At 66.9% G+C, this 461,373-nt stretch carries 409 protein-coding genes, 8 tRNA genes, 1 other RNA gene and 7 pseudogenes (1 of these 425 cut by a window edge); 171 read left to right on the forward strand and 254 right to left on the reverse strand.

Features of this window, described 5'->3' with window-relative positions:
* The 14 genes from ATCM_RS19090 to ATCM_RS08535 form a co-directional block, all read right to left on the reverse strand.
* The coding region (locus ATCM_RS19090; RefSeq protein ID WP_207911796.1) for a hypothetical protein at positions 1-699 on the reverse strand (699 nt) is incomplete at its 3' end.
* A 412-nt stretch (positions 700-1,111) separates the two neighbouring features.
* Entirely contained in the window at positions 1,112-2,146 is a 1,035-nt protein-coding gene (locus ATCM_RS08475) for a DUF6708 domain-containing protein (RefSeq protein ID WP_132864102.1), read from the reverse strand.
* Between the two features lie 13 nt (positions 2,147-2,159).
* Positions 2,160-5,660 (reverse strand): T6SS effector BTH_I2691 family protein, encoded by a 3,501-nt coding sequence (locus ATCM_RS08480; protein ID WP_132864103.1) that lies wholly within the window; start codon positions 5,658-5,660, stop codon positions 2,160-2,162.
* Positions 5,657-6,622, reverse strand: a complete 966-nt coding sequence (locus tag ATCM_RS08485) for a DUF4123 domain-containing protein (protein ID WP_132864104.1) — start codon at positions 6,620-6,622, stop codon at positions 5,657-5,659. Before ATCM_RS08485 ends, ATCM_RS08480 begins: the two co-directional genes overlap by 4 nt.
* Complete coding sequence (locus tag ATCM_RS08490; RefSeq protein WP_132864105.1) at positions 6,619-9,348, reverse strand: type VI secretion system Vgr family protein; 2,730 nt, start codon at positions 9,346-9,348, stop codon at positions 6,619-6,621. The genes ATCM_RS08485 and ATCM_RS08490 overlap by 4 nt, the downstream gene beginning before the upstream one ends.
* Positions 9,349-9,475: 127 nt before the next feature.
* On the reverse strand, positions 9,476-9,826 hold the full coding sequence (locus ATCM_RS08495) for a hypothetical protein (protein WP_132864106.1): 351 nt from the start codon (positions 9,824-9,826) through the stop codon (positions 9,476-9,478).
* 22 nt (positions 9,827-9,848) lie between these two features.
* Positions 9,849-12,599 carry a type VI secretion system ATPase TssH gene (gene tssH / locus ATCM_RS08500; protein WP_132864107.1) on the reverse strand — a complete coding sequence of 917 codons (2,751 nt, stop codon included), beginning with the start codon at positions 12,597-12,599 and terminating at the stop codon, positions 9,849-9,851.
* Positions 12,600-12,665: 66 nt separating this feature from the next.
* Complete coding sequence (gene tssG / locus ATCM_RS08505; RefSeq protein ID WP_132864108.1) at positions 12,666-13,757, reverse strand: type VI secretion system baseplate subunit TssG; 1,092 nt, start codon at positions 13,755-13,757, stop codon at positions 12,666-12,668.
* Positions 13,721-15,556 (reverse strand): type VI secretion system baseplate subunit TssF, encoded by a 1,836-nt coding sequence (gene tssF / locus ATCM_RS08510; RefSeq protein ID WP_132864109.1) that lies wholly within the window; start codon positions 15,554-15,556, stop codon positions 13,721-13,723. Before tssF ends, tssG begins: the two co-directional genes overlap by 37 nt.
* Entirely contained in the window at positions 15,556-16,044 is a 489-nt protein-coding gene (tssE, locus tag ATCM_RS08515; protein ID WP_132864110.1) for a type VI secretion system baseplate subunit TssE, read from the reverse strand. The genes tssF and tssE overlap by 1 nt, the downstream gene beginning before the upstream one ends.
* Before the next feature lie 123 nt (positions 16,045-16,167).
* Entirely contained in the window at positions 16,168-16,665 is a 498-nt protein-coding gene (locus ATCM_RS08520; protein ID WP_132864111.1) for a type VI secretion system tube protein Hcp, read from the reverse strand.
* 143 nt (positions 16,666-16,808) lie between these two features.
* On the reverse strand, positions 16,809-18,296 hold the full coding sequence (gene tssC / locus ATCM_RS08525) for a type VI secretion system contractile sheath large subunit (protein WP_132864112.1): 1,488 nt from the start codon (positions 18,294-18,296) through the stop codon (positions 16,809-16,811).
* A 3-nt stretch (positions 18,297-18,299) separates the two neighbouring features.
* Positions 18,300-18,800 (reverse strand): type VI secretion system contractile sheath small subunit, encoded by a 501-nt coding sequence (gene tssB, locus ATCM_RS08530; RefSeq protein ID WP_132864113.1) that lies wholly within the window; start codon positions 18,798-18,800, stop codon positions 18,300-18,302.
* 29 nt (positions 18,801-18,829) lie between these two features.
* A complete protein-coding gene (locus ATCM_RS08535) occupies positions 18,830-19,459 on the reverse strand; it encodes a tetratricopeptide repeat protein (protein WP_192288487.1) in 630 nt (209 codons plus the stop codon).
* 252 nt (positions 19,460-19,711) lie between these two features.
* Between ATCM_RS08535 and tssJ the strand changes: the two genes are divergently transcribed.
* The 6 genes from tssJ to ATCM_RS08565 all read left to right on the forward strand — a co-directional run bounded on the left by tssJ (position 19,712) and on the right by ATCM_RS08565 (position 26,941).
* A complete protein-coding gene (gene tssJ, locus ATCM_RS08540) occupies positions 19,712-20,323 on the forward strand; it encodes a type VI secretion system lipoprotein TssJ (protein WP_132864114.1) in 612 nt (203 codons plus the stop codon).
* Between the two features lie 279 nt (positions 20,324-20,602).
* Positions 20,603-21,937 carry a type VI secretion system baseplate subunit TssK gene (tssK, locus tag ATCM_RS08545; protein WP_132864115.1) on the forward strand — a complete coding sequence of 445 codons (1,335 nt, stop codon included), beginning with the start codon at positions 20,603-20,605 and terminating at the stop codon, positions 21,935-21,937.
* Positions 21,934-22,728, forward strand: coding sequence for a type IVB secretion system protein IcmH/DotU (icmH, locus tag ATCM_RS08550; protein ID WP_207911797.1), 795 nt, complete (start codon positions 21,934-21,936; stop codon positions 22,726-22,728). The genes tssK and icmH overlap by 4 nt, the downstream gene beginning before the upstream one ends.
* Positions 22,729-22,738: 10 nt before the next feature.
* On the forward strand, positions 22,739-25,261 hold the full coding sequence (locus ATCM_RS08555) for a type VI secretion system Vgr family protein (RefSeq protein WP_132864117.1): 2,523 nt from the start codon (positions 22,739-22,741) through the stop codon (positions 25,259-25,261).
* A gap of 514 nt (positions 25,262-25,775) precedes the next feature.
* Positions 25,776-26,006: a DUF1653 domain-containing protein gene (locus ATCM_RS08560; RefSeq protein ID WP_132864118.1), complete on the forward strand. Its 231-nt coding sequence runs from the start codon at positions 25,776-25,778 to the stop codon at positions 26,004-26,006.
* A 155-nt stretch (positions 26,007-26,161) separates the two neighbouring features.
* On the forward strand, positions 26,162-26,941 hold the full coding sequence (locus ATCM_RS08565) for a DUF3011 domain-containing protein (RefSeq protein ID WP_132864119.1): 780 nt from the start codon (positions 26,162-26,164) through the stop codon (positions 26,939-26,941).
* Between the two features lie 96 nt (positions 26,942-27,037).
* Here the strand turns inward: ATCM_RS08565 and ATCM_RS08570 are convergent, their stop codons facing one another.
* The 3 genes from ATCM_RS08570 to ATCM_RS08580 all read right to left on the reverse strand — a co-directional run bounded on the left by ATCM_RS08570 (position 27,038) and on the right by ATCM_RS08580 (position 28,399).
* Complete coding sequence (locus ATCM_RS08570) at positions 27,038-27,232, reverse strand: hypothetical protein (protein ID WP_132864120.1); 195 nt, start codon at positions 27,230-27,232, stop codon at positions 27,038-27,040.
* Positions 27,233-27,786: 554 nt separating this feature from the next.
* Positions 27,787-27,972, reverse strand: coding sequence for a hypothetical protein (locus ATCM_RS08575; RefSeq protein WP_132864121.1), 186 nt, complete (start codon positions 27,970-27,972; stop codon positions 27,787-27,789).
* Between the two features lie 340 nt (positions 27,973-28,312).
* A tRNA-Leu gene (locus ATCM_RS08580) sits at positions 28,313-28,399 on the reverse strand.
* A 129-nt stretch (positions 28,400-28,528) separates the two neighbouring features.
* Here ATCM_RS08580 and ATCM_RS08585 point away from each other — a divergent pair.
* Positions 28,529-28,897: a response regulator gene (locus ATCM_RS08585; protein ID WP_132864122.1), complete on the forward strand. Its 369-nt coding sequence runs from the start codon at positions 28,529-28,531 to the stop codon at positions 28,895-28,897.
* Positions 28,898-28,983: 86 nt separating this feature from the next.
* On the opposite strand, the gene ATCM_RS08590 is transcribed toward ATCM_RS08585, so the two are convergent.
* From ATCM_RS08590 to ATCM_RS08620, 7 genes are all read right to left on the reverse strand, one after another.
* Positions 28,984-31,353 carry a Tex family protein gene (locus ATCM_RS08590; RefSeq protein ID WP_132864123.1) on the reverse strand — a complete coding sequence of 790 codons (2,370 nt, stop codon included), beginning with the start codon at positions 31,351-31,353 and terminating at the stop codon, positions 28,984-28,986.
* A 115-nt stretch (positions 31,354-31,468) separates the two neighbouring features.
* Positions 31,469-31,684, reverse strand: coding sequence for a hypothetical protein (locus tag ATCM_RS08595; RefSeq protein ID WP_132864124.1), 216 nt, complete (start codon positions 31,682-31,684; stop codon positions 31,469-31,471).
* A gap of 122 nt (positions 31,685-31,806) precedes the next feature.
* Entirely contained in the window at positions 31,807-32,274 is a 468-nt protein-coding gene (locus ATCM_RS08600; protein WP_132864125.1) for a hypothetical protein, read from the reverse strand.
* A gap of 8 nt (positions 32,275-32,282) precedes the next feature.
* Complete coding sequence (locus tag ATCM_RS08605) at positions 32,283-32,657, reverse strand: DUF5329 domain-containing protein (protein WP_132864126.1); 375 nt, start codon at positions 32,655-32,657, stop codon at positions 32,283-32,285.
* The gene (gene phaC / locus ATCM_RS08610) at positions 32,657-33,724 is read right to left on the reverse strand and encodes a class III poly(R)-hydroxyalkanoic acid synthase subunit PhaC (protein ID WP_132864127.1); all 1,068 of its coding nucleotides are present in this window, start codon (positions 33,722-33,724) and stop codon (positions 32,657-32,659) included. Before phaC ends, ATCM_RS08605 begins: the two co-directional genes overlap by 1 nt.
* Complete coding sequence (gene phaE / locus ATCM_RS08615) at positions 33,721-34,824, reverse strand: class III poly(R)-hydroxyalkanoic acid synthase subunit PhaE (RefSeq protein ID WP_132864128.1); 1,104 nt, start codon at positions 34,822-34,824, stop codon at positions 33,721-33,723. Before phaE ends, phaC begins: the two co-directional genes overlap by 4 nt.
* Positions 34,825-34,877: 53 nt before the next feature.
* Positions 34,878-35,492: a phosphatidylcholine/phosphatidylserine synthase gene (locus ATCM_RS08620; protein WP_132864129.1), complete on the reverse strand. Its 615-nt coding sequence runs from the start codon at positions 35,490-35,492 to the stop codon at positions 34,878-34,880.
* 164 nt (positions 35,493-35,656) lie between these two features.
* Here ATCM_RS08620 and ATCM_RS08625 point away from each other — a divergent pair, with 164 nt between their 5' ends.
* Entirely contained in the window at positions 35,657-36,304 is a 648-nt protein-coding gene (locus tag ATCM_RS08625) for a class I SAM-dependent methyltransferase (RefSeq protein WP_132864130.1), read from the forward strand.
* Positions 36,305-36,307: 3 nt separating this feature from the next.
* Here ATCM_RS08625 and ATCM_RS08630 read toward each other — a convergent pair whose 3' ends face one another.
* The 3 genes from ATCM_RS08630 to ATCM_RS08640 all read right to left on the reverse strand — a co-directional run bounded on the left by ATCM_RS08630 (position 36,308) and on the right by ATCM_RS08640 (position 38,389).
* Entirely contained in the window at positions 36,308-36,796 is a 489-nt protein-coding gene (locus tag ATCM_RS08630; protein WP_132864131.1) for an 8-oxo-dGTP diphosphatase, read from the reverse strand.
* A 53-nt stretch (positions 36,797-36,849) separates the two neighbouring features.
* The gene (locus ATCM_RS08635; RefSeq protein ID WP_132864132.1) at positions 36,850-37,356 is read right to left on the reverse strand and encodes a DUF1249 domain-containing protein; all 507 of its coding nucleotides are present in this window, start codon (positions 37,354-37,356) and stop codon (positions 36,850-36,852) included.
* Positions 37,357-37,567: 211 nt separating this feature from the next.
* A complete protein-coding gene (locus ATCM_RS08640) occupies positions 37,568-38,389 on the reverse strand; it encodes a pyruvate, water dikinase regulatory protein (protein ID WP_132864133.1) in 822 nt (273 codons plus the stop codon).
* Positions 38,390-38,584: 195 nt separating this feature from the next.
* On the opposite strand from ATCM_RS08640, the gene ppsA reads away from it, so the two are divergent.
* Positions 38,585-40,960, forward strand: coding sequence for a phosphoenolpyruvate synthase (gene ppsA, locus ATCM_RS08645; protein WP_132864134.1), 2,376 nt, complete (start codon positions 38,585-38,587; stop codon positions 40,958-40,960).
* A 148-nt stretch (positions 40,961-41,108) separates the two neighbouring features.
* Here the strand turns inward: ppsA and ATCM_RS08650 are convergent, their stop codons facing one another.
* From ATCM_RS08650 to serS, 7 genes are all read right to left on the reverse strand, one after another.
* On the reverse strand, positions 41,109-41,960 hold the full coding sequence (locus tag ATCM_RS08650) for an EcsC family protein (protein WP_132864135.1): 852 nt from the start codon (positions 41,958-41,960) through the stop codon (positions 41,109-41,111).
* Positions 41,961-41,964: 4 nt separating this feature from the next.
* On the reverse strand, positions 41,965-42,540 hold the full coding sequence (gene orn / locus ATCM_RS08655) for an oligoribonuclease (RefSeq protein WP_132864136.1): 576 nt from the start codon (positions 42,538-42,540) through the stop codon (positions 41,965-41,967).
* Between the two features lie 87 nt (positions 42,541-42,627).
* Positions 42,628-43,146: a tRNA adenosine(34) deaminase TadA gene (gene tadA / locus ATCM_RS08660; protein WP_207911798.1), complete on the reverse strand. Its 519-nt coding sequence runs from the start codon at positions 43,144-43,146 to the stop codon at positions 42,628-42,630.
* A 97-nt stretch (positions 43,147-43,243) separates the two neighbouring features.
* A complete protein-coding gene (locus tag ATCM_RS08665) occupies positions 43,244-44,818 on the reverse strand; it encodes a sensor domain-containing diguanylate cyclase (protein WP_132864138.1) in 1,575 nt (524 codons plus the stop codon).
* A 534-nt stretch (positions 44,819-45,352) separates the two neighbouring features.
* A tRNA-Ser gene (locus tag ATCM_RS08670) sits at positions 45,353-45,442 on the reverse strand.
* Positions 45,443-45,511: 69 nt separating this feature from the next.
* On the reverse strand, positions 45,512-46,504 hold the full coding sequence (locus ATCM_RS08675) for a LysR family transcriptional regulator (RefSeq protein ID WP_132864139.1): 993 nt from the start codon (positions 46,502-46,504) through the stop codon (positions 45,512-45,514).
* A gap of 210 nt (positions 46,505-46,714) precedes the next feature.
* The gene (gene serS, locus ATCM_RS08680; RefSeq protein WP_132864140.1) at positions 46,715-47,995 is read right to left on the reverse strand and encodes a serine--tRNA ligase; all 1,281 of its coding nucleotides are present in this window, start codon (positions 47,993-47,995) and stop codon (positions 46,715-46,717) included.
* Between the two features lie 109 nt (positions 47,996-48,104).
* Between serS and ATCM_RS08685 the strand changes: the two genes are divergently transcribed.
* Together ATCM_RS08685 and ATCM_RS08690 are read left to right on the forward strand one after the other, a co-directional pair.
* A complete protein-coding gene (locus tag ATCM_RS08685; RefSeq protein WP_132864141.1) occupies positions 48,105-48,758 on the forward strand; it encodes an energy transducer TonB in 654 nt (217 codons plus the stop codon).
* A 98-nt stretch (positions 48,759-48,856) separates the two neighbouring features.
* A complete protein-coding gene (locus tag ATCM_RS08690; RefSeq protein WP_165931157.1) occupies positions 48,857-49,366 on the forward strand; it encodes an energy transducer TonB in 510 nt (169 codons plus the stop codon).
* On the opposite strand, the gene aroA is transcribed toward ATCM_RS08690, so the two are convergent.
* The 4 genes from aroA to ATCM_RS08710 all read right to left on the reverse strand — a co-directional run bounded on the left by aroA (position 49,350) and on the right by ATCM_RS08710 (position 54,068).
* On the reverse strand, positions 49,350-50,663 hold the full coding sequence (gene aroA, locus ATCM_RS08695) for a 3-phosphoshikimate 1-carboxyvinyltransferase (protein ID WP_132864143.1): 1,314 nt from the start codon (positions 50,661-50,663) through the stop codon (positions 49,350-49,352). The genes ATCM_RS08690 and aroA overlap by 17 nt on opposite strands.
* A 152-nt stretch (positions 50,664-50,815) precedes the next feature.
* The gene (gene pheA, locus ATCM_RS08700; RefSeq protein WP_132864144.1) at positions 50,816-51,997 is read right to left on the reverse strand and encodes a prephenate dehydratase; all 1,182 of its coding nucleotides are present in this window, start codon (positions 51,995-51,997) and stop codon (positions 50,816-50,818) included.
* 52 nt (positions 51,998-52,049) lie between these two features.
* The gene (gene serC, locus ATCM_RS08705; RefSeq protein ID WP_132864145.1) at positions 52,050-53,135 is read right to left on the reverse strand and encodes a 3-phosphoserine/phosphohydroxythreonine transaminase; all 1,086 of its coding nucleotides are present in this window, start codon (positions 53,133-53,135) and stop codon (positions 52,050-52,052) included.
* A gap of 126 nt (positions 53,136-53,261) precedes the next feature.
* Positions 53,262-54,068, reverse strand: coding sequence for an FHA domain-containing protein (locus ATCM_RS08710; protein ID WP_132864146.1), 807 nt, complete (start codon positions 54,066-54,068; stop codon positions 53,262-53,264).
* 116 nt (positions 54,069-54,184) lie between these two features.
* Here ATCM_RS08710 and ATCM_RS08715 point away from each other — a divergent pair, with 116 nt between their 5' ends.
* The 4 genes from ATCM_RS08715 (at position 54,185) to ATCM_RS08730 (ending at position 57,134) form a co-directional block, all read left to right on the forward strand.
* A complete protein-coding gene (locus ATCM_RS08715) occupies positions 54,185-54,460 on the forward strand; it encodes a polyhydroxyalkanoic acid system family protein (RefSeq protein ID WP_132864147.1) in 276 nt (91 codons plus the stop codon).
* 74 nt (positions 54,461-54,534) lie between these two features.
* Positions 54,535-55,002 (forward strand): phasin family protein, encoded by a 468-nt coding sequence (locus tag ATCM_RS08720; protein WP_132864148.1) that lies wholly within the window; start codon positions 54,535-54,537, stop codon positions 55,000-55,002.
* Positions 55,003-55,186: 184 nt separating this feature from the next.
* Positions 55,187-55,978, forward strand: coding sequence for a YggS family pyridoxal phosphate-dependent enzyme (locus tag ATCM_RS08725; protein ID WP_132864149.1), 792 nt, complete (start codon positions 55,187-55,189; stop codon positions 55,976-55,978).
* A 127-nt stretch (positions 55,979-56,105) separates the two neighbouring features.
* Positions 56,106-57,134 carry a restriction endonuclease gene (locus tag ATCM_RS08730; protein ID WP_132864150.1) on the forward strand — a complete coding sequence of 343 codons (1,029 nt, stop codon included), beginning with the start codon at positions 56,106-56,108 and terminating at the stop codon, positions 57,132-57,134.
* Positions 57,135-57,249: 115 nt separating this feature from the next.
* On the opposite strand, the gene hutC is transcribed toward ATCM_RS08730, so the two are convergent.
* On the reverse strand, positions 57,250-57,978 hold the full coding sequence (hutC, locus tag ATCM_RS08735) for a histidine utilization repressor (protein ID WP_132864151.1): 729 nt from the start codon (positions 57,976-57,978) through the stop codon (positions 57,250-57,252).
* Positions 57,979-58,010: 32 nt separating this feature from the next.
* The gene (locus ATCM_RS08740) at positions 58,011-59,381 is read right to left on the reverse strand and encodes a formimidoylglutamate deiminase (RefSeq protein WP_243694083.1); all 1,371 of its coding nucleotides are present in this window, start codon (positions 59,379-59,381) and stop codon (positions 58,011-58,013) included.
* Between the two features lie 61 nt (positions 59,382-59,442).
* Here ATCM_RS08740 and hutI point away from each other — a divergent pair, with 61 nt between their 5' ends.
* From hutI to ATCM_RS08765, 5 genes are all read left to right on the forward strand, one after another.
* Entirely contained in the window at positions 59,443-60,648 is a 1,206-nt protein-coding gene (gene hutI, locus ATCM_RS08745) for an imidazolonepropionase (protein ID WP_132864153.1), read from the forward strand.
* A gap of 34 nt (positions 60,649-60,682) precedes the next feature.
* Positions 60,683-62,227, forward strand: a complete 1,545-nt coding sequence (gene hutH / locus ATCM_RS08750; protein ID WP_132864154.1) for a histidine ammonia-lyase — start codon at positions 60,683-60,685, stop codon at positions 62,225-62,227.
* A gap of 430 nt (positions 62,228-62,657) precedes the next feature.
* Positions 62,658-63,509 carry an N-formylglutamate deformylase gene (gene hutG / locus ATCM_RS08755; protein ID WP_132864155.1) on the forward strand — a complete coding sequence of 284 codons (852 nt, stop codon included), beginning with the start codon at positions 62,658-62,660 and terminating at the stop codon, positions 63,507-63,509.
* On the forward strand, positions 63,506-65,173 hold the full coding sequence (gene hutU, locus ATCM_RS08760) for a urocanate hydratase (RefSeq protein WP_132864156.1): 1,668 nt from the start codon (positions 63,506-63,508) through the stop codon (positions 65,171-65,173). The genes hutG and hutU overlap by 4 nt, the downstream gene beginning before the upstream one ends.
* Before the next feature lie 142 nt (positions 65,174-65,315).
* A complete protein-coding gene (locus tag ATCM_RS08765; protein ID WP_165931159.1) occupies positions 65,316-67,550 on the forward strand; it encodes a CocE/NonD family hydrolase in 2,235 nt (744 codons plus the stop codon).
* 28 nt (positions 67,551-67,578) lie between these two features.
* Here ATCM_RS08765 and ATCM_RS08770 read toward each other — a convergent pair whose 3' ends face one another.
* Entirely contained in the window at positions 67,579-68,148 is a 570-nt protein-coding gene (locus tag ATCM_RS08770) for a TetR/AcrR family transcriptional regulator (RefSeq protein ID WP_132864158.1), read from the reverse strand.
* 80 nt (positions 68,149-68,228) lie between these two features.
* Between ATCM_RS08770 and ATCM_RS08775 the strand changes: the two genes are divergently transcribed.
* Complete coding sequence (locus ATCM_RS08775) at positions 68,229-68,771, forward strand: thioesterase family protein (RefSeq protein WP_132864159.1); 543 nt, start codon at positions 68,229-68,231, stop codon at positions 68,769-68,771.
* Between the two features lie 29 nt (positions 68,772-68,800).
* Here the strand turns inward: ATCM_RS08775 and ATCM_RS08780 are convergent, their stop codons facing one another.
* Together ATCM_RS08780 and ATCM_RS08785 are read right to left on the reverse strand one after the other, a co-directional pair.
* The gene (locus ATCM_RS08780) at positions 68,801-69,217 is read right to left on the reverse strand and encodes a DoxX family protein (protein WP_132864160.1); all 417 of its coding nucleotides are present in this window, start codon (positions 69,215-69,217) and stop codon (positions 68,801-68,803) included.
* Positions 69,218-69,419: 202 nt separating this feature from the next.
* On the reverse strand, positions 69,420-69,932 hold the full coding sequence (locus ATCM_RS08785) for a L,D-transpeptidase family protein (protein ID WP_207911799.1): 513 nt from the start codon (positions 69,930-69,932) through the stop codon (positions 69,420-69,422).
* A 140-nt stretch (positions 69,933-70,072) separates the two neighbouring features.
* On the opposite strand from ATCM_RS08785, the gene ATCM_RS08790 reads away from it, so the two are divergent.
* Positions 70,073-71,056, forward strand: coding sequence for a hypothetical protein (locus tag ATCM_RS08790; protein ID WP_132864161.1), 984 nt, complete (start codon positions 70,073-70,075; stop codon positions 71,054-71,056).
* 195 nt (positions 71,057-71,251) lie between these two features.
* Complete coding sequence (locus tag ATCM_RS08795) at positions 71,252-72,289, forward strand: GGDEF domain-containing protein (RefSeq protein WP_243693984.1); 1,038 nt, start codon at positions 71,252-71,254, stop codon at positions 72,287-72,289.
* 106 nt (positions 72,290-72,395) lie between these two features.
* On the opposite strand, the gene ATCM_RS08800 is transcribed toward ATCM_RS08795, so the two are convergent.
* The 8 genes from ATCM_RS08800 to ATCM_RS08835 all read right to left on the reverse strand — a co-directional run bounded on the left by ATCM_RS08800 (position 72,396) and on the right by ATCM_RS08835 (position 81,577).
* Complete coding sequence (locus ATCM_RS08800; RefSeq protein WP_132864162.1) at positions 72,396-73,094, reverse strand: OmpA family protein; 699 nt, start codon at positions 73,092-73,094, stop codon at positions 72,396-72,398.
* Positions 73,095-73,233: 139 nt separating this feature from the next.
* The gene (locus ATCM_RS08805; RefSeq protein ID WP_132864163.1) at positions 73,234-74,643 is read right to left on the reverse strand and encodes a deoxyribodipyrimidine photo-lyase; all 1,410 of its coding nucleotides are present in this window, start codon (positions 74,641-74,643) and stop codon (positions 73,234-73,236) included.
* Positions 74,644-74,654: 11 nt separating this feature from the next.
* Positions 74,655-76,070, reverse strand: coding sequence for a replicative DNA helicase (locus tag ATCM_RS08810; protein WP_132864164.1), 1,416 nt, complete (start codon positions 76,068-76,070; stop codon positions 74,655-74,657).
* Between the two features lie 216 nt (positions 76,071-76,286).
* Complete coding sequence (locus ATCM_RS08815; protein WP_132864165.1) at positions 76,287-76,844, reverse strand: NADPH-dependent FMN reductase; 558 nt, start codon at positions 76,842-76,844, stop codon at positions 76,287-76,289.
* Positions 76,845-76,996: 152 nt separating this feature from the next.
* Positions 76,997-79,267 (reverse strand): thiamine pyrophosphate-dependent enzyme, encoded by a 2,271-nt coding sequence (locus ATCM_RS08820; protein WP_132864166.1) that lies wholly within the window; start codon positions 79,265-79,267, stop codon positions 76,997-76,999.
* A 50-nt stretch (positions 79,268-79,317) separates the two neighbouring features.
* On the reverse strand, positions 79,318-79,974 hold the full coding sequence (locus tag ATCM_RS08825; protein ID WP_279432512.1) for a glutathione S-transferase family protein: 657 nt from the start codon (positions 79,972-79,974) through the stop codon (positions 79,318-79,320).
* Positions 79,975-80,071: 97 nt separating this feature from the next.
* On the reverse strand, positions 80,072-80,608 hold the full coding sequence (locus ATCM_RS08830; RefSeq protein WP_132864168.1) for a GNAT family N-acetyltransferase: 537 nt from the start codon (positions 80,606-80,608) through the stop codon (positions 80,072-80,074).
* Positions 80,609-80,749: 141 nt separating this feature from the next.
* Positions 80,750-81,577 (reverse strand): glycine zipper 2TM domain-containing protein, encoded by an 828-nt coding sequence (locus ATCM_RS08835; RefSeq protein WP_132864169.1) that lies wholly within the window; start codon positions 81,575-81,577, stop codon positions 80,750-80,752.
* A 155-nt stretch (positions 81,578-81,732) separates the two neighbouring features.
* Here ATCM_RS08835 and ATCM_RS08840 point away from each other — a divergent pair, with 155 nt between their 5' ends.
* Positions 81,733-81,957 (forward strand): DUF6116 family protein, encoded by a 225-nt coding sequence (locus tag ATCM_RS08840; RefSeq protein ID WP_132864170.1) that lies wholly within the window; start codon positions 81,733-81,735, stop codon positions 81,955-81,957.
* Between the two features lie 3 nt (positions 81,958-81,960).
* Positions 81,961-82,725 carry a TatD family hydrolase gene (locus tag ATCM_RS08845; protein WP_132864171.1) on the forward strand — a complete coding sequence of 255 codons (765 nt, stop codon included), beginning with the start codon at positions 81,961-81,963 and terminating at the stop codon, positions 82,723-82,725.
* Positions 82,726-82,760: 35 nt separating this feature from the next.
* Here ATCM_RS08845 and ATCM_RS08850 read toward each other — a convergent pair whose 3' ends face one another.
* A complete protein-coding gene (locus tag ATCM_RS08850; protein WP_132864172.1) occupies positions 82,761-83,555 on the reverse strand; it encodes a tRNA threonylcarbamoyladenosine dehydratase in 795 nt (264 codons plus the stop codon).
* An 81-nt stretch (positions 83,556-83,636) separates the two neighbouring features.
* Here ATCM_RS08850 and ATCM_RS08855 point away from each other — a divergent pair, with 81 nt between their 5' ends.
* Both ATCM_RS08855 and ATCM_RS08860 read left to right on the forward strand, forming a co-directional pair.
* Positions 83,637-84,068, forward strand: coding sequence for a cytochrome c (locus ATCM_RS08855; protein WP_132864173.1), 432 nt, complete (start codon positions 83,637-83,639; stop codon positions 84,066-84,068).
* 117 nt (positions 84,069-84,185) lie between these two features.
* Positions 84,186-84,668 carry a glycine zipper 2TM domain-containing protein gene (locus ATCM_RS08860; RefSeq protein WP_132864174.1) on the forward strand — a complete coding sequence of 161 codons (483 nt, stop codon included), beginning with the start codon at positions 84,186-84,188 and terminating at the stop codon, positions 84,666-84,668.
* 76 nt (positions 84,669-84,744) lie between these two features.
* Here the strand turns inward: ATCM_RS08860 and ATCM_RS08865 are convergent, their stop codons facing one another.
* On the reverse strand, positions 84,745-84,954 hold the full coding sequence (locus ATCM_RS08865; protein WP_055944114.1) for a cold-shock protein: 210 nt from the start codon (positions 84,952-84,954) through the stop codon (positions 84,745-84,747).
* A 233-nt stretch (positions 84,955-85,187) separates the two neighbouring features.
* On the opposite strand from ATCM_RS08865, the gene ATCM_RS08870 reads away from it, so the two are divergent.
* From ATCM_RS08870 to arsC, 3 genes are all read left to right on the forward strand, one after another.
* On the forward strand, positions 85,188-85,676 hold the full coding sequence (locus tag ATCM_RS08870; RefSeq protein ID WP_132864175.1) for a DUF456 domain-containing protein: 489 nt from the start codon (positions 85,188-85,190) through the stop codon (positions 85,674-85,676).
* 113 nt (positions 85,677-85,789) lie between these two features.
* A complete protein-coding gene (locus ATCM_RS08875) occupies positions 85,790-86,929 on the forward strand; it encodes a phospholipase A (protein ID WP_132864176.1) in 1,140 nt (379 codons plus the stop codon).
* Between the two features lie 4 nt (positions 86,930-86,933).
* On the forward strand, positions 86,934-87,284 hold the full coding sequence (gene arsC / locus ATCM_RS08880) for an arsenate reductase (glutaredoxin) (protein ID WP_132864177.1): 351 nt from the start codon (positions 86,934-86,936) through the stop codon (positions 87,282-87,284).
* A gap of 47 nt (positions 87,285-87,331) precedes the next feature.
* Here arsC and ATCM_RS08885 read toward each other — a convergent pair whose 3' ends face one another.
* Positions 87,332-87,865 (reverse strand): DsbA family protein, encoded by a 534-nt coding sequence (locus ATCM_RS08885; protein ID WP_132864178.1) that lies wholly within the window; start codon positions 87,863-87,865, stop codon positions 87,332-87,334.
* A 175-nt stretch (positions 87,866-88,040) separates the two neighbouring features.
* Here ATCM_RS08885 and ATCM_RS08890 point away from each other — a divergent pair, with 175 nt between their 5' ends.
* Entirely contained in the window at positions 88,041-89,150 is a 1,110-nt protein-coding gene (locus ATCM_RS08890; protein WP_132864179.1) for a sterol desaturase family protein, read from the forward strand.
* A gap of 54 nt (positions 89,151-89,204) precedes the next feature.
* On the opposite strand, the gene ATCM_RS08895 is transcribed toward ATCM_RS08890, so the two are convergent.
* The 3 genes from ATCM_RS08895 to ATCM_RS08905 all read right to left on the reverse strand — a co-directional run bounded on the left by ATCM_RS08895 (position 89,205) and on the right by ATCM_RS08905 (position 91,861).
* On the reverse strand, positions 89,205-89,840 hold the full coding sequence (locus tag ATCM_RS08895) for a glutathione S-transferase family protein (RefSeq protein ID WP_132864180.1): 636 nt from the start codon (positions 89,838-89,840) through the stop codon (positions 89,205-89,207).
* A 115-nt stretch (positions 89,841-89,955) separates the two neighbouring features.
* The gene (locus tag ATCM_RS08900; protein ID WP_132864181.1) at positions 89,956-90,267 is read right to left on the reverse strand and encodes a hypothetical protein; all 312 of its coding nucleotides are present in this window, start codon (positions 90,265-90,267) and stop codon (positions 89,956-89,958) included.
* Positions 90,268-90,343: 76 nt separating this feature from the next.
* Positions 90,344-91,861, reverse strand: coding sequence for a fumarate hydratase (locus ATCM_RS08905; RefSeq protein WP_132864182.1), 1,518 nt, complete (start codon positions 91,859-91,861; stop codon positions 90,344-90,346).
* A gap of 137 nt (positions 91,862-91,998) precedes the next feature.
* On the opposite strand from ATCM_RS08905, the gene ATCM_RS08910 reads away from it, so the two are divergent.
* The 6 genes from ATCM_RS08910 (at position 91,999) to ATCM_RS08935 (ending at position 97,388) form a co-directional block, all read left to right on the forward strand.
* Positions 91,999-92,898, forward strand: coding sequence for an RNA polymerase sigma-70 factor (locus ATCM_RS08910; RefSeq protein WP_132864183.1), 900 nt, complete (start codon positions 91,999-92,001; stop codon positions 92,896-92,898).
* Between the two features lie 33 nt (positions 92,899-92,931).
* The gene (locus ATCM_RS08915; protein WP_132864184.1) at positions 92,932-93,381 is read left to right on the forward strand and encodes a carboxymuconolactone decarboxylase family protein; all 450 of its coding nucleotides are present in this window, start codon (positions 92,932-92,934) and stop codon (positions 93,379-93,381) included.
* A 78-nt stretch (positions 93,382-93,459) separates the two neighbouring features.
* Positions 93,460-94,104 (forward strand): trimeric intracellular cation channel family protein, encoded by a 645-nt coding sequence (locus tag ATCM_RS08920; protein WP_132864185.1) that lies wholly within the window; start codon positions 93,460-93,462, stop codon positions 94,102-94,104.
* 74 nt (positions 94,105-94,178) lie between these two features.
* Positions 94,179-94,496 carry a BON domain-containing protein gene (locus ATCM_RS08925; protein ID WP_165931160.1) on the forward strand — a complete coding sequence of 106 codons (318 nt, stop codon included), beginning with the start codon at positions 94,179-94,181 and terminating at the stop codon, positions 94,494-94,496.
* 50 nt (positions 94,497-94,546) lie between these two features.
* Entirely contained in the window at positions 94,547-96,418 is a 1,872-nt protein-coding gene (locus ATCM_RS08930) for an ABC transporter ATP-binding protein (protein ID WP_132864187.1), read from the forward strand.
* 187 nt (positions 96,419-96,605) lie between these two features.
* On the forward strand, positions 96,606-97,388 hold the full coding sequence (locus tag ATCM_RS08935; RefSeq protein WP_132864188.1) for a ferredoxin--NADP reductase: 783 nt from the start codon (positions 96,606-96,608) through the stop codon (positions 97,386-97,388).
* A gap of 76 nt (positions 97,389-97,464) precedes the next feature.
* On the opposite strand, the gene ATCM_RS08940 is transcribed toward ATCM_RS08935, so the two are convergent.
* On the reverse strand, positions 97,465-97,947 hold the full coding sequence (locus ATCM_RS08940; RefSeq protein WP_132864189.1) for a glutathione peroxidase: 483 nt from the start codon (positions 97,945-97,947) through the stop codon (positions 97,465-97,467).
* Positions 97,948-98,100: 153 nt separating this feature from the next.
* Here ATCM_RS08940 and ATCM_RS08945 point away from each other — a divergent pair, with 153 nt between their 5' ends.
* The gene (locus tag ATCM_RS08945) at positions 98,101-100,272 is read left to right on the forward strand and encodes a M3 family metallopeptidase (protein ID WP_132864190.1); all 2,172 of its coding nucleotides are present in this window, start codon (positions 98,101-98,103) and stop codon (positions 100,270-100,272) included.
* Positions 100,273-100,526: 254 nt separating this feature from the next.
* Here the strand turns inward: ATCM_RS08945 and ATCM_RS08950 are convergent, their stop codons facing one another.
* The 7 genes from ATCM_RS08950 to ATCM_RS08980 form a co-directional block, all read right to left on the reverse strand.
* Entirely contained in the window at positions 100,527-101,528 is a 1,002-nt protein-coding gene (locus ATCM_RS08950; protein ID WP_132864191.1) for an HlyD family secretion protein, read from the reverse strand.
* A 10-nt stretch (positions 101,529-101,538) separates the two neighbouring features.
* Positions 101,539-101,736: a DUF1656 domain-containing protein gene (locus ATCM_RS08955; RefSeq protein ID WP_132864192.1), complete on the reverse strand. Its 198-nt coding sequence runs from the start codon at positions 101,734-101,736 to the stop codon at positions 101,539-101,541.
* Positions 101,726-103,876 carry an FUSC family protein gene (locus ATCM_RS08960; RefSeq protein WP_132864193.1) on the reverse strand — a complete coding sequence of 717 codons (2,151 nt, stop codon included), beginning with the start codon at positions 103,874-103,876 and terminating at the stop codon, positions 101,726-101,728. The genes ATCM_RS08955 and ATCM_RS08960 overlap by 11 nt, the downstream gene beginning before the upstream one ends.
* Before the next feature lie 7 nt (positions 103,877-103,883).
* Entirely contained in the window at positions 103,884-104,378 is a 495-nt protein-coding gene (locus ATCM_RS08965; RefSeq protein WP_132864194.1) for a MarR family transcriptional regulator, read from the reverse strand.
* 215 nt (positions 104,379-104,593) lie between these two features.
* On the reverse strand, positions 104,594-105,709 hold the full coding sequence (gene cfa, locus ATCM_RS08970) for a cyclopropane fatty acyl phospholipid synthase (protein WP_132864195.1): 1,116 nt from the start codon (positions 105,707-105,709) through the stop codon (positions 104,594-104,596).
* 17 nt (positions 105,710-105,726) lie between these two features.
* Positions 105,727-106,557 (reverse strand): DUF3298 and DUF4163 domain-containing protein, encoded by an 831-nt coding sequence (locus ATCM_RS08975; protein WP_132864196.1) that lies wholly within the window; start codon positions 106,555-106,557, stop codon positions 105,727-105,729.
* A gap of 57 nt (positions 106,558-106,614) precedes the next feature.
* On the reverse strand, positions 106,615-106,908 hold the full coding sequence (locus tag ATCM_RS08980) for a GNAT family N-acetyltransferase (RefSeq protein ID WP_132864197.1): 294 nt from the start codon (positions 106,906-106,908) through the stop codon (positions 106,615-106,617).
* Between the two features lie 204 nt (positions 106,909-107,112).
* Here ATCM_RS08980 and ATCM_RS19095 point away from each other — a divergent pair, with 204 nt between their 5' ends.
* The gene (locus ATCM_RS19095) at positions 107,113-107,271 is read left to right on the forward strand and encodes a hypothetical protein (protein ID WP_165931161.1); all 159 of its coding nucleotides are present in this window, start codon (positions 107,113-107,115) and stop codon (positions 107,269-107,271) included.
* 125 nt (positions 107,272-107,396) lie between these two features.
* Here ATCM_RS19095 and ATCM_RS08985 read toward each other — a convergent pair whose 3' ends face one another.
* A complete protein-coding gene (locus ATCM_RS08985; RefSeq protein WP_132864198.1) occupies positions 107,397-108,017 on the reverse strand; it encodes a rhomboid family intramembrane serine protease in 621 nt (206 codons plus the stop codon).
* Positions 108,018-108,034: 17 nt separating this feature from the next.
* On the reverse strand, positions 108,035-109,660 hold the full coding sequence (locus ATCM_RS08990) for an oligopeptide:H+ symporter (RefSeq protein ID WP_343145202.1): 1,626 nt from the start codon (positions 109,658-109,660) through the stop codon (positions 108,035-108,037).
* A gap of 127 nt (positions 109,661-109,787) precedes the next feature.
* Here ATCM_RS08990 and ATCM_RS08995 point away from each other — a divergent pair, with 127 nt between their 5' ends.
* On the forward strand, positions 109,788-110,591 hold the full coding sequence (locus ATCM_RS08995; RefSeq protein ID WP_132866120.1) for an endonuclease/exonuclease/phosphatase family protein: 804 nt from the start codon (positions 109,788-109,790) through the stop codon (positions 110,589-110,591).
* 86 nt (positions 110,592-110,677) lie between these two features.
* On the opposite strand, the gene ATCM_RS09000 is transcribed toward ATCM_RS08995, so the two are convergent.
* Positions 110,678-111,289: a superoxide dismutase gene (locus tag ATCM_RS09000; protein WP_132864200.1), complete on the reverse strand. Its 612-nt coding sequence runs from the start codon at positions 111,287-111,289 to the stop codon at positions 110,678-110,680.
* A gap of 261 nt (positions 111,290-111,550) precedes the next feature.
* Between ATCM_RS09000 and ATCM_RS09005 the strand changes: the two genes are divergently transcribed.
* Positions 111,551-112,018: a ribonuclease domain-containing protein gene (locus ATCM_RS09005; RefSeq protein WP_132864201.1), complete on the forward strand. Its 468-nt coding sequence runs from the start codon at positions 111,551-111,553 to the stop codon at positions 112,016-112,018.
* The gene (locus ATCM_RS09010) at positions 112,015-112,449 is read left to right on the forward strand and encodes a barstar family protein (protein ID WP_132864202.1); all 435 of its coding nucleotides are present in this window, start codon (positions 112,015-112,017) and stop codon (positions 112,447-112,449) included. The genes ATCM_RS09005 and ATCM_RS09010 overlap by 4 nt, the downstream gene beginning before the upstream one ends.
* Positions 112,450-112,524: 75 nt before the next feature.
* On the opposite strand, the gene ATCM_RS09015 is transcribed toward ATCM_RS09010, so the two are convergent.
* A complete protein-coding gene (locus ATCM_RS09015) occupies positions 112,525-114,414 on the reverse strand; it encodes an ATP-binding cassette domain-containing protein (RefSeq protein WP_132864203.1) in 1,890 nt (629 codons plus the stop codon).
* A gap of 18 nt (positions 114,415-114,432) precedes the next feature.
* A complete protein-coding gene (locus ATCM_RS09020) occupies positions 114,433-115,338 on the reverse strand; it encodes a LysR family transcriptional regulator (protein ID WP_132864204.1) in 906 nt (301 codons plus the stop codon).
* 97 nt (positions 115,339-115,435) lie between these two features.
* Here ATCM_RS09020 and ATCM_RS09025 point away from each other — a divergent pair, with 97 nt between their 5' ends.
* Both ATCM_RS09025 and dbpA read left to right on the forward strand, forming a co-directional pair.
* A complete protein-coding gene (locus ATCM_RS09025) occupies positions 115,436-116,491 on the forward strand; it encodes a YeiH family protein (RefSeq protein WP_132864205.1) in 1,056 nt (351 codons plus the stop codon).
* Positions 116,492-116,717: 226 nt separating this feature from the next.
* A complete protein-coding gene (dbpA, locus tag ATCM_RS09030; protein WP_132864206.1) occupies positions 116,718-118,094 on the forward strand; it encodes an ATP-dependent RNA helicase DbpA in 1,377 nt (458 codons plus the stop codon).
* Positions 118,095-118,152: 58 nt separating this feature from the next.
* Here the strand turns inward: dbpA and ATCM_RS09035 are convergent, their stop codons facing one another.
* From ATCM_RS09035 to ATCM_RS09055, 5 genes are all read right to left on the reverse strand, one after another.
* Positions 118,153-118,476 carry a hypothetical protein gene (locus tag ATCM_RS09035; protein WP_132864207.1) on the reverse strand — a complete coding sequence of 108 codons (324 nt, stop codon included), beginning with the start codon at positions 118,474-118,476 and terminating at the stop codon, positions 118,153-118,155.
* A 76-nt stretch (positions 118,477-118,552) separates the two neighbouring features.
* Positions 118,553-119,335: a thioesterase family protein gene (locus ATCM_RS09040; RefSeq protein WP_132864208.1), complete on the reverse strand. Its 783-nt coding sequence runs from the start codon at positions 119,333-119,335 to the stop codon at positions 118,553-118,555.
* Between the two features lie 21 nt (positions 119,336-119,356).
* Positions 119,357-119,887, reverse strand: coding sequence for an adenine phosphoribosyltransferase (locus tag ATCM_RS09045; protein WP_132864209.1), 531 nt, complete (start codon positions 119,885-119,887; stop codon positions 119,357-119,359).
* Positions 119,888-119,915: 28 nt separating this feature from the next.
* Positions 119,916-121,478: a YdiU family protein gene (locus tag ATCM_RS09050; RefSeq protein WP_132866121.1), complete on the reverse strand. Its 1,563-nt coding sequence runs from the start codon at positions 121,476-121,478 to the stop codon at positions 119,916-119,918.
* A gap of 135 nt (positions 121,479-121,613) precedes the next feature.
* Positions 121,614-121,823: a cold-shock protein gene (locus ATCM_RS09055; RefSeq protein ID WP_039005002.1), complete on the reverse strand. Its 210-nt coding sequence runs from the start codon at positions 121,821-121,823 to the stop codon at positions 121,614-121,616.
* A 308-nt stretch (positions 121,824-122,131) separates the two neighbouring features.
* Between ATCM_RS09055 and ATCM_RS09060 the strand changes: the two genes are divergently transcribed.
* Entirely contained in the window at positions 122,132-122,617 is a 486-nt protein-coding gene (locus tag ATCM_RS09060) for a YaiI/YqxD family protein (RefSeq protein ID WP_132864210.1), read from the forward strand.
* A gap of 118 nt (positions 122,618-122,735) precedes the next feature.
* On the opposite strand, the pseudogene ATCM_RS09065 reads toward ATCM_RS09060, so the two are convergent.
* Positions 122,736-123,590 (reverse strand): annotated as a pseudogene (locus ATCM_RS09065) (pseudouridine synthase).
* A 76-nt stretch (positions 123,591-123,666) separates the two neighbouring features.
* Between ATCM_RS09065 and ATCM_RS09070 the strand changes: the two are divergent.
* The 3 genes from ATCM_RS09070 (at position 123,667) to ATCM_RS09080 (ending at position 127,591) form a co-directional block, all read left to right on the forward strand.
* Positions 123,667-124,215 (forward strand): YaeQ family protein, encoded by a 549-nt coding sequence (locus tag ATCM_RS09070; protein WP_132864211.1) that lies wholly within the window; start codon positions 123,667-123,669, stop codon positions 124,213-124,215.
* A gap of 13 nt (positions 124,216-124,228) precedes the next feature.
* Positions 124,229-125,413, forward strand: coding sequence for an NAD(P)/FAD-dependent oxidoreductase (locus ATCM_RS09075; RefSeq protein WP_132864212.1), 1,185 nt, complete (start codon positions 124,229-124,231; stop codon positions 125,411-125,413).
* Between the two features lie 105 nt (positions 125,414-125,518).
* Positions 125,519-127,591, forward strand: coding sequence for an EAL domain-containing protein (locus ATCM_RS09080; protein WP_132864213.1), 2,073 nt, complete (start codon positions 125,519-125,521; stop codon positions 127,589-127,591).
* Positions 127,592-127,792: 201 nt separating this feature from the next.
* On the opposite strand, the gene fabV is transcribed toward ATCM_RS09080, so the two are convergent.
* The 7 genes from fabV to ATCM_RS09115 form a co-directional block, all read right to left on the reverse strand.
* The gene (gene fabV / locus ATCM_RS09085) at positions 127,793-129,052 is read right to left on the reverse strand and encodes an enoyl-ACP reductase FabV (RefSeq protein ID WP_132864214.1); all 1,260 of its coding nucleotides are present in this window, start codon (positions 129,050-129,052) and stop codon (positions 127,793-127,795) included.
* Between the two features lie 204 nt (positions 129,053-129,256).
* Entirely contained in the window at positions 129,257-130,225 is a 969-nt protein-coding gene (secF, locus tag ATCM_RS09090) for a protein translocase subunit SecF (protein WP_132864215.1), read from the reverse strand.
* A gap of 19 nt (positions 130,226-130,244) precedes the next feature.
* Complete coding sequence (gene secD, locus ATCM_RS09095; RefSeq protein WP_132864216.1) at positions 130,245-132,086, reverse strand: protein translocase subunit SecD; 1,842 nt, start codon at positions 132,084-132,086, stop codon at positions 130,245-130,247.
* A gap of 59 nt (positions 132,087-132,145) precedes the next feature.
* The gene (gene yajC, locus ATCM_RS09100) at positions 132,146-132,475 is read right to left on the reverse strand and encodes a preprotein translocase subunit YajC (protein ID WP_132864217.1); all 330 of its coding nucleotides are present in this window, start codon (positions 132,473-132,475) and stop codon (positions 132,146-132,148) included.
* 125 nt (positions 132,476-132,600) lie between these two features.
* Positions 132,601-133,740 (reverse strand): tRNA guanosine(34) transglycosylase Tgt, encoded by a 1,140-nt coding sequence (gene tgt, locus ATCM_RS09105; protein ID WP_132864218.1) that lies wholly within the window; start codon positions 133,738-133,740, stop codon positions 132,601-132,603.
* 105 nt (positions 133,741-133,845) lie between these two features.
* Positions 133,846-134,919, reverse strand: coding sequence for a tRNA preQ1(34) S-adenosylmethionine ribosyltransferase-isomerase QueA (gene queA, locus ATCM_RS09110; RefSeq protein ID WP_132864219.1), 1,074 nt, complete (start codon positions 134,917-134,919; stop codon positions 133,846-133,848).
* 125 nt (positions 134,920-135,044) lie between these two features.
* The gene (locus tag ATCM_RS09115; RefSeq protein ID WP_132864220.1) at positions 135,045-135,476 is read right to left on the reverse strand and encodes an Lrp/AsnC family transcriptional regulator; all 432 of its coding nucleotides are present in this window, start codon (positions 135,474-135,476) and stop codon (positions 135,045-135,047) included.
* 118 nt (positions 135,477-135,594) lie between these two features.
* Between ATCM_RS09115 and ATCM_RS09120 the strand changes: the two genes are divergently transcribed.
* On the forward strand, positions 135,595-137,091 hold the full coding sequence (locus ATCM_RS09120) for an aminotransferase class III-fold pyridoxal phosphate-dependent enzyme (RefSeq protein WP_132864221.1): 1,497 nt from the start codon (positions 135,595-135,597) through the stop codon (positions 137,089-137,091).
* A gap of 122 nt (positions 137,092-137,213) precedes the next feature.
* On the opposite strand, the gene ATCM_RS09125 is transcribed toward ATCM_RS09120, so the two are convergent.
* The 5 genes from ATCM_RS09125 to ATCM_RS09145 all read right to left on the reverse strand — a co-directional run bounded on the left by ATCM_RS09125 (position 137,214) and on the right by ATCM_RS09145 (position 144,345).
* A complete protein-coding gene (locus tag ATCM_RS09125; protein ID WP_132864222.1) occupies positions 137,214-138,626 on the reverse strand; it encodes an efflux transporter outer membrane subunit in 1,413 nt (470 codons plus the stop codon).
* Entirely contained in the window at positions 138,620-139,357 is a 738-nt protein-coding gene (locus ATCM_RS09130; RefSeq protein ID WP_132864223.1) for an SDR family oxidoreductase, read from the reverse strand. The genes ATCM_RS09125 and ATCM_RS09130 overlap by 7 nt, the downstream gene beginning before the upstream one ends.
* Positions 139,358-139,469: 112 nt before the next feature.
* A complete protein-coding gene (locus tag ATCM_RS09135) occupies positions 139,470-142,640 on the reverse strand; it encodes a multidrug efflux RND transporter permease subunit (RefSeq protein WP_132864224.1) in 3,171 nt (1,056 codons plus the stop codon).
* Between the two features lie 110 nt (positions 142,641-142,750).
* The gene (locus tag ATCM_RS09140) at positions 142,751-143,947 is read right to left on the reverse strand and encodes an efflux RND transporter periplasmic adaptor subunit (protein WP_132864225.1); all 1,197 of its coding nucleotides are present in this window, start codon (positions 143,945-143,947) and stop codon (positions 142,751-142,753) included.
* Between the two features lie 158 nt (positions 143,948-144,105).
* Positions 144,106-144,345: a hypothetical protein gene (locus tag ATCM_RS09145; protein WP_132864226.1), complete on the reverse strand. Its 240-nt coding sequence runs from the start codon at positions 144,343-144,345 to the stop codon at positions 144,106-144,108.
* A 133-nt stretch (positions 144,346-144,478) separates the two neighbouring features.
* Between ATCM_RS09145 and ATCM_RS09150 the strand changes: the two are divergent.
* A pseudogene (locus tag ATCM_RS09150) lies at positions 144,479-145,423 on the forward strand (LysR family transcriptional regulator); the annotation flags it as partial.
* A gap of 525 nt (positions 145,424-145,948) precedes the next feature.
* On the opposite strand, the gene ATCM_RS09155 reads toward ATCM_RS09150, so the two are convergent.
* The 4 genes from ATCM_RS09155 to ATCM_RS09170 form a co-directional block, all read right to left on the reverse strand.
* Positions 145,949-146,485: a hypothetical protein gene (locus ATCM_RS09155; RefSeq protein WP_132864228.1), complete on the reverse strand. Its 537-nt coding sequence runs from the start codon at positions 146,483-146,485 to the stop codon at positions 145,949-145,951.
* Positions 146,486-146,761: 276 nt separating this feature from the next.
* A complete protein-coding gene (locus ATCM_RS09160; RefSeq protein WP_132864229.1) occupies positions 146,762-147,835 on the reverse strand; it encodes a GTPase in 1,074 nt (357 codons plus the stop codon).
* Between the two features lie 95 nt (positions 147,836-147,930).
* Positions 147,931-148,251, reverse strand: coding sequence for a hypothetical protein (locus tag ATCM_RS09165; protein WP_132864230.1), 321 nt, complete (start codon positions 148,249-148,251; stop codon positions 147,931-147,933).
* A 264-nt stretch (positions 148,252-148,515) separates the two neighbouring features.
* Entirely contained in the window at positions 148,516-149,403 is an 888-nt protein-coding gene (locus tag ATCM_RS09170) for a restriction endonuclease (RefSeq protein ID WP_132864231.1), read from the reverse strand.
* 232 nt (positions 149,404-149,635) lie between these two features.
* Between ATCM_RS09170 and ATCM_RS09175 the strand changes: the two genes are divergently transcribed.
* From ATCM_RS09175 to ATCM_RS19100, 3 genes are all read left to right on the forward strand, one after another.
* Positions 149,636-150,115 carry a VOC family protein gene (locus tag ATCM_RS09175; RefSeq protein WP_132864232.1) on the forward strand — a complete coding sequence of 160 codons (480 nt, stop codon included), beginning with the start codon at positions 149,636-149,638 and terminating at the stop codon, positions 150,113-150,115.
* 201 nt (positions 150,116-150,316) lie between these two features.
* On the forward strand, positions 150,317-150,781 hold the full coding sequence (locus ATCM_RS09180) for a hypothetical protein (RefSeq protein ID WP_132864233.1): 465 nt from the start codon (positions 150,317-150,319) through the stop codon (positions 150,779-150,781).
* Positions 150,782-151,051: 270 nt separating this feature from the next.
* On the forward strand, positions 151,052-151,207 hold the full coding sequence (locus ATCM_RS19100; protein WP_165931162.1) for a hypothetical protein: 156 nt from the start codon (positions 151,052-151,054) through the stop codon (positions 151,205-151,207).
* A gap of 71 nt (positions 151,208-151,278) precedes the next feature.
* Here ATCM_RS19100 and ATCM_RS09185 read toward each other — a convergent pair whose 3' ends face one another.
* A complete protein-coding gene (locus ATCM_RS09185; RefSeq protein ID WP_132864234.1) occupies positions 151,279-152,433 on the reverse strand; it encodes an acyl-CoA desaturase in 1,155 nt (384 codons plus the stop codon).
* 3 nt (positions 152,434-152,436) lie between these two features.
* Positions 152,437-153,498 carry a ferredoxin reductase gene (locus tag ATCM_RS09190; protein WP_132864235.1) on the reverse strand — a complete coding sequence of 354 codons (1,062 nt, stop codon included), beginning with the start codon at positions 153,496-153,498 and terminating at the stop codon, positions 152,437-152,439.
* Between the two features lie 94 nt (positions 153,499-153,592).
* On the opposite strand from ATCM_RS09190, the gene fabR reads away from it, so the two are divergent.
* A complete protein-coding gene (gene fabR / locus ATCM_RS09195) occupies positions 153,593-154,255 on the forward strand; it encodes an HTH-type transcriptional repressor FabR (protein WP_132864236.1) in 663 nt (220 codons plus the stop codon).
* Positions 154,256-154,329: 74 nt separating this feature from the next.
* On the opposite strand, the gene ATCM_RS09200 is transcribed toward fabR, so the two are convergent.
* Positions 154,330-155,433 carry a DUF1615 domain-containing protein gene (locus ATCM_RS09200; RefSeq protein WP_132864237.1) on the reverse strand — a complete coding sequence of 368 codons (1,104 nt, stop codon included), beginning with the start codon at positions 155,431-155,433 and terminating at the stop codon, positions 154,330-154,332.
* Between the two features lie 186 nt (positions 155,434-155,619).
* Between ATCM_RS09200 and ATCM_RS09205 the strand changes: the two genes are divergently transcribed.
* The 4 genes from ATCM_RS09205 to ATCM_RS09220 all read left to right on the forward strand — a co-directional run bounded on the left by ATCM_RS09205 (position 155,620) and on the right by ATCM_RS09220 (position 158,512).
* Positions 155,620-156,600, forward strand: coding sequence for a hypothetical protein (locus ATCM_RS09205; protein WP_132864238.1), 981 nt, complete (start codon positions 155,620-155,622; stop codon positions 156,598-156,600).
* A gap of 63 nt (positions 156,601-156,663) precedes the next feature.
* Complete coding sequence (locus ATCM_RS09210; RefSeq protein ID WP_132864239.1) at positions 156,664-157,176, forward strand: N-acetyltransferase; 513 nt, start codon at positions 156,664-156,666, stop codon at positions 157,174-157,176.
* Between the two features lie 189 nt (positions 157,177-157,365).
* Entirely contained in the window at positions 157,366-158,142 is a 777-nt protein-coding gene (locus ATCM_RS09215; protein ID WP_132864240.1) for a HipA family kinase, read from the forward strand.
* Positions 158,120-158,512: a DUF3037 domain-containing protein gene (locus ATCM_RS09220; RefSeq protein ID WP_132864241.1), complete on the forward strand. Its 393-nt coding sequence runs from the start codon at positions 158,120-158,122 to the stop codon at positions 158,510-158,512. Before ATCM_RS09215 ends, ATCM_RS09220 begins: the two co-directional genes overlap by 23 nt.
* A 51-nt stretch (positions 158,513-158,563) precedes the next feature.
* Here the strand turns inward: ATCM_RS09220 and ATCM_RS09225 are convergent, their stop codons facing one another.
* The 12 genes from ATCM_RS09225 to rpsF all read right to left on the reverse strand — a co-directional run bounded on the left by ATCM_RS09225 (position 158,564) and on the right by rpsF (position 175,274).
* Entirely contained in the window at positions 158,564-160,183 is a 1,620-nt protein-coding gene (locus ATCM_RS09225; RefSeq protein ID WP_132864242.1) for an acyl-CoA synthetase, read from the reverse strand.
* Between the two features lie 261 nt (positions 160,184-160,444).
* Positions 160,445-163,150 carry a DNA gyrase subunit A gene (gene gyrA / locus ATCM_RS09230; RefSeq protein WP_132864243.1) on the reverse strand — a complete coding sequence of 902 codons (2,706 nt, stop codon included), beginning with the start codon at positions 163,148-163,150 and terminating at the stop codon, positions 160,445-160,447.
* A gap of 280 nt (positions 163,151-163,430) precedes the next feature.
* Positions 163,431-164,492, reverse strand: coding sequence for an S-methyl-5-thioribose-1-phosphate isomerase (gene mtnA / locus ATCM_RS09235; RefSeq protein WP_132864244.1), 1,062 nt, complete (start codon positions 164,490-164,492; stop codon positions 163,431-163,433).
* A gap of 34 nt (positions 164,493-164,526) precedes the next feature.
* Positions 164,527-165,210, reverse strand: a complete 684-nt coding sequence (locus ATCM_RS09240; protein WP_132864245.1) for a DUF3011 domain-containing protein — start codon at positions 165,208-165,210, stop codon at positions 164,527-164,529.
* 238 nt (positions 165,211-165,448) lie between these two features.
* Complete coding sequence (gene epmA, locus ATCM_RS09245) at positions 165,449-166,393, reverse strand: EF-P lysine aminoacylase EpmA (RefSeq protein ID WP_132864246.1); 945 nt, start codon at positions 166,391-166,393, stop codon at positions 165,449-165,451.
* Positions 166,390-166,872 (reverse strand): GNAT family N-acetyltransferase, encoded by a 483-nt coding sequence (locus ATCM_RS09250; protein WP_132864247.1) that lies wholly within the window; start codon positions 166,870-166,872, stop codon positions 166,390-166,392. The genes epmA and ATCM_RS09250 overlap by 4 nt, the downstream gene beginning before the upstream one ends.
* A complete protein-coding gene (gene ligA / locus ATCM_RS09255; protein WP_132864248.1) occupies positions 166,869-169,343 on the reverse strand; it encodes an NAD-dependent DNA ligase LigA in 2,475 nt (824 codons plus the stop codon). Before ligA ends, ATCM_RS09250 begins: the two co-directional genes overlap by 4 nt.
* A 166-nt stretch (positions 169,344-169,509) precedes the next feature.
* On the reverse strand, positions 169,510-170,247 hold the full coding sequence (zipA, locus tag ATCM_RS09260; protein ID WP_132864249.1) for a cell division protein ZipA: 738 nt from the start codon (positions 170,245-170,247) through the stop codon (positions 169,510-169,512).
* A gap of 48 nt (positions 170,248-170,295) precedes the next feature.
* Complete coding sequence (gene smc, locus ATCM_RS09265) at positions 170,296-173,799, reverse strand: chromosome segregation protein SMC (RefSeq protein ID WP_132864250.1); 3,504 nt, start codon at positions 173,797-173,799, stop codon at positions 170,296-170,298.
* A 228-nt stretch (positions 173,800-174,027) separates the two neighbouring features.
* On the reverse strand, positions 174,028-174,477 hold the full coding sequence (rplI, locus tag ATCM_RS09270) for a 50S ribosomal protein L9 (protein WP_132864251.1): 450 nt from the start codon (positions 174,475-174,477) through the stop codon (positions 174,028-174,030).
* A 123-nt stretch (positions 174,478-174,600) separates the two neighbouring features.
* Entirely contained in the window at positions 174,601-174,831 is a 231-nt protein-coding gene (gene rpsR, locus ATCM_RS09275; protein WP_054666474.1) for a 30S ribosomal protein S18, read from the reverse strand.
* Positions 174,832-174,842: 11 nt separating this feature from the next.
* A complete protein-coding gene (gene rpsF / locus ATCM_RS09280; protein ID WP_132864252.1) occupies positions 174,843-175,274 on the reverse strand; it encodes a 30S ribosomal protein S6 in 432 nt (143 codons plus the stop codon).
* A 249-nt stretch (positions 175,275-175,523) separates the two neighbouring features.
* Between rpsF and ATCM_RS09285 the strand changes: the two genes are divergently transcribed.
* Positions 175,524-176,735: an MFS transporter gene (locus ATCM_RS09285; RefSeq protein WP_132864253.1), complete on the forward strand. Its 1,212-nt coding sequence runs from the start codon at positions 175,524-175,526 to the stop codon at positions 176,733-176,735.
* A gap of 107 nt (positions 176,736-176,842) precedes the next feature.
* On the opposite strand, the gene ATCM_RS09290 is transcribed toward ATCM_RS09285, so the two are convergent.
* A complete protein-coding gene (locus ATCM_RS09290; RefSeq protein WP_132864254.1) occupies positions 176,843-177,181 on the reverse strand; it encodes an iron-sulfur cluster assembly accessory protein in 339 nt (112 codons plus the stop codon).
* 150 nt (positions 177,182-177,331) lie between these two features.
* Between ATCM_RS09290 and asnS the strand changes: the two genes are divergently transcribed.
* The 12 genes from asnS (at position 177,332) to ATCM_RS09350 (ending at position 187,420) form a co-directional block, all read left to right on the forward strand.
* Entirely contained in the window at positions 177,332-178,726 is a 1,395-nt protein-coding gene (gene asnS, locus ATCM_RS09295; protein WP_132864255.1) for an asparagine--tRNA ligase, read from the forward strand.
* Positions 178,727-178,834: 108 nt separating this feature from the next.
* Positions 178,835-179,140, forward strand: coding sequence for a hypothetical protein (locus ATCM_RS09300; protein ID WP_132864256.1), 306 nt, complete (start codon positions 178,835-178,837; stop codon positions 179,138-179,140).
* Positions 179,137-179,451, forward strand: coding sequence for a hypothetical protein (locus ATCM_RS09305; RefSeq protein WP_132864257.1), 315 nt, complete (start codon positions 179,137-179,139; stop codon positions 179,449-179,451). The genes ATCM_RS09300 and ATCM_RS09305 overlap by 4 nt, the downstream gene beginning before the upstream one ends.
* 9 nt (positions 179,452-179,460) lie before the next feature.
* Positions 179,461-180,099, forward strand: a complete 639-nt coding sequence (locus tag ATCM_RS09310) for an FMN-binding negative transcriptional regulator (protein ID WP_132864258.1) — start codon at positions 179,461-179,463, stop codon at positions 180,097-180,099.
* Positions 180,100-180,176: 77 nt separating this feature from the next.
* Positions 180,177-180,839, forward strand: coding sequence for a carbonate dehydratase (gene can / locus ATCM_RS09315; protein WP_132864259.1), 663 nt, complete (start codon positions 180,177-180,179; stop codon positions 180,837-180,839).
* A gap of 101 nt (positions 180,840-180,940) precedes the next feature.
* The gene (locus ATCM_RS09320; protein ID WP_132864260.1) at positions 180,941-181,468 is read left to right on the forward strand and encodes a 3-hydroxyanthranilate 3,4-dioxygenase; all 528 of its coding nucleotides are present in this window, start codon (positions 180,941-180,943) and stop codon (positions 181,466-181,468) included.
* Positions 181,469-181,523: 55 nt separating this feature from the next.
* A complete protein-coding gene (gene kynU / locus ATCM_RS09325; RefSeq protein ID WP_132864261.1) occupies positions 181,524-182,798 on the forward strand; it encodes a kynureninase in 1,275 nt (424 codons plus the stop codon).
* Between the two features lie 19 nt (positions 182,799-182,817).
* Complete coding sequence (locus tag ATCM_RS09330) at positions 182,818-184,188, forward strand: NAD(P)/FAD-dependent oxidoreductase (RefSeq protein ID WP_207911800.1); 1,371 nt, start codon at positions 182,818-182,820, stop codon at positions 184,186-184,188.
* A complete protein-coding gene (gene sbcB, locus ATCM_RS09335) occupies positions 184,188-185,630 on the forward strand; it encodes an exodeoxyribonuclease I (RefSeq protein WP_132864263.1) in 1,443 nt (480 codons plus the stop codon). Before ATCM_RS09330 ends, sbcB begins: the two co-directional genes overlap by 1 nt.
* Positions 185,627-186,313, forward strand: a complete 687-nt coding sequence (locus ATCM_RS09340; RefSeq protein WP_132864264.1) for a DUF2461 domain-containing protein — start codon at positions 185,627-185,629, stop codon at positions 186,311-186,313. The genes sbcB and ATCM_RS09340 overlap by 4 nt, the downstream gene beginning before the upstream one ends.
* A gap of 38 nt (positions 186,314-186,351) precedes the next feature.
* The gene (locus ATCM_RS09345) at positions 186,352-186,855 is read left to right on the forward strand and encodes an SRPBCC domain-containing protein (protein ID WP_132864265.1); all 504 of its coding nucleotides are present in this window, start codon (positions 186,352-186,354) and stop codon (positions 186,853-186,855) included.
* A 16-nt stretch (positions 186,856-186,871) separates the two neighbouring features.
* A complete protein-coding gene (locus ATCM_RS09350) occupies positions 186,872-187,420 on the forward strand; it encodes a DUF2939 domain-containing protein (RefSeq protein WP_132864266.1) in 549 nt (182 codons plus the stop codon).
* A 120-nt stretch (positions 187,421-187,540) separates the two neighbouring features.
* On the opposite strand, the gene ATCM_RS09355 is transcribed toward ATCM_RS09350, so the two are convergent.
* From ATCM_RS09355 to ATCM_RS09370, 4 genes are all read right to left on the reverse strand, one after another.
* On the reverse strand, positions 187,541-188,914 hold the full coding sequence (locus ATCM_RS09355; protein ID WP_132864267.1) for an NAD(P)/FAD-dependent oxidoreductase: 1,374 nt from the start codon (positions 188,912-188,914) through the stop codon (positions 187,541-187,543).
* A 407-nt stretch (positions 188,915-189,321) separates the two neighbouring features.
* Positions 189,322-190,266, reverse strand: coding sequence for a 5'-nucleotidase (locus ATCM_RS09360; protein WP_132864268.1), 945 nt, complete (start codon positions 190,264-190,266; stop codon positions 189,322-189,324).
* A gap of 78 nt (positions 190,267-190,344) precedes the next feature.
* Complete coding sequence (locus ATCM_RS09365; RefSeq protein ID WP_132864269.1) at positions 190,345-191,109, reverse strand: NAD kinase; 765 nt, start codon at positions 191,107-191,109, stop codon at positions 190,345-190,347.
* 253 nt (positions 191,110-191,362) lie between these two features.
* Positions 191,363-196,342, reverse strand: coding sequence for an NAD-glutamate dehydrogenase domain-containing protein (locus ATCM_RS09370; RefSeq protein ID WP_132864270.1), 4,980 nt, complete (start codon positions 196,340-196,342; stop codon positions 191,363-191,365).
* Between the two features lie 238 nt (positions 196,343-196,580).
* Between ATCM_RS09370 and ATCM_RS09375 the strand changes: the two genes are divergently transcribed.
* The 3 genes from ATCM_RS09375 to ATCM_RS09385 are packed head-to-tail and all read left to right on the forward strand — an operon-like array spanning position 196,581 to position 201,616.
* Positions 196,581-197,252, forward strand: coding sequence for a TetR/AcrR family transcriptional regulator (locus ATCM_RS09375; protein ID WP_132864271.1), 672 nt, complete (start codon positions 196,581-196,583; stop codon positions 197,250-197,252).
* Entirely contained in the window at positions 197,249-198,439 is a 1,191-nt protein-coding gene (locus ATCM_RS09380) for an efflux RND transporter periplasmic adaptor subunit (protein WP_132864272.1), read from the forward strand. The genes ATCM_RS09375 and ATCM_RS09380 overlap by 4 nt, the downstream gene beginning before the upstream one ends.
* A 12-nt stretch (positions 198,440-198,451) precedes the next feature.
* Complete coding sequence (locus tag ATCM_RS09385; protein ID WP_132864273.1) at positions 198,452-201,616, forward strand: efflux RND transporter permease subunit; 3,165 nt, start codon at positions 198,452-198,454, stop codon at positions 201,614-201,616.
* Positions 201,617-201,891: 275 nt separating this feature from the next.
* Here the strand turns inward: ATCM_RS09385 and ATCM_RS09390 are convergent, their stop codons facing one another.
* Positions 201,892-203,040 carry an acyl-CoA dehydrogenase family protein gene (locus ATCM_RS09390; protein ID WP_132864274.1) on the reverse strand — a complete coding sequence of 383 codons (1,149 nt, stop codon included), beginning with the start codon at positions 203,038-203,040 and terminating at the stop codon, positions 201,892-201,894.
* 127 nt (positions 203,041-203,167) lie between these two features.
* On the opposite strand from ATCM_RS09390, the gene ATCM_RS09395 reads away from it, so the two are divergent.
* The 7 genes from ATCM_RS09395 to ATCM_RS09425 all read left to right on the forward strand — a co-directional run bounded on the left by ATCM_RS09395 (position 203,168) and on the right by ATCM_RS09425 (position 211,125).
* Positions 203,168-204,097: an ArsR family transcriptional regulator gene (locus tag ATCM_RS09395; protein WP_132864275.1), complete on the forward strand. Its 930-nt coding sequence runs from the start codon at positions 203,168-203,170 to the stop codon at positions 204,095-204,097.
* Positions 204,098-204,119: 22 nt separating this feature from the next.
* Entirely contained in the window at positions 204,120-205,196 is a 1,077-nt protein-coding gene (locus ATCM_RS09400) for a homocysteine S-methyltransferase family protein (RefSeq protein WP_132864276.1), read from the forward strand.
* A 9-nt stretch (positions 205,197-205,205) separates the two neighbouring features.
* Positions 205,206-205,811, forward strand: coding sequence for a short chain dehydrogenase (locus tag ATCM_RS09405; protein ID WP_132864277.1), 606 nt, complete (start codon positions 205,206-205,208; stop codon positions 205,809-205,811).
* The gene (gene metH, locus ATCM_RS09410) at positions 205,811-208,606 is read left to right on the forward strand and encodes a methionine synthase (protein ID WP_132864278.1); all 2,796 of its coding nucleotides are present in this window, start codon (positions 205,811-205,813) and stop codon (positions 208,604-208,606) included. Before ATCM_RS09405 ends, metH begins: the two co-directional genes overlap by 1 nt.
* A gap of 6 nt (positions 208,607-208,612) precedes the next feature.
* Complete coding sequence (locus ATCM_RS09415; protein ID WP_132864279.1) at positions 208,613-209,296, forward strand: hypothetical protein; 684 nt, start codon at positions 208,613-208,615, stop codon at positions 209,294-209,296.
* Positions 209,297-209,300: 4 nt separating this feature from the next.
* Positions 209,301-210,488 (forward strand): MFS transporter, encoded by a 1,188-nt coding sequence (locus tag ATCM_RS09420; protein ID WP_132864280.1) that lies wholly within the window; start codon positions 209,301-209,303, stop codon positions 210,486-210,488.
* A gap of 64 nt (positions 210,489-210,552) precedes the next feature.
* Positions 210,553-211,125: a hypothetical protein gene (locus ATCM_RS09425; protein ID WP_132864281.1), complete on the forward strand. Its 573-nt coding sequence runs from the start codon at positions 210,553-210,555 to the stop codon at positions 211,123-211,125.
* A gap of 37 nt (positions 211,126-211,162) precedes the next feature.
* Here the strand turns inward: ATCM_RS09425 and ATCM_RS09430 are convergent, their stop codons facing one another.
* The 5 genes from ATCM_RS09430 to ATCM_RS09450 all read right to left on the reverse strand — a co-directional run bounded on the left by ATCM_RS09430 (position 211,163) and on the right by ATCM_RS09450 (position 215,047).
* Positions 211,163-211,816, reverse strand: coding sequence for a DUF2058 family protein (locus tag ATCM_RS09430; RefSeq protein ID WP_132864282.1), 654 nt, complete (start codon positions 211,814-211,816; stop codon positions 211,163-211,165).
* Between the two features lie 18 nt (positions 211,817-211,834).
* Positions 211,835-212,074, reverse strand: a complete 240-nt coding sequence (locus ATCM_RS09435) for a SlyX family protein (RefSeq protein WP_132864283.1) — start codon at positions 212,072-212,074, stop codon at positions 211,835-211,837.
* Positions 212,067-213,416: a UDP-glucose/GDP-mannose dehydrogenase family protein gene (locus tag ATCM_RS09440; protein ID WP_132864284.1), complete on the reverse strand. Its 1,350-nt coding sequence runs from the start codon at positions 213,414-213,416 to the stop codon at positions 212,067-212,069. Before ATCM_RS09440 ends, ATCM_RS09435 begins: the two co-directional genes overlap by 8 nt.
* Positions 213,417-213,444: 28 nt before the next feature.
* Positions 213,445-214,395, reverse strand: a complete 951-nt coding sequence (locus tag ATCM_RS09445; protein ID WP_132864285.1) for an FKBP-type peptidyl-prolyl cis-trans isomerase — start codon at positions 214,393-214,395, stop codon at positions 213,445-213,447.
* 85 nt (positions 214,396-214,480) lie between these two features.
* Positions 214,481-215,047 (reverse strand): glutathione peroxidase, encoded by a 567-nt coding sequence (locus tag ATCM_RS09450; protein ID WP_132864286.1) that lies wholly within the window; start codon positions 215,045-215,047, stop codon positions 214,481-214,483.
* A gap of 381 nt (positions 215,048-215,428) precedes the next feature.
* On the opposite strand from ATCM_RS09450, the gene ATCM_RS09460 reads away from it, so the two are divergent.
* The 6 genes from ATCM_RS09460 to ATCM_RS09485 all read left to right on the forward strand — a co-directional run bounded on the left by ATCM_RS09460 (position 215,429) and on the right by ATCM_RS09485 (position 219,693).
* On the forward strand, positions 215,429-215,791 hold the full coding sequence (locus tag ATCM_RS09460) for a GntR family transcriptional regulator (RefSeq protein ID WP_132864288.1): 363 nt from the start codon (positions 215,429-215,431) through the stop codon (positions 215,789-215,791).
* Positions 215,788-216,660, forward strand: a complete 873-nt coding sequence (locus ATCM_RS09465; RefSeq protein WP_132864289.1) for an ABC transporter ATP-binding protein — start codon at positions 215,788-215,790, stop codon at positions 216,658-216,660. Before ATCM_RS09460 ends, ATCM_RS09465 begins: the two co-directional genes overlap by 4 nt.
* The gene (locus tag ATCM_RS09470) at positions 216,657-217,673 is read left to right on the forward strand and encodes a hypothetical protein (RefSeq protein ID WP_132864290.1); all 1,017 of its coding nucleotides are present in this window, start codon (positions 216,657-216,659) and stop codon (positions 217,671-217,673) included. Before ATCM_RS09465 ends, ATCM_RS09470 begins: the two co-directional genes overlap by 4 nt.
* 29 nt (positions 217,674-217,702) lie before the next feature.
* Positions 217,703-218,533, forward strand: coding sequence for a DUF4097 family beta strand repeat-containing protein (locus tag ATCM_RS09475; protein ID WP_132864291.1), 831 nt, complete (start codon positions 217,703-217,705; stop codon positions 218,531-218,533).
* 31 nt (positions 218,534-218,564) lie between these two features.
* The gene (locus tag ATCM_RS09480; protein ID WP_132864292.1) at positions 218,565-219,149 is read left to right on the forward strand and encodes a DUF2884 family protein; all 585 of its coding nucleotides are present in this window, start codon (positions 218,565-218,567) and stop codon (positions 219,147-219,149) included.
* Positions 219,150-219,258: 109 nt separating this feature from the next.
* On the forward strand, positions 219,259-219,693 hold the full coding sequence (locus ATCM_RS09485) for a hypothetical protein (RefSeq protein WP_132864293.1): 435 nt from the start codon (positions 219,259-219,261) through the stop codon (positions 219,691-219,693).
* 150 nt (positions 219,694-219,843) lie between these two features.
* Here the strand turns inward: ATCM_RS09485 and ATCM_RS09490 are convergent, their stop codons facing one another.
* Positions 219,844-221,241, reverse strand: coding sequence for a class II fumarate hydratase (locus ATCM_RS09490; protein WP_132864294.1), 1,398 nt, complete (start codon positions 221,239-221,241; stop codon positions 219,844-219,846).
* 264 nt (positions 221,242-221,505) lie between these two features.
* Here ATCM_RS09490 and purB point away from each other — a divergent pair, with 264 nt between their 5' ends.
* The 8 genes from purB to ATCM_RS09530 all read left to right on the forward strand — a co-directional run bounded on the left by purB (position 221,506) and on the right by ATCM_RS09530 (position 232,785).
* Positions 221,506-222,888, forward strand: a complete 1,383-nt coding sequence (gene purB, locus ATCM_RS09495; protein WP_132864295.1) for an adenylosuccinate lyase — start codon at positions 221,506-221,508, stop codon at positions 222,886-222,888.
* A gap of 150 nt (positions 222,889-223,038) precedes the next feature.
* On the forward strand, positions 223,039-223,563 hold the full coding sequence (locus ATCM_RS09500; protein WP_132864296.1) for a DUF3060 domain-containing protein: 525 nt from the start codon (positions 223,039-223,041) through the stop codon (positions 223,561-223,563).
* A 207-nt stretch (positions 223,564-223,770) separates the two neighbouring features.
* The gene (locus tag ATCM_RS09505; protein WP_132864297.1) at positions 223,771-225,240 is read left to right on the forward strand and encodes a cupin domain-containing protein; all 1,470 of its coding nucleotides are present in this window, start codon (positions 223,771-223,773) and stop codon (positions 225,238-225,240) included.
* Positions 225,237-226,142, forward strand: coding sequence for a GNAT family N-acetyltransferase (locus ATCM_RS09510; RefSeq protein WP_132864298.1), 906 nt, complete (start codon positions 225,237-225,239; stop codon positions 226,140-226,142). Before ATCM_RS09505 ends, ATCM_RS09510 begins: the two co-directional genes overlap by 4 nt.
* Positions 226,143-226,321: 179 nt before the next feature.
* On the forward strand, positions 226,322-229,153 hold the full coding sequence (locus tag ATCM_RS09515; RefSeq protein ID WP_132864299.1) for a 2-oxoglutarate dehydrogenase E1 component: 2,832 nt from the start codon (positions 226,322-226,324) through the stop codon (positions 229,151-229,153).
* Positions 229,154-229,195: 42 nt separating this feature from the next.
* Complete coding sequence (gene sucB, locus ATCM_RS09520) at positions 229,196-230,398, forward strand: dihydrolipoyllysine-residue succinyltransferase (RefSeq protein ID WP_132864300.1); 1,203 nt, start codon at positions 229,196-229,198, stop codon at positions 230,396-230,398.
* A 244-nt stretch (positions 230,399-230,642) separates the two neighbouring features.
* Positions 230,643-232,067, forward strand: coding sequence for a dihydrolipoyl dehydrogenase (gene lpdA, locus ATCM_RS09525; RefSeq protein WP_132864301.1), 1,425 nt, complete (start codon positions 230,643-230,645; stop codon positions 232,065-232,067).
* A gap of 124 nt (positions 232,068-232,191) precedes the next feature.
* Positions 232,192-232,785, forward strand: coding sequence for a TIGR00730 family Rossman fold protein (locus ATCM_RS09530; RefSeq protein ID WP_132864302.1), 594 nt, complete (start codon positions 232,192-232,194; stop codon positions 232,783-232,785).
* Between the two features lie 85 nt (positions 232,786-232,870).
* Here the strand turns inward: ATCM_RS09530 and ATCM_RS09535 are convergent, their stop codons facing one another.
* Positions 232,871-235,783, reverse strand: a complete 2,913-nt coding sequence (locus ATCM_RS09535; RefSeq protein ID WP_132864303.1) for an EAL domain-containing protein — start codon at positions 235,781-235,783, stop codon at positions 232,871-232,873.
* A 169-nt stretch (positions 235,784-235,952) separates the two neighbouring features.
* On the opposite strand from ATCM_RS09535, the gene ATCM_RS09540 reads away from it, so the two are divergent.
* The 5 genes from ATCM_RS09540 to ATCM_RS09560 all read left to right on the forward strand — a co-directional run bounded on the left by ATCM_RS09540 (position 235,953) and on the right by ATCM_RS09560 (position 240,173).
* Entirely contained in the window at positions 235,953-236,510 is a 558-nt protein-coding gene (locus ATCM_RS09540) for an RNA polymerase sigma factor (RefSeq protein WP_132864304.1), read from the forward strand.
* Complete coding sequence (locus ATCM_RS09545; protein ID WP_132864305.1) at positions 236,507-237,478, forward strand: hypothetical protein; 972 nt, start codon at positions 236,507-236,509, stop codon at positions 237,476-237,478. The genes ATCM_RS09540 and ATCM_RS09545 overlap by 4 nt, the downstream gene beginning before the upstream one ends.
* 42 nt (positions 237,479-237,520) lie before the next feature.
* Positions 237,521-238,117 carry a YigZ family protein gene (locus tag ATCM_RS09550; protein WP_132864306.1) on the forward strand — a complete coding sequence of 199 codons (597 nt, stop codon included), beginning with the start codon at positions 237,521-237,523 and terminating at the stop codon, positions 238,115-238,117.
* Positions 238,110-239,882 carry an ABC transporter transmembrane domain-containing protein gene (locus tag ATCM_RS09555; protein ID WP_132864307.1) on the forward strand — a complete coding sequence of 591 codons (1,773 nt, stop codon included), beginning with the start codon at positions 238,110-238,112 and terminating at the stop codon, positions 239,880-239,882. Before ATCM_RS09550 ends, ATCM_RS09555 begins: the two co-directional genes overlap by 8 nt.
* A gap of 90 nt (positions 239,883-239,972) precedes the next feature.
* Positions 239,973-240,173: a hypothetical protein gene (locus ATCM_RS09560; protein WP_132864308.1), complete on the forward strand. Its 201-nt coding sequence runs from the start codon at positions 239,973-239,975 to the stop codon at positions 240,171-240,173.
* 343 nt (positions 240,174-240,516) lie between these two features.
* On the opposite strand, the gene ATCM_RS09565 is transcribed toward ATCM_RS09560, so the two are convergent.
* From ATCM_RS09565 to grpE, 5 genes are all read right to left on the reverse strand, one after another.
* On the reverse strand, positions 240,517-241,623 hold the full coding sequence (locus ATCM_RS09565) for a prephenate dehydrogenase (protein WP_132866122.1): 1,107 nt from the start codon (positions 241,621-241,623) through the stop codon (positions 240,517-240,519).
* A 17-nt stretch (positions 241,624-241,640) separates the two neighbouring features.
* Positions 241,641-242,549 carry a pyridoxal kinase gene (pdxY, locus tag ATCM_RS09570; RefSeq protein ID WP_132864309.1) on the reverse strand — a complete coding sequence of 303 codons (909 nt, stop codon included), beginning with the start codon at positions 242,547-242,549 and terminating at the stop codon, positions 241,641-241,643.
* 209 nt (positions 242,550-242,758) lie between these two features.
* Positions 242,759-243,883 carry a molecular chaperone DnaJ gene (gene dnaJ, locus ATCM_RS09575; RefSeq protein WP_132864310.1) on the reverse strand — a complete coding sequence of 375 codons (1,125 nt, stop codon included), beginning with the start codon at positions 243,881-243,883 and terminating at the stop codon, positions 242,759-242,761.
* Between the two features lie 129 nt (positions 243,884-244,012).
* On the reverse strand, positions 244,013-245,935 hold the full coding sequence (dnaK, locus tag ATCM_RS09580; RefSeq protein ID WP_132864311.1) for a molecular chaperone DnaK: 1,923 nt from the start codon (positions 245,933-245,935) through the stop codon (positions 244,013-244,015).
* Between the two features lie 139 nt (positions 245,936-246,074).
* On the reverse strand, positions 246,075-246,584 hold the full coding sequence (gene grpE, locus ATCM_RS09585) for a nucleotide exchange factor GrpE (protein ID WP_132864312.1): 510 nt from the start codon (positions 246,582-246,584) through the stop codon (positions 246,075-246,077).
* A gap of 182 nt (positions 246,585-246,766) precedes the next feature.
* On the opposite strand from grpE, the gene recN reads away from it, so the two are divergent.
* Complete coding sequence (gene recN, locus ATCM_RS09590) at positions 246,767-248,434, forward strand: DNA repair protein RecN (RefSeq protein ID WP_132864313.1); 1,668 nt, start codon at positions 246,767-246,769, stop codon at positions 248,432-248,434.
* Positions 248,435-248,580: 146 nt separating this feature from the next.
* On the opposite strand, the gene fur is transcribed toward recN, so the two are convergent.
* Positions 248,581-248,988, reverse strand: coding sequence for a ferric iron uptake transcriptional regulator (gene fur, locus ATCM_RS09595; RefSeq protein ID WP_165931239.1), 408 nt, complete (start codon positions 248,986-248,988; stop codon positions 248,581-248,583).
* A 104-nt stretch (positions 248,989-249,092) separates the two neighbouring features.
* On the opposite strand from fur, the gene bamE reads away from it, so the two are divergent.
* On the forward strand, positions 249,093-249,482 hold the full coding sequence (bamE, locus tag ATCM_RS09600) for an outer membrane protein assembly factor BamE (protein ID WP_132864315.1): 390 nt from the start codon (positions 249,093-249,095) through the stop codon (positions 249,480-249,482).
* A 19-nt stretch (positions 249,483-249,501) separates the two neighbouring features.
* Here bamE and ATCM_RS09605 read toward each other — a convergent pair whose 3' ends face one another.
* Positions 249,502-249,759 carry an RnfH family protein gene (locus ATCM_RS09605; RefSeq protein ID WP_132864316.1) on the reverse strand — a complete coding sequence of 86 codons (258 nt, stop codon included), beginning with the start codon at positions 249,757-249,759 and terminating at the stop codon, positions 249,502-249,504.
* A gap of 3 nt (positions 249,760-249,762) precedes the next feature.
* Positions 249,763-250,191, reverse strand: a complete 429-nt coding sequence (locus tag ATCM_RS09610; protein WP_132864317.1) for a type II toxin-antitoxin system RatA family toxin — start codon at positions 250,189-250,191, stop codon at positions 249,763-249,765.
* Positions 250,192-250,242: 51 nt separating this feature from the next.
* On the opposite strand from ATCM_RS09610, the gene smpB reads away from it, so the two are divergent.
* A complete protein-coding gene (gene smpB / locus ATCM_RS09615) occupies positions 250,243-250,746 on the forward strand; it encodes an SsrA-binding protein SmpB (RefSeq protein WP_132864318.1) in 504 nt (167 codons plus the stop codon).
* Entirely contained in the window at positions 250,746-251,168 is a 423-nt protein-coding gene (locus ATCM_RS09620) for a GNAT family N-acetyltransferase (protein ID WP_132864319.1), read from the forward strand. The genes smpB and ATCM_RS09620 overlap by 1 nt, the downstream gene beginning before the upstream one ends.
* Here ATCM_RS09620 and ATCM_RS09625 read toward each other — a convergent pair.
* Positions 251,141-251,746: a hypothetical protein gene (locus tag ATCM_RS09625; RefSeq protein ID WP_132864320.1), complete on the reverse strand. Its 606-nt coding sequence runs from the start codon at positions 251,744-251,746 to the stop codon at positions 251,141-251,143. The genes ATCM_RS09620 and ATCM_RS09625 overlap by 28 nt on opposite strands.
* 200 nt (positions 251,747-251,946) lie before the next feature.
* On the opposite strand from ATCM_RS09625, the gene ssrA reads away from it, so the two are divergent.
* Both ssrA and ATCM_RS09635 read left to right on the forward strand, forming a co-directional pair.
* Positions 251,947-252,300: a transfer-messenger RNA gene (gene ssrA / locus ATCM_RS09630) on the forward strand.
* A gap of 357 nt (positions 252,301-252,657) precedes the next feature.
* A pseudogene (locus tag ATCM_RS09635) lies at positions 252,658-252,861 on the forward strand (helix-turn-helix transcriptional regulator); the annotation flags it as partial.
* A gap of 441 nt (positions 252,862-253,302) precedes the next feature.
* Here the strand turns inward: ATCM_RS09635 and ATCM_RS09645 are convergent.
* The 45 genes and pseudogenes from ATCM_RS09645 to trpB all read right to left on the reverse strand — a co-directional run bounded on the left by ATCM_RS09645 (position 253,303) and on the right by trpB (position 298,228).
* Positions 253,303-253,620 carry a DUF2834 domain-containing protein gene (locus tag ATCM_RS09645; protein WP_132864321.1) on the reverse strand — a complete coding sequence of 106 codons (318 nt, stop codon included), beginning with the start codon at positions 253,618-253,620 and terminating at the stop codon, positions 253,303-253,305.
* Positions 253,621-253,887: 267 nt separating this feature from the next.
* A tRNA-Glu gene (locus ATCM_RS09650) sits at positions 253,888-253,963 on the reverse strand.
* 50 nt (positions 253,964-254,013) lie between these two features.
* A tRNA-Ala gene (locus ATCM_RS19105) sits at positions 254,014-254,130 on the reverse strand.
* A gap of 173 nt (positions 254,131-254,303) precedes the next feature.
* Positions 254,304-254,379, reverse strand: a tRNA-Gly gene (locus tag ATCM_RS09660).
* Positions 254,380-254,408: 29 nt separating this feature from the next.
* The gene (gene pgsA, locus ATCM_RS09665; protein ID WP_132864322.1) at positions 254,409-255,035 is read right to left on the reverse strand and encodes a CDP-diacylglycerol--glycerol-3-phosphate 3-phosphatidyltransferase; all 627 of its coding nucleotides are present in this window, start codon (positions 255,033-255,035) and stop codon (positions 254,409-254,411) included.
* A gap of 7 nt (positions 255,036-255,042) precedes the next feature.
* Complete coding sequence (uvrC, locus tag ATCM_RS09670) at positions 255,043-256,890, reverse strand: excinuclease ABC subunit UvrC (protein ID WP_132864323.1); 1,848 nt, start codon at positions 256,888-256,890, stop codon at positions 255,043-255,045.
* The gene (locus ATCM_RS09675; protein ID WP_132864324.1) at positions 256,887-258,308 is read right to left on the reverse strand and encodes a hypothetical protein; all 1,422 of its coding nucleotides are present in this window, start codon (positions 258,306-258,308) and stop codon (positions 256,887-256,889) included. The genes uvrC and ATCM_RS09675 overlap by 4 nt, the downstream gene beginning before the upstream one ends.
* Positions 258,305-258,790, reverse strand: coding sequence for a low molecular weight protein-tyrosine-phosphatase (locus tag ATCM_RS09680; protein ID WP_132864325.1), 486 nt, complete (start codon positions 258,788-258,790; stop codon positions 258,305-258,307). The genes ATCM_RS09675 and ATCM_RS09680 overlap by 4 nt, the downstream gene beginning before the upstream one ends.
* Positions 258,787-259,560: a 3-deoxy-manno-octulosonate cytidylyltransferase gene (gene kdsB / locus ATCM_RS09685; RefSeq protein WP_132864326.1), complete on the reverse strand. Its 774-nt coding sequence runs from the start codon at positions 259,558-259,560 to the stop codon at positions 258,787-258,789. The genes ATCM_RS09680 and kdsB overlap by 4 nt, the downstream gene beginning before the upstream one ends.
* Positions 259,561-259,629: 69 nt before the next feature.
* Complete coding sequence (gene lpxK, locus ATCM_RS09690; protein ID WP_132864327.1) at positions 259,630-260,652, reverse strand: tetraacyldisaccharide 4'-kinase; 1,023 nt, start codon at positions 260,650-260,652, stop codon at positions 259,630-259,632.
* A complete protein-coding gene (gene msbA / locus ATCM_RS09695; RefSeq protein ID WP_279432513.1) occupies positions 260,652-262,397 on the reverse strand; it encodes a lipid A export permease/ATP-binding protein MsbA in 1,746 nt (581 codons plus the stop codon). Before msbA ends, lpxK begins: the two co-directional genes overlap by 1 nt.
* The gene (locus ATCM_RS09700) at positions 262,394-262,816 is read right to left on the reverse strand and encodes a biopolymer transporter ExbD (protein WP_132864328.1); all 423 of its coding nucleotides are present in this window, start codon (positions 262,814-262,816) and stop codon (positions 262,394-262,396) included. The genes msbA and ATCM_RS09700 overlap by 4 nt, the downstream gene beginning before the upstream one ends.
* A gap of 6 nt (positions 262,817-262,822) precedes the next feature.
* Positions 262,823-263,488 (reverse strand): MotA/TolQ/ExbB proton channel family protein, encoded by a 666-nt coding sequence (locus ATCM_RS09705; RefSeq protein ID WP_132864329.1) that lies wholly within the window; start codon positions 263,486-263,488, stop codon positions 262,823-262,825.
* Positions 263,382-265,891 (reverse strand): annotated as a pseudogene (locus ATCM_RS09710) (DNA internalization-related competence protein ComEC/Rec2). The gene ATCM_RS09705 and the pseudogene ATCM_RS09710 overlap by 107 nt, the downstream one beginning before the upstream one ends.
* 185 nt (positions 265,892-266,076) lie before the next feature.
* Positions 266,077-268,185, reverse strand: a complete 2,109-nt coding sequence (gene pnp / locus ATCM_RS09715) for a polyribonucleotide nucleotidyltransferase (RefSeq protein WP_132864331.1) — start codon at positions 268,183-268,185, stop codon at positions 266,077-266,079.
* 146 nt (positions 268,186-268,331) lie between these two features.
* Positions 268,332-268,592 carry a 30S ribosomal protein S15 gene (gene rpsO, locus ATCM_RS09720; protein WP_132864332.1) on the reverse strand — a complete coding sequence of 87 codons (261 nt, stop codon included), beginning with the start codon at positions 268,590-268,592 and terminating at the stop codon, positions 268,332-268,334.
* 173 nt (positions 268,593-268,765) lie between these two features.
* Complete coding sequence (truB, locus tag ATCM_RS09725; protein WP_132864333.1) at positions 268,766-269,677, reverse strand: tRNA pseudouridine(55) synthase TruB; 912 nt, start codon at positions 269,675-269,677, stop codon at positions 268,766-268,768.
* A gap of 109 nt (positions 269,678-269,786) precedes the next feature.
* On the reverse strand, positions 269,787-270,161 hold the full coding sequence (gene rbfA / locus ATCM_RS09730; protein WP_132864334.1) for a 30S ribosome-binding factor RbfA: 375 nt from the start codon (positions 270,159-270,161) through the stop codon (positions 269,787-269,789).
* Positions 270,162-270,237: 76 nt separating this feature from the next.
* Positions 270,238-272,883, reverse strand: a complete 2,646-nt coding sequence (gene infB / locus ATCM_RS09735; RefSeq protein ID WP_132864335.1) for a translation initiation factor IF-2 — start codon at positions 272,881-272,883, stop codon at positions 270,238-270,240.
* Positions 272,884-272,978: 95 nt separating this feature from the next.
* The gene (gene nusA, locus ATCM_RS09740) at positions 272,979-274,490 is read right to left on the reverse strand and encodes a transcription termination factor NusA (protein WP_132864336.1); all 1,512 of its coding nucleotides are present in this window, start codon (positions 274,488-274,490) and stop codon (positions 272,979-272,981) included.
* A gap of 4 nt (positions 274,491-274,494) precedes the next feature.
* Positions 274,495-275,085 carry a ribosome maturation factor RimP gene (gene rimP / locus ATCM_RS09745; RefSeq protein ID WP_132864337.1) on the reverse strand — a complete coding sequence of 197 codons (591 nt, stop codon included), beginning with the start codon at positions 275,083-275,085 and terminating at the stop codon, positions 274,495-274,497.
* A 196-nt stretch (positions 275,086-275,281) separates the two neighbouring features.
* Positions 275,282-275,358 (reverse strand) — tRNA-Met (locus ATCM_RS09750).
* A 211-nt stretch (positions 275,359-275,569) separates the two neighbouring features.
* A complete protein-coding gene (nuoN, locus tag ATCM_RS09755) occupies positions 275,570-277,030 on the reverse strand; it encodes an NADH-quinone oxidoreductase subunit NuoN (RefSeq protein ID WP_132864338.1) in 1,461 nt (486 codons plus the stop codon).
* Between the two features lie 36 nt (positions 277,031-277,066).
* Complete coding sequence (locus tag ATCM_RS09760; RefSeq protein ID WP_132864339.1) at positions 277,067-278,578, reverse strand: NADH-quinone oxidoreductase subunit M; 1,512 nt, start codon at positions 278,576-278,578, stop codon at positions 277,067-277,069.
* 19 nt (positions 278,579-278,597) lie between these two features.
* Positions 278,598-280,706: an NADH-quinone oxidoreductase subunit L gene (nuoL, locus tag ATCM_RS09765; protein ID WP_132864340.1), complete on the reverse strand. Its 2,109-nt coding sequence runs from the start codon at positions 280,704-280,706 to the stop codon at positions 278,598-278,600.
* Positions 280,707-280,712: 6 nt separating this feature from the next.
* Entirely contained in the window at positions 280,713-281,018 is a 306-nt protein-coding gene (gene nuoK, locus ATCM_RS09770; RefSeq protein ID WP_132864341.1) for an NADH-quinone oxidoreductase subunit NuoK, read from the reverse strand.
* Positions 281,015-281,668 carry an NADH-quinone oxidoreductase subunit J gene (locus ATCM_RS09775; RefSeq protein WP_132864342.1) on the reverse strand — a complete coding sequence of 218 codons (654 nt, stop codon included), beginning with the start codon at positions 281,666-281,668 and terminating at the stop codon, positions 281,015-281,017. The genes nuoK and ATCM_RS09775 overlap by 4 nt, the downstream gene beginning before the upstream one ends.
* Positions 281,669-281,677: 9 nt before the next feature.
* Complete coding sequence (nuoI, locus tag ATCM_RS09780; RefSeq protein WP_132864343.1) at positions 281,678-282,166, reverse strand: NADH-quinone oxidoreductase subunit NuoI; 489 nt, start codon at positions 282,164-282,166, stop codon at positions 281,678-281,680.
* A 3-nt stretch (positions 282,167-282,169) separates the two neighbouring features.
* Entirely contained in the window at positions 282,170-283,264 is a 1,095-nt protein-coding gene (gene nuoH / locus ATCM_RS09785; protein ID WP_132864344.1) for an NADH-quinone oxidoreductase subunit NuoH, read from the reverse strand.
* Entirely contained in the window at positions 283,261-285,495 is a 2,235-nt protein-coding gene (nuoG, locus tag ATCM_RS09790; RefSeq protein ID WP_132864345.1) for an NADH-quinone oxidoreductase subunit NuoG, read from the reverse strand. The genes nuoH and nuoG overlap by 4 nt, the downstream gene beginning before the upstream one ends.
* Positions 285,492-286,829 (reverse strand): NADH-quinone oxidoreductase subunit NuoF, encoded by a 1,338-nt coding sequence (gene nuoF / locus ATCM_RS09795; RefSeq protein WP_132864346.1) that lies wholly within the window; start codon positions 286,827-286,829, stop codon positions 285,492-285,494. Before nuoF ends, nuoG begins: the two co-directional genes overlap by 4 nt.
* Before the next feature lie 3 nt (positions 286,830-286,832).
* A complete protein-coding gene (gene nuoE / locus ATCM_RS09800; RefSeq protein WP_132864347.1) occupies positions 286,833-287,360 on the reverse strand; it encodes an NADH-quinone oxidoreductase subunit NuoE in 528 nt (175 codons plus the stop codon).
* Between the two features lie 91 nt (positions 287,361-287,451).
* Entirely contained in the window at positions 287,452-288,759 is a 1,308-nt protein-coding gene (locus tag ATCM_RS09805; protein ID WP_132864348.1) for an NADH-quinone oxidoreductase subunit D, read from the reverse strand.
* On the reverse strand, positions 288,756-289,508 hold the full coding sequence (locus ATCM_RS09810; RefSeq protein ID WP_132864349.1) for an NADH-quinone oxidoreductase subunit C: 753 nt from the start codon (positions 289,506-289,508) through the stop codon (positions 288,756-288,758). The genes ATCM_RS09805 and ATCM_RS09810 overlap by 4 nt, the downstream gene beginning before the upstream one ends.
* Positions 289,509-289,544: 36 nt before the next feature.
* Complete coding sequence (locus ATCM_RS09815; RefSeq protein ID WP_132864350.1) at positions 289,545-290,099, reverse strand: NADH-quinone oxidoreductase subunit B; 555 nt, start codon at positions 290,097-290,099, stop codon at positions 289,545-289,547.
* A complete protein-coding gene (locus ATCM_RS09820; RefSeq protein WP_057633772.1) occupies positions 290,090-290,446 on the reverse strand; it encodes an NADH-quinone oxidoreductase subunit A in 357 nt (118 codons plus the stop codon). The genes ATCM_RS09815 and ATCM_RS09820 overlap by 10 nt, the downstream gene beginning before the upstream one ends.
* Positions 290,447-290,560: 114 nt before the next feature.
* Positions 290,561-290,645 (reverse strand) — tRNA-Leu (locus ATCM_RS09825).
* A 49-nt stretch (positions 290,646-290,694) separates the two neighbouring features.
* A complete protein-coding gene (gene secG, locus ATCM_RS09830) occupies positions 290,695-291,129 on the reverse strand; it encodes a preprotein translocase subunit SecG (protein WP_132864351.1) in 435 nt (144 codons plus the stop codon).
* Between the two features lie 28 nt (positions 291,130-291,157).
* Positions 291,158-291,913, reverse strand: coding sequence for a triose-phosphate isomerase (gene tpiA / locus ATCM_RS09835; RefSeq protein ID WP_132864352.1), 756 nt, complete (start codon positions 291,911-291,913; stop codon positions 291,158-291,160).
* Positions 291,914-292,080: 167 nt separating this feature from the next.
* Entirely contained in the window at positions 292,081-293,019 is a 939-nt protein-coding gene (locus ATCM_RS09840; protein WP_132864353.1) for a 2-oxoglutarate and iron-dependent oxygenase domain-containing protein, read from the reverse strand.
* Between the two features lie 73 nt (positions 293,020-293,092).
* Positions 293,093-294,448 carry a phosphoglucosamine mutase gene (glmM, locus tag ATCM_RS09845; RefSeq protein ID WP_132864354.1) on the reverse strand — a complete coding sequence of 452 codons (1,356 nt, stop codon included), beginning with the start codon at positions 294,446-294,448 and terminating at the stop codon, positions 293,093-293,095.
* Positions 294,448-295,329, reverse strand: coding sequence for an acetyl-CoA carboxylase, carboxyltransferase subunit beta (gene accD / locus ATCM_RS09850; RefSeq protein WP_132864355.1), 882 nt, complete (start codon positions 295,327-295,329; stop codon positions 294,448-294,450). Before accD ends, glmM begins: the two co-directional genes overlap by 1 nt.
* 241 nt (positions 295,330-295,570) lie before the next feature.
* Positions 295,571-296,374, reverse strand: a complete 804-nt coding sequence (gene trpA, locus ATCM_RS09855) for a tryptophan synthase subunit alpha (RefSeq protein WP_132864356.1) — start codon at positions 296,372-296,374, stop codon at positions 295,571-295,573.
* 7 nt (positions 296,375-296,381) lie between these two features.
* Positions 296,382-297,008: a hypothetical protein gene (locus ATCM_RS09860; protein WP_243693985.1), complete on the reverse strand. Its 627-nt coding sequence runs from the start codon at positions 297,006-297,008 to the stop codon at positions 296,382-296,384.
* A gap of 2 nt (positions 297,009-297,010) precedes the next feature.
* Positions 297,011-298,228, reverse strand: coding sequence for a tryptophan synthase subunit beta (gene trpB / locus ATCM_RS09865; protein WP_132864357.1), 1,218 nt, complete (start codon positions 298,226-298,228; stop codon positions 297,011-297,013).
* A 94-nt stretch (positions 298,229-298,322) separates the two neighbouring features.
* Between trpB and ATCM_RS09870 the strand changes: the two genes are divergently transcribed.
* Complete coding sequence (locus ATCM_RS09870; protein WP_132864358.1) at positions 298,323-299,213, forward strand: LysR family transcriptional regulator; 891 nt, start codon at positions 298,323-298,325, stop codon at positions 299,211-299,213.
* Between the two features lie 147 nt (positions 299,214-299,360).
* Here the strand turns inward: ATCM_RS09870 and ATCM_RS09875 are convergent, their stop codons facing one another.
* The 13 genes from ATCM_RS09875 to prmB all read right to left on the reverse strand — a co-directional run bounded on the left by ATCM_RS09875 (position 299,361) and on the right by prmB (position 317,767).
* Positions 299,361-300,455 carry a toxic anion resistance protein gene (locus tag ATCM_RS09875; protein ID WP_132864359.1) on the reverse strand — a complete coding sequence of 365 codons (1,095 nt, stop codon included), beginning with the start codon at positions 300,453-300,455 and terminating at the stop codon, positions 299,361-299,363.
* A 69-nt stretch (positions 300,456-300,524) separates the two neighbouring features.
* A complete protein-coding gene (locus ATCM_RS09880; RefSeq protein WP_132864360.1) occupies positions 300,525-301,247 on the reverse strand; it encodes a hypothetical protein in 723 nt (240 codons plus the stop codon).
* Positions 301,240-306,585 carry a DNA repair ATPase gene (locus ATCM_RS09885; RefSeq protein ID WP_132864361.1) on the reverse strand — a complete coding sequence of 1,782 codons (5,346 nt, stop codon included), beginning with the start codon at positions 306,583-306,585 and terminating at the stop codon, positions 301,240-301,242. Before ATCM_RS09885 ends, ATCM_RS09880 begins: the two co-directional genes overlap by 8 nt.
* Positions 306,586-306,724: 139 nt before the next feature.
* On the reverse strand, positions 306,725-308,725 hold the full coding sequence (locus ATCM_RS09890) for a hypothetical protein (RefSeq protein ID WP_132864362.1): 2,001 nt from the start codon (positions 308,723-308,725) through the stop codon (positions 306,725-306,727).
* Positions 308,725-309,408, reverse strand: coding sequence for a hypothetical protein (locus tag ATCM_RS09895; protein ID WP_132864363.1), 684 nt, complete (start codon positions 309,406-309,408; stop codon positions 308,725-308,727). The genes ATCM_RS09890 and ATCM_RS09895 overlap by 1 nt, the downstream gene beginning before the upstream one ends.
* A gap of 216 nt (positions 309,409-309,624) precedes the next feature.
* Positions 309,625-310,284, reverse strand: coding sequence for a phosphoribosylanthranilate isomerase (locus ATCM_RS09900; protein ID WP_132864364.1), 660 nt, complete (start codon positions 310,282-310,284; stop codon positions 309,625-309,627).
* Positions 310,281-311,054, reverse strand: a complete 774-nt coding sequence (gene truA / locus ATCM_RS09905; RefSeq protein WP_132864365.1) for a tRNA pseudouridine(38-40) synthase TruA — start codon at positions 311,052-311,054, stop codon at positions 310,281-310,283. Before truA ends, ATCM_RS09900 begins: the two co-directional genes overlap by 4 nt.
* Positions 311,055-311,098: 44 nt before the next feature.
* Positions 311,099-311,458 carry a VOC family protein gene (locus ATCM_RS09910; protein WP_132864366.1) on the reverse strand — a complete coding sequence of 120 codons (360 nt, stop codon included), beginning with the start codon at positions 311,456-311,458 and terminating at the stop codon, positions 311,099-311,101.
* A gap of 9 nt (positions 311,459-311,467) precedes the next feature.
* Positions 311,468-313,381: a FimV/HubP family polar landmark protein gene (locus tag ATCM_RS09915; RefSeq protein WP_132864367.1), complete on the reverse strand. Its 1,914-nt coding sequence runs from the start codon at positions 313,379-313,381 to the stop codon at positions 311,468-311,470.
* A gap of 118 nt (positions 313,382-313,499) precedes the next feature.
* The gene (locus ATCM_RS09920) at positions 313,500-314,525 is read right to left on the reverse strand and encodes an aspartate-semialdehyde dehydrogenase (protein ID WP_132864368.1); all 1,026 of its coding nucleotides are present in this window, start codon (positions 314,523-314,525) and stop codon (positions 313,500-313,502) included.
* A gap of 81 nt (positions 314,526-314,606) precedes the next feature.
* Complete coding sequence (locus ATCM_RS09925; protein WP_132864369.1) at positions 314,607-315,662, reverse strand: D-glycerate dehydrogenase; 1,056 nt, start codon at positions 315,660-315,662, stop codon at positions 314,607-314,609.
* Positions 315,655-316,761, reverse strand: a complete 1,107-nt coding sequence (gene aroC, locus ATCM_RS09930; RefSeq protein WP_132866125.1) for a chorismate synthase — start codon at positions 316,759-316,761, stop codon at positions 315,655-315,657. Before aroC ends, ATCM_RS09925 begins: the two co-directional genes overlap by 8 nt.
* 76 nt (positions 316,762-316,837) lie before the next feature.
* Positions 316,838-317,767 carry a 50S ribosomal protein L3 N(5)-glutamine methyltransferase gene (prmB, locus tag ATCM_RS09935; RefSeq protein ID WP_132864370.1) on the reverse strand — a complete coding sequence of 310 codons (930 nt, stop codon included), beginning with the start codon at positions 317,765-317,767 and terminating at the stop codon, positions 316,838-316,840.
* 213 nt (positions 317,768-317,980) lie between these two features.
* On the opposite strand from prmB, the gene ATCM_RS09940 reads away from it, so the two are divergent.
* Positions 317,981-318,628, forward strand: a complete 648-nt coding sequence (locus ATCM_RS09940) for an SCO family protein (protein ID WP_132864371.1) — start codon at positions 317,981-317,983, stop codon at positions 318,626-318,628.
* Positions 318,625-319,467, forward strand: a complete 843-nt coding sequence (gene asd / locus ATCM_RS09945) for an archaetidylserine decarboxylase (protein WP_132864372.1) — start codon at positions 318,625-318,627, stop codon at positions 319,465-319,467. Before ATCM_RS09940 ends, asd begins: the two co-directional genes overlap by 4 nt.
* A 74-nt stretch (positions 319,468-319,541) precedes the next feature.
* On the opposite strand, the gene ATCM_RS09950 is transcribed toward asd, so the two are convergent.
* Positions 319,542-321,128 (reverse strand): transglycosylase SLT domain-containing protein, encoded by a 1,587-nt coding sequence (locus tag ATCM_RS09950; RefSeq protein WP_132864373.1) that lies wholly within the window; start codon positions 321,126-321,128, stop codon positions 319,542-319,544.
* A gap of 122 nt (positions 321,129-321,250) precedes the next feature.
* On the opposite strand from ATCM_RS09950, the gene ATCM_RS09955 reads away from it, so the two are divergent.
* Both ATCM_RS09955 and ATCM_RS09960 read left to right on the forward strand, forming a co-directional pair.
* Positions 321,251-322,756 (forward strand): helicase HerA-like domain-containing protein, encoded by a 1,506-nt coding sequence (locus ATCM_RS09955; RefSeq protein WP_132864374.1) that lies wholly within the window; start codon positions 321,251-321,253, stop codon positions 322,754-322,756.
* A 72-nt stretch (positions 322,757-322,828) separates the two neighbouring features.
* The gene (locus ATCM_RS09960; protein ID WP_132864375.1) at positions 322,829-324,097 is read left to right on the forward strand and encodes a DUF4013 domain-containing protein; all 1,269 of its coding nucleotides are present in this window, start codon (positions 322,829-322,831) and stop codon (positions 324,095-324,097) included.
* Positions 324,098-324,169: 72 nt separating this feature from the next.
* Here ATCM_RS09960 and ATCM_RS09965 read toward each other — a convergent pair whose 3' ends face one another.
* Positions 324,170-325,624 (reverse strand): rhomboid family intramembrane serine protease, encoded by a 1,455-nt coding sequence (locus ATCM_RS09965; protein ID WP_132864376.1) that lies wholly within the window; start codon positions 325,622-325,624, stop codon positions 324,170-324,172.
* Between the two features lie 106 nt (positions 325,625-325,730).
* Between ATCM_RS09965 and greB the strand changes: the two genes are divergently transcribed.
* A complete protein-coding gene (gene greB / locus ATCM_RS09970; protein ID WP_132864377.1) occupies positions 325,731-326,234 on the forward strand; it encodes a transcription elongation factor GreB in 504 nt (167 codons plus the stop codon).
* A 76-nt stretch (positions 326,235-326,310) separates the two neighbouring features.
* Here the strand turns inward: greB and ATCM_RS09975 are convergent, their stop codons facing one another.
* Together ATCM_RS09975 and rimO are read right to left on the reverse strand one after the other, a co-directional pair.
* Positions 326,311-327,135, reverse strand: coding sequence for a DUF3025 domain-containing protein (locus ATCM_RS09975; protein WP_243693986.1), 825 nt, complete (start codon positions 327,133-327,135; stop codon positions 326,311-326,313).
* An 8-nt stretch (positions 327,136-327,143) separates the two neighbouring features.
* Complete coding sequence (gene rimO / locus ATCM_RS09980) at positions 327,144-328,505, reverse strand: 30S ribosomal protein S12 methylthiotransferase RimO (RefSeq protein ID WP_132864379.1); 1,362 nt, start codon at positions 328,503-328,505, stop codon at positions 327,144-327,146.
* A gap of 426 nt (positions 328,506-328,931) precedes the next feature.
* Between rimO and ATCM_RS09985 the strand changes: the two genes are divergently transcribed.
* Genes ATCM_RS09985 through ATCM_RS19110 form a run of 3 tightly spaced genes read left to right on the forward strand, consistent with a single transcriptional unit; the run spans position 328,932 to position 330,209 of the window.
* Positions 328,932-329,591 carry a dienelactone hydrolase family protein gene (locus ATCM_RS09985; protein WP_132864380.1) on the forward strand — a complete coding sequence of 220 codons (660 nt, stop codon included), beginning with the start codon at positions 328,932-328,934 and terminating at the stop codon, positions 329,589-329,591.
* A complete protein-coding gene (locus ATCM_RS09990; RefSeq protein WP_132864381.1) occupies positions 329,588-330,010 on the forward strand; it encodes an HIT family protein in 423 nt (140 codons plus the stop codon). Before ATCM_RS09985 ends, ATCM_RS09990 begins: the two co-directional genes overlap by 4 nt.
* 31 nt (positions 330,011-330,041) lie before the next feature.
* Positions 330,042-330,209, forward strand: coding sequence for a DUF5668 domain-containing protein (locus ATCM_RS19110; RefSeq protein WP_089153126.1), 168 nt, complete (start codon positions 330,042-330,044; stop codon positions 330,207-330,209).
* Positions 330,210-330,290: 81 nt separating this feature from the next.
* Here the strand turns inward: ATCM_RS19110 and dcd are convergent, their stop codons facing one another.
* Positions 330,291-330,863 (reverse strand): dCTP deaminase, encoded by a 573-nt coding sequence (gene dcd / locus ATCM_RS09995; protein ID WP_132864382.1) that lies wholly within the window; start codon positions 330,861-330,863, stop codon positions 330,291-330,293.
* Positions 330,864-331,004: 141 nt separating this feature from the next.
* Positions 331,005-331,847 carry an iron-sulfur cluster carrier protein ApbC gene (gene apbC / locus ATCM_RS10000; protein ID WP_132866126.1) on the reverse strand — a complete coding sequence of 281 codons (843 nt, stop codon included), beginning with the start codon at positions 331,845-331,847 and terminating at the stop codon, positions 331,005-331,007.
* A gap of 291 nt (positions 331,848-332,138) precedes the next feature.
* Here apbC and ATCM_RS10005 point away from each other — a divergent pair, with 291 nt between their 5' ends.
* The 3 genes from ATCM_RS10005 (at position 332,139) to ATCM_RS10015 (ending at position 338,018) form a co-directional block, all read left to right on the forward strand.
* A complete protein-coding gene (locus tag ATCM_RS10005) occupies positions 332,139-334,949 on the forward strand; it encodes a TonB-dependent receptor (protein ID WP_132864383.1) in 2,811 nt (936 codons plus the stop codon).
* A gap of 88 nt (positions 334,950-335,037) precedes the next feature.
* Positions 335,038-337,044 carry a prolyl oligopeptidase family serine peptidase gene (locus tag ATCM_RS10010; RefSeq protein WP_243693987.1) on the forward strand — a complete coding sequence of 669 codons (2,007 nt, stop codon included), beginning with the start codon at positions 335,038-335,040 and terminating at the stop codon, positions 337,042-337,044.
* Positions 337,045-337,199: 155 nt separating this feature from the next.
* The gene (locus tag ATCM_RS10015; RefSeq protein WP_132864384.1) at positions 337,200-338,018 is read left to right on the forward strand and encodes a sel1 repeat family protein; all 819 of its coding nucleotides are present in this window, start codon (positions 337,200-337,202) and stop codon (positions 338,016-338,018) included.
* 319 nt (positions 338,019-338,337) lie between these two features.
* Here the strand turns inward: ATCM_RS10015 and ATCM_RS10020 are convergent, their stop codons facing one another.
* Positions 338,338-339,942, reverse strand: coding sequence for an NAD(P)/FAD-dependent oxidoreductase (locus ATCM_RS10020; RefSeq protein ID WP_132864385.1), 1,605 nt, complete (start codon positions 339,940-339,942; stop codon positions 338,338-338,340).
* A gap of 167 nt (positions 339,943-340,109) precedes the next feature.
* On the opposite strand from ATCM_RS10020, the gene ATCM_RS10025 reads away from it, so the two are divergent.
* Positions 340,110-342,206: a M13-type metalloendopeptidase gene (locus ATCM_RS10025; RefSeq protein ID WP_243694088.1), complete on the forward strand. Its 2,097-nt coding sequence runs from the start codon at positions 340,110-340,112 to the stop codon at positions 342,204-342,206.
* A gap of 222 nt (positions 342,207-342,428) precedes the next feature.
* Positions 342,429-344,444, forward strand: a complete 2,016-nt coding sequence (locus ATCM_RS10030; RefSeq protein WP_132864387.1) for a M13 family metallopeptidase — start codon at positions 342,429-342,431, stop codon at positions 344,442-344,444.
* Between the two features lie 141 nt (positions 344,445-344,585).
* Here ATCM_RS10030 and ATCM_RS10035 read toward each other — a convergent pair whose 3' ends face one another.
* The 7 genes and pseudogenes from ATCM_RS10035 to ATCM_RS10060 form a co-directional block, all read right to left on the reverse strand.
* The gene (locus ATCM_RS10035) at positions 344,586-345,239 is read right to left on the reverse strand and encodes a rhomboid family intramembrane serine protease (RefSeq protein WP_132864388.1); all 654 of its coding nucleotides are present in this window, start codon (positions 345,237-345,239) and stop codon (positions 344,586-344,588) included.
* Between the two features lie 40 nt (positions 345,240-345,279).
* Entirely contained in the window at positions 345,280-345,624 is a 345-nt protein-coding gene (locus tag ATCM_RS10040; RefSeq protein ID WP_243694089.1) for an MGMT family protein, read from the reverse strand.
* Positions 345,621-346,556, reverse strand: a complete 936-nt coding sequence (locus ATCM_RS10045) for a DMT family transporter (RefSeq protein WP_132864390.1) — start codon at positions 346,554-346,556, stop codon at positions 345,621-345,623. The genes ATCM_RS10040 and ATCM_RS10045 overlap by 4 nt, the downstream gene beginning before the upstream one ends.
* A 155-nt stretch (positions 346,557-346,711) precedes the next feature.
* On the reverse strand, positions 346,712-348,064 hold the full coding sequence (gorA, locus tag ATCM_RS10050) for a glutathione-disulfide reductase (RefSeq protein WP_132864391.1): 1,353 nt from the start codon (positions 348,062-348,064) through the stop codon (positions 346,712-346,714).
* Positions 348,061-348,186: pseudogene (locus ATCM_RS19335) on the reverse strand (FAD-dependent oxidoreductase); the annotation flags it as partial. The pseudogene ATCM_RS19335 and the gene gorA, both read right to left, overlap by 4 nt.
* Positions 348,187-348,239: 53 nt before the next feature.
* Positions 348,240-349,448, reverse strand: coding sequence for a DUF418 domain-containing protein (locus tag ATCM_RS10055; RefSeq protein ID WP_243693988.1), 1,209 nt, complete (start codon positions 349,446-349,448; stop codon positions 348,240-348,242).
* 135 nt (positions 349,449-349,583) lie between these two features.
* Complete coding sequence (locus ATCM_RS10060) at positions 349,584-350,063, reverse strand: peptidylprolyl isomerase (RefSeq protein ID WP_132864393.1); 480 nt, start codon at positions 350,061-350,063, stop codon at positions 349,584-349,586.
* Between the two features lie 46 nt (positions 350,064-350,109).
* On the opposite strand from ATCM_RS10060, the pseudogene ATCM_RS10065 reads away from it, so the two are divergent.
* The 3 genes and pseudogenes from ATCM_RS10065 (at position 350,110) to ATCM_RS10075 (ending at position 353,065) form a co-directional block, all read left to right on the forward strand.
* Positions 350,110-350,707, forward strand: a pseudogene (locus ATCM_RS10065) (C40 family peptidase).
* 105 nt (positions 350,708-350,812) lie between these two features.
* Positions 350,813-351,553 (forward strand): C40 family peptidase, encoded by a 741-nt coding sequence (locus ATCM_RS10070; RefSeq protein ID WP_132864395.1) that lies wholly within the window; start codon positions 350,813-350,815, stop codon positions 351,551-351,553.
* 183 nt (positions 351,554-351,736) lie between these two features.
* On the forward strand, positions 351,737-353,065 hold the full coding sequence (locus tag ATCM_RS10075; RefSeq protein ID WP_132864397.1) for a sigma-54 dependent transcriptional regulator: 1,329 nt from the start codon (positions 351,737-351,739) through the stop codon (positions 353,063-353,065).
* A 92-nt stretch (positions 353,066-353,157) separates the two neighbouring features.
* Here ATCM_RS10075 and ATCM_RS10080 read toward each other — a convergent pair whose 3' ends face one another.
* From ATCM_RS10080 to ATCM_RS10110, 7 genes are all read right to left on the reverse strand, one after another.
* Positions 353,158-354,474 carry a hypothetical protein gene (locus ATCM_RS10080; protein WP_132864398.1) on the reverse strand — a complete coding sequence of 439 codons (1,317 nt, stop codon included), beginning with the start codon at positions 354,472-354,474 and terminating at the stop codon, positions 353,158-353,160.
* Between the two features lie 50 nt (positions 354,475-354,524).
* Positions 354,525-355,292: a hypothetical protein gene (locus ATCM_RS10085; RefSeq protein ID WP_132864399.1), complete on the reverse strand. Its 768-nt coding sequence runs from the start codon at positions 355,290-355,292 to the stop codon at positions 354,525-354,527.
* A gap of 12 nt (positions 355,293-355,304) precedes the next feature.
* Positions 355,305-356,006, reverse strand: a complete 702-nt coding sequence (locus tag ATCM_RS10090; protein ID WP_132864400.1) for a C39 family peptidase — start codon at positions 356,004-356,006, stop codon at positions 355,305-355,307.
* A 150-nt stretch (positions 356,007-356,156) separates the two neighbouring features.
* Positions 356,157-357,545, reverse strand: coding sequence for an adhesin (locus ATCM_RS10095; RefSeq protein WP_132864401.1), 1,389 nt, complete (start codon positions 357,543-357,545; stop codon positions 356,157-356,159).
* Positions 357,546-357,594: 49 nt separating this feature from the next.
* A complete protein-coding gene (locus tag ATCM_RS10100; protein WP_132864402.1) occupies positions 357,595-358,236 on the reverse strand; it encodes a hypothetical protein in 642 nt (213 codons plus the stop codon).
* Positions 358,233-358,760, reverse strand: coding sequence for a hypothetical protein (locus ATCM_RS10105; RefSeq protein ID WP_132864404.1), 528 nt, complete (start codon positions 358,758-358,760; stop codon positions 358,233-358,235). Before ATCM_RS10105 ends, ATCM_RS10100 begins: the two co-directional genes overlap by 4 nt.
* A gap of 301 nt (positions 358,761-359,061) precedes the next feature.
* Positions 359,062-360,384, reverse strand: coding sequence for a dicarboxylate/amino acid:cation symporter (locus ATCM_RS10110; RefSeq protein WP_132864405.1), 1,323 nt, complete (start codon positions 360,382-360,384; stop codon positions 359,062-359,064).
* A gap of 151 nt (positions 360,385-360,535) precedes the next feature.
* On the opposite strand from ATCM_RS10110, the gene ATCM_RS10115 reads away from it, so the two are divergent.
* The 5 genes from ATCM_RS10115 to ATCM_RS10135 all read left to right on the forward strand — a co-directional run bounded on the left by ATCM_RS10115 (position 360,536) and on the right by ATCM_RS10135 (position 365,288).
* Positions 360,536-362,236, forward strand: a complete 1,701-nt coding sequence (locus tag ATCM_RS10115; protein ID WP_132864406.1) for an alkaline phosphatase — start codon at positions 360,536-360,538, stop codon at positions 362,234-362,236.
* Positions 362,233-362,769, forward strand: a complete 537-nt coding sequence (locus ATCM_RS10120; protein WP_243693990.1) for a WG repeat-containing protein — start codon at positions 362,233-362,235, stop codon at positions 362,767-362,769. Before ATCM_RS10115 ends, ATCM_RS10120 begins: the two co-directional genes overlap by 4 nt.
* A 61-nt stretch (positions 362,770-362,830) precedes the next feature.
* Positions 362,831-364,129, forward strand: a complete 1,299-nt coding sequence (gene tilS / locus ATCM_RS10125; RefSeq protein ID WP_132864407.1) for a tRNA lysidine(34) synthetase TilS — start codon at positions 362,831-362,833, stop codon at positions 364,127-364,129.
* Between the two features lie 30 nt (positions 364,130-364,159).
* Complete coding sequence (locus ATCM_RS10130) at positions 364,160-364,420, forward strand: exodeoxyribonuclease VII small subunit (RefSeq protein ID WP_132864408.1); 261 nt, start codon at positions 364,160-364,162, stop codon at positions 364,418-364,420.
* A complete protein-coding gene (locus tag ATCM_RS10135) occupies positions 364,410-365,288 on the forward strand; it encodes a farnesyl diphosphate synthase (protein ID WP_132864409.1) in 879 nt (292 codons plus the stop codon). Before ATCM_RS10130 ends, ATCM_RS10135 begins: the two co-directional genes overlap by 11 nt.
* Before the next feature lie 175 nt (positions 365,289-365,463).
* Here the strand turns inward: ATCM_RS10135 and ATCM_RS10140 are convergent, their stop codons facing one another.
* Both ATCM_RS10140 and pmbA read right to left on the reverse strand, forming a co-directional pair.
* Complete coding sequence (locus tag ATCM_RS10140; protein ID WP_132864410.1) at positions 365,464-365,838, reverse strand: DUF4870 domain-containing protein; 375 nt, start codon at positions 365,836-365,838, stop codon at positions 365,464-365,466.
* Between the two features lie 107 nt (positions 365,839-365,945).
* Positions 365,946-367,313, reverse strand: coding sequence for a metalloprotease PmbA (gene pmbA / locus ATCM_RS10145; RefSeq protein WP_132864411.1), 1,368 nt, complete (start codon positions 367,311-367,313; stop codon positions 365,946-365,948).
* A gap of 188 nt (positions 367,314-367,501) precedes the next feature.
* On the opposite strand from pmbA, the gene yjgA reads away from it, so the two are divergent.
* A complete protein-coding gene (gene yjgA / locus ATCM_RS10150; protein WP_132864412.1) occupies positions 367,502-368,089 on the forward strand; it encodes a ribosome biogenesis factor YjgA in 588 nt (195 codons plus the stop codon).
* A 151-nt stretch (positions 368,090-368,240) separates the two neighbouring features.
* Here the strand turns inward: yjgA and tldD are convergent, their stop codons facing one another.
* From tldD to ATCM_RS10170, 4 genes are read right to left on the reverse strand one after another with little or no spacing between them, the layout of a single operon-like run.
* A complete protein-coding gene (tldD, locus tag ATCM_RS10155) occupies positions 368,241-369,686 on the reverse strand; it encodes a metalloprotease TldD (RefSeq protein WP_132864413.1) in 1,446 nt (481 codons plus the stop codon).
* A gap of 47 nt (positions 369,687-369,733) precedes the next feature.
* Positions 369,734-373,561: a YhdP family protein gene (locus tag ATCM_RS10160; protein WP_132864414.1), complete on the reverse strand. Its 3,828-nt coding sequence runs from the start codon at positions 373,559-373,561 to the stop codon at positions 369,734-369,736.
* A 39-nt stretch (positions 373,562-373,600) separates the two neighbouring features.
* Positions 373,601-375,091, reverse strand: coding sequence for a ribonuclease G (rng, locus tag ATCM_RS10165; RefSeq protein ID WP_132864416.1), 1,491 nt, complete (start codon positions 375,089-375,091; stop codon positions 373,601-373,603).
* A gap of 5 nt (positions 375,092-375,096) precedes the next feature.
* Entirely contained in the window at positions 375,097-375,693 is a 597-nt protein-coding gene (locus ATCM_RS10170; protein WP_132864417.1) for a Maf family nucleotide pyrophosphatase, read from the reverse strand.
* A 131-nt stretch (positions 375,694-375,824) separates the two neighbouring features.
* Between ATCM_RS10170 and ATCM_RS10175 the strand changes: the two genes are divergently transcribed.
* From ATCM_RS10175 to ATCM_RS10185, 3 genes are all read left to right on the forward strand, one after another.
* A complete protein-coding gene (locus ATCM_RS10175; RefSeq protein ID WP_132864419.1) occupies positions 375,825-376,556 on the forward strand; it encodes an SIMPL domain-containing protein in 732 nt (243 codons plus the stop codon).
* 302 nt (positions 376,557-376,858) lie between these two features.
* Positions 376,859-377,521 (forward strand): energy transducer TonB, encoded by a 663-nt coding sequence (locus tag ATCM_RS10180; protein ID WP_132864420.1) that lies wholly within the window; start codon positions 376,859-376,861, stop codon positions 377,519-377,521.
* Positions 377,522-377,705: 184 nt separating this feature from the next.
* Positions 377,706-380,516: a TonB-dependent receptor gene (locus ATCM_RS10185; protein ID WP_132864421.1), complete on the forward strand. Its 2,811-nt coding sequence runs from the start codon at positions 377,706-377,708 to the stop codon at positions 380,514-380,516.
* Between the two features lie 91 nt (positions 380,517-380,607).
* Here ATCM_RS10185 and ATCM_RS10190 read toward each other — a convergent pair.
* The 11 genes from ATCM_RS10190 to ATCM_RS10240 all read right to left on the reverse strand — a co-directional run bounded on the left by ATCM_RS10190 (position 380,608) and on the right by ATCM_RS10240 (position 395,060).
* Positions 380,608-380,684: transfer RNA gene (locus ATCM_RS10190), tRNA-Asn, on the reverse strand.
* Positions 380,685-380,708: 24 nt separating this feature from the next.
* Positions 380,709-381,179 carry a 23S rRNA (pseudouridine(1915)-N(3))-methyltransferase RlmH gene (gene rlmH / locus ATCM_RS10195; protein WP_132864423.1) on the reverse strand — a complete coding sequence of 157 codons (471 nt, stop codon included), beginning with the start codon at positions 381,177-381,179 and terminating at the stop codon, positions 380,709-380,711.
* Positions 381,180-381,254: 75 nt separating this feature from the next.
* The gene (gene rsfS / locus ATCM_RS10200) at positions 381,255-381,665 is read right to left on the reverse strand and encodes a ribosome silencing factor (RefSeq protein ID WP_132864424.1); all 411 of its coding nucleotides are present in this window, start codon (positions 381,663-381,665) and stop codon (positions 381,255-381,257) included.
* A 58-nt stretch (positions 381,666-381,723) separates the two neighbouring features.
* Positions 381,724-382,413, reverse strand: a complete 690-nt coding sequence (gene nadD, locus ATCM_RS10205; protein WP_132864425.1) for a nicotinate-nucleotide adenylyltransferase — start codon at positions 382,411-382,413, stop codon at positions 381,724-381,726.
* 1 nt (position 382,414) lies between these two features.
* The gene (gene holA, locus ATCM_RS10210; protein WP_132864426.1) at positions 382,415-383,455 is read right to left on the reverse strand and encodes a DNA polymerase III subunit delta; all 1,041 of its coding nucleotides are present in this window, start codon (positions 383,453-383,455) and stop codon (positions 382,415-382,417) included.
* Positions 383,456-383,498: 43 nt separating this feature from the next.
* The gene (gene lptE / locus ATCM_RS10215) at positions 383,499-384,071 is read right to left on the reverse strand and encodes an LPS assembly lipoprotein LptE (protein WP_132864427.1); all 573 of its coding nucleotides are present in this window, start codon (positions 384,069-384,071) and stop codon (positions 383,499-383,501) included.
* A 192-nt stretch (positions 384,072-384,263) separates the two neighbouring features.
* Entirely contained in the window at positions 384,264-386,906 is a 2,643-nt protein-coding gene (leuS, locus tag ATCM_RS10220; RefSeq protein WP_132864428.1) for a leucine--tRNA ligase, read from the reverse strand.
* Between the two features lie 174 nt (positions 386,907-387,080).
* Positions 387,081-387,668, reverse strand: coding sequence for a DUF998 domain-containing protein (locus ATCM_RS10225; RefSeq protein ID WP_132864429.1), 588 nt, complete (start codon positions 387,666-387,668; stop codon positions 387,081-387,083).
* Positions 387,669-387,813: 145 nt separating this feature from the next.
* Complete coding sequence (locus ATCM_RS10230) at positions 387,814-388,596, reverse strand: OmpA family protein (RefSeq protein WP_132864430.1); 783 nt, start codon at positions 388,594-388,596, stop codon at positions 387,814-387,816.
* A gap of 66 nt (positions 388,597-388,662) precedes the next feature.
* Positions 388,663-393,927: an ESPR-type extended signal peptide-containing protein gene (locus tag ATCM_RS19440; protein WP_132864431.1), complete on the reverse strand. Its 5,265-nt coding sequence runs from the start codon at positions 393,925-393,927 to the stop codon at positions 388,663-388,665.
* Between the two features lie 209 nt (positions 393,928-394,136).
* Entirely contained in the window at positions 394,137-395,060 is a 924-nt protein-coding gene (locus ATCM_RS10240) for a helix-turn-helix domain-containing protein (protein WP_225591575.1), read from the reverse strand.
* A 517-nt stretch (positions 395,061-395,577) separates the two neighbouring features.
* Between ATCM_RS10240 and ATCM_RS10245 the strand changes: the two genes are divergently transcribed.
* From ATCM_RS10245 to ATCM_RS10345, 21 genes are all read left to right on the forward strand, one after another.
* A complete protein-coding gene (locus ATCM_RS10245; protein WP_132864433.1) occupies positions 395,578-395,748 on the forward strand; it encodes a Flp family type IVb pilin in 171 nt (56 codons plus the stop codon).
* Between the two features lie 19 nt (positions 395,749-395,767).
* On the forward strand, positions 395,768-396,298 hold the full coding sequence (locus ATCM_RS10250) for a prepilin peptidase (protein ID WP_132864434.1): 531 nt from the start codon (positions 395,768-395,770) through the stop codon (positions 396,296-396,298).
* Positions 396,291-396,773, forward strand: a complete 483-nt coding sequence (locus ATCM_RS10255) for a pilus assembly protein (RefSeq protein WP_132864435.1) — start codon at positions 396,291-396,293, stop codon at positions 396,771-396,773. The genes ATCM_RS10250 and ATCM_RS10255 overlap by 8 nt, the downstream gene beginning before the upstream one ends.
* A gap of 25 nt (positions 396,774-396,798) precedes the next feature.
* Entirely contained in the window at positions 396,799-397,851 is a 1,053-nt protein-coding gene (gene cpaB / locus ATCM_RS10260) for a Flp pilus assembly protein CpaB (protein ID WP_132864436.1), read from the forward strand.
* 80 nt (positions 397,852-397,931) lie between these two features.
* Positions 397,932-399,188: a type II and III secretion system protein family protein gene (locus tag ATCM_RS10265; RefSeq protein ID WP_207911844.1), complete on the forward strand. Its 1,257-nt coding sequence runs from the start codon at positions 397,932-397,934 to the stop codon at positions 399,186-399,188.
* Between the two features lie 10 nt (positions 399,189-399,198).
* Positions 399,199-400,470, forward strand: coding sequence for a fimbrial protein (locus ATCM_RS10270; RefSeq protein ID WP_132864437.1), 1,272 nt, complete (start codon positions 399,199-399,201; stop codon positions 400,468-400,470).
* A 2-nt stretch (positions 400,471-400,472) separates the two neighbouring features.
* Positions 400,473-401,825, forward strand: a complete 1,353-nt coding sequence (locus ATCM_RS10275; protein ID WP_132864438.1) for a CpaF family protein — start codon at positions 400,473-400,475, stop codon at positions 401,823-401,825.
* On the forward strand, positions 401,822-402,736 hold the full coding sequence (locus ATCM_RS10280; protein ID WP_132864439.1) for a type II secretion system F family protein: 915 nt from the start codon (positions 401,822-401,824) through the stop codon (positions 402,734-402,736). The genes ATCM_RS10275 and ATCM_RS10280 overlap by 4 nt, the downstream gene beginning before the upstream one ends.
* A 37-nt stretch (positions 402,737-402,773) precedes the next feature.
* On the forward strand, positions 402,774-403,706 hold the full coding sequence (locus ATCM_RS10285) for a type II secretion system F family protein (RefSeq protein WP_132864440.1): 933 nt from the start codon (positions 402,774-402,776) through the stop codon (positions 403,704-403,706).
* Positions 403,706-404,566, forward strand: a complete 861-nt coding sequence (locus tag ATCM_RS10290) for a Flp pilus assembly protein TadD (RefSeq protein WP_132864441.1) — start codon at positions 403,706-403,708, stop codon at positions 404,564-404,566. The genes ATCM_RS10285 and ATCM_RS10290 overlap by 1 nt, the downstream gene beginning before the upstream one ends.
* A complete protein-coding gene (locus tag ATCM_RS10295) occupies positions 404,563-404,952 on the forward strand; it encodes a DUF3613 domain-containing protein (RefSeq protein WP_132864442.1) in 390 nt (129 codons plus the stop codon). The genes ATCM_RS10290 and ATCM_RS10295 overlap by 4 nt, the downstream gene beginning before the upstream one ends.
* Before the next feature lie 8 nt (positions 404,953-404,960).
* Positions 404,961-407,093, forward strand: coding sequence for a TadG family pilus assembly protein (locus tag ATCM_RS10300; protein WP_132864443.1), 2,133 nt, complete (start codon positions 404,961-404,963; stop codon positions 407,091-407,093).
* A 133-nt stretch (positions 407,094-407,226) separates the two neighbouring features.
* The gene (locus tag ATCM_RS10305; RefSeq protein ID WP_132864444.1) at positions 407,227-407,958 is read left to right on the forward strand and encodes a DUF2968 domain-containing protein; all 732 of its coding nucleotides are present in this window, start codon (positions 407,227-407,229) and stop codon (positions 407,956-407,958) included.
* A gap of 120 nt (positions 407,959-408,078) precedes the next feature.
* Positions 408,079-408,936, forward strand: coding sequence for a thioredoxin (gene trxA, locus ATCM_RS10310; protein ID WP_132864445.1), 858 nt, complete (start codon positions 408,079-408,081; stop codon positions 408,934-408,936).
* 224 nt (positions 408,937-409,160) lie between these two features.
* Positions 409,161-410,759, forward strand: a complete 1,599-nt coding sequence (locus ATCM_RS10315; protein WP_243693991.1) for a FecR domain-containing protein — start codon at positions 409,161-409,163, stop codon at positions 410,757-410,759.
* Positions 410,756-412,384, forward strand: coding sequence for a CHASE2 domain-containing protein (locus tag ATCM_RS10320; protein ID WP_132864446.1), 1,629 nt, complete (start codon positions 410,756-410,758; stop codon positions 412,382-412,384). Before ATCM_RS10315 ends, ATCM_RS10320 begins: the two co-directional genes overlap by 4 nt.
* A gap of 66 nt (positions 412,385-412,450) precedes the next feature.
* Positions 412,451-412,912, forward strand: coding sequence for a DUF4442 domain-containing protein (locus ATCM_RS10325; protein ID WP_132864447.1), 462 nt, complete (start codon positions 412,451-412,453; stop codon positions 412,910-412,912).
* A gap of 102 nt (positions 412,913-413,014) precedes the next feature.
* Entirely contained in the window at positions 413,015-413,692 is a 678-nt protein-coding gene (locus ATCM_RS10330; RefSeq protein ID WP_132864448.1) for a DUF502 domain-containing protein, read from the forward strand.
* A 230-nt stretch (positions 413,693-413,922) separates the two neighbouring features.
* Positions 413,923-415,830: a DUF885 family protein gene (locus ATCM_RS10335; protein ID WP_132864449.1), complete on the forward strand. Its 1,908-nt coding sequence runs from the start codon at positions 413,923-413,925 to the stop codon at positions 415,828-415,830.
* A 31-nt stretch (positions 415,831-415,861) separates the two neighbouring features.
* On the forward strand, positions 415,862-416,923 hold the full coding sequence (locus ATCM_RS10340) for a serine hydrolase domain-containing protein (RefSeq protein ID WP_132866131.1): 1,062 nt from the start codon (positions 415,862-415,864) through the stop codon (positions 416,921-416,923).
* Complete coding sequence (locus ATCM_RS10345) at positions 416,920-417,312, forward strand: VOC family protein (RefSeq protein ID WP_132864450.1); 393 nt, start codon at positions 416,920-416,922, stop codon at positions 417,310-417,312. Before ATCM_RS10340 ends, ATCM_RS10345 begins: the two co-directional genes overlap by 4 nt.
* A 76-nt stretch (positions 417,313-417,388) precedes the next feature.
* Here ATCM_RS10345 and ATCM_RS10350 read toward each other — a convergent pair whose 3' ends face one another.
* From ATCM_RS10350 to thpR, 4 genes are all read right to left on the reverse strand, one after another.
* Positions 417,389-418,735 carry an AcvB/VirJ family lysyl-phosphatidylglycerol hydrolase gene (locus ATCM_RS10350; RefSeq protein ID WP_132864451.1) on the reverse strand — a complete coding sequence of 449 codons (1,347 nt, stop codon included), beginning with the start codon at positions 418,733-418,735 and terminating at the stop codon, positions 417,389-417,391.
* A 60-nt stretch (positions 418,736-418,795) separates the two neighbouring features.
* Positions 418,796-418,978, reverse strand: coding sequence for an oxidoreductase-like domain-containing protein (locus ATCM_RS10355; protein ID WP_132864452.1), 183 nt, complete (start codon positions 418,976-418,978; stop codon positions 418,796-418,798).
* Positions 418,979-419,036: 58 nt separating this feature from the next.
* The gene (locus tag ATCM_RS10360; RefSeq protein WP_132864453.1) at positions 419,037-419,636 is read right to left on the reverse strand and encodes a hypothetical protein; all 600 of its coding nucleotides are present in this window, start codon (positions 419,634-419,636) and stop codon (positions 419,037-419,039) included.
* 148 nt (positions 419,637-419,784) lie between these two features.
* Positions 419,785-420,372, reverse strand: coding sequence for an RNA 2',3'-cyclic phosphodiesterase (gene thpR, locus ATCM_RS10365; protein ID WP_132864454.1), 588 nt, complete (start codon positions 420,370-420,372; stop codon positions 419,785-419,787).
* Between the two features lie 298 nt (positions 420,373-420,670).
* On the opposite strand from thpR, the gene ATCM_RS10370 reads away from it, so the two are divergent.
* Positions 420,671-421,867 carry a transglutaminase domain-containing protein gene (locus ATCM_RS10370; protein WP_132864455.1) on the forward strand — a complete coding sequence of 399 codons (1,197 nt, stop codon included), beginning with the start codon at positions 420,671-420,673 and terminating at the stop codon, positions 421,865-421,867.
* A 1-nt stretch (position 421,868) separates the two neighbouring features.
* On the opposite strand, the gene ATCM_RS10375 is transcribed toward ATCM_RS10370, so the two are convergent.
* On the reverse strand, positions 421,869-422,201 hold the full coding sequence (locus tag ATCM_RS10375; protein WP_132864456.1) for a zinc ribbon domain-containing protein YjdM: 333 nt from the start codon (positions 422,199-422,201) through the stop codon (positions 421,869-421,871).
* A gap of 195 nt (positions 422,202-422,396) precedes the next feature.
* On the opposite strand from ATCM_RS10375, the gene ATCM_RS10380 reads away from it, so the two are divergent.
* The gene (locus ATCM_RS10380; RefSeq protein WP_132864457.1) at positions 422,397-423,758 is read left to right on the forward strand and encodes an Hsp70 family protein; all 1,362 of its coding nucleotides are present in this window, start codon (positions 422,397-422,399) and stop codon (positions 423,756-423,758) included.
* Between the two features lie 109 nt (positions 423,759-423,867).
* Here ATCM_RS10380 and ATCM_RS10385 read toward each other — a convergent pair whose 3' ends face one another.
* From ATCM_RS10385 to ATCM_RS10395, 3 genes are read right to left on the reverse strand one after another with little or no spacing between them, the layout of a single operon-like run.
* Positions 423,868-424,761: a DUF4097 family beta strand repeat-containing protein gene (locus ATCM_RS10385; RefSeq protein ID WP_132864458.1), complete on the reverse strand. Its 894-nt coding sequence runs from the start codon at positions 424,759-424,761 to the stop codon at positions 423,868-423,870.
* Between the two features lie 11 nt (positions 424,762-424,772).
* The gene (locus ATCM_RS10390; protein WP_132864459.1) at positions 424,773-425,312 is read right to left on the reverse strand and encodes a hypothetical protein; all 540 of its coding nucleotides are present in this window, start codon (positions 425,310-425,312) and stop codon (positions 424,773-424,775) included.
* The gene (locus tag ATCM_RS10395) at positions 425,312-425,887 is read right to left on the reverse strand and encodes a sigma-70 family RNA polymerase sigma factor (protein WP_132864460.1); all 576 of its coding nucleotides are present in this window, start codon (positions 425,885-425,887) and stop codon (positions 425,312-425,314) included. Before ATCM_RS10395 ends, ATCM_RS10390 begins: the two co-directional genes overlap by 1 nt.
* Before the next feature lie 125 nt (positions 425,888-426,012).
* On the opposite strand from ATCM_RS10395, the gene ATCM_RS10400 reads away from it, so the two are divergent.
* The 4 genes from ATCM_RS10400 to ATCM_RS10415 all read left to right on the forward strand — a co-directional run bounded on the left by ATCM_RS10400 (position 426,013) and on the right by ATCM_RS10415 (position 429,954).
* The gene (locus ATCM_RS10400) at positions 426,013-427,278 is read left to right on the forward strand and encodes an ectonucleotide pyrophosphatase/phosphodiesterase (protein WP_132864461.1); all 1,266 of its coding nucleotides are present in this window, start codon (positions 426,013-426,015) and stop codon (positions 427,276-427,278) included.
* Between the two features lie 34 nt (positions 427,279-427,312).
* Positions 427,313-427,897 (forward strand): mechanosensitive ion channel family protein, encoded by a 585-nt coding sequence (locus ATCM_RS10405; protein WP_207911801.1) that lies wholly within the window; start codon positions 427,313-427,315, stop codon positions 427,895-427,897.
* A gap of 187 nt (positions 427,898-428,084) precedes the next feature.
* Positions 428,085-429,341, forward strand: a complete 1,257-nt coding sequence (locus ATCM_RS10410; protein ID WP_132864463.1) for a sugar transporter — start codon at positions 428,085-428,087, stop codon at positions 429,339-429,341.
* A 109-nt stretch (positions 429,342-429,450) separates the two neighbouring features.
* The gene (locus tag ATCM_RS10415) at positions 429,451-429,954 is read left to right on the forward strand and encodes a GNAT family N-acetyltransferase (RefSeq protein ID WP_165931165.1); all 504 of its coding nucleotides are present in this window, start codon (positions 429,451-429,453) and stop codon (positions 429,952-429,954) included.
* A 21-nt stretch (positions 429,955-429,975) separates the two neighbouring features.
* Here ATCM_RS10415 and ATCM_RS10420 read toward each other — a convergent pair whose 3' ends face one another.
* Together ATCM_RS10420 and ATCM_RS10425 are read right to left on the reverse strand one after the other, a co-directional pair.
* Complete coding sequence (locus tag ATCM_RS10420) at positions 429,976-430,242, reverse strand: DksA/TraR family C4-type zinc finger protein (RefSeq protein ID WP_132864465.1); 267 nt, start codon at positions 430,240-430,242, stop codon at positions 429,976-429,978.
* Positions 430,243-430,317: 75 nt separating this feature from the next.
* Positions 430,318-430,872, reverse strand: coding sequence for a DUF2058 domain-containing protein (locus tag ATCM_RS10425; RefSeq protein ID WP_132864466.1), 555 nt, complete (start codon positions 430,870-430,872; stop codon positions 430,318-430,320).
* Positions 430,873-430,947: 75 nt separating this feature from the next.
* On the opposite strand from ATCM_RS10425, the gene ATCM_RS10430 reads away from it, so the two are divergent.
* On the forward strand, positions 430,948-431,445 hold the full coding sequence (locus ATCM_RS10430) for a M48 family metallopeptidase (protein WP_132864467.1): 498 nt from the start codon (positions 430,948-430,950) through the stop codon (positions 431,443-431,445).
* A 64-nt stretch (positions 431,446-431,509) separates the two neighbouring features.
* Positions 431,510-432,220: an RNA pseudouridine synthase gene (locus ATCM_RS10435; protein WP_132864468.1), complete on the forward strand. Its 711-nt coding sequence runs from the start codon at positions 431,510-431,512 to the stop codon at positions 432,218-432,220.
* Between the two features lie 81 nt (positions 432,221-432,301).
* Here the strand turns inward: ATCM_RS10435 and ATCM_RS10440 are convergent, their stop codons facing one another.
* From ATCM_RS10440 to ATCM_RS10465, 6 genes are all read right to left on the reverse strand, one after another.
* Entirely contained in the window at positions 432,302-432,739 is a 438-nt protein-coding gene (locus ATCM_RS10440) for a ClpXP protease specificity-enhancing factor (protein ID WP_132864469.1), read from the reverse strand.
* A gap of 81 nt (positions 432,740-432,820) precedes the next feature.
* The gene (locus tag ATCM_RS10445; protein ID WP_132864470.1) at positions 432,821-433,456 is read right to left on the reverse strand and encodes a glutathione S-transferase N-terminal domain-containing protein; all 636 of its coding nucleotides are present in this window, start codon (positions 433,454-433,456) and stop codon (positions 432,821-432,823) included.
* Positions 433,457-433,591: 135 nt separating this feature from the next.
* On the reverse strand, positions 433,592-434,335 hold the full coding sequence (locus tag ATCM_RS10450) for a cytochrome c1 (RefSeq protein ID WP_132864471.1): 744 nt from the start codon (positions 434,333-434,335) through the stop codon (positions 433,592-433,594).
* Positions 434,328-435,587: a cytochrome bc complex cytochrome b subunit gene (locus tag ATCM_RS10455; RefSeq protein ID WP_132864472.1), complete on the reverse strand. Its 1,260-nt coding sequence runs from the start codon at positions 435,585-435,587 to the stop codon at positions 434,328-434,330. The genes ATCM_RS10450 and ATCM_RS10455 overlap by 8 nt, the downstream gene beginning before the upstream one ends.
* 2 nt (positions 435,588-435,589) lie before the next feature.
* Positions 435,590-436,210 (reverse strand): ubiquinol-cytochrome c reductase iron-sulfur subunit, encoded by a 621-nt coding sequence (gene petA, locus ATCM_RS10460; protein ID WP_132864473.1) that lies wholly within the window; start codon positions 436,208-436,210, stop codon positions 435,590-435,592.
* A 174-nt stretch (positions 436,211-436,384) separates the two neighbouring features.
* Positions 436,385-437,293: a lytic transglycosylase domain-containing protein gene (locus ATCM_RS10465; protein WP_132864474.1), complete on the reverse strand. Its 909-nt coding sequence runs from the start codon at positions 437,291-437,293 to the stop codon at positions 436,385-436,387.
* 145 nt (positions 437,294-437,438) lie between these two features.
* Here ATCM_RS10465 and miaB point away from each other — a divergent pair, with 145 nt between their 5' ends.
* Complete coding sequence (gene miaB / locus ATCM_RS10470; RefSeq protein WP_132864475.1) at positions 437,439-438,890, forward strand: tRNA (N6-isopentenyl adenosine(37)-C2)-methylthiotransferase MiaB; 1,452 nt, start codon at positions 437,439-437,441, stop codon at positions 438,888-438,890.
* 324 nt (positions 438,891-439,214) lie between these two features.
* Here miaB and ATCM_RS10475 read toward each other — a convergent pair whose 3' ends face one another.
* Genes ATCM_RS10475 through ATCM_RS10490 form a run of 4 tightly spaced genes read right to left on the reverse strand, consistent with a single transcriptional unit; the run spans position 439,215 to position 442,936 of the window.
* On the reverse strand, positions 439,215-440,303 hold the full coding sequence (locus ATCM_RS10475) for an ABC transporter permease (RefSeq protein ID WP_132864476.1): 1,089 nt from the start codon (positions 440,301-440,303) through the stop codon (positions 439,215-439,217).
* Positions 440,300-441,226 carry an ABC transporter ATP-binding protein gene (locus tag ATCM_RS10480; protein WP_132866132.1) on the reverse strand — a complete coding sequence of 309 codons (927 nt, stop codon included), beginning with the start codon at positions 441,224-441,226 and terminating at the stop codon, positions 440,300-440,302. The genes ATCM_RS10475 and ATCM_RS10480 overlap by 4 nt, the downstream gene beginning before the upstream one ends.
* 46 nt (positions 441,227-441,272) lie before the next feature.
* Positions 441,273-442,235 carry an HlyD family efflux transporter periplasmic adaptor subunit gene (locus ATCM_RS10485; protein ID WP_132864477.1) on the reverse strand — a complete coding sequence of 321 codons (963 nt, stop codon included), beginning with the start codon at positions 442,233-442,235 and terminating at the stop codon, positions 441,273-441,275.
* On the reverse strand, positions 442,232-442,936 hold the full coding sequence (locus tag ATCM_RS10490) for a TetR/AcrR family transcriptional regulator (RefSeq protein WP_243693992.1): 705 nt from the start codon (positions 442,934-442,936) through the stop codon (positions 442,232-442,234). Before ATCM_RS10490 ends, ATCM_RS10485 begins: the two co-directional genes overlap by 4 nt.
* Positions 442,937-443,117: 181 nt before the next feature.
* Here ATCM_RS10490 and ATCM_RS10495 point away from each other — a divergent pair, with 181 nt between their 5' ends.
* From ATCM_RS10495 to ATCM_RS10535, 9 genes are all read left to right on the forward strand, one after another.
* Entirely contained in the window at positions 443,118-444,101 is a 984-nt protein-coding gene (locus ATCM_RS10495) for a PhoH family protein (protein WP_132864478.1), read from the forward strand.
* Positions 444,102-444,140: 39 nt separating this feature from the next.
* Entirely contained in the window at positions 444,141-445,025 is an 885-nt protein-coding gene (locus ATCM_RS10500; protein ID WP_243693993.1) for a hypothetical protein, read from the forward strand.
* A 57-nt stretch (positions 445,026-445,082) separates the two neighbouring features.
* On the forward strand, positions 445,083-445,568 hold the full coding sequence (gene ybeY / locus ATCM_RS10505; RefSeq protein WP_132864479.1) for an rRNA maturation RNase YbeY: 486 nt from the start codon (positions 445,083-445,085) through the stop codon (positions 445,566-445,568).
* Positions 445,569-445,740: 172 nt separating this feature from the next.
* Positions 445,741-446,433: a hypothetical protein gene (locus ATCM_RS10510; RefSeq protein WP_132864480.1), complete on the forward strand. Its 693-nt coding sequence runs from the start codon at positions 445,741-445,743 to the stop codon at positions 446,431-446,433.
* 20 nt (positions 446,434-446,453) lie between these two features.
* On the forward strand, positions 446,454-447,092 hold the full coding sequence (locus tag ATCM_RS10515; protein WP_243693994.1) for a hypothetical protein: 639 nt from the start codon (positions 446,454-446,456) through the stop codon (positions 447,090-447,092).
* Between the two features lie 73 nt (positions 447,093-447,165).
* Entirely contained in the window at positions 447,166-448,044 is an 879-nt protein-coding gene (locus ATCM_RS10520; protein ID WP_132864482.1) for a transporter associated domain-containing protein, read from the forward strand.
* 53 nt (positions 448,045-448,097) lie between these two features.
* Positions 448,098-449,270, forward strand: a complete 1,173-nt coding sequence (locus ATCM_RS10525; protein ID WP_243694091.1) for a DUF4105 domain-containing protein — start codon at positions 448,098-448,100, stop codon at positions 449,268-449,270.
* A gap of 6 nt (positions 449,271-449,276) precedes the next feature.
* Positions 449,277-450,296: a magnesium and cobalt transport protein CorA gene (locus ATCM_RS10530; RefSeq protein ID WP_132864483.1), complete on the forward strand. Its 1,020-nt coding sequence runs from the start codon at positions 449,277-449,279 to the stop codon at positions 450,294-450,296.
* A gap of 47 nt (positions 450,297-450,343) precedes the next feature.
* Positions 450,344-451,636, forward strand: coding sequence for a Xaa-Pro peptidase family protein (locus ATCM_RS10535; RefSeq protein ID WP_132864484.1), 1,293 nt, complete (start codon positions 450,344-450,346; stop codon positions 451,634-451,636).
* Between the two features lie 79 nt (positions 451,637-451,715).
* Here the strand turns inward: ATCM_RS10535 and ATCM_RS10540 are convergent, their stop codons facing one another.
* From ATCM_RS10540 to ATCM_RS10580, 9 genes and pseudogenes are all read right to left on the reverse strand, one after another.
* Complete coding sequence (locus ATCM_RS10540; RefSeq protein ID WP_132864485.1) at positions 451,716-452,561, reverse strand: ABC transporter permease subunit; 846 nt, start codon at positions 452,559-452,561, stop codon at positions 451,716-451,718.
* Positions 452,558-453,484: an ABC transporter permease subunit gene (locus ATCM_RS10545; protein WP_132864486.1), complete on the reverse strand. Its 927-nt coding sequence runs from the start codon at positions 453,482-453,484 to the stop codon at positions 452,558-452,560. The genes ATCM_RS10540 and ATCM_RS10545 overlap by 4 nt, the downstream gene beginning before the upstream one ends.
* Positions 453,481-454,623 carry a polyamine ABC transporter ATP-binding protein gene (gene potA, locus ATCM_RS10550; protein ID WP_132864487.1) on the reverse strand — a complete coding sequence of 381 codons (1,143 nt, stop codon included), beginning with the start codon at positions 454,621-454,623 and terminating at the stop codon, positions 453,481-453,483. Before potA ends, ATCM_RS10545 begins: the two co-directional genes overlap by 4 nt.
* A gap of 194 nt (positions 454,624-454,817) precedes the next feature.
* Positions 454,818-456,350, reverse strand: a complete 1,533-nt coding sequence (locus ATCM_RS10555) for an efflux transporter outer membrane subunit (protein ID WP_132864488.1) — start codon at positions 456,348-456,350, stop codon at positions 454,818-454,820.
* Positions 456,350-457,897 carry an MDR family MFS transporter gene (locus tag ATCM_RS10560; RefSeq protein WP_132864489.1) on the reverse strand — a complete coding sequence of 516 codons (1,548 nt, stop codon included), beginning with the start codon at positions 457,895-457,897 and terminating at the stop codon, positions 456,350-456,352. Before ATCM_RS10560 ends, ATCM_RS10555 begins: the two co-directional genes overlap by 1 nt.
* Positions 457,894-458,991, reverse strand: a pseudogene (locus ATCM_RS10565) (HlyD family secretion protein); the annotation flags it as partial. The pseudogene ATCM_RS10565 and the gene ATCM_RS10560, both read right to left, overlap by 4 nt.
* A gap of 278 nt (positions 458,992-459,269) precedes the next feature.
* The gene (locus ATCM_RS10570; protein WP_132864491.1) at positions 459,270-460,394 is read right to left on the reverse strand and encodes a polyamine ABC transporter substrate-binding protein; all 1,125 of its coding nucleotides are present in this window, start codon (positions 460,392-460,394) and stop codon (positions 459,270-459,272) included.
* A gap of 116 nt (positions 460,395-460,510) precedes the next feature.
* Positions 460,511-460,813 carry an AzlD domain-containing protein gene (locus tag ATCM_RS10575; RefSeq protein WP_132864492.1) on the reverse strand — a complete coding sequence of 101 codons (303 nt, stop codon included), beginning with the start codon at positions 460,811-460,813 and terminating at the stop codon, positions 460,511-460,513.
* Positions 460,810-461,373 carry the 3' portion of an AzlC family ABC transporter permease gene (locus tag ATCM_RS10580; protein ID WP_132864493.1) on the reverse strand. Its footprint extends 153 nt past the window's final position, so only the last 564 of its 717 coding nucleotides appear in the window; the start codon falls outside the window, past its right edge — the gene reads right to left on this strand; its stop codon occupies positions 460,810-460,812. The genes ATCM_RS10575 and ATCM_RS10580 overlap by 4 nt, the downstream gene beginning before the upstream one ends.

Consider the following 461,373-nt stretch of genomic DNA (forward strand, 5'->3'; position numbering starts at 1 on the left):
TGGCGATGGCCGCATAGCTCCACTTTTGGCAGCCGCTAAAAGCGGGGGGATTACCCGGGCATCATCCGCAGGCGGTAGCGGGTCCGCAGGCGGCAACGTTTCCGGGTCGCCGTCCATGTAATGACGAATAAATTCCCAGATCATCCCGGGCGCGCGATCATCACGATACGGTTGCGCCAGGGGAACGTACGAACGGATACGATGATCGGACGCCTCAATATCGACCACGGCAAGCACATAGCCGGTGGCGGCGCCGGCCAAGCTGTAGCTCCTGGAAACCATGGAGATTGGCTGCGCCGCATCGTAGTCGATGCTGACCCAGCCGTTCTTCCGGTCAACCCAGAAGAAGAACTTTCTTAGCCGCCTGCTCAGCACCACGGGAGGCACAGAGAGACGTGTTGCAGAGGAAATCGACCAAGCAAAGAACGCACCCGCAAACAGCAGGATGACTCCATAGACACCCACGAGGTAAGGCCAAAAATCCGCCCTTGAGAGTATTCCTCCGATCACTACCCGTGACAGAACCATGCTCACGCCGGCACATCCGATCACCAAGCCCAGGATGAACGTAAATCCCCGGTCTGAAGCTTCCACGGCAGGTGAAAACGTGATGAAAGAATCATTGATCGACTGGATGGCATTCAGAGAGGCGGGTTCGGCGCCCCCGTCATCGCGCCCGATGCCAGCAGCTGCCCCCACCCACCACTCCTGTCCGGAAGATGGCGCATCCCAAACAACATCCTGCGGCTACTCCCACGCATCGGTGTCATTGTTTCCGTTCGGTGAACCATCCACGCGCACTTGCCTCCTTGCATTCGATATCGAACTATACCCGCGCCTTCTGCTGTACCAGCTGATCGATAACTTCCTTGTCCAATGCCGGGCCGCCGGCTGCGGCAACAATCTCAGGCGGGAACGCCGGAACACGCGATAGATCCGTTGCGCGCAGCTTGTCGCCTGGCTGCAGCGGCGGGCCATCCTCCTCCATGTACCGGCGAATGTGTTCCCACAACGCCAACTGTGTGCTGTCGAAGCCGTTGGATTGGACACCCAGTTAGATCAGATGCTCGACTTCGTTATCGGTTCCCCGCGGTCGTCTTCCCCTTGCTCATCAGCCCTTCCGCCTACCCAGACGCTTCTGCTTGGAATTCACGGCAGCCGCATCGACCATCTCTTTGAGGCGCGCATCGTCAAAAGGACCGGCACCAATCGATGCGCGGATGTCGTCCGGCCACTTCGGCGCGCGCTTCAGGCGAAAGCTGAGATAGCGATTCAGCCCGATATAGGCGCTGAGCGGAAACGCAATCAAACATACCGCGCCGCCGATCCACATCAGCGGACCTTTGGCCCAGTACTTCGAACTTCCGGGCCCGATCAACGGCTGCATCAGCGTAAGCGACTCCCAGAATGTCACGCCGAAGTCCTTGTATCGGACCTCTCCCGGTGCCCACGCCGGCCCCTCACCCTGCATGAAGCGGCGTACATACTCCCAGCGTTGGACCGGGCTGGTTACGTCGCCATAAGCGAACGAGGGGCCCACACCAACTCGTTGAATCTCCACACTACCGCCGGGAGACTCCTTGATCGAGAGCACCAGGGCTGACTCGCGTCGTGGCACTTGAGCGGTGAATATGGTGAAGGTCACCACTTCTGCATCCACGCAGGCCCAGTCGAAGGATTGCACCTCGCTACGCGGTCGACCAAAAAGATTCCATCCCAACTGCCACCAAGGCAATCCCGCTGACCTGAATATATGCACCTTACTAGACCCTCTATCAAAAAGGATCGGCTCGTAACGATACCCAACCCAATCCACTTGAATAAATAAAAAATTTGCAAATGTAACCAGAATAAGAATAATCGTAATCCAGCTGACGCCGCCACCTTCCAATCGATAATCAAGGCCCAATGAAACATACACACAGAAAGCAGCTCCAAGCCCTCCCAGAATACCGCAACTACTGAAATAACCCCGCATAGCAGCGAAATGATCCACAAAAGCCAAGCCTCTTTCGTAGACCTCTGCAATCCCCCCTCTACTTGCAGCACCTGCTACCGCCGTGCCGCCTCCAAGGCTTGAACTATTTTTCGGCAACTTAATTACAGTAGAAGAACCGTCATTCACAAAAAATCCTTTCTCTTCCACTCAGAAAGAGCAATCAATCCTTCTCCCAAACCTCACCACGAGCAATAGCTTCATCAGTCTGCAGGTCATGAAGAGAGTAAATCAGGCGGACAACCTCATGCGCACCTGGGACCTTCACGCTGATCTTTGCAGAATATCCAGCCGTCTCCTCCGATATCTTGCTGAACACTAAAGGAGTCCTATCACTACTAGCGAGCAGTGCCCCAGACTGCAATCTTCCGCCCGCGCTATCAGGCATCGCAGCATATCCCTCAAGTACGTATCCAGCCTTATACCTACTAGGATCCCAATCTGCGACAGAGATCACTGCCGTAACAACGTCATCACTGAAGACGTTATCTTCCCAATTTTCGATCACCGCAGATATACCCTTAGCTAGAGCACCCAGCGCTAGGACTTCCTCACTGAGGCCACCGGCGACCCAAGAATCCTCGTCAGCGACCTGTGCGCCGCCAAACCGCCCTTCTGTTCGTTCGTGTTTCCCGAAAAAACTTCTATCCAGAAACCTCTCATTCTCGTCATGCTCCAAACTTGCAGCATAAATCGCCCAGGCTATACCGATTATCAACAAGACGATTCCAACACCAGTCATACTCGCGCCAACCAGAGCACCCACAGAGGTCCGGAGCGCCACTCCTCCCAGAACCCGCATGGCGACCTGTTGACCAACACGGGAAGCAAGCGCCGCCTTCCATGTAATGAGCGATCCTCCTACCGTGGCAACACCCGATGACAGCAACATCGTCGCGGCGATTCTATAATTATGCGCAGCCTCATACTCTCCCGATCTCGATGTTCTTTGTGCACTTATGGCGGCCGAAATCCCACTCATCACCGCTCCAATACCAGCACTTGCACCGGCTAGAAAGCGCAGAAAAAGCGCCCGCTCTACATTGGCAGCGAGTAGAGAAGTTGCAACCTGAGCTCCTTCTTTGGCTGAACTCTGATAGGCAAACGCCATGATTTCCATAGCACCACCAACCGTGCCTGCAATCCCGCCCGTAAGATTCGCGGCGGCATCTGCGAAATTGAACCCAGAAGTGCTTCCCAGCTTAATTACCGCATCCCAGAGCTGGCGTGCCGAGAAAAATATAGCAAAAATGGAGAAACCCACCTCCGCTTTTACGAAGCCTTTCCAACCACGCTGGCGATAAATACTATTACTCTGCACAAGGTCTTCCACCACGTCCGCTGGCAACTCAGCGACAGAGGCCGCTTGACCAATATTATATAGACGGACAGCACCGTTCTTGCCACGAGCACGCTCAAGCGTCTCCTTTTCGACGATCAAAGGAACAATGATATCTCCTTGAAATTCGGGCCGCTTCTTTAAATTCGTCAACAACTTTTTCGAATCCGCATTTGCCCTTCGTGAAGCAGTCCGATCACCCACTCTTCGTTCATTCAGCTCAAACGCGCCGGCAGCCGCAGCATTTCCACTCGCAACCGCATCAAGATAGGCTCCCGCGCTCATCTTCACTTTGATCGAATAGTGCTCCTTGCGGGTGTCAATGAAGTCCCATAACGCAGCAGCACGCACCCACACAATCTCTTTTACAGCCACATCTTCCAGCGCTGCTGCAACGTGCGCCACGCCTTTACCCTTCGCAGCATCAAGGATCCGCTTCCTGTTCTCACTGGCCACCTGTTGTATTCCGCCGACAAGACTTTCCGCCGAACTTACCGCAGACTGCTGATACTTTCTGAATTCCTGCCACCAGGAATTCGGCAGCATTGAGCCGCCAACAATCGCAGAGTAGACAGTACCAGCGTTTCCCGGCGAAGCGGCTGAGTCCAGCAAACTGAATCCTGACAACAAGGCGCCAGCGAACCAGTTCTGCTTATCCCTGACATCCAGATTGAATTGCTTATTGAGCGCCTGAAACGATGCCTCCGACTCTGCACCGCCACCATAAAATGCCTCAACAGTGCGCAACCGGGCTATTGCATTGCATACCGCCCGCCTTATGTCGAACTCACCTGCGTTGGCTGCGGGTGCCGCCCCTGCACCGAAGTCATTTGCACAAATAATGGCGGGCCAAACGCCTTCCACATAATCGGCGTAGTCTTTATCTATCGCGGCCACCTCCTTTTCCCAGCCTTCACTTTCCGCGGCATAGGCGAGATTGAACTGGGACAGGGCCGCAGTGTCCAAGCGCTTACGATATCGCTCAAGCTTCTCGTCGGTCCATCGCTTTCCCTTGGACTCCGCGAGCGCTTTATAGTAATCCTCAGAGTATTCAACCGACCCAAGCGCCTCCGATCTCCAACTCGGATCGTAGTCGCGCGGATCCTGTGTCTCGGAGAACTTCGACTGCGTCATGCGTAGCCGCGCAGTTTCGGAATCGATGGACGGCACCCAACGCGCCTTATGATAGATATTTAGGCCCGCCCCCTTCTTCAACGGTTCGTTGACCGCCTGTCCATGCCTCCGCTGGAACTCCCTCTCCGTGATCAAAAAATTTCCGTTATCGCGCGCATCATGCGAAATCTTCTTCAATGACTGCGCGGTCTGTGCCCCCTCCCACATCTCCCGTTGCCGCACCCACTCTTCGATATACGCAACATGCGTTGCTGACTGCCGTTTCCATGCGCGAACGCCATCTATGCCCCCTCCGTCAACCCGGGGCCCTCCTCCTTTCCAGTCCTCGTAATGTGCTTTCGCCAACTTCCGCAACGTATTGTGATCACCGCCGATACCGACCGGGTCCGGTATGACCAACGCAACTCCTGTCTTCGACGGAATGTTCACCGAAGCAAGCGACATTTCGGCAGCCAATGCGATGCGCCTATCCTCAAGCTCCAATATTTGCCGCGGAACGAACTTACTAAATTTCCGCTGAAAGCTCTTTGGCGTGAAATCGGCAATACCCCGCAACGATTCCGCGCTAACACGCATGCCGAACGGGACCTTGGTACCCGTGCCAACGTCTCCGCTCGCAGCTGCCTGCACATTGAGCTTTGTCATCCGCCGGGTACGGCAGCCATCTTCATCGTCTTCATAGCGCTTGATCACCTCAGGCAGCCATTTGTGGTGACTGAACCCTATCCACACCGTCTCCAGACTGGAATCAATGGTTATGAAGTGAGGCTTGATGTTGCTATGCCCCTGGCGACAGCACGAACTCAGGGAAATCTCATCAGATGTCTCCGGAAGGCTATCGATAGCCATGCGATTCAGCATGCCGTCCGTCCCGACCACGTAAGCATCCCAAGTATTGTCGGACTTGTAGATGTAGAGATATCCGGTTTGGAGCGTGCGCAGGTAGTACCAGGTCGCGCCCCCGTCCTTTGCTTTAAAGGATGCCTCCAGTCGTGCCAATTCGGATACCGCCTCGGCATTACTTGACAGCCACTTCTTCATATAGCTCGGAGCTGGCGCAAAACTGATCGGCAGCACCGCCAAACCAGCCTTTCCCGTACAGTTCTTGCATTCACCGGGAGCCGCACTTTTACTGCTGGCTGCAGCTCTCACTGAAGAGCACAAACTCTGCGTTCCCTGCACTTGACTCATGAGTATCTCCTGGCAAACAGCTGTTCTGATCTGGAGGAACGTTGCATCTCTTGAAGCTGCTCGTCGGAAAGACCAGCCACCCGCGATGCAAAACGGCCAGGCCGCTCTGCGGCCTCTTCGATCGCTCCAGCAACATAGGCATGCAAGTAGAACTGCTCCCCCAACAGGATCGAACAGGTCGCATAGACCGAACAGTCTTCCTGCACCGTCAACCCTCTCATCTGTGCAGTCCTCAGCGCTCGCATCAGTTTTGCATCGTCTGGCGGCAACTCCATCGCCCAGGACTTCGACTGGCGCCGCAAGTCAGGCAACCAAGCAATGCATTCCAGCGCGGGAAACTGTTCGCGCCGAAGCCGGAAGGCTTCCATCGGTCCTTTGGAAGACTCAACGGGCCGATAGCTCAGCATTTCTCCAAGATCGTTGAGGTACAGCCAAACAGGCAAAGGATGAATCAAGGCACCCTGCTGCGAGGCATCGAGGATATCGTCTAGATGGACCATCACGCGGGGATCGTAAAAACGAAAGTAAAGCGGCCTTTCTGATGCCTGCGACACGACAGCCCTTGTCCCCAGAAGCACGGCCAGCTCCGAGGCGTCCCGGAAAAGCCCTCCAGGAATCGGCAACCATCCACACACTGACCTCGAGCCGCGCCCAGCAACAGAAACAGCAGAGCACTCTCTCACCGATATCCTGAAGACGTCACTGATGAGCCGCTCCTGACATTCCTCATCATCAATCCAGATCAAATAAGGACTACTGTCGGGTTCTACATCTTCGTGCCTGACCGGAATTCTCGCTCTCGACATCTGGACAGGCCGGTCTGCGCATAGCTCATCCCAAGGGTCATAGACTGTAGGGTCAATAAGAATGGCGAGCGTGCAGGTACCAAGATCCCGCAGGCAAGTACGCAACACGCGCGTAGCCTGCTCTGCAAGCAACACTGATTCGACCATCATGTTCATACCAACGCGGCACCGGTATCTGCAGCATCACGAACCCGCTCTGCACACCCCCTGCCCTTTCCGCTGGGAACATCGACATCGGCATTCACACTAGCCGGCCCCACCCACTCCCTCTGGCTTGCCCTGAACTCGATCTTCCCCGGCGCGCCCAGCTCGATGTTGTCGCCCTCGATCCGGATGTACGCACCGGCGGCATTGGCCAGCAGGTGCTTGGTGGGTGCGGACAACTGCACGTCTGCTTCGGTGCTGGCGATGCGCACGTCGGTCTTGGCGGCCACCTTGGCCAGGTTCTTGTGCGCCCTGGCGCTGACCTTGCCCTGCGCGGCGTGCAACGCGATGCCGCTCTCCTGGTTGGGGCTCTCGCCCCGTGCCTTCTGGCCAACGGTGTAGACGACCAGGCCGTTGGCGACGGCCAGGGTAAGCGCACCCTGCGTCATCCAGTTCAGGGCCACGCCTGCGCTCAGCAGGGTGTGCGTGCCGCTCACCCAGGCCTGGTCGGCAGGCGTCAGGCTGAGCACGCCGGCCACGCCGCTACCCAGCAGTGCCGGTGCGCTCCAACCCGGCGCCTCACCGCCGCCACCGGCGATGGCGCCACCACTGCTGCCACCCTGCGTCGCCTTGAGCTGCTCCTGCAACTCGCTCAACATTTTGTCCGCAGGTAGTTCGTCCTGGTCCTTGGGCAGCTGCGCCTTCTGCTCCTTCGCCGAGTCGGCCAATGACTTCAACAGGTTCTGGCCTTCCATCAGCTGCGACAGCGCCTGCGACGCGGAGAGCTGTTGTGCGCCCTGCTCGGTGGTCAGCAGCAGGCCCTTGCCGGCACGCAGGCTGCCCTGGGCGCGGGTGGAGAGCTCGGCGCCGAAGCCGCGCTCGGCGCCACGCACGTTGTCCTGCCCCGCTTTGATGTGGCCCAACGTGAGCGCACTTTCGTGCTGGGTGGTGGACAGCTGGGTGCGGCCTTGGCCGGGGGTGTCGTCAAAGCGCAGTTGCTGGTAGCCGCCGGTGCCGGACTGGCTTTCGGCCAGCGCCTGGCTCTTGAAACCGGTGAACACCGCCGCGTGGTCGTTGCCTTCGAACCAGGCCGCCGCATTGCCGGTGGCGTTGGCGCCGCCGCCGTTGATCTGGTTGTGCTGCGCATCCTGCTGGCCGCGGCCGTTGTAAAGGCTGCCGACCACCACGGGCCGGTCGATGTCGCCTTCCAGGAAGGCCACCAGCACTTCCTGTCCGCGCCGTGGCAACACCACTCCGCCCCAGTTGTCGCCGGCCCAGGGCGTCATCACGCGCACCCAGGTCCAGGCGTTGCCGTCGGCACTGGCATTGTTGTCACCCCCGGGATGATCGCGCCCGCTGCTGCCGTTGCCGCCACGCTGCCACGGAAACTGCACCTTGATGCGGTGGTCACGGTCGGACAGCAGTGGCTCGCCGTCACTGACCACGATGGCGCTGAGCGTACCGGTGATGGTGGGGCGCGGATGCAGGCGCCCGCCATGGCCATCGTCTGTCTGCGGCCGGTAATTCACCTCAGCCGGCACGGCGACGAAGTGGTTGTCGTAGAAGGCGGTCTCCACGCTGCGGCTCGCATCGGCTTGGGCGGTGCCGGCCAGTGCAGCAGGCAGCGACGGTACCGCGATGGCCGCAGGCCCGAGCAGCTGCTCCAGTGCATCGAACACGTCGGCGTCCAGGTTGTTGCGCGCCTGGTGCTGCACCGACAGGCAGAAGAAGCGGGCATCGCCCTGCACCTGCGGATGCTGCTGCAGGCCAAACCGGGTGCCGGGTGCGAGCGCCCGCCACTGGCCGGCACCTTCGATCTGGTGGGTCTGGACGCGCGGCGCATCCAGGTGCTGCTGGGCACGGCGTTGCCCGCGCGCATTGTCCTGCCAACCGTAAGGACCGCCGGTGTCGCGGTCGACGATGCCGAAGTCGCTGGCACTCTCCGCCGCGGCGCTGGCCTGTCGGCGCTCAAGGGTGCGGTGGTCCCAGGTCGCGCGCTCTACGCGGTGGGTGCGCCACCGCCGCGCCACGTCCCAGCGCTGCACGGTGTCGCTGCGCTCGCTTTCATCGCGCCGATGGAAACGCACGCTGCCCGCATCGGTGGCGTCGTGGCCGTGGTCGGCCAGTACCAGCGTGTGCTTGCCGAAGTCCGCGTCCGAAGGTTGCCCCTCGTGCTCGAACCAGTAATAGATGCCTTCTTCGGCGAGCAGGCGCTGCACGAAGGCCAGGTCGCTCTCCTGGTACTGCGTGGTCAGGCTGCGCCGCGCGTACTGGTTGGCATCACGCAACGACCAGCGCCACGCCGGTGCCAACACGCCGTAGTCGGCGAACACATCCTCCACGATCTGCACGACGGTCTTGTCGTGGAACACGTAGCTGTCCACGCGCTGGGACAGGAACGCCAGCCATGGCTGCAGGCGCAGGCGGTAGCGGGCAAGGCCGCCATTGCTGCCAATGCGCTCGGCGGCGGTGATCCGGCCATGCAGCGGGCGCAGGTTGCCGTCGGCCTGTTGCAGTTGAAGCAGGGCGGCCTGGCCGACCAGCGGCCCTAGGTCCAACCCGGCATCGGTGGACAACGCGGTGATGGTCCATTGGAAGCCCGGGCCATCGACCTGCTCGACGCCATCGAGGGTTTCAGCCACCAGCACCTCGCTTCCCAGCGCGGTATGCAGCCGCAGGAAGCGTTGTGTATGCGCCGGCCCCGCCAGCGCTGCCAGTATGTTGCTTGCCAGATCCATGGTCATTCCCTGCCTTGCAGTACGCGTGCCTGCCCCCTCAGGCATGCGTTCCGTTCACGCTACCGCTGCATTCGTGCAGCCCCCTGCCCCGCGCATTGCCGGTACCGGCCAGTGCGCACGGGAGTGGTCACACGCCCTGGACGATCTCTTCTAGCTGCAGGCGCACGCCTTCGCTGATCTTCAGCCGATAGTCGCGGCCACCGGCCGTGATCTGCACCTCGCGCGCGTTGCTGACCAGCTGCGGCTTGCCGACCACCGTCGCGTCCATGTGCACGCGCCAGGAGCCACGGCTGATCTGCGCGGCCACGTTGCGCGCTTCCCAGCGTGCGGCCGGTGCAGCGGTATCCAGCAGTTCGATCACGTGTTCCGGGCGCACCCGGTTCCAGGCGCGGACGCGGTCCAGGTCACGTGCAAGGCCAACCTCCAGGCTGTCGCAATGCTTGAGGGCGGCTTCGCGGTCAAATCCATAGAATTCCATCGTCATTCTCCTTTGCTGGTAATCAAGAAACCTTGTACTTGAAATCACCCTTCTTGCCGGCGGTGACCTTGATGGCGTTGATGCGGTTTCCTTCCGCCATCGCAGCCAGGACACTTTCGGCAATCTCCGGCAACAGGGTGCCGTTGAGGATGTGGTCCACATTGCGCGCGCCCGAATCCACCTCGGTGCAACGCGCCAACACGGCTTCAACCAGGCTGTCGTCCCAGCTGAAAGTGGCCTTGTGGTTGGCCACGACACGGTCGCGGATGCGACCCAGCTTCAACGTGATGATCTTCACCAGCACGTCGTCGTTGATCGGGTAGTACGGCACCACCTTCAGGCGGCCCAGGAAGGCGGGCTTGAAGCTGCGCATCAGGATCGGGCGCAGCGCCTCGGCCAGCGCATCGGCGGCCGGGATCTCCTCGGCCGGCTTGTTGAGGCAGGCCTGCATGATCTGCGAGGAGCCGATGTTGGAGGTGAGGATGATCAGGGTGTTGCGGAAGTCGATCTCGCGACCTTCGGCATCATCCATCACGCCCTTGTCGAACACCTGGAAGAACATCTCCAGCACGTCAGGGTGGGCCTTCTCCACCTCGTCCAGCAACACCACGCTGTAGGGGTTGCGGCGCACCGCCTCGGTGAGCACGCCACCTTCGCCATAGCCCACGTAGCCCGGCGGCGAACCCTTCAGGCCCGACACGCTATGCGCTTCCTGGTACTCGCTCATGTTGATGGTGACCAGCTTGCGCTCACCGCCATACAGGATGTCGGCCAGCGCCAGCGCGGTTTCGGTCTTGCCCACGCCGGACGGGCCCACGAACATGAACACGCCCCGCGGCTTGTTCGGGTCTTCCAGCTTGGCGGTGGCGGTACGCACGCGCTGCGCGATGGCATCCAGCGCGTGGTCCTGGCCAATGACGCGCTCTACCAGCAGATTGCCCAGCGAGCGGATGGTGCGGATCTCGTCCTTGACCATGCGCCCCAGCGGCACCCCGGTCCAGGCCGACACGATCTCCGCCACCACGGTGCCATCCACCTGCAGCGGTACCATCGGGGTTTCACCCTGCAACTGCTTCAGCTCGGCCTGCAGCGTCGCCAATTCGGCATGCTGCGGCGACTGCGCCGGCTTGGCGGCCTTGCGCTTGCTGGCCGGCTTGGCGACGGCGACATCGCCCTCGCCTTCCTCGATGGTTTCGCCCTGCGGCTGCGGCGGCGCCTGCTCCAGCTGCTGCCGCAACTGGGCAACGCGCCCGGCCAGCTCACGCTCGCGGCCCAGGCGCTCTTCGTTGTTGGCCAGCACGGCCTGCGCTTCGGCCTGCTGCGCATGCAGCTCGGCCAGTCGTTCACCGTGCTGGTCGTTGCCACCGGCAGTCTCGCGCTGCAGCGCATCGATCTCGGCCTGCAGGCGGTCCAGGTGCTTGCGGGTGTCCTCGATGATGGCCGGCGTCGCGCTTTGCCCCAAGGCGACCTTGGCGCAGGCGGTGTCGAGCACGCTGACCGCCTTGTCCGGCAGCTGCCGGCCGCTGATGTAGCGATGCGACAGGCGCACGGCCTCGGTCACGGCCTCGTCCAGCACCCGGATGCCGAAGTGCGACTCCATCAACCCGACCATGCCACGCAGCATCGCGGCGGCAAGCGTCTCGCTGGGCTCCTCCACCTTCACGACCTGGAAACGGCGGGCCAGCGCGGCGTCCTTCTCGAAGTACTTCTTGTACTCGCCCCAGGTGGTTGCGGCGATGGTGCGCAGCTCGCCGCGCGCCAATGCCGGCTTGAGCAGGTTGGCCGCGTCGTTCTGCCCGGCGGCGCCGCCGGCACCGATCATGGTGTGGGCTTCGTCAATGAACAGGATGATCGGGTGCGGGCTCTTCTTGACCTCGTCGATCACATTCTTCAGGCGGTTCTCGAACTCGCCCTTGACGCTGGCACCGGCCTGCAGCAAGCCCATGTCCAGCGTGTGCAGTTCAACACCCTGCAGCACCTCGGGCACGTCCTTTTCGGCGATGCGCCGGGCCAGCCCCTCGACCACCGCGGTCTTGCCGACGCCGGCCTCGCCGGTGAGGATCGGGTTGTTCTGGCGGCGACGCATCAGGATGTCGATCACCTGCCGGATCTCGGTATCACGGCCGATCACCGGGTCGATCTTGCCCTCGCGCGCACGCTGGGTGAGGTTGGTGGTGAACTGGTCCAGCGCCGGCGTCTTGGACAGCCCCCCCTTGGCCTCGCCGGGCATGGCATCGTCGCCGTCCGCGCCTTCTGCGCCGGGCGCAGCGGCATCGGTGAAGCGCACCGTCTGCACGGACTCCTGCGAGCCCTCGGTCAGCTTGGCGAAGTCGTGCTTGAGCTCGTCGCGCTTGAAGCGCACGAACAGCTTGGAGCCGCGATACGCCAGCTGCGCCAGGTCCGGCTCGGTCAGCAGCGCCAGCAGCAGGTGGCCGCTGCGGATGCGGGTGGTCTCCGAGTCCAGCGACGCGATCAGCCAGGCATGCTCGAACAGCTTGGGAATGTGCTGCGAAAACACCGGCGTGCGGCTGTTGCCGGTCTTGAACTGGCTGATCTCGTCGTTGAGGTCGCGCTCCAGCGACTCGGGCGAGATGCCGCTGCGCCTGGCGATCAGCACGAAGTCACACTGCGGCTGTTCCAGCAGGGCCAGGAACAGGTGCTCCAGGTCCACCTCGTAGTTGCCACGCGACATGCACAGGTTTGCCGCCCGCTCGGCGGCCTGCCGGCAGGTGTCGTCCAACTTGCTGATCAGGGTCTTGAGGTTGATGCTCATGCAGAAACGCGCACTCCATGCTGGATCAGTTCGGGTGCCCCCGGCGCCGGCGCCAGGGGCATGGGGTCATTGCAACGTGTGGATGCCATAGGTCGTGTCTTCGCGCGATGCCGTTTGCGGGCGCGTGGTCATGTAGCTGTCCCAGCCCAGGCGCGCACCGCCACCTTCGCCCAAGGCGCTGCCCTGCACGTCATCAGCGCGCAGCACCAGCCTTACCTCGTATTCCAGCGTGCCCCCGGTCAACAGCGACAACCATTTGGCCAGCGCTTCGGCGGCGCTGCCGCCGGGCAGGAAGTCGTCAAACTGGTCGCGTCGCAGCGGCCCGATGCGCAAACGCATGCGCAGGTCACGCTGCCAGACCCGGTCGCCGGCCAGCGCGCTGGCGCCGAGCACGGCATTGGCCTGTCCCAGCCGCGATGCCTGCCCGGACGGCACGCGATACCAGGCACCGACGAACTGCTCCAGTTCCACCGGCACCTTGAAGTAGTCCGACAGCACACGCTGCATCAACGCAGCGGACACCGGTCGCTGGCGCACCGCGCCGGCGTAGTACGCCACGGCCTGGTCGAAGATCTCGCCCTGGCCCTCGTGCAGGCGGTCGCGCAGCTCGCTCATGCCCATGCCGAGCAGCGACAGCACCAGCGGCAGGAAGCGCTCGCGCCGGTCCAGTTCGTACTGCAGGGCCAGGCGGTGCTTCTTCCACGCGGCGTAATGCAGCGACACCGCGCGCGTGGAGAAGATGTCCAGGAACGCGCGCGCCGTGCGGTCGCGCTGGTACAGCTCACGCAGCTGCAGGGTCTCGGTGTAATGCAGCGGCAGCGCACCGGCCGTGCCCAGCAGGCCCATGAACTGCGGGGTCAGGTGCACCTCGCCCAGCGTCTCGTCGTGCAGCGCCTGTTCGATGGCCTGCGCGTCCTGCAGGGTCTCGCCCTTCAGCGACACCACCGTGCCTTCGGAGGACAGCTCGGTCGCCGGGAACCCCAGCGAGAGCGTGTTGCGGAAACGCACCCGCATGGGCACCGCCTGCCCGGGCGGGACGCCCTGCCGCAGGAATACCTGCTCGAGCAACCGCACCGCCTGGAAGAACTGGAAGCGGTGGGGTTCGGCGAGCAGCTGCTGCGCTACGCCAGGATCGATTCGCCGCTGCGCGCTGGGCATCGGACGATCTCCTCCCCGCTGTCGCCGGAAACCAGCACCAGTCGGGTGAAACTGTTGGCGTGCACGTACAGTGCGAAGAAGTGGTCCATCACCTGGGCGAAGGCGGCCACACCGGTGCCCACGAAGTGGGCTTCATTGATGGTCAGGCGGATCTCCAGGCCACGCACCACCGAGGCGAACTGGCGACCGGACATCCACGTGGTGGCCGGGTGCTGTTCCAGGCCGAGGATGCCGTCGATCTGGCGCGCCGAGACATTGGAGCCGGACAGGTCGTACAGGCGCAGCATCTCCTTCAGCGCCGGCAGGCCACTGCCGGTCAGCGACAGCTGGTTCAAGGACAGGTGCGAGATCAGCCGCCACTGCGCGTTGCGCCCATGACGGAAACGCAGCGGCTTGGTCGGCTTGCGCAGCAGGCCGATCGAGCGGGCCGGGCTGCCACCTTCCATGCTCAGGTCACCGCCGGCCGCGCCGTAAGGCAGCTGGTTGGGCAGGTCGCGGTTGCTGCAGGTCAGTTCCACGCTGACCGTATCGGTCTGCGGCAACACCGGGTTGAAGGACAGGTCGACGAAGCTGATCTCCATCTCGAAGCCGGGGCTCTGCCGGGCAACGTCCTCGTCGCGGCGCGCGACCCAGTACTGCCCGGTCCGCTCCGGGTCCTCGCCGTGGTGCAGCGAATAGAACGGCCGGAACGCCTGGATCACCTCGCCCTGCGGCGTCTGCCGGATGCGGTGCACCGAATCGATCGAATGCACCTCGTAGGCGAACGCGCGCCGCGCGTCGGCCAACACCGGGTAGTTCACCGTACGGTGGGTGACACGGATCGGCTCGCCGCTGGTCTTGAACAGGTTGACGATGGGCGTGCAGCCCAGGCGCACGTTGTGCACGCCCAGCTCCTCCAGGACCATCGTGTTGCTGCGGTCGTTGCCGGCACTCTGCAGCACCAGGTGCAAGGTGAAGCGACGGCTGGCGCCGGCGGTCACCGTCGGCAGGTGAAGGTCGACGAAGCCGAACTTCTCCGGGTAGGCGAACAGCTCGGTCAGCAGCCGATAGGCCGGATGCGAGCGCGCGGGGAAATCGATCAACGCCTCGTTGTCGGCAAACCCCACCGCTTCCAGAGGCACCTGCTCCAGGCGTCGCCAGCGGCCGTCGCCGTCCGATTCGACATAGGCGGCCTTGACCCCGTACATCAGCGCATCACGCAACGCCGCGCGTACCGAGGGTTCGCCGTCCAGGAACAACCGCAGCTTCTCGGTGCCGAGCTGGGAGAACCCCAACTGGTCGGACAGCAGCTGGAAGCCCAGCGAGATCTGCCCGCCCACGCCGGCCGGCAGGGTCGTTGCCATCGGGGCCTCGGCGACCCCGCGGTACACCACCTGCTGCACGCCGATGGGCGCCAACACCACGTCATAGGCACTGCGGAAGTTGCAGGGCACGCCACGCACCGGCCGGCTCTGCAGGGCGGTGCCACGCGGGATGCGGACCGGCGCGCTGAGCTTGGATGCCACGCCGTCCATGTCGAAGTGCGCGATCGAGCACGACGGGAACGGGCGCAGGTAATGCGGGTAAAGCACGTCCAGCAGCGCGTCGGTGAACTCCGGGTAGTCGTCCTCGATACGCTTGGACACGCGCGCACTGAGCAGCGCGAAGGCCTCGATCAAGCGTTCGACATGCGGGTCCTGGCTGCCTTCCGGCGACAGCTGCAGGCGCCCGGCGATCTTGGGATAGCGCTCGGCGAACTCGCGGCCATAGCGGCGCAGGTAAGCCAGTTCGCGCTCGTAGTAGGGCAGCAGGTCCTGCATCAGCCGGCCTGCGTGCGACGCGCGCGCGTCACCTGGTACTGCAATGTCGAGGGCTGCAACATCGCATCGAAGCTGACGGGCTCACGCGCAGGCTCAAGGTCGAGCAGCGCATGGATGGTGAAGTGCAGGCCGCCGGCGAACTGGTTGCCGGCGTCCAGGTGCACGTTGATGTTCTTCAGGCGGCGCTCGTGGCGCGCCACGGCCTGTTCCAGCGAACGGCAGATCGCCGAGCGGTCGTAGGCATTGGCAAGGCTCATCGCCGAGAAATCGGCCAGCCCATAGGTCAGCAGCGACTGGCGGCAGTTCGGGAACTCCTGCATGTCGCTCTCCTGGAACGCGGCGCGGGAGTTCAGCAGCCCTTCCAGGTCGCGGGCGATGGATTCCTTGTACTGCTCGAGCGAGACGGACTTGAATACCGGCCCGGCACCCGGCTGCTTGGGGGTATCGTCGAACAGTTTTTCCAGCAGACTGGGTTCGAGTCCCTTCATTGGTCCATCCACTCAGGTTTCGGCATCCGTGCATGCGGCAGCGGTGCAGCGAGGCAAGGCCGCTCCTGGCCCCGCCGGATCAGACTGCGATGGCGCACGAGGCGCCATCGCAGCGACACAACATCACACGGTGTAGTTCGGGATGTTCTTGGTTGCGCTCCACTGCGCCACGGTCTTGCCACCAACACCGCCTTCCGGCTTCTGCTGCTGGTAAGTCCACTTGATGGCACCGAAGCTCAACTGAACAACCTCCTGGGGCATGCCCTCCTTGTCCACCGTAGTGGTGACGCGGTGGACCAGCACATTCATCAACTCGACCAGGTAGTAATTGATCGCGTTGCCGTCCTTGTCGGCGCGCATGAACTCCACGCGGGCCTTCGGGAAGGTGGTGCCGTTGGCGGCGGCCTGGTTGAGGGCCGTGGAGGCGAGGTCGATCGATTTGGTGATTTCGATCGGTGACAGGTTCACGCGGGCTGCCGTGGTACCGCCGGAGGTCGACGCGGTGGCCGAACGCGGCTGCAACAGGTCCTGCGAGAACGACTGGATCTCGATCCAGTCCTTGTGCTTGTCGTCGTGCGACTCGCCCTTGATGGTGTCAATCGAGAGAAAAGCGTGCTGCATATCTGGTCTCCTAAGTTCCGTTCTTCCGTGAGATTTGGGTTGCCGGGCGGGGGGGCCCGGCGGTTCAGGGGGCTATGCCCTCTAATCGCGTCGCTGCGTACAGGGACAGGGGTCCCCCCGACGCTACAGCAACAGCAAAACCGTTACGCCTTTTTCGCGGAAGCCGGCAGTTCGGCCACCAGACGCAACGAAACAGACAGCTCATCGAGCTGGAAATGCGGCCTGATGAAGGCCACCGCGCGGTAGACACCGGGCTTGCCCGGCACTTCCGAAACCTGCACGGAAGCCTCACGCAGCGGGAACTGCGCCTTGGCTTCCTGGTTGGCGTTGTCGTCCAGCAACACGTACTGGGCGATCCACCGGTTGAGGAACTCCTCGACGTTGCCGGCCGAGGCAAAGCTGCCGATCTTCTCGCGCATCATCGCCTTGAGGTAGTGGGCGATGCGCGAGACGGCGAAGATGTACTGCAACTGCGCTGACAGGATCGCGTTGGCATTGGCCGAGTCGGTGTTGTACTTCTTGGCCTTCTGCGCCGACTGCGCACCGAAGAACGCGGCGTAGTCGGTGTTCTTGCAATGCACCAGCGGCATGAAGCCCAGGTCGCTCAGCTCCTTCTCGCGGCGGTCGGTGATGGCCACTTCGGTCGGGCACTTCAACGCCACTTCGCCATCGTCGGTACGGAAGGTGTGGGTGGGCAGGTCCTCGACCAGGCCACCGCCTTCCACGCCACGGATCGCGGCACACCAGCCATAGTTCTCGAACGCCTGGGTCAGGCGCGCGCCCATGGCATAGGCGGTGTTGCACCACAGGAACTTGCTGTGGTCGGCGGCCTCGACTTCCTCGACGAAATTGAAGCCCTCCACGGTGGTGCCGTCCTTCGGGTTGTACGGCAGGCGGCCGAGGAAACGCGGCATGGTCAGGCCGACGTAACGGCTGTCCTCGCTCTCGCGGAACGACTTCCACTTGGCGTATTCGACGGTGTCGAACACCTTGGCCAGGTCACGCGGCTTGCCCAGGTCGGTGAACGACTCCAGGCCGAACATGCCCTCGCCCGCCGCGGAAATGAACGGCGCATGCGCCGCCGCGGCCACGTGCGACATCTGCTCGATGAAGTACATGTCCTCCGGCTGGCGGCCAAGAAAGTAGTCGCCGATCAGCGCGCCGAACGGCGCACCACCGAAAGTTCCGAACTCTTCCTCGTAGACCTTCTTGAACAGCGCGCTCTGGTCGAAGTCGATCGCGGACTTGAAGTCCTTGACCAGGTCCTTCTTCGGCGCGTTGAAGACCTTGATCTTCATGTTCGGGCCGGTGGAGGTCTGCGAGCACAGGTAGTGCAGGCCGCGCCAGCTGCTTTCCAGCTGCTGGAACTCCTTGGCATGCATCACCGCGCTGAGCTGCTCGGAGATGATCCGGTCGATCTCGGCGATGCGTGCATCGAGGGTGAGGTTCAGGTTGTCGGACACCACCACCGTGCCATCCAGCACCTCCTGCGCCAACGCGGAAATGATGTCCTTGGCGCGCTCGTGTTCGGTCTGCGACTTGGCGACCTTGCTCTTCTCGACGATCTGGTCGAGCAGGCCGACCTCTTCGGTGACCGCTGCTGCGCCCAACTGGCTGGCTTCAACCGACATAGATCACTCCCCCTTGCCCGCGCCGAGCTGCTTGAGCTGCTCGGTGTTGTTGAGTACGTCCGTCAACAGGTCCTCCAGCTTCTCGTTGCCCGCCAGCTTGTTGCGCAGGTCGGCCAGCTTGGTGCGCGACTCCAGCAGGCGCCGCAACGGCTCGATCTGCTCGACAACGGCTTCCGGGCGGAAGTCGTCGATCGAATTGAACTTCAGCTCGACGCCGAACTCACCGCCCGAATCACTGATCTTGTTGGGAACACGGAACACCGCGCGTGGCGCGGCGCCTTCCATCACTTCGTCGAAGTTGTCCAGGTCGACGCTGACGAACTTGCGGTCCTTCACCTTCGCCAGCGGCTGTTCCGGATTGCCGCTGAAGTCACCCAGCACGCCGACCACGAATGGCAGCTCCTTCTGCTCGATGGCGTCACCCTTCTCAACGTCATACGTGAGCTGGACGCGCGGCGGCCGGATCTTCTGCAGCCGCTTCTGAACACTGTCCTTCTTGGCCATACGTGTCTCCTGACTGTGAGCTCGTTGGCTCAGTTGCCGATATTCTGAAAGGGATCGGAGTTATCGCTGCGTGTTTGCGGCCGTTCCGGCGCCGCGGCCGGGGCCGAGGCCGGTGCTGCCGTCGCGGCGCGACGCCCTGTCGACCGGGCCGGCGTGCGCGGGCGCGGCTTGGGCTTTTCAGCCACCAGCACCGCATCGCCCATCGTCGCGCGCAGCGTATCGGCAAGCGTCTGTGCCTCCCGGCGCGCGGTCTCGGAGGCAAGCACGCCACGCCCCTGCAGTCGCTGCAGCGATTGGTTCGCCACGCGGAAGCCGGCTACGGTGAGCACGCCATCGGCCACCAGGTCATCCGGATCACGCTGCAGCACTTCCTCGGCCGCAACGATCGCACGCGCGTAATTCCCTTGGTCGAACTGCAACTGCGCGATACGCACCCAAGGCTCCTTGCGCGTTGGATCCGACTTCGCCGCATCTTCGAATGCCTTGATCGATGCATCCGCGCCGACCGTTGCGACCTGTGCCTCGGCATTCGCCATGGTCGTTTCGAATGGCACTGCGACCGGCTTCTTCGGTGCGGACGCACACGCAGCAAGACCGGACAACAGAACCAATGCCATCATCGGCCGATAGGCGACCGCGCTTATTGCCTTCACATCCATCGTGATCCCTCGTTGAGAAAGTTCCTCTAAAGGGAACCAGACAACCGCCGATACAACACACGGGAATCCAGTCCCTGCGGCGCGAGTGTACATTCGCCAACACGCGTCGGTATAGTGATTTTCAACAAGTCAGAAATCACTGATCTACACACACTCTTCACATGCTGCAGATTGCACACCTGCTGCAGCGCACACGTCACTCCGTGTCGTAGCTCACACAAATCCACTGTCACCACAATAATGAATACGCCTATGAGAGATTTCCTGCGCGTGGTTTCAGTTACAACTGCCATGGGGATAGTTCTACTGACAACGCCCGGCTGCGCGAGCAACGGAAAGATCGGTAAAGCGGTAGACAGCACCTTGCAGGCCGTGGGTCTGCGCGAGAAGAAACCTGCCGAACCCCCAGTGATTCCACTGCGGCTGTACGCCGGCAGCAATCTCAATGCAGCCAATGACAAACGCGCCACCGCGGCCGTCGTGAAGATCTACCACCTGCGCAGCAGCCAACGCTTCGAGCAGGCACCTTTCAACGCATTCCTCGATCAGGCCGGCGAGCAGGCAGCCCTGGGTGCGGACCTGCTGTCCGCCAACGAAGTGGTGCTGACACCGGGCGTGCGCCAGGAATTGTCCGAACAACTGAGTGATGGAACCATGGTGCTTGGCGTGGTGGCGCTGTTCCGCGCACCTGCCGAGAACCGCTGGCGGCTAACCTTTGATGCCAAATCCAAGGACCTCCCGGCCACCGGCGTGACCATCGGCGTGCACGCGTGCGCCCTGACCAGTGACAGTGCCGCCCTGCTGACCAGGATCTCGGGCGATCCCAACAGCCTGGCCTCCATCAGGTGCGCTTCGTCACGCTGATTGAGAGACGCAGTCTTCATAATGAACGCCGACCTTTCTATCGTTCAGTCTGTTCAGCAACGAAGCAAGGCGGCACGGATTTAACGCTTGCGCTAGTATCTTTGCGTCTTTCACCGACATGGCGGCAGGGGATTTGCACCGCTGTGATGGCATTGGAACAACAGTCAACACGATGTCGGTGAACAGGAAAGCATAAGGATTCGCATGCGACGCTCGACGGATAGGGGCCGTCGATTCAACGGAATTTCCAAGGATTGAAATGTGGCTTACGTAAGCAGGATGTCCAAAGTTCTCTGGGGTGAAGGCCTGTTCCTGCGCCCCCAGCATTTCCAGCGGCAGGACGCCTACTACGAGGCACGCCTGCAGGATCTTTCGCACACACTTCACCCCTACGGCTGGGGCGCACGCCGCGTCCGCTTCGATCCGCACGCGCTCAACGGCGGTGCGCTGCGTCCACTGGACCTGTCTGCGGTGTTCCCCGATGGCGAGACCTACGACGCGCCCGCGCACGACAGCCTCCCCGATGCCGTTTCGCTGCAGGGCCTGCCACAGGGCGTGCAATCCACGGTGATCCACCTGGCGTTGCCGCTGCTGCGTGACGACGGCAACAACTGCGGTGATGCCGAAGGTACCCAGCTCGCGCGCTACCGGCAGGCCAACCAGGTCACCGGCGATCTGTTCACCGATGCCGCCGAAGCCGAGCTGGCCTACCTGAGCAAGGCAGTGAAGCTGCTCACCGATGACCAGCCGCGCGACGCCTACGCCACCGTGCCGATCGCCCGTGTCCGCCGCACGTCCAGTGGCGGCTTCGAGCTGGACGACGAATTCATCCCGCCGTGCGCGCAGTTGCAGGCCTCGCCCTACCTCCATCGCGAACTGCGCTCGGTGCTCGACGCCCTGCAGGCCAAGGTCGACGCGCTGTACGGCCTGCACCGGCAGACCTCGCAGAACATCATCGAGTTCCGCTCCGGCGACATTGCCTCGTTCTGGCTGCTGCACACCATCAACACCTCCTTCAGTGCGTTGGCGCACCTGCTGCACCATCCGCAGCTGCATCCCGAGCGCCTGCACCAGGAGTTGCTGCGCATGGCCGGCGCATTGCTCACTTTCTCCAACGCCTATGCACTGAGCGACCTGCCGGTGTACCGCCACGACCAACCGGAAGAGTCGTTCCGCAGGTTGTTGGACATCGTGCGCGCACTGCTGGATACGGTGATCTCCACGCGTTACTTCAAGATCGCGCTGAGCGAGGTGAAGCCGTCCTATCACCTGGGCCGGCTGGACTCGCAGCGCATCGATGGAAACGCCTCGTTCTACCTGTCCGTGTCGGCGGCCCTGCCCGCCCAGGAACTCATCCAGACCGTCCCGGTCCGGTTCAAGGTCGGCGCACCGGACGACGTGGAGAAGTGCGTGCTCTCGGCGCTGCCCGGCGTCAAGCTCGCGCACGCCGCCCAGGTGCCTGCCGCCATCCCGGTACGCCCGGGCAGCCACTACTTCGAACTGGATGCGCGTGGCGCGCTGTATGAGCGCATGCTCAAGGCGCAGTCGCTGATGATCTACGTGCCGGCCGGCATTACCGACCTGAAGATGGAACTTGTCGCGGTGACCTCATGATGAACTCCCAGCTTCCCCCGACACCCGGGCCGATGCCGTCGCTGACCTCCAACGCGACGATGGCCAATACCACGCCCAATGCCGCCGCGCCGCAAAGCCTGCTGGACCTGATGTCCGATGGCTTCTACCTGTTGCTGCTGCTCAAGCGCGGCCAGTTGCCGAACGAAGCCGAGTCGTTCGTGCAGACCGTGCAGAAATTCCTGGATGGCGTGGAACGCAACGCCATGCGCCTGGGGATCTCGTCCGAGGACGTCTATGCGTCCAAGTACGCATTCTGCGCGGCCGTGGACGAGGCGATCCTGTCCCAGCCCTCGGCACTGCATGAGGTATGGGAACGCAACCCGCTGCAGCTGCGGCTGTTCGGCGAGCACCTGGCCGGCGAGCACTTCTTCGACCGCCTGGAGGAACTGCGGCGCCAGGGCGCTCCCCGGCTGCCGTCGCTCGAGGTCTACCACTACTGCCTGCTGATGGGCTTCGAAGGCAAGTACCGCCTGGAAGGCACTGAGAAGCTTGGCTACCTCACCGCGCGGCTCGGCGACGAAATCGTGTACCTCAAGGGCAAGCGCCACGGCTTCGCGCCGCACGCCCTGCCGCCGGATACCGTGCGCCACCAGCTGCGCCGCGTGATCCCGATGTGGCTGCCGGCGGTGCTGGTCGGCTGCTTCGGCGTGCTGGCCTTCTTCGGCCTGCGGTTCTACATGGGCCATGAAACCCAGAAGCAGCTGGCCGCCTACAACGATGTGGTGCAGATGCCGGAACGCACGGCCCACATCACGATCACCCTGCCATGAGCCTGCCGATATGGATATCCCAAGCTCCACCCTGCTCGCCTCGCTCTCCAAGCTTTCGCATCGTGATCGCCTGATCCGCCTGCAGGGCATTTCGGATGCACTGGTGGTGGAGCGCTTCGAGGGAGAGGAAAGCGTCTGCGGCGACACCCGCTTCCAGATCGACTGCCTGGCCACCGATGCCTCCCTCGATACCGAGGCCTGGCTGGAACAGCCGCTCACCCTGCAGCTCAGCCAGGCCGATGGCAGCACGCGCCAGTGGCACGGCCTGTGCACGGCCACCGCGCTGCTGGGCAGCGACGGCGGCCTGGCGCGCTACCGGCTGGTGATGGAGCCATGGACCGCGTTGCTCGGCCTGCGCCGCAACGCCGTGATCTTCCAGGACATCGATACGCGTGCCATCTGCGAGGCCATCTTCGCCGACTACCCGCAGGCGGACTATCGCTTTGACGTGAAGGCCAGCCTCCCCCGCCGCGCCATCACCACGCAGTACCGCGAGACCGACGGCGAGTTCATCAACCGCCTGCTCGCCGAAGCTGGCCTGGCCTGGCGGATCGAGCAGAACCAGGACGGCGATGGCAAGCACCAACTGGTGATCTACGAACCCGCCAGCGAGCTGGCCGACCTTGGCACGATCCGCTTCCATCGCGCCCATGCCACCGAGAGCAGCGATGGCATCACGCAGTTTTCGGAGCGACGGCAACTGGTTCCCAACATCAGCACGACCTCCAGCTGGCACAGCGAGAAACTTGTCGCCGTGGCTGCGCAACTGGAGGCCGATGCCGGCAACCTGCCCCCGCTGGAGGTCTACGTGCAGCCGCGTGCCGGCCGCTTCAACGAGGCGCAGTGGGCCGAAGACGAGGCGCAGGCACGACTGGATGCCCTGCGCGTGCCGCAGCAGTTGTTCAGCGGCGGCGGCAGCGAACGTCGCCTTGCCGCGGGCAGCCGCTTCGCCCTGGCCCAGCACCCCCAGCATGAAGGGCAGTCCTTTCACCTTCTGTCGGTCCAGCACGTCGCGGTCAACAATCTGGAACATGGCATCGCCGAACTGCTTGGCAGTGCGGAACTCGAGCGTGGCAGCTACCGCAACCAGTTCCTCGCCACCGACGCGCAGGTAGCCATCCGCGCCTTGCCGCAGGACCGCCCCACCCTGCACGGCCCACAATCCGCGCGCGTGGTTGGCGTCGCCGATGCCGCACTCAGCCCCAATCGCGAACACCAGGTCCGCGTGCAGTTCAATTGGCAGCGCGGCGCGCAGCCCAACAGCGGCGGCCTGAGCGATACCGGCAGTACCCACGACGGCCATGCCCCCGGTGACCAGACCACCGGCAACTGGGTTCCCGTTGCCGAATGGGTGGCCGGCCCCAACTGGGGCACGGCATTCCTGCCGCGCATTGGCAGCGAGGTGCTGATTGAATTCCTTCACGGCGACATCGACCAGCCACGCGTGACCGGCCAGCTGTACAACGGGGAGGTTGCGCCGCCCTTCGGTGGCGGCGTGGACGAAGACGCCAAGCACCCCGGCGTGCTGAGCGGCCTGCACACCACTTCGCATGATGGCGGCGGCAGCCAGCAATGGGTGATCGACGATACCCCCGGGCAGCTGCGCACCCGCTTGCACAGCTCCTTGGCCGACAGCCGCCTGGAACTGGGCTACCTGATCGAACACCAGAACACCTCGCGCGGAAACCTACGCGGTGAAGGGTTCGAACTGGCCACCACGGGCTGGGGCAATGTGCATGCCGCCGAAGGCATGCTGCTGTCGGCAAGCGCGCAGGAGCGTGCTGCCAATACCGTGATGGAGAATGCCAGCGTCGTTTCCCAGCTCAAGGGCGCCGAGCGCAGCCTGGACGCCATGCAGCAGACGCTCGGCCAGCAGCAGGTGCCCGGCCTCAGTGCCTGGCAGCAGACCGGCAAGCTGCGCGAACTGATCGACCCCGAGCAACAGGGCCGTTACCAGGGTGAGGTCAACGGGCAATCCGGGTTCAAGCCTGACGACGGCCGCACCCCCGGCGACACGCCGGTCGAACGCTTCGGCAAGCCGCTCCTGCTGGCCGAAGCACCACATCACGTTGCGTGGGCCACCCCGGCCAGCGCCGTGGCCTTCGCTGGCCAGAACCTGGAACTGACCGTACAACAGGACCTGCATGCCAACGCCGGCGAAACACTGGCCTCGGTGTCCGGCGGCAGTGTTTCCCTGTTCTCGCAGGCCGGCCCGTTGCGGGTCATCGCCGCGCAGGGACCGGTCAGCCTGCAGGCCAATGACGGTGAACTGGAACTGCTCGCCGAACAGGCACTCACGGTGACCGCCACCGACAAGCGCATCGACGTGCTCGCCCAGAGCAAGGTGGTGCTGCAGGCCGGCAGCAGTGCGATCACGCTGGAGGGCGGCGACATCACCTTCAGTTGCCCGGGCGAATTCACCGTCAAGGCAAGCGAGCATCCGTTCATGGAAGGGCAAAGCGATGCTGCGGGTCTGGACGCACTGCCACGAGGCCTGACCAACGCAGCGCGAAAGTTCTCTTTTTCCAGCTAGGCACGACTCTCCAGCCATCCCGAGCCGCCATCCTTGGCCGCTGCGATGCCGTAGCGAATGAGCGCAATGCTTCAATCAAGCGACAGCCGCTCGTTGAAGCCCAGAATTGGCTTGAAAGTTCTCGTATGAGGCAACGGCAGTACGCCGTTGCCTCATCACTGGAGTGAAGACACGCCCGCTGCGTCTCACTCGCTTCGTTCTCATTCCGCCCTGCATACGCGCGTCACCTGCCGATGTCCTGCTCACAGGTCTGCGTATCCCTCACGGATTCGTCGCGAAAGCAGAAGACCCGATACCCGGCCGCCCTGCCGGGACGCGATGCATTGTCACTCTCGACAGTGCCGCATTTGTGATCGACACACGCTGCTTTCCTCACCAATCACGTGAGCATCCGGGGACCTGAGAGAGGTACGGCATGGCCTCCCGCGAACAGCCTCCCCCCTTTCCTCGAGTTCGGATGCCATCGCTTCCACGGATGCTACGATCCGCTCCCTCCACGCACGGAAGACGCGCCATGACCGACCTGCCACCCCTCCCGCCACTTCCGCTCGGTCGCTACCGGCATTTCAAAGGGGGCGAATACGAGGTGATTGGCCTTGCCAGGAGCAGCGAGACGCTGGAGCCGCTGGTCCTCTACAAGCCGCTGTACGGAGATCTCGGCATCTGGGCACGGCCTTATGCCATGTTCGTCGAACAGGTGGAGGTGGGCGGCATGCTGCAACCCCGGTTTGCCCATCAGCAGTGAGTCCCGGCTGATCCACGGTGATGGCGGTTGTCGGGCGGCTGCCCCCTGTTGTGAGGCGCCTTCCAGGCAGGGGTTGCGCAGGTATCGCCCTGTAAAGACACTCGCCCTAACCTGCTATAGGATTTCCGCACAAACCACCTGCAGGAAGTCCGCCCATGCTGCGCTCACTCGCTCTCCCGACCTTGGCGCTTGCCGGACTCCTGGGCCACGCCGCAGCTGTCCAGGCGGCTATTCCGCTGACCAACGCCCTCTGCCCGGGTGACCTTGAAGTCCATGCGGACGAAGGTGGCCCGATCTACGTGAACGGTCGTGAGACCAAGCTCAAGCAATTCAACGAGAATTATTACGAGGCCTTCGACAGCCAGAGCGGCGTGACCCTGTCACTCAGCCGCAAGCCGGACGGCGGCGTGGACCTCTCCTACACGGGGCGCGGGGGTGCAAATGGCGTTTGCGTCGTCGCCAGGCAGATCGTCGCCGGAACCGGGCCCGCCCCCGCAACAAGCGGGCCCGCCACGTCCAGCGGACTGCCCACGGAAGTCACCTGCGAATCACGCGGCAGCGAGCAGCAGGAGTGCGACATGGATACCCGCGGCAACGTGGAGCTGGTACGCCAACTGAGCCACAGCGCCTGCGTCGAAGGCCAAAGCTGGGGCCTCAACCGCCACTCGATCTGGGTCAAGGACGGCTGCCGCGCCGTGTTCCGCAACAGTTCTTCCGAGGGCCACACGCCGCACCACGCCAGCTCGAATGGCGGCGTCCAGCTGGGCGCCTGCAACATGCGAGCGAACGCCGACGGGGCCCTGGTCACCCGTGTCCCGGTCAACGACACCCTGGACGAGCTCATCGTGGACTATCCCGATGGTCGCTTCCTGTGCATGGTCACCAAGGAAGGCATGGTCCAATCCCTCACCCGGATCAAGCAACGCTCACACTGACAGCGCCCCCCTTCGCTTCGAAGCAGAACCCCTCGCAAGAACGCCGCCGGCACGTAGTCAGCCGGCGGCGCCTTCAAGCAATACCCTGGGACCGCATCAACCGTTCGGGCACGTCAGTTCCAGGCAGCTTTCATAGATGGCCTCGCACTTGTCCTGCGCGGTGCCACGGGCAATGCAGGCGTTGTAGCTGTTGAGACAGCCCGTGCCACACCAGGACGCGGAGGCCACTCCCCCGAAAACGGCCATCGACAGGAAGCCACAGGCGACGACGCGCTTGATCCACTTCTTCATGCCACTCTCCTTGTAGGCCTGATCATTCAGGCAGACAGAGCATAGGACGCGATGTAACGACCATTCTGTTTCGCGGCGCACATTTGCGCCCGCCGACCTGCTTGAGCGTGGGCGCGACGTCAATCGAAGCCAGGTGATGCCCAGGTGCACCCGCAGCGGCCATGAGGCATGCAGTGAGCAAAGCAAGGAATCAGCATCTACCCTGCTGCTGACGTCGCTCTGTTCCGCCGCTGTGGTGTCCACGTTTGCCGTTGGCCAGCGCGGGCCCAGCAGGCTACCAACGAAGCAGAGCACTATCCGGCTTATGCGCCCTGACGCGAACCGGCGCATATCAAGGCCTTTTGATGAACCTACGGCCCGCAAAGGCCAAAGAAGGAAGAAAGAGCGCCCCAGGCGGAACTCCCGCTGACTCTCAACATCAACCACGTTCGACTACCTGCTCGCTCATGCCCCCACCCGATTGACCGGGGACATACCGAGCTGGCGGGGAACCGGTCCAGCGGAAAAGAAAAAAGCCCCGTCGAAACGGGGCTTCCCATGCAACAAGAGATCTCTCAGGGAGCCGCACAACTATCCATGCATGCGATGTACTTCATCAGGCATTCTTCGGTGTCACCGCCAGTGGCCACGCATCTATCGTATTTCAACTGACAGGCCTTCCCGCACGCCGTCTGTGCATAGGCACCTGCCGTTGCCATCAACAAGCAAACCACGATAAAGCCCTTAGAGAACTTCTTCATGTGATTCCCCCATGGAGCCTGACGATTCAGGCCCACGCAGCCTAAGACAAGAGTGGCCCGGCTACCCGCTGCATCGCATCAAGTCGTCATGGCCATGAGACGGCAAGCCCCGGCCCTGAAACTGCATGTCGAGCGTCCAAGCCGTTCTGCCTTGGGAAAGCTGCCTCTGAGAACGGCCCGATGGCAATCAGGCGGGTCCAGGCATCCATCGCTCGCTCTGGGACCTTGCCGAGGTGTATCTCGCCGACGAGGTAGCAATTGCAGAAAAGCCGGCCTGATTGCGGAACGTAATCGCCAAATCGCAGGCAAAGAAAAAGGCACCTAAGTGCCTGTTTTCAAATGGTGCCGAAGGTGGGACTCGAACCCACACGCTTTTAAGGGCGGCGGATTTTGAATCCGCTGCGTCTACCGATTCCGCCACTTCGGCTGGCCGGAGCGGGAGTATAGCGGACGCCTCGGCGATTGGGCAGCCTCTCCGGCACAATTTTTGTGTAATGGGTGTTTCGCCGACTGGCTATACTTGTTTCGACTGACTGATCAAGGGTACAGACAAGCGATGACCTCGCTTCAGGACGTGCAGGTGCTCGTCGTCGAGAACGACGAGCTGAATGCCATGCTGCTGCAGCTGCAGCTGGAAGGTGAAGGCATGCACGTGGCCGGCGTGGCCCCGTCCGTGGCCGATGCCCTGCGCCTGGTCGAGGAGCTGCAGCCGCAGGTCGTGTTCCTCGACTACTGGCTGGCCCGCAACGAGAACAGCACCCCGGTGGCCGAACGACTGGTGGCACTGGGCACGCCCTTCCTGGTCGCGACGGGCATGGATATCAGCCAGTTGCCGGCCGTGTTCAACGCGGGAATCAAGCTGCGCAAGCCCTATACCGGCGCGGACCTCGGCGCCGCATTGCGCAGGGCGCTGGCGCCGGCCTGAGCCGCCGCAGGCGCTGACGACGCCCGGACTCCTCCCGCTCGCCCGCCTCCTCCCGTTAACCGGGAGAAGGCATGCTCCGCCTCGCTTCAGCCCTTGCGGGCCTTGGCAAAGGCCTCGGCCAGGGCGTTGTTGATCGGCGGCGCCGATTGCGCCGAGCGCGGGTTGCCATTGCCACCCGGACGTGCGCCGCGGCCGCCATTGCCGCCGTCACGACGCGGCGCCATGCCCTGCCCTGCGCCGCGCTCCTCGCGCTCGGACTTCTTCGGCGCCGGTGCGTCGTCCAAGCGACGGGTCAGGGCGATGCGCTTGCGCGGCACGTCCACCTCCAGCACCTTGACCTTGACGATGTCACCGGCCTTGACCACGTCGCGCGGGTCCTTGACGAAGGTATCGGACAAGGCGGAGATGTGGATCAGGCCATCCTGGTGCACGCCGATGTCGACGAACGCGCCGAAGGCGGCCACGTTGCTGACCACGCCCTCCAGTACCATGCCTTCGCGCAGGTCCTTGATGTCCTCCACGCCTTCGGCAAAGCGCGCCGCCTTGAACTCGGGGCGCGGGTCGCGGCCGGGCTTTTCCATTTCCTTGAGGATGTCGCGCACGGTCGGCACGCCGAACTTTTCATCGGTGAACTGCTCGGCCTTGAGCCCACGCAGGTAGCTGCCGTCGCCCAGAAGTGCCTTGATCGGGCGATCGGCCGCGGCCACGATGCGCTCGACCACCGGATAGGCCTCCGGGTGCACGGCCGAGGCATCCAACGGCTCGTCACCGTCGGCGATGCGCAGGAAGCCCGCACACTGCTCGAACGTCTTGTCGCCCAGCCGCGGCACCTTCAGCAGCTCCTTGCGGCGCTTGAACGGGCCATTCTCGTCGCGGTGGCGCACGATGTTCTCCGCCACCGTCGAAGACAGGCCCGACACGCGCGACAGCAGTGCCGCCGAGGCGGTGTTGACGAACACGCCGACGGCATTCACGCAGTCCTCCACGCGCGCGTCGAGCGCCTTGGCCAGGCGGAACTGGTCCACGTCATGCTGGTACTGGCCCACGCCGATCGCCTTGGGCTCGATCTTGACCAGCTCGGCCAGAGGGTCCTGCAGGCGACGCGCGATGGACACCGCGCCGCGCAGCGAGACGTCCAGGTTCGGGAACTCCCTGGCCGCGAACTCCGAGGCCGAGTACACCGAGGCACCTGCCTCGCTGACCACGACCTTCTGCAGCTTCGGATTGTTGCAGGCCTTGATCACCTCACCGGCCAGCTTGTCGGTTTCGCGGCTGGCGGTGCCGTTGCCGATGGCGATCAGCTCGACGTTGTACTTGCTGCACAGCTGCTTGAGCGCCTGCAGCGACTGTTCCCACTGGCGACGTGGCTCGTGCGGGTAGATGGTGTCGGTGGCCACCAGCTTGCCGGTGGCGTCGACCACCGCGACCTTGCAGCCGGTGCGGATGCCCGGGTCCAGCCCCAGCACCGTCTTCGGCCCGGCCGGCGCGGCCAGCAGCAAGTCCTTGAGGTTGTCACCGAACACGGCGATCGCCTCGGCCTCGGCCTTCTCGCGGGCCTGGTTGAACAGGTCCAGCAACAGGTGCATGTGCAGTTTGGCGCGCCAGGCCAGGCGGCAGGCATCGAGCAACCAGCGGTCCGCCGGACGGCCCTTGTCGGCGATGCCGGCCTTGCGTGCCACGCGCCCTTCGGCGTACTGGTGGCCAGCCTCGGCCTCGCTGCCGGGATCCAGCTCCAGGTACAGGATTTCCTCGCGGCGGGCGCGGAACAACGCCAGCAGGCGATGCGACGGGATCTTCGCCAGCGATTCGGCATGATCGAAGTAGTCGCGGTACTTGGCGCCTTCGTTCTCCTTGCCTTCGGCCACCCGTGCGCGGATCACGCCGTTCTCGCCCAGCCACTGGCGTAGCTCGCCGACCAGCGCGGCGTCCTCGCCCCAGCGCTCCATCAGGATCGCGCGGGCACCTTCCAGCGCCGCCTTGGCATCGGCCACGCCCTTGTCGGCGTCGATGAACCCGGCGGCAAACGCCTGCGGGTCCCGCGACGGGTCGCCGAGCAGGCCGTCGGCCAACGGTTCCAGCCCGGCTTCACGGGCGATCTGCGCCTTGGTCCTGCGCTTGGGCTTGTACGGCAGGTACAGGTCTTCCAGCCGGCTCTTGGTATCGGCGGCGAGGATGTCGTTGCGCAATTCGTCGCTCAGCTTGCCCTGCTCGCCGATGCTGGCCAGCACCGCGGCGCGGCGGTCTTCCAGCTCACGCAGGTAGGTCAGCCGCACTTCGAGATTGCGCAACTGGGTGTCATCCAGCCCACCGGTGACTTCCTTGCGGTAGCGGGCAATGAACGGGACGCTGGCGCCTTCGTCCAGCAGGGCGATGGCGGCCTTGGCCTGCGCGGTCTGCGCACCGATCTCGGTGGCGATGGTCTGCGCGATCTGCTGCGCGAGCTTGGAATCCTGCATTGCCTGTGTGAGAGCCACGTTCAAGGGGAACCGGCATTCTGGCAACGCAACGCCGCCTGCGGAAGCGGTTGACAGCAAGCGCCGGGCATGCAGCCCGGCGCGTCGTTCGGAAAGCTCAGGCCAGGTGCTGGTTCAGCCGCTGGCTGGCGATGTCATCGCGCAGGTCCTCCAGCACCATGACCCGCATCCGGCCCCGGCCGGTCACATCCAACATCCGCTCCACGTAGACCTCCGGGCCGTTCTCCGTGTCCGCGCGGGTCTTGCTGAAACCATAGGGCAGCACGCCCTTGTCACCGTCCTTGCTGCCACCGATATAAAGAACAACTGCCATGGTGGTTGGTACTCCTCGTAATTCTGCAACGCCGCCACGGTACGCGGGTGGGCGTTAGAAGGATGTACACAAAAGGTTCGCGGTGCATGACTGTTGCGTTGCGACACGAAGACAGCGCGCAGTCAGGGCCACCATCCGCGGCCCTGCAACGCATAGCGGTCAGCCGCACGCTCGAAGGGATTGCGCACGCTCACCCCGCCACAGGCCAGGTACACCGGCAGGAATAACGGACCCAGCACCATGTACTGGTAGACATGGGCGCGTTCATGATCGCCCAGGCGCACGCGCGGGTGTTCACAACGCCCCGCTCGATGCTCGTAGGTCAGGCACAGGCCATCCAGGTCGGGGCCGGTATGCAGGATCACCATGCCCAGCGTGATCGCGCCACCCGGCCCCCATGGCCAGTGCCGGAACACCAGCGCACGTTCGCGACCGCTCCAACGCCCGCGCGCGCCGGCGGCCATGCCGGCCATTCCCGCCAGCAGCCCGATCAGCGTGTTGGGCGAGGTCCAGATCGCTCCCAGCACCTGCAGTGCGGTCACGCCCCATGACGGGGCCGGACGGAGCTGCCCGGGCACCTGCCTGGCCATCGGTGCGGCTATCTGCCCGCCGCGCGCAGGTCGCGCAACTGCTGCTGGAACCAGGCCGAGGCATCCTGTTCGGCCGCCCCCGGGCAGGCCACCCGATAGGCACGGCCGCTGATGCTGCTGCGGCTGGCCGCACGCTCGATGAACTGCTCGGGCGTATCGGCCAGGTTGCGCTTGAGCAGGTAGTCGTACTTGCGCTGCAGGTGGGACTTCGCCTCGGCCGCACCGTACCAGCTGCCATTGCGCTGGAAACGGCAACCCGAACGCTCCAGCGCCTGCATCAGGCCGCTGATCTCGCGCTGTGCGGCAGCACTGGGCGCGGCGGTGGCCACGGACGAAAGCGCGGCCAGGGCCAGGCCGGCCAGAAGAACGATGCGATGTTTCATCAGCGTTTGCTCAACCAATCGTGGATGGCGCCCGGCACCTCGCGCTGCGCGCGGCCGGACACGTAGATACCGATATGACCACCGCGGAACCCGACCTCGGTGTAGTCGTCGCTGCCCACCTTCCCGCGCATGGCCCGGGATGCCGCTGGCGGCACCAGATGGTCCTGTTCGGCATAGATGTTCAACACCGGCATGCGCAATGCGGCCAGTTGCACCGGTTCGTCACCGATGGTGATGGCGTCGTGCATCAGCCCATTGCCCTGGTAGAACTGCTTGACGAACTGGCGGAATGCCTCGCCGGCCAGGTCGGGCGAATCGAAGATCCACTTTTCCATGCGCAGGAAATCCTCCAGCGCCTGCTTGTCGTCCAGGATGTCCATCAATCCCACGTACTTCTGCACGTTGAGGCGGAACGGCTTGAGCATCAGGTAGCTGGCATTCATCAGGTCGGCCGGGATGTTGCCCAGCGTGTCGACGAACAGGTCCACGTCCACGTGGCGCGCCCAGTGCGAGAGCATGTTGTCCGGCGTCTGGAAGTCGACCGGCGTCACCATCGTAATCAGGTTGCGCACCTTGTGCGGGCGCAGCGCGCTGTAACACAGCGAGAACACGCCGCCTTGGCAGATGCCCAGCAGGTTGACCGGTGCGCCGCCCTGCTGCGTGCGCAGGTGGTCCACCGCGCCGTCGATGTAGCGCAGCAGATAGTCCTCCAGGGTCAAGTAGCGCTCGGAGCGGTCCGGGTAACCCCAATCCAGCACGTAGACGTCCTGGCCCAATGCCAGCAGCTTCTGCACCAGCGAGCGGCCGTCCTGCAAGTCCACCATGTAAGGGCGGTTGACCAGCGCGTAGACGATCAGCAGCGGGGGCTGCCCGGCGGGCGCCGGCGTATCGCCGACGAAGCGGTACAGCCTGACCTTGCCGTCGCTCCATACTTCCTCGCGCGCGGTCACGCCGTAATCGACATCGTCCACGCCCGGCAACAGCTTCAGGCCATCGACCAGCTTGCGCTGCCATTGCAGCGTTTCCTGCAGCAGGTCATCGCTGCCGAAGCCCAGCGGCCCCTTCATGACGCCCTCCCGCGGCGCGCGGCCGGCTTGCCCGCGGTCTTGCCGGTGGCGGCAGCCTTCTTGGCGGCGGCTTTCTTCGCGGCAGGCTTGACCGCCGTCTTCCTCGCGGGCGCCGCGGCATTCCTGCCCGCCGTCTTCGCTGCGGCCGGCGCTACGGTGGTCTTCGCCGGTTTCTTCGGTGCAGGTCGCGGCGCTGCCTTCGGCGCGGCGTCCGGAACAGGCCTGGCCGCCGCATTAAGCAGGCGTCGCACCTGGCGCTCGAGCTCGGCGATGCGCCGGTGTGCGGCATCCATCTCGGTGCGGGTCGGGACGCCCATCAGTTCGCAGGCGCGTTCCAGCTCACTCTGTGAGGCAGCACGCAGGCGCATCTGTGCATTGGCCAGGTCGGCGTAGATGTGCTGGAACTCCTCGGACAATGCCATCTTGCCGTAGGCTTCCTCCGCCGCATCGATCCACAGGTCGAACATGGCGCGCGCACTGGTCAGCTGCGCCCCGGGCGACTCGTGCTCAGCCAGCTTCTGCTCGAAGCGGTTGAAGGCGTCGTCCAGCACTGCGCGGATCGCATCGACATAGTTTTCGGCATGGGCCTGGTACTCGCGCTGCTTCTTCAGCAATGCCTGCCAGCGCGCCTGGTGCTCGCGTGCTGGACCGAACGCCGGTGCCTCCAGCCATTCATCCCCCAACCCACCCTGCGCGGCACGTGCGAAGTCACGCACCCAGGGCTGGTCGTTGAGCGCGTTGCCACCACGGGCCGCGCCCAGCATCCATTGCAACAGCGCATCTCCCTGCCCTTGCACGGCCTCGCGCCAGGCGCCGGCGACCTCGGCCGCACTGGTGTCGCGCCCGGCGAACCGCGCCGCGATCTGCTGCATGGTGCCGAACCAATCGCCGGCCTGGTGCTGGAAACGCCCGCCCAGTTCCTGCACTTCGGGCGGGGTATCGGTGGTGACCAGCCGGGTCCATTGCGCGATGCTCTCGCGCCACGGGAATTCAGCGACACCGCCTTCGGCGGCCCCCTTCATGCCCTGCGCCCATGCTTCCCAACAACGGCGCATGCCCGCCTCGAAATCACCCTTATCGTTGTTGCCTGACGCGCTCATGCTCGTGTTCCCGGATTGCGCTGCGATGATATCAATGCCCGCACCACGCCATGTCAGGGCTTGGGAATGCGCAGCGTCTTGCTGATCATCAACGAGCCGGACAGGCCGAACAGCAGCACCAGCGGGTGCAGCTGCCACGGGCCCAACTGCCAACTGCTACCCCACAGCGCCGGGCCGATGGCATTGAAGTGCGCCGCCAGCGCCAGCACGATCACCAGCGCCAGGCTGGTCGGAATCGGGGTGCCTTCGAAGTACGGCACCTTGTCGGCGTCACCGGCAATCTCTTCGGCCGTCACGTTGTAGCGGGCCAGGCGGCTGACGCCGCAACAGACGAAGTAACTCAGCACCAGCCAGTCCCAGCCCCCCTGCATGCCGCAGGCATAGGCCAGCGCCGCCGGGGCCACGCCAAAGGAGATCACGTCGGCCAACGAATCCAGCTCCCGCCCCAGCGTGGACGAGGACTGGCGCCAGCGCGCCACCCGGCCATCCAGCGCATCGAAGATGAACGCCAACGGGATCAACGCCATGCCGAACATCAGGAAGCCACGCTCGCCGTCCTGCAGGAAACGCATCGCGGCGAACACCGCGCCGGTACCGCAGAAGGCATTGCCAAGCGTGAACCAGTCCGCCAGCTGGAACTCGCGGAGCATCGAAAAGTGACGTTTCATGGGGACTCACGGGACATGGACCCGGACAGGTTACCGCGAGCGCCCACGGCCGCGACAGCGCCGTGGCTCGGGCCGCCCACCTTGCGTTTACGCAGCGGCGATCGCCATCATCGGCACTGGACCCGCCGCCGCCACGTCCGCCCATGCCTGAACGGACGACGACGATGCTGGACACTCCCACCCTGGCCGCCCAGTTGCGGCAACCCCATGGCGCGGCCGCACTGGCCGTGGCCGAGTCGATGAACCGCAGCAACGGCGCGCTCAACCGCACCGCGATCGCATTGCTGGCGGTCCAGGCCAACGAACACGTGCTGGAAATCGGCCCCGGCAACGCAGCCTTCGCCCCACTGCTGCTCACCACGCCCGGCAGTCGTTACCTGGGCGTCGAACTGTCCAGCGCGATGGTCCACGCCGGCAACATGCGCCTGCGCGACCAGGGGCTGGCCGACCGCGCGCGCCTGCAGACCGGTGACGCGCAGGCGCTTGCCGTGGGTAACGGCGGCTTCGACGCCGCACTGGCCGTGAACACCCTGTACTTCTGGCCGGACCTGCCCGGCGTGCTGGCACAACTGGCCGCTGCGCTGCGCCCCGGGGGCCGGCTATGCCTGGCCTTCGGCAATGCCACGTTCATGCGCACCCTGCCGTTCACTGCCCACGGCTTCCACCTCTACGAACGGGCCCAGGTCGAGCACGCCCTGCGCGCCGGTGGCTTCCCGACCTGGAGGCACCAGACCCATGCCGAAACCGGTACCAGCAATGCGGGGAGCCGTATCGACAAGCAGTTCCACCTGCTGCTGGCCCGGCGCGGCTGACGCTTACAGGCGGGTGAAGCTCCAGGACTGCATCCGGCCATCGCGGTATGGCATCACGCCATGGAACGGACGCGTGTCCTCGTCGAACACCAGCGGCAGGAAATGGCGGTCGCCCTCCCACAGCGGCAGCGATTCCAACTGGTCCACCGGCACCCACTCCAGCGTGCCTTCGGGGTTGGATTCCAGCGGCGTGCCGGTGTAGTCATCGATGACGAAGATGAAGGCGAACCAGTCCTCGCCATTCTTGCCGAAGCCCGGCCAGCTGATGGTCCCGCGCAGGCGCGTGGTGCCGCATTCGATGCCGGCCTCCTCGCGGATTTCGCGGTGCATGCAGGCCAGGATGTCCTCGTCGGCCTCCATCTTTCCGCCCAGGCCGTTGTACTTGCCCAGATGGATGTCGCCGGGGCGGGTATTGCGGTGGATCATCAACGCCTGCTTACCGTCGGCGGACAACACGTAGCCAAGCGTGGCCATGATCGGGGTGTACGGCATCAGCAACAACCGGAACGGGAAAGCGCCAAGTATGACCGATCCCGCCGCCGGGCTCAGTGCTCCAGCGTGCCGGCAACCCGCAGCGGTGCCCGCGAACCTTCGATGCGACGCAGCGTGGCCACGCCGTGGCCGCGCTCGGCCAGGTATTCCAGCCACTTGCCAAGGAAGGTGTTCATGCGCATGCGATGGCTGATCAGTGCATCGGCTGGCGGATACATGCCGACCACGTCCTGCCAGCGCCGGCCCACGTAGCAATGGGTGGCCTCGGCCTGCCGTGCATCCTGGTACAGGCGGACATAGGCCGACGGATCCGGCTCGCCAGTCAATGGGTCGCAGATGTCGTAGGTCATGCGCAGTTCCACCGTGTAGCGGTGGCATTCGATGACATCCAGGCGCAGGTCCAGCCCGTCGCCGATGCAGGACACGTAGCTGCCCGCGGCCAGGTCCTGCGGCGCGAACAGCCGCACCAGATGATCATGGTTTTCCGCGTACAGGCCCATCAACCAGCTCAGACGGCTCAGCCGGGGGATGCGATCAATACGGGAAAGTGCCTGTGCCATGGGCTGATCGTACACGCGGCGATGTGTCAGAGGCAGTCTTGTGGATCGCACGCACTGGCGCGCATGCTGGGGTAGTGCAAAGACATGCCCGGCACCGGGGCATTTCTGCCTTCGCCCCCTCCCTCTGGCCAAGCCCAGCGGAAGGTTGGAGAGGGGGCTTTTGCGGCGCCCTGCCCTTCGCCGGCGTCGCGGCCGGGGCTGCGCCTGCCGGTCAGTACATCTCGCGCTGCAGGCCCAGCGTGGCCAACACCTTGCTGGAGATTTCCTCGATCGAGGTATGCGTGGTGCTCAGGGTCGGGATGCGCTCCATGCGGAACATGGTCTCGGCCGCGGACACTTCCCGCTTGCAGACCTCGGCGCTGGCGTAACGCGAGTTCGGGCGGCGCTCCTGGCGGATCTGCTGCAGGCGCTCCGGGTCGATGGTCAGGCCGAACAGCTTGTTGCGGTACGGGCGCAGCCGTGCCGGCAGGCGGTCCTGCTCCAGGTCTTCCTCGGTCAGCGGGTAGTTGGCCGCGCGGATGCCGTAGTGCATCGCCAGGTAGATGCAGGTCGGGGTCTTGCCGGCACGCGAGACCGCCACCAGCACCACGTCGGCCTCGTCGTAGTTCACGGCGATGCCGTCGTCATGGCTGAGCGCGAAGTTCATCGCGTTGATGCGGCGGTGGTAGGTGTCGAAATCGACCATGCCGTGGGCCTGGCCGACCTTGGAATGGCGGGTCGCGTTCAGCTCCTGCTCCAGGGGGCCGATGAACGGCTTGAACACGTCCAGCACCAGCGCCCCGCTCTCCTCCAGGATCAGCCCCAGGCTGGAATCCACGCAGGAGCTGACCACGATCGGGCGCACCTGGTAGCGCTCCCCGGCGGCCCGGATCCGGGCCGCGGCGTCATGGGCTTTGTCCGCATCGTCGACAAAGGACATCCGGTCCGTGACAAAGCTGAACCCGGTGAACTGGGTGAGGAGGCTGTGGCCCACGGTTTCGGCAGTGATGCCGGTACCGTCGGAAACGTAGAAAACCGGCCGAATTGCCGACATGCGCGATCCTTTCGTCTGTAAGTTTCGACCCTGCCCCGGGTGGGGGTCAGGCCCCTGTCCCGGAAAAGACAAGCACAAGACAAAGTATTGTCACAAGCTTGTGCGGGTACGGTGTGCACTGCATCATATTGGCTTCTTCCTACGGACGTGGCCATCCAAGCCCGGCTAGGGCGATGGCCTAACGGAGCATCGCGCTTGAACGAGAATATCCTGTGGTTGCATGAGCTGCGCCTGGCTGATCTGGCCCGCGTAGGCGGTAAGAATTCCTCGCTTGGCGAGATGATCGGCAATCTGGCCGGTCTCGGGGTCTCCGTCCCCGGTGGTTATGCCACCACCGCCGAAGCCTTCAAGGACTTCATTGCCCACAACGACCTGTCCAAGCGCATCTTCGACAAGCTGGCCACGCTGGACGTGGAGGACGTCGCGGCGCTGACCGCCGCCGGCAAGGAAATCCGCACCTGGGTGATCGACGCCCCGCTGCAGCCGGCCCTGGACACCGACATCCGCGATGCCTACGCCAAGCTGAGCGCCGACAACGGCGGCGGCGACGTGGCCGTGGCGGTGCGCTCCTCGGCTACCGCCGAAGACCTGCCCGATGCCTCCTTCGCCGGCCAGCAGGAAACCTTCCTCAACGTGACCGGTGCCGACGATGTCGTGCACAAGGTCAAGGAAGTGTTCGCCTCGCTGTACAACGACCGCGCCATCGCCTACCGCGTCCACCACGGCTTCAAGCACGAGGACGTGTTCCTGTCGGCCGGCGTACAGCTGATGGTTCGCTCGGGCGTGGGTTCGTCCGGCGTGCTGTTCACCCTGGACACCGAGTCCGGCTTCCGCGACGTGGTGTTCGTCACCTCGTCCTTCGGCCTGGGCGAGATGGTCGTGCAGGGCGCGGTCAACCCGGACGAGTTCTACGTCTACAAGCCCACCCTGCAGGCCGGCAAGCCGGCGATCCTGCGCCGTTCGCTGGGCTCCAAGGCCATCCGCATGGTCTATTCGGACGTCCCGGGCGAGCGTGTCAAGATCGAGGACACCCCGGCCGCGCTGCGCAACACCTTCTCGATCAGCGACGAGGACGTGCAGGAACTGTCCAAGCAGGCGCTGGTCATCGAGAAGCACTACGGCCGCCCGATGGACATCGAGTGGGCCAAGGACGGCGTCAGCGGCAAGCTGTTCATCGTCCAGGCCCGCCCGGAGACCGTGAAGTCGCGCGCCAAGGCCACCCAGATGGAGCGCTACGCGCTGCAGGGCAAGGGTGAAGTGATCGCCGAGGGCCGTGCCGTCGGTGCCAAGATCGGCGTCGGCACCGCCCGCGTGGTGAAGTCGCTGGACGACATGGCCCGCGTGCAGCCCGGCGACGTGCTGATCGCCGACATGACCGACCCCGACTGGGAGCCGGTGATGAAGCGTGCCTCGGCCATCGTCACCAACCGTGGTGGCCGCACCTGCCACGCCGCGATCATCGCGCGCGAGCTGGGCGTGCCGGCCGTGGTCGGCTCGGGCAATGCCACCCAGTTGATCGAGGACGGCCAGGAAGTGACCGTCAGCTGCGCCGAAGGCGATACCGGCTTCATCTACAACGGTAAGCTGGCCTTCGAGCGCACCACCACTGACCTTGAGAACATGCCGCCGGCACCGCTCAAGATCATGATGAACGTGGCCAACCCGGAACGTGCCTTCGACTTCGGCCAGCTGCCGAACGCCGGCATCGGCCTGGCCCGCCTGGAAATGATCATCGCCAGCCACATCGGCGTTCACCCGAACGCGCTGCTGGAGTACGACCGCCAGGACGCCGACACCCGGAAGAAGATCGACGAGAAGATCGCCGGCTACAACGACCCGGTGAGCTTCTACGTCAACCGCCTGGCCGAAGGCATCGCCACCCTGACCGCGTCGGTTGCGCCGAACCCGGTGATCGTGCGCCTGTCGGACTTCAAGTCCAACGAGTACGCCAACCTGATCGGCGGCAGCAACTACGAGCCGCACGAAGAGAACCCGATGATCGGCTTCCGCGGCGCAAGCCGTTACGTCGACCCGTCGTTCTCCAAGGCGTTCGCGCTGGAATGCCAGGCCGTGCTGCGCGTGCGCAACGAGATGGGCCTGGAGAACCTGTGGGTGATGATCCCGTTCGTGCGCACCCTGGAGGAAGGCCGCAAGGTGGTGGAAGTGCTCGCCGCCAATGGCCTGAAGCAGGGCGAGAACGGCCTGAAGATCATCATGATGTGCGAAGTGCCGTCCAACGCGCTGCTGGCCGATGAGTTCCTGGAGATCTTCGACGGTTTCTCGATCGGCTCCAACGACCTGACCCAGCTGACCCTGGGCCTGGACCGCGATTCCTCGATCGTCGCGCACCTGTTCGACGAGCGGAACCCGGCGGTCAAGAAGCTGCTGTCGCTGGCCATCAAGTCGGCCCGTGCCAAGGGCAAGTACGTCGGCATCTGCGGCCAGGGCCCGTCCGACCACCCGGACCTGGCCGAATGGCTGATGCAGGAAGGCATCGAGTCGGTGTCGCTGAACCCGGACACCGTGGTCGACACCTGGCTGCGCCTGGCCAAGCTCAAGGCCAACAGCTGATCCAGCGGTTGGCTGCATGAACAAAACCCCGCCAAGGCGGGGTTTTGTTTTGGACGGGCGAAGAGAGGCGAAGCCCTTCCCCACCTCCCTTCGCCCTGCAGGAGAGGGCACGCAGGCCAGGACACATTCCCGGCCCTGCCGACACGGCTCACCCCTGCATGTGCCCCGCCAGCGACTGGTATGCCAGGCGCACCGGCTCGAAGCCGTAGGTCTTCTCCAGGCGCCTGACGATGAAATGGCCGCGCGCCATGTCCTGGTAGTAACTCACGAACATGGTGTTCAAGGTGGCGCCGGCCACCGCGCCGATCACCGGCACGGCCTGTGCGGCGAACTTCTCCGAAACCACCACGCCGAACCGTGCGACGACCTTCTCCACGATCTTGGCCAGCCACTTGCCGGCTTCCTTGGGCCCGATCCCCAACCCCAGGCCGTGACCCTTGACCGCGCTACCAGCCAGCTCCGCCGAGAAATGCCGCATCAGCTCCGTGGTGAAGCCGCGGGTCATGTAGTAGCCGGTCTCGCTGGCATCGTCCTTGCCACTGTTGCCGCCCAGCGCGAATACCTCCAGGCATGCCTGGCGCGTGGCGAAATCGTTCAGGTCGAAGCCTTCGCTGCGGGCGATGTCGGCGACCGCGCGCATGATGATGGTCGTCGACAACGGCAGCTCGATGGCCAGCGTCATCAGGCCACCCGCCCCACCGACGGCTCCGGACGCGGCCGCCGCCAGCTTGTGCAGCCGTGGCGAGGCGCGCTTGCCTGGCTGCGTGCGGTCCATGGTCAGCAGCGCGGCCTGCGCGGCCTTGTACAAGGCCGCCTCGGTGACGCTCTGGATGCGCGAGGACACTGCATTGGGCAATTTGCGCACCGCGAACTCCAGCGGCGCGCCGACCACGTTGGCCATCCGCGCGGTCAGGGTCGGCGCCTCCAGCAGGGCCACCGCGCGTTGCAGGTCGGCCATGTCCTGCGGATGGTCCTGCACGCGCAGCGACAGCTCGTTCATGGCCTCAGTCCGCGGTCGGCAGGCCGGCCAAGGCCCCCATGAACTGGCGGTAGTGGCGCAGTTCGGCGATGGAGTCGTGCACGTCGCTCAGTGCGGTATGGCTGGAGGTCTTGGTCACGCCGCCGGCCACGGTCGGCGCCCAACGCTTGGCCAGCTCCTTGAGGGTGGACACGTCCAGGTTGCGGTAGTGGAAGTAGCGCTCCAGGCGCGGCATCTGGCGATGCAGGAAGCGACGGTCCTGGCAGATCGAATTGCCGCACATCGGCGATGCGCCGGCCTTGATCCACTCCTGCAGGAACACGATGGTCTGTGCCTCGGCCTGGCCGAGCGAGGTGGTGCTGTCCAGCACCCGCTGCCACAGGCCCGAGCGCTGGTGCTGGTTGCGGTTCCACTCGTCCATGGCCTCCAGCGTGGCCAGCGGATGCGAGATGGCGAACTCCGGCCCTTCTGCCAGCACGTTGAGCTGTGCGTCGGTGACCACCGTGGCGATCTCGATGATCGAATCGTTGTCCGTGTCGAGCCCGGTCATCTCCAGGTCGATCCAGATCAACCGGTCATTGCCTGCACTGTTGTCCGCCATGTCATGCCTCTTGCTGGGGGCCGGCGACGGGTGCGCTGGCCGGAATACGAAGCGCACATGATACGCCGGCACCACCGGCCGGCCGCGTCAAAGGTCGCCAAGCCCTAGCAGTGGCCGGCCGCGCTTGGCACGGAAGTAATTGGTCAGGCGCAGGCTGGCATCGGCTGCCAGCACCCCGCCGTGCACCTGCACGCGATGGTTGTGGCGCGGGTCGCCCACCAGGTCGAACACGCTGCCGCAGGCGCCGGTCTTGGGGTCGGCGGCGGCGAACACCAACCGCGCGATCCGCGCGTGCACCAGCGCCATCGCACACATCGCGCACGGTTCCAGCGTCACGTACAGGGTGCTGCCGATCAACCGGTGGTTGCCCAGCCGCTTGCCCGCCGCGCGCATCGCCACGATCTCGGCATGCGCGCTCGGGTCATGGCTGGCGATGTTGAGGTTCCATCCCTCGCCCAGCAGTTCGCCGTCCGCACCGACCAGCACCGCCCCCACCGGGATCTCGTCGAACTCCCGTTGTGCACGATCGGCCAAGGCCAAGGCGTGGCGCATCCAGTGTTCGTCATCGCGGGAGGAATCGGTCGGGGACATCGTGGCAACGGTCAAGGCATGGCATCAGTGCGGGGATGGGGGCAGAGGATAAGGCGTCCCCGCCTGCCGCGCGACGGGCAGCCATCCCGGGCCTGAACCCGCCCCGTCCTGCTCAGGCACCGCGCACGGACGCGGCATCGCTGCCCGACGGGCGCATGGAAACCCGGTTCCTGCCGCCGCGCTTGGAGGCGTACAGCATCTCGTCGGCGGTCTTCAGCACCGCCTCGATGTCGAAGCTGCTCTGCGGCCAGTTCGCCACGCCCAGGGAAACGGTGATGCTACCGACCCTGGGAATCTTCATTTCCTCCACCGCCCGGCGCAGGCGTTCGGCCACCTGCGTCGCGGTTGCCAGCGTGGTGGACGGCAGCAGGATCAGGAACTCCTCGCCCCCCACGCGCAGCGGCACGTCGTAGGCACGGCAGGCTTCACGCATGCGTTGCGCCAGGCAGCGCAGGGCCTCGTCGCCGGCGTCATGGCCGTAGGTGTCGTTGACGGCCTTGAAGTGATCGATGTCCAGGGAAATCACCGAGAAGGTGTTCGCCTGGCTCTCGAAGGTCCTCAGCGCATCGTCCATGCGCCGGCGATTGCCCAGCTGGGTCAACGGATCGGTCGCGGTGTCCTCGCGCAGCTTGGAGAAGCTCTTCTGGATGGCATCGATGCCCATCAGCATCGCCTTCTTCAGCTCCCGCGATTCGAAGTACCAGGACTTCACCGAACGGATGTCCCCGGCCGAGGCCGGGTCGTCCATCTTGCGGGCACCATCGGCGAGCAGGCGCAACGGCCGCGAGATCAGGCGCGCGCTCCAGAGCAGGAATGCCAGGGTGAGCAGCATCGCCGGCAACGCCTTGTACAGCGTCGACTGCATCAGCTCGGTGAGCGGCGCCAGGGTCGCCGCCTGCGGACGCTGGGCGACGATGCCCCAACCGGTCGACGCCACCGGCGCATAGCCGGCCAGCATGCTCACGCCATGCGAGTTGACGGCAGCGCCCTTGCCGGACTCGCCGGCGGCGACGCGGTCGACCACCGCATTGTTCTGCACGAAATCACCGATCCGCTGCGGATCCGGGTGATAGATGATGCGTTTCTGCCGGTCGACCACGAACAGGTACGAACCATCGATGTAGAAATGCTGGCCCAGCAGCCGGTCCAGGATGTTTTCCTTCTGCAGGTAGATGGCGCCACCCACCGCGCCCAGGTACTGCCCGGCCGGGGACACGATCGGGTGGTTGATGAAGACGATGAAGTTGCCGGTCGCCGACTGGTACGGTGCGCTGATCAGCGGCCGCTTCTCGCGCAGCGCCGCCTTCACCGCTTCGCTGTTCAACACCCTGCCCTGCAGCCCGAGCGCCTCTGGCGACGTGGCCAGCACCTTGCCGGTGGCATCGAAGATCGTGATCGAGTTGAAGCTCTTGCTCATCATCCGCAGCCGCGTGGCCTCGCCACCCAGGCGACCCACGTCGTCCATCTGCGTTGCCAGCAGTTGAGCGGTGTACGCCAGCTGCAACTGCGAGGCCTGGAGGAAATCCTCCGTGCTCTTGGCCAGCTTGCTCGCATACGCGTAGTTGCTGTCCAGCGTCGCGTCCATCAGCTGCTGGCGCTGGACCGTATAGCTTGCATAGAACGTATTGGCGAACGGCACCAGTGCTCCGAGGAAGGTGAGCACCAGGATGAGCTTTCGTAAATCCATGAGATCCAACGCGAACGTGTGACGGGTATTGCCGCGGCTTTCGCTCGAATCCCCGGGTGCGCAGCCCCCTGCCCGGAACGGCGCATTCTACCGATCCACTTCCCTGTGGGCGATGTCAGCCCCGTCATCGGCCTGCCGCCTTCCCAGGCGGGCCTGGAGGGATACCCGCGGCACGCGGGAGGCGCCGGCACCCAAGAGCCGGTTCACGACGAGCCTTGCGGGCGTCTCGCGCCATGTTTTGGGCCACGGCGGCCGGCGCACTGGAGTTTGGGCTCGCAGCGCAGAGGCCCTCCCGGTGAAAAGAGGGCTGGCGGCACATGGCCGCCACCGACAATAGTACATCCGGCATCGCCACGCACGTCACATGAATAGACATTTGCTGACGCGCAGCTGCAAGACGCAGGACAGGCCAGGACAATCGCCAGACAAGAATCCCGCCCCGCACGGGTGCCACCCAGGCCAGCGATGGCGCTCGACGGCAGCGTGTACGACTGACAGCAAAAAGCCGCTGCAGGCAGCGGCTCTCGGGAAGCTTGGCGGACAGAGTGGGATTCGAACCCACGGAAGGTTTGACCCTTCGCCGGTTTTCAAGACCGGTGCCTTAAACCGCTCGGCCATCTGTCCATTGATCAGGTCCCGCGCTCCGGCATGCGGATCGGGGCGCGCATTCTCGCATGCCCGTCCGTTTTTTGCTCAACCGGCCTCGATCGCCAGCGCGCCTGCGGTGGAGGCACGGATCTTTTCCTTGGCACGTTCGCAGGCGCCACCGCAATCCAGCCGCGAGGCTTCCAGCTGTGGCGGCAGGTGCTCGGCTAGGAAGTCGATGAACACGCGCACCGCCGGCAGCAGGCCGCGGCGGGAGGCGAACACGGCGTGGCAGATGCCCTGCGGCAGCGACCAGTCCGGCAACACCACTTCCAGCTCGCCGTTGCGCACCGCGTCGGCGCAGACGGTCTCCGGCAGCATCGTGATCCCGTATCCGTCCTTGACCATCGACTGCAGCAGCGGGAAGTCGAAGCCGGCCACGCGCGGCTGCAGGTCCACGCGGCGCACCTCGCCACCGGGCCCATGCAGCTCCCAGCGCTGGCGCGCCTCGTCCTCGCTGATGCTCATGGTGACGTGGTTGGCCAGGTCTTCCGGCGCGGTCGGTCGGCCGGCCTTGTCCAGGTAGGCCGGGCTGGCCACCAGCAACTCCTGCACCTGGCCGAAGCTGCGCATCACCAGGCTGCCATCGTCGTCCAGGCGCGAGCGCACGCGCAGGGCGACGTCGTAGCCCTCATTGATGATGTCCACCCGGCGGTTGCTGATGTTCAGCTGCAGCCGCACCTTGGGGTACTGCTCCAGGAACTTCGGCAGCAGCCTGGGCAGCTGCATCTGCGCCAGCGACACCGGCACGCTCGCACGGACCAGGCCACGCGGTTCGGCACTGAGCCGGTCCACCACCTCGCGGGCGGCCTGCGCCTCGGTCAGCATCGTCTGGGCATGCCGATGCACGCTCATGCCGACGTCGGTGACCGCGAAACGTCGCGTCGAACGCTGCAGCAAGCGCACGCCCAGATCGGTTTCCAGCTGGCTGATGCGCCGGCTCAGGCGTGACTTGGGGATGCCCAGGGCGCGCTCGGCCGCCGCAAAACCGCCGTGGTCCACGACCATTGCGAAGTAATAGAGGTCGTTGAGGTCCTGCATGAATTGATCCCAGAATTGGAACGAATCATCGAATTCAAACAGCTTTGTCCTGATTTTACAAATCAGACCTCAAACAGTCCTATTTAAGCAACCCCATCCCGCCGCGCAGCGTTCCAGAAATGCTTACGGTTCAATATGTTCCGTTCAGGCCACGAAAAAGCCCGCCATGCGGCGGGCTGTTCCGGAATCGGCCAGATGCGCAACGCGCCGTCAGCCGATGCGCTCCGCGCCGCCCATGTAGGGCTGCAGCACGGCGGGGATGCTGATGGAACCATCGGCGTTCTGGTAGTTCTCCATCACCGCGATCATCGCCCGGCCCACCGCCACGCCCGAGCCATTGAGCGTGTGCAGCAGCTCCGGCTTGCCGGTGGCGGGGTTGCGCCAGCGCGCCTGCATGCGGCGGGCCTGGAAGTCGCCACAGTTCGAGCAGGAGGAGATCTCGCGATAGGTCTGCTGCGACGGCAGCCAGACTTCCAGGTCGTAGGTCTTCACCGCCGAGAAGCCCATGTCACCGGTGCACAGCAGCACCTTGCGGTACGGCAAGCCCAGCTGCTGCAGCACGGTCTCGGCGCACTGGGTCATGCGCTGGTGCTCGGCCTCGCTCTCCTCGGCCCGGCACGCGCTGACCAGCTCGACCTTCTCGAACTGGTGCTGGCGGATCATGCCGCGCACGTCGCGGCCACCGCTGCCAGCCTCGGAACGGAAGCACATCGAATGCGCAGTCATGCGCAGCGGCAGGCGCTCGGCCTCGATGATCTCGTCGCGCACGATGTTGGTCAACGGCACTTCCGAGGTGGGGATCAGGTAACGCGTGGACTCGCCCAGCGCGGTCTTGAACAGGTCTTCCTCGAACTTCGGCAGCTGGCCGGTGCCGCGCAACGAGTCGGCGTTGACCAGCACCGGCACGTTGGTTTCCTCGTAGCCGTGCTCGTTGCTGTGCAGGTTGAGCATGAACTGGCCCAGCGCACGGTGCAGCCGCGCGAGCTGGCCACGCAGCACGGTGAAGCGCGCGCCGGACAGCTTGGCGGCGGTTTCAGCGTCCAGCCAGCCATCACGGGCACCCAGCTCGACATGGTCCTTGACCGGGAAATCGAACGTGCGCGGCGTACCCCAGCGCAGCTGCTCGACGTTGTCGCTCTCGTCCTTGCCAGCGGGCACATCGTCCGCCGGGAGGTTGGGGATACCCATCGACAGCATCTCGATCTTCTCGCGCAGCACGTCGAGCTGGGCTTCGGAGGCCTTCAGCTCGTCGGCGAAGCCGGCCACCTCGGCCATGATCGCCGACACGTCCTCGCCCTTCGCCTTGGCCTGGCCGATCGCCTTGGAACGGCTGTTGCGCAGGCTCTGCAGCTCCTGGGTACGGACCTGGATGCGCTTGCGGTCCGCCTCGAGGGCCTCGAACGCACTCACGTCCAACGCGTAGCCGCGCGTATCGCGCAGGCGCTGTGCAAGTTCGGCGGGTTGCTGGCGAAGAAGGGCTGGATCAAGCATGGGAGGCACTGTGTACGGATGTGAAAGGGGATTATCGCGCGAACGGCGTCCGTCTGCCGCGCTTTGTCCATCCTGTGCCAGAATCGTCTCGTTCAATCCGGTCAAGCCCATGCCCGCCTCTTCTTCCCGCTCCGACCAGAACATCACCTTCCATCTGCCACGCAGCAGCCTGAAGATCGCCGGCATCGCCTTTGCCGTGGGCCTGCTGCTGTTTGTCGTGGCCTGGCTTAACGCGCGTCGCAACAACGACTTCTACCGCGCCGACCCGGCCCAGCCGCAGACCGCCGTGGCCGAACTGGCCCCGCTGCCGGCCCCGTTGCCCGCCGGTGCGGGTGCGGCCGACATGCCCGAGGCCCGCCCGGCGCCGGTCGAGGAGAAACCCGAGCTGGTCGAGGCACCGCCCGCCCCGCCGCCGCAACCCATCGCCGAAACCGCGCCCACGCAAAGCCCGGCCGGTGACGCGCCGGCGCCGGTCGCGGCAACCCCCACCGACCGTCCCAGCCCCCTGCCCGGCCAGCGTCCGCCCGAGTACCCGCCAGCCGCCCTGCGCCGTGGCGACAGCGGTACGGTGGTGGTGCAGGTCGTGGTCGGTGTGGATGGCACCGCACTGGATGCACGCGTCATCCAGCGCAGTGGCTCGCGTGACCTCGACCGTGCGGCGCTGGATGCCGTGCGTGGCTGGCGATTCCAGCCGGCGCTGAGCAATGGCCAACCGATGCAGGCCAGCTTGGATATCCCGTTCGATTTCAAACCGGCTCAGTAAGCTGAACCATCGCCCGCGCCAGGGCGATGGGTTTAAGCCCGGCTCACCGCCGGCGGACCAGACTGGCGGCGTCGATTCACTACCGAGACGCCCCGTCGATGTCCAGCATCCCGCATGACCAAACCAGTGCAGACACCACCGGCCGCGGCACCCATGCCGTGGCCGGTTGGCTGTGGGCGTTGCTGGCGGCTGGGATGCTGGCGTTGCTGCTGCTGATGGGATGGCAGGCAACGCATCCGGCCGTATTGATCGAAGCCGTGCCCCCGGCCATGCCGGCGGCCAGCCCGCCCCTGGCAGCCAAGCCGCAACCCGCACCGGCGGTGATCGACATGGACGCCGAACCGATCGTCGGCAACCCGATGCCGCGCTATCCGGCCGACTTGCTTGATGCGGGCATCGAAGGCGACGTGATCGCGCGCCTGCAGATCGACAGCAGCGGCCGGGTGACCGATGCCGTCATCGTTTCGCACCAGGGCCAGCAGGACGTACGGCTGGACCAGGCCGCCATCGAAGCCCTGCTGCAATGGCGCTTCCACCCTGCCCTGCGCGAAGGCAAGGCCATCGCCAGCGTCGTGCAGGTCCCGGTGGAGTTCAGGACCGGGCGCTGAGCCCGAAGCCAGCGCCGCTGGCCAACTGGTCGAAGCCCGGGAACGACGTCGCCACATTGGCCACGTCATTGATGCGCACCTCGCCGGTGCTCAGCTGGCCGGCAATGGCGAATGCCATCGAGATGCGATGGTCACCATGGCTTTCGATGGTGCCACTGCCCAGCACGCCACCGTGGATGGTCGCGCCGTCATCGGTTTCGTCCACGCGCAGGCCCAAGGTGCGCAGGCCGGTGGCCATCGCCGCCAGGCGGTCGGATTCCTTGACCCGCAGCTCGGCCGCGCCGGTCACCACGGTCTGTCCTTCTGCCGCCGCCGCGGCGACGAACAGCGCCGGGAACTCATCGATCATGTCCGGCACCACGGCTTCGGGAATCTGCGCGCCCTTCAGCGGTGCATGACGCACGACCAGATCCGCCACGGCTTCGCCACCGTGCTCGGCGTGGTTTTCCTCGGTGATGTCCGCGCCCATCAGGCGCAACGCGGTCAGCAGGCCGGTCCGGCGCGGGTTCAACCCCACCGAACGCAGGCGCACTTCCGAACCCGGGATGATGCTGGCCGCCACGATGAAGAACGCCGCCGAGGAGAAGTCCGCCGGCACCGCGATATCGGTCGCGCGCAGGCGCTGGCCACCACGCAGGCGCGCCTTGCCCGGTTCGAAGTCGATCTCCACGCCGAACGCACGCAATATGCGCTCGGTGTAGTCGCGGGTAGGGTGCGGCTCGACCACGGTGGTTTCGCCCTGCGCGTACAGGCCAGCCAGCAGCAGCGCCGACTTGACCTGGGCACTGGCCACCGGCAGTTCGTAGTGAATGCCCTGCAACGTCTGGCCACCGTGGATATGCAACGGCGGGGTGCCGTCGTCCTGAGTGTCGATGCGGGCGCCCATCTGCGCCAGCGGCACGGTCACCCGGCGCATAGGGCGCCTGGTCAGCGATTCGTCGCCCACCAGGGTGCTGTCGAACGGCTGCGCGGCCAACAGGCCGGCGAGCAGGCGCATGCCGGTGCCAGCATTGCCGCAGTCCAGCTCGCGTTGCGGGGCTTTCAGGCCATCCACGCCCACGCCGTGCACGATGCGCTGCGACGGTGACGGGGTTTCAAAGCGCACGCCCATTTCGGCGAAGATGGCCGCCGTGGCGCGGGTGTCCTCGCCTTCCAGGAAGCCGTCGATGTGCGAGACGCCATCGGCCAGCGCGGCGAACATCACCGAGCGGTGCGAGACCGACTTGTCGCCGGGAATGGTCAAGGTGCCCTGCAGGGCCGATCCTTTGCGTGCAATCCAGTAAGGCTGGGAACTCATGCGGGCTCTCTAAACGTTCTTTTCTTCCCGGCGCCATGCGGGAAGCGGGGGACTGAAGGCGGATCAACGGTCACGGGCTGGAACTGCCCCACCCGCCCCTCGGGCACCTTCCCCCGCCTGGGGGAAGGGACAGGTCTGCGTCCGGGACGCGATCAGGGCACGGCGACCGGATAGGAACCGAGTACCTTGATCTGCGCCGAATGGGCCTTGAGTTCGGCCAGCGCGGCCTGCATCGATTCATCCTCGATGTGGCCGGCCAGGTCGATGAAGAAACCGTACTCCCACTTGGCCTGGTGCGACGGCCGCGACTCGATGCGGTTCATGCTGATGCCATGGCGCGCGAACGGGCTAAGCACGTCGAACAGCGCACCGGGCTTGTCGTGGATGAACACCAGCACCGAGGTGCGGTCATGGCCAGAGGACGGGAACAGCTGGCGACCGATCACCAAAAAGCGCGTGGTGTTGTCCGCGTCATTCTGGATCGGCTTGGTCACCACCTTCTTCAGGCCGTAGACGTGACCAGCGCTCTCGCCGCCAATGGCGGCCGCGTCATCGGCATTGCGGGCGCGGCGTGCGCCTTCGGCATTGCTCGATACCGGGATCTTCTCGGCCTTGGGCAGGTTGGCACGCAGCCAGGACGAGGTCTGCATGAACGACTGCGGGTGCGCGTAGATGCGCTCGATGTCCTCGAGGCGACCGCTGCGCGACATCAGGAACTGCTGCACGCGCAGTTCCACCTCACCGCAGATCTTGAGGTTGGAGGTCAGGAACATGTCCAGCGTGATCTGGATGGTGCCCTGCCCTGAATTCTCCACCGGCACCACGCCGAAGTCGGCGTTGCCGGCTTCCACTTCCTGGAACACTTCCTCGATGCTGGCCATCGGCAGGCCCATCGCCGAGCGGCCGAAATGCTTGAGCACGGCCTGCTGGCTGAAGGTGCCTTCCGGGCCGAGGTAGCCGATCTTCAGCGGCTCCTGCTGGGCCAGGCAGGCGGACATGATCTCGCGGAACACGTGCACCAGCACTTCATCGCTGAGCGGGCCTTCGTTGCGGTCCACCACCATGCGCAGCACCTGCGCCTCGCGCTCGGGACGGTAGTAGTCCACGGCGGCGGCGAGCTTGCCCTTGGCCTTGCCGACCTGGTGGGCGAACTCGGCACGCTCGGCGATCAACGCCTGGATGCTGCGGTCGATGTGGTCGATCTTGGCGCGCACATCGGCCAGCACCGGCTTGGCGATGGCACCGACGGCGGGCTTCTTCTCGGCCGGCTTGGCGGCCTTCTTCGCGATGGCCGGCTTGGCCTTGGCGGGGGTCTTGGGCGGCTTGCTTGCCATCAATCATTTACCTGTTGCGGGCCGGCGCACGGCGCACGGCGTTGTTGGGGGCTCAGCCGTTGCGCTGCTGGAAATCACGCATGAACGCGGCCAGCGCCTGCGCGCCCTCCAGCGGCATGGCGTTGTAGATCGAGGCGCGGATGCCACCGACCGCCTTGTGCCCCTTCAGGGCCAGCAGGCCGGCGGCCTTGGATTCGCTGACGAAGCGCGCATCGAGTTCTTCGCTGGGCAGGAAGAACGGGATGTTCATGCGCGAGCGCACCGCCGGCACCACTTCGTTGCGGTAGAAGCCGCCGGAGCCGTCGATGGCGTCGTAGATCGCGGCCGACTTGGCCTGGCTGAGGCGGGCGAAGGCCTCCACGCCACCCTGGGCCAGCATCCACTTGAACATCAGCCCGGCCAGGTACCAGTTCCAGGTCGGCGGGGTGTTGAGCATGGAATCGCGCGCCACGTGCGAGCGGTAGTCGAAGATGTCCGCGCGCGGCTGGCCGGCGCGTTCGAGCAGGTCGCGGCGGATGATCACCACCGCGATGCCGACCGGGCCGAGGTTCTTCTGCGCACCGGCGTAGATCACGCCGTAACGCGAGACATCGATCGGCTCGGAGGCGATCGAGGAACTGAAATCGGCGATCAGCGGCACCTCGCCCACGTCCGGCACGTCGCGGAATTCGACGCCGTGGATGGTTTCGTTGGCGGTGATGTGCACGTAGGCCGCGTCGGGCGACAACTGCCACTGCGCCACCGGCGGGATGTCGTGGAAGCCGCCGGCTTCACCGCTGGCGGCCACGTGCGCATCGACATAGGGCTTGGCCTGCTTGACCGCGGTCTTGCCCCAATGGCCGGTGACCACGTAGTCGGCACGCTGGCCCGGGCTGGCGAAGTTCAGCGGCAGCAGCGCCTGCTGGGTGGTGGCGCCACCGCCCAGGAACAGCACGGCATAGTCATCGGGGATGCCGACCAGCATGCGCAGGTCGGCTTCGGCCTGCGCCGCCACGGCCATGAAGTCCGCGCTGCGGTGGCTGATCTCGACGATGGATGCGCCTACGCCATTCCATTCCAACATTTCCTCCTGCGCCTGGCGGAGGACTTGCTCCGGCAGCGTTGCAGGGCCGGCACTGAAATTGAATGCGCGCGTCATGACACACCTGTTGGGCAGAACCCATAGTATGCCGCAGCGCAACAGCCTTTGGGGGCGCAGAAAAAGTTGCATCTGCACCCAATTGGACCGCTGCCGAGCCGGCCAGGGCGCGGCCGGCGCGCGGGCTCAGCGGGCGCCGTACAGCAGCAGGGCGCTGATCGCCGCGCCCAGCAACAGGGCGCTGAGCAGCAACCAGGGCCAGCGCCGCGGACGCCGCGGCGCGGCCGTGGCGGCCGCTTCAGCCGGCTCGGCCGGCGCTTCCTCTTCGACCGCAAGCACCGCCGCCAGGCTTGCGGGGTTCAGCGGCATCTCCAGCACGAAGCGGTGCCCGCCGTCGAACACGACCTGATCACCGGCCTGCAGCCAGCAGTTGCGTACCGCCACGCCATTGACCAGCGCCCCGTCGGCCGAACCGAGGTCACGCAGCAGCACCTTGTCGTCGTGGCGCTCGAAGCGGGCATGGCGTGCGGTGAAGGTGGGGTCGTCGATGACGATGTCATTGGTGGCTTCGCTGCCGATGCCACGGGACCGATCCAGGGTGAAGCTGCGGCCATGGTGGCGGCCACCGACGCCGCGCAGCAGCACGCGCTGGTCATCACCCGGCTCGGCGACGGCCTCGGGCACCTGCCCGGCCGGCTCGCATTGGCCGCGCAGCAGCATCTCCGCCCCATCGGCGTAGACCGAATCACCGGCGCGCAGCTGCGCCATCCGGCGCACCGGGCGGCCGTTGACGTGGATGCCGCGGACGCCATTGGCGACCTGCAGCCAGACGCCGCGCTGGTCCACGCAGAACTGCGCCAGCAACATCGGACCGACGCTGTCATCGCCCAGCCGGACCTGCCCGGATGCATGGCGCACGATGCGCTGGACGCCCGGACTCAAGGGCTGGTCGGGCTGCTGGCGGTTGCTGAAATGGACTTGCAGGATAGGCACCGCGGCAGACTAGCAGGTCGGCCTGCCGCGCAGAAGGTGCCACGGCGCCCGGAGCAGGCCGCGCAGGTCCTACAATGCCCTCCCTTCAACCCGACGCCGTATCGCAGGAACGCTTCATGTCCACCATCGACATCCGTCACGCCCACAGCCTGTCCGAAGACAACGCCCGCTCCGCCATCGCCGAAGTGGCGCAGAAGCTGCAAGAGCGCTTCGACGTCACCACGCGCTGGGAAGGCCAGGTGCTGCACTTCGCCCGTTCCGGCGTGGAAGGCGGCATCGAACTGCTGCCCGGCGCGGTGCGGGTCAAGGCTGAACTGGGCTTCCTGTTGTCCGCGATGAAGGGCATGGTGGAATCGGAAATCCAGCGCGTGCTGGCCGAAAAGCTCGGCTGAGCTTCCATCACGCCAAGCACGCATCCCACTCGTTACGGTGTTGCCCAAGGTTTCGTCCCTATAGGAGCACCGTCATGAGCGCATATGAACGTCGTCCCGGTGACGACGGCGGCAGCAGCCCCGGCCTGCAGCACCAGGCCGAGCGTATCGGCCGCAGGATGACCGAATCGGCCCAGCAGGTCTGGCTGGCCGGGCTGGGCGCATTGGCCCGGGCGCAGAACGAAGGCAGCCGCCTGTTCGATTCACTGGTCAAGGAAGGCGAGGCCGCCGAAGAGCGCAGCCGCGAGGAGTCCACGCGCGGCGAAAGCCTGCGCGACACCGTTGAGAACACCCTGGGCCAGGCGCGCGAACGCGCCGCCGGCACCTGGGACCGGGTGGAGAAGAACTTCGAGGACCGCGTGCACCGGGTGCTGCGCCGGATGGACATCCCCAGCCGCTCGGACATCGAGGCGCTGAACGAGCGCTTGGACGCGCTCAACAGGCGCCTGACCAAGGCCGAATCGCGCGCCGCGCACGCCGCCTCGCCTCCGCATGAAGATTGATGTTGCATAGCAGCAAAAGTTGCGCAAGAATCCATTGACCCGCCAGCAGTACCGCGCCGTTTGTCTCCCTCCCCTCACGGCTCCGGATGGCGGGTTTTTTCATGCCTGCGCTCCGGGAAAGATGCCCCGCGGGACGGTAAAGGCGACAATGGTCGGCCCGGCCAATCGCGCCATGAGAGCCGCCATGCAGACCCCGCTGCCCGACACCCCCACCCACCACGACCAGCACGGCCGCTACCCGCGCGCCGAAACCGTGGAGGACTTCCGCCACAACCTGGAGGCCATTCAGGCCCGGATCGATGCCGCCTGCGCGCGCGCCGGCCGCGACCGCGGCAGCGTGCGGCTGTTGCCGGTCAGCAAGACCATCGACGAGGCCCACATCCGCCTGGCCTACCAGGCCGGCTGCCGCCTGCTGGGTGAGAACAAGGTGCAGGAGGCCCACCACAAGTGGGAGGCGATGCAGGACCTGCACGACCTGCAGTGGTCGGTGATCGGCCACCTGCAGACCAACAAGGCCAAGCTGGTGGCGCGCTTCGCCAGCGAGTTCCAGGCCTTGGACAGCCTGCGCCTGGCCGAGACCCTGGACCGCCGCCTGCAGCTGGAAGGCCGCTCGCTGGATGTCTACGTGCAGGTCAACACCTCCGGCGAGGACAGCAAGTTCGGCCTGGCACCGGCCGACGTGCCGGCCTTCCTCCAGGCCCTGCCGCAATTCGGCAGCCTGCGCGTGCGTGGCCTGATGACCCTGGCGCTGTTCTCGACCGAGGCCGAGCGGGTGCGCCGTTGCTTCATCGAACTGCGCCAGCTCCGCGACCGCCTGCGCCAGCAAGCGCCTGCCGATATCACGCTGGACGAACTGTCGATGGGCATGTCCGGTGACTTCGAGATCGCCATCGAGGAAGGCGCCACGGTGGTCCGCGTCGGGCAGGCCATCTTCGGTGCAAGAACGGTGCCGGACAGCCACTACTGGCCGGGTTGAGCACGCGCGCGGGGAGCGTCCCCGGCAGCGCCCTGACGGCTTTCGCAAAAGCTGCAATTGGCCCTTCTTACGGTCGTGAAGGAAGCTAGACTGAGGCCCCCTGTCTTCCGTTCCCTCGGGTAAATCGATGTTTTCCTGGATCCTGGCCCTGGTGCTCGCGCTGTTGATCTGGAGCCTTGCGGCCGCCTGGCTGTGGTTGGTCAAGCGCCGGGAAACCGAGATGAAGCACGGCCTGGCCGCGCTGGCCGGCATGCGCTGGCGCGAGTTCTCGCAGATCGTCCGTTCGGCGATGGCCGAGCGCCGTGGCCTGGTTGCCCTCAATGCCAGCGATGACAGCGAACGCGGCACCAGCAGCGACTTCCTGCTGCAGCGGGACGGCGAGCGCTGGCTGGTGTCGTGCAAGCACGGACGCGCGTATCGGTTTGATGCCTCGGCCGTGCACGAACTGGGCGCGGCGATGCGCCTGACCGGTGCGGTCGGCGGCCTGCTGCTGACCGAAGGCCAGGTAGACCGCGAGGGCGTGACCGAGGCCGGGCGGCAATCCATCGAGGTGATCGACGGGCGCGACCTGTGGCAGTTCCTCAAGCCCTACGTGCCGGACGAAGTTCGCGAAACGGTCACCGGCTTCGCGCGCCGCGAGGCCGTGCGCCACACCGGCATTGCCGGGCTCGCCGCCGTCACCCTGGGCCTGCTGGTCAGCATGGGCTACCTCACACTTCGCGACGAAGGCGCCAGCGGGGCGGCCACGCCGCGCGGCGCGCCGGCAGCGTCGGCGACGGCACGCGAAGGACGCCCGGAGCCGACCGGCAACGGTGCCGAAGCCGCGGCGCCGGCTGCCGCAACGCCCGCTGCCGCAGCCACTCCGGTGGCCAGTGCCAACCCCGGCGACCTGGTCGCCGATCCCGACCCGCAGACGCTGCTGCGCTACCAGCAGTCGGTGTCCAAGGCATTGGCGCGCACCCCGGGCGTGGTCAGCGGCATCTGGCAGACGCGCAGCACCCTTGCAGTGGAACGCAGCGGGGAGGATGCGGCAATCTGGCCATTGATCTGCGCCGAGCTGGAACGTTTCCCGGCGCTGCGTACCACCCGCGTGCAGCTCAACCCGCGTCCGGGCGTCGATGAGCCGGTGCGCTGGCGGCAGTGCCGCACGTTCTGAGCCGTAGGCGCGGCCCTGGCCGCGCGGCGGGGACACCCCTCCCGAGCGGGATCAACGGCGATGGCAGGCATTCGCCAGCGCGTTGAGCGTCGCGGTTCCGCGGCCGAAGCCGCTCCTACCTGTTGCCGGGCGCGAAGCGGGCGATCAGGTCGTAGGCATCGCCCAGGAACTTCTGTCGCACCCAGGTGATGGGCTGTTCGCCGCGCCAGGTCTGGCGATCGATGGTCAGGCAGGCGGTACCGGCCGGCACCTGCAGCAGGGCGGCTTCCTCGGCGGTGGCGGCCACCGCGCTGATGCGGTGCTCACCACGCGTCCAGGACACGTTCTGCAGCAGCCAGCTGCCCGGCGGCTGTACCGAGAAGTCCACTTCCAGCGTTTCGGGGACGGCCTCGGGATTGATCAGGCGCCGCTCCAGCGCCAGCGGCTTGCCGTCGGCCAGGTGCAGGCAGCGCATCGCCAGCAGCTTGCCGGCACCGACCAGCGCCAACTCCTCCGCCTGTCCTGCGCGGGCCTTGCGATGGGCGTGCTCCAGCAACTGGAAGCCATAGGCATGGCCGCGCTGGATGACCGACACCGCGATGTCCGGGATCTCCAGCGCCACGTGTTCCAGGTGCGGGGGCTGGCGCGCCACGAACGAACCGGCGCGGCGACGGCGCTCGATCATGCCGCTCTCGGCCAGCGTGGTCAGCACCTTGTTCACCGTCATCCGGGAACACCCGTACTGCTCCATCAACTCATGTTCGAAGGGAATGCGGTAGCCCGGCTCCCACTCGCCGCTGAGGATGCGGCTTTCGATGTCACTGCGGATGCGTTGGTTGAGGGTGGGAGCCTTCTTGCTCTTCACTCGCGATTCCTGAAATGGGCAACACCGTGTCGTCAGGCCAGTATCCGGCCAAGGGCGGCGCGGTAACGCAGGGTGATCGCTTCGCGATGCACGTGGCGGCCCCCCTGGACCAGCTCGCGACCGTTGCGCCAGACGCTGCGGAGGGCGCCATTACGTGCGGCGAACAGCCAACTGTCAAGCAAGGCATCGCCCTGTCGACCCTGCAGTGCCGGGTGTTCCGGATCCAGTTCGAGCAGGTCGGCCGGCGCGCCCGCCCGCAACCCGCTGGCCACGCCCAGCACCTGCGCCGCGCCCTCACCGGCCTGCTGGTACAACCAGCGCCCGGTGGAGAACACGCCCGGCGACAACACGTTGCGCCCCCGCAACGCCAGGCGCTGGCCGTACTCGAGCAGACGCAGTTCCTCGGCTGCATCGATCAACACGTTCGAATCCGAGCCCACCCCGAACCGGCCGCCGGCCTGCACGAAGTCGCGCATCGGGAACAGGCCGTCGCCCAGGTTGGCCTCGGTGATCGGGCACAGCCCCACCACCGCGCCGCTGTCGGCGATCTGCTGCACTTCCCGCGCGGTGACGTGGGTGGCATGCACCAGGCACCAGCGCGGATCGACCGCGACGTGGTCGTACAACCACTCCACCGGGCGCTGGCCGCTCCATGCCAGGCAGGCGTCGACCTCGCGGGTCTGCTCGGCGATATGGATGTGGATCGGGCCCTGCCCCATCGCCGCCAATGCCTGCAGTTCCTGTGGCGTACTGGCACGCAGGCTGTGCGGGGCCAGCCCCAGCACCGCATCGGGCGTCGTGGCCAGCACCCGCTGGCAGCCTTCGAGCAGGCGCGCGAAGCCATCCACGTCGTGCAGGAAGCGACGCTGGCCCGGCGTCGGCGCCACCCCGCCGAAATCGCTGTGCGCATAGAACACCGGCAGCAGGGTCAGGCCCAGCCCGGTCTCGGCAGCGGCGGCGGCCACGCGCGCGGACATTTCCGCCGGATCGGCATAGCCGCTGCCATCCTGGGCGTGGTGCAGGTAGTGGAACTCGCCGACGCGGGTGAAGCCGCTTTCCAGCATCTCCATGTACGCCTGCGCGGCGATGGCCTGGAAGTCGTCCGGGTCGAGCCGGTCGAGGAAGCGGTACATCAGCTCGCGCCAGCTCCAGAAGCTGTCGCCCGAGCGCCCGCCCACTTCGGTCAGGCCAGCCATCGCGCGCTGGAACGCATGGCTGTGCAGGTTGCCGAGCCCGGCCACGACCGTGCCCAGCCGCCGGTCCCCGTCCTGCGCCGGCACCCCGGCCGTCACCGAAGTGATGCGCCCGGCCTGGCTTTCGATGCGCACGTCATGCGCCCAGCCATCGGCCAACAAGGCCTGCTGGGCATGGAAATGAACCGGTTGCGATGGGGATGGGGTGATCACTGGACACTCTCCGTTTTCGGTCGTTATTGTATATACAAATTCACCGGGATGAGTGCCCATGCGCTGCGACACGCTCTGGCAGAACGCCAACCTGATGACCCTGGACGATGCCAGCGGCGGCCTGGGCGTGGTCCGTGACGGCATGATCGCCGCCACCGAAGGTCGCATCGTATACGCCGGCCCGGCCAACACCGCCCCGGCATTCATACCGGCCGAGCGCATCGATTGCGGCGGCCGCTGGATCAGCCCCGGGCTGATCGACTGCCACACCCACCTGGTCTACGCCGGCAACCGCGCCGGCGAGTTCGAGCAGCGCCTGCAGGGCGTGAGCTACGCCGACATCGCCCGGGCCGGCGGCGGCATCGTCTCCACCGTGCGCGCCACCCGCGCCGCCGACAATGCCGGGCTGATCGCCGCCTCCCTGCCCCGCCTGGACGCGATGCTGGCCGAAGGCGTGACCACGATCGAGATCAAGTCCGGCTACGGCTTGAGCCTGCCCGATGAGCGCAAGCAACTGCGCGTGGCCGCCGAACTGGGCAGGCTGCGCAAGGTGGAAGTGGTGCCGACCTTCCTCGGCGCGCATGCGGTGCCGCCCGGCCACGAGGCACAGGCCTACATCAACGACGTCAGTGCAGTGATGATCCCGGCCATCGCCGCCGAAGGCCTGGCCGAGGCGGTGGACATCTTCTGCGAGAACATCGCCTTCTCGCCGGCACAGGCGCAGCAGGTGTTCGAGGCCGCACGCGCGCACGGGCTGGCGATCAAGATCCACGCCGAGCAGCTGTCCAACCAACATGGCGCCGAACTGGCCGCCCGCCACGGTGCGCTGTCCGCCGACCATATCGAACACCTCGACGATGCCGGCATCGCCGCCATGCGCACGGCCGGTACCGTCGCCGTGCTGTTGCCGGGCGCGTTCTACTTCACCCGCGAAACCGTGCTGCCGCCGATCCAGAAACTGCGCGACGCCGGCGTGCCGCTGGCCCTGGCCACCGACAGCAACCCCGGCACCTCGCCGCTGACCAGCCCGCTGCTGACCATGAACATGGGCGCGACCCTGTTCCGCCTGACCGTGGACGAATGCATCGCCGGCTTCACCCGCGAAGCCGCCCGCGCGCTGGGCCGCAGCGATCGCCTCGGCAGGCTGGTCGCCGGCATGGACTGCGACCTGGCCATCTGGGACATCGAGGCGCCCGCCGACCTGGTCTACCGCATCGGCTTCAATCCCCTGCATGCCCGCATCTGGCGCGGGCACGCGGCCTGACACCACGCACTACAACGCACCGCTTGGAGCATTCATGAGCACCACCCTGACCCTTCTTCCTGGCCACGTCCCGCTCGCGCAGTGGCGGCAGATCTACCGCGGCGCCAACGTGCAGCTGGACGCCTCGGCGCAGGCCGCCGTGCAGCGCAGCGCGCAGGTCGTGGCCGACATCGTCGCCAAGGGCGCGCCGGTGTACGGCATCAACACCGGCTTCGGCAAGCTGGCCAGCGTGCGCATCGAGCGCGAGGACCTGGAAACCCTGCAGCGCAACATCGTGCTCTCGCACGCCGCCGGCGTGGGTGAGCCGATGCCGGTCGACGTGGTGCGGCTGATGATGGCGCTCAAGCTGACCAGCCTGGCGCAGGGTGCTTCGGGCATCCGCCCGGAAACGCTGGCGCTGCTGGAAGCCATGCTGCAGAAGGATGTGGTTCCGGTGGTGCCGAGCCAGGGTTCGGTCGGTGCCTCCGGCGACCTGGCGCCGCTGTCGCACCTGGCCAGCGTGATGATCGGCGTGGGCGAAGCCTTCGTCGGTGGCGTGCGCATGCCGGCCGAACAGGCGCTGCAGCAGGCCGGCCTGGCACCGTTGGTGCTGGGCGCGAAGGAAGGGCTGGCCCTGCTCAACGGCACCCAGTACTCCACCGCATATGCGCTGGCCGGCCTGTTCGAGATCGAGGTCGTGTTCCAGAGCGCGCTGGTCACCGGTGCGTTGTCGGTGGAAGCAGCCAAGGGTTCGGATACTCCGTTCGACCCGCGCATCCACCGCATCCGCGGCCAGCACGGGCAGATCGCCACCGCCGCGGTACTGGGCCAGCTGATGCAGGGTTCGGCCATCCGCGAATCGCACCGTGACAACGACGTGCGCGTGCAGGACCCGTACTGCCTGCGCTGCCAGCCGCAGGTGATGGGCGCGGCACTGGACGTGATCCGCCAGGCCGCGACCACGCTGGAAATCGAAGCCAATGGCGTGTCCGACAACCCGCTGGTGTTCACCGATACCGGTGAGGCGTTGAGCGGCGGCAACTTCCACGCCGAACCGGTGGCCTTCGCCGCCGACATGCTGGCCATGGCGATCTGCGAGATCGGCTCGATCAGCGAGCGCCGCACCGCGATGCTGGTGGACCCGGCGTTGAGTGGCCTGCCGGCGTTCCTGACCCCGAAGCCGGGCCTGAACTCGGGCTTCATGATCCCGCAGGTGACCGCCGCGGCATTGGTGTCGGAGAACAAGCAGCGTGCCTACCCGGCCAGCGTGGATTCGATTCCCACTTCGGCCAACCAGGAAGACCACGTCTCGATGGCCGCGCATGGCGCGCGCCGCCTGATCGCGATGGCCGAGAACGCCGCCAACGTGATCGGCATCGAGCTGCTGGCCGCCGGCCAGGGTTGCGACTTCCATGCGCCGCTGCGTTCGAGCGATGCACTGGAAGGCGTGCGTGCGGTGCTGCGTGCGCAGGTGCCGACGCTGCAGGACGACCGCTACTTCCACCCGGACATGGTCGCCGCCACCGAGTTGGTGCGCAGCGGCGCGCTGCTGGCGGGCCTGGGCGTGCAGTTGCCGGGCGTGGATGTGGCTGGCAACTGATTGCGTCGTATGTGGCATTGGGCGCACAGGGCTGGTTCTTCTGGCTTTCGCTTCACTGCGAAAAGCTGCCCTCATCTGCCCTGCGGGCATCTCGCTCCGCGCCCCGGCCCAGCGCAACGCGCTGGGCGTTCAGCCATGCACGAGCCCATGGCTCGTAGACCGCATGTCTTCACTCCGCAAGCGGGAGAAGAGACAGCATCGGCTTTCCGCGCGGTGTATGACACAGCCGTGCGGTCAGCGCTCGCGGCAAACCCTTCCCTTCTCCCGCAAGCGGGAGAAGGTGGCGCGCAGCGCCGGATGAGGGCGCTTTTCAGCTTCACTGCAAAAAGCTCCCCTCATCTGCCCTTCGGGCCTCTTCCCTCGCACGCGGGAGAAGGGATAACGCATTCCCACACGCTTCATCGTTCTGCCCTGCCCTTTGGAGTCCTCCATGACCCACTCGCCTGACTGGCTGCAGATTCACCGCGGCGATGCTCCGCTGATCGTCAGCTTCCCGCATACCGGCACCGAACTGCCCGACGCGCTGGTCGGCCACTTCGTCTCGCCATGGCTGGCCCGCCGCGACGCCGACTGGTGGGTGCACGAGCTGTACGCCTTCGCCAGGGAACTAGGCGCCACCACCGTGCGCACCGCGGTCTCGCGCTCGGTGATCGACGTCAACCGCGATCCCTCCGGCGCCTCCCTGTACCCGGGCCAGAACACCACCGGCCTGTGCCCGACCACCACCTTCGACAACCAGCCGCTGTACCGCGACGGCCATGCGCCGGACGAGGCGGAGATCCAGCGCCGCCGCCAGACCTGGTTCGACCCGTACCACGCCGCGCTGCGCGCCGAGATCACCCGACTGCGCGCCATCCACGGCACCGTGGTCGTCTACGACGCGCATTCGATCCGCTCGCTGATCCCGCACCTGTTCGACGGCGAACTGCCGCAGTTCAACATCGGCAGCGCCGGCCCCAGTGGTGCGCCGGACACGTCCTGCGACAACGCGCTCACCGACGTGGTCGAGAACCTGTGCGCGATCAGCGGCCTGGGCCACGTTCGCAACGGCCGTTTCAAGGGCGGCTGGATCACCCGCCACTACAGCGACACCGCCGGCGGCGTGCATACCCTGCAGATGGAGCTGGGCTGCCGTGGCTACATGCACGAGCCCGCGCCGGCCGATGTCGATGAGCACAGCTGGCCGACCCCGTACGACCCCGACCACGCCGCACCGGTACGCGACACCCTGAAACAGATCCTTCGCGCCTGCCTCGATTTTGCTTCCCGGAGAAACGCATGACCCGTCACGATCCTTCCCGCAGCCCGCGCGCGCCGCGCGGCAACACGCTCAACTGCAAGTCCTGGCAGACCGAGGCCCCGTTCCGCATGCTGCAGAACAACCTCGACGCCGAAGTGGCTGAAGACCCGACCTCGCTGGTGGTGTATGGCGGCATCGGCCGCGCCGCGCGCGACTGGGAGAGCTACGACAAGATCCTGGAAACACTCCAGCGCCTGGACGACAACCAGACCCTGCTGGTGCAGTCGGGCAAGCCGGTCGGCGTGTTCCCCACGCACCCGGATGCACCGCGCGTGCTGATCGCCAACTCCAACCTGGTGCCGCACTGGGCCAACTGGGAGCACTTCAACGAGCTCGATAGGAAGGGCTTGATGATGTACGGGCAGATGACCGCCGGCAGCTGGATCTACATCGGCAGCCAAGGCATCGTGCAGGGCACCTACGAGACCTTCGTGGAGATGGGCCGCCAGCATTACGGCGGCAGCCTGGCCGGCAAGTGGATCCTCACCGCCGGCCTCGGCGGCATGGGCGGCGCGCAGCCGCTGGCCGCATCGCTGGCCGGCGCCAGCAGCCTGACCATCGAATGCCGCCAGAGCAGCATCGACTTCCGCCTGCGCACCCGTTACGTCGACGAGCAGGCCACCGACATCGACGACGCGTTGGCGCGCATCGCCAAGTACACGGCCGCCGGCGAAGCCAAGTCGATCGCCCTGCTCGGCAATGCGGCCGAGATCCTGCCGGAGCTGGTGCGCCGTGGCGTGCGCCCGGACTGCGTCACCGACCAGACCAGCGCGCATGACCCGGTGCACGGCTACCTGCCGGTCGGTTGGACCGTGGAGCAATGGCTGGCCGAGCAGCAGGCCAACCCGGAGAAGGTGCGCGACGCCGCCAAGGCCGCGATGCGCGTGCACGTGGAGGCGATGCTGGCCTTCCACGCGGCCGGCATCCCGACCGTCGACTACGGCAACAATATCCGCCAGATGGCCTTCGACGAAGGCCTGAAGAACGCGTTCGACTTCCCCGGCTTCGTGCCGGCCTACGTACGCCCGCTGTTCTGCCGCGGCGTTGGCCCGTTCCGCTGGGTGGCACTGAGCGGCGACCCGGAGGACATCTACAAGACCGATGCCAAGGTGAAGGAGATCATCGCCGATGACCCGCACCTGCACCGCTGGCTGGACATGGCCCGCGAGCGCATCAGCTTCCAGGGCTTGCCGGCGCGCATCTGCTGGGTCGGCCTGGGCCTGCGCCACAAGCTGGGCCTGGCCTTCAACGAAATGGTCCGCAATGGCGAGCTCAAGGCACCGGTAGTGATCGGCCGCGATCACCTGGATTCGGGCAGCGTCGCCTCGCCCAACCGCGAAACCGAGTCAATGAAGGACGGTTCGGATGCGGTTTCCGACTGGCCGCTGCTCAACGCCATGCTCAACGTCGCCGGCGGTGCCACCTGGGTGAGCCTGCACCACGGCGGTGGCGTGGGCATGGGCTACTCGCAGCACTCCGGCGTGGTCATCGTCTGTGACGGCAGCGAGGCCGCCGACCAGCGCATCGCCCGCGTGCTGTGGAACGACCCCGGTACCGGCGTCATGCGCCATGCCGACGCCGGCTACGACATCGCGCTGGACTGCGCCCGCGAGAAGGGCCTGGACCTGCCGGGCATCCTCGGCTGATCGCCACACCTTCACTTCCGTAGCGATGGAAGCCATGCCCCCTCCCGTCCACGGGAGGGGGCATCTGTTTTCGGGCGCAACGCCGCACGGGCGCGCCGTCCGTCGATGTGCTATCAAGCAGCACCTTCGTCGGGTAAATACCATGCGCAGCCTGCTCACGTTGCTGTTGATGCTGTTCGCGGCTTCGGCCTACGCGGCCAACGACGACATTGTGCTGCCGGCCGGCTGGGAGCAGCGCCTCGATACGACCGTACCGGCCCTGGCCCGGCAGGCATTGGCGCGCTACGACACGCCCGATGCGCAGCAGCGGCTGGGCACGGTGTTCCGCCTGCAGTTGGCCGCCGGCAGGTATGCCGACGCCATCACCAGCATCCAGGCGCTGCGCCGCCTGCGCAACGACCCACCCAACCAGCCGCCGTTGTTCCTGCAGTACGAGATCCATGCGCGTGCGCGGCAGGCGCAGACCGAGTATCGGCAAGCGTTCGCGCAGGCATGGCCACAGGCCTTCGCCGCCCGCTTCGCCGAGCTCGACGACCGCAGCGCGCAGCAGGCCGGCGTTGCCTTCGGCGGTTACCTGCCGCGCATGCGCCAGGACCTGGACCAGCGCATCGAACAGGCACGCGGCAAACGCAGCCTTCCCCTGGACCAGGCCATCGAACTGGTGCGTGCCTGGCAGGTCCACGACAGCTACGTCGCCTTCCAGCCCCTGTTCGCCGCGGCACAGGCCGCCGACGACGCACGCCGTTACCAGGTCGAGCGCGACCTGTTGATCGCCACCCCGGACGGCGCCCGCGTGTCCGCGCTGCTGGTGCTGCCGCGCCACGCCGCCACTCCCCTGCCCGCACTGCTCACCTTCACCGTCTACGCCAACGACGATTGGGCCTGGGACGACGCCCGCAAGATGGCCGCCCACGGCTATGCGTCGGTCGTGGCGTACAGCCGCGGCAAGGGCCGCAGCCCGGATGCGATCGTGCCGTTCGAGCACGATGGCGGCGACGCGGCGGCGGTGATCGACTGGATCGCCGCGCAACGCTGGAGCGATGGCAGGGTCGGCATGTATGGCGGCAGCTACAGCGGCTTCACCCAATGGGCCGCGCTCAAGCAACGCCCGGCCGCGCTGAAGGCCATCGCCACCTCGGCCACGACCGCACCCGGCATCGATGTCCCGATGGAAGGCGGCGTCTTCCTCAACTTCATGTACGCCTGGCCGTTCTACACGGCCAGCAATCGCAGCCTGGACGATGCCAGCTACGGCGACAGCGCCCGTTGGCAGCGGCTCGACCAGCAGGCCTACCGCGGCGGTGGCCGCTACCGCGACCGGCCCGCCATCGATGGCACGGCCAACCCGGTGTTCAGCCGCTGGCTGCAGCACCCGCGCTACGACGCCTGGTGGCGCGCGATGATTCCGCAGGGCAGTGCGTTCGCCGACATCGACATCCCGGTCCTGGCCACCACCGGCTACTTCGATGGTGCGCAGATCGGCGTCCTGCACTACTTCCGCAACCACCTGCAGCACCGCCCGAACGCCGACCATACCCTGCTGATCGGCCCCTACGAACACTTCACCATGCAGACCGGGCTGCCGCCGGTGGTGCAGGGCTACACGCCCGACCCCGGCGCCCGCATCGACCTGCAGGCAATGCGGCTGGCCTGGTTCGACCACGTCTTCAAGGGCGCGCCCACGCCCGCCCCGCTCGCCGGGCGCGTCAACTGGCAGGTCATGGGCGCCGACACCTGGCGGCATGCCGACACGCTGGAAGCCATGGCCACGCGCAGCCAGCGCTACTACCTGCACGCCGGCGCCAATGCCGCGCACCGGCTCGATGCGGCACCGTCCAACGGCCCACCGGCGATCCAGCGCGTGGACTTCAGCGACCGCAGCGACGCCGACTGGCAGCCTTCACCGAACGTGTTGAACCCCACGCTGGACCCGCACGCCGGGTTGGTATTCCGCAGCGACGTGCTCACGCACGACCTGGAATTGGCCGGACCGTTCAGCGCCGACCTGTACTTCACCCTCAACAAGGCCGACGCCGACCTCAGCATCGGCATCTACGCGCAGGGGCCCTCAGGCCAGTACTTCGACCTGGCCTATGCGCTGCAGCGCCTGAGCCAGGCCGATGACCGCAGCCAACGCCACCTGCTGCAGCCCGGGCAACGCAGCCACGTGCGGATCCAGGACACCCGCCTGCTCGGCAGCCGCCTGCCCGCCGGCAGCCGCATCGTGGTTACCGTGGGCGTGCTCAAGCAGCCCAACCTGCAACTCAACCTCGGCAGCGGCAAGGAACCAGCCGACGAAACCCTGGCCGATGCAGGCCAGCCGCTGGTCATCCAGTGGCACGGCGACAGCCACGTGACCCTGCCGATCCGCGATTGAGCCACATTCCGCCAGGGCGCGGGCGGGCTCAGCGCAACAAGCCTTCCAATCGCTCGACCACCCGGTCGAACGCGGCGATGTCACGCGTGGCCCGGCTGATCGCCACCGCGCCTTCGACGCTGGCGATCAGCATCGTCGCCAACGCCTGCGCCTGGACCGGCGCATGGCCTTCGCCGATGAACGCCTCGGCCAGGCGTCGCTCCCACGCCGTGAACGCAACACCGGCCGCTTCCCGGGCATCGTCGGCGCCGCCGTCGATGGGCTCTTCCACCGCCGCGGCAAGTACCGGGCAGCCCACGTGGAAGTCGGACTTGAGCAGGCGTTCGCGCCATAGCGCCAGGAAGCGCGAAACGCCGCTGACCACGCCCTCGCGCAGGACCTCGTCGAGCATGGCGTCGATGCGGCTGCCGGCCAGGGCGGTCGCTTCGGCCAGCACCTGCTGCTTGCCACCGGGGAAATGGTGATAGGTCGAGCCAAACGGCGCCTCGGCACGCTTGGTGACCTCGCGGATGCTGGTGGCATTGAGGCCATAGGTCGCCAGCATGTCGGCGGCGGTGCTGATCACGCGCTGCGGGGCATCGGTGGGACGGCGGCGCATCGCGAGGTCCTTGCTATGACGGGTGTCATAGCTTAGCGTACGCGCGTTATGACAGTCGTTATAAAAGGTTTGCCCGCGCCATGAATCTCTGGTTCCGTCTGCTGCACCTGCTGATCTGTTCGTGGTTCCGCCCGCGCCTGCAGGCCCCCACCGGCGTGTCGCGCCTGCAGTTCCGGGTGCTGCCCAACGACATCGACCTGAACCTGCACATGACCAACGGCCGCTACTGGACGATCTTCGACCTGGGCCGGCTGGACCTGGTGCTGCGCACCGGCCTGGGCAAGGTGGCGATGCGCCGCAAGTGGGCGCCGATCGCCGGCGCCGGCACCATCCAGTTCCGGCGCGAACTCAAGCCATTCCAGCGCTTCACCCTGGAAACGCGCATGGTCGGCTGGGTCGGCGGCCGCATCCTGATGGAGCAACGCGTGCTGGTCGGCGACGACGACAAGGTGGCCACCCGCGCCCTGCTGATCACCGGCATGTACGACCGGCGCGGCCGACGCTTCGTCACCGGCGAGGAAGTGCTGCAGGTGCTGGGCGTGCAGGACGTGGCATCGCCCCCGTTGGGCGCGGCGGCGCAGGCCCTGCTGGCCGCCGACGCCGCACTCAAGCTGGAGGACTGAGCAGGCCCGCGCGGGCCTGCTCCTGCCACTCAGCGGCTGCGCGTCAGTGCGTAGCGCCCGCCCCCGGTCACGGCCAGCAGCAGCAGGCCACCGCAGATGGCGAGATTCTTGAAGAAGTGGATCAGGTTGAGATCGCGATCCGGGCTTTCCATCGTCCAGAAGGCATGCCCGATCAGCGCGGTGCCCAGCGTGAAAAGCACGAACAGCAGCGCCAGCGGACGCACCCACACGCCGAGCAGGATTGCCAACCCGACAAACACTTCCATGAAAATGGAAATCGACGTAGCCAACTCGGGCAGGGGTGCATGCAGCACTCCCATATAGGCCACTGTGCCGGAAAAGTTCGCCAGCTTGGATATGCCCGAGCTGATGAACAAGGCCATCAACAGGATGCGTGCCACCAGGATCACGCCATCGCGGTTGCGCTCTACAAAACGGTCAATCATTTCATTGCTCCAGACAACGCAGAAGGAAAGGGGCCGCAGTATGCGTCTGCGCCGGATTGCATCGCGAAGAACCGTCATCAGCCTCGGGTATACCCCTTTTCAACACCGGACAGCGTGATGAAAAGCCACCAATGATCGATCCAAACGCCACCCGTATCCTCATTCCGACGGACAGTGTGCGCGGCGGCACGCATCCTCCCGCTCACGGCACGATCCGGATCGGCACCGGCACATCCACCACCTCCCACAGCGCATCCATCTGCGCATCGGTCAGCGCGATGCAGCCATCGGTCCAGTCGTGCTGCTGCAAGGCCGCGGCCGGCAGGGGCGACTGATTCGGCTGGCCGTGGATCATGATGTCCCCTCCCGGGGACACGCCGCGCCGCTGCGCATCGGCACGGTCCGCGGCATTCGGGTAGGAGACATGGATCGAACGGTGGTAGCGGCTGTTCGGGTTCTTCCAGTCCAGCATGTACACCCCTTCCGGCGTGCGTTTGTCCCCCTCCTGTTGCTTGTGCCCGGCCGGCACCCGCCCCAGCGCGATCGGGTACTGCAGCAACAGCGTGCGGCCACTGAAGACGAACAACTGCCGCTCGGACTTGTCCACGTAAACAAACGTGGCCTTCGGTTGCACTGCCTCGACGTCGTCGGTGGCCGCAGCCGTACCCACCATGGCCAGCATCGACGCCAGGCAGGCGTTGCTTCCCTTCAGCACGTGACACCCCTGTTGAACGTTGCCTCTGAGCCTACCCGACGACGCGCCGGTACGCCGCCATGCGCCGGCGAGGCCGGTGACGGGCGTCATGGCCTGTGCCAGACTCCGGCCACTTCGTCAGGATGACCGCAGGACGGCAGATGATTGTTCCGGAGTATTGGGCCGAGGCCCGCAGGCAGGTCCGCCATCGCCGCCGCAGCGTCACCGTCCGCCGCTTCGGCTGGTCCGAGCTCAGCCTGGAGGCCGCCCAGGCGCATGCCGAGGCGCGCGTGCAGCAGGCCATGGACGCCATCCTTGCCGGTGAATCACTGCCGCGCCGCGAGCGCCGCACCCACTATGGCGTGGAAGGCGTGCCCATCCGCGAACAGGTCGTTGCACGCGAGGGCGAAGATGTCATCACCCGCAACAGCTACGGCGCGCTGTGCCTGAACACCCCGGACGTGCTGTTCGCCGACATCGACCTGGAAGAGCCTCCCTCCGGCTGTGTCCTGCCCTTGTTGCTGTCGGCGGCCTGCTGGCTCGGGGTGATGGCCATCGTCGGCGTCAACGCGAACAACTGGTGGATAGGCGCCGCAGCCGCCACCCTCGCGCTGGTCCTGCTCAACTGGCTGGTGGTAGTGGTCAGGCGCGTGCGCTTCAACGCCAATGGAGGCGCCCAAGGGCGCGCGCTGGCCAGGCTGGAGCAGTTCTCACGGCAACAACCGGACTGGACGCTGCGCACCTACCGCACGCCGGCCGGTTTGCGGGTGCTGGTGATGCACGCGGTGTTCGATCCGCAGGACAAGGTGGTTCACCAGTTCTTCAAGGCGGTCCACGCCGATCCGCTGTATGCCCGCATGTGCCGCCTGCAGCACTGCTTCCGCGCGCGTCTTACTCCCAAGCCGTGGCGGATGGGGATGAAAGCCCGCATCCAGCCACGCGTCGCGGCGTGGTCAGCCGAGCAGGCCAACCGTCCGGACCGGTTGGCCTGGATCGCCGATTACGAGCGGCAATCGCCAGGCTTCGCCGCTTGCCAGTACCTGCGGACGTTCGGTGATACCGTGCGCGTCCATCCGCGCGCCGCGCAGGTGCGGGCACTGCACGATCGCTACAGCCGGGCCGAAAGCCGCCTGCCGCTGGCCTGATCGGGTTTGCGCAAATGGGCCGGCGCGGCGTCCGGACGGTGAAATCCGGCTTCACGCGACGCTGCCGAACACGCCTTGAAAAGCGCCGCCGTGCGTCCATATCGGACATGAACGCGGCCGTGGTTGGTCAGTAAATGACGCCCTTCCGGGGCGTTCCTGCACAAAGCAATCCGACGCCTGACCATGTGTGTCCGGGTGAAGGAAATCCGCCACGGCCGCTGCTATGTTGCCGCCGCCATGCACACCCCCGGCCCTCCCGTCCAGCACGTTCCCGACCTGCCGCAGGCGCTGCGCAGCGTACCGCTGCGCACGATCGCGCCGACCTCGGCGCTGGTGCTGGTGTTCTTCAGTGCCTGGCTGGCTGCCGACCGGCGCCTGCCGGAACTGGCCATCAGCCTGCTGCTCACCGCTGTGGCCGTGGCAGCCACGGTCCTGGCCCAGCGTCGAAGGCTGGACATCGCCGGGGTGCTGGCCGCCCTCGCCAATGCAGGCGGCTGCCTGTTGGCGGCGTGGGTGCTGCAGCATTCGGCACTGGCATGGACGTTCCTGGTCCTGATCAGCAACTTCTTCATCGTCCGCTACGAGGTCGCCGCACCGGTCAACCTGGCATTGGTCGTCGGGCTGTTGCTGCAGCCCGGGCTGCTGCTCGCGCCGATCCAGCCGCAGGCGCTTGCCGTCATCGTGCTGACCTTCGGTTTCGGCCATCGCTTCTCGCGGCGCCTGCAGGGCGACCGCAGCCGCCTGGAGCAACTGGCCTCGCTCGATGCCCTCACCGGCGTGCCCAACCGGCGCGCGCTCGAACGCACCCTCAGCCAGCAGATCATCGGCCAGCGCGAGAGCCGCTTCCGGCACGCGCTGGTGGTGCTGGACATCGACCACTTCAAGGACGTCAATGACCGCCACGGTCACGCCGCCGGCGATGCCGCCCTGTCGGACCTGGCCGCCATCCTGCGCTTTGAACTGCGCGACCGGGACCAGGTGTTCCGCTTCGGTGGCGAGGAATTCGTGATCCTGGCCGAGACCGGTACGTGCGAAGCCCTGGAACGCTTCACCGAACGGATCCGCAAGGCGGTGTACGAGGCACTGCGGGGCCCCGGCGGCCGCATCACCATCTCCCTGGGCGGGGCGATGTATGCCGGCGAACAGCGCTGGCAGGACTGGTTCGCGCGCGCCGATGCAGCGCTGTACGAAGCCAAGCGCAAGGGACGCAACAGCGCGGTCATCGCCGGCTGACCTGCCGCGGCGCGGTTGCAGGCCAAGGCGCATCGCCTCCCCGCGCCGACATGACAAGGGCCGCTTGCGCGGCCCTTGCTTCACACCATCAACGCTGCAGCTGCGATCACGACTTCAGCGGGATCAGGCGGATCTCCACGCGGCGGTTCTGCGCACGGCCGGCGTCGGTGCTGTTGTCGGCGATCGGGTAGGCCTTGCCGGCACCCAGCGTCTCGATGCGCGCGCCCTGCACGCCCTGCGCGGTCAGGTAGGCGGCCACGGCGTCGGCGCGTTCCTTCGAGATGCGGTTGTTCACCGCGTCGGTGCCGATGCTGTCGGTGTGACCGACCACTTCGATCATGGTCTGGTTGTACTCGCGCAGGGTGCTGGCCACGCCATTGAGCGCACCGTAGAACTGCGGCTTGAGGGTGGTCTTGTTGAAGTCGAAGGTGATGCCGTCGGGCAGGTTCAGGGTGATGTTGTCACCTTCGCGCTGCACGTCGATGCCGGTGTTGGCGGTGCGCTCGCGCAGGGCCCGCTCCTGGCGGTCCTGGTAGTTGCCGATCGCCGCGCCGCTCAACGCACCGATACCGGCGCCGACCATCGCACGCTGGCGACGCTCGGTGGCATCGCCACCGCTGAGCAGGCCCGCGGCCACGCCGATGGCGGTGCCGATCAGCGCGCCCTTGCCGGTCTTGTTCTGCTGCTGGGTCTGGTTGCCGTACGGGTCCTGCTGCACGTAAGAGCCACCGGTGGCACAGGCCGAGAGGACGGCAGCTGCCACCAGACCAAGGGAAATATTGCGGACAGCGGTAACGGTGCTCATCAGAGTCTCCTTCATGGGCCGGCAGGAAGGCCGGCGTGGATTTGCCGGGCAAGGATAAACAGCAGGCTGCGACGTGGGGATGATGGAGCCGCGCCGGAAGCGGCTTCCATTCATCTAACTGTCTGAAGCGTTCAAACTCTCAGCGGCACCGGTGGTAGGCGGCCAATGCGGCCTCCCTGCCCTGCGCCAGATCGGCCAGTGGCTGCGCCGGATACGTGGGCGCCTGCTCGGCCAGCAGCGACGGTGACAACCACGGCGCGAACCGCGCCTGGACCGGCAGCCCCGCCAGTTCCGGCACCCAGCGGGTGATGTAGCGCGCATGGGGGTCGAACTTCTGCGCCTGCGTCACCGGGTTGAACACCCGGAAGTACGGCGCCGCGTCGGCGCCGGTGCCGGCGATCCACTGCCAGCCCATGCTGTTGTTGGCCAGGTCGGCATCCACCAGCGTGTCCCAGAACCAGCGCGCGCCTTCCTTCCAATGCATGCGCAGGTGCTTGCACAGGAAGCTGCCGACCAGCATGCGCACGCGGTTGTGCATGTAGCCGGTAGCCCACAGTTCGCGCATGCCGGCATCGATGATGGGGATGCCGGTGCGGCCCTGCTGCCAGGCGCCCAGCAGCTCGGCGCGCGGCGGCGCCCAGGCGAACGTATCGAAGCGCGGATTGAGGTTGCTGTCGGAAGTCTGCGGGAAGTGATGCAGCAGGTGCCAGGAGAACTCGCGCCAGCCCAGTTGCCGCAAGTAACCGTCGATGTCGGCGTCGCGACCGGCACTGCGCAGCCGCTCCAGCGCGTGCACGATGCGCCACGGCGCGATCTCGCCGAAATGCAGGTGCGGCGACATCAACGAGGTGCCGGTACGGTCCGGCAGGTCGCGCTGCTCGCGGTAGCCATTGAGCGCGCCATCGGTGAAGACGTCCAATGCCTCCTGCGCACCGGCCTCGCCCGGTTTCCAGTGCGCCCAGAACCCCGCATCCCAGTGCAACCGCGGTGCCAGCTGCAACGCCTGCAGCGGCAGGCCCTGCAGGCCATGGCCGGGCAGCCGCGACGGCGCCTCGGTCAAGGCCGCCAGCCGCCACCGGCCCAGCGCGTTGCGCCAGAACGGCGTGAACACCTTGTACGGGCCGCCCTGTTGGGTCGCCAGTTCCCACGGTTCAAACAGCAGATAGCCGTTGTGGCTCTCGGCGTGCACGCCCTGCTCGCGCAGGCCGCGCTTGATCGCCGCGTCGCGTGGCTGGGTGGCCGGTTCGTACTTGCGGTTCCAGTACACCGCCTGCGCGCCACTCTCGGCGATCAGCGCCTGCAGTTCGGCATGGCTGTCGCCACGCCGCAGCACCAGCGCACTGCCACGTGCACGCAGGTCGGCATCAAGCTGCTGCAGCGACTGGTGCAGCCATGCATCGGAGGCCGCGCCCGGTGCCCATGCGCCCTCTTCGTGCGGCGCATGGATGTAGACCGGCAGCGGCGTATGCCCGGCCTCGATCGCGGCCTGAAGGGCTGGGTTGTCACGCAGGCGCAGGTCGCGCCGGAACCAGACGAGGGCGACGGACATGGCGGAGGGGCTTACTCGAACGCGCCGACCGAGTCGTGGCTGAGGTTGTCGAAACGGGTGTACTCGCCGAAGAACTTCAGCTTGCACGAGCCGGTCGGGCCACCACGGTGCTTGCCGATGATGATCTCGGCCAGGCCCTTGTCCGGCGAACTTTCCTTGTTGTAGTAATCGTCGCGGTAGATGAACACGATCATGTCCGCGTCCTGCTCGATAGCGCCGGATTCGCGAAGGTCGGCCATCACCGGGCGCTTGTCGGTACGTGTTTCCAGCGAGCGGTTGAGCTGGGACAGCGCGATCACCGGCACGTTAAGCTCCTTGGCCAGGCCCTTGAGCGAACGCGAGATCTCGGAGATTTCGGTGGCGCGGTTCTCGCTGTTGCCCGGCACGCTCATCAGCTGCAGGTAGTCGATCACCACCAGGCCCAGGTCGTGCTCGCGCTTGAGGCGGCGGCACTTGGAGCGCAGCACTTCCGGCGACACGCCCGGCGTGTCGTCGATGAAGATCTTGGTTTCCTTCAGCATGCGGATGGCACCGGTGACGCGGCTCCAGTCCTCGTCCTCGAGCTGGCCGGTACGCAGGCGCTGCGCGTTGATGCGGCCATTGGAGGAGATCAGGCGCATCGCCAGCTGCGAGGCCGACATTTCCATCGAGAACACCGCCACGCCCTTCTTCGACTTGATCGCGGCGTATTCGGCGATGTTCAGCGCGAAGGTGGTCTTGCCCATCGCCGGACGCGCGGCAAGGATGATCAGGTCGGTCGGCTGCAGGCCGGCGGTCATCGCGTCGAAGTCGTTGTAGCCGGTCGGCAGGCCGGTGATGTTGCCGCCGTTCTCGAAGCGGTTGCGCAGCTCCTCGAAGGCGTCCTTCAGTGCGCCGGGCATGGCCACGAAGTCGGTCCGCCCGCGCGCGCCCTGCTCGGCGATGGCGAACACCGACTTCTCGGCGGTGGCCAGCAGTTCGGTGCTGTCGCGCCCTTCGGGCTGGAAGCCGTCATTGACGATGTCGGTGCCCACCTGGATCAGCTGCCGCAGCACCGCCTTGTCACGCACGATCTCGGCGTAGGCGCTGATGTTGGCCGCCGACGGCGTGGTGCTGGCCAGCTCGATCAGGTACGCACCATCGCCCACCTGGTCCAGCTTGCCCTGCGACTCGAACCATTCCCCCAGGGTCACCGCGTCGAACGGGCGGTCACGCTCGGACAGCTCGCGGATGGCGCGGTAGATCAGCTGGTGGTCGCGGCGGTAGAAGTCCTTCTCGGTCAGCGCCTCGTTGACCCGGTCGAATGCCTCCGGCGCCAGCATCAGGCCACCGAGCACCGCCTGCTCGGCTTCCACCGAATGCGGGGGTACGCGCAGGGCATCAATGCGCTGTTCGCCGCGCTCAGCGCGGTCGTTGCGGTCGGAACGGAAACCAGTACGAGCGGACATAAGAAAAACGTGATTCCTGCGCTAAGGCACTACGGCCATGGTAGGTGGGCATCTGCCACCGGGGTACGGACAACTCTGTGGATAACCTGTCCACAATTCCAGCCCCCGCGGCCTGGCGGGGCGTTCCTGAGTGGGCGGCCATACAGAAAGAAGCACCCGGCGCCGTTGCGGCGCCGGGTGCCATTATCGCAAAGCCGCCGCGCCCGTGCCGACCGCTCAGCCGGCGTGGTGGGTCCCGATCCAGGCCAGGAAGCGGTCCACGAAGCCCTGCAGGAACGTCCGCGTGGCCTCGTTGGTGATCGTGCCGTCGGCCTCGATCAGACCCTCCTTGAAGTGCAGGAAGGCCTCCGGCTGCGCCAGCACCGCCAGATTCACGAAGACCAGCACGTTGCGCAGGTGCTGCTGGGCCAATGCACTGCCGATGGCCCCGATGGAGGCACCGGTCACCGCCGCCGGCTTGCCGTCGAAGGCATTGTCACCATACGGCCGCGACGCGGTGTCGATGGCATTCTTCAGCACGCCGGGGATGGAGCGGTTGTACTCGGGGGTGACGAACAGGACCGCGTCGGCGGCACGCACCTGGTTCTTCATCCGCGTGCCCTGCGCCGGGAACTGGCCGTCGTGGTCCTGGTTGTACAGCGGGATATCGCCGATCTGGATGTACTCGAAGCTGGCCCGGTCCCCGGCCAGCTTCTCCAGCGCATGCGCCAAGCGGCGGTTGATCGAATCCTTGCGCAGGCTACCGACGAAAACGGCAATCTTGTAACGGCTCATGGCGGGCTCCAACCGGAAGATGGAGGCAGGCTAGCCGCCCCCCGCGTTGGACCGGGTGAAGGCCGCGCGCCCCGCCCCGTTCCCGCGAAAGCGGGAGGGGCGAGCTTGCCGCGACGCGCGGGCGTGCCAGCCGGACCGCGATGGCAGGTGCCTCACGCCAGTTGCGCGGCCGCGGCAACGATATCGCCCTCGCCCGGCAGCACCAGCAGGGCGGCACCGGCCAACGGCGTGTAGGTATCGGCACCGGTCACCCGCCGCAGCGGCACCTGGCCGTGGCCGGCCTCGACCAACGCAGTGATCACGCCCTCGCCCACCCCGGCGCTGTGCCGGCCCTCGTCGACCACCAGGATCCGCTTGGCGCCCTTGGCCTGTTCGGCGATCCAGCCTTCGTTCAACGGCACCAGCCAGCGCAGGTCGAGCACCCGCACCTTCCAGCCCTGCGCCTGTTCGATGGCCCTGGCCGCGCGCAGGCTCATCGGCACGCCGTTGCCATAGGTGAAGATCACCAGGTCGTCATTGCCTTCGCCATACGCGCGCCCCTCGCCCAGCGCGATGGCCTGCTCCGGCGCCGGATATGGGAACAGCCATTGCCCATCGCCGGTCTCGTACAGGTCCTTGGTCATGTACAGCGCGATCGGCTCCAGGAAGATGCAGACCCGCCCGTCCACCTTGGCCAGCGCCGCCAGCGTGCGCAGCATCCCCGCCGCATCATCGCCGCGCGACGGGCAGCCCACCACCAACCCGGGGATATCGCGGATGGCGGTGATCGAGTTGTCGTTGTGGAAGTGGCCGCCGAAGCCCTTCTGGTAGCCCAGCCCGGCGATGCGGATCAGCATCGGGTTGCGGTACTGGTCGTTGGAGAAGAACTGCAGCGAGCAGGCTTCGCCACGCACCTGGTCGATGGCGTTGTGCAGGTAGGCCAGGTACTGGATCTCCGGCAGCGGCAGCATGCCCATGTTGGCGAAGCCCTGCGCCATGCCCAGGATCATCGTCTCGTCCAGCAGCGTGTTGAACACCCGGCGCGGGCCGAATGCCTTCTGCAGGCCCTTGGTCACCGTGTAGACGCCGCCCTTCTGCGCCACGTCCTCGCCGAACAGCAGCGTTTCCGGGTACTTGCAGAACAGGTCGTGCAGGGCCTGGTTGATCTGGATGGCCAGGTGCTTGGGCGGCTGGTTCTCCGGCAACGCGGCCTCGCTCCCGAACACCTGCAACCGGCGCTCGGCGTAGTCGGCGCGGGTGGCTTCGTTAGCCACCGGCGCCGGCGAGTACGGCGCCAGCGGTGCAACCACCTCAGCCAGTGCCTTCAGCCGCGGCCGCTGGTCGGCGGCTTCGGCCGCTTCGAAGCAGCGGCGCCGGGTGTGCTCGTACAGCGCCAGCACTTCGTCCTTGTCCATCAGCCCGGATTCCACCGCGATCTGCGCCGAACGCAGCAGCGGGTCACCCGCCTCCACCGCGCACAGTTCCTCCAGGGCCCGCCATTCGATCTCGAAGTCGGTGCCGGCGTGGCCCATCAGGCGGTTGGTGCGCAGGTGCAGGAAGGTCGGTCGGCGGGTGCGGCGGCAATGCTCCACCGCACGCTGCACCTCGGCGTAGCCACCGGCCAGGTCCAGGCCGTCGGCCTGGAAGTAATCCAGCCCGGGCCGGTGGCGGAAACTCTCGCCGATCCAGCCTTCGGGCGTCTTCACCGAGATGCCGATGCCGTTGTCCTCGCAGACGAACAGCACCGGGGCCGGCAGCTTCTGGAAGCTGCTCCACGCCGCGGCGTTGAACGCGGTCTGCGCGGTGGCATGGTTGGCCGAGGCATCGCCGAACGAGCACACGGTGATGCTGTCATCGGGGATCGGCAGCGCATGGCCCAGCCGCTTGCCGGCCTCGATCGCCATCGCCGTGCCCAACGCCTTGGGCAGGTGCGAGGCGATGGTCGAGGTCTGCGGCAACACCCACAGCGGCTTGCTGCCCCACACCTTGTGGCGGCCGCCGCTGGCCGGGTCGTCCTTGCTGGCGGCGAACGACAACGCCGAATCCATCACCGGGTCCATGCCCGGCAGCTTGCGGAAGCGCTCGGCCATGAAGCCACCGGAACGGTAATGCAGGAAGGCCGGATCGGTATGCCGCGTCGCCCGCGCCACCATCGCGTTGCCCTCGTGGCCGGATGAACCAATCGTGTAGAAGACCTTGTTCTGCACGCGCAGCACGCGCGCCATCAGGTCCAGGTGGCGGCTGATCAGTTGTGACTCGAACAGCTCACGGAAGCCGGCCGCATCCAGCGCGCTGCCCGGCAGCACCGGCGCGGCGTCCTGCGGGCCGGCATCCGGCCCACGGCCCAGGCCGTTCACGAATTCGATGAAGTTGGTATCGCAGATCTCGGCGCGGTTCAGGCCCTTCATCCGGGCCGGGATGGGATTCGGTACACGAGCGAACATGCAGACAGGCTCCACGAAACAAGGCGGTGTTGCGGGGGGAAATGGGGGGATCAGCGCGACGCGGCGAAGCGCGCCTGGACCTCGGCGTCCGGCACCGGCATGGCGACGAAGCCAGGCTGGCGGCGGACGTCCTCCAGCCAGCGTTCGACCGCCGGGTACGAAGACAGCGAAATGCCGCCGTCCTCGGCCACGGCGGTGTAGGCGAACAGGGCAATGTCGGCGATGCCGTAATCGCCGCCGGTGAACCAACGGTGGTCGGCCAGGTGGTGGGCCATCACCGCCAACGCCTCGTGGCCGCGCGCACGCAGCCGCGGCAGGTCCGCACGGCGCGGCGAGTCATCCGGCGTCCAGCCACTGATGAAGCGCGCCACGGCGATGTAGGGCTCGTGGCTGTACTGCTCGAAGAACATCCAGGACAGCGCCTGGGCACGTTGCCAGCCATCGGTCGGCAGGAACGGCGTGCCTTCGGCCAACCAGAACAGGATGGCATTGGATTCGGCAAGCACGCGGCCATCGTTGCGCTGCACCACCGGCACCTTGCCGTTCGGGTTCAGCGCCAGGAACTCGGCCGTGCGGGTATCGCCGCCGGCGCTGTCGACCTCTTTCCACTGGTAGCGGGAGCCCAGTTGTTCCAGCAGCAAACGAACCTTGTGGCAGTTGCCCGAACTGGACATGCCGTAAACCGTCAGTGCAGCGGCAGTACTCACAGCGTCGATTCTCCCCGCACCGCGATGGCGTGCGGCAATTGAATATGACCGGAATCGACGCCGGTTGGTAGCTGCAACCGCAGCAATCGGCAGGCGGTCAGCGTGCCGCCAACCAGGCCTGCCGCGACTGCCCCCAAACCTCCACGTCCACCTCATGCGGCGGCGGCAGTCGGGCATTGCGCAGCACCCGCGCACCCAGCTTGCGCGCCACGTGCTGGGAGTTGCTGTTGTCCGGCGCGATGGTATGGATCACCTCCTCCCAGCCCAGCGCATCAAAGGCCCAATCGATGGCCGCGCGTGCGGCTTCCGGGGCGTAGCCGCGTCCCCAGTGCGACGACACGATGCTCCAGCCCACCTCGGTACCCGGCCAGCCGTACGGCTGCCAGGGCCCGACCCGGCCGATCCAGGCCCCGCTGTCCTTCTCGATGACGGAGAACATCGAGTAGCCCAGCAACTGCCAGCTGCCGACCAGCCCGGCCAGGCTGCGCCACGCCACCGGCTTGGGCTGCACGCCACCCAGGTGCTGCATGGCCACCGGGTCGGCGCAGAACGCGGCGAAGGCCTCGAAGTCCTGCCGGCCCGGTGGGCGCAGGATCAGGCGTTCGGTTTCCAGACGCAGATCGAAGATGCTCATGGATCAAGGCTCCTGCCGGGATTGGTCCGAACCCTAACACCTGCCCGGGACATCGGTCGCCTGCGCGATGCGGGCCGGCTCCAAACAAGGAAGGCCGGCAAGATGCCGGCCTTCCAGATGCTCTCGGTGCAGCACGCCTGCTTACTGGCGGCTGCTGCCCCCATCCACCGCGGCGGTCTGCGTCACCACCTGGCCATCCAGCACCGGCAGGCGGTCGCTGCTCGGGCGGTTGTCCATCCGCACGGTCTTTTCCTGGCCCTCGTAGCGGTAGGTCACGTCATAGCCGACCGTGCGGTCGCTGTTGCCCAGCGACACGCGCTCACCCGGACGGCTGTCCATGCGCATCGTGCCGGTGCTGCCATCGGGCTTGCGGTAGGTCACGTTGTAGCCGGTCACGCGGCTGCTTTCGGCAGTGCGCTGCTCGGTGTGGCACTGGCGCTCGGTGCGCTGGACCACACGGCCGCCCACGTGGCGCTTGTCGACCTGGTTGCCGATCACACCGCCGGCCACCGCGCCTGCAGCGGTCGCGGCCTTCTTGCCGTTGCCGCCGCCGATCTGGTTGCCCAGCAGGCCACCGATCACCGCGCCCGCCACGGTGCCGCCGACGTTGCCGTCGCGCTCGGGCAGCCGCTCCTGCACCACCACGTCGTTGCAGACCTCATGCGGGGTGGTGGTGGTCGAGGTCTCGTTGATCGGCTCGGTGCGGGTCACCGTGCCGTACACGCGCTCCTTCTCGGTGACCGGGGCCACCTTCAGCACGTCGGCGTATTCCAGCTTGCCGCCTGCCTCGACCTGCGAACTGGCAGCGGCGTCATCGGCCAGCGGCTGGTTGTCCAGCACCGGGTTCGGTGTCTGCGCGGCCGGCAGCGTGGTGGCCTTGTCGCGCCCCTGCATGAAAGCGGCAGTGGCGATGCCACCCACCAGCAGGGCGCCGGCGGCAACCAGAACAGTAGTGGTCGTGCTTTTCATGGTTCAGCTCCCTGCGGATGGCCCGCGTCTTGATATGGGTGGATTCCAGCACGCCAAAGCTGAACAGAGGCCCGCATGAATGGCATCGGCCTATCGAAAAAGCACGGCACGCCGCAATATCGCGGTTGTTGTACTCCCCAACCACAGGATTTGCCATGTCCCTGATGCTGACGCCGTTTATGGAGTGGGCGCGCAAGCTGCGCTACCCGACCCTGTTCAAGATCACGGCAGGCCTGTTCCTCGTCACGTTGCTGCTGCCGGACCCGATCCCGTTCCTGGACGAGATCCTGTTCGGGCTGGGTACGCTGCTGCTGGCCAACTGGAAGCGACGCAAGGACCCGTCCGACGCGCCGCAGGTGTTGCCGCCACGCAAGTCCTGACCCGTGCAACTGGTCGACAGCCACTGTCACCTCGATGCCGATGCGTTTGACGCCGACCGCGCGGCGGTGATCGCGCGCGCGCAGGCGGCCGGGGTGATCGCGCAGGTGGTGCCGGCGGTGACCGCGGCCAGCTGGCCCAAGCTGCGCCAGAGCTGCACGCTCGCCCCCGGCCTGTTCCCGGCCTACGGGCTGCACCCGATGTTCCTGGCCGAACACCGGCCGCAACACCTGCAGCAGCTGGACGAATGGATCACCCGCGAATCCCCGCGCGCCATCGGCGAATGCGGCCTGGACTTCTTCGTTGAAGACCTGGACCCCGAAGCACAGCGGTTCTATTTCCAGGGCCAGCTCGACCTGGCCCACCGCCACCGGCTGCCGCTGGTGGTGCATGCCCGCCGCGCGGTGGACGAGGTCATCCTGCGCATCCGCCGCACCGGCGGGCTGCAGGGAGTGGTCCACAGCTTTTCCGGCAGCCCGGAACAGGCCCGCCAGTTGTGGCAACTGGGGTTCCTGATCGGCCTTGGTGGCCCCCTCACCTATCCCCGCGCCAACCGCCTGCGCACGCTGGTGGCGCAGATGCCGCTGGAGTTCCTGCTGCTGGAGACCGATGCGCCGGACCAACCGGACGCCGGCATCCGTGGCCAGCGCAACGAACCGGCCCGGCTGGCCAGCATCCTGGAAACCGTCGCCGAGCTGCGCGGGCAGGCGCCGGAAGAAATCGCCGCGCAGACCACCGCCAACGCGCAACGCCTGTTCGGACTGCCGTAGGGGCGGCCCGGGTCGCGAAGTTCGCGAAGCGGCTCCTACGTGGCTTTCTTCTTCAGCAGGACTTCCAGCGCCTTGCCGACCGCGGCGAAGGCGAATGCCCCGGTTATGTGGGTGGCCGCGCCCAGTCCGGCGCCACAGTCCAGCTTCATCGCCTCGTCCGGGCCCAGGTTCGGGCGCAGGCCGCACACGCTGCCGTCGGCCTGCGGGTACTTCACGTTCTCCAGCGAGTACACCGCCGACACGCCGAAGTAGCGCTGCGGGTTCTTCGGGAAATTGAATTCGGCGCGCAGCTTCTTGCGGATCAGCGCCATCATCGCGTCGTGCTCGGTACGCGACACGTCGCGCACCCGCACCAGGGTCGGGTCGGTGCGTCCGCCGGCCGCGCCGACGGTGATCATCGGCAACTTGCGGCGGCGGCACCAGGCAATGGCCTCCACCTTGACCCGGAAGCTGTCGCAGGCATCGATCACCAGGTCGAAGTTGCGGTCCAGCAGTTCGGCCATGTTCGAACCGGTCAGGAACGACTCCACCGCCTCGACCTCGATGTCGGGGTTGATCGCCTTGCAGCGCTCGGCCATGGCCAGCGCCTTGTTGCGACCGTACTGGCCCGCCAGCGCGGGCAGCTGCCGGTTGGTGTTGGACACGCAGATGTCGTCGGCGTCGATCAGGCTCAGGTGCCCGACCGCCGAGCGCGCCAGCGCCTCGACCACCCAGGACCCCACCCCGCCCATGCCGACCACGGCCACCCGGCAGCCGGCCAGGTGCTCGATGGTCCCGGCACCGTACAGCCGGTCGATGCCGGCGAATCGCTCACGCAGTTGTTCTTTCATCCGCCCATTTTAGCCGGGACGGCATAATGGCCGGGCAGTACCCCTACAACGACCATGCCACGTAGCCCGGAGCCAACGCATATGTCCGAACCCGTCCGCCAGCCGTCCAAGGCTGCCCGTTATCTCTATGTCCTCATCGCCGGCCTGCTGATCGGCGTGGTGGCGACGGTGATGGGCATGCGTGCCATCCAGGCCCGCCAGGACCATTTCCCCGACAGCCTGATGACGGTGATGTCCAAGCAGGTGCAACTGCTGGGTGAAAGCCAGAAGCAGAACCGCTGCACCATCAACGACACCGCCCCGCGCGTGCAGACCCTGCGCGCCCTGGCCAACGACCTGGAAGTCGCCTTCCCCGGCCTGCGTGACGACGAGCGGTTCCAGCAGCATGCCAACCGCTTCCGGGCCACCCTCAACGACGCCCTGGCCAAGCCGGCGGCGGACTGTGCCAGCCTGGCGGCGCTGTCCCAGAAGATCGGCAGCGACTGCAAGAGCTGCCACCAGGACTTCAAGTAATCCATCGGTGAATATCGCGTTCACATGTGGTTGGCCCTCCATTCACATGTGAAACGACAGGATCTACGCCGTCGGGTAAGCACTTACCTTTTTGTTCACTGGCGAAGGAGAAGCACCATGAAGATTCAGTTGATCGCCGCAGGCGCCATTGCCAGTCTAGCTCTGGCCGGTTGCGCCACGTCGCCCGGTTACGGCGGCGGCTACAACGGTGGTGGCGGCTACGGGAGTGGCAACAACTACAACCAGAACCGCTGCGCCGATTGCGGCATCGTCACCCGCATCAACGCCGTGTCCTCCGGCCGCACCGCACCGACGGCGACCGGCGCGATCCTGGGCGGCATCGTCGGCGCCGTGGCCGGCCATGAGATCTCCGACCACACCGGCGGCAGCAAGGGCAACCAGAACATCGCCGCCGTGGCCGGCGCCGCCGCCGGCGCGCTGGCAGGCAACAAGATCCAGCAGAACGTCACCGGCGAGTCCTATGACATCCAGGTGCGCATGGACGACGGCCGCGTGATCATGGTCAACCAGAAGAACCTCAACGGCGTGGCAGAGAATGCCTACGTCCGCGTGGTCAATGGCCGCGTGGTACTGCGCTGATCCAGGCAACCGCCACGCCGGAAAAGGAAAGGCCCGCTTGCGCGGGCCTTTCTTTTGTCATGCCAGCCTGTCTGTATCAGACCGGCTGCACGGCGTCGGCCTGCAGGCCCTTCTGGCCCTGGACGACGGTGAAGGAGACCTTCTGGCCTTCCTTCAGGCTCTTGAAGCCCTGGGTCTGGATGGCGCGGAAGTGCACGAACACATCCTCACCATTCTCACGGCTGATGAAGCCAAAGCCCTTGGCATCGTTGAACCACTTGACGGTACCGGTTTCGCGATCGGACATCTCGACTAACTCCCTGTTGCTCTCTCTCGTTTGATGGAACGCCCCGGAAGGCGGCTGATTGCAAGGAGGAAGCGAGGTGCAACGATGCAGCAAATCGTGCGATCTACCCATCAGGCCACGATTCACGGTGACCTTGCCAAGCTCAGCGGCTGCAACTTAACCCGGGAAAAATCAAATTGCAATCCCGGTGAAGCCGTTAAAGTCAACCCCCAATGGACCCTTTCAGAACCAATATGGACTATTCATTCATCTTCTATACGGTTGCGGCCCTGCTCGTATTGACCGGCATCGCCGGCATCATCCTGCCCGCGCTGCCCGGTGTCCCGCTGGTGTTCGTGGGCCTGCTGGTGGCCGCTTGGACGGAAGGGTTCGAACGTGTCGGTTGGATCACGCTGGTCGTGCTTGGCGTTTTGACCGTCATTTCCATCATCATCGACATCATATCGACGGTGATCGGCGCAAAGAAGGTGGGCGCCAGCCGCCTGGCGCTGGTCGGCTCGGCGGTCGGCACGGTGGCCGGCCTGTTCTTCATGCCGATCGGCCTGTTCGTCGGCCCCTTCCTGGGCGCGCTGGGCGGCGAGTACCTGCACGGGCGCAAGCTGGGCCAGGCCACCAAGGTCGGCCTCGGCACCTGGCTGGGCATCGTGCTGGGCGTTGCCTTCAAGCTGGGCCTGGCCATGACCATGGTCGCGGTGTTCGCGGTGGCGTGGTTCGTCAACTGAGCGCGCGGCCAAGACTCCCCCTACACGGGGCAATCGCCGACAATGTCCGCCGGAGCACGGATGCCGCTTTGCTGCGGAAATCCCCGGCCCTTTGCCATGACCGGAACCCCACCATGCCGAACACGCCCCTTCGCTATGCCCTGCTGACCGTCCTGGCCAGCGCCAGCGCCTCCGCGCTGGCCCAGGAATCCCTTACCGCCCCCGCATCGCCACAGGCCTGCTTCGCGCTGGACTCCGACGCCGCGCGCCTGGCCTGCTACGACAGCGCGCTGGGGCGCAGCCCCGCCGACACCCGTGCCGCCGATGCCGCGGCCAACGCCGCGCAGGCCGCTCGCAAGGAAGCCAAGGTCAGCGCCAAGGCCCTGGATGAGGAAGACCCGCGCCGCAACGAGCTGTTCGCCCACGACGAGCTGGCGGCAATGGCCGCCAACGCCGGCCGCGGCTCGCTGCTGGACAGCCGCTGGGAGCTGGCCAAGGACTCCAAGCTCGGCCTGTTCCAGCTGCGCGCCTACAAGCCGGTGTACCTGCTGCCCGCGTTCTGGAGCAGCAAGCCCAACGAGATGCCGCACTCGCCCAACCCCAACAACACGGTCACCGAGCCGGAAGCACTGAACAGCACCGAGCTGAAGTTCCAGCTCAGCTTCAAGACCAAGGTGGCCGAGAACCTGTTCGGCGACAACGGCGACATCTGGGTCGGTTACACCCAGAGCTCGCGCTGGCAGGCCTACAACAGCGAACTGTCGCGCCCGTTCCGCGAGACCAACTACGAACCGGAAGTGATGCTGGCCTTCCGCAACGGCTATTCGCTGCTGGGCTGGAACGGCCGCATGACCGGCATCAGCCTCAACCACCAGTCCAACGGCCGCAGCGACCCGCTGTCACGCAGCTGGAACCGGGTGATCTTCAACTTCGGCCTGGACCGCGAGAACTGGGCCCTGATGCTGCGCCCGTGGTACCGCATCCCCGAAGGCGACCGCGACGACAACAACCCGGACATCGAGGACTACATCGGCCGTGGCGATGCCACCCTGGTGTACAACCGCAATGGCCACGAACTGGCCATCACCGGCCGCCACTCGCTGCGCAGCGGCGACCGCTCGCATGGCTCGCTGCAGGTGGACTACGGCTTCCCGATCAACAACCTGCTGCGCGGCCACGTGCAGGTGTTCGATGGTTATGGCGAGAGCATGATCGACTACAACCACCGGGCCACCTACATCGGCGTCGGCGTATCCCTGCTGGAGTGGTACTGAGGCAATGAAGGCAACCCTCTGGCACAACAACCGCTGCTCCAATTCACGTGGCGCGCTGGCCCTGCTGCAGGAAGCCGGCGTGGACGTGGAGGTCATCAACTACCTGGAGACACCGCCTTCGATCACCGAGCTGCGCACGCTGCTGGCCGAAATGGGCATGCCTGCCCGCGACCTGCTGCGCAGCAAGGAAGCGGCGTATGCCGAGCTGGGCCTTGCCGACAAGCTGGACGACGAGCCGGCGCTGGTCCGGGCCATGCATGCCCACCCCGTCCTGATCAACCGGCCGATCGTGCGCACCGCCAAGGGCACCGCCCTGTGCCGCCCGCCGGAGACGGTGCTGCAACTGATCGACTGAGCCGCCTGGCGTGGCCGTCCACTGGCGGCCACGGTCTCCGCGCCCATTCAGCGCTCTGCGGCCTTCGCCGCGACGATCGCGTCGTACAGCTCCTCGAAGCTCTTGCTGGGCTGGAACAACCGGCCATTGATGAAGAACGTCGGCGTGCCGCCGACGCCACTGCGCAGGGCGCCATCGATGTCATCCTGGATGCGCCGCATGTAGCGGGCATCCTCCATCGCGGCAACCAGCCCGTCCTCCGGCAGGCCCAGTTCGCGCATCAGCTCCCGGTAGATCACCTCACCCAGCTGCTGCTGGCTGCGGAACAGGGCGTCGTGGGCCGGCCAGAACTGCCCCTGCGCGGCGGCATACTCGGCCGTGATCGCCGCCGGCAGCGCCTGCGGGTGCGACTGGACCAGCGGGAAGTTGCGGAACACCACGCAAAGCTCGTCGCCGAACCGCTGCTGCAGCCGCTTCACCAGCGAGAACGCCTCGCCGCAGTAGGGGCACTGGTAATCGGCATACTCGACCAGCACCACGGGCGCATCCAGCCGCCCCTGGTAATGGTCCTGCGCACTTACCGGAACACTCAGCACACTCATCGGCTCACTCCGGACAGGAATCAACGGCGTCGCACCATCGCCCGGCACCCCGGGCGCGTGCTCTGCCGGCCACGCTACGCCTGGACCCGCGCAGCCCGCGTGAAACCGGGCGCCCCCCTTTCCCATGCCGGGAACGGCGGGCAGAATCCCTGCGAGCCCGACAGGAAGTCCGTGTATGACCCGACCGCATCGTTCGTTCTTCGCCTATGGTTCTGCCCTGCTGGGGGTGCTGAGCCTGATGGCGGTCGCCTGCTTCCACTTCCCCGAACTGCTGACCAGCCGCGAGTTCCGCGCCGTCTACAACGAGCAGTTCGCCCGCCACCTGCTGCTGGTCGGGCTGGCGGCGGCCTTCATCATGGGCACCTTCGCCATCCTGCGTGACCGCAACAAGCGCATCGCCACGCTGGGCGTGGGCACGGCCACCCTCGCGGTGCTGCTGGGCGGCACCAACGTGCAGTTCGACCCGGTCGGGCAGACGCCGTACTCGCTCGGCCTGGATTGGTTCGTGCTTTCCCTGTTCTTCTCGGCGCTGGTGTTCGTGCCGCTGGAGCGCTACCTGGGCAAGCGCGTGCTGTCGCCGCTGCGGCCCGGCTGGCGCACCGACGTGGGCTACTTCTTCATGAGCCACGTGCTGGTGCAGTTCATCCTGATCCTGGTGACCGCTTCCACCTCGACCATCGCCGGGCTTGCGGCGTTTCCTTCATTGAAAGCGTTGATCCAGTCGCTGCCGGTCTGGGCGCAGTTCCTGATCGCCGTATTCGTGGCCGACATGGCCCAGGCCCTGTTGCATCGCGCGTACCACAACATTCCCTGGCTCTGGCGTTTCCACGCGGTGCACCACTCCAGCCGCCACATGGACTGGCTGGCCGGCTCGCGCATCCACATCGTCGAGATCGTGATGACGCGCAGCGCGGTGCTGCTGCCGCTGCTGGTCATGGGCTTTTCCACGCCCGCGGTGAACGCCTACGTGATCCTGGTCGGCCTGCAGGCCGTGCTGGCGCACGCCAACCTGGGCATCCGCTTCGGCTGGCTGGAGTACCTGCTGGTGCTGCCGCGTTACCACCACTGGCACCACGCGCGGCAGAAGGAATACGTGGACGTGAACTACGCCATCCACCTGCCATTGGTGGACATGCTGATGGGCACCTTCAAGCTGCCGCGCGACCAGGCACAGTGGCCGGAAGAGTACGGCGTGATGAAGCTGGAGACGATGCCGAAGGGGATCATCCAGCAGCACCTCATGCCGTTCCAGGGCGGGCGCAAGTACGAGGACTTCGTGGATTGATGCCGGGCTTGGCGCCTTGCCGTCGCGCGAAGGCGGCGTTGGGGCGCCGCCAACTCACATCCAGTCGGTGATGCCCTCGCGGCGGTAGACCTCGGCGAATGCCGGGCGCGCCTTCATGCGTGCGGCATGCGCGGCCAGCACGGGCCACTGGTCGGTCGGGCGCGGCATGTTGCGGCTCCAGCGCATCAGCATGGTCAGCAGGAAATCGACCACGCTGGCCCGCTCACCCAGTACGTAGGGACCATGCGCCTGCAGGTGGTCGGCCATTTGCTGCCAGGCCGCTTCCAGCTGCAGGCGCGCGCGTTGCTTCACCTCGGCGACGTTGGCCTCACCGGCCGGCTCATCCGGGTAGAACCAGGCGCGATAGGCCGGCATCAGCGTGTACACGCAGAAGCAGATCCAGCGGTAGTAATCACCCCGCGCCGGACTGCCCGGCAGCGGCGCGAGTCCGGCCGCCGGGTGCAGATCGGCCAGGTGCATGGCGATGGCCGCCGATTCGGTCAGCACCTGCCCGTCCAGAACCAGCGTGGGCACGCGGCCGGCCGGATTCAGCGCCAGATAGTCGGCCGACTTCTGCTCGCGGCGGTCGAAGTCCAACTGGTGCAGTTCGTGCTCGATGCCCAGTTCGAGCAACAGCCAATGCACGACCAGCGAGGCGGTGCTTTGCGAGCCATACAACACGACGGACATGGGCAACTTCCAAGGGGGCGATGCGGCATTCTAGCCTCGGCAGGAGCGGCCTCGGCCGCGAAGCCAGCACACATTCAAACCTTCCCGGCTTCGCGCCCGAAGGCGCTCCTGCGGTCTATTGGCAGCCGGCCATGCAGCTGTTGAGGCGCTCGCCGCACACTGCCGCGGCCGAACGGTTCTGGCAGAACGCCTGCGAGGTCTGGCAGGCACCGCGCAGCTCCGGGTTGGTGATCTTGTCGCACTGGTTGTTCCGGCCCGCCTCGCCGCAATCCCCGTAACTGCGCGGGTTGGCATTGCAGGCCTGGTAGCGGCTCTGGCAATAGGTCACGCAGGCCGCCGGATCCTTGGGAGCATCGCGCCAACCGCCATTGCTGCAGGCGGCAAGCAGCAGCACCGTCGAAACCATCACCCATCCGAATCCGCGCATCGGCCCTTCCTCGAAAACGACGATGGCCCGAGCATAGCCCGGGCCATCGCGATATCTCCAGTGACAGTGGCGAGACTTACTCCACGATCACCGGAATCTTGCCGATGCGGGCCTGCCACTCACGCGGGCCGGTCTTGTGCACCGATTCGCCGGTGGAATCCACCGCCACGGTCACCGGCATGTCCTGCACGGTGAACTCGTAGATCGCTTCCATCCCCAGGTCAGCGAAGCCCACCACCCTGGAGGCCTTGATCGCCTTGGACACCAGGTAGGCCGAACCGCCGACCGCCATCAGGTAGGCCGACTTGTTGTCACGGATGGCCTCGATCGCGGCCGGGCCACGCTCGGCCTTGCCGACCATGCCCAGCAGGCCGGTCTGCTCCAGGATCTGGCGGGTGAACTTGTCCATGCGGGTGGCGGTGGTCGGGCCGGCCGGGCCCACCACTTCGTCGCGCACCGGATCGACCGGGCCCACGTAGTAGATGAAACGGCCCTTCAGGTCGACCGGCAGTTCTTCACCCTTGTTGAGCATGTCGACCATGCGCTTGTGCGCGGCGTCGCGGCCGGTCAGCAGCTTGCCGTTGAGCAGCAGGGTCTGGCCCGGCTTCCAGCTGGCCACTTCTTCCGGAGTGACGGTGTCCAAGTCGACACGGGTGCCCTTGGAGGCGTCGTAGGTGATCTGCGGCCAGTCTTCCAGCGACGGCGGCTCCAGCATCACCGGGCCGCTGCCGTCCAGGGTGAAGTGCGCATGGCGGGTGGCGGCGCAGTTCGGGATCATCGCCACCGGCAGGTTGGCGGCGTGGGTCGGGAAGTCCTTGACCTTGATGTCCAGCACCGTGGTCAGGCCGCCCAGGCCCTGCGCACCGATGCCCAGCGCGTTGACCTTCTCGTACAGCTCCAGGCGCAGCTCTTCGGCGCGGTTGGACGCGCCACGGGCCTGCAGGTCGGTGATGTCGATCGGCTCCATCAGCGATTCCTTGGCCAGCAGCATCGCCTTCTCGGCGGTGCCGCCGATGCCAATGCCGAGCATGCCCGGCGGGCACCAGCCGGCGCCCATGGTCGGCACGGTCTTGAGCACCCAGTCAACGATGGAGTCGGACGGGTTGAGCATGGCGAACTTGCTCTTGGCCTCCGAGCCACCGCCCTTGGCGGCCACGATCACATCGACCGTGTCACCCGGCACGACCTTGATGTTGACCACGCCCGGGGTGTTGTCCTTGGTGTTGGTACGCTTGCCGGCCGGGTCGGCCAGCACAGAGGCGCGCAGCTTGTTGTCCGGGTAGGCGTAGGCGCGGCGGATGCCCTCGTTGGCCATGTCCTCGACGCCCATGGTGGCGTCGTCCCAGCGCACGTTCATGCCGATTTCCAGGAACACGGTGACGATGCCGGTGTCCTGGCAGATCGGGCGGTGGCCCTCGGCGCACATGCGCGAGTTGATCAGGATCTGCGCGATCGCCTCCTTGGCGGCCGGCGATTCCTCGCGCTCGTAGGCGGCGGCGAGGTTCTTGATGTAGTCGACCGGGTGGTAGTACGAGATGTACTGCAGCGCGTCGGCGACGGACTGGATGAGGTCTTCCTGCTTGATCGATGTCACGGCTTGCTCGCTTGCTGAAGGCTGGCGGGGGTTCAGCCGGGCATTTTACGCCCTGCCGCCAACCCGTGCTCCCGTGCATCGCGCCCGGCGGCGCTCCTACACTGTCACGCCGGTCCGCGCTGCCGCGTCCTTGTCGCATGAACGCCGAAACCCCCTTCCAGACCCACCGCCCGCGCCTGATGGCGCTCGCTTACCGCCTGCTCGGCAGCCGTGCCGATGCCGAGGACATCGTCCAGGACGCCTGGCTACGCTGGGCCGAGGCGGCCCCGGGCAGCATCGCCGACCCGGAAGCCTGGCTGGTCACCGTCACCACCCGGCTGGGGCTGGACCGCCTGCGTGCCGCCTCCCGGCAGCGCGTGGACTACATCGGCCCCTGGCTGCCGGAGCCGCTGCAGGTCTCGCTGGACCTGCCCGCCCCACCCGCCCCGGACCAGGTCCACGCCCTGGCCCAGGACCTGTCGCTGGCCTTCCTGACCCTGCTCGAACAGCTCAGCCCCGACGAACGTGCCGCCTTCCTGCTCAAGGAGGTGTTCGACCACGACTATCCGCAGATCGCCCGCCTGCTCGGCCACGGCCAGGCCAACTGCCGCCAGCTGGTCCACCGCGCCCGCCAGCGCCTGCAGGCCGGCCGGCCGCGCTTCGAAGCCGATGGCACCCAGCACCGCCAGCTGTTGGCGCGCTTCATGGACGCCTGCCAGGACGGCGACAGCGATGCCATCCAGGCCTTGCTGCACACCAATGCGCGCCTGCTTTCCGACGGCGGCGGCGTGGTGACCGCGGCAATCCGTCCGTTGCTCGGCGCCGAGCGCATCGGCCGCCTGTTCTGGGCCATCGCGCGGCGTGGTGGCGCCCAACCGGCCCGGCTGGGCAGCGTCAACGGACAACCGGCCATCCTGCGTTTCCACGCCGGCCAGCTGCACTCGGTCACCACCATCGAGGTGGTCGATGGCCGCATCGCCACCATCTACAGCGTGCTCAATCCGAACAAGCTGCCCAACTCTGTCACAGCCGGCGACGCTGGCGCGTCCTTGCAGTGAAAGACGGCCACCGTGGCCGTCATGGAGCCCATGATGTCTTCGTCCAATTCCCCCCGCGTCCCCTATACCCGCCTGGCTGCCGAGGCGTTCAAGGGCCTGCTCGCCACCAGCAAGGCCGTGCACGACAGCTCCATCGACTCGGACCTGCTTGAACTGGTGTTCCTGCGGGTGTCGCAGATCAATGGCTGCGGCTACTGCATGGACATGCATGCGACCACGCTGCGCAAGGCCGGCATCGCGCCGCGCAAGCTCGACACCCTGCCGGCCTGGCATGAAAGCCGCTTCTTCGATGCCCGCGAGCGCGCCGCACTGGGCTGGGCCGAAGCCCTGACCCGCCTGCCCGACGGCGCCCCGTCGCAGGCTGCCTTCGACGCCCTGGCGCCGCACTTCGATGACAAGGGCATCAGCGACCTGAGCATGGGCGTGGCGGTGATCAACGCCTGGAACCGGCTGGGCGCGGGCCTGCTGCCACCGCTTCCCTGAGAAAGCGCCAGGCAAGCACCCGGCCAGCGTCGCCCGGTCCGATGGCCGGTTCCCGCGCCAGACCGCACAATACGCGGCATGGGAACCCTCGTCCTGATCCTCGACCTCATCGGCACCTTCGTCTTCGCCCTGTCCGGGGCGACGATGGGGGTGCGCCGGCGGCTGGATATCTTCGGCGTGCTGGTGCTGTCCTTCGCCGCCGCGCTGGCCGGCGGCATCACCCGCGACCTGCTGATCGGCGCCACCCCGGTCGCGGCGATCAGTGACTGGCGCTACCCGGCCATCACCCTGGCCGCAGGCGTGGTGACGTTCTTCTGGGCACCGCTGATCGAGCGCCTGCAGTACCCGGTGCGGATGTTCGATGCGATGGGCCTGGCCCTGTTCGCGGTGGCCGGCACGCAGAAGGCGCTGGCGTTCGGCATCGCCCCGCCGATGGCCGCCGCGTTGGGCATGTTGACCGGCATCGGCGGCGGCATCGCTCGCGACGTACTGCTGGCGCAGGTGCCGCTGGTGCTGCAGGCCGAGCTGTACGCGGTGGCCGCGTTGGCCGGCGCGGCGGTCGTGGCCGTGGGCTACTGGCTGGGCCTGCCGCCCCTGCCCTGCGCACTGGCCGGCGCCGCGCTGTGCTTCGGGCTGCGCATGATGGCCATGCATTTCGGCTGGCACCTGCCGGTGGCGCTGCAGTCCTCCGATCCGCCACCGCCGGAAGGCCCGCGCCGCTGAGCCTGCCGAACGGGAAGTAACGACATGCTCACGCCGCTTGCGCCATGTTGGGGCTTCTTTTGCAGGAGACGACCATGGCATCACAACGTTCCGACACCCTGATTGGCGATGACGTGGTCCGCAGCCTCGGCCAGCAGGGCCAGTCCTCGCAGGTCCTGGTTCAGGTCAAGGATGGGCAGGTCACGCTGTCCGGTGACGTCCCCAGCACCGCCGCCAAGCATCAGGTCGAACAGTTGGTGGCGGGCATTGATGGCGTGCGCGGCGTGCACAACCACCTCAATGTCGACACCGGCACCCGCTCGTTCGGTGAACGCGGCCAGGCCGTGCGCGATAACCCCGACGGCCGCGACGACGCACAGATGGGCGACATCGACCTCGGCAAGGACGGCTGAACGCAGCGGTACGCGGTAACCTGAAGCGGCCCCCGTCCGCCTGAGCCGCCATGCCGCATCCCGCTTCCGCACCGACCAACGCCTCGGGCAAGCAACCCAGTTTCCGTGAGCGCATGGATGCCATGCGCAACCTGCCGCCGTTCCTGCGGCAGGTCTGGCAGACCAGCCGCTGGTTGACCCTCACCAGCCTGGGCCTGCGCCTGATCCGCGCGCTGATGCCGGTGGCGATGCTGTACGTGGGCAAGCTGATCATCGACGAGGCCGTGCGCCTGGCCGCTGCCGGCGCGATGCCGCCGCTGGGCGAGGCGCTGGCCAGCGGCCACCTCAGCACCCTGCTGGAACTGCTGCTGCTCGAACTGGGCATCGCCATCGGCTCGGACCTGCTCGGCCGGCTGGTCAATTACGCCGATTCATTGCTGTCGGAGCTGTTCACCAACGCGACCAGCGTGCGCCTGATGGAGCATGCCGCCGAGCTGGACCTGGAGGACTTCGAGGACCCGGACCTGCAGGACAAGCTCGACCGCGCCCGGCGCCAGACCATGGGCCGCATGAGCCTGATGGCGCAGCTGTTCGGGCAGGCGCAGGACATGATCACCGTGATCAGTTTCGCCGCCGGCCTGGTGATGTACGCACCGTGGCTGATGCTGTTGCTGGCGGTGGCGCTGGTGCCGGCCTTCATCGGCGAATCGCACTTCAACACGCTGGGCTATTCGCTCAATTTCAGCTGGACGCCGGAGCGGCGCCAGCTTGACTACCTGCGCCAGGTCGGCGCCAGCGTCGAGACCGCCAAGGAGGTGAAGATCTTCAACCTCCACCGCTTCCTGATCGACCGCTACAAGCTGCTGGCCGAACGCTTCTACCGCGCCAACCGCGCCTTGGCACGCAAGCGTGCGGTATGGGGCACGCTGCTGGCCGCGCTCGGCACGCTGGGCTACTACGCCGCCTATGCCTACATCGCCTGGCGCACCATCCGTGGCGAGTTCAGCATCGGCGACCTGACCTTCCTGTCGGGCAGCTTCATGCGCCTGCGCCAACTGCTCGAAGGCCTGCTGAGCGGCTTCTCGCAGGTGGCCAGCCAGGCCTTGTACCTGGACGACCTGTTCTCGTTCTTCGCGATCAAGCCCGAGATCCATTCCACCCCGGACGCCATCGCCATCCCGCGCCCCATCCGCGAGGGCTTCGTGTTCGAGAACGTCGGCTTCCGCTACCCCGATGCCGCACGCTGGGCAGTGCGGCACCTCGACTTCCAGTTGCGTGCGGGCGAAGTGATCGCGCTGGTCGGCGAGAACGGTGCCGGCAAGACCACCCTGGTCAAGCTGCTCGCACGGCTGTACGACCCCGATGAGGGCCGCATCCTGCTCGATGGCCGCGACCTGCGCGACTATGACCTGGACGACCTGCGCGCCAACATGGGCGTGATCTTCCAGGACTTCGTGCGCTACCACCTGTCGGCCGGGGAAAACATCGGCGTCGGGCTGGTCGAAGCCATGGACGACCAGGCCCGCATCCGCGATGCCGCCCATCGCGCGCTGGCCGACGAGGTGATCGAAGGCCTGCCCAATGGCTACGCGCAGTTGATCGGCCGCCGCTTCAAGACCGGCGTGGACTTGTCCGGCGGCCAGTGGCAGAAGATCGCCATCGCCCGCGCCTACATGCGCGATGCGCAGGTGATGATCCTCGACGAGCCCACTGCCGCGTTGGACGCACGCGCCGAGTTCGAGGTGTTCCAGCGCTTCAAGGAGTTGTCGGACAACCGCACCGCCGTACTGATCTCGCACCGCTTCTCCTCGGTTCGCATGGCCGACCGCATCCTGGTGCTGGCCGACGGCCGCATCGAGGCCAGCGGCACCCACGCGCAGTTGATGACCGAAGGTGGCCGCTACGCCGAGCTGTTCGAGCTGCAGGCGGCGGGTTACCGCTGAGCCGGGAAGCCAGCGGAGGGTGCCGAGCCATGCCCCCTCCCCGACCCGTCCCTTGCCTGCGGCAAAGGGAGGGCGCCGAACCGCTTCTCCGGCGATGGGACCGAGTAAATCGCCTCAAATGCGATTCATTCCCATTTGAGTCAATTCGGCTAGAATAGCCGCGACACTCCAAATCCGAACCACAGCAATGTCTTCCGCTTTTGGCGCCGAAACGGTGCTCGAAGTCCGTCACTGGACGGACGCCTACTTCAGTTTCTCCACCACCCGCGACAGCGGCTTCCGCTTCGACAACGGCCAGTTCGTGATGATCGGCCTGGAAAACGAAGGCGCCCGCCCGCTGATGCGCGCCTATTCCATCGCCAGCGCCAACTGGGAAGAGCAGCTGCACTTCTTCAGCATCAAGGTGCAGGACGGCCCGCTGACCTCGCGCCTGCAGCACCTGAAGGTGGGCGACAAGGTCCTGGTCGGCAAGAAGCCCACCGGCACCCTGCTGATCAGCGACCTGCACCCGGGCAAGCACCTGTACCTGCTGGGCACCGGTACCGGCCTGGCGCCCTGGCTGAGCATCGTCAAGGACCCGGAAACCTACGAGCGCTTCGAGAAGGTCATCGTCTGCCACGGCGTGCGCTTCGAGAAAGACCTGGCCTACCGCGACTACTTTGAGAAGGAACTGCCGCAGGACGAGATCCTGGGCGACATCGTCCGCGACAAGCTGCTGTACTACCCGGCGGTCACCCGCGAGCCGTTCCCCAACCAGGGCCGGTTGACCACGCTGATGGAAACCGGGCAGATGCAGCAACGCCTGGGCCTGCCGACGCTGGACCCGGCCAACGACCGCTTCATGATCTGCGGTAGCCCGCAGATGCTGGCCGACCTGCGCAGCGTGCTCGACGCACGCGGCTTCGAAGTATCCACCCGCATCGGCACGCCGGGGCACTACGTGTTCGAGCGGGCCTTCGTCGAGAAGTAAGCCAGGCAAGCACCCGGCGTGACCACGTGCAACGGCTGGGTCCTGCGGGGATCCAGCCGTTGTCGTATCCGGCGGCTCAGCCCAGCGCCGCGCGGATATCCGCTTCCAGCGATTCCGGACGCGCGGTCGGCGCGTAGCGGGCAAGTACCTGCCCGTCGCGGCCAACCAGGAACTTGCTGAAGTTCCACTTGATCGCACCGATGCCCAGCGCCCCGCGCTTCTGCCGTTGCAGCCAGTGCCAGAGCGGATGGGCCTCCGGGCCGTTGACCTTGATCTTGCCCGACATCGGGAAGCTCACCCCGTAATTGAGCGCACAGAAGCTGGCGATCTCACCGGCTTCACCCGGCTCCTGGTGGCCGAACTGGTCGCAGGGGAAGCCGATCACCACCAGGCCCAGCGGCCCCAGCTCACGCCACAGGCGCTCCAGCCCTTCGTACTGCGGCGTGAATCCGCATTTGGAGGCGGTGTTGACCAGCAGCAGCACCTTGCCGCGGAATCCGTCGAGCGCCAGCGGCTGCCCATCCAGCGCCGTGGTCTGGAAATCGTATGCACTGGTCATGGCTGCACCTCCGGAATGAGCCTGCAAGCCTACGTCATCGCGGTCTCATCGGCGGCCAACATACGCCAACCGCCTCGCCCATGCCGTTCGGCACACCCCCTGCCCTGCGCCCCGGGTTACCCTTTCCGATCAGTCTTATCCGGAGTTTCCGACTTGAATACCCGCCTTGCCCTTGCCCTTGCCGCGACCCTGGGCCTTGCCCTGCCGGCCTACAGCGTGACTGCCCACGCCGCCACCGCCCAGACCGCCCAGCAGGCCAACCCGTTCTTCGCCGAAAGCACGCTGCCGCTGCATTACCCGCAGTTCGACAAGATCAAGGACAGCGACTTCGCCCCGGCATTCGACGCAGGCATGGCCCAGCAGCTGAAGGAAGTGGAGGCGATCGCCAACAACCCGGCCGCACCGACCTTCGACAACACCCTGATCGCGCTGGAAAACAGCGGCGCCATCCTGGACCGCGCCACCACCGTGTTCTTCGCGCTGATCGGCGCGGACACCAACGACGCGCGCAAGAAGCTGCAGGCGGACTACTCGGCCCGGTTCGCCGCCCACAGCGACGCCATCAACCTCAATGGCAAGCTGTTCAGCCGCATCGAGACCCTCTACAACGACCGCGCCAAGCTGGGCCTGGATGCCGAGGGCCTGCGCCTGGTCGAGAAGTACTACGACAACTTCGTCCGCGCCGGCGCCAAGCTGTCCGACGCCGACAAGGCCAAGCTCAAGGACATGAACGCCGAGCTGGCCAACCTGGGCACCCGCTTCAGCCAGAACGTGCTGGCCGAGGTCAACGCGTCCTACATCGTCGTCGATGACGTCACCCAGCTCGATGGCCTGTCCGCCGAGCAGGTCGCCGCCGCCGCCGAAGCCGCCAAGGCCCGCAAGCTGGACGGCAAGTACGTCATCGCCCTGCTCAACACCACCGGCCAGCCGGCGCTGACCAACCTGACCAACCGCGCGCTGCGCCAGCGCATCTACGAAGCCTCGGTGTCGCGCGGCAGCAAGGGGGGCGAGTACGACAACACCGCGCTGGTCTCGCGCATCATGACCATCCGCGCCGAGAAGGCCGCGCTGATGGGCTTCCCGAACTTCGCCGCCTACTCGCTGGGCAACCAGACCGCCAAGACCCCGGAAGCGGTCAATGCCATGCTCGGCCAGCTGGCCCCTGCCGCGGTGGCCAATGCCAAGCGCGAGGCCGGCGACCTGCAGGCCATGATCGACGCCGAGCAGAAGGCCGCCGGCAAGCCGACCTTCGAACTGCAGCCCTGGGACTGGGCCTTCTACAGCGAGAAGGTGCGCCAGGCCAAGTACGACTTCGACGAATCCCAGCTCAAACCGTTCTTCGAGCTCAAGAGCGTGCTGGAAGACGGCGTGTTCTTCGCCGCCGGCAAGGAGTTCGGCCTGACCTTCAAGCAGCGTACCGACCTGCCGGTCTACCATGACGACGTCACCGTCTACGACGTGTTCGACGCCGATGGCAGCCAGCTGGCGATCTTCATCTTCGATCCGTATGCGCGCGAGTCCAAGCGCGGTGGCGCCTGGATGAACTCCTACGTCTCGCAGTCCGCGCTGACCGGCGACAAGCCGGTGGTGGCCAACCACCTCAACATCCCCAAGCCGCCGGCAGGCAAGCCGACGCTGCTGACCTGGGACGAGGTGAACACCACCTTCCACGAGTTCGGCCACGCCCTGCACGGCATGTTCTCCAACGTGAAGTACCCGTACTTCTCGGGCACCGCCGTGCCGCGTGACTTCGTCGAGTTCCCGTCGCAGGTCAACGAGATGTGGGCCGACGAGCCGACCATCCTGGCCAACTACGCCAAGCACTACCAGAACGGTTCGGCGATGCCGCAGGCCCTGCTGGACAAGGTGATCGCCGCATCCAAGTTCAACCAGGGCTTTGCCACCACCGAGTACCTGGGCGCGGCGATGCTGGACCAGCGCTGGCACCAGATCGGCGTCAGCGACGTGCCGGCACCGCAGGACGTGATGAAGTTCGAGCATGAAGCGCTGGTCAAGGACGGCATCTACTACGCGCCGGTCCCGCCGCGTTACAAGACCCCGTACTTCAGCCACATCATGGGCGGCTACTCGGCTGGCTACTACGCCTACATCTGGTCCGAGGTGCTGGACGCCAACACCCAGAAGTGGTTCCGCGAGCACGGCGGCCTGTCGCGCGCCAATGGCGACCATTTCCGCCAAACCCTGCTGTCCAAGGGCGGCAGCGTGGATGCGATGGAGCTGTTCCGCAATTTCGCCGGCCACGAGCCGCAGATCGAGCCGCTGCTGGAGAAGCGTGGCCTGACCTCGGGGTCGACCGCGAAGTAAGCTTCACCGCGCATGCAAAGCGAAACGCCCGGCACTGCCGGGCGTTTCTTCATCGGGTGCTGGAGCAAAGCGCCCTCATCCGCCCTGCGGGCACCTTCTCCCGCGCACGGGAGAAGGCAGCTGCTCGACTCTCCGCAAGCCGTCACGGGTACGGGTGCCGCCAAGGATCGAAGCCGATGACTCTCCCTTCTCCCGCCTGCGGGAGAAGGTGCCCGTAGGGCGGACGAGGGCCGTCGGTGCGCAACGCGGCCGCCTCAGCCCCTCGCCTCCACCACCACCGTCGCGGTCATGCCGTTGGCCAGCACGATGCCATCGTGCACCGTGCCCGCGTCCAGCCGGATCCGCACCGGGATGCGCTGTGCCAGGCGTACCCAGTTGTAGGTCGGGTTGACGTTGGCCAGCAGGTCGGTGCCGGTCGGGCTGTCTGCATCGGTGATGCCATGCGCGATGCTCTCGATGTGGCCATGCAGGGTCTGCCCGCTCATCAGCTCGATCTTCGCGCCGTCGCCGACATGCAGCTGCGAGAGCTTGGTCTCCTCGAAGTACCCGTACACCCAGAACGAATCGGTATCGATCAGCGCCAAACGCGCGGCGCCGGCACTGGCGTAGTCGCCCTGGCGGACCTCCAGGTTGGTGACGTAGCCGTCCACCGGCGCACGCACCTGGGTGCGCTCCAGGTTCAGCTCGGCGGTCGCCAGCGCGGCCTGGGCCTGCTCCACCGCCGCCAGGGCCTGCTGCTGGGCCGCACTGGCCTGCTGCCGGCTGGCCTGCGCCTGCGCGACCCCGGCACGGGCGGCCTGCGCGGCACTGCGTGCATCGCTGCGCGATTCCTCGGAGATCAGGCTGCCGGCAATGCGCTCACGACGCTGGTACTGCAGCTCGTAGCGGGCCGCGTTGACGCTCTGCTGCGCGGCACCGGCCGAAGCGGCCTGGATGCTGGCACCGGCGGCACGCGCGGCGGCCTGCGCCGCGGCCAGGTTGCCGCGCGCCTGTGCAAGCGCATTGCGGTAGCGCTCCTCGTCAATGGTGAACAGCACATCGCCGCGCTTGACCTGCTGGTTGTCCTGCACGGACACGCCGGTCACCGGCCCGGAGACGTCCGCTGCCACACGCACCACTTCCGCACGCAGGCGACCCTCGCGGGTCCACGGCGAGTACATGTAATGGCGCCACATCGCGATGGCGATCAGGGCCGCGATCACGACGACCACGGCGGTAAGGGAGAAACGAAGCAGGGATTGGGTCTTGGGAGTCATTGGGGGAATCTCAGAACAGCAACAGGCCTAGGCCACCAAACAGACAGGTGAACACCGCGATGCGGAACAACGAGGGGTGCCACACGTAGCGATACCAGCCGCGCCGCCCGGCCACTGCATCCAGCGCCCACAGCAGGGCGCAGACCACGCAGAACAACACCAGCAGGCCGGGGAACAGGCTGCCGCCGAAGGCGATTTCAATGGGCACGGGGCAGTTCCTCCAGGGTGGGGTCGGTTGCAACGATGTAGGTGGCCATCACCGAGTGGTCATCGACCATCGCCAGGCGCACCAGCCGCAGGTGTCGCAGCACCTGCCGCGCCACGCCACGCTGGCCGGCTTCTTCACGCGCGGCATCACTGGCCTGCAGCAGTTGCTGGTCGGCGCGCCACCAGGCATGGCGGGACGGCTGCTGGAAGAAGTCCGCCAGCGCCGCCACCGCCGCATCCACCTGCTTGTGCAACGGGCCGGGCAGGGGCTCGCGCGCGACGTCATGGCGCAGGTGGATCAGCGCGCGACCGGTCTCGTTGACCGCCAGCGCCCAGGCCAACAGCCGCCGCGAGTCCTCGCTGCCGGGCGTGGTGTGCACCACGATCTGATGCACCAGGTCGCTGTTCATGCTCTCGAACCGATGCCGCAGCCCGGGCAGCGGCCCTTGCGCGGCCAGGCGCACCTGCGCCCGCAGTGCCGCCATCTGTCGCCGCCGCAGCCACGACGAACCGGCCACCGAGGGCAGCAGCATGAAGCTCACCAGCGCCGCCGCCAGCGCGGTCAGTTGCGACAGGCTGTCGTTGAAGAAGTGCTGCGGGTCGAACACCATCGGGTTGGTCAACGCCAGGATACTGACGAAGCCCATCGCGTAGCCCAGGCCGAGCGCGGCCAGCTTGGGGCGGGTGGTCAGGTACGGGCCGACGATGAAGAACGGCAGGATGCCCGCCACCAGCAACGCATAGCCATCGAGCCGGGTCAGCACCTCGAACTCGCAGGCATAGCCGGCCACCAGGCCCAGCAGGTAGCCGCCGGACATCCTGACGGTCAGCCGTACGGCGTTGGGCACCGTGGCGAACAGGCCGGAGAAGATCGTCGCCAACAGCATTGCGTTGGCGCCCATCGGCCAGCCGGTCGCGATCCAGAATGCGCCCAGCAGCAGCATCGTCACCGTGGTGCGGATGAAGGCCAGCCCGGCGCCGACATGGTCATTGCCGCGCACGAAGTGCACCTGCTCCACGCCGCCGGAGGCCACCACCCGGTCCAGCAGCTGCGCACGGGCCTGCACATACGCTTCGAGCTCATGGGTGAAGCGCAGCAGCAGGCCGGTGCCCACCTCGAAGTCCTCGGCCTGGGCACGGTCAGCCAGCCCCTCGCGCAGCCGTGCGGCGCGGTCGGGCAAGGCCTGGTGCACCGCGTGGATGCGTGTGGCCAAGGCCTCCGGTGCCAGCGAAGCCGCCGACTGCAGCGCGTTGCCCAATGGCTGGTACAGGGCCACCAACGACTGCGCCGCATCGGTGTTGTCCATCCGCATCAGCCGGTTGATCAGGTGGTGCAAAGACTGGAAGCTGGTCGAGGCCGCCATGAAGCGCTGGTTGAACTGCTGGATGTGCAGGCTGCGCGCGCGCGCCTCCGGGTCTTCGAAGATCACCGAACTGCGCAGGTCTTCCAACGTCACCGCATCGCGCACCACGCGCAGGTGTGCCTGTTCCATGCGTTCACGCGGCAGCTCGCCCTGCACCGCCTCGCGCACGAACTCCAGGAAGTTGGCGTACTGCCCGCGGACCGCCGCGCGCAGGGTGTCGCGCAGGCGCACCGGCAGCACGGTGTCGCTGATCACCGCGCTGACCACCAGGCCCAGCATCACCTCGCTGATCCGGGCTACCGCCGAATCGAACACCTGGCCCGGATGGGTGGAGATCACCGGCAGGGCGATGATCGCCGCGGTATAGCCGGCCAGCACGAAGGCGTATGACTTGAAGTTGCGGTGCAGCGTCGCACCGGCGGCACAGGCACCGATCCAAAGCGCCATCACCAGCAGGAACGGTTCGCGCTGCTGGGGGAACAGCGCCACGATCGCCAACGCGGCGGCGGCGCCGACCAGCGTGCCGAGCACGCGGTAGAAGCCCTTGGCCAGCACCATGCCGCTCTGCCGGTGCATGACGATGATGGTGGTCATCATCGCCGTCCCCGGCTGCGGCAGGCCCATGCGCATGGCCAGCCAACCGGTGATGAAGAACGACAACGCCACGCGCAGCACGAACAGCCAGGCGTCGGCTTCGCCTTTCAGGAAATCACCCAGGCCCGCGTACCACGGGGCGGCCCCGGTACTCGGCGTGGCAGAGGAAGGTACGGCAGACATTGCGACCTCAGATGGCGTCGATGCCGGCAAGCATCTTTTTCAGCAGTGCTTCCAACTGGTGCTGCTCGGCCTCGTTCAACCCTTCCACCTGCTGCAGCAGCAGGCCGGACATGGCCGGCAGCATGCGCTCCACGCAGGCCACGCCTTCGTGGGTCAGGCGCAGGTCCAGCTTGCGCCGGTCCTCCGGGTGCGCAATGCGCTCCAGCAGCCCCTTGCGGCACAGCAGGTCGGTCAGGCGGGTGATGTTGGCCGACTTCTCGGTGGCCGCACCGGCCAGCTCGGACGGGCTGACCGGGCGGTCCGGCGTGCCGTACAGCATCATCAGCACGTTGTATTCGGCGTGGCAGAGGTCGAAGTCCCGCAGCACCGCGTTGGCATGGTCATGGACCGACTTGTAGATGCCCTTGACCAGCCGGACCAGCACCGCCGGTTCGCGCGGGAAACCCGGCCACCGGTTGCAGGTGGCATCGATGCGGATTTCGGTGGGGTCGAAGCTGCTCATCGCCAGGAAAGGAGTCGGGACTGGCGAATATAATACACAAATGAAATATCAATGAGTGAACGAAATATCACACCGGACAGCCAGCCTCGACCAGGAATCACCTCGAACGGCAGCAGCAGTTCCTGTTTATGGACATGAATGCACCAGGATCCTGCGCCATCCCTTGCCCCTTCCGCCGGCGCCGCCATCGGTGGTCGACAGCCAACAGCACACGCCTAGCGGACACCCACGTAGCCACCGGGCACGCCGCGCGGCGACAGCACCAGTTGCCACAACTGCGAATGCCGGGTGCGGAAGGTGGACATCGAACCGGCCAGGTAGAACCGCCACATCCGCCGGAAGCGCTCGTCGTAGCGCGGGTCCAGCACGTCCCAGGCCGCTTCCACGTTGTCGCGCCAGGCCTGCAGGGTCAGGTCGTAGTCGGTGCCGAAGTTGTGCCAGTCCTCCAGCACGAACAGCCCCTCCATCGCCGCAGTGATCTGCGCGGCCGAGGGCAGCATCGAGTTGGGGAAGATGTAGCGCGCGATCCACGGATCAGTGCGGTCGCGGCTGATGTTGGTGCCGATGCTGTGCAGCAGGAACAGGCCCTGCTCGCCGAGGCAGCGCCGGGCGGTCTCGAAGTAGGTGCGGTAGTTCTTGACCCCCACATGCTCGAACATGCCCACCGACAGGATCGCGTCGAAGGGCTCGTCCAGCGCGCGGTAGTCCTGCAGGCGGATCTCGACCGGCAGCCCGGCGCAGATCTCCCGGGCCAGCACGGCCTGCTCGTGCGAGATGGTCACCCCGATGCCCTGCACGCCATAGCGCTCGGCCGCGAACTTCAACGCCTCGCCCCAGCCACAGCCGATGTCGAGGATGCGCATGCCCGGTTGCAGCCGCAACTTGCGGCAGATCAGGTCCAGCTTGGCCTCCTGGGCCGCATCCAGCGTATCGGCGTGGCGCCAGTAGCCGCAGCTGTAGACCAGGCGCTTGCCCAGCATCGCCCGGTACAGGTCATTGCCCAGGTCGTAGTGGCGCTTGCCAACCTCGAAACTGCCCTGCCCGCTCTGCAGGTTGAACAGCTTGGCCTTGAGCGCGTCCCAGACCTCGCCGCTGCCGTGCACGCGCTCGTCCAGGCGCGCCTCCAGCAGGTGGGTCAGGAAGCCATCGAGCGAATGCGCGCGCCACCAGCCTTCCATGTAGCTCTCGCCCAGCCCGAGCGAGCCATCGGCCAACACCCGCGCGTAGAAGCGCGGGTCGAGGATGTCGATATCCTGCACACGCGTCCCACCCGGGACCACGTCCGCCTCCTGCAGCAGTGCTTCGACGCGTCGTTGCAACCCTGCATCCATCGCTGGCCCTCCACGGTTTACGGCTGTGCGAACAACTCCCGGTAATCGGCGGCCACGTACGGCAGCAGGGCGGCAGCCGGCACGTCCACTGTCTGCGTGCCATCGGAATACGGCCCCACCTGGTACGGCGCGAACACGAAGCGCAGCGCGCTGATGCGGCCGGAGGCGTCCATCACCGGCTGGAACTGGGCGAAGTTGGCCGCGTCCGGGGCGGTGCCCTCGTCGATCATCTTGGCCAGGTTGCGCACCTGGGCTTGCTGTTCCTCCGGCGACAGGTCCTCGCCCTGGGCACGAACGGTCGCCTGTTCCAGCAGCTTGTCCTCGGCGTAGTCGCTGATCGCTTTCCAGCCCTTGTCGCCGTCGATCAGGTCCTCGGCGCGCAGCAGCTTCTGCCGCTCGGGCAACCAGACAAAGCGCGCCACCAGCGGCTGGCCATGGGCCCCACCGGTGTAGCTGCTGCCGTCGGCGGACACCGCGACGACCTTGCTGGTATCGGCCAACATGTCGAAGGCCAGCGACAGCTCATAGGGCGCGGTCGGCTTGTCGTTGCCCAGTTCGCCCACGGCCTTGAGCAGTTCGGCCTTGGCATGCTCGGCGTACTGCGTCAGTTCCTGCGCCAGGCCCGGGTACTTGGCCGCGGCGGGCGGGTAGCTGATGCCGATCACATAGCTCGGCGTATTCTCGATGACGTCGCGCAGGTCGGCCGGTGCCGCACCCTGCTCGACCGGCGCAGCTGGCGCCTCCGGCGTTGCCGCTACCGGCGCCTGCGGCGCATCCTCACGCTTGCATCCTGCCAATGCCAACAGCAGCACCGCTGCTGCATACGATCCCTGTGCAAACCTGTTCATGCCCTGTGCTTCCTCGAAGAGATGGCCGCCCGATCGGGCTTGGCCGCGCAGGGCCGATTATCCCAGCAGGTCCGTGTATTCGCCATGACGTTGCATGAAAGCGGCGGCATAGGCGCAGGCTGGCACCACCCTCCAGCCTTCGGCGCGTGCATGGTCCAGCGCATGCCGGGTCAGCGCGGCGGCGATGCCACGTCCACCGATGGCCTCCGGCACGCCGGTATGGGTGATGACCATGGTGTTGCCTTCCATCACGTAGTCCAGCTCGGCCAGATGGCCGTCCACCCGGGTTTCGAAGCGACGCGCGTGCGCGTCGTGCCGGATCGAAGCGCCGTCATTCCCCGTTGCTGCCATGTGCCTGCTCCTTTTTCCAGGTACCGGGTCGCAAAGTCAACACAACGTGATGACGCAAAGGCCTCCCGCGTCCGCCGCATTGCGTCACTTTCCGACATTCGCGCCCCCGGCGCGAGCCCGGGAGCGGCCCAATCCTGCCAGAAATGCTGGCACGACTCTTGCTCTGTATCTGGTCAACGGACAGAACAGCACCAGGACAGCCCCATGTACGACAACGAACGCGCCATCCCGAGCAACGACCACGATGCCACCCTGCTGGAAGGCCTGTTCCAGCTCACGGTGACCGGCGACACCCACACCTGGGAGTTCGAGAAAATCGACAACGAGGTCTACACCCGCCTGCTGGCGACCTACGAGGCCTGAAGCGCCCGGGGCTGACGCCTGTCAGCCCGCACGACCTACCGCCGCAGCCGTGCCTGGCGTGTTCCTTCCGCCAGGCCGCAAGCCCCCGGGGCAAGGCCCCGGCACCCGGAGCCCCCTACCCTGCCTCAGCGGCCGAAGCTGGGATTCATCAGCGCCTGCAGGAAGTGCTGCAGCAGGTCCGGCGACATCAACAGCATGAACATCACGCCATAGGCCGCACCGGCCAGGTGGGCGCTGTGGTTGACGTTGTCCCCGCCCTTCTTGTCCATCCAGATGCTGTAGCTCACGTAGAACACGGCATACAGCACGGCCGGGGCCGGGATGAAGAACACGAAGATCAACGACCACGGCGACACCAGCACGAAGGCGAACAGCACCGCCGACACCGCGCCGGAGGCGCCCAGGCTCAGGTAGTTCGGGTTCTTCTGGTTCTTCAGGTAGCTGGGCAGGATCGATACCAGCAACGCCGACAGGTAGAACAGCGGGAACACCCACCACTGCCCGCTCAACCGCAGCATCAGCCCCTCGATCGCGCGACCGAAGAAGAACAGCGTGACCATGTTGAACAGCAGGTGGGTGAAATCGGCATGGATGAAGCCGTAGGTCAGCAACCGGTCGTACTGCTTGTGCCGGTCGATGGCCGGCGGCCACAGGATCAGCCGGTCCGCAAGCTTGCGGTTGTTGAACGCCATCCAGGACACCAGCACGGTGACGGCGATCAGGAACAGGGTGACGGGATAGTTCATGGGCGATCAGGCTCGGCTCAGGCTGCGCGGTAGTTGTCGACGACCTTGTACCGGCGCGCGTACCAGCCAAAGGCCAACGCTGCCAGCAGGGCGAATCCGGCGAAGAAGAACATCTGGAAGGCGGTCACGCTCAGGCCGGTGGTGGCGATGTTGGTGGTCACCGCATCATTGCGCACCGCGAAGTTGGCCAGCAGCACCCACAGGTTACCGACCGTGGTGGTCAGGTTCCAGAAACTCATCACCACGCCCTTCATCGATTGCGGGGCCTGGCTGTAGGCGAACTCCAGGCCGGTCGCCGAGACCAGCACCTCGCCGAAGGTCAGCAGCGCGTACGGCAGGATCTGCCAGACGATGGACATCGGCTCGCCGCCGTCCATCACCACCTGGATGCCACCGATCACGATCCAGGCCAGGCCACTGAAGGCGATGCCGGCGGTCATGCGGCGCAGCGCGGTTGGCTCCCAGCCCAGCTTGGCCAGCAGCGGGTACAGCACCAGGTTGTTGAACGGGATCAGGATCATCACCAGCGCCGGGTTCAACGCCTGCATCTGCGAGGCGACGAACCAGGCCGGCTTGGTCATTTCCTCGCCCTGGATCACCCAGGTCGAGGCCTTCTGGTCGAACAGCGAATGGAACGGGGTGACCAGCGCGAAGATCACCAGCACCCGCAGCACGTTGCGCACGCCATTGACCGCCTCGTCCGGATGGATGCCACGGGCACGGTCCAGCTGCAGCCACGCGCCGCCGCCGACACCGGCGATCACCAGCACCAGCGCGATGCAGGCGGCGATCACGAAGCCCAACACCGGGGTCATCGCCAGCGAGACCACCGCTGCGACCAGGCCCAGCCCGGCCAGCACCAGGCCCGGCCGGCCGTGGCCGGCCTTGCGCGCGAACAACGCGGTGCGGATCACCTTGCCGAAGGAGTTCGGGTCATCGGCCATGTCCGGCTTGACCAGCACATAGCGCTTGCGGCCCAGCCAGAACACGAAGGTGGCGATGAACATCAGCAGGCCCGGGATACCGAAGGCCACCGACGGCCCGAAGTTCTTCAGGAACAGCGGCATGCTCAGCGAGGCGAACAGCGATCCGAAGTTGATGATCCAGTAGAAGGCGTCGAACACCTTCTTGGCCAGGTGCTTGTTGCTCTGGTCGAACTGGTCGCCGACGAACGAGGCCACCAGCGGCTTGATGCCGCCCGCGCCGAAGGCGATCAGGCCCAGGCCGGCGAAGAAGCCCATGCGGCTGTCCTCGAACACCGCCAGGAACGCATGGCCCAGGCAGTAGATCAGGCTGAAGGACAGGATGGTGTTGTACTTGCCGAAGAAGCGGTCGGCGACCCAGCCACCCAGCAGCGGGAAGAAATACACGCCGATCATGAAGGTGTGCATCAGGTCCTTGGCTTCCAGCGCGCGCGCATCCGAGTCCAGGATGTGCTGCAGCAGCGTGGAGGTGATCAGGAACTGGACCAGGATGTTGCGCATCCCATAGAAACTGAACCGCTCGCAGCCCTCATTGCCGATGATGTAGGGGATCTGGCGGGGCATGCGCCCCTTGGGCGTTGCGGCGGCGGGGTGGCTGGTCGTCATCTGGAGGCGATCCGTTGATACAAAGGTTGCAAGCGTAACGCATCGTGCAGGCATCGTGACCTGCCATGTGTACCGGCAGACCGCCTGGTACCGCATGCAGAATGGTCTGCAACTACGGATATGCACGAACCCTAGACGGCATTGGGAATACGATGAGGGTTCATCCATTCGAGCCGTGGCAATGCTGCGTTGGGGCTGTTTCGGGCTGTTGGTTCTCTCGTTCTCGGCGCTGGCCCAGCCAGTGGCGCCGGTCATCAAGGTTGCCAGCGTACGGCTGCCCCCGGTCAGCGAAGGCTGGATGGGCGAGCGCGAGCGCATCGCCAGCCTGCTGGCCGAGCTGCATCCGGACGTGATCGTGGTCCAGGACGTGCAGCAGAACAGCGAGACCAGCAACCCGGCCTGCTGGCTGGGCGGCAAGCTCCGCTACAGCTGTGACTTCATCTCCGCCGACCGCCCCAGCCAGGCCCAGCGCCGCGGCAATGCGGTATTGACCCGGCTGTCCACGCTGGAGGACGGGATCACCCTGCTGCATGGCGATGGCACCCCGGCCATCGCCGGCATGCAGCGCCTGCAGTTGCAGCGCGCACGGCTGAACATCTACACCGCGCGGATGCGCCCGGCCGAGGACACGCCCATCGCGCGCGGCCACCAGGCCGCCGACCTGCGCACCTGGATGGACGCCACCGGCGAGGGCCTGCCGTCGCTGGTGGTGGGCGACTTCAGCGCGCCCACCGATGAGCTGGTACGGCAGTTGCCGGGCTTCCAGCCGGCGCGCCGCAACCCCTCTGCGCGCCGCAGCGAAGCCCGCCCCAGCGAGAACAACGAACACGGCATGGACGTGCTCTACCAGGTGCGCAGCTTCGCCGACATCAAGCAGCAGACCATCGTGCTGCCCCCCGGCGAGGCCGGGGCCGCCATGCCGATGGGCATGATGGCCACCCTGCGCATCACCCGTCCGTTCGACGCCGCCGTCGATACCCCCTGAAACGACGAAAGCCGGACCTTCCGGCCCGGCTTCCGCTGGATACTGACCGTGCCGGTGCGCCCCGAGGGCGACACCGGCGCCCGGCGTCAGGCGATGGCTTCCTGGTAACGACGCTCGACTTCGTTCCAGTCGACCACGTTGAAGAACGCGCCGATGTATTCCGGGCGACGGTTCTGGTACTTCAGGTAGTAGGCGTGTTCCCACACGTCCAGCGCCAGGATCGGCGTGTTGCCGTCCATCAGCGGGCTGTCCTGGTTGGCCGAGGACTCCACGACCACCTTCTTGTCCGGGGTCACGCTCAGCCAGGCCCAGCCGCTGCCGAAGCGGGTCAGCGCTGCCTTGGTGAAGGCTTCCTTGAACTTCTCGAAACCGCCCAGCTGGGCATCGATGGCCTTGGCCACGTCACCGACCGGCTGGCCGCCGCCGTTGGGCGACATCACGGTCCAGAACAGCGAGTGGTTGGCATGACCACCACCGTTGTTGCGGACCGGGCCCTGCAGGTTTTCCGGCAGCGACTTGGTCTTCTTGACCAGTTCCTCGACCGGCAGGTCGGCGTACTCGGTGCCTTCCAGCGCGGCGTTGACGTTGTTGATGTAGGTCTGGTGGTGCTTGCTGTGGTGGATCTCCATCGTGGCCGCGTCGATATGCGGTTCGAGGGCGTCGTAGGCGTAGGGCAGCTTGGGCAGGGTGTAGGCCATGAGGGATCTCCTTTAGATACCGGTTTTTGCGTCCGGCCGAAAAACCGGACAGTGCGGTATGAATGGTAGGGACGAACGGTCAACTTACCAAGGCCGGTGTAAAGGAAACTTTGTCCCGCCCTTGGGTCATGGATCACCTGCAAGCAACATGCGTCGCCATTGTTACCCCGGCGTGAAGTGGACCGACTGAACCTCCCGTTCAACAAACACGGCACGCTGGCGTGATAATCGTCGCCTGTTCCGCCAACGTCCTCTTTGCCCATGCGCAAGCCGTTACTGCTGGTTGTAGCCATCGTCCTTCTGATCGCAGGGCTGTGGGGAATGCGCGTGGTGCAGCAACCCGCACCGCCGCAGTTCGCGCCCTCGCTGACCCAGGAGGCGGCCGATGCGCCCGCTACCGCATCGTCTGTCCAGCGGGCCAGCGCAGCGGCGGACCCATTGCCGGCCTTCCTGCCGGCCGAAGCACGCGCCACCATCGCGCTGATCCAGCGCGGCGGCCCGTATCCGCACCGGCAGGACGGCAGCGTGTTCGGCAACCGCGAACGCCAACTGCCGCAGCGGCCGCGCGGTTACTACCGCGAGTACACCGTCGATACGCCGGGACTGGACCACCGTGGCGCCCGGCGCATCGTCACCGGCGGCACGCCGCCGGACGTCTGGTACTACACCGAAGACCATTACGAAAGCTTCCGCAGCTTCAGCGTCCCCGCCACCGGAGTACGGCCATGAGCGACAGCGGTTTTGACATGGGACTGGAAGACGTCAGCCAGGCCGGCGTCTACGGCGTCGGCGACGGCGACCTCGGCGGCCTGGCCGCGGCGGCCCGCGATGCCGGGCTGAAAGTGCTGCGGGTGGACCTGGAAGGCTGCAGCGACAAGCGCACCCTGCTGATGCGGCTGGGTACCCAGCTGGACTTCCCGCCCGGTTGGAGCCGCAACTGGGATGCCCTGTCCGACGCGCTGCGCGACTTGTCCTGGCTGCCCGCCAACGGCTACGCGGTGCTGTTCAGCGAGGCCACCGACCTGCGCCGGGACAGCCCCGAGGACTTCAACACGTTGCTGGATGTGCTCTCGGAAACGGCGATCAGCTGGGCAGAGCAGAACGTGCCGTTCTGGGCATTCTTCGAACTGCCCGACGCCGGCGTCCCTGCGGACGAATGAACCCCGGCTTCGCCGCCAAGGCGGCTCCTGCACAGTGCAGGAGCGACCTCGGTCGCGAAACCCCTGGCGCTCAGGTCACGCGTCCAGCTCTTCCCAGCGTGCGTAGGCCGCATCCAGCTCGGCCTGCACCTTGCCCAGCTTCTGCGTGTGCGCGGTGACCTCGGCGCTGGAACGGGTATAGAACGCCGGGTCGTTCATCGCGCTGGTCAGGCCTTCCACGTCCAGTTCCAACTGCTCGATCTTCGCCGGCAGCTGTTCCAGCTCACGCGCGTCCTTGAAGCTGAGCTTGCGCTTGGCCGGTGCCGCCTCGGCCGCCGGGACAGCCGGCTTGGCCGCCGGCGTGGTCGCCGAGGCCTTGGCCACCGCCATGCCACTCATGGCAGGCGCCGGGCGCTGGCGCAGCGAGTCGGTGTAGCCACCGATGTAGTCGCCCACCTTGCCCTCGCCTTCCAGCACCAGCGTGGAGGTGACCACGTTGTCCAGGAAGTCACGGTCATGGCTGACCAGCAGCAGGGTGCCGGTGTAATCACCCAGCAGCTCTTCCAGCAGCTCCAGGGTTTCCACGTCCAGGTCGTTGGTCGGTTCGTCCATCACCAGCAGGTTGGACGGCTGCGCGAACAGCTTGGCCAGCAGCAGGCGGTTGCGCTCACCGCCGGACAGGCGGGTGATCGGCGCGCGCGCACGCTCGGGGGTGAACAGGAAGTCCTGCAGGTAGGCATGCACGTGCTTGCGCTTGCCATTGAGGTCGATGAAGTCCGCGCCTTCGGCCACGTTCTCGATCGCGCTCCAATCCTCGCGCAGGGTGGCGCGGTACTGGTCGAAGTAGGCGATCTGCAGGTTGGTGCCCTGGCGCACTTCGCCGCTGTCCGGCTGCAGCTCGCCCAGCAGCAGCTTCAGCAGGGTGGTCTTGCCGCTGCCGTTGGGGCCGATCAGGCCGATGCGGTCGCCGCGCAGGATGGTGGTCGAGAAGTCCTTGATCATCACCCGCTCGCCGAAGGCGAAGGACACGTCCTTGATGTCGATGACCTTCTTGCCGGAGTTCTCCGCGCCGGCTGCTTCCAGCTTGACGTTGCCGCCCAGCTCGCGGCGCTGGCTGCGCTCGTTGCGCATGGCCTTGAGCCGGCGCACGCGCCCTTCGTCGCGGGTACGGCGGGCCTTGATGCCCTGCCGGATCCAGACCTCTTCCTGCGCCAGCAGCTTGTCGAAGCGGGCGTTCTCCTGGGCCTGCGCGTTGAGGCGTTCCTCGCGGCGGCGCTCGTAGTTCTCCCAGTCGCCCGGCCAGCTGGTGACCTGCCCGCGGTCGATCTCGACAATGCGGGTGGCCAACGCACGCAGGAAGCGGCGGTCGTGGGTGACGAACACCACGCAGCCGTTCCAGCCCTTGAGGAAGCCTTCCAGCCAGTCGATCGCCTCGATGTCCAGGTGGTTGGTCGGCTCGTCCAGCAGCAGCACGTCCGGACCGGCCACCAGCGCGCGCGCCAGCAGCACGCGGCGCTTCATGCCGCCGGACAGTCGCCCGAACTCGGCCTCGCCGTCCAGCTCCAGCTTGGTCAGGGTCTCGGCCACGCGCTGGTCCAGGGCCCAGCCGTCGGCGCCGTCGATCTTGGCCTGCACCTTGCCCATCGCATCACCATCGAACACCTCGGCGTGGCTCAGGCGGTGGAACTCGGCCAGCCAATGGCCCAGCTCGCCGAGCCCATCGGCGACCACGTCGAACACGCTGCCGGCCGCGCCGTGCGGCACTTCCTGCTCCAGGCGAGTGACGCGCACGCCCTGCTGGACGCGCACTTCACCATCGTCCGGCTTCAGTTCGCCGGCCATCAGCTTCATCAGGGTGGATTTGCCGGCGCCGTTGCGACCGATCAGGGCGATGCGCTCACCCGGCTCGATCGACAGTTCGGCTTTTTCCAGCAACAACGGGCCGCCGACGCTGTAGTCGACGTTCTGCAGAGTAATCAAAGGCATCCGCACATTGTACGGGAGTCAGCCGTCGGCGAAGACGTCGGCCGGCAACCCCAGCAGCTGGCGCAGGCTGGCCGGCACGCGTTTGCCGGGGTGACGGACCAGCCACAGGCGTCGCCGCAGCGGCGGCAACGGGCTGTCCAGCACCTGCAGCTTGCCCAGCGCGACCAGGTCGGCCACCGCATGCCGCGACAGGCAGGCCAGGCCCAGGCCGGCCACCGCCCCCTGCTTGATGGCCTCGGTACCGCCCAGTTGCAGTACTTCGGCAAACCCATGCAGGTGCGGCAACAAGGCGTGTTCGGCCGCCTCGCGGGTACCGGAACCCGGCTCACGCAGCAGCCAGCAGGCCTGCCGCAGCGCCTCCAGGCCCGCGCCGGCACGCAGCGCCGCCGCCCGGGGATGGCGCTCGCCGAAGACGATGACCAACTCGTCGTCCATCCATTCGGCCACGTCCAGCCCGGGCTCGTGGTTCGGCCCTTCGATCAGGCCGATATCCACCTCCATGCGCTGCACCGCGCTGGTGATCTCGCGGGTATTGCCGATCACCAGGTCGACATGGGCCTGGCCGTTGCTCTCCAGCAGGTCCGCTATGCGTGAAGGCATCAGGTAGTTGCCGATTGTGGTGCTCGCCCCCACCCGCCAGCGCACCGGGGCGCCCCCCGCCTGCCCGCTGCGGAAGCGCCGCTCGAGGTCCGCCATGCCCGCCAGCAGCGCCCGGGCCTCCGGAAGCAACGCGCGACCGTGCCCGTTCAGCACCAGCCGCCGCCCGATGCGGTCGAACAGGGCCAACCCGAGCAGGCTTTCCAGTTCATTCAATGCGGCGCTCACCGCCGATTGCGACAGGCCGATGGTTTCACCGGCGGCAGTGGTGGTCCCGGCCTCGGCAATGGCGGAGAAGATCTGCAGCTGGCGCAGCGAGAGATGCATAACCTACCCGTAAAACAGGTTGAATGTACGAATAGTATCTGTTTTACAGCTGATGCAGCCGAGAGCAGCATGGGCCATCTCCTGATAACCCGTCGTTATGAACACCGCTACGCGAGGGCTGGCCCAGCCCACCCCGAACCGCCTCCCCGGCCTGCTGCTGACCGCCCTGATCGCCGGCCTGTCGATCTGGCTGGGTACCCTGCCCTGGCTGCAGGCCCATGGCATCAGCGCCCTGACGTTGGCCATCGTGATCGGCATCGTCATCGGCAACACCGCTTACCCGGCGCTGGCACCCCGGGCGGCCGCAGGCGTTGGCTTCTCCAAGGCCACCCTGTTGCGCGCCGGCATCATCCTCTATGGCATGCGCCTGACCCTGCAGGACATCGGCCAGGTCGGCACCGCAGGCGTGGTCATCGACGCCCTGGTGCTGTGCTCGACCTTCGCCCTGGCCTGGTGGCTGGGCACCCGGGTGCTGGGGCTGGACCGCAATTCGGCCTTGTTGATCGGTGCCGGCAGCTCGATCTGCGGCGCGGCGGCGGTGATGGCGGCCGAACCGGTGGTCAAGGGCCGCGCCGAGCAGGTCGCCGTGGCCGTGGCCACGGTGGTGATCTTCGGCACGCTGGCGATGTTTCTGTACCCGCTGCTGTACCAGTGGGGCATCAATGCCGGCTGGATGCCGCTGGATGAAACCGCCTTCGGCGTGTTCACCGGCTCCACCGTGCATGAGGTGGCCCAGGTGGTCGCCGCCGGTCGGGCGATCAGCGAGCCGGCCGCCGACGCCGCGGTCATCACCAAGATGGTGCGGGTGATGATGCTGGCGCCATTCCTGGTCGGCCTGTCGGCGCTGCTGGCCCGCGGGCAAGCGGCCGGCGACGGCCAGCGCGCGAAGATCACCGTGCCGTGGTTCGCGTTCGGCTTCATCGCCATGGTGGCGTTCAACTCGCTGCACCTGCTCCCGGCCGGCGTGGTCAGCGCCCTGGTGGATCTGGATACCGCCCTGCTGGCGATGGCGATGGCCGCACTCGGCCTGACCACCCACGTCTCGGCCCTGCGCCAGGCCGGCACCAAGCCCATGCTGTTGGCGGTACTGCTGTTTGGCTGGCTGCTGGCAGGCGGCATGCTGATCAATCTGGGCGTCAGGGCGATGCTCTGAAGCGGCGATGCTCCCTTCCCCCGCCTGCGGGGAAGGTGCCCGTAGGGCGGATGGGGGCGCTTTGCGCTTGCAGCTTCACAGGCCACAGCCTTGCCCTTACCCCAACCCTTCTCCCGCCGGCGGGAGACGGGCTTCGCTTCGAGAGGGGCTTTGCTTCGATCTACCCTGCCTTCAAGGGCTTTGCCTCGGTCAGGGTAACGCCCTCGCTTTTCTGCGAAAATGCCGCATGACTGACTTCTCTACCCTGCCCCTGTCGCCGGCGCTCGCGCCCGGCATCGACGCCCTGGGCTACACCACGATGACGCCGGTGCAGGCGTCGAGCCTGCCGCCGATCCTGGAAGGCCGCGACGTGATCGTCCAGGCCCCCACCGGCAGCGGCAAGACCGCCGCCTTCGGCCTGGGCCTGCTCAACCGCCTGGACCCGGCCACCGGCCGCACCCAGGCGCTGGTGCTGTGCCCCACGCGCGAACTTGCCGACCAGGTCGGCAAGCAGCTGCGCAAGCTGGCCACCGGCATCCCCAACCTCAAGCTGCTGATCCTCACCGGCGGCATGCCGCTGGGCCCGCAGCTGGCCTCGCTGGAAGCGCAGGACCCGCACGTCGTGGTCGGCACCCCCGGCCGCATCCAGGAACTGGCGCGCAAGCGCGCGCTCAACCTTGGCCAGGTACGCGGCTTCGTCCTCGATGAAGCCGACCGCATGCTCGACATGGGTTTCGAGGAACCCATCCGCGAGATCGCCGGGCGCACCCACAAGGAGCGCCAGAGCCTGTTGTTCTCGGCCACCTTCCCCGAGGCGATCCGCGAGCTCGCGCGCGCCCTGCTCAACGACCCGGCCGAAGTCACCATCGACGGGCAGGCCGAGGCCCCGGCGATCCAGCAGTTGTTCTTCGAAGTGGAACCGGCCCACCGCCAGAAGGCCTTGGGCGGCCTGTTGCTGAAGTACACGCCGGAATCGGCGGTGGTGTTCTGCAACACCCGCAAGGATGTGGACGAGGTTGCCAACTCGCTGCGCCAGTTCGGTTTCTCCGCGCTGGCCCTGCATGGCGACATGGAGCAGCGTGACCGCGACGAGGTACTGCTGCAGTTCGCCAACCGCAGCTGCAACGTTCTGGTCGCCAGCGACGTGGCCGCGCGTGGCTTGGACGTGGAAGACCTGGCCGCCGTCGTGAACTACGAGCTGCCCACCGACATCGACACCTTCCAGCACCGGGTCGGCCGTACCGGCCGTGCCGGCCGCAGCGGCCTGGCGATGAGCCTGGTGGCCGGCCGCGAACGCAACCGCGCCGATGCGCTGGAGGCCCAGCAGGGCAACCCGCTCAACTGGCAGAAGACGCCGCTGGCCACCGCGCGTCCGGCGCAGCTGCCGCAGGCGGCGATGAGCACCCTGCGCATCGACGGCGGCAAGACCGACAAGCTGCGCGCCGGCGACATCCTCGGCGCACTGACCGGCGATGCGGGGCTGTCGGCCAAGGCGATCGGCAAGATCGACATCTTCCCGACCCGCTCCTACGTGGCCATCAGCCACGAACAGGCCGGCAAGGCCGTCGCCCGCCTGGAAGCCGGCAAGATCAAGGGCAAGCGTTTCCGCGTCCGAAAGATGTAACCCCCGGGGACTCCAGCGCACCCGCAAGGCGCTGCCCAACGCAGGTGCAATGTCGCGATCAAGTCCCGGGCGTGCTTCGCCTGCCCGGGCGCTGCGCGGATGCCAGGACGGCCAGGCTGGCGATCACCAGCACCGCCAGCGCCACTCCACTACCGACACCGCGATGGATCAACAGCAGGTACAAGCCGATGCTCGCCGCAAGCAGGCCAAGACCCCAACCATCGCGCCTCATGCGGGCAGCGCCGAGCACGGCCAGCAGCCAGCCATAGGCAAACGCCCACGGATCCAGCCGTGGCGCGAACTCGTAGACATTGCAGACCACGAACCAGGCGCTCCAGCCCAGCATCGCCAACAGCAGTACCAGCCAACCCAGAATGCGCATGCCCTGCCCCGAATGAACCTGCGGCCATCATGGCATCGCCACGCCCGGCAGGTATGGCCTCGGCCCGCTCGGGCTGTCAGCTGAAGATCGCCACGCTTTGGCGGCCGCGCATCACCAGCTGCCGCTGCGCGTTCCAGACCTGCATGTCCTGCGAGGAGTAGCCGTCGCGTGCGTGCTGGCTGAAGGAGCGCAGCAGGAACCACTCCCCGGCCGGCGCCGGGTCCAGCAGTTCGAAGCTCCAGTTGATCGAGCTGACCGGCGCAGGCGCGCGGTATGCGGTGAAGGCCGCCGGTGGCATGGCATCCCCCATCGCCGCCAATGCAATGGCCGGATCCACCCCCTGCGCGTCGCGGTGACGTACCCAGGCCAACTGCTCCGGGAACGCCGCCGCGGACACCGGCATCGCACCACCGGCCGGCTTGAGCTGGAAGTTCTGCAGGAACGCCGGCACGAACGGGGCGGCCGCCGCGTTCAACTCGCGGCAATCGTCCACGCCGGGCACGTCCGGGAAGTCGCCGAAATCATGGACGATGCCGCTCTCGCGGGCGCGTCCGAACACCCCCATCAGGCGCGCCGCCAGCGCGCCCTCGGCGAAGACGTCCACCCCAAGACTCACCACCGACTTGCCTTCGCGCAGCACCTGCGGCGCGAAGGTCAACTGGCCCACGGCCGGGCCAATGAAGTTGACCTGCATCGCGCGCAGCGGCGGCAGCGGCGTCGCATGCGACTGGAGCGCGGCGCTGATGCCCAGCGCGGTGACGATGCCACCGTACGCGGTGCGCCCCTGGCGCCAGCTGTCGGGCAGCAGCACGCCCTTGCGCGCGTCGAAGGAGGACAGCAGTTCACTCAGGTTCGGCATGGGGCGTCCTGCAATGGAAAGTCAGTAGACCAGCGTGGCCTGCAAGGGCACACCTGCAGGCAGGCGCGCACGGCCGCCGAGCCCGTCGAGCTCGACCAGCACCGCCGCACCGAGCACCTGCGCCTCCAGTTGCCCGGCCAGCAGCAGGGCTGCGGCCAGCGTGCCGCCGGTGGCCAGCACGTCGTCGACCAGCACCACCCGGGTACCCGGCGCGATGGCATCGGCGCACACCTCGATGCGGTCGCTGCGGTACTCCAGCGTGTACTCCTGCTGCAGGGTGGCACCGGGCAACTTGCCGGGCTTGCGCACCGGCACGAAGCCGGCCCCCAGCTCCAGCGCCAACGCTGCGCCGAGGATGAAGCCACGTGCCTCCACACCCAGTACCGCCTGCACGCCGGCCGCGCGCCAGGGCGCGGCCATGGCCTTGACGGCCGCATCGAACGCCTTGGCGTCCGCCAGCAGCGGGGTGATGTCCTTGAACAGGATGCCGGGCTTGGGGAAGTCGGCCACGTCGCGGATCGTGCGCGACCACTCGGGATAAACAGGAGTCATTTCAATCATCGAATCAGGAAAACAGGAGTCAGGAGCTGCACGACAGCATCGAGCAGCCGGCCCGTTCGCGCGCCCATTCCGGGCGGCGCCGGGCGAACGCCTCGCGGCCCGGCTGGTCGTCATAAGGATGCCGCAGGACGTCCAGCAAGTCCGTGATACCGGCCGAATCGCCTTGTTCGGCACGGTCGATGGCCTCCTGCGCCAACCAGTTGCGCAACACGTACTTCGGGTTGGCGGCGTTCATCGTGGCGCGGCGCACCTCCGGCGCCTGCGCGTCGGCCAGCACCCGCTGGCCGTGCCGCCGCAGCCAGTCCTGCAGCTTCGGCAGCACCTGCCCGCGCTTGTCCGGCGCGTAGAACGCCGCCTCCAGCACCGCCACATCCGGCGCCGCGGGGTCCACCTCGGCCAAGGCACGGAACGCCAGCGTCATGTCCATTTCGCCCTCGTGCAGCAATTGCAGGAACTGCGCCATCAAGGTGTCGTCCCCCTCGACGAAACGGCCCAGGCCCAGCTTGGCCACCAGATGATGGCGCTGCTCCTGCTCGAACCGCGTCCGGAACGCATCCAGCCCGGCCTGCAGCGGCGCGGCATCCTCGAACAGCGGCGACACGGCCTGCGCCAGCCGCACCAGGTTCCAGTACGCCACCTGCATCTGCGTGCCGAAGCGATAGCGACGGCCCTGCGCGTCGGTGGTGTTGGGCGTCCATTCCGGGTCGTAGTCCTCCACCCAGCCATACGGGCCGTAATCGATGGTCAGCCCGAGGATGGACATGTTGTCGGTGTTCATCACGCCATGCACGAAGCCCACCCGCATCCAGTGCGCCACCATCACCGCGGTGCGCGTGCAGACCTGCTCGAACCAGCGTGCATGGCGCTGCGCGCCGGCGTCGGCCAGTTCGGGGTAGTCGCGGTCGATGCAGAACGCCACCAGTTGGGTCAGCAGCGCGATGTCCCCGCGCGAGGCGGGCAGTTCGAAGCTGCCGAAACGGAGGAACGACGGCGCCACCCGGCACACCACCGCGCCGGGTTCGCCCTGCGGGTTGCCGTCGTAGAACATGTCGCGCACCACCGTTTCACCGGTAGCCACCAGGCTCAGGGCGCGGGTGGTCGGCACCCCCAGGTGATGCATCGCCTCCGAGCACAGGAATTCGCGTACCGAGGAGCGCAGCACCGCCCGGCCGTCGGCGCCGCGCGAATACGGGGTCGGCCCCGCCCCTTTCAGCTGCAGCTCCCAGCGCTGGCCGCCGACCAGCAGTTCGCCCAACGAGATCGCGCGGCCATCGCCGAGCTGCCCGGCCCATTGGCCGAACTGGTGCCCGCCATAATTGGCCGCCCACGGTTGCATCCCGGCATACAGCGCGTTGCCGCCGAACACCTGCGCGAAGCCTTCGCCCTGCACGACGGATTCGTTGAAACCCAGCAGTGCCACCACCTCGGGCGAGTACGCCAGCAGGCGGGGAGCGGCCACCGGCGTGGGACTGACTGCCGACCAGAGCGCACCGCGCACTTCGCGGCGGCCGGGGCCACGCTCGGGATCGCCGGGCAGCGCCTGCACGAATCGGTTGTCGAAATGGGGCTCGTTGTTGCGCATCGCCTGCTCGTCACTGCCGTACACCCGGATCCTACCGGTTATGGCGCGCACGGTCGGCCACGGGGCGGCATAAAAGAAAACGCCGGAAGCTTTCGCTTCCGGCGTTCCAAGCTACCTTTCGGTGGCAGGGGTCGATTAGACCGCCTGCACCTGGTCAGCCTGCATGCCCTTCTGGCCCTGCACGGCGACGAAGGTCACCTTCTGGCCTTCCTGCAGCGACTTGAAGCCGGTGCCCTGGATGGCGCGGAAGTGCACGAACAGGTCCGGGCCGCTTTCCGGGGTGATGAAGCCAAAGCCCTTGGCATCGTTGAACCACTTCACAGTGCCGGTCTGACGATCAGACATTACAAACTCCTGAAACATTGATGAGAAAAATCGCAGCCACCGGATATTCGGGGCCGAGACTGAGTTGCAGGCGTTGGTAAAGCGGAACGATGAGCGGATCGGTGAGATCAACTGCATCAGGCCACGATTCACGGTGACCCTTGCAAGCACAGTGGGGCGAACGATACGCGGCTTTTGGTTAAAAAGCGATAAATACCGTATTCATCAAAGCTGAGCGGTTCAGCACCGCGCCAATGTCGTCCGGATTCATGGACTTGGCCGGGCAGCACCGGTCGGCGTCCCACAGGGGCACCGCTACACTGCGCCCCATGACTGCCCCCGATTCCCCGCCCGCCCCCCGCATCTGGGTTGACGCCGACGCCTGCCCGGTCGTCATCAAGGACATCCTGTTCCGCGCCGCCGAGCGCACCGGCATCGAAACGGTGCTGGTGGCCAACCAATGGATCCGGACCCCGGCCTCCCGGTTCATCCGCGCGCTGCAGGTGCCCGGTGGCCCGGACGTGGCCGATGACGCCATCGTCGAGCGGGTCGCCGCCGGCGACCTGGTCGTGACCCAGGACATCCCGCTGGCCGCCCGCGTGCTGGACAGGCAAGCCGCGGCGCTGAACCCGCGGGGAGATGTCTACACCGCCAACAGCATCGCCGAGCGACTGTCGGTACGGAACTTCATGGAGGAGTTGCGCGGCGCCGGCATCCAGACCGGTGGCCCGGCCGCCCTGCACCCACGCGACCGCCAGGCCTTCGCCGCGCAGCTGGACCGCTGGCTCGCCCAGCGCCCACGGCCAGTCGCCTAGGCACCCGGGGCTGCCGGTCTGGTGCGTCCACCACCTTGCAGCCGCGGGGCCGTCACCGGCAGCCGGGCCGCACTCCCTGCACCACGGCAATGCATCGGCCTAACGCTTGGCCGGGACATCACCCCAGCCGACGCGGGCTGGTGAACTGGCGCGGCTCGCCATTCAACGGATCGATGAAGGCCAAGCGTCGGGCCAGCAACTGCAGCGGGGTACTGAAATCCTCCGGCGCGCGCTGCAGCAAGCGCGGATAGCAATCGTCCCCCAGGATCGGCGCGCCCAGCGCGGCCATGTGCACGCGCAACTGGTGCTTGCGCCCGCTCACCGGCTCCAGGGCGTAACGCCAGACCTCCCCGCACCGCTCGATCACATCGATCCGGCTCAGCGCATTGGGCGCGCCAATGCCCTCGCGCATGACATGGAACGGCTCGCCACGCTCCAGCCGGCTATGCCGCTGCACGGGGAACACGCAGTCCGGCAAGGCCGGCGCCAGCGCCTCGTAGTGCTTTTCGATCTTCCGCTCGGCGAACAGGCGCTGGTACGACGCCCGGCTCTCCGGGTTGCAGGAAAACAGCACCAACCCGGCCGTGCCCCGGTCAATCCGATGCAGCGGCACCAGTGCCGGGTTGCCGGTGCAGGCCACCAGGCGCGCCAGCAGCGTCTGCCGGACATGACGCCCGGCCGGCATCACCGGCAGGAAATGCGGCTTGTCGGCAACCAGCAGATGCGCGTCCTGGTACAGGATGTCCGCCTCGAACGGCACCACCGGCTCCTATGCCACCTCGCGGAAGTAGCGGATCTCACGCCCGGCCTGCCAAGGCTGCCCCGGGTCCAGCGCACTGCCATCCAGGGCCTGGACCCGCCCCCGCGCGAACCGGTCCAGCCACTGCGCGCGCGTGATCGCCGGAAAGCGCGCGCACAACCCCTCCAGCAGGCTCGCCCACGGACCGGGGGCCAATTGCAGATGACTGGGCAGATCGTCGGTGCTCACGCGTTCGGGTCCCGGCAGGGGCAAAGCCGTATCATTGTCGGTCTTTGCCCCCGGTAATCCCATGGCCCTTACTGCCACCATCCGCAAGGCCGAGCTGCAGATCAGCGACATGGACCGCGGCTACTACGCGACCCACAACCTGACCCTGGCACAGCACCCGTCCGAAACCGACGAGCGGCTGATGGTCCGCCTGCTCGCCTTCGCCCTGAATGCCGACGACCGGCTGGAGTTCGGCCGCGGGCTGAGCACCGATGACGAGCCGGACCTGTGGGAACACGATTACACCGGCGACATCGTGCAGTGGATCGACCTGGGCCAGCCGGACGAATCGCGCATCCGCAAGGCCTGCAACCGCAGCGGCCGCGTGCAGATCATCAACTACGGCAGCAATGCCTCGGACATCTGGTGGCAGAAGCAGGGCAAGCCACTGGCCCGCTTCGACAACCTGTCCGTGCTCGACCTGCCCGGCGATTTCGTCGAACGCTGGGGCAGCCAGATCCAGCGCGCCATGCGCTGGAGCGTGCTGATCCAGGACGGCGAGGTGCAGCTGATCAACGACCAGATGCAACTGGACGTGATCCCGCAATGGCGCAAGCGCCCGGCAGGCTGAGCAGACGGTGGCAGTGAACACGATCCGTTGCGACGTGCTGGTGGTCGGCGCCGGTGCCGCCGGCCTGATGTGTGCGCTCACCGCCGGCCTGCGCGGTCGCATCGTGCAGGTGATCGACCATGCCAACAAGCCGGGCAAGAAGATCCTGATGTCCGGTGGCGGGCGCTGCAACTTCACCAACACCGGCACCACGCCGGCCAACTTCCTCTCGGCCAACCCGCACTTCTGCAAGTCGGCGCTGGCGCGCTACACGCCGGCCGACTTCATCGACATGGTCGAGCGGCACGGCATCGCCTACCACGAGAAGGAACTGGGCCAGCTGTTCTGCGACATCTCCTCCAAGCAGATCGTAAGAATGCTGCTGGACGAATGCAGTGCCGCCGGCGTGCAGGTGCGCACCGACTGCGGCGTGGAGGACATCGAACGCGGCGCCGACGGCTTCCGCGTGCGCACCGCGCAGGGGCTGTTCCACTGCGCCTCGCTGGTGATCGCCACCGGCGGGCTGTCCATCCCGAGCATGGGCGCCAGCGGCTTTGGCTATGAAGTGGCACGCCGCTTCGGCCACGAAGTGCTGCCGACCCGCGCCGGGCTGGTACCGCTCACGCTCAGTGGCAAGCACCAGGAACGCTTCGCCGACCTCAGCGGCGTCGCCCTGCCGGTGGAAGCGCGCTGCAACGGCCAGCACTTCCGCAACTTCATGCTGCTGACCCACCGCGGCATCAGCGGCCCGGCGATCCTGCAGATCTCCTCGTACTGGCAACCCGGCGACGACCTGCGCCTGGACCTGTTGCCCGACCGCGATGCCGCCGAGTGGCTGCGCGCGATGAAGCGCGAGCGCGGCGCCTCCGAGCTGCGCACCGTGCTGTCGGAGGTCATCCCGCGCCGGCTGGCGCTGCGCCTGTGCGAGCAGTGGCTCAAGGACAAGCCGGTACGGCAACTGGACGAGCGCGAGCTGCAGGCCGCCGCCAGCCTGCTTTCCGACTTCCCGCTGGTCGCCAGCGGCACCGAGGGCTACCGCACCGCCGAAGTCACCCTCGGCGGCGTGGACACGCGCAAGGTATCGTCCTCGACGATGGAATCGCAGCACGTGCCGGGCCTGCATTTCATCGGCGAGGTGCTGGACGTGACCGGCTGGCTGGGCGGCTACAACTTCCAGTGGGCCTGGGCTTCCGGCCACGCGGCGGGCCAGGTGGCATGAGCCACACAGGGGCCATTTGTGCCCCATCCCGGCACTGTCAAACGTTCCACGCATAGACGCCGTACCTGCCCATCGTGTATTAAACGGCGTCCGAAGGAGTCTTGAATGCAGAACGCCAAAGACATCACCTTGCGCCTGCTGATCGTCGATGACAGCGCCGAGAATGCCGAAGCCATCGTCAGTACGTTGCGCAACAGCGGCATCGCCGTGCGTCCCTTCCGGCCGCAGAGTCCGGACGAGCTGGTCCAGGCCGTGGGCGGGCAACCGCTCGACCTGGTGCTGGCCGCCAACGCGTACACGATCCCGCAGTCGCTGCTGACCCAGCAGGTCGCCGCCAGTGGCAAGGACATCCCGATGATCCTGCTGGCCGACCAGGTCGACGCGCAGTTGCTGCTCGACGCCTCGGCCAACGGCATCCGCGCCATCGCCCTGCGCACCGAGCCGGACCACCTGCTGTCGGTGGTGCGCACCGAATGGACCGACCTGCAGGCACGCCGCGGCCTGCGCCGCATCGAAGTACAGATGCGCGAGACCGAGCGCCGCTGCGATGCGCTGATCTCCTCCTCGCGCGACCCCATCGCCTACATCCACGAAGGGATGCACATCCGCGCCAACGAGGCGTACCTGGACATGTTCGGGTACGAGTCGTTCGATGACGTGGAAGGCATCTCGCTGCTGGACATGGTCGCCCCGCAGTACGTGGAGGACTTCAAGAACCTGCTCAAGTCGCTGAGCAAGGGCGAGGCGCCGCCGCCGCAGTACGAAGTGCACGCGCGCAACCAGGACGGCGACACCTTCCCGGCGACGATGGAGTTCACCGCCGCCACCTACGAAGGCGAGTCCTGCTTCCAGGTGGTGTTCCGCCGCCGCGAGGAGTTCGACCCCGAACTGGCGCGCGAGGTGGAGGAGCTGCGCCAGCGCGACCAGGTCACCGGCCTGCTCAACCGCCCCACTTTCATGGTCCACCTGGAGAACGCGGTGGCCCAGGTCAGCCGCAGCGACGGCCAGTACGGTTTCCTGCTGGTCGAACCGGACCACTACAACCGCCTGCTGGCGGACATCGGCCTGGATTCGGCCGATGCGCTGATCGCCGCGCTCGGCCAGCACCTGGCCGGCGCCATCAACGAGGAGGCGCAGCTGGCACGCTTCGGCGAGCACAGCTTCGCCCTGCTCTGCCAGGGCCAGTACGCGCACACCACGCAGGTGGCCGAACGCGTGCGCCAGGCCTTCGCCTCCCATGTGTTCAGCATCGGCCAGCGTTCGGCCACGGTCACCGTCAGCATCGGCGGCGTGCAGGTCGGCGAGAAGATCGCCAGCGTCGGCCAGGTGCTCAGCCATGCCAACGATTGCAACCGCGCGGCCATCGAGCTGGGCGGCAACACGGTCAAGGTGTTCGACCCGGGCGCGACCGATCGCGTCGAGGAAGAACGCATCCAGCGCTGGGTGCAGCGCATCGGCGAGGCCATCGCCGGCGACGGGTTCCATCTGCGTTTCCGCCCGGTGCTGAACCTGATGGGCGAGCCGATGCAGCTGTACGACACCTCGCTGCTGCTGGAGAACAACGGCGAGCTGGTCAGCCCTGGCACCTTCCTGCCCATCGCCGAGGACCACGGCCTGCTGGCGCCGCTCAACCGCTGGGTGGTGGCCAACGCCATCCGCGCGCTGGGGGAACGCCGCCGCGCCGGCCACACCACCCGCCTGATGGTGCGCATCACCCCCGAGTCGTTCACCGACCCGCAGTTGCTGGACGTCATCCGCGACGGGCTGGCCAACGAAGGCGTGGACGGCGACCAGCTGTGGCTGCAGATCCCCGAGGCCAAGGTGTTCACCCACCTGCGCAACGCGCAGCAGTTCCTCGCCGGCGTGGCCACGATGGGCTGCAAGGTCGGGCTGGAGCAGTTCGGCTCGGGCCTGGATTCGTTCCAGCTGCTGGCCCATTTCCAACCGGCGTTCCTCAAGCTGGACCGCAGCTTCACCGCCGATCCGGCGCAGGCCAAGGAACAGCTGGACAAGACCCGCGAGATCACCGGCAAGGCGCAGGAGGCCGGCATCCTCACCGTCGCCGAGTTCGTCACCGACGCGGCCACGATGAGCCTGCTGTTCAGTGCCGGCGTGGACTACGTACAGGGCGATTTCGTCGGGCCGCCGACGGCGCAGATGGACTTCGAGTTCAACTGAGGCCTGCCCTCACCCCAACCCCTCTCCCGTACACGGGAGAGGGGCTTTTGCATCGACAGCGTACGATTGATGCTCCCTTCTCCCGCCTGCGGGAGAAGGTGCCCGAAGGGCGGATGAGGGGCTCCACGGGCCCTGGCGATCGTGTAGGAACAAAAAAGGCCGCGCATCGCGCGGCCCTTCTGTTTCCAGAACCGCCGAGGCTCATACCTCGACGATGCCCGGGATCGCCACGTCCGGGTTCACATCAGCCTCGTAATCCACGCCGTCGATGCCGAAGCCGAACAGGCGCAGGAAGTCGGCCTTGTAGCCGGCCAGGTCGCTGATCTCGTACAGGTTCTCGTTGGTCACCTGCGGCCACAGCTGCAGCACCTTGCCCTGCACTTCCGGGGCCATTTCCTTGTAGTCCGCGCGCAGGCGGCCTTCGGCGTCGACCAGCGCGACGTCGCGACCCTTGCCGTCAACCAGGGCCGGGCGGATATGGTCAGCCGCGTTGGCGCCACCCTGCGGGCCGTTGTAAAGGATGTCGTACAGCGTATCGAGCTGCTCGATGCAGCCCTCGTGCGTACCTTCTTCCTTCATCACCTTGAACAGCAGCGACAGGTACAGCGGCATGGTCGGGATGGCCGAGCTGGCCTGGGTCACCACCGCCTTGAGCACCGACACGCGCGCGTCGCCGCCGATGCCCTGCAGCTTGCCGCGGATGTCCTTGACCTTGGCATCCAGGTCCTTCTTGGCCGCACCGATGGAACCGTTCCAGTAGATAGCCTGGGTGATCTCCTCGCCCACGTAGGTGAAGGCGGTGGTGGTCGCGCCCGGTGCCAGCACGCCGGCTTCCAGCAGCGCATCGATCCACATCTGCCAGTCCTCGCCCCCCATCACCTGCACGGTGCCTGCGATCTCCTCGGCGGTGGCCGGCTGCAGCGTGGTTTCGGTCAGCACTTCCTTGTCGGTATCCAAGCCGCGCAGCGTGATCGGCGCGCCGATCGGCTTGAGCGTGGAGCTGATCACCTCACCGGTCTTGGGATGCTTGCGACGCGGCGCCGCCAGGCTGTAGACGACCTGGTCAACCTGGCCCAGGTCGGCCTTGATGATCTCGATGACCTTCTGCTTCACCTCGTCGGAGAACGCGTCGCCGTTGACGCTGCGCGCGTACAGGCCGGCCTGGTGCGCGTACTTCTCGAACGCGGCGGAGTTGTACCAGCCCGCCGTGCCCGGCTTGGTCTCGCTGCCCGGGCGCTCGAAGAACACGCCCAGCGTGGCCGCATCGCTGCCGAAGGCCGCCTTGATGCGCGCCGCCAGTCCGTAACCGGTCGAGGCACCCAGCACCAGCACCTTCTTCGGGCCATTGGCCAGCTTGGGCAGCGACTGGATGTAGTCGATCTGTTCCTTGACCGCCGCGTCGCAACCGGTCGGGTGGGTGGTGACGCAGATGAAGCCGCGCACACGCGGTTTGATGACCATGAAAACCTCAGCTAGGTAAGCAGGAAAACAGCGCCGCCATGACAGGGAAACCACGGCCCGGCGCCGAACCGGAAGGATCGTAGTGTGCACCCGCAGCGAACACAACCGACGCCACCGCATGGAAATCCCCGTGCAACCTGCCGGCGCGGGCAAAAGAAAAGCCGCGCGGTGCGCGGCTTTTCCGGGTTGCCGGGAGGGGCACCGTCACGGGCGACGGGCCAGCTCCTCGACGTCCTTGGCCTTGGGCATCAGGTCCTGCTTGCTGACCTTGAACGGGCCGATGCTCAGCAGCGGCACCGCCACGATGATCGAGGACACCACCACGATCACCGCACCGGCCATGTGCGTCTCGGCCAGGCCTTCCATCGACTCGCCGCCGTACAGGTACAGCGCCAGCGCCGACAGGAAGAACATCACCGCGGTGATCACCGTACGGGACAGCGTCTGGTTGATCGACTTGTTCAGCACTTCCAGCGGCTCTGCGCGCAGGCTGCGGAAGTTTTCGCGGACACGGTCGAACACCACGATGATGTCGTTGATGGCGAAACCCATCACCGACAGCATGCCCGCCAGCACGGTCAGGTCGAACTCACGACCCAGCAGCGACATGTAGGCGATGGTCAGGATCAGGTCGAAGAACGCGGTGATGCTGGCCACGATCGCGAACTTCCATTCGAAGCGCGCGGCGATGTAGATCAGGAAGCCGATCACCATGAACAGGGTCGCGTAGACGCCGTTCAGGGCCAGGTCCTTGCCCACCTGCGGGCCGACGAACTCGCCCGGCTGCACCGAGGCGGGGTTGTCGGTGGTGGTCACCGCCACGCGCACCTTCTCCGCCACTTGGGCAGCCGCATCGGCAGCGTTGTTGTGCTCACCGTCCGGCTGCAGGCGGATCATGACGTCGTTGCCGCCGCCCACGCTCTGCACCTGGGCGTTCTCGAAGCCGGCCTTGGCCAGGCTTTCACGCACGTTGTCGGCGTTGATCGGCTTCTCGAAGTGCGTGCGCACCACGGTACCGCCGGTGAACTCCAGCGCGTAGTTGAAGCCCTTGAAGCCGATCACGGCCACCGACAGCAACAGCAGCACCACCATCAGCGCAAGCACGGGCTTGCGGTGGCGCATGAAGTCGATGTTGGTGTCGTTCGGGACGATATGGAGTGGAAACAGTTTCATGTATTGAGTCTCTTCCCGATCAGATCGCCACGGACTTCAGGTTCTTGCGGCGGCTGTAAATCAAGGTAGCCAGCGCACGCGACACGGTGATCGCGGTGAACATGGAGGCGAAAATACCGATGATCATGGTCAGCGCGAAGCCCTTCAGCGGGCCCGTGCCGAACGCGTACAGCGCCACGCCCACGATCAGGCCGGTCAGGTTGGCGTCCAGGATGGTGCCCGATGCACGCTCGTAGCCTTCGGCGATCGCCTTCTTGGCCGGCATGCCCAGCCGCAACTCCTCGCGGATACGCTCGTTGATCAGCACGTTGGCGTCCACCGACAGGCCCACCGACAACGCCAGGCCGGCGAAGCCCGGCAGGGTCATGGTCGCGCCGAACAGCGACATCACCGCCACCACGATCAGCAGGTTGAACAGCAGCGCCACCGAGGTAATCGCACCGAACATGCGGTAGTAGACGGTGAAGAACACCAGGGTGAACACGAACGAGAACACCACGGCCTTGACGCCGCGAGCCACGTTTTCCTTGCCCAGGCTCGGGCCGATCACGTATTCCTCGACGAAGTCCATCGGCGCGGCCAGCGAACCGGCACGCAGCAGCTTGGCCAGGCCGTCAGCCTCGGTCTTCTCCAGGCCGGTGGTCTGGAACTCCTTGCCGAACACGCCGTTGACGTTGGCCACCGAGATCACTTCTTCCTTGACGCGGAAGCTGCGCTCTTCCTTGCCATTGACCATGGTCACCTGCGGGATGCGCTCGGTGTAGACCACGGCCATCGGCTTGCCGACGTTGGCGCTGGTGAAGTCGAACATGCGCTGGCCGCCCACGGCGTTGAGCGTCACGCTCACCGACGGCAGGCCATTCTGGTCGGTGGAGACGTTGGCCTTGACCATCTGGTCGCCGGTGACGATGGTGCGCTTGTTCAGCAGCACCGGGCGGCCGGCGCGGTCACGGTACAGCTTGGCTTCCGGCGGGATGCGGCCGGTATCGGCGGCGTCCTGCGCGTTGCCATCGACCACGGCGCGGTACTCCAGCGTCGCGGTGGCACCGATCATGCGCTTGGCTTCGGCGGTGTCCTGCACGCCCGGCAGCTCGACCACGATGCGGTCGTCGCCCTGGCGCTGGATGATCGGCTCGGCCACGCCCAGTTCGTTGACGCGGTTGCGCAGCGTGGTCAGATTCTGCTCGATCGCACCGGTGGCGATCTGGCTCATTTCCGTCTGCGGCACCGTGGCGGTGATGCGATCGCCGCTCACCGAGTAGGTGAAGGTCGGCTGCGCCTTGGCCAGCGCGGCGCGGGCCTTGTCCGCATCGGCGGCGTTGGCCAGGGTGACCTGGATGTCGCTGTTGCCACGACGCTCCACCGAACGGTAGGTGACGCGGCTGTCACGCAGGGTGGTCCGCACGTCTTCGGTGAAGGCCTCGAAGCGCTTGTCCACGGCGGCCTTCTGGTCGACCTGCAGCGCGAAGTGCACGCCACCGACCAGGTCCAGGCCCAGCACCATCGGCTTGCCGCCGAGCTTGGCCAGCCATTCCGGCACGGTCGACGCCAGGTTCAGGGCGACGGTGTAGTTCTCGCCGGCCGCCTCGCGCAGCACGTCGTTGGCGCGCGTCTGCGCATCCAGCGACGGCAGGCGGACGATCAGGCTGTCGCCTTCCTTGGCCACGCCCTTGGGCGTGACACCGGCGGCACCCAACGCCGTGGTGACGCGCTCCTTGAAGGCGTCATCGATCTGGCCACCGCGGTTGGCGGTGATCTGGACGGACGGATCCTTCTGGTACATGTTCGGCAGCGCATACAGCGCGCTGACCGCCAGAACGATCACGATCAGGAAGTACTTCCAACGTGGAAATTCAAGCATTGCGGATTCCTGCGTGGCGCCTTCCCGGCGTCACGACGTGACGGAAAGGGAATTCAGCCTCAGGCAGCCGACTTCAGCGTGCCCTTGGGCAGCACGTTGCCGATGGAGCCCTTCTGCACGCGGATGCGCACGTTGTCGGCCACTTCGACGGTGACGAAGTTGTCGCCGATGTCGGTGACCACGCCGGCGATGCCGCCGGAGGTCAGCACTTCGTCGCCCTTGCTGATCTTGTCCAGCATCGCCTTGTGTTCCTTCTGGCGCTTCATCTGCGGGCGGATCATCAGGAAGTACATGACCGCGATCAGGGCGATCGGCAGCAGGAAGGTGCCCATGCCCGGGGCAGCCGGGGCGGCCTGGGCGACGGGAAGCAGGATGGCCATCAGATTCATTACGTAAGTCCTTGGTGTTGGGCGGCACCCTGCCCGGCCTGAGGCCGGCGGTCACCGCGAAACGGGGTCAGCCGTGAAGTATGCCACGGCCCCGGGACCTCGTCCCGGGCCGCGTGGCTGCTGGGTTACTCCCCCGACAAGGCCGGGGCAGACACGCCCCGGGCCACGTAGAAGGACTCACGGAAGGCCAGGAAGGTTCCCGCCTCGATCGCCGCGCGCATGTCGGCCATCAGTTTTTCGTAATAGAACAGGTTGTGCAGGGTGCCCAGCATCGGCGCCAGCATCTCGTTGCAGCGGTCCAGGTGGCGCAGGTAGGCGCGGGTGTAGCCGCTGGTGCAGGCGTGGCAGCCACAGCCCGGCTCGATCGGGTCCATGTCGCGCTCGTACCTGGCGTTGCGGATGCGCACGGTGCCGAACGAGGTGAAATAGTGGCCGTTGCGGGCGTTGCGGGTCGGCATGACGCAGTCGAACATGTCCACGCCGCGCGCCACACCCTCGACCAGGTCTTCCGGGCGGCCGACGCCCATCAGGTAGCGCGGATGGTCGGCCGGCAGGATCGGGTGCATGTGGTCGAGCATGGCGTTGCGCTCGTGCTCGGGCTCGCCCACCGCCAGGCCGCCGATGGCGTAGCCGTCGAAGCCGATCTTCTGCAGCCCCTCGGCCGAGCGGCTGCGCAGGTCGGTGTGCACGCCACCCTGGACGATGCCGAACAGTGCCGCGTCATTGCCCATCGCGTCATGCGCGTTGCGGCTGCGCTGGGCCCAGCGCAGGCTCAGTTCCATCGACTTCTGCGCCACGGCCTCGGTGGCCGGGTACGGGGTGCATTCGTCGAAGATCATGACGATGTCCGAATCCAGCACCTTCTGGATCTTCATGCTCTCTTCCGGCCCCAGGAAGACCCGGGCGCCGTCGGTCGGCGAGGCGAAGGTGACGCCTTCCTCGGTGATCTTGCGGCGATGCGCCAGCGAAAACACCTGGAAACCACCAGAATCGGTCAGGATCGGGCCGTCCCAGCGGCAGAACCCGTGCAGGCCGCCGTGGTCGGCGATGACGTCCAGGCCCGGGCGCAGGTACAGGTGGAAGGTGTTGCCCAGGATGATCTCGGCGCCGAGCGCGCGGACCTGCTCCGGCAGCACCCCCTTCACCGAGCCATACGTGCCCACCGGCATGAACGCCGGGGTCTGCACGGTGCCGCGCGGGAAGGACAGCTGGCCGCGGCGGGCGCGGCCATCGGTGGTCTGGAGCTTGAAGTGCAGTCGGGACATGGCGAGAGGCAGGAACTCGGGAATGGGGGCGGAAATCAGGCGCGCCGGAGACGGACAGTCTACCGGCGCGCGTTCGGCGGGGCTTGGATCGCCGGGGGCTGGCGGTCAGCCGGGACGGGAGGCGGCATCCCCGCCGTCGCCGGTGCCCTCCCCGCCCTGCGGGAACAGCAGCATCGCATCGCCGTAGCTGAAGAAGCGGTACTCCTGCGCAATGGCGTGGGCATAGGCCTCGAACACCCGCGCCTTGCCAGCGAAGGCGCTGATCATCATCAGCAGGGTGCTTTCGGGCAGGTGGAAGTTGGTCACCATCGCATCGACGCTGCGGATGCGGTAGCCGGGGGTGATGAAGATCTGGGTCTCGCCGGCGTACGGCTGCAGCTCGCCCTCGCGCATGGCGCTCTCCAGCGCCCGCACCACGGTGGTACCGACACCGATCACGCGCCCCCCGGCCGCGCGGGTGCGGCGCACCTGCTCGACCAGTTCGGCGCCGACGTTGAGCCATTCACGGTGCATCACGTGCTGGCTCAGGTCATCCACGCGCACCGGCTGGAAGGTGCCGGCGCCGACGTGCAGGGTGATGTGGCCGAACTGCACCCCGCGTTCGCGCAACTGCGCCAGCAGGCCTTCGTCGAAATGCAGGCCGGCGGTGGGAGCGGCCACCGCACCGACCTGGCGCGCGAACACGGTCTGGTAACGCTCGCGGTCATCCAGGCCAGGCTCGCGGTGGATGTACGGCGGCAGCGGCAGCCGGCCCTCGTGGACCAGCCACGACTCCAGCGGCTCGGGGATGTCGAACCGCAGGACATAGAACTCGCCATCGCGGCCCAGCACCTCGGCCTCGCCACCGGCGTCGAGCTGGATGCGGCTGCCCGGTTTGGGCGACTTGCTGGCACCGATCTGGGCACGGGCCTGCTGGCCGCCGAGCAGCCGTTCGATCAGGATCTCGACCCGGCCACCGGTGGCCTTCTGCCCGAACAGGCGCGCCGGGATCACCCGGGTATCGTTGAACACCAGCAGGTCACCGGGCTGCAACAGTGTCGGCAGGTCGCGCACATGGCGGTCATCGAAGGCGGCCGGCGCCGGCGGCACCAGCATCAGCCGGCTGGCCGAACGCTCGGCCAGGGGCGCCTGGGCGATCAACGCCTCGGGCAGGTCATAGTGAAAATCGGACTTCTTCAAGGCCGGAACGTCGTACGGGGAGCCGGCTATTGTAGCCCCCATGCGGTTTTCGGCTGGTAGGCGGCCCGGCCAGCGCCGGGAGGCCGGGAGCCCTGCCGCGCATGGCTCGGCGCTGCCCGCCCCCTTCAGCGCTCGAACTTGGTCGACAGGATGATCGCGCTGGTCGTGCGTTCCACGCCGTCGATGGCACCGATGGCATCGGTGACCACGTCCATTTCGCCGACGCCGCCCACCACCACCATCGCGATCAGGTCGTGGTTGCCGCTGACCGAGTGCAGCGAGCGCACTTCGGCGATGTCGCGCAGCGCCTTCACCACCGCCGGCATCTTCTTCGGCAGCACGGTGATCAGCACATGTGCGCGCACCTGGCCCTGCTCGTAGTCCTCGTGGGTGCGCACGGTATAACCGGCGATCACCCCCTGCTGCTCCAGGCGGTCGATGCGGCTCTGCACAGTGGTCCGCGAAAGCCCGAGCCGGCGGGCGATCTGGGCGGTGGAGGCGCGCGCGTCCTCGCGCAGCACGGACAACAGGCGTTCGTCAGCGGCGGAAATCTTCACATTGCAAACCAGATTCGTCGATTCGACGAAATTACCCGAAAATCTGTCCAGTTCATATCTGCCATATGTCCAGAATCTCCAGATAATGGATATATACAAGTTACTTCTGGAGATGAGCATGACCGTACTCGGCCCCCTCGCCCCGCTTCGCGCGCACGCCGGCACCCGCCTTACCCAGGGTCTGGACGATGCCAGCGTCGAACGCCTGGCCACCGCCCATCCCGATCTGGCCCAGGCCATCGCGGCTGCCGCCACCGAATACACCCGCATCAAGGACGAAGCCGCCGACCTGCTGGATCTGGACGAAAAGGACCAGATCGCCGCGATGCAGGCCGGTTTCGTCAATTTCTACGCCGATGACGCCGTGGTCCCGTACATCGCGCTGGCCGCGCGCGGCCCGTGGGTGATCTCGCTCAAGGGCGCGGTGCTGTACGACGCCGGCGGCTACGGCATGCTCGGCTTCGGCCACACCCCGGCCGACGTGATGGACGCCGCCGCCAAGCCGCAGGTCATGGCCAATATCATGACCCCGAGCCTGGCCCAGCGCCGCTTCACCAACGCCATGCGCAAGGAGATCGGCCACACCCGCGGCGGTTGCCCGTTCACCCACTTCATGTGCCTGAACTCCGGCTCCGAGGCCGTGGGCCTGGCCGCGCGCATCGCCGACATCAACGCCAAGCTGCAGACCGACCCGGGTGCCCGCCACGCCGGCGCCACCATCAAGCGCGTGGTCATCAAGGGCAGCTTCCACGGCCGCACCGACCGCCCGGCGCTGTATTCGGACTCCAGCCGCAAGTCGTATGACCAGCACCTGGCCAGCTACCGCGGCGAGAACAGCGTCATCACCATCCCGCCGTACGACGAAGCCGTGCTGCGCAAGGTGTTCGCCGATGCCGAAGCCAACAACTGGTTCATCGAGGCCGTGTTCCTGGAGCCAGTGATGGGCGAAGGCGACCCGGGCCGCGCGGTACCGGCCAGCTTCTACAAGGTCGCGCGCGAGCTCACCCGCGAGCACGGCAGCCTGCTGCTGATCGACTCCATCCAGGCCGCACTGCGCGTGCACGGCACGCTGTCCTTCGTCGACTACCCGGGCTACGAGACGCTGGACCCGCCGGACATGGAAACCTATTCCAAGGCCCTGAACGGCGCGCAGTTCCCGCTGTCGGTGCTGGCCGTCACCGAGCATGCCGCGGGCCTGTACCGCAAGGGCGTGTACGGCAACACCATGACCACCAACCCGCGTGCGCTGGACGTGGCCTGTGCCACCCTGGCCCACCTGTCGCCGGACGTGCGCCAGAACATCCGCCTGCGCGGCGAACAGGCCGTGCAGAAGCTGGAAGCCCTCAAGGCCAAGCTCGGCGGACTGATCACCAAGGTACAGGGCACCGGCCTGCTGTTCTCCTGCGAGCTGGCCCCGCAGTTCAAGTGCTACGGCGCCGGCTCCACCGAAGAGTGGCTGCGCATGCACGGCGTCAACGTGATCCACGGTGGCGAGAACTCGCTGCGCTTCACCCCGCACTTCAACATGGACGAGGCAGAGCTGGACCTGCTGGTCGACATGGTCGGCCGTGCGCTGGTCGAAGGCCCGCGCCGCGAGCAGGCCAACGCTGCCTGAGGCCTGCTTTCCCGGCCTGAAACACGAAGAGGCGGCCATTGGCCGCCTCTTTCGTTTGCTGCTCCCGGGTTCGGCGCCGATGTCCGCCTCCATCGCGTGCATCGGCGCCCGTGGTGCACGGCCTAGCGGCTCGCCAGCGGTACCTCGAACTGCCCGGCACCGCCCAGCGCCTTGTACACCGACACCACGTTGACGTTGACCGTGGCCTCGGCCGCGGCGAGCGCGTCGTCGGCCGCGAGCTGGTTGCGCTGTGCATCCAGCAGCGCCAGGAAGTCCTGTGAACCTTCCCGGTACTGGATCTGCGCCAATGCCTCGGCCCGCCGCGCCGCCTCGGCCTGCTCGGCGATGATCGCCAGGCGCGACTGTTCCTTGGCATAGCGGGTCAGCGCATTCTCGGTGTCCTCCAGCGCCAGCAGCACCGTCTTCTCGTACTCGGCTGCTACACCATCGGCCTGCGCCTTGCTCGCACGCAGCCGCGCACGCACGGTACCGAAGTCGAATGCGGCCCAGCTGATCGACGGCGTCAGTGACCATGCCTTGTTGTTGCCATTCACCAGGCCGTTGGCATCGCCGCCGAGGAAGCCGACGAAGCCGCTGACGCTGATGCGCGGGAACAGGTCGGCCGTTGCCACGCCCACGCGTGCCGTCGCCGCGGCAAGACGGCGCTCGGCCGCGCGCACGTCCGGGCGACGACGCAGCAAGTCGGTGGTATCGCCCAGCGGCAGGGCCTGGGCGAAGGCCGGCACCTCGCGGGGCTGCAGCAATGCGTCCAATGCCTCCGGACGCTGGCCCAGCAACACCGCCAGGCGATGCCGCGACTGCACTTCGGACACTTCGAGCAGCGGGATGTCCGCCTCGATCGCCTTCAATCGCGCGCGACTGCTCTGCACGTCCAGCTCGCTGCCGGCCCCCAGCTTCCAGCGGGTTTCGGTGAGCTGCTGGGTGTCGCGCAGGTTGACCAGCGTCTGCCGTGCCACGGCGATGCGCTTCTGCGTGCCACGCAGTTCGAAGTAGTTGCGCGCCACTTCCGCAGCCACGGTGACCTGCGCATCCAGCAGGTTGTCACGCTCGGCGCCCAGGTCGGCGCGCGCCGCCTCGGCGGCGCGACGCTGGCGACCGAACAGGTCCAGCTCCCAGCCCGCGTCGAAGCCCAACTGGTAGGTTTCACTGAACACCCGCTCGCCGCCCTGGCTCGCATCCGGCTGCTTGCGCCGGTCCTGGCTGCCACCGGCGGTGACGTGCGGCAACTGGTCCAACCGCTGCTCGGTGAACGCCGCGCGCGCCATCCGCACGCGTGCCATCGCGATGCGCAGGTCCAGGTTGCCGGCCAGCGCGCCGTGCATGAGCTGGGTCAGCACCGGGTCATTGAACTGCGACCACCAGTCGGCCACCGGCGACACGCTGCTGAAAGCCGGGTCGGCCGTGCCCTGCAACTGCACTGGCTGCACCGGCGGTGCCTTGTAGTCCGGGCCGACGGTCATGCAGCTGGCCAGCAATGCGCTGGCCACGGCGACGGTCAGGCCACGCATCACCATGGCAGCACCTCGCCCAGGTAAGTGAAGCTGCCGGTGGGGCCGTCGTTGCCGATCAACGCCATCTGCACGCTGGAGCGCGCGCCTTCGCCCACTTCGATCTCGCCTTCGCCACCGTTCATGTCGGTCTTCACGTAACCGGGGTGCACGGTGTTGACCTTGATCGGCGTGTCGCGCAGCTCGTAGGCCAGGCTCAGCGTCCAGCTGTTCACCGCCGCCTTGGAGGCGTTGTAGGCGGGAATCTTGAAGTCCCAGATCCCCGACGCCGGGTCGGCGTGCAGCGTCTGCGAGGCCAGGATGCTGGAGACGTTGACGATGCGACCGGCCTGCGAACGCTGCAGCAGCGGCAGGAATGCCTGGGTCACCGCGACCAGGGCGAACACATTGGTATCGAACGTGCGCTGCCAGGCATCCAGCGGCTGCGCCGACGGTGCCACGGCCGGGTCCTCAAGCAGCACGCCGGCATTGTTGACCAGGATGTCGAGGCGGCCGTGGCGCTCGGTGACGTGCTCGACCGCGATGGCGATGCTGTCGGCGTCGGTGACGTCCAGCTGCAGCGCTTCCACCGGCAGGCCCTCGGCCTGCAGCTTCAGGGCCAGGTCAACGGCCGCCTGGCGCTTGCGACCGGCCAGCAGGGTGTGCACGCCCGCCTGCGCCAGCTGGCGCACGGTCTCAACGCCGATGCCACGGGTGGCGCCGGTGACCAGCGCGATCTTTTGGTTGTGGTGGTTCATGGGAAGCCTCGGAGGAGAAAGTCGGGAAGGAAACAGGAAGGGAAACAGCCACCGGGGCGGTCACGGCCCCTGCCTTGGCAGGGGCCGTCATCCGTGCCCGGGCAGGTCGGGCTCAATGGTGGATCGTCGGTTCACCGTGCTGGACCAGCTTGCCGCCACCGTTGCGGGTCACCAGCTTGCGCAGGGCCACGTAGAACACCGGGGTCAGGAACAGGCCGAACAGCGTCACGCCCAGCATGCCGGCGAACACCGTGATGCCCGTGACCGAGCGCACCTCGGCACCTGCACCGTGCGAGAGCACCAGCGGAATCGTGCCGGCGATGAATGCGATCGAGGTCATCACGATCGGACGCAGACGCAGGCGGCACGCTTCCAGCGCCGCGTCGACGATGCCCTTGCCGCCCATCTCCAGCTCGCGGGCGAACTCGACGATCAGGATCGCGTTCTTGCACGCCAGGCCCATCAGCACCACCAGGCCCACCTGCACGAACACGTTGTTGTCACCGCCGGTCAGCCACACGCCGAACAGGGCCGACAGCAGCGTCATCGGCACGATCAGGATCACCGCCAGCGGCAACGACCAGCTTTCGTACAGCGCGGCCAGCACCAGGAACGCCAGCAGGATCGCCACCGGGAACACGATGAAGGCGGCATTGCCCTGCGTGGCCTGCTGGTAGCTCAGGTCGGTCCATTCGGTGGTCATGCCCACCGGCAGCACCTGCCCAGCGATCTCGGTCAGCTTGTTCATCGCCTGCGCCGAGGACAGCACGCGCGGGTCGGCCTCGCCGGCCAGGTCGGCGGCCGGGTAGCCGTTGAAGCGCAGCACCGGGTCCGGGCCGTAGGTTTCCTTGATGGTCACCATCGAGCCGATCGGCACCATCTCGCCGCGATCGTTGCGGGTGCGCAGCTTGCCGATGTCCTCCACGCTGTCACGGAACTGGCCATCGGCCTGGGCGATCACCTGCCAGGTACGACCGAACTGGTTGAAGTCGTTGACGTAGGCCGAGCCCAGGTAGGTCTGCAGCGTGTCGAACAGTTCGGTCAACTGCACGCCCTGCGCCTTGGCCTTGACGCGGTCCACCTCGGCATCGAGCTGCGGCACGTTGGCCTGGTAGCTAGTGATCGGGTAGCCCATGCCCGGCGTCTGCATCACCGCGCCCTGCATGGTCTGCACCGCGGTCTGCAGCGCACCGTAGCCCAGGTTGCCGCGGTCCTCGATGAACATCTGGTAGCCATTGCCGTTGCCCAGGCCAAGGATCGGCGGCGGCATCATCGAGAACGCGAAGCCCTCCTTCAGCCCGGCGATCTTCTGGTTGATCTCGGCGTTGATCTCGGCAGCGGTCCGCCCATTGCGCTCGTTGAACGGCTTGAGCGGGATGAACGCCACGCCGGTGTTGGGCGTGTTGGTGAACTGCAGCGCGTTCAAGCCGGGGAACGAGATGGTGTGCGCTACGCCGTCGGTCTCCTTGGCGATCTGCGCGACCTTGCGCAGCATTTCATCGGTACGCGCGATCGACGCGCCTTCCGGCAGCTTCACGCCGGCGATCAGGTACAGCTTGTCCTGGGTCGGGATGAAGCCTGGCGGCACCAGCTTGAAGATCACGCCGGTGCCCAGCAGCAGCACCGCATACACCAGGAACACCGCACCGCGACGACCGAGGATCTTCGACACGCCACGCTCGTACTTCTCCGAGCTGGACTTGAAGAAGCGGTTGAACGGGCGGAACACCCAGCCGAACAGGCGGTCGATCAGGCGGCTCGGGGCATCCTTGGCGGCACCGTGCGGCTTGAGCAGGCGCGCGGCCAGCGCCGGCGACAGGGTCAGCGAGTTGATCGCCGAGATCACCGTGGAGATGGCGATGGTGACGGCGAACTGCTTGTAGAACTGGCCGGTCACGCCGGACAGGAACGCCATCGGCACGAACACCGCGCACAGCACCAGCGCGATCGCCACGATCGGCCCGGACACCTCCTTCATCGCCTGGTGCGCGGCCGCCGTTGGCGACAGGCCTTCCTCGATGTTGCGCTCCACGTTCTCGACCACCACGATGGCGTCGTCGACCACGATGCCGATCGCCAGCACCAGCCCGAACAGGCTCAAGGTGTTGATCGAGAAGCCCAACAGGTACAGCGCGGCGAACGTGCCGACCACCGACACCGGCACCGCGATCAACGGGATGATCGAGGCGCGCCAGGTCTGCAGGAACAGGATCACCACCAGCACCACCAGCGCGATGGCTTCCAGCAGCGTGGACACCACGGCCTTGATCGAGTCACGCACGAAGATGGTGGTGTCGTACACGGCCTCGTACTTCACCCCGGCCGGGAAGGTCTTCTGCATCTGGTCCATCGTGCCGATCACCGCGTCGCGGATCTCCAGCGCGTTGGCACCCGGGGCCTGGAAGATGCCGATGCCCACCGCGTTCTTGCCATCGAGCTGCGAGCGCAGGGTGTAGTCACCGGCCCCCAGCTCGATGCGCGCCACGTCGGACAGCCGCACCACTTCGCCGTCGGCACCGCTCTTGAGCACGATGTCACCGAACTCCTGCTCGCTGCGCAGGCGGCCCTGCGCGTTGATCAGGGTCAGGAACTGGCTGTTGGGCATCGGCTCGGCGCCGAGCTGGCCGGCGGACACCTGCACGTTCTGCTCGCGCATGGCGCGCACCACGTCACCGGCGGTTAGCCCGCGCGAGGCCACCCGGTCCGGGTCCAGCCAGGCGCGCATGGCGTAGTCGCCGCCACCGAAGATCTGCGCGTCGCCCACGCCGGGAATGCGGGTGAGCGCATCCTTGACGTGCAGACGGGCGTAGTTGCGCAGGTACAGCGTGTCGTACTTTCCGTCCGGCGAGGTCAGGTGCACCACCATCAGGAAGGTGGGCGACTGCTTCTGCGTGGTCACGCCCTGCCGGCGCACGTCCTCGGGCAGGCGGGCTTCAGCCTGGGCCACGCGGTTCTGCACCTTCACCGCCGCCGCGTCCGGGTCGGTACCCGGGCGGAAGGTGATGGTCATCTGCAGCACGCCGTCCGAGCCGGCCACCGACTTGAGGTACATCATGCCCTCCACGCCGTTGATGGCCTCCTCCAACGGCGTGGCGACGGTCTCGGCGATCACCTTGGGGTTCGCGCCCGGGTACACCGTGCGCACCACCACCGACGGCGGCACCACTTCCGGGTATTCGCTGATCGGCAGGATCGGCAGCGTGATCAGGCCGGCCGCGAAGATGACGATCGACAACACCGCCGCGAAGATCGGTCTGTCAATGAAGAAACGTGAGAAATCCATGAGGGAAATTCCTTGAAGTAGCCAGCGATGGCGTGCAGCCACCCTGCCCTCGCCCGTGGTGGGCGAAGGCGCGTGGCCGGCACGGCGCCGGCATCAGACGAAACCGGAAATCAGTTCAGCGCGGCGGTCTTCGGCCCGGCCGGCAGGGGCTGCATCGCCACCGGCTTGGCCTGCACCGGCATGCCGGGCATGAAGACCTTCTGCACGCCGTCGACGATCACCTTGTCACCGGCGGCCAACCCGGCCTCGACGATGCGCAGGCCATCGGCGGTACGGCCCAGCTGCACGTCCTTGCGCTGCGCCTTGCCGTCCTTGTCGACCACATACACGTACTTGCGGTCCTGGTCGGTGAGCACGGCCTTGTCGTCCACCAGCATGGCCTGGAACTGGCCACTGCCGAGCAGGCGCACGCGCGCGAACAGGCCCGGGGTGAACTGCCGGTCGGCGTTGTCCAGCAACGCGCGCACGCCGATGGTGCCGGTGCTGCGCACGACCTGGTTGTCCAGGAAGTCCACCTTGCCCTCGTGCGGGAAGCCCTGCTCGCCGGCCAGGCCGATCTGCACCGGCAGGGCCTGGTCGCGCTCGCTCGGCCGCTCGCCCTTGCGCGCCATCTGCGCATAGCGCAGGAAGGTGGCCTCGTCGGCGTCGAAATAGACGTGCACCGTGTCCAGCGATACCAGCGTGGTCAGCACGCTGGCGGCATCGCCGGCCGTGACCAGGTTGCCGGCGGTGACCATCGCGCGGCCGGCGCGGCCATTGATGGGAGCACGCACCTTGGTGAACTCCAGGTTCAACGCGGCCGCGTCCAGCGCCGCCTTGGCGGCCTGCACGTCGGCCGCGGCCTGGTCGGCCGCCGCGCGCTTCTGCTCCCAGGTTTCGGTAGAGATGGCCTGCTGCTCGGACAGGCGGCGGGCACGCTCGGATTCGCTGCGGGCCAGTGACGCCTGTGTCCGCGCGCGTGCCAGTTCGGCATTGGCCTGCTCGTAGGCAGCCTGGTAGGTGCGTGCATCGATCAGGAACAGCACGTCACCCTTCTTCACTTCCTGGCCTTCGACATAGTTGACCTTGTCGATGTAGCCGGACACGCGCGGGCGCAGCTCGACGTTCTGCACCGCCTCCACGCGGCCACTGAACTCATCCCATTGGCTGACCTGCTTGACCAGCACCGGGGCGGCATTGACCTCCGGCGGGGGCGGCATGCCCGCTTCTTCGGCGTGGCCGCCACTGCAGGCGGCCAGTACGGCGATGGCCAATGCGGAGAAGCTGGCCAGCACGACACGTCGTGCGGTGGGGAATCGGGGCGTCATTGCGTTCATGTCATCCATCCAGAACAGGGGGAGAAAGGGAAGCGAAAGAGAAGCTGAAAGCGCGGGTGCTGTGATAAGGCTGTAAGAGAGGGGCCGGCATGCCGGTTGCTGCGCGTGGGGCCGTGCATTGCTTCGCTGGACGCGCGTGGCCGGCGCATTCAGTGTCCCGCCCACGGAAATTTTTCTCCCACCTGCGGGACAAACTGCATCAGTCGGTGCCACATCGCAGGGACAAGGCGCTGTACCCGGCCAACCGGATGCGCAGCCACATCAGCCCCGTCGGGGAAAGCAAACTCCAATGAATTCAGGCTTTTGAACGAAAAACGTGCGCCAGTGATCACGCCTGGCGCGGCTTGGCGGCGGATCCGGCGGAAACTGGGAAGGTGGCGCAGACGCATGGCTGCAAGTCCGATCTGTGCGGAGCTGTGCAAGGTACGCCTCCAATCCATACTTGATTAGTACGGATTCAGGGGAATAATCATCCCGTCGCCGGCACAATCCCGCTGCCGCTCCCCTGAAGAGTCCCCCTCGATGGCCAACGACCTCAACGACACCCTGATCTTCGTCAAGGTGGTTGAACAAGGCAGCTTCACCGCCGCCGCCCGGCTGCTCGGGCAACCCAAGACCACCGTCAGCCGCAAGGTGCAGGAGCTGGAAACCCGGCTGGGCGCACGCCTGCTGCACCGGACCACGCGCCGTCTGGGCCTGACCGAGGCCGGCACCGTCTACTACGAGCATTGCCAGCGCATCGCACGCGAACTGGAGCAGGCCGAGAGCGCGGTGAGCCAGTTGCAGTCCGGCCCGCGCGGCTGGCTGCGCTTCACCGTGCCGTACTCGGTGGGCACCACCTGGATTGCGCCGCTGCTGGGCCAGTTCCAGGCCCAGTACCCGGAACTGCGCGTGGAGATGCACCTGGGCAACGAAACCCTGGACCTGATCTCCGGGGAGATCGACATGGCCCTGCGCATCGGGCCCCTGCCCGACTCCAACCTGGTCGCACGCAAGCTGGGCACGCTGCGCACCCAGGTGTTCGCCAGCCCGTCCTACATCAAGCGCTACGGCGAACCCCGCCACCCGGACGAGCTGCAGTTCCATCGCACCCTGTCCGTGCGCAAGCCGCACAACGCCAACAACCGCTTCACCTGGCCGCTGGCCGAGGCCGGCGGCGAGATGCGCGAGTTCGTCGTCAATCCGCTGTTGCTGGCCAACGACCCGGCCGCGCTGAACAGCATGCTGGTCGCCGGCGAAGGCCTGATGCTCAGCAGCGACGTGATGGCCAAGCCCTACGTCGAGTCCGGCATGCTGCGCCGCGTGCTGGCCGGCTGGACCGGCCCGGAGTACGACTTCAACGCCGTGTTCGCCGGCGGCGGCATGGTCTCGCCCAAGGTGCGTGCATTCATCGACTTCCTGGTCGAGAAGCTCAACTTCGACGTCAACTACATGCTGCTGCAGTGCCCCAACGCCGGCCGGCTGGCCGAGCTCATCGAGCCCTCTAAGCCGCGCGGGCTGGAACTACCCGACGGCCGCGTGCTGGAAGTGCTGGAAGCCTGACCCGCACGGCAAGCAGTCATCGTCTGCCTAAGCACGCCTGCCCTGACGCAGGCGGCCTCGGCCGGCGAACGGATGCCAGCCGAGGTGGATACAGCGTCGGTGTCGCCCGGCTGACATGGTTGGCCCGTAGCCACCATGCCTCCCTGCCGCCGGAACCATGGTTTCCGGCAATGGGTCCGGCAACGCATCGGGCACAGCCCCGGGAGACGATGCGCCATGCTGGCCAGCACGAGTGCCGCTCAGGCATTAGGGTAGGTTGCGGCCTGGGTGTGTTAGCAGGCGCTCGTTTCAGCGGCAGATGATTTCTGGTAAGGCCGCAGAACTAATGGGTTGCAAATCGCACCGTTTAGAAATGACGCGGATGTCCGCTTTCGGCCAGAAGCGGAAGTTCAACGCCTGAATTAAGCCGACCCGCGGAGCGGGTTCGGCTTGAATGAATTGTTAGACGGCCTACCGGGTAGCACCAGACACATAAGCCGTCGCTTGAGCAAGCTTTTCCTCTACGATCCCGACCATGATAAGTCCCTGGTCATGGGCGGTCAGGTCGTCCTCCATAAGTGCGCGGTATCTGGCTTGATGGTGAACAAGAGCATGAATGCCGCGCCGTTCATCCCATTCCGAAACCTCATGCCATAAAGCGGCGCATTGTCGTATTGACCCTTCAATGCGCGGAAGATACTCCGTGAACAAGTTTGTGTAGCTGTGGAGCAGTGTCTGCGCAGGCGGGGGCGCCGCTTCAAAATTGGCTTTCAACGCGCCGATCTTGATTCGGGTCTTTTCTAGTATCGCCTGATTCTGCGTAATCAGCTGGAGCAGCTGCGCTCTTTCGCGCGCGAAAGAGATACTTAGTTGCTCATCATATGTTTTGCGTGCATGTGAAAGCGACTGGTGGCCAACGTATGACGCCCAGACTGCTGCTGCAAGACTCAACGCGCTAACCACTAGGGCTAGGACAGCGATCCAGGTTGAGGAGTTCCAATCTTCCATGGACGTCTAACTACCTAATAGACGGACCCTTGGGTCCGGTTATACGACTTATCCACAAAGCACCGTATGGCGGGCTTTCCCCTTGATACAGCTCGATCTTAGGGCCGCTGGGTCCGGCTAACAAGCCAACGTATAACCAGACCTAGCGCTAGACCAATGGCCGCTATGGGTCGCATGACGCCCTGCGGCCAGGAGCGGGCATCTGTCAAACGTCAGAAATCAGCCGCGCCGTGAAACGGCGTCGGCTTGAATGAACTGTTTGACGGTTCCCGCAGGTTAGTTCATGCGCATTTTCTCCTTCAATCTTTCGCCAATGTCTGACGCGCTTGGAGTAGCGTCAGGATTATCTGCGAAGATCTCCGCAAGAACGGCAATATAAGCCTCACCGAGGCCGACAGTGATTGCACTTGCTGTTGCAGCAGAAATAGCGCCGCCTGCGACCGTGCCAAGGCCAGGAAAGAACTTCATGACATTTACAACAATGGTTCTACCTACAAAGGTTGCGCCACCTACGCCAATCGCCGACGAAACTAATGTGCTTAACGTGCCTTTTGATAACTCCAATCCAAACACAGAAGTGATGCCAGCGATCATGCCGATCTGGATGGGGGCAAGAATAGCGGCATCAGAAAACGGAATTGGACTTGCCCCCGCGGCGGCAGCGGCAGTTGCTGCACCAGCAACAATCTTGTGTGCTTGCCCTTTTGTGTAGCTTAGATTGGCCCTCTGTGCTGCCGCCAAGGCCCGCCGCTTTCCCTCAGGGATAACCTCCGACGTCAGCTCTACAAGGCTCTCAAGCCCCATGGTGCCTAGGATATGTCCATCGTCCATCTCTTCGGAAATTGCACGGACGCGAACTACATTCCTTGACTCTGGAAGCAAGTCGAGCACCTCGTTCCTGAAGCCATTGTCGCTTCTAGCTTTTGTTATGACGGTAATCAGTGGGACATGCTTTGCGAGCATGTTGTGCAGGTCAACTTCCGCGCTTTCAACGCGCCTTCCATCTTCCTGAATACAAAGCCAAGCAGCATGAATGTGACGATTTGAGTCCTTGTCGTTACTCCTGTCCTTAATAACTTTATCTAGCTCGGAAAGCGTCTCCTTGAACTGAGACATCTCTAGCCCGCGCGTATCGAATATTGTTATGGGGACACCATCTCGGGATATCTCTCTCGTGTTCTGCGTCACTGGACGACCCTGCCCAGTTTCCGCCAGCTGCTGCTGGAAGACGGCGTTGATCAGCGTACTCTTTCCTACGCCAGATCGACCCGCAATGAGAATGTTTATGTGTCCGCGCTCGGTCGTAGCCTTTTGAATGGCTTCTTTAAGCAGGTCATCAAGATTAGTCATGGCTTGTTCTTGCCTCAACGAGCAGCAATGATTGAATGGTCGCAACGAAGTTAAGCGGTTCCGCGTAATGGGTTCGAATCAAGTGAATTGCTAGTTCACTCTGCGAGCGCCTTACGAATTTTATCCAGCTTCGCGTGATTTTCCTTGTGGTCGTTGTAGAGATGCCAAACAAGCTCATGGAGTTCAGACGCGATTTCTAGGCGATCCTTCTTCGACTTGCTTGCCGCAACGTCGTCGATTCGCTTTGTGATCATCCTCTTTACGCCGAGAGCAGAGCGCTTCCCGGCACCGTAGACCTCAACATAGACATCCCAATACGAGAGTTGAGGGAAGTACTCTTTACGAATTGCAGCGATTTTTTTCCCCTCTTGCGCCAAGCGCTGCATCTTTTTTGAGTCGGCCTTGCTGATCTGCACAAATACTCCTGCTGTTGAAGTGAGCTACGCAACTCTTTCCAGGCATACAAACCAACTATTAGCTGCCCCAATCGCCGACGATACGACTTAGCTACATCGCATGGCGGGCTATCCCCTCGGTCAGGCTAGATACTAGGGCGACAAAGTCCGTCTAACAAGCCGATGATGACCAGATCCATGGATGACATTGGCTGGGACTAAAACTGCGGTCCTTCTATACGATGTCCGCTATGGGTCAAAAGCCGACAAACCATCCCCACCGCCCTACTCATCCCCCGCCAGAAACCAAACCGGTTTCAGCGGCAGCCTGCGCCGCGCACCATCGTCCAGCTGGCCATAATGTCGCGTCCACAGATCCACCAGCTGATTGGCATCGATCAATGTGATTCGGCGGTGGCTTTGCCGCGCTTCCAGGTCGGCATCCTTGGTGAAACCTGACAGGGCCACGAACAGGCCCACGTCGCCCTCGCCCAATACCGCCATGAAACTGCGCAGCCCCATGACGTCGATCCGGGGAGAGTTGGCATTGCGCTTGACCTGCACCTTGATGCGCGGCGGGCGGGTGCCCAGTGGGTCGTTGTAGGCAATGACGTCGACGCCGCCGTCCTTTCCGGGCGGTGCGATCCATGCGACGTGGTAACCCATCGCGATGAGCAGGGCCCCGACCAGTTCCTGGAACTCATACGGCGGCATGGCGGCCAGGTGGGCCTCGATCTCGGCCCATGCCATTTCCTCGGCCTGCTCGAGCGTGATACTGGCCGATTTCTCCACGGCCTCATCGTCGCCCTCCTCCACCTCCGCGACCGGCTGGGCCTTCTTCCACTTGTGGTACAGCCGCACCGCCTCGCGGTAGAACTGCTCGCCATCGGGATACTGCTGCAGCGCCTGCACGCCTTCGCTGGTCACCGTCCAGATGCCCTTGTCCTTCACCAGCCAGCCGGCCTTGACCGTGTCCACGGTGGCGAAGCGCACGATCTTCTCGAAGCGCCGTCCACCGGTGGGGTAATCACCTGCTTCGTAAGGTGTCAGCTGCACCTGCGCGGCCAGAGCGGCCAAGGCATCACCGGCCTTCATGCCGTCCGGCTGGGCCTGCAGGATGCCAAACAGCTTGTGTATCAGTTGGCCGGTTCGGGCCTTGGTTACTTCCGCCATCCTTTCCCCCGTGGACTCCTGTCCGGTTGCGGCACCCGTCCGGAAATGCGTTTCCGGCTGAAATGCGTTTCCGGCGCCGGCGCGTGTGGTTGTTTTCCCGGATTCTAGCCGGGGATCTGGCTCGAGCGCGGGTCGGCCGCCTGGCCTGCCGGATTCACGGCCCAGGCCACGCCTACGACGCGGGTTGAAGGGTTGCTGTGGTATGCCGGGGGCCCGTTGATGGAGGTTTGCCATGAACAGCAAGAACACGATCTGCCTTTGGTATGACGGCACGGCGCTGGAGGCGGCCACGTTTTATGCCGCCACGTTCCCCGACAGCAAGGTGAATGCAGTGCATCGCGCGCCGGGGGACTACCCCGCCGGCAAACAGGGCGACGTCCTGACCGTGGAATTCACGGTGATGGGCATCCCCTGCCTGGGTTTGAACGGTGGCTCGGCCTTCAAGCACACCGAAGCGTTCTCGTTCCAGGTGGCCACCGATGACCAGGCCGAAACCGACCGGCTATGGAATGCCATTGTCGACAACGGCGGCCAGGAGAGCGCCTGCGGCTGGTGCAAGGACCGCTGGGGCCTGTCGTGGCAGATCACACCGCGCGTGCTCAGCGAGGCCATCAGTGACCCCGACCCGGCCGCGGCCAAGCGGGCGTTCACCGCGATGATGGAGATGACGAAGATCGACATCGCCAGGATCGAGGCGGCACGCCGGGGGTGAAGCACGGGATTGGATCGGTTGGCGCGTTTGTTCCCGCGACGCACACGCGCTTCGCGGCCATGGCTGCCCCTACGGGAAGTGGGGGTGGCTTCCCAGGATGACAGACGGGGTTTTCCCGGCGGCAACGACGTTCCGGGCGGGCAAGGTGGCGATGGCCGCGGCGAAAGCGGCCATCCCCTTGATCGAAAAGGACGACCGACGATGCAGAACCTGAGTTCCCTTCGTTTGACCGACAAGCAGTTGAGCGCATTGGATGCCGCACTGACCGAGCTGGAGGCACAGCTGGTGGGGCTGGTGGCGATGTCCGCCGCGCAGCGCAAGAAGCTCTCGCGCATGGGCAGCAAATCCGAAGCCTTCTGCCGGCAGACGTTGCATGTGCTGGCGCAGAACCCGCAGGTGGTACCGGCGACGTTGAGCATCGCCGAGGCCCTGTCCGACCTGGACACGCTGGACCGCCTGCGTCCCCGCCTGCAGCGCATCCTGCGCCTTGCCGAACGGGCCTCCGATACCGACATCGCCCTGCGCAGCGACGTGATGCGCTGCGCCCTGGACGGTTACGCCCTGCTCAAGGTGGCCGGTCGCAACCAGGGCCTGGAAGCCCTGCGGCGCAATCTGGGCAGCCGCTTCTCCAAATCCTCGCGCGGCGGCAGGTCTTCCCCTTCGTGAAACCGTACTGACGGGGCTGCCGTCATCGCCCTAGCACTCGACCACAAAGAGGCCGCCCACGGGCGGCCTCTTTCTTTGGCAGGAAGGTTGCGCGCCCGGGCGTCGTGTCACCGGCCCTGCCCTTCATTGGCCCGGCCAGTGCTTCAACGGTCAACGTGTCGGCCTCTCGCGTGGCGCTTGAAGCGGCATGGGCCATGCTCCCGGTGGCAGACTTGCCACATGTGCTTGCCGCGCGCACCTTCAAGGGGCATGGATGCCGTTACGAGCGCCATGGATGACGAAAAAAGCGGCATCGTCACCGGTTCATTCGCCACCGCTGACGAAAAGGGCGGCATCGCTGCCGGTGTGAGCGGCACCGATGACACAACTCACGGCACGAGCGGCGCTTCCGGGGCAATCAACGCCCCGCTTTGGTGCGTGGCTTAGGACGCATGCGAGATTACGGCCGCTGACGAACGCTGGCTTGGGGGATTACCAGGCGTTGGCGATTTCGCGGACTACGCCGCGCCCACCGATGGCGCATTGCCAGGCTGCTCGGCGGGCTCGGCGACTACCAGCGGGCGCTCCGGGGCCGGGCGGCTCGGGAAGGCGTGACGCAGGATGCGCCAGACCACCTGGCCGAACTGCTTCGGCAATGAGCCGGTGTTGTAGTGCTGGCCGTAGCGGGCGCAGATGGCCTTCACGTCCACCGCCATCGCGGCATACCGGTTGGCGGGGATGTCGGGATAGAAGTGGTGCTCGATCTGGTGGCTGAGGTTGCCGGTCATCACGTCTAGCAACCGGCCGCCGGCGAGATTGGACGAACCGCGCAACTGGCGCAGGTACCAATGGCCGCGCGTCTCGTTGCGGATGCAGTCCTTGGGGAAGGTTTCGGCGTCGGCGGTGAAGTGGCCACAGAAGATCACCACGTACGTCCACACGTTGCGGATGACGTTGGCCAGCAGGTTGCCCAGCAGCACCGGCAGGAAGAACGGGCCGGCCAGTGCCGGGAACAGCACGTAGTCCTTCAGCAGTTGCTTGAGCATCTTGCGGCGCACCGGCCTGGCCTGCGCCCACAGCTGCCGCAGCGTGACCTTGCGGTTGAGCAGGCGGCCCACGCGCAGGTCCTGTATGGCGATGCCCCACTCGAACAGCAACGCGAACACCACCGCCACGAACGGCTGCGCCAGGAAGAACGGGTGCCAGCGCTGCTCGGGGAAGATGCGCAGCAGCCCGTAGCCGATGTCATCGTCCAGCCCGCGCACGTTGGTGTAGGTGTGGTGGCGGAAATTGTGGGTCTTGCGCCAGTTCTCGGCGGTGCCGACGATGTCCCACTCGTAGGTCTTGCCCTGCAATGACGGGTCGCCCATCCAGTCGTACTGGCCATGGATGACGTTGTGCGCCAGCTCCATGTTCTCCAGGATCTTGGACAGCGCCAGCAGCACCACGCCGGCAATCCAGGCCGGCACCAGCACGCTGTGCACGAATGCCCCCAGGAACAACAGCGTGCGCCCGGCGACGCCGGTCCAGCGCACGGCCGCGACGATCCTGCGGATGTAGCGCGCGTCAGAGGCGCCCAGCGAAGCCAGGTGCCTGGCGCGCACCGCATCGAGTTCATCGCCGAAGGCCTGCAGTTCGGCCGCGGACAGGGTGCGGTTGTGCACGGAAGACATCGGTTACAGCTCCAGGGCGAGATCGGTACTGGCGCTGTTGACGCACAGCTTCAGCGGGGTGGACGGTTCGGCGGCGTAGTCGCCGGTCAGCGTATGCCGGGTGATGCCGGACACCTTGTCGCAGACGCAGGTGTTGCAGATGCCCATGCGGCAACCACTGGCCGGCTGGATGCCCTCGGCCTCCAGGGCCGCCAGCAGGGGCTTGCCGCGCGGCAGCGTCAACGTGCGACCGGTCCGCAGCAGCTGTACCTGCACACTGCCCTGCTCGATGTCCGGCAAGGCCGGTTGGCTGAAAGCCTCGCTTTCAAACTGGGCAACCTGGCCCTGCAGACGTTGCCGTGCCGCTTCAACAAACCCGGCCGGCCCGCAGGCCAGCACCCGCGTGGCCGCCGGTGCATCCAATGCCGCGAAGTCGTGCGCATCCACGCGCGTCGCCGGCGCGGTCGCATCGCGGGTCAGCAACAGTTGCAGGCGGAAGTGCGGATGGCGGGCGGCAAGCGCCTGCAGCTCCTCGACGAAGCACAGCTCCTCGCGGCGACGCGCCCAGTACAACAGGTCCACGGCCACCGGCATGCCCTGCGCATCCAGCGCCTGCAGCAGCGAGCGCATCGGGGTGATGCCGCTACCGGCGGCCAGCAACAACAGGCGCTGGCCCGGATCGGTGCGCAGGGTCATCTCACCAAAAGCCTGGCCCAGCGCGATCACGTCGCCTGGCCGGGCATTGCGGGTCAGCCAGGTGCTGGCCTTGCCATCGGGGATCGCCTTGACGGTGATGGCCAGGCGCCCATTGGGCAGGACGGTCGGGCTGTAGCTGCGGGTGACCAGGCGGCCATCCACCTCCACGCCGACGTTGATGTGCTGGCCCGCCTGCACCCCGGCGAAGTGCCGGTTGGGCTGCAGCTCCAGGGTTACCGCATCGGCGCTGGCGGCGTTGCGGGCCACGACACGCGCCAACGGGCGGCGCAGCGTCCACAGGCGATTGACGCGGGTAGACCAGAAATCGAAGAAGCCCTCGCTCAGCCAGGGGATCTGGGGGGGCGTGGCATTACGGTAGACAGCACTCATGGCGACGAACTATACGGCCGAGCATACAGCTGTGTATACACTCGTATATTCACCATACCGGCTATGATTCACGAATCCGTCCATCCTGCCCGCGATGACCCGTCCCGATCAGCCCTTGACCCACCACGACGACCAGCACCCGGCACGCAAGGCTTCGATCTCGCGCGACGACCTGCTGGCGGCGGCGTTGGCGCTGATTGGCCCGCATCGCAGCGTGTCCACGTTGAGCCTGCGCGAGGTGGCCCGCGAAGCGGGGATCGCCCCGAATTCGTTCTATCGCCAATTCAGGGACATGGACGAGTTAACCGTGGCCCTGATCGACCTGGCGGGCCGCTCGCTGCGCACCATCATCGGCCAGGCCCGCCTGCGTGCGGCCGACAGCAACCGCGGCGTGATCCGCCTGTCGGTGGAAACCTTCATGGAGCAGCTGCGCGCCGACGACCGGCTGATGCACGTGCTGCTGCGCGAAGGCACCGCCGGCTCGGACGCCTTCAAGCAGGCGGTGGACCGCGAGCTCAACTATTTCGAGGACGAGCTCAAGGTGGACCTGGTGCGCCTGGCCGCACTGGACGGCGCCACGCTGCATGAGCCCGCGCTGGCCGCCAAGGCCATCACCCGCCTGATCTTCGCCATGGGCGGCACCGCCATGGACCTGCCGGAAGAGAAGGACCCGGAGCTGATCGAGCAGATGTCGCAGATGATCCGCATGATCATCACCGGCGCACGCGTGCTGGGACGCAACCCCGTCCGCGCCTGAGCGGCGCAGCCTTGCCCACCTGCCGGCAGGCCACCACCCTCGCCTGCGGCAACACCCACCCGAACCTGCCACGGTCAGCGCTGCAGGCACTCCCGGTAACGTCCGTCCACGCGGTTGGCGAACCACTCGGTGGTCAGCTCGCGGGTGATCTTGGGGCTGTCCAGGCGGATGCCGGGGATCACCGCGCGCGGCAACGGCTTGCCGGCCCGGGATTCGGCCAAGGCGAACACGCGCTGGTGCAACGGGCTCTCGCTGAAAGCCAGTTGGTCCGCCTGCTCCAGCGCCCGCCGGATGCCCCGCTCGTCCATTCCCAGCGCCGCGCCCAGCTGCCGCACGGCACGCTCGGTCTGGCCCGGCGCATCCAGCGGCGCCCCCGGTGCCAGCAGGTCACCATCCAGCGCCAGCGCCTGCCCGGTGGCAACCGCCACCGCGTTCTGGAAGGCCGCATTGCGGCTGGCATACCAGCCAGCGTTGTAGTCGGCGAACCGGTGCACCTTGCGGGTATATGGCGTTTCATAGCCCAGCAGGTGCATCGTGCCGAAGTACACGCCACCGCGCCGGCTGAACACCTCGTCGCGGATACTGGCCTGCACCGGGTACGGATACCCCTGGGCATGCGCCTGCGCGAAGGGGATGCTGACCTGCATCGCGCCACCGGTCTGCACCGGGTTCTTGCCGGCGAACAAACGTTGCCCCAGCGGCACGCGGTCGATGATCTCCTCATACAGGCGGCTGAGGTCACGCTCGGTACGTACCCCGGCCAGCTTGTCACCGTAGCTGCGGCCATCGGTTGCCTTGATCCGCAGGCCGGCATCCACCAGCAGGCCCGGGACATGCAACGCCGAGGCACGCCGGTCGATCTCCTGGCGCGCGATGCGCGGCAGGTTGGCGACGGCCGGATCGGCGCGATACCCCGACTCCTGCTCGATCACCGCCAGCACCGCGCAGATGTTCTCGGCGTTGGGGGCAATGCGCTGCGCGGCGAAGGCCGCCTGTATGTCCGCCGCCCAACCGGCACGGTCCGCGGTCCGCGCAGGGATGCGACGCTCGATCTCGTTGCGCACCACGTCCGCCGGCGGCCCCGGGGCGGGCGCCGGCACCGTGCTGCAGGCAGCCAGGACGCCCATCGCAACCGCCCCCAGCAGGACACGGTGCAGGGGCAGCGGCAAGACGGGCATGAAAGCGGCATTCACAGCGGGCATCCCGGGTACATGATGGTCGAACTCAGCGTGCGTGCAATGCCCGGCACAGTACGTTGCCGGCCCCCACTGCGCCACAGCGCCGTCTTCATGATCGCCGCCGCACTGTACGGGTGGCGCTCGGCTGCGGTATCTATAGCGCTCGTGTTCCCACGGATGGACCGCATGACACTTCCGCACACCCGCCCCCGCCCCCGCCTGCGCTGGCTGGCCGCCGTCGCGGGCGTCCTGATCCTTGCCGGTTGCGGTGAGAAGACCGAGCAGGAGCAGCTGGAGGCATTGCGCGACAGCCTGACCTACACGCAGTACCGGCGCCTTTCGCACCACGGCTTGCCCGCCTCCTACAACGCCTGGCGCGAGGGCATGCGGATGGCCGGCAGCGAGCCCACGCCTGAGCTGACGCCCGATACCGAATGCATGATCCATGGCCTGCTCGGCTACAGCGCGCTCAGCGCCGACCGCAGCACCATCGCCATCGCCGAATCGGACATCGTCGATGCCCTGCCCGCCTGCAGGGATTACGCGCAGATCAGCGCCGCCCTCCGCTCGGTGGCCTTCCACCGGCGGGAATGGCCGCAACTGGCCGAACAGCAGAGCGAGTTCGCGATCAACGGCGGCAAGACGCTCGACGCCGAGCAGGCCACCGAGGCACGGATGCGGATGCTGATCGTGCATGCCGCGTTGGGTTACAAGGCCATCACGGACAAGCGCTGGGACCGCGCCCAGGTCCATATCGATGCGATCGCGCTGAGCCTGAAACAGCCGTGGCTGTCGGAGCTGGGGCGCGCCGGGCTGGCCATCAACAACGGCGACGTGCGTGAAGGGCTGTTGATGCTCAAGCGCCTGAGCGAGAACCCGCAGGTGCCGCCGGAAGCGCGCGCCTATCTGGGGGAACTGATCGGGCAGATCGAGGCCGAGACCGGCGACGTCGATTCCAGCCTGTGGATGGCCCGGGTGTTCACCAAGGTGGTCTGGGGCGAGATCAAGCGGCACGGGCCGGATGGGCTGGCCAGCCTGATGGAGTTCGTTGACCAGCAGAGTGCGAAGGTCGACCAGTTGATGGGCGACGGCAAGGGCATGCTCGACGGCTGGTGGCAGTCGGCCAAGGAACACCTGCGCAGCGACGGCAAGTCGTTCGACGACTGAGCCGCGCCTGTTTTCTTTCTTCCCGGGACGGTCATCCGCCCCGCAACGTTCTGGATGCATGGCATGACGTTTCATATCCGCGACGAGCAACCCGCCGACATCGACGCGATCCACCGCCTGACCGAGGCTGCATTCGCCGAGGCGGTCCATTCCAGCCATACCGAGCAGTTCATCGTTGCCGCATTGCGTGCGGCCGGGCAGCTGACGGTGTCGCTGGTGGCCGAGGAGCACGGCGCGCTGATCGGGCACGTCGCGGTATCGCCGGTGGTGCTGTCATCGGGCGACGCCGGCTGGCATGGCCTGGGGCCGATATCGGTCCGCCCGGATCGCCAGGGCCAGGGGATCGGTGCGGCGTTGATGCGGACGGCGATTGATCGCCTGACGAGACTGGGCAGTGCCGGCTGCGTGCTGCTGGGGGAACCGGGGTACTACGCACGGTTCGGCTTCAAGGTAGTTCCGGAACTGGAGCTGCCGGGGGTTCCACCGGCGTACTTCCAAGCACTGCCGCTGGCCGGCACCGTACCGGCGGCGCAGGTGCACTACCACGCGGCATTCGAAGCAACAGCATTCCCATAGGAGCGGCCTCGGCCGCGAAGCCACGACTCCTGCAGTCTCGCAAATCTACCCCTCCCCTTCGCTGCGCGAAAGGGAGGGAGCGCAGCAACGCCGCGCGTCCCGCACCCATCGACGCACCCCACCCGGTCACCGCCACTGCGCGCCCGATACGCTAGGCTTGTCGCCCCAACGCCAGCAACGGCACACGTCTTGAGAACCGTCCACGCAACCCGCTACATCACACCGCTGCGCGAAGGGGGATCCCTGCCAGCCGTGATCGAGGCCGACGACGATGGCATGTACGTCATCAAATTCCGTGGCGCCGGCCAGGGTCCGAAGGCGCTGATCGCCGAACTGGTCGCCGGTGAACTGGCCCGCGCGCTTGGCTTGCCCATCCCGGAGATCGTCCTGGTCGAACTGGACCGCGAATTCGCGCGCACCGAACCGGACCCCGAGATCCAGGACCTCATCCGCGCCAGCGAGGGCACCAACCTGGGCAGCGACTACCTGCCCGGTGCGATCAACTACGATCCGGCGGCGATGCAGCCCGATGCCGAGCTGGCCTCGCGCATCGTCTGGTTCGATGCCTACACCAGCAACGTGGACCGCACCGTACGCAACCCCAACCTGATGGTCTGGCACCGCAAGCTGTACCTGATCGACCACGGTGCCGCGCTGTACTTCCACCACGACTGGGAGAACGCCGGCGAGGCCTGCGCCAAGCCCTTCGTCCTCATCCGTGACCATGTGCTGCTGCCCTTCGCCAAGGACATCGCCGGCGCCGACCGCGCACTGGCCCCGCTGCTGACCGATGCGGTCATCGACGACATCGTCGCGTTGATCCCGGATGCCTGGCTGCAGGGCGAGCCGGCGTTTGCCGATGCCGCCAGCTACCGCAAGGCCTACGCCGATTACCTCAAGCGCCGCCTGCAGCTGCGGGATGCATTCGTACAGGAGGCCATCCGTGCCCACGCTGCACACGTATGACTACGCGGTGATCCGCGTCGTGCCGCGGGTCGAGCGTGAGGAGTTCATCAATGTCGGCGTGATCGTGTCCTGCCCGAGCGCCGGGCACCTGCAGGCGGCCATCGAGATCGATGAAGCACGCCTGCAGGCGTTCGCCCCGCAACTGGACCTGGTGGCATTGCGCCCCTGGCTGGACGCCATCGTCGCCATCTGCGAAGGCCGCGCCGAAGCCGGCCCGATCGCACAGCTGCCGCCGCGGGCACGCTTCCATTTCCTCACCGCCAAGCGCAGCTCGGTGGTGCAGACCTCGGTGACCCACGTCGGCCGCACCCGCGAACCGGCGGGCATCGTCGAGCACCTGCTCGAGCGGATGGTGCGCGTACCGCGCTGATCGCCGGCACGTGCACGCCAGGACAATGGCCCGCATCACGCGGGCCATTGTTCATTCGGCGTCCGTCAGGGCGCGCGCGGCATCGCGCAGTGCGAACTTCTGCACCTTGCCGGTGGCCGTCCGCGGCAGCGGCCCGAACACGAAACGCTTGGGCACCTTGAAGCCGGCCAGATTCTGGCGGCAATGCGCCAGGGCTGCGTCCGGGCTGAGGTCCAGTTCGTCCTTCAACTCGACGAAGGCGCATGGCGTCTCGCCCCACTTCGGGTCCGGCCTGGCCACCACGGCCGCGGCGAGCACCGAAGGGTGGCGGCACAGCACGTCTTCCACTTCCAGCGAGGAAATGTTCTCGCCGCCGGAAATGATCACGTCCTTGGAGCGGTCACGGATCTTCACGTTGCCGTCGGCATACACCACAGCAAGGTCACCGGTGCGGAACCAGCCACCGGAGAAAGCCGCATCGGTGGCGCGGGGGTTCTTCAGGTAGCCCTTCATGGTGATGTTGCCGCGGAACATGATTTCCCCGACGCTGGCGCCGTCCCACGGCACCGGCTGCAGGGTATCGGGGTCCAGCACCTGCATGTCTTCCTGCAACAGGCAGGCCACGCCCTGGCGACTGTTGAGCTCGGCGCGTTCGTCGATGGGCAACTGCGCCCACTCCGGCTTGGGCTGGCAGATCGATGCAGGGCCGTAGACTTCGGTGAGGCCGTAGACGTGGGTGATCTCCACGCCCATCCGTTCCATCTCTTCCAGCACCGCCGCCGGCGGCGCGGCACCGGCCACCTGCCCCTTCACGCCGGCAAGCCCCTGCTTCAGTTCCTCCGGTGCCGCCGCCAACGCGGCATGCACCACCGGTGCACCGCAGTAGTGGGTGACGCCATGTGTGCGCATCAGCTCCAGCACCTGCTTGCGGTCGAATCGCCGCAGGCAGACCTGGGTGCCGGCGACGGCAGCCATCGTCCACGGGAAACACCAACCGTTGCAGTGGAACATCGGCAGCGTCCACAGGTAGACCGGATGCGGCGGCATGCCCCAATCGATGATGTTGGCCACCGCGTTCAAGTAGGCGCCGCGATGGTGATAAACCACGCCCTTCGGGTCGCCGGTGGTGCCCGAGGTGTAGTTCAGCGCGATGGCATTCCATTCGTCGCCGGGCAGGCCGTAGGCGAACGTCGGGTCACCGGTTTCCAGCAACGCTTCGTACTCGATCTCGCCAAGGAACTCGCCTTCCTCGATGGCCGCATCGTCCACGTCGATGACCTGCGGTGCCTGCCGGCACAGCGCCAGCGCCCGCTTCATCACCGGCGAGAACTCGCGGTCCACGAACACCACCTTGGCCTCGCCGTGGTCCAGCATGAATGCAAGCGTTTCCGCGTCCAGGCGGGTGTTCAGCGTATTGAGCACGGCACCGAGCATGGCCGGGGCGAAATGCAGCTCGATCATCGCCGGCGTATTGGGCAGCAGCGCCGCCACGGTATCGCCTTCGGCCACGCCCATGCGCTGCAATGCCGACGCCAACCGACGGCAACGCGCCTGCACCTGGGCCCAGTTCAGGCGCCGCTCGCCATGCACCACCGCCAACCGCTGCGGGTGCACGGTAGCCGCCTTGCGCAGGAAGCTCAGCGGCGACAACGGCGTGTAGTTGGCCTGGTTGCGGCCAAGATCCTGGTACATCGAGGGGCCCTCTCTCCGGTGATGTGCCGGCAGAGAGTCGGGCAGGACGCGGGGGTTTGTCGCTGCGACCTTAGTCGCAGGGAATTGGCTCATTGCTGCCGGACGGCCCGTCCTGCCTTGGCGTCCGCGCCGGAGGTGGCCTCTGCGCAGGCCTGGCGCACGCGCCTTTCGTCCTTCGCGGCGCAGGCCCGCAAGCGGCGTTCCCGCAAAAAGAAAGACGCCGGCAAGCCGGCGCCCTTCTCACTCCAACCGCTGCGGCGATCAGGCTTCCGGCGTGGCCGGTGCCGTTTCATCCGCCGAGGTGTTGGCCTCATCGTCGAGCACGTCCTCACCGTCGTCCAGCGAGGCATCCAGGCGTTCGACGGCCTGCAGCTTCTCGCCCTTGGACAGGCGGATCAGGGTCACGCCCTGGGTGTTGCGGCCCACGCGCGAGATTTCCGAGCCACGGGTACGCACCAGCGTGCCGCCGTCGGAGATCAACAGCACTTCATCGCTGGTGCCCATCAGCACCGCACTGACCAGCTTGCCGTTGCGCTCGCTGGTCTGGATGCCGATCACACCCTGGGTGCCACGACCCTTGCGCGGGTAGTCGGCCAGCGGGGTGCGCTTGCCGTAGCCGTTCTCGGTCGCGGTCAGGATGTAGCGGATGCTGGCATCGTCGCTGCCGTTGTCGACGATCTCGCCGCCATCGGTTGCCACTTCCTCGACGTTGCTGCCCTCGTCCTCGTTCTCGTCCTCGGCGCCGCCGGCGCTTTCGGCCACGATCAGGCTGACCACTTCCTCGCCGTTGGCGAGCTTGATGCCGCGCACACCGGTGGCGGTACGGCCCATCGAGCGGACCCGGTCCTCGCCGAAGCGGACGGTCTTGCCGTTGGACGCGAACAGCAGCACGTCGCGCTCACCATCGGTCAGGCCGACGCCGACCAGCGCATCGCCCTCATCCAGGTTGATGGCGATCTTGCCGCGCGCCAGGCGGAACGCGAATTCGCTCAGCGGCGTCTTCTTGACCGTACCGTTGCGGGTGGCGAAGAACACGAAGTGGTTGTCGTCGTACTCGCGCACCGGCAACACCGCCTGCACGCGCTCGCCGTTCTCCAGCGCGATCCAGTTGATGATCGGGCGGCCGCGCGCGGTCGAGCCGGCCTCCGGCAACTGGTGCACCGGCAGCCAGAACACCTTGCCCGAGCTGGTGAAGGTCAGCAGCGTGTCGTGCGTATTGACCAGCCACAGCTGTTCGATCGAATCCTCGTCCTTGGTCGCCGCCGCACTGCGGCCACGGCCACCGCGACGCTGGGCGCGGTAGGCACTGACCGGCTGGCGCTTGACGTAACCGGCGCGCGACAGCGTCACCACCACGTCTTCCGGCGCGATCAGGTCGAGGATGTCGAGGTCTTCCTCGCTGTGGCGGATCTCGGTGCGGCGCTCGTCGCCGTACTCGGCCTTGATGGCGACCAGTTCCTCGCGGATGACCTGGCGCAGGCGCTCCGGGTCTTCCAGGATCTCGATCAGGCCGGCGATCACCACCAGCAGCTGGCGGTATTCCTCGGTCAGGCGGTCCTGCTCCAGCCCGGTCAGGCGGTGCAGGCGCATTTCCAGGATCTGGGTGGCCTGGACTTCCGACAACTGGTAGTTGCCGTTGACCAGGCCGATGCCCTTGGGCAGGTCTTCCGGGCGCGACGCCTCGGCGCCGGTGGCGGCCAGCAGCGAGCCCACCAGGCCCGGCTCCCACACCTTGGCCAGCATGCGCTCCTTGGCCTCGCCCGGGTTGGCCGACGTCTTGATCAGCTCGATCATCTCGTCGATGTTGGCCAATGCAACGGTCAGGCCTTCCAGCACGTGCGCGCGGGCACGGGCCTTGCGCAGTTCGAAGATGGTGCGGCGGGTAACCACTTCACGGCGATGGCGGAGGAAGGACTCCAGCATCTCCTTGAGGTTCATCAACTTCGGGCGGCCGTCGACCAGCGCCACCATGTTGATGCCGAACACCGACTCCATCTGGGTCTGCTGGTACAGGTTGTTGAGCACAACCTCGGCAGACTCACCGCGCTTGATCTCGATGTAGATGCGCATGCCGTCCTTGTCGGACTCATCGCGCAGCTCGCTGATGCCTTCGAGCTTCTTCTCCTTGACCAGCTCGGCGATCTTCTCGATCAACCGCGCCTTGTTCACCTGGTACGGGATCTCGGTGACGATGATCGACTCGCGGCCATTGTCGGCCACTTCGATATCGGCCTTGGCACGGATGCGCACGCGGCCACGGCCGGTGCGGTAGCCGGCGATGATGCCGGCGGTGCCATTGATGATGCCGGCGGTCGGGAAGTCCGGGCCCGGGATGTATTCCATCAGGCCATCAACATCGATCGACGGGTCGTCGATCAAGGCGATGCAGGCACTGATGGACTCCGCCAGGTTGTGCGGCGGGATGTTGGTGGCCATGCCCACCGCGATGCCGGCCGAACCGTTGACCAGCAGGTTCGGGAACCGGGTCGGCATGACCGTCGGCTCCAGTTCCTTCTCGTCGTAGTTGGGCTGGAAATCGACGGTTTCCTTGTCCAGGTCGGCGATCAGCTCATGCGCCAGGCGCGACATGCGCGCCTCGGTGTATCGCATGGCCGCGGCCGAGTCACCGTCGATCGAACCGAAGTTACCCTGGCCGTCCACCAGCATGTAACGCAGCGAGAACGGCTGCGCCAGACGCACCAGCGTGTCGTACACCGACTGGTCGCCATGCGGGTGGTACTTACCGATGACGTCACCGACGATACGCGCCGACTTGTAGTAGGGCTTGTTGCTGTGCGCGCCCAGTTCGTTCATCGCGAACAGGACACGGCGATGGACCGGCTTGAGGCCATCGCGTGCATCGGGGAGTGCGCGTCCGACGATCACGCTCATGGCGTAATCGAGGTAGCTCTTGCGCATCTCGTCTTCCAGTTTTACCTGGATGATTTCCTTGGCTGTTTCTGCCATTCGGGTTCCGTTGTCTGGTGACGATCCCGTCCGGTGGAGTGGCCTTGGAGGCAACCCCGCCGGAGCCTTGAATCAACCGATGGAGTCTATCACAGACGGGGGTTTTACCGGAACAAATCAGGAACTTAGGCGCCGCTTTCTGGACGATGCCGGCGTGCCGCGCCGGCACGGGAAACACCACGGAGCCGAGCCATGCTCCGCGGGGGCCTTGCCGGGAGCCCCCTTGCCGGGCGTGGCTCGGCACTACCGGGGTGGACGCCGGCCCGGGCCGGGTGCCGGTTCAGGCGAAGGCCGCTGCCATGGCTGCGGCGTCCGGCTTCAGGATCACGCCACGCTCGGTGACGATGGCATCGATCAGCTCGCCCGGGGTGACATCGAACACCGGGTTCCAGGCAGCAATGCCTTCGGCCACGGTGCGCACGCCACCGACGCCGAACAGCTCGCCCGGATCACGCTGCTCGATCTCGATCTGGTCGCCATGGGCGGCGTTCATGTCCACCGTCGAGGACGGCGCCACCACCATGAACTTGACGCCGTGGTGGCGCGCGGCGATGGCCAGCTGGTAGGTGCCGATCTTGTTGGCGGTATCGCCGTTGGCGCAGATGCGGTCGGCGCCGACGATCACCCACTGCACCGCACCGGTCTTCATCAGGTGCGAGGCGGCCGAGTCGGCGATCAGGGTGGCGTCGATGCCGTCCTGCTGCAGTTCCCACACGGTCAGCCGTGCACCCTGCAACCACGGCCGGGTTTCGCCGGCAAACACGCGCGCGATATTGCCCTGCGCCTTGCCCGCGCGGATCACGCCCAGCGCGGTGCCAAAGCCCGCGGTGGCCAGTGAACCGGTGTTGCAATGGGTCAGAACCCCGCTGCCCGGGGCGATCAGGCCGGCGCCCAGTGCGCCCATGTGCCGGTTGGCCGCCAGGTCCTCGTCGGCGATGGCCTGCGCTTCCAGCGCCAGCACCTGCTTCCAGTCCGTCCCGGCTGTCGCCAGCGCCCGGCGCATGCGCGCCAGCGCCCAGGCCAGGTTGACCGCGGTCGGGCGCGAGGCATTCAGGCGCTCCAGCGCCGGCTCCAGCATCACCAGCGCCGCAGCGCCATCGGCCGCCTGCACTTCACGCGCCGCCAGCACCACGCCCCAGGCCGCAGCGATGCCGATGGCCGGCGCGCCCCGCACGGTCAACGCATGGATGGCCTCGGCCACGGCGTCGCTGTCATGGCACAGCACGTGCTCCACGACGAACGGCAGCTTGCGCTGGTCCAGCAGTTCAAGGGCGTCACCCGTCCAGCGGATCGGGCGGATGTGGTCGTAACGGGCGTAATCGATGGTGGGGATGGTGTTCATCGGGCCATTGTAATCGGCCCGCCTAGCGGCCCGTTCAATCGGCGGAAAATTCCGCCCGGCAACCTTTGTCGACCCAGATGCCGAAGCGATCCCAGCCCCAGCTGTCGCCCTCGCGGCAGGCCGCGCTGGACAGCTGTTCGACCAGGGTGACCCGGCGGGTAACGCTGACGCCGCATTCGCGGCGCAGCCCGCCCTTGGATTCGCAGACGACGCGGCGCGGGACGTCGACGAAGCCCGAGCCGTCCTCGGCGCCCACCTCGAACTGGCCCTGGCACCCGCGGCTGACCCAGATCTCGTTGCGGTCGTAGCCCCAGCTACGCCCTTCCCGGCACGGCAACACCGACTGCTGGCGCAACAGCCGCACCGGGGCACCACGCAGGACCACCGGGCAGGATTCGTAGCGCCCCTTCGACTCGCAGCGCACCACCCGCCGCGACACCCGCGAGCTACTGCCACGGCGTGCGAACTCGGCACGACAGCCTTCGCTGACCCAGATCGCGTCGCCTTCCACGCCCCAGCTGGTTTCGCGGATGCAATCACGGGTGGAGAGCTGGCGCACCATCTGCACGCCACGGGAGACATCCATCGGACAGAACACGCGTTCCATCTCGCCGGACTCGCAGCGCACGACCAAGGGCGCCGGGGTGTCAGGCCCGCCCCCCTGCGCTGCAAGCAGCGAAGGCGACACCAGCAACAACAGGCCAAAAACTCCCTTCATCCGATGCTCACGCCCCCTTGCAGCCTTGATGGATTCCGGCACGGGCACAGTGCCCGAGTGGTTGTGATCAAAGCATCATCATCGCCATGCCGGCAAGGCAGGTCCATGACCTGAACGGGTGATTGGCCTGAAATCATCGTCATTGCAGGGAATATTCAGATGATTCCTGTTCATCCCGCGATAGCGTCCTCGCCGATGAACGCCGCATCCGTTCAGGCCACGCGCATCGCAAGACGGTTCAGGCGTTGGCGAAGTCGAACGCCAGCACGTCGGCAATGCGCGAGGTGCCGGCCAGCGCCATCAGCAGGCGATCCACGCCCACCGCCACGCCCGCGCAGGCAGGCATCGACGGCAGCGCCGCCAGGAACGCCTCATCCAGCGGCAACACCTCCGCACCACGCGAAGCGCGGATCGCGAGGTCACGCTGGAAGCGCTGGCGCTGCTCCTGCGCGTCGGTCAGCTCGTGGTAGCCGTTGGCCAGCTCGAACGCCCCCAGGTACAACTCGAAGCGCTCGGCCACCGGCGGATCCTCCCTGCGGATCCTGGCCAGTGCCGCCTGGGTGGCGGGCCAGTCATGGATGACGGTGATCTGGTCGGGCAGGAAGTGGGCCTGGATGCGATGGGTCATCAGCAGGTCCAGCCAATCATCGCGGGTAAGGCCCTCAGGCTGGATGCCGACCTCACCCAGCGCCGCGCGCAGGGTGGCTTCATCGGCCAGGAAGGGATCCAGCCCGATCGTCTCCAGGAACAACTGGCGGTAGGTCAGTACGCGCACCGACGCTTCGCGGCCCACTGCGGCCAGCGCTTCGCGCACCAGTGCAACGGTTTCCTCGATCAGCTGGTGATGGTCCCAGCCGACGCGGTACCACTCCAGCATGGTGAACTCGGGGTTGTGCCGGCCACCGGCTTCGCCGTTGCGGAACACCCGGCCCAGTTCGTAGCAGTCGCCCACGCCGGCGGCCAGCAGCCGCTTGAGCGGATATTCCGGCGAGGTCCGCAGCCAGCGCAGCGGCGAACCGGCATCCACGTGCCCGGTGAAGCGGGTCTGGAAGCCCTCGATGTTCGGCTCGGTGTTGCCTGCGGCGGACATGATCGGCGTTTCCACCTCCAGCACCTCCCGGCGCGCGAAGAACGCGCGGATCAGTGCATTCAGACGTGCCCGCTGGCGCAATGCCTCGATCACGAGTGCAGCTCCCCGACCGCGTCGACCAGCGGCAACGTCAGGATGTCGCGTGCGTCATCGCGATACCCGGCCGACAGGTACAGCGACTTGGCCCGCGCGTTGTGGTGATTGACCTCCAGCCGGATCACCGCCGCGCCCTGCCCTGCGGCCCAGTCCCGCGCCAGCGCCAATGCCTGCCGGCCCCAACCACGACCACGCGCGGCGGGCGCCAGGTACAACTCGTCGAGCAGAACGAAACGACCTCCCTGCTCGACGCTGAAACACCACCCCAGGGTCACGTAACCCGCTTCGGCAACCGCCTCGGAGGACAACAGCAGGACGGCGCCGCAACGCGCATCCTCCAGCACCGTGCGCAGGCCGGGCTCGACCAGCGCGGGCTGGTAGGTGATGCGGTCTTCCGCATAGAAATCACGGACCATGCCGATGATGCGCGGGAAGTCCTGCGCATCGGCGACACGGCATTTCAGTTCGTCGCTCATGCCTGCTTCCCGTTCTCGGCGAGGAAGGCCAGCAGCCGGGCTTCATCCCACACCGCCACGCCCAGTTCATTGGCCTTGTCCAGTTTGGAACCGGCCTCTGTGCCGGCGATGACGAAGCTGGTCTTCTTCGACACGCTGCCGGCGACCTTGGCGCCCAGCGCCTCCAGCTGCGCCTTGGCGTCGTCGCGGTTCATCTGCGCCAGCGTGCCGGTCAGCACCACGGTCTGGCCTTCCAGCGGACCGGCCGCCTGCTGCTGCGCCTCGGGCGTCAGCGCCAGCAACTGCTGCAATGCAGCCCCGGCGGCGGAGAACAAGGCGGCGTTGGCATCCACGTCCAGCCATGCCACCAGCGCATTGGCGGTCTCCGCCGGCAATCCGGCGGTGACGAAGTTGTGCGCGCTTTCATCGCGGATCGCCTCGGCCGAGGGGAACGCTTCGGCCAACTGCTTGGCCCGTACCGGCGTGACCTTGGGAATCTCCAGGTCCTGCAGCAGGTTGGCCAGGTTCAGCTCGGCGCGCAGCTTGGCGTGGGGGGCGTGTGCATCGGTGATCTGCACGCCCCGTGCCAGCAACGCATCGATGGCCTCCTGGTTGCCCGGCTGCGCCATGAAGTGGCCGATCGAACGCGCGACTTCGCCACCGATGTCGGGCACCCGCTTGAACAGCGGCCACGGCATGCGGCGGATCAGCGCCAGGTCACCAAACCAGACCGACAACGCCTTGGCGGTGCTCTCGCCGACGTGCTCGATGCCCAGCGCGAACAGCAGCCGGCTGAGCGTGGTACTGCGGCTGTTGGCGATGGCGGCGATGAGGTTGTCGGCCCACTTGGTCGCGATCTTCTTCGTGTTCCATTCGAAACGGGCGGGCACCGACAATGCCCGCGCACGCCAGCCGGCGTCGGCCGCGTCCAGCCGGAGGATCTGGTTCAGCGTCCCGCCGCTGCCTTCCGGTGTCAGATGCAGGCTGAGCTGCGATGCCAAGGCCTCCGGCGATTCGGCATCCAGCGCCAGCTTCAGCACCAGCAACTGGTCGCGCTGCAGCGCGTACAGGTCGGCCACGCCGCGCACAATGCCGGCATCCACCAGCGTCTCGATGTACTTGTCACCGAGCCCATCGATGTCCATGGCCTTGCGCGAGGCGAAATGGGCAATGGCCTCCTTGCGCTGCGCCGGGCAGCTCAGCTCACCGGAGCAACGCCATACGGCCTCGCCTTCCTCGCGGACGATTTCCGAACCGCACACCGGGCAGTTGGCCGGCATCTGCCACGGCGTGGTGCCCTCGGGGCGGCGGTCGGTGATGACGCTGACCACTTCCGGGATCACGTCACCGGCGCGGCGCACAATCACCGTGTCACCGACGCGCACGTCCAGGCGGGCGATCTGGTCGGCGTTGTGCAGGGTAGCGTTGGTCACCACCACGCCGGCCACGTGCACCGGCTTCAGCCGTGCCACCGGCGTGGCCGCGCCGGTGCGACCGATCTGGATCTCGATGGCCTCGACCGTGGTGGTCTGCTCCTGCGCCGGGAACTTGTGGGCGATGGCCCAACGCGGCGCACGGGCGACGAAGCCCATTTCCTGCTGGCCTTCGCGGTCATCAAGCTTGTAGACCACGCCATCGATGTCGAAGGCCAGGCCGTCGCGGCGCGCGCCGATGTCGCGGTAATACGCCAGCAGGCCATCGGCACCTTCCACCACCTGGCACAGGTCGCTGACCGGGAAGCCCCAGCGCGCCAGCTGGGCCAACGTGCCGGAGTGGGTGGGTGGCAGTTCACCGTCGACCTCGCCCAGGCCGTAGGCATAGAAGCTCAGCGGGCGTTGGGCACTGATCTTCGGGTCCAGCTGGCGCAACGAACCGGCCGCGCCGTTGCGCGGGTTGGCCAGCACCTTGCCGCCGTGCAGGCGCGCCTGCTCGTTGTAGCGCTCGAAGTCCGCGCGCGGCATGTAGACCTCACCGCGCACTTCCAGCACGTCCGGCCAGCCCTCGCCCTGCAACTGCTGCGGGATCACCTTGATCTGGCGCAGGTTGGCGCTGACGTCCTCGCCGGTGGCACCGTCGCCACGGGTCGCGCCCTGCACGAACACGCCGTTCTCGTAGCGCAGGTTGATCGCCAGGCCGTCGAGCTTGGGCTCGGCGGAGAACATCAGCGTCGGCCGGCGCAGGCGCTCGTCGATGCGGCGCACGAAATCGCGTACTTCCTCGTCGCTGAAGGCATTGCCCAGCGACAGCATCGGCACCGCATGCACGACCTCGGGAAACCGCGAGGACGCCTTGCCGCCCACCGCATGGGTCACCGAATCGGGCGAATCCAACTCCGGATGCGCCGCCTCCAGCGCCTCCAGCTCACGGATGAGGTGGTCGTACTCGGCGTCGGGAATGATCTGTTCGTCGCGCTCGTGATAGGCGCGTGAAGCGTCGGTCAGCAGCTTTCGCAGCTCGGCGACGCGCTGGGAGGCGGGGGTGTTGGAAGTCATGCGGTGATTTTAAACCGCGAGGGTGTGGATGCGATGAGGGCCGGAGCCGTTGTCCTCGCGTTGGCGGCACTACCTGCCAACGGAGGTTCTCATCTGCGGCCCGAGGAAGATGCGAAAGGCCCCCTCCCCGGCCCTCCCCTTGCCTGCGGCAAAGGGAGGAGGAAGATCACCAGCGCGGCGACTTGGTCAGCGGCGGCGCCTGGTGCTGGCGATCGTAGGCGCGCAGCTCGTCGCGGATATGCGCGATGCGTTGGCGGCCGAGGGCGTTGCGGCTGTCATCCAGCACCACGCCGTCGAGCAGCTCGCCCATGCGCTGCACGGTCGGCAGCATCTTTTCCCAGGCGTCCAGCGCGGTCATCGGCGCCGGCAGGGTGAGGAAGAAGGCGATGGCCGGGGTCTCCATCTCACGGATGTTGGCCATGTCGAAGCTGCCCGGCTTCATGATGCTGGCCATCGAGAAGATCGGCCCCCGCTCCGGGTGGCCCTCGACCAAGCGGTGGAACACGCCCATGTAACCGAAGACCAGCCCGGTCTTCTCGGCGGCCACCACGATGTCCTCGCCACGCAGCACCTGGCCGGCGCGGGCGGCGACGTACAGGGAAACGATCTTGTCGAAATCCTGGCTCGGGCGCTTGCCCAGGTCGCTGCCACCGGCCGGCTCGGTGTCGGGCAGGCCCAGCTCGGCCTGGGTGACCGGTTCGCCATCGGCACCTTCGCCCGGCGCACCGCCCTCCTCCACCGCGCCCAGTACCGGCTCACGCCGCGACGGGCGCTCGGCGGTGTCCACCGGCTCCTTGCGCTTGCCCTGCGCCGCCTTGCGGGGGCGGCCAAACAGGAAGATGGCTGCAATCAGCAGCAGTCCGGCAACCAGAATGCCGATACGCAACAGTGCCATGTCGGACATGCGTGGGAATCTCCGGGTAAATCGTTCAGGTGGCTAAAGAATGGCACGTCAGGCCGCGCCCGCCAATCGCGCGGCTTCTTCCAGGTCCACGCTGACCAGACGGCTGACGCCCGGCTCGCGCATGGTCACCCCGGAGAGCTGGTGGGCAGCCTCCATGGTGGCCTTGTTGTGGCTGACGAACAGGAACTGCACCTTCTCGCTCATTTCCTTGACCATGTTGGCCAGACGGCCGACGTTGGCCTCGTCCAGCGGTGCATCCACCTCGTCCAGCAGGCAGAACGGGGCCGGGTTGAGCTGGAAGATGGCAAACACCAGCGCCACCGCGGTCATCGCCTTCTCGCCGCCGGACAGCAGCGAGATGCTGGACACGCGCTTGCCCGGTGGGCGCGCCATGATGGTCACCCCGGTGTCGAGCAGGTCTTCGCCGGTCAGCTCCAGGTAGGCATGGCCGCCGCCGAACAGGCGCGGGTACAGCGCCTGCACGCCGGTGTTGACGCGGTCGAAGGTGTCCTTGAAACGGCCGCGGGTCTCGCGGTCGATCTTGCGGATGGCGTCTTCCAGCGTCTCCAGCGCGGTGGTCAGGTCCACGTTCTGCGCGTCCAGGTACTCCGAGCGCTGCGACGCCTCGCCGTACTCCTGGATCGCCGCCAGGTTGACCGGTTCCAGCCGGCGCATGCGCGCGTCGATCTGGTGCACGGCCTGCTCCCAGTCGGACAGGCGCGCGTCCTCGGGCAGCGTGTTGATCACGTCCTGCAGGACGAACCCGGCCTTCTCGACCGCGCCGGACAACTGCTCGGCGCTGAGCACCAGCGCCTGCTGGTCCAGCTTGCGCTGGGAAATGCGTTCGCGCTGGGCCAAGGCCTGCTCGTCGCGCTGCTGGCGGGTCTGCTCCAGCTTGCGCAGCTCGGCGTCCACGCTCTCCAGCAGCGCCCGCGCCTCGCCCAGCACGCGCTCCACGCGAACCCGCTCGCCCAATGCGTTCTGGTGCTCGGCTTCCAGCGCCTGCACCGGCGTGTCACCGTCATCCAGCTGCGAATGCAGTTCGCCCAGGCGCGAATCCAGTTGCCCGCGCTGGCTGCTCATGCGCTCCAGCGCCTGGCTCAACGAGGCGATCTGGGTACGCTGCGACTCCAGCGTCAGGGCCAACGCATGCATGTTGTCGCGCACGCTGCGCGCGCCGTCGCGGGCCAGGTCACGTGCTTCGGTGAGCTGCCGGCGTTCGCTTTCCAGCGTCTGCTTGCCCGATTCCAGGTCGCCCATGCTCGACACCGCGTCTTCCAGCCGCACGCGTGCCTCGCTGGCCTGCTCGCGGCTTTCATCGAGTGCTTCGAGCAGCTGGGCCAACTCGTTCTCGATGCGCTCGATGCGGGTCCGCGCGGCATCCACGCGCCCCTGCTGGCTCTGCAGTTGCCCCGCCAGTTCCGACGTCGCGCGGTGCGCCTGGTACAGGGCCCGCTGCGCTTCCTCGCGGTGCTGCTCGGCGGCCAGCAACTGCTCGCGCAGGCTGGCCAGTTGTTCGACCAGCTCACCTTCCCGGGCCTGCAGGCCCTCGATCTGCTCACGCAGGGAGACGATCTCGCGCTCACGCAGCAGCGCACCCTGCTGGGCGGCACCGGAATGGGACACCTGCAGCCAACCGTCGCCCAGCCGCTCGCCGTCACGGGTGATGACCGCATCGCCCGCCGGCAGCTTGGCCTGCAACGCCCGCGCCTGGGGCAGGTCCTCGGCCGCGTGCAGATGCATCAGCAGACGGCGGATAGCCAACGGCCCCTGCACCTTGGCGGCCAGCGAGGTCGCGGCGAAATCCGCCTTGCCTTCGTCAGCCGACACCAGCGTGATGCGGCCTTCGCCGAGTTCGCCCAGCGCCTCGACCAGGGTTTCCGGCGCTTCCACCAGCACGCCTTCGATCAGCTGGCCCAACGCGCTTTCCACCGCGTTTTCCCAACCACCTTCGACACTGATGCGCTCGCCCACACGCGCCGCCGAATCCAGCCCGCGCGCCTTCAACCAGGCCACCGCGGCACCCTGCTCCTGGCCCAGCGCCGCCTGCTGCAGCGCTTCCAGCGATGACAACCGGCCGCGCGCGGCCTGCACCTGCTGGCGCACGTCGGCCAGCTCGGACTGACTGCCGCTCTGCGTTTCCTGCAGCGTCGCGGCAGCCTCCTTGCGGGATTCGACCTGCTCGCTCAGCTCGTCGACCGTGGTTTTCTGGGTTTCATGCTGCAGTTGCAGTTGCTCGAAGGCCTCGGCCAGCGCGTCCAGGTCCAGGCTGGCACGCTCTGCACTGAGGGCTTCGCGGCGGCGATCGGCCTCCAGGATCTGTCGATCCAGGTAGTCCACGCGGGTGCGCTCGACTTCGCCGGAACGAGTGGCTTCGGAGGTGTTGCGGGTATGCGCCTCCCAGCGCAGCTGCCAGTCGGCCAGCCGGGCCTCGGCCTCACGCAGGGCTTCCTGGCGGAATTCGTTCTCTTCCTGCAGTTGCTCCAGCTTCGGCTCGGCCTCGTCGACCGCTTCACGCAGCACGATCAGGCGGGCTTCGTCGCCGCTGATGTGCTGGCCCAGGTCGGCCAGCGCCTGCCGGGTCTCGTCACGCGCCTTGTGCAGGCGTTGCGCCATCTCGCGCTGGTGCTGGATCTGCTGTTCGAGGCGGGCCAGCGTGCTGCCCACCTGGTAGACATCGGCCTGGGCGCGATTGAGCGCCTCGGCGGCCTCCTCGCGGCGCACGCGGCCGGTCTCGATGCCGCTCTCGGCCTCGCGCTGCTCGGCGATCAGCTGCTGCAGCTTGGTTTCCTCCCGCGACAGCGCCTCGCGCAGCCCACCCAGGCGGCCATCCAGCCCACGGAACTCCAGCGCCTTCCACTCGGCATCCTTGACCCGGCGCTCTTCCTGCAAGGCCTGGTACTGCTCGGCCTGCCTGGCCTGGCGCTTGAGGTGCTCCAGCTGCTTGCCGATCTCCTCGCGCAGGTCGTTCAGGCGGTCCAGGTTCTCGCGGGTGTGGCGGATGCGGGTCTCGGTTTCCTTGCGGCGCTCCTTGTACTTGGAGATGCCGGCCGCCTCCTCCAGATACACGCGCAGGTCTTCCGGGCGCGCCTCGATGATCTGGCTGATCATGCCCTGCTCGATGATCGAGTAGCTGCGCGGCCCCAGGCCGGTACCCAGGAACAGGTCGGTGATGTCGCGACGCCGGCACTTGGTGCCGTTCAAGTAATAGTTGCTGCTGCCGTCGCGGCTGACGGTGCGCTTGACCGAGATCTCGGTGAACGAGGCGTACTCGCCGGAAATGGTGTGGTCGGAATTGTCGAAGATCAGCTCGACCGTGGCCTGCGACACCGGCTTGCGCCCGGAGGCGCCGGAAAAGATCACGTCGGTCAGCGAATCGCCGCGCAGGCGGCTGGCCGAGCTCTCGCCCATCACCCAGCGCACCGCGTCGATGATGTTGGACTTGCCACAGCCGTTCGGGCCGACCACGCCGGTCATGTTGGTCGGCAGGTGCAGCGTCGTGGGATCGACGAACGACTTGAAACCAGAGAGCTTGATCGTGGATAGACGCATGGATTCGGGCTGTTGGCGGGCCCCGGCGTTCCAGCCGTTGCCCGGAGGGAAACTCCGGAGGTTCCGTTTCCGCCCTCAAGTCATTGATATCCGTGGAGATTCAATGTTCACGAGGCGGCATTGGCAACCGAGTATAGCGACACCCTTGGTTCACGGGCGGTTGGCGGCGGCCGGGCAAAAGAAACGGGCGCCTTTCGGCGCCCGTTCTTTGCAACCCGTGCGGCAGGATCAGGCGTCGGCTTCGACGATGACCTTGACGGTGGTTTCCACGTCGGCGTGCAGCTTGACGATCACGTCGTACTCGCCCACGTTGCGGAACGCGCCTTCGCCCAGGATCACTTCGCTCTTGCTCAGCTCCAGGCCGGCAGCGGTGAAGGCTTCGGCGATGTCGCGCGGGCCAACCGAGCCGTACAGCTTGCCTTCGGTCGAAGCGTGCGCACCGATGGTGACGCTGGCGCCTTCGAACTTGGCAGCGCGGCTTTCGGCGCCGTCATGGGCGGCCTTGGCCTTGGCTTCGTACTCGGCGCGCTTGGCTTCGAACTCGGCAACGTTGCTCTCGGTGGCCGGGACGGCCTTGCCCTGCGGCACGAGGAAGTTGCGGCCATAGCCCGGCTTCACGTCGACCAGGTCGCCCAGGCCGCCGAGGTTGGTCACTTTCTGCAGGAGAATCAGCTTCATTGGTAGTGCTCCGTTATTCGTTAGCGGCACCCGGGGGCGCCGCAACGCTTGCTGTCCGAATGGACGGTGTAGACAAGACCGGAGCGCCCGAACCGGCAGGGCCGGCCAGCGCTCCGCGCCTGATCAGACGTCGTGGTTGTCCGTGTACGGGATCAGGGCCAGGAAACGGGCGCGCTTGACGGCCGTCGACAGCTGGCGCTGGTACTTGGACTTGGTGCCGGTGACGCGGCTCGGAACGATCTTGCCGTTCTCGGTCAGGTACTGGCGCAGGGTGTTGAGATCCTTGTAATCGATCTCCTTCACGCCTTCGGCGGTGAACTTGCAGAACTTACGGCGACGGAAGAACTTGGACATGAAAGTGCTCCTTATTCAGCAGAAGCGGCGTCGTCGCCGGCTTCGTCGTTGTTGGAAGTGGCACCTTCTTCGTCGTCACGACGACGACGCTCGCCACGCTCGGGCTTGTCACCCTTCTCGTCCTTGCTCTTCATGATCAGCGACTGCTCGGTGTCAGCCTCGTCACGCTTGATGACCAGGTTGCGCAGCACGGCGTCGTTGAAGCGGAAGCTTTCGGTCAGCTCGTTCAGGACCGACTGGTCGGCTTCGATGTTCAGCAGAACATAGTGGGCCTTGACCAGGTTCTGGATCGGGTACGCCAGCTGGCGGCGGCCCCAGTCTTCCAGACGGTGGATGGTGCCGTTGCCGGCTTCGACCAGCGCCTTGTAGCGCTCGATCATGGCGGGAACCTGTTCGCTCTGGTCCGGGTGGACCAGGAACACGACTTCGTAATGACGACTCATGTTTTCATACCTTTCGGATGTAGCCCTTGCGGGCCGGACAGCCCCCCGCCGTGGATTGCGGTGGGGCAAGGGATCCAGCGCCGGGGCGCAGGAAGCCGGCAATTATCCACCCGAACCGGCCCGCAGGCAAGTCAGGCAGTGCGCCCGGCTGAACACAGCATCCGATGCCTGCACCCGGCCCGACCAATCAACTGCTGCGCCGCAGCAAGTACACTCTGTAACCGCTTCCACGCCGCACCCGGAGCCCTCGTGCCCCCTCTGCCCTCCCTGGCCGCCTCGCTGAGCCCGCGCCAACGTACCTTCATCCTCCTCGCCCTCTCCCTCGGCGGCTTCGCCATCGGCACCAGCGAATTTGCCAGCATGGGCCTGATGCTGGAGATCAGCCGTGGCCTGACCATCAGCGAAGCCCAGGTCGGCCACCTGATCAGCGCCTACGCGATCGGCGTGGTGGTGGGCGCGCCGGTACTGGCCTTCGCCGGCGCCAGCGTGAGCCGGCGCACCCTGCTGTTGTGGCTGATGGGCTTCTATGCCGCCGGCAACCTGGCCAGCGCCCTGGCGCCGAACTACGCCACGATGCTGCTGGCCCGCTTCGTGGCCGGCCTGCCGCATGGCGCCTACTTCGGCGTGGCGATGCTGGTGGCCGCCTCGATCAGCCCGCCCGAACAGCGCGGCTCGGCCGTCTCGCGGGTGCTGCTGGGACTGTCCATCGCCATCCTGGTCGGCAATCCATTGACGACCTGGCTGGGCCAACAGTTCACCTGGCGCACCGCCTTCGGCCTGGTCAGCCTGCTGGCCATCGCCACCGTGCTGATGGTCGCCCGCCAGCTGGCCCCCGACCCGAACGAGGCGCGCACCACGCCGATGCGCGAGCTGCGCGCCTTCAACACGCCGCAGGTCTGGCTGGCGCTGGCGATCGGCGCGATCGGCTTCGCCGGCATGTTCTGCGTATTCACCTACCTCGCACCGACCCTGGTGCATGTCACCGGCGTGGACGAACGCTGGATGCCGGTGGCGGTCTGCCTGTTCGGCGTGGGCGCCATCATCGGCAACGTGGCCGGCGGCAAGCTGGTGGACCGGTTGCAGTTCCGCGCCGCCGGCGTTTTGCTGGCCTGGTCGATCGTGGTGCTGCTGCTGTACCCGCTGGCCGCGCACTCGGCCTGGGCGATGGCGCCGGCAGTGATCGCGGTGGGCACCATGGGCGCCCTGGCCGCGGCCCTGCAGACCCGTCTGATGGACGCCGCCGGCGAGGCCCAGACGCTGGCCGCGGCGTCGAACCATGCCGCGTTCAACACCGCCAATGCGCTGGGCCCCTGGCTGGGCGGCATGGCGATCGGTGCAGGATTCGGCTATGGCTCGACCGGCTGGGTCGGCGCCGCGACGGCGGCGGTCGGCCTGCTGCTGTGGGGCGTGGCGGTGGCGCTGGAGCGTCGCCAGGCGCCGGCAGGGCAAACCTGCACGTAATGCCGGGCCATGCCCGACACGCTTGCTGGGCACGGACGCCCGGCGGGAATCCGTCGGGCAAGGCCGCAGGACGCGCGGTTCGGCGCCAGCGCGGTTGGGCGGTCGACTCAGCCCAGGGCTTCGTCGGTGGTGAAGCTCTCCCCGCACCCGCATTCGGCGGCGGCGTTGGGATTGTTGAAGGTGAAGGTCTCGCTGAGGCCATGCTTGCCGAAGTCGATCTCGGTGCCATCCACCAGCGGCAGGCTCTGCGCATCGACGTAGATGCGCACCCCGTCCTGCTCGAACACGGTGTCGCCTTCACGCTGGTCCTTGGCCAGGTCGGTGATGTGCCCCCAACCGGAGCAACCCGTGCGGGTCACGCCAAAACGCAGGCCCAACGCACCGGGCGTGGAACTGACGAAGCGCTGCACGCGCGAATGGGCGACGGGGGTCAGATGAACAGCCATGCGGGGCGACTCCAGCAGATTTACGGTCCAATTATAGATGTGGCCAGGCTCCGGGAAGCGCAAGCGTTGATAAATGCCTCGCGTGCCCGGCGTTTAGGTCGCTAAAATCACGCATTCACAGATCGAGTCGATCAACAGAGGATTCAAGTCATGACGGTGGTCAGCGTTGCACACGCCCTTGCCGGGAAGATCCCGGAAGGCGGAGAAGTCACGGTTCGCGGGTGGGTGCGCACGGTGCGCGGCTCGGCGGGGCTGGCCTTCGTCAACGTCAGCGACGGCTCGGGCTTTGCCCCGATCCAGGTCGTGGCTACCGACACGCTGTCCAATTTCGAAGAGATCAAGAGCCTGACCCCCAGCTGCTCGGTGATCGCCACCGGCACCCTGGTCAAGTCGCAGGGCAAGGGGCAGAGCTTCGAGATCCAGGCACAGACGCTGGAAGTAGTCGGCTGGGTCGAGGACCCGCTGACCTACCCGATCCAGCCCAAGCCGATGTCGCCGGAGTTCCTGCGTGAAGTGGCGCACCTGCGCCCGCGCACCAACCTGTTCGGTGCGGTCACCCGCATCCGCGACTGCCTGTCCAAGGCCGTGCACCGTTACTTCCACGAGAACGGCTTCTACTGGATCAGCACCCCGATCATCACCACCTCCGACGCCGAAGGCGCCGGCCAGATGTTCCGCGTCTCCACGCTGGACATGGCCAACCTGCCGCGCACCGGCAACGGCGAGATAGACTTCAGCCGCGACTTCTTCGGCAAGGAAACCTTCCTGACCGTGTCCGGCCAGCTCAACGTCGAGGCGTACTGCCTGGCACTGAGCAAGGTTTACACCTTCGGCCCGACCTTCCGCGCCGAGAACAGCCACACCACCCGCCACCTGGCCGAGTTCTGGATGGTGGAGCCGGAGATCGCCTTCGCCGACCTGGCCGAGGACGCGCGCGTGGCCGAGGAATTCCTGAAGTACCTGTTCCGCGCGGTGCTCGACGAGCGCGCCGACGACATGGCCTTCATCGCCGAGCGCGTGCAGAAGGACGCCATCACCCGCCTGGAGTCGTTCGTCAACGCACCGTTCGAGCGCATCGAGTACAGCGATGCGATCACCCTGCTGCAGAAGTCGGGCAAGAAGTTCGACTACCCGGTCGAATGGGGCCTGGACCTGCAGACCGAGCACGAGCGCTGGCTGACCGAGGAACACGTCGGCCGCCCGGTGGTGGTGACCAACTACCCCGAGCACATCAAGGCGTTCTACATGCGCCTGAACGACGACGGCAGGACCGTCGCGGCGATGGACGTGCTGGCCCCGGGCATCGGCGAGATCATCGGCGGCAGCCAGCGTGAAGAGCGCTTGGACGTGCTGGACGCGCGCATGGCGCAGTTTGGCCTGGATCCGGAGCACTACCAGTGGTACCGCGATTTCCGTCGCTACGGCTCGGTGCCGCACGCCGGCTTCGGCCTGGGCTTCGAGCGCCTGGTGGTCTACGTCTGCGGTCTGTCCAACATCCGCGACGCCATCCCCTACCCGCGCGCCCCGGGTTCGGCCGAGTTCTGATATCGACAGGAGCCTTGTGATGAGACAGCAGGTCGCCGTGAACACCGTCACCGCCCATGGCACGGCTGTCCGCCCTGCCCTTGCTTGCCGTCACCGGGCTCCGCGCGCATGACCCTGTTCTTCGCCCTGTGCTTCGTCGGCGTGGCCATCGCCGGGTTCAGCGCGCTGCTGATCTTCTGGCCGCTGACCCTGGTGCATGTCCGCGACCGCCACCCGGCGGTTGCCGACGGCTTTGGCGAGTTCGCCTTCCTCGATGGCAAGGCCTTGCGCTGGCTGGTCAGCGGCCGCTACCGCGCGCTTGATGACCGCGCGCTCAGCGGCCTGGCCACCCCGGCCCGGATCGCGTTGTACGTGATCTGGTTCGGGCTGGGCATGGCCGGCCTGCTTTGGCTCTATTCCCTGGTACTGAAATGAACGATTCCGACACGCCCACTGACCAGTGGTGGCTGGCCCAACTCGGCAACACCCTGATCTGGGCACGCCTGCGCGTGCGCCCGGCCGGCACCGCCGAGGTGCTGGACAGCGACGGCAACACGCTCAGCTATGACAGCGAGGACACCGCCCGCGCGCAGTTGTTCGACGCCGAATTCGTGGCCTACGACGGCCTGGACGAAGAGGATGCACTGGCACGCGGCTTCTCGCTGAGCGAGGTGCAGCCGCCGCAGGCCAGCGATGACGACGCCCTGCGCGGACGCATGGTGCAACTGCTCGGCGGGCGGGCCTGATCCGGGCCGATGTTCACCCCGGCCGCCTTCGCCGAAACCGATCTGCGCTGGCTGGACCTGCTGCTGGCGCGCGACCCGTTCGTCATCGTGCTGACCCTCGGCGCCGACGGCCTGCCGGAAGCCAGCCGGCTGCCGGTGCTGTACCGGCGTGAGGGCGACCGGATCGAGCTGAGCGGCCACTGGGCGCGGCCCAACCCGCAGGCCCGCCATTCCGGCGCGGCCAAGGTGCTGGTCAACGGACCGCACGGCTATGTGTCGGCCAGTTGGTACCCGGACAAGGAGGCCGCCTCGCGGGTCCCGACCTGGAACCATGCCGGCGCCGAGTTGACCGGGCAGCTGCACACCTTCGATGATGCCGACGGCCTTTCCCACCTGCTGGAACAGCTCAGCGACCATTTTGAGGCCCGCGCCGGCCAGGCCTGGCGCTTTGAACGCGACCATGCGCCCCACCAGTGCATGCTGCGCGGCATCGTCGGCTTCCGCTTCCAGGCACAGCGCGCCGAGATCACGCTGAAGTTCAGCCAGAACCATCCCGAATCCAACCAGCTGGCCGTCATCGATGCCCTCGATGCGCTGGCCGATGCCGACAACCGCGAACTTGCGCAGTGGATGCGCCGGTTCCGCCGCGGACTGGCCGGCGACGACTGACGACAACGCTTCCCGCGACGTCGTACCGCCCCACGGTGCGACGCCTTCTCCTACCTGATCGCAAGGGAATCCCAACGATGAAAGACATCCTCAAGCTGCTGCAGAACAATCGCGAATGGGCGGACCGGATCGAACGTGAAGACCCGGAGTTCTTCCACCAGCTGGCCAAGCAGCAGAACCCCGAATACCTGTGGATCGGCTGCTCCGACTCGCGCGTGCCGGCCAACCAGATCATCGGCATGGCGCCGGGCGAGGTGTTCGTGCACCGCAATGTCGCCAACGTGGTGGTGCATACCGACCTGAACTGCCTGAGCGTGATCCAGTACGCGGTGGACCAGCTCAAGATCAAGCACATCCTGATCGTCGGCCACTACGGTTGTGGCGGCGTGCATGCGGCGTTGAACAAGGTGCGCGTCGGCCTGGCCGACAACTGGCTGCGCCACGTCGGCGATGTCGCGCAGAAGCACAACGACATCCTGTCCCAGATCGAGGACCCGGAGCTGCGCCACGCCCGCCTGTGCGAACTGAACGTGATCGAGCAGGTGGTCAATGCCTGCCACTCGACCATCGTGCAGGACGCCTGGGCACGCGGCCAGAAGCTGATGGTGCACGGCTGGGTCTACAGCCTGCGCGACGGCCGGGTCAGCGAGATGGGCATCGACGTGGGGGGACCGGAAGAACTGCAGCCGGCCTACGAGAAGGCATTGTCGTTCGTGCCGCGGCGCGGCAAGCGGCACTGAGTCGTACGTTTGGGCTTACGCAAGAGAGCCCCCTCATCCGCCCCCTCGGGGCACCTTCTCTCGTCGGCGGGAGAAGGCAAACCTTCCGCCGGGACATCCGCATGCTTGCTTCCCCCATCAACCTGCCTGGCTGGATCGAGGAACACCGCCACCTGCTCAAGCCGCCGGTCGGCAACAAGATGATCGAGAACGGCGACTTCATCGTGATGGTGGTCGGCGGCCCCAACAGCCGCAGCGACTACCACTGGGACGAAGGCCCGGAGTGGTTCTACCAGCTGGAAGGCGAGATGGTGCTGCGCGTGCAGGAAGACGGCACGGTGCGCGACATCCCGATCCGGGCCGGCGAGATCTTCCTGCTGCCGCCGCGCGTGCCGCATTCGCCGCAGCGCATGCCCGGCTCGGTCGGGCTGGTGGTCGAGCGCAAGCGGCTGGAACATGAACTGGATGGATTCATGTGGTTCTGCCCAAGCTGCAACCACAAGATCTACGAGGAGTTCTTCCCGTTGAAGAACATCGAGACCGACCTGCCCAAGGTCTTCGATCGCTTCCATTCCTCGCTGCAGCACCGGACCTGCACGCAATGCGGCACGGTCCATCCGCTGCCCCAGCCGGCCACCCCGGAGGCCTGAGCCGGAGCGCGGTGCCGGGGTACACTGCGGGTTCTTTCTCGACGCCCGCACACCGATGAACGAAACCCTGTCCCCGGCCCACGCCACCGCACTGGATGCTGCCGATCCGCTGCGCCACCTGCGCAACCAGTTCCTGATCCCGCAGCACGACGCCGAGGACCAGATCTACTTCGTCGGCAACTCGCTGGGCCTGCAGCCCAAGGGTGCCAAGGCGATGGTGCAGGAGGTCATGGACCTGTGGGCGAGCATTGCCGTGGAGGGCCATTTCACCGGTCCCACGCACTGGATGAGCTACCACCGGCTGGTACGCGATTCGCTGGCCCGCGTGGTCGGCGCGCTGCCCGGCGAAGTGGTGGCAATGAACACGCTGAGCGTGAACCTGCACCTGATGATGGTCAGCTTCTACCGCCCGACCGCCGAGCGTCCGGCCATCGTGATGGAAGCCGGCGCATTCCCGACCGACCGCCATGCGGTCGAGGCGCAGATCCGCTTCCACGGCTTCAACCCGGACACAGACCTGATCGAGGTCCAGCCGGACGAGCCCAACGGCACTATTTCGATGGCCGCGATCGAGCGCGCCATCGCCGACAACGGCAAGCGCGTGGCGCTGGTGCTGTGGCCGGGCGTGCAGTACCGCACCGGCCAGGTGTTCGACCTGGGCGCGATCACCCGGCTGGCGCGTGCACACGGCGCCAACATCGGCTTCGACCTGGCCCATTCGGTCGGCAATGTGCCGCTGGCGTTGCACGACATCGCCCCGGACTTCGCAGTGTGGTGCCACTACAAGTACCTCAACGCTGGCCCCGGCGCGGTCGCCGGTTGCTTCGTGCACGAGCGCCATGCCAACGACACCACGCTGCCGCGCTTTGCCGGCTGGTGGGGCCACGAGCAGGCCACCCGCTTCCAGATGGCGCCGCAGTTCGTGCCGGAAGTCGGCGCCGAAGGCTGGCAGCTGAGCAACCCGCCGGTACTCGGCCTGGCCCCGCTGCGGGCCTCGCTGGCCTTGTTCGACGACGCCGGCATGCCGGCGCTGCGGGCCAAGTCCGAGCGCCTGACCGGCTACCTGGAAACGATGGTCCGCGCGCGCCTGGGCGAAGTGCTGCAGGTCATCACCCCGAGCGACATCGAACGCCGCGGCTGCCAGTTGTCGCTGCGCGTGAACGGCGGCCGCAGCCAGGGCCGCTCGCTGTTCGAATACCTGCAATCGGTGGGCGTGCTGGGCGATTGGCGCGAACCAGACGTGATCCGCATCTCGCCCACGCCGATGTACAACCGTTACCGCGATGTCTACCGCTTCATCGACGAAGTGGAAGCCTGGGCCGGTGTCTGAGCCTACGGAACCCCTGCATTTGACCACGACCGCTCCCCGCAGCCTTACCCTGATCGGCGCCGGCCTGGCCGGCTCGTTGCTCGCCATCCTGCTGGCGCGCCAGGGCTGGCGCATCACCATCTACGAACGTCGCGGCGATCCGCGCGTAGCCGACTACGAGTCCGGCCGCTCGATCAACCTGGCCCTGGCCGAGCGCGGACGCAACGCGCTGCGTCAGGCCGGCGTGGAAGACGCCGTGATGGCGCGCACGGTGATGATGCGCGGACGCATGGTGCATCCGCGTGGCGGCGGCGAGGAACTGCAGCGGTATGGGCGCGACGACAGCGAGGTGATCTGGTCGGTGCACCGCAAGGACCTCAATGTCACCTTGTTGCAGCTGGCCGAGCAGGCCGGTGCGCAGGTGCATTTCCACCGGCGCCTGCACACGGTGGATTTCGATGCCGGCTATGCACGCTTCATCGATGACCGCGATGACTCGCCGCATGACATCCACTTCGACACACCACTGATCGGCGCCGACGGCGCCGGCTCGGCGCTGCGCGCGGCGATGAACCGCAAGTCACCGCTGGGCGAGCGCATCGATTTCCTCGACCACTCGTACAAGGAACTGGAGATCCCGCCCGGTCCGGACGGCCGCTTCCTGATCGAGGGCAATGCCCTGCACATCTGGCCACGTGGCCGGTACATGTGCATCGCCCTGCCCAACGACGAGGGCACCTTCACCGTCACCCTGTTCCTGCCCAACGCCGGGGAGCCGAGCTTCGCCACGGTGCGCAGCGGAGCCGAAGCCGAGGCCCTGTTCCAGCGCGATTTCCCGGATGCGCTGGCGCTGATCCCCAACCTGCGCCAGGACTGGGAACAACACCCGCCGGGCCTGCTCGGCACGCTGTACCTGGACCGCTGGCACCAGGGTGGCAAGGCCGTGTTGATCGGTGATGCCGCGCATGCGATGGTGCCGTTCCACGGCCAGGGCATGAACTGCGCGTTCGAGGACTGCGTGGTGCTGGCCCGCAGGTTGGCCGAATGCGCGACCACCGAAGACGCCTTCGCTGCGTTCGAGGCCGAGCGCAAGCCCAATGCCGCGGCCATCCAGCAGATGGCGCTGGACAACTACCTTGAGATGCGCGACCGCGTGGCCGACCCGGCCTTCCTGCTGCAGCGCGAGCTGGAACAGGCCCTGCAGGCGCGCTGGCCGACCCGCTTCGTCCCGCACTACACGATGGTTACCTTCCTGCACACGCCGTATGCGCTCGCGCTGGAACGCACCCGCATCCAGCAGCGCATCCTGGCCGATGCCACCGCCGGCCACGACACGCTGGCGCACATCGACTGGGCCGCGCTGGAGCAGGTCGTGCACGCGCAGTTGCCCGTACTGGAGGGCGCGCACTAATGGCCGACAGCTTCCTGTTCTACGACCTGGAGACCTTCGGCCAGGACCCACGCCGCACCCGCATCGCGCAGTTCGCCGCGGTCCGTACCGACCCGCAACTGCGCGTGATCGACGAGCCGGTCAGCTTCTACGTCAAGCCGGCCGATGACCTGCTGCCCTCGCCCATCGCCACGCTGATCACCGGCATCACCCCGCAGCACGCGCTGGCCGACGGCGTCAGCGAAGCGGAGGCGTTCGCCCGCATCCAGGAGCTGATGGCACGCCCGAAGACCTGCACGCTGGGTTACAACACCCTGCGCTTCGACGATGAATTCGTCCGTTACGGGCTGTTCCGCAACTTCCATGATCCGTACGAACGCGAGTGGCGCAGCGGCAACTCGCGCTGGGACCTGCTCGACATGCTGCGCCTGGTCCACGCGCTGCGCCCGGAGGGCATCCAGTGGCCCACCCGCGAGGACGGCGCCACCTCGTTCAAGCTGGAACACCTCGCGTTGGCCAACGACGTGCGCGAAGGCGATGCCCACGAGGCACTGTCCGACGTCTACGCCACCATCGGCATGGCGCGTCGCTTCCAGCAGGCGCAGCCACGCATGTGGGAGTACGCGCTGCGCCTGCGCGACAAGCGCTTCGTCGCCAGCCTGCTCGACGTGGTGGCGATGCAGCCGGTACTGCACATCTCCATGCGCTACCCGGCCAGCCGGCTGTGCGCGGCCCCGGTACTGCCGCTGGCCCACCATCCGCATATCAACAACCGGGTGATCGTGTTCGATCTGGAAGGCGACGTCGACGCGCTGATGGACCTGTCGGTGGAGGAGATCACCCAGCGCCTGTACACCCGCGCCGCCGACCTGCCCGAAGGCCAGCAGCGCGTACCGCTGAAAGAGGTCCACCTCAACAAGGTGCCGGCGCTGGTGGCCTGGAACCACCTGCGCGCGCCCGACTTCCAGCGCCTGGCCATCGACCCGGCCGAGGTCGAAGCCAAGGCCGAAAGGCTGCGCGCGATCGGCCCGGCACTGGCCGAGAAGGCCCGTAAGGTGTTCGCCCGCGAACGCGGCCAGGAAGGCCCGGTCGACGCCGACGCCTCGCTGTACGACGGCTTCCTGGCCGAAGGCGACAAGGGCCTGCTGAGCAAGGTCCGCACCGCCCCACCGGAGGCACTCCAGGCGCTGGAACAACGCTCCCGTGACCCGCGCCTGCCGGAGCTGCTGTTCCGCTACCGCGCCCGCAACCACCCGCAATCGCTGGATGCGACCGCGCGCTCACGCTGGGATGCGTATCGTCGCCAGCGACTGCTCGACGTGCCCGGCCTGTCCGAACAGACCTTGCCGGCGTATTTCGCGCAGATCACCGCACTCCGTTCCGAACACCAGGACAACCCGGCTTCCCTCGCCCTGCTCGACGCGCTGGACCAGTGGGGCAACGACCTGCAGACCACGCTATGACCCAGTACTTCAGCGACGCCAGCTACAAATTCCTGCGCGGCCTGGCCCGGCACAACGACAAGGCTTGGTTTGCCGAGCACAAGCAGCAGTACGAAGAGTATGTACGGCAGCCGTTCCTGCGCCTGATCACCGACCTGCAGCCAGACCTGACCGAGGTCAGCGCGCACTTCCGTGCCGACCCACGCACCGTCGGTGGTTCGCTGTTCCGCATCTACCGCGACTCGCGCTTCTCCAACGACAAGACGCCATACAAGACCTGGCAGGGCGCACGGCTGTTCCACGAACGCCGCAAGGAAGTCCCCGCGCCGTCGTACTACATCCACTTGGCACCGGGCGAGAACTTCATTGGTGCCGGCATCTGGCATCCGGAGCCGGACACCCAGCGCAAGCTGCGTCAGTTCATCTTCGACAACCCGGGCAGCTGGAAGGCCGCCGCACATGCGCCGGCGGTGCGCAAGCGCTACGACTTCGAGACCAGCGAGAAACTGGTGCGCCCGCCGCGCGGCTTCCCCGCCGATTTTGAGTTCATCGATGACCTCAAGCATCGCAACTGGGTGCTGTGGCGCGCCATCGACGACGACACCATGACCGGGCCGCGCCTGCGCCAAACACTGGCCAAGGACCTGGCCGCCCTGGCGCCGTTCGTCGACTACCTGTGCGCGGCACTGGACCTGGAGTTCTGAGCCGGGGTTCACGCAGCCAACACGGATTTGCGGCAACCTTGCCTGCAACCCTCCCGGACCCCACTGCCATGGCCAGCATCCACCACCAGCTCTGGATCGACGCTCCCCTGGCCACCGTCTATGAAGCCCTGGCCTCGGCCCAGGGCCTGAGCCGCTGGTGGATCCCCCACCAGCACCATGTCATCGATGGCGAGCCGGTCATCAGCCACAACCCCGGTGGTGCGCATGGCGTGGTGGCGATGAAGCTGCTGGAGGCCGTACCCGGCCAACGCGTGCGGCTGGAGGTCATCAGCCATCACCCGGCGCTCAGCCCGGCCTCGTCCTGGGCCGGGACCGAAATCCGCTTCGACCTCTCGCGCCGGGCCAGCCCCGGCGCGTGGCGCGGCCTGCCGCACGAAGGCGAGCCGATGACCGTGGTGGAGTTCCAGCACCTGGGCTGGGACCCCGACAGCGAGTACTTCGGCTTCTGCAGCCAGGCGTGGGCCGAAACCCTGGTGATGCTGCGTCGTTGGGCCGAATCGCAGGCCGGCGGACGGCAGTGAGCCGCAGGAGCAGACGATGAAGAAATGGATCCTTCCGGCGGTCATCCTGGTCGCCCTGGCGCTGGCCGGCTATGTCATTGGCGGCCCTTACCTCGCCATCCACGGCATCAGCCGTGCCATCGAGGAACGCGACACCGGCCGCCTGCAACGTCACGTCGACTTCCCGGCGTTGCGGGTCAACCTCAAGGCCCAGCTCAGCGACTACATGGTGCGCAAGGCCGGTCCCGACGCGCAGTCCAATCTTTTCGGCGCGGTGCTGCTGGGCGTGGCCAGCAACGTGACCGGCGCCGGCGTCGACACGATGGTGACCCCCATCGGCGTGGCCGCCCTGCTGCAGGGCGACAGCCTGTGGAAGCGTGCCATCGGCAACACCGCCAATGGCGATACCTGGGGCCCGCCCGCGCCGGCCAAGCCCCTGGCCAACACCCAGGGCCACTACGAATCGCTGTCGCGCTTCACCGCCACCACTCGCCTGGAGGATGGCCGCGAAGTGGTATTCGTGCTGAGCCGGCAAGGGCTGCGCTGGCGGCTGACCAACATCCAGTTGCCGCTGCAAACGTCGTAGCCGCGCGTCCACGCGCGAAACGCCCCCTGCCCCCAGCGCGCAGCCACGCTGCGTTGCGGGTAATCCGTGCAGGGCATGGCCCGGCACGACCAGGGCGCCGGTTGTCGGCGCCCTCCCCGCTCAGGCAATACGCCGCTGCGGTTCCTCGACCACGCTGTCGGCCAGGAACGCCTCCAGCGAATCATCCATCGCCTCCATCCACGGCGTGTGGTGTGGCGGCGCGAGGGTACCGGTCAGCACCGAGCGATAGCTGCAGTTGCGGTAGCCGAGGATGTCGTCCTTCTTGTCGTGCTTCCACTGCTTGAACAGGTCGGCAACCGCTTCGACGTTGAAGTCGGGATAGTCGGTCGCATCCAGCAGGTCGCGCACATAGGCGGTCTGGAAATCGATGTCCTGCTCGACCGAGGTGGTGGCCTCCTCACGGGCCACCCAGTCCTGGCTGTCGGCCCGCATCCGCGCCCCCTCCGGCAAGGCGATCCGCCCGAGGATCACGTCGCGCGCGTACCAGGCCTGCGCATCGAACATGTTGAACGTGTAGTACTGGTCCTGCATGCCCAGGTAGATCAGGTTCGGGTTGTCGATCCAGAACACGCCCTTGTATAGGTCCGGCGGGTACAGCCGGTTGCGGGTGCGCAGGGTCAGCGCATCCGGCAGGAACGGGAAGTGATGCTGGTAGCCGGTGCACAGCACGATGGCATCCACGTCCTTGCTGCTGCCATCGGCGAAATGCGCGGTGGTGCCTTCCACGCGCAGCAGCAGCGGCCGCTCGTCGAATGCCTCCGGCCAGTCATAGCCCATCGACGCGCTGCGATAGCTGTAGGTCACCGACCTGGCACCGTACTTGTGGCATTGGGTACCGATGTCCTCGGCCGAGTAGCTGCTGCCGACCAGCAACAGGTCCTTGCCGGTGAACTCGCAGGCATCGCGGAAGTCATGCGCATGCAGCACGCGTCCCGGGAAGCGCTCCAGCCCTTCGAAGAACGGTGCGTTAGGCGTGGAGAAATGGCCGGTGGCGACGATGACGCGGTCAAACTCCTCGCTTACCAGCTCGTCCTTCTTCAGGTCACGCACGGTCACGGTGAAGCGCTGGGTCTGCTCGGAGTAGTCCACCCATTGCACTGCCATGTTGAAGCGGATCTGGTCGCGCACGCCGCTCTTTTCGATGCGGCCCATGATGTAGTCGCGCAGCACGGCGCGCGGCGGGTAGGAGGCGATCGGGCGGCCAAAATGCTCTTCGAAGCTGTAGTCGGCGAATTCCAGCGCTTCCTTCGGGCCGTTCGACCAGAGGTAGCGGTACATGCTGCCGTGTACAGGTTCGCCATAGGCATCCAGCCCGGTGCGCCATGTGTAGTTCCACATTCCCCCCAGATCGGACTGCTTCTCGAAGCAGACGATCTCCGGTACCTGTGCACCCGCGCGGCGGGCGGATTCAAATGCACGCAGTTGTGCCAGGCCGCTCGGGCCGGCACCAAGAATGGCGATACGCATGGTCATTCGGGTTGTTTCTCCTGTGTAGCTGCTGCCGTGCAGGCACGACAACACTGCGCAAGGGCGCGTTATGCACGGGCGGGAGAGACAATGCGTCCGGTCCCGCGCCGCGCGCGAAACACCCGGCCGCCACGCAAGGCAGCACGACGAGGGATTGGCGAATTCAAGCCACCGGTCGGGGAACAGGCCCCGCCCCTTCATCACCGGGTGGGTGCTGTGCGGGCGGGTGATCTGCCGCTTGCGTGCAGATGGAAAAGGACGCGACAGGATTGTCGCTGGGTCAAGACGAGGCCCGCGAAAGCGGTTTCATCCTAACATGCGTTGCATGGCGGTTTGCAAACCGACCACGGCAGCGCCGAGCGATGCTCGGCGAGGAGTGTTGGCCTCGCGACCGAAGTTGCTCCTGCCGCGGATCAATCGGGGTTGGCGACGCCATGCGGCACGTGGCCGGCGGTCACATGCTGGCGTGCGCTGTCGATGTTGTGCTGCGAATCGTCGAAGAAGATGTCCGCGCCGAAGGCTTCCAGGAATGGCCCCTTGTGGCGGCCGCCCAGGAACAGGGCTTCATCCAGGCGCACCCCCCATTCGCGCAGGGTGCGGATCACGCGCTCATGCGCCGGCGCCGAGCGCGCGGTGACCAGCGCAGTGCGGATGGGCGCTGCCTCGCCAGGCGGAAAGGCCGCCTGCAGCGCATGCAGGGCGGAAAGGAAGTTGCGGAACGGGCCGCCACTGAGCGGCTCGTGCGCGCGTTCGCGTTCGTGCCGGCCAAATGCCTCGACGCCCTGCTCGCGCGAAATGCGTTCGCTCTCGTCGCTGAAGATCACCGCGTCACCATCGAAGGCGATGCGCAGCTGGGTGCTCGGACGCCCGGTATCGGTTGCCGCGGCGGTGGCGGCGAGCACGTCGGCGGCGCTCTGCGGCAGGATCGTCGCCGCGGCGATGCCATGCACCAATGCACGCCGCACCGATTCGGGGTTGGCCGACAGGAACAGATCGGTGCCGAACGGCTTCACGTACGGCCAGGTGGGCTCGCCGGCGGTGAAGGTGGCGCGCACGATGTCCAGCCCGTAATGCTGGATCGAGTTGAAGATGCGCAGGCCGGTGTCGGCGGAGTTGCGCGACAACAGGATCACCTCCACCCGCGGGGTGTCTTCCGGTGCACCGTCGTTGAGGGCCAACAGCTTGCGTACCACCGGGAAAGCCACGCCCGGCTTGAGGATGTCGTCCTCGTGCTCGCGCTGGTAGGCCGCGTAGGCCTCCACCCCTTCGCGTTCGAACAACGCATGCCCTTCCTCGAGGTCGAACAAGGCGCGCGAAGTCACCGCGACGGTGAGGAGCCGGGGAGTGTTGTCACCCATGAACGAGGAACCCAGTGATATCGAAGAGCGGGGCCCAGTCTACCCGGAACCCCGTGCAACGGCGGTCACGCCGCCCACTCAGAACATGAACTGCTCGCTGAGGATGCGCTCTTCGAGGTTGTGCTCGGGGTCGAACAGCAAGGTGACCTGGCGCTCGCGCGATTCGCGGATGGTGACTTCCACCACGTCGCGGGTTTCGTGCGAATCGGCGGTGACGCTGACCGGGCGCTTGTAGGGGTCCAGCACCCGGAAGCGCACCTCAGTGTCGGCCTTGAGGATCGCCCCGCGCCAGCGGCGCGGCCGGTAGGGGGCCAGCGGAGTCAAAGCGATGGTGTTGGAGCCCAGCGGCAGGATCGGACCATGCGCGGAATAGTTGTAGGCGGTGCTGCCGGCGGGCGTGGAGACCAGCACACCGTCGCAGATCAGCTCTTCCACCCGCTGCTGGCCATTGAGATCGATGCCGATGTGCGCGGCCTGGCGGGTCTGCCGCAGCATCGAGACGTCGTTGTAGGCCAGCGAACCGGTGCTGGTACCGGATTCGGTCAGCGCGATCATCTCCAGCGGGCGCAGGTGCGCCGGCTCGGCCTGGGCCAGGCGTTCGACCAGGTCTTCGTCGCGGTGGTGGTTCATCAGGAAACCCACCGTGCCGAGCTTCATCCCGAACACCGGCTTGCCCTTGTTGCCGTGCCGGTGCAGGGTCTGGAGCATGAAGCCGTCGCCGCCCAACGGGCAGATCACGTCGGCATTTTCCGGATCATGGTCGCCATAGCGGGCCGCCAGCGTGGCGCGGGCCTGCTGCGCGGCGTCGACGGAACTGGCCAGGAAAGCAATTCGGGGGGACACGGGCGTCTTCGGGTTCGGCTCAGGGGGCGAGGATAACCCGCTGAGGCTGAAGCGACAGCATTGCTTTCATGCGTGGGGTTTCCTGTTGCTGCCTCTTGCCCTCACCCCTCTCCCGCGAGCGGGAGAGGCTCCAGTCCGCCAAGACTGCTTCAAGCCCCTCTCCCGCCCGCGGGAGGGGGGAGGGAAAAACAAAAACACCGGAAACAAAAAAGCCGGGCCCGCTCACGCGGGCCCGGCCTTCAAACCATCAGCTTCAGACGCCGTGCGCGGCCAGCTGGCCCAGGCGCTGCACCGCCACCGACACGGTCGGGTAGTCCAGCGTCTTCTGCTCGGCCAACTCGGCCAGCATCGACAGCGTGAAGCGCAGGCTGCTGTCGTCCCGGTTCAACCAGGCCGCCACCTTGGCCTCGGCCGAGGCGCCCTTCATCGACAGCACCTGGCCGGTCAGGTTGCGCTGGTGCGCGGCCAGTTCGTCGCGCAGCACGCCACGGGCCACCGCATGCCAGCGACCATTGACCTCCAGCGCGTCGATCTGCTCGAACAGCCACGGCATCTGCAGGGCTTCGCCCAGGCGGAAGTGGACCTTGGACACGTCCACCGGCTTGAGCTTGCGGGTACGCGCCAGCTCGATGATGTCGAACGCCGGCTCCAGGAAGTGCAGTTCGGACAGCTGCTGTGCCAGTGCCGCCGGCAGACCCTTCTCCTTCCACTGCTTGACGCTGGCCTCGTAGGCCGGGCGCTGCGAATCCGGCAGCACGCCCGAGGCGACGCGGATGTCGTTGAACGGCCCCTGGTAGCGATCGACCGCAGCGGTGATGCCCGGCATCGCACCCGGACGGTTCAGCAGCCAACGCACGAACGAACGCTGCAGCTTCCAGATCACTTCCAGCGCATCGACCTGCACGGCCTCCGGCAGGGTGCCGTCGAGTGCGTCGATCTGCGTCCACAGCGCACGGGCATCCAGCGTCTCGCGGCTGATGGTGTAGGCCTTGGCGACCTCGGCCACGGTACGGCCGGTGTCCTCCTGCATGCGCATCAGGAAGGTGGCGCCCATGCGGTTGATGGTCTGGTTGGTCACCGCCGTGGCGATGATCTCGCGCTTCAGGCGGTGGCGGTCCATCGCATCGGCGTACTTCTTCTGCAGCGGCTGCGGGAAGTAACGCAGCAGCTCCTTGGACAGGTACGGGTCCTCCGGGATGTCCGATTCCAGCAGCTGCTGGAAGGCGACGATCTTGGAGTACGACAGCAGCACCGCCAGCTCCGGGCGAGTCAGGCCCAGGCCACGCAGCTTGCGTGCCGACAGCTCGGCGTCGGACGGCAGGAACTCGATCTGGCGATCCAGCAGGCCCTGCTGTTCCAGCGTGCGGATGAAGTGCTGCTTCGACCCCAGGCGGGTCGCGCTCATGCGCTCCATCAGGCTCAGCGCCTGGTTCTGGCGGTAGTTGTCCATCAGCACCAGCTCGGCGACCTCGTCGGTCATCGACGCCAGCAGCTTGTTGCGCTGGTCGACGGTGAGCTTCTTGGCGCGCACCACGTCGTTGAGCAGGATCTTGATGTTGACTTCATGGTCGGAGGTGTCCACACCGGCCGAGTTGTCGATGAAGTCGGTGTTGAGCAGCACGCCCACCTGCGCGGCCTCGATGCGGCCCAGCTGGGTCATGCCCAGGTTGCCGCCCTCGCCCACCACCTTGCAGCGCAGCTCGCCACCGTTGACGCGCAGCGCGTTGTTGGCGCGGTCGCCCACGTCGGCGTTGGTCTCGGCGGAGGACTTGACGTAGGTGCCGATGCCGCCGTTCCACAGCAGGTCCACCGGCGCCTTCAGCGCGGCGTTGATCAGGTCGGTCGGGGTCATCGCCTTGATGCTGGCATCGATGCCCAGGGCCTCGCGCACCTGCGGGGTGATCTCGATCGACTTGAGCGAACGCGGGTAGATGCCGCCGCCCTTGCTGATCAGCTTGCTGTCGTAGTCCGCCCAGCTCGAGCGCGGCACGGTGAACATGCGCGCACGTTCCTTGAACGAGCTCGCGGCCACCGGGTTCGGGTCCAGGAAGATGTGGCGGTGGTCGAACGCGCAGACCAGGCGGATGTGCTCGGACAGCAGCATGCCGTTGCCGAACACGTCGCCGGACATGTCGCCGATGCCGACCACGGTGAAGTCCTGCTTCTGGCAGTCGCGGCCCAGTGCACGGAAGTGGCGCTTGACCGACTCCCACGCACCGCGCGCGGTGATGCCCATGCCCTTGTGGTCGTAGCCGACCGAACCACCGGAAGCGAACGCGTCGTCCAGCCAGAAGCCGTGCGCGCGGGCGATGCCGTTGGCGGTGTCGGAGAAGGTCGCGGTGCCCTTGTCGGCGGCCACCACCAGGTACGGATCGTCCTGGTCATGGCGCACCACGCCCACCGGCGGCACGATCTTGTTGTTGACGATGTTGTCGGTGATGTCCAGCAGGCCGTTGATGAAGCGCTTGTAGCAGGCCACGCCCTCGGCGAACCACGCATCGCGGTCCACCGACGGGTCCGGCAATTGCTTGGCGAAGAAGCCACCCTTCGAGCCGACCGGCACGATCACGGTGTTCTTCACCATCTGTGCCTTGACCAGGCCCAGCACTTCGGTGCGGAAGTCCTCGCGGCGGTCGGACCAGCGCAGGCCGCCACGGGCCACCGGGCCGAAGCGCAGGTGGGTACCTTCCACGCGCGGGCCGCACACGAAGATCTCGCGGTACGGGCGCGGCTTGGGCAGGTCCGGCACCTTGGCGGCATCGAACTTGAAGCTGATGTAGTCGGCCGGGCCGCCATCGGCACGCAGGCCGTCCTTGCGCGGCATGTAGTAGCTGGTGCGCAGGGTGGCTTCGATCACGCCGATGAAGCTGCGCAGGATGCGGTCCTCGTCCAGGCTGGAGACGCCGTCGAGCAGCTTGACCAGCACCTCGTGGACCAGCGCCATGCGTGCATCGCGGCTGCCCTTGCGCGCCTTGACCACGCCGTCGAGCAGCTTGAGGGTGGCCGCGTCGCCACCGGCCAGCGCCTTGAACTGGGCCAGCTGGGCGTCCAGCGCGGCGGCGTCCACGGCCGGGGCCGGGTCGAAGCGGGCTTCAAACAGCTCCACGATCAGGCGCGCCAGCAGCGGGTAGCGGCTGAAGGTGCCTTCCACGTAGGACTGCGAGAACGGCACGCCGATCTGCAGCAGGTACTTGCAGTAGCCACGCAGCATCGAGACCTGGCGCCAGTCCAGGCCGGCGGCCAGCACCAGGCGGTTGAAGCCGTCGTTCTCGGCGTCGCCGCGCCACACGCGGGCGAAGGCATCGCTGAAACCGGCATTGGCCGCGGCGGCATCGATGCCCGGCACGGTCGATTCGACCTCGAAGTCCTGCACGTAGACCGGCGCGTCATCGACCATCAGCCGGTATGGGCGCTCGGCGACCACGCGCAGGCCCATGTTCTCCATCATCGGCAGCACGTCCGACAGCGGGATGTCGTCGAGCTGGCGGTACAGCTTCAGGCGCAGGCCATCGACGTCGTCGCGGCGGATCGACTGCAGGCTCAGGCGCAGGTCTTCCGGACCGGTCAGCGCGTCCAGCTGGGCCACGTCGGCCGCGGCGATCTCGGCGCTGGAGTCCTCGATGTAGCCGGCCGGCAGTGCCTTGCCGATGCGGGCGGCGATACGCAGGCCTTCGGTTTCACCGTGGCTTGCGACCAGCGCTTCACGCAGGTCGTCCTGCCAGTTGCGCAGCACGTGGGCCAGGCGCTTTTCCAGGCCTTCGGTATCCAGCTCCAGGCTCTGGCCGGCCTTCGGGCGCACGATCAGGTGTACCTGGGCCAGCGGCGAGTCGCCCAGCACCACGCTGGAGTCCACGTGCTCGCCCTGCAGCGCATCCTTGAGCAGGCTCTCGATGCGCAGGCGCACGTCGGTGTTGAAGCGTTCGCGCGGCAGGAACACCAGCGCGGAAATGAAACGGCTGAACTTGTCGCGGCGCAGGAACAGGCGACTGCGCACGCGCTCCTGCAGGCCCAGCACGCCGATGGCGGTGCGGAACAGCTCATCCTGGCTGGACTGGAACAGCTCCTCGCGCGGCAGCGACTCCAGGATGTGGCGCAGCGCCTTGCCGCTGTGGCTGGACAGGCTCAGGCCCGAGCGCGCCATCACGCCTTCATAGCGCTGGCGCACCAGCGGGATTTCCCACGGGCGACGGTTGTAGGCGCTGGAGGTGAACAGGCCCAGGAAGCGCTGCTCGCCGATGATCTTGCCCTTGGCGTCGAACTCCAGCACGCCGATGTAGTCCATGTAGCCGCCGCGGTGGATGCGCGAGCGGGCATTGGTCTTGGTCAGGATCAGCGCGTCGTCCAAGCCGCCGCTGGTGTTCAGGCCCTGCGCGGCCAGGCCCTTGACCGGGCGCGCCAGCGAGGTGTCCTTGCCGCGCATCAGGCCCAGGCCGGTGCCGTTCTGGGCGACCAGCACTTCCTCCTTGCCCTGCTTCTCGACCTTGTACTCGCGGTAGCCGAAAAAGGTGAAATGGTTGTCCGCGGCCCAGCGCAGGAACTCCTGCGCCTCCACGCGCGAGGCCTTGCTGACCGGCAGCGCACGCTTGCCCAGGTCATCGGCCAGCGCCTGCGCCTTGGCCTTCATCGGCTCCCAGTCCTTGACGATGGCGCGCACGTCGTCCAGCGCCTCGGACACGCGCTTGGCCACTGCGTCCAGCTCGGCCGCCGGCTGGCGGTCGATCTCCAGCAGCATCACCGATTCCAGCGCGCCCTCACCCACGCCGGCAAGCTTGCCGGCCTTGTCGCGGGAAATGGCGATCACCGGATGGCCCAGCACGTGCACGCCAATGCCCTGCTCGGCCAGCGCCAGGGTCACGGTGTCGACCAGGAACGGCATGTCGTCGTTGACGATCTGCAGCACGGTGTGCGCCGACTCCCAGCCATCGGCCTTCAGGGTCGGGTTGAACACGCGGACGTTGGCCTTGCCCGCCTTGCGGGTACGTGCGAACTCCAGCATGCCGGCGGCCAGCACGGCCCAGTCATCGGCCGAGTGCAGCTTGAACTCATCCCCTTCCATGCGCTTGTAGAAGGCCGAGGCGAATGCGACCGCCTGGGCCTGCGCCGCGGCGGGATAGCGCTTGCGCAGGGCAGCGAAGACCGGCTCCAGCGACAGCGCAGCGTCAGCGGGGACGTGCTTGGCCAGGGGCGTGCTCTTCGGTTTGACGGACTTTGCAGCAGGCTTTTGCGATTTCATGTCGGAGCTTCGGGTAGGGCTCGTTGAAGGTGCGGCGATTGTATCCCCGGCAACAAAAATAGCTGTGCTGCATGGCCGCAATCACGACGCCAGAATTGCAATGAAGATGTAACGAAACCGCTGTTTTCAAGGGATATTCTTCATCCTGAAGCCTTTCCCAACCAATTTCCGGCCATGCCGATTCCGTCGGGTTTCGCGCCGCTGTACTAATTGTGTACTGGACGGTATAGTCCAGAAAGTGAACACCCCGCCCTCCTCTCCGCCGCGCACCCAGGCACGGGACCAGCCCGTGTTCGCTGCCGTGGGCGAGTTGCTGGCCACCCACGGCATGCAATTGAGCATGGATGCGGTGGCCGCCCATGTCGGCTGTTCAAAGCAGACCCTGTACAGCCGCTACGGCTCCAAGACCAACCTGCTGCGGCTGGTGATGCAGCAGCACGTGGCAACCACCACCGCGCAGCTGATCAAGGGCGACAGCCGGCCGCTGCGGCAGATCCTGGTGGAATTCGCCATCCACTACCTGGAACACCGCAACCAGCCCCGCATCCGCCAGACCGCGCAGTTGCTGGCCATCAGTGCAAACCAGTTTCACGAGGAGGCGCGTACCCTGTACAACCTCAGCGCGGACGCGGTGCGCAGTCAGATAACTGAATGGTTACGAACCGAGATGGCGAGAGGCCGCCTGATCCATGACGATCCGCAGTTCATGGCCGAACTGCTGATCAGCATGCTTGCCGGTCAGGACTTCGAACGCCAACGCTTTCACGCCCCCCATCGCGATACGCCGGAAAAGCGCCGCCGTTGGGCCGAATTCGCCATCGATGCCTTCCTGCGCGCCTTTCCGGTACCGCCGACTGGCATTCCTGGTTCCGTCAACAAATCAAGAACCCCCGGAGTTTTCCCCCGATGACTGCCCCGCTCCGTCTCCTCGCCCTTACCTGCGCCGCGACAATTTCGCTGGCGGCCTGCAAAAAGCCGCAGGAGCAGGCCGCTCCCCCGCCTCCGGAAGTCGGCGTGGTCGAGGCCAAGCCGCAAACCCTGCCGCTGCAGCGCGAGCTGGTGGGCCGCCTGTCCCCGTACCGTTCGGCCGACGTGCGCGCGCGCGTGGCCGGCGTGCTGCAGAAACGCGTCTATGAGGAAGGCAGCAACGTCAAGGAAGGCCAAGAGCTGTTCCTGATCGACCCGGCCCAGCTGCGTGCCGCCCTCAACGAGGCCGAAGGCGCCCTTGCCTCGGCCCGGGCCACCCTGGCCAACGCCCGCGCCACGGCCACCCGCGCCCGCTCGCTGGCACCACAGAAGTATGTGTCGCAGTCGGACCTGGACAACGCCGTGGCCGCCGAGCGCAGTGCCGCCGCCGCCGTGCAGCAGGCCGAGGCCGCGGTGGCCAATGCCCGCATCAACCTGGGCTATGCCCGCGTCACCTCGCCGATCACCGGCCTGGCCGGCAAGGCGCAGGTGACCGAAGGTGCGCTGGTGGGCCAGGGCGATGTGACCCTGCTGACCACGGTCGACCAGATCGACCCGCTGTACGTGAACTTCTCGATGACCGCCGATGAGCTGAGCGCCCTGCGTGCCGCCCAGGACAAGGGCGCGCTGGCACTGGCCGGCGACGGCAAGACCACCGTGCAGGTCAACCTGCCCGACGGCAGTGCCTACGCCCACGAAGGCACGCTGGACTTCTCCTCGCCGACGGTCGACCCGGCCACCGGCGCGGTGTCGCTGCGCGCGGTGCTGCCGAACCCGGACCGCATCCTGCTGCCGGGCTCGTTCGTCAGCTTCAAGGCCAACCTGGGCGCGCGCAACAACGCCTTCCTGCTGCCGCAGCAGGCGGTGCAGCGCGACACCCGCGGCGGCTACGTGATGGTCGTCGGCGCCGATGGCAAGGTCGTGCGCAAGGACGTGGTGCTCGATGGCCAGCAGTCGGGCAGCTGGCTGGTCTCCTCCGGCCTGGCCGGCGGCGACAAGGTCATCGTCTCGGGCCTGCAGAAGGTCAAGGAAGGCGCCCCGGCCACGACCAAGCCGTGGCAGCCGCAGGCCGCCGCCCAGCCGGGTGCCCCCGCACAGGCGCCGGCACCGGCACCGGCGAAGAAGGACTAACGGAACTCCGTCATGCCTAAATTTTTCATCGAACATCCGGTCTTTGCCTGGGTGGTGGCGATCCTGATCTCGCTGGGTGGTGTGATCTCGATCCTCAACCTGGGCATCGAGTCCTATCCCAGCGTGGCTCCGCCACAGGTCACCGTCACCGCCAACTACCCGGGCGCCAGCGCGTCCACCACGGAAAAATCGGTCACCCAGGTGATCGAGCAGCAGCTGACCGGCATCGACAACCTGATGTACTTCAGCTCGTCGTCCTCGTCCAACGGCCGCGCCACCATCACGCTGACCTTCGACAGCGGCACCGACCCGGACATCGCCCAGGTGCAGGTGCAGAACAAGGTGTCGCTGGCGACCCCGCGCCTGCCCTCGGAAGTGACCCAGCAGGGCGTGGTGGTGGCCAAGGCCAACGCCGGCTTCCTGATGGCCATCGGCGTGCGCTCCGATGACGGCAGCGTGGACCGCGATGCCCTGAACGACATCGTCGGTGCACGCGTGCTGGAGCAGGTATCGCGCGTGCCGGGCGTCGGCAGCACCCAGCAGTTCGGCTCCGAGTACGCCATGCGCGTGTGGCTGAACCCGGAAAAGCTGCAGGGCTACCACCTGGCCGCCAGCGACGTGTACAACGCCATCGGCACCCAGAACCTGCAGTTCGCCGCCGGCTCGGTGGGCGGCGACCCGACCCCGTCCGACCAGGCCTTCACCGCCACGGTGGTCGCCGAAGGCCGCTTCAGCACCCCGGAAGACTTCGAGAACGTCATCCTGCGCGCCAACGCGGACGGCAGCGTGGTGCGCCTGAAGGACGTCGCCCGCGTCGCCTTCGGCGCCAGCAACTACGGCTTCGACACCCGTTACAACGGCAAGCCGGTGGCAGTGTTCGCCATCCAGCTGCTGCCCGGCGCCAACGCCCTGGACGTGTCCAAGGCGGTGCGCTCCAAGATGGACGAGCTGGCCCCGAGCTTCCCGCCGGGCGTGAGCTGGTTCACCCCGTATGACAGCACCACCTTCGTCAACATCTCCATCAAGGAAGTGATCCACACGTTGATCGAAGCCATCGTGCTGGTCTTCCTGGTGATGCTGATCTTCCTGCAGAACTTCCGCGCCACGATCATCCCCACCCTGGTCATCCCGGTGGCGCTGCTCGGCACGTTCATGGGCATGCTGGCGATCGGCTTCACGATCAACCAGCTGACCCTGTTCGCGATGGTGCTGGCGATCGGCATCGTGGTCGACGACGCGATCGTGGTGATCGAGAACGTCGAGCGCATCATGAGCGAGGAAAAGCTCGACCCCAAGCCGGCCACGCAGAAGGCGATGGGCCAGATCACCGGCGCGGTGGTGGCCATCACCGTCGTGCTGGCCGCGGTGTTCATCCCCAGCGCCCTGCAGCCGGGTGCCTCCGGCGAGATCTACAAGCAGTTCGCCCTGACCATCGCCATGTCGATGGCGTTCTCGGCGCTGCTGGCGCTGACCTTCACCCCGGCATTGTGCGCGGCCTTCCTCAAGCCGACCCACAATGACAACCCGAACTGGGTCTACCGCACCTTCAACAAGTACTACGGCAAGCTGGAGAAGAGCTACGTCGGCACCGTCGGCGGTGTCATCAAACACAGCCCACGCTGGCTGATGGTGTTCGCGCTGCTGCTGGTGCTGTGCGGCTTCCTGTTCACCCGCCTGCCGGGCAGCTTCCTGCCCGAGGAAGACCAGGGCTACGCACTGGCCATCGTGCAGCTGCCGCCGGGTGCCACCAAGAGCCGCACCAGCGCCGTGTTCGACCAGCTGCTGGGCACGCTGGAGAAGGAAGAAGCCTTCGAAGGCCTGATGCAGATCACCGGCTTCAGCTTCATCGGTTCGGGTGAGAACGTGGGCATGGCCTTCGTCCGCCTGAAGGACTGGGACGCCCGCAAGGAGACCGCGCCGGAGTTCATCCAGAAGATGAACCAGAAGGCGTATGGCATCAAGGACGCGCAGATCTTCTTCGTCAACCTGCCGACCGTGCAGGGCCTGGGCCAGTTCGGTGGTTTCGACATGTGGCTGCAGGACCGTGCCGGTGCCGGCCAGGATGCGCTGATGGATGCGCGCAACACCCTGCTCGGCGCCGCGTCACAGGACAAGTCGCTGACCGCGGTGCGTCCCAACACGCTGGAGAACTCGCCGCAGCTGCAGCTGCACGTGGACCGCGTGCAGGCGCAGACCATGGGCGTGAAGGTCAACGACGTCTACACCGCCATCCAGATGATGCTGGCGCCGGTGTACGTCAACGACTTCTTCTACGCCGGCCGCATCAAGCGCGTGAACATGCAGGCCGACGCGGCCTACCGCACCGGCCCGGAATCGCTGCGCAGCTACTACGTGCCCAGCTCGCTGAGCAAGGACGCCGACGGGCAGTCGTCGATGATCCCGCTCAGTGCGGTGGTCAAGTCCGAGTGGATCTACGCCCCGCCCGCGCTGAACCGCTACAACGGCTATTCGGCGGTCAACATCGTCGGTTCGCCGGCACCGGGCGGCAGTTCGGGCCAGGCCATGGCGACGATGGAACGGCTGGTGCAGGACGACCTGCCGGCCGGCTTCGGCTTCGACTGGAGCGGCATGTCCTACCAGGAAATCCTGGCGGGCAACGCGGCCACCCTGCTGATGGTGCTGTCCATCGTGGTGGTGTTCCTGTGCCTGGCCGCGCTGTATGAAAGCTGGTCGATCCCGGTCGCGGTGCTGCTGGTGGTGCCGATCGGCATCCTCGGCGCGGTGGTGTTCTCGTTGATGCGCGGCCTGCCGAACGACCTGTACTTCAAGATCGGCATGGTGACGGTGATCGGCCTGGCGGCGAAGAACGCGATCCTGATCGTGGAATTCGCGGTCGAGCAGCGCGCCATGGGCAAGACCCTGCGCGAGGCCACGATCGAAGCGGCGCACCTGCGCTTCCGCCCGATCCTGATGACCTCCTTCGCCTTCATCCTGGGCGTCCTGCCGATGGCGATCTCCACCGGTGCCGGCGCCAACGCCCGTCACTCGCTGGGTACCGGCGTGATCGGTGGCATGCTGTTCGCCACCCTCATCGGCGTGTTGCTGATCCCGCTGTTCTTCGTGTGCGTACGCCGCGTGCTCGGCGACAAGCTCGACGAACCGTCGAAGGAGTACCTGGAGCAGCACAAGGTACGCACGGCGCAGGTGGATCGCTGATCCTCCCGCTGTACCGGCAAACAAAAAGCCCCGGCAATGCCGGGGCTTTTTTTGGGGCACGCTGTAGGAGCGACCTCGGTCGCGAAGCCGTCGATGAAGAACGGCGGCATTGATTGCAATTGCAGACGAATTCCGCAGCTTCCGCCTACATCAGCTTCGCGACCGAGGTCGCTCCTACAACGCGGTTGCCTCGCCTGCGCCGCACCAGACTCCGCACAAAAAAAAACGATGCCGGTTGCCCGGCATCGGATCTCTGGTTCACGCTTGGCTGCGACTCAACGCAATCCGGTCTCGTTGCGCGCAATCACCATGCGCTGGATCTCCGAAGTACCTTCATAGATCTCGGTGATCTTGGCATCGCGGAAGTAACGCTCCAGCGGCATTTCCTTCGAATAACCCATGCCGCCATGGATCTGCACCGCCTGGTGGGCGATCCACATCGCTGCCTCCGACGCGGTCAGCTTGGCGACCGCCGCCTCGGTGGAGAACTTCCTGCCCTGCGACTTCAGCCAGGCTGCGCGCAAGGTCAGCAGCATCGCCGCATCCAGCTTGCACTTCATGTCAGCGACCTTGGCCTGGATCATCTGGAAGGTGCCGATCGGCGCGCCGAACGACTTGCGCTCCTTCACGTAGTCCACCGAAGCCTCGTAAGCGGCGCGGGCGATGCCCACCGCCTGCGACGCGATGCCGATGCGGCCCGAATCCAGCAGGCTCATCGCGATCTTGAAGCCCTGCCCTTCCTCACCGATCACATCCTCGGCACTGGCCACGTAGTCCTGGAACTCGATCTCGCAGGTCGCCGACGCACGCACGCCCAGCTTGGGCTCGGTCTTGCCGCGGCCAAAGCCCGGCTTGGTGGTGTCGATCATGAAGGCGGTGATGCCGCGCGCGCCCTTCTCCGGGTCGGTCATCGCGAACAGCACGATGTAGCGCGCCACCGGGCCGGAGGTGATCCAGCTCTTCTGGCCGTTGACCAGGAACGAACCGTCGGCCTGCTTGACCGCGCGGCAGCGCATCGCCGTGGCATCGGAGCCGGACTGCGACTCGGTCAGCGCGAACGCGCCGATCGCGCTGCCCTCGGCAATGGCGCGCACGTAGGTCTGCTTCTGTGCCTCGCTGCCGTAGCTCAGCAGCGCATTGCAGAACAGCGAATTGTTGACCGACATGATGGTCGCGTGCGCCGCGTCGGCGGCGGAGACCTCGACGATGGCCAGCACGCTGGAAACCGGGTCCATGCCCGAGCCGCCGTACTCGACCGGCACCTCGATGCCCATCAGGCCGTTCTCGCCCAGCAGGCGGATGTTGTCCAGCGGGTACTCACCGGTGGCGTCGAAGTGCTCGGCGCTCGGGGCGATCTTTTCCTTGGCGATACGACGGGCGACGTCCTGCAGCATCAGCTGCTCGTCGGAAAAACTGAAGTCCACAACACCCCTCCCAGGGCTGAATCAAGTTGCGATTGTAACCATCGCGACCGGGTTCAGCCTATGCCTCGCCTTGACCCGGCGTGGCGGCAGCGCGAAAATATCTCTATATCGCGATAGGTAGATATTTATGGATCTGGAAGACTGGTCAACCCGTCTGAAAGTGTTTGCCGATGCAACGCGGGTACGCCTGCTGACGCTGCTTGAACAGGAAGAACTCACCGTGGCCGAGTTGTCGGCCATCACCACGCTGGCCCAGCCGCGCGTGTCCACCCACCTGGCGCGCCTGAAGGAAGCCGGGCTGGTCCGCGACCGCCGTGCCGGCGTGTCCGCGTACTACCGCTTCGACGAGGCCTCGCTGGACCCGGCCCAGCGCGCATTGTGGCATGCCCTGAGCACCGGCAGCGACGACCCGCTGCTGCGCCAGGACGCCGAGCGCGTGCCGGCGGTGCTGGCGATGCGCGCCGCCGACCAGAACTGGGCCGACAGCGTGGCCGGCGACATGGAGCGCCACTACTCCCCGGGCCGCACCTGGGAGGCGATGGCGCGCAGCGCGCTGCCGCTGCTGGAAACCGGCGACGTGCTCGACATCGCCTCCGGTGATGGCGTGCTGGCCGAACTGCTGGCCCCGCATGCACAGCGCTACGTCTGCATCGACACCAGCGCCCGCGTGGTGGCCGCCGCCAGCGAACGCCTGCGCAAGCTGCCCAACGTGGAGGTGCTGGAAGGCGACATGCACAAGCTGCCCTTCGCCGATGGCAGCTTCGACCTGGTAGTGCTGATGCACGCCCTGACCTACTCCAGCCACCCGGCCAAGGCCGTGGCCGAGTGCGCCCGGGTACTGCGGCCCGGCGGCCGGCTGATGCTGTGCAGCCTGGCCCGGCATGAGCACAAGGTGGCGGTCGAGGCCTACGGCCACGTCAACCTGGGCTTCACCGGCAAGGAACTGCGCAAGTTCGTCGAGAAGAGCGGGCTGGAAGTGTCCAGCCTGGAAACCGTGACCCGCGAGAAGCGCCCGCCGCACTTCGAAGTGATCGCGCTGATCGCCCATCGTCCCTGAAGCATCGAACCCGGCCCGCCCTATGCAAGCCCTCCCCTGGCTCCACCCCGAACGCGTCGCCAAGCTGCTGGCCGCGCTTGAACAACGCATCCTGATCATCGACGGCGCCATGGGCACGATGATCCAGCGCCATCGCCTGGAGGAAGGCGACTACCGGGGCGAGCGCTTCGTCGGCGGGTTCGACAGCCAGCACGTGCACGGACCCGGTTGCGAGCACGACCTCAAGGGCAACAACGACCTGCTGCTGCTGACCCGCCCGGACGTGATCGCCGGCATCCATACCGCCTACCTGGAGGCCGGTGCGGACCTGGTGGAGACCAACACCTTCAACGCGACCTCGATCAGTCAGGCCGATTACCACCTGGAACACCTGGTGTACGAGCTCAACAAGGCCGGTGCCCAGGTCGCCCGCCAGTGCTGTGACGCAGTGGAAGCCCGCACCCCGGACAAGCCGCGCTTCGTGATCGGCGTGCTCGGCCCGACCAGCCGCACCGCCTCGATCAGCCCGGACGTCAACGACCCCGGTTTCCGCAACACCAGCTTCGACGCGCTGCGACAGACCTACCGCGAGGCCATCGACGGGCTGATCGACGGCGGCGCCGACACGCTGATGGTGGAAACCATCTTCGACACGCTCAATGCCAAGGCGGCGTTGTTCGCCATCGAGGAAGTCTTCGACCAGCGCGGCGGGCGACTGCCGGTGATGATCTCCGGCACCATCACCGATGCCTCCGGCCGTACCCTGTCCGGCCAGACCGCCGAGGCGTTCTATGCCTCGGTCGCGCATGGCAACCCGCTGTCGGTGGGCTTCAACTGCGCGCTCGGCGCCACCGACATGCGCCCGCACGTGGAAACGCTGGCGCAGGTGTCCAGCGGCTACGTCAGCGCGCACCCCAACGCCGGCCTGCCCAATGCCTTCGGCGAGTACGACGAGACCCCCGAGGAAATGGCCGCCACCCTGAAGGAGTTCGCCGAATCCGGCCTGCTCAACCTGGTCGGCGGCTGCTGCGGCACCTCGCCGGACCACATCCGTGCCATCGCCGAAGCGGTCGCCGGGTTGCCACCGCGCGCCCTTGCCCCGCTCACCAAGGCTGCCTGAGGAAACGCCATGAAGAAGAAGATCCTGCTGGTGGGTGCCAGTGGCACCCTGGGCAAGGCCGTTGCCGCACACCTGCGCCAACGGCATGAGGTGATCACCGCCTCGCGTTCGGACGCCGCACATCCGGTCGACCTCGGTGACGAGCAGAGCATATCGGCGCTGCTGCAGGCGGTTGGGCCGTTGGATGCCATCGTCTCCACCACCGGCAACGTTCATTTCGGCCCGTTGACGCAGATGACCGCCGCCCAGTTCAACCAGGGACTGCAGGACAAGCTGCTGGGCCAGGTGCGACTGGCACTGCTCGGCCAGCATCACCTCAACGAGGGTGGCTCGATCACCCTGACCACCGGCATCCTCACCGAACAGCCGATCGCCCAGGGCGCCAATGCCACCGCGGTCAACGCAGCGGTGGAGGGCTTCGTCCGCGCCGCCGCGCTGGAGCTGCCGCGTGGCCTGCGCATCAACGTGGTCAGCCCCAGCGTGCTGGTCGAAGCGCTCGATGCCTATGGCGACTTCTTCCCGGGCTTCGAACCGGTCAGCGCCGCACGTGCCGCCCTGGCCTACCAGCGCAGCATCGACGGCATCGCCAACGGGCAGGTTTTCAAGGTCTGGTAATGGGCAACGACTCCTCCCCCGCCGTGCATTACACCCGCCTGTCCGGCCTGGAACCACTGGTCATCACCCCGGACCTGCTGTTCATCAACGTGGGCGAACGCACCAACGTCACCGGCAGCGCGCAGTTCCGCAAGCTGGTCAAGGAAGAACGCTACGAGGAAGCCGTCGAGGTCGCCCGCCAGCAGGTGGCCAACGGCGCGCAGATCCTTGACGTCAACATGGACGAAGGCCTGATCGATTCGGAGAAGGCGATGGTGCGCTTCCTCAACCTGATCATGTCCGAGCCGGACATCGCGCGCATCCCGGTGATGGTCGATTCCTCAAAGTGGAGCGTGATCGAGGCCGGGTTGAAGTGCCTGCAGGGCAAGAGCGTGGTCAACTCGATTTCGCTCAAGGAAGGCGAGGCCGCCTTCCTTGAACACGCGCGGCTGGTGCGCCGCTACGGCGCCGCCGCGGTGGTGATGGCCTTCGACGAAGTGGGCCAGGCCGACACCTGCGAACGCAAGGTGGAGATCTGCACCCGCGCCTACCGCATCCTCACCGAGCAGGTCGGTTTCCCGCCGGAAGACATCATCTTCGACCCGAACATCTTCGCCGTGGCCACCGGCATCGAGGAGCACGACAACTACGCGGTGGACTTCATCGAGGCCACCCGCATCATCAAGCGCACGCTGCCCGGCTGCCATGTCTCCGGCGGCGTATCGAACGTGTCGTTCTCGTTCCGCGGCAACGAGACCGTGCGCCAGGCGATCCACTCGGTGTTCCTGTACCACGCCATCCAGGCCGGCATGGACATGGGCATCGTCAACGCCGGTGCCATGCCCATCTATGACCAGCTCGACCCGGAACTGCGCGAAGCGGTCGAGGATGTGATCCTCAACCGCCGCCGCGATGGCACCGAACGCCTGCTCGACATCGCCGAGCGCTACAAGGGCAGGAAGGGCGAGAAGAAGACCGAGGACCTGGGCTGGCGCCAGCACCCGGTGCGCGCGCGCCTGGCCCATGCGCTGGTGCATGGCCTGGATGCCTGGGTCGAGGAAGACACCGAGGAGGCCCGCCAGCAGGCCAGCCGGCCGCTGGACGTGATCGAAGGCCCGTTGATGGACGGCATGAACGTGGTCGGCGACCTGTTCGGCGCCGGCAAGATGTTCCTGCCGCAGGTGGTCAAGTCCGCGCGCGTGATGAAGAAGGCCGTGGCCTACCTGCTGCCCTTCATCGAGGAGGAGAAGGCGCGCACCGGTGACATTGGCAAGTCCAACGGCAAGATCATCATGGCCACGGTCAAGGGCGACGTGCACGACATCGGCAAGAACATCGTCGGCGTGGTCCTGGCCTGCAACAACTTCGAGGTCGTGGACCTGGGCGTGATGGTGCCGGCGCAGAAGATCCTGGACGCCGCCCGCGCCGAGAACGCCGACATCATCGGCCTGTCCGGGTTGATCACCCCGTCGCTGGAAGAGATGAGCCACGTCGCCAGGGAGATGCAGCGGCAGGGCTTCAGCATGCCGCTGATGATCGGCGGCGCGACCACCTCGCGCGCGCATACCGCGCTGAAGATCGACCCGTTCTACAGCGCGCCGACGGTGTGGGTGAAGGACGCCTCGCGCGCGGTCGGCGTGGCCCAGTCGCTGATTTCCAGCGACCTGCGCGACGCCTTCGTCGCCGCCAACGACGCCGACTACGCCGACATCCGCAACCGCCACAGGAACCGCGGTGATGCCAAGCGGCTGGTATCGCTGGAACACGCACGCGGCCAGCGCTTCACCTGTGACTGGGCGCAGTACACCCCGCCGACGCCCGCCTCGCCCGGCCTGCACGTGTTCGACGACTATCCACTGGAAGACCTGCTGTCGGTGATCGACTGGACGCCGTTCTTCCAGGCCTGGGAGCTGGCCGGCAAGTTCCCGGCGATCCTCACCGACGAGATCGTCGGGCCGCAGGCCAGCGACCTGTTCAAGGATGCGCAGGCGATGCTGAAGCGGATCGTTGATGAGAAATGGCTGACGGCCCGGGCCGTGTTCGGGATCTGGCCGGCGAACAGCAAGGGCGATGATGTGGTCGTTTCCCTTCTCCCTCCGGGAGAAGGTGCCCGCAGGGCGGATGAGGGTACCCCGTCCTCCCCCTCCCTGACGCCCCGCACCCTCACCCCAACCCCTCTCCCGGAGGGAGAGGGGCTCAAACAAACCCTGCACTTCCTGCGCCAGCAGGTCGACAAGCCGGCCGAGCGCCCGGATTTCTGCCTGGCCGATTTCATCGCCCCGGCGGACAGCGGCAAGCAGGATTGGATCGGCGCCTTCGCGGTCACCGCCGGCATCGGCATCGAGCCGCACGTGGCCCGCTTCGAAGCCGCCTATGACGACTACAACGCCATCCTGCTCAAGGCCCTGGCCGACCGCCTGGCCGAGGCCATGGCCGAGCGCCTGCACCAGCGCGTGCGCACCGAGTTCTGGGGCTACGCCGCCGACGAGCAGCTCGACAACGAGGCGCTGATCGCCGAGAAGTACAGCGGCATCCGCCCGGCCCCCGGCTACCCGGCCTGCCCGGAGCACAGCGAGAAGCAGACCCTGTTCGCGATGCTGGGCGCCGGCGACATCGGCATGTCGTTGACCGAGAGCTTCGCGATGTTGCCGACCGCGGCGGTCTCGGGCTATTACTTCAGCCATCCGCAAAGCCAGTACTTCGTGGTGGGCCGGGTCTCGCGCGAACAGGTCAGCGACTACGCCCGCCGCAAGGGCGTGGAGCGCGCCCAGGTTGAACGCTGGCTGGCCTCCAACCTGGACTACGACCCCGAGTAAGCCGCCATGGAAAGCCGCAACGCCGAACTGATCCGCAAGTACGCCCGGCCGGGCTGCATCGGCCTGTGCGGCACCTCTGACTGGATCGGCAAGGCCATCCGCAAGGCCCAGGCGCCGCTCACCGAGGACGGGCACCGCAGCCTGTGGTCGCACGCCTTCCTGTTCAGCGAACAACGCCTGGACGGCCATTGGTGGGTGCTCGAATCGGACCTGGACCTGCGCAACCGCCAGTTGCGGCTCGGCGCGCAGGAGAACCGCGCCGACCGCTACTTCGACGATGAGGCCTTCCCCAACCTGGCCATCCTCGACTTCAACCTGGACGCCGCCCAGACCCGCAACGTCCAGGTCGCCGCGCTGGACCTGCTGGCCGGGCTGTCCAGCTACTCGCTGAGCGAGCTGGTGGGCACGCTGTTCGCGATGCATAGCACCCGCCTGCGGCGGCGCGGCAACCTGCTGTCCAGGGAAGGCGCGCTGTACTGCTCGGCGATGGTGCAGCATTGCTACACCGCCGCCGGCATCGACCTGATGCCGGGGGTGCACGGCAAGAACGTCGCCCCGCAGGACCTGTACGATTCGGACCTGCCCCACACCACCCACTCGCTCATCCGCGACCTCGGCATCTCCAGCCTGCGCCGGCTCAAGCACGGCACCGTGGAACTGTTGAACACCCCGGTCGAAGACCTGTTCTGACCCCATGACCGCCGCAAGCCCCCTCCCCGCAGCCGTGCCCACCGCGCGGTTGTCGAGCTTCTACTTCTTCTACTACGCCGCGCTCGGCGCGTTCACCCCGTACTGGAGCCTGTACCTGCAGTCGCGCGGCATGACCGTCACCGCGATCAGCGTGATGATGAGCCTGTGGTACGCCACCCGCGTGGTCGCACCCAGCACCTGGACGTCGCTGGCGGCGGTTTCGCCCAGGCCGATCCGCTGGCTGCGCATCGGCTGCGTGCTGACCCTGCTCAGCTTCTGCGGCTTCCTGCTGCCGGCGCCGCAGTGGACGCTGTACGGGGTGATGATCGCCTTCTGCTTCTTCTACAACGCGGTGATGCCGCAGTTCGAGTCGATCACCCTCACCCACCTGGGCAGCGACAGCCACCGTTACGGGATGATCCGGGTGTGGGGCTCGTTCGGCTTCATCATCGTGGTCACCCTGTTCGGCTGGCTGATCGAGCACCACGGCGCCGGCAAGCTGCCGTGGCTGATGCTGCCGCTGTTCGTGCTGATGATCGGCTCGGCGTTCGTCAACCGCTACGCGCGCGGCATCGGCAGCCACAGCCACCACGACGGCGGCTTCTGGGCCATCGTCCGGCAGAAGCACGTCATCGCCTTCTTCATCGCCGCTTTCCTGGAGCAGCTGTCGTTCGGCCCGTACTACACGTTCTTTTCGCTCTACATGGACCAGCACGGCTACAGCACCTCGCTGCTGGGCGTGATGTGGACAGTTGGCGTGGTCTTCGAGGTCGCGGTGTTCTTCCTGATCGCCGGCTTCTTCAAGCGTTGGGATGCCAGCTGGCTGCTGATCATTTCCATGGCCAGCGCCGCGCTGCGCTGGTGGGTGACCGCGCTGTACCCGGAGAACCTCCCGGTGATGCTGGTCGCGCAGACCACCCATTGCCTGGGCTTCGCGGCGTTCTTCGCGTCGGCCATGCAACTGCTGGCGCGCTATTTTCCCGGCAACCTCAACGGCCACGGCCAGGGCCTGTTCTACGGCTTCTCGTCCGGCCTGGGCGGCGTGCTCGGCGCACTGATCGCCGGCCAGCTGTGGCGGTTCGGCGACGGCAAGGTCGCCTTCCTGGTGGGCGGCGGCTTCGCCCTGCTCGGCTCGCTGATCGCCCTGTACTGGCTGCCGCCATCGCGCCAGGCCCGCCAAGCCGCAGGCTGAGCACACCCTCCCCTGCCCGGTCCTGCTATAACGGCGCAGCGTTCACGACTCAGGGGGAGTTGTCATGAAACTGCACCATTGGCCCTGCATTGCAGTGGCTGCACTGCTGCTCGCCGCACCCGGGCTGGCCCGGGCCGAGGAAGACCAGACCTTCGGCGCCTTCGTCTCCTCTTGCTTCCAGTACCTGGGCGAACCGCAGAAGCTGACCGAGACACTGGACCGGGTGGCCCAGCGCCTGCAGGGCGAGATGGCGCACCAACACCTCAACGGAAGGGCCGGCAAGGCCTGGCTGATGACGGTCGAAGACAGTGTCTACGGCTTCGTACTGACCGACCAGGGCACCTGCACGATGACCGCCGCCAGCGGTGACCCGGAAACCATCGCCCAGGATTTCGTACTTTTCAGCGAACTGGCCGAGAACAGTTACCGGATCGCCCAGGAGCCGGTCACCCGCGAAGACGGATGGGACTACCACGGCCTGACCGTTTTCGACCCGGGCAACCCCACCGACATCCATGTCCACATGGCCGTCAACACGGCACCAGTGGCCGATCGACGCGCCATCATCAGCGTTGCCCGGGTCCGCAGCACCGATCCCCATCGCCCTGCCCGCACAACAAAAAAGACAGGCCACTGACCTGTCTTTTCCGTGTCCATCGCGGTGAGCGGTGCACCTACCAGACCAGATCGTCCGGCACCTGGAACTTCGGGTCCGCGTAGGGGTCGTCCTCGATCGGCGCGTTCGGGTCGACCTTCAACGCCACGCTCGGCGCGAACACGGCTTCGGCCTCGGCCAGCAACGCCGCGGTGACCAGCAGGTAGCGGCCATTCTGCTGCAGCACGCCCAGCTCACCGGCGTTGAGCGCCTTGAGCTGCTCGGCGGTGACGTAGATGCGCTTGATCTTGCCGCCATAGGGGAAGTGGCGGGCGATGTCGGCATCGGGGACATTGAGCCCCTTGTCCTTGATCAGCTCGTCCAGCTTGGCGCGCGCTTCGCGGCGCAGGCGGGCTTCTTCCTGCTTCAGCCGCTCGGCCTCGATGCGTTCGTCCTTCTCCCGCTGCGCACGGATCGCATAGGCCTTGGCCAGGTCGATGTCTTCCTGCGAACGCGGCTTGTGCGGGCCCTGCCGCTGCGGCTTGCCCTGCGCCGGCCTGGCCTGCCCCGGCTTGCCGGCGTGTGCCTGCGGCTTGCCACCACCGGGCTTGCCCGGCGGCTGGCCCTGGCGGTTCGGTGCACGCCCGTCACGGCGCGCTTCGGGTTTGCGCTCCGGCTTGGGCGCGGCCTTGAAACCCAGCCCGAGGAGCTGGTCGCGAAGAGTGTCACTCATGCTTGCAGTGCTTCTGTATCAGTAGTGCGGGGGCGGCGGCTCGGTGGCCGGGTCGGCGTACAGCGCCGTACGCACCTTGCCGAGGTCATCGAGCAGGTTGCGCAGCAGGTTGGTGTTGCGGGTGCCTTCCATCCGGGCTTCGGCCAGGGCCTCGCTCAGTTCGGCCAAGGCCTGTTCCTGGAAAGAAACACGCATCTCCAGCTCGATCAGGCGTGATTCCAGCGCCTGTTCGCGCTCGCTGGGGATTGGGTCATGCATGCAGGGAACGTCCCCGGCCAATGCCGTAATAGGCGAGGCCGGCGGCCTCGATCTCCTGGGGGTCATAGATGTTGCGGCCATCGAACACCACCGCATCACCCAGCGTTTGGCGCAGCCGTGCGAAATCCGGGCTGCGGAACTGCTTCCATTCGGTAATCACGGCCAGCGCGTCGGCACCTTCCAGCGCTTCGTATGCGGTTTCGCAGAACACCAAGTCCGCCCGCTCGCCGAAGACCCGACGGGCTTCATGCATGGCTTCCGGGTCGAACACCCGCACGGTGGCACCGGCCTCCCACAACTGCGCCAGCAGGCGCCGGCTCGGGGCCGCGCGCATGTCATCGGTGTTGGGCTTGAAGGCCAGGCCCCACACGGCGAAGGTCTTGCCGCGCACGCCCTCGTCCTCGCCACGGTCGTAGTGGCGCTGGATCAGCTCGAACAGATGGCCCTTCTGGCCATCGTTGACCGCCTCCACCGCGTTGAGCAGCTGCGCCTGGTGGCCATGCTGGGCGGCAGTGCGCGCCAGCGCCTGCACATCCTTGGGGAAGCAGGAGCCGCCATACCCGGCGCCGGGATAAATGAAGTGCCAGCCGATGCGCGGGTCAGAACCAATGCCTTGGCGCACCTGCTCGATGTCGGCCCCCACGCGCTCGGCGATGTTGGCGATCTCGTTCATGAAGCTGATCTTGGTCGCCAGCATCGCATTGGCGGCGTACTTGGTCAGCTCGGCCGAGCGCACGTCCATCTCGACGACGCGGTCGCGGTTGCGGTTGAACGGCGCATACAGGCGGCGCAGCACCGCCACCGCGTCCGGATTGTCGGCACCGATGACGATGCGGTCCGGGCGCATGCAGTCGGCCACCGCATCGCCTTCCTTGAGGAATTCGGGATTGGAGACCACGTCGAAGGCGATCTCCACGCCGCGCGCGGCCAGTTCCGCGGCAATCGCGGCACGGACCTTGTCGGCCGTGCCCACCGGCACGGTCGACTTGTTGACCACCACCGCCGGCTGCGCCAGATGGCGGCCGATGGTGCGGGCCACGGCCAGCACGTACTGCAGGTCGGCGCTGCCGTCTTCATCCGGCGGCGTGCCGACCGCGATGAAGACGACCTGGCCATGCGCGATCGCGCTGGCCGCCTCGGTGGTGAAGGCCAGCCGCCCTGCGGCGTGGTTGGCCTTCACCATCGGCTCCAGGCCGGGCTCGTAGATCGGGATGATCCCCTGCCCGAGGCCATCGACCTTTGCCTGGTCGATATCGACGCAGACCACGTCGTGGCCGACTTCGGCCAGGCAGGTCCCGGTGACGAGGCCCACGTAACCGGTACCGAAAATCGCTACGCGCATGGCTGCGACGGCTCCGTTCTGATGCGGATTACTGCAGGACGCCCAGCAGCTCGACGTCGAAGGTCAGCGTGGACTCCGGGCCGATCGGGCCGCTGCCATTGCTGCCATAGGCCAGCTCGGCGGGGATCCAGAAGCGGTACTTGGCGCCGACCGGCATCAGCGACACGCCTTCGGTCCAGCCCTTGATGACCTGGTTCAGGCCGAAATCGACCGGCTGGCCGCGCTCGTAGCTGCTGTCGAACACGGTGCCGTCCAGCAGCTTGCCTTCGTAGTTGACGCGCACGCGGCTGGTGGCCATCGGACGCTCGCCGCTGCCGGCGCGCAGCACCTGGTACTGCAGGCCCGAGGCGGTGGTCACCACGCCCGGCTGGGTCTTGTTCTTGGCCAGGAACGCGTTGCCCTGCTCACGGTTCTTGCCGGCGACGGCGGACTGCTTGGCGGTGCTGAATGCCTGCAGCGTGGCCTTGGCCTGCTCATGGGTCATCAGCGGGTTGCCCTTGGAGAACACGTCGTTGACCGCCTTGAACACCGAGTTCAGGTCGATGTCGTCCTTGATCGCGGCCAGCGACGGGCCCACGGCATAGCTGCCGAGCATCAGGCCGACCTTCTTGCGGTCGACGGTCGGCTGGCTGCCCGGCGCCAGGCCCGGCACCTGCTGGCCGGCGCGGGCCATCATCACGGCGCGCAGCGCGGCGTCGGTCTGCTGGGCTTCTTCCTGCGAGAGCAGCGGCTGGCCGCCGGCGAACGCATTCTCAACGGCACGGCGCAGTTCGGCCACGTCCACTTCGCCAGCGATGGGCTCAAACGAGCTGGCGACATCGATACCGATGGCATAACTGATCGTTTCACGTTCCGAGGTCAAAACGGACTTCTCCTTGGTAGCCGCCGGAGCGGCAGGTTGTTGCGAAAACGCGACCCCGGGGGCCGCCATCGCCAGAATCAGAAGCGACGCAACTGCGCCACGCTTTCCCATCTTCATTCGCTGCTTTCCTGGAAGTGAACAAACGCCACCGGTGGCGCGAGGGGCGACATTGTCGCATGCGCACCGGATATGTCGAGGCAGGTCAACGCGCCGGAACCGGGGCCGCCAGCTCGCGATCGATCGCCGCGCGCAGCTCCGGGTCATCCGGGCGCACCCGGCTCGGGAACTGCGCCACCACCCGCCCGTCGCGGGAGATCAGGTACTTGTGGAAGTTCCAGGCCGGTGCCACGCCGGTGGCACGCGTCAACTCGCGGTACAGCGGCGTGGTTTCCGGGCCGATCACATGCACTTTCTGGAACATCGGGAAGCGCACGCCATAGGTCAGCGTGCAGAACTCCTGGATCTGCTCCTCGCTGCCGGGCTCCTGGCCTTTGAAATCATTGGACGGAAAGCCCAATACGGCAAAACCACGCGCGGACAGTTGCTGTTGCAATGCCTCCAGCCCTTCGTACTGGGGCGTGAAGCCACATTTGGAGGCGGTGTTGACCACCAGCAACACCTTGCCGCCGTAAGTGCGGTTCAGGTTGATCTCCTCCTTGCCGGCCAACGAACGGTAGTTCTGGTCCAGCAAGGGGCCGGCCGACGCCCCGGCAATGGCGCCGAAGCCAACTCCAACCACCAGTCCAATCAATGCGTTACGAAGCTTCATGAGCATTCTCCGGGTGACCTGGGCCGCCATCGGGCGGCATAGGCCATCAGTTGGGCATGCAGGGAGTTGCATGCCGCCGTGTCGGTGTTATAGTTGCATACAACACCAGCCACCCTACACAGGGAGTCCGAGATGGCCAGCAAGCACAGCAGACACGTCCTACCGGCCCTGACCGTCAGCGGCGCACTGTTGCTGCTTGGCTGCTCGGCTGCACTGCAGAGCGGTCAAACCGACCGCGGGAATTATGCAGCGCAGGCAGCTGGTGAACAGCAGGATGCTACCGCCCCCACCCATGCGAAACGACCGGCCCGACGGATGCGTACCAGTCTGTCACTGCCCTACTTCTCCTTCGCACAGTCGCTGAATCCGCGGAGCTGACCCATGACCGATATCCAGTGGAGCGATGGCGCTCCCATCTACCGCCAGCTGAAGGATCGCGTGATCGCGATGATGCTGGACGGTGTCCTCAAGCCGGGTGATGCCCTGCCCTCGGTGCGCCAGGTGGCGGCCGAGTACCAGCTCAATCCGATCACCGTCTCGCGGGCCTACCAGGAGTTGGCCGACGAGAACCTGGTCGAGAAGCGCCGTGGCCTTGGCATGTTCATGACCGAGGAAGCAGCGCTGAAACTGCGCGGCAACGAGCGCGACCGTTTTCTCAACGATGAATGGCCCAGCGTACTGGAGCGCATCCAGCGCCTGGGCCTGACCTTGAAAGATCTGCTGCCACCGGGGACCACTCTATGAACGCCGCCGTCGAAGCCGTCGTTTCCGCCAAGGGCCTGCGCAAGGCCTACAAGCAGAAGCCGGCACTGGACAACACCAGCTTCACCATTGAACCGGGTCGCATCGTCGGCCTGATCGGCCCCAACGGCGCCGGCAAGACCACCGCGCTGAAGGCCCTGCTCGGCCTGACCGCGGTCGAAGGCGAGCTGCGGGTGCTGGGCATGGACCCGCGCACCCGGCGCAACGCGCTGATGAACGACGTGTGCTTCATCGCCGACGTGGCGGTGCTGCCGCGCTGGATCCGGGTCAAGGAGGCCATCGACTTCGTCGCCGGCGTCCACCCGCGCTTCGACCGCGCCCGCTGCGAGCGCTTCCTGGCCAATACCAAGCTCAACCCGAAGCAGCGCGTGCGCGAGCTGTCCAAGGGCATGGTGGTGCAGCTGCACCTGGCCCTGGTGATGGCCATCGACGCCAAGGTACTGGTGCTCGACGAGCCGACCCTGGGCCTGGACATCCTGTACCGCAAGGAGTTCTACCAGCGCCTGCTGGAAGACTACTTCGACGAGCAGAAGACCATCATCGTCACCACCCACCAGGTGGAGGAGATCGAGCACATCCTCACCGACGTGCTGTTCATCCGCGACGGCCGGATCGTCCTGTCCACCGACATGGAAACCCTGGCCGACCGCTACACCGAGTTGCTGGCCTCGGCGGACACGCTGGAAGCAGCGCGCGCGCTGGGCCCGATCGACGAGCGCAGCCTGCCGTTCGGCAAGACCGTCCTGCTCTACGACGGCGTCGAGCGCAGCCGCATCGCCGCCCTCGGTGAAACCCGCAACCCCGGCCTGGCCGACCTATTCGTGGCCACCATGAAGGGAACCTACGCATGAACGCCGCACACCACATCACCCCGCTGGGCAAGCTGAAGTGGCTGCTCAAGCGCGAATACTGGGAAAACAAGGGCGGTTTCTTCTGGGCACCGGTCGTGGCCGGCGGCGTGTCGCTGCTGCTGTCCTCGATGGCGATCATCGCCGGCCTGTGGGCAGCCAGCCGTGCGGCAAGCACCGGCGACCTCCATATCAATGGGGTGAACGTCAACGGCCTGGACCTGAGCCTGCTGACCAGCCAGATGTCGGCCGGTGATGCCCAGGACCTGGCCAACGGCATCAACTTCACCCTGCTGCTCAGCGCCGGCTGGCCGTTCATCGTGCTGATGTTCGTGGTGTTCTTCTACTTCCTGGGCGCGCTGTACGACGATCGCCGCGATCGCAGCATCCTGTTCTGGAAGTCGATGCCGCTGTCGGACACCCAGACCGTGCTGTCCAAGCTGATCGCCGGTGTCGTGCTGGCACCGCTGCTGGCCACCGTGGCCGCCATTGTCGCCATGTTCGGCTTCCTGGCCATCATCAGCCTGGTCGTGCTCGCCCATGGTGGCAGCCCGATGACGCTGATCTGGGGCCCCGCCGAGCCGCTGACGATCGCCGCATCGTTCCTGTGCCGCATCCCGGTCTACGCGCTGTGGGCGTTGCCGACCGCCGGCTGGCTGCTGATGTGCTCGGCCTGGGCCAAGAGCAAGCCGTTCCTGTGGGCGGTGATGCTGCCGGTGTTCTCCGGCGTGGTGGTGAGCTGGTTCGGCCTGATGCGCCTGTTCGGCAGCGACGGCAGCTGGTTCTGGGCGCACGTGGTTGGTCGCCTGCTGCTGGGCACCGTCCCCGGCGTGGATCTGGCCTACACCGCCGATGCCCGTGCCCCGCGTGAGTCGCTGCATTCGTTGCTGGATGGCTTCTCCCCGGCCACCCAGTTCGCCGCCCTGGCCACGCCGGAGTTGTGGATTGGCGCCGCGGTGGGCATCGTCTTCATCGCCGCCGCCATCTGGCTGCGCCAGCGCCGCGACGAAATCTAAGCCCTCATCCGCAATCGCAAGGAAAACAGATGAATATCAAGCCCTTCCTGTTCGCCCTCGCCCTGCTGCCGGCCGGCGCCTTCGCGGCCGAGGAACACTGCAAGTTCTCCGAGCCCAAGGCGCTGGAACTGGAACTCGGCGACGCCAAGGCCGTGGTGTTCGAGGTCAACAGCCACGACCTGCGCCTGGTCGCAAGCCCTGGTGCCAGGGCGGCGGTTTCCGGCCGCGCCTGCGCCTCCACCCAGGACCTGCTGCGCCAGTTGTCGGTCAGCCAGCAGAAGGTCGGCGACAAGCTGGTGGTCCGCCTGGAACGCCAGAGCCAGGGCCTGAACTTCAACTTCAGGGGCAGCACCTACGCTTACCTGGACGTGTCCGGCACCCTGCCGGACACGATCCTGGTGCAGCTGAAGGTCGGCTCAGGCGACGCCTCGCTGACCGGTGCGCATTCGATGAGCGCCGATGTCGGTTCCGGCGACGTGGTCGCCCGTGACATCAAGGGCCTGGCCACCGCCGCGGTGGGCTCCGGTGACATCGAGCTGAGCACCATCAGCGCACTCCACGTCGTCTCCATCGGCTCGGGCGACGTCAAGGTCGACGGCGTGCGTGGCGACGCCCGGGTCGGCAGCATCGGCTCCGGCGACCTGGAACTGCGCAACGTGCAGGGCGCGGTGAGCATCGACAGCGTCGGCTCCGGCGACGTCGACGTGCGCGACGTGCGCGGTGCCGTCAGCGTCGGTTCGCTCGGCTCGGGCGATGTCGAAGTCCGCAACGCCGCCAGCCTGCAGGTGCGTCGTACCGGCAGTGGCTCGGTCAACCACTCCGGCATCACCGGCACGGTCGACCTGCCCAAGAAGCGCTGATCCCCATCCCCGTCCGCAACGGAAGCCCACCATGAAACTCGTCAACGCCCCCCTGCTCGCCCTGATGCTCGCCCTGCCGCTGGCCGCCTGTGGCGAGCGCCCGCAGGCCAATGCGCCGCAGACCGACACCACGCTCGGCCAGAAGGTCCGCGAAGCCACCAACGAGGCACGCAAGGAACTGGCCCAGGGCAACATCAGCATTGGCAGCGACGGTGCCAAGGTCGAGATCTCGCCCGCCGGCGACCTGCTGATCAACGGCACCGCCGTCGCGCTGAACGACAGCCAGCGCGCGCTGACCCTGCAGTATCGCGAACGGACCATCGCCATCGCCGAGGCCGGCATCGAGATCGGTGTGCAGGGCGCCAACCTGGGCGCGCGCGCGGCCGGCGAAGCCCTGAAGGGCATCTTCAGCGGTGACACCGACAAGATCGAGGAACGCGTCAACGCCGAAGCCGAGAAGCTCAAGGCCAATGCGGCGAAGATCTGCGACCAGATGCCGGCGTTGCTGGCCACCCAGCAGCAGCTGGCGGCAGCGGTACCGGAGTTCCGGCCATACGCCAAGATGGACCAGAGCGACATCGACGACTGTCGCGACGGGCACGTCGAACTGCCCTGATCCCGGTGCTGGGCGTACCTGCGGGCCGCGCTCCAGGTCGCCACAGGGACAGCGCGGACGGCGGGAGCGGTAGAATGCCGCTTCCGCCGTTCACGTATCTGCTGCTGTCATGAAGAAACTGCTGCTGCTCGCCTTGGTTGCCTTCGCCGTGCTCGCCACCGGCTGCGACCGCGAAAAGTACGCTGCCCATCGGTCCGAGCGCAGCAAGCCCAAGACCGAGGTCACCACCGACCGCATCGCGATCCGTCGCGCCCCGTTCCCGAACCTGGACATCCTTCCCGATGGCCAACTGCGCGTGGACGACATCGAGATCCCGCTCAAGCCCGAGCAGCGCGAACTGCTGCAGACCAGCTTCGTGAAGCTGCAGATCCTGCGCCAGAACACCCTGACCGACGCCGCCAGCAACGGCGCCGCGCCCACTTCGCGCACGGTCCGGATCGATGTACCCGCCAACCAGCCGGTGTTCCCGGCCGATCTCGCCGAGCGCGTTCCCGAGTTCAAGGGCTATGCCGAGGCCCTGGCCAACACCCAGGCGGTTCGCTGAGCCGATGCCCGCCGGCGCGCCTCCAGGCGCGAAGCCGGCAATCCTCCCGTCAGTGCCGGCAGCCGCAGCCGCCGGCACCCTCGGCTTGGCGGCCGAGGCCGCTCCTACCCGGGTCCCAACGGGTAGAAGCGCCCCCGGAGCACGCCGACCTCAATGGTCGTGGATGCCACCCAGCGTCAGCGCCGCCGGGTCCAGCAGGCGCTTGAGCTCGGCCTCTGACAGGCCGCTGTCCTCCACCGCCACCTCCAGCACCGGCCGCTGTTCCTTGTAGGCGCGCTTGGCGATCGCCGCGGCCTTCTCGTAGCCGATGATCGGGTTCAGCGCAGTCACCAGGATCGGGTTGCGGGCCAGCGCCTCGCGCACCCGCTCCTGCTTGACCACCAACCCGGCGAACACCTTGTCGGCCAGCAGGTTCATCACGCTGGACAGCAACTGGATCGAATCGAGCAGGTTGGCCGCGATCAACGGCAGGGTCACGTTCAACTGGAAGTTGCCGGTCTGCCCGGCCACGGTGATCGCGGTGTGGTGGCCGATCACCTGCGCGGCGGCCATCACCGTCGCTTCCGGAATCACCGGATTGACCTTGCCCGGCATGATCGAACTGCCCGGCTGCAGCGCCGGCAGCTCCACCTCGCCGAGCCCGGCCAGCGGACCGGAGTTCATCCAACGCAGGTCGTTGGCGATCTTGATCAGGGCCACGGCCAGCGCGTTGAACTGGCCGGACAGCTCGACCGCATCATCCTGGGCGGCCAGGCCTTCGAACTTGTTGTCCGCGCTGTCGAACTTCACCCCGGTGCCGGTGCTCAGCACCTTGGCCACCTTGCCACCGAAGCGCGGATCCGCATTGATGCCGGTGCCGATGGCGGTGCCGCCCAGCGGCAGCCGGCGCAGCCGCTTCAGGGCATCCTCGATGCGGCCCTGCGCCGACGTCAGCTGCGCCGACCAGGCGCCGAACTCCTGGGCGAAGGTCAACGGCATGGCGTCCATCAGGTGCGTGCGACCGGTCTTGACCACCTTGCCCAGCCCGCGACCGCGCTTGTCGATGGTCTTGCGCAGGTGCCGCAGCGCCGGCAGCAGGGTCTCCACCGTGGCCAGCTGTGCCGAAACACGGATCGCGGTGGGGATCACGTCATTGGAACTCTGCCCCAGGTTGACGTGGTCATTGGGGTGTACCGCGGTCTTGCCGGCCTTCCCGCCCTGGTTGGCCAGGGTGGCGATGACCTCGTTGGCGTTCATGTTCGACGAGGTTCCCGAGCCGGTCTGGTACACATCGATCGGGAAATGCGCGTCATGCGCGCCGGCGGCCACGTCCTGCGCGGCCGCCTGGATCGCCTTGCCCACGCCCTTGGGCAGCAGCCCCAGCCCGGTGTTGACCTCGGCCGCGGCCCCCTTGATCAGCCCCAGCGCGCGGATGAATTCGCGCGGCATGCGCTGCCCGGACACCGGGAAATTCTGCACCGCCCGCTGCGTCTGGGCGCCCCACAAGGCCTCGGCGGGCACCTGCAGTTCACCCATGCTGTCGTGTTCAACCCTGAAACCCTTGCTCATCGTTCAACTCCGCGTTGCGTGTTCATGGAAGGAAGTCGCAGCTTGCTGATGGCGCGGCGCGCTTGGCTGGCAATGCCGCTACACGATACGCCGACGGGCTGGATACGGCATGCCTGCCCGCCCGCCGGTCGGCAGACCCTGTCCTGCCCGATCACGGCCTTCGGCATGCGGCCGGGCCGCGTCACCGCGAACACCGGCCCCGCCGTGGCGCCCGCCAGACGGGTAGAATGTGCGCCCCCGCCACTGCCCCAACTGCCCGCCGACATGACGGATACGTCCCGCCCCGAAGCCGCCCTGCTCGCCCTGTCCCCGCTGGACGGCCGTTACGCCAGCAAGGTCGACGCCCTGCGTCCGATCTTCTCCGAGTACGGCCTGATCAAGGCCCGCGTGAAGGTGGAGATCGAATGGCTGCTGGCACTGGCCGCCGAGCCGGGCATCGGCGAACTGGCCGACTTCAGTGCCGCCGCCAAGACGCGCCTGCGCGCCCTGGCCGACGGCTTCTCGGTCGCCAACGCCGCCCGCGTCAAGGAGATCGAGCGCACCACCAACCATGACGTCAAGGCGGTGGAGTACTTCATCAAGGAGCAGCTCAAGGACGACGCCGAGCTGGCCCCGGCGCTGGAGTTCGTGCATTTCGCCTGCACCAGCGAGGACATCAACAACCTGTCCTACGGCGTGATGCTGGAAGAGGCCCGCCGCACCGTGCTGCTGCCGACCCTGACCGGGATCGCCGCCAGCCTGCGCACGCTGGCCCACGCGCAGGCCGCACAGCCGATGCTCTCGCGCACCCACGGCCAGACCGCCTCGCCGACCACCCTGGGCAAGGAAATCGCCAACGTCGTGGCCCGCCTGGAGCGCCAGATCCGCCAGATCGGCGCGGTCGAGCTGACCGGCAAGATCAACGGCGCGGTCGGCAACTACAACGCCCACGTCGTCTCCTACCCGGCGGTGGACTGGCCGGCCTTCGCCGAGCGCTTCGTCACCTCGCTGGGCCTGGTGTTCAACCCGTACACCACCCAGATCGAGCCGCACGACAACGTGGCCGAGATCGGCGATGCCGCGCGCCGTGCCAACACCATCCTGATCGACCTGGCCCGTGACATCTGGGGCTACATCTCGCTGGGCTACTTCAAGCAGAAGCTCAAGGAAGGTGAAGTCGGCTCCTCGACCATGCCGCACAAGGTCAACCCGATCGACTTCGAGAACGCCGAAGGCAACTTCGGCATCGCCAACGCGCTGTTCGAGCACTTCAGCGCCAAGCTGCCGATCAGCCGCTGGCAGCGCGACCTCACCGACTCCACCGTGCTGCGCGCGCTGGGCACCGCCTTCGGCCACAGCCAGGTGGCACTGGAGTCGCTGGCCAAGGGCCTGGGCAAGCTGACCGTGAACCCGGAGCGCCTGGACGCCGACCTGGACGCGGCCTGGGAAGTGCTGGCCGAAGCCGTGCAGACGGTGATGCGCCGCCACGGCCTGCCGAACCCGTACGAGCAGCTCAAGGCCCTGACCCGCGGCCACGGCATCACCGCCGATTCGATGCGCGAGTTCGTCGAAACGCTGGAACTGCCGGCCGATGCCAAGCAGCGCCTGCGCGAACTGACCCCGGGCGGCTATGTTGGCCTGGCGGCGGACCTGGCCAAGGCGATCTGATCGGCGACCCTGCACGCCCCTCATCCGGCCTGCGGCGACGGCGGAGCGAAAGCTCCGCCGTTTCCTTATGAACGGGCCGCAGGCACCACGTAATAAAATCTTCGCACGGCCTCTGCCAGCATCGGGCAACCCGATGACAGTGGAGTCCCCATGCGGATCAATCCCTTCCTGCTCGCCCCGGCCCTGGCCGCGCTCAGCGCCTGCAACCCCGGCACCCCGGAAGCCGGCACCGCCGCGCCCGCGGCAGCGGCACCATCGCCGGCCACTGCGACGGCCGTTTCCGACACCCTCAACGATCCGGGCAGCGGCGCCGACTGCGCCGGCAAGAACCTGCGCATCAGCCGCGACAACACCACGCTGGTCATCAACGGCGAATGCGGCGAGGTCACCATCACCGCCTCCGGCGGCAGCCTCAACTTCGACAAAGCCCGGACCATCGTCCTCGAAGGCAGCCATTACACGGTGCTCAACACCGACGTGGACACGGTGCGGGTGGTGGGCAGTGACAACACGCTCAACCTGACCAATGCCCGCCGCATCGAGGTCAGTGGCAACAACAACATGATCCTGTCCCGCGAAACGGCCCAAATCCAGTTCAGCGGCAATACCAACACGCTCAACACCGACGCCCAGCCTCAAGTGGACGACCGCGGCAGCGGCAACCGGGTCATCTGACCTGCCCCCGTCCCCGTAGCGCGGCGCCATGCTCCGTCGGGGCCTTGCCGGCCACGCCGCCCAGCGTGGCCCGGCACCACTGTCATCCCCGTGGCGATTGATCCAGATCAGCCGCCCATCGTGCGGTTTGCCGCCAACAAGGGGACAATAGCCGCGATACGCGCCGCAGGCGCCTGATTCCCGTTTTCCGCTGCAAGGATCTCCCCCATGGCTGCACGCAAGCAAAAGACCTATCCGATCGAAGTCCAGGCCAAGCCCGGCCTGCCGCTGGGCATGGCCCCGGCAACCTTCCTGCGCGACTACTGGCAGAAGCGTCCGCTGCTGATCCGCGCCGCTTTCCCCGACTTTGAAACCCCGGTGATGCCCGAAGACCTGGCCGGCCTGGCCTGCGAGGAAGGCGCGCTGGCCCGCATGATCAGCCACGACCGCGCCACCGATGGCTGGACCGTGCGCACCGGCCCGTTCCAGGAAGAAGATTTCCCCGGCATGCCCGACCACGACTGGACCCTGCTGGTGCAGGACGTGGACAAGTGGGACCCGGATGTCCGTGCCCTGATCGGCTACTTCGATTTCCTGCCGCGCTGGCGCATGGACGACGTGATGATCAGCTTCGCCGCCACCGGCGGCTCGGTCGGCGCCCACGTCGACCAGTACGACGTGTTCCTGCTGCAGGCCTACGGCCACCGCCGCTGGCAGATCGACGCCAGCGAGTCCACCAAGGGCAAGCGTCCGCCGCTGGACTTCCGTCCCGACGTGGAGCTGAAGCTGCTCAAGAAGTTCAAGAAGACCCACGACTGGGTGCTCGGCCCGGGCGACATGCTGTACCTGCCGCCGAACGTGCCGCACAACGGCGTGGCCGAAGACCCCTGCCTGACCTTCTCCTTCGGCATGCGTGCGCCGTCCTCGGCCGAACTCATCAGCGACTACCTGGACGACCTGGTCGCCGGCGCCGATGAGTCCATCCGCCTGCAGGACCCGGACCTGAAGCTGCCCGAAGACCCGAACGAGATCGACGAGGCCGCCATGCGCCGCGTCGTCACCGCCCTCAATGCCCTGCGCATGAACGACCCGGACCGCCTGGGCAACTGGTTTGGCCGCTTCATCACCACCTACCGCTCGGCCGGCGACATCCTGCCTTCCCAGGCCCCCAGCTCGGCCGGGGAAGTGGACGCCGAACTGGCCAATGGCGGCGTGCTGGAGCGCCACCCCTGGGCCCGTACCGCGTGGCGACGCGCCACCAAGGGCGCCACCCTGTATATCTCCGGCCAGGCCTGCGCCCTGCCGGTCAAGGATGCCCAGGTGCTGGCCGGCACCGAGCGTCTGGATGCCACCGTCTGGCGCAAGCTGTCGGCCAAGGGCCGCACCACCGTGCTGGAACTGATCGCCGGCGGCTTCTTCCAACTGCTCGATGCCCAGACCCTGGCCGCCGAGGCCGCGTGGGATGAGCAGGAAGAAGGCTTCGAGGATGAGGCCCTGGCCATCGCCGAGGAAGTGGACGAGGCGCTGGAACTGGACGAGGACGATGGCGACGCCCCGGAAGTCGAGATCGAGGTGTTCGAGTACACCGAAGCCGGCGAAGGCGAGCCGGCCTCGGCCAACATCGGCACCGTCCAGGTCAACGACGAGGGGGTAGAGGTCGTGGTGATCTACGACGACGAGGACGCCCCGCAGGCATGACCCCCGGCAGCGGCTTCAGCGTCCAGCCCGCCGACTACGCCGTGCAGCGCGACCAGCTGCACGGCGTCCGCCATGCCGTGTTCGTCAGCGAACAGCGGGTACCGGCGGAACTGGAAGTCGATGCGCTGGACCCGCTCAGCCACCACGTGCTGGCACTGGATGCCGCCGGCCGGGCCATTGGTGCCGGCCGCCTGACCCCGGAACGCCGCATCGGCCGCATGGCGGTCCTGCCCGGCTGGCGCAGCCAGGGCGTCGGTGACGCCCTGCTGGCCGCCTTGGTCGGCCAGGCCAGGGCGCTGGGCTGGGGCGAGGTCAGCCTGCACGCCCAGCTGCCGGCCCGCGATTTCTATGCCCGCAATGGCTTCCTGCCCGAAGGCCCGACCTTCCAGGAAGCCGGCATCGAACACCAGACCATGCGCCAGCGTCTGGACGGCGCCCTGCGCGTGAGCGACCGTGAGCAAGCCCTCGCCGCCACCGCCACGGTGATCCACCGCGCCCGTCGCGGCCTGTACCTGCACCTGCGCTGTGCCGACGACCTGTTCGGCGAGCCGCTCGTGCTCGGTGCCCTGCGCCGCTTCGCCGCCGCCCGGCATGACAAGCAGATGCAGGTCCTGGCCGAGGAGGCCGACCTGGTCGCCCTGCCCGCCGCGGTGCTCGGCCTGTTCCAGCGCCTGCCCAGCGTGTTCGTCGTGCGTACCCCGGTGGACCCCACCGACGTCCAGGTGGCCAGCGGCCTTCTCGGCAACGACATCGGCGACTGCTACTTTCGTCCAATGGGCGTCCTTCTGGAGGGCGAACTCACGCTGGCGGCCCATCCCCGGATCCGCGCACCGGACGAGCAGTTCCAGCGCATCTGGCAGCGTTCACGCGACTGCAACGCACTTCGCGTACTTGGGATTTGACGATATCCGCACAACGGGACAAGCACTGACCAGGTATTAATCCCCGGGACAGTGTGCATGCCCCTTCCTGTCCCGTGAGGGGTATAATTCAGCGGTTAGAACACGCCCGCGCGGAGTGCTGCAGCCAGGCTCCGCCGGTTTCCCCAGAATTACCCCACAAGCGAATCCGACCCTCCATCGTGGACAATCTACTGAAGCAGTTTGCGCAGTCATCGCAACTCGCCGGCGGCAACGCCTCCTATGTCGAGGACCTGTACGAGCAGTACCTCGTCTCCCCGGACAGTGTGGACCCCAAGTGGAAGTCCTACTTCGACGGCTTCAAGGGCCGCGAAGCTGGTGATGTCCCGCACTCTGCCGCCATCGCCCACATCACCGAAGCCGCCAAGAACGCGTTCAACGCAGGCTTCTCCGCTGGCGAAGGCGACGAGCGCGAGCGCAACGTCGGCCGCCTGATCACCGCCTACCGTTCGCGGGGCCACCTCGGCGCCAACCTTGATCCGCTGGGCCTGACCCCGCCGACCAACCCGCCGGACCTCAGCCTGCCGTTCCACAACCTCAGCGATGCCGACCTCAACGACGAGTTCAGCACCGGTGGCGTGGGCGGCCAGCCGCGCATGAAGCTGCGTGACCTGCTGGCACGCCTGAAGGCGACCTACACCGGCTCCATCGGCGCCGAGTTCATGTACATCGCCGAAGTCGAGCAGCGCCAGTGGCTGTACAAGCGCCTGGAGCAGGCCGGCGGCAACTACAACCTCGATGCCGACACCAAGCGCCGCACGCTCGAGCGCCTGACCGCCGCCGAGGGCCTGGAACGCTACCTGCACACCAAGTACGTCGGCCAGAAGCGCTTCTCGCTGGAAGGCGGCGACTCGCTGATCCCGATGATGGACACCATCATCCGCGACGCCGGCAAGGAAGGCGTCAAGGACGTGGTGATCGGCATGGCCCACCGCGGCCGCCTCAACGTGCTGGTCAACACCCTCGGCAAGAACCCGCGCAAGTTGTTCGACGAATTCGAAGGCAAGTTCGAGCACGACGACCGTGCCGTCGCCGGTGACGTGAAGTACCACATGGGCTTCTCGGCCGACGTCGCCAGCGATGGCGGCCCGGTCCACCTGGCCCTGGCCTTCAACCCGTCGCACCTGGAGATCGCCGACCCGGTGGTCGCCGGTTCGGTGCGTTCGCGCCAGGAACGCCGCAACGACACCGCGCGCAAGCAGGTGATGCCGATCCTGATCCACGGCGACGCCGCATTCGCCGGCCAGGGCGTGGTGATGGAGCTGTTCCAGATGTCGCAGGCCCGCGGTTTCACCGTCGGCGGCACCGTGCACATCGTCATCAACAACCAGGTGGGTTTCACCACCTCCAACCGCGACGACTCGCGCTCGACGCTGTACTGCACCGACATCGCCAAGATGGTCGCTGCCCCGGTCCTGCACGTGAACGGCGACGACCCGGAAGCGGTGGTGTTCGCCGCCAAGCTGGCCTATGACTTCCGCCAGCAGTTCCACAAGGACGTCGTGATCGACCTGGTCTGCTACCGCCGCTGGGGCCACAACGAGGCCGACGAGCCGGCGATCACCCAGCCGCTGATGTACCAGGTGATCCGCAAGCACAAGACCACCCGTGAGCTCTACGCCGAGCAGCTGGAAGCCGCCGGCGTGATCGCTGCCGGTGCCGGCAAGGAAATGGTCGACGCCTACCGCAACAAGCTGGATTCGGGCGAAGTCACCACCGAGCTGGCCGTGGTCGAGAAGACCCCGACCACCAGCAAGATGTACGTGGATTGGCCGCGCTACCTGTCCGGCAAGCTGTCCGACCCGGTCAGCACCCAGGTCGAGATGGGCAAGCTGGCCCAGCTGGCCACGATGATCAACACCGTCCCGGACGGCGTGGAGCTGCACTCGCGCGTGGCCAAGGTGTACGACGACCGTCGCAAGATGGCCGCCGGCGAGATCCCGGGCGACTGGGGCTTTGCCGAGAACCTCGCCTACGCCACCCTGCTGGACGAAGGCAACAACCTGCGTTTGGTCGGCCAGGACGTCGGCCGCGGCACCTTCACCCACCGCCACGCGATCCTGCACGACCAGAAGACCGACAACTACTACCTGCCGCTGCGCCAGCTGGTCCAGTCGCCGGAGCAGGCCACCATCATCGATTCGCTGCTCAGCGAAGAAGCCGTGATGGCGTTCGAGTACGGCTTCTCCACCACCGACCCCAACACCCTGTGCATCTGGGAAGGCCAGTTCGGTGACTTCGCCAACGGTGCGCAGGTCGTGATCGACCAGTTCATCGCCTCCGGTGAAGCCAAGTGGGGCCGCATCTCCGGCCTGACCCTGCTGCTGCCGCACGGCTACGAAGGCCAGGGCCCGGAACACAGCTCGGCGCGCCTGGAGCGCTTCCTGCAGCTGTGCGCGCTGGAGAACATGCTGGTCTGCGTGCCGTCCACCCCGGCCCAGGCGTTCCACATGCTGCGTCGCCAGATGCGCATGGACACCCGCAAGCCGCTGATCGTCATGTCGCCCAAGTCGCTGCTGCGCCACAAGCTGGCCGTCTCGACCCTGGACGAACTGGCCAACGGCGAGTTCCAGCACCTGATCAGCGACACCACCGCCAAGGACATCAGCAAGGTCAAGCGCGTGGTGCTGTGCTCGGGCAAGGTCTACTACGACCTGCTGGAGGACGTGACCAAGCGTGGCCAGGAAGACGTCGCCCTGGTCCGCGTGGAGCAGCTCTATCCGTTCCCGCGCCCGGCGCTGGTCGCCGAGCTGAAGAAGTACGGCAAGGCCGACGTGGTGTGGTGCCAGGAAGAGCCGATGAACCAGGGTGCCTGGTACCAGATCAAGCACCACCTGCAGGCATGCCTGGCCGATGGCCAGTCGCTGCATTACGCAGGCCGTCCGCGTTCGCCGTCGCCGGCAGTGGGCCACATGTCCGACCACCTGCGCGAACTGTCGCAGTTGCTGGCCGACGCACTGGTCAACACCTTCAACGACAACTACGCCGAATAAGCCCCTTTTCCCACAAGAAAACGAAACCAGGAAAACAGCCACATGGCCACCGAAGTCAAAGTACCGGTACTGCCCGAATCCGTCTCCGACGCCACCATCGCCAGCTGGCACAAGAAGGCGGGTGAAGCGGTCAAGCGTGATGAGAACCTGCTCGACCTGGAAACCGACAAGGTCGTGCTGGAAGTGCCGGCACCGGTTGATGGCGTGCTGAAGGAAATCAAGTTCAAGGAAGGCGACACCGTCACCTCGAACCAGATCCTGGCCATCATCGAGGAAGGCGCGGTTGCCGCCGCTGCTCCGGCTGCTGCCGAAGCACCGAAGGCTGCCGCTCCGGCTCCGGCCGCCGCTGCTCCGGCCGCAGCCGCCGCCCCGGCACCGGCTGCCAAGTCGGCCGCCGACGGCCTGCCCCCGGGCGCCCGCTTCTCGGCCATCACCGAAGGCGTGAACCCGGCTGACGTGTCCGGCACCGGCCGCCACGGCGCCGTGACCAAGGAAGACATCGTCAACTTCGCCCGCAACGGTGGCGTCGGCAAGGCCGGCGGCGCACGTCCGGAAGAACGCGTGCCGATGACCCGCATGCGCAAGCGCATCGCCGAGCGCCTGATGCAGTCGAAGAACTCGACCGCCATGCTGACCACCTTCAACGAGGTCAACCTGTCCAAGGTGTCGGCCGCGCGCAAGGAGCTGCAGGAAGAGTTCGTCAAGGCCCACGGCATCAAGCTGGGCTTCATGAGCTTCTTCGTGAAGGCCGCCGCCAACGCGCTGCAGCGCTTCCCGCTGGTCAATGCCTCCATCGATGGTGACGACATCATCTATCACGGCTACTCGGACATCTCCATCGCCGTGTCGACCGACAAGGGCCTGGTGACCCCGGTGCTGCGCAACGTCGAGCGCATGTCCTTCGCCGACATCGAGAAGGCGATCGCCGACTACGCCAAGAAGGCCCGCGACGGCAAGCTGTCGCTGGAAGAACTGCAGGGCGGCACCTTCACCGTCACCAACGGCGGCACCTTCGGCTCGCTGATGTCGACCCCGATCGTCAACCCGCCGCAGAGCGCCATCCTGGGCATGCACGCCATCAAGGACCGTCCGATCGCCGAGAACGGCCAGGTCGTGATCGCGCCGATGATGTACCTGGCCATGTCCTATGACCACCGCATCATCGACGGCAAGGACTCGGTGCAGTTCCTGGTGGACATCAAGAACCAGCTGGAAAACCCGGGCCGCATGCTGTTCGGCCTGTAACAGGCCTGTAGCCCCTCTCCCTTCGGGAGAGGGGTTGGGGGCGCCAAGCAGCCCGTCTGCGGCTCATTGAAGATCAACGAGCTGCCGCGAGCCGCCAAGGCAAACCACCCGCTGTTCACCTGCTCTACTCGCGGCGGCCCGTTTCGAATCACGACTCTTTGATTGAACGACTGCGGCACCCTCATCCGGCGCTTCGCGCCACCTTCTCCCGGCGGGAGAAGGGATAGGAAACAAGGAATCTCTAATGGCTGAACAATTCGACGTCGTCGTCATCGGTGCCGGCCCGGCCGGCTACCACGCCGCCATCCGCGCCGCACAGCTGGGCCTGAAGACCGCCTGCATCGACGCAGCGCTGGGCAAGGACGGCAAGCCGGCACTGGGCGGCACCTGCCTGCGCGTGGGCTGCATCCCGTCCAAGGCGCTGCTGGACTCCTCGCGCCAGTACTGGAACATGGGCCACATCTTCGACCAGCACGGCATCAGCTTCAATGACGCCAAGATCGACGTGAACAAGATGGTCGGCCGCAAGGACGCCATCGTGAAGCAGTTCACCGGCGGCATCGCGCAGCTGTTCAAGGCCAACAAGGTCGCCACCTACTACGGCTTCGGCCAGCTCAAGGCCGGCAACCTGGTCACCGTCAAGCAGCATGACGGCAGCGAAGTCGAGCTCAAGGGCACCAACGTCATCATCGCCGCCGGTTCGGATTCGATCGAACTGCCGTTCGCCAAGTTCGACGGCAAGCACATCGTCGACAACGTCGGCGCACTGGACTTCACCGAAGTGCCCAAGCGCCTGGCCGTGATCGGCGCCGGCGTGATCGGCCTGGAACTGGGCAGCGTGTGGAAGCGCCTGGGTTCGGAAGTGGTCATCCTGGAAGCACTGCCGGAGTTTCTGGCCGCCGCCGATGCCGAAGTGGCCAAGGTCGCCGCCAAGGAATTCAAGAAGCAGGGCCTGGACATCCGCCTCAATGCCAAGGTCTCCAAGACCGAGATCAAGGGCGAGGAAGTCATCGTCACCTACACCGACGCCGAAGGCGAGAAGACGCTGACCGTCGACAAGCTGCTGGTGGCCGTCGGCCGTCGCGCCGCCACCAAAGGCCTGCTGGCCGATGGCACCGGCGTGCAGGTCAACGAGCGCGGCCAGATCGTGGTCGACGACCACTGCCACACCGGCGTCGATGGCGTCTGGGCGGTGGGCGACTGCGTGCGCGGCCCGATGCTGGCGCACAAGGGCTTCGAGGAAGGCATCGCGGTTGCCGAACTGATCGCCGGCCTACCGGGCCACGTCAACTTCGACACCATCCCGTGGGTCATCTACACCGAGCCGGAACTGGCATGGGTCGGCAAGACCGAAGCCCAGCTCAAGGCCGAGGGCATCCCGTACAAGGCCGGCAGCTTCCCGTTCGCCGCCAACGGCCGTGCGGTTGCGATGGTCGAGCCGGCCGGCTTCGTCAAGGTCCTGGCACACGCCGAGACCGACCGCGTGCTGGGCATGCACCTGGTCGGCGCCAACGTCTCCGAACTGGTCCACGAAGGCGTGCTGACCATGGAGTTCAGCGGCTCGTCCGACGACCTGGCCCGCATCTGCCACGCCCACCCGTCGCTGTCCGAGGCAGTGCACGACGCGGCGATGGCGGTCACCAAGCGCGCCATCCACAAGGCCAACTAAGCTCCATCGGCCTGTGAAAAGAAGGCTCCGCCCCGGCGGAGCCTTCTTGCTTTTGTACTTTCCGGGCCCGGCGCCTGTTCATCGGTGCCGGACGGAATACCTCCCGCTTTTTCAGGAACATCACATGAAGTCCATCTGCGTCTACTGCGGCTCCAACCCCGGCGCCAAACCCGTCTACGTCGAACAGGCCACCGCGCTGGGCAAGCGCATCGCCGCCGAAGGACTGCGCCTGGTGTATGGCGGTGGCCGCACCGGCCTGATGGGCGCGGTGGCCGATGGCGTGCTGGCGGCCGGCGGTGAAGTCACCGGCGTGATCCCGCAGCACCTGGTGGACATGGAAGTGGCGCACAAGGGCGTGACCACGCTGGAGATCGTCGGCTCGATGCACGAGCGCAAGTCGCGCATGTTCGACCTGTCCGACGCCTTCGTCGCCCTGCCCGGCGGCTTCGGCACCGCCGAGGAAATCTTCGAGATGCTGACCTGGCGCCAGCTAGGCATCGGCAAGAAGCCCTGCGCGTTCCTCGACATCGACGGCTTCTACAAGCCGCTGATCCACATGATCGACACCATGGTCAGCGAGCGTTTCCTGCACCCGGAGCAGCGCGAGGACCTCTGGTACGGCGACGACGCCGTGCAGATGCTGGAATGGATGCGCGCATATTCGCCGGCACAGGCGGACAAGTGGTTCGATGAGAAGAAGCGCAGCGCCCTGCGCTGAAGCAGCATCTGGAGGCACTCCTACCGCACGCCTGCCGTAGGAGCGGCCTTGGCCGCGAAGCTGGCGTCCGATCCTCCGCGCTGCCCTAGCCCGCCACAGCGCGCGGCAACACCGCTTCGCCCGGCGACGGATAGCCCAGCAGATACCCCTGTCCGAAGCTGCAGCCCAGCTCCAGCAGGGTCTGCAGCTGCCGGTCATTCTCCACGCCTTCGCCGATGGTCTCGATGCCCAGCGTGCGGGCCAGCGACAGCACCCCCTCCACCAGCGCCATCGTGCTCTTGCCGGTCTCCGCATGCAGGCCGGCGACGAAACTGCGGTCCACCTTCAGCGCACTGATCGGGAACCGGTGCAGGTACGACAACGCCGAATACCCCGTGCCGAAGTCGTCCAGCTGCACCACCACGCCACGCTCGCGCAGCTGGTGCAGGGTCTGCAGGGTACGCGGCGCGTCGTCGAGCAGGGCCATCTCGGTGATCTCCACCCGCAGTCGCTCCGGGTCCGCACCCGCGGCATCCAGCAGGCCCAGCAGTCGCGAGGCGAACTCGACCGAACGGAAGTGCCGCGGCGACACGTTCACCGAGATATAGCCGGCCGCGCTGTTGGCCAGGTCGCCGATCACGTGCTCGTAGATCTGCCAGTCCACCTGCTCGATCAGCCCGCTCTCCTCCCCCAGCTCCAGAAAGTCCCCGGGCGTGAGCAGGCCACGGCGCTCGTGCCGCCATCGCAGCAGCGCCTCGAAACCCACCACCTGGCCGCTCTGCAGGGAGACGATCGGCTGGTAGTACGGGATGAAATGCTGGTTCTTGATCGCCCGCCGCAGGTCGGCTTCCAGCTCCAGGCTGCGCACCGCCTCCTCGTGCATGGCTCCGTCGAACATCACGCAACGGTCCTGGCCCCGCAGCTTGGCCCGGTACATCGCGGCATCGGCGTCACGCAGCAGGTCCGCGCCCGAGGTATAGCGTGGGTTCCACAAGGCGATGCCGATGCTGCCGGACGGGAACAGCTCGCGCCCATCGACCCACATCGGCGCTTCCAGCGCCTTGAGCAGCCGGCGGCCCAACTGCATCGCCGCATCGGCGCCACGCTCGCAGCTGACCAGCAACGCGAACTCGTCGCCTCCCAGCCGCGCCACCACGTCCTCGCCCCGTACCAGTCCAACCAGCCGCCGCGCCACCTCGACCAGCATCTGGTCGCCGGCGGCATGCCCGATGCTGTCGTTCACCCACTTGAAACGGTCCAGGTCCAGGAACAACAACGCGAAATGCTGGGCGATGCCCAGCTCGGCATTCTCGATGGCGCGTTCTAGGCGGTCCTGCAGGTGCAGGCGATTGGGCAGCCCGGTCAGCACGTCGTGCATGGCCAGGTGGGTCAAGCGCTGCTCGGCGCGCATGCGCTCGCCGATCTGGCCAAGCAGCTTCTGGTTGACCTCCCCCAGTTCACGGGTGCGTTCCATCACCCGTCGTTCCAGGTCCGCATGCGCCTGCATCAGGCGCTGCTGGTCGCGCTGCCGCGTCAGGCCGGCACCGATGGTGCGCGCCACGAACACCAGCAGGCGCTGGTCATCCAGCGTGAACACCGTCTCCGGGTCATAGCTCTGCACGGCGATGACACCCACCGCCTCGTCGTCGCTGAACAAGGGAACCCCCAGCCAACAGTACGATTTGGCACCGAATTCGCTTACCGCGCCGGCGGCGAGCAGCGCATCGATATCCGCACGCATGGCCAACACCGGCGCCCTTCGGCGCAGCGTGTACTCCGTCAGGCCGGCACTGAACGGCCGTGACGGGCGTTCGCGGTTGAAACGGTCGACCGAGTAGACGAACTCGATGCCGTCACCGCTGGCACTGACCATCGCCACGTAGAAATTGCTGGCATCCAGCAGCCCGCTGATGATCGCGTGCACCTGCGCAAGGAACGCGTCCTGGCAAAGCCCGCCCATCGCCAGTTCGGAAATATTGAACAGCGCGGCCTGCAACTGCTCCGCGCGCCGGCGCTCGACGATCTCCTCCTGCAGGTGGACGTTGATGCGCTCCAGCTCCTGGGTGCGCTGCTGCACGCGCTCCTCCAGCTGCATGTGCGTCTGGTGGCGGTCCATCGTGGTCAGGATCTGCTTGGCCACGAAGTCCAGCAGCGCGCGTTCCTCCTCGCCGTAGCTGTCCTCGCCCACGTAGCTCTGCACCACGATCGCGCCGCAGACGCGGTTGTCACGCCACATCGGCACGCCCAGCCAGTCCAGGCTCTCCGCGCCCTCGCTGGTATCCGGCGGATACTCCAGGAAGCGGTGCAGCTCCCGCGACGGCCCGCTCATCACCCGGCCATGGCGCAGCACCGCGAAGGTCAGGCTGCCGGGCATCTCGTCATGGTGGTAGCTGCGCCCCGCCTCGGGCACGAAGTCGTCCTGCGTATCAACGTAGAACAGGAACTTCAGGCTCTCCTGGCGCTCGTCGCACTCGACGATGTAGCAGTTCTCCGCGTACATCAGCGAACACAGGATGCGGTGGAAATAGCCCAGCATCTCCGACATCGCCAGGTCCGCGCCGGCCAGGTCGGCGATCTCGAACAGCGCCCGCTGCAACTGGCGCGCCCGCTGCAGCTGCTTGATCTCCACGTGCTGGCGCATCGAATCGATGGCGCAGCCGATCAACACCCGCGCCGTACCCTGCCATGCCTGGCACTGGTGCGGCGCCAAGGCGCCGGCCGCATCGATCACCGCCGCCAGCCGCACCCCGCTGGCATGCTCCCAGGCGAAGCAGCGCTGCGCGGGGCCATTGTCGCCGGCCGGCGCATCGGCAAGGGCACGCCTGGCCCGCTGCAGCGCCACCGCTGCATCCACGGGCAGCACACAGCTCCCTTCGCCGAGCACGTCGTCGCGCCAGGCCACCGCAACGGCAGTCCCGGCAGGCAGCAGTCCCTGCAGCGTCGCCACGACCTTTTCCAGCGGCGTCTGGCTGGTGGCCTGTGCCGATTCGGTACGCGTTTCCAACTCGCTGTACGTCATGTATTCCGTCTCTCTGGGCCCCGGTTCCCCCGAAGCTCCCCCCGTCAACCAGCATACCGTCCCGGCCGGGTTCAAACCTGCAAATATTTCGCTTCACAATCGTGAACAGGCCGCGATCCACCGGCCTTGCCGACTAGGCATGCTCCACCGCAACACTTACGCTTCCCGCGTGGATACCGCCGTTCAATCCCCTTCCGACGAAACGCTGATGCTCGCCTACGCCGACGGCGACGGCGACGCATTCGCCGAACTGTATGCGCGCCACCGGGCGCGGCTGTTCCATTACCTGCTCGGACAGTTGCGCGACCGCTCGCTGGCCGAGGAGCTGTTCCAGGACGTGTGGCAGAAGATGATCCATGCCCGCAACGGCTGGCGGCCCGACGCGGCCTTCGCCACCTGGCTGTTCCGCATCGCGCACAACCGCTTGAACGACCACTGGCGCGCTGCACGCCACCGCCCGGTGGCCCCGGACGACGCCGATGAGCGCACCGCGCGCCTGGCCGACACCTGCACCCCTGAACTGCTGGCGGACGAACAGGCCCAGCGGCTCGAACTGCGCCAGGCCTTGGCCGAACTGCCACCGGAGCAACAGGAGGTCGTGATCCTGCGCCTGGAGCAGGAATTGAGCCTGGAGGAGATCGGGCAGATCACCGGCGTGGGCCGGGAAACCGTCAAGTCGCGGCTGCGCTATGCGATGGACAAGCTGCGCGCGAGGTTGAGCCAATGAACACGTCTGACCTGCTCAGCGCTGAAGAACGCGAACTGGCCCGGCTGCTCGGTCGTCCGGGCCCGGCCGCTGGCCCCAGCCCAGGCCTGGACGCCGCCGTCCTGGCGATGGCGCGTGCACCGGCAGCCCCGGCCGCAGAGACCCCGCCGGCGGCGGCACCGGTCGCCGCCCCGCTGCCTGTCCGTCCCCGGACCACCGGCTGGGGACGACGTCGCCGCGTCGTGTCCTCGCTGGTGGCGGTCGCCTCGCTGGTCCTGGTGGTTGGCCTTGCCTGGCAGTTGCGCCCGCTTCCGCCCCAGCCCGGCATGGCCCTGCCCGCCGCCACGGAATCTCAGGCGGCGCCGGCTGATGCCCCCACCGCCGAGGCTCCCCCGCTGCAGCAGTCGGCCGATGCCGCCGCCAACCAGGCGACGCTGCCCGCCACAGGCATGGCCGAAACCGAGCCTGTGCCCCCGCCCCCGCCGGCTCCTGCACGGGCCCGGGCCCAGGCTGCGCCTGCCGCGGCCGCTCCCGTCGCTGAGCCGGCCGCCGCGGAAGTCATCGCCCCACCGGCGGCCTACAGCACCGCCATCCTCCCGCCCGCTCCCCCAGCGCCTCCGGCGCCCGCGCCGGCAGCCATCAGCGCCCCGGTCGAACAGCAGGCCGATGCGTTCCCGGCCGCCGACGCGGGCGCTGACCGCGCGTCGGTCCCGCAACGGCCGCAAACGCCACGTCCCGTCATGTCCGCCCCCATCCCACATGCCGGTGCCAAGGCCACCGCCAAGGCAGTCGAAGCCCGCAGGGAACAGGCGCAGGCGGCCGACATCGAGGCTGACGGTGGCCTGTCGCGGCACCAGTGGCTAAAGCGCATCCGCGAACGCCGCGACAACGGTGACCTCGACGGCGCCCGCGCCAGCCTGCGCCAGTTCGTCCAGGACTACCCCGAGGCGCGCGTGCCGCGTGACCTGCGCCCGTTGCTGGAACCGTGAGCACAACGCACGGCTGCTGCGGCAGCCACTAGAATGGCGGCGATGCTCGACACCCTTGCCGCACCGGCCAGCCACGCGCTGGAAATCAAGCACAGCCGCTTCCTCGCCCAGGCCTGCCCGATCAACAGCGCCGCCGAGGCGCTGGCGTTCTTCGATGCTGTTTCCACGCCGGATGCCACGCACAATTGCTGGGCCTACCGCTACGGCAACGAGTACCGCTCCAGTGACGATGGCGAACCCGCCGGCACCGCCGGGCGGCCGATCCTGGCCGCCATCGATGGCCAGGGCTACGACCGCGTCGCGGTGGTCGTCACCCGCTGGTACGGCGGCATCAAGCTGGGGGCTGGCGGGCTGGTGCGTGCGTACGGCGGCACCGCCGCCGAATGCCTGCGGCTGGCCACGCGCAGCCCGCTGGTGCCGATGACCGAGCGCATCCTGCAATGTGGCTTCGAGGACATGGGCATCGTGCATACCCTGCTGGGCAGCGCCGGTGCCGAGAAGCTGGACGAACAATTCCTGGCCGAGGGGCTGCGCCTGCACGTGCGCCTGCCGGCCGACCGCATCGATGCCCTGGCCATCCGCCTGCGCGATGCCACCCGTGATCGCCTGCGCCTGAGCGAGCCTGCACACCATGACTGAAGCCCCCCCGTCGCCGCGCGAGCCGCGCCTGAAGAAACTCGGCAGCCTGAAAACCCTGTGGCCATTCGTGCGTCGGCATGGCGCGCTGTTCAGCGCATGGCTGCTGGCGCTGGCCGTCTCCTCTGCGGCCACGCTGAGCCTGCCGATGGCGGTCAAGCAGATGATCGACACCGGTTTCTCCGGCGGCGGCAGCGAGATCAACCGCGCCTTCGGCCTGCTCTTGATCGTGGCGATCGTGCTCGCCCTGGCCACCGCAGCGCGCTTCTTCTTCGTTTCCCTGCTGGGCGAGAAGGTGGTGGCCGACCTGCGTGGACAGCTGTACGCGCACCTGATCGGGCTGGACGCCGGTTTCCATGACCGCACCCGCAGCGGCGAGCTGGTCTCGCGCCTGTCCGCCGACAGCGAGCTGCTGCGCAGCGTGATCGGCTCGACCATGTCGGTGGCGCTGCGCAGCACCGTCACCGTGGTCGGCAGCATGGTCATGCTGTTCGTGACCAGCCCGCATCTGGCGCTGTACTCGCTGATCGGCATCCCGCTGGCGGTGCTGCCGATCGTGCTCGGCGCGCGCCAGTTGCAGAAGATCTCACGCGCCAGCCAGGACCGCGTGGCCGACGCCAACACTCTGGCCGCCGAGACACTCGGCGCGGTGCGAACGGTACAGGCGCATGCACGTGAACCGTACGAACGTGGCCGGTTTGAAGACGCACTGAAGGTATCGGTGGCCACCGCGCGGCGTCGCATCGGCACTCAATCCTTCGTCACGGCCATCGCGATCATGCTGGTGTTCGGCGCCATCGTGGCGGTGCTGTGGTCCGGCGCGCACGATGTGGTCGATGGCCAGATGAGTGCCGGCACGCTGGGGCAGTTCGTGCTGTATGCGCTGATCGGCGGCGGCTCGGTCGGCGCGCTGGCCGAGGTCTGGAATGAGCTGCAGCGTGCCGCCGGTGGCATGGGCCGCATTGGCGAGCTGCTGGTGGAAACCCCGCGCATCACTGCGCCGGCGCAACCCGTGCCGCTGCCTGCGCCGGTCCGTGGCCAGATCCGCTTCGAGCAGGTCGCCTTCCACTACCCGCAGCGGCCTGACCAGCCCGCCCTGGACGACTTCACCCTGACCGTTGCCCCCGGCGAGACGGTGGCCCTGGTCGGCCCTTCCGGGGCCGGCAAGAGCACCGTGCTGTCGCTGCTGCTGCGTTTCCACGACCCGGACGCCGGCGCGGTGTACCTGGATGACATCGACCTGCGCCAGCTCGACCCGGCCCAACTGCGCCAGAGCATCGCACTGGTGCCGCAGCAGCCGGCCCTGTTCGCCGCCAGCGCCGCCGACAACATCCGCTACGGCCGTTTGGATGCCACCGACGAGGAACTGCGCGCCGCCGCCCGTTCGGCCGAGGCCGACGACTTCCTCAGCCAGTTGCCGCAGGGCTATGACAGTGACCTGGGCGAGCGTGGCGCGCGCCTGTCCGGCGGCCAGCAGCAACGCATCGCCATTGCCCGTGCCCTGCTCAAGGACGCCCCGGTGCTGCTGCTGGACGAAGCCACCAGCGCATTGGATGCCCAAAGCGAGCGCGCGGTGCAGCAGGCGCTGGAGCGGCTGATGGCCGGCCGCACCACGCTGGTCATCGCGCACCGCCTGGCCACCGTGCTCAAGGCCGACCGCATCGTGGTGATGGACCACGGCCGCATCGTCGCCCAGGGCACGCATGCCGAGCTGCTGGCCCAGGATGGGCTGTACGCCGAGCTGGCCCGGCTGCAGTTCATCGATTGACCACGTCCGGGTAACGCCCGCATAACGCTGCAAGGGGCAAGCTGCCCCGGCAGTGCACGCGCACCGCATCGTGCGGACAGGAGGTGAGCCATGGCGTTTCGACAGTTCCCTGCCACCAGTGAAGAGGGCGAAAGCTGGGTCGTGATCGAGTTCAAGGACGAAGACGGCGGCGCGGCGCATTCCATCCGCTACGAGCTGTCCGACGGGCGCCCGCTGATACGCGAGGGCAGCCGCCTTTTCACCTCCGACGGCGAGGTCCGACTGTCCTTGAACCAGTCGTATCGCGCCTGAGCCTGAATGCGCTTTGCCGATATCGCCTTGAACTGGTCAATATTTAGGCAACCGTCTTGACAGCCTTGTGCCCCAAGGGCTGCCGGCGATTATCCACATGGTTGTGAACATTTCATCCACACCCCCTGTGGATTAGTACAGAACCGTCTCACCGCCTGCGACCACTGCAGGAGCCGCCTCGGCCACGAAGCAGGGAGTGCTTGACGTACGCAAACCCCTCCGTCCCAGGCACGCCCTCACCCCTTGGCGCCAATCGATGGGACGGCCGGAGAGGAACAACGCTTCGACATCCATGCAGGACCCGGCGCGGGGATGGCATCCCCGCCCAGGCATCCTCGTCCGCCTAGCGCCCCAGCACACGGCCAATGCCGCTGCTGTCGATCTCCGCCGACACCGCGGCCAGCACCTCGGGCGCATAGGCCTGCACGAACCCCATCCGGAAGTGCACCTCGCCTGCCGGCGTACGCGAGGAGTGGATCGAGGCCAGGCTGATCCCGTGCCGCTCGAACACGTGCAGCAGTTCGCGCAATGAACCGGCGCGATCCTCCGGCAGGTGCACGCTCATTGCCCGCTGATCGGTCAGATCCGCCAGCAGGTAGCCGAGCCGTTCGAAGCTGTAGTTGCCATCACGCAACGTCTGCTCGCCGACCGCTTCGCGGTTGACGTCCAGGAACTGCTTCCGGAACGCGGCACGCGCCTGTTCGCTACCTTCGGCCAGCAGGCCGCGCAGCTGCTGCAGCTGCTGCAGCAGGTGATCCAGCACCTCGCCGGCATGCGGGTTGCCGAACTGGATGTCTTCATAGATCGCTGGGTTCAACGACAGGATCCGCGAGATCACCGTCGCATCCAGCTCGAACGCAGCCGAGCGGTACGGCATCAATTCCTGCAATGAGCCCAGCATCGGCGCGTACTCGCGCAGCACGCCGACCTGCGCCAGGTGGGTGGCATGCACCATTGCCTGCACCAGCGCCATTACCCGGTCATGGTGTTCGGCCGTGCCACGTACGCATTCGGCCTGCAGCGCCATGCACAGCGCATCCAGCCAGGCCTGCCAGCGTGCATCCAGCCGCGCCTCGCAGACCACCATCACCCTGCCCTTCAGGGTGGGAGCCTTGGGGGGCGCCGTCATCGGATGCAGCCCGGCCACCGAGGCCTGCGACTCCAGCATCGCCGCGACCGGCCCGGCCTTGATCGAGGTGACGTCCAGCCACAGCCGGCCACGTTCGCGTCCGGCCGATTGCTGCACGTACTGGCGGATCAGCGCCGGAGTCTGCCGGATCGGCGCGGAGAACAGCAGCACGTCGGCGCGTTCCAGCAACTGCTCCGGCGTCTGCGACGAGGCATCCACCGGATCGTGCCCGATGACTTCCAGGCCCATCCGGGTCTGGAAGAACGTGCGCAGCCAACGACCATAGGCGCCACCACTCCCGACGATGCCGATCACCGGCATCGCCGTCGCGTCCTGCGTCACGCCAGGCGCTCGGCGCGGAAGCGGTACGGCGTGCCCAGCGCGGCCGGCGCCGCGGCCAGCACGTCGAACTCCTCCACGCCCTCGGCCAAGGTGGCTTCCAGCGCGGCGTGCACGCCGGCGATCGCACGCCCGACGGCGTCCTCGAAGGCATGACCCTTGATCAGGAAGGCCACCAGCAGCGACATCAGCACGTCACCGGTGCCGGCCACGTCCACCGGCAGGTGCGGCGAGGTCCAGCGCCACACTTCATCGCGGCCGATGGCCAGCGTCACCAGCTCGCCCGGATCGCCGGACACCGAATGCGCGATCACCCATTCCGGCCCACGCTCAAGCAGCTTGCGCGAGGCGGCGATGGCATCGTCCTGCTCCAGCGCCGGCATGCCGGTCAGGCGTCCCAGCTCGAAGGCATTGGGCGTCACCAGCCAGGCATGCGGCAACAGCCGCTCGGCGAACACGCGTTCCAATCCCGGCTCCACGTAGGGGCCGGTATGGGTGTCGCCGATCACCGGGTCCAGGCAGTAACGCAGGTTGGGCGACTGTGGCAGCACTTCGTCGAGCCAATCGGCGAAGGCCGCGCCGTTGTCGACGCTACCGAAGTAACCGGAGACCAGCATCTTCGCCCGCTGCGGCAAGCCGCGCTCGCTCGTGCCCTGCAGCAGCTCGGCGAACCAGTCCGACGGCAGCACCCGGCCGCGCAGGGTCGAATAGAACGGCGCATTGCTGAGCAGCGTGGTCGGGATCTCCGCCACGCGCAGGCCCAGCGCGCGCAACGGCGGCACCGCCGCACTGTTGCCGGCATGGCCGTAGACCAGTTGGGATTGAACGGAAATCACGTCCACCGGCGACGGCCCATCAGGGCGCTGCCGGCGACCATGCACGAGGTGGCTGTGGTCGGGATTGTTCATTGCAACATTCTACGTCCGCCTGCCACCGCGCGGCCCAGGACGCTTGCGTGCGCAACCAACGCAACCGCCCGAAACGCGGAAAGCCGCAGCAAGCTGCGGCTTTCGCGTCGAATCCAGCATAAAGACGAATGCCCCGCCGTAGCACCGGGCCCTGTCCGGCGGCGGCTCCACCGGAAACGTCCGGTGGGGCGTGGCGCCGCACTGTCGCCTCAGGACTTCATGCGTTCCCAGAAGCCCTTCACGCCATCCATGAAGGTGGCCGATTTCGGCGAGTGCTTGCGTGCTTCCTCGCCGACGAAGGTGGCCTCGAACTGCTCCAGCAGCTTGCGCTGCTCGTTGGTCAGGTTCACCGGCGTCTCGACCACGATGCGGCAGTACAGATCGCCCTCGGTGCGGCTGCGCACCGACTTGACGCCCTTGCCGCGCAAACGGAACAGCTTGCCGGTCTGGGTCTCGGACGGGATGCGGATCTCCGCCTCGCCACCCAGCGTGGCCACGCGCACGGTATCGCCCAGCGCCGCCTGCGAGATGCGGATCGGCACTTCGCAGTGCAGGTCGTCGCCGTCGCGGGTAAAGATGGCGTGGTCGCGCACGCGCACTTCCACGTACAGGTCGCCCGGCGGGGTGCCCGGCGGACCGGCCTCGCCCTCGCCCTGCAGGCGGATGCGGTCGCCGGTGTCCACGCCCGCGGGCACCTTCACCGACAACACCTTGTCTTCCTCGACACGGCCGTTGCCGTGGCAGGTCTTGCACGGCTTGGCGATGATCTGGCCGCGGCCGCCGCAGTTGTGGCAGGCCTGCTGCATGGCGAAGATGCCGCGCTGCACGCGGACCTGGCCGCGACCACCGCAGACGTTGCAGGTTTCCACCTTGCCGTCTTCCGAGCCGCTGCCATCGCAGTCACCACACTCGGCCAGGGTCGGGATCTCGATGCGGCGCTCCACGCCGGCCACCGCTTCCTCCAGGTCCAGCTCCATCACGTAGCCGATGTCGGCACCGCGACGCGGCTGGCGCGGGCCACCGCCGCCACCGAAGATGTTGCCGAAGATGTCCCCGAAGATGTCGTTCATGTCCGGGCCGCCGGCACCGCCGCCACCGCCCATGCCGTGCTCGAACGCGGCGTGGCCGTGGGCGTCGTACATGCGCCGCTTGTTGCCGTCGGACAGCACTTCATAGGCTTCCTTGCACTCCTTGAAGGAGGCTTCGGCCGCCGCGTCACCGGGGTTGCGGTCCGGATGGAACTTCATCGCGCAGCGACGGTAGGATTTCTTCAGTTCCTCGTCGCTGGCGTTGCGGGCCACGCCCAGTACTTCGTAGTAATCGCGCTTGCTCATGCTCTTCTCTCCCTCCCCCTCCGGGGAGGGCAAGGTGGCGGTTCATCGACAAGACAAGGGTCCGGGGCCGCCTGCGCAAACCCGGACCCTGGCCCGGTCCTTCCCACGCGGGGAAGGGCCAGCGGTACATCAGGACTTCTTGTCGTCCTTGACTTCGGTGAACTCGGCGTCCACCACATCGTCGTTGGACGGGCCGGCGGCGCCGGCACCCGGTGCCGGACCGGCCTGCTCGCCGGCCGAAGCGGCGGCGTACAGCGACTGGCCGGCTTCTTCCAGCGCCTTGGACTTGGCTTCGATCTGGGCCTTGTCGTCGCCCTTCATCGCCGTCTCCAGGTCGGCCAGCGCGGCCTCGACCTTGCCGATCACGTCGCCACCGACCTTGCTGCCATGTTCGGTGATGGCGGTGCGGGTGGCGTGGATCAGGCCGTCGGCCTGGTTGCGGGCCTGGACCAGTTCCTGGAACTTCTTGTCTTCCTCGCGGTTGGCTTCGGCGTCGGCAACCATGCGGTTGATTTCGTCTTCCGACAGGCCCGAACCGGCCTTGATCTCGACCTTCTGTTCCTTGTTGGTCTTCTTGTCCTTGGCCGACACGTGCAGGATGCCGTTGGCGTCGATGTCGAAGGACACTTCCACCTGCGGCATGCCGCGCGGGGCCGGCTCGATGCCGGACAGGTCGAACTTGGCCAGCGACTTGTTGAAGCGGGCCTGCTCGCGCTCACCCTGCAGCACGTGCACGGTCACGGCCGACTGGTTGTCCTCGGCGGTGGAGAAGGTCTGCGAGGCCTTGGTCGGGATGGTGGTGTTCTTCTCGATGATCTTGGTGAACACGCCACCCAGGGTCTCGATGCCCAGCGACAGCGGGGTCACGTCCAGCAGCAGCACGTCCTTGACGTCGCCGCCCAGCACGCCGCCCTGGATCGCGGCACCCAGTGCCACGGCTTCGTCCGGGTTGACGTCCTTGCGCGGCTCCTTGCCGAAGAACTCGGTGACGGCCTGCTGCACCTTCGGCATGCGGGTCTGGCCACCGACCAGGATCACTTCGCTGATGTCGCTCGAACGCAGGCCGGCATCATTCAGCGCGGTGCGGCACGGCTCGATCGACTTCTTGATCAGGTCTTCCACCAGCGCTTCGAGCTTGGCACGGGTCAACTTGATGTTCAGGTGCTTCGGGCCCGACGCGTCAGCGGTGACGTACGGCAGGTTCACTTCGGTCTGCTGGGCGCTGGACAGCTCGATCTTGGCGCGCTCGGCGGCGTCCTTCAGGCGCTGCAGGGCCAGCGGATCCTTGCGCAGGTCGATGCCCTGGTCCTTCTGGAACTCTTCCACCAGGTACTCGATGACGCGGTTGTCGAAGTCTTCGCCGCCCAGGAAGGTGTCGCCGTTGGTGGCCAGCACCTCGAACTGCTTCTCGCCGTCGACGTTGGCGATCTCGATGATCGACACGTCGAAGGTGCCGCCGCCCAGGTCGTAGACGACGATCTTGCGGTCCTTGTTGTCACCCTTGTCCAGGCCGTAGGCCAGCGCGGCCGCGGTCGGCTCGTTGATGATGCGCTTGACGTCCAGGCCGGCGATGCGGCCGGCGTCCTTGGTCGCCTGGCGCTGGCTGTCGTTGAAGTACGCCGGCACGGTGATCACCGCTTCGGTGACCTTCTCGCCCAGGAAATCCTCGGCGGTCTTGCGCATCTTCTCCAGCACGCGGGCGGAGATTTCCTGCGGCGCCATCTTCTTGGCGTCGCTGGTCTGCACCCAGGCGTCGCCATTGTCATGGGCCAGGATGGTGTACGGGACGTGCGCGATGTCCTTCTGCACTTCGGCGTCGGTGAACTTGCGGCCGATCAGGCGCTTCACCGCGTAGAAGGTGTTCTTCGGGTTGGTGACGGCCTGGCGCTTGGCCGAGGCACCCACCAGCACTTCGCCGTCCTTGGTGTAGGCGACGATGGAGGGCGTGGTGCGGTCGCCTTCCGAGTTTTCGATGACGCGGGCCTTGCCGCCGTCCATGATCGCCACGCACGAGTTGGTGGTGCCGAGGTCGATACCAATGATCTTGCCCATGGGGGACTCCTGAGAATTCGTGTGCCGGCCGCTGCCGGGGATGAATGGGATGTGGGGGACGACCCGATGACATTCAAGTCATCCCCGGAACACTGTTTGCTGTTGGCCGGCCCCGTTTAACCCGGGGCCAGCCGGCCGGTCAGTCGGCCTTGGCCACCACCACCAGCGCCGGCCGCAGCAGGCGCTCGTTGAGCAGGTAGCCCTTCTGGAACACGGTCACCACGGCGCCCGGCGCCACGCCAGCCGGCGCGTCGACCTGGCTGATGGCCTGGTGGTGTTCCGGGTTGAAGGCCTCCCCGGCCGGGTTCAGCAGGGTCAGCCCGTTGTCGGCGGCCACCTTGAGCAACTGCTTGTAGGTCAGCTCCAGCCCCTCGCGCAGCGGGCTCGGTTCGGTGCCGGCGGCGGCCAGGCCGGCGTCCAGGCTGTCAAAGACCGGCAGCAGCTCGCCCAGCAGCTTCTCGTTGGCGAACTTGCGCGCCTGTTCGATGTCGCGGGCCACGCGCTTGCGCTGGTTCTCCAGGTCGGCACGCTCGCGCAGCGCGTCGGCCTTGACCTGCTCCAGCTCGCCAAGCAGCGCCTGGACCTGGGCTTCGTGCTGGTCGGCGACGGCGTCGTTCTGATGATCGGTTTCGGGGTGGTCTTGGTTCATTTCCGGTTCCCTGGCGGAGGTTCTGCCCGCCTACCCGGCCTCGTATGTGGGCAATGCCTGCCGTTTCAAGGCTTGGACTCATCCTTTGAGACGCCGGGTGCCTACCCTGCCCCGGCGCCCCTGCATGCATTGACCTGTCCGGCGTGCGTGCTAGCTTTGCGCGGCCTACTCATCTGCCCACCATGCTCAGACATCTTTCAATAAAGGATTTCGCCGTTGCCCGCGCCACCGAGCTCGAATTCGGACCTGGCATGACCGTGGTTTCCGGCGAAACCGGCGCCGGCAAGTCATTGATGGTGGACGCCCTGGGCTTCCTGTCCGGGCTGCGCGCCGACTCCGGCGTGGTCCGCCACGGCGCCAGCCGGGCCGAGCTTTCGGCCGAATTCAGCCTGGAGGCCGACAGCCCGGCCCGGCAGTGGCTGCTGGACAACGAACTGGACGACGAGGAGCAGTGCCAACTGCGCCGCGTGATCCGCGCCGACGGCGGCTCGCGGGCCTTCATCAATGGCCGTCCGGTCCCGGTTTCGCAGCTGACCGAGCTGGCCGGCTTCCTGGTCGAGATCCATGGCCAGCACGACCAGCAGGCATTGCTGTCGCGGCCCAGCCAGCTGGCCCTGCTCGATGCCTATGCCCGCAACGACACCGAGCGCGCCGCCGTGCGTGCCGCCACCGGCACCTGGCAGGCCCTGCTCGATGAGCGCGATGCCCTCTCCCAGCAGGGCGACGTCTCCGACCGCATCGGCTTCCTGGAGCACCAGCTCGGTGAACTGCAGCGCGAGGACCTGGAACCGGCGGCGATCACCGCGCTGGGCGCCAGCCACCGTCGCCAGGCCCATTCCACCGCCCTGATCGAAGCCTGCCAACGTGCCGGCGGCATCCTCAACGGGGACGACGATGCCCCGTCCCTGCTTTCACTGCTGCAGCAGGTCCGCCATGAACTGGGCCGGGTCAGCCAGCACGAACCGCGCCTGGGCGAGGTCGATGGCATGCTCGACGCGGCCGGCATCCAACTGCACGAGGCGCTGGCCCAGCTCGACCGCGTCCAGGACGACCTGGACAGCGACCCGGATGCCTTCGAGGAAATCGAACGCCGGCTCGGCCGCCTGCACGACCTGGCGCGCAAGCACCGGGTACCGATGGAGGAGCTGCTGGCCACCCAGCAGCGCATCGAGGCCGAGCTGGAACAGTTGCGTGGCGCCGACGAACGCCTGGCCCGCCTGGCGGGCGAGATCGACAAGGCCGCTGCCCGCTGGCAGGCCGAAGCGGCCATCCTCACCGCCAGCCGCAGCAACGCGGCCAAGGCACTGTCTGACACCACCACCACCCTGATCGGCGAGCTGGGCATGGGCGGCGGCCAGTTCCTGATCGAACTGGAACCGCAGCCGGCCGCCCGCCCGGACCCGAACGGCGCCGAGCGGGTCGAGTTCCTGGTCGCCGCCAACGCCGGCCAGCCACCGCGTGCCCTGCGCAAGGTCGCCTCCGGTGGCGAGCTCTCGCGCATCTCGCTGGCCATCGAGGTCGCCGCGCTGGGCCTGGATGCCGTCCCCACCATGGTCTTCGACGAAGTGGACTCGGGCATCGGTGGCGCGGTGGCCGACATCGTCGGCAAGAAGCTGCGTGCCCTGGGCGAACGCCGCCAGGTGCTGTGCGTCACCCACCTGCCGCAGGTCGCCTCCAAGGGCCATGCCCACTACCGCGTCAGCAAGGCCCCGGTCGACGGCATGACCCAGAGCGCGGTGGAACTGCTCGACGCCAAGGGCCGCGAGGAAGAGCTGGCGCGCATGCTCGGCGGGGCCGAGGTCAGCAAGGAAGCCCGCGCCGCTGCCCGCAGGCTGCTCACCGAGGCCTGAGCTGGTCAAGGACCAAGGTGTCCCCCGGCCTGTTCCCCCATGGACGCGGGACAGGCCCCAAACAACAACGCCGGCCCAAGGGCCGGCGTTGTGCGTTTCATCCTGCTGGCCGGTGCCCCGTGGCGGGCCACCGCTGGCGCGGGCGTTCAGCGACGCTTCTTGCGCACGTACAGCACCAGCGAATGCTCTTCCAGCTCGTAGCCATGATCAGCCGCGATCTTGCGCTGCAGCTGCTCGATCTCGTGGCTTTCGAACTCGATGATCTTGCCGGTGTCCACGTCCACCATATGGTCATGGTGGCCGCCGCGGTCCAGCTCATAAACCGCCTGGCCGCCCTCGAAGTTGTGCTTGAGCACCAGCCCGGCCGCTTCGAACTGGGTCAGGACACGGTAAACCGTGGCCAGGCCGATTTCGTCGCCGCAATCGAGCAACTGCCGGTAGATGTCTTCGGCGGTCAGGTGGTGATGGGGGGTGTTCTGCTCGAGCAGGGCGAGGATGCGCATCCGCGGATGCGTCACCTTCAGACCGACTTTGCGCAGGTCGTTGGATTCCATGGCCATCGTGTTCATTGGCGGTTTAGCGCCAGTTGCCTCCGGTCAGATCGCGCTGGGTGCCGGGGAGTGTATCATCGCCCTGATATCCCCAATCGCCCTACCCAATGCGCAACCTTCTGTTGATTGCTGTAGTCGCCCTGTCCACCACCGGCTGCGGCATCATCTACAAGCAGCCCATCTACCAGGGCAACCTGATCCGTGAACAGGCCGTCTCGCAGCTGCAGGTCGGCCAGAGCAAGCAGCAGGTCAACGCGCTGCTGGGCACCCCGTCCATCGCCGACCCGTTCCACGCCCAGCGTTGGGATTACACCGCCAGCCAGCGCGTGAACCGCCTCGGCACCACCGAGACCAAGAACTTCACGGTGTTCTTCGAGAACGACATGGTCACCCGCTGGGAAGGCGACTACTTCCCGAATCAGGATGCCGAGCTTGCCCGCAAGAGCGTGCGCCAGTTCGGCCGCAACCTGGCCAAGGACAAGAAGAAGGGCCGCTGATCGCCAGCGCCGCTTGGGATCAATCGCCGCCGCGCGCCCGCCGGCGGCGATTTTCTTTGGGGTCGGCCAACAGCGGGCGCAGCAGCTCGATGCGGTCCCCCTCGTGCAGCAACTGCTGCGGGCGCGCCAGCACGCCATGCACGGCCAACGCCACCGTGACGCCGGCGGTATCCAGCCCCGCCTCGTCCACCGCCTCGGCGACGGTGCAGCCGTCGGGCAGCGCCAGCGTCCGCTGCAGGTAACGTTCCGGCCAGGCCAGCACCACCTCCACCCGCATGCCTCATTCCTCCTGGTCAGCCACGCGCACGAAGTCGTTGACCATGCGGTCGGCCAGCCCCTGGAAACCCAGCGCCAGCGCCGGCCCCAGCAGCCGCGAGGTCGGCTCGAACTCCAGCTCCAGGCTGACCTTGCAGGCATCGGCGGCCAGCGGCTGGAAGTCCCAGCGCCCATGCAGGCGCTTGAACGGCCCGTCGCGCAGCTGCATGTCGATGCTGCGCGGGCGCACCAGCGCGTTTTCGGTCATGAACCAGGTGCGGAACGAGCCCAGCCCCAGGTCCAGCCGCGCCACCAGCCGGTCCCCGCCCTGCTCCAGGATCTCAGCCTTGTCGCACCAGCGGAACCGGCGCGGGTAGGCGGAGACGTCATTGACCAGATTAAACATGCGCTCGGCGGAGTGTTCGACCAGGGCGCTTCGGCGGATGGTAGGCATGGGGAATACGATGGATATCCGGAATGCCTCCGAATCGGAGACAATACGTAAATGAGCAAGAACACCGGCAAGGATAAAGCAAAGAACGCGACGGCCGACAAAACCATCGCGTTGAACAAGCGTGCCCGTCACGAATACCACCTGGAAGAACGCTTCGAGGCCGGCCTGGTCCTGCAGGGCTGGGAAATCAAGGCCATCCGCGCCGGCCGCGGCAACATGACCGACGCCTACGCCTACGTGAAGGACGGCGAGATCTTCCTGATCGGCGCCCAGATCACCCCGCTGATCCAGGCCTCGACCCACACCATCCCCGAGGACCGCCGCCAGCGGAAGCTGCTGCTGCACCGCAGGGAGATCGACAAGCTGATCGGCCGCGTCGAACGCGACGGCTACACCCTGGTCCCCACCGCGATGTACTGGAGCAAGAACAAGATCAAGCTCGAGATCGCGCTGGCCAAGGGCAAGCAGAACCACGACAAGCGCGACACCGCCAAGGAACGCGACTGGGCCCGCGAGAAGCAGCGCGCCATGCGCGCCCACAACCGCAACGCCTGATGTCCCCCTGCGCGCCACGGCCGGCCAGCGCGCACGACAGCGAGCAGCTTTGCCAGCGCCTGCTGACCTTCAACCAGCAGGCCTGTGGCGATCCACTGGAAGACCTTCCCGTCCGCCTGGCCTGCCACGATCACGACGGCACCCTCTACGCCGGCCTGCTCGCCGACATCTGCGCCGGCTGGCTCACGGTCCATGTCCTGTGGGTTGACCCCGCCCACCGCGGGCGCGGGGAGGCCAGTGCGTTGCTGGCCGAGGCCGAGCAGACCGCACGCCAGCACGGCGCCCACGCCGCCCTGCTGGACACCTTCGACTGGCAAGCCGAGGGCTTCTATACCCGCCACGGCTACGACGTGTTTGCCCGGCTCGCTGACTACCCGCCGGGCCATCAGCGGATCTACCTGCGCAAATCCCTGCTGGCGTGAGCCCACCGGCGCAGCTCACCACGGGTACCGGCCTCCTGGAGCGCAACGCACAGCAACGCCAGGCGCACGACCACCTTGATTTCAGTCGCAGCGGCGGCGTCTCCTGCCAGCCACGCCCGGACCCTGCCCGCCGCTTCCGGCGGCAACAGCTCCAGCACGCGCTCCTCCGGGATCGCGTCGGCCACCCGCTGCAAGCGCTGCGAGAAGCCGAACAGGCGCAACGAACTCCATGCCACCTGCAGCACCGCCGCCACTGCCACCAGCGTGACCAGGCGACCCACCGCCGTCGGCTCAAGACCCGACCATGCCGGCCGCAACGTCAGTAGCAACAGGGCCGCGGCAACCTGCCAGCCCGCCCAGCGATACCGCCGCCGCGCCATGGCCCCGACCATGCCCGCGCTGGCCAGCAACGTGGTCACGGTCGCGCCGAGCTGCCAGCCTGAGTCACCCCACAGCGCCGCCGTCGCCAACAACAGCAGCAACACATAGGCAGGCAGAGCCGGCAAGGCACGCCGCAGGAAATCGCGCCCCACGCCTGTCGCGAACCCCTTCAAACTGCGCGCCTGCTGCTGTTGCACCAACGGTCTCCACCCGATTTCAACCGACATATCGTTGACGGGCGCCTGTCGCAGAAAGGTCGGCCGGGCGTTAACCCACGCCAGACAGATACCGGCACGTGACGATTCAGCTTGTTTGCCGTAGCATCCACACCGTCAGCGAGGTTTCGGTCCACTTGGTCGCTCAGGTAGCCGCAACCCTCATCGCTCAACGTCTTACCGGGGGTGCACTGGTTTCGACGGGGGTTATGAAGTCGCTTGGCGCATGCCGAGGGGGTAGCTTTCCTCGTAAATCCAGCTGCAAAACTCTAGTTGCCAACGACGACAACTACGCTCTCGCCGCTTAAGGCGTAAGCCCCGAACCCACTTGTGCCCGTGCTCGTGGATGTAGGGTCATTATCACGGAACCGGCTGTGACGGCTGCCTGTCAGTCACGGCTTAACCAAAACAGGCTGGTCCTTGGGTGCGCTTCGCTCACCGTGCTGCCACAGGACGAGACCCAACGGTGAACTAAGCATGTAGTGCCAGGGATGGAGTGCCTTCGGACGGCGGTTCAATTCCGCCCACCTCCACCAATGCAGTGGCCGACAAGGCCCGAATCAGGCCGGAATCCCCGAGAAATCAAGGGCTTCCGGCCTTTTTTGTTCTCCGCCATATGCACCATTGCCCCCCCCCCTGCCTCGGGGCTGCAGGGGCACTTTTGGGGGTATCTCCACCAACCAGCGAGCCTGATCAGCCTCGCCCATTGATACATTCGCTTTTGAACTTGGACCTGCACTAGCAGGCGAGCGTGCAGCTGCCCGGGATTGCAGACCCGATGAGAACGACACCCGCCCGAACAGGCGGAGACTCGAGCCGACAGCGTGCTGTCGGCACCGCGTCGGGGTTGCGGCGGGAGGATGTCGTCACGCAAGGCAGGTTGCGGCAGCATGATGCCGGGACCCCAGACCCCGATTCCAAGGAGCCTCCATGCACATCAACAACGCTCGCCTTCGCGCGAGCTATGCATCGCCCGGCAGTGGTCACAGGAGCAATTGGCCAGCCTCAGCGGGCTGAACCTGCGCACCATTCAACGCCTTGAATCGGGCGCGAAGGTCTCGACGGAGTCCTTGCGTGCACTGGCTGCAGTTCCTGATGTCTCCGCCGAAAGCCTGCTGGCGAGCAATCCCGCCCCCAGTCGTGCCGCCGCTGACACCATGCGCGAAGGCCTGCAGCGAGGCCTCGACTTCACCGGAACGACGCCGCGAGCAGACTTTTGGTGGTTTGCGCTGGCGGTTGCGATGGTGCTGGCCTTTGCCCAATTGATCCGCGAGGCGGCAGGCCCTTTGTCCTTGCAGATCGCCTCGTTGGTCGTTCTGCTGCCGTGGCTTGCAGCCTGCACGCCACGCCCGCGCAACGCAGGGCTTAACCCATGGTGGCAGCTGATCAGCCTTGCGCCCGTTGCATCCTGGTCCTGCTTTATCTGCTCACCTATCCGGCCAAAGCAGCACGAGCGACAGAAACAACGTCAGGACAAGCAGCACGCCGCGACCAACCTTTGGCGGCACCGAAGCCAACATCAGCCCAGCGGCACCGCTTCATCGTGCGAGCGTGGCTGCATGCCGTTCCCGCTGCAGCAGGAACAACGGCAATGCCAGCGAAGGCCCGACGCCCAGCGCCAACAGCGGCAGCCAGGTGTGCCGCATTCCAAGCCGCCGCCCTTCAACAACCACGAACACCGCCACCGCGATGCCGGAAACAAGCACATCGGACCAGGCGAATGCCGAAATTGGCGTTCCCACCGCGTGTTGCACGAGAAGCGGGATATCCAGTCCGTAGGTCGATACCCAGGGCAGGAACTGCGCCAGCGGCAAAGCGGCACCGCAGATGCAGAGAATGATGTAGACGATGCGCATGACCTTCTCCAATCGATCAGACATGGAGAAAGCCGCCATCAACCCCGAGGCTTGCCCCTCCGATGCGCGCGGATGGTAGGCCGCAAGCGGCACTCCCTGCAACACGCAAGGCTACTGACACGCACCACACGCTGCAGGACTCGGACTGGAGAACGCCAGTACTCAGTATCGGACAGGAACGACCACGACTGCAGTCGCTTGCATCAACCCGTCGCCTCGAATTCCAGGCAAAGAAAAAGCCCCGGTTTCCCGGAGCTTTTTTGGAAATGGCGTCCCCACGGGGATTCGAACCCCGGTCGCCACCGTGAAAGGGTGATGTCCTAGGCCTCTAGACGATGGGGACGCGTATTCTTCAAATTCGAGTTGTCTATCCGGACGGCCTAATGTCCGAATTGGTGGAGCTAAGCGGGATCGAACCGCTGACCTCCTGCATGCCATGCAGGCGCTCTCCCAGCTGAAACTCGCGACCTCAACCTTGGCAAGGTTGCGCTCTACCAACTGAGCTATTCCCGCTTGGGATGCCGTGCATTCTACAGACTTCGTAACAATTGCACCAGCTTTTTAACAAATTTCTTCACAGCGGCCGGAGGGCTATCGCACTCCGCAAGGACCCCGGACGGGCTTGCCAGCACCTCCGGAAAACCCCTCACGCATCCTGTCGAAAACAACGTTCTTCTCGACATTGGAGCGGGAAACGAGACTCGAACTCGCGACCTCAACCTTGGCAAGGTTGCGCTCTACCAACTGAGCTATTCCCGCTTGGGAGGCGAAATTCTACATGCATTCGCCTACCTGTCAACCACCTTTTTCCGGGTCTGTTCGCGTGCCACCCGCTCGTCTTCGCGCAGGCTGGGCCAGGCGGCATGCAGGTACTGCACGCCGGAAACCAGCGTCAGCAACGCGGCGATCGCCAGCATCCAATCCCCGATATGGAAAATGGGCGCCCCCATCCAGATCGCGGTGAATGGCGTGTTCGGCGACACCGAATACAGCAGGCACAACAAGGCAATCATCTGCGCGGTGGTCTTGACCTTGCCGATCATCGCCACCCGCACTTTGGCACGCTGGCCAATCTCGGCCATCCACTCGCGCAGCGCAGACACCGCGATCTCCCGGCCGACGATCACCGCCGCCCAGAACGCCATCCACGGCGTGGGATGTCCCTGCACGATCAGGAACAGCGCCACGGCCACCATCAGCTTGTCAGCCACCGGATCCAGGAAGGCGCCGAACGCGGAATGCTGTTCGTAGCGCCGGGCCCACCAGCCATCCAGCCAGTCGGTGATGGCCGCCAGGCCGAAGATCGCCGCCGAGGCAAAATTGGTCCAGGCGTACGGGAGATAGAACACCAGGACCAACACCGGGATCATCAGGATCCGCAGCAGCGTCAGCCAGGTGGGGATGGTCAATTTCATTGAAACGTTACTCCGCTGCCGGGTCAGGCACCGACAGACCATGAAGGTTAGCGTAGATACGCGCGGCCAGGGCGTCGTTGATGCCTTCCACCCGTGCGATCTCGGCCTCACCGGCGGCCTTGAGCCCGGCCATGCCGCCAAAATGCTTGAGCAGGTTGGCACGACGGCGCGGACCGATGCCGGGGATATCCTCCAGCTTGCTGGTCATGCGCGCCTTTTGTCGCCGTCCGCGATGGCCGGTGATGGCGAAGCGGTGCGCCTCATCGCGCACCTGCTGAATGAACTGCAACGCCGGTGAGGCCGCGCCCGGGCGGATCTCGCGCCCGTCCGGCAGCACCAATGCCTCGTGGCCGGCCCGGCGTTCCACGCCCTTGGCCACGCCCACCAGCATCACCCCCTCCACGCCGAGGTCGGCCAGGGCGGCCTGCGCCTGCGCCAACTGGCCGGCACCACCATCGATCAGCAGCACGTCGGGCAGCACGCCGCCCTCCTCCACCGCGCGCCGGAAACGGCGATCGATGGCCTGGTGCATGGCGGCGTAGTCGTCACCGGGTTCGATGCCGGTGATGTTGTAGCGCCGGTACTGCGCACGCACGGGGCCGGCCGCGTCGAACACCACGCACGAGGCCACCGTCGCTTCGCCCATCGTATGGCTGATGTCGAAACACTCCACGCGCTTGACCGGCTCGGCCAGCCCCAGCATGTCCCGCACTGCCTCGCTGCGTGCGTGCTGGGCGCCACGGCTGTCCATCTCCGCGACCAGGGTGATCTGCGCATTGCGGCTGGCCAGCTCGACATAGCCGGCGCGTTCACCACGCACGTTCCATTTCAATGCCACCTTGCGCTCGGCCGAGGCACCGAGGGCGGCCTCGATCATCTGCGCATCGGGAATCTCACGGTCCAGCAGCACTTCCGGCGGCGGGCCGTGCTCGATGTAGTACTGCGAGACGAATGCCGCCAGCACCTCCTCGGCGCTGTCCTCGCCATTGGTGCGCGGAAAGAACGCGCGTGTCCCCAGATTGCGGCCATCGCGGAAGGCCAGCAGCATCACGCAGGCACTGGCGCCCTGGGTCGCACAGGCCAGCACGTCCAGGTCCGCCGCACGCCCGTCCACGTACTGGCGGTTCTGCATGCTGCGTAGCGATGCCACCAGGTCACGCAGACGCGCGGCACGCTCGAACTGAAGGGCATCGCTGGCCTGCTGCATGGACTGCACCAGTTCGTCGGCCAGCTGGTCGCTCTTGCCCTCCAGGAACATCGCGGCCTGGCGCACCGATTCGTCGTAGTCCTGCTGTGGCACCAGTTCCACGCAGGGCGCGCTGCAGCGGCCGATCTGGTATTGCAGGCAGGGCCGCGAACGGTTGCGGAACACGCTGTCCTCACAACTGCGCAGCTTGAACAGCTTGTGCATGAGGTTCAGCGTCTCGCGGACCGCACCCACGCCCGGATAGGGGCCGTAGTAGCGCCCGGGGACCGCCCGGGGGCCACGGTGCAGGGCGATGCGCGGCCACTGCTCGCGCGTCAGCAGCACCTGCGGGTAGGTCTTGTCGTCGCGCAGGGACACGTTGTAGCGCGGCGCCAGCGACTTGATCAGCTGGTTTTCCAGCAGCAGCGCCTCGGCCTCGGTGCGGGTGACGGTGACGTCCATCCGCGCGACCTGCGAGAGCATCATCATGATGCGCGTGCTCTTGGGCGAGCCGTTGAAGTAGCTGCCCACACGCTTGCGCAGCGCGCCGGCCTTGCCGACGTACAGCAGGGTGTCGTCGGCGGCGTACATCCGATACACGCCGGGCGCGGTACTCAGCGCCGCCGCGAAGGCCTTGCCATCGAACGCGGGGGGGCTTTCCTGCTTCATCCTTCGATCGGCACGTCGCTCAGCTCGCCGCTGAGCGGGTCGAAACGCAGCACCGAATGCGCATCGGTCTCGGCGATCCAGATCGCGCCGGCCGCCAGGCCCAGCGCGCATGGCCCATGCAGGCGCCGTGGCAGGTTGACCGTGGCCAGGTCGCCGCCGCCCAGGCGCAGAGTGCGCAAGGTACCGTTGCCGGAATCGGCGATCCACAGCATTGGCGAGTCCGGGCCCTTGGCGATCGCCATCGGGAACTGCAGGCGGGCGTTCAGGCGCGGGCCGTCGACGTTGCCCGATTCCCAGGGGCCCTGTCCGACCAGGGTCTGCACCAGGTCGTTGCGCAGTTGCACCGAGCGGATCGCCGAGCCCAGCGAATCACACACGTACAGGGTCTGCTGCACCGCCACCACGCTGGTCGGCTGCGCGAACGCGGCCAGGTGACCGCTGCCATCACGCACTTCGACCGGGCCTGCGCCCGAGCGCCAGCGCAGCTCGCGGGTGCCCAGGTCGTAACTCCAGATATGGTTATCGCCGGCCATGGCGATGTGGACCTGGTTGTCGGCCACGGCGACGTCGGCCGGGTGGTTGAGCGGGCTGTCCCATGGCTGCGCCAGCACCCCGGCGCGCGGGTCGCCCACGCGTCCGGTACCGCACAGGGTGTCGACCTGGCCACTGCTCAGGTTGATCCGACGCAAGGCGTGGTTGCCGGTGTCGGCCACGTACAGCACGTCACGCACCAGCGCCAGGCCCTGCGGCCGGTTGAAGGCCGCTTCACCCACACCGCCATTGATCAGGTCGGCGCTGCCAAGGCCGAACTGGCGCAGCACGCGACCGGCGTGATTGCACTCCAGGATGCGATGGTTGCCGGTATCAGCCACATACAGGCGCTCTTCGGCGACCGCCAGGCCGGCCGGGAAGCGCAGCGGCAGGCGCGGCTCCGGGTTGATCTCGCGAGCGCCGTAGGCCTCGTCGTCCAACGGTTGCGCCACGCCATCACAGAGCGCGTTCAACACGCGCTCCGTGTCGCCGCCGGCACCACCGCCCACCAGACGCTCACGTTCCACGCCGTATGCATCAAGCAGCACCAGCGTCGGCCATGACTGCACGTCGAACGCACGCCAGGCATCCCATTGCGCATCCAGCACGATCGGGGCCGAGATGCCCTGGCGGCGCAGCAGCTTCAACGCCTGCTGTGGCTCACGTTCAAACTCGAAACGCGGCACCTGCACCACCACCAGCTGTAGCCGACCCGGATTGCGCGCCTGCCAGCCGGTCACCTCGGCCAGGCGTTGCATCGACCATATCGACGCGCCGTTGACGAAGGCGAGCGCCACCGGGCAACCCCGCAGTTCCTGCAGGGTAGCGGGGGCGGCGTTGAGCCAGATGCCGGTCTTGGGCAGTTCCAGTAGGCGCTTTTCGTTCATGTCGGGATTATGCCGGAGTCGTCTCGCCGCAACAGGCGCTGGACGGTTGCCCGTGCGGCGGCATCGACCAGCGCCCAGCTATGTTCAAAATCCTCCTGCCCACCGTAATACGGATCGGGCACCACCGTGGCCTCGGCAATACCGGCCCAGGGCAGCCACAGCACCGCGCGTTCACGCGCATGCTCGGGGGCCAGCGCCCGGGCCTCGGCCAGATTGTCATGATCGGCGCAGAGGATGTAGTCGAAATCGAAGAAATCCTCGCGGCGCAGCTGGCGACCACGCAAGCTCGAAATGTCCACGCCGTGACGCCGCGCACAGGCTACCGCGCGTCGATCCGGCGGCTCGCCGGCGTGCCAGCCGGAGGTTCCCGCCGAGTCCACGCTGATCCAGTCCAGTCGCGCCTGCGCGATGCGGGCGCGCAGGGCCCCTTCGCCCATCGGCGAACGGCAGATGTTGCCCAGGCAGACCACCAACAGCTTCAAGGCGCTCCTCGCATCAGGGCATCGGCACGGGCCAGGTCCTCGGCAGTATCGATGCCGGGCGGGAACGGTGCCGGTGACAGCGCTACTGCGATCCGGAAACCGGCCTCCAGCACCCGCAACTGCTCCAGCGATTCGACCTGTTCCAGCATGCCCGGCGGCATCGCCGCGAACTGCTGCAGGAAGCCGGCACGATAGCCATAGATGCCGATATGGCGCAGCCAGCTGCCGGCCGGCAGCTCGTCCCGCGAGCGCGCGAATGCATCCCGATGCCACGGGATCGGTGCCCGGCTGAAATACAACGCGTCGCCGCCGGCAGCCCGCACCAGCTTGACCACGTTCGGATCGAACAGGGTTGGCGCGTCCTCGACCGGGGTGGCCAGCGTCGACATCGGCGCGCCACTGTCGGCCAGCACGCTGGCGACGGCCTGGATACCCACCGCCGGGGCGAACGGCTCGTCGCCCTGCAGGTTGACCACGATCACGTCGTCCGCCCACCCGGCCTGCCGCGCACATTCGGCCAGACGATCAGTGCCGGAGGCGTGGCCGGGATCGGTCATCGCGACATGGATGCCGTCCAGCCCAGCGACGGCATCGGCGATGCGCGCATCGTCGGTTGCCACCCAGACCTCGCGAGCACCGGCATCCAGCGCCCGTCGCGCGACATGCAGCACCATCGGCTCGCCGTTGATCAGCGCCAGCGGCTTGCCGGGCAGACGGGTGGAGGCATAACGGGCCGGGATGGCCACGACGAACTCGGGAACCTGCTTCATTTGAACTCCTTGCATGCGGCGACCAACGCGCCTGCGCGTACACCGTCGGTGCCCTCGGGCACCTGCCCTTCACCCGCGTGCCAGCTTGCCCAGGCGGTCCAGCAGCGCCACCCAGAACGCGGCCGGCAGCTCGGCCTGCAGCGGTACCGCATAGTGCCAGCGATTGGCGAAGCGCTGGCACTTCACCGCATCCTTCTCGGTCATCAGCACCGGCAACTCGCTGCCGAAGGACAGGTCACCGGCCTGGTAACGATGGTGGTCGGCAAAGGCATGCGGCACCACACCGATGCCACGCGCGCGCAGCATCTGGAAGAACCGCTGCGGATTGGCAATACCGGCCACGGCATGCACGCGCTGGCCAGCGAAGGCCTGCAGCGGCTGGTCCCGTCCACCATTGAGCGGATGGGCGGTATCGATGCGCAGACGCATGGCCCATTCACCGAAGCCGGAGGCCACCGCCTGTTCCGGCGCGTCACTGGCCTGGCCCAGGTTGACCACGCGGAAGTCGCAATCGCGCGCGCGCGCGGCCGATTCGCGCAGGGGCCCGGCCGGCATCATGCGGCCGTTGCCGTAGCGGCGCGCCGCGTCCACCACTTCGATCTCGATATCGCGCGCCAACCGGTAGTGCTGCAGGCCGTCATCACAGACAACCACGTCACAACCGGCCTCCAGCAAAGCCTTGGCCGCCGCGACCCGATCACGGTCCACGCGCACCGGCACGCCGGTCTTCCAGGCAATCAGCACCGGCTCATCGCCACCCAATGCCGGCTCCATGTCCGGGGTGATCCAGCGCGCCGTGCCGGCGTCATCGCGGCCATAGCCGCGGCTGGCCACGCCAGGCTTCCAGCCGGCTTCGCGCAGGCGCATGACCAGTTCGATGGTCAACGGCGTCTTGCCCGTACCGCCAGCGGTGATGTTGCCGACCACGATCACCGGCACCGGTACCTGCCGGCGCCGCAAACAGCCGCGCTGGTACAGCCACCGACGCAGGCCGGAGACCGCGCCATACACGGGAGCAACCACACGGGCCGCCAGCGGTACCGGAGCGTCGTCGTACCACCAGCCCGGGGTCTGCGGGCCTCGCTTCTCCATCAGTCCTGGCTCTCCCGGAACTGCATGCGGTACAGGTGCTCATACAGCCCACCCAGCGCCAGCAACTGCTGGTGGGTGCCACGCTCCACGATGCGCCCCTGATCCATCACCAGCACCTGGTCGGCATGCTCGATGGTGGACAGCCGGTGCGCGATCACCAGCGTGGTGCGGTCGGGCATCAGCTTCTGCAAGGCGTCCTGGACCAGTCGCTCGGACTCGTTGTCCAGCGCCGCTGTGGCTTCGTCCAGGATCAGGATCGGGGCATCCTTGAGCATGGCGCGGGCAATGGCCAGGCGTTGGCGCTGGCCGCCGGAGAGCTTGCCGCCCTTGGCGCCCACCTGCGCCTGCAGGCCCTCGGGCAACTGCTCGACGAATTCCAGGGCATTGGCACCGGCAACCGCATCATCCACCTGTTCGGCGCTGCGCTTGTGCAGTTCGCCGTAGGCCACGTTCTGCGCGATGCTGCCATTGAACAGGGTGACCTGCTGGCCGACCAGGGCGATCTGCCGGCGCAGGTCGGCCAGCCGGTAGTCCTGCAACGGATGACCATCCAACAGGATCTGGCCGGCCTCGATCTCGTAGAAGCGCGGGATCAGCTTGATCAGCGTGGACTTGCCGCTGCCGGACCGGCCGACGATGGCGGTCACGGTGCCGGGTTTGGCGATGAAGCTGATGTCTTCCAGTGCGAGCCTGGCTTGTCCCTCATAACGGGCGCTGACGTGCCGGAACTCCAACTCCCCCTTGGCCCTGCCCAATGGCATCTGTCCGGAGTCCACTTCGTCGGCCGCATCGAGTACAAGGAACAGGCGCTGCGCCGAAGCGATGCCGCGCTGGGTCATGTTCTGCACGTTGGTCAGCTGCTTGAGCGCGGGGATGATGGTCAGCATCGCCATCATCAGCGACACGAAATCGCCAACACTCAAGCGCCCGGCCGAAGCCTCATGGCCGGCAATGAACAGCAGCGCAGCCAAACCGACCGCGCCAATCAGCTGCACCATCCCCGAAGAAATACTGCGCGTGGATTCGACCTTCATTGCCAGGCGCAGGTTGGTATTGGCCAGGCCCTCGTAGCGCTCCATTTCGGTAGGTTGCGCGCCATAGATCTTCACCTCTTGCTGGCTCGACAGCGCCTGGTCGGCGGCCTGCAGCAATTCGGCGCTGCTCTCCTGGATGCGATGGCTGATACGCCGGTAGCGCTTGGCCACCTTGTTCATGACCCAGGCCAACGGGGGAGCAAGCACGAAGATCGCCAGAGTTACCTGCCAGCTGTAGATGAACATCATCACCAGCGCGCCCAGCGCCTGCAGTGACTGCTGGAGCACCACTTTCATGGCGTCGATTGCAGCTTGCGCCACCTGGTCGCTATCGGACCCCAGCCGCACCAGCATGGACGGCACGGGCTCGGCGTCAAAGCGTTGGCCGGGCAACCGCATGTACTTGGACAACACGCGCACACGCAGGTCACGTGCGATGCTCCGCGCCGCCTTGCCCATGCCGATGTCGGTCAGGTAGCCCGCAGCCCCGCGCAACAGGAACAAACCAATGATGGCAAGGGGCATCCATGGATTGATGTTCTCCGGATTCACCAGGTTATTGGTGATCGGGCTCATCAGCCCCAGAAAACCCATGCCGGCAGCGGCTTCGATCAGCATGCCCAGCACGGCCATCAACAGCAGTGTGCGATATGGCTTGGCAAAGCCCAGCAATCGCCTGTAAGTCTTCCACGGGCTCACCAAGGCGCTCACTGCTTCACTTCCGGCGCGGTGGCGATGGCGATGCGGCGGAAGCCCAGCTGGCCCAGTGCGTCCTGCGCGGTCACCACGGCCTGGTACGGCGTGCGCGCGTCGGCGCGCAGCAGCACGGTCTGCTCGCGGTCATCGCCGCCGGCCTGGGCCAGCACCTGCTTGAGCGACTCCACGTCGGTGCGCAGCACTTCCTGGTCGTTGACGAAGTAACGGCCGTCGGCATTGACCAGCACGCTCAGCGAGCGCGGCGGCGCGCTGTTCTTCTGGTCGCTGGCGGTCGGCAGCTGCACCTGCAGCGTCGAACGCGCATCGAACGTGGTGGTGACCACGAAGAAGATGATCAACACCAGGATCACGTCGATCAGGGGAACCAGATCGATATGCGGTTCATCCGAGTGGCGGTTTTCGCGGATGCGCATCGGGGCTCAGGCCTTTGCGGTCGCGGCAGGCTTCTGTGCGGCCACGCCCTTGGCCGCCGCCATCACCGCCGGTCGGCCATCAAGCGAATCCAGCAAGGCGCTGGCTTCCTGCTCCATCTCGATCACGTAGCCGTCGATGCGGCCACGGAAGTAGCGGTGGAACATCAATGCCGGGATCGCCACGACCATGCCGGTCGCGGTGCACACCAGCGCCTTGCCGATGCCGCCAGCGAGCTGGTTCACGTCACCCACGCCATGGTCGAGGATGCCCAGGAACATCTGGATCATGCCGATCACCGTGCCGAGCAGGCCCAGCAGCGGACCGGCCGAGGCAATGGTGCCCAGGGCATTGAGGAAGCGGCCCATCCGATGCACCAGGTGACGGCCGGTGTCCTCGATGCGCTCACGGATCTGCTCACGCGGCCGGTTGCGCGCTTCCAGCGCGGCCGCCAACAGGGCACCCAGCGGGGAATTGGCGCGCAGCGAGGCGATGTGCGAGGCGTCGAGCTTGCCGCGCGCGGCCCAGTTGCGGACCTCCTCACCCAGGCCGGGCGGCAGCACTTCGTTACGCCGCAGGCTCCAGAAACGCTCCAGGACTATCGCCAAAGCCAGCACACCCAACAGCAGCAGCGGCAGCATCGGCCAGCCGCCAGCCTTGACCAGTTCCCACACGTTTCAACCCTCCGGCTCGATGGCCGCCTGTTTGCTGGTCGATAGGATAGCAGCCGCCCGCGCCCGCTCCGCGGCATCCCAGCCACGTGAGCGCCAGATCCGCCTTTCACGAAGCTGGATACCCCCTTTCCCAAGCCACACCCGCACCGCGCCACTGCCTGCGGTTTCCAGCAGTTCAGCCCCGCTGCGTTGCCAGCGCTCGCGCACGTCCGCACGTGGATGACCGAACCGGTTGGCGTGCCCGGCCGATACCACGGCCAAGCGCGCGCCGGTGGCGGCAATGAACGCCCGCGTCGACGACCCGCCACTGCCGTGGTGTGGCACCAGCACCACATCGGCCCGCACCGCGCGCGGCGAGCGCCTGACCAGCCCCTGTTCGATCACCGCACCGATGTCGCCGGTCAGCAGGGCCACGCCGTAGGGACCGCCAACCCGCAACACGCAGCTGGACTCATTGCGCAGGTAGGGGAAGCCGGCGGCAGGATGCAGGAACTCGAACTGCACCCCGTCCCACCACCACTGCTGGCCTGCCTCGCAAGGTGCCGTTTCCGCCCCGTGCATGCCCGGCGGCCCCAGCAACGGCACTCCCGGCATCTCCGCCTGCACCGCCGCCGCCCCGCCGGCATGGTCATGATCACCATGGCTGAGCACCAACCGGTCCAGCCGACGCACACCCAATGCCCGCAATGCTGGCACCACCACCCGCTCGCCAGCGTCGAAGCCATCGCGCACGGCCGGCCCGGCGTCGTACAGCAGGGCATGCGCACGGCTGCGCACCAGCACCGACAGCCCCTGGCCGACATCCAGCACCACGATCTCGAACTCACCGTCGCCGGGCAGCTCACGCCACGGCAGCAACAGGGGCAACCACAGCAGCAGTGCCAGTCCACGCCCCGGCACGCCGCGCGGCAACAGCATCCAGAGTGCCCCCAACAACGCCAGCGGCAGTGCGAACCACGCCGGCTCAGGCAGCGACCACAGCGACAGGCGGCTATCGGCCAGGGTTTCGAACAACGGCCAAGACAGATCAAAACACCACGCCGACGCCCGCCACGGCAGCGCACCGGCCCCGGTCCAGACCGCCTCGGCGGCTGTTCCCAGCAGTGCCAACGGCACCACGACCAGGCTCCACCACGGGATGGCGACCAGATTGGCCAATGGCCCCACGGCCGAGGCCTGGCCGAACAGCAGGACGGTCAGCGGCAACAGCCCCAGCGTCGCCACCCATTGCGCCGACAAAAATCCCCGCAGCCAGTGCAGCCGCTCCGGCAGGCATGCGGCCAACAGCGCCACGCCGGCGAAGCTCAGCCAGAATCCGGCCACCAGTACCGACAAGGGATCCACCGACAGCACGGCCAACGCGGTCAGCCCCAGGCTTCCGGTCACACTGACCGGACGACGCCACAGCCGGGCCAGCACGATCACCCCGATCATCAGCACCGTCCGTACCGTCGGCAACGCGAAGCCCGCTGCCGCTGCATAGACCAGTGCCACGAGGAAGGCTCCGATGGCCGCCGCCTGCAGCCGCGGCAACCAGCGTCCCAGGCCAGGCAGCAACCACCACATCCCGGCGACCAGCCATGCGCCGCAGACCGCGACCATGCCGACGTGGAATCCGGAGATCGCGATCAAGTGGGTCAGGCCGGTCGCGCGCAGGCGCTGCCAATCCAGTTCACCCAGGCCGCGCGTATCACCCAACGCCAGTGCCTGGACATAGCGCGCGGACCCGGCCCCTACGCTGCCGGCGATACGGTCACTGACCGCCTCACGCCATGCCTGCAACCCCGTGCCCGTGGCCAACCGCCGCGGCGCAGGCTTTACGCGCACCACACCGTTGGCCACCAGCCGCAAGGCCAGCGCATGCCGTTCGGCGTCGAATCCGCCAGGGTTGCTCAAGCCCCGCGGCGCACGCAGCCGGACCTGCAACTGCCACCTCTCCCCCGCCCGCAGCTCCAGCCGCCTCCCCGGCGAGGAAGCACCGAACGGGTCGTACCATGCCAGCTGGAGGCGCTGCCCACGCAGCACGGCCGGCTGGGCAACGTCGTCGTCCACGCGGAAATGGAACCGGGTGCGGCGCACCTCATGCTCGGGCAGGCTGACTACCTCGCCGCGCACCAGGAACTCCCGCCCCTCCATGGTGGCGGGCAACTGTGCCTGCAGACCGCTGCCCATCTGCACCCCCATCCAGCCCACGCCGGCCAGCAATGCCCCCGACCAACGGCGGCCCCGCAGGCGCCACCAGCCCAGCAGCCCGACCAGCAGCGCCAGCCAGCCCAGGGGCGGTGGCAACAGTGCCGGCGCCCAGGCCACCGCGCAGACCCCCAGCAGGAAGCCCGCCGCCACGGCCTTGCCCAGGACCGGCACGCCCTCGCGCCCGGACGCCTCTTCGGCCACGTTGTCCATGCCTTCGCCCCGCCACCATCCCAGAGCGCATGCTGTTCCGCGGCCCGATGCATCCCAATCGGCCAAACCGGGCCATCACGGTCGGGCGAACCCGGGGAACGCCGTGCAGACCCGTCGTCCACTTTCCTGCAGGCAAAAGAAAAGCGGGCACAAGGCCCGCCTTCCTTCAGCGCAACACCGCGACCTTACTCGGCCGGGGTGCCCTCGCCTTCTTCCACGGCCTTCATCGACAGGCGGATACGGCCCTGCTTGTCGACTTCCAGCACCTTGACCTTGACCACATCGCCTTCCTTCAGCTTGTCGCCGACCTTCTCGACGCGCTCGCTGGAGATCTGCGACACGTGGACCAGGCCGTCCTTGCCCGGCAGGATCGTGACGAACGCACCGAAGTCCATGATCTTGGCGACCTTGCCTTCGTAGATGCGGCCCGGCTCGACGTCCGAGGTGATCTGCTCGATGCGGGCCTTGGCGGCCTGGGCGGCGGCATTGTTCACCGAGGCGATGGTGATAGTGCCGTCGTCCTGGATGTCGATCTGGGTGCCGGTTTCCTTGGTGATGGCCTGGATGGTCGAGCCACCCTTGCCGATCACTTCGCGGATCTTGTCCGGGTGGATCTTGATGGTCAGCAGGCGCGGCGCGTAGTCCGACAGCTCGGCACGCGGGGCGGTCAGCGCATGGGCCATTTCGCCCAGGATGTGCAGGCGGCCGGCCTTGGCCTGTTCCAGCGCCTTCTTCATGATCTCTTCGGTGATGCCTTCGATCTTGATGTCCATCTGCAGCGCAGAGACACCTTCCGAAGTACCGGCCACCTTGAAGTCCATGTCGCCCAGGTGATCTTCGTCACCCAGGATGTCCGACAGCACGACGAAGTTGTCGCCTTCCTTCACCAGGCCCATGGCGATACCCGCCACCGGAGCCTTCACCGGCACGCCGGCGTCCATCAGGGCCAGCGACGAACCGCAGACCGAGGCCATCGACGAGGAACCGTTGGATTCGGTGATTTCCGACACCACGCGGATGGTGTACGGGAACTCTTCCAGGGTCGGCATCACGGCCAGCACGCCGCGCTTGGCCAGACGGCCGTGGCCGATCTCGCGGCGCTTCGGCGCGCCGAAACGGCCGCACTCACCCACCGAGTAGGGCGGGAAGTTGTAATGGAACAGGAAGTTTTCCTTGTACTCACCGGCGACGGCGTCGATGACCTGGCCGTCACGGGCGGTGCCCAGCGTGGTGACCACGATGGCCTGGGTCTCGCCGCGGGTGAACAGCGCCGAGCCGTGGGTGCGCGGCATCACGCCGGCCTTCACGGTGATCGGGCGCACGGTGTCCAGTGCACGGCCGTCGATGCGGACCTTGGTGGCCAGCACCGAGTCACGCATGGTGTGGTATTCCAGCTCGCCGAATTCCTTCGACAGCTCGGCCGGGTTCCAGCCTTCGGCGGCAACGCGGCCGGCCAGCGACTCGAGCACGTCCTTCTTGATCGCGGCGATGGCGTCGCGGCGCTGCAGCTTGTCGCGCACCTGGAAGGCTTCGCCCAGCTTGCCACCAACGGCTTCCTGCAGCGCGCTGATCAGCGCGGTGTTCTTGGCCGGGGCAACCCAGTCGCTCGGCTTGGTGCCGGCTTCGACGGTCAGCTCGTTGATCGCGTTGATGACCTTCTGCATTTCGCGGTGACCGAAGGTCACGGCGCCCAGCATCACTTCCTCGGACAGCAGCGCGGCTTCGGATTCGACCATCAGCACGGCATTGGCGGTACCCGCGACCACCAGCTCCAGCTGCGATTCCTTCAGCTCCGACACGGTCGGGTTGAGGATGTACTGGCCGTCCTTGTAACCGACCTTGGCGGCGCCGATCGGACCCTTGAACGGGGTGCCGGCCAGCGACAGCGCCGCCGAGGCACCGATCAGGGCGGCGATGTCACCGTCCACTTCCGGGTTCAGCGACATCACCGTGGCGATGATCTGGACTTCGTTCTTGTAGTCTTCCGGGAACAGCGGGCGGATCGGGCGGTCGATCAGGCGCGAGATCAGCGTTTCCTTCTCGGTCGCACGGCCTTCGCGCTTGAAGAAGCCACCCGGGATACGGCCACCGGCGTAGAACTTTTCCTGGTAGTCGACGGTCAGCGGAAAGAAGTCCTGGCCTTCGCGCGCGCTCTTGGCGGCGACGGCAGTGACCAGCAACACGGTGTCGTCCATCTTGACGATGACGGCGCCGCTTGCCTGACGGGCGATTTCGCCGGTCTCAAGCGTGACGGTGTGTTTGCCGTACTGGAAGGTTTTGGTGATTTTTGCCACGGGGAATCCTTGAAATGCTTCATCAGATGGACCGCTGACGACCCTTGCCGTCATCGGGTGGCCGGGCGGGTCCGGCCGATCTACTGCGATTTTGAAACTGCAAAAACAAAACCGCGGCGCATCGCTGCGCCGCGGCGGGAAGTCTATTAGCGGCGCAGGCCGAGCTTTTCAATCAGCGCCTTGTAGCGCTCGACGTCCTTCTTCTTCAGGTAGTCGAGCAGGCTGCGGCGGCGGTTGACCATCTGCAGCAGGCCACGGCGGCTGTGGTGGTCCTTCTTGTGTTCCTTGAAGTGGCCGGTCAGCAGTTCGATGCGGGCGGTCAGCAGGGCCACCTGGACTTCCGGCGAACCGGTGTCGTTGGTGCCGCGGGCGTTGGCTTCAATAACCTTCTGGGTGTCGATCGACATTTCGTGTTTTCTCTTGGATGCGTGGCCGGCAGGAACGTACTGGACGCACCGCGCAGCTCGCCGATTGATAGAACCCCGGCCGACGGCCGGAGGGTGCCCCTACAAGGGCCGCAAAATTGTAACGACCTCAACCATTTGCCACAAGGCGCGTCAGGGTTCGGCGCCTGTCCCATTCAGAGATTGAACCGGCGCTGCGGTGCCAGGCGGCCGTCGGACTCCACCTGGCCCAGTCCCAGCGGAGCACCTTCCGCCCCGAAAACCGCCACCAGCCCGACCGGCCAGGCCGGATTGCGCAGACGCTGACCCATGCAGAACCGGGCCGCCTGCCCCTCATCCAGATCAACCCGGCCAAAGTGGACCAGCCCGTCCTGGATCGGAAGCAGCCATTGCAGCAGCGCCGCCTCATCGCCGCTCTCGGCCACTTCCCGCAGCGCATCCAGCCCGATCATCCGCGGCGACAGGAACGGCTCCACCCACAGGCGGCGCAGCGCGGTGATGTGCGCCCCGCAGCCCAGCAGTTCGCCCAGATCCCTGGCAATGCTGCGGATATAGGTGCCCGAACCACAGGTCACGCGCAGCGACAGCTGCTCGCTCTCCTGCGCCAGCACCTCGATGGCCTGTACGTGGACTTCCCGCTCCGGGGCCTCGATGGCATCCCCGCGCCGGGCCTTCACATACAACGGCTCCCCGCCCTGCTTGAGCGCGGAATAGATCGGGGCGCGCTGGCGGATATGCCCGGTCAGGGTCGCCAGCGCCGCGTCCAGTGCCTGTCGGGGGATGGCCGGCACCGGGCGCTCACGCAGCACGACCCCGTCGGCATCGTCGGTATCGGTGGTACGCCCCAGCGCGATCTGAGCGTCGTAGGCCTTGGCCGAGCCCAGCAGCAGCCCGGCAATCTTGGTCGCCTCGCCGAAGCACAACGGCAGCAGGCCGGTGGCCAGCGGGTCCAGGCTGCCGGTATGCCCCCCCTTCTCGGCACGGAACAGGCGGCGCGCCACCTGCAGCGCGGTGTTGGAGCTCATGCCGGCGGGCTTGTCGAGCAGGACGATGCCATCCAGGCGACGGAATGAAATACGGGGACGCATGCAACACCCTACTCGGGCCGGCACGGCAATGCCGGACGGGAATCAGGAAATCATCGGCGCCGTGCGTGGCGCCGGCCAGATATGACAACAGCCCTTGCGGGCTGCTGCTTCACTCTTCGTCGGAGCTCGACGGCGGATGTTTGTCCGACAGGTCGCGCAGCAGGTTGTCGATGCGCTCGCCGCGGTCCACCGAGTCGTCGTAGTGGAAATGCAGCTCCGGCACGTGCCGCAGCTTCATTGCCCGGGCCAGCGCCATGCGCAGCTCCACCGACAGCTCACGCAGGCCCTTCACCGCCTCGGCCGAGCGTTCCGGCATCAGTGCGGTGACGAACACCTTGGCATGGGCCATGTCGCGGGTGACCTCCACGTCCGAGACGCTGACCGATGGCAGCCCGTGCTCACGCACGGCGGCATGCACCAGCGTGCCCAGATCACGACGGATCTGCGCGGAAACTCGGTCGGTACGGTGGAAAGTCTTTGGCACGTTTTCTGGCTCGTTTGAATATTGCGTTGATGAAGCGGGACCGGCCCGCCATGGGGCGGACCGGTCCGTGGTGCGATTACAGCGTACGCGGCACTTCGATGCGCTCGAAGCATTCGATCTGGTCGCCGGCCTTCACATCGTTGTAGGCCTTCACGCCGATACCGCATTCGGTACCGTTGCGAACCTCCTCGACGTTCTCCTTGAAGCGGCGCAGCGATTCCAGTTCGCCCTCGAACACCACCACGCTGTCGCGCAGCACGCGGATCGGCTTGTTCCGCTTGACCACGCCCTCGACCACCATGCAGCCGGCGATCGCGCCCAGCTTCGAGCTGCGGAACACGTCGCGGACCTCGGCGATACCGATGATCTCTTCGCGGATTTCCACGCCGAGCAGACCGGAGGCCACCTGCTTCACCTGGTCGATCACGTCATAGATGATCGAGAAGTAACGCAGGTCCACGCCATTGGATTCAATGATGCGACGGGCCGAAGCATCCGCACGCACGTTGAAGCCGATCACGGTGGCCTTGGAAGCGGCGGCCGAATTGGCGTCCGACTCGGTGATGCCGCCCACGCCGGAGTGGATCACGTTGATGCGGATGTCGTCGTTGGACAGGCCCACCAGCGACTGGCTCAGTGCCTGCACCGAACCCTGGACATCGGCCTTGATCAGCAGGTTCAACACCTGCTGGCCTTCGCCCTTGCCCAGCTGCGCCATGATGTCTTCCATGCGGCTGCCCGCGGTGGCGACCAGACGCGATTCACGGCGCTTGGTCTCACGCTGCTGGGCGACATCCTTGGCCAGGCGCTCGTCTTCAACGACGACAAAATCATCGCCCGCTTCCGGCACGCCGGACAGACCCAGCACCTGCACCGGGATCGACGGGCCGGCTTCGGCCACCTGGCGACCGGTCTCGTCGAACAGCGCACGCACGCGGCCGTACTGGATGCCGCACACCAGGTAGTCACCCTTCTTGAGCTGACCCTGCTGCACCAGCACCGTCGCGACCGGGCCACGGCCCTTGTCCAGCGAGGACTCGATTACCACGCCCGCCGCGCGGCCTTCGGCCACGGCCTTCAGCTCAAGCAGTTCGGCCTGGATCGAAATCGCGTCCAGCAGGTCATCAATGCCCTGGCCGGTCTTGGCGGAGATTTCCACCATCTGCGTATCGCCACCGAAGTCTTCGGCCACGACCTGCTCGGCGAGCAGTTCGTTCTTGACCCGCATCGGGTCGGCCGAGGACTTGTCCATCTTGTTGATCGCCACCACGATCGGCGCGTTGGCGGCACGGGCGTGCTGGATGGCTTCCTTGGTCTGCGGCATGACGCCGTCGTCGGCGGCTACGACCACCACCACCACGTCGGTCAGCTGCGCGCCACGGGCACGCATCGAGGTGAACGCGGCATGGCCCGGGGTATCCAGGAAGCTGATCACGCCCTTCGGCGTATCCACGTGGTAGGCACCGATGTGCTGGGTGATGCCACCGGCTTCGCCATTGGCGACCTTGGTGCGGCGGATGTAATCCAGCAGCGAGGTCTTGCCGTGGTCGACGTGGCCCATGATGGTGACCACCGGCGGACGCGGCACGGCGTCGCCCTGGTCGGCATCGGTGATGGCCAGCAGTGCGTCTTCGGCATCGTTGGTGTCCGCGCGCACGGCCTTGTGGCCGAGCTCTTCGGTCACCAGCACGGCGGTGTCGTGGTCGATGGACTGGGTGATGGTGGCCATCACGCCCATCTTGAACAACGCCTTGACCACTTCGCCGCCCTTCAGGGCCAGCTTCTGCGCCAGATCGGCAACGGTAACGGTCTCGCCGATGGCGATCTCGCGCACGACCGGTGCGGTCGGACGCTCGAAGCCATGGCTGCCACCGCCGCCACGCGACTGTTCATTGCCACGACGGCCCTGCGGCGCACGGCTGCCCGGGCGACCACGCGAATTATTGTTGTTGCTGTTGCCGCGACGCGCACGGTCCGATGCCGACAGGTGCAGCTGGCCACCGAAACGGTTGCCGCCATCGTTGTCCGCGCCCTGCGTGCCACGTGCCTTGCCCGGCTTGGCATGCGACGACGGTGCGCGATCCTCGCGGATCGGCGCACGCGGTGCAGCCGGTGCCGCGGCATGACGCGGCGCCTTGGCCACCGGCTCGCTTGCTGCCTCGGTCGCCGCCGGCTTTGCAAGCTTGGCCTTGGCCGCTTCTTCGGCGGCGATGCGCTCGGCTTCGATACGCTGGCGCTCGGCGTCCTCGGCCGCCTTCTGGCGGGCGATTTCCTCGTCGCGGGCACGGTCCTTCTCGGCCAGCATGCGCTGCTCGTCGAGATTGCGCTGACGCGATTCCTCGAGCTTGCGCAGGATTTCGGCGCGCTCCTCGTCCGGCGTCATCGCAGGCTTGCCACCTTCCGGCTTGACGTAGGTACGCTTCTGGCGCACCTCGACGTTGACCGTGGTCTTGCTGCGACCGGCATTGACCGTCACTTCCTGGTGCTTGCGACGGGCCAGGGTGATCTTCTTCGGGGCGCCTTCGGCACCCTCGTCGGCGGGCGACTCATCCTTGCCGTGCGAACGGCGGAGGAATCCCAGAAGCTTCACTTTCTCGGTGCTGGTCACGACCTGGTCGGGACCGCTGAACTTCATGCCGGCCTGGGCCAGCTGCTCCAGCAGTTTCTCGACCGGCGTGTTGACCAGTTCGGCGAGCTTGCGGATGGTGGTTTGCTGCGACATTCGGATCCTATGATCTTGTTGGCGCCCCCTCGACACGAACGAAGGCAGCGCGGAGTCTACGCCCTGAGCGGCTCAGGGCACTGTTCATCGCTGGCTCATTCGCCGCGCTCCAGGCGGGCGATCTCCTCGGCGCGGGCGGCGAGGACCAGCGCTGCGGCGCGCTCAAGATCCATACCCTCGATACCGAACTCCAGGATCTCGTCGGCAGCCAGGTCCGACAGATCCTCACTCGTACGCACGCCATGACCGGCCAGCGCGTACGCGGTTGCTTCATCCATGCCCTTCAATGCCAGCAGGTCATCCGCAGGCACGCCGCCCTCGGCGCCCTCTTCCACGGCCAGCGCCTCGTTGAGCAGCGCGTCGCGGGCGCGGGCACGCAGTTCCTCGACGATGTCCTCGTCGAAGCCTTCCACGGCCAGCAGCTCGCCGACCGGCACGTACGCGATTTCTTCCACGGTGCCGAAACCTTCGGACACCAGGATGCCGGCAATTTCCTCGTCCACTTCCAGCTTGTCCATGAACAGCTGACGGGCGACGGCCTGCTCGGCCTCGGACTTGGCGGTCACCTGGTCCTGGGTCATCACATTCAGCTGCCAACCGGTCAGACGGCTGGCCAGACGCACGTTCTGGCCGCCCTTGCCGATAGCCTGGGCCAGGCGGTCTTCGGCCACGGCCAGGTCCATCGAATGCTTCTCTTCATCGACGATGATCGACTGCACTTCGGCAGGCGCCATCGCATTGATGACGAAGTTGGCCGGGTTCTCGTTCCACAGCACGATGTCCACGCGCTCGCCATTGAGCTCGTTGGACACGGCCTGGACGCGCGAACCGCGCATGCCGATGCAGGCGCCGATCGGATCGGTGCGGCTGTCATGGGCCAGCACGGCAATCTTGGCACGGTCGCCCGGGTCGCGGGCACAGGCCTTGATTTCCACCAGGCCCTGGCCGACTTCCGGCACCTCGAGTTTGAACAGCTCGATCATGAATTCCGGGGCAGCGCGGCTGATGAACAGCTGCGGACCACGCGGCTCCGAACGCACTTCGGCCAGGTAACCGCGCACGCGGTCGCCGGCGCGCAGCACGTCGCGCGGGATGCCCTTGTCCTTCGGGATGAAGGCCTCGGCGTTGCCGCCCAGGTCCACGTAGATGTTGCCGCGCTCGGCACGCTTGACCACGCCGGTGACCAGCTCGCCGACGCGATCCTTCCATGCATCGACCACCTGCTGGCGCTCGGCCTCGCGCACGCGCTGCACGATGACCTGCTTGGCGGCCTGGGCGGCGATGCGGCCGAAATCCGGGTTCTCGATCTGTTCTTCGATGTAGTCACCGATCTCGACGCCATCGGCCTCGTCGATCGCGTCCATCATGCGGATCTGGCGGTCCGGCGATTCCATCACCACGTCGTCGGCGACCACTTCCCAGCGACGGAAGGTCTCGTAGCTGCCGTCCTTCTGGTTGATCGACACGCGCGCCAGCACGTCCTGGTCGATGTAACGCTTCTTCGCCGCGGAGGCGAGCGCTGCTTCGATCGCGTCGAAAATCACTTCGCGCGGCACGCCCTTCTCGTTGGCGACTGCGTCAACTACCAGCAAAAGTTCCTTGCTCATCGGCTCACTCCGCGCGCGGCTTTTTGGCCGCCGTTTCGTTATTGGATTTGTTCTTGGCCTTGTCGCCCTTCTTCGGGGCCGGGCCGGCGGGTTTGGTCGGCGCCAGGCCCAGTGCGGCCCAGTCCGGAATGATGCGTGCCTTGTCGATGTTGTCGAACGCGGCCACGAACGGCTTGCCGTCGACGATGAACGTCACGGTGCCCTGCGCGTGGTCCACCGCGGCGATCTCGCCCTGCAGGCGGCGGCGGCTCTCCTGCGGCAGCTTCAGGCCGACCTTGGCGGACTGGCCAAGCTGCTGCTCGAACTGTTCCAGCGTGAACAACGGACGGTCCACGCCCGGCGAGGAGACTTCCAGCGTGTAGTTGCCGCTGATCGGGTCTTCCACGTCCAGTTGCGCCGACACTTCGCGGCTGACCCGCTCGCAGTCGTCGACATTGACCATGCGCTCGGGCTGTTCGGCCAGCGGCACGTCGATGTACAGGCGCAGGGTTGCACCGCCGGGGGCCGGCAGATACTCGGCGCCCAACAAATCGAGCCCCAGCGCTTGCACGGTGGGGCCCAGCAGATTCGCGATTTCAGTAGCCTTGTCGCTCACAGCCTGCCTTGGTTCGGTAAATGGGGACTGGTACCACCCAGCCGGGATTTTCCGTTGTCCGGAAACAACAAAGGACCCTATTGGGCCCTTTGTCCGGTTGAAATCCGGTGACTGGATTCCGGTTGCAAGAACGGAAGCAAACGTTCTTGCGAGCCCAGACTTTGGCTTCAATCGACATTGTCGCAGAAACCGAAGCTGGTAGCGGGGGCAGGATTTGAACCTGCGACCTTCGGGTTATGAGCCCGACGAGCTGCCAGACTGCTCCACCCCGCAGCAGAAGCGGAATTATGAAGTAACTTGGATCAGATTGCAACCCTTATTTACTTCACTTGTTTCTCCGATCTTCCGGAGAAACCCGAGGAATTGACTCCCCGGCGAACCACCTTCCGGTGATTCCGGCAGCGCCGCGTCGCGTTGCTGCCGTCAAATCAGGATGTGAATATTACACGATTCACATCTTTGTGTAACTGTTTTTTGAAAATTATTACGACAAATGTGCAAATGCCGTGCGCATCCACTGCAGGATCGGCCCCAGGCCCAGCGGCAGGAACAGCAGCAGGACCGAATTCACGCCCAGCACGATGCCCAGGATGCGGTCGTTGTTGCGCGGCAGCGCCTCGCCCACCGGCTCATCGAAGTACATGACCTTGATGACACGCAGGTAGTAGAAGCAACCGATCACCGCGCAGATCACGCCGACCATGGCCAGCCACAGCAGGTCGCCGTTGATTGCAGCACCCAGCACCGCCAGCTTGGTCCAGAAACCCAGGAACGGCGGGATACCGGCCAGCGACGCCATGATGCACAGGACCAGACCGGCCATCCACGGGCTGCGGGCATTCAGGCCCTTGAAGTCCTCGATGTTCTCGGCCTCGAAGCCGGCACGCGACAGCGCGATGATCGCGCCGAACGAAGCCGTCGACATGATGGCGTAAGCCACCGCGTAAAACATCGCGGCCGAATAGCCCTGCTCGCCACCACCGGCAACGCCCATCAGCAGGAAGCCGATGTGGGAGACCGTGGAGTAGGCCAGCATGCGCTTGAGGTTGGTCTGCGCGATAGCCATCAGGTTGCCGACGATCAGCGACAGCGCGGCCAGGCCGGCCAGCACATACTGCAGTTCGGTCGACAATGGGCCCACGCCCATTTCCAGCAGGCGGTAAGCCATGCCGAACGCGGCCAGCTTCGGTGCCGAGCTGATGAACAGCGCGATCGGCGCCGGGGCGCCCTGGTACACGTCCGGCAGCCACATGTGGAACGGCGCGGCGCCCAGCTTGAAGGCAACGCCGGCGACCATGAACACCGCGCCGGTCAGCAACAGCAGGCGCTCGTCGGAATGGGCGATGGCGCCGTGGATGACGTCCAGGTGCAGCGAGCCGGTGGCGCCATAGATCAGCGACATGCCGTACAACAGCAGGCCCGAGGCCAGCGAACCCAGCACGATGTACTTCATGCCGGCTTCGGCGGCGAGCTTGTTCTCGCGGTTGCTGGCAACCAGCGCATACGAACACAGCGCCAGCAGCTCCAGGCCCAGGTAGACCATCAGCAGGCTGCCGGCCGACACCAGGATCATCATGCCGGCGGTGGCGAACAGGATCAGCACCGGGATCTCGCCCTGGTACAGGTTACGTTCGCGCAGGTAGCTCCAGCCGTAGATCAGGCTCAGGCCACTGACCAGCACCACCACCGTCTTCATGATGTCGGCGGCGTTGTCGCGGATGAACATGCCATGGAACACCTCACCCTGCCCGCCCACGCCACCCAGCAGCAGGCCGAAGGCGACGGCCAGCACGGCCACCGAGATGAAGTGGGTCCAGACCTTGTGCCGGTTGCTGATGAACAGATCGAGGATCAGCAGGGCAAAGGCGCCACCAATCACCACCAGTTCTGGCAGCAACGGCGGGAGGTCGGCGGTGGTCAACGGCAGAAGCGTCGGCGTTGTCATCATCAAATCCTGGAATCAATACTCTCGACGGGCCGCTTACAGCAGCTTGCTCGATGCGATCTGCATCGCCAGCTTGGCGATGGACGGCTCCATCAGGTCGGTCAGCGGCTTGGGATAGAAGCCCAGCACCAGCGTGCCGACGGCGAACACACCCAACACCAGCCATTCACGACCGTTGATGTCCTTCAGTTCGGCCACATGGGCATTGCCCACCTCGCCGAAGAACACGCGCTTGTACAGCCACAGCGAGTACGCGGCGCTGATGATCAGCGTGGTCGCCGCACCCAGTGCCACCAGCGGGTTCCACTGGAAGGACGCCAGCACGATCATGAATTCACCCACGAAGCCGCTGGTACCCGGCAGGCCCGAGTTGGCCATGAAGAACAGCAACGCGAAGGTGGCGAACCACGGCATCACGTTGACCACGCCGCCGTAATCGGCGATGCGGCGGCTGTGCATGCGGTCGTACAGCACGCCCACGCAGGAGAACATCGCACCGGACACGAAGCCGTGCGAGATCATCTGCACCATGGCGCCCTGCAGGCCCAGGCGGGCGGCGTCGGCGTTGCCGGCCTCACGCACCAGCCACAGCGCGGTGAACGTGCCGAGGGTGACGAAACCCATGTGTGCGACCGACGAATAGGCGATCAGCTTCTTCATGTCGTCCTGCACCATCGCGACCAGGCCGACGTAGATCACCGCCACCAGCGACAGCGCGATCACCAGCCATGCCCACTCGGCGCTGGCGTCCGGCACGATCGGCAGGTTGAAGCGCAGGAAGCCGTAGCCACCGATCTTCAGCGCGATGGCAGCCAGGATCACCGAACCGGCGGTCGGCGCTTCCACGTGCGCATCCGGCAGCCAGGTGTGCACCGGGAACATCGGCACCTTGACCGCGAAGGCGATCAGGAAGGCGAAGAAGATCCACGTCTGTTCCTTGGCCGACAGCTGCAGCTGGTACAGGTCGGCCAGCTGGAAGCTGCCGCCCTTCAGGTACAGGTAGATCAGCGCCACCAGCATCAGCACCGAGCCGAGGAAGGTGTACAGGAAGAACTTCATGGCCGCGTAGATGCGACGCGGGCCGCCCCAGACGCCGATGATCAGGAACATCGGGATCAGCATGGCTTCGAAGAACACGTAGAACAGCATCGCGTCGGTGGCGGCGAAGATGCCGACCGTGACGCCTTCCAGGATCAGGAAGGCGGCGACGTACTGGTTCACGCGCTTGTCGACCACGCCCCAGGCGCCGATCAGGGCCAGCACGCCGACCAGGGTGGTCAGCAGCACCAGCGCGATGGCGATGCCATCGACGGCGAGGTTGTAGCCGATACCGAAGGCCGGGATCCACGGATGCTGCTCGACGAACTGCATCACGTCGGCGCCGCCGCGGTCATAGCCGCTGAGCAGGCCGAGGCTCAACAGGAAGGTGAGCAATGCCACCGCCAGCGACGCCCAACGGGCGGCCTGGGCGTTGCGCACGGCGAGGATCAACGCACCGCCGATGATCGGCAGCCAGATGAGAACACTAAGTAGGGGCCAGTTCGACACGTCTTCTATTCCGTACAGGTCAACGCCAGAAATGCATCAGCAGGCCCAGCAGGGCAATCAGGCCGATGATCATCGCGAAGGCGTAGTGGTAGAGGAAACCGGATTGGGTGCGGCGCAGCAGGTTGGCAGCCAGGTCGACCAGACGGGCCGAACCATTCACCGCCACACCGTCGACGACCGTGCTGTCCACGGCACGGGCGGCCTTGCCGAGCTGCACACCACCGCCGGCAAAGCCGTCGATCCAGAGCTTGTCGAAGCCGTACTTGTTTTCCAGCACCGAAACCAGCGGTGCCAGGTTCTTGCGCGCCTGACCGGCCAGTTCCGGCTTCCAGACGTAGAACACCCACGCCAGGATGAAGCCCGCAACCGTCAGCCAGAACGCCGGCATCATCATGCCGTGCAGCGCGTAGGCCACCGAGCCGTGCCAGAACTCCTTGCCCACGGCGGCGATGGTGTCGCGTGCCGGGTCGTAGAAATCGACGATGCCGGTAAAGAACGACATGGCCTGGCCCGGCACGCCACCCTCGGCGGCATGACCCTCCCAGCCGGTGCCGAACAGCATCGGGCCAATGGTGAAGAAGCCGATCAGGATGGACGGGATGGCCAGCAGGATCAGCGGCACCGTCACCACCAACGGCGACTCGTGCGGCTCGTGGGCGCCGTGACCGTGGTGGTCATCGTGGCCATGGCCGTGATGGCCGTGGTCATCGTGCGCGTCACGGAAGCGCTCCTTGCCGAAGAAGGTCAGGAACAGCAGGCGGAAGCTGTAGAAGCTGGTGACGATCACGCCACCAAGCACCGCCCAGTAGCCATACGTGGCCACCCAGCTGGACGAATGCTGCGCGTGGTGCGCGGCGGCTTCGATGATGGTGTCCTTGGAGTAGAAGCCCGCGAAGAACGGGGTGCCGACCAGGGCCAGCGTACCGATCCACATGGTGATGTGGGTGATCGGCATGTACTTGCGCAGGCCGCCCATCTTCAGCATGTTCTGCTCGTGGTGCATGCCGATGATCACCGAGCCGGCACCCAGGAACAGCAGCGCCTTGAAGAAGGCGTGGGTCATCAGGTGGAACACGGCGCCCGAGTAGGCGGACACGCCCAGGGCAACGGTCATGTAGCCCAGCTGCGACAGCGTCGAGTAGGCAACCACGCGCTTGATGTCGCTCTGCACGATGCCGATCAGGCCGGTGAAGAAGGCCGTGGTCGCACCGATGAACAGGATGAAGTCCAGCGCGGTCTGCGACAGCTCGAACAGCGGCGACATGCGGGTGACCATGAAGATGCCCGCGGTCACCATCGTCGCAGCATGGATCAGCGCCGAGATCGGGGTCGGGCCCTCCATCGAGTCCGGCAGCCACACGTGCAGCGGCACCTGGGCCGACTTGCCCATCGCGCCGATGAACAGGCAGATGCAGATCACGGTGGCGATCGACCACTGGTGGTCACCGATCAGCTGCACCATGGCATGGCCGGTGGCATCGGTACCCAGCACGGTGCCGGCATTGGCGAACACGGTGGCGTAGTCCAGCGTCCCGAACGCCCACAGGATGCCGCCGATGCCCAGCAGGAAGCCGAAGTCACCGACGCGGTTGACCAGGAAGGCCTTCATGTTGGCGAAGATGGCGCTGGGCTTCTTGAAGTAGAAGCCGATCAGCAGGTACGACACCAGACCCACCGCTTCCCAGCCGAAGAACAGCTGCAGGAAGTTGTTGCTCATCACCAGCGTGAACATCGAGAAGGTGAACAGCGAGATGTAGCTGAAGAAGCGCTGGTAGCCGTCGTCCTCGGACATGTAGCCGATGGAGTAGATGTGCACCAGCAGCGATACGAAGCTCACCACCACCATCATCATGGCGGTCATGCGATCGATCATGAAGCCGACGTGGGCCGCGTACTGGCCGACCTCGAAGAAGGTGTAGATGTTCTGGTTGAACGGCTGCGCCCCACCCCACAGCAGCTGGTACAGCGTGTGTGCGGACAGCACGAAGCTGATCGCCACGCCGAGGATGGTGATGTATTGGGCGCCCTTGCGCCCGACCTGGCGTCCGAAGAGGCCGGCGATGATGCTGCCGAACAGTGGTGCGAGCACCACTGCGATCAACAGACTCTTGGAGAGAGTGATTTCCATCTCGGATCAGCCCTTCAGCGAATCAACTTCGCCCACGTTGATGGTGTGGCGAGTACGGAACAAGGTCACCAGGATCGCGAGGCCGATTGCAGCTTCGGCTGCGGCCACGGTCAGGATGAAGAACACGAACAGCTGGCCGGCGGTACCGCCCAGCTCACGCGAGAAGGCGATGAAGTTGATGTTGACCGACAGCAGCATCAGTTCGATCGACATCAGCAGCACGATGATGTTCTTCCGGTTCAGGAAGATGCCGGCGACGGAGATGCAGAACATCACCGCGCCCAGCGCGAGCATATGGCCCAGGGAAATCATGGCTTGGCCTCCTCGCCACCTTCGTTGTTCGCTTGCACCTGCACCACCGGCTTCTCGGCAGCCATCTTGACGATGCGCAGGCGATCTTTTGCCTTGACCATGGTCTGCTCGGTCGGGCTCTGCGTCTTCAGGCCCTGACGGCGGCGCAGGGTCAGCATCACGGCTGCCACCACGGCGACGGTCAGGATCACTGCGGCGAACTCGAACGGCAGCAGGTATTCGGTGAACAGGCTGCGCGCCAGCCAAGTGATGTTGGAGGTGTCCGCGGCGACCGCGGCGGCGTTGTCCACGGGGAACGGCGCCATGCGGGCCTTGATGCCGATCAGGGTCAGCATCTGCACCAGCATCACCACCGCGACCACCAGGCCCACCGGCAGGTAGCGCACCCAGCCTTCACGCAGGTTGGTGGTATCGATGTCCAGCATCATCACCACGAACAGGAACAACACCATCACCGCACCGACGTACACCAGCACCAGCGTGACGCCCAGGAACTCGGCCCCCACCAGCAGCCACACGCAGGCCACCGAGAAGAAGGTCAGGATCAGGCACAGCACGGCATACACCGGGTTGCGCACGCTAATCACCGACGCGGCCGAAATGCCCGCGATGATCGAGAAGAACCAGAAAGCGATATTTACCCAATCCATCTCGAGACCTCAGCGGAAAGCAGCGTCGGCGGCGCGGCGCTCGGCGATTTCGGTTTCAAGCCGATCGCCGATGGCCAGCAGCTGCGGCTTGGTGATGATGTTTTCGCCACGCTTCTCGAAGTGGTACTCGAGAATGTGGGTCTCGACGATCGAGTCCACCGGGCAGCTTTCCTCGCAGAAGCCGCAGAAGATGCACTTGAACAGATCGATCTCGTAACGCGTGGTGCGGCGGGTGCCGTCCTCGCGCTTGGCCGAGTCGATGGTGATGGCCAGCGCCGGGCACACCGCTTCGCACAGCTTGCAGGCGATGCAGCGCTCTTCACCGTTGGGATAACGGCGCAGGGCGTGCAGGCCGCGGAAGCGCGGCGACTGCGGGAACTTCTCCATCGGGTACAGCACGGTGTACTTGGGCTTGAACGTGTACTTCAACGTCAGCCACAGGCCTCCGAGCAGCTCCAGGAGCAGCAGGCTCTTGAAATAGTGGGTGATCTTATTCATGAATCAAACGCCCTTCTGGATCACGCCGTAGAACACCATCAGTGCCGTCACCGCGATCCAGAAAATGGTCAGCGGGATGAACACCTTCCAACCCAGACGCATGATCTGGTCGTAACGGAAACGCGGGAAGCTGGCACGGAACCAGATGTAGGCGCTGGCGAAGAACAGCACCTTGAGCAGCAGCCACGGCCAGCCACCGTCCCAGATCCAGTTGATCCACGGCGATACATCGCCGCTGACCCAACCCTGCAGCGGGCTCAGCCAGCCACCCAGGAAGAAGATCGAGATCAGGAAGCTGACCAGGATCATGTTGGCGTATTCGGCCAGGAAGAACAGCGCGAACGCACCGCCGGAGTACTCGACCATGTGGCCGGCGACGATTTCCGACTCGCCTTCCACCACATCGAACGGCGCGCGGTTGGTCTCGGCGACGCCGGACACCCAGTACACGACGAACAGCGGCAGCAGCGGCAGCAGGAACCAGTCGAACAGACCCGAATCACCCTTCTGCGCCAGCACGATGTCGGTCAGGTTCAGGCTGCCGGCGGCGATCATCACGCCGACCAATGCGAAGCCCATCGCGATTTCGTAGCTGACCACCTGGGCGGCCGAACGCATCGCACCGAGGAAGGCGTACTTCGAGTTGGACGCCCAACCGGCCAGGATCACGCCGTACACGCCCAGCGAGGTCATCGCCAGCAGGTACAGCAGGCCGACGTTGGCGTTGGACAGCACCAGCTTGTAGTCGAAGGGCACCACCGCCCACGCCGCGAACGACGGCGCCAGCACGATCAGCGGCGCGATGACGTACATCGCCTTGTGCGCGCTGGCCGGAGCGATGATTTCCTTGAACAGCAGCTTGGTGACGTCAGCGAAGGCCTGCAGCAGGCCGCCGAGGCCCACGTACATGGGCCCGTGGCGGACGTGCATCCAGCCGATCAGCTTGCGCTCCCACAACACGTAGAACGCCACCGAGATGATCACCGGCATCGCGATGAGCAGGATCTTCAGCACCGTCCACAGGACGATGCCGATGTCGCCCAGGGCGAGGAACCACTGGTGCAGCGGGTCGACCGCGTTCAACAGCAACTCGTTCATGCAGCCACCACCGTTACACGTGCGGCACCCAGCGGCGCGGTCGCGCCGTGGCCCGATTCAATCCAAACCGTACCGGCGGCGACGCGCGCGTCGACCACCACCGGCAGCGTGGCACGACCGGCATCATTGCCGACCTTTGCCATCTGGCCCTCGCCCAGCGACAGGCGCGCGGCATCGTCGGCATTGAGCACGATGCGCGGGTCGGTGTTGAGCGGATGTGCCTGCAGTGCCTGGGCACGGCGGACGACGGCATCGGTGCGGTAGATGGCCGGGGTCGAAGCGACCTCCAGGCCCTCGCCCGCCACCTGCGGCTGCGCCGAAGCGGCCACCTTGACCGACACCGGCGCGATGCTCGCGCGCAGGCCGACCAGATCGGTGAAGCCAAAACCGGCCAATTGCATGTCACCGCCCAGCGCACGCAGCACGCGCCAGCCCTCGCGGGCCTCGCCCTGCAGCTTGCCACCGGCACGGGCGACCTGCTCGCGGCCGTCGAGGTTGGTCAGCGTGCCGTCGACCTCCGGCAGCGCGCCGATCGGCAGGATCAGGTCGGCGACGTCGCGGGTCGAGGCACAGGCGTACTGGCTGAAGGACACCACCTTGGCACCGGCCAGCGCCTTGCGGGCGGCGTTGGTGTCGGCGAAGTCTAGGCCCGGCTCGATGCCGTACAGCACGTAGGCCTTGCGCGGCTGCGCCAGCATCGCGTTGACGTCCTTGCCGGCCGGCAGCACGCCGACGCGCGACAGGCCAACGGCATTGGCGCCCTGCGGGATGCGGCACAGCTTGGCGCCGGTGGCGGCGGCGAATGCACTGGCGGCCGAACGGATCGCGGCGGCCTGCGGGTGATTCTCGGCAATCGCACCGACGATGATGACGGTGTTGGCACCGCCCTTCACCGCATCGACCAGCTGTGCGTTGCCCAACGCCTCGACGAATCGCGACGGGGCGACGATCTGCTTGCCGGCCAGCTTGAAGGCGAAGTCGAACTCCACCGGGTTGACCGCGAAGATCTGCGCGCCACGCTGGGTCTGCGCCTTGCGCAGGCGGGCATGCAGCAGCGGCAGTTCGTGGCGGATGTTGCTACCCAGCACGACGATGCGGTCGGCGTTCTCGATGTCGGCCAGCGAGGCGCCGAACACTTCGGCAACCGGCGCGTCGGAGAAGTCCCGGTTGTTGATGCGGTGGTCGATGTTGTTCGAACCCAGGCCGGCGGCCAGACGAGCCAGCAGCGCGCCTTCCTCGTTGGAGGTCGACGGATGCACCAGCACGCCGAGGTCGTCACCACGGTTGGCGTCAAGGATCTCGCGGGCGGCGGCCAGGCCTTCGGCCCAGCTCACTTCCTTCCACTCGCCGTTGACCTTCTGCAGCGGCTTGATCGCACGATCAGCGGCATACAGGCCCTGGTGCGAGTAACGATCGCGGTCGGACAGCCAGCACTCGTTGACCAGCTCGTTGTCACGCGGCACCGCGCGCAGCACTTCGCCGCGGCGCACATGCAGGAACAGGTTCGAGCCCATCGCGTCGTGGTAACCCAGCGACTCGCGCGCGGTCAGCTCCCACGGGCGTGCCTTGAACTGGAACACCTTGTTGGTCAGCGCGCCAACCGGGCACACGTCGATGACGTTGCCGGACAGCTCGGTGGTCAGCGGCTTGCCGTCGTAGGTGCCGATCTGCAGGTTCTCGCCGCGCGACATGCCACCCAGCTCGTAGGTGCCCGCCACTTCGGCGGTGAAGCGCACGCAGCGGGTGCACTGGATGCAGCGGGTCATCTCGGTGGCGACCAGCGGACCCATGTCCTCGTCGGCCACCACGCGCTTGCGCTCGTTGAAGCGGCTGACCGAACGGCCGTAGCCCAGCGAGACGTCCTGCAGCTCGCACTCACCGCCCTGGTCGCAGATCGGGCAGTCCAGCGGGTGGTTGATGAGCAGGAACTCCATCACCGAACGCTGGTACTTGAGTGCCTTCTCGTTGCGGGTCTGGATCTTCATGCCATCCATGACCGGGGTCGCGCACGCCGGCGACGGCTTGGGCGACTTTTCAACGTCGACCAGGCACATGCGGCAGTTGGCGGCGATCGGCAGCTTCTCGTGGTAGCAGAAGCGCGGGATCGGGATGCCGGCCTTGTCGGCGGCCTGGATGATCATCGAACCCTTGGGCACGACCAGCGCCTGGCCATCGATCTCGATCGAGACGTGGTCCGGCGGCACGTTTGGATTTACCGGTTGCGCGCTCATGCGGCAGCAGCCTCCACCTTCTTGCCGTCAACCATCGAATGACCGTTGACGATGTAGTACTCGAATTCGTCCCAGAACTGGCGCAGGAAACCCTGGATTGGCCATGCCGCCGCTTCACCGAACGCGCAGATGGTGTGGCCTTCGATCTGGCCGGCCACCGTCTTGAGCTGGTGCAGGTCGTCCATCGTGGCCTGGCCGGCGACGATGCGCTCCAGCACGCGGTGCATCCAGCCGGTGCCTTCACGGCACGGGGTGCACTGGCCGCAGGATTCCTTGTGGAAGAACTGGCTGATGCGGCAGGCGAACTTGACGCAGCACACGCTGTCATCCAGCACCACGATCGCACCCGAACCCAGGCCGGAGCCCAGCGCACGGATGGTGTCGTAGTCCATCGGCAGGTCCTTGAGTTGCTCGGCGGTCAGCACCGGCATCGAGACACCACCCGGGATCGCCGCCTTCAGCTTGCGGCCCGGGCGCAGGCCACCGGCCATTTCCAGCAGCGTGTCGAACGTGGTGCCCAGCGGCACTTCGAAGTTGCCGCCCTTGGTGACGCAACCGGAGACCGAGAAGCACTTCGGGCCGCCGTTGTTGGTCAGGCTCAGGCCCTTGAACCACTCCGGACCGTTGCGGATGATCGCCGGCACCGAGCCGTAGGTCTCGGTGTTGTTGATCGTCGACGGCTTGCCGTACAGGCCGAAGTTGGCCGGGAACGGCGGCTTGTAGCGCGGCTGGCCCTTCTTGCCTTCCAGCGATTCCATCAGCGCGGTTTCTTCGCCGCAGATATAGGCGCCGGCGCCCAGCGCACCGTAGATGTCGATGTCCACGCCGCTGCCCAGCACGTTCTTGCCCAGCCAGCCATGCTTGTAGGCATCGGCCAGGGCCTGCTCGAAGTGCTCGAACGGCTCGTGGTGGAACTCACCACGCAGGTAGTTGTAGCCCACGGTGGAACCGGTGGCGTAGCAGGCGATGGCCATGCCCTCCACCACCGAGTGCGGGTTGTAGCGCAGGATGTCGCGGTCCTTGCAGGTGCCCGGCTCGGATTCGTCCGAGTTGCAGAGGATGTACTTCTGCACGTCGCCCTTGGGCATGAAGGACCACTTCAGGCCGGTCGGGAAGCCCGCGCCGCCGCGGCCACGCAGGCCGGACTGCTTGACCATCTCGATCACGTCGGCCGGCGGGATCTTCTCTTCGAGGATCTTGCGCAGCGCGGCGTAACCGCCGGTCTTGAGGTAGCTCTCGTACGACCACGGGGTGTCGTAGTGCAGCGTGGTGTAAACCACGTTGTGCGGAAGCGGCGCCGGTCCGACCGGGCCCTTGGATTCGTGGTGTGCCATGCCTTACTCCAGCCCGTCCAGCAGCGCGTCGACCTGGTCCAGCGTCAGGCGCTCATGGTAGTGACCGTTGATGACCATCATCGGCGCGCCCGCGCAGCCGGCCAGGCACTCTTCCTCGCGCTTGAGGTACACGCGGCCGTCCGCGGTCGATTCACCGTGCTTGATGCCCAGCTTCTTCTCGCAATGGCGGACGATGTCGTCGGCGCCGTTGAGCCAGCAGCTGATGTTGGTGCAGATGGCGACGTTGTTGCGGCCCACCTTCTCGGTCTCGAACATCGAGTAGAAGGTGGCGACCTCGTAGGCCCACACGAACGGCAGGTCCAGGTACTTGGCCACGCCGGCGATCAGCTCGTCGGTCAGCCAGCCCTGGTTCTGCTCCTGCGCGGCGTGCAGGCCCTGCAGCACCGCCGAACGCTTGCGCTCCGGCGGGAACTTGGTCAACCAGTGGTCAATGTGGGCACGCGTCTTGTCACTCAACACGACCATCGGGTCGACGTCGCGTGCTGCCTCGTAATTACCTGTCGCCTTCATCGGCCGACCTCAACGAATACCAAATCCTGAAAAACCGATACCTGCAGCAGGCAAGCCGCGCAGGCACCGGGCGCTGTGTTGTTGCCCGGCATTACCGGTCGACCTCACCAAACACGAGGTCGTAGGTACCAATCATCGCCACCACGTCGGCCAGCATGTGGCCACGCACGACCGAATCGATCGAGGACAGGTGGGCGAAGCCCGGCGCACGCAGGTGCACGCGGAACGGCTTGTTGGCACCGTCGGACATCAGGTAGCAGCCAAACTCACCCTTCGGCGCCTCGACCGCGGCGTAGGTCTCGCCGGCCGGCACGCAGTAGCCTTCGCTGAACAGCTTGAAGTGGTGGATCAGCGCTTCCATGTCGTCCTTCATCTCGGCACGGGCCGGCGGCGCGATCTTGAAGTTCTTGACCATGACCGGGCCCGGGTTGGCCTTCAGCCACTGCACGCACTGCTTGATGATGCGGTTGGATTCGCGCATCTCGGCCACGCGGACCAGGTAACGGTCGTAGCAGTCGCCATTGGTGCCCAGCGGGATGTCGAAATCAACCGCGTCGTACTTGGCGTACGGCTGCTTCTTGCGCAGGTCCCAGGCAATGCCCGAACCGCGCAGCATCACGCCGGTCATGCCCCATGCCAGCGCATGCTCCGGACTAACCACGCCGATGCCGACCGTACGCTGCTTCCAGATGCGGTTGTCGGTGAGCAGGGTTTCGTATTCGTCGACGCGCTTGGGGAACTCGGTGGTGAAGTTCTCCAGGAAGTCCAGCAGCGAACCCTCGCGTGACGCGTTCAGGCGCTTGAGGGCGTTGCCCTTGTGCCAGCGCGACTCCTTGTACTTCGGCATCGTGTCCGGCAGGTCACGGTACACACCGCCCGGACGGTAGTAGGCCGCGTGCATGCGCGCACCGGAGACCGCCTCGTAGCAGTCCATCAGCTCTTCGCGCTCACGGAAGGCGTACAGCATCACCGCCATCGCGCCCAGGTCGAGCGCGTTGGAACCCAGCCACATCAGGTGGTTCAGGATGCGGGTGACTTCGTCGAACAGGGTGCGGATGTACTGCGCACGCTCCGGCGCCTCGATCCCCACCAGGGTCTCGATCGCACGCACGTAGGCGTGCTCGTTGCACATCATCGAGCAGTAGTCCAGGCGGTCCATGTAACCGACCGACTGGTTGAACGGCTTGGATTCGGCCAGCTTCTCGGTCGCGCGGTGCAGCAGGCCAATGTGCGGGTCGGCACGGACGATGGTTTCACCGTCCATTTCCAGGATCAGGCGCAGCACGCCATGCGCGGCCGGGTGCTGCGGGCCGAAGTTCATGGTGTAGTTGCGGATCTCCTGCCGGGCTTCGGCGGGATTGCTGGCGAAGGCCTGCGAGGCCTGATGGAACTCACTCACTTGCTTGCCTCCGTCAGCGCGCGCTCGCCTTCCGCGGTCTGGAAGCGGGCGTCATCGCGGATCACGCGCGGCACGCCGACGCGCGGCTCGACCGAAGTCACCGGCTCGTACACCACACGCTTCTTTTCTTCGTCGTAACGCACTTCGACGTTGCCGATCAGCGGGAAATCCTTGCGGAACGGATGGCCCACGAAACCGTAGTCGGTCAGGATGCGGCGCAGGTCCGGGTGACCTTCGAAGATCACGCCGTACAGGTCGAACGCCTCGCGCTCGAACCAGTTCAGGCCCGGCCAGATGTCGGTCAGCGAGGCCACCACCGGCAGTTCTTCACTGGGAGCGAAGCAGCGCAGGCGCAGCAGCTGGTTGTGCTGGTAGGAACGCAGCTGGACGACCACCGCGAAGCGCTGCTTCGGCAGTGCATCCGGGCGGGCGCCTTCGGCGGTTTCGTGGCTGGGGAACTCGCCCCACGCGAAACGGCCGGCGCCCTTGCCTTCCACGCCACGGCTGAAACCGTGCGAGGAGACGTCCGAGGTATCCCACTCGTCGCTGCCGTAGCCGAGGTAATCGACGCCGCACAGGTCGGTGGCATGCTCGAAGCCGAGCTCGTCACGCAGCACCTGGGCCGTTGCATGCCAGTCCGCGGCGGGCACCTCCAGCGTCACTTCGCCGCGCGGTTCGACCACGCTGACCTGCGCACCGGCGAAACGTGCGGCAAGTCGGTCGATGATTGAAGGTGCTTGCTGGGCCATGGGGGCTGGCGTGCTCTTGATTTGAAAGGGGGATCGTCAGCGGGAGATGGTCTGGGTGCGCCAGATCTTCTTCTGCAGCTGCAAGATGCCGTAAACCAGCGCCTCGGCGGTCGGCGGGCAACCCGGGACGTACACGTCCACCGGCACCACGCGGTCACAGCCACGCACCACGGCATACGAATAGTGGTAATAGCCGCCGCCATTGGCGCAGCTACCCATCGAGATGACCCACTTCGGGTCGGGCATCTGGTCGTAGACCTTGCGCAGCGCCGGGGCCATCTTGTTGACCAGGGTGCCGGCCACGATCATCACGTCGGACTGGCGCGGCGACGGGCGGAACACCACGCCGTAACGGTCAAGGTCCAGGCGGGCGGCGCCGGCGTGCATCATCTCCACCGCGCAGCAGGCCAGACCGAAGGTCATCGGCCACATCGAGCCGGTACGCGCCCAGTTCAACAGCGCGTCGACGCTGGTGGTCACGTAGCCCTTCTCGAGCAGGGGGTTCTCGCCTTCAGGCCGCAGAATGTCATCAACCCGCCCTTCCGGGACGGGGTTGTTCATCAGGCCGTCGAGAGTCTGAATCACTCCCATTCCAGCGCTCCCTTCTTCCAAACGTAGATAAAGCCGAGGAACAACATGCCCACGAACAGGCCCATGGTCACGAGCGAGCGGGCGCCCAGCTCCATGAAGACCTGGGTCCAAGGCACGATGAAGATGATTTCCAGGTCAAAGACGATGAACTGGATGGCGATCAGGTAGTAACGCACGTCGAACTTCATGCGCGCGTTTTCGAACGCCTCGAAGCCACACTCGTAGGCCGAGAGTTTCTCGTTGTCCGGCGAACGGGGAGCGAGGAACCGACCGATCAACATCAGCGTGACGCCGATGCCGGTGGCGACGATCAGAAACAGCAGAGACGGCAAATATTCGGCCAGCACAGCGATTCTCTCTTGCCTCTGCCCGGGACACCCGAAGGGCGCCAAGGCATGGGGGATTGACGGGACTTGCCACGACGGGAGGCTGCTGCATCCCGTGTACCCGCTTACAAACTATGGTGCCCAAGAGGGGACTCGAACCCCTACGACTCTCGTCGCTACCACCTCAAGGTAGTGCGTCTACCAATTCCGCCACCTGGGCTTACGTCGGCCCTGCTGGTTCAGCAGAGCGCCGCGTATTGTAACCGTCTTCAGTCTTTCTGTGCGCCTTCGGCAGGCTTTTCTTCACTACTGGACGGAATATTTTCTGCCGGGGCTGCTGCCTGCGGCACTTCGCCGGCCGCCGGGGCCTGCGGGATGGACTGCAACTCACCGGCCGGCGCGGCCGGGGTAGCCACCGGGGCCTCGATCTGGGTCGACATCAGGCCCAGGCCTTCACCGGAGGAGCGGGCGCCATGGCTGGCGTACCAGGCCATGAACAGGCTGATGCCGAAGAACACCACGGCCAGCCACTTGGTCGACTTGGACAGGAAGTTGGACGCGCCACGCGCACCGAACACCGTACCCGAAGCGCCGGCACCAAAACCCGAGCCCGCCGCGGCGCCAGAACCGCGCTGCATCAGGATCAGCGCGATCATCGCGATCGCCACCAGCACATAGACCACATTGAGGATCAACATCAGCATTTGAAATCCGTCCCGGACAATTCACCCGTTAGCGACCGGCTGCTGCCCTCGCGATGGCCAGGAAATCCGCCGCCACCAGCGATGCGCCGCCTACCAGCCCGCCATCAACGTCAGGCTGCGAAAACAGCTCTGCGGCATTGTCGGGCTTGACGCTGCCACCATAGAGCAGCGGCAGCGAATCAGCGATTCTAGCATCGCGATTGGCCACTTCGCCACGGATGAACGCATGCACGGCCTGCGCCTGCTCCGGCGTGGCGGTCCGGCCGGTGCCGATCGCCCAGACCGGTTCATAGGCCACCACCGCCCTGGCGAAAGCCTCGACCCCGGCCAGATCCAGCACCGGCGCCAGCTGCGCGGCGATGACCTGCTCGGTCTGCCCTGCCTCCCGCTGCTCCAGCGTCTCACCCACGCACAAGACCGGCGTCAGGCCCGCGTGGATGGCGGCCAGAAACTTGCGCGCAACCAGTTCATTGCTTTCGTGGTGGTACTGGCGACGCTCGGAATGGCCGACCAGCCCGTGGGTGGCCCCCACGTCAACCAGCATCGCGGCCGAGACCTCACCGGTGTAGGCCCCCTTCTCGTTGCTGCTCACGTCCTGGGCACCAAAGGCCAGCGCCGTTCCGTCGAAATCCTCGACCAGGTCGCTCAGGTACGGCAGCGGCGGTAGGATCAGCACCTGTACCCCTTCCAGCGGCAGACCAGCCGCCACCTGCCCCATCAACTCGGTGGCGAAATGACGGCTGCCATGCAGCTTCCAGTTACCGGCAACGATCTTCTGGCGCATTCAGGAGCAACTCCCAGGAAAAAATGTGGGCAAAGGATAGCCGAAATGATGACACCAGCAGGACAATCAACGGACAGCGCGGGACAACAAACGAAAAACGCCGCCGCGGCTAGGGCCACGACGGCGTTTTCGCTCCCGGCCGGCCGTGACCGGCCCGGGGGTGTGACTTACTTCAGCTTGATCTCGCGCAGGCGCTCTTCCAGGAAGCCATGGGCGGTGATCGCCTCCGGGTAGCGGCTCGGGTTCTTCGGGGTGATGCACGAGGGCAGCACATCGATCAGGAAGTCCGGGTTCGGGTGTAGGAAGAACGGCACCGAGTAGCGCGGCTGGCGGGCCAGGTCGCCCGGGGGGTTGACCACCCGGTGGATGGTCGACGGGTACACGTGGTTGGTCAGGCGCTGCAGCATGTCGCCGATGTTGACCACGATGGTGTCCGCGTCCGAGGTGAACGGCACCCACTCGCCCTCGTGCGACTGCACTTCCAGGCCGGCGGCGCTGGCGCCCACCAGCAGGGTGATGAAGTTGATGTCGCCATGTGCACCGGCACGGACATTGGGGATGTCGTCGGTGGTGATCGGCGGGTAATGGATCGGGCGCAGGATCGAGTTGCCGTTGTTGGTCTTGTCGGCGAAGTAGTCCTGCGGCAGACCGATGTGCAACGCCAGCGCCGACAGCACGCGCGAACCCAGGTTGTCGAGCTTCTGGTACAGGCCATAGCCGTACTCACGGAAACCCGGCACCTCGCTCGGCCACAGGTTCGGCGGCATCACGTCGCGGTACCTGGAATCGTCCGGGATCTCGCGACCGACGTGCCAGAACTCCTTCAGGTCGAAGTGCTTGGAGCCCTTGGCCGTTTCCACGCCGAACGGGGTATAGCCGCGGGCACCGCCACCGCCGGCGATGTGGTACTGCTTCTTCACCGCTTCGGGCAGGGCGAAGAAGGCCTTGAACACGTCGTAGGCGGCATCGATCTCGGCCTGCGGGATGCCGTGGTTGCGGATACCCGCGAAGCCCCACTCGCGGTACGCCGCGCCCAGCTCGGCCACGAAGGCCTCACGGTCGGTGTCAAAGCGGGTGATGTCGAGGGTGGGAATACGGGAACTCATTTGAAACTCCAGAAAGGGAAACGGGGCGGCGGCCATTGGAACCGAGCGCCCCGGGACAACACCATGATCCAGCTCAAACCTGTGCGGCAGCCGAACGCACCGCATCGGCCAGGGCCTCCAGCGTGGCGCTCATCAGCCCGGCCTCGTCGGCCTCGACCGTGACACGCACCACCGGCTCGGTGCCGGAGGGACGCAGGAACGCCCTGCCCCGCCCGGCCACGGCCTGCTGCGCGGCAGCCAGTGCCTCTTGTACCGGCGCACTGTTCACCACCTCCCGTGCCCCGGACTCCAGGCGCACGTTGATGGTCTTCTGCGGCACCTGGGCCAGCCCCTGCAGCGCCTGGCGCAGGCTGACACCATCGCGTCCCAGCACTTCCAGCACCTGCAGCGCGCTGACGATGGCATCGCCGGTGGTGGCGCGGTCCAGGCACAGGATGTGGCCGGACGCCTCGCCACCGAGCACGCCATTGCCTTCGACCAGCGCCTGGTGCACGTACCGGTCACCGACATTGGCACGCACGAAGGCAATGCCCAGCTGCTCCAGCGCCTGTTCCAACCCGTAGTTGGTCATCAGCGTGCCGACCACCGGGCCGCGCAGGCGGCCGCTGGCCTGCCAGGCCTTGGCCAGCAGGTACAACAGGCCGTCGCCGTCGACCGCCGCGCCGGTGTCATCAACCATCAGCACGCGATCGCCGTCACCGTCGAAGGCGATGCCCAGGTCGGCACCGACCTCGACCACCTTGCGCGACAGGTTGTCGATGTGGGTGGAGCCGACACCGTCATTGATGTTCACACCGTTGGGCTCGGCACCGATCGCAACCACGTCGGCGCCCAGCTCGCGGAACAGCAGCGGAGCGACGTGGTAGGTGGCGCCGTGGGCGCAATCCAGCACGATCTTCAGGCCACGCAGGTAGAAGTCGCGCGGCACGCTGGCCTTGCAGAATTCGATGTAGCGGCCCACCGCGTCACGGGCACGCATCGCCTTGCCCAACTGCTCGGACTCGACCGTACTGAAGGGCTGGTCCATCGCTGCTTCCAGCGCCAGTTCAGTGGCGTCGTCGAGCTTCTCCCCTTCTCCAGAGAAGAACTTGATGCCGTTGTCGTAATGCGGGTTGTGCGAGGCACTGATGACGATGCCGGCATCAGCGCCCAGCGTGTGCGCCAGGAAGGCCACCGCCGGGGTCGGCATCGGGCCGATCAACTGCACGTTGACGCCGGCTGCGACCAACCCGGCCTCCAGCGCCGATTCGAACATGTAACCGGAGATGCGGGTGTCCTTGCCGATCACCACGGTGGGCTGGCCACCGTTGCGCTCGACCAGCACCCGGCCCAGCGCATTGCCCACGCGCAGCACGAAATCGGCGGAAATGACCCCCTTGCCGACGCGGCCACGGATGCCGTCGGTACCGAAATACTTGCGTGCGCTCATCAGGCCGCTTCGTCCTGGTTCTGGGGCTGGCGCATCATCATGGCCAACAGGTCGGACAGGCGGTCGCGCATTTCACGACGGTCACAGATCTGGTCGATGGCGCCGTGTTCGAGCAGGAACTCGGAACGCTGGAAGCCTTCCGGCAGCTTTTCACGCACGGTCTGCTCGATCACGCGCGGGCCGGCAAAGCCGATCAGCGCCTGCGGCTCGGCGATGTTGATGTCGCCCAGCATCGCGAACGAGGCCGACACGCCACCGGTGGTGGGATGGGTCAGCACCGAGATGTACGGAAGGCCAGCCTCGCGCAGCTTGCCCAGCGCGGCCGAGGTCTTGGCCATCTGCATCAGCGAGAACAGGCCCTCCTGCATGCGCGCGCCGCCGCTGGCGGAGAAGCACACGTACGGCGCGCCCATCTCCAGCGCGGTTTCAGCCGCCAGCGAGAAGCGCTCCCCGACCACCGAGCCCATCGAACCGCCCATGAAGGCGAAATCGAAGGACGAGGCCACCAGCGGCCGCCCCTTGAGCAGGCCACGCATGGCCACCAGCGCGTCGTACTCGCCGGTGTTCTTCTGGGTGGACTTGATGCGGTCGCTGTACTTCTTCTGGTCCTTGAACTTCAGCACGTCGGTCGGCCCGAGGCGGGCGGCGATCTCGGTGGTGCTGTCGCCGTCGAACAGCGCGGCCAGGCGCGCGCGGGCGCGGATGGCCATGTGATGCCCGCACTTGGGGCAGACCTCGAGGTTCTCCTCCAGCTCGGGGCGGTACAGGGCCGCGCCGCAGCTGCTGCACTTTTCCCACAGGCCTTCGGGGACGCTGCGCTTCTTGGAGGGCGTGTTGTCGGTGCGGATGCCGGACGGCATCAACTTGCTGAGCCAACTCATGCGGAATGATGGTTCCATTCAGGGCGGCCCGCAGGCCGCGACAGGGGCGACAGTCTAGCTCACCCCTGCGACCACGGCGTAGCCCGAAACCCTACTGCTGCGTACGTTTGCAGCGCCGGCAAACCCGACAGGAGCGGCCTCGGCCGCGAAGCCAATGTCGCCGGCCGCCTCCCTCCGGGCCGGCGATTGCCTGTGTTCTGGCGGTATCGGTTTCGCGGCTGAAGCCGCTCCTACGGGCCGGTCAGTGACCCAGCGCGTCGCGCAGCGGGGCCAGGAAACGGGTGGCGGCTTCGGCAGCAGCCTCCGGGGTCGACGTCTCAGCCAGCGCGGAGACAAGCGCACTACCGACCACCACGCCGTCAGCGTCCACCGCCATCGCCGCAGCGCTGGCCGCATCCTTGATGCCGAAGCCGGCGACCACCGGGGCCTTTGAGCGCTGCCGGAGAGTGCGCAGGCGCTCGCCGGCGGCGGCGCTGTCCAGCCGCTCGGAGGCACCAGTGACACCGGCAAAGCTCACGTAGTACAGATAGCCCTGCGCGGCTTCGCACAGCGTGGTGAAACGCTGCTCGCTACTGGTCGGCGAGGCCAGCAGGATCAGCGCCAGGCCGGCGGCCGTGAAGGCCGCCCGGGTTTCCTCGGCCTCCTCGGGCGGCAGGTCGACCAGCAGCACGCCGTCCACGCCGGCGCTCACCGCTTCCTCGGCAAACCGGGCCGGGCCGCGGATCTCGACCGGGTTGAGGTAGCCCATCAACACCACCGGGGTCTTGCTGTCCTGCTGGCGGAAGGCGGCGACGCTGTCGAACACGTAGCGCAGGGTGGCACCCCGCGCCAACGCGTGCTCGGAGCTGCGCTGGATGGTCGGGCCGTCGGCCATCGGGTCGGAGAACGGCACACCCAGTTCGATCACATCGGCACCGGCGGCCACCAGGGCATGCATCACCGGCACGGTCGCCTCCAGCAACGGATCGCCGGCGGTCACGAACGGGATCAGCGCCTTGCGCCCGGAAGCGCGCAGGCGTGCGAAACATTCATCAATTCGGGTCACGGACATCTCAGGCACATCCTTCAATCAGTTCAACCGCGTCCGGCTGGCCCCAATAGATCGCAGTGACCACGCCATTGAGGGTTTCCAGCCGGATGGCCAGCTTGCTGGCCTTGTCGGTCCAGGTCAGGTAATCGCCATCCGGGGAGTTGTAGGCATGCGGCGAGGTCACCACGCCGGCGGGCAGGCGCTTGTTGGCCTCAGCCACGCGCATGCCCGTCCACAGCCCGAACGGAAGAGCAGGCGCACCGGCCGGCGGCGCATCGAGCGCGACGCTGGGGTCCTGCTCCAGGTCCACCTCGAACCGGGCGATGCGGTCACCCAGCACCATCATCGACATGCTTTCCGGCAGGCTGCCCTGGTCGTAGTACTCGCAATCGCCTTCCATCAGCTCGCGCATGCCAGCCGAAACGAAGGCGCTGTCCCCCGGCGCCTTGCCGAACGGCGCGCCGATGCGCAGCTCACCAAACCGGGAGAGATCGGCGGGCGCGGCAGCTGCCGGGGCCGGGGCCGGGGCCGGGGCCTGCACTGTAGGTGCAGGTGCCGCCGGGGCGGGCGGCACGACCTCCGGTTCGGCCGGCGTGCAGGCGGCCAGCCCGGCCACCACGCACATCAACGCTGCACGCAGCACCGGCACGCTCACAGCACCAGCCCTTCGCGGGCGGCGATGGTATGCACGTCCTTGTCGCCACGTCCGGACAGGTTGCACAGCACCAGCGCGTCCTTGGGCAGCTCGCGCGCCAGCTTGATCGCCTGCGCGACCGCATGGCTGGATTCCAGCGCCGGCAGGATGCCTTCGGTACGGGTCAGGCGATGGAAGGCGGCCAGCGCCTCCTCGTCGGTGATGCCCAGGTACTGTGCACGTCCGGTGTCGGCCAGGAAGGAATGCTCCGGCCCGACGCCCGGGTAATCCAGGCCGGCCGAGATGGAGTGGGTTTCGGTGATCTGGCCGTCGTCATCGCACAGCACATAGGTGCGATTGCCGTGCAGCACGCCGGGGCGGCCAGCCGAGATCGAGGCGGCATGGCGGCCGGTGGAAATGCCGTCACCGGCGGCCTCGGCGCCGTAGATCTTCACCTGCGGGTCGTTGAGGAAGGCATGGAACAGGCCGATGGCGTTGGAACCGCCGCCGACGCAGGCGGTGATCGCATCCGGCAGCCGGCCGTAGTCCTCCAGCATCTGCGCGCGCGCCTCGCGGCCGACGATGGCATTGAAGTCGCGCACCATGCGTGGGTACGGGTCCGGGCCGGCGACGGTGCCGATGATGTAGAAGGTGTCACGCACATTGGTCACCCAGTCGCGCATGGCCTCGTTGAGCGCGTCCTTGAGCGTGGCCGAGCCGCTGCTGACCGGCACCACCGTCGCGCCGAGCAGCTTCATGCGGTAGACGTTGATCTTCTGACGCTCGATGTCGGTGGCGCCCATGTAGACCACGCACTCCAGGCCCAGCCGCGCGGCCACCGTGGCCGAGGCCACGCCGTGCTGGCCGGCGCCGGTCTCGGCGATGATGCGGGTCTTGCCCATGCGTGCGGCCAACAGGGCCTGGCCGATGGTGTTGTTGATCTTGTGCGCGCCGGTGTGGTTCAGGTCCTCGCGTTTGAGCAGGATCTGCGCCCCGCCCACGTCCTTGCTCAACCGCTCGGCGTGGTAGATCGGGCTGGGCCGGCCGACGTAATGCTTCAGGTCCTTGTCATAGGCGGCGATGAAGGACGGATCGACCCGCGCCTGGTCGTAAGCCTGCGCCAGCTCCTGCAACGGGCCGACCAGGGTCTCGGCGACAAAGCTGCCGCCATAGCGGCCGAAATGGCCCCGGGCATCGGGAAAAGCGTGGAAATCGTCGATCGGGGCAGCGGTCATGGCAATCAGGCAACGAGGAACAGGCCCGCACTCTAACGCAGCCCTTGTTACATAAAAATCGATTCTTTCTGGGCCATGTGTTAGAAAAACTCACATGAAGGACCCCGCCACCCTGCCCTCGCTCAACGCCCTGCGTGCCTTCGAGGCCGCCGCCCGCCTGCGCAGCGTCAGCCATGCCGCCGCCGAGCTGCACGTCACCCATGGCGCGGTCAGCCGCCAGCTGCGGGCCCTGGAGGAGGAGCTGGGCGTGACCCTGTTCGAGCGTGACGGCCGCGGCATCCGTCCAACCGCCGCCGGTCATCGCCTGCTCGAAGCAACCTCCGGCGCGTTCGCCCAGCTGCGCGATTGCGTGGCGGCCCTGCGCCGGCCGGCACGCAACGCCGCGTTCGTGCTGGGCTGCCCGGGCAGCCTGCTGGCGCGCTGGGTGATCCCGCGCCTGCAGGCACTGCAACGCGACCTGCCCGGGCTGACCCTGCACCTGGCCGCACAGGACGGCGATTTCCCTCCCCGCCTGGAAGGCATGGATGCAGCCCTGCTGCTGGGACAGGCACCGTGGCCGGCCGGCTGGCAGGCGCATCACCTGGCCACCGAACGGATCGGCCCGGTATTCAGCCCTTCACTGATCGGCGCACATGCGCTGGCAAGGCAACCGCTGGAAGCGCTGCTGTCGTACGAGCTGCTGCATACCCGTTCGCGCCCACAGGCCTGGCCGACCTGGGCGGCGCTGAATGCCCTTGACCCCGGGCAACTGCGCTACGGCACCGGATTCGAACACCTGTACTACCAGCTGGAAGCGGCGGTGGCCGGGATCGGCATTGCCATCGCACCCGAGCCGTTGGTGGCCGAGGACCTGGTCAATGGCCGGCTGATCGCCCCGTGGGGCTTCGTCGATACCGAAGGCAGCTGGGCGCTGTGCACGGCTGGCAACGGGGACGATCCGCGGGTGGATGCACTCTCGGCATGGCTGCAACGCCAACTGGCCTGACACCCGTCGCAGGCGCGGCCTTGGCCGCGAAACCGACACCCATCGACCGCTCGCCGGAGCCGCATCCCTAGCCTCCCGGCTGGCACTGGTTTTGCCGACACCCGGATCTGCATTTGCGTCGCGGCCAAGGCCGCTCCTGCCAGTGGGTCAGCCTTGGGTGGGCTGGGCCAGGCGCTGCTGCACGTCCTCGCGCAAACGTGCCAGCTCCACTTCGGCCTGCTGGCGCTGCTGCATGCCTTCGCGATGGATGTTGCGCACCTCCTCCACCGTGGCGATCAGCTGCTCGTGCACATGCCGCAGGGTGGCCACATCGATCACGGCGCGCTGGTTGGCCTTGGCGGTGTCCACCGAGGTCTGCCGCATCAGGTCGGCATTGCGGCGCATCAGTTCGTTGGTGGCGTCGTCGATGGCATTGGACAGCTCCACCGCGTTCTTCTGTTCCCCCAGCGACAACTGGATCGCGAACTGGCGCTTCCACGACGGGATGGTGATGTCGCGCACGGTGTTGAATTTCTCGATCAGCTGGATCGCATTGGCCTGGATCAGCCGGATCATCGGCAGCGACTGGTCGGCCGCGTGCTGCATCACGGTCAGGTCGCCGACGCGCTTGTCGAGCAGGCGCACTGCGTTGTCGATCTCGCCGCGGCGGATCCGCGACTGCGGGTCTTCCAGCCCGACCAGCGACTGCAGCTCCTGCTGCAGCTCGGACAGCCGCTGCTTGCCGGCGGCGATATGGATGCCCAGGCTCTGCCGCTCGTCGCGGACGATGGCATGCATGCGGTCGAACTCGCCGACGCGCTGGCCCATCTGTGCCTGTTGGGTACCGACGTCGCGCATCAACTGCTCGATCTGTTGGTTGGTGTCACTGAACTTCTGCACCAGCTCGCCCTTGGAGGCGCGCATGCGGTCGATCAATCCGCCAATGACCGGCACCTTCGAGCGCTCCTGAAGGCTGTCCAGCTTCAGCGAACGGGCGATGCGCACCACTTCGCCCAGCTTGTCGCCGGAGGCGTCCAGGTCGCGGTTGCGCACGTGGTCCAGCAGTTGGGTGGAGAACGCGGCGCTCTTGCCCGCCGCTTCGCGGCCGAACACGTGCAGGTTGCCCGGGCTGATGTCGTCCAGGGTCCGCACGACCTGCGCGATCTGCGGGCGGTCGGCGTCGCTCAGGCCCAGCGCGACCAGCATGCCGGCATCCACTTCGGTGGAGGGGCCGCTCGGCACCGGGATATTGTCCTGCGTCATCAGCAACTCTCCTTGGGTGTAGATGCGCGGGCCATGCCGCGCCAACCAACATCAGAAACCGGGATTCACTCAGCGCAGTCTAGCCTGCATGGCCGCCACCTCGTCGAGGATGCACGCCTGGCTGTCGGCCGCCTGCTGCAGCCGCGCCGGCATCTGCGCGGCCCTGACCGCCAGCGCCTGCTGCCGCCATACCGGCAGCAGCACGTCGCGGATCCGCTGGTAGCGCTCGCTCAGCTCCAGGCCCTGCGCATGCAGCAAGTGCAACTGGTTGGCCTCGATCTGGCGCAACCGGGCCACACCGCGCAGGTGTTGCAGGCGCCGTTGCAGGGCCAATTGCACGGCTTCCTGCGTCGGCGCCGGCATGGCCTCGCCGGCGTCGGCCCACTGCTCGATGGCGGTCACCGCCACGTCCACCCGCGCCGCCTGCCGCTGCTGGGCGACCATGTCCCGCTGCAGGCCGCGCAGCTCGGCATCGGCGCGCAGCAGGCAGATGTCCAACTGCTCGGCTAACTGCTCGGCACGCTCCTGTGCCTCGACATCGCGCCCCAGCAAACGGCCGATCAGGCCTGCCGAACGCCGCAATGCGGCCACGTCCGTGGCCTGCAGTGCCAGTTGGATGTTGGCCATCTCATCGACCAGCCGCTGCGCGGCCGTTGCCTGTTGCGGCGGGCCGATCAGCCGCTCCGCCGCTGCCAGCACCTCGTTGCCGAAGCCGGCCGCCTCCAGCGGATCGTCCACCTGGCGGGACCGGTCCGGGGGCAGCGGCAGGGCGACGAGCGCGGACTCAGGCATCGTCGGGCGACGGCTTGGCCTGGCTGCCCTGCTGGCCCGGCACCACCACGCTGCCACCGTAGAAGTGCCGCATCAGTGCTTCGTCCAGCGCTTTTTCCTCGGGCGTGCGTGCGCGGCGCACGCGCGGGGTCGCCGCCTTGCCGGTGCCCTCCTTCGCCAACCACTCCTGCAACTGCGTGGCCAGGCCGGCGAGCGCATCGCCCACCTGTCCCTGCCGCGCCTGCGTGGCGGCCAGCGCCTGCAGCAGCGGGGTCAGGTCCGGTGGCTGCGCCGGCGTGACCGCAGGTGCCTCCACCACCGCCGGCGGACGCGCGGCCAGCGCCTGCAGCAGGTCGACGATCCGCGCCCACGGGGCTTCCTCGGCGGCCGCAACCGGGGCAACCACCTGCGGTTCCTCGACCCGCAGCCCCTGCAGGCCGGTGGCGATGTCGGCCAACTGCGCGACCACGCGGGCGCCGGTGTCGGCGTCGTCACCGCCCATCGCCTTGTCGCGCATGAAGTCGCGCTTGATCTGCTCCCAGCGCGTCTGCTGCGCGGCATCGAGCACGCCGCGCAGTTCGGCCAGCTTGAGCAGGTTTTCTTCAGAACCACTGGTCAGTAGCTGCGACTCGCCCAGGTAGTGGTCGGACACCAGCTGCTGCAGCTCGGCGGCATTCATCACCGGCGAGATCTTTTCGGTCAGCTTGTTCATGTTGCGGTAGCTGCCCTGCAGCTTGAACGGCGGCTCGACGCGGTACTTGTCCGCCTGCGCTGCGCTGGCGATGTATTGCTGGTTGACCCGGTATACCACCTCGCGCACCTGCATCAGCCGCTCCAGCGTGGCGACGATCTCGTTGATCTCCGCACCGCTGTAGGCATGGCTCAATGCATTGGTGGACACCTCCTTGCCGCTGGCCTTGTCCACCAGCACGTACAGGTCGGCCATCTCGCGCGTGGCCATCGGTGCCAGCACCTGGCTGGAGGTCAGGCTGTTCTCGATGTAGCTGAGCTTGAAGGCGTCTTCCATGCCACCCAGCACATCGCCGAGGTTGTAGATGTCGGCGCGGTTGGCCAGCATGTCCGGCACCTTGAACACCTCGCCGGACTCGGTGTACGGGTTGCCGGCCATCACCACGCAGAACTTCTTGCCGCGCAGGTCGTAGGTCTTGGTGCGACCCTTCCACACGCCCTCGATGCGACGGGTGCCGTCGCACAGCGAGATGAACTTCTGCAGGAACTCCGGGTGGGTGTGCTGGATGTCGTCGACATACAGCATCGTGTTGTTGCCCATCTCCAGCGCCAGGTTGAGCTTGAGCAGCTCCTGCCGGGAGGTCGCATCCGGGGCCTGCTCCGGGTCCAGCGAACGCACCTCGTGGCCCAGCGCCGGGCCATTGATTTTCATGAAGACCAGCCCCAGCCGGTTGGCCACGTATTCCATCAACGTGGTTTTGCCGTAACCCGGCGGGCTGATCATCATCAGCAGGCCCATCAGGTCACTGCGCTTGTTCTCGCCGACCGTGCCCATCTGCTTGGCCAGGTTGTCGCCGATGATGGGCAGGTAGACGTCGTTGATCAGCTTGTTGCGGACGAACGAACTCAACGGCCGCGCCTGGAACTCGCTCAAGCGCAATGCATCGCGTTCACGCGCACTGATGCGCTGGCGCAGCGCCTGGTAGCGCTCGAAGCCAGGCTGGAACTGGCGCCGGTGGGCCTGCCAACGCTGCAGGAAATCGTCCACCGACAGCTGCAGGTGCCCCTCGCGCACGCGTGGATGCTCGCCGAGCAGGCCGGCGACATCGGCGATCAGGGTCACCTCGCGGACCTGGCTGCGCAGCGCCCGCTCGCCCAGCAACATCGCCGCCGCTTCGGGCACATAGCCGGCCAGCGCCGCGAACTTCGGCTGGCTGCACATGGCGTTCAACCACTGCACCACCTGCGCCCACTGCAGCGAGAGGCGCTTGGAAAGCCGCTGCAGGCTGCGGTCGAAGGCATCGGTCTGCCCGGCCGCCTGCAGCTGCTCGCGCAAGCCGGCCTGCAACTGCCGTGCATAGCCACTGAAGCCGAAGGTCGGCTCGCCGCTGGCCAGTTCGGCCAGCAGGTAGTCGCCGGCCAAACCGGCGATGGCGGCATCGAACGGCAGCTGGTGTTCGGCCTGGAAAGCATCCAGCGCATTGCTGATTTCCTGACGCAGCGCATCCAGTCCTTCGCGCGCGTTGAACAGGCGGGCGATGGCGAACACGCCGGCGGCACGCTCGGCCCATTGGCTGACATCCTCGCGTTTGCCCTCGCGCGCCCAGAACAACACCGCCAGCGCACGCGGCGCGGCGGCGTGCACCAGCGTGCCGGCGTTCTGGTACAGCGGCAGCAGTGCCTGCAGGATCAGGGTGGCATCGTGGTCGTGGATGCCCTTCTCGTAGCCTTCGCGGTACCGCGGCGCGGCGAAGTCGCGCACACGCTTGCCCAGCGCCTCCGGCTGCGCGGCATCGCGCTGCAGCAGTTCCAGGCTCAGGCCATCGCTGCCGCGCAGGGCCGCATCCAGCACCAGCCCGGCCAGGTACTCGCCGCGGTACAACGCGGGCGACTCCGAATCCAGCGTCACCGGCCAGTAATCGCGCAGCTCCTCCAGCTCCGGATCAACGATGGACTCGTAGTAATCGGTGCCGGTGAGGTGCACAGCCAGGCCGTCGCCACGCGGCAGGATGGTCAGGTCCAGCGGCTGGGTATTAACGCTGAAACGATGGCGGCCGAGCCGGATCACGTTGCCGCCACCCTCGAACAGGTCGCTGCGGTCGCGCAATGCCCGCACTGCCTGGTCGCGCACGCCCTTCAGGCGGGCCTCGACATCGTCGGCCTTGACGCTGTCCTTGTACTCGCGCAGCCGGTCGGCCAGCTCGCGCAGCTTCAGGATCAGCGGATCACCGGCAAAGAACGCATTGAGCTCATCGACGCTGGCAAAGCGTTCGGTACGCTTGGCCAACCCATCGAGGATGCGGTTGGCCGCGTCCAGCACCGACTGCGCCTTGCGCTGGCGTGCGTCCAGCAGGGTCTGCTTGTGCGACTCGAAGGTGTCGAGCAGTTCCTCGCGCTTGCTCAGGATGTCGCCCAGGAATTGCTCGTGCTCGCCGAACTGGCTCTCCAGCTCCTCCAGCTGCACCATCAGGCGCGAGAGCTGCTCATCGGCCCGTTCCGGGTCGGTGGCCAGGCCCAGCGCGCTGGTGATGGCCTGGCTGAACAGCGAGAACTGCGCGCCGAACTGCGCCACGGCTTCGGCCGAGCCCAGCGAACGGCGACGCTGGTCGGCACGCGCACGCGCCTGGTTGAGCTTGGCGTAGATGCCGGAAATCGCCTCGACCACCTGAGTGCGCTGCGCGGCATCATCCACCTTCAGGCTGGCCATCAGCTCGGACAGCATGTCCAGCTCGCCGGACATGCCCTGCATCTGCTCGATCTGGTCGGCGAGCTGGCGCGCGGTCTGCGCCTGCTGCGCGGCACCATCCAGCGCCTGCAGGCGTTCGGCGAACGGCTGCAATGCCTTGTCGCTGCCCAAGAACTGGCCGGTCGCCGCGCCCACGCGGTCATGCGCTTCCTGCAACGAGGCATTCATCGCATCGATGGCCGGCACGTCCACGTAGCGGAAGTCGCGCACGGTCAGCAGCCGTCCGCGCAGCTTGCCGATCTCGCCCAGCGCCTCGACGAACTCGCCGATCTTCGACCAGTTCTGTGGCTGCAGCCGGCCGAGCAGCGCCTTGTGCTGTCCGGTGACCTCGGCCATTGCCTGTGCCGATTGCTTGCGGATGCTCTCGACCTTCTCGTACTCGTCGAGCATCGACTCGCCGGTCGCGCTGATCTCGCGCAGCAAGGTAGCCGCGCCCTCGCAGTTGGCGTCATCCAGCCAGTGGTGTGCGTCGAACAGGCGCCGCGCGTTGTGGGTCAGCAGTTCATAGCGCGTCAGCGACACCTCGCGGCTGTCGATCTCGCGGCCGAGATCGAGCAGGTTGGAGATGCCACGCACCAGCTCGGCGTTGCCGATGCGGGCCATGAAGCTGGTGCCGGCCGGGCGGTGCGCGGCGAACTCGTCGCTGCTGAACGGCGTCTGCCAGACCTGCATCGGATGGATGCGGGTCGGCTCCTGGTTCTCGGCGTTGAACAGCACCATGCGGCCATCGCGCAGGAACGCGTAGCCCAGGCCGAACACGGGGTTCTGCAGGGCGCGCTGGATGCTGTTGTAGACGAACAGCGCCGACTTGCCGGCCTCGCGTTCGTAGAAGATGTACAGCATGTCCTCGCCGTTGGGCGAGCGGATCGAACGCTTGTAGCGCATGCCCTGCATCGAGGCATCGAAGGCCTTGTGCTCGCCGTTCTGCAGGTAATAGCCGCCCGGGAAGATGATGCCGTGGTCATCGGGCAGCTGTACGCAGGCCTGCACGATGGCGTCGTTGCGCACCACCTTGCCGGTCAACGTGTTGTAGATGAGGCCACGCCAGGTGTCCTCGCGGTAGGGTTGCACCTTGAGCAGGATCAGCGAGCCGACCTGGGCGAAATCGACGGTGGCATCGTCCACCGATTGCGTGCTGTCCTCGACCGGCTCGCTGTACACGCCCTGCCCGGTCTCGGTGTTGTTCTCCACCTTGATGGTCAGGTCGCCACCGGTGGTCTCCACGAAGATGGTGTCCAGGATGTTCAGGTGCGGGAAGCGCCCGGTCACCAGCATGTCGCGACTGGCACGGGTCCACTCGAAGTCGAACGGCGGCGGCAGCGCGATGTCACGTTCGCCGCGCGCATCGATGTAGGTCAGCTCGCCCCCAGGCGCAACCGCCCAGCGGAACACGCGCACGTCGGTGCTGCGTTCGCCGATCTGGAACGCCGCCAGCAGCTTGCCGTCGCGCACGATCAGCTGCAGCAGCCGGGCGTGCTTGTAATAGGCATAGAGCTCGTTGAAATCGTGGACGAAGCCCGGCTGGGCCAGGAAGCTGCTCTTCAGGTCGACCGGGGTGACGTCATAGCCCTCGGCGCCTTCCACCAGCCGGTACAGGCCAAACACGTCCTCGACCCGGGTCTGCGTCTTCAAGCCGATGAATACGTTGTAGCCGAACAGCAGCAGGTCATCGCCGACCTGCACGATGTCGCGGCCGACGCAGTTGTTCTCGGTGCGGATGCGGAAGCGCCCGATCACCTCCATGCGGCTGTCGCCGAACTCCTGCAGGCGCCGCTGGTTCAGCACGTCCACGACCTGGCGCAAACGCGCGCCCTGGTCACTCAGGCGCTTGCGCAGCACCTCGTAGGCACCGCCCTGGGCGACTGCCTGGTCGGCGATGGAGCCGGCGTCGCTGACGGCGGCCTCCTGGTTTGTATCGGCCATCGATTGTTCCCTGCCATGGCAACCGCCCGGCCACCGCGTCGGCGGACCGTGCGCGCCATCATCCACGCAGGCCGCCCGCTGTTGGCGGACGGCCCCGGTTGCGCCCCCGCGCGGCCACGCCGCGCAGGGACGTACTCACTCAGCCGGCATCCGCTTCCGCGGCACCTTGATTGGCGATGCGCTTGGCCGGCTTGCCGCGTGCGCTCATGTCCACGCCAAGGTAACGCTGCATCAGGTCCTGCACGATCGGGCTCTTGTCGGTCAGCCCTTCGATCGACTTGCCCAGCGAGACCGCCTTGACCAGGTTCTCGAACATGCCGCCGTCGCCGCCGACCATGTCGATGTCGGCATTGCGCAGCGCGCTGGCGATGACCTCGGCGTTCTCCTTGGAGATTTCCTTGCCGGCGTCCAGCGTGGCCAGGGCCTGCTTCAGGCTGGTGTCCAGGGTCATGCGGAACTCTTCGTGGCCGCGCGCGGTTTCGCCCAGCGAATCGATCGCCTGGAACTTGCGGGTCAGGCCCTCGGCCTCGGCGGTCAGCTTCTTCTCGATGACCGAGGCTTCGGCCAGGCCCAGCGTCTCGGCGGCGGTCGCCTTGGCACGGCCCATCTGCTCTTCGCCGCTCGCACGCGCGGCCAGCTGTTCGGCCAGCACCTTGGCCTCGGCGCTGCCCTGCTTGAAGTTGGCATCGGCCATCGCATCGACCACGCGGGCCTCGGCGATGCCGACCTTCTCGATCGCCAGCGCACCGGCTTCCTTGACCTGCGCATCGGCCAGACCCGGCGCCGCACGTTCGGCACGGATGCCTTCGGCCAAGGCCTTCTTGGCCTCGGCCTGCTTGCCGGCCGCGTCGAACTCGGCCTGCGCCAGCGTGGTGATCTCCACCGCGCGGTGCTTGGCCGCCGCTTCGGCGGCCTCGGCTTCCTTGACCTGCTTGAGCAGGGCTTCCTGCGCCTCTGCCTCGGCCTCGAGGATGGCGACCTGCTTCAGGCGGTCGGCCTCGGAAACCTGGCGCACTTCCTTGATGCGTTCTTCTTCCTGCGCCACGGTCTTGTCGATGGAGATGCGTTCGCGGGTGATGTTGGCCACGTCCATCTTGCCCTGCTCGACCACCTTGTCACGCTCCACGCCCTGCAGCTGCACCTCGCGGTCGGTGGTGACCTGCTCCAGCTGGCGTGCACGGGCCACGCGCTCGACCTCGATGGCCACCGCGCGCTGGCGGTTCTGCTCGGCCACTTCCACCTCGCGCAGGCGGTTCTGCTCGCGGATGTCGATCAGCTGCTGCGCCTCGATGCGGGCATTCTCGGACAGCTGGCGCTGCTCCTCCTGCACCTTGAGGGTTTCGGCCTCTTCGCGGGCACGGATGGTGTCCACCTCGCGCTTCTGGCGCGCCTCGGCCTCGGCCTGCTGGCGTTCCAGCGCCAAGGTCGCTTCCTTGGCCTCGACGTTCTTCTTGGTGATGGCCAGGCGCTCGTTCTGCGCCAGCTCGTTGGTGATCACGTTCTGCGCGGCGGTCAGCTCGGTGATCTTGCGGATGCCTTCGGCGTCGAGGATGTTGCTCGGGTCCAGCAGCGACTTCGGGGTCTGCTCCAGGTAGTCGATGGCCACGTCTTCCAGCGCATAGCCGTTGAGGTCATTGCCGATCACCGCGATGATCTCGTCGCGGAACTCCTGGCGCTTCTCGAACAGCTGGGTGAAGTCGAACTTCTTGCCCACCGTCTTCAGCGCTTCGGAGAACTTGGCGTTGAACAGCTCGTCCACCGCATGCTTGTCCGAGGCGCGGTCGGCACCGATGGCCTTGGCCACGCGCAGCACGTCGGCCTGGGTCTCGTTGACGCGCAGGTAGAACGCCACGGTGATGTCGGCACGCATGTTGTCGCGGCAGATCAGGCCTTCCTTGCCGCGGCGGTCCACCTGCAGCGTGATCAGGCTGATGCGCATCAGCTCGGCGCGGTACAGCACCGGGATGATCAGCGCGCCGGTGAAATGCACCTTCGGCGTGGAACTCATGTCATTGACGATCAGGGCGGTGCCCTGGTCGACCTTCTTGTAGAACGCCTTGAACAACCCGGCCAGGCCAAGGAGGAATACCAGCAATATGCCCACGCCGATAATGAACGGGGCCAGCGCAGCTAAACTCATCAGTGCTTCTCCTTGTCGCCTGATACTTGGGGGATGAAAACGTCCAACGCTGGCAGGTCGGCTTCGCCAACCACCAGGTAATGATTGTGTTGCGGGAAATACTGGACCAGGCGCACGCGGTCACCGCGCACGAAACGGCTGCCCGGCTGCGCACGCACCTGCAGGATCAGGCCGGCACCGCCATCGTCGACGCTGGCGTAGCCCTGCTCGGCGGTGACTTCCGGCGAGGAGACCCGCCCGGCCTTGCCGAGGATGGACTCCTGCGGCACCGCGCGCAGCTTCATCAGGAAACGACGGATCGGGCGCAGCACCCATGCCGACACCACGGCGCCCGGGACCAAGGCAGCGATTGCCACTGCCGTGCCCACGCCCCAGCGCAGCAGCGCCGGCAACGGCTGCAGGAAGAACAACTGCACCAGATAGGTGATCGACCAGCCAAAGAACGCCAGCAGCAGGACCACCAGCATGGTCGGCGCCCCGCCAAGGCCCATGCGCGCGAACATGCCCGCAAGCCCGGTCGCGCCGGCGTCACCGGAGTGGAAATCCGCGCCATCGCCACTACCGATGCCCCCATCGTCGACGATGCCGGTCGCAGCCAGCAGCCAATAGATGACGGCAAAACACAGTACGACGCTGTAAGGCAGCGTCGGATAGGACAGCGCTACTTCCAAGAATTCCGCCATGCACCCTTTCCTTGTGGCACCCGGCCGCCGTGCGGACCGCCCTGCACTCCTTGCCTGAAGTGATACGCGTGGTTCCCCATCCGCCGGCATCCGTGCTTTCGCCGATTTCCCGATGATAAGGGAATTGCCGTGACGACAACGACCAGGTCCACGGTTTTCATCGGGAATGTGCGTACCGTCGCCGGCATCTGCGGCCATTCAGTCAATTGCAATGACTCAGTCCTGCGCCGGCTGCGCGTCCGCGCGCCGCACTTCCTCGACGAACTGGCGCATCCGGTAGCCGTCCTTCAGGCCGGGCGCCGATTCGATGCCGCTGGATACGTCCACGCCCCACGGCTGGGTCGCGAGCACCGCGTCATGGACATTGTCAGGGGTGATCCCGCCGGCCAACAGGTAGGGACGATGCACGCCGGGCGGGATCCGCGACCAGTCGAAGGCCACCCCGCTGCCACCGCTGCCGCCCTTGACGTGGCTGTCGAACAGGAAGCCTGCGGCATGCGGGTACAGCTGCTGCAACCCGCGCGCGGTGACTTCGGCATCGCCGCCCATGGCGATCGCCTTCAGGTAGGGCATGTTGAAGCTGCGGCAGAACGTGTCGTCTTCCTCGCCATGGAACTGCAGCAGGGTGGGCCGCACCGCGCGCAGCACCTCACGCACTTCCTCGCGGTTGTTGTTCTGGAACAAAGCGACCACGTCCACCATCGGCGCGATGGCCTGGCGCATCGCCCGCGCCTCGGAAGGCGCCACGCGGCGCGCGCTGGACCGGGCAAAGATGAAGCCGATCGCGTCCACGCCCAATTCGCTGGCCAGGCGGATGTCGCCGGCCCGGGTCATGCCGCAGAATTTGATGCGGGTACGGAACAAGGTACGGCTCACAGCGTCACCTCTGCCGGCAGATGCCAGTGTTCAGGATACAACGGCCCGACGAACACCAAGCCCTGCGCAGGCGCGGTCGGCCCGGCCTGGTTGCGGTCACGCCGCGCCAGCACCTCGCCGATCCAGCCCTCCGGCTTCTCGCCGGCCCCCACCATCAGCAGCGAGCCGACGATGTTGCGCACCATGTGGTGAAGGAACGCATTGGCCTGCACTTCCACCTCGACCACCTCGCCCAGGCGCCGCACCGAGATGGCCTGCAGTTCGCGCCGCGCATGCAGGGCCTCGCACTGGGCGCTGCGGAACGCGCTGAAGTCGTTCTCGCCCAGCAACGCCTGGCCGGCGCGGTGCATGGCATCGGCATCCAGCGCGCGGCGCTCCCAGCTCAGGGTCTGGCGGTACAGCGCCGGCCGCACCTGGCGGTTGAGGATGCGGTAGCGGTAACGGCGCGCCCTTGCCGAGAAGCGGGCATGGAACGCATCCACCACCGGCACGCACCAGCGCACGCAGACCGAGGGCGGCAGCCGCGTGGTCGTGCCCAGCACCCAGCCGCGCGGAGCACGGCTGACCTCGGTATCGAAGTGCACCACCTGGCATTCACCGTGCACGCCGGCATCGGTACGGCCAGCGCAGACCACGCTGATCGGCGCATCGGCCACCGAGGACAACGCGTCCTGCAAGGTGGCCTGCACGCTGGCGCAGCCGCTCTCGCCGAGCTGCTGCCAGCCCTTGAACTCGCTGCCGTCGTATTCCACGCCCAGCGCGTATCGCATGTTTGAACCTCTTGATTGCAGTCGCCGCGGCCGGGCGCGATGGATCAGTCGCTGTCGCGCTCGGACCAGATGGCCAGTTCGTTGCCGCCCGGCTCGATGAACTGGAAACGGCGCCCGCCCGGGAAGGTAAACACCGGCTTGACCACCTTACCGCCGTGCGCTTCCACCGTGGCCTGCAGCGGCGCCAAGCGCTCGGCATACAGCACCACCAGGGCCGACCCCGCCTCGCTGGTCGACGGCGTGCCGCGGAAGAAGCCGCCCTGCAAGCCGCCGTCATCGAAGGCGGTGTAGTCCGGGCCGTAATCCTCGAACGTCCAGCCGAACACCTGTTCGAAGAAACGGCGGCTGGCGGCCGGGTCGCGCGAGGCGAACTCGACATAGTCGATGCGTTGCTCACGTTTCATGCGGTGTCCTCAGCCCAGTCGGTTCAGCAGTTCAAGTGCTTCAGCGCGCGCCTTGGGGTCGGTGCCGACCGCCACTTCGTTGAGCAGGGTACGCGCGGTCTCGGCATCGCCCAGGTCCAGGTAGGCGATCGCCAGTTCCAGCCGCTCGCGGCCGGCCGGCGCGGGATTGAGCGGCGCCACCGCGGCCATGTCGCCGGCCAGCCAGCCAGCCTCGTCACGGGCGCTGGGTTCGGGGGCCGCCGGCGTCTCGAGCACCGGCCGGTCGAACTGGCGCGACGCCTCGAACAGCAGCACCGGCTTGGGCTCGTTGCGCGGCTCCGGCACGACTTCCGCGGGCGCGACCACCGGCGCGGTCGGCTTCAACCAGGCCGGCATCGGTTCGTCATATGGCGAGGGCTCGGCGACCTGGGGGGCTTGGACAACGGCCGGGGCCTCGGCAACGTCGTCCCGCCTCGCTTCCTCGAAGGACACCTCGGCCACATCTTCATCATCCAACGGGTCCGCCTCGGCTGGCTCGCCGGCCGCGGTTGCGGCGCCCGCCACCGGCAGCGTGGCCGCCAATGCCTCGACGTCGAACCCGCCGCGCGGGGCCGCCGGCAGCGGCGACGGCTTGCGGCGACGGGCCAACCACCAACCAAGGCCGGCGACCACCACCAGCGCCAGGCCCAACCACAGCCACATCGGCGAGCTGCCGCCTTCACGCTTGGAGGCCTCGGCCAGGCGCTGCTGGGCAGCGGCCAGGTCCGAGTCCTTCATCGCGATCAGCGACTGCTGCTGTGCCTTGAGCTTTTCCAGCTCACCGACGCGCTCACGCAGTTCCTGCAGTTCCGCATCACGGGTGGCAAGGTCTTCCTTGGCCTGACGCAACTGTTCATTTGCCAACATGTCACCCTCACCACCGGCATCGAGCCCGGTCGTCATTCCTGCTGTCTGTTGCCCACCGGCCACGGCCGGCGCGATTTCCAAGCGTGCGCCATTGCTGGCCGCGGCGGCGGACGGATTGGCGGACGGTGATGCCGCCGGGGCCGCCGCATCGGCGATGGCCGGCTGCGGGATCGCCGCACGCGCCTGCCGCCATTGCGCGGTCTGTTCCTGGACGATAGCCCGCGCCTGGGCGGCATCGACCCGCGCCAGTTCCTCCTGCGCCGGGGTGCGCAGCACCGCGCCCTGCTTGAGCAGGTTGATGTTGCCGCGGATGAAGGCCTCCGGGTTGGCACGCAGCAGCGCCACCATGGTCTGGTTCATCGACACGCCGTTCTGCCGCGACAGCTCGCCGGCGATCTGCGACAGGGTCTGGCCACGGCGCACCGGTGCCAGCCCGCCCTGCGCCGGCATCGCCGGAGCGGGCGCCGCTGGACGCGCCGCGACCGGCGCGGGTGCAGGCACGGGAGCGGGTGTCGGGGCCGGCGACGCGACAGGCGCCGGCACGGGGGCTGGGGCTTCCGGCAGCGGTTCGGGCTCACGCGCAATCAGGTTGGACGGCGCGGCGGCCGGGGCCTCGATCACCGGCTCGGAGAGCGCGGTGGCCGTTTCCGGCGCTGCGACCAGGGCCGAATACTCACGGACCAGGCGGCCCTGCCCCCAATCCACTTCGATCAGGAAGCCCACCGACGGCGCGTCCACCGGTGTGGCGCTGGTCACACGAATGACCGAACGGCCTTCACGGTCTTGCGCGAAGGTGAACTGCAGCTCGTTGACCAGCCCCTGTGGCGGCGGCAAGCCCACGCGCTCGAACGTGGCCGGCGACGCCAGCCCGACATGCGCGTTCTCGATCTCGCCCGGATCACTGGAAATGATCGGGATCTCGGCCACCAACGGCTGGCCCGGCTTGGAAAGCACGCGGATGTTGCCCAGTCCCAAGGCCATCGCGGCACTGCTGAACAGCGCCAGGATGAGAACCAGCACGCCTTGTAATGAGCGCATCACGCCCCTGCCCCAAAGTTTCATGGCGGCAAATATAACGGCTGCCCCGCCTTTCGAATACCGCAGCCGTGCACGGGAGTGGAAACGCCGGCCCTCGGGCCGGCGCTTTGGGAGGGGCTCAGCCGCCGTTGGCGACCAGCTCGGCCACCTGCACCGCGTTGAGCGCGGCGCCCTTGCGGATGTTGTCGGCCACAACCCACATGTTCAGGCCACGCGGGTGCGAGAGATCTTCGCGGATACGCCCGACGTAGACCGGGTCGGTGCCGGAGGCATGGGTGACCGGGGTCGGGTAGCCGCCGGCCTTGCGCTCGTCGACGACCTTCACGCCCGGGGCGCTGGCCAGCAGCGCGCGGGCCTGCTCGGTGCTGATCTTCTTCTTGGTCTCGATGTTGACCGCCTCGGAGTGGCCATAGAACACCGGCACACGGACGGCGGTCGGGTTCACCTGGATGCTGTCGTCGCCGAGGATCTTGCGGGTCTCCCAGACCAGCTTCATTTCCTCCTTGGTGAAGCCGTTGTCCAGGAACTCGTCGATGTGCGGGATCAGGTTGAAGGCGATCTGCACCGGGAACTTGGTCGGCTCGATCTCCTGGAAGCCCAGCAACTGCGCGGTCTGCTTGCCCAGTTCCTCCATGCCGGCCTGGCCGGCACCGGAAACGGACTGGTAGGTGGCCACGTTGATGCGCTCGATGCCGTATTCGCGATGGATCGGCGCCAGCACCGGCATCAGCTGCATGGTCGAGCAGTTCGGGTTGGCGATGATGCCGCGCGGGCGGTTCTTCGCCGCTTCCGGGTTCACCTCGGAGACCACCAGCGGCACGTCGTCGTCGTAACGGAACGAGGACGAGTTGTCGATGACGACCGCGCCGGCGGCGGCGAACTTCGGCGCATATTCCTTTGAAATGCCGCCACCTGCCGAGAACAGCGCGATCTCCACGCCGGTCGGGTCAAACGTGGCCAGGTCCTGGATGGTGATCTTCTGGCCTTCGAAATCGACCTGCTGGCCGGCCGAACGCTCGGAAGCGAGCAGGCTCAGCGTGCTGATCGGAAAATTGCGCTCGGCCAGGATCGACAACATGGTCTGGCCGACGGCGCCGGTGGCGCCAACAACGGCTACGTGGAAACGACGGGCTTCATTGCTCATGGGGTGCACTCGAAAAAAGGATGGGGGGACACACGTCGAGCCAGGTTCGGGGAACCTCCGGCAGACAGCCTCGGAGGCTCCCTATCGTTTTTTGGTGCCAATGACTTTCGTGCCGGCGATGGCGATGCGGGCGTTGCCGCCGGCCAGCAGCTCACCATTGATGGTATTGGCCGGCTGCCCGGCCGCCGGGCCAAGACCCAGCCCGGCCAGCAGGTTGTCCACGGCCACCTGCACCATCGCCCGGCGCGTGGCCAGCGAGGCACTGCCGATATGCGGCGTCAGCACGATGTTGCGCAGCGCCAGCAACTCCGGGCGCACGTTGGGTTCGTTCTCGTAGACGTCCAGGCCGGCCGAGGCGAGCCGGCCGCTGGCCAGCGCGTTGGCCAGCGCCAGCTCATCGACGATGCCACCACGGGCGATGTTCACCAGCGTGGCGCTGGGCTTCATCTTCGCCAGTGCGGCAGCATCGATCAGGTGGTGGTTCTGCGCGGTGTACGGCAGCACCAGCACCAGGTGATCGGCTTGCGCCAGCAGCTCGTCGAAACCGACGTAGCTCGCCCCGACCGCCTGTTCCACGTCCTGCGGCAGCCGCAAACGGTTGTGGTACAGCACCTTCATGCCGAAGCCATGATGGCCGCGGCGGGCGATGGCCTGGCCGATGCGGCCCATGCCCAGGATGCCCAGCGTGCTGCCATGCAGGTCGGCGCCGAGCATGGTGGTGAACGACCATTGCCCCCAGTTGCCCTCGCGCAGCCAGCGGTCCGACTCGACGATGCGCCGGGCCGCCGCCATCAGCAGCGAGAAGCCCAGGTCGGCGGTGGTTTCGGTGAGCACGTCCGGCGTGTTGGTGGCGATGATGCCCGCCGCACTCAACGCCGCGATGTCCAGGTTGTTGTAGCCGACACCGACGTTGGCGACGATCTTCAGGTCCGGCGCGTTGGCGATCTCGGCCGCACCGACGCGCTCGTTGAGCGTGATCAGCGCGCCGTCCATGCCGGCCAGGCGGGCAAGGATCGACGCACTGTCATGCGCGGTGACCTCCGGCGTGGCGACCACCTCGCAGTACGCGGCCAACTGCGCGACGGTGTCGTCGAACAGCGGCTGCGATACCCAGACGCGGGGCCGTGGTTCAGTCATCGATGCTGCCCGGGATGCGCGGGCTCATCTGGCCGACATCACCGCATTGCGCGCGGTGGCGCAATGCCTGGTCAACCAGCACCAGCGCCAGCATCGCCTCGGCGATGGGGGTGGCGCGGATGCCGACGCAGGGGTCGTGGCGGCCGGTGGTGATCACCTCGACCGCATTGCCGGCCGTGTCCACCGTGGCGCCGGGCAGACGCAGGCTGGAGGTGGGCTTGAGCACCATCGAGGCGACAACCTGCTGCCCGGTGGAAATGCCACCGAGGATGCCGCCGGCATGGTTGGACTGGAAGCCCTCCGGGCTGATCAGGTCACGGTGTTCGGTGCCCTTCTGCGCGGCACTGGCAAAGCCGTCGCCGATCTCCACGCCCTTGACCGCGTTGATGCTCATCAACGCGGCGGCGATGTCACCGTCGAGCTTGCCGTAGATCGGTTCGCCCCAGCCCGGCGGCACGCCGTCGGCGACCACGTTCACGCGCGCGCCGACCGAATCACCGGACTTGCGCAGCGCATCCATGTACGCCTCCAGCGCCGGCACCTGGGCGGCGTCAGGCCAGAAGAAGGGGTTTTCCTCGACCACGCTCCAGTCGAAACCGACCGGGGTGATCTCGCCCAGCTGCGACAGGTAGCCACGCACGGTCACCCCGTGGCGCTGCTGCAGCCATTTCTTGGCGATCACGCCGGCGGCCACGCGCATGGTGGTCTCGCGCGCGGAGGAACGGCCGCCACCGCGCGGGTCGCGGATGCCGTACTTCTGCCAGTAGCTGTAATCGGCATGGCCCGGGCGGAACTGCTGGGCGATGTTGCTGTAGTCCTTGCTGCGCTGGTCGGTGTTGCGGATCAGCAGTGCGATCGGCGTGCCGGTGGTGCGGCCTTCGTAGACGCCGGACAGGATCTCGACCTCGTCGGCCTCGCGGCGCGCGGAGGTATGGCGGCTCTTGCCGGTGGCACGGCGCTGCAGGTCGTGGGTGAACTCCTCCGGCGCGATCTCCAGCCCCGGGGGACAACCGTCGATCACGCAGCCAATGGCCGGCCCATGCGATTCGCCGAAGGTGGTGACACGAAAGAGTTGTCCGAAGGTATTCACGTTGCCGATTCTGTCCTGCGCTTGTGCCGTCAATCCCGCACCGGGGAAAACACGGCGAAGGCCCGGGCCCTCGCCGCCTGCGCCCTTACGGGCGCTGTGCCGCCAGTTCGGCGATCCGCGCATGGTGGGCGCGCAGCTCGGCCGCCTCCACCGCGAAGATGCCCATCTGGCCGACCTTGAACTCGATCCAGGAGAAATACACTTCCGGCAGCAGCTTGATCAGGTGCTGCTCGGAGTCGCCCACCTCGCAGATCAGCAGGCCTTCCTCGGTGAGATGGTCCGGCGCATCGCGCAGGATCTTCAGCACCAGGTCCAGGCCATCGTCGCCGGCGCGCAGGGCCAGGTCCGGCTCGTGCGAGTACTCCTGCGGCAACGCATCGGTCTCGTCGTTGGTGACGTACGGCGGGTTGGTGACGATCAGCTCGTATACCCGGCCCTGCAGGCCGTTGAACAGGTCGCTCTTGACCAGTTCGACGTTGTGCGCGAGCAGGCGTTCCTTGTTCTCGAACGCCAGCGACAGCGCGGCGTCGTTGACGTCGCTGCCGTCGACCTGCCAGTTCGGGTAATAGTGGCCCATGGCGATGGCGATGCAGCCCGAGCCGGTGCACAGGTCCAGCGCGCGGGTGACATCACGGCCGGCCAGCCACGGCTCGAAGCCGTTGAGGATCAGCTCGGCGATCGGCGAGCGCGGCACCAGTGCGCGCGCGTCGCTCTTGAAGCTCAGGCCCGCGAACCAGGCCTCGCCGGTCAGGTAGGCCGCCGGCTGGCGCTCGTTGATGCGGCGCTCGAACAGCGCCAGCACGCGTTCGCGCTCGTCCGGCAGCAGCCGCGCCGCGCCGTAGGCCGGGCCGAGGTCCGGCGGCAGGTGCAGGCTGTGCAGCACCAGCTGGGTCGCCTCGTCCAGGGCGTTGTCATAGCTGTGGCCGAAGGTCAGGCCTGCGGCATTGAAACGGCTGGCGCCGTAGCGGATCAGATCGATGATCGTGTGGAGTTCGGCAGCCGCCTGGGCAGTCATGGCAATACGGAAATACTTGAAAGGTCTGCGATTATAGGCGCGTGCCCGGTATATTGAGTGCCCAGTTGCAGCCGAAACTTCGGCAATGGCCGCCAGCACCCGCCCGCCGGGGCCTTCCCGGCCCATGGGAACAGGCCTGCAATCCCCTACACTCCCGTGTCCCGCCCGTGGCCCACTCCCGCAGTGGCCACCTCCGAACGGAAGCAACGGCCCATGTTCAACCGCAATATCGGCATCATCCTCGCCATCGCCCTGGCGGCCGGCCTCGGCCTGGTACTGGCTCAGAAGGTGTTCGGCCCGTCCAGCAAGGGCACCAACGGCACCAGCTCGATCATCTTCTACGGCACCCCGCGCACCCTGCCGGAATTCGACCTGGCCCAGTCAGACGGCACCCGGCTGATCCCCGGCGAACTGCATGGGCACTGGAGCCTGGTGTTCCTGGGCTTCACCGCCTGCCCGGACGTCTGTCCCACCACCCTGGCCGAGCTGGCCCAGGCCCAGAAGCAGTGGCAGGCCATTCCCGACAGCCTGCGCCCGCGCGTGGTGCTGGTGTCGGTGGACCCGGAACGCGACACCCCGTCCAAGCTGGGCGAATACGCCCATGCCTTCCACAAGGACACCCTGGCCGCGACCGCGGATATCCCGTCGCTGGAGCGTTTCGCCACTGCGCTGGGCATGGTGTTCCAGAAGGTGCCGGGCAAGCATTTCGAACAGAACCCCAACGACTACAGCATGGACCACTCCTCCAGCATCGCGGTGCTGGACCCGAAGGGCCGCCTGGCCGGCCTGATCCGCCCCCCGTTCAACCCGCAGGCCATTGCCAGCGACCTGACTAAGCTCACCGAGAACACCGCCCCATGAGTCTGGTAACAACGCTCACCTACGTCCTGCCCCATCGCCTACTTTCCTCGATGGCGCGCTCGCTGGCCTATTCGCAGAACCCGCGGATCTCGCGCTGGCTGATCGACACGGTGACCGAAAAATTCAACGTCAACCTGGCCGAGGCGGCCAACCCGGATCCACGCACCTACCCCAGCTTCAATGCGTTCTTCACCCGCGCCCTGAAGCCGGGCGCACGTGCGGCCGCCGCCGACCCGCGCACCCTGACCATGCCGGCCGATGGCCGCATCAGCCAGCTGGGCCCGATCCAGGACGGCCGCATCTTCCAGGCCAAAGGGCAGTCGTTCACCGCCGCCGAGCTGCTCGGCGATGCCGCCGACGCCGTCCCGTTCAACAACGGTGTGTTCGCCACCGTGTACCTGTCCCCGCGTGATTACCACCGCGTGCACATGCCCTGGACCGGCACCCTGCGCGAAACCGTGCACGTGCCGGGCCGTCTGTTCAGCGTCGGCACCGACGCGGTGGCCAACGTGCCGCGCCTGTTCGCCCGCAATGAGCGCCTGGTCTGCCATTTCGACACCGATTTCGGCCCGATGGTGCAGGTGATGGTCGGTGCGCTGCTGGTCAGCGGCGTGGAGACGGTATGGAGCGGCGAGGAGATCCCCGCCTACGGCGACCGCATCACCCGCAAGGACTGGCGCGGCAAGGGCATCACCCTGGAACGCTTCGCCGAGATGGCGCGTTTCAACTATGGCTCCACGGTGATCGTACTGCTGCCGCCGGGCGTGGCCGACTTCGAGCCGTCGTTGAGGGCCGAAAGCCCGGTGCAGCTGGGCCAGGCGCTGGCGACGTTGAAGTAGGCCAGACGTAGCCTCCCCCTCCCCGACCCAAAAAAGGGCGCCCTGCGGCGCCCTTGTTCATTGCAGGAACCGCCTCAGCGGTCGCAGCCTTCCAGCTTCAGCCGCTGCCCCGGCTTGATCGCATAGGCCGGCGCGCGCAGGCCATTGGCGCGTGCCAGGGCCGGCACCTCGCACTGGAAGCGGCTGGCGATGCGGCCCAGCGTGTCCCCCCGCGCCACCGTGTAGCTGCGTGCCTGGCGGCGTGCCGGAGTGGCCGGACGCGGTGCCGGGGCGGGCGTGGCGACCGGCGGCGGCACCTGCCCGCCCTGCATGGCCTGCACATCGCCCACCGCCACGCTGCCGGTGAAACTGGTCGCGGTCGGGCGCTTGATCGCCGCATTGACGTCGGCGGTGATCAGGGTGCGCGCCAGATCCGCGCGCGGGCCGCTCACGCAGTAGCGGTTGTACAGGCCGGCAATGCGGGTGGTCGCGTTGATCGTGGTGCCGGCCGGGATCCAGCCATCAGCCTCGTAGCGCGGGTTGAGGTTGCGCAGCGCACGCATGTAGCCATCGCGCGTGCCGGTGCTGCCCAGGCAGATGGTCAGCTCATAGATGGTGGTCGAACGGGCCAGCCGGATCGTCGCCGGCTGGCCGTTGATCTTCGGGAACTCCACGCCGTACTGCTGCGGGTGCAGGAAGATCCAGGCCGCAGCGATCACCATCGGCACGTAGTCCTTGGTTTCGCCCGGAAACTGGTTGTACGCCGAGTCCGTCCAGAAGCTCTGCCCGCCCATGTCGCGGTAGATGCGGGCCGCCCGGCCCTCGCCGCCGTTGTAGGCGGCCAACGCGTATTCGATGTTCCGGTTGAGTCCGCGCATGCGCTCGTTCATGTAGGCCGCGCTGGCCTCGGCGGCGCTGCGCGGGTCAAAGCGCGTGTCAAAGCCGGTGCCATCCGGGCCCAACCCGAAGCGGCGGCCAGTGGCCGGCATGAACTGCATCAGGCCGGCGGCGCCCACCCGCGAGGACGCATGCACGCGGCCATTGGACTCCTTGGCCATGATGCCGAACAGCAACGCCTCCGGCAGACCGCCCTTCTCCCACTCCGGCCACATCACGCCGCGCAGGTTCATGTAGTTCTCGTAGCTGGTCAGCAGCGCCGGGCGCATGTCGGTCAACCAGCGGCGGATACCGGCCTGGATCGCCGGGTTGTACTCGACCATGTCGTCGAAGGCATGGCGGTGGTCGTTGAGCAGGGCCGCGGCACGGGCCGCTTCCGGGACATCGGCCCGCAGCGGCGCGACATGGTCCGGATCCGCCTCGACCGGCATGCCGGCGTCGTCGTCCTCGTCGGCCGCCGCACCGTCCACCTTCTGCTTGAGCAGGCGCTTGTAGGTGGTCAGCAGGCCACTGACCGTACAGCCCTTCTGCGCGATGCAGGCGGTGATCACGTCCTCCATGTCCTCCAGCGCCGCATCCGACTCGGCGGTGCCCTTGGGATCGGCGTTGTTCACCAGCACCAGCGCGTCGCTGTAGCGCTTCTCCGCCGCCGCCATGCGGGCCTCGATGGCCTCCACCCTGGCCTTGTCGCGGGCCGACAGCGCATGCGCCGCCGGCACCACCGTCAACAACGAAGCCGCAACCAGCAGCGACCAGGGACGAAGAGAGAACAGGGATACGGACATCAGCAACACTGCGCGCGAAAGGTCAGGCAGGGTAGCCGCCGGACTTGCCCGGGGGCAACAATGACACCGTCCCGATACAGTCGGCCGTTAGAATCCCCCTTCATTCATCTATGAGTGCTTCCATGGACCCGATCCTGCTCGGCAAAGGCGTCACCGACGACATCGCCGTCACCCTGCTCCCGCGTTTTGGCAACCGCCATGGCCTGATCGCAGGGGCGACCGGCACCGGCAAGACGGTGACCCTGATGACCCTGGCCGAGGGCTTCTCGCGCCTGGGCGTGCCGGTGTTCATGGCCGATGTGAAGGGCGACGTGGCCGGCCTGGCCGTCCCCGGGGAGGGCGGCGAGAAGCTGGCCCAGCGCGCCGCCGAGATCGGCGTGGACGGCTACGCCCCGGCGGCCAGCCCGGTGGTGTTCTGGGACCTGTACGGCCAGCAGGGCCACCCGGTCCGCACCACCGTCAGCGAGATGGGCCCCACCCTGCTGGCGCGCATCCTGGAGCTCAACGACACCCAGTCCGGGGTGCTGGACATCGTGTTCAAGCTGGCCGACGACCGCGGCCTGCTGCTGCTCGACCTGGACGACCTGCGTGCCCTGCTCAACCTGGTGGCAGAGGAACGCAAGGACATCTCCACCGAGTACGGGCTGGTCAGCGCGCAGTCGGTGGCCGCCATCCAGCGCTCGCTGCTGCGGCTGTCGCAGGACGGCGGTGAAGCCTTCTTCGGCGAGCCGGCGCTGGAACTGGCCGACATCATGCGCGTGAACCATGACGGCCGCGGGGTGGTCGGCATCCTCGCCGCCGCCCAGCTCATCCTCAAGCCGCGCCTGTACTCGACCTTCCTGCTGTGGCTGCTGTCCGAGCTGTTCGAGCAGCTGCCGGAAGTGGGCGACCTGGACAAGCCCAAACTGGTGTTCATCTTCGACGAGGCGCACCTGCTGTTCGACGACGCGCCGCCGGCGCTGGTGCAGCGCATCGAGCAGGTGGTGCGACTGATCCGCTCCAAGGGCGTGGGCGTGTACTTCTGCTCGCAGTTCCCGGATGACGTGCCGGCCAACATCCTCGGCCAGCTCGGCAACCGCATGCAGCACGCCCTGCGCGCCTTCACCCCGCGCGACCAGAAGGCGGTCAAGACCGCGGCCGAGACCTTCGTCCCCAACTCCAAGCTCGACGTGGTCGCCACGCTGTCGCAGTTGGGCACCGGCGAAGCCCTGGTCTCCACGCTGCAGGACAAGGGCGTGCCCTCGCCGGTGCAGAAGACCCTGATCGCCCCGCCCCGCTGCCGGATGGGCGCGATCACCGAGCCTGAGCGCGCCCAGGTGCGCGCCGGCAGCCCGGTCGGCACCCGCTACGACACGGCGGTCAACCGCGAGTCGGCGGCCGAGTTGCTGGCCAAGCGTGCCGAGAAGGCGACCGAGCAGGCGCAGGCACCGAAGGCCCGCACGCGCCAGCAGGACGAGGAACAGGAAAGCGGTTTCGGCCAGAGCATCAAGGACGCCATCTTCGGCACCAAGCGCCGCCAGGGCATGATCGAGACGATGGCCAAGCAGACCACCCGCACCGTCGGCACCAAGCTCGGCAACCAGATCGTGCGCGGCATCCTCGGCAGCATCTTCGGCGGCAAGCGCTGAGTAGCGCCGGGTGCCGGCCGTTGCCGACACCCGGCCCTCCCCCCAGAATGTGCACAGCACCACGGGGGATTCATGGAAGATCGTTCGCATCAAAACTCGTCCCGCAGCACGCCCGAGCCGTTCTGGCAGCGGCTGCCGTCCATCACGTTCTACCCGGTGCGCGGCGCGGCGCTGTATGCACTGATCGCGCTGACCCTGTGCACCCTGCTCGGCCTGCTGCCGGGCATCGGCTGGATCCTGGCCATCGTGGTCTGGGTCGGCGTCTACCGTTACGCCTTCGAGATCCTGCGCGAGACCGCCAACGGGCGCCTGGCCGCGCCGGAGAACACGCTGTACTCCAGCGACGGCACCGTGATCCGCCTGCTGGCGATGATGATCCTGATGGGTATCTTCGTGGTCGTGGTGGCAGCCTTCCTGGGCCCCATCATCGGGTTGGCCGCACTGGCCGCGGTGGTGTTCCTGCAACCGGGCTGCGTGATCTCGCTGGCCATGGACGGCAGCCTGCGCGCCGCCCTGAACCCGGCCACGCCGATCACCCTGGCCGTGCGTATCGGCTGGCCCTACCTGGCGGTGTTCCTGCTGCTGTTCGTGATCCAGGCCAGCGCACTGACCGCCGGCAAGTGGCTGCATGCCGTCATGCCCCCGATCATCGGCGACCTGGTGCTGACCTTCTTCAGCATCTGGGGGTTGTTCGCCACCTTCCACCTGCTGGGCTACATGGTCTACCAGTACCACGATGTGCTCGGTTTCGAGCCGGAAGGCGCGCCGCAGCCCCTCTCCCGCAGTGCCCCTGACCAGGCGCTGCTGGACGAGGCCGAGCACTTCGTCCGCGACGGCCACCCCGAAGCGGCCATGGATGCACTGCGCGCGGCCGTCCGCAGCCGCGCGGTCGGCTTGCCGGTCCATGAGCTCTACCATCGCCTGCTGCGCCGCAAGGGAGTCTCCGACGCCCTGCGCGAGCACGGCCGCCAGTACATCACCCGCCTGCTGGCCGAAAAGGAGGAGCGCCAGGCGATGCAGGTGCTGCGCGAGCTGCTCGAAACCGATCCGGACTTCGCCCCGGCCGATCCGGAGCAGGCCAGCACCCTGGCCGAGCGCGCCCGCCTGAGCGGCCAACTGCAGCTGCAGCTCGATGCCCAATTGGCCATGCTCAAGGCGTGGCCGCGCGCGCCGCTGGCACCGCAATGGGCGGTGCAGGCCGCACTGCTGCTGGCCGAACGCTACAGCCGCGATGATGAAGCGCGCGCCCTGCTGGAAGACGCCCTGGGCCGCTGCGAAGACCCCGAACAGCGCCGCAAGCTCGAAGCCGCGCAACGGGCATTGAGCCCGCACCTGGCGTGAACCGGTTCGGCCCCTGACAGTGGCGGGGAGTTCATCCCCGCCTGCGGCGTGGCGACCGGGGCACGACGGGCCTCAGCTGTTCTCGAGCAGGAACCGCGCCTTCCCCGCCTGCTCCGAACCCGGGTAACGCCGCGCGATGCCATCGAGCAGGCGGCGCTGCTCCTCCGGCGCGTCCAGCTCACCGTGGCGCAGGGCCAGGCGCAACCACCACTGGGCCTGTTCGCCCTCCGGCAGCCCGGAGGCCTTCAGCAACAGGGCCTCGGCTTCCGCCAACCAGGCCTGCTTGAAGCAACGCGCCAGCACTGCCCGCAACGTCGACGCGGGCGGCATCACCGGCGAGGCCTGCAGCTTTTTGACCAGGTCATGCTGCGCGGCGCGCTCGGCGGGGTCCGTCGCCTCCAGCATCATCGCCTCGCTCAGCCGCGCCAGTGCGGCCGCACCGCGGCCATCGTTGTCGGCGACACGCAAGCGCGCCAACGCCACGTCCAGCCGGTGCGGCTGCTCGGCGGCCAGCGCGGCAAGCAGCCGTTCGGCGGCGGCATTCTCCATCCGTCCCATGTGCAGCAGCGCCTGCTCCCAGCGCGTGTCGGGGGCTGCCGGAGCCTCGTCCTCACGCATGAAGGATTCGCGGGTCTGGTGGGTGAGCACCAGCACGCCGCCCAGTAACGCGCCACAGACCAGGCCACCGGCATGCGCGTCGAAACCGATGCCCGCCCCCTGGTTGGTGAAAAGGTTGAACACCTCCCAGCCCAGCCAGACCGGCAGCAGCCAGATCGCCGGCGCGCGCACGTAGTTGAAGAGGATCCCGAACCAGTAGAAGAACCGCACCGGGCGCAGCCCCCACACCACGCAGAATGCCCCCATCACCGCGGCGATCGCGCCCGAGGCCCCCAGCCCGCCGCCGACCTCGCCCCAACGCCACAGCACGCTCACCGCACTGGAACCCAGCGCGCCCAGCAGGTAGACAGCCAGGAAGCGCCAGCTGCCGATCGCCCCTTCCAGCAGCAGGCCCAAGGCCACCAGCAACACCATGTTGCCGAACAGGTGCAGCGCGTCACCATGCAGGAAGGCCGAGGAGAACATCCGCGGCAGCGACCATTCCGAACTGCGCAGCAGATGGCGCAGGGTGAACACCTGGTCCAGCCGGGACTGGTATTGCTGGTGCAACGGTGCCCATTCGTTGCGCTCTTCTTCCGTATCGAACAGTTCGCCGTGCTGCAGGGCCTGCTGGAATGCGACGTCAGTCTGCGTCGAGGCGGCCAGATAAACCGACTTGTCATGCGCGGGCAGCGCCTCGAACGCCTGCAACGCTTCGACCTGCCCGGTTTCGATCAGGTGCTTGCGGTAGGCCGGCACCTCGCGGGCGTCGAGGCCAGAGGCCAGGTACCAGGCCTGTGCAGCCTGGACCTTGTCCTCGTCCGGCACCTGCCAACCGAAGTAGATCAACACATTGACCAGCACCAGCAAGGCCGTCACGCAGGGAAACGTGGCCAGGCTCAGGGGCTTGTGCAACGGCAGGATCAACATCGACGGACATTCCCTTGTCTGGACGGCGCAGCTTCAGCGATCCGATAGCCGCGCGCAAGCGCCCGCGGCTACCATGGCGTCCTCCCGCAAAGCATGCATTCCCGCAATGAGCCGTTGGCGCCCACCTGCAGAAAAAAGCACCGCGCTGATCACGCCCCAAGGCCACGCGCGCCTGAAGGCCGAGCTGGACGAACTGTGGCGCCAGCGCCGCCCGGAGGTGGTCAAGGCGCTGGCGGCGGCGGCGGCCGAAGGTGACCGCTCGGAGAACGCCGAATACACCTACCGCAAGAAGCAGCTGGGTGAAATCGACCGGCGCGTGCGTTACCTGAGCAAGCGCCTGGAAGCCCTGCGCGTGGTGGACACCCGCCCCAGCGACCCGGAAGCGGTGTTCTTCGGTGCCACGGTCGAGTTGGAGAACGTCGATTCGGGCGACAGCCATGTCTACCGCATCGTCGGCCCCGACGAGACCGATGCGGCCACCGGCTGGATCAGCATCGATTCACCGCTGGCCCGTGCCCTGCTGAAGAAGCGCATCGACGATGAGTTCAGTGTCGAGCTGCCCGGCGGCATCACCCGCTTCGTGCTGGTCGATGTCAGCTACGAGGGCTGACCCGGGCAAGACCCCCATCGCAGAAAGCGGCCAACACGCAACAACGTAGCGACCGTTGCGGGGATTGCATCCCCGCCTACGCGGGTTCGGCCAACGCGGGCGGATAGCGACGCCCCTCACGCAGCGGGCGGAAGTAGTCCACCTGCGCCAGGAGTGTCGCAGCCTGGTGCGGATGCCACCCGGGGATACCGGCCAACGGCAACGGGCGCAATTCGGATGCAGCGGCCAAGACCTGCCCGGCGGTGATCGCCGCGGCGACCCGCTCCACGGCAGCGGCGTCCGCTTCACCGTGCACCACCACGCACTTGCCGACCAGCAAGCGTCCCGGCACCAGCATCTGTTCCATCAACGCGTGCCCGATCACGGCGGCCACGGCGATGTCACCCCGTCGCCAGCCCGCCGGCGCGAACAGTGCCGGCCAATCATGCCGATCCCACGCCAGCAGCAGCGCCGGATCGCGCACGCGCACGATCACGCCGGATTCGTCGAACTGGGTCAGGGCCTGCTGCGCAGGGTTGCGTTCGCTCGCCCCCAATCGCGCGATATGCAGGCACTGCCGCGCATTGAGCGCATGCTTGATCGCCGGATGGCGCATCCACACCAGCGCGTTGAACAGGTCATGCCAGTTCTCTTCGCGCGTGGCGATGCGCCCCTGCGCAATGCGGGTTTCGTAGTGCAGGCCATCGGCTAGCAGTGCGGCGTCCTGTGCCACGAAACGGTGATCCGGCGACGCCAGCCGCGCATTGAGCGCTTCGATGGCGGGCCAATCCGCGCCGGTCAGCAGGTCCCGTTGGTCGGCATAACCGTCGAACACGGGATGCCGGAAACACTCGGCATCCACCTGCCCGCGCAACGGGGCAATGAACCGACGCCGGCCCTGGCCGGCGCCTACTTCATTCACCGTTGCGGTCACAGCACCTTGAGATCGAACGGCTTGGCCGCCTGCTCGACCAGTGCATCACCGAACAGGTCGTGCTCGTCGCTGTCGGTGATCTCCACGTTGACGAAGTCACCCACGCGCAGGCGTGCTTCCTCGCCGTTCTGGATATGCACCAAGCCATCGATCTCCGGCGCATCGGCCTTGGAGCGCGCCACCGCGATGCCATCCTCGATCACATCGACCAGGCACTGCTGCACGCTGCCGATCTTTGCTTCGAGCTTGGCGGCGGAAATGGCCGCCTGCTTCTCCATGAAGCGGACCAGGCGCTCCTGCTTTACTTCTTCCGGCACCGGGTCCGGCAGGTCGTTGGCAGTGGCGCCATCTACCGGCGAGTACGCAAACGCACCCACGCGGTCGAGCTGGGCGACATCCAGGAAGTCGAGCAGCTGCTCGAACTCGGCGTCGGTCTCGCCGGGGAAGCCGACGATGAAGGTCGAGCGCACGGTGATGTCCGGGCTGATCTCGCGCCAGCGCAGCACGCGCTCCAGGGTCTTGTCGACCGCGCCCGGGCGCTTCATCAGCTTGAGGATGCGCGGGCTGGCGTGCTGGAACGGGATGTCCAGGTACGGAAGGATCTTCCCTTCGGCCATCAACGGCACCACGTCGTCCACGTGCGGGTACGGGTAGACGTAATGCAGGCGGGTCCAGGCATCGAGTTCGGACAGGCCTTCGCACAGCGCCTTCATGCGGGTGGCGTATTCCTTGCCGCGCCAGGTGCCCGGCGCGTACTTGCGGTCCACGCCGTAGGCAGAGGTGTCCTGCGACACCACCAACAGCTCGCGCACGCCGCCCTTCACCAGCCTCTCAGCCTCGCGCAGCACTTCATCGACCGGGCGCGACACCAGGTCGCCCCGCATCGACGGGATGATGCAGAAGCTGCAACGGTGGTTGCAGCCTTCGGAAATCTTCAGGTAGGCGTAGTGGCGCGGGGTCAGCTTGATGCCGTAGTCCGGCACCAGGTCCACGAACGGATTGTGCTTGGGCGGCAGGGCCGCATGCACGGCGTCCATGACGCTGGTGTAGTCCTGCGGGCCGGATACCGACAGCACGTCCGGGTAATGCTCGCGGATCATCTCCGACTTCTTGCCCAGGCAGCCGGTGACGATGACCTTGCCATTCTCGTTCATCGCCTCGCCGATGGCATCCAGCGACTCGGCCACGGCCGAATCGATGAAGCCGCAGGTGTTGACCACCACCACGTCGGCCGAATCGTAGGACGGCACGATGTCGTAGCCCTCCACCCGCAACTGGGTGAGGATGCGCTCGGAGTCGACGAGGGCCTTCGGGCAGCCAAGGCTGACGAAGCCGACTTTGGGGTTCAGCTGGGACATGTTCACGGAATTCTGAGGGCCGGGGCCGGTATGACCACAGGGCCGGAAAGCGGGCGATTATACCGGTCACCCACCGCCCTGCCCTGCAACTGGCTTAATGCGCCCCGCACACACCAATGAGCGACGCCAAAGCCCCTCTCCCGTCCGCCCCTTCGGGGCACCTTCTCCCGCTGGCGGGAGAAGGGAGCGCCGCCGCCTGTGCCGTGCATGCATGGCCCCGCTGTGCCGCGCAGCCACCGTCCAGTGCCGCAGAAAGCGAAGGCCCCTCTCCCGCACACGGGAGAGGGGTTGGGGTGAGGGCCGCTCTCCAGCACCCGTTCCAGAAACCAAAGCCCCCCCCATCATCCGTCCCTCTGGGGCACCTTCTCCCGCCGGCGGGAGAAGGGAGCACCATCCCCGACTTCCCCCTCAATTGGAGCTTCCCCCATGTCCCAATGGATCACTCTCTCCACCGCCCACGGACCGGTCCGCGCCTGGCAGGCGCTACCCGCGGGCACTCCGCGCGCCGGCCTGGTCGTCATCCAGGAGATCTTTGGCGCCAACGCGCACATTCGCCACGTCGCCGAACAGTACGCGGCCGAGGGCTACGCGGTGCTTGCCCCGGCCTTCTTCGACCTGCTGGAACCGGGCCTGGAGCTGGCCTATGACGCCGAGGGCGTGAACCGCGGCAAGGAACTGGTCACCGCGCTGGGCGTGGACCGCGCGGTCAGCGTGGTCCAGGCCGCCGCCCAGCAGCTGGAGCGCCACGGCAAGGTCGGCACGGTCGGCTACTGCTGGGGCGGCACCATTGCCATGCTGGCCGCGCAACGGCTGGGCCTTCCCTCGGCCAGTTACTACGGCGCGCGCAACGTGCCATTCCTGGACAGCCCGTTCAAAGCCCCGGCAATCTTCCACTTCGGCGCGCAGGATGCCTCGATCCCGCCGGCCGCCGTTGCAGCGCATCGTGAAAAGCAACCCACATTGCCGGTATATGTGTACCCGGCCGACCACGCCTTCAACCGTGAGGTCGGCATGCACTACCACGCCCCCAGCGCCGAACTGGCGCGCGAACGCACCTTGGCCTTCTTCAGTGAGAACCTGCGATGACCGAAGCTGTGACGTCCGATTTCGAACTTGATTCCCGCCTTGCCACCGACAGCGTGCTGATCGCCGATGGCCCCCTGTCCCAGATCCGGCTGATGAACGACGACCGCTTTCCCTGGGTCGTGCTGGTGCCCCGCGTTGCCGGGGCCAGCGAATGGATCGACCTGGACGGCGCCCAGCAGCGCCTGCTGCTGGCCGAGATCAACCAGATCTCCCAGCACCTGAAGCAGAAGCCCAACGTGACCAAGATCAACATCGGGGCGCTGGGCAACATCGTGCGCCAGCTGCACGTGCACCTGGTGGGCCGCAACGAGAACGACCCGGCCTGGCCGGGCCCGGTCTGGGGCAGCGGCAAGGCCCAGCGTTTCGATCCGGACGTGCTGGCCGAGCGTGTCGAAATCTGGCGCCAGCGGCTACGATAGGCGCCTCACCACCAACGGACACTGCACGCCGATGCGCTCCAACCTGATCGCCGCCCTGATCCTGATCATCGTCGGCCTGTTCTTCCTGGCCAAGAACCTGGGCTGGATCAACGGCAACATCGGCTCCATGCTCGCCACCTGGTGGCCGGCCATCCTGGTCGCAGTGGGCATCGGCATGCTGTTCGGGCGGGGCAAGTAAGGCCGCCGCACCTGCCGCGGAACCGGCGGAAAACAAAAAGGGCGCGGAATCCGCGCCCTTTTTCGTTGCCGCATGCCAGGCTCAGGTGCGCGGCAAGGTCACGCCGGTCTGGCCCTGGTACTTGCCGCCGCGGTCCTTGTACGAGGTCTCGCAGACATCCTCCTTGTCGGCCTGGAAGAACAGCATCTGTGCCACGCCTTCGTTGGCATAGATACGCGCCGGCAGCGGCGTGGTGTTGGAGAACTCCAGCGTCACGTGGCCTTCCCACTCCGGCTCCAGCGGCGTGACGTTGACGATGATGCCGCAGCGCGCGTAGGTGCTCTTGCCCAGGCAGACCACCAGGGTGTCGCGCGGGATGCGGAAGTACTCCACCGTGCGTGCCAGCGCGAACGAATTCGGCGGGATGATGCACTCGTCGGCCTCGATGTCGACGAAGCTCTTCGGGTCGAAGTGCTTGGGGTCGACGATGGTGGAGTTGATGTTGGTGAACACCTTGAACTCGCGCGAGCAACGCACGTCGTAGCCATAGCTGGAGGTGCCGTAGCTGACGATGCGGTTGCCATTGACCTGCTTGATCTGCCCGGCTTCATACGGCTCGATCATGCCGTGCTGCTCGGACATGCGGCGGATCCAGCGGTCGCTCTTGATGCTCATTCAATGGTCCTGATTTCGTGGGATCGCGCAGCCTGGTGCGCCGGTCGGGGCACGATTCTAGCGCAGGGGCCTTGTATCGCCGAGCCCGAGCCGGGGCTGCCACGGCTCGGCGGGCAGCGGCCGGACGACGCCGGCAGCCGGTCAGATCAACGAGGACACGATCGGGATGCTGGCGCGTGGGCGCTTGGCCAGTTCCTCGGCCATGCGCCGGGCCGCGGCCAGGTAGGCCTGGGCCGGTGCGGAATCCGGTGCAGCGGCCACCACCGGCGTACCGACGTCCCCCTGCTCGCGGATGCTGATGTCCAGCGGCAGCGCACCCAGCAGCGGCACGCCGTACTGCTCGGCCATGCGCTGGCCGCCGCCCTCGCCGAACAGATGTTCGGTGTGGCCGCAGTTGCTGCAGGTGTGCACGGCCATGTTCTCGACGATGCCGAGCACCGGAACCTCGACCTTCTCGAACATTTTCAATGCCTTGCGCGCATCCAGCGTGGCGATGTCCTGCGGCGTGGTGACGATCACCGCACCGGCCACCGGGATCTTCTGCGACAACGTCAGCTGGATGTCACCGGTACCCGGCGGCAGGTCGATCAGCAGGAAGTCCAGGTCGCCCCACAGCGTGTCGTTGAACAACTGGGTCAGCGCCGAGGTGGCCATCGGGCCGCGCCAGATCATCGGCGAGTCGGGCTCGATCAGGAAACCGATGGACATCGCTTCCACGCCAAACGCCCGCAACGGCTCGATGGTCTTGTTGTCCGGGCTCTCCGGACGGCCGCTCAGGCCCAGCATCGCCGGCACGCTCGGCCCGTAGATGTCGGCATCGAGCACCCCGACCCGCGCCCCCAGCGCGTGCAGCGCCAAGGCCAGGTTCACCGCGGTCGTGGACTTGCCCACCCCGCCCTTGCCGGACCCGACCGCAATGACGTTGCGGATACGTGAATGGGGAGAGAGCCCCTTTTGAACCTTGTGGGATGAACCCACGGGAATCGACGCTCCCACTTGCAGACCTCATTGCACCAGCGATTGGACAGCGAACTATAGCGCGCTGCAGCAAAGACGCCCCCTCACGCCTGCCGGCCGTTGTCAGGACGTGTCACAAACATTTGCCGAATTCGTTATTTATGACTTTGGCGTGAACAATTGACATCCAACGTTAACAGGGTGTTAACTTGATTCATCGGCGCATGAAGCTCTCTTTCAGTCAACCAGAAGAATCCTAAAAGCACCTGCGTAACGCCGAATACAAGGAGTTTTGGGGGATTTCACCAGGGGATACACATGATCAAGCGCAAGAACCTCAGCCGGAATCCGTTGAGCTACGCACTGCTGACTGTGATGGCTGTTTCAGCAGCGCCCGTCTTCGCTCAGGACAGCGCGTCCGGCGAGAAGGCTGCCCACGCCACGCAGCTCGACAAAGTCACGGTCACCGGCTCGCGCATCAAGCGCGCCGAGGTCGAAGGCCCCGCGCCAGTTACCATCGTCACCTCGCAGGACATCGAGAAGCAGGGCTTCAGCACCGTTTACGACGCTCTTAACACCCTGAGCCAATTCACCGGTTCGGTACAGAACGAACTCAATGCCAACGGCTTCACCCCGAACGGCAGCTTCCTGAATCTCCGCGGCCTCGGCCCGGGCTATCAGTTGATTCTGATCAACGGCCGACGTGCAGCCGACTATCCGCTGCCCTACAACGGTCAATCCAATGCCGTGAATCTGGCGAACATTCCGGCCTCGGCCATTGATCGCATCGAGGTGCTCTCCGGTGGCGCATCTGCCATCTATGGCTCCGACGCGGTGGCCGGTGTGGTCAACATCATCATGAAGACCAACTTCGATGGCGACCTGGTCAGCGTACGCGCTGGTACCACCACCCGTGGTGGCGGCGACACCGGCCGCTTCCAATGGACGGGCGGCAAGACCACTGAGCGCTCCAGCCTGACCTATGCATTCGAGTTCCTGGGGCGTGAAGCGATCTACGCAGGGCAGCGCGACTTCATGGATTCCACCCGCGACGATCCCTCCTTGACCGACCCGGCAGATGCCACCGCGTATCCGGGTATCCGTTACACCGTGTGGGTCGACGGCAACGGCAACCCCACGGCCAACCCCAGCGCCCCGGGCCGCAAGCTTGGCTGGGCGATGGCCGACAACCTCAACACGACCTGCGGCCGGTTCAACGAGTTTGAACCCGTCACCGTCAATGGCCAGGCGTACTGCGGATATTTCGGCTACCCGGCCGGCCAATCGATCCGCAACTCCGACAAGACCTACAACGCCTATCTGTATGGCACCCATGAGGTGAACGACAACATCCAGGCATGGGCCCAGCTGAGCTACAGCAACAGCCAGTCCACGGTCGCGTCCTCCTCGCGCTTCTTCAGCAGCGCATCGGTGCTGGGCGCCAACAATTTCTACGACCCCAACATTGGAGCTGTGGTAGGCAACGTCTACCGCTTCATCACGCCGAGTGAGATCGGCAACGGTGGCGGACAGCCCAGCAAGTACAAGGAGCAGTCGCTCGATGCCGCAGCCGGCCTGCGCGGCTCCATCCTCGACGGACGTTTTGACTGGGACGCAACGCTGTCCCACTCGCGTTACCGCGCCGATGAAGAGTACAACTGGCTGGTGCAGTCCAAGGTCCGCGACCTGTTCTTTGGCCAGCGTTTGGGCACCCACGCGGGCACGGGCTATGGCATCTACGCGATGAACATGGACCGTTTGCTGAACCCGCTTTCCTCGGCAGACGTCAAGGCAATCAGTTCGTCCTACAAGAACGAATCATCCTCGCATGTCACCCAGGGTTCGCTGGTCATCAGCGGTGATCTGTTCGAACTGCCGGCCGGCAGTCTATCCATGGCAGCGGTGCTGGAGGCCGCAGGCCAGAAGTATGACGTCAGCCCCGATGCACGTGCACGACTGGACTACACCGGCGACGATGCACCGATGGGTCTGACCTCCACCGGCGGCTCGGGCAGTCGCGATCGTTACTCGGCGGGCGTTGAATTCAGCATCCCGCTGCTCTCTTCGCTCAAGGCGAATCTGGCCGGTCGCTACGACAAGTTCGATGACGCCAGCGACATCAATGGTGCCTTCACCTGGTCTTCTGGCCTCGAGTGGCGCCCGATCGAAAGCCTGTTGCTGCGCGGCTCCTATGCCACGAGCTTCAAGGCGCCTGACATGCACTACATCTACGCAGGTGAGTCTGGCTTCTATACGTATGCGTTCGATGAGTATGCCTGTCGTTCGGCTGGCCTGAACCCGACCAGCACCGCCGACTGCGGCGGCTCCCTCTACCATCCGCAGGTCTTCGGCACCCGCAAGGGCGACCCTCGCCTGAAGGCGGAAGAAGGCAAGTCGTTCACCGCTGGCGTGGTCTGGGACGTGATGGACGACCTGTCACTGACGGTCGACTACTACAACATCGAACTCGACGGGGCCATCAGCGACCTGACCGGCCGTCTCTTCCGCGACGAAGCCGCCTGTCGCCTGGGTACCAACCGCGACGGCAGCCCGGTCGATGGCACGTCGGAGCGCTGCCTCGAGGTCATCAGCCGTGTGATGCGCGACGGCAACGGCGACATCGTCGAGATCGCCACCTACCCGCAGAATCAGGCCACGACCAAGACCTCCGGCATCGACGCGTCCGCCGACTACAAGCTCACCACTGACCGGCTTGGCAAGTTCGGCGTCAAGGCGGCCTGGACCCATGTACTGAAGTACGATGTGCAGCGCTTCGCTGGCGAGACCTTTGAGAACCAGCGTGACAACAAGCAGTTCTTCAACTTCCGCAGCCGCATCAACTGGGAAGTCAACTGGGAGCGTGACGACTGGGCAGCCAGCGTCTACGGCTACCGTTGGGGCTCGCTGCCGAACTGGGCCGAAACTGGCCGCATCGGTTCGCACGTGATCTGGAACACCAACATCCGCAAGAAGATCACCAACAGCGCGACGCTTGGCTTCTACGTGAACAACGTGTTTGACAAGATCCACCCGAGCGACAACACGTACAACCAGTACCCGTACTTCTTCTACTCGTACAGCCCGGTTGGCCGCGAAGTGTTCGTCCAGTTCGACTACAAGTTCAACTGATAGGCAATGCAATAGCAGAAAGCCCGGCTTCGGCCGGGCTTTCCTTTGCCCTTACATCAACAATCAGTCCACCAACTGGAGATTCCCCTTGAAATGCATCCTGCCCCTGCTCGCAGTGGCCATGTCTGGCACCGCCTTCGTCGGCCACGCCGCACCACTGCAGCCCATCAAGGACTTCGTCGGCCACGGCACCTACGGCACGGTCAAAATTTCTCCGAATGGCGAGTACCTCGCTGTTACTGTGGATCAAGGCGATCAGGACGTACTGACCGTCCTGCGCACCAGCGACCTGCAGATCGTCAAGGTCAACCAGCTGCCGGAAAAGAAAAGCATTGGCTCCTTCTACTGGACCAGCCCCACGCGACTGATGTTCAACTCGGTCAAGAAAATGGGTGGGTACGCCCAACCTAGCCCGACTGGCGAATGGTATGCAGTCAATGCCGACGGCAGCCAGCCGAGGCCCCTGATCCACTACGGCGCGCAGGACTCCACACAGCGCGGAAAGACCGTGGGCAACCAAGGCTTTTCGCTGCTGGACACGCTCAAGGACGATGACCAGAACGTCATCATGCAGTCCAATTCCCAGCGCTCCTCCGAAGGCGGCAACACCGAGGTCGTCCGAATGGACACGCTGACCGGCCGCCGCACATCACTGGGACGTGCGCCGAAGGAAAATTGCAGCATTTCGCTGGACGCGGAGAAGGCTCCGCGCTTCGCAATCTGCTCGTCCAGCAAGAATGAGGAAGGCGAGTACGAAGAACGCAGTGAGCTATACCGCCGTGACGGAACCAACTGGACCCTGATCAACGCCTCCAAGGCTGACGGCAAACACCTCGATGTGATCCGCACGACCAACGAGGGAACGGTCTACGCCACCGAAGACAATGACCGTGACCCGGCTGCCATTGGCACCCTGGATACAGCGACCGGTTCGTTCCACAGCCTGTTCCAGGATCCGGTTGCTGAGGTTTCGGACATGATCTGGTCGACCGACGACAACACCCTGATCGGCGTCGTCACCGAGGCTGGCGCACCTGCGGTCAAACTGCTCAACGAAGACCACCCGGATGCCGAAATTTATGCGTCCCTGGCAGCGGCTTTCGAGGGCCAAATGGTCGACTTCTCCAGCTATACCCGCGATGGCAGGAAGATCATCGTCAGCGTCTACAGCGACAACAACCCGGGCGAGCTGTACCTGTACGATCGTGACACCGGGAAGGCACGCTTCCTGATGTCACGCCGCCCACAGCTCAAGAAAGAGGAAATGGCCTCTGTTCGGCCTTTCAGCATTACAGCCCGCGACGGCAGGCAGGTCCATGGCTATCTGACCCTCCCGCATGGTGTTGACCCGCGCAACCTGCCGTTGGTCGTCAACCCGCATGGTGGCCCGATTGGCCCGCGGGACAACTGGGGCTTCAATCCCGAGGCACAACTGTTTGCCAGCCGCGGCTACGCGACGCTTCAGGTCAACTTCCGCGGCTCCGGTGGCTATGGCAAGGCATTCCAGGATGCCGGACATCGCCAATGGGATGCAGGCATTCAGAATGACATCCTTGATGCCACCCATTGGGCGATCAACAACGGGTATGCCAACCGTGACCGCATCTGCATCTATGGCGGCAGCTTCGGCGGCTACTCGTCCATGATGGCCCCGATCCGCGAACCCGGCCTGTTCAAGTGTGCATTCGGCTATGTCGGCGTCTATGACGTGGACATGTTGTTCAAGAAGGGGGACATCCCACAACGCGACTCGGGCCTGCGTTACCTGCGACGCACTCACGGTACTGATCGCGCAGATTGGAACCGCGCCTCACCGGCACTGCGCGCTGCCGAGGTAAAGATCCCCGTTTACCTCGCAGCCGGTGCCCGCGACGAACGCGCGGTACCCGAGCAGACCGAGCTGATGAACAAGGCTCTGATCGCTGCAGGCAACAAGCCTGAGGGCATGATCATCCAATCCGGTGAAATGCACGGCTTCTACGGGGAGGAAGCACGGATAAATCTCTATAGCGAGATGCTGTCCTTCTTCCAGCGCCATATCGGTGCAGGAGCCACCGATGCCAGCTCTCCGGCACAGTCCACCAAGGACAAGTAAGTCCGTCACATCGGCGGCCCTTGCACGTCCCTGTAAGACAGCAATGGAGGCACATCCTGCCTCCATTGCTTCAGGGGCAGTGACTTTCGGCCGTTCTGGCCGATACCGCCCTGGTTCACCATCTGACTTTTACACGGATTGCTCAAGGACATTGCATGAGCCGCAAGAACGCCATTGCCATGGCATCACTGCTGTTGACGGTCGCAATCACCGGCACCGCCCACGCCGGCGACCTGTCGGGAGGAGCTCCTGACCCCACCGAAGATCAGTTGATGATCACCGCTGGGTTCCTGAATGGACATCCCGACCTGCGGTTCCGCCTTCTCGGCCTTGAAAAGCACAAGGCTGGTGATCGGGAGAAGGCGTTCAGGTACTTCCAGTACGCTTCGTTCTACGGCGACAAGCCCTCGCAGGGAATGGTGGCCGAGATGCTCTGGACTGGCGTGGGTACCGCGCAGAACCGCCCTCTCGCCTATGCATGGATGGACCTGGCCGCCGAACGTGGGTACGAGGGTTTTGCGGGCTTGCGCGAGCGCTATTGGAATGACTTATCTGAACCGGAGCGTGCAGATGCCATTGCCCTGGGGCAGGAAATCTATGCCCGCTATGGTGACGCTGCCGCATTACCAAGGATTGCCACAAAGCTGCGCAGGGAACGGCGCGGCTTGACCGGTAGCCGTACGGGTTTTGCGGGCAACGTCCGGATCATTGTGCCAACGGCCAGCGGCAGCACGATGATCGACGGCTCCAAGTTCTATGATGAGCGTTACTGGGACCCCGAGAAGTACCAGCAGTGGCAGGATTCGGTATGGATGAAGCCCCGTATCGGTACCGTCAATGTGGGCACTGCCGAGCAGATCCCGGCGAACACCAACTCCAGCCGTATTCCGACTGTCGCCCCGCTGCAGGATGCCCCGGAGCCGGATCTGGGCACCGAAATGCCACGCACTGATGGTGACCCAACGAAACCGTGACTGATGCGTTACCGGGCCGTCTCTTCATCCCGGCTCGGTTCGCGAAGGTACCCGGGACACGTGGTACTGCCGGGGAGCGGGGGGTCTATCAGCGGGCTCGACCTTGCCGGCACCACCTAGTTTGTTCATGGGCGGGAAGATATTAGGGCATCCCCATTACACCAGCGCGCGTTCCTGGGTTCAGTCTTGCAGCATCGTTGCTGATTCCCCATGCTGATTCCTCGCCAGCAGGAACGACATGCAGAATCTCTTCTGTCGCCCTTGCCAGTCACCTGACGCCCCTGTGGCAGCATTGAAGCTGCCCCTCAAACCGCCCCCTTCAGGGCACGTCCCCCAGCAACACCTGCGCCGCATTGTGCCCAGGCGCCCCAGTCACGCCGCCGCCCGGGTGCGTGCCCGACCCGCACAGGTACAGGCCGGGGATCGCGCCCCGGTAGTTGGCCTGGCCCAGCATCGGGCGGGCGCTGAACAGCTGGTTGAGGCTCAGCGCGCCGTGGAAGATGTCGCCCCCGACCAGGCCGAAGGTCCGCTCCAGGTCGAGCGGGCTCATGATCTGCCGGCCCAGCACCGCGTCGGCGAAGCCCGGCGCCTGCCGGTCGACCGTGGCGATCATCAGGTCGGCCACTTCGTCGCGGTGATCGTCCCAGCTGCGCCCGTCCGGCAGCCGCGGTGCCACATGCTGGCAGAACAGGCTGGCCACATGCTGCCCCGGCGGTGCCAACGAGTCGTCCAACGTGCTGGGAATCAGCATTTCCACCACCGGCTGGCGCGACCATCCATGCTGGCGTGCGTCCAGGTAAGCACGGTCCATGTAGTCCAGGCTCGGGGCAATGATGATGCCCGCGGTGAGGTGATCGCCCTGCCCCGGCAACACCGTGAAATCGGGCAGCCGCGACAGCGCCACGTTCATCCGGAACGTGCCCGAGCCACAACGCCAGCCGCGCATGCGTTCGCGCGTGGCGGCCGGCACGTCGGCCGGTTCAAGCAACTGTTCGTACAGCAGCTTCGGGTTGACGTTGGCCACCACCGCCCTGCCGCGCAGCACGTGCCCAGCGCTGGTCACCACGCCGCAGGCACGGCCCTGCTCGACCAGCACCTTCCGCACCCCGCAGTCGGTCCGGATCTGCGCGCCGGCTTCCTGCGCCGCACGCGCCATCGCCTGGGTGATTGCGCCCATGCCGCCGATCGCGTGCCCCCAGGCACCCTTGACGCCATTGCTCTGGCCGAACACGTGGTGCAGCAGCACGTAGGCGCTGCCCGGCGAGTAGGGGCTGGCGTAGTTGCCGACAATGCCGTCGAAGCCGAACAGCGCCTTGATCGGCGCGCTCTCGAACCAGCGGTCCAGGTACTCCGCCGCCGAGATCGTGAACAGGTCCAGCAACTCCTGTTTCAACCCCGCGTCCAGCCGCTGCAGCTGGCGGCCGAGCTTGCCGGCCTTCCACAGCGCCGGCAGCGCCTGCAGCCAGCCGCCCTCGCCCACGTTTGGCGGCGCCTGCAGCGCCTGTGCCCGCAGCACGTCGGCAAACACTTCCAGCCGGCGCTCGTAGTCGGGCAGGCGTTCGGCGTCCCGGGCCGAGAACTTCGCCACTTCGGCCTGGGTGCGACCACCGCCGGCCAGCAGGTACTGGCCATCGGGCAGTGGCAGGAAGTTGTTGATGCGCCGGGGCACCACGCGCAGGCCGTGACGCTCCAGCGCCAGGTCGGCGATCACCTGCGGCTGCAGCAGCGACACCGTATAGGAGGCCACCGAGTTGCGGAACCCGGGATGGAACTCCTCGGTCACCGCCGCCCCGCCGACGACTGCCCGCCGTTCCAGCACCAGCACCCGTTTGCCGGCCTTGGCGAGATAGGCTGCGCACACCAGCCCGTTGTGGCCGCCGCCGATCAGGACCGCATCCCACTGCTTGCTTGATGTCTGGCTCATCGCGCCTGTATAGCACCCACCAGCCTCCTGCGGCGCACCGGTGGCTGCGCCCGGCGGGCATGACCTTCGACACCCTTTCGGTGACAGTTTCAGGCGTATCTTCTGGTGTCGGCTCCGCCCCGGAGCCCATTTCGTGCTCTGAAATCGGCCTGGAGGCCTATCCCGTGATCGTTCGCAAACCCCAGATCCTGCTGCTGTCCCTGGCCGTCTCGGCCGCGCTGATCGGCTGCAAGAAAGAAGAGACCCCGGCCGCTCCGGCGGCCGCGCCGGCCGCGGCCGCCGCCACCGAACTGAAGCTGGACGAATCCAAGCTGCCGGCCTACAACGCCTTCACCGCCGCCGACCTGGACACCAGCAAGGACGCCTGCACCGACTTCGGTGGCTACGTGAATGACAAGTGGCTCACCGCCAATGCCATTCCGGGCGACCGCACCAGCTGGGGCGCCTTCACCATCCTGGACGAGCGCTCGGTCGCCGTGCAGCACCAGCTGGCCGAACAGGCCGCCGCGATCAAGGACGCCACCGGCATCGAGAAGATCGTCGGCGACTTCTGGGCCTCGGGCATGGACGAAGCCAAGATCAACGCGCTGGGCATCACCCCGCTGCAGGGTGACCTGACCGCCATCGACGGCCTGCAGGACGGCGCCGCCATCGCCAACTACCTGCGCGGCACCGCCGCCAAGGGCGAGAACTTCCTGTTCGGCTTCGGTCCGGAAGCGGACTTCAAGAACTCGACCATGAACATGGCCTACGCCAGCCAGGGTGGCCTGGGCCTGCCTGACACCACCTACTACACCGACGCCAGCAAGGCCGACAAGCTCAACGCCTACAAGGCCCACGTGGCCAAGGTGCTGGAGCTCAGCGGCGTTGCCGCCGCCGACGCCGCCAAGCAGGCCGAGGAAGTGATCAAGTTCGAGACCCGCCTGGCCCGGGCTTCCAAGTCCAGCGCCGAGCTCTCGCGCAACGTCGAGCTGTACTACAACCCGGTCACCGTGGCCGACGCCGACAAGCTGACCCCGAACTTCAGCTGGACCGAGTTCTTCAAGGCCCAGGGCATCACCGCGCCGGAGAAGTTCTCGCTGGCCATGCCGGCCTTCCACGAGGAAGTGAGCAAGATGCTGGGCGACACCGACCCGGCCGTGTGGCGCGCCTACCTGCGCTTCCACACCGTTGACGGCGCCTCCCCGTACCTGAGCGATGCCTTCGTGCAGGAAAACTACGCCTTCTACGGCCGCGACCTGAACGGCCAGAAGGAAATCAAGCCGCGCTGGAAGCGCGTACTGGGCACCATCGAGAGCGATGCCGGCGAAGCCTTCGGCCAGATGTACGTCAAGGTCGCCTTCTCCCCGGAAGCCAAGGCCAAGATGGAAGACCTGGTCAAGAACCTGGCCGCGGCCCTGAAGGACCGCATCCAGAACCTGACCTGGATGAGCGACGAAACCAAGGCCAAGGCCATCGCCAAGTGGGAAACCTTCACCCCGAAGATCGGCTACCCGGACAAGTGGCGTGACTGGTCGGGCCTGAGCACCACCCACGACGACTACCTGGGCAACGTGCGCGCCGCCAATGCCTTCAACTACAAGTTCGCGCTGTCCAAGATCGGCCAGCCGGTGGACAAGACCGAGTGGGGCATGACCCCGCAGACCGTCAACGCCTACTACAACCCGCTGCAGAACGAGATCGTGTTCCCGGCCGCCATCCTGCAGCCGCCGTTCTTCGACCCGAACGCCGACGACGCACTGAACTACGGCGGCATCGGCGCGGTGATCGGCCACGAGATGACCCACGGCTACGACGACCAGGGCGCCAAGTTCGGCCCGACCGGCAACTTCGAGGACTGGTGGACCGAGGCCGACTCCAAGGCCTTCGGCGGGCTGACCAGCAAGCTGATCAACCAGTTCAACGAGTACAAGGTGGGCGACCAGAACGTCAACGGCTCGCTGACCCTGGGCGAGAACATCGCCGACCTCGGCGGCCTGGCCACCGCCTACGATGCGCTGCAGAAGGCGTCGGCCGGCAAGGAAGACCCGAAGGTCGATGGCTTCACCCGCGACCAGCGCTTCTTCTTCAACTGGGCCACCGTGTGGCGCACCAAGTACACCCCGGAGAACGCCAAGGTCCGCCTGGCCACCGACCCGCACGCACCGGCGCAGTTCCGCGCGATGGGCGCGCCGTCGAACCTGCCGACCTTCGCCGCCGCATTCCAGTGCAAGGCGGGTTCGCCGATGGTCCGCGCCGGCGACAAGCAGGTGGTGATCTGGTAATCACCGCCCTGCGGTGAGGCAACACCCGAAGGCCCGGCATCGCCGGGCCTTCTTCTTGCCAACGCGCAGGAGTGGCCTTGGCCGCTCCTGCCTCGCCACTCCCGCCGGGCTGCCAACGTGACCGGCTTCGCGGCCAGGGCTGCTGCTCCGCCTGGATGCGCAACATTGCCCCGGCGGCTTGTTAAACTCCGCGCACTTTGTCCTTGCGTGGATATGCCCCAGATGCCAACCGTTCGCCCGCTTTCCCTCGCCCTGGCCCTGGGCCTGGTGACCGTCCTGTCCTCGACCGATGCCGAGGCCGCACGCAAGAGGTCTTCGGCCCGGGCACCGGCAGTCAGCGCAGCCTGTACCGACTTCTACGAAACCAGCAACGCCGACTGGCTCAAGGCCAACCCGGTGCCGCAGGTTGGCGCCACCACCACGCTGGGGCAGCTGGCCAACAACACCCGCAACCAGCAGCTGCAGCTGCTGGACCGCGCCATGAATACCCCGCAGGGCAACGTGCAGAAGCTGCTGGGCGACTTCTGGGCCAGCGGCCTGGATGAAGCGGCGGTGGAAGCCGATGGCTCCAAGCCGATCGCGCCGCTGCTGACCCGCATCAACGCGATCCGCAAGGCCAAGGACATCCCGGCCTCGATCGCCGCCCTGCACCAGGTCGGCATCCCGGTGGCCTTCAACTTCGCCCCGGACGTGGACCTGAAGGCACTGGACCGCCACATCGGCTACTTCATGCAGGGCGGCATGGGCCTGCCCGACCCCGCCTTCTACACCCGCACCGACGCCGACACCGTGGCGCTGATGGGCCGCTACCGCGGCTACGTGAAGCAGGTACTGGCGCTGACCGGCACCCCGGCCAACAAGCTCGACGCCGAGTCGGCGCTGGTCATCCAGCTGGAAACCGAGCTGGCGCGCAGCGCGCAGTCGGTGGCCGACATCAACAACCCGTTCAACAACTATGCGCCGGTTGCCACCCGCGACCTCAACAGCCGCTACCGCAACCTGCAGCTGGACGCCTTCCTGAAGGCCCAGGGCGTCAACGACGACCTGGTCTCGCTGGCCGATGCGGCGCTGTTCCAGCAGCTCAACGGCATGATCACCCGGCTGCCGGCCGAGCAGTGGAAGGCCTACCTGCGCTGGCGCGTGGGTGATGCGATGGCCCCGTACCTGTCCAAGGCCTACCGCGATGCCGAATTCGAATTCCGTGGCCGCGTGTTGCGTGGCCTGACCATCGCCCCGGCCCGCAACGAAGCCGTACTCGATGCCATCAACGTCGCCGCTGGCCCGATGCTCGGCCACGAGTACGCCAGCACCTACATCAGCCGCGACGTCCGCCGCCAGGCCGGCGTGATGGTCGACCAGGTCCGCGAGGCACAGATCGCCGCGGTCAAGCGCAGCACCTGGCTCAGCGCCGAAGCCAAGACCGAGGCCGAAGCCAAGCTGGCCGCGATGAAGATCGAGATCGGCACGCCGCTGCGTGACCTGGACTACACCGTGCAGCCGATGGGCCGTGGCAGCTTCGGCGGCAACATGCTGATCGCCTCGACCTGGCGCCACGCGCAGGAAATGAGGCGCATCGGCAAGGGCAACGCCGACCGTCGCTGGGACGTGCTGCCGCAGCAGCCGGCCATCGCCTATGACATCGCGCAGAACCGCCTGATCGTCACCGCCGCCGCGCTGCAGGGCCCGATCTTCGCCGAGGCTGCCACCCCGGCCGAGAAGTTCGGCGCCTTCGGTGGCCTGGTCGCGCATGAGGTCAGCCGTGCCATCGACGCCAAGGGCGCGATGATCGACGCCAGGGGCGAACTGCGCAGCTGGTGGACGCCGGCCGACAAGAGTGCCTGGACCCTGCTGGGCAACCGCGTCGCCGCCCAGTACGGCGGCTACGCCTTCCCGGGCGTGAAGGACGCCAAGGTCAACGGCGAGCTCACCCGCGACGAGAACCTGGCCGACATCTCCGGCGTGGAAATCGCCTGGGAAGCGTTCAGCACCTCGCCGCAGGGTACGGCGGCATCGGCTGCCGACAAGCAGGCATTCTTCAAGGGCTGGGCCGGCCTGTGGGCGCAGCAGCTGTCGCCGAACGAAGCCGTGCAGCGCCTGGCCTCGGACGTGCGTGCTCCGGGCCGCTGGCGTACCAACGCCCCGCTGTCCAACCTGCCGGCCTTTGGCGCGAGCTTCAGCTGCAAGCCGGGCCAGCCGATGCAGCGCACCGACGCCGAGCAGATCCGCATCTGGCGTTGATGCGGGGGTGAGGGGCACGAAAAAGGCGCGGATTCCGCGCCTTTTTCTTTGCCTGTACGGCGCAGCCATGCTCTGGCCTTGCCCTGCCGAGCATGGCTCGGCACTACCGGCTGCATCACCGGCGGGAGTGGCCCGGCACGGTCACTTCACGCTGCGCAGGTGCGGCCCACGCTTGTTCTTGTTGTTGAACGGCGGCTGCCCGCGCCAGTAGCGGATCAGCAGCCAACCGAACAGCATGCCGCCCAGGTGGGCGAAATGGGCCACGCCCGGCTGCCAGCCGGTGAAGCCCAGAAGCAGTTCAAGGGCACCAAACACGATCACGAAGGTACGCGCCTTCATCGGGATCGGCGGGAACAGCAGCACCACCCGTTGGTTCGGGAACAGCATGCCGAACGCCAACAGCAACCCAAACACGCCACCGGATGCGCCCAACACCGGGTTGAACTCGCCGAACAAGGCGGCCACCACGATCTGGCAGATGCCCGCGCCCACCACGCAGACCAGGTAGTAGGTCAGGAAGCGTTTCTCACCCCAGGTCATTTCCAGCGGCGCGCCAAACATGAACAACGCCAGCATGTTGAAGAACACATGCCCGAAGCCGCCGTGCAGGAACCCATAGGTCAGCAACTGCCAGGGCTCGAAGCCCGGCGAATCCATGAACACTTCCTGCGATCCCAGCGGCCACAACATCAGCTGGTTGAAGATGCCGGCGGTCTGCGGCAGCTGCTGTAGCAGGAACAGGGCGACGTTGGCGATCAGCAGCGTCTGGGTGATCTTGGGCAAGCGCGGGAACATGGGGACATCCTGGGAAACTGCCGCCATGATAGCCGCAGCATCAGCCCGGTCCCCAGATCGCCTCGTCCATCGTGCGCGCGGGTTTGCTGCGCTTCACCCGGCCATTCTCGACCACCACGCCCTCGGCGCGCAGGCGCTGGCTCTGCTCGCGCCAGCCGGGTGACCCCTCGGGCATGGCGATGCGCCCATCCGAGCGCAGCACGCGGTGCCAGGGCAGGTCCGGGTCGTCATTGCCGCCCAACAGGCGTGCCACCAACCGGGCCCGGCACGGCAGGCCGGCCTTGGCCGCGACCTCGCCATAGCCCAGCACCTGGCCGCGCGGGATGTCGCGGATGACCTGCAGGATGCGGCTGTGCCCCGCCGCCAGATCCGGCGGCGTGCTCAGCGTCTCTTCGCCGCGCCGCTGCCCACCAGCAACACGCCCAGCAGCACCAGCACGGTGCCGGCGCTCTGCCACAGGCCCATCGGTTCGTCGAGCAGCCATACACTCAGCACAATGGTGGAAACCGGGCCCAGCATACTCACCTGCGCCGCCAGCGACGAGCCGATCCGCTTGACCCCGATCATGATCGCCAGCACCGGCAACACCGTGCACACGGTGCCGTTGATCAACGACAGGCCGTACACCGGCCGGGCCTGGCTCCACAGGCCGCTCCAGGGCTGCAACAACAGGTATTGGCCGATGCACAACACGCACGCCACCATGCTGGCGTAGGCGGTCAGGCGCACCGCGCCGATCCGCGCCACCGCCTGGCCACTACCGAACAGATACACCGCATAGCTCAAGGCACTGGCAAACACCAGCGCCGAACCGATCAGGGTGCGTTGGCCCTCCAACTGGATGTCATGCCCGAAGGCCAGCAGCACGCCGAGGTAGCTGACCAGCAATGCCGCCACCTGGGTGCGGGTGGGCTTGTGCTTGAGTACCACCAGCGCGATCAACACCACCAGGGTCGGGCTCAGGTACAGGATCAGCCGTTCCAGCGTCGCGCTGATGTACTGCAGGCCAAGGAAGTCCAGGTAGCTGGACAGGTAATAGCCGCTGAAGCCCAACAGCACCACCCGTCCCCTGTCGCCCCAGGACAAGGGTTGCGCGCGCCGGGCCGCCCAGAGGCCCATGGCGATGAAGAACGGGAAGGCGATCAGCATGCGCAGCGCCAGCAGCGTGGTGGCATCGGCACCGTGGCGGTAGGCCAGCTTGACGATCACCGCCTTGCCCGAGGCGGCGATGGCACCCATGCCCGCAAGCAACAGGCCGCTGATCAGCAGGCGGCGGGAACGGGTGGGCAGCGCCGAGGCGCCGGTTGAAGCATTCATGGAGGAAGCGGGAACTGCGGGGGACGCCCATTATGCGGAGCCGGTGATGCAATGCGGGGAAGCTCCCCTCCCCAACCCTCCCCTTCGCTACGCGAAAGGGAGGGGGCAGAAGCAGAAGCAACGGCTACGGCAGGCTGCCGTCCGGCACTGTCCGTTCAACGCATCAACACCACTTCCTCGGCCGAGGTCGGGTGGATCGCCACCGTGTCTTCCATCTGCCGGCGGGTCACACCGGCCTTCAAGGCCACCGCGAAGCCCTGCAGGATCTCGTCGGCGCCTTCGCCGAGCAGGTGGATGCCGACCACCTTCTCGTCCTCGCCGGCGCAGACCATCTTGAACACCGTGCGCACCTCCCCGTCGCCCAGCGACTGCAGCATCGGGCGGAAGCGGCTGTGGTAGGTGGTCACCTTGTCGAAGCGACGGCGCGCCTCCTCCTCGCTCAGGCCCACGGTGCCGAACGGCGGATGCGCGAACACCACGCTGGGCACGTTCTCGTAGTCCAGTCGTGCCTGCGGCTGCCCGCCGTACAGGCGGTCCATCAACCGTCGTGCGGCGGCGATGGCCACCGGCGTCAGGGTCACCTTGCCGGTCACGTCGCCCACCGCCAGCACGCTGGGTACCGAGGTGTTCTGGAAGGCATCCACCACGATGGCGCCCTTGTCATCCAGCACCACGCCCGCCTGCTCCAGGCCCAGCCCCTGCGTATTCGGTGCGCGCCCGGTGGCGAACAGCACGGTGTCGAACAACGCGTGCTCCGGACCGTTCTCCAGTGTCGCGTGAATGCGTCCCTGCTGGCGCTGCAGGGCCTCGATCTGGCAACCGAAATGCAGGCCCACGCCCTGCAGGCGCAGGTTCTCGGCCAATTGGTCGGACAGCTCGGCGTCGAAGTGGCCCAGCAGACGCTGACCACGCACCAGCAGCGCGACCTCGCTGCCCAGCGCGCGCAGCACGCCGGCCAGTTCCACCGCGATGTAGCCACCACCGATGATCGCCACCCGGTCCGGTCGCGCATGCAAGGCGAAGAAATCATCCGACACGCCTCCCAGCTCGGCACCCGGCATCGATGGCTTGACCGGATGCGCGCCGGTGGCGATGACGATGTGCCCGGCATGCAGCAGGCTGCCGTCCTCGCATTCCACCGTGTGCGCATCGACCAGACGACCACGCTGGCCGATACGCACCACGCCGGTCTCGTCCAGGCGTCGCTGGTAGCTGGCGTGGATGTTGGCGATGTAGCGCTGCCGCCGCGCGACCAGCGTTTCCCAGTCCAGCGCCGGCGTGGCCGGCACGTCGAAGCCCAGTTGCGCGGCCAGGGCGAAGCGGTCGGCCAGGTCCGCCGCCAGCCACATCGCCTTCTTGGGCACGCAGCCCACGTTCACGCAGGTGCCGCCCAGCGGCGCGGGTTCAAGCATCGCCACCCTGGCCCCATGGCCCGCGGCGCGGAACGACGCTGCCAGTCCCCCGGAACCACCGCCCAGTACCACCACATCGTATGACGCTGCACTCATTGGAAACGCTCCGTGCGACAAGGCGTGGGATCAATGGAGGGCGTTTGCCCGGTAATCAAGTCGGCCATCAATTGTCCACTTCGGCTGCTCATGCTGATGCCGAGCATGCCATGACCGGCGGCGCACCGATGGCCAGGACACCACCATGGCAGGCGCCCACCCGCCCATCCCCGCGTCAGCCCCGTGCATCACGGCGCATGGGCGGCACTTGCAGGTACGTGGCCGCGCGCCACAGCCATTCCACCGGACCGAAGCGGAAGCGTTGCAGCCACCAGCCACTGACCACCACCTGCACCAGGAACAACACCAGCGCGAACAGCAACTGCCATGCCCGCCCCATCTGCTCGAACCTGCCCAGCCCATACCCGTAGAACACCAGCGTGCAGACCAGCGACTGCACGAGGTAGTTGCTCAAGGCCATCCGGCCCGCCGGTGCCAGCCACTGCAGGCGGGCACTCCAGCGCACGCCCCAGGCCAGGTAGCCCAGGCACATCAGCAGTCCGGCCAGCGCGGTCAACGCGTAGGCGGTGGCGGTCTGCATGTCGAAGCGTCCCGGCGCGATGCTGGCCAGCAGCCGCACGCTGAGCAGCATCACCAGCAGACCGGCCGGCCATGCCACCCAACGCAGTCGCGCGAACAGGCGCCGGTACTGCTGCGGCTGCGCGATCGCCCCGCTGCGTGCGAACCAGGCGCCGATCAGGAACATGCCCAGCACCTGCGGGCCGACGATCAGCAGCGCACCCAGCGAACTGCGCAGATCCGCCAGCCGCTGCGCCACTGCCTGCAGGTAGGTGCCGTGCCCGTAGGCCTGCCGCTGCGCGGCGATGTCCACCAGCGCGGACGCCGCCTGCCCGGCCTGCGCATCGGCCGGCATCATCGCTATCAGCATGCCCAGCAACAGCATCAGCGCCGCCGCGCCCAGGTAGGCCGCCGCGCCCAGTACCGGCAGCCAGTTGCGGGGCGCCTCGCGGAAGGCCAGCAGCACGAAGGACAGCAGCGCGTAGGTGGTCAGGATGTCGCCGGACCACAGCAGCACGGCGTGCAACAGGCCGATGCCCAGCAGGGCCAGGCTGCGGCGCAGGTAGAAGCGGGTGAAGTCGCGCCCGGCCACTTCGGCGCGCTGCGCCATCACCGCGAAGCCGGCACCGAACAGCAACGAGAACAGGGTGAAGAACTTGCCCTGCACGAAGATATAGACGAAGCCATCGGCCCAGCGGTCGATCCCCTGCCAGTGCGGGTCGATGCCGGTGAAGGACAGGTCCAGCGGCCCACTGAAAGCCTCAATGTTCATCAGCAGGATGCCCAGCAGCGCCAGGCCGCGCAGGACGTCCAGGGTGGCGATGCGCTCGCTGGCGGCGATGGGCTGGAAAACAGTGGTGGACAAGGCCCGGGTTCCTCTCGGCAAGGCGCGATTAGAACATGCGACACGACCGGCGCGGACGCCGGTTCCGGCAGCCCCGCGAACGAAAACGGCCCGCGCGGGGCGGGCCGTTGTCTGCAACATCGCCGGTGCGGCGGATCAGTGCTGGTGACCGCCGTCGCCGTGCACGTGGCCGTGCTGCACTTCTTCCTCGCTGGCCTCGCGGACTTCAACGATTTCCACGTCGAAGTGCAGGTCCTTGCCGGCCATCGGGTGGTTCAGGTCGACGTCGACCACGGTCATGCCGACCTTCTCGACGGTGACGGCGCGCGGGCCGAAGTTGGTCTGCAGGATCACCTGCGTGCCCGGCACCAGGCGGGTGTTGCCGAAATGCTTCTTCGGCACGCGCTGGGTCAGGCCCTCGCGGCGCTCGCCGTAGGCATCGGCCGACTTCACGTCCACGCCGAAGCTCTCGCCGGCTTCCTTGTCCATCATCGCCGCTTCCAGGCCCGGGATGATGTTGCCGTGGCCGATCAGGATGGCCAGCGGATCACGGTCCTTGGAGCTTTCGATCGGCTCCTGGCCGACTTCGGAGACGGTGTAATGGAAACGGACGACGCGGTCTTTTTCGATCTTCATGCCTAACTCTGTCTATATGGCTGCCGGTGGCAGACGGTAGGACGGCTTGTCGGCCGCCGGGTGCGCCGCCATGATGACGGCTGTCCAAGGTGGCGCATTATCCGGGCTCCATGCATATCACGCCAGTTTTCCGCTCCCGTACGTGGCAATTGACCGCCGCGATCCTGGCCACGGCCCTGCTCGCTGCCTGCGGGCACAGCCCGAAGAAGCCGGCCCCGCCGCCGACCAGCAGCCACCACTACCCGCCGGTGACCCCTTCCGACCCGGTCGCGGCCGCCTCGGTGATGATGCGGGCCTTGGGGCTGGTCGGCACGCCCTACCGCTACGGCGGCAACACCCCCGAATCGGGTTTTGACTGCAGCGGGCTGGTCACCTATGTCTACCGGGACATGCTCGCCCTGAACCTGCCGCGCACCTCGCGGGAGCTGGCCGCCATCCAGGGGCCGAAGATCGCCCCGGACCGTCTGGCCTCCGGCGACCTGGTCTTTTTCGGCAACAAGGGCAATGTCTGGCACGTCGGCATCTATGTCGGCGAAGGCCGCTTCGTGCATGCGCCGAGCACCGGCGGCACCGTCCGTCTGGACCAGCTGGACGGCCCCTACTGGCGTGACCATTACACTGGCGCCAAGCGGGTATTGCGGTAAAGCGTGACATCCATCGGTATAAATAACGAATATTTAACGAAATTTGTACCTATCCTCACGCTTGGCAGGGCACTATCCCCCATCGAATTTTTCTGTGACTGCCGCGTGACGACTGAAAACACGTCCCAACCGGAACAGCCCAAGAGCATTCCCACCTCCTTCCGTCGCCTGCTTTGCGGTGCCGCACTGGCCTTGGCCAGCCTGCCGGCCTTCGCACAGAACGCCCCGGCCGACGCCGCCAAGCCGGCACCGGCCCGCGCCGAAGCCCAGCGCAGCAAGGCCGACGCCGCCGCTACCGCCACCCTGGCCGCCCTGCTGCCACACCTGGCCGCCAGCGACACGATTCCGCTGATGGACCGCTCGGCGATGTTCGCCGGTGATCTCAGCCGCCTGATTTCCGCCTACGACGCCTCCAAGGGTGTCGCCGCCGCCACTGACGCGGCGCTGGCCAATGATTCCGATGGCAAGGTGCAGTCGCTGCTGCGCCGTGCGATGACCCTGCTCGGCACCCCGTACCGTTGGGGCGGCACCTCGCCCGACGCCGGCTTCGACTGCAGCGGCCTGGTCGGCTACGTGTTCCGCACCGCGCTGGGCATCGAGCTGCCGCGCGTCTCCCGCGAGATGGCCAGCCAGGCCAACGCCGAACTGATCAACGACCGCGCTGCCCTGGTGGCCGGCGACCTGGTGTTCTTCGGCCGCCGCGGCCGCGTCGACCACGTCGGCATCTACGTCGGTGATGGCCGTTTCCTGCATGCACCGAGCACCGGCAAGGATGTCCGCACCGACACCCTGCTGAGCGGCTACTGGGGCGACAAGTTCATGCAGGCACGTCGCGTGGCGCTGTAAGCGCCCCCGGCCTTGTCCTGCGAAAGCCGCGGCCTCCGGGTCGCGGCTTTTTTCATGCCAGGCGCAGCCGATACCCGCCTGCCGGAATATGAATGGGGAAACCCGCCAAGCGTAACCCAATTCACGATTGCACCCGTCTGAATCCCGGGTATAAGGTGGCGCCGAATGGAGAGGTGACCAGGCATGGCTGCAGCACCTGACACGGGCAAGCGTTGTGTTATCTGGTTCGGCAATCCGGGGGCGAGAGAAAAGGTGATGCTGGCTGCGGATGGCTGGCAGGTGCGCGCGGTACTCCCTCAACAGCCTGCCGAGATCGGCATGCGTGATGGCGACGTGGTGGTCGGCCTGATCGATTTCCGCACCAGTTCGGACAGCGAGCTGGAGCGCATCGGCAGGCTCACCGCCGAGCATCGTCACATGCCGCTGTTCGCCCTCACCCCGGCCGACGACGGCCACGTGCTGCATCCGCTGCTTTCCAGCTGCCAGCGCCAGTTCCCGCACCCCCCCGACCTGAAGGACCTGCTGCGCCAGCTGCAGCTGGTGGTCGCGGACTCACCTGCCCCGGTGGTCGATGACGTGATGGCCACGCTGCTCGGCGAGAGCGACGTGATGCTGGCCATGCGCGCCACCCTGCGCAAACTCGCGCCGGTCGACCTGCCGGTGCTGATCACCGGTGAAACCGGCACCGGCAAGGAAGTCGCGGCGCACGCGCTGCATCGTCTTTCACCGCGCGGCAGCCGGCCCTTCCAGGCGGTCAACTGCGGCGCGATCCCCTCCACGCTGCTGCAGTCGGAACTGTTCGGCCATGAACGCGGCGCCTTCACCGGCGCCACCAGCCGCCGCCAGGGCCTGTTCGAGACGGCGCATACCGGCACGGTGTTCCTCGATGAAATCGGCGACCTGCCGCTGGATGCGCAGACCAGCCTGCTGCGCGTGCTGCAGGAAGGCACCATCGAACGGGTCGGCAGCAACCAGCCCATCACCGTGGACGTGCGTATCCTGGCCGCCACCCACGTTGACCTGGAACGGGCGGTGGAAGAAGGCCGCTTCCGCCGCGACCTGTATTACCGCCTCAACGTGCTGCGGCTGTCGATGCCGCCGCTGCGCCACCGGCAGGGCGACATCGACCTGCTTTCGCGCCATTTCCTCAACAGCTTCCGCACCCGCCATCGGATCCGGGCGCGCGGTTACACCACCCAGGCGCGGCAGGCGATGGAGCGTTTCGATTGGCCGGGCAATGTGCGCGAGCTGCTCAACCGGGTGCAGCGCGCCGCGATCACCGCCGACGGCGAACTGATCACCAGCGCCGACCTGGAGCTGGCAGGTGACGGAACCCCCGATGCCGCGCGGCTTGGCAATGCACGCAGCCACGCCGAACGCGAGACCCTGCTGTCATGCCTGCAACAGAGCCGGTTCAACGTCAGCGCCTGCGCACGCTTGATGAAGGTCTCGCGGGTGACGGTGTATCGCCTGTGCCGCAAGCACCAGTTGACGCTGGAAACCCTGCGTTGAGCCCGCGCAGGGCACAGCCGTGCTCCGCTGTCGCCCTGCCGCTGAAGCCTGTGCCGAGCGTGGCTCGGCACTATCGCAGGCCATGATCCCGCTCACAGCATGTACGGCAACTTGAACGACAGGCTGAAGTCCGGTGCGTCCGGCGTCAGGCCCACGCCGAGCATGCTGACGAAGGTCGCCTTGTTGGTCAGCGCGTAGGTCACGCCCAGGTTCAAGGTGCCGGCGTTGGCATCACTGCCGATCACCTTCACCCATTGGCCGTTCTTGTAGCGGGTGGAAGCGCGCGCACTGAGCTTGTCGCTGAAGGAAATGCTCAGGCTGGTGCGCTCGTTGAAGGCGAACGCCACGCCGGCACCGAAGTAGTACGAATCACCCAGCCGGACCTCGCCGGGATTGATCGTGTCCGGGTTGGAGTCCAGGTCGTCGAAGCTGCGCTTGAACGAACGGATGTAGCCGATGTTCGCGAACAGGATCGCCGGATCGGCCGTCTTCACCGCCGACAGGCCGATGTTGGCCTGCCACACGCCATTGCCGGTGGGCTGCCGGCTGGGCACCGCGAAGCGGATGAAATCATCGTCGTCGCGCTCGATGACCTTCCAGTCCAACCCATAGGGCTCGCGTCCGGTCGGGGCGGTCACGCCACCGGTCAACACCGTCTCCGGCCGCCAGCCACGCTCGCCGAACAGCTTGTAGTTGGCGGTGAAGCTGACATCGCCGATGCCGTTGCCGTTGGTTTCCTCCTGCGCGATGCCGGCCGCCGAACCACCCGCGCCGCCCTTCTGGTAGACGGTCTTGCGCGCCAGGTAGGGCACGTCCAGGTTGAGGGTCAAGCGCGGATTGACGCCCCAGCGCGCGGCGAAGTTGTAGGTCGCCGTATCCGATTCCACGTTCTCGATGGCGATGTTGCCCAGGAAGATCGCATCCAGCGCCAGGAACCCATTGAGGGTGAGCTGTTTGCGGTCATAGCGCGCGTAGCTGATGCTGTTTTCCAACGTCAGCCTGCGGTTGAACAACGCCGATTGCTGCTGCTTGACGTCATCCACGCTGCGCCGCGCGGCCTCCTTGGCCTGCTGGGCCTCGGCGGCGGTGCTGGCATAGCCCTCGCCGGTGGGCGCTGTTGCCGCCGCCGGGGGCGCCGGTTCGTCCTGGGCGGCCTGTGCCACGGCAGGCGGCGGTGTCGGCAGGGCCTGGGCGGTCTTGCCGCTCACCCGCGCCTGGATCGCCTGCACCTGCATGTCCAGTTCCCGCAACCTGCGTACTTCCTGCGCGTAGCTGGCCTTGAGCGATTCCAGCTGCGCCGCCAGGGCCTTCACGTCTTCTTCGTCATTGCCGGTACCTGTCTGCTGTGCCGCCACCTTGGGCGAAACCACGGCAAGACTCACCAGCGCCGCCATCGCCAGTCGATTCATTGTCCTGATCCTCGTTGTTGCCTGGAAGGATGCCCGTGCCATGCACGGACCTATTGGCCACCGATCCCGCCCACTCCCCGGTTGAGCGTGATGGCCTGTGCCACGTTCTGGGCCAGCGGCAGGTTGCCTGCCACCGATTGCCGGACCAGATCGATCTGCAGGCGATTGGCCGCCTGCTGCCCGTCGGCCATCAGCTGGATGCTCTGCCCGACACCTCCATTGCGCAGCCACTGCTGCACTGCCCCCTGACCGTCGATACTCAACCGCAACGTGGCCGCATTGCCGTCGAAGCTGGCCACGGCGCTGGCATCGCCCGAGCGCACGGTCGACGCCCCGCTCGCTGCGCCACCATCGCCGCCCGGCACCACGCCGTCGTTGCGTACGTTCAGGTGGATCGCGTTGCTGGCACGGTTGCCGTCGCCGGCCACCTGCACGCTCTGCACCAGCCCGCCGACATTGGCCAGGCCGCTGCCGTCGATGCTGCGACCGGCCGAGGCCGGCAGCGGCGCATTGGCCGCGGTGATGTTCACGCTGGGCGTGAAGCTGACCTTCGGCGTGCGGCCCTTGCTGAAATCCATGCCCAGCGTCAGCGCGCCCTGCAGCGACTGCCCCCCGGCCGTCTGCCAGGTGGAGATCATGGTCACGCCGAACCAGGCCACCTCGTTGCCGCCGACGGTGTACCGGCCGCGCATCAGGTTCAGCTCCGGATCGGGGATCTCGCGCAATCCCTTGCCGGTGGTGCCCCTGCCCTCTTCGGCCAGCGCCGGCAGCGCGAAACCCAGCGCCAGTGCCAGCAGACCGCATGCATGCATCTTCATCTGGATACTCCTTCAGAACAGGTCGGCATGGGTGAAGCCGAAGTCGACCAGCTCCGCATCGGTAATGGGGCCCCGTCCCTGTCGCGCGGCAAGCGCGCGGGCACTGGGCCGTTCACTGGGTTGCAGCAGCACCGTGTTGCGATCGAAGTCACTCCCGATCACCACGAACACGGCACGGGAGGGCCAGGCACGGACGAACTCGTCCAGCGGTATGGCCCGGTTGCCGAGGATCGGGTCGCCGATCTCGGCCACGTCATCGCGGACCTGCTTGAGCACGACGAAGTGGCGGAAGCCGCGCACGTCCATCAGTACCAGGCCGGGAACCCGCAGGCTCTTGAGCCGCTCCTCGTCGACGCGGTAGCCACGTCCACGCATGCCAAGCGACTCCACGTAACGCTTGATGTCCAGCAGCGAAAACCCACGCTGGCGGACAAGTTCAGGATCAGCCACGCCCATCATCCCTTCGATCACCGTCGCCTCGTCCGTGTTGAGGTGGTAGGCATGCTTGAGGATCGTGGCCAGCGCGGCCGCGCCGCAGCTGTAGTCGGTGTGCTGGCGCACCAGGTTGCGGAAGCGCCGTTCGCGCATGCTCTCGACCTGCCCGGTGTACATCGCACCGTTGGGCAACACGCTGCTGAAGGCGACATCGCCTGCCCGCGCCACTCCCGGCACGGTCAGCCACACACACAGCAACACGAGCATCTTGCCGAACATGGGTGCGTGATCTCCTTGCACGTCCGCCAGGTGGGAGCCCCGGTTCCCCGGGGGGGAGAAACAGGGGCTCCCTGGAACACCCGGCCATTGGCGGATGGCCGGGCTTGTTGCTCAGGACAGGGCAATCACCTTTGCAGGCGACCTGTTCGATTACGGGCCTTCGCCGCCACCGCCACCGCCGCCGGTGGAGGGCTGGGCAACGGCCAGTGCCAGGCTGTTGGCCTGCAGGTTGCCGGTGCCGGAAGACACGTTCACGCCGATGTTGCCGGAGGCATTGGAGAACGCGCCGCCGGACAGCGAGGCGGTGTTGGTTGCATCCACCGCGATCCAGTCGATGTCGATCACGTGACCACTGAGGCTGGCGGTCAGGTCAGCCGTGCCCATCTCGGAGAACGACAGGTTGCCCTTCTCGTCGGTATCCCACGCCATGCCACCCACGCCCGGGCGGTTCGGATTGGCGACGGCACCCTGGGTCTGGTTGTCCCAGTCGGTATGGCCGGTCTGGTTGCCACCGGTGTGCGTGTTGCCACTCCAGTTGTCCGGGTAGAAGTTGGTCTTCTGGTAGGAGTTGCCGGTGCCACTGTAGGTACCCGATCCGGTGCCCTTGGTGGTGCCGGCGACCTTGCCGGACATGTTGATGGCGTAGCTGTTCACGACGTAGTCGTAGTAGCCATCGTTGGTCACGTCGTTGCCCGAGGACACCTGGTTGGAGCTGATGCTCGAGGTGGCATAGGCACTGGTGGCGACCGAGGCGGCCAACGCGTTCTTCTGCTCGTTGTTGTTGCCCGAGGTGACGTTCACGCCGATGTTGCCGGCCGCACCGGAGAAGGCATTGCCACCGATGCCGGCGTTGTTGGTCACGCCGTAGTTCATCGTGGCGTTGTTCATGCCGCTCTGGTTGACGAAGACTTCGGCGTCGGCCATGCCGAAGCTGAAGGACGCGTCGGCCGCGGACAGCGCTGCGGCGTTGTCCTGGGCGTTGTTGTCGCCGGCGGCGACGTTGAAGCCCAGGTTGCCCGAGGCATTGGAACCGACGTCATCGCCAATGGCGGCATCGTTGGTCAACAGCCCGTTCTCGGCGGTGTTGCCCGAGATCGACTGGCGGTTGTCGATGATCGCGATCGCCGCCGAGTCCAGGTCGATGTTGCCGGTGATGGTCGGGTCGCCGGAGAAGTTCACGTCCGAGCTCAGGCGCATGTCCTTCTCGAGGTTCACGTCGACGCCGTGGTTGTTCTTTTCCTTGCGCTCGTCGGCGGTGATGTTCGAGGTCTTCTGCACCGTCTCGGTGACTTCCTTGTTGCTCACCGAGTTGCTGCGGGAGTCGCGGTAACGCAGCACGGCGGCGGCGTCGAGCTTCAGGTCCACGTCGGTGTCGACGTTGGTATTGATGTTGGTGTTGGTATTGGTGCGCGTCTCGTTCACGTTGTGCTGGTGATCGATGTTGGCGCTCTTGTTCTGGTTGTCCGCCGCATTGGCAGCCGCACTCATCGTGAATGCGGTTACCGCCATGGCGAGTACGGTCCATTTATTCGCTTTCATGGTGCCCCTCTTCAGGTTCTCTGATGCATCGGGTGGATGGAACGATTGTTCACGGGATGGCCTGCACGGAGATGCTCAGGCTGTTCGCCGTTGCATTGCCGGATCCCGCGATCTGATTGAGTTGCAGCACGCCGTCGAATCCGCGCATGGCGGATGCCTCCACGCCCACCCTGCGGGTGGCACGTGGATCGCTGGCGACAGGCTGCTCCCCCGCCGACGCGAGCGCTGCCGAGGACGCCATCGCGTCATCGCTTGCCTCGCGTATGCCCTGTGCGGCCAGCGTCGCGCTCACGGCGTTCAACGCCGTGTTGCCACCACCGCTGGCCTGGTTGATCGATGCGATGCCGCTGCCCCCGGCCAGCGCATTGCCACCGATGGAGGCCGAGGCCTGCAGCGGTGTATTGAAGACGTTGCCGTGCTGTTGCTGGCCGACGCGCATGCCGGCATCGGCGTGGCGGCCACTGGCCATGCTGTGCAGGTTGGCCTGCAGGTTGAGGTCGCCGGCGGCCTGGTTCACCTTGATCGAGCCGTTGCTGCCGGCCAGCGCGTTGCCGTCGATGCGGCTGTCGGCCGACAGGTACGACAACATGCCGTTGTAGCTGTCCGCCTGCGATTGCGCACCGGCCAGCGCTGGCGCTGCCACGCAGGCCAGGCCAAGCAATGCCACGACGGTCGGGTGCAGGCGCTTCATTTGCCACCTGCCGGCTGGCCGAGCGGGAACTGCGCCAACGCGCCGCGCACCTGGTCGCCGATGCCGCGGGTTGCACCGCCCACCGCGCCCATCGGGCCGCCGATCGCACGGGACAACTGGCCACCGGAGAGCGGGCCACCGTCACCGGTCACGCGGCCCAACGTGCCGCCGACCACGCCGCCGGTCACGCGCTCCACCGTCGTGTGGCCATGGCCCGCCATCCCGGCATCGGCCAAGCCGGACTGCATGTCCGCGTAGTCGGCATCGCTGAGTTCGTCCATGCCCCCGGCGCCCAGCGCCGAGCCAAGCTCCTTGCGCGGTGACGGGTCGGCGATCAACGCCATGCCCGGCGGCTGCATGCGATACGCCGGCCGCGCCGAGACATCGCGCAGCAACACCATCTCGCCGGGTTGTGCCTTCACGCCCTGGCGTGCGCCCGATGCCTGTGCGACACCACTGGCCGCCAGCAGCAGGGCCATCGCGCCCATCAGGGCGATACGTCGATTGGTGGTTGTGCTGTCCATTGCTTCCTCCCTGCCGGGTTTCACGGGAGGAGTGAGCAGCAACCATGCCAACAGGATTTTTACTTCAAATACATGCAGATACGATGAAAGCGTAACAACGCCTGCTGTATCGCTGTCACACCGGCAGGCCGGGAGCCCGGCCGTAAGAGCCCTCCATTCAGTGGGGCCCGGGCCAGCCAATACGTGCCTTCCGAGGGGTGTATCGGCGGTGTTACAGCCCGCTGTTACAGCCTGCTACACCCCGAACGCGCAAGGCCGGGTTGCCCCGGCCTTGGATGCGGACGAATGCGGTGTCGCGCCCTCAGCTGCGGGGGTCGCTCCCCGCCGTGATGGCGGTCCTCGACCCGTCGTAGACCTGCTGGTCGAGCAGCCCGGTTTCCTTGGCCACGATCACCGGCACCACCATCTGCCCGGTGACGTTGGTCATCGTGCGCATCATGTCCAGGATGCGGTCGATGGCATACAGGTAACCGATGGCCTCCAGCGGCAGGTTGGCCGCGCTCAGCACCACCGTGGCCATGATCACCGCCGTGCCCGGCACGCCGGCGGTGCCGAAGCTGCCCAGCACCGAGGCGATCAGCACGATCAGGTACTGCTCCGGGGTCATCGGCACGCCGGTGTACTGGGTGATGAACACCGCGCACAGCGCCGGGTAGATCGCGCCGCAGCCGTCCATCTTGATGCTGGCGCCCAGCGGCACCGCGAACGAGGCGTAGTCCTTGTTGACGCCCAGGTTGTCGGTGATCGAACGCATCGCCACCGGCATCGCCGCGAAGCTCGAGGAGGCCACGAACGCCACCTGCATGCCCGGCGCGGCGCCACGGAAGAACTTCCACGGGTTCAGGCCATGGACCAGCAGCAGGCTGCTGTACACCACCACGATCTGCAGCGCGCAAGCCACGTACAGCGCCAGCACGAAGTTGCCCAGCGGCAGCAGCTTGTCGAACCCGTAGCTGCCGACCAGGCCGGCGATCAGGCCGAAGGTACCCAGCGGGGTCATCTCCAGCACGAAGCGGGTGACCTGGATCATGATCTCGCTCATCTGGCCGACCAGCTTGCGCGCCTCGCTGACCTTCTCGCCCAGCTTGACCATCGCAAAGCCGAGCAGCCCGGCGAAGAAGATCACCGGCAGGATCGAGCCGCGCCCGGCCGCCAGCACGGTCTCACCGGCGGCATTGACCTTGGTGCCGATGCCGGCCAGTGCGTAGAACACGTTGGACGGCACCACGTCCATCAGCACCTTGGTCACCGACGGCACGTCGCGCGGCGTGTAGGTGCCGTCCATGGCCAGCTTCAGGCCGCCGATGCCCGGCTGCATCACCGTACCCACCAGCAGGCCGATGCCCACCGCCAGCGCGGCGGTGATCACGAACCACAGGAAGGTCCGCCCGCTGAGCGCGGCCAGCGATTTCTGCCCGTGCAGCGAGCCGATCGCATTGACCACCGCGAAGAACACCAGCGGCACAGCGATCATCTTGATCAGGGTGACGTACAGCTCGCCCAGCGGACCGAAGAAGGTCTCGGCCGCCGGCCCCATCGCCCACCCCGCCAGCGCGCCGAGCACGAAGCCGCCGACCACGCGTAGCCAGAAGGGGATCCGCAGCCAGGCAGACACCACGTTCATAGAAGGAATCCATCAGAAAATCCAAGCTGGGCACGATAGCGCAAGCCTTGCCACAGCACGATCCCGGCAGGGAAAAGCTGCGTGTCATATGCATGCCTTCCGTGCTTGACCATAATGAACGCCTGACAACATGCCAGCGACACCTTTCCCGATGCACAAAGCCACATTCCTTTCCGCCGCCCTGACCTCCCTGCTGCTGGGCGCCTGCGCCAGCACCGCCCCACAGTCCAGCACCGCCGCCGCGGTCAGCGTGGACGTGCCGACGGTGGCCCATCCGGCCGGTGAAACCCCGCAATGGTGGTACCGCGATGGCGCGGCCCGCGCCGCCGGCAATGGCGCCATGGCGGGCAAGGCCAAGAATGTGATCCTGTTCCTGGGCGACGGCATGAGCCTGACCACCGTGGCCGCCGCGCGCATCCTGGAAGGCCAGAGCCACGGCAGCTCCGGCGAGGAGAACCTGCTGTCCTGGGAGCGCTTCCCGGCCACGGCGTTCAGCAAGACCTACAACACCGACTCGCAGACGCCCGACTCGGCCGGCACCATGACCGCCATCACCACCGGCGTGAAGACCCACATGGGCGCCATCGGCGTCAGCGCCGGTACCCGCAGCGATTGCAGCGACAGCCTGTCCAAGGGCCTGCTGACCTGGCTGCAGCTGGCCGACAGCGCCGGCCTGGCCACCGGCATCGTCTCCACCGCCCGCCTCACCCATGCCACCCCGGCCGCCACCTACGCGCATTCGCCGGAACGCAACTGGGAGAACGACACCGACCTACCGGAAGCAGCCAAGGCCGCCGGCTGCGTGGACATCGCCCAGCAGCTGCTGTCGACCTCGCGATACGGCCGGGGCCCGCTGGTCGCGCTGGGCGGCGGCCGCGGCCAGTTCACCACCGTCAACGAGGAAGACCCGGAGTACGCGGACAAGGTCGGCCTGCGCCTGGACGGCCGCAACCTGGTCGCCGAATGGCAGGCCGCCCACCCGCAGGGCGCCTACGTCTGGAATGCCGACCAGCTCAAGGCCGCGGCCAACGCCCCGGCACTGCTGGGCCTGTTCGAGCCGGACCACATGCAGTACGAGCAGGACCGCCCGAAGGACCGCGGCGGTGAGCCCTCGCTGGCCGAGCTGACCCGCGCCGCCATCGCCAACCTGTCCAAGCATCAGGACGGTTATGTGCTGATGGTCGAGGGCGCCCGCATCGACCACGCCAACCACAGCGGCAATGCCGCCCGTGCACTGGGCGACACCATCGCCATGTCCGACGCGGTCAAGGCCGCCGTGGAGGCCACCTCGGCCGACGACACGCTCATCATCGTCACCGCCGACCACTCGCACACGCTGAACTTCGTCGGCTACCCGGCACGCGGCAACCCGATCCTGGGCAAGGTCAAGGACAAGGGCGGCGAAGACGGCGCCGGCAAGCTGGACCTGGCCCGCGACGGCCTGGGCCTGCCCTACACCACGCTCAGCTACGCCAATGGACCGGGCTACACCGGCGCCAGCAACCAGCAGCCGGCCGGCCCGAAGAAGTTCCCGCACGGCCCGAGCAGCTTCGAGCCCGCCGTGGGCCGACCGGACCTGACCCATGTCGACACCGAGCACCCGGACTACATGCAGGAAGCCCTGGTCCCGGCCAAGGCCGAATCGCACGGTGGCGAGGACGTGGGCATCTGGGCACGTGGCCCGGGCAGCAAGGCGGTGCGCGGCACGATGGAACAGAACACCATCTACCACCTGATCGTGCAGGCCACCCCGCGCCTGCGTGCGCGCCTGTGCGAGCTGGGCACCTGCGATGCGCAGGGCGTGCCGGTGGAACTGCCGCAGCCCAGGCAGTTCGAACGCAAGGCGCCGTGAGCCGCGCGCGACGGTATCGGTTCGGCGCGCTGGCAGCCCTGCTGCCACTGCTCGCGCTGTCCTGTCTGGCGCATGCCGGGGAGGCCTGTTACCGCCGCGACACCGGACGTCCCGACGTGCTGCCCGGCTGCAAACAGACCGCACCGGGCACGCTCGTCATCAGCAAGGCCGCAATGGCCGCGCTGCAGTTCGACGAGAACGGGCTGGCCGCCCTGCAGGCCGGCCACCAGTACTACTACGTGCGCCGCGATGGCCGGCACCTGCCGGTCATCACCTACGACAATGGCCCGGACTATTTCCAGGAAGGCCTGACCCGCGCCCGCGTGGACGGCCGCATCGGCTACTACGACACCCAACTGCAGCCGGCCTTCGGCGAACGTTTCGATTGGGACTTCCCGTTCGAGAACGGCAGCGCCGAGGTCTGCAATGGCTGCCACGAAGGCCCGCCGGACGCCGGCGGCCATACCGGCATCGTCGGTGGCACGCATTTCCGCATCGACCGGCAGGGCGCGCATCTGTCCACCGCGCGTTGAAGCATCGGCGCCCTGCCCCGCATTGCGGCCGCCGCAACCGGCGCCGATACTCGGCACCGCCATGAACCTGCTTTCCCCTGCCCTGCTCGACGCGGCGTCCGTCCATCCGGTGATGGTCGGCTTCAGCGGCGGGCTGGATTCGACTGTGCTGCTGCACCTGCTTGCGCAGGCGCCGGGCCGCGCCGCCGGCAGCGTGCGCGCCGTGCATGTGCACCACGGACTGCAGGCGCAGGCCGACGCCTGGGCCGAACACTGCCACCAGGTATGCGCGGGCTGGGGCATCACCCTGCAGGTCATCCACGTGGCCGTGCGCCGCGATGAAGGCGACGGACTGGAAGCGGCGGCGCGCACCGCGCGCCATGCCGCCTTCCAGGCCTGCCTGCAGGCAGGCGAATGGCTGGCGCTGGCCCACCACCAGGACGACCAGGCCGAAACCTTCCTGCTGCGCGCCCTGCGCGGTTCCGGCGTGGACGGACTGGGGGCGATGCGGCCATTGCGCGCCTTCGGCCATGGCCAGCTGTGGCGACCACTGCTGGATGTGCCGCGTGCAGCGCTGGAAGCCCATGCGCGGCGCCATCGGCTGCACTGGATCGAAGACCCCAGCAACCAGCACGATGAGGTCGACCGCAATTTCCTGCGCCTGCAGCTGATGCCCCTGCTGCGCCAACGCTGGCCGCACGCCGCCACCGCACTCACACGCAGCGCCGGCCTTGCCGCGCAGGCCACCGACCTGCTGGCCACGCAGGACGACGCCGCGCTGCAGTCCTGCACGGACGCCTCCGGCGCGCTGCGGATCGACGCCCTCGGCGCCCTGCCCGACACCGCGCGGGCACGCGTGCTGCGGCGCTGGGTACAGCAGCAGGGGTTGCCGCCATTGCCCGGCAACGGCGTGCGCGTCATCCAGCAGCAGCTGCTGTCCGCCGGGCATGACCAGCCCGCGGAATTCCGCTGGCAGCATGCCCGCATCCGGCGCTGGCGCGGGCAGTTGCATGTCGTGCCCGCGCTGTCGCCCTGGCCCGCCGGTTGGCAGCAGCCCTGGCAGGGCGATGTCCCTGCCCTGCTGCCGGACGGCGGCGTGCTGACGCTGCAGGGCGCGGACCGGCTGGACCGTCCACTGTTGCTGCGCCAGCGCAGGGGCGGGGAACGCATCCACCTGCCGCAGCGCACGCACCGCCACGCGCTCAAGCAGTGCCTGCAGCAATCCGAGGTTCCCCCCTGGCTGCGACCGCACCTGCCCCTGCTCTGCGACGGGGACGATGTCCTGGCCGCCGGCGACCGGATTGTTTCCGGCACGCTGCAGCACTGGCTGCAGGCACATGGCGCGCGCCTGCATTGGCAGCCGCCGCACCCGTCGAATTGACCCTTTCCCGCTGGCCGCTACACTGGCGCCATGCCCAAGAAGTCCCCCAATGAAGCCTCCCCGGTCGCCCACTTCGAGCAGTCGCTTGAGGAGCTGGAGCAATTGGTCGAGAAGATGGAAGCCGGCGACCTGAGCCTGGAGCAGTCGCTGACCGCCTATGAGCGCGGCGTGGGCCTGTATCGCCAGTGCCAGCAGGCGCTGGAACAGGCCGAACTGCGCGTGCGCCTGCTCACCGATCCGGCCCAGCCAGAGAAATCCGAGCCTTTCAGCAGCACCGGCAATGACGACTGACGCCCTGTTCGCCGCTTGGCTGCAACGCACCGAACAGCACCTGCAGCACGTCCTTCCCGATCCCGAACGCGCCCCGCAGGGTCTGCACCAGGCCATGCGCTACGCCGGGCTGGGTGGCGGCAAGCGCATGCGTCCACTGCTGGTGCATGCCGCCGGCCACCTGTTCGATGCCGCACCGGCGCGGCTGGATGCCGCCGCCGTCGCGGTCGAGCTGATCCACGCCTATTCGCTGGTGCATGACGACCTGCCGGCGATGGATGACGACGACCTGCGTCGTGGTCGCCCGACTACCCACATCGCCTTCGACGAAGCCACTGCCATCCTGGCCGGTGACGCCCTGCAGACCCGTGCCTTCGAAGTGCTGGCCGAGGCCGAGATGCCCGCCGAGCTGGCATTGGCCTGCCTGCGGACCCTGGCCACGGCCTCCGGTGCCGCCGGCATGTGCGGCGGCCAGGCGCTGGACATCGATGCCACCGGCAAGCAGCAGTCGCTGGCCGACCTCAAGCGCATGCATGCGCTCAAGACCGGCGCGCTGATCCGCGCAGCGGTCCGCATGGGGGCACTGTGCGGCAATGCCGGCAGTGACGACCTGGCACGGCTGGATGCATTCGCCGACACACTGGGGCTGGCGTTCCAGGTGCGCGATGACATCCTCGATGTCGAAGCCAGTTCCGAACAGTTGGGCAAGACCGCTGGCAAGGACCAGGCACAGGACAAGTCCACCTTCCCCTCGCTGCTGGGCATGGACGGTGCGAAGGCCACGCTCGAGGAGCTGGCCAAGGCCATGCAGGATGCATTGGCCCCGTTCGGCGCACGTGCCGGAGCACTGGCCGCGCTGGCCGAACTGACCGTCCGCCGCAAGCACTGAGGCAGGAGCGGCCTCGGCGGTGAAGAAGCCGGGACAGCTGGAACAACGGCATCTCCGACGCCAGCGGCAGGCATCACCCGCCCCACGGCCAAGGCCACACCCACCGCTCCCCCTTCGCATCAGGAACAAAAAAGCCCGGGAAATCCCGGGCTTTTTCCTGCGACCAGCGCGCTGATTACTTGATCAGGCGGATGGTCATCGGATAGCGGTAGGTCTGGCCCTTGTTGGCAGCCAAGCCAGCGATGATGCTGAACACGATGCAGGCAATCCATGCAGCGAAGTTGATCAGCGCGCCGATCAGGATGATCGTCAGGATCGTGCCGATGATGTAGACGCCGATCAGCGTGATCTGGAAGTTGAGCGCCTCCTTGGCGTTGTCGGACAGGAACTTCTTGTCCTGGTTGTCCTTGTTCACCAGCCAGATGATCAGCGGCACGATGAAGCTCAGGATGATGCCCGACAGGTGCACCAGCATGGCGATGGTGTTGTCATCCGAGCTCGAGTTTCCTGCCGGTGCCGGCGGAGGCGTGGTGTTCTGATAGTCGCTCATTGCTTCCCCTAGATCCTTGTTATGGGTTGAAAGATACGCCGACAGTGCCGGTGTAAGGATGGCTCCATGGCCATTATGAGAATAGTCCGACCTTTGACAAGGATCCGTCAATCATTACCCGCAATTGTCATCTTTCCGACCAAAATTGACCCCACCGACACGTGCGAACGCACGTCCACGTCGCTGCCGACCGCTTCAATGCCGGCAAACATCTGTTTGAGATTGCCCGCGATGGTGATGCCGTCGACCGGGTAGGCGATCTGCCCGTTCTCCACCCAGAAGCCTGCCGCACCGCGCGAATAGTCACCGGTCACGCCGTTCACGCCCTGCCCCATCAGCTCGGTGACCAGCAGGCCGGTTCCCATACCTGACAGCATGGACGCACGGTCGCCAGCATTGGCCGCCACGCGCAGGTTGTGCACGCCGCCGGCATTGGCGGTGGTCTTCAGCCCCAGCCGCCGCGCCGAATAGCTGCCGAGGATGTACCGCTTCAACACGCCCGCCGACACCAGGGCCGAATCGCGCGTGGCCACGCCCTCGCCGTCGAACGCATTGGAACGCAGGCCGCGCCGCAGCAACGGCAGCTCGTCGATGCCGAACCAATCCGGGAACAGCTGCGTCCCGGCACTGTCGAGCAGGAAGCTGGCACGCCGGTACAGCGCGCCGCCGGACACGGCCCCCAGCAGGTGGCCGATCAGCGAGCGCGCGGTTTCGGCGGCGAACAGCACCGGCACCTGCCCGGTCGGCAGAGAGCGCGGCTGCAGGCGCGCGACGGTGCGTTCGGCCGCGCGCAGGCCCACCGCCGCCGGGTCATCCAGGTCTTCGCGGGCGATGGCGCTGGTGTACCAGCCATCGCGCTGCATGCCATCGCCGCTGCCGGCGATCAGCGCACAACCAATGGAATGGTGGCTGCTGCGCTCACGGCCGATGAAGCCGTGCGAGTTGGCATACACCGACAGGCTCTGCGCGGTGGCCGCCGAGGCCCCGTCGGAGTTGCTGATCCGGCCATCGGCGCCGCGACCGGCGGCCTCGCAGGCCAGCGCCAGGTCCACCGCCTGCTCGGCGCCCAGCGCCCACGGGTGCCAGCCGTCCAGGTCGGGGAAATGGGTGGCCATCAGTTCGGCATCGGCCAGGCCCGCGGCCGGGTCGTCCTCGGTATGGCGGGCGATGGCGCAGGCCTGGGCGACGGTGGCCTCCAGGCTGCCCTCCTGCAGGTCGGCGGTGCTGGCACTGCCCTTGCGCTGGCCGAAATACACGGTCACGGCGATGCCACGGTCATGCGTGGACTCCACCGTTTCCACCTCCCCCAGGCGCACATTCACGTCCAGCCCGCGCTCTTCGCTGCAGCTGACCTCGGCCTGGGTGGCCCCCATCGCGCGTGCTTTTTCCAGCAACCGCTGGGAGATATCGGCCAGCGTTTCCAGGCGTTGCAGGCTGTCGTCGTGGGTGGGGGTATCGGTGGTGATGACGTTCAATGCTTTATCCTTGTAGGGAGATTCCCTTCACATGTGCCCGGCCATCCTTGCCCGGGTGCTGGGTTGCGGGTGCCTCGCCACGCGGCTGTCCGGCCTATGCCGGACCTCATCCGCGACGGGCGGCCTGCCAAACCCCGGCCTCGATCGGCCGGCCTTTCAATGCTTGAAGTTTAGTGGGTAGCAGTGCGATGCGTGGACGTGACGAAGACACCGGTGAGTTTTTCAGTGAAAGCCGCAGCCAGAACCGGCGCGAGGCGCTGGAAGTACTGGCCCTGGGTGAAAAGCTGGTGGACCTGACCCCGGCCCAGCTGGCACGCCTGCCGATCCCCGAAGGCCTGCTGGAACACATCGAGTACACCAAGCGCATCACCTCGCACGGCGCGCGCAAGCGTCAGCTGGCCTTCCTGGCCAAGCAGATGCGGCGCGAGGAAGATGAAACCCTGGAAGCGATCCGCGACGCGATGGACGCCAACAGCGAAACCTCGCGCCGTGAAGTGGCCATCATGCACCGCATGGAGCGCTGGCGTGAGCGCCTGATGGCCGAGGGCGATGCCGCGCTGGCCGAACTGCTGGACGAGCACCCGGACGCCGACCGCCAGCAGCTGCGCACCCTGGTACGCAATGCGTTGGCGGAAAAGGCCAGGAACAAGCCGCCGCGCGCCTACCGCGAGATCTACCAGGTGCTGCGTGGGCTGATGTTGACGCCGCAGGCAACCGCAGGGCTGGATGTCGAAGCGGACGACGAAGACGAAGCGCTGGACGACGACCAGGCTTAAGGGGCTTCGGCTCCTTGGTGGATTGGTGTTCTCGGCGGTTCGTACGGTAAAGCAGGAGCATTGCCCTCATCCACCCCTTCGGGGCACCTTCTCCCGCAGGCGGGAGAAGGTGCCCCGAAGGGGTGGATGAGGGCGCTGTCCGCCGCCAACCTCAGGCCTGCGTACCGCCCACCGTCAGGCCATCGATCAACAGCGACGGCTGGCCCACGCCGACCGGCACGCTCTGGCCATCCTTGCCGCAGATGCCCACGCCTTCGTCCAGCGCCAGGTCGTTGCCGATCATGCGCACCTTCTGCATGGTCTCCGGCCCGTTGCCGATCAATGTCGCGCCCTTCACCGGCGCGGTGACCTTGCCATCCTCGATCAGGTAGGCCTCGGTGGCCGAGAACACGTACTTGCCGCTGGTGATGTCGACCTGGCCGCCGCCGAAGTTGACCGCGTACAGGCCCTTCTTCACCGAACGGATCATTTCCTGCGGATCGTGGTTGCCGGCACGCATGTAGGTATTGGTCATGCGCGGCATGGTCATGTGCGCGAACGATTCACGACGGCCGTTGCCGGTCGGTGCCACGCCCATCAGGCGCGCGTTGAGCGTGTCCTGCATGTAGCCGACCAGGATGCCGTCCTCGATCAGCGTGGTGCACTGGGTCGGGGTGCCTTCGTCGTCGATGTTGAGCGAGCCGCGACGGCCATCGAGCGTGCCGTCGTCGACGATGGTCACGCCCGGCGAGGCCACGCGCTCGCCGATGCGGCCGGCGTAGACGCTGGTGCCCTTGCGGTTGAAGTCGCCTTCCAGGCCGTGGCCCACCGCCTCGTGCAGCAGCACGCCCGGCCAGCCCGGGCCAAGCACCACCGGCATCACCCCGGCCGGGGCCGGGATCGCCTCCAGGTTCACCAGCGCCTGGCGCAGGGCCTCGCGGGCGAAACCTTCCGGGCGGTCGCCGGCGAACAGTTCCTCGTAGCTGTAACGTCCACCGCCACCGGCATAGCCGGACTCACGACGCCCGTTCTGCTCGACGATCACCTGCACGTTCAGCCGCACCAGCGGGCGTACGTCGGCGGCGAGCACGCCATCACTGCGCGCGATCAGCACGGTATCCACGCCGCCGGACAGGCTCACCATCACCTGCTGCACGCGTGGGTCGGCCGCGCGCAGGTAGCGGTCCAGCCGCTTGAGCACCTCGACCTTGGCCTCGTTGCCCAGGCTGTCCACCGGGTCCAGCGCCGGGTACAGCGCGCGGCCACTGCCACGCACCAGCGACCGCACGTTCTGTGCTCCGCCTTCGCGGGAGATGGCGCGCGCCGACTGCGCGGCCGCCAGCAACGCCGCCGGCTGGATGTCGTCGGAATAGGCGAAGCCGGTCTTCTCGCCGGCGATGGCGCGCACGCCCACGCCCTGCTCGATGGAATGGGCGCCGTCCTTGACGATGCCGTCCTCCACGTTCCAGCTCTCGCGCCGCGAATGCTGGAAATACAGGTCGCCGAAGTCCACCCCCGGCCCCAGCAGGGTGCCGAAGGTGCGTTCGAGGCGGTTGGCGTCCAGGCCGGCCGGCAGCAGCAGGCGGGTCTCGGCAAGCGTGAGGGCGTTATCGGTCATGACTATCCAGATGGGGGCGGGCCCGCGCGAGGCAAGCCGGCGGTGAATCAGGGGGTGCGGGCGGCGTCAGTGGCGGCAGGCGGCGGCGCGGCGCGGGTTTCGTCGCGGTCGATCACCTCCACCTTGGGATCCTTCCACGGGCCGGTCACCTTGTAGGTCTTGGCGCCAATGGTACCCAGCGGCTTGCCGAGCACGGCATTGGCCGCCGCGCCCACCGCCGCCCCGACCGGGCCGCCGGCCACGGCACCGACCACGGCCAGCAGGTTGCCCGAGCGCGGGTTGACGTCGATGGTCTGGTCGAACTGCTGGCTGCGCAGGTCAGCCTGGCCACGGATGGTGATGTCGGCGGCCGGTGACTCGATGCCGATCCGCTCGGTACTGGCCAGGCCACCGGCGAAGCGCACATGCCCTTCGACGTGGTTGAAGGCCAGGCCCTTGGAAAACAGGTCGCGGAAATCGAACAGCAGCCGGCGCGGCAGCTGGGCCACGCTGAGCAGGCCCAGCACGCGGCCGGCGCCGGGTTCCACTTCCAGCAGCTGGCCATTGCGCACGCTCATCTCCAATCCGCCTTCCAGGCTGGCGGCGCTGAAGGCCATCGGTGAACCGTTCCAGCCGGCCTGCAGCTGCATGCGTCCCTCGCCGCCGCGCACCTGGCCGCCGTAACCCAGCCGCTGCAGCAGGTCGCCCAGGTCTTCGGTCTGCACGTTGGCGCTCATCTGCGTGGCCGCACGTGCACCGACGCCGCGCCACGTGCCTTGCAGGTCGATGACCTGCCTGGGCGCGCGCACCTGCAGCTCCTGCACCTGCAGGCCGTCGGGCAAGGGCCGGGTCCGCAGGCGGGTCTGGCCCAGCTTGAGCGCACCGAACTCCAGGTCGCCGATGTCCAGCGCCAGCGGCGGGATGTTGGCCGGGTTCATCGGTGCGAGGGGGGTGTCCGAGGACTCCACCGTCGCCGCCTGGGCGGCCTGCCAATGCACCCGGTCCAACTGGCCGCTGACGGTTCCACCATCGGCGGTGGGAATGTGCAGGCTGCCGGCCAGGGCCGGGCCATTGAGCTGCACCGCGACCGCATCGGCCCCGGGGCGCAGCTGCAGACGGGTCTGTTCGAAGCGCCCGCCGATCAACAACAACTGGTCGGCCAGCACGTCCACCTGCTTCAGCGCCAACCCGCCCGGGTCGCTGGAATCGCCGCCCTTGGCCAGGCTGATCCACTCCAGCGCATCCAGCGACGGGGTGCGGCCATTGACCATCAGGCCATCGGCCGGCGGCTCGTGGTCGACCCGGTCGCTGCCCATCGTCACCTGCACGCCGGTCTTGCCATTCTGGCTGCGCGCGGCCAAGGCCATCAGCTTGCCGAAGGCGACGTCGATGCGGCCGGCGCCCATCGGCAGCGCCGCCTGCACGTGCGTGGGCAGTGCGTCGGCCGCGGGTTTGTTGAGCGGCGCCGGCAATTGCAGGCGGGTGCCCTGCAGGTTCGAATCCAGGGTCAGCAGGGTCGGTGCCGCGGTGCGTGCACCCGCTGCGGTCGTCGGCAGGGTGACGCCCACGGTCCAGTCCGAGGTGCCATGGATGTACGGTTTCAACCAGCCCAGTTCCGGCGCGCGGTCGAGCAGCTTGCCCGCGTCCAGGGCAGCGGTCAGCTCGGCCTCGAAGGCATGCGAGGCATCCTTCACCGGCGTGCCGGCGCGCAGGGCCAGCACGCCGTCCCGCTCCTGGTGGCGCACCTGCAGCGCCGGTGCCTCGAAGCCGCCGCCGCTGTAGTTGATCTTGCCGCGCACGTTGTCGAACTGCAGGTCCCAGCGCTTGTCGGCCATCTGCACGCCGCGCAGGTCCACGTCGCCCTGCAGCACGCCGGGGCCCTCATCGCGGTGCAGCGGCAGCATCAGGTCGAAGTTGACTGCCGCCGGGCCGCGCAGGGCCAGGTTGTCCAGCGTGTCGCCGTAGCTGGCCTGCAGCGGGCTCTGCCGCAGCATCGCCAGCAGGCGGTTGCTGTCGTCGGCGGTGGTCGCCTTGACCTGCAACCGCGACTGCCCCCAGTCGGCGATGCCGGCCTGGATCTGGTCGACCTTCACGCCGGCCAGTTCGCCCTTGCCGTGCACGTCGAAGCCGGCGCCGATGAAGGTGATGTCCGCATCCATCCGGCGCATCACCGGCCAGTCCTGGTGGAAACGGATGCTGCCATCGACGATGTGCCCACCGGCCTCGAACCGCCCGTTGTTGCCCTTGAACGGCCAATCATCCAGGTCGCCCACCGCCAGGCCGGTGGCGCCGCGCAGGGTGCCATCGACCAGCGCCGCGTCCAACCAGTCCACCGCGGCCTTGCTCATGCTCGAACGTACCCAGAACCCCTTCGCGGCGGTCAGCGGCACGTCGTCGATCTTGGCCGCCAGGTTGATCCACGGCCGCGTGCCGTCGCCCTGGAACCACAGGCCACCGCGCACGTCGGCGGCGTAATCCTTGCCCTGCACGCGCAGGGCCGGCGTCCCCACCTGCCAGCCGGCACCTTCGCGCCAGCCGATCACCTGCCCGGACAACTGCAGCTCATGCAGCACGCCGAAACCGGTGGGCCAATCGAAGCGCACGACGTGGTCGGGGCGCAGGTCCAGCGACACCGCCTGCCCGTCGCCTTCGAAATGTCCGCGCAGGCCACTGATGCCCGGGCTGTTGCCGACGGTGCGGAAACTGGCATCGAGGAGTTCACCCTCGGCACGCACCGGGCCATCCGCGCTGCCGACGATACGCACGTCACCGAAACGCATGCTCGGCCGCGACTGGTACAGCCAGCGGCGCAGGCCAGGCTCGACCCGGTCGCTCAATGCCGCCACCTGCAGCAGCGGCGCCACGTCCAACTGTTGTCCCTGCAGCGCAAAATGCCTGCCGCCGGCCAGCAGCAGGCCGTCGAGCACCTGCGACCCCGCGCTGGTACCGTCGTTGATGCGCAGGCGCGGTGCGTCCACCCGCCAACCGCCATCCAGCGCGGTCCAGCGCGCGCGCAGCTGCAGGTTGCGGAAGCTCACGCCCGGCGCCGCGGTTGCGCTCTGCAGCGGCGCGCCGGACAGCTGCACCTGCTCCAGTTCGCCTTCGGCGGTCACCGCGACCACGCGGTGGTCCTGCAACTGCACCCAGGCATTCAACTCGCCGCTGCCCTGGCGTACCTGCACGCCGGCCACCTGCAGCAACGGCGACCACGCGGCCAGGTCGGCCGGCTCGGCCGCGAACCAGGCCTGGCCATCGCCCTGCCTGCGCTGGAAATCCAGCACCGCCGTCAGTGGCGGCGCCTGGGTGTTGATCCAGCCCCGCGCGCCGACGCGCAGGCGCTGGCCATCCACGCGCAGGCGTACGTCCACGCGTGGAATCCGGGTATGGATGCCGATCGACGGTGCCATCACCTGCAGTTGCCCGCCGATGACCTGCAGTTCGCCCAGGCGGCGCAGGGCCTCCAACGGGTCGCCGCCGCTTTCGCTGCTGGGCAAGCCACGCACCGACCAGCGCCCGTCATCGGCGCGCTCCAGGGTCAGCGCCAACCCGCGCAGGCGCAGTTCGGTCAGCGGCTCGCCCGGCAGCAGGCCCGAGTACATCGCCACCAGCACCTCGGCCTGCCCCACCCGCACGCCATTGCCCTGACCGATGCGCAATCCGTCGAGCTGCAGCAGCGGGCCACGCCGGGTCCAGCGCGTGTCCAGCCGGTCGAACGCCACCGGCAGGCCGGCGCGTTCACTCAACCACGCAGCGACCTTGTCCGGGTGCGATTCCACCATCGGCAGCAGTTGGCTGATCGTCCCGACCAGCAACGCCACGGCCACGAGCACGACCGCCAGTGCGATGAGCACATGACGGCGGAGGTGACGCAGCCGATAGCGCAACAACGTGGTCATCGGACCACGCCGTCCTCCCTGACGGGGGTATGGCTGCGGTCAGAGCAGCACGACATCGAACTGTTCCTGCAGGTACTGGTCATCGGCCTGGAAGCGGATGCTCTTGCCGAGGAATTCCTCCAGCTCGGCCACCGCCGCGGACTCCTCGTCGGTGATCCGCGCCACCACCTTGGTCGAGGCGATCACCAGCAGGCGCGCGGCGTCGAACTGGCGCACCGCGCGGGTGATCTCGCGGAAGATCTCGTAGGTCACCGTCTCGGCGGTCTTGATGCTGCCGCGGCCGCTGCACTGCGGGCAGGTCTCGGACAACTGCCGCTCCAGGCTCTCCACGGTGCGCTTGCGGGTCATCTCCACCAGGCCCAGCGGCGAGAAGTCGTAGACGGTGGTCTTGGCATGGTCGCGGGTGAGCGCCTTCTCCAGCGTGCGCAGCACCTGGCGGCGGTGCTCCGGATCATCCATGTCGATGAAGTCGATGATGATGATCCCGCCCAGGTTGCGCAGCCGCAGCTGCCGGGCCACCGTCTGCGCCGCCTCCAGGTTGGTGCGGAATACGGTTTCCTCCAGGTTGCGCTGGCCAACGAAGGAACCGGTGTTGACGTCGATGGTGGTCATCGCCTCGGTCTGGTCGATGACCAGGTAGCCGCCGGACTTGAGCGGCACCTGCTTGTTCAACGCGCGGACGATCTCGTCCTCCACGCCGAACATGTCGAAGATCGGGCGGTCGCCGGTGTACAGCTCCAGCTTCTCGTCCAGCACCGGCATGTACTTGGCGACGAACGCCTTGAGCTGGTTGAAGGTTTCCTTGGAGTCCACCTTGACCTTGTCCACGTCCTTGCGGATCAGGTCGCGCACCGAGCGCAGCGGCAGGCTCAGGTCCTCGTAGATGATGCTGGCCGGCGGTGCCTCGCGGCCACGCCGCTCGACCACGTTCCAGACCCGCGACAGGTAGGAGATGTCCTCGGCCAACGCCTCGGCCGGCTGGCCCTCGGCATTGGTGCGCACGATGTAGCCGTAGCCACCGTGCTGTGCGGAGATCTCGGTGACCAGCGCCTTGAGCCGGGCCCGCTCGGCCTCGTCCTCGATCCGCGCCGACACACCGACCATCTTGGACTGTGGCAGCAGCACCAGGTAGCGCGAGGGAATGCTGATCTGCGTGGTCAGGCGCGCGCCCTTGGTCCCGATCGGGTCCTTGACCACCTGCACCACCACGTCCTGGCCGTCGCGCAGCAGCTCCACGATCGGCACCGAGGAGGGCAGCGGCAGGCTGGGCGCGGTTTCCTCGGTGTCGGCCGCCACCGGTGCCGGGCGCACCACGTCGTTGGCGTGCAGGAACGCCGCGCGCTCCAGGCCGACCTCGACGAAGGCGGCCTGCATGCCCGGCATCACCCGCTGCACCTTGCCCTTGTAGATGTTGCCGACCACGCCACGGCGCCAGCCGCGCTCGATGTGCAGCTCCTGCAGCATGCCGTTCTCGATCACCGCCACGCGGGTTTCGCGCGGGGTGACATTCACCAGGATCTCTTCGGACACGTCCCTTACTCCCCCTTGTCCATGGAATCGTCTGCCGCCACGGCACCGAAGGCCGCCAGCAGCGTGGCCGTCTGTTGCAGCGGCAGGCCCATCACCCCCGAATAGCTGCCCGACAGATGGCGGATATGGCGTTCGGCCCCGCCCTGGATGGCGTAGGCGCCGGCCTTGCCCATCGGCTCGCCGGTGGCCACGTAGGCGGCAATCTGCGCCGCGCTCATCGGCGCGAAGCTGACCTCGGAGGTGACCACATCCAGCGCGTGACGCCCCGCCGCGGCCAGGGCCACCGCCGTGATCACCTGGTGGGTACGCCCCGCCAGCGAGGCCAGCATGGCCGCCGCATCGGCGGCATCGACGGGCTTGCCGTAGACACGGTCCCCGAGCACGACCTCGGTGTCCGAGCCCAGCACCACCGCCTGCGGGTCGTCGGCCACCCGCGCCAGCCCGGCCAACGCCTTGTCCAGCGCCACCCGTCGCACGTACGCTTCGGCCGACTCCGCGGCCCCACGTACTTCGGGGACTTCCAGGTCCAGGGCGCGGAACGGCACGCCAAGGCGCGTCAGCAGTTCATTTCGGCGGGGCGAGCGGGAGGCGAGATAAAGCATCGCGGAAGGATAACCTGAGGGGACTGCCTGAATGATTGGCAAAGATGCCAAAGTGGTGACAACCCCGGGCCGGCTCACCACCCGTTCATCGCCCTGACTTCACTTTCACGATCCATCCAAGGAGGACCACCATGCGCCATCTCACCCTCGCCCCGCTGCTGCTGTCCCTGTCACTTGTCCTGGGAGCCCCGATGACCGCCCATGCCCAAACCGTCCCCACCACCGTGGCCAGTGACGCCACCCTGCTGAACATCTCCGCCCAGGCCGAAGCCAAGCGGGTGCCGGACGTAGCGACCCTGTCGGCCGGCGTGGTCACCCAGGCCGTGGACGGCAACACCGCCATGCGCGAGAACGCGGTGCAGATGGACAAGGTGATGGCCGCGATCAAGGCCGCCGGCATCGCCGAGCGCGACATCCAGACCAGCGGCATCAACCTCAACCCGCAGTACCGCTACGCCGAGAACGAAGCGCCGAAGATCACCGGCTACCAGGCCACCAACACGGTCAGCCTGAAGGTGCGTGACATCACCAAGCTCGGCCGGGTGCTGGACAGCCTGGCCGCGCAGGGCGCCAACCAGATCAATGGCCCCAGCTTCGAGATCGACCAGCCCGAGCCGGTCTACGACGAAGCCCGCTTGGCCGCGCTGAAGAAGGCCCAGGCCCGTGCGGAGACCTATGCCAAGTCGCTGGGCCTGCGCGTGCGCCGCATCGTCAGCATCTCCGAAGGCAGCCAGGGCGGCTTCCGCCCGATGCCGATGATGGCCATGGCCCGCTCGGCCAAGGCCGAGATGGACACATCGGTGTCGCCGGGCGAAAGCAGCGTCTCGGTCAACCTGGACGTGGTGTTCGAACTGGGTCGCTGAGCCTAGGTCATGCTCGAGGACAACGGCGCCCCTGGGCGCCGTTGTCGTTTCAAGGCTCCAGGCACCCACGCCGCTGCCACACCTGGGCCTCCCGATCGTGCCCCGCCTGCCACCGCCGGGCATGGGACCGGACTGGGCCCCACCGCGCTCCGTTGCTGTCTGGCAGATAACCGGAAACCGGACCCCTGCTTGTCGGCACGCGCGATTGCAGGCGCTATGGCGTTACGCGGGCCGGAACCTGCAACCCCGTCCTGTGTCACCGCGCGTTGTTCCTTGTACACGCCCACGCATGGAGGTGGTTTATGGTCCGCACGCAGCATCGTGTCCCCTCGCTCCACGTCGAACCGTCCCGCATCTTCGCCTACAGCACGGCGCTGGCCCTGCATGTACTGGCCGCCGGACTGCTGTTGATCCCGTTGTCCCAGGTCCCGGTGCGCAGCGATGCGGTGCGTGAACCCCGTTGGCAGGTTCCGGACACCAAACCCATCGAACCACCGCCGCCGATTCCCCCGACCATCCCGGTCAGCAAAACCCCAGCGCCACCAAAGCAACCGGCGCTGCCGGCGCCGGTGGAAACCGCCCCGATGCCGGTGTTCCCCACCGAAGCGGTGATCACCGCGCCGGTCGACGTGGCCCCGGTCGCCGACCCCGCCCCTGCCATCGACTCCATCGCACCGGCCACGCCGCTGCAGGGCGTGCAACTGCGCTATGAGCGGGCTCCGGCCCCCACCTACCCGATCGATGCGCTGCGCGCCGGCATCGAAGGCACGGTGCTGCTGCGGGTGCTGGTCGGCCAGGACGGCAAGCCACTGGAAGTCAGCATCGAACGCAGCAGCGGCAACCGCAGCCTGGACAACGCCGCACGCACCCAGGTGCTGCGTCGCTGGAAGTTCCAGCCGGCCACCGACGGCGGACACGCCGTGCAGGCCTACGGGATCATCCCGATCGACTTCAAGGTCGGCTGAGTTGCTGAATGGCCCGCAAGGGGGGGGCTTGCTGAACCCTTCCTTGCGGGCAAGCTGAAAACCGCCCCTGTTAATCGATTTTTCACCCCTCCGTCATCTCCAGCGAACCTAGATTCGCGGCCGTCGATGTTCTTCGGCCGCGCCTTCTGGCGGCCATTTCCGCAGTTCCACTGGAGAGATGACTGTGAAACATCCGACTCGCCGGCATTCCGCCTGCCGCCCCACCCGACTTTGCAGTTCCCTTTCACGCTTGCTGCTGGTGCCCACCGCCCTGCTCGCCACCGCCCCCCTGGCCATGGCCCAGGATGAAAAGGCCACCACTCTGGACCGGATAACCGTCACCGGTTCCAACATTCCCCGCGCCACCACCGAAACCGCGTCGCCGGTGCAGATCATCACCCGCCAGGAGATCGACCGCACCGGCAAGGCCACCATCGCCGAGTACCTGCAGACCCTGACCAGCGACGGCGCCGGCTCCATCCCCAAGAGCTTCGGCACCGGTTTTGCCGGCGGCGGCTCTGGCATCTCGCTGCGCGGCCTGGGTGCCGCGTCGACCCTGGTACTGCTCAATGGCCGGCGCATGGCCCCGTACGGCCTGGCCGACGACGGGCAGAAGGTGTTCACCGACCTGAGCGTCATCCCGATGGATGCGGTCGAACGGGTTGAAGTGCTCAAGGACGGCGCCTCTGCCATCTACGGTTCGGACGCCATCGCCGGCGTGGTCAACATCATCCTGCGCCGCGACTTCACCGGCGCCATGCTCAAGGCGTCGTACGGCACGTCCGGCGACAGCGATGGCGATGCGCGCAAGGCATCACTGACCGCCGGCGTCGGCAACCTCGATGAGGACGGCTTCAACGCCTTCGTCAGCATCGACGTCAGCAAGACCGACGGCATCCGCATCTCCGACCGCCGCGACCGCAAGTGGATCGGCAACGGCGACCTGAGCCGCTACGGCTTTGATCGGGTCGCCGGCGGCCAGTTCTTCCCGCTCAACGGCGCGATCACCGCCGGCGGCACGGTGGCCGGCAACTCGCCGGTGGGCAGCATCCGCGACCCCGCCACCGGCCTGTACCAATCGCTGCCCGGGTGCGCGCAGTTCTCCCGCATCACGCCGGTGGACCCCGGTGGCGGCTGCCTGTGGGAAACGCAGGACTTCCGCAGCCTCACCCCCAGCGAGGAGTTCGGCAACCTGTTCGCGCGCGGCACCTTTGCGCTTTCGGACAACTTCGAGATGTACGGCGAGTTCGGCTACTCGAAGAAGAAGACCGAGTTCTACAACACGCCCAACGGCGTGTCCGGCTCGTGGGGCTACCCGGGAGGCCCGGTGAACGCCAGCAGCGGCAGCGGCGCCACCGTGCTGGGCGCCGCCCATCCGGACAACCCGCTCGGCGTGGACGCGCGCCTGCGCTACGCCGCGTTCGACGTGGGCCCGCGCGTGACCACCAACACCAACGAGTTCACCCGCTTCCTGGTCGGGGTGAAGGGCACTGCGGGTGCATGGGACATCGACACCGCCTACCTGCACTCGGCCACGCAGCTGGTCAACGAGCGCCGGGGGTTCCTGCGCTACAGCCATGTACGTACGGCATTGACCGACCCCAACAGCCCGGTCGGCTGGTGGCGCATCGGTGCCAGCGCCGGTCAGAATACGCAGGCGCTGTATGACTACATCTCTCCGACCATCCACGCCGACGCATCGACCACGCTGGACATGATCGACTTCAAGGCCAGCCGCAGCATCGCCGACCTTGCCGGCGGCCCGCTCGGCCTGGCCTTCGGTGCGGAATACCGGCGGCAGAAAGCCAACCTCGACCCGCAGAGCTACACCGACCTGGGCGACATCATCGGCCTGGGCTATTCGGCCTACAAGGGCACCCAGGAAGTAGCGGTGGCGTACGCGGAAATGGTGGCCCCGGTGCTCGAGTCACTGGAGCTCTCCGGCGCGCTGCGCGTGGACAAGTACAAGGGAGGCGATACCGCCACCACGCCGAAGGTCGGCATCAAGTGGACGCCGGCCGACTGGATCGCGGTGCGCGCCACCTATGCCGAGGGCTTCCGTGCGCCAGGGCCGGCCGAAGCCGGTGATGGTGGCCTGGCGGCCTTCAGCACCGCCCGCGACCCGGTCCGTTGCCCCGGCGGCACGCCTGCACCGGGCGCCACCGCGGCCGATTGCGCGGTCAACCTCGCCATCATCACCTCGGCCAATCCCAACCTGAAGCCGGAGGAATCCAAGAGCTACACCGTCGGCCTGGTGCTGGACCCGACGCCCACCACCACGCTGACCCTGGACGCTTGGCAGATCAAGCGCACCAACGAGATCAACCAGGGCGACACCGACCTGGCATTGGCCGCCGGGCGCGGCATCCGCAGCGACAACGACCTGCCGGGCGTTCCCAACAGCGGCAGCCTGCTGGCGGTCAGCGTGGACTACATCAACTCCGCTTCCACCACCATCCGCGGCTTCGACTTCGACATCCGCCAGCGCGTGGAAATGGGCGCCTACGGCAAGCTGCTGATGGACCTGCAGTGGACCCGGATCAACTCCTTCGAGCGCGACGATGGCACCGGCACCAAGTTCCAGTACGCCGGCACGCATGGCAACTGCGACGTCACCAACTGCATCGGCACGCCGAAGGACCGCTTCAACCTGGGCGTGACCTGGGACATGGACCGTTTCAGCGTGAGCGCGATCGGCAACTACATCGGCAGCATGGACAACGTCGCCTTCGAAGGTGACAGCTGCGCCAACCACTACGCCGATGGCAGTGATGCGCCGCGCGGCTGCGAACTGCGTTCGTTCTACACCATCGACCTGTCCGGCCGCTGGCGTGCGACCGACGCGCTGGAGATCTTCGGTTCGGTCCAGAACGTCACCGACCGCATCGCGCCGCTGGATCCGTTGACCTATGGCGCGGTCAACTACAACCCGCTGCATTTCAGTGGTGCGGTGGGCCGCTACTTCACGCTCGGTGCCAAGTACACCTTCAACTGAGCCAGACGGCTGCCGTGGCCCGACGGCCGCGGCAGCACGCGACGCACACAAAAAAAAAGCCGCGATTGCTCGCGGCTTTTTTTTTTGAATCTGGCGCCCGAAGTTGGACTCGAACCAACGACCCCCTGATTAACAGTCAAGTGCTCTAACCGGCTGAGCTATTCGGGCGGGGAGGCGCATTCTATACGCTAATCACGCGCGATGGTAGGGGTGGTTGGCCAACATCGCCGCCGCGCGATACAACTGCTCGGCCACCACCAGCCGCACCAGCATGTGCGGCAAGGTCAACGGACCGATCGACCACTTTTCATCGGCCACCGCCGATACCTCGGCCGCATGTCCTTCCGGGCCGCCGATCAGGAATGCCAGGTCGCGCCCCTGCGAACGCCAATGCTCCAGGCGTTGCGCCAACTGCTCGGAACTGAGCTGCCGGCCCGGTACGTCCAGCGCGACCACATAGGGATTCTTCGGCAACGCCGCCAACACGCGCTTGCCCTCGTCCTCGATCGCGCGCTTCGGGTCCCTCCCCTTGCCACGCAGGCCCGGCTCGATCTCGACCAGCTCCAGCGGCAACCAGTGCGACAGGCGCTTCTGGTATTCGGCGAAGCCCTGCGCGACCCAGGACGGCGCACGTTCGCCGGTGGCAATCAACTTGGCTTTCATCGACACGCTCCGGCGCGGCGGGGTCAAATGGAAACGGCGCCCTGCGGCGCCGTCATGGCTGCTACGGCGGGGCGATCAGCCCTGCTGCGCGTCCTCGTCGTCCGACGGCGGCTGGTCACCCACCGTCCACAGGCGCTCCAGTGCATAGAACTCGCGCACGCGCGGCAGCATCACGTGGACGATGACGTCGCCCAGGTCCACCAGCACCCATTCCGCTTCGCGCTCGCCTTCCACGCCCAGCGGCATCACGCCCAGTTCCTTGGCAAAACGCACCACTTCGTCACCGATGGACTTGACGTGGCGGGTCGAGGTGCCCGAAGCGATCACCAGGTAATCGGCGACGCTGGACTTGCCGCGCACGTCGATCTCCACCGCATCCTTGGCCTTGATCTCTTCCAGTGCGGCGTGAACGGACGCCAGCAGGGCCGGGACGGACGGCGGCGGGCTGGGCAGTTGGGTCTTGATGACTTGGGCTTCGGTGCTCAAAGCGGCATAACTCGATGAATAAGGGGACGATTATAGAGAACCCGGCCGCTGCCGGCATTCACTGCGTGGAGGTGCAGCCATACAGGCCCCGTGCCTGGATGTAGGCGGCCACCGCTGCGGGCACCAGGGGCCGCCAGTTCCCGCCGCTGGCGATCAGCGCGCGCACGGCGGTGGCGGACTCGCCCTGCAGCGGTTGGCGCAGCCGCCAGACCCGCCCGCCAGGCAAGGCGGCCAGTACCTCCGGGCCGCTGGCCCAGGCCTGGCGCAGGTGGCTGGCCAGCGGCTCGGGCAGTCCATCCTCCAGTGCGCTGCCCGGACGGTCGGCCACCACGATGTGGGCCAGTGGCAGCAGGGATTCCCATTCATGCCAGGTGGGCAGGCCCAGCAGGCTGTCCGCGCCCATCAGCAGCGCCAGCGGCCGTTGCGGTCCCTGTTCGGCCCGCAGTTCGCGCAGCGTATCCACCGTCCACGACGGCACGCCGGGCAGGCGCCGGGCCCGCTCCAGCTCACGCCGGTCCACGCGCAACGCCGGATCATCGGCGACCGCCCGCTCCAGCATCGCCGTACGGGTCTGCGCATCGGCGCCCGGCGGCGCGCGGTGCGGCGGATCGGCCGCCGGCATCAGCCGCACCGGCACCTGCAGCTCCTGCGCGGCGCACCGGGCGATGGCCAGGTGGCCGTTGTGGATCGGGTCGAACGTGCCGCCGTAGAACACCAGCAGCCCGCCTTCACGGCCGGCTTGCCGCATGTCAGCGCACCCGTGCCAGCAGGCGCACCGCGCGTGCTTCGGACACGGCCACCAGCAGGCGCTCCAGCGCCAGCCACGGATCACCTTCGGCGCGCCCCTTGGCCATGCGGTCAACCAGCGAGGCCTCGGCGACGAAGCGCTCCCAGCGCTTGGGGTCCGGGTGGCGCTGCAGGGCCCTCTTGAACGGTGCCTGGCGCGACTCCCAGATGCCCTTGGCCTTCATCTCGCCGGCCAGGTTGCCGCCGCTGGCCTGTACTCGGGCAAGGCCTGCGGTGAGCAGCAGTTCACGGATCAGGATCGGCATCAGCGCGGCCACGGCCTCGCCTTCGCCACGCAGGCCGGCGAGCATGCGCAGCACGGCCTGCGGCTGCCCGGCGAAGGTAGCCTCGCTGAGCCTGAACACGTCGTAGCGGGCGGCATCGGCCACCAGCGATTCCATCTTCGCCACGTCCAGCGCCTGCCCTTCGGCGAGCAGCGCCAGCTTGTCGATTTCCTGCGCGGCAGCCAGCAGGTTGCCTTCCACCCGCTCGCTCAACCGCTGCACGGCGGCCGGATCGGCGCGCAGGCCCTTGGCCCGCAAGCGGCGCTCGATCCAGTCCCCCAGTTCATGTGGCTTGATCGCCCAGGCCACCGAGAGCACACCGATGCGGCTGACCGCTTCGGTCCATTTGCCCTGGTGCGCCTTGCCCCACTCGCCGGCGGTGATCAGCAGCACCACATCCGGCGGCGGCTGTGCGCAGAAATCACTGATGACCTCGGCGCCCTCCTTGCCCGGCTTGCCGCTGGGCAGGCGCAGTTCGACCAGGCGGCGCGCACTGAACAGGCTGGGCGCGTTGAAGCTCGAAGACAGCTGTCCCCAGTCGAAATCGCGGCCGTCGGCATCGAACACCTCGCGTTCGCCGATGCCCTCGGCGCGGGCGCGGGCGCGCACCGCGTCGGCGGCTTCGATCACGCGCAGCAGCTCGGGGCCGGCGATCAGGTAGACCGGTGCCAGCGGTTGACCACCGACCTGCCCGGCAAGCTGTTCAGGACGCAGTTCCACCGCTCAGCCCCGCCACGCCCGCAGCGCAGTCATTCCGGGGCGCTCAATGGGCATCGCCCTTGCCGTCTGCCGGGGGAGCCGGGGGCGCAGCCTTGAGTTTCTCGGCATCGGCGCGGACGACGCTGTCGATGCGGCGCAGGATCGAGGCCGACATCTCGCGGCGGAGCTCGTCGGCCAGGATTTCACGCTCGGTGGTGGTACCGGACGCATCTTCTGGCGGAGACACGTAGTCGCGCGACAGTTCGATTGCCTGCTCCGGCACGATGGTCGAGCCATCCGGGCGGTAGAAGCCGAACACCACTGCATAACGCAGGCTGTACTCCTGTGCACGGCCCTGCGCGTCGATGGCGATCGGCAGGTCGCCCCAGCGCTCGGAACGCACCTGCAGGCGGGCGAACTGGTCGCTCTTGCGCGGCGGCGAACCGTCGCTCTGGATCACGGTGGCACCGGATGCATGCAGGCCCCGGTTGAGCAGCTTCACCAGCTCGCTGTAGCGCACGCTCGAATCGACGCGGACCGCAGGCGTGTCCGCCGGCAGGGTCAGCGTGTTGCGCAGATGGAAACCACAGCCGGTCAGGCCGGTGGCGAGAATCAGGGCAATCAGGGTTCGGGTCATGGGCACAGTCTGGCGGAGCCGGCCGGGAGCGGCAATAGAAAGCGGCCCGCATCATCGCGCATCGCGCGTGAGCGCCAATGAAACCACGCCCGCTGCCGGCCAGGGCTGCAGGCGTGAAGCCTTCACCCTGCCCCGTCCACGGGAACACCGGTACCCGCGGCGTCACCGCGGGTAACAGGTCATCACGGCCGCTCAGGCCGCGACGATGTTGACGATCTTGCCCGGAACGATGATCACCTTGCGGATGGCCAGACCTTCCAGGAACTTGGCCGTGTTCGGCTCTTCCTTGGCCACGGCCTCGATCAGCTCGCGCGGGGCATCGGCGGCCACTTCGATCGTGCCACGCAGCTTGCCATTGACCTGCACGGCCAGGGTCAGCGCGTCCTTGACCAATGCCGCGGCGTCGGCCTGCGGGAACGGCTGGTCTTCCAGCAGGGTCTGCGCGTTGCCCAGCAGCTGCCACATCGCGTGGCAGGCATGCGGGGTGATCGGGTTCAGCAGCAGCACGGTGGCCTGCAGGGCCTCCTGGCGCACCGCGCGGCCCTGCGCGCTGGCATCGTCGAACTTGGCCAGCGCGTTGAGCAGCTCCATCACCGCGGCGATGGCGGTGTTGAAGGCGTGGCGGCGACCATAGTCGTCACCGACCTTGCCGATCGTCTCGTGGGTCTTGCGACGGATCGCCTTCTGCTCGGCGTTCAGCGCCGCAACGTCCAGTGCCGGCGCGCTGCCGTCGGCGGCATGCTTGTGCACCATCGTCCACAGGCGGCGCAGGAAGCGGGACATGCCATCCACGCCGGCCTCGTTCCACTCCAGCGATTGCTCCGGCGGCGCGGCGAACATCGAGAACAGGCGCACGGTGTCGGCGCCGTACTTGGCCACCATCGCCTGCGGATCGACGCCGTTGTTCTTGGACTTGGACATCTTCTCGGTGCCGCCGATCACCACCGGCTGGCCATCGCCACGCAGGGTGGCACCGGTGATGCGGCCGCGCTCGTCGCGCACCACGTCCACGTCGGCCGGGTTGAACCAGTCCTTGGAACCGTCGCTGTTCTGGCGGTAGAAGGTTTCGGCGATGACCATGCCCTGGCACAACAGGTTCTGCGCCGGCTCGTTGCTCTCCACCATGCGTGCATCGCGCAGCAGCTTGTGGAAGAAGCGGAAATACATCAGGTGCAGGATGGCGTGCTCGATGCCACCGATGTACTGGTCCACCGGCAGCCAGTAGTTGCCGCGCTTGTCCACGGCCTCGCGTGCACCCGGCGAGGTGTAGCGCGCGTAGTACCAGCTCGACTCCATGAAGGTGTCGAAGGTGTCGGTCTCGCGCTCGGCCACGCCGCCGCATTCCGGGCAGGTGGTCTTGCGCCATTCCAGGTCGGCCTTGAGCGGCGAACCGGTGCCGTTGAGGGTGACATCCTCCGGCAGCACCACCGGCAACTGGTCTTCCGGCACCGGCACCGCGCCACAGCTGTCGCAGTAGATCACCGGGATCGGGCAGCCCCAATAGCGCTGGCGGCTCACGCCCCAGTCGCGCAGGCGGTAATTGACGCGACGCTGGCCCTGGGCCTTGCGCTCGAAGCGCTCGGCCAGTGCCTCGAAGGCGCCCTGGAAGTCCAGGCCGTCGAACTCGGCCGAGTTGACCAGCTCGGTCTCGCGGGTCTTGTCTCCGTACCAGTCCTGCCAGCGGGTCGGGTCGTAGCTGCGCTCGTCGTCGTTCTTCGGGTGCTTGAGCGCGATGACCTGCTTCTTGGGCAGGTCATACTTGCTGGCGAACTCGAAGTCGCGCTGGTCATGGCCCGGCACGGCCATCACCGCGCCGGTGCCGTAGCCCATCAGCACGAAGTTGGCGACCCAGATCGGCACCTGCTCGCCGCTGACCGGATGGATGGCCTTCAGGCCGGTGTCCATGCCGCGCTTTTCCTGGGTTTCCAGTTCAGCCTCGGACACGCCGCCCTGCTTCAGCTCGGCCAGCATCGCGGCCAGCGCCGGGTTGCTCTTGGCGGCGTGCAGGGCCAGCGGGTGCTCGCCGGCGATGGAGACGAAGCTCACGCCCATCACCGTGTCCGGGCGGGTGGTGAACACGCGCAGCGGGTCCAGCGCGGCGCCATCCATGTCACGCACGTCGAACTGGATTTCCAGGCCTTCGGAGCGGCCGATCCAGTTGCGCTGCATGGTCTTGACCGAATCCGGCCAGCCCGGCAGCTCGTCCAGGCCGTCCAGCAGTTCCTGGGCGTAGTCGGTGATGCGCAGGAACCACTGCGGGATCTCGCGCTTCTCGACCAGGGCGCCGGAGCGCCAGCCACGGCCGTCGATGACCTGCTCGTTGGCCAGCACGGTGTTGTCGACCGGGTCCCAGTTCACCACCGAGTTGCGGCGGTAGGCCAGGCCCTTGCGCATCAGGCGGGTGAACATGCGCTGCTCGTGGACGTAGTAGTCCGGCGTGCAGGTGGCGAACTCGCGCGACCAGTCGATCGCATAACCCATCGCCTTGAACTGGCCACGCATGTGGTCGATGTTGGCGTAGGTCCACTTGGCCGGCGCAGTCTTGTTCTTGATCGCGGCATTCTCGGCCGGCAGGCCGAACGCGTCCCAGCCCATCGGCTGCAGCACGTTGTGGCCGGTCATGCGCTTGTAGCGGCTGATGACGTCGCCGATGGTGTAGTTGCGCACGTGGCCCATGTGCAGCGCACCGGACGGGTACGGGAGCATCGACAGGCAGTAGTACTTGGGCTTGTCCGAGGTCTCGCTGACCTCGAAGGCACGCGTGTCCTCCCAGAATTTCTGGGCGGCGGATTCAACCTGCTGGGGATCGTACATAGTGGGTTCGACGCTGGACATGGCAACGCTGGGCAACGGCAAAGCCGCAAAGGGTACCGCAGTGCATCATGGCACTCCAATCCAGTCCCCTCCGCTGTCCGCGGGACAAACGCAGGTCATTGATATCGCAATGGTTTCAACAAGCCTGCGATGTACGCCCCACGGCCTGTTGGCCGGTTTTCGCGTCAGCCGGGCTCAACCGCGCGCTGGCGCCAGGCGTGCCGCGCCCAGCAGCCAGACCAGCCAGCCCAGGAAGGCCAGGCGCTGGGCCATGGCGACCGGCAGGGCGATCTCGAACAGGAACGCGCTGCACAGGCTCCACAGCGCACACCCCACCGCGAGGTTGGCCAGCGGCCGCCAGGCCGCGTCCCGGGCACTGCCAAGGCGCAATGCGAGCGCACCGGCACTGAAGCCCACCAGCCACAGCAGCCAGGCGCTGGCGTGGTACTGGCTGGCGCGGTTCTCGATGTCTTCCACGTCCAGCGGCAACAGGCCCATCGCGGCGAACGCCACCGCGGCCAGCAGCAGCATCTGCCCGCCCACCCGCAATGCGCGCGGGGCAGTCACCGGCATGCGCAGCGCCAGATCAAGCGCAGCCGCGGCAGCAAGGATGCCGGGCAGCACGAAACCCAGCATGCTGAAGGCGGTGCCGCCGGGGACGCCATGCGCGCCCAGCAGCGACACCGGATGCCGCAGCTGGTCGTACCCCTCCAGGCGCATGCCGAAGCCGAACACGGCCAGCAGCCACACCACCGCCGCGACCGGACCGGCCCAGCCCCACATCTGTTTCCTGCTCGACGCCACCACGCACCCTGTCTGACCCGGGTCGCCCGCGGAACGCGGCGACCATCGGCGTCATTGTGAAGGCAGCGGCCGGCAATCGCACGGATTGCCGGCCGTTCCTTCCCCCCGTTCCAGCCCTGCCCCGTCAGTTGCCGATGCCGGCGATCTCCACGCGGCGGTTCGGTGCCAGGCAAGCCACCAACGCCGCCCGGCCGCCATCGTTGCACTGGACCAACGGCTCGGCGCTGCCGCGTCCTTCGGCACGGATCGACCCGGCCGGGATGCCCTGTTCGACCAGGTATCCGCGCACCGCCGCGGCGCGGCGCTGTGACAGGTCCATGTTGTAGGCATCGCTGCCGATGCGATCGGTGTAGCCGATCACGGTCAGGTCCATGCCCGCGCCCTGCCCGCGCACGGTGCTGGCCACCTCGGCCAGCCGTGCTTTGCCGGCATCCGAAAGCTTGGCGCTGTCGAAGGCGAACAGGGCATCGGCGGCGATCCGCAACGGCGCCGGCGCAACCGGTGGCGGCGGTGGTGCGGGTGGGGGTGGTGCGGGAGCGGGTTCGAGCAGGGCGGCACAGCTTTCAGGCTGCCACGCGTGGCCCACCGCCACGCCGTCGTGGTCGAACGTTACCTGGAACTGGCATTGCACCGGCGTGGCCCCTACCGCCCGCCGGAAGTTGAACAGGTAGTTCCACTCCCGCACCCCCCATAGGCCTTCGTTGAAATGCGGCGTGCCCAGCAGCGTCTGCACCTGGTGCTTGTTCATGCCCGTCGCATATTGGCGCAGGTTGTCCAGGTTCACGTAGGTGCCGCCGGCCGGGTATGCCCGTGCAGGATCCGGGAACCCCCGCTCGCGCACCTCACCCTTGCTGCTGCAGGCCGCCAGTGCCACCACCAGCGCCAGTACCGACCATTTGCTGTTCATGACTTCCCCCGCGCCCAGGCGCTGTTGTCCGGAAGCCGGTGCCAGGCACCGGCAGGTTGCATGCCATCACCACTGGAAGCCGGCGCCGACGGTCACGCCGCCATCGCCGCGGGTATTGGCCGAGCCGCTGAGCTTGTAGATCCAGCGCCCGCCATCGGAGACCCCGGACACGCCCACCGCCATGCTGGATTCGCCATGGAAGGTGCTGGCCGCGAACGAAGCCATGCGCTTGCCTGCCTCCGAAGGCTGCGGCAGGCCGGCCATCGCCATCGCCGAGGCGATGCCGGCCGAGGCGCGGTCATCCACGCGCTTGATGTCGCGCGAGATGCTGTTGAAGCGCTGATCGGTGTAGTTCCTGGACCAGTCCATCACGTCCCCCATGCCCTTGTTGAGTTGTGCGACGTTCACCGCATCGGTGGGTGCCACGCCGGTGGCCACGTTGTGGATCACCGTGGAGGTTCCGGCCTTGCCCATGGTCACGCTGGCGTAGTTGGTGCTGCCGTCGGTGTTCTTGTCGTAGCGCACCGTGCCTTCCTGCGATGCCTGCAGCTGGCGCAGGTTGACCGCATCGGTGGCCTGGCTGCCGTCGGCGACATGGGTGACCTGGCGTTCGGCGCCGGTCGCGCCCACCGAGACGGTGTTGGCACGGTCGGCCACCGAGCCTGCGCCCAGCGCCACGCTGTTGGCTGCCGACGCGTTGGCGCCGTTGCCGATCGCCACCGCCTGGGTACCGCTGGCGGTGGCCTGAGGGCCGGCGGCGACGGCATCCTGGCCGGTGGCCGAGGCCGCCGCCTTGGTCGAGTTCACCGAGAAGTAGGCATTGCCCGCGCCACCGTTCTGGATGTTGTCGATGCGCTTGTTGACGTTGACGATGGAGCCGTCCATCACTGCCAATGCATCGGTCACATTGTCCAGCACCTGCTGGTTGGTCCCGCCACTGGCATTGATCGAATTGACGGTGAAGCTCGCCGAGGACCATTGGCCGGTGGTGCTGTTGTACTGCAGGGTGCCGCCAATGGCCGAGGCGAGCGCCTCGTTGGTGGTGGCCAGCTGGCCGCCGTTGATCGCATCGCGGCTGCCGGCCACGACGCTGCCCTCGGCCACGTTGCGCACTGCCACCGCCGCACCGCTGCCATCCCCCTTCAGCGCGACCACGTTGGTCGGGTTGCCGGCGCCATCGGGGGTGTATTCCACCGCCAGCGGATTGCTGCCGGGGTTGGGATTGGTCCCGGTGGCCAGGTTGGCCAGCGACTGGCTGATCGAACTGAACGCTGCGCCGATGTTGCCGAAGGTGGCCGAGGTCAGCTGCCAGTTCGCGCCGATTTCATTCAGCACGTAGGACGGCGCGGACAGCACTCCCGCCACACTGAAGGTGGAGCCGCCGCCCAGATAGCTCGCCATCGACTGGCCGATGCCGAACAGCTGTGCACCGTTCACCGCCTCGGTGCTGGTGGCGCTGAGCTGGCCCGCGGCCAGGTTCGAGACCACCGTGCCGTTCGGCGCATTGCCACCGCCCAGGGTCACATGGCCGTAGTCGGCCACGTCATTGGCATCGGTGTCGTACAGCACCGCGTTCTGCTCGATCGTGTTGATCTGCGACAGCGCGCCCTGCAGCTGGGCGAGGTTGACCGCGTCGGTGGCCTGGCTACCGGCCGCGACGTGGGTGATCTGCCGCTCGCGGCCGGCCGAGCCGACCGCCACTTCGCCGATCGAGGTCTGCGCCGCGGTGAGGCCGAATGCGCTGTAGTTGTCCAGCCCACCGCGGTCGGCATTGGACTTGTAGCCCATCGCCACGCTGTTGGCCTTGTTGGACGTTGCACCGGCACCGAGCAGGGTCTGTGCGTTGGCTGTACCCAGCGCACTGTCACCGATCACCACCGACTGGCCCTGGCGCGCGTCGTAATCGGCGGTGGGCACGCCGGTCATCACGCCATTGGCGTCGACGAAGACCTGGCTGGCGTTCTGCTGCGCCAGCTCGTGCCGCGCATTGGTGCCGATCACCACCTCCTTGGAGCCGTTGGCGTAGGCACCGTCGCCGATCAGCACCTGGTAGTCCTGCGCGGCCGGCACGGCCCAGCACTTGTCCTTGATGATCCCCACCAGGTTCAGGCAGTCCGACGCCCAGTCCGGCGCGCTGTCGGGAAGCAGCAGGCCCAGCAGGCCACCGGCCGCGCCGTTGTTGATGTTGGTGATGTAGCTGTCGGAGGTCACGCCACCGATCAGGGTCAGGTGCGAATTGCCGCCGGTGATGGCGCTGCCCGCGCCGTCGAGCAGTTCGCCCACCGGGCTGAGGTTGACCACCGGCAGCCCTGCGACCTCGAGCGTCGAATAGGCCTGCGCGAAGTTGACGTTGTTGATCGTCAGGCTGCCGTTCTGGGTGTAGCCACTGCCGCCGAACAGCGAGGTGGCGGTCGGCCCGATCAGCTGCCCGACCGTTCCCACCAGGCCGCCGTTGCCGACCACCAGGCCGCTCGGGCCCGCCGGTGGCGGCGCATTCGAGGTGGGCGCCGGATTGCCGGTGAGCTGGCCGACGACATTGGACAACCCACCGGTCACGCCGCCGGTCACGCCCGTCAGCAGATTGGTCAGGCCATTGACCCCGGATGCCGAACCGGTGATCCCGCCCAGCGTGCTTCCGACCGCGCCCAGCAGGGTGCCGGCCGTGGTGTTGACGGTTCCCAACGCGCTCTGCACGGTCCCGGTCAGGTCGCCTTGGGCGAGCGCGCCGGTCGTGTTCTGCAGGCCACCGGTCAGTGCGCCGACCGTGCCGCTGACGCCGTTGCCCAGTGAGGTTGACCCGGTGAGGCCGCCGACCAGCCCTCCCACTGCCGCGCCCGCCCCGTTGACCACCGGTGCTGCCCCATCCACCACGCCGTCCACCACACCCCCCACGCCGGTCTGCGCCACCAAGCCACCGGTGAGATCGACCACGCCGCCAATCCCGTCGGTCACCGCCTGGCCCGGTGAAGTGGGCGTCGTGCCGCCGCTACCACCGCCAAGTTGGCCCAGCAGACCCGTCACCGCGCCGGTCAGTCCACCGACGACGTTGCCCAGACCGCCAAGCCCCGCGCCGGCGCCACCATTCCCGTTGCCGCCGGCCGCACCACCCACCGCACCCAGCAGGGTCGAGACGGTACCGCCCACCGTCCCCACCAGGTGCTGCACGGTTTCCTGCACGTCACCTTGTGCCAATGCACCAGTGGTGTTCTGCAGCCCGCCGGTCAGCGTACCGACCGTGGCGCTCACGCCGGCTCCCAACCCGGCCGAACCGGTCACGCCGCCCACGACATGGCCCAGCGCGCCACCCGCGCCATTGAGCACCGGCGCGACGCCATCGACCACGCCATCCACCGGCGTGCCGACCGCCGCGACCAGGCCATGGCCTGCGCCGCCGCCCAGGCCGCCGGTCAGGCCACCGATCACACCGGTCAACCCACCCAGACCGCCACCGCTGCCGCCGGCATCGCCGACCGCGCCCACCAGCGTGGAGACCGTGCCCTGTACCGTGCCGGCCAGATGCTGCACCGTGCCCTGCAAATTGCCTTGTGCCAACGCACCGGTGGTGTTCTGCAGCCCGCCGGTCAGCGTACCCACCGTGGCGGTCACGCCGGTTCCCAACCCGGCCGAACCGGTCACGCCGCCCACGACATGGCCCAGCGCGCCGCCCGCGCCATTGAGCATCGGCGCGACGCCATCGACCACGCCATCCAGCGGCGTGCCGACCGCCGCGATCAGGCCATGGCCTGCACCGCCGCCCAGGCCGCCGGTCAGGCCACCGATCACACCGGTCAACCCACCCAGACCGCCACCGCTGCCGCCGGCATCGCCGACCGCGCCCACCAGCGTGGAGACCGTGCCCTGTACCGTGCCGGCCAGGTGCTGCACCGTGCCCTGCACATTGCCTTGTGCCAGTGCAGCGGTGGTGTTCTGCAGGCCGCCGGTCAGCGTACCCACCGTGGCGGTCACGCCGGTTCCCAATCCGGCCGAACCGGTCACGCCGCCCACGACATGGCCCAGCGCGCCACCCGCGCCATTGAGCACCGGCGCGACGCCATCGACCACGCCATCCACCGGCGTGCCGACTGCCGCGATCAGGCCATGGCCTGCGCCGCCGCCCAGGCCGCCGGTCAGGCCACCGATCACGCCGGTCAACCCGCCCAGGCCCGCGCCCTCGCCTGCACCACCGCTGGTCAAGCCCCCCGTCAAACCACCGATCACACCGGTCAGCCCGCCAGGACCGGCAGAGCCGCCACCCGACGTGCCGTTCCCCAGGCTGCTGACCACATGCGACACGCCACCGATCACCCCGTGGGTGACGTGGCCTGCCGCGCCGGTGAGCCCGGCGACGCCGGATGCCGACCCGGTGATGCCGCCCAGCGCGCTGCCAGTACCGTGCAAGGCCGCGGCGATGGTGCCGTCAACCGTCGCCAATGCATGGTTGACGGTGCCGACCACATGGCCCTGCGCCAGCGCGCCACTCGTGTTTTCAAGGCCGCTGGTGAGTGCGCCGACGGTGTGATCCACGCCCGCACCCAGCGCACCGGAGCCCGTCACTCCGGCCAGCACGCCTGCCGCCGTATGGCCGGTGCTGTTCGCCACCGGCGTCGCGCCGTTGACCACGCCGTCCACCAGCGCACCGATGCCGGCCCCCTGCAGCAGGCCGCCGGTCAGTTCCTCGACCGCGCTGACCGTGGCGCCGGTCACCGCGCGTACCGGGTTGCCACCTTCTTCCTTGCCCGGCAACAGCACGTTGCCCAGCCCCAGCAGTCCGCCATGGCCCGGTGCCCCGGACGTCGGCGCCGACACCTGCAGCAGGGCCGTTCCGCCCACACCGGCCTTGATCGCGCCGGCCGCCGACGCCACCGTGGCCAGCGCCGCGGTCGTCGCCGATACCGATGGGGCGGCATGGCCATGCGTGGCGCGCGCGCCGACCGACAGTCCCGCGCCAATGCGGGTCGGTGCGACCTGCAACCGTGCCTGCACCGGCACCTTCACCTGCACAGCCACCGGCGCCGGCAGCTGCACCGCCACCGTCGCGTTGACGCGCGCCTGTACGCCGCCGACCGGCAGGGCGCTGGCGACGATGCTGTGCGCGTCGGTCTGGCTGTACTTGGCGACCAGCGACTGCAGATCATCCAGCCGCGCGTCGGTGGCGTGTGCCGCACCGGCGAGCCCCAGGGCCAGCAAGCCACCGGCGCCCACCATGGCCACCGACCAGGGGGGCAACAGGCAGTTCGCGCCGCTGCGCTTGCCATGCGCCGCGGTCAGCTCCGAGCCGACCACGTAGGCGTTGAGGGTGCGGTTCCAGATCAATCGATAGATGCGATTCATGGCAGGGGCCTCTGGTAGGAACCGTCCCGGGCTTGGACGATCCGTTTGCGTGAGGCCAGTACAGCGCTGAAACACAACGTCCCTTACCCGCATCCGGCACATCCATGCCGGCAATTGGCAAAGCGTTGCGCGTTACCGGCAGTGCAATGCACCTATTCGGCAACGTCCCGCCAAGTTTGATGGACCGCACATTCCGGACGAACGTGCACTCAGCTGTTCGAATAAGTGCCGCGCATGAGTGTTTCGCTGGGCAGCTCGCCGAACACGCGGCGGTAGTTGTCGGCGAAGCGCGACAGGTCCCACAGGCCGCAGCTGAGCGCGATCGACTTGACCGACTTTCGCCCCGCGTCGGCATTGGACAGGCTGCGGCAGGCCTCGCACAGGCGCAGCATGGACAGGTAGCGCACCGGCGAGATGCCGACCAGCTCCTCGAAGGCATAGCGCAGCGCCCGCTCGCTCACGCCGGCCGCGTCGCACAGCTCCTGCATGTAGATGTGCCGGCGCAGGTTGGCGTACATCATGTCCTCGGCACGGCGGAAGATCAGGTAGCGCGCGCGCCGGCTGCGGCTGCACGAGACCCGTTCGGGCGAACCGTTGGCGACGATCTCGCGCACGTGCGCCTCGAGCATCGCGTCGATCTCGTCGCCGGAGATCTCGCCTTCGCAGATGCGTTCGTGCAGCCCTTCGTAGTACGCCTGCAGCGGCACGTGCGTGCGCCCGCTGACCAACGGCACGTTGCCGCCTTCACCCAGTCCGCCCAGGCGCGCGGCGGTGGCACGCTCCTCGAAGCGCTTGAGCGGCACCAGCACGAAAGTGACCTTGCTGCCCGCCCCCAACGCGAACTCGGTGACGCCTTCGGGCATGACCGAGATGATGTTGCCGGAGGTCAACGGCACCCCATGGCACCAACTGGCCTCGGCGTCGACGCTCTGCAGGCAGCCGAGCAGGCACCAGTCCAGCGGCAGCACGAAGCGGCCGCGCGCGCGCGCGCCGATCTGGAAGGTGCACAGCAAGGCCTGGTCGTGCACGAACGAGGTCACCGCGGCCGTGGGGGGCTGGTCGTCCAGCAGCACCAGCTCCACGTGACAGACGCGCAGGGTGCTGCCCAACGCCGCCAGGTCGAACGATTTCAATCCGTTCCCGTCCGCAATCGCATCCATGTCCACGCCTTTGCGGGATCCCTCTGGGATCCGCTCCAGAAGTCCGATTCCCCGTCTGCGGCCTGGCACCTCCGGCCGCAACCCCGTCACGCACGATCTGAAACCAGCAACAAAGCGTAATTCGCGTTTCCAGAGCATCCGCGTTGCGCGGCGCTTGAAGCGGATACTGACAAAAAAAAACGGCACGCTCCGTAAGAGCTTTATGTGAAATGGCGATTGACGTCACACATATGGAAAACATTTTGTTCTTGCCGAATATGCGCATGCATCGCGATGCGCGATTGCAATGATGCTCCCGGGCATGCCATGCGTGCCGACAGGGGAAAACAGCGGAAATAGGGGCTCGTAGGAGTTTTCCTTACACCCCCACGACCATCGACACTCCCGTCGGTGTCAGGCAGATCCCAATGACCTTCATCGGGCAGCGATGCCCATCTTTGCCCGGCTGCAGTCGGTGCAACACCGACACCGGGTCATCAGGGAGAACGCTATGAACGCTATCCGCAAGTTCCTCAAGCAGGAAGACGGTGTCACCGCCCTGGAATATGGCCTGCTGGCCGCCGTCATCGCCGGCATCATCATCTTCTTCGCGCGCGACGGCCTGACCGCGATCTTCACCACCGTGTTGGCGCGACTGGAAGACGTGGTGGCAGGCACCTGAGCCGGGAGGGCATCGCACCATGACCGCCGTCGGGCTGCTGGCACTGCTGCTGGGGTTGCAGGTCACGATCAGTGACCTGGCCGCCCGGCGCGTCTGCAACGGCGTGCTGGCCGTCACGTTGGCCCTGGTGTTGTTCCTCCAGCTCAGCCACAACGCCGCACCGGTGGGGCTGGCAAGCTGCCTGGCCGGCGGCGTGCTGGGCCTGCTCGTGCTGCTGCCCTTCCATGTCATCGGCTGGATGGGCGCCGGTGACGTGAAACTCTTCGCCACCATCGGCTTCCTGCTCGGCACCAAGGCACTGCTTCCCATCTGGGTGATCGCCAGCCTGGCCGCCGGTGTCCACGCGCTCCTCGTCGTCGCGTGGCCCCTGCTGTCCAGCTCGGCACCCGGCATGCAGCGCAGGGTCGCCGGCTGGGGCAACACCGGCTGGATCCGGGATTGGCGGATGGACCTGCGTTCGACACGGCAAGGACGCCGTGGCATCCCGTACGCGGCCTACCTTGGCCTGGCGATGATCGGCTACGTACTGCAAGGAGCCAGCCATGGCTGATCGAGGACGACTGAAGCACCGCGGGCAGCGCGGCGTGGTGACGCTCGAGTTCGCCTTCATGCTGATGTTCGGCGTGCTGCCGCTGCTGCTGGTGACCTTCACCGGGGTGATGGTGTTCGCCGCCAAGCAATCACTGACGCTGGCCGCCGGCGAAGGCGCACGTGCCGCCCTGCGATACGGCGATACCGCACAACGTCGGAGCAATGCATGCCAGGCCGCCGCGCATTCGATGCAGTGGCTGCTGAACTTCTCCCGCGCCAGCGCTTCATGCAGCAATCCCAGCGCGGCGCCCATCAACGTGTCGCAACCGTTCACCTGCACCTCCGATGCCACCGTGAAGTGCATCCGGGTCACCGCGTCCTACGACTACGACAGCCATCCGTTCATGCCCGGCACCGGCCCGCTGCTGGGCTGGACCCTGGGCCAGACCCTGCGCAGCACCGCAACCGTACAACTGGACCTCGGCGGCAACTGACCCACGCTCAACCGGAGCTTCAACGATGCCAAAGGCAATCCGCATTGCGGCCATCCTCCTGCTGGTGCTCGCCGGCATCCTGGCTGTACTGGCCTTTGGCCTTGGGCGACGCCCGCCGCCGGCCGAGGCAGGCACGCAAGCCAGCAGCGCGCCGGGCATCCCGCGCCGGGCGGTGGTGGTCGCCACCCGTGCCCTGCCCGCCGGCCAGGCCATCAGCGCCGCCGACCTGTCCACCACCGAGTTGCCGGTGCCCGCCGGCGAAGGCTTCGCCAACGTCGGTGACGTCACCGGGCGGATCCCCGCCGTGGCCATCGCCGCAGGCGCCATGCTGGTGCCCGGGCAACTGCTGCAGGGCATCGCCGCCGGCATCAAGCCCGGCGAGCGGGCGGTATCGGTGCCGGTCGACGAACTGGCCGGCGTCAGCAACCGCATCACCCCCGGCGACTACGTGGATGTCTTCATGAGCCTGCAGGCACCGTCCGAGGCCGGCGCCGGCCGCAACGACAACCCGCAGGCGCGCTTGCTGCTGTCGCGGCTGCGGGTGCTGGGCTACGGCGATGACGACGTCGGCAAGCCGCACCCGGCCACGGCGTCCAGCAGCGGCGACGGCGCCGCACCCGAGCCCGGCAGCCGCGCCGAGACCATCGCCTCGCGCTCCGGCAGTTCCTCCTCCAGCGGCAGCAACGCCACCCAGGCACGCAGCGCGATCCTGGCCGTACCGGTGGAAGACGCCGGCCGCCTGCTGCTGGCCGCGCACAGCGGCAAGTTGTTCCTGGCCCTGCGCAACCCCGGCGATACCGCCCTGGCCGATGCCTCGATCTTCGTCGCACCGGCGCCGGTACTGGCCCTGCGCCGCGATCTCGACGCCGCGACGGCCAGCGCCGCCGAGCGTCCGGAGAACCAGGCCTACGCCGGCATCGACCTGCAGGCGCTGGCCGGCGACAGCCCGGCCAGGCCCGCGGTCACCGCCAACGCCACCCGCGCACCGGCGCGCAGCCGTGCACCGCGTGCCGCGGCCCGGCCGGGCATCGAAATCATCCGCGGGACAACACCGTCCAACCGCCTGTCTTCGCCTTGATCGGGGGATCCGCCTTGCTCCAGCGTCCGTACAACACCGCATCACTCATCGCTGTCCTGGCCCTGTCCAGCGTCGCATCGCTGGCGCTGGCGCCCCTGCAGCCGGCGCATGCCCAGCAGCTGCCGGCCGCCTCCAGCGTGTTGCTGGAGCTCAACGAGCAACGCCCCTGGAACCTGCCGGCCGGCGTGGAGCGCATCGCCATCGCCGACCCCTCCATCGCCGACATCACCCGGCTGGGACGCAACAACGAGGCCCTGCTGGTCGGCAAGTCGCCCGGCAGCACCACGCTGCTGCTGTGGATGCGCAACCAGCCGGTGCCCTCGCGGATCCGCGTGGAAGTGCGCAATGCCATCCAGGGAGGCCTGCTCGGCGAGGGGGGCACCAAGGTCACCGTGCAGGGCGGCCAGGCGCTGCTGTCCGGCAGTTCCCCGTCGCTGCTCGAACACGAGGCCAGCCGCAAGGCGGCGGCCTCGGCGGTCGGTGAAAAGGGCGCTATCAACGATGCCGCCACCATCGCCAGCACCGGCGTGGTGCAGGTCGAGGTGAAGGTGGTCGAGTTCAACAAGACCGTGCTGCGCCAGGTCGGCATCAGCTTCAAGAACACCAATGGCGGCTTCACCTACGGCATCAGCTCGCCCACCGGCAGCGGTGGCAGCAGCGCGTTGTCCTCGGCCTTCAACCTGGTGGCCAGTTCCATCCCCGGCGCGTGGAACGCCAACATCGACCTGCTGCAGAGCAACGGCATGGCGCGCGTGCTGGCCGAACCCACGCTGGTCGCCCTGTCCGGCCAGAGCGCCAGCTTCCTGGCCGGTGGCGAGCTGCCGATCCTCGAACCGCAGGGACTGGGCACCACCACGGTCACTTTCAAGCCGTTCGGCATCGGCCTGACCGTTACCCCGACCGTGCTGTCTGCCGATCGCATCGCGCTGAAGGTCGCGCCCGAAGCCAGCGACCTGGACTACAGCCGCGGCATCAGCCTGGACGGCACCCAGATCCCGGCCATCTCCACCCGCCGTGCCGACACCACCATCGAGCTGGGTGACGGCGAGAGCTTCGTGATCGGTGGGCTGGTCAGCAGCCAGCTGTCCTCGATGGTGGACAAGGTGCCGTTCCTGGGCGACCTGCCGATCATCGGTTCGTTCTTCCGCAACCTCAATTACAAACGCGAAGACAAGGAACTGGTGATCGTGGTGACGCCGCGCCTGGTGCGCCCGCTGGCGCGCGGCACCCAGTTCGCCCTGCCCGGCGAACGCGAAGCCCAACCCAACCTGCCGGTCTGGGGCTCCTGGCTGCTGCACCCGGCCAGCCCTGACCAGCTCCCCGGATTCTCACGCTGAAGCACTCCTCATGTCCTCGGTGATGCCGTTGCCGCAAAATCAGAGCAATACCGAACGCAAGCTGCTGCTGTATGCGCCGGACAACCGGCACATGGCCCGGCTGGGTGCCGTGCTGTCCGGCCACGTGGAGCTGCGCTGGGTCGACAGCCGAGACGTCAGCCCGCGTGAGCTGCTCGACACCGCACCGCCCTCGGCGGTGGTGCTGCTGGACTACTGCGGCGGCAACGCCTCCTATTCCACCGACATCGCCCGCCAGCTGAGCCACCTGGCCTCGTTGCCGGTGCTGATCGGCATCGGCACCACCGGCCCGGAACAGGCCACGCACCTGCTGGCGGCAATGCGCGCCGGGGTGCGCGACTTCATCGACGTCGACAACACCAGCGCGCAGATGCTGGAAGTATTCGACCACGCCTGCGCCACCCAGGCACCGGCCCGCACCAGCGTCGCCGCGCCGCCGGAACCGCAGCCCACCGGGCGCCTGATCGTGCTGCTGGGCGTGCGCGCCGGCGTCGGCACCAGCACCCTGACGACCCACCTGGGCGTCACCCTGGCCGAGCAGAACCCACCCGCGCTGGACAACGGCCAGCCGCAGGGATGGCTGCTGTTGCTGGACCTGGGCCAGCCCTCGGCCGACGCAGCCCTCTACCTCGGCACCGAGAGCCACTTCAGCTACGAGGAAGCCCTGCGCAACGTCGAACGCATGGACCCGACCTTCGCGGCCAGCGCCTTCGCCCACCACCCCAGCGGCCTGGCCCTGCTCGGCACCACCAGCGGCACGCTGCTGAAGAAGCACGAACCCACCGCGCTGCTGGACCGGCTGCGCAGCGTGTTCCCGCTGACCCTGTGCGATACCGGCGGACTGCCGATCCAGCTGATGCCCACCTCGCTGCTGAAGAACGCCAGCGAGATCTGGCTGGTCACCGACCAGGCGATCGGCTCGCTGGTATCGCTGGACCAGACCATGCGCGAGCTGGAGCAACGCGGCGTGCGCGATGCCCGCCTGCAGTTGGTAGTCAACCGCTACGACCCCAATGGCGGCCTGGCCGACACCCAGATCGCGCAGCGCTTCAACCTGCCCCTGCTGGCGACACTGCCCGACCGCTCGCGCGTGCTGCGCTCCTGTGCCGGGCTCGGGCGCCTGCTCACCGATGCGGCCCCTCGCGACCCGTACCTCAAGGCGCTGCTTCCCCTGCTGCAACGCATCGACCGCCGACGCGCGGGGCCCGCCGCCCCGACGTCCACTTCCCCGCTGGCGCGCCTGGCCAGCCTGCTCGGTAAATAAGCATGGAAGACAAAGTCACCCCGCTCTCCCCGCGCATCGCGGCAACGGCCCTGGCCGCCGAACCCGCCGCGCAGGTGCCGTTCGAGCAGACCGAGCAATTCCAGAGCGTGCTGTCGGCCGCGCACGAGTACCTGCTCAACCACGTCGAGGACCAGCGCGTGGACATCGACGCATGGTCGCCGGAGACGGTCGGCAAGTACGTGCAGGCGCAGACCGCGGCCTTCGTCAAGGAATGGAAGATCCCGGTCAACGCGCAGGAGATGGAAGCCGTCGCCAATGCCCTGCAGAAGGAGCTGACCGGCTTCGGCCCGCTCGATGACCTGCTGCACGACCCGGAGATCGAGGACATCCTGATCAATGGCTACAAGGACGTGCATGTCTCCAGCGGTGGCCAGCTCAAGCGCTCCACCCAGCGTTTCAGCGACGACCGCCACCTGTTGCGCATCCTGCGCCGCATCATCGCCCCGCTCGGCCGCCGCCTGGACGACTCCAACCCGATGGTCGATGCACGCCTGCCCAACGGCGGACGCCTCAACGCGATCATCTCCCCGCTCGCGGTGGATGGGCCGATGGTGTCCATCCGCAAGTTCCGCAAAGACCCGTTCACGCCAGACGAACTGCTCGGTCGCGGCGCGTTCGACAAGCCCATGTACGCCCTGCTCAACGCCATGGTGCGCGGCCGCTGCAACATCCTGATCTCCGGTGGCACCAGCTCCGGCAAGACCTCGCTGCTCAATGCGCTGGCCACGTTCATCCCGCACAACGAGCGCGTCATCACGGTCGAGGACACCGCCGAGCTGGCCCTGAACCACCCGCACGTGGTGCGCCTGGAAAGCCGCATGGGCGGCTTCGACGGCGCCGGCGCGGTCAGCATCCGCGACCTGGTGCGCAACAGCCTGCGCATGCGCCCGGACCGCATCGTGGTCGGCGAGGTGCGTGGTGCCGAAGTGCTGGAGATGCTGCAGGCGATGAACACCGGCCATGACGGCTCGATGGCCACCATCCACGCCAATTCGCCGCGCGACTGCCTGTACCGGCTGGAGATGCTCGCCGGCTTTGCCGGTTTCCAGGGCAGCGAGGAAAGCCTGCGCCGGCAGATCGCCAGCGCCATCGACTTCATCGTGCAGATCTCGCGGCTGGGCAGTGGCCGCCGCGTGATCCTCTCCATCACCGAGATCACCGGCGTCAGCGACACCGTCATCACCAGCCAGGAGCTGTTCAAGCACGAGGCCTGGTTCGACCAGGACAACCGCGAACGCGACCGTTGGCACGGGCTGGGCTTCCACCCGCATTGCTACAAACTCGAACCGTTCCGGCAGGAACTGCGCGAGGCCAACTTCGGGAGCCAGTCATGACCGCGGCGCTGCTGCTGGCCAGTACCGCGCTGCTGCTGGTGGCCGCGGCGATGGGCCTGTGGTGGGGCCTGGCCACGCGCGTGCAGCAGCGCGCCGCCGCCGAACATGCCGAAAGCCGCCTCTCGCATCCGGAGGCAGCGCGCAGCCACGAGGCGCCACGCGCGCCGCGCCCGCCCACCCGTCGCTGGGCCGACCTGCTGCGCCGCGCCGGCCTGAGCGAATCACCGCGGACGCTGGCGTTGCTGCTCGTGCCCGGCGTGGTGCTGGCCTTCGGCGCGGGCATGCGCCTGGGCGCGGCGGTGTTCGGCGTGTTCGTGTTCGCGCTGTACCTGCTGGCACTGGGGCTGTGGCTGTTCCGGCGAATGGAGAAGATGCAGCAGCGGCTGGTCGCGCAGATGCCGGACTTCCTGGAGAACATGGTGCGCATCGCCGGCATCGGCAACAGCCTGTCGATGGCGTTCCAGAACGCCACCCAGAACGTCGAGCCCCCGTTGCGCCCCATCCTCGACAGCGCGCTGGCCTACACCCGCGCGGGCATGGACCTGGACCGTGCCCTGCAGCAGGCCGCGCAGGCCTACCGCCTGCGGCCGCTGGAAATGCTGGCGGTCATCCTGGGCACCAGCATCCGCATCGGCGGCCGCAGCGACCAGATCCTACAGCGCATGAGCGATTTCATGCGTGACCTGGAGGAAGTGCAGCGCGAACTGCAGGCCACCACCTCCGAAACGCGCATGTCGGCCTGGGTGCTGGGCCTGCTGCCGATCGGCGCGGCGGTGTTCATGGCCCTGCTGAGCCCGGACTTCTTCCAGCCCATGTTCCATGACCCGCTGGGCAAGAAGATCCTCGTGGCCGCGCTGCTGCTGGAGCTCGGTGGCGGCTTCCTGCTCTACCGCCTGGCCAAGTCGCTATGAGTGCCCCCCTCGCTCCCCACCCGCATCGGAGCCGGCCATGAACACCCTGTTGTTCTTCGCCATGATCCTGGTCGTGCTGGCCCTGCTGCTGGCCGCGGGCGGCCTGCTGTACCACGGCCGCCGCAGCCAGCGCGCCACCGCCGCGTTGCAGACCGCGCTGGACCACAACCACCACGTCGCCGACGAGGCGACACCGAAACAGGGCTGGTGGCGGCAGCGCCTGGCCGACCTGTCGGCCATTGGCCAGCAGTTCGAGGGCAGCCGCATCCAGAAGGCGCTGCTGGCGCCGGAGGACAAGCTGCTGCTCGAGCAGGTCGGCTGGAACCACACCACCGGCACGGCCAGCTTCCTGGCGCTGCGCCTGCTGCTGGCGCTGCTGCTGCCGGTGCTGGGCCTGCTGCTGGTGCGCCCGCAGGGTTCGCAGGCCTTCATCGTGCTGCTGGTCGGCTTCGCGCTGGGCATCCTGCTGCCCAAGCTGGTCCTGCGCAGCTGGGCCGCACGCCTGCGCCGCAAGGTCGATGAGGAGTTGCCGCTATTGATCGACCTGCTGCGCCTGCTGCAGGGCGTGGGCTTCAGCATCGACCAGAGCCTGCAGATGATCGGCGACAAGCTGCACATCGCCGTGCCGGTACTGGGCAAGGAACTGCAGGCCGCCAACCTCAGCTACACGCGTGGCCGCAGCCGCGCGCAGTCGCTGCGCCGCCTGTCCGAATCGTTCGACAACGACGACCTGCGCAGCCTGATGCAGATGGTGTTGCAGGTGCACCAGCATGGCGGCGCCGTGCAGGAACCCCTCAAGCAGTTCGGCATGCGCCTGCGCGAGCAGCGAAGGATGAAGATGAAGGAAAAGGTGGGCAAGCTCTCGGTCAAGATGACCGTCGTGATGATGGCGACCCTGCTGCCGGCGCTGATGCTGGTGCTGGCGGGGCCGGCCATCATTTCCCTGGCCAGCGCGATGCGGGGGCTGTGATGCACGGTCCCCGCCCCTTGCTCGCGTTGCTGGTCCCCCTGCTGCTCGTCGGCTGTGGCGGGAAGCAGGCCGCCTACAGGCAGCCGCCGGTGGAACCGGCACTGGTGGAGTCACCGCAGGACGATCGCGGCATGTACCTGGACCTGATCCGCAAGATGCAGGCACAGGGCGCCCACTTCGCTTCGCTCGCGCACATCGACGCCTTCCGCGCCAGCTTCGGCGACAGCCCGGAACTGCGCATCCTGCAAGCCGACGCCCTGCGCGAAACCGGCGACGCCGCCGCGGCCGAACCGATCTACCGCAGCCTGACCAAGGGACCACAGGCCGCCCCGGCATGGCACGGCCTCGGGCTGATCGCGGCCAACCAGCATGACGCCGGCAACGCCAACCTGGCGTTCGCCAACGCCGTGCGCACGGATCCCTTGAACGCGACCTACCTGGGCGACCAGGGTTTTGCGTTGCTGCAGTCCGGCGATTTCGCCCAGGCACGTGCACCCTTGGCCAAGGCCGCCGAGCTGGCCCCGGGCAATCTGCGCGCCATCTCCAACCTGGCGCTGTGGGCGCTGCTGTCCGGCCAGCCCGGCACCGCGCAGGACATGATGCAGCGCGCGAACCTGCCCGAAGCCACGCGCCTGGAGATCTACCGCCTGTCGCAATCACTGCGCCGCGCACCGGTGGCCGATGCCGCCCCGCCGATGCGCCCGGAACCCGCCAGCGAGGCGCCTGCCCCGCGCGGCACCGCCACCGCGCTGGTCGCACAACCGCAACCGGCCGGCACCGTGCTGCGGCCGCAACCGCCCGGTTCGATGCTGGACCGCTTCAGCCCGACCACCGCCAAGCCGCAGGAGATCACGCAATGAGCCGGTTCCTCGTCACCTCCGCGTTGCTGGCCGCCGTGCTGTGCGCGCCGCTGCCGGTCCAGGCGCAACACGCCCCGCTGATCGAACGCATGGTCGACCCCCCTGCCGCGCCGGCGAGCGCGCCACCGGCCGGCGAGGCCAGCCCGCCCATCGCCACCGCCGCACCCTACGACAACGCGCCGCCCCCGCGCGCGCAGATCGGCGATGCCACCCGTGCACTGCTGCGCCTGCAGGCCGATGGCGGCAGCGCCGGCAAGCCGCTGCCGATGCTCGGGGAAGCCGCCAGCCGCAGCTACCAGCGCTATCTCACCAGCTTCGATCACCCGATCCCGGAATACTTCGAAACCACCGTGCCGAATTCCTCCAATGGCGGTAACAGCCGCTGAGGTGTTCCATGAAACGCCTGCCCGCGCCCCCCCGCCGGTCCCGGACCGGCACCCCGCCCTCGCCACCACGCGGCGGTGCGGCCGTGATGATGATGCTGCTGTTGCTGGGGCTGGTCGTCATCCTCGGCCTGGTCGAGGTCGGCTATCTGTACTGGGTCAAGCGTGACGTGCAGAAAACCGCCGACCTGGCCGCGCTGGCCGGCGCGCAGCGCCTTGAGCAATGCACCACCGACTACACCGACAACCTCGCCGCGCGCCGCAACGCCGTGACCGACAACGGCTTCGGCGGCACGCTCGACGTGCGCTGCGGCTATTGGGGCGCCGAACTGCCGGCCGATGCGCGCTTCGTGGTGGTCACGCCGGAACGCCCGCTCAACGCCGTGCGGGTGACCGCGTCGCGGCAGGCGATCCCGTTCTTCCACCAGCTGGCGTCCATGCCGCAGATCAACGCCACCGCCGTGGCCTGGCATACCCCGCCGCAAGCGGCGTTCACCGTGGGGTCGCGCCTGCTCAACGTCAACAGCAATGCACCGCTGCAGGGCCTGCTGCGGCTGGTCGGCATCGACCTCAACCAGACCCAGATCGCCAGCTACCAGGGGCTGGCCAACGTCAAGATCACCCCGCGCGGATTGCTGCAGGCGTTGGGCGTGGACGTGGCCGCGGACATCAATGCCGGCGAACTGGAAAGCCTGCTGGCCGCCAACAAGGTCAGCGTCGGCCAACTGCTCGACATCATGGCCAACCTCGCCAACCAACAGGGCGTGCTGGGCGTCAGCGTCAATGCGCTGAAGCAGGAACTGGCACGCGTCGGCCTGCGCGACGTGCTGGTGCAACTCGGCTCCGACGCCGCCAGCAACGGCCTGTTCGCGCGCATCACCGGCGGCAGCGCCGCCAGCAGCGGCGCGCTGGACGTGGACCTGAGCGCGCTGGACCTGATCGGCACCAGTATCTCCATCGCCAACGCCAACCATGCCGTCGCGATCCCGCAGTTGAACCTGCTGGGCCTGGTCGAGGCCAAGGCCAGCATCGTCGAGCCTGCCTCGATCGGCATCGGCCCGGTCGGCACCACCGCCTACAACAGCCAGGTGCGCCTGTTCCTGGACATCGACTCGCAGCGCATCCCGGCGCTGGGCGCGGTGCTGGGCTGGCTGGGCACGCGCATCAAGCTGCCCACCTACATCGACGTGATCGACGGCTTCGGCCGGCTCAGCGCGATCGACTGCAACGCACAACCGGCCACCGCCACCGTCGACGTCACCAGCGCGGTGGCCAATGTCTGCGTCGGCAAGGCGACCACGCCGTGGGACTCCACGCGCGAACTGTGCCGCACCGGCCTGGGCAACGAGGACATGGTCAGCCTGTTCGGCAAGACCGTGCTCAATCACCGCATCACGCTCGAAGCGCTGTCCGCGCGGCAGTCCCTGACCCTCAGCGCCGGGCAGACCGGCACCGTGGCACCCAATCCCCTGGCCGTGGGCGACCTGGTCTCGCGGCTGGTCGATGCGCTGCTCGGCACCGTGCAGGCCTTGTTCAGTCCCTCCGGCACCAGCTCGGACGCCGCGCAGGACATCGCCCGCCAGTACCTGGAAGCCTCCAAGAAGGATGGTTTCTACCAGCCCGAGGCCGTCGTCGCGCTGCTGCGCGACGGCAATGCCAACCTGCCCGCGCTGGGCAACTGGAACACCCAGATCCCGACCTGCGACTACTGGCTGCTCGGCTGCACGCCGAAGAAGGTCGAGGGCAACGTCTGGACGGGGTTCCTCTACGAAACCAACGTCAGCGACCCGAGCATCATCGGCGGCCTGCTCGACGTGCTCGGCATCACCTCGTGCAAGGGCCTGCTGGCCGGATTGCTGGCCTACAACAGCTGCGTGCAGAACGCGCTGGCCAAGTACCTGCAGACCAAGCCCGGCGGCCTCAGCGGGACCGGCAGCTACAACCCGGCCACCGGCAATGGCAGCTGCAGCAGCGTGCTGTGCCTCCTGCTCAAGCCGGTCGTCGATGGCGTGCTGCGTCCGTTGTTGAACGCGGTCGGCCAGCTGTTGTCAGCGGTGCTGTCCGATGTGCTCGGCCTGCAGCTGGGCCGCACCGACGTGCACATGCAATCCATCCAGTGCGGTCGCACCCAACTGGTGGAATGAGCGCTTGCACCACGCCACGGCAGCCGTTGCAGGACGTGCGTTCCGGCGCATTTGGCCGTGCTATGCTCGCCGCCATCCCGTGCGCATTCACAAATGCGACGGCCATCGCAGTTCGGGGGAATTACGAGGAATTATGACAAGCATCGAGACACTGCCTGCCCGGTTGTGCTGGGCGTTGCTGATTGCCAGCTGCCTCGTAGCGGCCCCCCAGGCCATGGCCGGGCGCTGGCAGCGCGGCGAAGCCGAGCCGCCGGCCGCGCCCGCCAACAGCGAAGACACCACCGTGGGCAACACCGTCAGCGAGCTGCAGCGGCTCATGGCCAACCACGAGTTGACCGAACTGCGCACCACCTACAACGGCAACTACGGCGCCAGCCTGCTGTTCCATGCCGACTCGTTGAACTACTACGTCGCCCTGTTCCATGAAAAGGAATTCTGGCGCGTGATCCGCACCGAGGCCTCCGACAACGCCGAGTCGCTGTATGTCACCTTCGCCGACCAGACCCGGCAGCTGGCGCAGGTCTACCTGGACACCATCCGCCTGCAGGCCGGCAAGGCCTACAGCGAGAAGCTGGTGACCCTGAACGAGCGTCGCCTGCGTGGCCTGCAGCAGGAAGCCGAGCAGCAGCGCCAGCAGTCGCTGCAGGTCAGCAACGCCCTGCAGGAGCGCAAGCAGCAGGCCGTGGCGCTGAGCTCGGACCTGCGCGCCACCAACTCCCAGCTCGAAGCGCTGGACAAGCAGATCAAGGCGCTGCAGGCGCAGCAGGTCAACCCCGAGTTGAGCCTGCCGGCCACGCCCAACGTCGCCCCGGCGCAGGCCCAGCAGGCACCGGCACAGGCGCAGGAACTACCGACGCAGCACTGAGCGCCTCACGGCTCGTGGTCTTCCGACAGCCCGCCCCCGGCGGGCTGTCGTGCATCCGGCGGTTGAGAAGCGCCGCCACCGCCACCATGAAGGGGGTTCCTGTCCGCAATGAAACCAGCCATGAGCGATCTTCCCCACGTATTCGAAGCCACCACCGAGACCTTCGAAGCCGACGTCCTGCAGAAGTCGTTGCAGACGCCGGTACTGGTCGATTTCTGGGCGACCTGGTGCGGCCCGTGCAAGTCGCTCGGCCCGATCCTGGAAAAGCTCGCCGGGGAGTACAACGGCGCCTTCGAGCTGGCCAAGGTCGACGTGGACAAGGAACAGCAGATTGCCGCGGCCTTCCAGATCCGCTCGGTACCGACCGTGTTCCTGATCAAGGACGGCCAGATCGTCGACGGCTTCCCCGGTGCCATGCCGGAGGGCCAGCTGCGTGAGTTCCTGACCCAGCATGGCGTGATGCCGGCCGAGGCCAGCACCGACGCCGAACCGGAAGCGCTGCCACTGGATCCGCAGGCCGAAGTGGCCGCACTGCGCCAGGCCATCGTCGCCGAGCCGGACAAGGCCGAGCTCAAGCTCGACCTGGCCCTGGCGCTGCTCAAGATCGGTGCCGCCGAGGAAGCCGGCCAGCTGCTCGACGCCCTGCCCGCCAACCTGTCCACCGACGACCGTGCCGTGCGTGCCCGCGCCCGCCTGGATTTCGGCAACGCGCTCAAGGATGCGCCCGCCGCAGCCACGCTGGCCCAGCGCGTGCAGGCCGACGGCAATGACCTGGAAGCCCGCTACCAGCTCGGCGTGCATCACCTGCTCGGCGGCGAGGATGAAGCCGCGCTGGAGCAGTTCATCGAAATGCTGCGCATCGACCGCGGCTTCCGCGACAGCCTGCCGAAGAAGACCCTGATCGACGCCTTCCGCGTGATCGAGGACGAGGATCTGGTGGGCCGTTATCGCCGCAGGATGTCCTCGCTGCTGTTCTGAAGCCAGCCAAGGTTCAGGATCGTGAAATGGAAACTGGTGGACAATGTGATGGCGATCAAGTCCTGATCGCCTCGCGGCACTCACCGCGATAACAGGGGGAGAGGGGGAGCACGGCATCATTACCGGGCACCGCTTCCCCTTTGCCCAGGATTCCAGCGTCCGTGACACGTGTTCAACAGCGTCTGTCGTGCCTCCGCTTCATGCTGCCCCGGCTTGCCCTGGCCATGACCCTGTTCCTGCCCTGTCTGGCCGCAGCGGCACAGGACTGGACCTACCGCGTGCGTCCCGGCGATACGCTGTGGGACCTGGGCGGGCGCTACCTCAAGCCCAGCATCAGCTGGCACCAGTTGCAGGCACACAACACGGTCGGTGACCCGTACCAGCTGCCACCGGGCCGTGTCCTCAAGTTCCCGATTGCCTGGCTGCGCGTGGAGCCGGCGCCGGCACGCGTCCTGGCGGTGCGGGGTGAAGTCCAGGTCAGTGGCCCGTCCAGCACCAGTCGCACGGTGAGCACGGGCATGCAACTGCCGATCGGCAGCCAGATCAGCACCGGTGCCGATGCCAGCGTGACGCTGGCCTTTGCCGATGATTCGCACCTGTTGCTGCGCGAGAACTCGCAGCTGCTGCTGGACCAGCTCAGCACCTACGGGGCCACCGGCATGGTGGATACCCGCCTGCGCCTGCAGCGTGGCCGCAGCAGCAACCGCGTGACCCCGGCGCGCGGGCCGGCCTCGCGCTACATCATCACCGCCCCCACCGCGACCAGCAGCGTGCGCGGCACGGTGTTCCGGGTCAGTGCCGGTGGCGGGCAGTCCGTGGCCAGCACCGAGGTGGTCGAAGGCCGCGTGCAGGTGGACAACCGCGGTGGCCGGCAGATGGTCGACCCGGGCCGCGCCACCCTGAGCCGCAGCGCGGAAGTCGCCCCCAGCCCGAGCCAGGCGCTGCTGCCGGCGCCGGCCTTCGACGAAGCACGTACCCGGATCGCGGCGCTGCCGCTGCTCGCCGGCTGGCAGCCGGTGGCTGGCGCGGCGGGCTATCGCGTGGAAGTGGTGCGCGCCGATGCCCCTGACGTGCTGCTGTTCGCCCGTGACCTGGCCGACACCCGGGTGGTGATCGACGCCCTGCCGGCGGGCGCATTGCGCCTGCTGGTCCGGGCCGTCGATGCCGATGGCGTCGAGGGCTTGGACGGCAACCGTGACTTCCTGCTCCCCGATGGCCCCGAGCCGCCGCTGACACTGTCGCCGCAGCACGGGCAGACACTGCACCAGCTGCGCCCGCGGTTCGAGTGGGCGCAGGTGGCGCAGGCCGATGGCAGCGTGGTCCAGGTCGCCAGCGAGCCCCTGTTCCTGCAACCATTGGTGGAACAGACGACCCGGAGCACCCATCTGCGCACCGCCGATTCCCTGCCCGCCGGTGACTATTTCTGGCGCGTCGCCTCCGTCGATGCGCAGGGCACGCGTGGCCGCTTCGGCCAGGCGCTGCCGCTGTCGCTCAGTGACGCGCCGGTCGATCCGCAACTGCAGCCGGCGCCGGAAGGTCGCCAGCTCACCCTGCGCTGGCAGGCCGCCGCCGAAGCCAGCCGCTACCGCGTGCAGGTGAGCCGCAACGCCGACTTCGAACGCCTGCTGCTCGATGCCGAGGTGGACACACCCGAAGCCTCGCTCAAGCGACCGCTGCGCGGCGGCACCCTGTACGTCCGCGTGCAGACCATCGCCGGGGACGGCTATGCCGGTCCGTTCTCCGCTCCCCAGCAGGTCAAGCTGCCCTGCCCGCTCTGCTATGGCGCCGGCGCCGGTGCCCTGCTGTTGCTGCTGGCTTTATGAGGCCATTGCGGCTGCCGTGGCACCAACGTCTGCTGCTCGCCGTCACGCTCGGCGCGCTGACCGGTCTTTCCTGCCACTTCCGCCTGTTCTGGCAGCCGGACGAAAGCATCTACGACAACCTCGTCGGCCAATGGGACTACCCCGCCGACCCGCGCCTGGCCATCGTCGCCATCGATGACCGCAGCCTGCAGCAGCTCGGCCAATGGCCGTGGCCGCGCAGCACCCATGCACAGCTGATCGAACGCCTGCAGGACGCCGGCGTCCGGCGCATTGCACTGGACCTGATGTTCCCCGAACCCGACCGCAAGGACAGCCGCCAGGATGCGCAGCTGGCCGCGGCGATCGCGCGCAGCGGCAACGTGATCCTGCCGGTGCTGGCCTCGGCCGGCAGCGACGAGGCGGTGCCGGAGGAACTGCTGCCGGTGCCGCAGATCGCCAGCGTTGCCGCGGCGCTGGCGCATACCGACATCGAGATCGACGGCGACGGCGTGGCCCGCGGCATCTACCTCAAGGCCGGCATGGACTCCCCGCACTGGCCGGCGCTCGGCGTCGCGCTGGCCGGGAGCCCACCGCCGTTGCCGAGCCTGCGTGGCCCGGCGAACGGGGAGGCCAGCCCGTACCAATGGCGGCGCGACAACTACGTCCGCGTGCACTACGCCGGCCCACCGGGCAGCTTCCCGCAGGTGTCCTACATCGACGTGCTCGAAGGACGCGTCCCCGCCAGTCTGCTGCATGACCGCCTGGTCATCGTCGGCATGACCGCCAGCGGCATGGCGCCGCGCCTGCTCACCCCGACCTCGCGCGAGGCATGGATGAGCGGCAGCGAGTACCAGGCCAACGTTGCCTCCATGCTGCTCACCGACCGGGCGATCGTGCCGCTGTCACCGCTGCAGCAGATGCTGGCCAGCGTGGCATTGGTGCTGCTCACGACCCTGGCCGTCACCGCGCCCACCTCACGGCGCTGGCTGATCGCCTGCCTGCTGCTGCCGTTGCCGCTGCTGTCCAGCCTCGTGCTGCTGCGCGGCTTCCACGTCTGGTACGCGCCGGTCTGCGCGCTCAGCGCCGGCCTCGTGCTGCTGCTGGCCTGGGGGCTGTGGCAGGCACGCTACTGGCGCCGCCAGGCCAACCACGACCCGCTCACCGGCCTGGCCAACCGCATGCGCTTCGAGGGCATCCTGCGCCTGGAGACCGATGCCGCGCGCCGCAGTGGCAAGCCGCTGACGCTGATGCTGATCGACGTAGACCACTTCAAGGCTTACAACGACACCCACGGCCACCACCTGGGCGACCAGATGCTGCGCCAGGTTGCCCAGGCCATCGGCGATATCGCCCGGCGTCCACGCGACGTCGCCGCCCGTTTCGGTGGCGACGAGTTCGCCCTGATCCTCCCCGACACCCCGCAGGAAGGCGCGCTCGCGCTGGTGCAGCAACTGATCACCACGGTGCGGCACATGTCGCTGCCGATCGGCAAGGGCAGGACCGCCCACACCAGCGTCACGGTCGGCATCTACAGCGTGGTGCCCGGCATCCACGACACCGCCTCGGCGCTGTACCAGGCTGCCGACGCCGCCCTGTACACGGCCAAGGAAGCCGGTCGCGACGGCTACCACGCCGCCATGCCGTGACTACGGCGCCGGCACCATACGCCTGCGAATGCTAGACTCCAGGCCCCTGCCCGCCGCTGTTCCGCGATGAAAGCCAGCCTGTTCCGCCATGGCATCAACCTGTGGCCGCCGTTCCTGTTCGCCGGCATCCACGTCACCGCCATCAGCGCCGACTACCGCCATGTGCGGGTCGAGCTGCGCCAGCGGCCGTGGAACGTCAACTACGTGCGCACCCATTTCGGTGGCAGCCTATTCGCCATGACCGACCCGTTCTGGATGCTGTGCCTGCTGCAGAACCTGGGCGGCCGTTACTTCGTGTGGGACAAGAGCGGCAGCATCGACTTCATCAAGCCGGGCCGCGGCGTGGTCTGGACCGAGTTCCGCCTGGACGATGCCACCCTGGACGAGGTGCGCGCGGCCACCGCGGACGGCGGCAAGTACCTGCACTGGTTCGAGAACGACCTCCTTGATGAACAGGGCGAGGTGGTCGCGCGCGTACGCAAGCAGGTCTACGTGCGGCTCAAGCCCGAGGCACGCGCCACGGCGTGAACCGCCGGCACCTGCCTGCCTCAACACAGCGTTCCCCGGCTGCGGTGGTTTCGCCGGACACCAACGGCATCGGTACCCTGTGCGTACCGCTACAATTCGCCGATGTCGCCCGAAGTCCCCGCCCCCGCCTCCCGTCCCTCCCTGCAACGTCTGTTCCTGACCGGCCTGCTCACGCTGTTGCCGATCTGGTTGACCTGGGTGGTCGTCAAGTTCGTTTTCGTCCTGCTTTCGGGCATCAGCAGCCCGCTGGTCATCCCGCTGTCCGAGCGCATCGCCGCCTCGTTCCCGCACTACCTTGGCTGGGTCAAGGCGGTCTGGATGCAGGACATCATCGCCCTGCTGGCGACGATGCTGGTGATCCTGGCGGTGGGCCTGCTCAGCCGGCGCGTTGTCGGCCAACAGCTGCTGCGCTGGTTCGGTGCGGTGATCCGCCGCATTCCGTTGGCCAGCGTCATCTACGACAGCGCCAAGAAGCTGCTGGACATCCTGCAGACCCAGCCGGGCAGCACCCAGCGCGTGGTGTTGATCGACTTCCCGCACCGTGACATGAAGTCGGTGGGCCTGGTGACGCGCGTGATCCGAGAGCACGGCACCGGCCGCGAGCTGGCGGCCGTCTACGTGCCAACCACGCCCAACCCGACCTCCGGCTACTTGGAAATCGTGCCGGTGGAATTGCTGACCCCTACCGACTGGACCGTCGACCAGGCGATGAGCTTCATCATCTCCGGTGGCGCGGTGGCGCCGGAGACCGTTCCGTTCACCCGCGCCGGCGAACGTTGAGCGCGGCACAGCCACGTCTCCTCACCGGCGTGGCAATCACCCCAGCACGACGCTGGCGTCGCGGTGCCTGCCCGGATGATCCCCGCAGCGCCCTGCACTGCCGCATCGGCCGCATTTAACGGCTTCATAACCGGCTGCATCACGACCTCCCGCATTCAAGCGCCACGCGGCTGGTCGTGGCCGTCGTTATCGGGCAATCTCCCGGACTTGTGTGTTTTTCGGAATACCCGATGTCCTCCAGCCCGCTGCGCCTCCTGGCGCTTGCCATTGCCTCGATCATGACCCTGTCCGCTGCGGCACCGGCCGAAGCGGCCAGGAAAAGGAGCCAGCGTCCCGCTGCCACGCAGAGCCGTGGCGCGACCAAGGCCAAGCCGCGTACGGCCCCCGCCCGTCCTGCACCGCGTCGTGCCACGCCCGCACCGCTGCCGATCCGCCAGGACAAGGCCACCCAGCTCAACCGCATCTACGATGAATACTGGGATGCCTCGATGCGGCTCAATCCGCTGCAGGCCACGTTCCAGGGCGATGCGCGCTTCAACGACCAGCTGCCCAACTTCCTGTCGGCCGCTTCGCGCCAGCAATCCCACGAGTTCATGGTCGAATGGCTGGGCAAGGTCGAGAAGCTCGGCGCCGAAGGCCTGCAGGGCCAGGACCTGCTCAGCTACGAAATCTTCGTGCGCGATGCGCAGGTGTCGCTGGCCGGTGAGCAGTACCCGACCTGGATGCTGCCGATCAACCAGTACTACAACCTCTCCAGCATCATCGCCGTGCTCGGCTCCGGTGCCGGCGCGCAGCCGTTCAACACGGTCAAGGACTACGAGAACTGGTCCAAGCGCTCGCTGGGCATCCAGCCGTTGTTCGACCAGGCCATCGTCAACATGCGCGAGGGCAAGGCCGCCGGCGTGGTGCAGCCCCGCGCGTTGATGGAGAAGGTGCTGCCGCAGCTGGACGCGGTGATCAAGCCCACCGCCGAGGAAAGCATCTTCTGGGGGCCGATCCGCAACATGCCCGACAGCTTCCCGGCCGAGGACAAGGCGCGCCTGAGCGCCGAATACAAGCGCATGATCGAGTACCGCATCATGCCGGCCTACCGCGCATTGCGCGGCTTCATCGCCACCGAGTACATGCCGGCCACGCGCACCACCGACGGCATGGGCGGCCTGCCCAACGGCCAGGCCTGGTACGCATACAACGTCTCCAGCTCCACCACGCCGGCGCGCACGCCGGCCGAGATTCATTCGCTGGGGCTGAAGGAAGTGCAGGACCTGCAGGCGCGCATCGCCACCCAGATGAAGGAGGCCAGGATCCGCGGCTCGGTGCAGAAGGTCTTCAACAACATGCGCAGCGACCGGCAGTTCATGTTCCGCGACCCGGATGCGCTGCTGGCGCGTTACCGCGAGGTCGGCCAACGCGTGGATGCCGCATTGCCGGCGCTGTTCAACCAGCGCCCCAAGGCCGCGCTGGAGATCAAGCCGGTGGAGGCCGAACGCGCGCTCACCGCCAGCGCCGCCAGCTACCAGCCGGGCAGCGGCGACGGCCAGCAACCGGGCGTGCTCTACGTCAACACCAACGATCTGCCCTCGCGCAAACGCTGGTCGGTGACCATGCAGTACCTGCACGAAGGCATGCCGGGCCACCACTTCCAGCTGGGCGCCCAGCAGGAGCTGGCCGGCCTGCCGCGCTTCCGCCGGCACGGCGGCGACGTGGCCTTCGTCGAAGGCTGGGGCCTGTACGCCGAGTCGCTGGGCGAGGAGATGGGCCTGTACAACGACCCCTACGAGCACCTCGGTTACCTGCAGACCACCTTGCTGCGCACCGTGCGCCTGGTCGCCGACACCGGCCTGAACGCCGCCGGCTGGACCCGCCAGCAGGCCGTCACCTACATGGTCGACAACGCCGACATCTCCGCGGCCGATGCCGCCGCGGAAGTGGAGCGTTTCATGGCCCTGCCGGGGCAGACGCTGGCCTACCGGGTCGGCGAGATCAAGATCCGGCTGCTGCGCGAGAAGGCGCAGTCCGAGCTCGGGCAGCGTTTCGACCCGCGCGAGTTCCACCAGGAGATCCTCAAGGACGGCTCGATGCCACTGGATATCCTCGAAGCCAAGATCGATCGCTGGATCGCCAGCAAGAAAGCCTGATTGCCACCAAGGAGCCGCCATGACCCGCTGGATGTACCGACTCGCCCCGCTGTGCCTGTCCGCGTTGTCCAGCCTGGCCATGGCCGCCCCGCCGGTGACGCCGCCGGACCCGGGCATCGACGCGCTGCTGCAACGCTACGACGGGCAGGTTCCAGGTGCCGCGGTGCTGGTGCTGAAGGACGGGCAGCCGGTGTTCCGGCGCGGCTACGGCCTGGCGGTGGTCGAGGACGGCACGCCGGTTTCGCCGACCAGCAACTTCCGCCTGGCCTCGGTCAGCAAGCAGTTCACTGCCGCGGCGATCCTGCTGCTGGCCGAGGACGGCACGCTCACCCTGGACGACCCGGTGAAGAAGTGGCTGCCGAGCCTGCCGGCGGTCGCCGACACGATCACCCTGCGCCACCTGCTCATCCACGCCAGCGGGCTGATCGACTACGAAGACCTGATGGACCCGGCCGACACCCGCCAGGTGCATGACATCGACGTGCTGCACCTGCTGGAAAAGGAAAACCGCACCTACTTCGCGCCCGGCAACGGCTACCGCTACAGCAACGGCGGCTACGCGCTGCTGGCGCTGGTGGTGGGCAAGGCCTCGGGCAGCGACTTCGCCAGCTTCCTGCGCCAACGCATCTTCCTGCCGCTGGGCATGACCCACACCCTTGCCCACCAGGACGGCGTCGACGACGTGCCCAACCGTGCCTACGGCTACAGCGAGATCGACGGCCGCTGGGAACGTACCGACCAGAGCACCACCAGCGCGGTGCTCGGCGACGGCGGCATCTATTCGTCCATCGACGACCTGGCCAAGTGGGATGCCGCGCTCTACGACGAGCGCCTGTTGCGCCGCAGCTCGCTGCAGCAGGCCTTCAGCCCGGCCAACAGGACCGACGAACCGGACGCGCCGTACTACGGCTTCGGCTGGCGCATCAACGGCCAGGCGCTGTGGCACAGCGGCGAGAGCATCGGCTTCCGCAACGTCATCGTGCGCTACCCCGCGCAGAAGCTGACGGTGATCATGCTCACCAACCGCAACGCACCGGAGCCCTACGCCATGGCCATCGACATCGCCCGCCGCTGGCTGGACGCCGCGCGATGACGCTGCTGGCCGGCATCCACCACGTCGCGGTCATCGCCTCGGACTACGCACGTTCGCGCGACTTCTACACGCGCATCCTGGGCCTGCAGGTGATCGCCGAGAACCACCGCCCGCAGCGGGATTCCTGGAAGCTGGACCTGCGCCTGCCCGACGGCAGCCAGCTGGAGCTGTTCTCCTTCCCCAACCCGCCGGCGCGCCCCAGCCGCCCCGAAGCCCGCGGCCTGCGCCACCTGGCGTTCCGTGTGGATGCCCTGGATGCAGTGGTCGCCCACCTGCAGTCCGAAGGCGTGGCCTGCGAGCCGATCCGCGTGGACGAATACACCGGCCGCCGTTTCACCTTTTTCGCCGACCCGGACGAGCTGCCGCTGGAGTTGTACGAAACCGCGTAAGCGCGGCCAGGACATCGGCTTCGCGCCTGAAGGCGCTGCTACCGCAGGAGCGGCCTTGGCCGCGAAGCCGAAAGCGTCACCGCCCGTCCTGCAACCGCTGCAGGATCACCTTCGCCAACGTGGCGTAGTCCCCTTCGAAATGGTGATCGCCCGGCAGCTTGACCACCTGCGCGGTGCCGGCCGGCAGCTTGGGGCACAACGCATCGTCGTCGTCCTCTCCGTATACGCACAGGGTACGGGCCGCCGGCAGCTTGCGCACTTCCGGGGCAATCGGCAGGCCATCATCGCCGCCGCCACCGATCCAGTTGCTGACATGGAATTCATAGTCAGCGCGTTCGCCGACCGACAGCAACGCCGTCATTCGCATGGTCTGCGCCGTGCTGGCCGGTAACAGGTTGATCGCTGCGGGAAGCACGTCCGCGCCCTGCGAGAAACCAATGAACACCACGTTCGGACGCTGCCATTGAGCCGCGTAGTGGCGAACGATGCGGTCCAGGTCCACGGCGAACCCGGCCGGCGTGCGCTCGCTCCAGAAGTAGCGCAGCGAATCCACGCCAACCACCGGGACATTGGCCGCGGCCAAGGCGCCGGCCACGTCCTTGTCCAGCCCCGCCCAGCCACCATCACCGGAGACGAAAACCGCAAAGGTGTCGCCCGTGCCGGCAGCCGGCACCTCGACCAAGGGCAGCCCATCCAGATCGTGCGGCACCGGTGGCAGGCTCACACCATGCTGCGCGCCCAGCACCCGCACCACCGCGCGCTCGCCCGGCAAGGCGCTGCCTGTCCGGGTGCGTTGGAAGCTGCGCGCCCACGGAACCTCCTTGAGGAAACCGTCCACCGCGGCCACCGTGCAGGCCTTGCCCGCACCGCTGGCGGCCAGCCACGGGAACCGCAACGGCTGCGGCTGAAGGTCACGGCCGTGGATCGCATCGCCGCAGATCATCGTGGCGTTGCGCAACTGCGGGCAGAAGTCTTCGGTGAGCAGGCCAGCGAATACCTGCGGCTCGGCCTGGGTGGCCACCGCATAGGCCAGCGCCGCGCCCTCACCATCCCCGCCGAGGATCGGCAGGTGGTAGGTCGGGACTTTCAGGTAGGCCTGCACATAACGCGAGAAGTTCTCGACATCACCGGCCGAGAAGCCGCACTTGCCCCCTTCCTTGGCCAGTACCCGGTACAGGTGGGCGGCATCGACATCCACCACCATCGCACCGTCGGCGCGCAGCGCCTCCAGCCGCGCACTATGCCCGGCGGGATCCCCCGCGCCGGCGAACCACAGCACCACGCGCTGTGGCGCACCCTCCGGCAGGTACACCGGCACCTGCTCGAACCGGCCATGACTGACACGCTCCAACGCCGAAGCCGACGCCGGCAACGCGCACAACGCCAGCGCAAGGGCTGCCACACCCACCCGTGCACGCACCATCAATGTTCACTCCCCATGGGACCGCGACAGACTACGCCTGTCCGCGTCGGAAACCTGTGCCTATTCGGTGGCGTCCGGGTGCCGCTGCTTCCAGGCCCCCAGCCGCTGCCGGTACTGGGCCAGCTCGTCGGCATACAGGTCCAGCACGCACAGCGGGCAGCCACTGCCGCAGCATTCATTGGGGCCAGGGGCTTCGGGCGGCTGCGGCCGCGGATCGGGGTCGGGAAGTACGTCGGGGCTCATCACTTCGGCCGCCAGCGGCGGCGATCAAACGGTGGCCATAGTCTAGCCAATCGTCGGTTCAGGCCGTGGCCCGGCGCAGGTTGGCACGCGCCGCCGCGTCATAGCGTTCATGGAAGAAGTCGCTGAAGAAGATCCGCGGCTGGGCCAGCACGCCCTTGAGGAACCGGCGCCGGTTGAGCCGGAACAGGAAGCCGGGCACCTTGCCCGCGTACTCCTCGGCGATGCCCCGGTCATAGGCATCGAACACCGCCGGCGGTGCCCCCAGGATCGCCATGTCGCTGTCCAGGAACAGGGCCGCATCGGCGTCCAGGTCCTCTGCCCGCAACTTGCCGTGGCGTGCGGTCAGCGCGATCAGCTCGGCCACGCGGTCGCCATCGATGCCCGCATCCGGCAGCCAGCGTTCTATCGCATCCACCGCCAGCTGCGCCGAGCGCTGCTCGTTGTCGCCGCGCCCGGCTTCATAGATGGCATCGTGGTAGAGCACGGCCAGCGCCACCTCGACCGGCTGCTGCCAGCCCGGTCCAACCGCGACGTCGTGATAGTGCTGCAGCAACGCCTGCACATGGCCGAAGTTGTGATACGCCCGCGGCGGCCGCGCGTAGGCGGCTTCAAGCTCGGCCCATTGCCGGGGAGGCACGGTCAGCGGCAGAGTGTCCATGCGCGCATCCTGCCCGAGTACACCCGATCCGTGAAGCATGCCCGCGCGTTGCCGGGCAGACCCGGGCGCCGCGATGACGGCCGGGATTCCGGTACGGCGGCGGTCTCCACGATGGCGGGCAGGCCGGCGCCAGGTGTCGCTGCCGCGATCACCCCAACTGCCAGCGGCCTTCCAACTGGTAGCGGCTCTGGCCCAGGAAACTGCGGATCAGCACGAATTCGCGCACGAACCAGCGCAGCGGCTGCACCGGCTGCACCGGCATGCGACGCCGGTCATACAGCAGGGTCATGTGCGGGGTGAAGCGCGGGTTGGCCTTGGCCCCCACGCTCTGCAGGCAGCGCGCCAACTCGGCGTGCAGGTCACCCAGCAGCTCGGCGCCGTATTCGCTCTGCAGCACGAACGGGTTCTGGTGGTTGCCGGCGAAGCTGCCCACCTGGTCGAAGCAGACCTCGAATTCCGGGGCCTGCACCCGGCTGGCGGCCTGGCGCACCCGGGCCAGCAGGCTCGGTGGCAGGCCGGCATAGTCGCCGATGTGGTGCAGGGTGACGTGCAGCCGCTCGGTGTCCAGCGGGCGCCCTTCCAGCCCGTGTTCGTCACGCAGCCCTTCGGCCAGCTCGGAGATCCGCTCGGCGGTGAGCGGATCCGGCAGCACCGCGAAGAACAGGCGCTCGGTCGGGATGTCACTGCCAATGCCCAGCGAAAGCTGTGCCTGGTCAGAGGGAAGGAACTTCTTCATGGATTCGCGCTGGAAGCCGCCGGCCGGAGCCGTCTGTGGCGGAGGCCGATACTGACTGGGGCCGCGGATACTAGCAGACCCCGCCGGTCGCCGGGACCGCCGCGCGCCTCCACTGCGCGGTGCGATGGACAAAAACTCGCCACCGTCGCCAGACCCCCGTCCCCCGGGGGCTGCCACGGGTTATCCACATGTTTGCCCGGCGCTGGTCCACATGCGCTGTGGATCACGCCAAATACACTTCCACCCCGCCTCCAGAGGCATACACTGGGGCGGCCGCAGCAACCTCCAGGTGGTCGCCATGATCGGTTGGAACGCTTTGACCCTGCTCGCCGCCACAACCCTGGCCCCGCCGCCGCAGGCCCCGGTCCTGCCCGCACAGGAGATCCCCACGCCCGCCCAGATCATGGAAATCCCGCCGGACGTGAAGGCGGTGCTCCAGGAACAGGTGATCCGCGCCAGCAACTCGCCGGAACGGCGCCTGCAGCGGCTGGTCGAACTGGTATTCCAGCCGACCGAACTCGGGCTGGAATACGACACCGAGGCCACCCTCACCGTGGCCGAGACCTGGCGGCTGCGACGTGCCAACTGCCTGTCCTTCACCCTGCTGTTCGTCGCCATGGCCCGCGAGATCGGGCTGGAAGCGCGCATGCAGGAAGTCGGTCAGGTGATGACCTGGTACGAGAACCAGGGGCTGATCTTCAATGCCGGGCACGTCAACGTCGGGCTGCGCGTGGATGGGCGCATGGCCACGCTGGACCTGGACCGCAACGTGCTCTACGACGCACGCGGCCCACAGCCGATCTCCGACGCGCGGGCGCTGGCGCACTTCTACAACAACCGCGGTGCCGAGCAGCTGGCGGCGCATGACTACACCACCGCACGCCGCTACTTTGAAGCGGCCCTGGCAATGGACCCCCGCTTCGTCTCGGCGATGAACAACCTCGGCGTGCTGGAAACACGCAGCAACAACGACCAGGCCGCTGCCCGCGATTTCGATGCCGCCCTGGCCATCAACCGCATGCACCCGGCCGCGCTGCACAACGCCGCCTACCTCTACCAACGCGTGGGCGACACCCGGCACGCTGCACTGCTGCGCGAGCGCCTGGAGCGCTCGCGCAAGCGCGACCCGTTCTACCAGTTCATGCAGGGCGTGCTTGCCGAGCGTGCCGGCAACTACCCGCAGGCCTCCCATTTCTACCGTGCCGCGATCGACCTGTACCCGCGGGCGCACCAGTTCCATTTCGGGCTGGCACGCACCTATTTCCTGACCGGCAACAACCGCCAGGCCGAGCGCGAGATGACGCGCGCACGCGCATTGGGCGGGACCAACGAAGTGCGCGCGATCTACCAGGCCAAGCTGGACAGCCTGCGACGGCTGGACCCCCGCCATGCCGTGCGCGACAGCCGGCCAAACGGCCTACCGCCCTTGCCGGCGCCGGCAATCATCCAGCAGCACCTGCGTGGCGAACCGACGGGCAGCCGCGACTGGCGTTGAATCAGGCCTTGCGCAGGAAGCAGGTCTTCAGCACCAGCCCCTTGATCTTGTCCGAGTTGCCTTCGATGTGCTCGGCGTCGTCCTCGACCAGGCGGATGTTGCGGATCACCGTGCCCTGCTTGAGCGGGATCGACGAGCCCTTGACCTTGAGGTCCTTGATCACGGTGACGGTGTCACCGGCCAGCAGCACGTTGCCGTTGCTGTCGCGGACCACCACCGCATCGGCCTGCGCTTCGCCGGGCGTCCACTCATGGCCGCAATCGGCGCAGATCCACAGGGCGCCGTCCGGATAGACGTTCGGCTGCGAACACTGGGGGCAGGAAGAAACGGGCATAGTGGCTCCAGCAATGCGTAAAAGACCGCCTATTGTAGCCTTTCGCACCTGCCCGCCCGGCCTGACGCGGGAACGCCTGCATGGCCGCACTGGCGCGTGAACGTCGGCCGCCCGGGGCCGCACCGTGAAATCTGCGGTGCCGGCCGGCGTAGTACAGTGCGCGGCCGATTCAACCGCACGCCCCCCGGACGCTCCATGAAACTCGGCATCGACTTCGGCACCAGCAACTCGGCGGCTGCCGCCCATATCGACGGCAAGGTGGTCCCGGTCCATTTTGGCGACGCCCTGCAGTTCCGCACCACGGTGTACTTCCCCGAGGTGATGCGCGACCCCAACGATTTCGAACTCACCCCGGCGCTGGAACAGCAGCTCGAAGCCCTGGTCGAGTCCGGCCGCCGCGATGCCCGCAGCGCCGGCACCGACCGCAGCCCCGCGCAACTGCGCGCGGATGCGCTGCGCGTGGTGCGCCGGCAGTGGATGGAAGAACGCATCCGCGAACCGCAAAGCTCCACCACCCTGCTGCAGAACGCGGTCTACGGTGACGACGCGCTGGAGGCCTACTTCGAGGAGAACGAAGGCAACCTGGTGCAGAGCCCGAAATCAATGCTCGGCTACAACCTGCACCCGCGCGCCAGGCAGACCATCACCGGCATTGCCACGCACATCCTCGAGCACATCCGCCTGACAGCGTCCCGGCAGCTCGGCCAGAACGTGCGCAGCGCCCTGCTCGGCCGCCCGGTGCAGTTCCGCAGCTCGATCGGCGAGGCCGGCAACGACCAGGCGCTGGAGATCCTGCGCAGCGCGGCCCTGGCCGCCGGGTTCGACGAGGTGGACTTCCTCGAGGAGCCGGCCGCTGCGGCAATGCACTACCACGCCGTCAGCGATCAACGCCATGAGGCGGTGATCGTCGACGTCGGCGGCGGCACCACCGACATCGCCCATGCCAGCGTCGGCGGCGACACGCCGCCACGGATCCACCGCGCCTGGGGCATCGCGCGCGGCGGCACCGACATCGACCTTGCGCTGAGCCTGGCCGCCTACATGCCGCTGTTCGGCCGCGGCATCACCCGCGTGCCGACCCATCACTACGTGGAGGCGGCGATGGTGCAGGACACACCGCGCCAACGTGAGTTCCGCCAGCACAACTACGATGCGGTCGATGCCCCCTACGGGCCGCGCCTGCAGGCATTGCAGGACACCGGCAACACCGCGCGCCTGTACCGCGCGGTGGAGCAATGCAAGATCGCGCTGAGCAGCACCGACTCGCACGCCAGCACGTTGTCCTTCATCGAAGCCGGTTTATCGGTGGAAACCGATGCGCCCCATCTGGGCAATGCCGCCGGCGGTTATCTGGGTGAACTGGAAGCGCTGCTGGCGCAGGTCCGGCAGGACATCGGCCACGAGCCGGCAGCGGTGTTCCTGACCGGCGGCATGTCACGCGCCGGCTACATCCAGCGCGCGGCCGCAGCGGCCTTCCCGAATGCCACGCTGGTCCACGGCGACCCGTCGTTCGGCGTGGTGCAGGGCCTGGCGTTGGCGGCCACCAGCGCCCCGTAGGAGCGCCCTCCCGGCGTGAAGCCGGTGCTCGACACCCCCCGCATGAACCGCGGTGATGCACCGGCGCCGTGCCGCGGTTTCGCGGCCGGGACTGTTCCCGCCCGGACCGTCAGCGGTCGCCCAGCCTCACCCGCACGCTGCCCGAGTGCGAGCTGATGCTGATGTCACCATCACCGCCGCCCAGGCGGGTTTCCAGGCTGCGCCCCGGGCCGTACTGCGGGCGCTCCACCGTGCCGACGTCGGACTGGATGCTGCCGCTGAAGCTGTTCGCCTTCAGCTGCGCCGAGGTGCGTGCGGGCAAGGTCAGCGAAACCCCGCCGCTGACCGTCTGCAGGTTGATCCGGCCACCCGGTGCCAGGCCGGCGCTGCGCACGCCCAGGCTGCCGGACACGGTTTCGGCAGTGAGCCGCTGTACCGCACTCAGGTTCAGGTCGATCGCACCGGACACGCTGTTGGCGCTGACCTCGCCGCCGCTGGAACCGGCCACGTTGATTTGCCCGCTGACCGTCTGCAGGTCCAGCCGGGGGGTCCGCAGTTGCGAGCGGATCGCGCCACTGACCGTGTTCAGGTCGGTTTCGCCGGCCTGGCCTTCGGCGGTGATCGAGCCACTGACCGAAGTGGCCTGCAGGCGGCGCAGGTCGACCTGGCCGACATCGATGCTGGCGCTGACCGTGCTGGCCTGCAGTTGCGCCGAACGCGGCACCCGCAGCTCCAGCACCGCGCCACGGGTATTGCGGCTGTTCTGCGGGTAGACCACCTTGAACTGCACGCGGTTGGCACTGTTCTCCACGTCCAGCCGCTGGCCGTCGCCGAGGGTGCCGGTCAACTGCACTTCGTTGCGGTCCCAGCCACGCACGGTGACCGAACCGGCGACGTTGCCCAGTTCGACCCGGCCACCACTGGACAGCGGCAGGCGTTGGTTGACCGTGCTCTGGGCGAACACGGAAGCGATCGGCGCCAGCAGCAGCGTGGCGGCCAGCAGGTTGCGCAGGGAGGCATTCATGTGGGGCTCCTTCAGGTGGATAGTCCGGTGGCCGCGAGGCCCTGCCGGGTGAGTTCAAGGCGCAGCGCGTAGGTGCGCCGCAGTTGGCCAAGCAGGAACCCGGCATGCGGGCTCTGGTCGATGGCGGTGCGGATGCTGCCGGCGCTGGCATCCAGCTCGTCCAGCGCCGGCCGCAGTTCGGCCGGCACGGTCTCGACCGGAATGGTGGCGATGGCCTGGCGGTACTCGTGGGTGATCACGTTGGCCTGCCGCTGCAGTGGCGTGTCCGTCATCGCCACCGTCGCCGGCCGACCGGGTTGCCACAGTGCGAATGTCCCCACGAATGCCAGCACGGCCGCCGCGGCCCCGGCCAGCCATGGCCAGCGTCGCACCGCACGCCGTGGGCGCGGGAGTTGCGCCGGCACCGGCAGCGGCGTCGCGCCGATGCGCGGTGCCGGCGGCGCCTGTTCCAGCTGTGCCGCGATGCGCTGCCACACCGCCGCCGAAGGCAGGCGCTCGCGCGGCAAGGCCGCCAGCTGCCGGGTCAGGTCGTCGTTGTCGTTCTCTTCCATCATGCGTCTCCAAGCCGTGCGCGCAGCAGGCCGCGCGCACGGTGCAACTGGGCCTTGGAACTGCCTACCGCCATCTCCAGTTCCTCGGCGATCTCGTGGTGTTTCCAACCTTCGATGTCATGCAGCACCAGCACGGCCCGTGCACGCGGCGGCAGCGTCTGCAGCGCGCGTTCCAAGTCCAGCCCGGTGGCATGGCAGCGCGTGACATCGGCCATGCCGGTCAGCACCTCCATCCCGCTTTCACCGATATCCAGCGACTCGAAGGCGGCACTGGCACGCAGTTCCATCAGCGCGGTGTTGACCGCCATGCGGTGCAACCAGGTGCCCAGCGCGCTTTCGAAGCGGAACTGCGGCAACTTGCGCCAGGCCAGGATGAAGGTTTCCTGCAGCACGTCCTCGGCACGCGCCGCGTTGCCGCCGCACAACCGCCAGAGCAGGGCGTTCAAGCGCGGGGCATGCCGGCGATACAGACGCTCGAAGGCATGCACGTCGCCGCCGGCGGCGGCACGGGCCAGCGCGGTGTCGTCCACGGCGGGCGGGGAAAGGCTGGCGAGGGTCACGGTGGCGTCGAGCATATCCATTGGATGCAGGGCCCGCGCAAAAGGTTTAAAGCCCATCGCGATCGGTGGCAGCCATGCTGGCGCTGGCAGCCCCCGCGCGCTTGGCCGACAATCCAGCCTCGCCTCCCTGTAGCTGTTCCATGCTCCGATCCAGCGCCCTGCTGTGCGCCGCCCTCGCCCTGGCCGGCTGTGCCAGCACCCCACCCGCCGCCGTCCGGGCACCCGCCGATGCGCCGCGCCTGCCGCTTCACGCGCAGGCACCGGTGATCCTGGTGTCCATCGATGGCTTCCGCAACGACTACCTGCAGCGTGGATTGACCCCGAACCTGTCACGCATGGCCGCCGGTGGCGCGCGTGCCGAGTACATGCGGCCGTCCTATCCCTCGATCACCTTCCCCAACCACTACACGCTGGTGACCGGGCTGCGCCCGGACCATCACGGCGTGATCGCCAACTTCATGACCGACCCGGCCATCCCCGGCGTGCGCTTCAGCATGTTCGACCCCGCCACGGTGGGCGACGAGCGCTGGTGGGACGATGGCAAGCCGCTATGGACCAGCGTGCGCGAACAGGGCGGTCGCGCCGCGGCCATGTTCTGGGTCGGCTCCGAAGCGCCGGTGCACGGCGCCCGGCCAGAGCTCTGGCGGCCGTTCGACATCGAGGTGACCTCGCAGCAGCGCGTGCAGACCGTGCTGGAATGGCTGGCACTGCCCGCCGCTGAACGCCCGCATTTCGTCACCCTGTACTTCGATCGGGTCGACACGGTGGGCCACCTGCATGGCCCGGATTCACCGCAGTTGAACCAGGCCCTGGCCGAGGTCGACCAGGCCATCGGCCAGTTGCTGCAGGGCATCCGCGCACAGGGGCTGGAAGAGCGCACCAACATCGTGGTCGCCTCCGACCACGGCATGGCCGCCACCTCGCCCGAGCAGGAGCTGTACCTGGACGACCTGGTCGACGTAAGCCGGCTGGATTTCGGCTGGACCGGCGCCTACGCCTCGTTCGACGCCCTGCCCGGTGGCGAGGCGGCCGCCCGGCAACTGCTGGCCGGCACCTACCCGCACTTCCGCTGCATGACCCGCGAACAGATTCCGGCGCGGTTCGAGTACGGCCACCATCGCCGCGTGCCGGCCTTCATCTGCATGGCCGACGTCGGCTGGCAGGTGACCACCCGCCAGGCGCAGCAACGCAAGGGCCATCGCCTCAACGGCGAGCACGGCTACGACAACACACTGCCGGAGATGCGGGCACCGTTCATCGGCCATGGCCCTGCCTTCCGGCCCGGCGTGGTGATCGCGCCGATCGACAACGTGGACCTCTATCCACTGCTGGCGCGCCTGCTCGGCATCACGCCGGCCGCCAATGATGGCCAACCCGCACACACCGCCGCGGCATTGAAGCAATGAAGGCGCGCGCAGCCATGCGCCTGCAAGGAGATTGATGATGAAGCAGTTCCTGCCACCGACCCTGCACGAATGGGTTGCACCGCTCAACACCACCCTGATGATCGTCCTGATCCTGTGCGTGGCCGCCCTGCTGCGGATGCTGGTGCGGCGCCTGTTGTCGCGGCTGGGCCGGCATTACACGCTGCCACAGCCGATCGAACTGGCGATCCGGCGGCTGTCCAACTTCATCATCTGGACCGCCACGCTGTTGACCGTGCTCAACCAGGTGGGGGTGGCCCCGTCGGTGCTGTGGACCGCGTTCACCGGCTTTGCGGCGGTCGGCGCGGTGGCATTCTTCGCGGCCTGGAGCGTGCTCTCCAACATCTTCTGCACCTTCCTGATCTTCACCACCCGCCCGTTCCGCCTGGGCGACCAGATCGAGTTGCTGGAGAACGGCGAGAAGCCCGGCCTGAAGGGCCTGGTGGTCGACATCAACCTGATCTACACCACCCTGCATGAAATCGGCGGTCCTGCCGAGGGCACCCTGATGCAGATCCCCAACAGCCTGTTCTTCCAGCGCGGCCTGCGCCGCTGGCGCACTGGCGAAACGGCGCCCACGACGATCGCCGGCGACGGCTGAGGCCCAGGCGGCGGGATGGCCCCTTGGCCATCCCGTGTCGCGGGCAGCCGACGCGCCACCGGGGCCGGCACCAAAACTGAACCCTCGGCAGCATGCGCCCGCTGCACCACAGCTTTTCGTTCATGCCGCACTGCAGCATGCGAAAATTGGCGCCATTCCCGGCCCCGCCGCTGCTGCGCCCCGCCCGATGTCCTCCCTGAACACCTCCTGCCCTGCCTCCCCGGCGGATACCCCGTCGCCCACCGCCGCGATTCCCGCCCCGCGCAGCGACCGCCAACGCTGGGCCAGCGTCATCGCACTGGCGCTGGCCGCGTTCGTGTTCAACACCAGCGAGTTCGTCCCGGTGGGCCTGCTCAGCGACATCGGCGGCAGCTTCGGCATGCCGATCGAGCACGTCGGGCTGATGCTGACCATCTATGCCTGGGTGGTGGCGCTGACCTCGCTGCCGTGCATGCTGCTGACCCGCAACCTGGACCGCCGCCGCCTGCTGCTGGGCGTGTTCGCGCTGTTCGTCGCCAGCCACGTGGTGTCGGGCATCGCCTGGAGCTATCCGGTGCTGATGGCCAGCCGCATCGGCATCGCGCTGGCGCATGCGGTGTTCTGGTCGATCACCGCCTCGCTCGCGGTGCGGGTGGCCCCCGAGGGCAAGCGCCCGCAGGCGCTGGGCCTGCTGGCCACCGGCACCTCGGTGGCGATGGTGCTGGGTATTCCACTGGGCCGGATCGTCGGCGAATGGCTGGGCTGGCGCATCACCTTCTTCGCCATTGGCGGCGTGGCGCTGCTGGTGATGGTGGTACTGGCGCGGCTGCTGCCTGCCCTGCCCAGCCAGAACAGCGGTTCGGCCAGCAGCCTGCCGGTGCTGTTGCGGCGCCCGGCGCTGGTCGCCCTGTACGTGCTGGTGATGGTGGTGGTGTCGGCGCAGTTCACCGGCTACAGCTACATCGAACCGTTTGTGCAGACCATCGGCGGCTTCGATGCCCACGTCACCACGTTGGTCCTGCTGCTGTTCGGCGGCATGGGTTTCCTCGGCAGCGTGCTGTTCTCGCGCTACGGCCTGCGCTGGCCGCGTGGCTTCCTGCTGGCGGCCATCGGCACCCTGGCCACCTGCCTGTTGTTACTGCGTACCGGCCTGACCAACGCAACGCTGCTGTACGTGCTGGTTTCGGTGTGGGGCGTGGCGATGATCTGCTTCGCGCTGTCGATGCAGTCCAAGGTGCTGCACCTGGCCGCCGATGCCACCGACGTGGCGATGGCACTGTTCTCGGGCATCTTCAACATCGGCATCGGTGCCGGTGCCTTGATCGGCAGCCAGGTCAGCCTGCACCTGGGCATGCAGCACATCGGCCTGGTCGGCGGGCTGCTGGCCAGCGCTGGCTGGTTGTGGTGCCTGTTCGCGCTGCTGCGCTGGGGGCGCAGTTTCCACCTGCCCGCCGCCGCGCCCTGAGCGCGCCGGCCTGCACGTTTCCTGCGCACCGGCTGCAGGTATGCTGGCGCCCAACCGCCCCTGCTTCCGGGGGCGTGGCATCGGGGGAGACGTGGACCAGGACATCATCTTGCGCGACGGAACGGTCGCCGACGCCGCCGCGCTCAGTGCGCTGGTCACGCCGTTGGCCCGCCATCTGCTCGACGCCGACACCGGCGCCACCGCCCACGCCTTCCTCGCCTCGCTGGCCCCGGCCAGCTTCGCCGAACGGCTGGCATCGAAGGCGTTCGCGCATTACGTGGTGGAAGACGGCAGCGGCCTGTGCGGCATGATCGCCATCCGCGAAGACAGCCATATCCACCACCTGTTCGTCAGCCGCGGTACCCGTCGGCGCGGCATCGCCCGGCAGCTGTGGGAACACGCGCTGCGCGTCCACGGCCGCCGCGAGTACACGGTCAATTCATCGGAGGTGGCGGTGCCGGTCTACGAGCGCTTCGGTTTCGTCGCCAAGGCCGCGCCACAGACGGTCAAGGGCGTGCGCTTCGTGTTGATGGAGCGCCCGCGGCTGGTCAAGCCGGTCATCCACAAGCAGTACCTCAACGCCGCGCTGTCGGACTCCCGCTCCGGGCAGTAAGCCCTCCGCCGCGCGGTGGCTTCAACGCAGCTGGCTGTCCTTGCTGCCGCGCCGGTTGTAACCGCTGTGCGCGGCTTCCTCGGCATCCAACGCCTGCTGGCAGTTGACGCACAACCGTACGCCGGGCACGGCCTTGCGCCGCGCCTCGGGAATCGGCGCCTCGCATTCCTCGCAATGGGTCAGCCCCGGGCCGCTGGGCAGGCGCCTGCGCGCACGCTTGATCGCGTCGTCGACGGTGGCATCGATCTGGTCCTGAACGGCGGTATCGCCCGCCCACCCGGTCGCCATGGCTGTTGCTCCTCGTTCGCCAACCCCTAGCGTAGCGCGGCTGGCCAAATGCCAGCACAACCGCGCCGGTTCAGCTCACCACATCAGGTCGTCGGGCACCTGGAACTGGGCGTAGTACGCGTCGTCCTCGGCATTGCCGGTGGAGATCGGGGTATCGGCGCTCTGCCCGTGGTCGAGCACGATCAGCTCGGCGGCGCGCAGGCGCACCTGTTCGGCTGCCACGCGTGGCAGCAGCTCGAAGCCCTCGCCATGACGCACGATCACCAGCGCGCCGGATGCCAGCTGCTTGCGCAGCGCCTCGCTGACCAGCAGGGTGCGGATCACCTCGCCATCGCTGAAGCGATATTCCAGCTCACCACCGCGCGCCACCTTGCGGTCACCGATGATCTGCCGGGCCTGGGCACGCAGTTCGTCGGCGCGGCGCTGCGCGTTGCGCTCGGCGGCCAGCTGGCGGTCCTTCTCTGCCTTCTCGGCGCGGGCACGGTCGGCCTCGCGCTGGCTCTCGGTCGGTGCCGCCGGGCCCTTGCCATGGCGAGCCTTGACCTGCTCGCGCGCCACCTGGGACACCTGGGATTTCTTGACCAGCCCTGCCTTGAGCAGCTGTTCCTGCAGCGGATTTGCCTTTGCCATCGTCGTGTTCGGTGTTCTGTTGCCAATGCCTGCCATGATAGCGGGCCTCCCGCCCGCAAGCCCGCACCACCGTCAATGCAACCGCTGAAGTACCTGAACGGCTACCCCGAACACCTCCAGCAGAGCGCCCGCGACCTGCTCGCGCAGGGCCGCCTGGGCGAAGTCATCCGGCGTCGCCACGACCAGCCGCATGACGTGCGCAGCGACCGCCAGCTCTACGAGTACGTGCAGGCCCTGAAGGAACGCCACCTGCGCCAGTCGGTGCCGCTGGGCAAGGTGCTGTACGACGGCAAGCTGCAGGTGATCAAGCACGCGCTGGGCCTGCATACCGCCATCTCGCGCAACCATGGCGGCAAGCTCAAGGCCAGCCGCGAAATCCGCATCGCCAGCGTGTTCCGCGAGGCGCCGGCGCCGTTCCTGCGGATGATCGTGGTGCACGAACTGGCCCACCTGAAGGAGGCTGAGCACAACAAGGCCTTCTATCAGCTGTGCCTGCACATGGAACCGGACTACCACCAGCTGGAGTTCGACCTGCGCCTGTACCTGACCGCGCTGGAGCATGAAGGCGGCTGAACCCGGCATCGCCGCCTGCCGCCGCGGGCGCTACACTCCCCGCCCGCCGTAGAGCCTTCCGCCCATGACCACGCCCATCCGCCTCGACAAACGCCTCGCCGCGCAGCTGCAGTGCTCACGCGCCCAGGCCCAGCAGTACATCGAGGGCGGCTGGGTCAGCGTGGACGGCGTGGTGGTGGAAACCCCGCAGACCCTGGTCGCCGATGAGCAGGTCAGCCTGGCCGCCGATGCCAGCACCGGGGCCGCCGAGCCGGCCACCCTGCTGTTCAACAAGCCGGCCGGCACCGACGCCGCGCAGGTGTTCGCCCTGCTGCAGGAAGCCAACCGCAGCGCCGACGACGCAAGCGGCATCCGCCTGCTGCGCCGCCATTTCCTGCGGCTGGAAGCCCCGATGCCACTGGGCGATGCCGACAATGGCCTGCTGGTACTGACCCAGGATTGGCGCGTACGCCGGTACCTGCTCGAAGCCGGCCCGTCGCTGGAGCAGGAGTTCATGGTCGATGTGGAAGGCAACGCCAGCCCGTGGACGCTGTCCCGCTTGACCCACGGCCTGCGCTACGAGGGCCGTGCCCTGCCCAGCTGCAAGGTCAGCTGGCAGAGCGAGCAACGCCTGCGCTTTGCGATCAAGGACGTGCGCCCGGGCCAGTTGCAGCACATGTGCGCGGAAGTCGGCCTGCAGGCCACCCAGGTCCGCCGGCTGCGCATCGGCCGCATCGGCCTGAGCAGGATGCCCGAGGGACAATGGCGCTACCTGGGCGCGGGTCAGCGGTTCTGACCCCACTGCTGCCGGACCGCGCGGCAATGCAAGTCACCGGTGGGCCCGACGAAAACCGCCACCTTGCGGCGGCGGGGAGGATTACTTGACCACGCGCAGGTGCGGGCGCTTGCCCGCCGGCGGTGGCGATGGCGCGTCCGGCGGCGTGGTCGGGGGCAGGTCCTCGTCCGCGGCCGGCTCGGTGCCGGGAATGTCGTCCGGCAGCGCCATGCCCTGCCCGGTCTCGCGGGCATAGACGGCCAGGATCGCCGGGATCGGCACGTACACCGGGAAGCTCACGCCGGAAAAACGCGCGGTGAAACTGACCGCATCATTGTCGATGTGCAGGCCCATCACCGCGCGCTCGGCGATGTTGAGCACCACGCGCTCTTCCTTGATCGCACTGGACGGCACCTGCACGCCCGGCACGCCGGCATCGACCATCACGTGCGGGGTCATGCCGTTGTCGTTGATCCATTCCACCAGCGCCCGCAACAGGTACGGACGGTGGCTGCTCATGCGGAAAGTTTCTTCAGTCATCGGACAAGTGTACGCGGCATTGATGCACGATCACCGCCCGCAGGCGGTGATCGATAAGTCGGCATACAGCCGCGGCAGGCCTCAGACCGGCAGTTCGCGCAGCTTCTTTTCCTGGTCGGTCAGGCTGCGGATGAAACCCGGGTTGCGGAAGATCCGGTTGCCGTAGTCCTCGATCGCCTTGCCATCCTTGGGCAACGCCACGCCCAGCGATTCCAGCCGCCAGATGATCGGCGCCATGGCGCAGTCGGCCAGGCTCATTTCCGGGTTGAGGAAGAACTTGCTGGCCTTGAACAGCGGCACCGACTGCGCCACCAGTTCCTTCAGGCGCTTGCGGCCGGCCTCGGCCTGGGTCTTGTTGCCCAGCTGGATGGCCTGCACCTGCGGCACCCAGTCATGCTCGATGCGCAGCATCGCCAGGCGCAATCGCGCGCGCGACAGCGGGTCCACCGGCATCAATGGCGGATGCGGGTAGCGCTCGTCCAGGTACTCGCTGACCACCGAAGCGGCGTACAGCACCAGCTCGCGCTCGACCAGGGTCGGCACCGAGTGATAGGGGTTCAGGTCGATCAGGTCCTCCGGCGGGTTCTGCGGATCCACCGGCACCAGATCATAGGTGACACCCTTGGCTGCAAGCACCAGCCGCACCCGGTGGCAAAGCACGTCATCGGTCGCCGAAAACAGGGTCAAGGTATTTCGCATACGCACACTCGCCGCCATCAAAAGGCTCTCCAACGGCCGGAATCCGCCGACCTTACGGCCCCGCTGGCCCAGTGCCAGCGGTCGCCACGGTTACCCGAGTGTGCCAACGCACCTGCTCGATTGCCAAGGCCCTCCAGTGGGGCGGCCGCCGGGTCAGTGCACGTCTTTCCAGTACTCGGTCTTCACCAGATAAGCCAGGAACGTCAACAGCGCAAGGAACAGGACCACCCAGACACCCAGGCTCTGCCGCTTCAGGGCGGCCGGCTCGCCGGCGTATTCCAGGAAGTTGGTGATGTCACGCAAGGTCTGGTCGTACTCGCGGGCATCCACCTTGCCCGGCTGGGCGATCTTCAGCCCAACCACCGGCGGGTCCAGCCCCGGCTGCTCGGGCTTGCCGTGCTCGGCGTGCTGGATGCCCTGCAGCTCCCACAGCGGGTTGGGCATGGAGGCGTTCGGGAACACGGTGTTGTTCCAGCCCAGCGGCCGCGACGGATCCACGTAGAACGACTTGAGGTAGCTGTAGATCCAGTCGGTGCCGCGCACGCGGGCGATCAGGCTCAGGTCCGGCGGCATCTTGCCGAACCACTTGGTGGCCTCATCATGCGGCATGGCGACCTGGATCTGCTCGCCGAACGCGGCCCCGGTGAAGTTGAGGTTGTCCATCACCTGCGCCTCGGTCAGGCCCAGGTCCTCGGCCATGCGCGAATAACGCAGGTACTTGAGCGAATGACAGCCGGAGCAGTAGCTCATGTAGGCCTGGGCACCGCGTTGCAGCGAGGCCTTGTCGCCCAGGTCGTTGCCGGCCTGCTGCAGCTTGCCCCCCTCGGCGGCATTGGCCGACACGCAGAACACCATCGCGGCGGCCATGGCCAGCCGCACCATCCATTTGTCAGTCATGCGTCGTCACCCGTTCCGGTACCGGCTTGGTGCTGTCGAGCTTGGTCCAAACCGGCATGGTGATGAAGAAGGCGAAGTACAGGAAGGTCAGCACGCGCCCCACCCAGGTCTCCCAGATCGCGGTGCCCGGGCCGGAACCGATCACGCCCAGCCATACGAAGCACACCGCCAGGATACCCAGCATCACCTTGGAAATCGGGCCGCGGTAGCGGATCGACTTGACCTTGGCCTTGTCCAGCCACGGCACCAGGAACAGGATGGCGATGGCCGAGAACATCACGATCACGCCGCCGAGCTTGTTCGGCACCACGCGCAACATCGCGTAGTACGGGGTGTAGTACCACACCGGCTTGATGTGCTCCGGCGTCACCAGGCGGTTGGCCTCGGTGAAGTTGTCGTGTTCCAGGAACAGCCCGCCGAAGCCTGGCGCGAAGAAGATGATGAACGCCGCCAGCACCAGCAGGAAGCCGACGCCCACCATGTCCTTGACCGTGTAGTACGGGTGGAACGGGATGCCGTCCGTCGGCGCGGTCGGCGACCAGCGGTTGCCCTTGGGCCCCTTCTTGATCTCCACGCCGTCGGGGTTGTTCGAGCCCACCTCGTGCAGCGCCCCCAGGTGCAGCACCACCAGCAGCAGCAGCACCAGCGGCAGCGCGATCACGTGCAGGGCGAAGAAGCGGTTGAGGGTGGCATCGCCGGGCAGGTAGTCACCCATGATCCACTCGGTCAGGCCGTTGCCGATCACCGGGATGGCGCCGAACAGCGAGATGATGACCTTCGCGCCCCAGAACGACATCTGGCCCCAGGGCAGCACGTAGCCCATGAAGGCTTCGGCCATCAGCACCAGGTAGATCAGCATGCCCAGGATCCACACCAGCTCGCGCGGCTTCTTGTAACTGCCGTACATCAGGCCGCGGAACATGTGCAGGTAGACCACGATGAAGAACAGCGAGGCCCCGGTGGAGTGCATGTAGCGGATCAGCCAGCCCCACTCCACGTCGCGCATGATGTATTCGATCGACGCGAACGCCTCGGCTGCACTGGTCTTGTAGTGCATGGTGAGGAAGATGCCGGTGAGGATCTGGTTGACCAGGATCACCAGCGCCAGCGAGCCGAAGTAGTACCAGAAGTTGAAGTTCTTCGGCGCGTAGTACTCGCTGACGTGCTTGCGGTACACCGGCATCAGGCCCGGGGCGCGCTCGTTGACCCAGTTGGCCACGCCGGTGGCGGTACGGACGAGGATGTTGGCCATGGTCAGGCTGCCCCCTGCGGATCGACACCGATGACGATGGTGTTGTCATCGGTGTAGTGATGCGGCGGCACCAGCAGGTTGATCGGTGCCGGCACGTCCTGGAACACGCGCCCGGACATGTCGAAGCGCGACTTGTGGCAGGGGCAGAAGTAGCCCCCCTTCCACTGCGCGTCATACGGCTCGGGGCGGATCTCGGCGACCATCTCCGGCGAGCAGCCCAGGTGCGTGCACAGGCCGACCAGCACGGAGATCTCCGGCTTGATCGAGCGGAATTCGGCATTGCCCTTGAGCACGTAGTCCGGCTGCTGGTCCTTGTTGCCGGACTCGGGGTCCTTCAACCGGCCATCAAGGCTGGGCAGTGCCTCGAGGATGGCCTTGGACCGCTTGACGATCCAGATCGGCTGGCCGCGCCATTCCAGGATCAGCCGTTGGCCTTCCTGCAGGGCGCTGATGTCGGCGGTCACCGGGGCACCGGCCAACTTGGCCCGCGCACTGGGATTCCACGATTTGATGAAAGGTACAGCTGCGAAACCTACGCCAACTGCTCCGACCACCGCGGTGGTCGTTGTCAAGAACCGGCGACGCCCGGTATTGACTGGATCGTTTACCCCATCGTTGGCCATCCGGCTCTCCGACTATTGATTAGGTAGCTTGAGGCTGCCAGCAGTCTGGGTGGGGACCAGCCTGCTCTGAAACGAATCGCACGCGAGTGTAACGGAACGCTTAACGCCCGCACAACGCGATCAAACACCAGTCCGCGGGATTTGTCACGACCCGCCGCAACACGTGGCCGAAGCTTACAGGCTGGAGGTACGTTCGCCCCGATAGCGCTCGGCCAACTGGGCCACGCGCTGGACGTAGTACTGGGTCTCGCTGTAGGGCGGCACGCCACCATGACGGTCCACCGCACCTTCGCCGGCGTTGTACCCCGCCGCAGCCAGGGTCAGGTTGCCGTTGAAGCGACGCAGCAGCCAGGACAGGTACTGCACCCCGCCACGGATGTTCTGGTTGGCGTCGTACGAATCGGTCACGCCGAAGCGACGCGCGGTGGCCGGCATCAGCTGCATCAGCCCCTGCGCGCCGGCGCGGCTGAGCGCGGTGGGATTGAACGCCGACTCGGCATGGATCACCGCCCGCACCACCGCCTCCTCGACCCCGAACTCGCGCGCGGCGGCGGCGATCTCGGCGCTGTAAGCCTGCGTATTCAGGCGTACCGTGCCGAAGTTGACCCGGGAGGTCACCCCGCAGGCATAGCAGCGTTCGATGTAGCTGTACTGGATGGTGCGGACCGGGCCGATGCTGGCGACCTGGCTCGGCCGGGTGCTGGAGTAATGCCGCACGCCGTCCTTCATATAGGAGTAGACCTGCCCGCTGACCACGCGCTGGGCACGACCAACCGTGGCCGGCGCCGCCGCCGGGGCGGGATTGCTGGCCGCGACCGGCGCCGGCTGGGCGGCGACCGCGTTGCCCCGGCCTTCACCGGTGATGGTCGGGACCGACGGCGCGACGGCTGGCGCAGGCGCGCGCGCGGGCTCACGCGCAGGGCGGTAACTGCTCACCACGCTGCAGCTGGCCCCGCTGATGCGGCGGTTCACGTAGTTCGGGATGCCGTCGTTGCCGACGCACTTGTACAGCGTGCCGGCACTGGCCGGCAAGGCGGCCAGTGCGGCGAGCAGAATGCCGGTGATCCCCAAAATCCCCTTCATGGCGGGGGAGTCTCCCAGCTTCGGCGAGGCTTGCCAAGTATTTGACGCGGCGTGTTCTCACCCAGCCGGCCGGGGCCGATACAATAGCCTGCTTCGAATGCGGCCCCCGGGCCGCCTGCCCGCCCACCCGTCTGGAATAAGCGCCATGCCCGGGACGCCAGCCACTCCCTCGCCGATCACGGCCGGCCCTGCCGTGCCGCCTGCTGAAATGACCACTCCTGAATTGATTCCCCTGCCCGGCGCCAAGCCGAAGGTTGCCGGCGGTGCGCGCGGCAAGCTCTACATCAAGACCCACGGTTGCCAGATGAACGAGTACGACTCGGCCAAGATGGCCGACGTGCTGGCCGAGTCCGAAGGCCTGGAGCTGACCGACAACCCCGAAGAGGCCGACGTGGTGCTGGTCAACACCTGCTCCATCCGCGAGAAGGCACAGGAGAAGGTGTTCAGCCAGCTCGGCCGCTGGAAGGCGCTCAAGGCCGGCGGCCGCGACGTCATCATCGGCGTGGGCGGCTGCGTGGCCTCGCAGGAAGGCGAAGCCATCGTCAAGCGCGCGCCCTACGTGGACCTGGTGTTCGGCCCGCAGACCCTGCACCGCCTGCCGGAGCTGATCCGTGCCCGCCGCGAGCAGAACAAGCCGCAGGTGGACATCAGCTTCCCGGAGATCGAGAAGTTCGACCGCATGCCCGAGCCGCGCGCCGAAGGTGCCTCGGCGTTCGTCTCGATCATGGAAGGCTGCTCCAAGTACTGCTCGTTCTGCGTGGTGCCGTACACCCGCGGCACCGAGGTCAGCCGCCCGTTCGAGGACGTGGTGGTCGAATGCGCGCAGCTTGCCGCGCAGGGCGTGCGCGAGATCAACCTGCTCGGCCAGAACGTCAATGCCTACCGCGGCCCCTACGGCGACGGCGAGATCGCCGACCTGGGCCTGCTGATCCGCACCCTGGCCGAGATCGACGGCATCGGCCGCATCCGCTTCACCACCTCGCACCCGCTGGAGTTCAGCGACTCGCTGGTCGACGCCTACCGCGACGTGCCCAAGCTGGCCAACTACCTGCACCTGCCGGTGCAGGCCGGCAGCGACCGCATCCTCAGCGCCATGAAGCGTGGCTACACCGCGCTGGAGTTCAAGGCCAAGATCCGCAAGCTGCGCGCGGTGCGCCCGGACATCTCGATCAGCTCGGACTTCATCGTCGGCTTCCCCGGCGAGACCGACGCCGACTTCGAGAAGACCATGAAGCTGATCGAGGACGTGGGCTTCGACCAGAGCTTCTCCTTCATCTACTCGCGTCGCCCGGGCACCCCGGCCGCCGACCTGGAGGACACGATCAGCGACGCCGAGAAGCATGCGCGCCTGTCGCGCCTGCAGGCCCGCATCAACGCGCATGCCGCCACCATTTCCACTGCGATGGTGGGAACCGTGCAGTCGGTACTGGTCGACGGCCCTTCGCGCAAGGACCCGAACGAACTGACCGGCAAGACCGAGAACATGCGTTCGGTGAACTTCGCCGGCCATGCCCGCCTGGTCGGGCAGTTCGTCGACGTGCTGATCACCGAGGCCTTGAGCAACTCGTTGCGCGGCCGGGTCGTCACCCCGACGTAAAGGCCTGCCGATCCCGGGTGAGCAGCGCCCGCCCGGGAGTGCATCCTAGCCGACAGCCGGACGTCACCCAGGAGCGCCCACAGGCGCTCTTACGGGCCGGGCGCGGTCATTTTTTCGCCATGCCGTTGAAAGGCCCGCCGTTGCTGGGCTACGCGCGGTTATCCACACCTTCATGCAGATTCGATCCACATCCAGTGTGGACAAGCTGCCCGCCCGTGGCACTTTTTTGACCGATGTGCCTGAAGCCTTGCAGCGCAAGGGCTGCAGCACGATATCCACAGCTTCGTCGCGTCCGCATCCACACCGCCTGTGGAGAACCCGGTCTCAATCCAGCCGCTTGCGGAAACGCAGGATCGCCCCGGCCATCATCACCGTGCTGAAGGCCAGCAGCGCGACCACGCCGGGCCACAGCTCCCACAGGCTCGCCCCGCGCAGCATCACGCCCCGGATCAGGCGCAGGAAGTGGGTCAGCGGCAGCACTTCGGCCAGCCACTGCACCGAGCGCGGCATGCCGGCGAACGGGAACATGAAGCCGGACAGCAGGATCGACGGCAGGAAGATGAAGAAGGTCATCTGCATCGCCTGGAACTGCGACTGTGCGCGCGTGGAGATCAGCAGCCCCAGTGCCAGGTTGGCCACGATCAACAGGCCGGCGGCGATGAACACGTCGAGCAGGCTGCCGCCGATGGGCACGTGGAACAACCGGGTGCCCAGCGCCAGCACCATGCCGGTCTGCAGCAGGCCGATGATCACGTAGGGGATGACCTTGCCGATCATCAGCTCGGCGCTGGTCACCGGCGTGGCGATCAGCAGTTCCATGTTGCCGCGCTCGCGCTCGCGCACGATGGCCACCGCGGTGAACAGCACCATGGTCATGGTCAGGATCACCCCGACCAGGCCGGGGACGATGTTGACCGCCGAACTGCGCTGCGGGTTGTAGAAGCCCACCACGCTGATCGCGGTGGGCGCCAGCGGCTTGAAGCCGGCCCCATCGAACGGCATCCGTGCCAGTTGCGCGGCCGCGCTCTGCACCGCGTTGTCGCTGCCGTCGACCAGGATCTGCAACGCCTCGCGGCCTTCGGCCCGGCGCCGTTCGTAATCCATGGGGATGACGATGCCGATGCTGATCTGGCCACGCCGCATCGCCTCCACCAGTTGCTGCGGGGTTTCCGCCTCCAGTACCGGCGCGACCACGCCGGTGGCGACGATGTCCCGTGCCAGCATGCGCGAGGCCGAGGTGCGCGCCTGGTCGGCGAAGCCGGCCGACAGGTCGCGCAGGTTGGTGTTGATCGCGTAGCCGAACAGCAGCAGCTGCATCACCGGGATACCGATGATCATGGCCAGGGTGATGCGGTCGCGGCGCATCTGCCGAAGCTCCTTGACCATCACGCCGAGCAGTCGTCGCAGCTTCATGCGTCCTCCGCCGTATCCACGGCCCTGCCCCGGGTCGCGGCAACGAACACATCCTCCAGGCTCGCCGCCTGCGGATGCACCTGCGCGGTGATGCCCGCCGCCTCGAGTGCCCGAGTCAATGCCTCGCCGCCCTCGTCGTCGGCCCGCAGCACGCGCAAGCTGTTGCCGATCTGCGCGACGCTGATCACGCCCGGGCAGTCGGACAGCACGCGCGCGGCCTGCCGCGGCTGTGCCGCCTCGACCACCAGCGTGCGCCCGGCCAGGCGGGCGGTGAGTTCGGCCGGGGTGCCGTCGGCGACCAGCGCGCCATGGTCGAGGATGGCGATGCGATGACAGCGCTCGGCCTCGTCCATGTAATGCGTGGACACCAGCAAGGTCGTGCCTGCATCGGCCAGTTCGAACAGCTTTTCCCAGAAATCGCGGCGCGATTCCGGGTCCACCGCGCTGGTCGGCTCGTCCAGGAACAGCAGCTCCGGCTCGTGCAGCACCGCGGCAGCCAAGGCCAAGCGCTGCTTCTGGCCGCCGCTCATGGTGCCGGCCAACTGCTTCTGGCGGTCCTGGAACCGGTACTGCTCCAGCAGCACCTCGATGCGCTGGCGCGCCCGCGCGCGCGGCAGGTCGTACACGGCGGCCAGGAACTCCAGGTTCTCGCGCACGCTCAGGTCCTCGAACAGCGAGAACTTCTGGGTCATGTAGCCGATGCGGCTGCGCAATGCCTCGGCCTGCTCGGGGATCTGCAACTCCAGCACCTCGATCTGGCCGGCACTGGGGGTCAACAAGCCGCACAGCATGCGGATGGTGGTGGATTTGCCCGAGCCATTGGGCCCCAGGAAGCCGTAGACCTGCCTGCGCGGCACATCCAGGTGGATGTCATCCACGGCCTTCAGCGCACCGAACAGCCGGCTCACGCCGCGCGCGCGGATCGCGATGTCATCCGACGTGGCGACGGCGCGCACCGGCGCGGCCGGTTCAACGCCGGCCATCGTCCAGCACCTTCAGCGGCGCCCCGACCGGGAGCGTGGCGGCCTCCTTGCCCAGGCTGATCTCGGCGAGATAGCTCAGGCGCTCGGCGTCCTGGCCGGTCAAGGCAAAGTACGGCGTGAACACCGGTTCGCTGCGGATCATGCGTATCCGGCCCGGGTAGACCTGCGTGGCAGCATCGCCCTGCAACTGCACCTGCAGGGCATCCCCGACCTGGAGCCGGTTGCGCAGCGCCTGCGGCAGGTAGACGCGTGCATACGGCGCCTCGCCCACCAGCAGCACCGCCAGCGGCGCGCCCTGCGCGGGCTGGTCGCCCAGCTTGTAGGGGAGGCTGTCCACGCGCCCCGCGCGTGGCGCGACCAGCGCGAGCTTGCCGAGCAGCACCGCCTGCGCGCTTACGTTGGCCTGCGCCGATGCCAGCGCCGCTTCGCCCTGCGCCACCTGTTCGATGCGGCTGCCATGCAGCAGTTCGGCCAGCGCCGCGTCAGCGCGGCCGGCGTCGGCCTGCGCGCTCTGCGCCGCCGCCCGCGCGCGGTCCAGTTCGGAGGCCGCAACCAGCTGTCGCGTCCCCAGTGGCTGCAGCCGGGCGTAGTAGGCCTGCGCTTCGCGTGCCTGTGCCTGTGCGGCCCCCAGTGCGGCACGCGCCTGCGCGATGTCTTCGCTGCGGGGCCCGTTGTGCAGTTCGGACAACGCCGCCGTGCTCTGTGCCGCCTGTCCCTGCAAGGCGGCCAGCTGCGACTGTGCGTAGGTCAGCTCCAACTGCATCAGTGGCGCGCCCGCCGCCACCTGCTGCCCCTCGCGCACGTCGATCCGCACGATTCGTTCCGACGCCGGTGCCGGCAGCGTCACCCGGTCCCATTCCAGCGTCCCCAGCGCCTGCGGCGCCTGCCCGCGACAGGCCGCCAGCGACAACAGCATCCCGATGACAAGGAACCCACGCCGCTTGTTCATGCCTTCAGCTCCAGTCCGTGCGCCAGCAGCGCCAATGCATGGCGTTGCACCGCTTCGGCGCCCAGGTCCTGGGCGCCGGACAACGACTGCCAGATGGGGGCACTGGCCAGCGGGAACATGGTCAGCCCCATCAGCGAGACCACCATCAGACGCGGATCCAGCTGCGGGTTCAACTGGCCATCGCGTTGCGCCGCGGCGAAACGCTCGACCAGCATCCGCGGCAGCACCGGGCCAACGCGTTCGATCATCAATTCGCGCAGCGCCCCCCCTTCACAGAGGATCTCGCGCACCCACAACGTCGGTAGCCACGGGTGCTCGGCCACCGCCCGCACCACGCCCCCCACGAAGGCCGCGACCAACCCCGCCACGCCTTCGCCCGCCTCCTGCACCCCGGCATGCACCTGCGCCATCACCGGCCACAGGCGTTCTTCCACCACGGCCTGTTGCAGCCGCGGCTTGTCACCGAAGTAGTAGTGGACCAGTGCCGGCGTCACGCCCGCACGCTGCGCGATGTCCCGCAGTGATGTCGCGGCGATGCCCTTGGCGACGAAGCATGCCAGCGCGGCATCCAGCAACTGGACGCGCAGGTCCGCCGCATCCTGCGTGGGGCGACGCCCGGGGGTGCGTTTGCGGGGCTTGCGGGACGATGCTGCGGGGACACCCGGCGCGACCATAGGGGCCTGCACAGCGGGGGCATCCACGGAGGGCTTGTCGGGCTTTCGATTCATTCCTCCATTTAATTCAACGATTAATTAAATTTCAAGTCGCCCGCTCTCCCGGCACCCTGGCGATTGCCGGCCCGCCCGGACCGCGGCTCAGGACCGCCCGCCGCGTCCCCTGCGGCGGCCTTGATGTCCCCGCCATCGCCACCATCTATCGCCCATGACTGCCATCACCCATCGCGACTTCACCCTGGACCCCATCGACAACGAACGACTGGCCAACCTGTCCGGTCCGTTCGACGAGCACCTGCGCCAGATCGAGCTCAAGCTCGGCGTGCAGATCGCCAACCGCGGCCATGTGTTCCGCGTCAGCGGCCCCGGCAAGACCGCCGCCGAGGCCGAGAAGCTGATCAACGCCCTCTACGCCGAGGCTGCGGACACCGTGTTCGACAGCCACGCCATCCACCTGCGGCTGAACCAGGCCAACGTCGAACAGGTGGTCGATCAGGCCTACGAAGCCCAGGAAGTGGCGATCAAGGTCAAGCGCGGCACCGTGCGCGGCCGCGGCGCCAACCAGGCCAAGTACCTGCACCAGATCACCACCCACGACATCAACTTCGGCATCGGCCCGGCCGGTACCGGCAAGACCTTCCTGGCCGTGGCGATGGCGGTGGAAGCCTTGAACGAATCGCGCGTGCAGCGCCTGATCCTGGTGCGCCCGGCGGTGGAGGCCGGCGAGAAGCTGGGCTTCCTGCCCGGCGACCTGACCCAGAAGGTCGATCCCTACCTGCGCCCGCTCTATGACGCCCTGTACGAAATGCTCGGCGTGGAGAAGGTGGCCAAGCTGCTGGAGAAGAACGTCATCGAGATCGCGCCGCTGGCGTACATGCGCGGGCGCACGCTCAACGATGCCTTCGTGATCCTGGACGAGGCGCAGAACACCACCATCGAGCAGATGAAGATGTTCCTGACCCGCCTGGGCTTCGGCTCGACCGCGGTGGTCACCGGCGACCTGACCCAGACCGACCTGCCCAAGCACATGAAGTCCGGCCTGCGCGATGCGATCGAGGTGCTGCGCGACGTGGATGGCGTCAGCTTCACCTTCTTCGAGGCCCGCGACGTGGTCCGCCATCCGCTGGTGGCGCGCATCGTCAACGCCTACGACCGGCGCGACCTGCAGCAGGTCAAACCCGGCGCCGAGTAAGCCTTACACTCCGGGCATCACCTGCTCAAAGGAAGTGTGATGCCCAACGTGTATCGCCTCTTGTCCGCCTGCACGCTGCTGGTCGTGATCTGCGTGCCTGGCACGGCCATCGGCGAGAAGAAGGATGCCCCGGCAGAGGCCCGCCCCTACGTTGAAACCAGCTACCTGATCGCCCCCAGACAGGTTGGCGACTTCGAATTGCAGGGCAGCAGCTTCGACCCCGGCCAGAAGTTCGATGGCGCCGGTTTCCGTTACGCCTTGAAGGACCACCAGGAAACCCGGGTGGACATCTACGTCTACCCGGCCGGGCGCATGAGCCCGGCCGAGGCGATCGACAGCGGCATCAGGGACTTCCGCGCCAGCATGAAGTACGCCGCCGAGCACGGCACCTATTCGCGGCTGCAGGAACTGCGCGACGATCCCTTCCCGCTGGACGCTGCTGGTACCCGCGGCAGCGAGACCCCGGCCAACGATCTCGATGCGCAGGTGATCCAGGCCATCGCCCAGGCCGAGCAGGTCACCGGCCGCAGGTTGCAGATGCAGCTGAACCTGATGCCCCGCGACTGGCCGATGTATTCCAATGGCTACCTGTTCTACAAGCAGCTGTACTACTTCAAGCTGCGTGCCTCCGCCGCGCAGGAGCGCATCCGCCAGGAACAGTTCGATGCCCTGACGGACCAGGCCGCGCGCACCCTGATCCCGGCGTTGCAGGTGGCCAACGTCGGCGGCTGCAAGGACGCCACGATCTACCTGGATTCCGACGCCAGCCCGGAGCAGGGCGCACTGGCGCTGGCTACCCAGGTCAGCCTGCACAAGGGCTACAACTGCCATGGCTCGGCCGAGGAAGCCGGCATACCGGCGCGCCGCGCGGACAGTGCGGTCGTGGAGATTCCGTTCACCGCCGCGGAATGGAAGTCGCGATGAAACCTCCAGCGCGCGATACTGTGCCCCTCTGTACTGCCTGAATTGCCGGAACCTGCCATGACCAAGGGCCCTACCCGCCTTGATGTAGCCATCAGCTACGCCCTCCCCCGCGCCGGACTGCCAGCCGCGGTCAGCTTTCGCAAATGGGTGGCGGCCGCATTGAAGGGGCGCATCCGCGAAGCCGACCTGGCCATCCGCGTGGTCGATGCCAAGGAAGGCAAGTCGTTGAACCGCCACTACCGCGGCAAGGACTACGCCACCAACGTGCTGAGCTTCCCCGCCGAGGTGCCCGAAGGGCTGCCCAAGGGCGTGAAGTTCCCGCTGCTGGGTGACCTGGTGATCTGCGCGCCGGTGGTGGCACGCGAGGCCAAGGAACAGGGCAAGGCGCTCAATGCCCACTACGCCCACCTCACCGTGCACGGCGTGCTGCACCTGCTCGGCTGGGACCACGAGGACGACAAGGAAGCCGAGGCCATGGAACAGCTCGAGCGCGAGATCCTGGCCGAACTGGGCATCGAAGACCCCTACGCCGGCGAGCGCTGAGGCAACAGATGCGCTCCGGTTAGAGCAGCCCTGCGCGAAGCCGAAGTATTCGGCGCTCGCGCAAGCGTAGCGGTCTCACGGCCGAGGCCGCTCCTACCCGGGGGGCAGATCAGCGACCCGAGCCGGGCAGGAAACTTGTTACATTTGGGCTTCCCTTCAGGAAAGGCCCATCATGGACGCTCGTGGTCTCCCCTTCCGTACCTTCACGATTCTCGTGATCGGCCTGCTGGTGGTTTATGTCGTCGCCACCAGCACCTCCCACGCTTCCCTGATCCTCTTCAACGTCGCCGTGATCGGGCTGGCCATCCTGCTGTCGAGCATTGTGCTGATACCGGCAGTACGCCAAGCAGTGAAAGCACGGCTCGACACACCGGCCGGCCGAATCATCAGCGCGTCGGCCACCGTAATGTTCCTGCTCGCTGTCGCGACCTACGCGATGCTTTGGTGGTGGTGGGAGTACTTCCCCGGGGGCGCACCGCTGCACCACCCTGTGCTCACTCGCAACTGGATGCTCCTCTTCGAGGGCACACGCCTGATGCTGCTGCTCACCGCGCCAATCGCCTGGCGCTGGCTGGCTACCCGCATGATGTCCCGCCCGCCCTCCTCACTGGCCTTCTTCCGCACTCGCCCTGGCCCGATGCTACTGCTGATTGTGTTGTGCATCATCTTCGTCCTGCTTGCACCGCAATTGCGCGAGGCGATGCAACCATGGGCGGACATCCCATGGCTGAGGTGGCTGCCGATCGCGCTCATCATCGTGAGCTGTGCGCTCTGGTCCGTGCTCATCCTGGCCACCCTTTCGGGCGTGGCCCAGCTGCTGCTGCGCTGCTTCGGGCGCCGCGACAACCTCCCAGCCGTGCACTGAGCGCGGACGCCACCGCTATCATGGGGCGTCCTCGCTTTCCCGGAACACCCGTGCGCCTGACTCCGTTGCTGCCCCTGCTGCTCGCCTTCGCTGGCACCGCCCGGGCCCAAGGGCCGATCGACCTGGCCGCGCTGATCGAGTGCCGGCAGAGCGTCAGCGAGTTCGCCGCTCTGGCACCGATCGTCAACGACCCGCTCAAGGCCGTGGCACTGGGCTGGCGACCGCTGCCACAGGGCAACCTGTTCATGGCCGAGTACATGCTGAACACGCCGATCCGCGTGTTTGGCCACCAGGTCGACCATGTCGCCATGGCCGGCGGCACCGTGCTGGCCATCCTCGACCTGCCCGAACCCCGCGACCTGGCCAGGACGCTGGACCTGGAAACCGGCTATGACGCCCCGGACAAGTTCATGGCCGGCCGCGAACTGGTCAGCCGCGACGTCATCGATGCCCGCTCCGGCGAGGCGCTGATCGAGTCGGTGGTGCTGGGCGTGTCCAACGTCAAGTCGCATCCGGGCAAGACCCTGGTCAGCTGCACCTACAGCCTGGACCACCCGGCCGAAGGCGAGGCCCCGGGCGCGCCGGCACCGGCCGACCCGGCGCCGTCCAAGCCCGCCGAACCCGACGTCCAGGCACCGGGCCAGCCCCCGGCCGGCTGAGCCGGGAGCGGTAAACATCCTCTGCTAGACTTGCCGGCACCGCCCGGCGAGCCGGGTGCCGTCAAACCAAGAGATGTCTGAAGACGACAGTAGTACCAGCCCTGAACCGGGCGAGAAAAAACGCAGTTGGCTTGAGCGCCTGAGCTCGGCCTTCTCCAGCGAACCCCACACCCGCGACGAGCTGGTGACGATCCTGCAGACCGCACAGCAGGACGGCCTGATCGCCGCAGATACCCTGCGCATGATGGAAGGCGCCATCTCGGTGGCCGAGCTGACCGTGGGCGATGTGATGGTGCCGCGCTCGCACATGGTGTCCCTGCCGGTGGATTCACCCTTCATCGAACTGATGAAGCAGGTGGTCGAATCCGGACATTCGCGCTTCCCCGTGCACGGCGAGAACAAGGACGACATCCTTGGCATCCTGCTGGCCAAGGACCTGCTGCGCGGCGTGGTCGCCGACAACAGCCATTCCACCATTCGCGAGCTGCTGCGCCCGGCGGTGCTGATCCCCGAGGCCAAGAAGCTCAACGTACTGCTCAAGGAGTTCCGGCTCTCGCGCAACCACATGGCCATCGTGGTCGACGAGTACGGCGGCGTGGCCGGCGTGGTCACCATCGAGGACGTGCTGGAACAGATCGTCGGCCAGATCGACGACGAGCATGACGAGACCGAGGACCACACCGCGCAGATCGCCATCCTCGCCGATGGCCGCTACGTGGTGGACGCGCTGACCACCATCGGCGATTTCAACGAGCGCTTCGGCGCCGACTTCTCCGACGACGATTACGACACCATCGGCGGCCTGGTCACCGAGGCCATCGGCCACCTGCCGGAAACCGGCGACGAGCTGACCCTGGAGCGTTTCGTGTTCCGCGTGGCACGTGCCGATGCGCGCCGCGTGCAGGCCTTCCACGTCACCATCCTGCCCCCCGAAGACCAGGACGACGCTTGATCACCTTCCGGTTGCCGCGGCGGTTGTCGGCTGCATTCGCGTTGCTGTTCCTGCTGCTGTTCGCCGGCGCTGCCGGCGCACAGGCCAGCCCCCCCGCAGCGGAGCCGCCGGTGCCCCGCATCGGCGTGGTGACCATGCAACCGGGCGAGATCTTCTTCGAGCGCTTCGGCCACGATGCACTGGTGGTGGCCGACCCGGTCACCGGCCAGGCCACCTCGTACAACTTCGGCTACTTCGACCCGGGCGAGGCGGACTTCGTCGGTAACTTCGTGCGCGGTCACATGATGTATTACCTGGTGGCCCTGCCGCTGGAAGAAGACCTGTCGCAGTACCAGCAGGTCGGTCGCGGCGCCAGCATCCAGTGGCTGGACCTGCCAGCGGACCAGGCCCGCGCGCTGGCGGCCGGCCTGGTCGAGCGCGCCAGGCCCGAGAACGCGCGCTACCGCTACGACTACTACACCGCCAACTGCGCCACGATGGTCCGCGACACCCTGGACCAGGCCATGAACGGCGGCCTGAAATCACAGCTGGCCGGGCGTTCGCGCGGCAACACCTACCGCAGCGAGTCGGTGCGGCTGGCCTCGCCGGCGCCGTGGATGTGGCTGGGCTTCGACCTGGGTCTGGGCCCGAGCGCGGACGTGCCGCTGTCGCGCTGGGAGGAAGCGTTCGTGCCGATGCGCCTGGCCGACAGCCTGCGCGAGGCCCGCAACAGCGAAGGTCGCCCGCTGGTGCTGGAGGAACACGCGCTGTTCCCGCAGCGCCTGGCCGCCGAACCCAAGGAGCAGGTCCGCCGCTGGTGGCCGTGGCTGCTGGCCGGGCTGGCAGTGGCGGCACTGCTCCTGGCCGCGCGTCGCCGCCCGCGCCTGGTGGCCGGCTTCGCGCTGCCGTTCTGGCTGTTCTGCGTCGTCGCCGGCGGCCTGCTGACCTACCTGTGGGGCTTCAGCGAGCACCATGCCGCGTGGGCCAACCGCAACCTGTTCCTGCTCAACCCGCTGGCGCTGGCGCTGCTTCCCGGCGCCTGGATGCTGCTGCGCGGGCGTCGCCCGGGGCGCGGGTTCACCCTGCTGCTGTGGCTGGTGGCCGGCATCGCCGCGCTCGCCCTGCCGGTGCACTGGCTGTCGCTGCAGGCGCAGTACAACGTGCAGTGGATCGTATTGCTGCTGCCGGTGCACCTGGCGTTGGCATGGGTGCTGCGTCCACAACGCTTGGCGGCCCCGGCGCGCTGAGGCACGATGGCCGGCATGGAACCGGTCATCACATCTCCGGCACCGGCCAATCCGGCCTGTGTCATCAACTGCACCTGGTATGGCGAAGATGGCGCGTTGCGCGCCATCGACCTGGACAGCATCAGCGACGTCCTTCAGGAAGACAGCAAGGGCTTCGTCTGGGTGGGCCTGTACGAGCCCAGCGATGCCGTGCTGGACAAGGTGCAGGAGGAATTCAACCTGCACCCGCTGGCCATCGAGGACACGCGCAAGGCGCACCAGCGGCCCAAGATCGAAACCTATGGCAACTCGCTGTTCGTGGTGGTCCACACCGCGCAGGTGGTGGACGAGCGCATCCGCTACGGTGAGACCCATGCCTTCCTCGGGCCGCGCTTCCTGCTGACCGTGCGCCATGGCGCCTCGCTGTCGTATGCACCGGTGCGGGCGCGGCTGGAGCGCGAACGCGGGCTGCTGTCGATGGGCCCGTCCTTCTGCCTGTACGCGGTGCTGGATGCGGTGGTGGACAACTACCTGCCGATCACCGACAGCTTCCGCGACACCCTGGACACGCTGGAGAAGGACATCTTCGCCGAGACCTACAAGCGGCGCACGGTGATCCGCCTGTACGAGCTCAAGCGCGAACTCAACAAAATGCGGCTGGCGGTAGCACCGCTGCAGGACGCGCTGGCGCAGCTCCAGCGCAACCAGGCGCAACTGATCAACGAGGAAGTGCGGCTGTACCTGCGCGATGTGCAGGACCATGCCGCACGCGTCAACGACGCCATCGATACCCTGCGCGAGATGCTGGGCACGGCGTTGAGCGTGAACCTGTCGCTGGTCACGCTGGCACAGGGCGAGACCGTCAAGCAGCTGGGTGCCTGGGCGGCCCTGCTGGCCGCACCCACGCTGGTCACCAGCTGGTACGGCATGAACTTCACCCACATGCCCGAGCTCGCCGGCCGCTTCGCCTATCCGCTGCTGATGATCGGCGTGGGCGCGGTGTGCGTGGTGCTGTATCGCCTGTTCAAGCGCTCCGGCTGGCTTTGACGCCGCCGGTCGCGCGCTTCCTGCATCCGGACTTCGAGGGGAACTCAATGGCAAACCCATCCGCCTTCAACGGCACGCGCCGTCATTTCCTGCGCAACTCACTGGCCGTCGGCGCGGCGGCGTTGCCGCTGTCGCAGATGGCGCAGGCCGCGCCTGCGGCCGGTGACGGCGACCTGCCGGCGTCCATCCGCGCCCTGAAGCCGGTCGCCGCGCAGGTGGTGCCGATCGGCAATGACGAGCGCATGGCGCGCGTGACGCGCGCCCAGCAACTGATGGGACAGCACGGCATCGACGTGCTGTTCATCGGTGCCGGCAGCTCGCTGACCTACTTCACCGGCATGCACTGGTGGAACAGCGAACGGCTGACCGGCGTGCTGCTGCCGCGCTCGGGCGAGCTGGTCTACGTCACACCCGAGTTCGAGCGCGGCCGCACGCTGGAGCAGATCAAGCTCGGCAACGACGTGCGCGGCTGGCAGGAAGACGAAGACCCGTATGCGCTGGTCGCCAGGGTGGTCCGCGACATGGGCCACGCCACCGGCGTCATCGGCATGGAGGAGACGGTGCCGTTCTTCCGCGCCAAGGGCATCATGGACGCGCTGCCGCAGGCGCGGGTGGTCGACGCCTGGCCGGTCAGCGCCGGCTGCCGCCGGGTCAAGAGCCCGGCCGAACTGGCACTGATGAAGCTGGCCAACGCCAACACGCTGGCCGTGTACGAGGCGGTGTGGAAGGCCCTGCAGCCCGGCATGACCGAGCAGGACATCGGCGGCCTGGTGGCGATGGCCTATGCCCGCACCGGGTTGAGGGGCGATGCCGACGTGAACATCGGCAAGTACACCGCCTCGCCGCACGGCTCGGACAAGCCGCAGCACCTGGTCGAAGGCACGCCCATCATCTTCGACGGCGGCTGCCGTGCCGATGGCTACACCAGCGATATGACCCGCACCGTGGTGCTGGGCCAGCCCAGCGACGAGATCCGCCGCATCTTCGACATCGTGCTGCAGGCGCAGACCGCCGCGCTGAAGGTCGCGCGCCCGGGGGTGACCATGTCGGCGGTGGACGGCGCCGCGCGCAAGGTGATCAGCGATGCCGGCTATGGGCCGGACTTCCGCTATTTCAGCCATCGCCTTGGCCATGGCATCGGCCTGGACATGCATGAGTGGGATTACCTGGTACGCGGCAACCAGCACGTGCTGGAGCCGGGCATGACTTTCAGCGACGAACCCGGCATCTACCTCCCCGACCAGTTCGGTGTGCGCCTGGAGGACATCCTGTACGTCACCGAGGACGGTGCCGCCCTGATGACGCCGCAGAGCCCGTCGATCGATCAACCGTTCGGCTGAGCGCGCGGAGCCCAGCTCCGCCGGGGACGCACCGACAAACCTGCGCCGGGCGTGGCCCGGCGTTGCCGCTGCCTGGCGATCAACCGTTTTCCTGCAGCGCCAGCTGCCGGTCGCGCTGGCGCCGCTTCTCGGCGCGGGCGGAGATCCACCAGCCGATGAAGGCCACCGTCGACACCGCCAGCACCATCACCGTGGCCAGCGCGTTGATCTTCGGGCTCACGCCCATGCGCACCGAGGAGAACACTTTCATTGGCAAGGTGGTCGAACTCGGGCCGGCCATGAAGCTGGCGATCACCACGTCATCCAGCGACAGCGTGAAGGCCAGCAGCCAGCCGGACAGCAAGGCCGGGGCGATGATCGGCAAGGTGATCAGGAAGAACACCTTCACTCGGTTCGCGCCCAGGTCCATCGCCGCTTCTTCCAGCGAGCGGTCCATCTCCTGCAGGCGCGAGGAGACCACCACCGTCACGAACGACAGGGTGAAGGTGACATGCGCGATCCAGATCGCCACCTGGCCCTTCGACGGCAGGCCGAACAGCCCGCCCATCGACACCAGCATCAGCAGGATCGACAGGCCGATGATCACCTCCGGCATCACCAGCGGCGCGGTGACCAGCGCCCCGAACACCGTCTTGGTCGGGAAGCGCTTGAAGCGGGTCATCGCCATCGCCGCCATCGTGCCGACCACCATGGACGCGGTGGCGGTCCAGAAGGCGATCTTCAGGCTCAACCACGCCGCGTCGAGCAGCTGCCGGTCGTTGAACAGCTGGCTGTAGGCGCTGAAGGAGAAACTCACCCACACCGTCGCCAGGCGCGAGGAATTGAACGAGTAGATGATCACCAGCAGGATCGGCAGGTACAGGAAGCCAAAGCCGAACAGCAGCGCCAGCCAGCCCCACCAGGAATTGCGCCGCGCCATGCTCATGCCAGCTTCCCTTCCAGCTCACGCTGCTGGGAACGGTTGAAGATCAGGATCGGGATCAGCAGCAGCACCAGCATCACCACCGCCACCGCCGAGGCCAGCGGCCAGTCGCGGTTGGTGAAGAACTCGCTCCACAACACGCGGCCAATCATCAGCGTGCCCGGGCCGCCGAGCATTTCCGGGATCACGAACTCGCCCACCGCCGGGATCATCACCAGCATGAAGCCGGCGACGATGCCGTTGCGCGACAGCGGCAGGGTGATCTTCAGGAAGGCCTGCCATGGCTTGGCGCCCAGGTCGTAGGCGGCCTCCAGCAGGCGGTGGTCGAGCTTGACCAGGTTGGTGTACAGCGGCAGCACCATGAACGGCAGGTAGCAGTAGACGATGCCGATGTAGGCGGCCAGCGGCGTATTGAGGATCTGCAACGGGGTGTCGATCAGCCCGGCCGCCATCAGCCAGCGGTTGAGGATGCCGTTGCTGTCGAGGATGCCGATCCAGGCATAGACGCGGATCAGGAACGAGGTCCACGACGGCAACACCACCAGCATCATCGCGATATTGCGCGCCGACGGCGACATCCGCGAGATCACGTAGGCCATCGGGTAACCGATCAGCAGCGTCAGCACGGTGGAGATCAGCGCGATCTTGATCGAGCTCAGGTAGGCCAGCACGTACTGGCTGTCGGTGAACAGCGCCGTGTAGTTGCCCAGGTTGAGGTTGACGTTGAACGCGTTGTCCACGTACTCGACGATCGCCGTGTAGGGCGGCATCGCCACGGCCATCTTCGAGAAGGAGATCTTCAGCACGATCAGGAACGGGATCGCGAAGAACAGCAACAGCCACAGGTACGGCACGCCGATCACGCTGGCGCGCACGCCAGGCACCCAGCGCCGCCAACCGGTCGCGTTCTTGTCCGTCTGGCTCATGAGGTCAGCACCACGCCGTCGTTGTCGTCCCAGGACACCCAGACTTCATCGTTCCAGGTGATGCCGTCGCTGTCCCAGCGCTTCATGTTGGCGAAGTTGGAGAGGATCTTGGCGCCGCTGGGCAGGCGCACGTGGTAGACCGAGTGGCTGCCGAAATAGGCGATGTCCTCGACCACCCCGAACGCCTTGTTGGTCTCGCCCTCGGGTTCGTCCTTGGCAATGTGCACCTTCTCCGGGCGCAGCGCGAAGGCGACCGGCTGGCCTTCATAACCGGTGATGCCATGGCCGACGTAGATCGGCGCCGGGAAATCGGCCGTGCGCACGGTGACGTACTCGGGCAGGTCCTCGTCGATGACGCCTTCGAACAGGTTCACCGAGCCGATGAAGCTGGCCACGAAGCGGTTGGCCGGCTGCTCGTAGATGTCGTCGGGCTTGCCGATCTGCTGGATCCAGCCCTGGTCCATCACCGCGATGCGGGTGGCCATGGTCATCGCTTCTTCCTGGTCATGGGTGACCATCACGCAGGTCACGCCCAACTGCTCGATGATGTTGACCAGCTCCAGCTGCATCTTCGAGCGCAGTTTCTTGTCCAGCGCGCCCATCGGCTCGTCCAGCAGCAGCAGCTTGGGCCCCTTGGCCAGCGAACGGGCCAGCGCCACGCGTTGCTGCTGGCCGCCGGAGAGCTGGTGCGGCTTGCGCTTGCCGAGCTTTTCCAGCTGCACGAGTTCCAGCATCTCGCCGACACGGCGGGTGATCGCGTCCTTGGCCATGCCGTCCTGCTTCAGGCCGAAGGCGATGTTCTGCTCCACCGTCATGTGCGGGAACAGCGCATAGGACTGGAACATCATGTTGATCGGCCGCTCGTACGGCGGCAGCGCGGTGATCGGCTGGCCGTCGAGCAGGATGCTGCCCTTGGTCGGGGTCTCGAAGCCGGCCAGGCAGCGCAACAAGGTCGACTTGCCACTGCCCGACCCCCCCAGCAACGCGAAGATCTCGCCCTTGCGCACGTCCAGGTTGACGTCATCGACGGCGACGAAGCCATCGAATTCCTTGCGCAGGTCGCGGATGGACAGGTAGCCGGGCTCGCGGTTCAGGGCGATGGCATCGTTCCTGATGTCGGGCTTGGCATCAACGGGCATGTAGGGCTCCGGGAGCGGGCAGGTGGAAAACGCGCGTAGTGTAGCCCCCGGGTTTTGCAGGCGACACCGCCATGTGTGGCGATTGGCGCCGGGCGGCCCTTGCCGGTCGCCACCCGGGGCCGGGCGAGCGCTCCGCGCGCCGGAAGGGCGTTGCAACGGGGCCTTGCGCGGGCATTGCGCTTCAAAAGCCGCCCTCAGCTGCGCGGCTCGGGGGCCTGCTCCCATCCCAGGCCCAGGCTCTTCTGCAGCGCCACGTAGCGCACCAGCAGCTGCAACTGGGCCTGGGCCAGACCGTCCTGCGCGCTCAACTGCTGGCGCTGCACGTCGAGCAGGTCGATCTGCGAGGAGGCGCCGGCCTGGCGGCGCTGGGCCATCAACGCCGCCGAGCGGGTGGCCGAGGCCTCGGCGTTGCGGGCCTTGAGCAGTTGCTCGCGGGCCGCGCCGAAGCGGGTCAAGGCACTGTTGGCATCCTGCAGAGCCGCCAGTACCGTGCCCTCGTAAGCGGCCAGGCGGGCCTGGTGACCGGCACGGGCCTGTGCCACGCGGGCCTTGTTCACGCCGAAATCGAACACCGACCAGCGCAGGAACGGCATCACCACGCTCGCGGCCGAGTCACTGTTGAAATCCGACAGCGATGACGCCCCCATGCCGATCGTGCCCAGCAGGTTCACCTGCGGGAAGTACGCCGACAGGGCCTGGCCGATCTGCGCCGAAGATGCCGCCAGCTCGCCTTCGGCCTTGCGGATGTCCGGCCGGCGCCGGATCAGCGCCGCCGCATCGTCCACCTTCACCTCCGCCGGCAACGACGGCATCGGCCGATCCTCGGCCAGCGTGGCGTCCAGCGCGCCCGGCTCACGGCCGGTCATCAATGCCAACTGGTCGCGCGCTTCGGTGGCCTGCGCACGCAGTGGCGCCAGCTGGGCCTGCTGCTGCTCCAGCTGCACGCTGGCACGCTCCACGTGCAGGTCCGAATCCACGCCGCGCGCGCGGCGCTGCCGGGTCAGGGCCAGTGCGTCGGCCGCCGCCGTGGCGTTGTGCTCGGCCAGCGCGATGCGCTGGCGGCTGCCGCGGTAGCCCAGGTAGACCTGGGCTACTTCCGCGGCCAGCTGCACCTGCGCATCGGCCAGCGCCGCGGCATCGGCATCGGCCCTGGCCGCCGCTTCCTGCGCGGCACGGCGCTTGCGGCCGAACAGGTCCAGCTCCCAGCTCGCATCGACGCCGGCGATGTACAGGCTGGTATCCAGGTCGATCCTCGAGAACTCATCGCGCAGCTGCGCCGCCTCCTGGGGACGGCCATTGCTCTCGGCCACGCGCGCGGCGGATTCACCAACCTGGCGCACGTCGTCCACCAGCACGTCGGGCGGGTTGATGCGGGTGTAGCCGGCCACCGCGCCGACGCTGGGCAGCTGTTCGGCCCGGCGCTGCCGCTGCAGGCCACGCGAAGCCAGCAGCCTGGCCTGCGCCGCACGCAGGTTCGGGCTGTTGCGCAGGGCATCGTCGATCAACTGGTCCAGCAACGGGTCGTCGAGCTGCCGCCACCATTGGCTGGGGGGCGTGGCCGGCATCACCCCGGCATCGGCAGCGCGCGGCAGGGCCGGTTGGGCGACGGCGCCTTGAGCGACCTCGGGGCGCACATGGTCGGGGCCGAGCATGCAGCCGGCCAGCGTCAGCGGCAGGGCCAGGCCGAGGGAGATCGGCAACAGGGAACGGGAGACGTGTCGTGCCATCAGTGCATCGCCAGAGGAACGCCCTTGGGCAGGGGCTTGAGCAGGAACACCAGCGGCAGCGTCGCCACCACGATGATGCCGAAGATCCAGAACAGGTCGTTGTAGGCCATCACCAGCGCCTGCTGCTGCACCTGTTGTACCAGCAGTGCGGCGGCCTGCGTCGCATCGCCCGTCTGTCCGCCCAGCGCCAGCAGGTAGTCCTGCGCCAGCGGCGAGTTGGCCGTGGTGGCGCTGCCGATGGCATCGATATGGAAACTGACGCGCCGCTCCTGGAAGGTGGAGATGATGGCCAGGCCGATCGAGCCGCCCAGGTTGCGCGCCGCGTTGAACAAGCCCGAGGCATCGGAGGCCAGCGCGCGCGGCACCGAGGTGATCGCGGCCTGATTCAGCGCCATCATCGCCAGCGCCAGCCCACAGCCCTGCAGCAGCTGGCCGATGACGAAATGCATGCCCACGCTGTCCGGGGTCAAGCCGAGGTTGATGAAGCATGCCGCGGCGAAGCACAGCATGCCGCCCATCACCATCACCCGCACATCGATGGTCTCCAGCATCTTCGGCATGAATGGCATCAGCAGCACCGTCGGCACGCCGCCCAGCAACAGCACATAGCCGGCCTGCTCGGTGTTGTAGCCGGCGATCACCGCCAGGAACTGCGGGATCATGTACATCACCCCGAACAGGATCATGCCGACCGCGCCGACCATCACGAACACCGCGCCGAAGCTGCGCTGGAACAGGATCCGCAGTCGGATCACCGGCTCGTCGCTGAGGAACTGCGACAACGCCAGCAGCGCGAAGCCCACCAGCGAGACCAGGCTCAGGATCAGGATGAACTCCGATTCGAACCAGCGCTCGCGCTGGCCATCCTCCAGCACCACGGTCAACGCGCCCAGGCCGGCGGTCATGCCGAGGATGCCCAGCCAGTCCGCGCGCAGCAGGCCACCCCAGTTCGACGTCTCGTGCGGCAGGCCGAGCAGCAGCAGCGCGATCAGTCCGGCGCAGATCGGCACGTTGATGAAGAAGGCGTAATGCCAGCTGACGTTCTCGGTCAGCCAGCCGCCGAGCAACGGGCCGATGATCGGACCCAGGATCACGGTCATGCCGAACAGCGCCGTGCCCAGCGTCTGCTGCGCCGGTGGCAGCCGCGTGGCCACGATGGTCAAGGCGGTGGGAATCAGCGCACCGCCGGTGAAGCCCTGGCCGATGCGGCCGAGGATCATCATGTCCAGCGTGCTCGACAGGCCGCACATCACCGAGAACGCGGTGAACAGCGAGGCGCAGATCAGCAGGAAGGTGCGCAGGCCCAGCGTGCGCACGAACCAGCCGGTCAGCGGGATCATCACGATCTCCGAGACCAGGAACGAGGTCGAGATCCACGTGCCCTCGGTGCCACTGGCGCCGACCTCGCCCTGGATGGTCGGCAGCGCCGCGTTGACGATGGAGATGTCCAGCGTCGCCATGAACGAGCCGATGGTGCCGGCGGCCACCGCCAGCCAGGCGCTGGCATCGGCCTTCTGTGGCACCGCGCTGGCGGCAGCGGTGCTCATCGCGCGGCGGCGTCCCCGGACGGCGTGCTGGCGCTGTCCTCACGCGTGTCCACGGTGACCTCCACCGACATGCCGGGCACCAGGATCGTGCGTGTCCGTGCATCGGCCTCGATCCGGATCCGCACCGGGATGCGCTGCACCACCTTGGTGAAGTTGCCAGTGGCGTTCTGCGGCGGCAGCAGCGCGAACTGCGAGCCGGTGCCCGGCGAGATGCTTTCCACGGTGCCGTGCAGCGTCGTGCCCGGCAGCGCGTCCACCTCGATCCGCGCCGGCTGGCCCGGTCGCATCCGCCCCAACTGGGTTTCCTTGAAGTTGGCCGACAGGTACAGCGACTGCAGCGGCACCACCGTCATCAACCGCGTGCCGGCACCGACGAACTGGCCCACCTGCGCGGTCTTGTTGCCGATCCGCCCGTCGATGCGCGCGCTCAGCACGGTGTCCTCGAAGGCCACCTCGGCCTGCGCGGCATCGGCCTGGGCCTGCTTCAGCCCCGCGCGCGCCTGGGCCAATTGCGCCTGGCCGGCCTGCAGCTGGCTTTCGGCCCCGCTGATCTGCGCGCGCGCCGCATCGTACTGGGCCTGCGCCCGTTCCAGGTCGTGCTTGACGCTCTCCAGGTGCTCATGGGTGTCGGCGCCGGACGCCGCCAGCGGGCCGAAGCGCGCCACTTCGGCGCGTGCGAAGCGCAGCGTGGCCTCGGCGGCGCGCAGCTGGGTGCGTGCCTGCAGCAGTTGCGACTGGTTGCCTTCCACCCCGGCGCTGGCGGCGGCGATGTCGGCCTCGCGCACGGCGATCACGGCTTCGGTCTGGTCCAGCGTGGCGCGGTAGGTGCGCGGGTCGATCTTCACCAGCGGCGCGCCGGCCTTCACCCACTGGTTGTCCTGCACCAGCACTTCGGTGACGTAGCCGTTGATGCGCGGCGCGACCGCCACCGCATCGGCCTGCAGGTAGGCGTTGTTGGTCTGCTGCAGGTACCTGCCGGTGGTCAGGTAGTACGCCAGCCAAGCGAGCGATGCGACCAGCACCAGCAGGCCGATGCCGGTCAACGTCCAGCGTACCTTGGGGTTCTTCAAGGGCGAGGGTTTGTCCTGCGCCTGCGGTGCGTCGTTCGAGGACGCGGAGGGGGCTTGGGGCTCTTCGCTCATGGTCTCGTCGCGGCTGTCATCCGATAGGCCGGATCGCATTCAGGCGATCACGTACGTGACAGTACGGGAGCGCTGCGGGACGTCAAGTGAAATCCTGCGAAAAACCCATGAAAAAAAGCCTCCCCGGCAGCGCCGGGGAGGCTTTGGTCCAGATCCAGGGCATCGGCATGGATGCCTTCAGCGCGTCCCCGCCGGCGATGCCGGGGACGGCCGCGCTGCCTCCGGATGCATCAACGGCCGGTTTTGATCTCGGTCCACAGACGGGTGTACAGCTTGTCCGTGTCCGGCGTGTTGATCGCATAGGTGAACATCTTGGCCGCCACGTCTTCCGGCGGGTAGATGGTCTTGTCGTCACGGATGGCCGGATCCACCAGCGGCGTGGCCGACTTCACCGGGTTGGCGTAGTGGGTCACGTTGGTGTTGTTGGCGGCCACCTGCGGCTCGAGCAGGTAGTTGATGAAGGCGTAGGCGTTTTCCGGGTGCTGGGCGTCCTTCGGGATGGCCAGCATGTCGAACCACTGCGGGGCGCCTTCCTTCGGGATCGAGTAGGCCACTTCCACGCCGTTCTTGGCTTCCTCGGCGCGGTCGCGGGCCTGGATGATGTCACCGGACCAGCCCACCACCAGGCAGGTGCTGCCATTGGCCAGCGCACCGACCAGCTGCGAGGAATGGAAGTTCTGCACGTACGGGCGGATCGACTTGAGCAGGTCGGCGGCCTTCTGGATCACCGCCGGGTCGGCGCTGTGCGGGTCTTCGCCCAGGTAATGCAGCGCGATCGGGATCAGGTCGGCCGGCGTGTCCAGCAGCGTCACGCCGCAGTCCTTCATCTTGGAGATGTTCTCCGGCTTGAAGATCAGGTCCCAGCTGTTGGCCACGTCGGTGCTGCCGCCGAAGCGTTCCTTGAGCTTGGCCACGTTGTAGCCGATGCCGGTGGTGCCCATCATGTACGGCACGCCGAACTTGTTCTCCGGGTCCTGGCCGGCGATGCGCTGCATCACCGCCGGGTCGAGGTTGGCCAGGTTCGGGATCTTGCTCTTGTCCAGCGGCAGGAACACGCCGGCCTGGATCTGGCGACCGAAGAAGTTCAGCGTCGGCACCACGATGTCGTAACCGCTGTTGCCGGTCAGCAACTTGGTCTCGACCATCTCATCGCTGTCGAACACGTCGTAGGTGACCTTCACGCCGGTCGCCTTCTCGAAGTTCGGGATGGTGTCCTCGGCGATGTAGTCGGAGTAGTTGTAGACGTTGAGGACCTTGGCCTCGCCGCCTTCCGGCGTCTTGGCGCCCTCTTGCTTGCCACCGCAGGCGGCGAGCAGGGAGATGGCGACACCAACGGTCAGGATGCGCAGATTCATGGATTCTCCAGTGGTGATCCGGGAGCGGGGGGAACCGGCGTGGCCGGCGCGTGGCGCATTGTCCCACTTGCGGACGGCATCGCGCATCTGTCGGGCCGCCAAGGCCCGGGACGGCCTCAGAACAACCGGATCAGCGCGGCGGCGGCCGCGCCCAGCACCACCACCGCCAGGAAAGGCAGCCGCAACGCCAACGCCACCGCGGCCACCAGCAGCGCCCCCAGGCGTGCGTCCAGCGCGATGCCCTGCCCGCTGGAGACGGCGTTCATCGCGGTGAGCGAGGCCAGCAGGCCGATGGTCAAGGTGCCCGCCACGCGATTCATGCGCGGCGATTCCAGCCAGCGCACCGGCACCAGGTAACCGGCGAACTTGGTCGCCCAGGCCACCCCGCACCCCAGCAGCAACCATCCCCACAGGCTCATCGTGGCGCCTCCCCGCCGGACGGCGGTGCCACGTCCGGCTCCAGCCCCTCCTCCGCCGGCCCTCGGCCGAACCAGCCCCAGATGGCCGCGACCGCCGCGGCCAGCAGGATCGGCACGCCGGGCGGCAGCCACGGCAGCGCCAACACCGTCACCAGCGCGCATGCCACCGCGATGGCGACCGGCTCACGCGAGCGCAGCCGCGGCCACAGCAGGCCCAGGAACGCCGCCACCGCGGCGCCATCCAGGCCCCAGCGGCGCGGGTCGCCCATGGCATCGCCGAGCAGGGCGCCCACCAACGTGAACAGGTTCCACAGCAGGTAGACGCCAAGGCCGGCCACCCAGAACCCGCGCCGTTGCTCGGCCGTGTCCTGCTGGCTGGCCGCGGTCGCGGCCGATTCGTCGATGGTCAGCTGTGCGGCCAGCGGCCGCCACCACCGGCGTGGCCGCAGCAGGCGGTTGATCTGCGCGCCATACACGGCATTGCGGACACCGAGCAGGCTCGATGCACCGAACGCCGCTGCCCCCGTGCCACCCGCCCCGACCACGCCGATGAAGGCGAA

The organism is Stenotrophomonas sp. ATCM1_4, from assembly GCF_004348115.1.
Taxonomy (GTDB): Bacteria; Pseudomonadota; Gammaproteobacteria; order Xanthomonadales; family Xanthomonadaceae; genus Stenotrophomonas; species Stenotrophomonas capsici.

Bases quoted from the DNA above. Each gene is read 5' to 3' on its own strand.
- ATCM_RS09920 (WP_132864368.1), bottom strand. From the start codon at position 314,525: ATGAGCAATGAAGCCCGTCGTTTCCACGTAGCCGTTGTTGGCGCCACC.
- bamE (WP_132864315.1), top strand. From the start codon at position 249,093: ATGCGCAACCTTCTGTTGATTGCTGTAGTCGCCCTGTCCACCACCGGC.
- greB (WP_132864377.1), top strand. From the start codon at position 325,731: ATGAGCCGTTGGCGCCCACCTGCAGAAAAAAGCACCGCGCTGATCACG.
- ATCM_RS09555 (WP_132864307.1), top strand. From the start codon at position 238,110: ATGACTGAAGCCCCCCCGTCGCCGCGCGAGCCGCGCCTGAAGAAACTC.
- ATCM_RS09015 (WP_132864203.1), bottom strand. From the start codon at position 114,414: ATGCCTTTGATTACTCTGCAGAACGTCGACTACAGCGTCGGCGGCCCG.
- smc (WP_132864250.1), bottom strand. From the start codon at position 173,799: ATGCGTCTATCCACGATCAAGCTCTCTGGTTTCAAGTCGTTCGTCGAT.
- ATCM_RS08595 (WP_132864124.1), bottom strand. From the start codon at position 31,684: ATGGCAGTTGTTCTTTATATCGGTGGCAGCAAGGACGGTGACAAGGGC.
- ATCM_RS10385 (WP_132864458.1), bottom strand. From the start codon at position 424,761: ATGAATGCCTCCCTGCGCAACCTGCTGGCCGCCACGCTGCTGCTGGCG.
- purB (WP_132864295.1), top strand. From the start codon at position 221,506: ATGACGGATACGTCCCGCCCCGAAGCCGCCCTGCTCGCCCTGTCCCCG.
- ATCM_RS10180 (WP_132864420.1), top strand. From the start codon at position 376,859: ATGGTCCGCACGCAGCATCGTGTCCCCTCGCTCCACGTCGAACCGTCC.
- arsC (WP_132864177.1), top strand. From the start codon at position 86,934: ATGAAGGCAACCCTCTGGCACAACAACCGCTGCTCCAATTCACGTGGC.
- ATCM_RS09180 (WP_132864233.1), top strand. From the start codon at position 150,317: ATGCAGAACCTGAGTTCCCTTCGTTTGACCGACAAGCAGTTGAGCGCA.
- ATCM_RS10085 (WP_132864399.1), bottom strand. From the start codon at position 355,292: ATGAAGATGCATGCATGCGGTCTGCTGGCACTGGCGCTGGGTTTCGCG.
- ATCM_RS10360 (WP_132864453.1), bottom strand. From the start codon at position 419,636: ATGGACACTCTGCCGCTGACCGTGCCTCCCCGGCAATGGGCCGAGCTT.
- ATCM_RS10555 (WP_132864488.1), bottom strand. From the start codon at position 456,350: ATGGCACGACACGTCTCCCGTTCCCTGTTGCCGATCTCCCTCGGCCTG.
- ATCM_RS10420 (WP_132864465.1), bottom strand. From the start codon at position 430,242: ATGGCGACCGGGTGGGCGGGCGATACCGCCGTTCAGGACCAGATCGAT.
- tldD (WP_132864413.1), bottom strand. From the start codon at position 369,686: ATGACCGATAACGCCCTCACGCTTGCCGAGACCCGCCTGCTGCTGCCG.
- ATCM_RS10130 (WP_132864408.1), top strand. From the start codon at position 364,160: ATGCCCAAGAAGTCCCCCAATGAAGCCTCCCCGGTCGCCCACTTCGAG.
- tssK (WP_132864115.1), top strand. From the start codon at position 20,603: ATGTCCAAAGTTCTCTGGGGTGAAGGCCTGTTCCTGCGCCCCCAGCAT.
- ATCM_RS09875 (WP_132864359.1), bottom strand. From the start codon at position 300,455: ATGACGCAGGACAATATCCCGGTGCCGAGCGGCCCCTCCACCGAAGTG.
- ATCM_RS09965 (WP_132864376.1), bottom strand. From the start codon at position 325,624: ATGTTGATCCTGCCGTTGCACAAGCCCCTGAGCCTGGCCACGTTTCCC.
- ATCM_RS08630 (WP_132864131.1), bottom strand. From the start codon at position 36,796: ATGCCGTACACCCCGATCATGGCCACGCTTGGCTACGTGTTGTCCGCC.
- ATCM_RS09430 (WP_132864282.1), bottom strand. From the start codon at position 211,816: ATGAGTGACACTCTTCGCGACCAGCTCCTCGGGCTGGGTTTCAAGGCC.
- ATCM_RS10545 (WP_132864486.1), bottom strand. From the start codon at position 453,484: ATGAGCCAGACGGACAAGAACGCGACCGGTTGGCGGCGCTGGGTGCCT.
- ATCM_RS09210 (WP_132864239.1), top strand. From the start codon at position 156,664: ATGACGTTTCATATCCGCGACGAGCAACCCGCCGACATCGACGCGATC.
- nuoK (WP_132864341.1), bottom strand. From the start codon at position 281,018: ATGATTTCCCTGGGCCATATGCTCGCGCTGGGCGCGGTGATGTTCTGC.
- ATCM_RS09005 (WP_132864201.1), top strand. From the start codon at position 111,551: ATGCGCAAGCCGTTACTGCTGGTTGTAGCCATCGTCCTTCTGATCGCA.
- ATCM_RS09445 (WP_132864285.1), bottom strand. From the start codon at position 214,395: ATGAAGATGGGAAAGCGTGGCGCAGTTGCGTCGCTTCTGATTCTGGCG.
- ATCM_RS10355 (WP_132864452.1), bottom strand. From the start codon at position 418,978: ATGAGCCCCGACGTACTTCCCGACCCCGATCCGCGGCCGCAGCCGCCC.
- ATCM_RS09560 (WP_132864308.1), top strand. From the start codon at position 239,973: ATGGCGTTTCGACAGTTCCCTGCCACCAGTGAAGAGGGCGAAAGCTGG.
- ATCM_RS09060 (WP_132864210.1), top strand. From the start codon at position 122,132: ATGACTGCCCCCGATTCCCCGCCCGCCCCCCGCATCTGGGTTGACGCC.
- ATCM_RS19100 (WP_165931162.1), top strand. From the start codon at position 151,052: ATGGATGACGAAAAAAGCGGCATCGTCACCGGTTCATTCGCCACCGCT.
- pgsA (WP_132864322.1), bottom strand. From the start codon at position 255,035: ATGAAATTGACCATCCCCACCTGGCTGACGCTGCTGCGGATCCTGATG.
- tssJ (WP_132864114.1), top strand. From the start codon at position 19,712: ATGAGAGATTTCCTGCGCGTGGTTTCAGTTACAACTGCCATGGGGATA.
- serC (WP_132864145.1), bottom strand. From the start codon at position 53,135: ATGACGCGCGCATTCAATTTCAGTGCCGGCCCTGCAACGCTGCCGGAG.
- ATCM_RS09915 (WP_132864367.1), bottom strand. From the start codon at position 313,381: ATGCGCTCATTACAAGGCGTGCTGGTTCTCATCCTGGCGCTGTTCAGC.
- ATCM_RS19110 (WP_089153126.1), top strand. From the start codon at position 330,042: ATGCGCTCCAACCTGATCGCCGCCCTGATCCTGATCATCGTCGGCCTG.
- ATCM_RS08910 (WP_132864183.1), top strand. From the start codon at position 91,999: ATGAACGCCGAAACCCCCTTCCAGACCCACCGCCCGCGCCTGATGGCG.
- metH (WP_132864278.1), top strand. From the start codon at position 205,811: ATGGGCAACGACTCCTCCCCCGCCGTGCATTACACCCGCCTGTCCGGC.
- ATCM_RS09815 (WP_132864350.1), bottom strand. From the start codon at position 290,099: ATGGGAGTGATTCAGACTCTCGACGGCCTGATGAACAACCCCGTCCCG.
- nuoG (WP_132864345.1), bottom strand. From the start codon at position 285,495: ATGAGCGCGCAACCGGTAAATCCAAACGTGCCGCCGGACCACGTCTCG.
- ATCM_RS09925 (WP_132864369.1), bottom strand. From the start codon at position 315,662: ATGACTGAACCACGGCCCCGCGTCTGGGTATCGCAGCCGCTGTTCGAC.
- ATCM_RS09135 (WP_132864224.1), bottom strand. From the start codon at position 142,640: ATGGATTTCTCACGTTTCTTCATTGACAGACCGATCTTCGCGGCGGTG.
- ATCM_RS08920 (WP_132864185.1), top strand. From the start codon at position 93,460: ATGGGAACCCTCGTCCTGATCCTCGACCTCATCGGCACCTTCGTCTTC.
- ATCM_RS10115 (WP_132864406.1), top strand. From the start codon at position 360,536: ATGCACAAAGCCACATTCCTTTCCGCCGCCCTGACCTCCCTGCTGCTG.
- ATCM_RS10335 (WP_132864449.1), top strand. From the start codon at position 413,923: ATGTCCTCCAGCCCGCTGCGCCTCCTGGCGCTTGCCATTGCCTCGATC.
- ATCM_RS08915 (WP_132864184.1), top strand. From the start codon at position 92,932: ATGTCTTCGTCCAATTCCCCCCGCGTCCCCTATACCCGCCTGGCTGCC.
- ATCM_RS09185 (WP_132864234.1), bottom strand. From the start codon at position 152,433: ATGTCTTCCGTGCACAACCGCACCCTGTCCGCGGCCGAACTGCAGGCC.
- ATCM_RS09485 (WP_132864293.1), top strand. From the start codon at position 219,259: ATGAAGAAACTGCTGCTGCTCGCCTTGGTTGCCTTCGCCGTGCTCGCC.
- ATCM_RS08840 (WP_132864170.1), top strand. From the start codon at position 81,733: ATGTCCCTGATGCTGACGCCGTTTATGGAGTGGGCGCGCAAGCTGCGC.
- ATCM_RS09880 (WP_132864360.1), bottom strand. From the start codon at position 301,247: ATGCCTGAGTCCGCGCTCGTCGCCCTGCCGCTGCCCCCGGACCGGTCC.
- ATCM_RS10510 (WP_132864480.1), top strand. From the start codon at position 445,741: ATGGACGCTCGTGGTCTCCCCTTCCGTACCTTCACGATTCTCGTGATC.
- ATCM_RS10270 (WP_132864437.1), top strand. From the start codon at position 399,199: ATGTCCTCGGTGATGCCGTTGCCGCAAAATCAGAGCAATACCGAACGC.
- prmB (WP_132864370.1), bottom strand. From the start codon at position 317,767: ATGACTGCCCAGGCGGCTGCCGAACTCCACACGATCATCGATCTGATC.
- lpxK (WP_132864327.1), bottom strand. From the start codon at position 260,652: ATGGAGAAGCGAGGCCCGCAGACCCCGGGCTGGTGGTACGACGACGCT.
- zipA (WP_132864249.1), bottom strand. From the start codon at position 170,247: ATGTCCGACATGGCACTGTTGCGTATCGGCATTCTGGTTGCCGGACTG.
- ATCM_RS10440 (WP_132864469.1), bottom strand. From the start codon at position 432,739: ATGACTGAAGAAACTTTCCGCATGAGCAGCCACCGTCCGTACCTGTTG.
- ATCM_RS09145 (WP_132864226.1), bottom strand. From the start codon at position 144,345: ATGCGTCTGCGCCACCTTCCCAGTTTCCGCCGGATCCGCCGCCAAGCC.
- ATCM_RS08730 (WP_132864150.1), top strand. From the start codon at position 56,106: ATGTTTTCCTGGATCCTGGCCCTGGTGCTCGCGCTGTTGATCTGGAGC.
- ATCM_RS09620 (WP_132864319.1), top strand. From the start codon at position 250,746: ATGTCCCCCTGCGCGCCACGGCCGGCCAGCGCGCACGACAGCGAGCAG.
- ATCM_RS10330 (WP_132864448.1), top strand. From the start codon at position 413,015: ATGTCGCCCGAAGTCCCCGCCCCCGCCTCCCGTCCCTCCCTGCAACGT.
- phaE (WP_132864128.1), bottom strand. From the start codon at position 34,824: ATGAGCGCGTCAGGCAACAACGATAAGGGTGATTTCGAGGCGGGCATG.
- ATCM_RS19440 (WP_132864431.1), bottom strand. From the start codon at position 393,927: ATGAATCGCATCTATCGATTGATCTGGAACCGCACCCTCAACGCCTAC.
- ATCM_RS09955 (WP_132864374.1), top strand. From the start codon at position 321,251: ATGGACCCGATCCTGCTCGGCAAAGGCGTCACCGACGACATCGCCGTC.
- ATCM_RS08685 (WP_132864141.1), top strand. From the start codon at position 48,105: ATGCCCGCCTCTTCTTCCCGCTCCGACCAGAACATCACCTTCCATCTG.
- ATCM_RS10395 (WP_132864460.1), bottom strand. From the start codon at position 425,887: ATGCTCGACGCCACCGTGACCCTCGCCAGCCTTTCCCCGCCCGCCGTG.
- ATCM_RS19095 (WP_165931161.1), top strand. From the start codon at position 107,113: ATGTACGACAACGAACGCGCCATCCCGAGCAACGACCACGATGCCACC.
- nuoN (WP_132864338.1), bottom strand. From the start codon at position 277,030: ATGACAACGCCGACGCTTCTGCCGTTGACCACCGCCGACCTCCCGCCG.
- ATCM_RS08860 (WP_132864174.1), top strand. From the start codon at position 84,186: ATGAAGATTCAGTTGATCGCCGCAGGCGCCATTGCCAGTCTAGCTCTG.
- ATCM_RS09545 (WP_132864305.1), top strand. From the start codon at position 236,507: ATGAACACGTCTGACCTGCTCAGCGCTGAAGAACGCGAACTGGCCCGG.
- fabR (WP_132864236.1), top strand. From the start codon at position 153,593: ATGACCCGTCCCGATCAGCCCTTGACCCACCACGACGACCAGCACCCG.
- ATCM_RS10570 (WP_132864491.1), bottom strand. From the start codon at position 460,394: ATGAATCTGCGCATCCTGACCGTTGGTGTCGCCATCTCCCTGCTCGCC.
- ATCM_RS08725 (WP_132864149.1), top strand. From the start codon at position 55,187: ATGCAGACCCCGCTGCCCGACACCCCCACCCACCACGACCAGCACGGC.
- ATCM_RS09565 (WP_132866122.1), bottom strand. From the start codon at position 241,623: ATGCCGGTGATCGGCATCGTCGGGAGTGGTGGCGCCTATGGTCGTTGG.
- ATCM_RS08605 (WP_132864126.1), bottom strand. From the start codon at position 32,657: ATGAAACATCGCATCGTTCTTCTGGCCGGCCTGGCCCTGGCCGCGCTT.
- ATCM_RS08885 (WP_132864178.1), bottom strand. From the start codon at position 87,865: ATGAGTGTGCTGAGTGTTCCGGTAAGTGCGCAGGACCATTACCAGGGG.
- ATCM_RS10390 (WP_132864459.1), bottom strand. From the start codon at position 425,312: ATGGAAGAGAACGACAACGACGACCTGACCCGGCAGCTGGCGGCCTTG.
- ATCM_RS10275 (WP_132864438.1), top strand. From the start codon at position 400,473: ATGGAAGACAAAGTCACCCCGCTCTCCCCGCGCATCGCGGCAACGGCC.
- ATCM_RS09370 (WP_132864270.1), bottom strand. From the start codon at position 196,342: ATGAAATCGCAAAAGCCTGCTGCAAAGTCCGTCAAACCGAAGAGCACG.
- ATCM_RS09350 (WP_132864266.1), top strand. From the start codon at position 186,872: ATGAAGAAATGGATCCTTCCGGCGGTCATCCTGGTCGCCCTGGCGCTG.
- ATCM_RS09125 (WP_132864222.1), bottom strand. From the start codon at position 138,626: ATGGTGATGCGTGGCCTGACCGTCGCCGTGGCCAGCGCATTGCTGGCC.
- ATCM_RS09700 (WP_132864328.1), bottom strand. From the start codon at position 262,816: ATGCGCATCCGCGAAAACCGCCACTCGGATGAACCGCATATCGATCTG.
- ATCM_RS09130 (WP_132864223.1), bottom strand. From the start codon at position 139,357: ATGAACCACCACAACCAAAAGATCGCGCTGGTCACCGGCGCCACCCGT.
- ATCM_RS08640 (WP_132864133.1), bottom strand. From the start codon at position 38,389: ATGTCGGCAATTCGGCCGGTTTTCTACGTTTCCGACGGTACCGGCATC.
- ATCM_RS10380 (WP_132864457.1), top strand. From the start codon at position 422,397: ATGAAACTCGGCATCGACTTCGGCACCAGCAACTCGGCGGCTGCCGCC.
- ATCM_RS10230 (WP_132864430.1), bottom strand. From the start codon at position 388,596: ATGAACAGCAAATGGTCGGTACTGGCGCTGGTGGTGGCACTGGCGGCC.
- ATCM_RS08980 (WP_132864197.1), bottom strand. From the start codon at position 106,908: ATGGCAGCAACGGGGAATGACGGCGCTTCGATCCGGCACGACGCGCAC.
- kynU (WP_132864261.1), top strand. From the start codon at position 181,524: ATGAACGAAACCCTGTCCCCGGCCCACGCCACCGCACTGGATGCTGCC.
- rpsF (WP_132864252.1), bottom strand. From the start codon at position 175,274: ATGAGTCGTCATTACGAAGTCGTGTTCCTGGTCCACCCGGACCAGAGC.
- ATCM_RS09460 (WP_132864288.1), top strand. From the start codon at position 215,429: ATGACCGATATCCAGTGGAGCGATGGCGCTCCCATCTACCGCCAGCTG.
- ATCM_RS09550 (WP_132864306.1), top strand. From the start codon at position 237,521: ATGCTCGACACCCTTGCCGCACCGGCCAGCCACGCGCTGGAAATCAAG.
- ATCM_RS09645 (WP_132864321.1), bottom strand. From the start codon at position 253,620: ATGCGCATCGTCTACATCATTCTCTGCATCTGCGGTGCCGCTTTGCCG.
- tssC (WP_132864112.1), bottom strand. From the start codon at position 18,296: ATGTCGGTTGAAGCCAGCCAGTTGGGCGCAGCAGCGGTCACCGAAGAG.
- ATCM_RS10445 (WP_132864470.1), bottom strand. From the start codon at position 433,456: ATGGCGGCGAGTGTGCGTATGCGAAATACCTTGACCCTGTTTTCGGCG.
- ATCM_RS09035 (WP_132864207.1), bottom strand. From the start codon at position 118,476: ATGCGCATTCTGGGTTGGCTGGTACTGCTGTTGGCGATGCTGGGCTGG.
- ATCM_RS08770 (WP_132864158.1), bottom strand. From the start codon at position 68,148: ATGCGCCGCCGTCCCACCGATGCCCCGCAGCGCGTGATCAGCACCGCC.
- ATCM_RS10495 (WP_132864478.1), top strand. From the start codon at position 443,118: ATGACTGCCATCACCCATCGCGACTTCACCCTGGACCCCATCGACAAC.
- ATCM_RS10105 (WP_132864404.1), bottom strand. From the start codon at position 358,760: ATGGACAGCACAACCACCAATCGACGTATCGCCCTGATGGGCGCGATG.
- truB (WP_132864333.1), bottom strand. From the start codon at position 269,677: ATGCGTCCCCGTATTTCATTCCGTCGCCTGGATGGCATCGTCCTGCTC.
- rplI (WP_132864251.1), bottom strand. From the start codon at position 174,477: ATGAAGCTGATTCTCCTGCAGAAAGTGACCAACCTCGGCGGCCTGGGC.
- ATCM_RS10350 (WP_132864451.1), bottom strand. From the start codon at position 418,735: ATGGTGCGTGCACGGGTGGGTGTGGCAGCCCTTGCGCTGGCGTTGTGC.
- hutU (WP_132864156.1), top strand. From the start codon at position 63,506: ATGACCCGTCACGATCCTTCCCGCAGCCCGCGCGCGCCGCGCGGCAAC.
- thpR (WP_132864454.1), bottom strand. From the start codon at position 420,372: ATGAAGAAGTTCCTTCCCTCTGACCAGGCACAGCTTTCGCTGGGCATT.
- ATCM_RS08930 (WP_132864187.1), top strand. From the start codon at position 94,547: ATGCCGCATCCCGCTTCCGCACCGACCAACGCCTCGGGCAAGCAACCC.
- ATCM_RS08815 (WP_132864165.1), bottom strand. From the start codon at position 76,844: ATGAGCCGTTACAAGATTGCCGTTTTCGTCGGTAGCCTGCGCAAGGAT.
- ATCM_RS09225 (WP_132864242.1), bottom strand. From the start codon at position 160,183: ATGTACCAGGATCTTGGCCGCAACCAGGCCAACTACACGCCGTTGTCG.
- ATCM_RS08535 (WP_192288487.1), bottom strand. From the start codon at position 19,459: ATGGATGTGAAGGCAATAAGCGCGGTCGCCTATCGGCCGATGATGGCA.
- ATCM_RS09160 (WP_132864229.1), bottom strand. From the start codon at position 147,835: ATGACTAATCTTGATGACCTGCTTAAAGAAGCCATTCAAAAGGCTACG.
- ATCM_RS09435 (WP_132864283.1), bottom strand. From the start codon at position 212,074: ATGCATGACCCAATCCCCAGCGAGCGCGAACAGGCGCTGGAATCACGC.
- ATCM_RS10375 (WP_132864456.1), bottom strand. From the start codon at position 422,201: ATGCCCGTTTCTTCCTGCCCCCAGTGTTCGCAGCCGAACGTCTATCCG.
- can (WP_132864259.1), top strand. From the start codon at position 180,177: ATGAAAGACATCCTCAAGCTGCTGCAGAACAATCGCGAATGGGCGGAC.
- ATCM_RS09305 (WP_132864257.1), top strand. From the start codon at position 179,137: ATGAACGATTCCGACACGCCCACTGACCAGTGGTGGCTGGCCCAACTC.
- ATCM_RS08900 (WP_132864181.1), bottom strand. From the start codon at position 90,267: ATGCGCGGATTCGGATGGGTGATGGTTTCGACGGTGCTGCTGCTTGCC.
- ATCM_RS10320 (WP_132864446.1), top strand. From the start codon at position 410,756: ATGAGGCCATTGCGGCTGCCGTGGCACCAACGTCTGCTGCTCGCCGTC.
- ATCM_RS10315 (WP_243693991.1), top strand. From the start codon at position 409,161: ATGACCCTGTTCCTGCCCTGTCTGGCCGCAGCGGCACAGGACTGGACC.
- ATCM_RS09465 (WP_132864289.1), top strand. From the start codon at position 215,788: ATGAACGCCGCCGTCGAAGCCGTCGTTTCCGCCAAGGGCCTGCGCAAG.
- ATCM_RS09675 (WP_132864324.1), bottom strand. From the start codon at position 258,308: ATGAACGAAAAGCGCCTACTGGAACTGCCCAAGACCGGCATCTGGCTC.
- dcd (WP_132864382.1), bottom strand. From the start codon at position 330,863: ATGAGCATCAAGAGCGACCGCTGGATCCGCCGCATGTCCGAGCAGCAC.
- ATCM_RS10485 (WP_132864477.1), bottom strand. From the start codon at position 442,235: ATGAACAAGCGGCGTGGGTTCCTTGTCATCGGGATGCTGTTGTCGCTG.
- secF (WP_132864215.1), bottom strand. From the start codon at position 130,225: ATGAAACTGTTTCCACTCCATATCGTCCCGAACGACACCAACATCGAC.
- ATCM_RS08985 (WP_132864198.1), bottom strand. From the start codon at position 108,017: ATGAACTATCCCGTCACCCTGTTCCTGATCGCCGTCACCGTGCTGGTG.
- trpB (WP_132864357.1), bottom strand. From the start codon at position 298,228: ATGACCGCTGCCCCGATCGACGATTTCCACGCTTTTCCCGATGCCCGG.
- ATCM_RS10475 (WP_132864476.1), bottom strand. From the start codon at position 440,303: ATGAAGCTGCGACGACTGCTCGGCGTGATGGTCAAGGAGCTTCGGCAG.
- ATCM_RS10045 (WP_132864390.1), bottom strand. From the start codon at position 346,556: ATGAATGCTTCAACCGGCGCCTCGGCGCTGCCCACCCGTTCCCGCCGC.
- ATCM_RS08600 (WP_132864125.1), bottom strand. From the start codon at position 32,274: ATGGCCAGGCAGGTGCCCGGGCAGCTCCGTCCGGCCCCGTCATGGGGC.
- ATCM_RS08875 (WP_132864176.1), top strand. From the start codon at position 85,790: ATGCCGAACACGCCCCTTCGCTATGCCCTGCTGACCGTCCTGGCCAGC.
- gyrA (WP_132864243.1), bottom strand. From the start codon at position 163,150: ATGGCAGAAACAGCCAAGGAAATCATCCAGGTAAAACTGGAAGACGAG.
- cfa (WP_132864195.1), bottom strand. From the start codon at position 105,709: ATGGATGCAGGGTTGCAACGACGCGTCGAAGCACTGCTGCAGGAGGCG.
- ATCM_RS09360 (WP_132864268.1), bottom strand. From the start codon at position 190,266: ATGGGTGACAACACTCCCCGGCTCCTCACCGTCGCGGTGACTTCGCGC.
- ATCM_RS09010 (WP_132864202.1), top strand. From the start codon at position 112,015: ATGAGCGACAGCGGTTTTGACATGGGACTGGAAGACGTCAGCCAGGCC.
- ATCM_RS08690 (WP_165931157.1), top strand. From the start codon at position 48,857: ATGTCCAGCATCCCGCATGACCAAACCAGTGCAGACACCACCGGCCGC.
- aroA (WP_132864143.1), bottom strand. From the start codon at position 50,663: ATGAGTTCCCAGCCTTACTGGATTGCACGCAAAGGATCGGCCCTGCAG.
- ATCM_RS10170 (WP_132864417.1), bottom strand. From the start codon at position 375,693: ATGCTTTATCTCGCCTCCCGCTCGCCCCGCCGAAATGAACTGCTGACG.
- ATCM_RS10450 (WP_132864471.1), bottom strand. From the start codon at position 434,335: ATGACTGACAAATGGATGGTGCGGCTGGCCATGGCCGCCGCGATGGTG.
- ATCM_RS09170 (WP_132864231.1), bottom strand. From the start codon at position 149,403: ATGGCGGAAGTAACCAAGGCCCGAACCGGCCAACTGATACACAAGCTG.
- ATCM_RS08570 (WP_132864120.1), bottom strand. From the start codon at position 27,232: ATGAAGAAGTGGATCAAGCGCGTCGTCGCCTGTGGCTTCCTGTCGATG.
- tssG (WP_132864108.1), bottom strand. From the start codon at position 13,757: ATGCCCAGCGCGCAGCGGCGAATCGATCCTGGCGTAGCGCAGCAGCTG.
- ATCM_RS09200 (WP_132864237.1), bottom strand. From the start codon at position 155,433: ATGCCCGTCTTGCCGCTGCCCCTGCACCGTGTCCTGCTGGGGGCGGTT.
- ATCM_RS10295 (WP_132864442.1), top strand. From the start codon at position 404,563: ATGAGCCGGTTCCTCGTCACCTCCGCGTTGCTGGCCGCCGTGCTGTGC.
- ATCM_RS09890 (WP_132864362.1), bottom strand. From the start codon at position 308,725: ATGAGTTTAGCTGCGCTGGCCCCGTTCATTATCGGCGTGGGCATATTG.
- yajC (WP_132864217.1), bottom strand. From the start codon at position 132,475: ATGAATCTGATGGCCATCCTGCTTCCCGTCGCCCAGGCCGCCCCGGCT.
- fur (WP_165931239.1), bottom strand. From the start codon at position 248,988: ATGGAATCCAACGACCTGCGCAAAGTCGGTCTGAAGGTGACGCATCCG.
- ATCM_RS08485 (WP_132864104.1), bottom strand. From the start codon at position 6,622: ATGAACATGATGGTCGAATCAGTGTTGCTTGCAGAGCAGGCTACGCGC.
- truA (WP_132864365.1), bottom strand. From the start codon at position 311,054: ATGCGATACGCGCTGGGCGTGGAATACGACGGCAGCGAGTTCAAGGGC.
- ATCM_RS08590 (WP_132864123.1), bottom strand. From the start codon at position 31,353: ATGCAGGATTCCAAGCTCGCGCAGCAGATCGCGCAGACCATCGCCACC.
- ATCM_RS10410 (WP_132864463.1), top strand. From the start codon at position 428,085: ATGTCCTCCCTGAACACCTCCTGCCCTGCCTCCCCGGCGGATACCCCG.
- nadD (WP_132864425.1), bottom strand. From the start codon at position 382,413: ATGCGGCAAGCCGGCCGTGAAGGCGGGCTGCTGGTGTTCTACGGCGGC.
- ATCM_RS08990 (WP_343145202.1), bottom strand. From the start codon at position 109,660: ATGCCTGCACGATGCGTTACGCTTGCAACCTTTGTATCAACGGATCGC.
- ATCM_RS10035 (WP_132864388.1), bottom strand. From the start codon at position 345,239: ATGTTCCCGCGCTTGCCCAAGATCACCCAGACGCTGCTGATCGCCAAC.
- nuoL (WP_132864340.1), bottom strand. From the start codon at position 280,706: ATGGAAATCACTCTCTCCAAGAGTCTGTTGATCGCAGTGGTGCTCGCA.
- ATCM_RS08650 (WP_132864135.1), bottom strand. From the start codon at position 41,960: ATGAACGAGCTGTCGCTGCGCGTGCAGGACCATCCGCAGGACATGGCC.
- ATCM_RS10515 (WP_243693994.1), top strand. From the start codon at position 446,454: ATGGGGCGTCCTCGCTTTCCCGGAACACCCGTGCGCCTGACTCCGTTG.
- ATCM_RS10245 (WP_132864433.1), top strand. From the start codon at position 395,578: ATGAACGCTATCCGCAAGTTCCTCAAGCAGGAAGACGGTGTCACCGCC.
- glmM (WP_132864354.1), bottom strand. From the start codon at position 294,448: ATGAGCGCACGCAAGTATTTCGGTACCGACGGCATCCGTGGCCGCGTC.
- ATCM_RS08865 (WP_055944114.1), bottom strand. From the start codon at position 84,954: ATGTCCGATCGCGAAACCGGTACCGTCAAGTGGTTCAACGATGCCAAG.
- ATCM_RS09415 (WP_132864279.1), top strand. From the start codon at position 208,613: ATGGAAAGCCGCAACGCCGAACTGATCCGCAAGTACGCCCGGCCGGGC.
- lpdA (WP_132864301.1), top strand. From the start codon at position 230,643: ATGGCTGAACAATTCGACGTCGTCGTCATCGGTGCCGGCCCGGCCGGC.
- ATCM_RS09910 (WP_132864366.1), bottom strand. From the start codon at position 311,458: ATGAAACGTGAGCAACGCATCGACTATGTCGAGTTCGCCTCGCGCGAC.
- ATCM_RS09355 (WP_132864267.1), bottom strand. From the start codon at position 188,914: ATGACCATGCGTATCGCCATTCTTGGTGCCGGCCCGAGCGGCCTGGCA.
- ATCM_RS10465 (WP_132864474.1), bottom strand. From the start codon at position 437,293: ATGAAGGGGATTTTGGGGATCACCGGCATTCTGCTCGCCGCACTGGCC.
- rlmH (WP_132864423.1), bottom strand. From the start codon at position 381,179: ATGAAAGCCAAGTTGATTGCCACCGGCGAACGTGCGCCGTCCTGGGTC.
- ATCM_RS10305 (WP_132864444.1), top strand. From the start codon at position 407,227: ATGACAAGCATCGAGACACTGCCTGCCCGGTTGTGCTGGGCGTTGCTG.
- ATCM_RS09810 (WP_132864349.1), bottom strand. From the start codon at position 289,508: ATGGCCCAGCAAGCACCTTCAATCATCGACCGACTTGCCGCACGTTTC.
- ATCM_RS08850 (WP_132864172.1), bottom strand. From the start codon at position 83,555: ATGAAAGAACAACTGCGTGAGCGATTCGCCGGCATCGACCGGCTGTAC.
- ATCM_RS10560 (WP_132864489.1), bottom strand. From the start codon at position 457,897: ATGAGCACCGCTGCCGCCAGCGCGGTGCCACAGAAGGCCGATGCCAGC.
- ATCM_RS10535 (WP_132864484.1), top strand. From the start codon at position 450,344: ATGGCAAACCCATCCGCCTTCAACGGCACGCGCCGTCATTTCCTGCGC.
- ATCM_RS09480 (WP_132864292.1), top strand. From the start codon at position 218,565: ATGAAACTCGTCAACGCCCCCCTGCTCGCCCTGATGCTCGCCCTGCCG.
- potA (WP_132864487.1), bottom strand. From the start codon at position 454,623: ATGCCCGTTGATGCCAAGCCCGACATCAGGAACGATGCCATCGCCCTG.
- ATCM_RS09205 (WP_132864238.1), top strand. From the start codon at position 155,620: ATGACACTTCCGCACACCCGCCCCCGCCCCCGCCTGCGCTGGCTGGCC.
- ATCM_RS09405 (WP_132864277.1), top strand. From the start codon at position 205,206: ATGAAGAAGAAGATCCTGCTGGTGGGTGCCAGTGGCACCCTGGGCAAG.
- ATCM_RS10520 (WP_132864482.1), top strand. From the start codon at position 447,166: ATGTCTGAAGACGACAGTAGTACCAGCCCTGAACCGGGCGAGAAAAAA.
- ATCM_RS09895 (WP_132864363.1), bottom strand. From the start codon at position 309,408: ATGGCGGAATTCTTGGAAGTAGCGCTGTCCTATCCGACGCTGCCTTAC.
- ATCM_RS08720 (WP_132864148.1), top strand. From the start codon at position 54,535: ATGAGCGCATATGAACGTCGTCCCGGTGACGACGGCGGCAGCAGCCCC.
- hutG (WP_132864155.1), top strand. From the start codon at position 62,658: ATGACCCACTCGCCTGACTGGCTGCAGATTCACCGCGGCGATGCTCCG.
- ATCM_RS09840 (WP_132864353.1), bottom strand. From the start codon at position 293,019: ATGAGTTCCCGTATTCCCACCCTCGACATCACCCGCTTTGACACCGAC.
- ATCM_RS09080 (WP_132864213.1), top strand. From the start codon at position 125,519: ATGCAGAACGCCAAAGACATCACCTTGCGCCTGCTGATCGTCGATGAC.
- ATCM_RS08960 (WP_132864193.1), bottom strand. From the start codon at position 103,876: ATGTCTGCCGTACCTTCCTCTGCCACGCCGAGTACCGGGGCCGCCCCG.
- ATCM_RS10080 (WP_132864398.1), bottom strand. From the start codon at position 354,474: ATGAATCGACTGGCGATGGCGGCGCTGGTGAGTCTTGCCGTGGTTTCG.
- fabV (WP_132864214.1), bottom strand. From the start codon at position 129,052: ATGGTCATCAAACCGCGTGTGCGCGGCTTCATCTGCGTCACCACCCAC.
- rpsR (WP_054666474.1), bottom strand. From the start codon at position 174,831: ATGTCCAAGTTCTTCCGTCGCCGTAAGTTCTGCAAGTTCACCGCCGAA.
- ATCM_RS10340 (WP_132866131.1), top strand. From the start codon at position 415,862: ATGTACCGACTCGCCCCGCTGTGCCTGTCCGCGTTGTCCAGCCTGGCC.
- ATCM_RS08895 (WP_132864180.1), bottom strand. From the start codon at position 89,840: ATGTCCGTCGTGTTGTATGGCTCGCAAAGCACCGCCTCGCTGGTCGTG.
- ATCM_RS10455 (WP_132864472.1), bottom strand. From the start codon at position 435,587: ATGGCCAACATCCTCGTCCGTACCGCCACCGGCGTGGCCAACTGGGTC.
- ATCM_RS09190 (WP_132864235.1), bottom strand. From the start codon at position 153,498: ATGAGTGCTGTCTACCGTAATGCCACGCCCCCCCAGATCCCCTGGCTG.
- ATCM_RS09320 (WP_132864260.1), top strand. From the start codon at position 180,941: ATGCTTGCTTCCCCCATCAACCTGCCTGGCTGGATCGAGGAACACCGC.
- ATCM_RS08675 (WP_132864139.1), bottom strand. From the start codon at position 46,504: ATGCAGGACCTCAACGACCTCTATTACTTCGCAATGGTCGTGGACCAC.
- rpsO (WP_132864332.1), bottom strand. From the start codon at position 268,592: ATGTCGATCGACACCCAGAAGGTTATTGAAGCCAACGCCCGCGGCACC.
- ATCM_RS09120 (WP_132864221.1), top strand. From the start codon at position 135,595: ATGACCGTACTCGGCCCCCTCGCCCCGCTTCGCGCGCACGCCGGCACC.
- ATCM_RS09490 (WP_132864294.1), bottom strand. From the start codon at position 221,241: ATGAGCAAGGGTTTCAGGGTTGAACACGACAGCATGGGTGAACTGCAG.
- accD (WP_132864355.1), bottom strand. From the start codon at position 295,329: ATGAGTTGGCTCAGCAAGTTGATGCCGTCCGGCATCCGCACCGACAAC.
- ATCM_RS08950 (WP_132864191.1), bottom strand. From the start codon at position 101,528: ATGACTCCCAAGACCCAATCCCTGCTTCGTTTCTCCCTTACCGCCGTG.
- secG (WP_132864351.1), bottom strand. From the start codon at position 291,129: ATGCTGATGTTGATCCTCAATGTGGTCTATGTGCTGGTGGCGATCGCG.
- tpiA (WP_132864352.1), bottom strand. From the start codon at position 291,913: ATGCGCCAGAAGATCGTTGCCGGTAACTGGAAGCTGCATGGCAGCCGT.
- petA (WP_132864473.1), bottom strand. From the start codon at position 436,210: ATGGCCAACGATGGGGTAAACGATCCAGTCAATACCGGGCGTCGCCGG.
- hutI (WP_132864153.1), top strand. From the start codon at position 59,443: ATGCGCTGCGACACGCTCTGGCAGAACGCCAACCTGATGACCCTGGAC.
- ATCM_RS09020 (WP_132864204.1), bottom strand. From the start codon at position 115,338: ATGCATCTCTCGCTGCGCCAGCTGCAGATCTTCTCCGCCATTGCCGAG.
- yjgA (WP_132864412.1), top strand. From the start codon at position 367,502: ATGCGTGGACGTGACGAAGACACCGGTGAGTTTTTCAGTGAAAGCCGC.
- ATCM_RS10015 (WP_132864384.1), top strand. From the start codon at position 337,200: ATGAGCCGCAAGAACGCCATTGCCATGGCATCACTGCTGTTGACGGTC.
- ATCM_RS09775 (WP_132864342.1), bottom strand. From the start codon at position 281,668: ATGGATTGGGTAAATATCGCTTTCTGGTTCTTCTCGATCATCGCGGGC.
- ATCM_RS10400 (WP_132864461.1), top strand. From the start codon at position 426,013: ATGCTCCGATCCAGCGCCCTGCTGTGCGCCGCCCTCGCCCTGGCCGGC.
- nuoI (WP_132864343.1), bottom strand. From the start codon at position 282,166: ATGAATAAGATCACCCACTATTTCAAGAGCCTGCTGCTCCTGGAGCTG.
- ATCM_RS09385 (WP_132864273.1), top strand. From the start codon at position 198,452: ATGCCTAAATTTTTCATCGAACATCCGGTCTTTGCCTGGGTGGTGGCG.
- tssB (WP_132864113.1), bottom strand. From the start codon at position 18,800: ATGGCCAAGAAGGACAGTGTTCAGAAGCGGCTGCAGAAGATCCGGCCG.
- ATCM_RS09605 (WP_132864316.1), bottom strand. From the start codon at position 249,759: ATGCGGGTGGAGGTGGTGCTGGCCTGGCCGGAACGTTACCTGCAGCGG.
- ATCM_RS08830 (WP_132864168.1), bottom strand. From the start codon at position 80,608: ATGAGCATCTTCGATCTGCGTCTGGAAACCGAACGCCTGATCCTGCGC.
- ATCM_RS10500 (WP_243693993.1), top strand. From the start codon at position 444,141: ATGCCCAACGTGTATCGCCTCTTGTCCGCCTGCACGCTGCTGGTCGTG.
- ATCM_RS08490 (WP_132864105.1), bottom strand. From the start codon at position 9,348: ATGGATCTGGCAAGCAACATACTGGCAGCGCTGGCGGGGCCGGCGCAT.
- ATCM_RS10575 (WP_132864492.1), bottom strand. From the start codon at position 460,813: ATGAGCCTGTGGGGATGGTTGCTGCTGGGGTGCGGGGTGGCCTGGGCG.
- ATCM_RS10300 (WP_132864443.1), top strand. From the start codon at position 404,961: ATGAAACGCCTGCCCGCGCCCCCCCGCCGGTCCCGGACCGGCACCCCG.
- grpE (WP_132864312.1), bottom strand. From the start codon at position 246,584: ATGAACCAAGACCACCCCGAAACCGATCATCAGAACGACGCCGTCGCC.
- ATCM_RS08635 (WP_132864132.1), bottom strand. From the start codon at position 37,356: ATGGCACAGGCACTTTCCCGTATTGATCGCATCCCCCGGCTGAGCCGT.
- infB (WP_132864335.1), bottom strand. From the start codon at position 272,883: ATGTCGCAGCAAACCACCATCCGCAAGCTCGCCGAACTGGTCAACACG.
- secD (WP_132864216.1), bottom strand. From the start codon at position 132,086: ATGCTTGAATTTCCACGTTGGAAGTACTTCCTGATCGTGATCGTTCTG.
- hutH (WP_132864154.1), top strand. From the start codon at position 60,683: ATGAGCACCACCCTGACCCTTCTTCCTGGCCACGTCCCGCTCGCGCAG.
- orn (WP_132864136.1), bottom strand. From the start codon at position 42,540: ATGGCGGACAACAGTGCAGGCAATGACCGGTTGATCTGGATCGACCTG.
- ATCM_RS08800 (WP_132864162.1), bottom strand. From the start codon at position 73,094: ATGAGCACCGTTACCGCTGTCCGCAATATTTCCCTTGGTCTGGTGGCA.
- ATCM_RS09040 (WP_132864208.1), bottom strand. From the start codon at position 119,335: ATGCCGAACCTGAGTGAACTGCTGTCCTCCTTCGACGCGCGCAAGGGC.
- ATCM_RS10530 (WP_132864483.1), top strand. From the start codon at position 449,277: ATGGCCGGCATGGAACCGGTCATCACATCTCCGGCACCGGCCAATCCG.
- ATCM_RS08940 (WP_132864189.1), bottom strand. From the start codon at position 97,947: ATGACCAGTGCATACGATTTCCAGACCACGGCGCTGGATGGGCAGCCG.
- ATCM_RS09050 (WP_132866121.1), bottom strand. From the start codon at position 121,478: ATGCGCAACAACGAGCCCCATTTCGACAACCGATTCGTGCAGGCGCTG.
- ATCM_RS09610 (WP_132864317.1), bottom strand. From the start codon at position 250,191: ATGCCTACCATCCGCCGAAGCGCCCTGGTCGAACACTCCGCCGAGCGC.
- pheA (WP_132864144.1), bottom strand. From the start codon at position 51,997: ATGGCAAGCAAGCCGCCCAAGACCCCCGCCAAGGCCAAGCCGGCCATC.
- ATCM_RS10280 (WP_132864439.1), top strand. From the start codon at position 401,822: ATGACCGCGGCGCTGCTGCTGGCCAGTACCGCGCTGCTGCTGGTGGCC.
- icmH (WP_207911797.1), top strand. From the start codon at position 21,934: ATGATGAACTCCCAGCTTCCCCCGACACCCGGGCCGATGCCGTCGCTG.
- ATCM_RS09300 (WP_132864256.1), top strand. From the start codon at position 178,835: ATGACCCTGTTCTTCGCCCTGTGCTTCGTCGGCGTGGCCATCGCCGGG.
- ATCM_RS09500 (WP_132864296.1), top strand. From the start codon at position 223,039: ATGCGGATCAATCCCTTCCTGCTCGCCCCGGCCCTGGCCGCGCTCAGC.
- nusA (WP_132864336.1), bottom strand. From the start codon at position 274,490: ATGAGCAAGGAACTTTTGCTGGTAGTTGACGCAGTCGCCAACGAGAAG.
- lptE (WP_132864427.1), bottom strand. From the start codon at position 384,071: ATGACCCGAACCCTGATTGCCCTGATTCTCGCCACCGGCCTGACCGGC.
- ATCM_RS08480 (WP_132864103.1), bottom strand. From the start codon at position 5,660: ATGAGTCAAGTGCAGGGAACGCAGAGTTTGTGCTCTTCAGTGAGAGCT.
- ATCM_RS08805 (WP_132864163.1), bottom strand. From the start codon at position 74,643: ATGTCCGTCGCCCTCGTCTGGTTCCGGCGCGACCTGCGCCTGCGTGAC.
- ATCM_RS10425 (WP_132864466.1), bottom strand. From the start codon at position 430,872: ATGGCAAAGGCAAATCCGCTGCAGGAACAGCTGCTCAAGGCAGGGCTG.
- ATCM_RS09985 (WP_132864380.1), top strand. From the start codon at position 328,932: ATGTCCCAATGGATCACTCTCTCCACCGCCCACGGACCGGTCCGCGCC.
- ATCM_RS09475 (WP_132864291.1), top strand. From the start codon at position 217,703: ATGAATATCAAGCCCTTCCTGTTCGCCCTCGCCCTGCTGCCGGCCGGC.
- ATCM_RS08765 (WP_165931159.1), top strand. From the start codon at position 65,316: ATGCGCAGCCTGCTCACGTTGCTGTTGATGCTGTTCGCGGCTTCGGCC.
- nuoF (WP_132864346.1), bottom strand. From the start codon at position 286,829: ATGGCACACCACGAATCCAAGGGCCCGGTCGGACCGGCGCCGCTTCCG.
- serS (WP_132864140.1), bottom strand. From the start codon at position 47,995: ATGCTTGATCCAGCCCTTCTTCGCCAGCAACCCGCCGAACTTGCACAG.
- dnaJ (WP_132864310.1), bottom strand. From the start codon at position 243,883: ATGAGCAAGCGCGATTACTACGAAGTACTGGGCGTGGCCCGCAACGCC.
- ATCM_RS10160 (WP_132864414.1), bottom strand. From the start codon at position 373,561: ATGACCACGTTGTTGCGCTATCGGCTGCGTCACCTCCGCCGTCATGTG.
- ATCM_RS09025 (WP_132864205.1), top strand. From the start codon at position 115,436: ATGAACACCGCTACGCGAGGGCTGGCCCAGCCCACCCCGAACCGCCTC.
- ATCM_RS10005 (WP_132864383.1), top strand. From the start codon at position 332,139: ATGATCAAGCGCAAGAACCTCAGCCGGAATCCGTTGAGCTACGCACTG.
- ATCM_RS08565 (WP_132864119.1), top strand. From the start codon at position 26,162: ATGCTGCGCTCACTCGCTCTCCCGACCTTGGCGCTTGCCGGACTCCTG.
- cpaB (WP_132864436.1), top strand. From the start codon at position 396,799: ATGCCAAAGGCAATCCGCATTGCGGCCATCCTCCTGCTGGTGCTCGCC.
- asnS (WP_132864255.1), top strand. From the start codon at position 177,332: ATGACGGTGGTCAGCGTTGCACACGCCCTTGCCGGGAAGATCCCGGAA.
- ATCM_RS09530 (WP_132864302.1), top strand. From the start codon at position 232,192: ATGAAGTCCATCTGCGTCTACTGCGGCTCCAACCCCGGCGCCAAACCC.
- ATCM_RS09470 (WP_132864290.1), top strand. From the start codon at position 216,657: ATGAACGCCGCACACCACATCACCCCGCTGGGCAAGCTGAAGTGGCTG.
- ATCM_RS08870 (WP_132864175.1), top strand. From the start codon at position 85,188: ATGGACTATTCATTCATCTTCTATACGGTTGCGGCCCTGCTCGTATTG.
- ATCM_RS09250 (WP_132864247.1), bottom strand. From the start codon at position 166,872: ATGAGCGACGAACTGAAATGCCGTGTCGCCGATGCGCAGGACTTCCCG.
- ATCM_RS09535 (WP_132864303.1), bottom strand. From the start codon at position 235,783: ATGACGTACAGCGAGTTGGAAACGCGTACCGAATCGGCACAGGCCACC.
- miaB (WP_132864475.1), top strand. From the start codon at position 437,439: ATGCCCGGGACGCCAGCCACTCCCTCGCCGATCACGGCCGGCCCTGCC.
- ATCM_RS08925 (WP_165931160.1), top strand. From the start codon at position 94,179: ATGGCATCACAACGTTCCGACACCCTGATTGGCGATGACGTGGTCCGC.
- ATCM_RS08820 (WP_132864166.1), bottom strand. From the start codon at position 79,267: ATGTTCGCTCGTGTACCGAATCCCATCCCGGCCCGGATGAAGGGCCTG.
- ATCM_RS10325 (WP_132864447.1), top strand. From the start codon at position 412,451: ATGAAAGCCAGCCTGTTCCGCCATGGCATCAACCTGTGGCCGCCGTTC.
- ATCM_RS08975 (WP_132864196.1), bottom strand. From the start codon at position 106,557: ATGAACAGGTTTGCACAGGGATCGTATGCAGCAGCGGTGCTGCTGTTG.
- nuoH (WP_132864344.1), bottom strand. From the start codon at position 283,264: ATGAACGAGTTGCTGTTGAACGCGGTCGACCCGCTGCACCAGTGGTTC.
- ATCM_RS10095 (WP_132864401.1), bottom strand. From the start codon at position 357,545: ATGAAAGCGAATAAATGGACCGTACTCGCCATGGCGGTAACCGCATTC.
- recN (WP_132864313.1), top strand. From the start codon at position 246,767: ATGCTCAGACATCTTTCAATAAAGGATTTCGCCGTTGCCCGCGCCACC.
- ATCM_RS08520 (WP_132864111.1), bottom strand. From the start codon at position 16,665: ATGCAGCACGCTTTTCTCTCGATTGACACCATCAAGGGCGAGTCGCAC.
- ATCM_RS09380 (WP_132864272.1), top strand. From the start codon at position 197,249: ATGACTGCCCCGCTCCGTCTCCTCGCCCTTACCTGCGCCGCGACAATT.
- ATCM_RS08855 (WP_132864173.1), top strand. From the start codon at position 83,637: ATGTCCGAACCCGTCCGCCAGCCGTCCAAGGCTGCCCGTTATCTCTAT.
- ATCM_RS09155 (WP_132864228.1), bottom strand. From the start codon at position 146,485: ATGGAAGATTGGAACTCCTCAACCTGGATCGCTGTCCTAGCCCTAGTG.
- ATCM_RS10135 (WP_132864409.1), top strand. From the start codon at position 364,410: ATGACGACTGACGCCCTGTTCGCCGCTTGGCTGCAACGCACCGAACAG.
- ATCM_RS08620 (WP_132864129.1), bottom strand. From the start codon at position 35,492: ATGAAACGTCACTTTTCGATGCTCCGCGAGTTCCAGCTGGCGGACTGG.
- ATCM_RS10370 (WP_132864455.1), top strand. From the start codon at position 420,671: ATGATCGGTTGGAACGCTTTGACCCTGCTCGCCGCCACAACCCTGGCC.
- ATCM_RS10285 (WP_132864440.1), top strand. From the start codon at position 402,774: ATGAACACCCTGTTGTTCTTCGCCATGATCCTGGTCGTGCTGGCCCTG.
- sbcB (WP_132864263.1), top strand. From the start codon at position 184,188: ATGGCCGACAGCTTCCTGTTCTACGACCTGGAGACCTTCGGCCAGGAC.
- ATCM_RS08995 (WP_132866120.1), top strand. From the start codon at position 109,788: ATGCTGCGTTGGGGCTGTTTCGGGCTGTTGGTTCTCTCGTTCTCGGCG.
- ybeY (WP_132864479.1), top strand. From the start codon at position 445,083: ATGACCAAGGGCCCTACCCGCCTTGATGTAGCCATCAGCTACGCCCTC.
- tilS (WP_132864407.1), top strand. From the start codon at position 362,831: ATGAACCTGCTTTCCCCTGCCCTGCTCGACGCGGCGTCCGTCCATCCG.
- ATCM_RS10075 (WP_132864397.1), top strand. From the start codon at position 351,737: ATGGCTGCAGCACCTGACACGGGCAAGCGTTGTGTTATCTGGTTCGGC.
- rimO (WP_132864379.1), bottom strand. From the start codon at position 328,505: ATGTCCCAGCTGAACCCCAAAGTCGGCTTCGTCAGCCTTGGCTGCCCG.
- ATCM_RS09070 (WP_132864211.1), top strand. From the start codon at position 123,667: ATGGCCCTTACTGCCACCATCCGCAAGGCCGAGCTGCAGATCAGCGAC.
- ATCM_RS08965 (WP_132864194.1), bottom strand. From the start codon at position 104,378: ATGAGCAGCTTCGACCCCACCGAAATCCGCATCGATGCCACCTGCAAC.
- nuoE (WP_132864347.1), bottom strand. From the start codon at position 287,360: ATGAAGGCGACAGGTAATTACGAGGCAGCACGCGACGTCGACCCGATG.
- tssF (WP_132864109.1), bottom strand. From the start codon at position 15,556: ATGCAGGACCTGCTGCCCTACTACGAGCGCGAACTGGCTTACCTGCGC.
- ATCM_RS09175 (WP_132864232.1), top strand. From the start codon at position 149,636: ATGAACAGCAAGAACACGATCTGCCTTTGGTATGACGGCACGGCGCTG.
- ATCM_RS10110 (WP_132864405.1), bottom strand. From the start codon at position 360,384: ATGAACGTGGTGTCTGCCTGGCTGCGGATCCCCTTCTGGCTACGCGTG.
- ATCM_RS09420 (WP_132864280.1), top strand. From the start codon at position 209,301: ATGACCGCCGCAAGCCCCCTCCCCGCAGCCGTGCCCACCGCGCGGTTG.
- ATCM_RS09240 (WP_132864245.1), bottom strand. From the start codon at position 165,210: ATGAAGGGAGTTTTTGGCCTGTTGTTGCTGGTGTCGCCTTCGCTGCTT.
- ATCM_RS09940 (WP_132864371.1), top strand. From the start codon at position 317,981: ATGTTCAACCGCAATATCGGCATCATCCTCGCCATCGCCCTGGCGGCC.
- ATCM_RS08585 (WP_132864122.1), top strand. From the start codon at position 28,529: ATGACCTCGCTTCAGGACGTGCAGGTGCTCGTCGTCGAGAACGACGAG.
- ATCM_RS10430 (WP_132864467.1), top strand. From the start codon at position 430,948: ATGCAACCGCTGAAGTACCTGAACGGCTACCCCGAACACCTCCAGCAG.
- ATCM_RS08625 (WP_132864130.1), top strand. From the start codon at position 35,657: ATGCTGGACACTCCCACCCTGGCCGCCCAGTTGCGGCAACCCCATGGC.
- ATCM_RS08560 (WP_132864118.1), top strand. From the start codon at position 25,776: ATGACCGACCTGCCACCCCTCCCGCCACTTCCGCTCGGTCGCTACCGG.
- ATCM_RS09000 (WP_132864200.1), bottom strand. From the start codon at position 111,289: ATGGCCTACACCCTGCCCAAGCTGCCCTACGCCTACGACGCCCTCGAA.
- dnaK (WP_132864311.1), bottom strand. From the start codon at position 245,935: ATGGGCAAGATCATTGGTATCGACCTCGGCACCACCAACTCGTGCGTG.
- ATCM_RS10540 (WP_132864485.1), bottom strand. From the start codon at position 452,561: ATGAGCATGGCGCGGCGCAATTCCTGGTGGGGCTGGCTGGCGCTGCTG.
- ATCM_RS08810 (WP_132864164.1), bottom strand. From the start codon at position 76,070: ATGTCCGCTCGTACTGGTTTCCGTTCCGACCGCAACGACCGCGCTGAG.
- ATCM_RS08890 (WP_132864179.1), top strand. From the start codon at position 88,041: ATGACCCGACCGCATCGTTCGTTCTTCGCCTATGGTTCTGCCCTGCTG.
- ATCM_RS08495 (WP_132864106.1), bottom strand. From the start codon at position 9,826: ATGGAATTCTATGGATTTGACCGCGAAGCCGCCCTCAAGCATTGCGAC.
- ATCM_RS10255 (WP_132864435.1), top strand. From the start codon at position 396,291: ATGGCTGATCGAGGACGACTGAAGCACCGCGGGCAGCGCGGCGTGGTG.
- ATCM_RS09425 (WP_132864281.1), top strand. From the start codon at position 210,553: ATGAAACTGCACCATTGGCCCTGCATTGCAGTGGCTGCACTGCTGCTC.
- ATCM_RS10175 (WP_132864419.1), top strand. From the start codon at position 375,825: ATGCGCCATCTCACCCTCGCCCCGCTGCTGCTGTCCCTGTCACTTGTC.
- ATCM_RS09045 (WP_132864209.1), bottom strand. From the start codon at position 119,887: ATGACTCCTGTTTATCCCGAGTGGTCGCGCACGATCCGCGACGTGGCC.
- trxA (WP_132864445.1), top strand. From the start codon at position 408,079: ATGAGCGATCTTCCCCACGTATTCGAAGCCACCACCGAGACCTTCGAA.
- ATCM_RS09505 (WP_132864297.1), top strand. From the start codon at position 223,771: ATGGCTGCACGCAAGCAAAAGACCTATCCGATCGAAGTCCAGGCCAAG.
- ATCM_RS10030 (WP_132864387.1), top strand. From the start codon at position 342,429: ATGCCAACCGTTCGCCCGCTTTCCCTCGCCCTGGCCCTGGGCCTGGTG.
- tssH (WP_132864107.1), bottom strand. From the start codon at position 12,599: ATGAGCATCAACCTCAAGACCCTGATCAGCAAGTTGGACGACACCTGC.
- ATCM_RS09990 (WP_132864381.1), top strand. From the start codon at position 329,588: ATGACCGAAGCTGTGACGTCCGATTTCGAACTTGATTCCCGCCTTGCC.
- ATCM_RS10290 (WP_132864441.1), top strand. From the start codon at position 403,706: ATGCACGGTCCCCGCCCCTTGCTCGCGTTGCTGGTCCCCCTGCTGCTC.
- ATCM_RS08935 (WP_132864188.1), top strand. From the start codon at position 96,606: ATGTCTTCCGCTTTTGGCGCCGAAACGGTGCTCGAAGTCCGTCACTGG.
- ATCM_RS09395 (WP_132864275.1), top strand. From the start codon at position 203,168: ATGGATCTGGAAGACTGGTCAACCCGTCTGAAAGTGTTTGCCGATGCA.
- phaC (WP_132864127.1), bottom strand. From the start codon at position 33,724: ATGAAGGGGCCGCTGGGCTTCGGCAGCGATGACCTGCTGCAGGAAACG.
- ATCM_RS10345 (WP_132864450.1), top strand. From the start codon at position 416,920: ATGACGCTGCTGGCCGGCATCCACCACGTCGCGGTCATCGCCTCGGAC.
- ATCM_RS09960 (WP_132864375.1), top strand. From the start codon at position 322,829: ATGGAAGATCGTTCGCATCAAAACTCGTCCCGCAGCACGCCCGAGCCG.
- kdsB (WP_132864326.1), bottom strand. From the start codon at position 259,560: ATGAAGCAGGTTCCCGAGTTCGTCGTGGCCATCCCGGCCCGTTATGCC.
- ATCM_RS09950 (WP_132864373.1), bottom strand. From the start codon at position 321,128: ATGTCCGTATCCCTGTTCTCTCTTCGTCCCTGGTCGCTGCTGGTTGCG.
- ATCM_RS10435 (WP_132864468.1), top strand. From the start codon at position 431,510: ATGACCACGCCCATCCGCCTCGACAAACGCCTCGCCGCGCAGCTGCAG.
- ATCM_RS08775 (WP_132864159.1), top strand. From the start codon at position 68,229: ATGAATCTCTGGTTCCGTCTGCTGCACCTGCTGATCTGTTCGTGGTTC.
- tgt (WP_132864218.1), bottom strand. From the start codon at position 133,740: ATGTCCCGACTGCACTTCAAGCTCCAGACCACCGATGGCCGCGCCCGC.
- ATCM_RS09450 (WP_132864286.1), bottom strand. From the start codon at position 215,047: ATGAAGCTTCGTAACGCATTGATTGGACTGGTGGTTGGAGTTGGCTTC.
- ATCM_RS09885 (WP_132864361.1), bottom strand. From the start codon at position 306,585: ATGGCCGATACAAACCAGGAGGCCGCCGTCAGCGACGCCGGCTCCATC.
- leuS (WP_132864428.1), bottom strand. From the start codon at position 386,906: ATGTCCAGCGTCGAACCCACTATGTACGATCCCCAGCAGGTTGAATCC.
- ATCM_RS08555 (WP_132864117.1), top strand. From the start codon at position 22,739: ATGGATATCCCAAGCTCCACCCTGCTCGCCTCGCTCTCCAAGCTTTCG.
- dbpA (WP_132864206.1), top strand. From the start codon at position 116,718: ATGACTGACTTCTCTACCCTGCCCCTGTCGCCGGCGCTCGCGCCCGGC.
- ATCM_RS08780 (WP_132864160.1), bottom strand. From the start codon at position 69,217: ATGATTGACCGTTTTGTAGAGCGCAACCGCGATGGCGTGATCCTGGTG.
- pdxY (WP_132864309.1), bottom strand. From the start codon at position 242,549: ATGAACAATCCCGACCACAGCCACCTCGTGCATGGTCGCCGGCAGCGC.
- sucB (WP_132864300.1), top strand. From the start codon at position 229,196: ATGGCCACCGAAGTCAAAGTACCGGTACTGCCCGAATCCGTCTCCGAC.
- ligA (WP_132864248.1), bottom strand. From the start codon at position 169,343: ATGACTTCCAACACCCCCGCCTCCCAGCGCGTCGCCGAGCTGCGAAAG.
- ATCM_RS09140 (WP_132864225.1), bottom strand. From the start codon at position 143,947: ATGACGCCCCGATTCCCCACCGCACGACGTGTCGTGCTGGCCAGCTTC.
- gorA (WP_132864391.1), bottom strand. From the start codon at position 348,064: ATGAGTGCAGCGTCATACGATGTGGTGGTACTGGGCGGTGGTTCCGGG.
- ATCM_RS09400 (WP_132864276.1), top strand. From the start codon at position 204,120: ATGCAAGCCCTCCCCTGGCTCCACCCCGAACGCGTCGCCAAGCTGCTG.
- ATCM_RS10140 (WP_132864410.1), bottom strand. From the start codon at position 365,838: ATGAGCGACTATCAGAACACCACGCCTCCGCCGGCACCGGCAGGAAAC.
- ATCM_RS10225 (WP_132864429.1), bottom strand. From the start codon at position 387,668: ATGTGGGGCTGGGCCGGTCCGGTCGCGGCGGTGGTGTGGCTGCTGGCC.
- ATCM_RS10250 (WP_132864434.1), top strand. From the start codon at position 395,768: ATGACCGCCGTCGGGCTGCTGGCACTGCTGCTGGGGTTGCAGGTCACG.
- uvrC (WP_132864323.1), bottom strand. From the start codon at position 256,890: ATGAAGCAGGAAAGCCCCCCCGCGTTCGATGGCAAGGCCTTCGCGGCG.
- ATCM_RS08665 (WP_132864138.1), bottom strand. From the start codon at position 44,818: ATGGATTTACGAAAGCTCATCCTGGTGCTCACCTTCCTCGGAGCACTG.
- ATCM_RS09290 (WP_132864254.1), bottom strand. From the start codon at position 177,181: ATGGCTGTTCATCTGACCCCCGTCGCCCATTCGCGCGTGCAGCGCTTC.
- ATCM_RS08575 (WP_132864121.1), bottom strand. From the start codon at position 27,972: ATGAAGAAGTTCTCTAAGGGCTTTATCGTGGTTTGCTTGTTGATGGCA.
- ATCM_RS09440 (WP_132864284.1), bottom strand. From the start codon at position 213,416: ATGCGCGTAGCGATTTTCGGTACCGGTTACGTGGGCCTCGTCACCGGG.
- ATCM_RS09340 (WP_132864264.1), top strand. From the start codon at position 185,627: ATGACCCAGTACTTCAGCGACGCCAGCTACAAATTCCTGCGCGGCCTG.
- ATCM_RS10020 (WP_132864385.1), bottom strand. From the start codon at position 339,942: ATGAGCCAGACATCAAGCAAGCAGTGGGATGCGGTCCTGATCGGCGGC.
- tssE (WP_132864110.1), bottom strand. From the start codon at position 16,044: ATGAAGGGACTCGAACCCAGTCTGCTGGAAAAACTGTTCGACGATACC.
- ATCM_RS09870 (WP_132864358.1), top strand. From the start codon at position 298,323: ATGAAGGACCCCGCCACCCTGCCCTCGCTCAACGCCCTGCGTGCCTTC.
- mtnA (WP_132864244.1), bottom strand. From the start codon at position 164,492: ATGAACACCATCCCCACCATCGATTACGCCCGTTACGACCACATCCGC.
- ATCM_RS08715 (WP_132864147.1), top strand. From the start codon at position 54,185: ATGTCCACCATCGACATCCGTCACGCCCACAGCCTGTCCGAAGACAAC.
- ATCM_RS10100 (WP_132864402.1), bottom strand. From the start codon at position 358,236: ATGAAGCGCCTGCACCCGACCGTCGTGGCATTGCTTGGCCTGGCCTGC.
- ATCM_RS10405 (WP_207911801.1), top strand. From the start codon at position 427,313: ATGATGAAGCAGTTCCTGCCACCGACCCTGCACGAATGGGTTGCACCG.
- ATCM_RS09310 (WP_132864258.1), top strand. From the start codon at position 179,461: ATGTTCACCCCGGCCGCCTTCGCCGAAACCGATCTGCGCTGGCTGGAC.
- ATCM_RS08790 (WP_132864161.1), top strand. From the start codon at position 70,073: ATGATTGTTCCGGAGTATTGGGCCGAGGCCCGCAGGCAGGTCCGCCAT.
- asd (WP_132864372.1), top strand. From the start codon at position 318,625: ATGAGTCTGGTAACAACGCTCACCTACGTCCTGCCCCATCGCCTACTT.
- smpB (WP_132864318.1), top strand. From the start codon at position 250,243: ATGAGCAAGAACACCGGCAAGGATAAAGCAAAGAACGCGACGGCCGAC.
- ATCM_RS09510 (WP_132864298.1), top strand. From the start codon at position 225,237: ATGACCCCCGGCAGCGGCTTCAGCGTCCAGCCCGCCGACTACGCCGTG.
- ATCM_RS08835 (WP_132864169.1), bottom strand. From the start codon at position 81,577: ATGAAAAGCACGACCACTACTGTTCTGGTTGCCGCCGGCGCCCTGCTG.
- ATCM_RS10090 (WP_132864400.1), bottom strand. From the start codon at position 356,006: ATGTTCGGCAAGATGCTCGTGTTGCTGTGTGTGTGGCTGACCGTGCCG.
- ATCM_RS10060 (WP_132864393.1), bottom strand. From the start codon at position 350,063: ATGAAGATCGAAAAAGACCGCGTCGTCCGTTTCCATTACACCGTCTCC.
- ATCM_RS09055 (WP_039005002.1), bottom strand. From the start codon at position 121,823: ATGTCTGATCGTCAGACCGGCACTGTGAAGTGGTTCAACGATGCCAAG.